The sequence below is a fragment of the Sporosarcina sp. FSL K6-5500 genome (assembly GCF_038005665.1).
Lineage (GTDB): Bacteria > Bacillota > Bacilli > Bacillales_A > Planococcaceae > Sporosarcina > Sporosarcina psychrophila.
Genome location: NZ_JBBOTP010000001.1, coordinates 1,095,755 through 1,525,000, shown reverse-complemented (window position 1 = coordinate 1,525,000; position 429,246 = coordinate 1,095,755). Strand labels below are relative to the sequence as shown.

Annotated in this window: 454 protein-coding genes, 1 tRNA gene, 2 rRNA genes, 4 pseudogenes, 3 riboswitches and 2 other annotated features (2 of these 466 only partly in view); of the genes and pseudogenes, 341 read left to right on the top strand and 120 right to left on the bottom strand. The window is 41.3% G+C overall.

Features of this window, described 5'->3' with window-relative positions; translation table 11 throughout:
- The 6 genes from MKX62_RS07035 to MKX62_RS07010 form a co-directional block, all read left to right on the top strand.
- A 23S ribosomal RNA gene (locus tag MKX62_RS07035) occupies positions 1 to 1,304 on the top strand (it extends 1,628 nt beyond the left edge of the window).
- Between the two features lie 80 nt (positions 1,305 to 1,384).
- Positions 1,385 to 1,500, top strand: a 5S ribosomal RNA gene (gene rrf, locus MKX62_RS07030).
- A gap of 632 nt (positions 1,501 to 2,132) precedes the next feature.
- On the top strand, positions 2,133 to 2,960 hold the full coding sequence (locus MKX62_RS07025; RefSeq protein ID WP_067213711.1) for a YihY/virulence factor BrkB family protein: 828 nt from the start codon (positions 2,133 to 2,135) through the stop codon (positions 2,958 to 2,960).
- Positions 2,960 to 3,634: a response regulator transcription factor gene (locus MKX62_RS07020; RefSeq protein ID WP_340742560.1), complete on the top strand. Its 675-nt coding sequence runs from the start codon at positions 2,960 to 2,962 to the stop codon at positions 3,632 to 3,634. The genes MKX62_RS07025 and MKX62_RS07020 overlap by 1 nt, the downstream gene beginning before the upstream one ends.
- A complete protein-coding gene (locus MKX62_RS07015) occupies positions 3,631 to 5,010 on the top strand; it encodes a HAMP domain-containing sensor histidine kinase (RefSeq protein ID WP_340741116.1) in 1,380 nt (459 codons plus the stop codon). Before MKX62_RS07020 ends, MKX62_RS07015 begins: the two co-directional genes overlap by 4 nt.
- 75 nt (positions 5,011 to 5,085) lie before the next feature.
- Complete coding sequence (locus MKX62_RS07010) at positions 5,086 to 5,484, top strand: hypothetical protein (RefSeq protein WP_340741115.1); 399 nt, start codon at positions 5,086 to 5,088, stop codon at positions 5,482 to 5,484.
- Between the two features lie 80 nt (positions 5,485 to 5,564).
- Here MKX62_RS07010 and topB read toward each other — a convergent pair whose 3' ends face one another.
- The 4 genes from topB to MKX62_RS06990 form a co-directional block, all read right to left on the bottom strand.
- A complete protein-coding gene (gene topB, locus MKX62_RS07005) occupies positions 5,565 to 7,718 on the bottom strand; it encodes a type IA DNA topoisomerase (RefSeq protein WP_340741114.1) in 2,154 nt (717 codons plus the stop codon).
- Between the two features lie 225 nt (positions 7,719 to 7,943).
- The gene (locus MKX62_RS07000; RefSeq protein WP_340741113.1) at positions 7,944 to 9,101 is read right to left on the bottom strand and encodes a hypothetical protein; all 1,158 of its coding nucleotides are present in this window, start codon (positions 9,099 to 9,101) and stop codon (positions 7,944 to 7,946) included.
- A gap of 91 nt (positions 9,102 to 9,192) precedes the next feature.
- Entirely contained in the window at positions 9,193 to 10,914 is a 1,722-nt protein-coding gene (locus MKX62_RS06995; RefSeq protein WP_340741112.1) for an ATP-dependent helicase, read from the bottom strand.
- Positions 10,911 to 13,187 (bottom strand): AAA family ATPase, encoded by a 2,277-nt coding sequence (locus MKX62_RS06990; protein ID WP_340741111.1) that lies wholly within the window; start codon positions 13,185 to 13,187, stop codon positions 10,911 to 10,913. The genes MKX62_RS06995 and MKX62_RS06990 overlap by 4 nt, the downstream gene beginning before the upstream one ends.
- 669 nt (positions 13,188 to 13,856) lie before the next feature.
- Here MKX62_RS06990 and MKX62_RS06985 point away from each other — a divergent pair.
- From MKX62_RS06985 to MKX62_RS06970, 4 genes and pseudogenes are all read left to right on the top strand, one after another.
- Positions 13,857 to 13,994 (top strand): annotated as a pseudogene (locus tag MKX62_RS06985) (hypothetical protein); the annotation flags it as partial.
- 355 nt (positions 13,995 to 14,349) lie between these two features.
- Entirely contained in the window at positions 14,350 to 14,685 is a 336-nt protein-coding gene (locus tag MKX62_RS06980) for an ArsR/SmtB family transcription factor (RefSeq protein WP_340741109.1), read from the top strand.
- Between the two features lie 41 nt (positions 14,686 to 14,726).
- Positions 14,727 to 15,725: an NADP-dependent oxidoreductase gene (locus MKX62_RS06975; RefSeq protein ID WP_340741108.1), complete on the top strand. Its 999-nt coding sequence runs from the start codon at positions 14,727 to 14,729 to the stop codon at positions 15,723 to 15,725.
- A 253-nt stretch (positions 15,726 to 15,978) separates the two neighbouring features.
- Positions 15,979 to 16,491 (top strand): hypothetical protein, encoded by a 513-nt coding sequence (locus MKX62_RS06970; protein WP_340741107.1) that lies wholly within the window; start codon positions 15,979 to 15,981, stop codon positions 16,489 to 16,491.
- A gap of 931 nt (positions 16,492 to 17,422) precedes the next feature.
- On the opposite strand, the gene yiaA is transcribed toward MKX62_RS06970, so the two are convergent.
- A complete protein-coding gene (gene yiaA / locus MKX62_RS06965) occupies positions 17,423 to 17,893 on the bottom strand; it encodes an inner membrane protein YiaA (protein ID WP_340741106.1) in 471 nt (156 codons plus the stop codon).
- A 1,035-nt stretch (positions 17,894 to 18,928) separates the two neighbouring features.
- Here yiaA and MKX62_RS06960 point away from each other — a divergent pair.
- Entirely contained in the window at positions 18,929 to 19,234 is a 306-nt protein-coding gene (locus tag MKX62_RS06960) for a monooxygenase (RefSeq protein ID WP_338656726.1), read from the top strand.
- A 495-nt stretch (positions 19,235 to 19,729) separates the two neighbouring features.
- Here the strand turns inward: MKX62_RS06960 and MKX62_RS06955 are convergent, their stop codons facing one another.
- Positions 19,730 to 20,155 carry a GatB/YqeY domain-containing protein gene (locus MKX62_RS06955; protein WP_067213697.1) on the bottom strand — a complete coding sequence of 142 codons (426 nt, stop codon included), beginning with the start codon at positions 20,153 to 20,155 and terminating at the stop codon, positions 19,730 to 19,732.
- Between the two features lie 269 nt (positions 20,156 to 20,424).
- On the opposite strand from MKX62_RS06955, the gene MKX62_RS06950 reads away from it, so the two are divergent.
- On the top strand, positions 20,425 to 21,807 hold the full coding sequence (locus MKX62_RS06950) for a catalase (RefSeq protein WP_445683428.1): 1,383 nt from the start codon (positions 20,425 to 20,427) through the stop codon (positions 21,805 to 21,807).
- A gap of 504 nt (positions 21,808 to 22,311) precedes the next feature.
- Here the strand turns inward: MKX62_RS06950 and MKX62_RS06945 are convergent.
- Positions 22,312 to 22,638 carry a winged helix-turn-helix transcriptional regulator gene (locus MKX62_RS06945; protein ID WP_187046210.1) on the bottom strand — a complete coding sequence of 109 codons (327 nt, stop codon included), beginning with the start codon at positions 22,636 to 22,638 and terminating at the stop codon, positions 22,312 to 22,314.
- Between the two features lie 137 nt (positions 22,639 to 22,775).
- Between MKX62_RS06945 and MKX62_RS06940 the strand changes: the two genes are divergently transcribed.
- The 3 genes from MKX62_RS06940 to MKX62_RS06930 all read left to right on the top strand — a co-directional run bounded on the left by MKX62_RS06940 (position 22,776) and on the right by MKX62_RS06930 (position 24,723).
- Positions 22,776 to 23,183 carry a DoxX family protein gene (locus tag MKX62_RS06940; RefSeq protein ID WP_340741105.1) on the top strand — a complete coding sequence of 136 codons (408 nt, stop codon included), beginning with the start codon at positions 22,776 to 22,778 and terminating at the stop codon, positions 23,181 to 23,183.
- Positions 23,184 to 23,201: 18 nt separating this feature from the next.
- Positions 23,202 to 24,050 carry a VOC family protein gene (locus MKX62_RS06935; RefSeq protein WP_340741104.1) on the top strand — a complete coding sequence of 283 codons (849 nt, stop codon included), beginning with the start codon at positions 23,202 to 23,204 and terminating at the stop codon, positions 24,048 to 24,050.
- A 115-nt stretch (positions 24,051 to 24,165) separates the two neighbouring features.
- Entirely contained in the window at positions 24,166 to 24,723 is a 558-nt protein-coding gene (locus MKX62_RS06930; protein ID WP_067213692.1) for an NADPH-dependent FMN reductase, read from the top strand.
- A 343-nt stretch (positions 24,724 to 25,066) separates the two neighbouring features.
- Here the strand turns inward: MKX62_RS06930 and MKX62_RS06925 are convergent, their stop codons facing one another.
- The 4 genes from MKX62_RS06925 to MKX62_RS06910 all read right to left on the bottom strand — a co-directional run bounded on the left by MKX62_RS06925 (position 25,067) and on the right by MKX62_RS06910 (position 27,867).
- Complete coding sequence (locus MKX62_RS06925; RefSeq protein ID WP_340742558.1) at positions 25,067 to 25,855, bottom strand: DUF817 domain-containing protein; 789 nt, start codon at positions 25,853 to 25,855, stop codon at positions 25,067 to 25,069.
- Positions 25,856 to 25,962: 107 nt separating this feature from the next.
- A complete protein-coding gene (locus tag MKX62_RS06920) occupies positions 25,963 to 26,184 on the bottom strand; it encodes a helix-turn-helix domain-containing protein (protein WP_067213691.1) in 222 nt (73 codons plus the stop codon).
- A gap of 10 nt (positions 26,185 to 26,194) precedes the next feature.
- The gene (locus MKX62_RS06915) at positions 26,195 to 26,677 is read right to left on the bottom strand and encodes a DUF2975 domain-containing protein (RefSeq protein ID WP_340741103.1); all 483 of its coding nucleotides are present in this window, start codon (positions 26,675 to 26,677) and stop codon (positions 26,195 to 26,197) included.
- Between the two features lie 431 nt (positions 26,678 to 27,108).
- Complete coding sequence (locus tag MKX62_RS06910) at positions 27,109 to 27,867, bottom strand: GTP pyrophosphokinase (protein WP_067213688.1); 759 nt, start codon at positions 27,865 to 27,867, stop codon at positions 27,109 to 27,111.
- A gap of 492 nt (positions 27,868 to 28,359) precedes the next feature.
- Between MKX62_RS06910 and MKX62_RS06905 the strand changes: the two are divergent.
- Positions 28,360 to 28,524 (top strand): annotated as a pseudogene (locus tag MKX62_RS06905) (bile acid:sodium symporter family protein); the annotation flags it as partial.
- A 517-nt stretch (positions 28,525 to 29,041) separates the two neighbouring features.
- Here MKX62_RS06905 and MKX62_RS06900 read toward each other — a convergent pair.
- Both MKX62_RS06900 and MKX62_RS06895 read right to left on the bottom strand, forming a co-directional pair.
- The gene (locus tag MKX62_RS06900) at positions 29,042 to 29,752 is read right to left on the bottom strand and encodes an NAD(P)H-dependent oxidoreductase (RefSeq protein WP_340741102.1); all 711 of its coding nucleotides are present in this window, start codon (positions 29,750 to 29,752) and stop codon (positions 29,042 to 29,044) included.
- A 55-nt stretch (positions 29,753 to 29,807) separates the two neighbouring features.
- Positions 29,808 to 30,680: a DMT family transporter gene (locus MKX62_RS06895; protein ID WP_340741101.1), complete on the bottom strand. Its 873-nt coding sequence runs from the start codon at positions 30,678 to 30,680 to the stop codon at positions 29,808 to 29,810.
- Positions 30,681 to 30,798: 118 nt separating this feature from the next.
- Here MKX62_RS06895 and MKX62_RS06890 point away from each other — a divergent pair, with 118 nt between their 5' ends.
- The 5 genes from MKX62_RS06890 to MKX62_RS06870 all read left to right on the top strand — a co-directional run bounded on the left by MKX62_RS06890 (position 30,799) and on the right by MKX62_RS06870 (position 35,657).
- Positions 30,799 to 31,668: a LysR family transcriptional regulator gene (locus MKX62_RS06890; RefSeq protein ID WP_340741100.1), complete on the top strand. Its 870-nt coding sequence runs from the start codon at positions 30,799 to 30,801 to the stop codon at positions 31,666 to 31,668.
- 374 nt (positions 31,669 to 32,042) lie between these two features.
- Positions 32,043 to 32,990: an ATP-binding protein gene (locus MKX62_RS06885; protein WP_340741099.1), complete on the top strand. Its 948-nt coding sequence runs from the start codon at positions 32,043 to 32,045 to the stop codon at positions 32,988 to 32,990.
- A gap of 13 nt (positions 32,991 to 33,003) precedes the next feature.
- On the top strand, positions 33,004 to 33,876 hold the full coding sequence (locus MKX62_RS06880; protein ID WP_340741098.1) for a tetratricopeptide repeat protein: 873 nt from the start codon (positions 33,004 to 33,006) through the stop codon (positions 33,874 to 33,876).
- Between the two features lie 861 nt (positions 33,877 to 34,737).
- A complete protein-coding gene (locus MKX62_RS06875; RefSeq protein WP_338654559.1) occupies positions 34,738 to 34,890 on the top strand; it encodes a hypothetical protein in 153 nt (50 codons plus the stop codon).
- A 278-nt stretch (positions 34,891 to 35,168) separates the two neighbouring features.
- Positions 35,169 to 35,657 (top strand): hypothetical protein, encoded by a 489-nt coding sequence (locus MKX62_RS06870; RefSeq protein ID WP_340741097.1) that lies wholly within the window; start codon positions 35,169 to 35,171, stop codon positions 35,655 to 35,657.
- Between the two features lie 267 nt (positions 35,658 to 35,924).
- Here MKX62_RS06870 and MKX62_RS06865 read toward each other — a convergent pair whose 3' ends face one another.
- Complete coding sequence (locus MKX62_RS06865; protein WP_338654563.1) at positions 35,925 to 36,089, bottom strand: hypothetical protein; 165 nt, start codon at positions 36,087 to 36,089, stop codon at positions 35,925 to 35,927.
- Between the two features lie 357 nt (positions 36,090 to 36,446).
- Here MKX62_RS06865 and MKX62_RS06860 point away from each other — a divergent pair, with 357 nt between their 5' ends.
- The 5 genes from MKX62_RS06860 to MKX62_RS06840 all read left to right on the top strand — a co-directional run bounded on the left by MKX62_RS06860 (position 36,447) and on the right by MKX62_RS06840 (position 41,617).
- Entirely contained in the window at positions 36,447 to 37,742 is a 1,296-nt protein-coding gene (locus MKX62_RS06860) for a tetratricopeptide repeat protein (RefSeq protein WP_340741096.1), read from the top strand.
- A 651-nt stretch (positions 37,743 to 38,393) separates the two neighbouring features.
- A complete protein-coding gene (locus MKX62_RS06855; protein WP_340741095.1) occupies positions 38,394 to 38,837 on the top strand; it encodes a MarR family winged helix-turn-helix transcriptional regulator in 444 nt (147 codons plus the stop codon).
- A 54-nt stretch (positions 38,838 to 38,891) separates the two neighbouring features.
- Positions 38,892 to 39,833 carry a ring-cleaving dioxygenase gene (locus MKX62_RS06850; RefSeq protein WP_340741094.1) on the top strand — a complete coding sequence of 314 codons (942 nt, stop codon included), beginning with the start codon at positions 38,892 to 38,894 and terminating at the stop codon, positions 39,831 to 39,833.
- A 146-nt stretch (positions 39,834 to 39,979) separates the two neighbouring features.
- Positions 39,980 to 41,038 carry an LLM class flavin-dependent oxidoreductase gene (locus MKX62_RS06845; protein ID WP_340741093.1) on the top strand — a complete coding sequence of 353 codons (1,059 nt, stop codon included), beginning with the start codon at positions 39,980 to 39,982 and terminating at the stop codon, positions 41,036 to 41,038.
- 12 nt (positions 41,039 to 41,050) lie between these two features.
- The gene (locus MKX62_RS06840) at positions 41,051 to 41,617 is read left to right on the top strand and encodes an NADPH-dependent FMN reductase (RefSeq protein ID WP_187046199.1); all 567 of its coding nucleotides are present in this window, start codon (positions 41,051 to 41,053) and stop codon (positions 41,615 to 41,617) included.
- A gap of 160 nt (positions 41,618 to 41,777) precedes the next feature.
- On the opposite strand, the gene MKX62_RS06835 is transcribed toward MKX62_RS06840, so the two are convergent.
- Both MKX62_RS06835 and MKX62_RS06830 read right to left on the bottom strand, forming a co-directional pair.
- On the bottom strand, positions 41,778 to 42,026 hold the full coding sequence (locus tag MKX62_RS06835; RefSeq protein ID WP_340741092.1) for a hypothetical protein: 249 nt from the start codon (positions 42,024 to 42,026) through the stop codon (positions 41,778 to 41,780).
- 485 nt (positions 42,027 to 42,511) lie between these two features.
- A complete protein-coding gene (locus MKX62_RS06830; RefSeq protein ID WP_340741091.1) occupies positions 42,512 to 43,087 on the bottom strand; it encodes a nitroreductase family protein in 576 nt (191 codons plus the stop codon).
- Between the two features lie 682 nt (positions 43,088 to 43,769).
- Between MKX62_RS06830 and proS the strand changes: the two genes are divergently transcribed.
- The 3 genes from proS to MKX62_RS06815 all read left to right on the top strand — a co-directional run bounded on the left by proS (position 43,770) and on the right by MKX62_RS06815 (position 46,895).
- A complete protein-coding gene (gene proS / locus MKX62_RS06825) occupies positions 43,770 to 45,209 on the top strand; it encodes a proline--tRNA ligase (RefSeq protein ID WP_340741090.1) in 1,440 nt (479 codons plus the stop codon).
- A gap of 234 nt (positions 45,210 to 45,443) precedes the next feature.
- The gene (locus tag MKX62_RS06820; protein ID WP_340741089.1) at positions 45,444 to 46,178 is read left to right on the top strand and encodes a sulfite exporter TauE/SafE family protein; all 735 of its coding nucleotides are present in this window, start codon (positions 45,444 to 45,446) and stop codon (positions 46,176 to 46,178) included.
- A 117-nt stretch (positions 46,179 to 46,295) separates the two neighbouring features.
- Positions 46,296 to 46,895, top strand: a complete 600-nt coding sequence (locus MKX62_RS06815) for a short chain dehydrogenase (protein ID WP_340742557.1) — start codon at positions 46,296 to 46,298, stop codon at positions 46,893 to 46,895.
- 62 nt (positions 46,896 to 46,957) lie between these two features.
- Here the strand turns inward: MKX62_RS06815 and MKX62_RS06810 are convergent, their stop codons facing one another.
- The 5 genes from MKX62_RS06810 to MKX62_RS06790 all read right to left on the bottom strand — a co-directional run bounded on the left by MKX62_RS06810 (position 46,958) and on the right by MKX62_RS06790 (position 52,051).
- Positions 46,958 to 47,776, bottom strand: a complete 819-nt coding sequence (locus MKX62_RS06810) for a purine-nucleoside phosphorylase (RefSeq protein ID WP_340741088.1) — start codon at positions 47,774 to 47,776, stop codon at positions 46,958 to 46,960.
- 112 nt (positions 47,777 to 47,888) lie between these two features.
- Positions 47,889 to 48,146, bottom strand: coding sequence for a hypothetical protein (locus MKX62_RS06805; RefSeq protein ID WP_340741087.1), 258 nt, complete (start codon positions 48,144 to 48,146; stop codon positions 47,889 to 47,891).
- 54 nt (positions 48,147 to 48,200) lie between these two features.
- Positions 48,201 to 49,394 carry an alanyl-tRNA editing protein gene (locus MKX62_RS06800; protein WP_340741086.1) on the bottom strand — a complete coding sequence of 398 codons (1,194 nt, stop codon included), beginning with the start codon at positions 49,392 to 49,394 and terminating at the stop codon, positions 48,201 to 48,203.
- A 267-nt stretch (positions 49,395 to 49,661) separates the two neighbouring features.
- Positions 49,662 to 50,654, bottom strand: a complete 993-nt coding sequence (locus MKX62_RS06795; RefSeq protein WP_340741085.1) for a bile acid:sodium symporter family protein — start codon at positions 50,652 to 50,654, stop codon at positions 49,662 to 49,664.
- A gap of 14 nt (positions 50,655 to 50,668) precedes the next feature.
- Positions 50,669 to 52,051 carry an FAD-binding oxidoreductase gene (locus MKX62_RS06790; protein WP_067213667.1) on the bottom strand — a complete coding sequence of 461 codons (1,383 nt, stop codon included), beginning with the start codon at positions 52,049 to 52,051 and terminating at the stop codon, positions 50,669 to 50,671.
- Between the two features lie 197 nt (positions 52,052 to 52,248).
- Here MKX62_RS06790 and MKX62_RS06785 point away from each other — a divergent pair, with 197 nt between their 5' ends.
- From MKX62_RS06785 to MKX62_RS06755, 7 genes and pseudogenes are all read left to right on the top strand, one after another.
- Positions 52,249 to 52,962, top strand: a complete 714-nt coding sequence (locus MKX62_RS06785) for a FadR/GntR family transcriptional regulator (protein WP_338654584.1) — start codon at positions 52,249 to 52,251, stop codon at positions 52,960 to 52,962.
- 35 nt (positions 52,963 to 52,997) lie between these two features.
- The gene (locus MKX62_RS06780; protein WP_340741084.1) at positions 52,998 to 53,480 is read left to right on the top strand and encodes a hypothetical protein; all 483 of its coding nucleotides are present in this window, start codon (positions 52,998 to 53,000) and stop codon (positions 53,478 to 53,480) included.
- A 96-nt stretch (positions 53,481 to 53,576) separates the two neighbouring features.
- Complete coding sequence (locus MKX62_RS06775; protein WP_067213664.1) at positions 53,577 to 54,296, top strand: alpha/beta hydrolase; 720 nt, start codon at positions 53,577 to 53,579, stop codon at positions 54,294 to 54,296.
- A 180-nt stretch (positions 54,297 to 54,476) separates the two neighbouring features.
- Complete coding sequence (locus MKX62_RS06770; RefSeq protein ID WP_338654591.1) at positions 54,477 to 54,923, top strand: NUDIX hydrolase; 447 nt, start codon at positions 54,477 to 54,479, stop codon at positions 54,921 to 54,923.
- A gap of 56 nt (positions 54,924 to 54,979) precedes the next feature.
- Positions 54,980 to 55,670, top strand: a pseudogene (locus tag MKX62_RS06765) (methyltransferase domain-containing protein).
- A gap of 40 nt (positions 55,671 to 55,710) precedes the next feature.
- Positions 55,711 to 56,085, top strand: coding sequence for a YxiJ family protein (locus MKX62_RS06760; protein ID WP_187046191.1), 375 nt, complete (start codon positions 55,711 to 55,713; stop codon positions 56,083 to 56,085).
- Positions 56,086 to 56,144: 59 nt separating this feature from the next.
- Positions 56,145 to 56,576: a GNAT family N-acetyltransferase gene (locus tag MKX62_RS06755; RefSeq protein ID WP_340741083.1), complete on the top strand. Its 432-nt coding sequence runs from the start codon at positions 56,145 to 56,147 to the stop codon at positions 56,574 to 56,576.
- Between the two features lie 701 nt (positions 56,577 to 57,277).
- Here the strand turns inward: MKX62_RS06755 and MKX62_RS06750 are convergent.
- The 7 genes from MKX62_RS06750 to MKX62_RS06720 all read right to left on the bottom strand — a co-directional run bounded on the left by MKX62_RS06750 (position 57,278) and on the right by MKX62_RS06720 (position 63,938).
- Positions 57,278 to 58,039: an ABC transporter ATP-binding protein gene (locus MKX62_RS06750; protein ID WP_340741082.1), complete on the bottom strand. Its 762-nt coding sequence runs from the start codon at positions 58,037 to 58,039 to the stop codon at positions 57,278 to 57,280.
- Complete coding sequence (locus tag MKX62_RS06745) at positions 58,030 to 58,851, bottom strand: ABC transporter ATP-binding protein (protein ID WP_340741081.1); 822 nt, start codon at positions 58,849 to 58,851, stop codon at positions 58,030 to 58,032. The genes MKX62_RS06750 and MKX62_RS06745 overlap by 10 nt, the downstream gene beginning before the upstream one ends.
- Positions 58,814 to 59,701 carry a nickel/cobalt ABC transporter permease gene (opp1C, locus tag MKX62_RS06740; RefSeq protein ID WP_067213657.1) on the bottom strand — a complete coding sequence of 296 codons (888 nt, stop codon included), beginning with the start codon at positions 59,699 to 59,701 and terminating at the stop codon, positions 58,814 to 58,816. The genes MKX62_RS06745 and opp1C overlap by 38 nt, the downstream gene beginning before the upstream one ends.
- A gap of 1 nt (position 59,702) precedes the next feature.
- Positions 59,703 to 60,632, bottom strand: coding sequence for a nickel/cobalt ABC transporter permease (gene opp1B / locus MKX62_RS06735; protein ID WP_067213656.1), 930 nt, complete (start codon positions 60,630 to 60,632; stop codon positions 59,703 to 59,705).
- Between the two features lie 204 nt (positions 60,633 to 60,836).
- On the bottom strand, positions 60,837 to 62,441 hold the full coding sequence (gene nikA, locus MKX62_RS06730; protein ID WP_338654609.1) for a nickel ABC transporter substrate-binding protein: 1,605 nt from the start codon (positions 62,439 to 62,441) through the stop codon (positions 60,837 to 60,839).
- Positions 62,442 to 62,652: 211 nt separating this feature from the next.
- Positions 62,653 to 63,405, bottom strand: a complete 753-nt coding sequence (locus MKX62_RS06725) for a hypothetical protein (protein WP_067213655.1) — start codon at positions 63,403 to 63,405, stop codon at positions 62,653 to 62,655.
- Positions 63,402 to 63,938 (bottom strand): RNA polymerase sigma factor, encoded by a 537-nt coding sequence (locus MKX62_RS06720; RefSeq protein WP_231885741.1) that lies wholly within the window; start codon positions 63,936 to 63,938, stop codon positions 63,402 to 63,404. The genes MKX62_RS06725 and MKX62_RS06720 overlap by 4 nt, the downstream gene beginning before the upstream one ends.
- A 188-nt stretch (positions 63,939 to 64,126) precedes the next feature.
- On the opposite strand from MKX62_RS06720, the gene MKX62_RS06715 reads away from it, so the two are divergent.
- The gene (locus MKX62_RS06715) at positions 64,127 to 64,672 is read left to right on the top strand and encodes an NADPH-dependent FMN reductase (protein ID WP_340742556.1); all 546 of its coding nucleotides are present in this window, start codon (positions 64,127 to 64,129) and stop codon (positions 64,670 to 64,672) included.
- A gap of 854 nt (positions 64,673 to 65,526) precedes the next feature.
- Here MKX62_RS06715 and MKX62_RS06710 read toward each other — a convergent pair.
- Together MKX62_RS06710 and MKX62_RS06705 are read right to left on the bottom strand one after the other, a co-directional pair.
- Positions 65,527 to 66,090: a GNAT family N-acetyltransferase gene (locus MKX62_RS06710; RefSeq protein ID WP_338654613.1), complete on the bottom strand. Its 564-nt coding sequence runs from the start codon at positions 66,088 to 66,090 to the stop codon at positions 65,527 to 65,529.
- Positions 66,091 to 66,185: 95 nt separating this feature from the next.
- Positions 66,186 to 67,070 (bottom strand): DMT family transporter, encoded by an 885-nt coding sequence (locus MKX62_RS06705; RefSeq protein ID WP_340741080.1) that lies wholly within the window; start codon positions 67,068 to 67,070, stop codon positions 66,186 to 66,188.
- Positions 67,071 to 67,596: 526 nt separating this feature from the next.
- On the opposite strand from MKX62_RS06705, the gene MKX62_RS06700 reads away from it, so the two are divergent.
- The 6 genes from MKX62_RS06700 to MKX62_RS06675 all read left to right on the top strand — a co-directional run bounded on the left by MKX62_RS06700 (position 67,597) and on the right by MKX62_RS06675 (position 73,204).
- A complete protein-coding gene (locus tag MKX62_RS06700; RefSeq protein WP_340741079.1) occupies positions 67,597 to 68,535 on the top strand; it encodes a carbohydrate kinase family protein in 939 nt (312 codons plus the stop codon).
- A 114-nt stretch (positions 68,536 to 68,649) separates the two neighbouring features.
- Positions 68,650 to 69,804, top strand: coding sequence for an ABC transporter substrate-binding protein (locus MKX62_RS06695; protein WP_067213650.1), 1,155 nt, complete (start codon positions 68,650 to 68,652; stop codon positions 69,802 to 69,804).
- A gap of 91 nt (positions 69,805 to 69,895) precedes the next feature.
- Positions 69,896 to 70,780 carry a branched-chain amino acid ABC transporter permease gene (locus tag MKX62_RS06690; protein ID WP_067213649.1) on the top strand — a complete coding sequence of 295 codons (885 nt, stop codon included), beginning with the start codon at positions 69,896 to 69,898 and terminating at the stop codon, positions 70,778 to 70,780.
- 4 nt (positions 70,781 to 70,784) lie between these two features.
- Complete coding sequence (locus MKX62_RS06685; RefSeq protein ID WP_067213648.1) at positions 70,785 to 71,765, top strand: branched-chain amino acid ABC transporter permease; 981 nt, start codon at positions 70,785 to 70,787, stop codon at positions 71,763 to 71,765.
- Positions 71,737 to 72,510, top strand: a complete 774-nt coding sequence (locus MKX62_RS06680) for an ABC transporter ATP-binding protein (protein ID WP_067213647.1) — start codon at positions 71,737 to 71,739, stop codon at positions 72,508 to 72,510. Before MKX62_RS06685 ends, MKX62_RS06680 begins: the two co-directional genes overlap by 29 nt.
- Positions 72,503 to 73,204, top strand: coding sequence for an ABC transporter ATP-binding protein (locus tag MKX62_RS06675; RefSeq protein WP_338654628.1), 702 nt, complete (start codon positions 72,503 to 72,505; stop codon positions 73,202 to 73,204). The genes MKX62_RS06680 and MKX62_RS06675 overlap by 8 nt, the downstream gene beginning before the upstream one ends.
- Before the next feature lie 444 nt (positions 73,205 to 73,648).
- Here the strand turns inward: MKX62_RS06675 and MKX62_RS06670 are convergent, their stop codons facing one another.
- A complete protein-coding gene (locus MKX62_RS06670) occupies positions 73,649 to 73,897 on the bottom strand; it encodes a hypothetical protein (RefSeq protein WP_067213645.1) in 249 nt (82 codons plus the stop codon).
- Positions 73,898 to 74,074: 177 nt separating this feature from the next.
- On the opposite strand from MKX62_RS06670, the gene MKX62_RS06665 reads away from it, so the two are divergent.
- On the top strand, positions 74,075 to 74,530 hold the full coding sequence (locus tag MKX62_RS06665; protein WP_067213644.1) for a general stress protein: 456 nt from the start codon (positions 74,075 to 74,077) through the stop codon (positions 74,528 to 74,530).
- 346 nt (positions 74,531 to 74,876) lie between these two features.
- Here MKX62_RS06665 and MKX62_RS06660 read toward each other — a convergent pair whose 3' ends face one another.
- Positions 74,877 to 75,071, bottom strand: a complete 195-nt coding sequence (locus tag MKX62_RS06660) for a CsbD family protein (RefSeq protein WP_067213643.1) — start codon at positions 75,069 to 75,071, stop codon at positions 74,877 to 74,879.
- A 212-nt stretch (positions 75,072 to 75,283) separates the two neighbouring features.
- On the opposite strand from MKX62_RS06660, the gene MKX62_RS06655 reads away from it, so the two are divergent.
- On the top strand, positions 75,284 to 75,688 hold the full coding sequence (locus MKX62_RS06655) for a hypothetical protein (protein ID WP_340741078.1): 405 nt from the start codon (positions 75,284 to 75,286) through the stop codon (positions 75,686 to 75,688).
- Between the two features lie 42 nt (positions 75,689 to 75,730).
- On the opposite strand, the gene MKX62_RS06650 is transcribed toward MKX62_RS06655, so the two are convergent.
- Complete coding sequence (locus MKX62_RS06650; protein WP_067213641.1) at positions 75,731 to 76,546, bottom strand: flagellin N-terminal helical domain-containing protein; 816 nt, start codon at positions 76,544 to 76,546, stop codon at positions 75,731 to 75,733.
- Between the two features lie 167 nt (positions 76,547 to 76,713).
- Here MKX62_RS06650 and MKX62_RS06645 point away from each other — a divergent pair, with 167 nt between their 5' ends.
- The 10 genes from MKX62_RS06645 (at position 76,714) to MKX62_RS06600 (ending at position 84,654) form a co-directional block, all read left to right on the top strand.
- Entirely contained in the window at positions 76,714 to 77,859 is a 1,146-nt protein-coding gene (locus MKX62_RS06645; RefSeq protein ID WP_067213640.1) for a betaine/proline/choline family ABC transporter ATP-binding protein, read from the top strand.
- A gap of 13 nt (positions 77,860 to 77,872) precedes the next feature.
- The gene (locus MKX62_RS06640) at positions 77,873 to 78,529 is read left to right on the top strand and encodes an ABC transporter permease (protein WP_067213639.1); all 657 of its coding nucleotides are present in this window, start codon (positions 77,873 to 77,875) and stop codon (positions 78,527 to 78,529) included.
- Positions 78,530 to 78,557: 28 nt separating this feature from the next.
- The gene (locus tag MKX62_RS06635; RefSeq protein ID WP_187048026.1) at positions 78,558 to 79,457 is read left to right on the top strand and encodes an osmoprotectant ABC transporter substrate-binding protein; all 900 of its coding nucleotides are present in this window, start codon (positions 78,558 to 78,560) and stop codon (positions 79,455 to 79,457) included.
- Positions 79,458 to 79,474: 17 nt separating this feature from the next.
- Positions 79,475 to 80,161, top strand: a complete 687-nt coding sequence (locus tag MKX62_RS06630; RefSeq protein ID WP_067213638.1) for an ABC transporter permease — start codon at positions 79,475 to 79,477, stop codon at positions 80,159 to 80,161.
- Between the two features lie 93 nt (positions 80,162 to 80,254).
- Complete coding sequence (locus tag MKX62_RS06625) at positions 80,255 to 80,476, top strand: hypothetical protein (RefSeq protein ID WP_067213637.1); 222 nt, start codon at positions 80,255 to 80,257, stop codon at positions 80,474 to 80,476.
- A 193-nt stretch (positions 80,477 to 80,669) separates the two neighbouring features.
- A complete protein-coding gene (locus MKX62_RS06620; RefSeq protein WP_067213636.1) occupies positions 80,670 to 80,870 on the top strand; it encodes a PLDc N-terminal domain-containing protein in 201 nt (66 codons plus the stop codon).
- Positions 80,867 to 81,766 (top strand): ABC transporter ATP-binding protein, encoded by a 900-nt coding sequence (locus MKX62_RS06615; RefSeq protein ID WP_187046177.1) that lies wholly within the window; start codon positions 80,867 to 80,869, stop codon positions 81,764 to 81,766. Before MKX62_RS06620 ends, MKX62_RS06615 begins: the two co-directional genes overlap by 4 nt.
- The gene (locus tag MKX62_RS06610) at positions 81,766 to 82,548 is read left to right on the top strand and encodes an ABC transporter permease (RefSeq protein WP_340741077.1); all 783 of its coding nucleotides are present in this window, start codon (positions 81,766 to 81,768) and stop codon (positions 82,546 to 82,548) included. The genes MKX62_RS06615 and MKX62_RS06610 overlap by 1 nt, the downstream gene beginning before the upstream one ends.
- A 60-nt stretch (positions 82,549 to 82,608) precedes the next feature.
- Positions 82,609 to 83,313 (top strand): CBS domain-containing protein, encoded by a 705-nt coding sequence (locus MKX62_RS06605; RefSeq protein WP_340741076.1) that lies wholly within the window; start codon positions 82,609 to 82,611, stop codon positions 83,311 to 83,313.
- 933 nt (positions 83,314 to 84,246) lie between these two features.
- Positions 84,247 to 84,654, top strand: coding sequence for a hypothetical protein (locus MKX62_RS06600; protein ID WP_067213632.1), 408 nt, complete (start codon positions 84,247 to 84,249; stop codon positions 84,652 to 84,654).
- Between the two features lie 265 nt (positions 84,655 to 84,919).
- Here MKX62_RS06600 and MKX62_RS06595 read toward each other — a convergent pair whose 3' ends face one another.
- Positions 84,920 to 85,249 (bottom strand): hypothetical protein, encoded by a 330-nt coding sequence (locus MKX62_RS06595; protein ID WP_067213631.1) that lies wholly within the window; start codon positions 85,247 to 85,249, stop codon positions 84,920 to 84,922.
- 274 nt (positions 85,250 to 85,523) lie between these two features.
- On the opposite strand from MKX62_RS06595, the gene MKX62_RS06590 reads away from it, so the two are divergent.
- Both MKX62_RS06590 and nadR read left to right on the top strand, forming a co-directional pair.
- Entirely contained in the window at positions 85,524 to 85,745 is a 222-nt protein-coding gene (locus MKX62_RS06590; protein WP_067213630.1) for a hypothetical protein, read from the top strand.
- 225 nt (positions 85,746 to 85,970) lie between these two features.
- Entirely contained in the window at positions 85,971 to 87,002 is a 1,032-nt protein-coding gene (gene nadR / locus MKX62_RS06585) for a multifunctional transcriptional regulator/nicotinamide-nucleotide adenylyltransferase/ribosylnicotinamide kinase NadR (protein WP_340741075.1), read from the top strand.
- Between the two features lie 156 nt (positions 87,003 to 87,158).
- Here nadR and MKX62_RS06580 read toward each other — a convergent pair whose 3' ends face one another.
- Positions 87,159 to 88,169 carry a PQQ-dependent sugar dehydrogenase gene (locus tag MKX62_RS06580; RefSeq protein WP_340741074.1) on the bottom strand — a complete coding sequence of 337 codons (1,011 nt, stop codon included), beginning with the start codon at positions 88,167 to 88,169 and terminating at the stop codon, positions 87,159 to 87,161.
- Positions 88,170 to 88,338: 169 nt separating this feature from the next.
- Here MKX62_RS06580 and MKX62_RS06575 point away from each other — a divergent pair, with 169 nt between their 5' ends.
- The 4 genes from MKX62_RS06575 to tatC are packed head-to-tail and all read left to right on the top strand — an operon-like array spanning position 88,339 to position 91,905.
- Positions 88,339 to 89,097: a gluconate 2-dehydrogenase subunit 3 family protein gene (locus MKX62_RS06575; RefSeq protein ID WP_340741073.1), complete on the top strand. Its 759-nt coding sequence runs from the start codon at positions 88,339 to 88,341 to the stop codon at positions 89,095 to 89,097.
- A 15-nt stretch (positions 89,098 to 89,112) separates the two neighbouring features.
- Complete coding sequence (locus tag MKX62_RS06570; protein ID WP_067213626.1) at positions 89,113 to 90,825, top strand: GMC family oxidoreductase; 1,713 nt, start codon at positions 89,113 to 89,115, stop codon at positions 90,823 to 90,825.
- A gap of 21 nt (positions 90,826 to 90,846) precedes the next feature.
- Positions 90,847 to 91,047: a twin-arginine translocase TatA/TatE family subunit gene (gene tatA, locus MKX62_RS06565; RefSeq protein WP_187046170.1), complete on the top strand. Its 201-nt coding sequence runs from the start codon at positions 90,847 to 90,849 to the stop codon at positions 91,045 to 91,047.
- Between the two features lie 12 nt (positions 91,048 to 91,059).
- The gene (tatC, locus tag MKX62_RS06560) at positions 91,060 to 91,905 is read left to right on the top strand and encodes a twin-arginine translocase subunit TatC (protein WP_067213624.1); all 846 of its coding nucleotides are present in this window, start codon (positions 91,060 to 91,062) and stop codon (positions 91,903 to 91,905) included.
- A gap of 97 nt (positions 91,906 to 92,002) precedes the next feature.
- Here the strand turns inward: tatC and MKX62_RS06555 are convergent, their stop codons facing one another.
- Positions 92,003 to 92,149: a hypothetical protein gene (locus MKX62_RS06555; RefSeq protein ID WP_187046168.1), complete on the bottom strand. Its 147-nt coding sequence runs from the start codon at positions 92,147 to 92,149 to the stop codon at positions 92,003 to 92,005.
- Positions 92,150 to 92,313: 164 nt separating this feature from the next.
- On the opposite strand from MKX62_RS06555, the gene MKX62_RS06550 reads away from it, so the two are divergent.
- From MKX62_RS06550 to MKX62_RS06530, 5 genes are read left to right on the top strand one after another with little or no spacing between them, the layout of a single operon-like run.
- Complete coding sequence (locus MKX62_RS06550; protein ID WP_340741072.1) at positions 92,314 to 93,888, top strand: ABC transporter substrate-binding protein; 1,575 nt, start codon at positions 92,314 to 92,316, stop codon at positions 93,886 to 93,888.
- A complete protein-coding gene (locus MKX62_RS06545) occupies positions 93,878 to 94,846 on the top strand; it encodes an ABC transporter permease (protein ID WP_187046167.1) in 969 nt (322 codons plus the stop codon). The genes MKX62_RS06550 and MKX62_RS06545 overlap by 11 nt, the downstream gene beginning before the upstream one ends.
- Positions 94,847 to 95,659, top strand: a complete 813-nt coding sequence (locus tag MKX62_RS06540) for an ABC transporter permease (RefSeq protein ID WP_067213621.1) — start codon at positions 94,847 to 94,849, stop codon at positions 95,657 to 95,659.
- On the top strand, positions 95,652 to 96,401 hold the full coding sequence (locus MKX62_RS06535) for an ABC transporter ATP-binding protein (protein ID WP_340741071.1): 750 nt from the start codon (positions 95,652 to 95,654) through the stop codon (positions 96,399 to 96,401). The genes MKX62_RS06540 and MKX62_RS06535 overlap by 8 nt, the downstream gene beginning before the upstream one ends.
- A 27-nt stretch (positions 96,402 to 96,428) precedes the next feature.
- Entirely contained in the window at positions 96,429 to 97,157 is a 729-nt protein-coding gene (locus MKX62_RS06530; protein WP_340742555.1) for an ABC transporter ATP-binding protein, read from the top strand.
- A gap of 122 nt (positions 97,158 to 97,279) precedes the next feature.
- On the opposite strand, the gene MKX62_RS06525 is transcribed toward MKX62_RS06530, so the two are convergent.
- A complete protein-coding gene (locus MKX62_RS06525; RefSeq protein ID WP_340742554.1) occupies positions 97,280 to 98,659 on the bottom strand; it encodes an alkaline phosphatase in 1,380 nt (459 codons plus the stop codon).
- A gap of 179 nt (positions 98,660 to 98,838) precedes the next feature.
- The gene (locus MKX62_RS06520) at positions 98,839 to 100,077 is read right to left on the bottom strand and encodes an MFS transporter (RefSeq protein WP_340741070.1); all 1,239 of its coding nucleotides are present in this window, start codon (positions 100,075 to 100,077) and stop codon (positions 98,839 to 98,841) included.
- Positions 100,078 to 100,142: 65 nt separating this feature from the next.
- Positions 100,143 to 100,396 (bottom strand) — a binding site (T-box leader).
- Positions 100,397 to 101,018: 622 nt separating this feature from the next.
- On the opposite strand from MKX62_RS06520, the pseudogene MKX62_RS06515 reads away from it, so the two are divergent.
- The 7 genes and pseudogenes from MKX62_RS06515 (at position 101,019) to MKX62_RS06480 (ending at position 106,975) form a co-directional block, all read left to right on the top strand.
- A pseudogene (locus tag MKX62_RS06515) lies at positions 101,019 to 102,238 on the top strand (IS110 family transposase).
- Between the two features lie 497 nt (positions 102,239 to 102,735).
- Complete coding sequence (locus MKX62_RS06505; protein ID WP_338656739.1) at positions 102,736 to 103,071, top strand: L,D-transpeptidase; 336 nt, start codon at positions 102,736 to 102,738, stop codon at positions 103,069 to 103,071.
- Between the two features lie 388 nt (positions 103,072 to 103,459).
- Positions 103,460 to 104,428, top strand: a complete 969-nt coding sequence (locus MKX62_RS06500; protein WP_338654661.1) for an ABC transporter substrate-binding protein — start codon at positions 103,460 to 103,462, stop codon at positions 104,426 to 104,428.
- Position 104,429: 1 nt separating this feature from the next.
- Positions 104,430 to 105,464 carry a FecCD family ABC transporter permease gene (locus MKX62_RS06495; protein WP_338654662.1) on the top strand — a complete coding sequence of 345 codons (1,035 nt, stop codon included), beginning with the start codon at positions 104,430 to 104,432 and terminating at the stop codon, positions 105,462 to 105,464.
- Positions 105,451 to 106,236, top strand: coding sequence for an ABC transporter ATP-binding protein (locus MKX62_RS06490; RefSeq protein WP_067213610.1), 786 nt, complete (start codon positions 105,451 to 105,453; stop codon positions 106,234 to 106,236). The genes MKX62_RS06495 and MKX62_RS06490 overlap by 14 nt, the downstream gene beginning before the upstream one ends.
- Positions 106,233 to 106,646, top strand: coding sequence for a hypothetical protein (locus MKX62_RS06485; protein ID WP_067213609.1), 414 nt, complete (start codon positions 106,233 to 106,235; stop codon positions 106,644 to 106,646). The genes MKX62_RS06490 and MKX62_RS06485 overlap by 4 nt, the downstream gene beginning before the upstream one ends.
- The gene (locus tag MKX62_RS06480) at positions 106,643 to 106,975 is read left to right on the top strand and encodes an antibiotic biosynthesis monooxygenase (RefSeq protein WP_067213608.1); all 333 of its coding nucleotides are present in this window, start codon (positions 106,643 to 106,645) and stop codon (positions 106,973 to 106,975) included. Before MKX62_RS06485 ends, MKX62_RS06480 begins: the two co-directional genes overlap by 4 nt.
- Positions 106,976 to 107,087: 112 nt before the next feature.
- Here the strand turns inward: MKX62_RS06480 and MKX62_RS06475 are convergent, their stop codons facing one another.
- Complete coding sequence (locus tag MKX62_RS06475) at positions 107,088 to 108,533, bottom strand: MFS transporter (protein ID WP_399629673.1); 1,446 nt, start codon at positions 108,531 to 108,533, stop codon at positions 107,088 to 107,090.
- A gap of 604 nt (positions 108,534 to 109,137) precedes the next feature.
- On the opposite strand from MKX62_RS06475, the gene MKX62_RS06470 reads away from it, so the two are divergent.
- The gene (locus MKX62_RS06470) at positions 109,138 to 109,656 is read left to right on the top strand and encodes a topology modulation protein (protein ID WP_340741067.1); all 519 of its coding nucleotides are present in this window, start codon (positions 109,138 to 109,140) and stop codon (positions 109,654 to 109,656) included.
- A 276-nt stretch (positions 109,657 to 109,932) separates the two neighbouring features.
- Here the strand turns inward: MKX62_RS06470 and pabB are convergent, their stop codons facing one another.
- The 3 genes from pabB to MKX62_RS06455 form a co-directional block, all read right to left on the bottom strand.
- Positions 109,933 to 111,486, bottom strand: a complete 1,554-nt coding sequence (gene pabB / locus MKX62_RS06465) for an aminodeoxychorismate synthase component I (protein WP_340741066.1) — start codon at positions 111,484 to 111,486, stop codon at positions 109,933 to 109,935.
- 27 nt (positions 111,487 to 111,513) lie between these two features.
- A complete protein-coding gene (locus MKX62_RS06460) occupies positions 111,514 to 112,107 on the bottom strand; it encodes an anthranilate synthase component II (RefSeq protein ID WP_067213606.1) in 594 nt (197 codons plus the stop codon).
- Positions 112,108 to 112,241: 134 nt separating this feature from the next.
- The gene (locus MKX62_RS06455; protein ID WP_067213605.1) at positions 112,242 to 112,580 is read right to left on the bottom strand and encodes a winged helix-turn-helix transcriptional regulator; all 339 of its coding nucleotides are present in this window, start codon (positions 112,578 to 112,580) and stop codon (positions 112,242 to 112,244) included.
- A gap of 111 nt (positions 112,581 to 112,691) precedes the next feature.
- Between MKX62_RS06455 and MKX62_RS06450 the strand changes: the two genes are divergently transcribed.
- The 3 genes from MKX62_RS06450 to MKX62_RS06440 all read left to right on the top strand — a co-directional run bounded on the left by MKX62_RS06450 (position 112,692) and on the right by MKX62_RS06440 (position 115,885).
- Positions 112,692 to 113,537, top strand: a complete 846-nt coding sequence (locus MKX62_RS06450; protein ID WP_338654676.1) for a VOC family protein — start codon at positions 112,692 to 112,694, stop codon at positions 113,535 to 113,537.
- Between the two features lie 265 nt (positions 113,538 to 113,802).
- Positions 113,803 to 114,882 (top strand): AI-2E family transporter, encoded by a 1,080-nt coding sequence (locus tag MKX62_RS06445; RefSeq protein WP_067213603.1) that lies wholly within the window; start codon positions 113,803 to 113,805, stop codon positions 114,880 to 114,882.
- Between the two features lie 124 nt (positions 114,883 to 115,006).
- A complete protein-coding gene (locus MKX62_RS06440; protein ID WP_338654680.1) occupies positions 115,007 to 115,885 on the top strand; it encodes a DUF4349 domain-containing protein in 879 nt (292 codons plus the stop codon).
- Between the two features lie 52 nt (positions 115,886 to 115,937).
- Here the strand turns inward: MKX62_RS06440 and MKX62_RS06435 are convergent, their stop codons facing one another.
- Positions 115,938 to 116,267, bottom strand: a complete 330-nt coding sequence (locus MKX62_RS06435; RefSeq protein ID WP_340742552.1) for a CHY zinc finger protein — start codon at positions 116,265 to 116,267, stop codon at positions 115,938 to 115,940.
- An 83-nt stretch (positions 116,268 to 116,350) separates the two neighbouring features.
- Between MKX62_RS06435 and MKX62_RS06430 the strand changes: the two genes are divergently transcribed.
- Positions 116,351 to 116,629, top strand: coding sequence for a hypothetical protein (locus tag MKX62_RS06430; RefSeq protein ID WP_340741065.1), 279 nt, complete (start codon positions 116,351 to 116,353; stop codon positions 116,627 to 116,629).
- 10 nt (positions 116,630 to 116,639) lie between these two features.
- On the opposite strand, the gene MKX62_RS06425 is transcribed toward MKX62_RS06430, so the two are convergent.
- On the bottom strand, positions 116,640 to 117,350 hold the full coding sequence (locus MKX62_RS06425) for a hypothetical protein (protein WP_340741064.1): 711 nt from the start codon (positions 117,348 to 117,350) through the stop codon (positions 116,640 to 116,642).
- A 105-nt stretch (positions 117,351 to 117,455) separates the two neighbouring features.
- On the opposite strand from MKX62_RS06425, the gene MKX62_RS06420 reads away from it, so the two are divergent.
- The 6 genes from MKX62_RS06420 to MKX62_RS06395 all read left to right on the top strand — a co-directional run bounded on the left by MKX62_RS06420 (position 117,456) and on the right by MKX62_RS06395 (position 123,065).
- Complete coding sequence (locus tag MKX62_RS06420) at positions 117,456 to 118,727, top strand: acetyl-CoA hydrolase/transferase family protein (RefSeq protein WP_340741063.1); 1,272 nt, start codon at positions 117,456 to 117,458, stop codon at positions 118,725 to 118,727.
- Positions 118,728 to 118,911: 184 nt separating this feature from the next.
- Positions 118,912 to 119,265, top strand: a complete 354-nt coding sequence (locus MKX62_RS06415) for a rhodanese-like domain-containing protein (protein WP_340741062.1) — start codon at positions 118,912 to 118,914, stop codon at positions 119,263 to 119,265.
- Positions 119,266 to 119,489: 224 nt separating this feature from the next.
- Complete coding sequence (locus tag MKX62_RS06410) at positions 119,490 to 120,311, top strand: ABC transporter permease (RefSeq protein WP_231885740.1); 822 nt, start codon at positions 119,490 to 119,492, stop codon at positions 120,309 to 120,311.
- 4 nt (positions 120,312 to 120,315) lie between these two features.
- The gene (locus MKX62_RS06405) at positions 120,316 to 121,110 is read left to right on the top strand and encodes an ABC transporter ATP-binding protein (protein WP_187046149.1); all 795 of its coding nucleotides are present in this window, start codon (positions 120,316 to 120,318) and stop codon (positions 121,108 to 121,110) included.
- Positions 121,111 to 121,137: 27 nt separating this feature from the next.
- Positions 121,138 to 122,232, top strand: a complete 1,095-nt coding sequence (locus MKX62_RS06400; RefSeq protein ID WP_067214099.1) for an ABC transporter substrate-binding protein — start codon at positions 121,138 to 121,140, stop codon at positions 122,230 to 122,232.
- 173 nt (positions 122,233 to 122,405) lie between these two features.
- Positions 122,406 to 123,065, top strand: coding sequence for a GntR family transcriptional regulator (locus MKX62_RS06395; RefSeq protein ID WP_338654691.1), 660 nt, complete (start codon positions 122,406 to 122,408; stop codon positions 123,063 to 123,065).
- A 64-nt stretch (positions 123,066 to 123,129) separates the two neighbouring features.
- Here the strand turns inward: MKX62_RS06395 and glyA are convergent, their stop codons facing one another.
- The 5 genes from glyA to MKX62_RS06370 form a co-directional block, all read right to left on the bottom strand.
- Positions 123,130 to 124,470 carry a serine hydroxymethyltransferase gene (gene glyA, locus MKX62_RS06390; protein ID WP_338654694.1) on the bottom strand — a complete coding sequence of 447 codons (1,341 nt, stop codon included), beginning with the start codon at positions 124,468 to 124,470 and terminating at the stop codon, positions 123,130 to 123,132.
- A 149-nt stretch (positions 124,471 to 124,619) separates the two neighbouring features.
- Positions 124,620 to 125,582 (bottom strand): DMT family transporter, encoded by a 963-nt coding sequence (locus tag MKX62_RS06385; RefSeq protein ID WP_338654696.1) that lies wholly within the window; start codon positions 125,580 to 125,582, stop codon positions 124,620 to 124,622.
- 18 nt (positions 125,583 to 125,600) lie between these two features.
- Positions 125,601 to 126,827, bottom strand: a complete 1,227-nt coding sequence (gene pepT / locus MKX62_RS06380; RefSeq protein WP_338654698.1) for a peptidase T — start codon at positions 126,825 to 126,827, stop codon at positions 125,601 to 125,603.
- 38 nt (positions 126,828 to 126,865) lie between these two features.
- Positions 126,866 to 127,528, bottom strand: coding sequence for a lysoplasmalogenase (locus tag MKX62_RS06375; protein ID WP_067213592.1), 663 nt, complete (start codon positions 127,526 to 127,528; stop codon positions 126,866 to 126,868).
- A gap of 99 nt (positions 127,529 to 127,627) precedes the next feature.
- Positions 127,628 to 128,506, bottom strand: a complete 879-nt coding sequence (locus MKX62_RS06370; protein WP_067213591.1) for a LysR family transcriptional regulator — start codon at positions 128,504 to 128,506, stop codon at positions 127,628 to 127,630.
- A gap of 91 nt (positions 128,507 to 128,597) precedes the next feature.
- Between MKX62_RS06370 and MKX62_RS06365 the strand changes: the two genes are divergently transcribed.
- Positions 128,598 to 129,605, top strand: a complete 1,008-nt coding sequence (locus tag MKX62_RS06365) for a YeiH family protein (RefSeq protein WP_067213590.1) — start codon at positions 128,598 to 128,600, stop codon at positions 129,603 to 129,605.
- 62 nt (positions 129,606 to 129,667) lie between these two features.
- Here the strand turns inward: MKX62_RS06365 and MKX62_RS06360 are convergent, their stop codons facing one another.
- Positions 129,668 to 129,889: a DUF2187 family protein gene (locus MKX62_RS06360; RefSeq protein WP_338654703.1), complete on the bottom strand. Its 222-nt coding sequence runs from the start codon at positions 129,887 to 129,889 to the stop codon at positions 129,668 to 129,670.
- A 287-nt stretch (positions 129,890 to 130,176) separates the two neighbouring features.
- Between MKX62_RS06360 and MKX62_RS06355 the strand changes: the two genes are divergently transcribed.
- The 8 genes from MKX62_RS06355 (at position 130,177) to MKX62_RS06320 (ending at position 135,474) form a co-directional block, all read left to right on the top strand.
- On the top strand, positions 130,177 to 130,440 hold the full coding sequence (locus tag MKX62_RS06355; protein WP_067213588.1) for a metal-sensitive transcriptional regulator: 264 nt from the start codon (positions 130,177 to 130,179) through the stop codon (positions 130,438 to 130,440).
- 69 nt (positions 130,441 to 130,509) lie between these two features.
- Positions 130,510 to 130,989: a DsrE/DsrF/DrsH-like family protein gene (locus MKX62_RS06350; RefSeq protein WP_338654706.1), complete on the top strand. Its 480-nt coding sequence runs from the start codon at positions 130,510 to 130,512 to the stop codon at positions 130,987 to 130,989.
- A 15-nt stretch (positions 130,990 to 131,004) separates the two neighbouring features.
- The gene (locus MKX62_RS06345; RefSeq protein ID WP_338654708.1) at positions 131,005 to 131,301 is read left to right on the top strand and encodes a rhodanese-like domain-containing protein; all 297 of its coding nucleotides are present in this window, start codon (positions 131,005 to 131,007) and stop codon (positions 131,299 to 131,301) included.
- Positions 131,302 to 131,359: 58 nt separating this feature from the next.
- On the top strand, positions 131,360 to 131,926 hold the full coding sequence (locus tag MKX62_RS06340) for a sulfurtransferase TusA family protein (protein ID WP_067213585.1): 567 nt from the start codon (positions 131,360 to 131,362) through the stop codon (positions 131,924 to 131,926).
- A 33-nt stretch (positions 131,927 to 131,959) separates the two neighbouring features.
- The gene (locus MKX62_RS06335; protein ID WP_340741061.1) at positions 131,960 to 133,087 is read left to right on the top strand and encodes an MBL fold metallo-hydrolase; all 1,128 of its coding nucleotides are present in this window, start codon (positions 131,960 to 131,962) and stop codon (positions 133,085 to 133,087) included.
- A 28-nt stretch (positions 133,088 to 133,115) separates the two neighbouring features.
- Complete coding sequence (locus tag MKX62_RS06330) at positions 133,116 to 133,343, top strand: sulfurtransferase TusA family protein (RefSeq protein ID WP_067213583.1); 228 nt, start codon at positions 133,116 to 133,118, stop codon at positions 133,341 to 133,343.
- A 63-nt stretch (positions 133,344 to 133,406) separates the two neighbouring features.
- On the top strand, positions 133,407 to 134,180 hold the full coding sequence (locus MKX62_RS06325) for a sulfite exporter TauE/SafE family protein (protein WP_338654714.1): 774 nt from the start codon (positions 133,407 to 133,409) through the stop codon (positions 134,178 to 134,180).
- A 205-nt stretch (positions 134,181 to 134,385) separates the two neighbouring features.
- The gene (locus MKX62_RS06320) at positions 134,386 to 135,474 is read left to right on the top strand and encodes a DmpA family aminopeptidase (RefSeq protein ID WP_187046145.1); all 1,089 of its coding nucleotides are present in this window, start codon (positions 134,386 to 134,388) and stop codon (positions 135,472 to 135,474) included.
- A gap of 167 nt (positions 135,475 to 135,641) precedes the next feature.
- On the opposite strand, the gene MKX62_RS06315 is transcribed toward MKX62_RS06320, so the two are convergent.
- Entirely contained in the window at positions 135,642 to 137,051 is a 1,410-nt protein-coding gene (locus MKX62_RS06315) for an amino acid permease (protein WP_338654718.1), read from the bottom strand.
- A gap of 243 nt (positions 137,052 to 137,294) precedes the next feature.
- Positions 137,295 to 138,917 carry a PucR family transcriptional regulator gene (locus MKX62_RS06310; RefSeq protein ID WP_340741060.1) on the bottom strand — a complete coding sequence of 541 codons (1,623 nt, stop codon included), beginning with the start codon at positions 138,915 to 138,917 and terminating at the stop codon, positions 137,295 to 137,297.
- 150 nt (positions 138,918 to 139,067) lie between these two features.
- Here MKX62_RS06310 and MKX62_RS06305 point away from each other — a divergent pair, with 150 nt between their 5' ends.
- On the top strand, positions 139,068 to 140,531 hold the full coding sequence (locus MKX62_RS06305; RefSeq protein WP_338656742.1) for a CoA-acylating methylmalonate-semialdehyde dehydrogenase: 1,464 nt from the start codon (positions 139,068 to 139,070) through the stop codon (positions 140,529 to 140,531).
- 40 nt (positions 140,532 to 140,571) lie between these two features.
- Positions 140,572 to 141,930 carry an aspartate aminotransferase family protein gene (locus MKX62_RS06300; RefSeq protein ID WP_187046141.1) on the top strand — a complete coding sequence of 453 codons (1,359 nt, stop codon included), beginning with the start codon at positions 140,572 to 140,574 and terminating at the stop codon, positions 141,928 to 141,930.
- Between the two features lie 62 nt (positions 141,931 to 141,992).
- On the opposite strand, the gene MKX62_RS06295 is transcribed toward MKX62_RS06300, so the two are convergent.
- On the bottom strand, positions 141,993 to 142,628 hold the full coding sequence (locus MKX62_RS06295; RefSeq protein ID WP_067213576.1) for a glycerol-3-phosphate acyltransferase: 636 nt from the start codon (positions 142,626 to 142,628) through the stop codon (positions 141,993 to 141,995).
- Between the two features lie 145 nt (positions 142,629 to 142,773).
- Positions 142,774 to 142,889, top strand: a riboswitch (SAM riboswitch).
- Positions 142,890 to 143,014: 125 nt separating this feature from the next.
- Here MKX62_RS06295 and MKX62_RS06290 point away from each other — a divergent pair.
- From MKX62_RS06290 to MKX62_RS06280, 3 genes are read left to right on the top strand one after another with little or no spacing between them, the layout of a single operon-like run.
- A complete protein-coding gene (locus MKX62_RS06290; protein ID WP_187046140.1) occupies positions 143,015 to 144,304 on the top strand; it encodes an O-acetylhomoserine aminocarboxypropyltransferase/cysteine synthase family protein in 1,290 nt (429 codons plus the stop codon).
- Between the two features lie 31 nt (positions 144,305 to 144,335).
- Positions 144,336 to 145,202, top strand: a complete 867-nt coding sequence (locus MKX62_RS06285) for a hypothetical protein (RefSeq protein WP_340741059.1) — start codon at positions 144,336 to 144,338, stop codon at positions 145,200 to 145,202.
- Positions 145,160 to 146,146, top strand: a complete 987-nt coding sequence (locus MKX62_RS06280) for a homoserine dehydrogenase (protein ID WP_338654728.1) — start codon at positions 145,160 to 145,162, stop codon at positions 146,144 to 146,146. The genes MKX62_RS06285 and MKX62_RS06280 overlap by 43 nt, the downstream gene beginning before the upstream one ends.
- A gap of 40 nt (positions 146,147 to 146,186) precedes the next feature.
- On the opposite strand, the gene MKX62_RS06275 is transcribed toward MKX62_RS06280, so the two are convergent.
- From MKX62_RS06275 to MKX62_RS06260, 4 genes are all read right to left on the bottom strand, one after another.
- Positions 146,187 to 147,677, bottom strand: coding sequence for a BCCT family transporter (locus tag MKX62_RS06275; protein WP_067213572.1), 1,491 nt, complete (start codon positions 147,675 to 147,677; stop codon positions 146,187 to 146,189).
- 186 nt (positions 147,678 to 147,863) lie between these two features.
- A complete protein-coding gene (locus MKX62_RS06270; protein ID WP_067213571.1) occupies positions 147,864 to 148,094 on the bottom strand; it encodes an excisionase family DNA-binding protein in 231 nt (76 codons plus the stop codon).
- A 67-nt stretch (positions 148,095 to 148,161) separates the two neighbouring features.
- A complete protein-coding gene (locus tag MKX62_RS06265) occupies positions 148,162 to 148,644 on the bottom strand; it encodes a QueT transporter family protein (protein ID WP_067213570.1) in 483 nt (160 codons plus the stop codon).
- Positions 148,645 to 148,651: 7 nt separating this feature from the next.
- Positions 148,652 to 148,698: riboswitch (PreQ1 riboswitch) on the bottom strand.
- 258 nt (positions 148,699 to 148,956) lie between these two features.
- Positions 148,957 to 149,292: a winged helix-turn-helix transcriptional regulator gene (locus tag MKX62_RS06260; protein ID WP_231885738.1), complete on the bottom strand. Its 336-nt coding sequence runs from the start codon at positions 149,290 to 149,292 to the stop codon at positions 148,957 to 148,959.
- Between the two features lie 134 nt (positions 149,293 to 149,426).
- Between MKX62_RS06260 and MKX62_RS06255 the strand changes: the two genes are divergently transcribed.
- From MKX62_RS06255 to MKX62_RS06240, 4 genes are all read left to right on the top strand, one after another.
- Positions 149,427 to 150,056, top strand: coding sequence for a nitroreductase family protein (locus tag MKX62_RS06255; protein WP_338654732.1), 630 nt, complete (start codon positions 149,427 to 149,429; stop codon positions 150,054 to 150,056).
- Positions 150,057 to 150,206: 150 nt separating this feature from the next.
- A complete protein-coding gene (locus MKX62_RS06250; RefSeq protein WP_340741058.1) occupies positions 150,207 to 150,329 on the top strand; it encodes a hypothetical protein in 123 nt (40 codons plus the stop codon).
- A 258-nt stretch (positions 150,330 to 150,587) separates the two neighbouring features.
- On the top strand, positions 150,588 to 151,625 hold the full coding sequence (locus MKX62_RS06245; RefSeq protein ID WP_340741057.1) for a beta-carotene 15,15'-monooxygenase: 1,038 nt from the start codon (positions 150,588 to 150,590) through the stop codon (positions 151,623 to 151,625).
- 134 nt (positions 151,626 to 151,759) lie between these two features.
- Positions 151,760 to 152,629, top strand: a complete 870-nt coding sequence (locus tag MKX62_RS06240) for a DMT family transporter (RefSeq protein ID WP_067213566.1) — start codon at positions 151,760 to 151,762, stop codon at positions 152,627 to 152,629.
- A gap of 40 nt (positions 152,630 to 152,669) precedes the next feature.
- Here the strand turns inward: MKX62_RS06240 and MKX62_RS06235 are convergent, their stop codons facing one another.
- Genes MKX62_RS06235 through MKX62_RS06225 form a run of 3 tightly spaced genes read right to left on the bottom strand, consistent with a single transcriptional unit; the run spans position 152,670 to position 155,033 of the window.
- A complete protein-coding gene (locus tag MKX62_RS06235; protein WP_340741056.1) occupies positions 152,670 to 153,578 on the bottom strand; it encodes a CPBP family intramembrane glutamic endopeptidase in 909 nt (302 codons plus the stop codon).
- 26 nt (positions 153,579 to 153,604) lie between these two features.
- Positions 153,605 to 154,162: a hypothetical protein gene (locus MKX62_RS06230; RefSeq protein ID WP_067213565.1), complete on the bottom strand. Its 558-nt coding sequence runs from the start codon at positions 154,160 to 154,162 to the stop codon at positions 153,605 to 153,607.
- Positions 154,155 to 155,033 carry a hypothetical protein gene (locus MKX62_RS06225; RefSeq protein WP_340741055.1) on the bottom strand — a complete coding sequence of 293 codons (879 nt, stop codon included), beginning with the start codon at positions 155,031 to 155,033 and terminating at the stop codon, positions 154,155 to 154,157. Before MKX62_RS06225 ends, MKX62_RS06230 begins: the two co-directional genes overlap by 8 nt.
- Positions 155,034 to 155,263: 230 nt before the next feature.
- On the opposite strand from MKX62_RS06225, the gene MKX62_RS06220 reads away from it, so the two are divergent.
- The 3 genes from MKX62_RS06220 to MKX62_RS06210 are packed head-to-tail and all read left to right on the top strand — an operon-like array spanning position 155,264 to position 158,383.
- Positions 155,264 to 155,953 carry a response regulator transcription factor gene (locus tag MKX62_RS06220; protein ID WP_067213561.1) on the top strand — a complete coding sequence of 230 codons (690 nt, stop codon included), beginning with the start codon at positions 155,264 to 155,266 and terminating at the stop codon, positions 155,951 to 155,953.
- Entirely contained in the window at positions 155,931 to 156,107 is a 177-nt protein-coding gene (locus MKX62_RS06215) for a hypothetical protein (RefSeq protein ID WP_340741054.1), read from the top strand. Before MKX62_RS06220 ends, MKX62_RS06215 begins: the two co-directional genes overlap by 23 nt.
- 2 nt (positions 156,108 to 156,109) lie before the next feature.
- Positions 156,110 to 158,383, top strand: a complete 2,274-nt coding sequence (locus MKX62_RS06210) for a sensor histidine kinase (protein WP_340741053.1) — start codon at positions 156,110 to 156,112, stop codon at positions 158,381 to 158,383.
- A gap of 84 nt (positions 158,384 to 158,467) precedes the next feature.
- Here MKX62_RS06210 and MKX62_RS06205 read toward each other — a convergent pair whose 3' ends face one another.
- Together MKX62_RS06205 and MKX62_RS06200 are read right to left on the bottom strand one after the other, a co-directional pair.
- Positions 158,468 to 159,112 carry a CPBP family intramembrane glutamic endopeptidase gene (locus tag MKX62_RS06205; RefSeq protein ID WP_067213559.1) on the bottom strand — a complete coding sequence of 215 codons (645 nt, stop codon included), beginning with the start codon at positions 159,110 to 159,112 and terminating at the stop codon, positions 158,468 to 158,470.
- A gap of 297 nt (positions 159,113 to 159,409) precedes the next feature.
- A complete protein-coding gene (locus MKX62_RS06200; RefSeq protein WP_156476121.1) occupies positions 159,410 to 159,508 on the bottom strand; it encodes a YjcZ family sporulation protein in 99 nt (32 codons plus the stop codon).
- A 278-nt stretch (positions 159,509 to 159,786) separates the two neighbouring features.
- Between MKX62_RS06200 and MKX62_RS06195 the strand changes: the two genes are divergently transcribed.
- Positions 159,787 to 160,110, top strand: coding sequence for a hypothetical protein (locus MKX62_RS06195; protein ID WP_067213558.1), 324 nt, complete (start codon positions 159,787 to 159,789; stop codon positions 160,108 to 160,110).
- 84 nt (positions 160,111 to 160,194) lie between these two features.
- Complete coding sequence (locus MKX62_RS06190) at positions 160,195 to 160,668, top strand: DinB family protein (protein WP_231885736.1); 474 nt, start codon at positions 160,195 to 160,197, stop codon at positions 160,666 to 160,668.
- Positions 160,669 to 160,823: 155 nt separating this feature from the next.
- Here MKX62_RS06190 and MKX62_RS06185 read toward each other — a convergent pair whose 3' ends face one another.
- The 5 genes from MKX62_RS06185 to MKX62_RS06165 form a co-directional block, all read right to left on the bottom strand.
- Entirely contained in the window at positions 160,824 to 161,456 is a 633-nt protein-coding gene (locus tag MKX62_RS06185) for a response regulator (protein WP_067213557.1), read from the bottom strand.
- The gene (locus MKX62_RS06180) at positions 161,431 to 162,477 is read right to left on the bottom strand and encodes a sensor histidine kinase (protein ID WP_067213556.1); all 1,047 of its coding nucleotides are present in this window, start codon (positions 162,475 to 162,477) and stop codon (positions 161,431 to 161,433) included. The genes MKX62_RS06185 and MKX62_RS06180 overlap by 26 nt, the downstream gene beginning before the upstream one ends.
- On the bottom strand, positions 162,474 to 163,175 hold the full coding sequence (liaF, locus tag MKX62_RS06175; RefSeq protein WP_340741052.1) for a cell wall-active antibiotics response protein LiaF: 702 nt from the start codon (positions 163,173 to 163,175) through the stop codon (positions 162,474 to 162,476). Before liaF ends, MKX62_RS06180 begins: the two co-directional genes overlap by 4 nt.
- Positions 163,176 to 163,289: 114 nt before the next feature.
- On the bottom strand, positions 163,290 to 163,928 hold the full coding sequence (locus MKX62_RS06170; protein ID WP_067213554.1) for a PspA/IM30 family protein: 639 nt from the start codon (positions 163,926 to 163,928) through the stop codon (positions 163,290 to 163,292).
- A 16-nt stretch (positions 163,929 to 163,944) separates the two neighbouring features.
- Positions 163,945 to 164,295 (bottom strand): lmo0954 family membrane protein, encoded by a 351-nt coding sequence (locus tag MKX62_RS06165; RefSeq protein WP_187046131.1) that lies wholly within the window; start codon positions 164,293 to 164,295, stop codon positions 163,945 to 163,947.
- A 188-nt stretch (positions 164,296 to 164,483) separates the two neighbouring features.
- Here MKX62_RS06165 and MKX62_RS06160 point away from each other — a divergent pair, with 188 nt between their 5' ends.
- The 6 genes from MKX62_RS06160 (at position 164,484) to MKX62_RS06135 (ending at position 172,562) form a co-directional block, all read left to right on the top strand.
- Positions 164,484 to 165,632: a thiolase family protein gene (locus MKX62_RS06160; RefSeq protein ID WP_340741051.1), complete on the top strand. Its 1,149-nt coding sequence runs from the start codon at positions 164,484 to 164,486 to the stop codon at positions 165,630 to 165,632.
- Positions 165,633 to 165,707: 75 nt separating this feature from the next.
- Positions 165,708 to 166,472 carry a 3-hydroxyacyl-CoA dehydrogenase gene (locus MKX62_RS06155; RefSeq protein ID WP_370570018.1) on the top strand — a complete coding sequence of 255 codons (765 nt, stop codon included), beginning with the start codon at positions 165,708 to 165,710 and terminating at the stop codon, positions 166,470 to 166,472.
- Between the two features lie 81 nt (positions 166,473 to 166,553).
- Positions 166,554 to 167,702, top strand: a complete 1,149-nt coding sequence (locus MKX62_RS06150) for an acyl-CoA dehydrogenase family protein (RefSeq protein WP_067213551.1) — start codon at positions 166,554 to 166,556, stop codon at positions 167,700 to 167,702.
- A 243-nt stretch (positions 167,703 to 167,945) separates the two neighbouring features.
- Positions 167,946 to 169,568: a long-chain fatty acid--CoA ligase gene (locus tag MKX62_RS06145; RefSeq protein WP_340741050.1), complete on the top strand. Its 1,623-nt coding sequence runs from the start codon at positions 167,946 to 167,948 to the stop codon at positions 169,566 to 169,568.
- 1,547 nt (positions 169,569 to 171,115) lie between these two features.
- Positions 171,116 to 171,727, top strand: a complete 612-nt coding sequence (locus tag MKX62_RS06140; RefSeq protein WP_340741049.1) for a DedA family protein — start codon at positions 171,116 to 171,118, stop codon at positions 171,725 to 171,727.
- Positions 171,728 to 171,734: 7 nt separating this feature from the next.
- Positions 171,735 to 172,562, top strand: a complete 828-nt coding sequence (locus MKX62_RS06135; protein WP_340741048.1) for an undecaprenyl-diphosphate phosphatase — start codon at positions 171,735 to 171,737, stop codon at positions 172,560 to 172,562.
- A 96-nt stretch (positions 172,563 to 172,658) separates the two neighbouring features.
- Here MKX62_RS06135 and MKX62_RS06130 read toward each other — a convergent pair whose 3' ends face one another.
- Entirely contained in the window at positions 172,659 to 173,399 is a 741-nt protein-coding gene (locus MKX62_RS06130) for an IclR family transcriptional regulator (RefSeq protein WP_067213547.1), read from the bottom strand.
- Between the two features lie 188 nt (positions 173,400 to 173,587).
- On the opposite strand from MKX62_RS06130, the gene MKX62_RS06125 reads away from it, so the two are divergent.
- From MKX62_RS06125 to MKX62_RS06090, 8 genes are all read left to right on the top strand, one after another.
- The gene (locus MKX62_RS06125) at positions 173,588 to 174,442 is read left to right on the top strand and encodes a dimethylarginine dimethylaminohydrolase family protein (RefSeq protein WP_067214094.1); all 855 of its coding nucleotides are present in this window, start codon (positions 173,588 to 173,590) and stop codon (positions 174,440 to 174,442) included.
- Between the two features lie 20 nt (positions 174,443 to 174,462).
- On the top strand, positions 174,463 to 175,224 hold the full coding sequence (locus MKX62_RS06120; protein ID WP_067213546.1) for a dimethylarginine dimethylaminohydrolase family protein: 762 nt from the start codon (positions 174,463 to 174,465) through the stop codon (positions 175,222 to 175,224).
- 43 nt (positions 175,225 to 175,267) lie between these two features.
- Positions 175,268 to 176,686 carry an amino acid permease gene (locus MKX62_RS06115; RefSeq protein ID WP_067213545.1) on the top strand — a complete coding sequence of 473 codons (1,419 nt, stop codon included), beginning with the start codon at positions 175,268 to 175,270 and terminating at the stop codon, positions 176,684 to 176,686.
- A 12-nt stretch (positions 176,687 to 176,698) separates the two neighbouring features.
- Positions 176,699 to 178,336 carry a M20/M25/M40 family metallo-hydrolase gene (locus tag MKX62_RS06110; protein ID WP_340741047.1) on the top strand — a complete coding sequence of 546 codons (1,638 nt, stop codon included), beginning with the start codon at positions 176,699 to 176,701 and terminating at the stop codon, positions 178,334 to 178,336.
- A 94-nt stretch (positions 178,337 to 178,430) separates the two neighbouring features.
- On the top strand, positions 178,431 to 179,141 hold the full coding sequence (locus MKX62_RS06105; protein ID WP_338654757.1) for a response regulator transcription factor: 711 nt from the start codon (positions 178,431 to 178,433) through the stop codon (positions 179,139 to 179,141).
- Positions 179,131 to 180,492, top strand: coding sequence for a sensor histidine kinase (locus MKX62_RS06100; RefSeq protein ID WP_340741046.1), 1,362 nt, complete (start codon positions 179,131 to 179,133; stop codon positions 180,490 to 180,492). The genes MKX62_RS06105 and MKX62_RS06100 overlap by 11 nt, the downstream gene beginning before the upstream one ends.
- A 38-nt stretch (positions 180,493 to 180,530) precedes the next feature.
- A complete protein-coding gene (locus MKX62_RS06095; protein WP_340741045.1) occupies positions 180,531 to 181,226 on the top strand; it encodes a PepSY domain-containing protein in 696 nt (231 codons plus the stop codon).
- Between the two features lie 87 nt (positions 181,227 to 181,313).
- Positions 181,314 to 181,871: a PepSY domain-containing protein gene (locus MKX62_RS06090; protein ID WP_340741044.1), complete on the top strand. Its 558-nt coding sequence runs from the start codon at positions 181,314 to 181,316 to the stop codon at positions 181,869 to 181,871.
- Positions 181,872 to 181,920: 49 nt separating this feature from the next.
- Here MKX62_RS06090 and MKX62_RS06085 read toward each other — a convergent pair whose 3' ends face one another.
- Positions 181,921 to 182,655 (bottom strand): MBL fold metallo-hydrolase, encoded by a 735-nt coding sequence (locus MKX62_RS06085; RefSeq protein ID WP_340741043.1) that lies wholly within the window; start codon positions 182,653 to 182,655, stop codon positions 181,921 to 181,923.
- 152 nt (positions 182,656 to 182,807) lie between these two features.
- Here MKX62_RS06085 and MKX62_RS06080 point away from each other — a divergent pair, with 152 nt between their 5' ends.
- The 16 genes from MKX62_RS06080 to MKX62_RS06005 all read left to right on the top strand — a co-directional run bounded on the left by MKX62_RS06080 (position 182,808) and on the right by MKX62_RS06005 (position 197,629).
- Positions 182,808 to 184,265: a sensor histidine kinase gene (locus MKX62_RS06080; protein WP_187046120.1), complete on the top strand. Its 1,458-nt coding sequence runs from the start codon at positions 182,808 to 182,810 to the stop codon at positions 184,263 to 184,265.
- Positions 184,240 to 184,809, top strand: coding sequence for an ANTAR domain-containing response regulator (locus tag MKX62_RS06075; RefSeq protein ID WP_340741042.1), 570 nt, complete (start codon positions 184,240 to 184,242; stop codon positions 184,807 to 184,809). The genes MKX62_RS06080 and MKX62_RS06075 overlap by 26 nt, the downstream gene beginning before the upstream one ends.
- A gap of 145 nt (positions 184,810 to 184,954) precedes the next feature.
- Positions 184,955 to 186,205 carry an ethanolamine utilization protein EutH gene (eutH, locus tag MKX62_RS06070; RefSeq protein ID WP_067213537.1) on the top strand — a complete coding sequence of 417 codons (1,251 nt, stop codon included), beginning with the start codon at positions 184,955 to 184,957 and terminating at the stop codon, positions 186,203 to 186,205.
- A gap of 129 nt (positions 186,206 to 186,334) precedes the next feature.
- Positions 186,335 to 186,676: an ethanolamine utilization microcompartment protein EutS gene (gene eutS / locus MKX62_RS06065; protein WP_067213536.1), complete on the top strand. Its 342-nt coding sequence runs from the start codon at positions 186,335 to 186,337 to the stop codon at positions 186,674 to 186,676.
- 16 nt (positions 186,677 to 186,692) lie between these two features.
- Positions 186,693 to 187,214, top strand: a complete 522-nt coding sequence (locus tag MKX62_RS06060; protein ID WP_067213535.1) for a EutP/PduV family microcompartment system protein — start codon at positions 186,693 to 186,695, stop codon at positions 187,212 to 187,214.
- A 146-nt stretch (positions 187,215 to 187,360) separates the two neighbouring features.
- Positions 187,361 to 188,809 (top strand): ethanolamine ammonia-lyase reactivating factor EutA, encoded by a 1,449-nt coding sequence (locus MKX62_RS06055; RefSeq protein ID WP_187046119.1) that lies wholly within the window; start codon positions 187,361 to 187,363, stop codon positions 188,807 to 188,809.
- A gap of 16 nt (positions 188,810 to 188,825) precedes the next feature.
- On the top strand, positions 188,826 to 190,190 hold the full coding sequence (locus MKX62_RS06050) for an ethanolamine ammonia-lyase subunit EutB (RefSeq protein ID WP_067213533.1): 1,365 nt from the start codon (positions 188,826 to 188,828) through the stop codon (positions 190,188 to 190,190).
- Between the two features lie 12 nt (positions 190,191 to 190,202).
- Positions 190,203 to 191,183 (top strand): ethanolamine ammonia-lyase subunit EutC, encoded by a 981-nt coding sequence (eutC, locus tag MKX62_RS06045; RefSeq protein WP_338654774.1) that lies wholly within the window; start codon positions 190,203 to 190,205, stop codon positions 191,181 to 191,183.
- A gap of 16 nt (positions 191,184 to 191,199) precedes the next feature.
- On the top strand, positions 191,200 to 191,847 hold the full coding sequence (eutL, locus tag MKX62_RS06040; RefSeq protein ID WP_067213531.1) for an ethanolamine utilization microcompartment protein EutL: 648 nt from the start codon (positions 191,200 to 191,202) through the stop codon (positions 191,845 to 191,847).
- A gap of 58 nt (positions 191,848 to 191,905) precedes the next feature.
- The gene (locus MKX62_RS06035; RefSeq protein WP_445683546.1) at positions 191,906 to 193,372 is read left to right on the top strand and encodes an aldehyde dehydrogenase family protein; all 1,467 of its coding nucleotides are present in this window, start codon (positions 191,906 to 191,908) and stop codon (positions 193,370 to 193,372) included.
- Positions 193,373 to 193,499: 127 nt separating this feature from the next.
- Positions 193,500 to 193,787, top strand: a complete 288-nt coding sequence (locus MKX62_RS06030) for a BMC domain-containing protein (protein ID WP_067213529.1) — start codon at positions 193,500 to 193,502, stop codon at positions 193,785 to 193,787.
- Positions 193,788 to 193,822: 35 nt separating this feature from the next.
- Positions 193,823 to 194,695, top strand: a complete 873-nt coding sequence (pduL, locus tag MKX62_RS06025) for a phosphate propanoyltransferase (protein ID WP_340741040.1) — start codon at positions 193,823 to 193,825, stop codon at positions 194,693 to 194,695.
- Between the two features lie 15 nt (positions 194,696 to 194,710).
- Complete coding sequence (locus MKX62_RS06020; RefSeq protein WP_067213527.1) at positions 194,711 to 195,013, top strand: EutN/CcmL family microcompartment protein; 303 nt, start codon at positions 194,711 to 194,713, stop codon at positions 195,011 to 195,013.
- Positions 194,988 to 195,350 carry a BMC domain-containing protein gene (locus tag MKX62_RS06015; RefSeq protein WP_067213526.1) on the top strand — a complete coding sequence of 121 codons (363 nt, stop codon included), beginning with the start codon at positions 194,988 to 194,990 and terminating at the stop codon, positions 195,348 to 195,350. Before MKX62_RS06020 ends, MKX62_RS06015 begins: the two co-directional genes overlap by 26 nt.
- A 23-nt stretch (positions 195,351 to 195,373) precedes the next feature.
- Entirely contained in the window at positions 195,374 to 196,315 is a 942-nt protein-coding gene (mdh, locus tag MKX62_RS06010; protein WP_338654782.1) for a malate dehydrogenase, read from the top strand.
- 330 nt (positions 196,316 to 196,645) lie between these two features.
- Positions 196,646 to 197,629, top strand: a complete 984-nt coding sequence (locus tag MKX62_RS06005; protein WP_340741039.1) for a nuclease-related domain-containing protein — start codon at positions 196,646 to 196,648, stop codon at positions 197,627 to 197,629.
- A 157-nt stretch (positions 197,630 to 197,786) separates the two neighbouring features.
- Here MKX62_RS06005 and MKX62_RS06000 read toward each other — a convergent pair whose 3' ends face one another.
- A complete protein-coding gene (locus tag MKX62_RS06000) occupies positions 197,787 to 198,590 on the bottom strand; it encodes an RDD family protein (RefSeq protein WP_340741038.1) in 804 nt (267 codons plus the stop codon).
- A gap of 246 nt (positions 198,591 to 198,836) precedes the next feature.
- On the opposite strand from MKX62_RS06000, the gene MKX62_RS05995 reads away from it, so the two are divergent.
- On the top strand, positions 198,837 to 199,802 hold the full coding sequence (locus MKX62_RS05995) for a stage II sporulation protein M (RefSeq protein ID WP_340741037.1): 966 nt from the start codon (positions 198,837 to 198,839) through the stop codon (positions 199,800 to 199,802).
- Here MKX62_RS05995 and MKX62_RS05990 read toward each other — a convergent pair.
- The 8 genes from MKX62_RS05990 to MKX62_RS05955 all read right to left on the bottom strand — a co-directional run bounded on the left by MKX62_RS05990 (position 199,795) and on the right by MKX62_RS05955 (position 207,608).
- Positions 199,795 to 201,156, bottom strand: a complete 1,362-nt coding sequence (locus tag MKX62_RS05990; RefSeq protein ID WP_187046116.1) for a DUF58 domain-containing protein — start codon at positions 201,154 to 201,156, stop codon at positions 199,795 to 199,797. The two genes, MKX62_RS05995 and MKX62_RS05990, sit on opposite strands and share 8 nt — an antisense overlap.
- Positions 201,107 to 202,036, bottom strand: coding sequence for an AAA family ATPase (locus MKX62_RS05985; RefSeq protein ID WP_187046115.1), 930 nt, complete (start codon positions 202,034 to 202,036; stop codon positions 201,107 to 201,109). Before MKX62_RS05985 ends, MKX62_RS05990 begins: the two co-directional genes overlap by 50 nt.
- Positions 202,033 to 203,166 (bottom strand): DUF4350 domain-containing protein, encoded by a 1,134-nt coding sequence (locus tag MKX62_RS05980; protein ID WP_338654787.1) that lies wholly within the window; start codon positions 203,164 to 203,166, stop codon positions 202,033 to 202,035. Before MKX62_RS05980 ends, MKX62_RS05985 begins: the two co-directional genes overlap by 4 nt.
- Positions 203,167 to 203,202: 36 nt before the next feature.
- Positions 203,203 to 203,832: a DUF4129 domain-containing protein gene (locus MKX62_RS05975; protein WP_338654789.1), complete on the bottom strand. Its 630-nt coding sequence runs from the start codon at positions 203,830 to 203,832 to the stop codon at positions 203,203 to 203,205.
- 24 nt (positions 203,833 to 203,856) lie between these two features.
- The gene (locus MKX62_RS05970) at positions 203,857 to 204,762 is read right to left on the bottom strand and encodes a hypothetical protein (protein WP_338654791.1); all 906 of its coding nucleotides are present in this window, start codon (positions 204,760 to 204,762) and stop codon (positions 203,857 to 203,859) included.
- Between the two features lie 172 nt (positions 204,763 to 204,934).
- Positions 204,935 to 205,825, bottom strand: coding sequence for a glycine betaine ABC transporter substrate-binding protein (locus MKX62_RS05965; RefSeq protein ID WP_187046112.1), 891 nt, complete (start codon positions 205,823 to 205,825; stop codon positions 204,935 to 204,937).
- Positions 205,826 to 205,827: 2 nt separating this feature from the next.
- Entirely contained in the window at positions 205,828 to 206,481 is a 654-nt protein-coding gene (locus MKX62_RS05960; RefSeq protein ID WP_067213507.1) for an ABC transporter permease, read from the bottom strand.
- A complete protein-coding gene (locus MKX62_RS05955; RefSeq protein ID WP_067213506.1) occupies positions 206,478 to 207,608 on the bottom strand; it encodes a betaine/proline/choline family ABC transporter ATP-binding protein in 1,131 nt (376 codons plus the stop codon). Before MKX62_RS05955 ends, MKX62_RS05960 begins: the two co-directional genes overlap by 4 nt.
- Before the next feature lie 246 nt (positions 207,609 to 207,854).
- Between MKX62_RS05955 and MKX62_RS05950 the strand changes: the two genes are divergently transcribed.
- The 7 genes from MKX62_RS05950 to MKX62_RS05920 all read left to right on the top strand — a co-directional run bounded on the left by MKX62_RS05950 (position 207,855) and on the right by MKX62_RS05920 (position 215,162).
- The gene (locus tag MKX62_RS05950; protein WP_187046111.1) at positions 207,855 to 208,538 is read left to right on the top strand and encodes a response regulator transcription factor; all 684 of its coding nucleotides are present in this window, start codon (positions 207,855 to 207,857) and stop codon (positions 208,536 to 208,538) included.
- A gap of 15 nt (positions 208,539 to 208,553) precedes the next feature.
- The gene (locus MKX62_RS05945; protein ID WP_231885734.1) at positions 208,554 to 209,576 is read left to right on the top strand and encodes a sensor histidine kinase; all 1,023 of its coding nucleotides are present in this window, start codon (positions 208,554 to 208,556) and stop codon (positions 209,574 to 209,576) included.
- Between the two features lie 102 nt (positions 209,577 to 209,678).
- A complete protein-coding gene (locus MKX62_RS05940) occupies positions 209,679 to 210,467 on the top strand; it encodes an ABC transporter ATP-binding protein (protein WP_187046110.1) in 789 nt (262 codons plus the stop codon).
- Positions 210,445 to 212,424: an ABC transporter permease gene (locus MKX62_RS05935; RefSeq protein WP_338654797.1), complete on the top strand. Its 1,980-nt coding sequence runs from the start codon at positions 210,445 to 210,447 to the stop codon at positions 212,422 to 212,424. The genes MKX62_RS05940 and MKX62_RS05935 overlap by 23 nt, the downstream gene beginning before the upstream one ends.
- Before the next feature lie 136 nt (positions 212,425 to 212,560).
- On the top strand, positions 212,561 to 213,700 hold the full coding sequence (locus tag MKX62_RS05930; RefSeq protein WP_067213501.1) for a VanZ family protein: 1,140 nt from the start codon (positions 212,561 to 212,563) through the stop codon (positions 213,698 to 213,700).
- 53 nt (positions 213,701 to 213,753) lie between these two features.
- A complete protein-coding gene (locus tag MKX62_RS05925; protein ID WP_340741036.1) occupies positions 213,754 to 214,809 on the top strand; it encodes a DUF418 domain-containing protein in 1,056 nt (351 codons plus the stop codon).
- Entirely contained in the window at positions 214,806 to 215,162 is a 357-nt protein-coding gene (locus MKX62_RS05920; RefSeq protein WP_340741035.1) for a YxeA family protein, read from the top strand. Before MKX62_RS05925 ends, MKX62_RS05920 begins: the two co-directional genes overlap by 4 nt.
- 347 nt (positions 215,163 to 215,509) lie before the next feature.
- Here MKX62_RS05920 and MKX62_RS05915 read toward each other — a convergent pair whose 3' ends face one another.
- Positions 215,510 to 216,376 (bottom strand): IS3 family transposase, encoded by an 867-nt coding sequence (locus tag MKX62_RS05915; protein ID WP_340742551.1) that lies wholly within the window; start codon positions 216,374 to 216,376, stop codon positions 215,510 to 215,512.
- Positions 216,340 to 216,903 carry a helix-turn-helix domain-containing protein gene (locus MKX62_RS05910; protein WP_340741034.1) on the bottom strand — a complete coding sequence of 188 codons (564 nt, stop codon included), beginning with the start codon at positions 216,901 to 216,903 and terminating at the stop codon, positions 216,340 to 216,342. The genes MKX62_RS05915 and MKX62_RS05910 overlap by 37 nt, the downstream gene beginning before the upstream one ends.
- A 502-nt stretch (positions 216,904 to 217,405) precedes the next feature.
- Here MKX62_RS05910 and MKX62_RS05905 point away from each other — a divergent pair.
- The 8 genes from MKX62_RS05905 (at position 217,406) to MKX62_RS05870 (ending at position 221,525) form a co-directional block, all read left to right on the top strand.
- On the top strand, positions 217,406 to 217,909 hold the full coding sequence (locus MKX62_RS05905) for a hypothetical protein (RefSeq protein ID WP_340741033.1): 504 nt from the start codon (positions 217,406 to 217,408) through the stop codon (positions 217,907 to 217,909).
- Positions 217,910 to 218,203: 294 nt separating this feature from the next.
- The gene (locus MKX62_RS05900; protein ID WP_340741032.1) at positions 218,204 to 218,434 is read left to right on the top strand and encodes a hypothetical protein; all 231 of its coding nucleotides are present in this window, start codon (positions 218,204 to 218,206) and stop codon (positions 218,432 to 218,434) included.
- Between the two features lie 115 nt (positions 218,435 to 218,549).
- The gene (locus MKX62_RS05895) at positions 218,550 to 218,816 is read left to right on the top strand and encodes a hypothetical protein (protein ID WP_340741031.1); all 267 of its coding nucleotides are present in this window, start codon (positions 218,550 to 218,552) and stop codon (positions 218,814 to 218,816) included.
- Between the two features lie 243 nt (positions 218,817 to 219,059).
- Positions 219,060 to 219,239 (top strand): hypothetical protein, encoded by a 180-nt coding sequence (locus tag MKX62_RS05890; RefSeq protein WP_338654812.1) that lies wholly within the window; start codon positions 219,060 to 219,062, stop codon positions 219,237 to 219,239.
- Positions 219,240 to 219,355: 116 nt separating this feature from the next.
- The gene (locus MKX62_RS05885; protein WP_338654814.1) at positions 219,356 to 220,021 is read left to right on the top strand and encodes a DUF3885 domain-containing protein; all 666 of its coding nucleotides are present in this window, start codon (positions 219,356 to 219,358) and stop codon (positions 220,019 to 220,021) included.
- Between the two features lie 291 nt (positions 220,022 to 220,312).
- Positions 220,313 to 220,810 carry a hypothetical protein gene (locus MKX62_RS05880; protein WP_338654816.1) on the top strand — a complete coding sequence of 166 codons (498 nt, stop codon included), beginning with the start codon at positions 220,313 to 220,315 and terminating at the stop codon, positions 220,808 to 220,810.
- Between the two features lie 33 nt (positions 220,811 to 220,843).
- Positions 220,844 to 220,972: a toxin C-terminal domain-containing protein gene (locus tag MKX62_RS05875; RefSeq protein ID WP_422397641.1), complete on the top strand. Its 129-nt coding sequence runs from the start codon at positions 220,844 to 220,846 to the stop codon at positions 220,970 to 220,972.
- A complete protein-coding gene (locus MKX62_RS05870) occupies positions 220,941 to 221,525 on the top strand; it encodes a hypothetical protein (protein ID WP_338654817.1) in 585 nt (194 codons plus the stop codon). The genes MKX62_RS05875 and MKX62_RS05870 overlap by 32 nt, the downstream gene beginning before the upstream one ends.
- A gap of 489 nt (positions 221,526 to 222,014) precedes the next feature.
- Here MKX62_RS05870 and MKX62_RS05865 read toward each other — a convergent pair whose 3' ends face one another.
- Positions 222,015 to 222,404, bottom strand: coding sequence for a hypothetical protein (locus MKX62_RS05865; RefSeq protein ID WP_338654818.1), 390 nt, complete (start codon positions 222,402 to 222,404; stop codon positions 222,015 to 222,017).
- A 270-nt stretch (positions 222,405 to 222,674) separates the two neighbouring features.
- Here MKX62_RS05865 and MKX62_RS05860 point away from each other — a divergent pair, with 270 nt between their 5' ends.
- The 5 genes from MKX62_RS05860 (at position 222,675) to tnpB (ending at position 226,966) form a co-directional block, all read left to right on the top strand.
- Positions 222,675 to 223,133 (top strand): YrvL family regulatory protein, encoded by a 459-nt coding sequence (locus MKX62_RS05860; protein ID WP_340741030.1) that lies wholly within the window; start codon positions 222,675 to 222,677, stop codon positions 223,131 to 223,133.
- 231 nt (positions 223,134 to 223,364) lie between these two features.
- Complete coding sequence (locus tag MKX62_RS05855) at positions 223,365 to 223,643, top strand: hypothetical protein (RefSeq protein WP_338654821.1); 279 nt, start codon at positions 223,365 to 223,367, stop codon at positions 223,641 to 223,643.
- Between the two features lie 572 nt (positions 223,644 to 224,215).
- Positions 224,216 to 224,404 carry a hypothetical protein gene (locus MKX62_RS05850; RefSeq protein WP_338654822.1) on the top strand — a complete coding sequence of 63 codons (189 nt, stop codon included), beginning with the start codon at positions 224,216 to 224,218 and terminating at the stop codon, positions 224,402 to 224,404.
- Entirely contained in the window at positions 224,329 to 225,249 is a 921-nt protein-coding gene (locus tag MKX62_RS05845; RefSeq protein WP_340742550.1) for an IS3 family transposase, read from the top strand. The genes MKX62_RS05850 and MKX62_RS05845 overlap by 76 nt, the downstream gene beginning before the upstream one ends.
- Before the next feature lie 559 nt (positions 225,250 to 225,808).
- On the top strand, positions 225,809 to 226,966 hold the full coding sequence (gene tnpB, locus MKX62_RS05840) for an IS200/IS605 family element RNA-guided endonuclease TnpB (RefSeq protein ID WP_338654823.1): 1,158 nt from the start codon (positions 225,809 to 225,811) through the stop codon (positions 226,964 to 226,966).
- Positions 226,967 to 227,230: 264 nt separating this feature from the next.
- Here the strand turns inward: tnpB and argS (MKX62_RS05835) are convergent, their stop codons facing one another.
- On the bottom strand, positions 227,231 to 228,895 hold the full coding sequence (argS, locus tag MKX62_RS05835; RefSeq protein WP_340741029.1) for an arginine--tRNA ligase: 1,665 nt from the start codon (positions 228,893 to 228,895) through the stop codon (positions 227,231 to 227,233).
- Between the two features lie 62 nt (positions 228,896 to 228,957).
- Positions 228,958 to 229,162, bottom strand: a binding site (T-box leader).
- Positions 229,163 to 229,250: 88 nt separating this feature from the next.
- On the opposite strand from argS (MKX62_RS05835), the gene MKX62_RS05830 reads away from it, so the two are divergent.
- From MKX62_RS05830 to MKX62_RS05750, 17 genes are all read left to right on the top strand, one after another.
- Positions 229,251 to 229,466: a hypothetical protein gene (locus tag MKX62_RS05830; protein WP_187046090.1), complete on the top strand. Its 216-nt coding sequence runs from the start codon at positions 229,251 to 229,253 to the stop codon at positions 229,464 to 229,466.
- Between the two features lie 257 nt (positions 229,467 to 229,723).
- Positions 229,724 to 231,940, top strand: coding sequence for a ribonucleoside-diphosphate reductase subunit alpha (locus MKX62_RS05825; RefSeq protein ID WP_421103204.1), 2,217 nt, complete (start codon positions 229,724 to 229,726; stop codon positions 231,938 to 231,940).
- Positions 231,925 to 232,365, top strand: a complete 441-nt coding sequence (locus tag MKX62_RS05820; protein WP_340741028.1) for a flavodoxin — start codon at positions 231,925 to 231,927, stop codon at positions 232,363 to 232,365. Before MKX62_RS05825 ends, MKX62_RS05820 begins: the two co-directional genes overlap by 16 nt.
- Complete coding sequence (locus tag MKX62_RS05815) at positions 232,320 to 233,381, top strand: ribonucleotide-diphosphate reductase subunit beta (RefSeq protein WP_340741027.1); 1,062 nt, start codon at positions 232,320 to 232,322, stop codon at positions 233,379 to 233,381. Before MKX62_RS05820 ends, MKX62_RS05815 begins: the two co-directional genes overlap by 46 nt.
- Before the next feature lie 173 nt (positions 233,382 to 233,554).
- Entirely contained in the window at positions 233,555 to 234,253 is a 699-nt protein-coding gene (gene ric, locus MKX62_RS05810; RefSeq protein WP_067213475.1) for an iron-sulfur cluster repair di-iron protein, read from the top strand.
- A gap of 47 nt (positions 234,254 to 234,300) precedes the next feature.
- On the top strand, positions 234,301 to 234,507 hold the full coding sequence (locus MKX62_RS05805; protein WP_187046087.1) for a hypothetical protein: 207 nt from the start codon (positions 234,301 to 234,303) through the stop codon (positions 234,505 to 234,507).
- A gap of 247 nt (positions 234,508 to 234,754) precedes the next feature.
- Entirely contained in the window at positions 234,755 to 238,429 is a 3,675-nt protein-coding gene (locus MKX62_RS05800) for a nitrate reductase subunit alpha (RefSeq protein ID WP_340741026.1), read from the top strand.
- Entirely contained in the window at positions 238,419 to 240,023 is a 1,605-nt protein-coding gene (gene narH / locus MKX62_RS05795) for a nitrate reductase subunit beta (RefSeq protein ID WP_340741025.1), read from the top strand. Before MKX62_RS05800 ends, narH begins: the two co-directional genes overlap by 11 nt.
- Positions 240,016 to 240,585 carry a nitrate reductase molybdenum cofactor assembly chaperone gene (gene narJ / locus MKX62_RS05790; protein ID WP_338654830.1) on the top strand — a complete coding sequence of 190 codons (570 nt, stop codon included), beginning with the start codon at positions 240,016 to 240,018 and terminating at the stop codon, positions 240,583 to 240,585. The genes narH and narJ overlap by 8 nt, the downstream gene beginning before the upstream one ends.
- The gene (narI, locus tag MKX62_RS05785; protein WP_067213468.1) at positions 240,578 to 241,258 is read left to right on the top strand and encodes a respiratory nitrate reductase subunit gamma; all 681 of its coding nucleotides are present in this window, start codon (positions 240,578 to 240,580) and stop codon (positions 241,256 to 241,258) included. The genes narJ and narI overlap by 8 nt, the downstream gene beginning before the upstream one ends.
- A 50-nt stretch (positions 241,259 to 241,308) precedes the next feature.
- Positions 241,309 to 241,773: a GAF domain-containing protein gene (locus tag MKX62_RS05780; protein WP_340741024.1), complete on the top strand. Its 465-nt coding sequence runs from the start codon at positions 241,309 to 241,311 to the stop codon at positions 241,771 to 241,773.
- On the top strand, positions 241,773 to 242,846 hold the full coding sequence (locus MKX62_RS05775; RefSeq protein ID WP_340742549.1) for an ATP-binding protein: 1,074 nt from the start codon (positions 241,773 to 241,775) through the stop codon (positions 242,844 to 242,846). Before MKX62_RS05780 ends, MKX62_RS05775 begins: the two co-directional genes overlap by 1 nt.
- Positions 242,843 to 243,490, top strand: coding sequence for a response regulator (locus MKX62_RS05770; protein ID WP_067213456.1), 648 nt, complete (start codon positions 242,843 to 242,845; stop codon positions 243,488 to 243,490). Before MKX62_RS05775 ends, MKX62_RS05770 begins: the two co-directional genes overlap by 4 nt.
- A gap of 18 nt (positions 243,491 to 243,508) precedes the next feature.
- Positions 243,509 to 244,036: a hemerythrin domain-containing protein gene (locus MKX62_RS05765; RefSeq protein ID WP_340741023.1), complete on the top strand. Its 528-nt coding sequence runs from the start codon at positions 243,509 to 243,511 to the stop codon at positions 244,034 to 244,036.
- A 445-nt stretch (positions 244,037 to 244,481) separates the two neighbouring features.
- Positions 244,482 to 245,975: a nitrate/nitrite transporter gene (locus MKX62_RS05760; RefSeq protein WP_067213451.1), complete on the top strand. Its 1,494-nt coding sequence runs from the start codon at positions 244,482 to 244,484 to the stop codon at positions 245,973 to 245,975.
- A gap of 59 nt (positions 245,976 to 246,034) precedes the next feature.
- A complete protein-coding gene (locus MKX62_RS05755; protein ID WP_340741022.1) occupies positions 246,035 to 247,054 on the top strand; it encodes a ThiF family adenylyltransferase in 1,020 nt (339 codons plus the stop codon).
- A gap of 15 nt (positions 247,055 to 247,069) precedes the next feature.
- Positions 247,070 to 247,585 carry a MogA/MoaB family molybdenum cofactor biosynthesis protein gene (locus MKX62_RS05750; protein ID WP_231885732.1) on the top strand — a complete coding sequence of 172 codons (516 nt, stop codon included), beginning with the start codon at positions 247,070 to 247,072 and terminating at the stop codon, positions 247,583 to 247,585.
- Between the two features lie 215 nt (positions 247,586 to 247,800).
- Here MKX62_RS05750 and moaC read toward each other — a convergent pair whose 3' ends face one another.
- Positions 247,801 to 248,292 carry a cyclic pyranopterin monophosphate synthase MoaC gene (moaC, locus tag MKX62_RS05745; protein ID WP_067213447.1) on the bottom strand — a complete coding sequence of 164 codons (492 nt, stop codon included), beginning with the start codon at positions 248,290 to 248,292 and terminating at the stop codon, positions 247,801 to 247,803.
- A gap of 61 nt (positions 248,293 to 248,353) precedes the next feature.
- Here moaC and MKX62_RS05740 point away from each other — a divergent pair, with 61 nt between their 5' ends.
- Genes MKX62_RS05740 through moaA form a run of 6 tightly spaced genes read left to right on the top strand, consistent with a single transcriptional unit; the run spans position 248,354 to position 252,366 of the window.
- A complete protein-coding gene (locus tag MKX62_RS05740) occupies positions 248,354 to 249,610 on the top strand; it encodes a molybdopterin molybdotransferase MoeA (protein WP_187046081.1) in 1,257 nt (418 codons plus the stop codon).
- Entirely contained in the window at positions 249,607 to 250,119 is a 513-nt protein-coding gene (gene mobB, locus MKX62_RS05735) for a molybdopterin-guanine dinucleotide biosynthesis protein B (protein WP_067213441.1), read from the top strand. Before MKX62_RS05740 ends, mobB begins: the two co-directional genes overlap by 4 nt.
- A complete protein-coding gene (locus tag MKX62_RS05730) occupies positions 250,106 to 250,552 on the top strand; it encodes a molybdenum cofactor biosynthesis protein MoaE (protein ID WP_187046079.1) in 447 nt (148 codons plus the stop codon). Before mobB ends, MKX62_RS05730 begins: the two co-directional genes overlap by 14 nt.
- Positions 250,549 to 250,782 carry a molybdopterin converting factor subunit 1 gene (gene moaD / locus MKX62_RS05725; RefSeq protein WP_067213436.1) on the top strand — a complete coding sequence of 78 codons (234 nt, stop codon included), beginning with the start codon at positions 250,549 to 250,551 and terminating at the stop codon, positions 250,780 to 250,782. Before MKX62_RS05730 ends, moaD begins: the two co-directional genes overlap by 4 nt.
- Positions 250,779 to 251,351 carry a molybdenum cofactor guanylyltransferase gene (gene mobA, locus MKX62_RS05720; protein WP_187046078.1) on the top strand — a complete coding sequence of 191 codons (573 nt, stop codon included), beginning with the start codon at positions 250,779 to 250,781 and terminating at the stop codon, positions 251,349 to 251,351. Before moaD ends, mobA begins: the two co-directional genes overlap by 4 nt.
- 4 nt (positions 251,352 to 251,355) lie before the next feature.
- Positions 251,356 to 252,366: a GTP 3',8-cyclase MoaA gene (gene moaA / locus MKX62_RS05715; RefSeq protein ID WP_067213432.1), complete on the top strand. Its 1,011-nt coding sequence runs from the start codon at positions 251,356 to 251,358 to the stop codon at positions 252,364 to 252,366.
- A 298-nt stretch (positions 252,367 to 252,664) separates the two neighbouring features.
- Here moaA and MKX62_RS05710 read toward each other — a convergent pair whose 3' ends face one another.
- From MKX62_RS05710 to MKX62_RS05690, 5 genes are all read right to left on the bottom strand, one after another.
- Positions 252,665 to 254,191, bottom strand: a complete 1,527-nt coding sequence (locus MKX62_RS05710; protein ID WP_067213428.1) for a tripartite tricarboxylate transporter permease — start codon at positions 254,189 to 254,191, stop codon at positions 252,665 to 252,667.
- An 18-nt stretch (positions 254,192 to 254,209) separates the two neighbouring features.
- Complete coding sequence (locus MKX62_RS05705) at positions 254,210 to 254,659, bottom strand: tripartite tricarboxylate transporter TctB family protein (RefSeq protein WP_338654845.1); 450 nt, start codon at positions 254,657 to 254,659, stop codon at positions 254,210 to 254,212.
- A gap of 54 nt (positions 254,660 to 254,713) precedes the next feature.
- Positions 254,714 to 255,739, bottom strand: coding sequence for a Bug family tripartite tricarboxylate transporter substrate binding protein (locus tag MKX62_RS05700; RefSeq protein WP_340741021.1), 1,026 nt, complete (start codon positions 255,737 to 255,739; stop codon positions 254,714 to 254,716).
- A gap of 134 nt (positions 255,740 to 255,873) precedes the next feature.
- Positions 255,874 to 256,566 carry a response regulator gene (locus tag MKX62_RS05695; protein ID WP_340741020.1) on the bottom strand — a complete coding sequence of 231 codons (693 nt, stop codon included), beginning with the start codon at positions 256,564 to 256,566 and terminating at the stop codon, positions 255,874 to 255,876.
- Positions 256,550 to 258,160 carry a sensor histidine kinase gene (locus MKX62_RS05690; RefSeq protein WP_340741019.1) on the bottom strand — a complete coding sequence of 537 codons (1,611 nt, stop codon included), beginning with the start codon at positions 258,158 to 258,160 and terminating at the stop codon, positions 256,550 to 256,552. The genes MKX62_RS05695 and MKX62_RS05690 overlap by 17 nt, the downstream gene beginning before the upstream one ends.
- Positions 258,161 to 258,298: 138 nt before the next feature.
- Between MKX62_RS05690 and MKX62_RS05685 the strand changes: the two genes are divergently transcribed.
- Together MKX62_RS05685 and MKX62_RS05680 are read left to right on the top strand one after the other, a co-directional pair.
- A complete protein-coding gene (locus MKX62_RS05685; RefSeq protein WP_067213418.1) occupies positions 258,299 to 259,261 on the top strand; it encodes a 2-hydroxyacid dehydrogenase in 963 nt (320 codons plus the stop codon).
- A gap of 70 nt (positions 259,262 to 259,331) precedes the next feature.
- Positions 259,332 to 259,745: a VOC family protein gene (locus MKX62_RS05680; protein ID WP_340741018.1), complete on the top strand. Its 414-nt coding sequence runs from the start codon at positions 259,332 to 259,334 to the stop codon at positions 259,743 to 259,745.
- A gap of 55 nt (positions 259,746 to 259,800) precedes the next feature.
- On the opposite strand, the gene MKX62_RS05675 is transcribed toward MKX62_RS05680, so the two are convergent.
- The 3 genes from MKX62_RS05675 to hutG all read right to left on the bottom strand — a co-directional run bounded on the left by MKX62_RS05675 (position 259,801) and on the right by hutG (position 263,536).
- Positions 259,801 to 261,162 carry a sodium-dependent transporter gene (locus tag MKX62_RS05675; protein WP_340741017.1) on the bottom strand — a complete coding sequence of 454 codons (1,362 nt, stop codon included), beginning with the start codon at positions 261,160 to 261,162 and terminating at the stop codon, positions 259,801 to 259,803.
- A 225-nt stretch (positions 261,163 to 261,387) separates the two neighbouring features.
- Positions 261,388 to 262,578: a sodium/glutamate symporter gene (gene gltS, locus MKX62_RS05670; RefSeq protein ID WP_067213410.1), complete on the bottom strand. Its 1,191-nt coding sequence runs from the start codon at positions 262,576 to 262,578 to the stop codon at positions 261,388 to 261,390.
- Entirely contained in the window at positions 262,562 to 263,536 is a 975-nt protein-coding gene (gene hutG, locus MKX62_RS05665; protein WP_445683523.1) for a formimidoylglutamase, read from the bottom strand. Before hutG ends, gltS begins: the two co-directional genes overlap by 17 nt.
- 132 nt (positions 263,537 to 263,668) lie before the next feature.
- Between hutG and MKX62_RS05660 the strand changes: the two genes are divergently transcribed.
- Both MKX62_RS05660 and MKX62_RS05655 read left to right on the top strand, forming a co-directional pair.
- On the top strand, positions 263,669 to 264,565 hold the full coding sequence (locus MKX62_RS05660; RefSeq protein WP_340741015.1) for a LysR family transcriptional regulator: 897 nt from the start codon (positions 263,669 to 263,671) through the stop codon (positions 264,563 to 264,565).
- Between the two features lie 77 nt (positions 264,566 to 264,642).
- The gene (locus MKX62_RS05655) at positions 264,643 to 266,466 is read left to right on the top strand and encodes an SEC-C metal-binding domain-containing protein (protein WP_340741014.1); all 1,824 of its coding nucleotides are present in this window, start codon (positions 264,643 to 264,645) and stop codon (positions 266,464 to 266,466) included.
- A 144-nt stretch (positions 266,467 to 266,610) separates the two neighbouring features.
- Here the strand turns inward: MKX62_RS05655 and MKX62_RS05650 are convergent, their stop codons facing one another.
- Complete coding sequence (locus tag MKX62_RS05650) at positions 266,611 to 267,408, bottom strand: TIGR00266 family protein (RefSeq protein WP_187046070.1); 798 nt, start codon at positions 267,406 to 267,408, stop codon at positions 266,611 to 266,613.
- A 92-nt stretch (positions 267,409 to 267,500) separates the two neighbouring features.
- Entirely contained in the window at positions 267,501 to 268,385 is an 885-nt protein-coding gene (locus tag MKX62_RS05645; protein ID WP_340741013.1) for a TetR/AcrR family transcriptional regulator, read from the bottom strand.
- Between the two features lie 286 nt (positions 268,386 to 268,671).
- Between MKX62_RS05645 and MKX62_RS05640 the strand changes: the two genes are divergently transcribed.
- Positions 268,672 to 270,180: a DHA2 family efflux MFS transporter permease subunit gene (locus tag MKX62_RS05640; RefSeq protein WP_340741012.1), complete on the top strand. Its 1,509-nt coding sequence runs from the start codon at positions 268,672 to 268,674 to the stop codon at positions 270,178 to 270,180.
- 122 nt (positions 270,181 to 270,302) lie between these two features.
- Positions 270,303 to 271,346, top strand: coding sequence for a YecA family protein (locus MKX62_RS05635; protein WP_067213392.1), 1,044 nt, complete (start codon positions 270,303 to 270,305; stop codon positions 271,344 to 271,346).
- A gap of 220 nt (positions 271,347 to 271,566) precedes the next feature.
- Here MKX62_RS05635 and MKX62_RS05630 read toward each other — a convergent pair whose 3' ends face one another.
- Positions 271,567 to 271,689: a hypothetical protein gene (locus MKX62_RS05630; RefSeq protein WP_255428521.1), complete on the bottom strand. Its 123-nt coding sequence runs from the start codon at positions 271,687 to 271,689 to the stop codon at positions 271,567 to 271,569.
- Positions 271,690 to 272,523: 834 nt separating this feature from the next.
- On the opposite strand from MKX62_RS05630, the gene MKX62_RS05625 reads away from it, so the two are divergent.
- The 6 genes from MKX62_RS05625 to MKX62_RS05600 all read left to right on the top strand — a co-directional run bounded on the left by MKX62_RS05625 (position 272,524) and on the right by MKX62_RS05600 (position 281,264).
- Positions 272,524 to 274,002, top strand: a complete 1,479-nt coding sequence (locus MKX62_RS05625; protein ID WP_067213389.1) for an aldehyde dehydrogenase family protein — start codon at positions 272,524 to 272,526, stop codon at positions 274,000 to 274,002.
- A 24-nt stretch (positions 274,003 to 274,026) separates the two neighbouring features.
- Complete coding sequence (locus MKX62_RS05620; RefSeq protein WP_340741011.1) at positions 274,027 to 275,193, top strand: saccharopine dehydrogenase family protein; 1,167 nt, start codon at positions 274,027 to 274,029, stop codon at positions 275,191 to 275,193.
- A gap of 57 nt (positions 275,194 to 275,250) precedes the next feature.
- Complete coding sequence (locus tag MKX62_RS05615; protein WP_338654867.1) at positions 275,251 to 276,441, top strand: acyl-CoA dehydrogenase family protein; 1,191 nt, start codon at positions 275,251 to 275,253, stop codon at positions 276,439 to 276,441.
- A gap of 112 nt (positions 276,442 to 276,553) precedes the next feature.
- Positions 276,554 to 277,252, top strand: coding sequence for an AIM24 family protein (locus MKX62_RS05610; RefSeq protein ID WP_340741010.1), 699 nt, complete (start codon positions 276,554 to 276,556; stop codon positions 277,250 to 277,252).
- Positions 277,253 to 277,856: 604 nt separating this feature from the next.
- Positions 277,857 to 279,020 carry an aminotransferase class I/II-fold pyridoxal phosphate-dependent enzyme gene (locus MKX62_RS05605; protein WP_340741009.1) on the top strand — a complete coding sequence of 388 codons (1,164 nt, stop codon included), beginning with the start codon at positions 277,857 to 277,859 and terminating at the stop codon, positions 279,018 to 279,020.
- 510 nt (positions 279,021 to 279,530) lie between these two features.
- Entirely contained in the window at positions 279,531 to 281,264 is a 1,734-nt protein-coding gene (locus MKX62_RS05600; protein WP_340741008.1) for an ABC transporter ATP-binding protein, read from the top strand.
- Between the two features lie 180 nt (positions 281,265 to 281,444).
- On the opposite strand, the gene MKX62_RS05595 is transcribed toward MKX62_RS05600, so the two are convergent.
- On the bottom strand, positions 281,445 to 282,032 hold the full coding sequence (locus MKX62_RS05595) for a TetR/AcrR family transcriptional regulator (RefSeq protein ID WP_067213374.1): 588 nt from the start codon (positions 282,030 to 282,032) through the stop codon (positions 281,445 to 281,447).
- Positions 282,033 to 282,188: 156 nt separating this feature from the next.
- Here MKX62_RS05595 and MKX62_RS05590 point away from each other — a divergent pair, with 156 nt between their 5' ends.
- From MKX62_RS05590 to MKX62_RS05565, 6 genes are all read left to right on the top strand, one after another.
- Complete coding sequence (locus tag MKX62_RS05590) at positions 282,189 to 283,109, top strand: ABC transporter ATP-binding protein (RefSeq protein WP_340741007.1); 921 nt, start codon at positions 282,189 to 282,191, stop codon at positions 283,107 to 283,109.
- Complete coding sequence (locus tag MKX62_RS05585) at positions 283,109 to 284,713, top strand: ABC transporter permease (RefSeq protein ID WP_067213369.1); 1,605 nt, start codon at positions 283,109 to 283,111, stop codon at positions 284,711 to 284,713. The genes MKX62_RS05590 and MKX62_RS05585 overlap by 1 nt, the downstream gene beginning before the upstream one ends.
- A 222-nt stretch (positions 284,714 to 284,935) precedes the next feature.
- Complete coding sequence (locus MKX62_RS05580; protein WP_257722493.1) at positions 284,936 to 285,058, top strand: RAxF-45 family protein; 123 nt, start codon at positions 284,936 to 284,938, stop codon at positions 285,056 to 285,058.
- Positions 285,059 to 285,226: 168 nt separating this feature from the next.
- Positions 285,227 to 287,101, top strand: a complete 1,875-nt coding sequence (gene abc-f, locus MKX62_RS05575; RefSeq protein ID WP_340741006.1) for a ribosomal protection-like ABC-F family protein — start codon at positions 285,227 to 285,229, stop codon at positions 287,099 to 287,101.
- A 161-nt stretch (positions 287,102 to 287,262) separates the two neighbouring features.
- Complete coding sequence (locus MKX62_RS05570; protein ID WP_067213367.1) at positions 287,263 to 287,832, top strand: TetR/AcrR family transcriptional regulator; 570 nt, start codon at positions 287,263 to 287,265, stop codon at positions 287,830 to 287,832.
- Between the two features lie 69 nt (positions 287,833 to 287,901).
- On the top strand, positions 287,902 to 290,103 hold the full coding sequence (locus MKX62_RS05565) for a YhgE/Pip family protein (protein ID WP_231885731.1): 2,202 nt from the start codon (positions 287,902 to 287,904) through the stop codon (positions 290,101 to 290,103).
- Positions 290,104 to 290,316: 213 nt separating this feature from the next.
- Here MKX62_RS05565 and MKX62_RS05560 read toward each other — a convergent pair whose 3' ends face one another.
- A complete protein-coding gene (locus MKX62_RS05560) occupies positions 290,317 to 291,198 on the bottom strand; it encodes an SDR family oxidoreductase (protein ID WP_067213364.1) in 882 nt (293 codons plus the stop codon).
- A gap of 148 nt (positions 291,199 to 291,346) precedes the next feature.
- Between MKX62_RS05560 and MKX62_RS05555 the strand changes: the two genes are divergently transcribed.
- Together MKX62_RS05555 and MKX62_RS05550 are read left to right on the top strand one after the other, a co-directional pair.
- The gene (locus MKX62_RS05555; RefSeq protein WP_340741005.1) at positions 291,347 to 292,129 is read left to right on the top strand and encodes a hypothetical protein; all 783 of its coding nucleotides are present in this window, start codon (positions 291,347 to 291,349) and stop codon (positions 292,127 to 292,129) included.
- Positions 292,126 to 293,427 carry a glycosyltransferase family 2 protein gene (locus MKX62_RS05550; RefSeq protein WP_340741004.1) on the top strand — a complete coding sequence of 434 codons (1,302 nt, stop codon included), beginning with the start codon at positions 292,126 to 292,128 and terminating at the stop codon, positions 293,425 to 293,427. The genes MKX62_RS05555 and MKX62_RS05550 overlap by 4 nt, the downstream gene beginning before the upstream one ends.
- Positions 293,428 to 293,471: 44 nt before the next feature.
- On the opposite strand, the gene MKX62_RS05545 is transcribed toward MKX62_RS05550, so the two are convergent.
- Entirely contained in the window at positions 293,472 to 294,956 is a 1,485-nt protein-coding gene (locus tag MKX62_RS05545; RefSeq protein ID WP_370569921.1) for a DASS family sodium-coupled anion symporter, read from the bottom strand.
- Positions 294,957 to 295,199: 243 nt separating this feature from the next.
- Between MKX62_RS05545 and MKX62_RS05540 the strand changes: the two genes are divergently transcribed.
- The 4 genes from MKX62_RS05540 to MKX62_RS05525 all read left to right on the top strand — a co-directional run bounded on the left by MKX62_RS05540 (position 295,200) and on the right by MKX62_RS05525 (position 300,617).
- A complete protein-coding gene (locus tag MKX62_RS05540; RefSeq protein WP_340741003.1) occupies positions 295,200 to 296,393 on the top strand; it encodes a GTP-binding protein in 1,194 nt (397 codons plus the stop codon).
- Positions 296,394 to 296,992: 599 nt separating this feature from the next.
- Complete coding sequence (locus tag MKX62_RS05535) at positions 296,993 to 299,143, top strand: beta-propeller domain-containing protein (protein ID WP_340741002.1); 2,151 nt, start codon at positions 296,993 to 296,995, stop codon at positions 299,141 to 299,143.
- A gap of 251 nt (positions 299,144 to 299,394) precedes the next feature.
- Positions 299,395 to 300,141 (top strand): threonine/serine exporter family protein, encoded by a 747-nt coding sequence (locus MKX62_RS05530; protein ID WP_340741001.1) that lies wholly within the window; start codon positions 299,395 to 299,397, stop codon positions 300,139 to 300,141.
- A gap of 20 nt (positions 300,142 to 300,161) precedes the next feature.
- Positions 300,162 to 300,617 carry a threonine/serine exporter family protein gene (locus MKX62_RS05525; RefSeq protein ID WP_067213354.1) on the top strand — a complete coding sequence of 152 codons (456 nt, stop codon included), beginning with the start codon at positions 300,162 to 300,164 and terminating at the stop codon, positions 300,615 to 300,617.
- A 39-nt stretch (positions 300,618 to 300,656) separates the two neighbouring features.
- On the opposite strand, the gene MKX62_RS05520 is transcribed toward MKX62_RS05525, so the two are convergent.
- A complete protein-coding gene (locus MKX62_RS05520) occupies positions 300,657 to 302,318 on the bottom strand; it encodes a sensor domain-containing protein (RefSeq protein WP_067213351.1) in 1,662 nt (553 codons plus the stop codon).
- Positions 302,319 to 302,454: 136 nt separating this feature from the next.
- On the opposite strand from MKX62_RS05520, the gene MKX62_RS05515 reads away from it, so the two are divergent.
- From MKX62_RS05515 to MKX62_RS05505, 3 genes are all read left to right on the top strand, one after another.
- Positions 302,455 to 303,354, top strand: coding sequence for a DMT family transporter (locus MKX62_RS05515; RefSeq protein WP_187046057.1), 900 nt, complete (start codon positions 302,455 to 302,457; stop codon positions 303,352 to 303,354).
- A gap of 399 nt (positions 303,355 to 303,753) precedes the next feature.
- Positions 303,754 to 305,496, top strand: coding sequence for an ABC transporter ATP-binding protein (locus MKX62_RS05510; RefSeq protein WP_340741000.1), 1,743 nt, complete (start codon positions 303,754 to 303,756; stop codon positions 305,494 to 305,496).
- Positions 305,477 to 307,306 carry an ABC transporter ATP-binding protein gene (locus MKX62_RS05505; RefSeq protein WP_338654892.1) on the top strand — a complete coding sequence of 610 codons (1,830 nt, stop codon included), beginning with the start codon at positions 305,477 to 305,479 and terminating at the stop codon, positions 307,304 to 307,306. Before MKX62_RS05510 ends, MKX62_RS05505 begins: the two co-directional genes overlap by 20 nt.
- A 290-nt stretch (positions 307,307 to 307,596) precedes the next feature.
- Here MKX62_RS05505 and MKX62_RS05500 read toward each other — a convergent pair whose 3' ends face one another.
- Together MKX62_RS05500 and MKX62_RS05495 are read right to left on the bottom strand one after the other, a co-directional pair.
- The gene (locus tag MKX62_RS05500; RefSeq protein WP_067213334.1) at positions 307,597 to 308,067 is read right to left on the bottom strand and encodes a YusW family protein; all 471 of its coding nucleotides are present in this window, start codon (positions 308,065 to 308,067) and stop codon (positions 307,597 to 307,599) included.
- Positions 308,068 to 308,355: 288 nt separating this feature from the next.
- Positions 308,356 to 309,375 (bottom strand): DUF2804 domain-containing protein, encoded by a 1,020-nt coding sequence (locus MKX62_RS05495; RefSeq protein ID WP_067213330.1) that lies wholly within the window; start codon positions 309,373 to 309,375, stop codon positions 308,356 to 308,358.
- Between the two features lie 68 nt (positions 309,376 to 309,443).
- On the opposite strand from MKX62_RS05495, the gene MKX62_RS05490 reads away from it, so the two are divergent.
- The 8 genes from MKX62_RS05490 (at position 309,444) to MKX62_RS05455 (ending at position 317,153) form a co-directional block, all read left to right on the top strand.
- A tRNA-Ala gene (locus MKX62_RS05490) sits at positions 309,444 to 309,516 on the top strand.
- A 383-nt stretch (positions 309,517 to 309,899) separates the two neighbouring features.
- Positions 309,900 to 311,915, top strand: a complete 2,016-nt coding sequence (locus tag MKX62_RS05485; RefSeq protein WP_187046038.1) for a Na+/H+ antiporter — start codon at positions 309,900 to 309,902, stop codon at positions 311,913 to 311,915.
- A gap of 415 nt (positions 311,916 to 312,330) precedes the next feature.
- Positions 312,331 to 313,149, top strand: a complete 819-nt coding sequence (locus MKX62_RS05480) for a transporter substrate-binding domain-containing protein (RefSeq protein WP_082786746.1) — start codon at positions 312,331 to 312,333, stop codon at positions 313,147 to 313,149.
- A 31-nt stretch (positions 313,150 to 313,180) separates the two neighbouring features.
- Positions 313,181 to 313,846 carry an amino acid ABC transporter permease gene (locus MKX62_RS05475; RefSeq protein WP_187046037.1) on the top strand — a complete coding sequence of 222 codons (666 nt, stop codon included), beginning with the start codon at positions 313,181 to 313,183 and terminating at the stop codon, positions 313,844 to 313,846.
- A gap of 30 nt (positions 313,847 to 313,876) precedes the next feature.
- Positions 313,877 to 314,605, top strand: a complete 729-nt coding sequence (locus tag MKX62_RS05470) for an amino acid ABC transporter ATP-binding protein (protein ID WP_067213323.1) — start codon at positions 313,877 to 313,879, stop codon at positions 314,603 to 314,605.
- Positions 314,606 to 314,754: 149 nt separating this feature from the next.
- Complete coding sequence (locus MKX62_RS05465; protein WP_067213322.1) at positions 314,755 to 315,273, top strand: sigma-70 family RNA polymerase sigma factor; 519 nt, start codon at positions 314,755 to 314,757, stop codon at positions 315,271 to 315,273.
- Complete coding sequence (locus MKX62_RS05460) at positions 315,266 to 316,576, top strand: DUF4179 domain-containing protein (protein ID WP_340740999.1); 1,311 nt, start codon at positions 315,266 to 315,268, stop codon at positions 316,574 to 316,576. The genes MKX62_RS05465 and MKX62_RS05460 overlap by 8 nt, the downstream gene beginning before the upstream one ends.
- A 91-nt stretch (positions 316,577 to 316,667) precedes the next feature.
- The gene (locus MKX62_RS05455) at positions 316,668 to 317,153 is read left to right on the top strand and encodes an amidase domain-containing protein (protein WP_187046034.1); all 486 of its coding nucleotides are present in this window, start codon (positions 316,668 to 316,670) and stop codon (positions 317,151 to 317,153) included.
- Between the two features lie 94 nt (positions 317,154 to 317,247).
- On the opposite strand, the gene MKX62_RS05450 is transcribed toward MKX62_RS05455, so the two are convergent.
- Complete coding sequence (locus tag MKX62_RS05450; protein ID WP_187046033.1) at positions 317,248 to 318,093, bottom strand: DegV family protein; 846 nt, start codon at positions 318,091 to 318,093, stop codon at positions 317,248 to 317,250.
- A 167-nt stretch (positions 318,094 to 318,260) separates the two neighbouring features.
- On the opposite strand from MKX62_RS05450, the gene MKX62_RS05445 reads away from it, so the two are divergent.
- On the top strand, positions 318,261 to 318,848 hold the full coding sequence (locus tag MKX62_RS05445; protein ID WP_067213314.1) for a nitroreductase family protein: 588 nt from the start codon (positions 318,261 to 318,263) through the stop codon (positions 318,846 to 318,848).
- 289 nt (positions 318,849 to 319,137) lie between these two features.
- Here MKX62_RS05445 and MKX62_RS05440 read toward each other — a convergent pair whose 3' ends face one another.
- Both MKX62_RS05440 and MKX62_RS05435 read right to left on the bottom strand, forming a co-directional pair.
- Positions 319,138 to 320,535, bottom strand: a complete 1,398-nt coding sequence (locus MKX62_RS05440; protein WP_340740998.1) for a dipeptidase — start codon at positions 320,533 to 320,535, stop codon at positions 319,138 to 319,140.
- 134 nt (positions 320,536 to 320,669) lie between these two features.
- Complete coding sequence (locus MKX62_RS05435; RefSeq protein ID WP_340740997.1) at positions 320,670 to 321,860, bottom strand: tyrosine-type recombinase/integrase; 1,191 nt, start codon at positions 321,858 to 321,860, stop codon at positions 320,670 to 320,672.
- A gap of 236 nt (positions 321,861 to 322,096) precedes the next feature.
- Here MKX62_RS05435 and MKX62_RS05430 point away from each other — a divergent pair, with 236 nt between their 5' ends.
- Positions 322,097 to 322,276: a hypothetical protein gene (locus tag MKX62_RS05430; protein ID WP_187046030.1), complete on the top strand. Its 180-nt coding sequence runs from the start codon at positions 322,097 to 322,099 to the stop codon at positions 322,274 to 322,276.
- On the opposite strand, the gene MKX62_RS05425 is transcribed toward MKX62_RS05430, so the two are convergent.
- The 4 genes from MKX62_RS05425 to MKX62_RS05410 all read right to left on the bottom strand — a co-directional run bounded on the left by MKX62_RS05425 (position 322,270) and on the right by MKX62_RS05410 (position 325,480).
- On the bottom strand, positions 322,270 to 323,169 hold the full coding sequence (locus MKX62_RS05425; protein WP_340740996.1) for a hypothetical protein: 900 nt from the start codon (positions 323,167 to 323,169) through the stop codon (positions 322,270 to 322,272). The genes MKX62_RS05430 and MKX62_RS05425 overlap by 7 nt on opposite strands.
- A 152-nt stretch (positions 323,170 to 323,321) precedes the next feature.
- On the bottom strand, positions 323,322 to 324,146 hold the full coding sequence (locus tag MKX62_RS05420) for a hypothetical protein (RefSeq protein WP_340740995.1): 825 nt from the start codon (positions 324,144 to 324,146) through the stop codon (positions 323,322 to 323,324).
- 93 nt (positions 324,147 to 324,239) lie between these two features.
- Positions 324,240 to 324,827: an ImmA/IrrE family metallo-endopeptidase gene (locus MKX62_RS05415; RefSeq protein ID WP_340740994.1), complete on the bottom strand. Its 588-nt coding sequence runs from the start codon at positions 324,825 to 324,827 to the stop codon at positions 324,240 to 324,242.
- Positions 324,828 to 324,844: 17 nt separating this feature from the next.
- On the bottom strand, positions 324,845 to 325,480 hold the full coding sequence (locus tag MKX62_RS05410; protein ID WP_340740993.1) for a helix-turn-helix domain-containing protein: 636 nt from the start codon (positions 325,478 to 325,480) through the stop codon (positions 324,845 to 324,847).
- Between the two features lie 134 nt (positions 325,481 to 325,614).
- Between MKX62_RS05410 and MKX62_RS05405 the strand changes: the two genes are divergently transcribed.
- The 81 genes from MKX62_RS05405 to MKX62_RS05005 all read left to right on the top strand — a co-directional run bounded on the left by MKX62_RS05405 (position 325,615) and on the right by MKX62_RS05005 (position 376,100).
- Positions 325,615 to 325,833, top strand: coding sequence for a helix-turn-helix transcriptional regulator (locus MKX62_RS05405; protein WP_340740992.1), 219 nt, complete (start codon positions 325,615 to 325,617; stop codon positions 325,831 to 325,833).
- Between the two features lie 173 nt (positions 325,834 to 326,006).
- Entirely contained in the window at positions 326,007 to 326,279 is a 273-nt protein-coding gene (locus MKX62_RS05400) for a hypothetical protein (protein ID WP_340740991.1), read from the top strand.
- A 71-nt stretch (positions 326,280 to 326,350) separates the two neighbouring features.
- Entirely contained in the window at positions 326,351 to 326,878 is a 528-nt protein-coding gene (locus MKX62_RS05395; RefSeq protein ID WP_340740990.1) for a hypothetical protein, read from the top strand.
- Positions 326,879 to 327,048: 170 nt separating this feature from the next.
- Entirely contained in the window at positions 327,049 to 327,789 is a 741-nt protein-coding gene (locus MKX62_RS05390) for a Rha family transcriptional regulator (RefSeq protein WP_340740989.1), read from the top strand.
- Between the two features lie 5 nt (positions 327,790 to 327,794).
- The gene (locus MKX62_RS05385; protein WP_340740988.1) at positions 327,795 to 327,986 is read left to right on the top strand and encodes a hypothetical protein; all 192 of its coding nucleotides are present in this window, start codon (positions 327,795 to 327,797) and stop codon (positions 327,984 to 327,986) included.
- A gap of 179 nt (positions 327,987 to 328,165) precedes the next feature.
- Positions 328,166 to 328,462 carry a helix-turn-helix domain-containing protein gene (locus MKX62_RS05380; RefSeq protein ID WP_340740987.1) on the top strand — a complete coding sequence of 99 codons (297 nt, stop codon included), beginning with the start codon at positions 328,166 to 328,168 and terminating at the stop codon, positions 328,460 to 328,462.
- 16 nt (positions 328,463 to 328,478) lie between these two features.
- Positions 328,479 to 328,667: a hypothetical protein gene (locus MKX62_RS05375; protein WP_340740986.1), complete on the top strand. Its 189-nt coding sequence runs from the start codon at positions 328,479 to 328,481 to the stop codon at positions 328,665 to 328,667.
- 72 nt (positions 328,668 to 328,739) lie between these two features.
- Positions 328,740 to 328,946 carry a hypothetical protein gene (locus MKX62_RS05370; RefSeq protein WP_340740985.1) on the top strand — a complete coding sequence of 69 codons (207 nt, stop codon included), beginning with the start codon at positions 328,740 to 328,742 and terminating at the stop codon, positions 328,944 to 328,946.
- 45 nt (positions 328,947 to 328,991) lie between these two features.
- A complete protein-coding gene (locus MKX62_RS05365; RefSeq protein WP_340740984.1) occupies positions 328,992 to 329,207 on the top strand; it encodes a hypothetical protein in 216 nt (71 codons plus the stop codon).
- A complete protein-coding gene (locus MKX62_RS05360; RefSeq protein WP_340740983.1) occupies positions 329,204 to 329,389 on the top strand; it encodes a hypothetical protein in 186 nt (61 codons plus the stop codon). Before MKX62_RS05365 ends, MKX62_RS05360 begins: the two co-directional genes overlap by 4 nt.
- Positions 329,390 to 329,486: 97 nt before the next feature.
- Positions 329,487 to 331,466 carry an AAA family ATPase gene (locus MKX62_RS05355; RefSeq protein ID WP_340740982.1) on the top strand — a complete coding sequence of 660 codons (1,980 nt, stop codon included), beginning with the start codon at positions 329,487 to 329,489 and terminating at the stop codon, positions 331,464 to 331,466.
- A 1-nt stretch (position 331,467) separates the two neighbouring features.
- Entirely contained in the window at positions 331,468 to 332,403 is a 936-nt protein-coding gene (locus MKX62_RS05350; protein WP_340740981.1) for a RecT family recombinase, read from the top strand.
- A complete protein-coding gene (locus MKX62_RS05345; RefSeq protein WP_340740980.1) occupies positions 332,404 to 333,105 on the top strand; it encodes an MBL fold metallo-hydrolase in 702 nt (233 codons plus the stop codon).
- Between the two features lie 20 nt (positions 333,106 to 333,125).
- A complete protein-coding gene (locus tag MKX62_RS05340; protein ID WP_340740979.1) occupies positions 333,126 to 333,920 on the top strand; it encodes a DnaD domain protein in 795 nt (264 codons plus the stop codon).
- On the top strand, positions 333,826 to 334,758 hold the full coding sequence (locus tag MKX62_RS05335; RefSeq protein WP_340740978.1) for an ATP-binding protein: 933 nt from the start codon (positions 333,826 to 333,828) through the stop codon (positions 334,756 to 334,758). Before MKX62_RS05340 ends, MKX62_RS05335 begins: the two co-directional genes overlap by 95 nt.
- Positions 334,759 to 334,779: 21 nt before the next feature.
- Positions 334,780 to 335,016 carry a hypothetical protein gene (locus MKX62_RS05330; RefSeq protein WP_340740977.1) on the top strand — a complete coding sequence of 79 codons (237 nt, stop codon included), beginning with the start codon at positions 334,780 to 334,782 and terminating at the stop codon, positions 335,014 to 335,016.
- A complete protein-coding gene (locus MKX62_RS05325; protein ID WP_340740976.1) occupies positions 335,009 to 335,203 on the top strand; it encodes a hypothetical protein in 195 nt (64 codons plus the stop codon). Before MKX62_RS05330 ends, MKX62_RS05325 begins: the two co-directional genes overlap by 8 nt.
- A 139-nt stretch (positions 335,204 to 335,342) precedes the next feature.
- Complete coding sequence (locus tag MKX62_RS05320; protein WP_340740975.1) at positions 335,343 to 335,720, top strand: hypothetical protein; 378 nt, start codon at positions 335,343 to 335,345, stop codon at positions 335,718 to 335,720.
- The gene (ssb, locus tag MKX62_RS05315) at positions 335,717 to 336,187 is read left to right on the top strand and encodes a single-stranded DNA-binding protein (protein ID WP_340740974.1); all 471 of its coding nucleotides are present in this window, start codon (positions 335,717 to 335,719) and stop codon (positions 336,185 to 336,187) included. Before MKX62_RS05320 ends, ssb begins: the two co-directional genes overlap by 4 nt.
- 31 nt (positions 336,188 to 336,218) lie before the next feature.
- Entirely contained in the window at positions 336,219 to 336,653 is a 435-nt protein-coding gene (locus MKX62_RS05310; RefSeq protein ID WP_340740973.1) for a hypothetical protein, read from the top strand.
- Between the two features lie 17 nt (positions 336,654 to 336,670).
- Positions 336,671 to 336,976: a MazG-like family protein gene (locus tag MKX62_RS05305; RefSeq protein ID WP_340740972.1), complete on the top strand. Its 306-nt coding sequence runs from the start codon at positions 336,671 to 336,673 to the stop codon at positions 336,974 to 336,976.
- 1 nt (position 336,977) lies between these two features.
- On the top strand, positions 336,978 to 337,139 hold the full coding sequence (locus MKX62_RS05300) for a DUF6011 domain-containing protein (protein ID WP_340740971.1): 162 nt from the start codon (positions 336,978 to 336,980) through the stop codon (positions 337,137 to 337,139).
- On the top strand, positions 337,136 to 337,555 hold the full coding sequence (locus tag MKX62_RS05295; protein WP_340740970.1) for a RusA family crossover junction endodeoxyribonuclease: 420 nt from the start codon (positions 337,136 to 337,138) through the stop codon (positions 337,553 to 337,555). Before MKX62_RS05300 ends, MKX62_RS05295 begins: the two co-directional genes overlap by 4 nt.
- Before the next feature lie 292 nt (positions 337,556 to 337,847).
- On the top strand, positions 337,848 to 337,994 hold the full coding sequence (locus MKX62_RS05290) for a hypothetical protein (protein ID WP_340740969.1): 147 nt from the start codon (positions 337,848 to 337,850) through the stop codon (positions 337,992 to 337,994).
- An 89-nt stretch (positions 337,995 to 338,083) separates the two neighbouring features.
- Positions 338,084 to 338,212, top strand: coding sequence for a hypothetical protein (locus tag MKX62_RS05285; RefSeq protein WP_340740968.1), 129 nt, complete (start codon positions 338,084 to 338,086; stop codon positions 338,210 to 338,212).
- 133 nt (positions 338,213 to 338,345) lie between these two features.
- On the top strand, positions 338,346 to 338,648 hold the full coding sequence (locus MKX62_RS05280) for a hypothetical protein (protein ID WP_340740967.1): 303 nt from the start codon (positions 338,346 to 338,348) through the stop codon (positions 338,646 to 338,648).
- Positions 338,649 to 338,754: 106 nt separating this feature from the next.
- On the top strand, positions 338,755 to 338,961 hold the full coding sequence (locus tag MKX62_RS05275) for a hypothetical protein (RefSeq protein WP_340740966.1): 207 nt from the start codon (positions 338,755 to 338,757) through the stop codon (positions 338,959 to 338,961).
- A gap of 360 nt (positions 338,962 to 339,321) precedes the next feature.
- A complete protein-coding gene (locus MKX62_RS05270; protein WP_340740965.1) occupies positions 339,322 to 339,486 on the top strand; it encodes a DUF6877 family protein in 165 nt (54 codons plus the stop codon).
- A gap of 8 nt (positions 339,487 to 339,494) precedes the next feature.
- Positions 339,495 to 339,725 carry a hypothetical protein gene (locus MKX62_RS05265; protein WP_340740964.1) on the top strand — a complete coding sequence of 77 codons (231 nt, stop codon included), beginning with the start codon at positions 339,495 to 339,497 and terminating at the stop codon, positions 339,723 to 339,725.
- A 24-nt stretch (positions 339,726 to 339,749) separates the two neighbouring features.
- Positions 339,750 to 339,992, top strand: coding sequence for a hypothetical protein (locus MKX62_RS05260; RefSeq protein WP_340740963.1), 243 nt, complete (start codon positions 339,750 to 339,752; stop codon positions 339,990 to 339,992).
- Positions 339,993 to 339,994: 2 nt separating this feature from the next.
- The gene (locus MKX62_RS05255; RefSeq protein WP_340740962.1) at positions 339,995 to 340,318 is read left to right on the top strand and encodes a hypothetical protein; all 324 of its coding nucleotides are present in this window, start codon (positions 339,995 to 339,997) and stop codon (positions 340,316 to 340,318) included.
- Positions 340,282 to 340,620 carry a helix-turn-helix domain-containing protein gene (locus MKX62_RS05250; protein WP_340740961.1) on the top strand — a complete coding sequence of 113 codons (339 nt, stop codon included), beginning with the start codon at positions 340,282 to 340,284 and terminating at the stop codon, positions 340,618 to 340,620. Before MKX62_RS05255 ends, MKX62_RS05250 begins: the two co-directional genes overlap by 37 nt.
- A 67-nt stretch (positions 340,621 to 340,687) precedes the next feature.
- A complete protein-coding gene (locus MKX62_RS05245; protein ID WP_445683522.1) occupies positions 340,688 to 340,855 on the top strand; it encodes a DUF3954 domain-containing protein in 168 nt (55 codons plus the stop codon).
- Positions 340,856 to 340,951: 96 nt separating this feature from the next.
- A complete protein-coding gene (locus MKX62_RS05240) occupies positions 340,952 to 341,452 on the top strand; it encodes a sigma-70 family RNA polymerase sigma factor (RefSeq protein WP_340740960.1) in 501 nt (166 codons plus the stop codon).
- 234 nt (positions 341,453 to 341,686) lie between these two features.
- Complete coding sequence (locus MKX62_RS05235) at positions 341,687 to 342,424, top strand: hypothetical protein (protein ID WP_340740959.1); 738 nt, start codon at positions 341,687 to 341,689, stop codon at positions 342,422 to 342,424.
- Between the two features lie 103 nt (positions 342,425 to 342,527).
- The gene (locus MKX62_RS05230; protein ID WP_340740958.1) at positions 342,528 to 343,403 is read left to right on the top strand and encodes a terminase small subunit; all 876 of its coding nucleotides are present in this window, start codon (positions 342,528 to 342,530) and stop codon (positions 343,401 to 343,403) included.
- Positions 343,372 to 344,691, top strand: coding sequence for a PBSX family phage terminase large subunit (locus MKX62_RS05225; RefSeq protein WP_340740957.1), 1,320 nt, complete (start codon positions 343,372 to 343,374; stop codon positions 344,689 to 344,691). The genes MKX62_RS05230 and MKX62_RS05225 overlap by 32 nt, the downstream gene beginning before the upstream one ends.
- A gap of 16 nt (positions 344,692 to 344,707) precedes the next feature.
- On the top strand, positions 344,708 to 346,162 hold the full coding sequence (locus MKX62_RS05220; protein WP_340740956.1) for a phage portal protein: 1,455 nt from the start codon (positions 344,708 to 344,710) through the stop codon (positions 346,160 to 346,162).
- A complete protein-coding gene (locus tag MKX62_RS05215) occupies positions 346,155 to 347,369 on the top strand; it encodes a minor capsid protein (protein ID WP_340740955.1) in 1,215 nt (404 codons plus the stop codon). Before MKX62_RS05220 ends, MKX62_RS05215 begins: the two co-directional genes overlap by 8 nt.
- A gap of 33 nt (positions 347,370 to 347,402) precedes the next feature.
- Positions 347,403 to 347,573: a hypothetical protein gene (locus MKX62_RS05210; RefSeq protein WP_340740954.1), complete on the top strand. Its 171-nt coding sequence runs from the start codon at positions 347,403 to 347,405 to the stop codon at positions 347,571 to 347,573.
- Positions 347,574 to 347,630: 57 nt separating this feature from the next.
- A complete protein-coding gene (locus MKX62_RS05205; protein WP_340740953.1) occupies positions 347,631 to 348,146 on the top strand; it encodes a hypothetical protein in 516 nt (171 codons plus the stop codon).
- Positions 348,147 to 348,251: 105 nt separating this feature from the next.
- Positions 348,252 to 348,857, top strand: coding sequence for a phage scaffolding protein (locus MKX62_RS05200; protein WP_340740952.1), 606 nt, complete (start codon positions 348,252 to 348,254; stop codon positions 348,855 to 348,857).
- A 16-nt stretch (positions 348,858 to 348,873) separates the two neighbouring features.
- Positions 348,874 to 349,233 (top strand): hypothetical protein, encoded by a 360-nt coding sequence (locus MKX62_RS05195; protein WP_340740951.1) that lies wholly within the window; start codon positions 348,874 to 348,876, stop codon positions 349,231 to 349,233.
- A 17-nt stretch (positions 349,234 to 349,250) separates the two neighbouring features.
- Complete coding sequence (locus MKX62_RS05190) at positions 349,251 to 350,294, top strand: major capsid protein (RefSeq protein WP_340740950.1); 1,044 nt, start codon at positions 349,251 to 349,253, stop codon at positions 350,292 to 350,294.
- A 45-nt stretch (positions 350,295 to 350,339) separates the two neighbouring features.
- Positions 350,340 to 350,522: a hypothetical protein gene (locus MKX62_RS05185; RefSeq protein WP_340740949.1), complete on the top strand. Its 183-nt coding sequence runs from the start codon at positions 350,340 to 350,342 to the stop codon at positions 350,520 to 350,522.
- A gap of 2 nt (positions 350,523 to 350,524) precedes the next feature.
- Complete coding sequence (locus tag MKX62_RS05180) at positions 350,525 to 350,872, top strand: hypothetical protein (RefSeq protein WP_340740948.1); 348 nt, start codon at positions 350,525 to 350,527, stop codon at positions 350,870 to 350,872.
- 1 nt (position 350,873) lies between these two features.
- Positions 350,874 to 351,230 carry a hypothetical protein gene (locus MKX62_RS05175; RefSeq protein ID WP_340740947.1) on the top strand — a complete coding sequence of 119 codons (357 nt, stop codon included), beginning with the start codon at positions 350,874 to 350,876 and terminating at the stop codon, positions 351,228 to 351,230.
- Complete coding sequence (locus MKX62_RS05170; RefSeq protein WP_340740946.1) at positions 351,230 to 351,628, top strand: HK97 gp10 family phage protein; 399 nt, start codon at positions 351,230 to 351,232, stop codon at positions 351,626 to 351,628. The genes MKX62_RS05175 and MKX62_RS05170 overlap by 1 nt, the downstream gene beginning before the upstream one ends.
- The gene (locus MKX62_RS05165; RefSeq protein ID WP_340740945.1) at positions 351,618 to 352,028 is read left to right on the top strand and encodes a phage tail terminator family protein; all 411 of its coding nucleotides are present in this window, start codon (positions 351,618 to 351,620) and stop codon (positions 352,026 to 352,028) included. The genes MKX62_RS05170 and MKX62_RS05165 overlap by 11 nt, the downstream gene beginning before the upstream one ends.
- A complete protein-coding gene (locus tag MKX62_RS05160; protein WP_340740944.1) occupies positions 352,021 to 352,239 on the top strand; it encodes a hypothetical protein in 219 nt (72 codons plus the stop codon). Before MKX62_RS05165 ends, MKX62_RS05160 begins: the two co-directional genes overlap by 8 nt.
- A complete protein-coding gene (locus tag MKX62_RS05155; RefSeq protein ID WP_340740943.1) occupies positions 352,239 to 353,549 on the top strand; it encodes a phage tail sheath C-terminal domain-containing protein in 1,311 nt (436 codons plus the stop codon). The genes MKX62_RS05160 and MKX62_RS05155 overlap by 1 nt, the downstream gene beginning before the upstream one ends.
- Positions 353,550 to 353,564: 15 nt before the next feature.
- Positions 353,565 to 354,029 carry a phage tail tube protein gene (locus tag MKX62_RS05150; RefSeq protein WP_340740942.1) on the top strand — a complete coding sequence of 155 codons (465 nt, stop codon included), beginning with the start codon at positions 353,565 to 353,567 and terminating at the stop codon, positions 354,027 to 354,029.
- 35 nt (positions 354,030 to 354,064) lie between these two features.
- Positions 354,065 to 354,466, top strand: a complete 402-nt coding sequence (locus MKX62_RS05145; protein WP_187047096.1) for a phage tail assembly chaperone — start codon at positions 354,065 to 354,067, stop codon at positions 354,464 to 354,466.
- 257 nt (positions 354,467 to 354,723) lie between these two features.
- Positions 354,724 to 355,371, top strand: a complete 648-nt coding sequence (locus tag MKX62_RS05140) for a hypothetical protein (RefSeq protein WP_340740941.1) — start codon at positions 354,724 to 354,726, stop codon at positions 355,369 to 355,371.
- 68 nt (positions 355,372 to 355,439) lie between these two features.
- Positions 355,440 to 358,466, top strand: a complete 3,027-nt coding sequence (locus MKX62_RS05135) for a tape measure protein (RefSeq protein ID WP_340740940.1) — start codon at positions 355,440 to 355,442, stop codon at positions 358,464 to 358,466.
- Positions 358,466 to 359,161 (top strand): LysM peptidoglycan-binding domain-containing protein, encoded by a 696-nt coding sequence (locus MKX62_RS05130; protein ID WP_340740939.1) that lies wholly within the window; start codon positions 358,466 to 358,468, stop codon positions 359,159 to 359,161. Before MKX62_RS05135 ends, MKX62_RS05130 begins: the two co-directional genes overlap by 1 nt.
- Positions 359,162 to 359,174: 13 nt before the next feature.
- Positions 359,175 to 360,134 (top strand): XkdQ/YqbQ family protein, encoded by a 960-nt coding sequence (locus tag MKX62_RS05125; RefSeq protein ID WP_340740938.1) that lies wholly within the window; start codon positions 359,175 to 359,177, stop codon positions 360,132 to 360,134.
- On the top strand, positions 360,131 to 360,586 hold the full coding sequence (locus tag MKX62_RS05120; protein ID WP_340740937.1) for a DUF2577 domain-containing protein: 456 nt from the start codon (positions 360,131 to 360,133) through the stop codon (positions 360,584 to 360,586). Before MKX62_RS05125 ends, MKX62_RS05120 begins: the two co-directional genes overlap by 4 nt.
- The gene (locus MKX62_RS05115) at positions 360,562 to 360,981 is read left to right on the top strand and encodes a DUF2634 domain-containing protein (protein ID WP_340740936.1); all 420 of its coding nucleotides are present in this window, start codon (positions 360,562 to 360,564) and stop codon (positions 360,979 to 360,981) included. The genes MKX62_RS05120 and MKX62_RS05115 overlap by 25 nt, the downstream gene beginning before the upstream one ends.
- Positions 360,968 to 362,041, top strand: coding sequence for a baseplate J/gp47 family protein (locus MKX62_RS05110; protein ID WP_340740935.1), 1,074 nt, complete (start codon positions 360,968 to 360,970; stop codon positions 362,039 to 362,041). The genes MKX62_RS05115 and MKX62_RS05110 overlap by 14 nt, the downstream gene beginning before the upstream one ends.
- Positions 362,034 to 362,681 carry a putative phage tail protein gene (locus MKX62_RS05105; RefSeq protein ID WP_340740934.1) on the top strand — a complete coding sequence of 216 codons (648 nt, stop codon included), beginning with the start codon at positions 362,034 to 362,036 and terminating at the stop codon, positions 362,679 to 362,681. The genes MKX62_RS05110 and MKX62_RS05105 overlap by 8 nt, the downstream gene beginning before the upstream one ends.
- A 582-nt stretch (positions 362,682 to 363,263) precedes the next feature.
- Positions 363,264 to 363,569 carry a hypothetical protein gene (locus MKX62_RS05100; protein ID WP_340740933.1) on the top strand — a complete coding sequence of 102 codons (306 nt, stop codon included), beginning with the start codon at positions 363,264 to 363,266 and terminating at the stop codon, positions 363,567 to 363,569.
- On the top strand, positions 363,553 to 364,233 hold the full coding sequence (locus MKX62_RS05095; protein WP_340740932.1) for a hypothetical protein: 681 nt from the start codon (positions 363,553 to 363,555) through the stop codon (positions 364,231 to 364,233). Before MKX62_RS05100 ends, MKX62_RS05095 begins: the two co-directional genes overlap by 17 nt.
- Before the next feature lies 1 nt (position 364,234).
- The gene (locus MKX62_RS05090; protein WP_340740931.1) at positions 364,235 to 366,265 is read left to right on the top strand and encodes a sialidase family protein; all 2,031 of its coding nucleotides are present in this window, start codon (positions 364,235 to 364,237) and stop codon (positions 366,263 to 366,265) included.
- Positions 366,262 to 366,438: a hypothetical protein gene (locus MKX62_RS05085; protein WP_340740930.1), complete on the top strand. Its 177-nt coding sequence runs from the start codon at positions 366,262 to 366,264 to the stop codon at positions 366,436 to 366,438. The genes MKX62_RS05090 and MKX62_RS05085 overlap by 4 nt, the downstream gene beginning before the upstream one ends.
- The gene (locus MKX62_RS05080) at positions 366,435 to 366,572 is read left to right on the top strand and encodes a CD1375 family protein (protein WP_445683521.1); all 138 of its coding nucleotides are present in this window, start codon (positions 366,435 to 366,437) and stop codon (positions 366,570 to 366,572) included. Before MKX62_RS05085 ends, MKX62_RS05080 begins: the two co-directional genes overlap by 4 nt.
- A gap of 94 nt (positions 366,573 to 366,666) precedes the next feature.
- Positions 366,667 to 367,035, top strand: a complete 369-nt coding sequence (locus tag MKX62_RS05075) for a hypothetical protein (protein ID WP_340740929.1) — start codon at positions 366,667 to 366,669, stop codon at positions 367,033 to 367,035.
- 67 nt (positions 367,036 to 367,102) lie between these two features.
- A complete protein-coding gene (locus MKX62_RS05070; protein WP_340740928.1) occupies positions 367,103 to 367,357 on the top strand; it encodes a hemolysin XhlA family protein in 255 nt (84 codons plus the stop codon).
- Positions 367,358 to 367,636: a hypothetical protein gene (locus MKX62_RS05065; protein ID WP_340740927.1), complete on the top strand. Its 279-nt coding sequence runs from the start codon at positions 367,358 to 367,360 to the stop codon at positions 367,634 to 367,636.
- Positions 367,633 to 367,989 (top strand): hypothetical protein, encoded by a 357-nt coding sequence (locus MKX62_RS05060; RefSeq protein WP_340740926.1) that lies wholly within the window; start codon positions 367,633 to 367,635, stop codon positions 367,987 to 367,989. The genes MKX62_RS05065 and MKX62_RS05060 overlap by 4 nt, the downstream gene beginning before the upstream one ends.
- On the top strand, positions 367,986 to 368,804 hold the full coding sequence (locus MKX62_RS05055; protein ID WP_340740925.1) for a peptidoglycan DD-metalloendopeptidase family protein: 819 nt from the start codon (positions 367,986 to 367,988) through the stop codon (positions 368,802 to 368,804). Before MKX62_RS05060 ends, MKX62_RS05055 begins: the two co-directional genes overlap by 4 nt.
- 281 nt (positions 368,805 to 369,085) lie before the next feature.
- Positions 369,086 to 369,265 carry a hypothetical protein gene (locus tag MKX62_RS05050; RefSeq protein ID WP_340740924.1) on the top strand — a complete coding sequence of 60 codons (180 nt, stop codon included), beginning with the start codon at positions 369,086 to 369,088 and terminating at the stop codon, positions 369,263 to 369,265.
- A 241-nt stretch (positions 369,266 to 369,506) separates the two neighbouring features.
- The gene (locus tag MKX62_RS05045) at positions 369,507 to 369,875 is read left to right on the top strand and encodes a helix-turn-helix domain-containing protein (protein WP_340740923.1); all 369 of its coding nucleotides are present in this window, start codon (positions 369,507 to 369,509) and stop codon (positions 369,873 to 369,875) included.
- On the top strand, positions 369,876 to 370,397 hold the full coding sequence (locus MKX62_RS05040) for an ImmA/IrrE family metallo-endopeptidase (RefSeq protein ID WP_340740922.1): 522 nt from the start codon (positions 369,876 to 369,878) through the stop codon (positions 370,395 to 370,397).
- A gap of 433 nt (positions 370,398 to 370,830) precedes the next feature.
- A complete protein-coding gene (locus MKX62_RS05035) occupies positions 370,831 to 371,052 on the top strand; it encodes a transcriptional regulator (RefSeq protein WP_340740921.1) in 222 nt (73 codons plus the stop codon).
- Between the two features lie 3 nt (positions 371,053 to 371,055).
- Positions 371,056 to 371,430: a hypothetical protein gene (locus MKX62_RS05030; protein WP_340740920.1), complete on the top strand. Its 375-nt coding sequence runs from the start codon at positions 371,056 to 371,058 to the stop codon at positions 371,428 to 371,430.
- 5 nt (positions 371,431 to 371,435) lie between these two features.
- On the top strand, positions 371,436 to 371,699 hold the full coding sequence (locus MKX62_RS05025) for a YolD-like family protein (protein ID WP_340740919.1): 264 nt from the start codon (positions 371,436 to 371,438) through the stop codon (positions 371,697 to 371,699).
- 28 nt (positions 371,700 to 371,727) lie between these two features.
- A complete protein-coding gene (locus tag MKX62_RS05020) occupies positions 371,728 to 372,039 on the top strand; it encodes a YolD-like family protein (RefSeq protein WP_340740918.1) in 312 nt (103 codons plus the stop codon).
- Positions 372,040 to 372,418: 379 nt separating this feature from the next.
- Positions 372,419 to 373,657: a hemolysin family protein gene (locus MKX62_RS05015; RefSeq protein ID WP_340740917.1), complete on the top strand. Its 1,239-nt coding sequence runs from the start codon at positions 372,419 to 372,421 to the stop codon at positions 373,655 to 373,657.
- A 341-nt stretch (positions 373,658 to 373,998) separates the two neighbouring features.
- Positions 373,999 to 374,544: an RNA polymerase sigma factor gene (locus MKX62_RS05010; protein WP_067213306.1), complete on the top strand. Its 546-nt coding sequence runs from the start codon at positions 373,999 to 374,001 to the stop codon at positions 374,542 to 374,544.
- 98 nt (positions 374,545 to 374,642) lie between these two features.
- On the top strand, positions 374,643 to 376,100 hold the full coding sequence (locus MKX62_RS05005; protein WP_340740916.1) for a phospholipase D family protein: 1,458 nt from the start codon (positions 374,643 to 374,645) through the stop codon (positions 376,098 to 376,100).
- A gap of 696 nt (positions 376,101 to 376,796) precedes the next feature.
- Here the strand turns inward: MKX62_RS05005 and MKX62_RS05000 are convergent.
- Together MKX62_RS05000 and MKX62_RS04995 are read right to left on the bottom strand one after the other, a co-directional pair.
- Positions 376,797 to 376,982 carry an SE1832 family protein gene (locus tag MKX62_RS05000; RefSeq protein WP_067213302.1) on the bottom strand — a complete coding sequence of 62 codons (186 nt, stop codon included), beginning with the start codon at positions 376,980 to 376,982 and terminating at the stop codon, positions 376,797 to 376,799.
- A 24-nt stretch (positions 376,983 to 377,006) separates the two neighbouring features.
- Complete coding sequence (locus tag MKX62_RS04995; protein ID WP_340740915.1) at positions 377,007 to 378,071, bottom strand: PseG/SpsG family protein; 1,065 nt, start codon at positions 378,069 to 378,071, stop codon at positions 377,007 to 377,009.
- 136 nt (positions 378,072 to 378,207) lie between these two features.
- Between MKX62_RS04995 and MKX62_RS04990 the strand changes: the two genes are divergently transcribed.
- The 9 genes from MKX62_RS04990 (at position 378,208) to MKX62_RS04950 (ending at position 389,136) form a co-directional block, all read left to right on the top strand.
- Entirely contained in the window at positions 378,208 to 380,133 is a 1,926-nt protein-coding gene (locus MKX62_RS04990; RefSeq protein ID WP_231885730.1) for a cation:proton antiporter, read from the top strand.
- Between the two features lie 218 nt (positions 380,134 to 380,351).
- Positions 380,352 to 382,526 (top strand): DNA topoisomerase III, encoded by a 2,175-nt coding sequence (locus MKX62_RS04985; protein ID WP_067213297.1) that lies wholly within the window; start codon positions 380,352 to 380,354, stop codon positions 382,524 to 382,526.
- Positions 382,527 to 382,626: 100 nt separating this feature from the next.
- The gene (locus MKX62_RS04980; RefSeq protein ID WP_067213296.1) at positions 382,627 to 383,229 is read left to right on the top strand and encodes a hypothetical protein; all 603 of its coding nucleotides are present in this window, start codon (positions 382,627 to 382,629) and stop codon (positions 383,227 to 383,229) included.
- Between the two features lie 63 nt (positions 383,230 to 383,292).
- A complete protein-coding gene (gene ybaK, locus MKX62_RS04975) occupies positions 383,293 to 383,784 on the top strand; it encodes a Cys-tRNA(Pro) deacylase (RefSeq protein WP_340740914.1) in 492 nt (163 codons plus the stop codon).
- 126 nt (positions 383,785 to 383,910) lie between these two features.
- Entirely contained in the window at positions 383,911 to 384,543 is a 633-nt protein-coding gene (locus MKX62_RS04970) for a YczE/YyaS/YitT family protein (protein WP_067213292.1), read from the top strand.
- 100 nt (positions 384,544 to 384,643) lie between these two features.
- Entirely contained in the window at positions 384,644 to 385,711 is a 1,068-nt protein-coding gene (locus MKX62_RS04965; RefSeq protein ID WP_067213289.1) for a hypothetical protein, read from the top strand.
- Positions 385,712 to 385,747: 36 nt separating this feature from the next.
- Positions 385,748 to 386,980, top strand: coding sequence for a glycine C-acetyltransferase (locus tag MKX62_RS04960; protein ID WP_445683520.1), 1,233 nt, complete (start codon positions 385,748 to 385,750; stop codon positions 386,978 to 386,980).
- A gap of 164 nt (positions 386,981 to 387,144) precedes the next feature.
- Entirely contained in the window at positions 387,145 to 387,849 is a 705-nt protein-coding gene (locus tag MKX62_RS04955; RefSeq protein ID WP_340740912.1) for a DNA alkylation repair protein, read from the top strand.
- Between the two features lie 342 nt (positions 387,850 to 388,191).
- Entirely contained in the window at positions 388,192 to 389,136 is a 945-nt protein-coding gene (locus tag MKX62_RS04950) for an L-threonine 3-dehydrogenase (RefSeq protein ID WP_340740911.1), read from the top strand.
- 689 nt (positions 389,137 to 389,825) lie between these two features.
- Here MKX62_RS04950 and MKX62_RS04945 read toward each other — a convergent pair.
- The 3 genes from MKX62_RS04945 to MKX62_RS04935 form a co-directional block, all read right to left on the bottom strand.
- Complete coding sequence (locus MKX62_RS04945) at positions 389,826 to 391,178, bottom strand: YjiH family protein (protein ID WP_067213282.1); 1,353 nt, start codon at positions 391,176 to 391,178, stop codon at positions 389,826 to 389,828.
- 281 nt (positions 391,179 to 391,459) lie between these two features.
- Positions 391,460 to 392,143, bottom strand: a complete 684-nt coding sequence (gene bshB2, locus MKX62_RS04940; RefSeq protein ID WP_340740910.1) for a bacillithiol biosynthesis deacetylase BshB2 — start codon at positions 392,141 to 392,143, stop codon at positions 391,460 to 391,462.
- Positions 392,144 to 392,162: 19 nt separating this feature from the next.
- The gene (locus MKX62_RS04935) at positions 392,163 to 392,513 is read right to left on the bottom strand and encodes a YojF family protein (RefSeq protein WP_067213278.1); all 351 of its coding nucleotides are present in this window, start codon (positions 392,511 to 392,513) and stop codon (positions 392,163 to 392,165) included.
- A gap of 61 nt (positions 392,514 to 392,574) precedes the next feature.
- Between MKX62_RS04935 and MKX62_RS04930 the strand changes: the two genes are divergently transcribed.
- Positions 392,575 to 392,784 carry a hypothetical protein gene (locus MKX62_RS04930; RefSeq protein ID WP_340740909.1) on the top strand — a complete coding sequence of 70 codons (210 nt, stop codon included), beginning with the start codon at positions 392,575 to 392,577 and terminating at the stop codon, positions 392,782 to 392,784.
- 340 nt (positions 392,785 to 393,124) lie between these two features.
- Here the strand turns inward: MKX62_RS04930 and thiD are convergent, their stop codons facing one another.
- Together thiD and MKX62_RS04920 are read right to left on the bottom strand one after the other, a co-directional pair.
- Complete coding sequence (gene thiD, locus MKX62_RS04925; RefSeq protein ID WP_338654912.1) at positions 393,125 to 393,958, bottom strand: bifunctional hydroxymethylpyrimidine kinase/phosphomethylpyrimidine kinase; 834 nt, start codon at positions 393,956 to 393,958, stop codon at positions 393,125 to 393,127.
- Positions 393,959 to 394,018: 60 nt separating this feature from the next.
- Positions 394,019 to 394,285, bottom strand: coding sequence for a hypothetical protein (locus tag MKX62_RS04920; RefSeq protein ID WP_067213274.1), 267 nt, complete (start codon positions 394,283 to 394,285; stop codon positions 394,019 to 394,021).
- A 64-nt stretch (positions 394,286 to 394,349) separates the two neighbouring features.
- On the opposite strand from MKX62_RS04920, the gene MKX62_RS04915 reads away from it, so the two are divergent.
- From MKX62_RS04915 to MKX62_RS04895, 5 genes are read left to right on the top strand one after another with little or no spacing between them, the layout of a single operon-like run.
- Complete coding sequence (locus MKX62_RS04915) at positions 394,350 to 395,144, top strand: DUF4230 domain-containing protein (protein ID WP_340740908.1); 795 nt, start codon at positions 394,350 to 394,352, stop codon at positions 395,142 to 395,144.
- A gap of 6 nt (positions 395,145 to 395,150) precedes the next feature.
- Positions 395,151 to 395,837: a uracil-DNA glycosylase gene (locus MKX62_RS04910; protein WP_067213271.1), complete on the top strand. Its 687-nt coding sequence runs from the start codon at positions 395,151 to 395,153 to the stop codon at positions 395,835 to 395,837.
- Between the two features lie 49 nt (positions 395,838 to 395,886).
- The gene (locus tag MKX62_RS04905; RefSeq protein WP_338654916.1) at positions 395,887 to 396,063 is read left to right on the top strand and encodes a uracil-DNA glycosylase; all 177 of its coding nucleotides are present in this window, start codon (positions 395,887 to 395,889) and stop codon (positions 396,061 to 396,063) included.
- Positions 396,060 to 396,323 carry a YwdI family protein gene (locus MKX62_RS04900; protein ID WP_187045953.1) on the top strand — a complete coding sequence of 88 codons (264 nt, stop codon included), beginning with the start codon at positions 396,060 to 396,062 and terminating at the stop codon, positions 396,321 to 396,323. The genes MKX62_RS04905 and MKX62_RS04900 overlap by 4 nt, the downstream gene beginning before the upstream one ends.
- A gap of 56 nt (positions 396,324 to 396,379) precedes the next feature.
- Positions 396,380 to 396,760, top strand: a complete 381-nt coding sequence (locus tag MKX62_RS04895) for a DUF423 domain-containing protein (protein ID WP_067213264.1) — start codon at positions 396,380 to 396,382, stop codon at positions 396,758 to 396,760.
- 50 nt (positions 396,761 to 396,810) lie between these two features.
- Here the strand turns inward: MKX62_RS04895 and gerQ are convergent, their stop codons facing one another.
- The 3 genes from gerQ to hemQ all read right to left on the bottom strand — a co-directional run bounded on the left by gerQ (position 396,811) and on the right by hemQ (position 398,461).
- Positions 396,811 to 397,161, bottom strand: a complete 351-nt coding sequence (gerQ, locus tag MKX62_RS04890; protein WP_067213261.1) for a spore coat protein GerQ — start codon at positions 397,159 to 397,161, stop codon at positions 396,811 to 396,813.
- Between the two features lie 24 nt (positions 397,162 to 397,185).
- Entirely contained in the window at positions 397,186 to 397,605 is a 420-nt protein-coding gene (locus MKX62_RS04885; protein WP_067213257.1) for a cell wall hydrolase, read from the bottom strand.
- 106 nt (positions 397,606 to 397,711) lie between these two features.
- Entirely contained in the window at positions 397,712 to 398,461 is a 750-nt protein-coding gene (gene hemQ / locus MKX62_RS04880; RefSeq protein ID WP_338654917.1) for a hydrogen peroxide-dependent heme synthase, read from the bottom strand.
- 176 nt (positions 398,462 to 398,637) lie between these two features.
- Between hemQ and pta the strand changes: the two genes are divergently transcribed.
- Positions 398,638 to 399,612: a phosphate acetyltransferase gene (gene pta, locus MKX62_RS04875; RefSeq protein ID WP_338654919.1), complete on the top strand. Its 975-nt coding sequence runs from the start codon at positions 398,638 to 398,640 to the stop codon at positions 399,610 to 399,612.
- A 15-nt stretch (positions 399,613 to 399,627) separates the two neighbouring features.
- A complete protein-coding gene (locus tag MKX62_RS04870) occupies positions 399,628 to 400,470 on the top strand; it encodes a lipoate--protein ligase family protein (protein WP_187045952.1) in 843 nt (280 codons plus the stop codon).
- A gap of 142 nt (positions 400,471 to 400,612) precedes the next feature.
- Here the strand turns inward: MKX62_RS04870 and MKX62_RS04865 are convergent, their stop codons facing one another.
- Positions 400,613 to 401,251 (bottom strand): RsfA family transcriptional regulator, encoded by a 639-nt coding sequence (locus MKX62_RS04865; protein WP_067213244.1) that lies wholly within the window; start codon positions 401,249 to 401,251, stop codon positions 400,613 to 400,615.
- Positions 401,252 to 401,433: 182 nt separating this feature from the next.
- Here MKX62_RS04865 and MKX62_RS04860 point away from each other — a divergent pair, with 182 nt between their 5' ends.
- Together MKX62_RS04860 and MKX62_RS04855 are read left to right on the top strand one after the other, a co-directional pair.
- Positions 401,434 to 402,732 (top strand): HD domain-containing protein, encoded by a 1,299-nt coding sequence (locus tag MKX62_RS04860; protein ID WP_067213241.1) that lies wholly within the window; start codon positions 401,434 to 401,436, stop codon positions 402,730 to 402,732.
- Between the two features lie 12 nt (positions 402,733 to 402,744).
- On the top strand, positions 402,745 to 403,251 hold the full coding sequence (locus MKX62_RS04855) for a YwgA family protein (RefSeq protein ID WP_340740907.1): 507 nt from the start codon (positions 402,745 to 402,747) through the stop codon (positions 403,249 to 403,251).
- Between the two features lie 184 nt (positions 403,252 to 403,435).
- On the opposite strand, the gene MKX62_RS04850 is transcribed toward MKX62_RS04855, so the two are convergent.
- The gene (locus tag MKX62_RS04850; RefSeq protein WP_187045950.1) at positions 403,436 to 403,621 is read right to left on the bottom strand and encodes a 2-hydroxymuconate tautomerase; all 186 of its coding nucleotides are present in this window, start codon (positions 403,619 to 403,621) and stop codon (positions 403,436 to 403,438) included.
- A gap of 68 nt (positions 403,622 to 403,689) precedes the next feature.
- Between MKX62_RS04850 and MKX62_RS04845 the strand changes: the two genes are divergently transcribed.
- Positions 403,690 to 404,220 carry a YwhD family protein gene (locus tag MKX62_RS04845; RefSeq protein WP_187045949.1) on the top strand — a complete coding sequence of 177 codons (531 nt, stop codon included), beginning with the start codon at positions 403,690 to 403,692 and terminating at the stop codon, positions 404,218 to 404,220.
- 784 nt (positions 404,221 to 405,004) lie between these two features.
- Here the strand turns inward: MKX62_RS04845 and MKX62_RS04840 are convergent.
- Complete coding sequence (locus MKX62_RS04840) at positions 405,005 to 407,062, bottom strand: transglycosylase domain-containing protein (protein ID WP_067213232.1); 2,058 nt, start codon at positions 407,060 to 407,062, stop codon at positions 405,005 to 405,007.
- Between the two features lie 159 nt (positions 407,063 to 407,221).
- Here MKX62_RS04840 and MKX62_RS04835 point away from each other — a divergent pair, with 159 nt between their 5' ends.
- The 22 genes from MKX62_RS04835 to icmF all read left to right on the top strand — a co-directional run.
- Entirely contained in the window at positions 407,222 to 407,665 is a 444-nt protein-coding gene (locus MKX62_RS04835) for a DUF1934 domain-containing protein (protein WP_067213229.1), read from the top strand.
- Positions 407,662 to 409,329, top strand: a complete 1,668-nt coding sequence (gene argS, locus MKX62_RS04830) for an arginine--tRNA ligase (RefSeq protein WP_067213227.1) — start codon at positions 407,662 to 407,664, stop codon at positions 409,327 to 409,329. Before MKX62_RS04835 ends, argS (MKX62_RS04830) begins: the two co-directional genes overlap by 4 nt.
- 672 nt (positions 409,330 to 410,001) lie before the next feature.
- A riboswitch (cobalamin riboswitch) is annotated at positions 410,002 to 410,186 on the top strand.
- Between the two features lie 119 nt (positions 410,187 to 410,305).
- Positions 410,306 to 411,271 (top strand): ABC transporter substrate-binding protein, encoded by a 966-nt coding sequence (locus MKX62_RS04825; protein WP_340740906.1) that lies wholly within the window; start codon positions 410,306 to 410,308, stop codon positions 411,269 to 411,271.
- Positions 411,264 to 412,259 carry a FecCD family ABC transporter permease gene (locus tag MKX62_RS04820; RefSeq protein WP_338654927.1) on the top strand — a complete coding sequence of 332 codons (996 nt, stop codon included), beginning with the start codon at positions 411,264 to 411,266 and terminating at the stop codon, positions 412,257 to 412,259. The genes MKX62_RS04825 and MKX62_RS04820 overlap by 8 nt, the downstream gene beginning before the upstream one ends.
- A 1-nt stretch (position 412,260) precedes the next feature.
- Positions 412,261 to 413,733 carry an adenosylcobinamide amidohydrolase gene (locus MKX62_RS04815; protein ID WP_340740905.1) on the top strand — a complete coding sequence of 491 codons (1,473 nt, stop codon included), beginning with the start codon at positions 412,261 to 412,263 and terminating at the stop codon, positions 413,731 to 413,733.
- The gene (cbiB, locus tag MKX62_RS04810; RefSeq protein ID WP_067214078.1) at positions 413,733 to 414,689 is read left to right on the top strand and encodes an adenosylcobinamide-phosphate synthase CbiB; all 957 of its coding nucleotides are present in this window, start codon (positions 413,733 to 413,735) and stop codon (positions 414,687 to 414,689) included. The genes MKX62_RS04815 and cbiB overlap by 1 nt, the downstream gene beginning before the upstream one ends.
- Entirely contained in the window at positions 414,676 to 415,755 is a 1,080-nt protein-coding gene (locus tag MKX62_RS04805) for a pyridoxal phosphate-dependent aminotransferase (protein ID WP_340740904.1), read from the top strand. The genes cbiB and MKX62_RS04805 overlap by 14 nt, the downstream gene beginning before the upstream one ends.
- Positions 415,737 to 416,330, top strand: a complete 594-nt coding sequence (locus MKX62_RS04800; protein WP_340740903.1) for a bifunctional adenosylcobinamide kinase/adenosylcobinamide-phosphate guanylyltransferase — start codon at positions 415,737 to 415,739, stop codon at positions 416,328 to 416,330. The genes MKX62_RS04805 and MKX62_RS04800 overlap by 19 nt, the downstream gene beginning before the upstream one ends.
- Entirely contained in the window at positions 416,327 to 417,163 is an 837-nt protein-coding gene (locus tag MKX62_RS04795; protein ID WP_187045941.1) for a cobyric acid synthase, read from the top strand. Before MKX62_RS04800 ends, MKX62_RS04795 begins: the two co-directional genes overlap by 4 nt.
- A complete protein-coding gene (gene cobS / locus MKX62_RS04790; RefSeq protein ID WP_338654933.1) occupies positions 417,160 to 417,924 on the top strand; it encodes an adenosylcobinamide-GDP ribazoletransferase in 765 nt (254 codons plus the stop codon). Before MKX62_RS04795 ends, cobS begins: the two co-directional genes overlap by 4 nt.
- On the top strand, positions 417,897 to 418,490 hold the full coding sequence (locus MKX62_RS04785) for a histidine phosphatase family protein (protein WP_187045939.1): 594 nt from the start codon (positions 417,897 to 417,899) through the stop codon (positions 418,488 to 418,490). The genes cobS and MKX62_RS04785 overlap by 28 nt, the downstream gene beginning before the upstream one ends.
- A complete protein-coding gene (locus MKX62_RS04780) occupies positions 418,442 to 418,864 on the top strand; it encodes a bifunctional adenosylcobinamide kinase/adenosylcobinamide-phosphate guanylyltransferase (protein WP_340740902.1) in 423 nt (140 codons plus the stop codon). The genes MKX62_RS04785 and MKX62_RS04780 overlap by 49 nt, the downstream gene beginning before the upstream one ends.
- Entirely contained in the window at positions 418,861 to 419,442 is a 582-nt protein-coding gene (locus MKX62_RS04775) for a cob(I)yrinic acid a,c-diamide adenosyltransferase (RefSeq protein WP_067213203.1), read from the top strand. The genes MKX62_RS04780 and MKX62_RS04775 overlap by 4 nt, the downstream gene beginning before the upstream one ends.
- Before the next feature lie 3 nt (positions 419,443 to 419,445).
- Complete coding sequence (locus MKX62_RS04770) at positions 419,446 to 419,931, top strand: ECF transporter S component (protein ID WP_067213200.1); 486 nt, start codon at positions 419,446 to 419,448, stop codon at positions 419,929 to 419,931.
- A complete protein-coding gene (locus MKX62_RS04765) occupies positions 419,928 to 420,611 on the top strand; it encodes an alpha-ribazole-5-phosphate synthase (protein WP_340740901.1) in 684 nt (227 codons plus the stop codon). The genes MKX62_RS04770 and MKX62_RS04765 overlap by 4 nt, the downstream gene beginning before the upstream one ends.
- A 528-nt stretch (positions 420,612 to 421,139) precedes the next feature.
- Complete coding sequence (locus tag MKX62_RS04760; RefSeq protein WP_340740900.1) at positions 421,140 to 423,290, top strand: (Fe-S)-binding protein; 2,151 nt, start codon at positions 421,140 to 421,142, stop codon at positions 423,288 to 423,290.
- A gap of 177 nt (positions 423,291 to 423,467) precedes the next feature.
- Complete coding sequence (locus MKX62_RS04755) at positions 423,468 to 424,664, top strand: acetyl-CoA C-acetyltransferase (protein WP_187045933.1); 1,197 nt, start codon at positions 423,468 to 423,470, stop codon at positions 424,662 to 424,664.
- 17 nt (positions 424,665 to 424,681) lie between these two features.
- On the top strand, positions 424,682 to 425,533 hold the full coding sequence (locus MKX62_RS04750) for a 3-hydroxybutyryl-CoA dehydrogenase (RefSeq protein ID WP_340740899.1): 852 nt from the start codon (positions 424,682 to 424,684) through the stop codon (positions 425,531 to 425,533).
- A gap of 30 nt (positions 425,534 to 425,563) precedes the next feature.
- Entirely contained in the window at positions 425,564 to 426,700 is a 1,137-nt protein-coding gene (locus MKX62_RS04745) for an acyl-CoA dehydrogenase (protein ID WP_340740898.1), read from the top strand.
- Positions 426,701 to 426,917: 217 nt separating this feature from the next.
- Positions 426,918 to 428,057, top strand: a complete 1,140-nt coding sequence (locus MKX62_RS04740) for an acyl-CoA dehydrogenase (protein ID WP_067213186.1) — start codon at positions 426,918 to 426,920, stop codon at positions 428,055 to 428,057.
- A gap of 84 nt (positions 428,058 to 428,141) precedes the next feature.
- A complete protein-coding gene (locus tag MKX62_RS04735; protein WP_082786850.1) occupies positions 428,142 to 428,693 on the top strand; it encodes a TetR/AcrR family transcriptional regulator in 552 nt (183 codons plus the stop codon).
- A 32-nt stretch (positions 428,694 to 428,725) separates the two neighbouring features.
- Positions 428,726 to 429,246, top strand: the 5' end (the start) of a protein-coding gene (gene icmF / locus MKX62_RS04730; protein WP_340740897.1) for a fused isobutyryl-CoA mutase/GTPase IcmF. The gene runs 2,737 nt beyond the window's last position; 521 of the gene's 3,258 nt are visible here — the first part of the coding sequence; the start codon lies at positions 428,726 to 428,728; its stop codon lies off the right edge, out of view.

Below are 429,246 nucleotides of genomic sequence, written 5' to 3'. Positions count from 1 at the left end.
AGCGAGGCGGGAGGTGCCTGTACCGCAAACCGACACAGGTAGGCGAGGAGAGAATCCTAAGGTGATCGAGAGAACTCTCGTTAAGGAACTCGGCAAAATGACCCCGTAACTTCGGGAGAAGGGGTGCTCTGGTAGGGTGTTAAAGCCCGAGAGAGCCGCAGTGAATAGGCCCAGGCGACTGTTTAGCAAAAACACAGGTCTCTGCAAAACCGCAAGGTGAAGTATAGGGGCTGACGCCTGCCCGGTGCTGGAAGGTTAAGAGGAGAGGTCAGCGCAAGCGAAGCTTCGAATTGAAGCCCCAGTAAACGGCGGCCGTAACTATAACGGTCCTAAGGTAGCGAAATTCCTTGTCGGGTAAGTTCCGACCCGCACGAAAGGCGTAACGATCTGGGCACTGTCTCAACGAGAGACTCGGTGAAATTATAATACCTGTGAAGATGCAGGTTACCCGCGACAGGACGGAAAGACCCCGTGGAGCTTTACTGTAACCTGATATTGAATTCCGGTGCAGCCTGTACAGGATAGGTAGGAGCCTTGGATTCCGGAGCGCTAGCTTCGGATGAGGCGTTGGTGGGATACTACCCTGGCTGTATTGGACTTCTAACCCATGCCCCTTATCGGGGCAGGAGACAGTGTCAGGCGGGCAGTTTGACTGGGGCGGTCGCCTCCTAAAGAGTAACGGAGGCGCCCAAAGGTTCCCTCAGAATGGTTGGACATCATTCGTAGAGTGCAAAGGCATAAGGGAGCTTGACTGCGAGACCTACAAGTCGAGCAGGGTCGAAAGACGGGCTTAGTGATCCGGTGGTTCCGCATGGAAGGGCCATCGCTCAACGGATAAAAGCTACCCCGGGGATAACAGGCTTATCTCCCCCAAGAGTCCACATCGACGGGGAGGTTTGGCACCTCGATGTCGGCTCATCGCATCCTGGGGCTGTAGTCGGTCCCAAGGGTTGGGCTGTTCGCCCATTAAAGCGGTACGCGAGCTGGGTTCAGAACGTCGTGAGACAGTTCGGTCCCTATCCGTCGCGGGCGCAGGAAATTTGAGAGGAGCTGTCCTTAGTACGAGAGGACCGGGATGGACATACCTCTGGTGTACCAGTTGTCTTGCCAAAGGCATCGCTGGGTAGCTATGTATGGACGGGATAAATGCTGAAAGCATCTAAGCATGAAGCCCCCCTCGAGATGAGATTTCCCATTACGCAAGTAAGTAAGATCCCTCAAAGAAGATGAGGTTGATAGGTCTGGGGTGGAAGCACGGCGACGTGTGGAGCTGACGGATACTAATCGATCGAGGACTTAACCAATTTTGAAAAGGGCTTGATTACCCTGATTCGTGTAGCACAATGTCTGTTTTATTCAGTTTTGAGCGAACAAGCTCAAAGAGTCTGGTGACGATTGCGAAGAGGTCACACCCGTTCCCATCCCGAACACGGAAGTTAAGCTCTTCAGCGCCGATGGTAGTTGGGGGTTTCCCCCTGCGAGAGTAGGACGCCGCCGGTCTCATTGAAAGGCCATTACCTTATAGGTAGTGGTTTTTTTGTATTTATTTTTAATGTTAACTTTTTGGAGAATTTATGGGTATGTGGTCGAAAAAAGGAATAGTTCTTTATTGTCGGAAATCTGCATTTGGAATTAATCTCATTGGTTATATAATTGGTTAAGGATGAGATATGTGATTAATTAGCAATGGGATTTGATCGTTGCCAGTGTTATGTGATCGGTTAGCCATGGGATATGATCGTTGCCAGTGTTATGTGATTGGTTAGCGATGGGATATGATCGTTGCCAGTGTTATGTAATCGGTTAGCGATGGGATATGATCGTTGCCAGTGTTATGTGATTGGTTAGCAATGAGTTATGATCGATTCCAGTGTTATGTGATTGGTTAGCAATGGGATATGATCGATTCCAGTGTTATGTGATTGGTTAGCAATGGGATATGATCGTTGCCAGTGTTATATGATCGGCTAGCAATGGATATGATCGTTACCAGGATTATCTGATCGGTCCGAGGCACCTACTCTCAACCAATAACTTAATACAATTACCTCTATATATATATTCTATATCCCTTTATAGTTATCCTATGGCATTCTTTAGAATAGGGTATATTGAAGTAGAGGGGGTTGCAAATGACAATTATTAAAAATGTAGTGGTTCGTTTTTTTAATGAACGCTTTTTTGATCAGGCAGCACAGACTGCATACTATCTTTTATTGTCCATGTTTCCATTTTTTCTTTTCATCCTTTCCTTACTTAGTTTGTTTCCCGTTGATGAAGAGATGCTTTTGACATTTCTCAGGCCTTTCACGCCTGATGAAGCGTTTACTGTAATAGAGGAAAATGTTCGTGCGGTTCTCAATAAAGGGCATGGGAAGGTGCTATATGCAAGCCTTGTAGCAGCGTTCTGGATTACTTCCATGGCTGTACAGTCGCTTGCGCGTTCACTTGACCTGGCGAATGGCTATGTACGTCGCTATGCATATTGGAAAGTACTGATACGTGATCTTGGAGTAACGCTTCTTTTTATGTTAGTCATTCCGTTATCATTGTTTCTTCCAATTATCGAAAAGGCTTTATATAGAGTTGTGACTTATTACGATACGATTGAGGAATGGCAAGGTTGGTTTTATATTTGGCCGAATGTTAAATGGGGTTTGGGAACGTTATTTCTGTTTCTATTCTTCTTATTGTTTTATAAAGTGGTGCCAACAGGTAAGATGAAGTTTAAAGAAGCACTTCCGGGAGCACTCTTTTCTGCTATTGGTTGGCAGTTATTTTCACTTGTGTTTGGGAGCTATGTTTCGAACGTTGACTATACTCGCTTATATGGACAATTGTCGGGTATTATCCTACTTGTTATTTGGTTTTATTTGACGGCGGTTATTATTTTGCTGTCAGGTTTGTTAAATGCGGAATGGCGGAGGTCATCCGGTAGAAAGAGGAGGCGCGTAACATGATGAAGATATTGGTGGTAGACGATGATCCTAATATTTTGGAGCTTGTGAGCATTCAGCTGACACAGGCCGGGTATACAGTTATGAAAGCAGCGGATGGTTTTGAGGCGCTGGAGTTATTGGAAAAGGACTTACCTGATTTGGCAGTCGTGGACGTGATGATGCCAAGAATGGACGGCTATAAGTTGACGAAGAAGCTTAGGGCAGAGGCGGATATACCGGTTTTATTGCTGACGGCCAAAGGGGAGCTAGAAGATAAGGAAAAAGGGTTCCTTGCGGGTTCCGATGATTATGTTGTAAAACCTTTCGAGCCAAGGGAATTGTTATTTAGGATAAATGCAATTTTGCGCAGATACGATAAAGCAGTTGATGTGTTCATTCAAGCTGGACCGATGAAAATAAATCGGCAGAGCTATGAAGTCTCTGTTGGCAAGAAAGTGCTTCTTCTTCCGTTAAAGGAGTTTGAATTACTTTCAGTTTTGGCATCACGGTCAAATCATGTATTTACTAGGGAAATACTAATTGAACGGGTATGGGGTTATGACTATGAGGGCGATGAACAGACGTTAAACGTTCATATCAAGCGAATTCGAGACAAATTGACAAAGCTGACAGGGGAAGTAACCATCTCAACAGTGCGTGGTGTTGGGTATAAGCTTGAAGTGTCATCCTCATGAGATCACTGTACGGAAAATTTATCGCGATGACAACCGTTATCATGATAGCAAGTGCGCTGATTGCTTTTCTAGCGGTCAATACATATTACCATCAACAGTTGAAAGGGCAAAACGACGAGAAGAATATGAGCATTGCAAAAAGCATTGCATCATTCATTGAATCGGATAAGGAATTAGATTTGGTAAATTACCTTGAAACGCAGTCTGCGGTCGGGTATAAGCTCTACGTTGTCAATGAAAACCAAGAAGCCACGATGTATGGGGAAGCATTTCGGGTAGAAAATCTTTCAAATAACGTTGTAGAACAGGTATTAAATGGTGACGTGTATCACGGGATGAGAGATCTCCCAGGCGAAACGTTCGTAACTGGATTTTTCTCGAATGAATTAGCAAACACCGTGGGGGTGCCCTTTGAATATAGTGGGGAAACGTATGCCCTTTTTCTACGCCCAGACATTAAGATGCTCTTTACGGAAGTGCACTATATCCTTGGTGGGATGGTGCTGATCATGGCAGTTATCAGTTTGCTGGCGATGCTGATTGTGGCTAAAATGTTGATTGATCCCATTACAGAGTTAACTGCTGCGACGAAAAAGGTTGGCGAAGAACAGTTCTCTGGAACGCTCGATATTAATCGAAAAGATGAAATTGGGCAATTGGCGAAAAGCTTTCAGCTGATGACGAGGAAACTTAGTGAAAATGATCGGATACGCAAAGAATTCATAAGCGATGTGTCGCATGATTTCCAGTCACCGTTGCTTAATATAAAAGGATATGCCGAGCTGTTGTTGGACGATAAACTCACGGAAGATTCACGGAAAAGTTATGCTAACGTTATCCAATCCGAAACGGAACGATTGTCTTCATTGACGAAACAGTTGCTGCTTCTCACTTCACTCGATCAGTTATCATCCCCACTCGAAAAGAAGACCTTTGACTTGGACATGCAGTTGAAGGAGACAGTCCGCAAGTTTAGATGGTTGCTTGAAGAGAAAGAAATGACGTTAGAAATGGATCTTGAAGAAGTTCGTTTCACCGGAGACCCTGCATTTCTTGAGAAAGTTTGGGAAAACCTGCTATCGAATGCACTAAAGTATACAGAGATTGGCGGTGCGATTGAAGTCGTGTTAACCGAACAGCCGGATCATGTTACAGTTCTTATCAAAGACAATGGAATTGGCATTGATGAAGAGGGACTTGAGCGCATTTTTGACCGTTTTTACCGGGCAGATGATTCGAGAACACAGGAAACAGGTGGAACAGGACTTGGCTTATCGATCGTCATGCAGGTAGTTAAACTGCATGGTGGAACAATTAACGCTGTTAGTCGTAAAGGGCAGGGTACGACTTTTACTGTGATGTTTCCGAAGTTGTAATGTCCTGTTCATCTTGCGTTCATATAAGATGTTTAAAGTAAGGGTATAACATTAACATTACAGGAGGAATTTAATATGGAAGCAAAATGGAGTCTACGATTGATTCGTATAGCAGCAATTTTTGGTTTGATCGGTACAGTATTAGGTTCACATATGGCCGGAGCAGGATCACCTGCATTCCGTCCAATTCACGCGCACATTCTATTAGTTGGTTGGTTGTCTCTATTTGCTTGGGGCGTCTTCTATCGAATTTACAAAGTCCGAGCAAAAAAACTGATTGCGATCCATGGATGGACGGGGATTATCGGAGCAATCGGTCTGACGTCTGGTATGTGGCTACAATTCATGCGACCGTTTGGGGTGAATGAAACACTGTCACTTATTCTGTACATTGTTGGTGGAACAATTTTACTCATTAGCTTTGCATTGTTTGTTGTTATTACATTTTTAACTGAAAAAGAAAGTAAACGATAAGCGATCACAATATGATAGATTAATTCAACACAAAAAGTCACTTCCTTGATTTGAAAAGGAGGTGACTTTTTTGTGTGAAATTAAAACTCAATATTTATTTTCCCGTTAACGAGCGTTAAGCTCGCATCAAACTTCTTATCAGAATTGGAGACGAAACCCTTAATAACATTCGTTTTCCCTTTCGTACAGAGAAGCTTAACTTGAGTGGGTGTGAGTTTCTTTTTTAAGAAGACCGCAGGAAAAGTCTGCTTGCAGCCACTTGCATAGGCACTGCAACCGTAGAATTCTTTGCGTGCAATAATCATACCTTCTTTACAAGCAGGGCATGGAGCGACTTCGACTTGTTGATAGGAGGTCCGTTGAGGCATCTTGCTCACTACATTGGCGGCTAGTTTTGCATCAATGGGCTTGGCGTTTAATTGGCCCGGTACTTCTTCCAATAAGCTGTTGATGAACTTCGCAATGCTGCCGAGAAAACGTTCCTGTGTTCCTTCACCATTGCCGATCTTTCGTAAATACGCTTCCCATTTAGCAGTCATGGACGGGCTTGCGAGAAGATTCCCTTCGATTGCTTGGCAGAGAATGCGCCCTTTATCCGTAATGGAAACGATGTTTTTTGTTACGTCGATATAAGCATGCCGTTTGATCGTTTCGATGATTCCACTTCGGGTAGCTTCTGTACCGAGTCCTTCAATTTCTTTTAAAATATCGGTCTCTTTTTTATCCTCGACAAGTTTTCCGCATGTTTTCATCATCGCGATAAGTTGGCCTTCTGTATACGGTTTCGGCGGCATCGTTTTGCCTTCTTTAATGCCGATATCACTTTCCACAGGTTCGTGCATCACAAGTGGCGGTAGCGTTGGCTCGTCCTTGTCTTTGTCATTTTCTTTCGCCGAACGGATGAACAATGCTTTCCAGCCCTTATCGCGTTCCGTCTTCCCGATTGTGAAGAATGGGAGCTTGTTGACTTCTGTCGTCACTTTCGTTTCAGTGTACAGGTAATCAGTATGGAACATAGCGAGTGTGGTGCGGACAACTTCTTCATATAAGTTACGCTCGATAGTCGAGAGCCCAGCAAGTACCCCTTGTGACGGAATTTTCTTCGTTGGAATGATTGCATAATGCTCCTGTACTTTTGAACTGTCGACATAGCGCTTTTTCGGAGCGAGTGATGCGACAGGGAAAGTATGACCGATAAGCTGCTGATACTCGGTTACTTGTCCAGCGAGATAGGTGAATTCACTTGGTGTGATATATCGGGAATCCGTCCTTGGATACGTCACGAGTTTCTTTTCATAGAGCCCTTGCATTGTCTTCAATACATTCGCAGGACTTATTTTCCATAGGCGGTTTGCCGTTGCCTGTAGTGTAGACAGTGCATGTAGCTGTGGAGGCGGCGTTCGTTTATCTACCGTTTCCACCGAAGTAACGACACCAGGTGATTTCGGGTGGATATTATGTTTTGCGAGAAGGTCCCGGATAATTTCTCTTTTCGAATCCTTTGCTTTGGCCTTCCCTTTATATGTCCCGTTTGCGGCAGTAAACGTCGCTTCGATTTCATAAAATGGTTCAGAAACGAATGCTTCAATTTCTATTTGCCGCTGATAAATAAGGTAAACAGTCGGCGATTGCACACGTCCGATTGAAAACACATCTCGAATGCCACGTGCTTGCAACAGAAGGGAATAGAGACGAGAACCATTCATCCCGACAAGCCAGTCACTAATTTGTCGGGCTTTCGCCTCCTCATACATCAGAAGATCTTTGCGATTGTCTTGTAAATTCGCGAATCCTTTGCGTACTTCATCGACTTCCAGCGAATTAATCCAAAGCCGCTTTATCGTTTGGTTTTTGGCGCCTGTTTGATAATAAATACTATAGAAGATATTCGATCCTTCACGGTCCACATCACACGCATTAATGACAGTATCAGTAGCTTTAATCAGCTTTTTTACAATGGCGAACTGCTTGGTCTTATCCTTTGCGACCTGAAACTCATAGCGTTCCGGCAAAATGGGTAAACTGGCAAGCGACCACTTGGCCCATTTTGGATCGTACTCTTTTGGTTCTTTCAATTCGACAAGGTGGCCGATTCCCCATGTAATATATGCACCTTCAGAAAAAATAGGGGAGGGCAATAACTCTAAATAGCCTTCATGTCGCCGTACAGAAAAAGCGTCTGCGTATGCCTTCGCTTGGCTTGGTTTTTCGGCTAGGATTACTGGAAGTACCATTTGCGGGTCAACCTCCTTTACTTTACGTTTTATATGGTATAAGTCTTGTTTGACTTCTCAGGCAAGTCAAACGAGTAAGCATTAAATAATTTCACGCTTTAAAATGCCTAGTGTCTAGTGATATATTTATTGGAATAAAATTAGATTTTAAGTATAGCTAAATTGTTTTTGCATGTTTCTATTTTGTGAGAGTCGGACAAAATGAGATAGCGAAATCGCTATTCTTTACTTTTTAAGTGGTTCTACATCTCTTACCATTTCACCTTTCAAAAAGAATTCTTTATAAAAGTTCCTGATGCAGTAACGCACATATTCTCCGACATTTTTCACAGAAATTCTATAGGATGTTAAACAACCACTTATCTCATCAGGATCAAGTAATGGAACAGAATTTTTAGTAGGTGTTTCTGTTATAAGTTTTTCTCCTGCATGTAAATACTTTGACCTCTTATCATAATAGCCAGTAAATTCCTTCACCAATTCTTTTGGTAAGTACCTTGATGTTAGCTGTTTAACTCTCCTACCAATCTGGAACTTAGATTGTCCACAATCTGAACATTTTTCTTCTTCAAAGCCTATTAAGGTTATTACCTCCAACGCTGAAAGATAAAGTGTAGTAGCTACTTCAGTTTTGTTTCCTCCACCCACTGAAACTAGCTGTCCCTCTCTTCCAACATAAAGAGAGTCTTCCATTGCCCTACCAGTATGAAAATGACTACATGCTTTCAAAAACAACTGCATGTCCGGTGATAACTCATCTATACTTGTAAGCATTTCAATTAACTTATAACCTTCTCTAGAAATTAAGATATTATTTTCATCCATTGAAATATTATCTATGAAATCTCTATCTTCTTGAAAGAGTTCTTTTTCATGAGAAACTGTATTGTCCGACGGTTTATAAGGAGTTCTTCTATAAATTGTATTGGTCTCTACTGATAAAAAATCCAATAGGTTTGTAACTTTTTTAAAAAACAAACCACTTGCTTGATTAGCATCATAGGCAGAGACATTACAAGTAAATATATTTTCATTATCAACAGTAGGTCTAATGGAGAAGTTTTCATTTGTATATCGCATGATTGGATAATATCCTTTAATCACTACTGAATGCTTATATGTTTTGAGCAAGCCAATATTTTCGTGGGTTATATTTATAACTTTTTTCAGCCTAGTATAAAGTTCAGTCCCTTTGTCTATTGGCTCTTCTTCAAAGTTTCTCCAAAAGAAAAGGTTGTTAATAGTACCTCGCTCTTTATAAGTAATTCCAGAAGTTATTGGATGTTCCATTCCAATGTCCATGGAACCAAAAATTATTCTGTTTTTTTCTCCTTGTTTAAGTGGAGCATAATACCATCTGCAAGTTCCAAACTCCTTATCCATTTCTGCCTAAAGACTTCTTAAAAAGTCATTTGATTCATCTGTACTTTTTGTTCCAATATGAATTTCCATTCTCTTTACCCTCTCTTCCATTTCACAAATATATTATTTGAAAGTCAAATTTGGGTTCTATTATTTCTTTATCTTCTTCTAATAGCTTCGGAATTACTATAAATAGGCTATCCATGGCTCTACTGATACCTACATACTGAATACGATGTTCTTCGTTTTCATCTAGCTTAGGGGCAGTCAGAAAATCAACTGTGTTTGCTATCAGCAAAACATTTTGAAACTCATCACCTTTTGATTTATGAACAGTCCTATGTTGACTAACATCGTCTTTGTAATTTATACTCAATGCTAATTCTCTATAGGCATGATTATTATAAAAGTCTTGAATATCTCCTTTTCTGAAGCCAGGCATTTTTATGTCTTTTTTGACTAACTCATAAAATGTCATTAATGGTTCTTCCAAAAAAGAGCTACGTGAACTTATTAGTTTTTGTATAATAGAAATTGATTTTTTTAACTGTTCTTTTTCGGAGTCGTCACTGAAATTAACGCTCATGATTTTTATAGCACTTTTATAGTCATTATGCTCAGTAAATTCTAAAGCCTCCATAGCACTTTTTATAATGTTTCGTCGTTTGGGGTTACTATCTGTTAATAAAAAGTCATTTAATACTTTCGTATTCATGCTGCTATCCAAGCCGAATTTCATAAGATTAGCAGTTGGATTATCCCTAGATAGTGTTTGTATAAATATATCATCACCATTTAGTTTTTTTATTTCATTATAAGCTTTCAGATGATCACCTATAAATAGAACTGGTTTATCTAGATCTACATTTCTATGTTTTTTCTGTGAAATATCTTTTCGCAGCCCATTTAATAAGTCAATTATCTGATTGGAACTTCTTCTGTTTTCGGTAATAGTATATTTTTTAAGGCTATCAATTTTAAATTTTTTAAATTCTTCAATGTTGGCCCCCTGAAATGAATAGATTGACTGTGCAGGATCTCCAATTACACCAACAATAGTTTCTTCATCAGCCAATAAAGATATTATCGTAGCTTGAATGGGATTCGTATCTTGAAATTCATCTATAAAAAAGTAAGGAAATTTGGCACGTAATATTTTTAAAGTAAAAGGATATCTTGTAATCAGTTCATAACTGAAATACAATACATCGTCATGATCTAGTTTGCCTTCTCGCCAATGTAATTTCTTATAACTCAGCAAATCAGATTCAAGCACTGTAACTATTTTGCGTAATTGTCTAGCATCGCTTTCACGACCTTCCAAAAACAATTCTGAATCATTGTTAAAACTATATTTAATTCTAGATATCCAATTAAATAATGCTTCCTTGTTTTCTTGTAGGTTTAGTAATTGCTTAATTGTATGAGGGTGTTTTAATTTTTCGGATTTAGAATGGTTCTCTAACCATGAAAGAACCTTGCTATATCCAGGCTCTATATTATCATGCCCATTTATTTTTTGAGTATCTATATCAAATAGCTCTGCTATATGAGCGATATATGGTTTAATAACATGGTTGTATAAAAAGCTATGAATAGTTGAAATTTCCACCTGACTAACGGATTGTGGTCCTAGTCTATCCAAAATAGTTTCTACAGCAACATTAGTGTATGTTATACATGCTATTTTGCGTGACTTCTGTAACCTTAGTGAGTTTTCCAATACGTTTTTAATATGATTTATTAGCCAATGAGTTTTACCGGCACCTGGTCCCGCAGTAATTATAAACGGTTGCTCAATATCTATTAGATCATCGGAAGAGATAACAATCATTCTAGACACATCCATTCGATAGCATTTTTAATATAATCGGGAACCACGAATATTTTAGAATCAGTACTTTCTGTTTTATCTTCATTTATCTCATCTTCCTCAGTACTGTTTTCTTCCAATAAAATTTTCTCTAGTACATAGGCTAACTCTAATGCATTGACCCCTTTTCCGACTGAATTTAAATAGCGAGCAGCAATAAGGGCTTTCTTTTTATCCTCGTCTGTCCATGTTAAATGATTATCTATCAATGCTTGTTCGATTCGACTATTTTCATCTGATGATCTTAATCTTTTTAACATAGAAGCTAATGAATCACCTTTTTTGTAGTGATTCATTAGCTCGAAAATTTCATCCTTATTAGATGTAGATTCTGTAACTAAACTTTTAAACATAGGATTAAAACGAATCAAATCATACTCTAAGGTTTTTCCATAAACTTCATCTTGTAAAAAGAATCGAATGTTATCAGAATAAAGACCTGTATATTCATTGGTTTTATACTCATACTCAGATTCAGATATATCCAGTTCAAACGGATAACATTTCTTGAATGAGTTTTTAGTACCGTCATCATTTTTCTTTTTTTCTCTTCTCTCAGGGTCTCTATCTGTTATACAAGCTACTTTTCTTTTAATAGCAGATGGATTAGATGTGTTAAATAAATGTAAAAAGTGATCGAAATACTTCCCACCAACATTAATCACAGCCACGTGATTGTCTTCCAAAGAAATGTTTAGATGTTCAGCAAATATAGACATTAGTAGCTGTTCTGCTAATCCTTCTACTAGAATAATCTTCTCTGCAAATAACATATTAGATTTAGTAGCATCCAAAAATCGTTGAACATATTTTTTGCCTTCTTCGTTTCCATTGAATGATTTTCCTGGATAGCCGACTTTTGTATCGCCTTCATGATTATATAGACAAATTAACTCATCTAGATTCATTGCACCTGTTATATGAGTAGAGTGGGTAGTGATGAACATTTGTCTAACTTTTTTATCGTTCAAATTTCTTTTAAGGAAGTTTAGTAGTTGCCTTTGCATTGTAGGGTGTAAATGAGCTTCAGGCTCTTCAATAATTAACATAGGAAATACTTTGGCATTGCTGCCTAAATATTCTTCATTTGCATCGACTTGCATTTTAGAAAGTAAAAGCGACATGAATATTAAATTATTATAGCCAAGTCCATTATTTGTGATAGGCATTTTAATACCTGATTGATTTTCAACGATTAACTTCAATGCAGAATAAAGTTCGATGTCTGATATATTGCCATCAAAGTCAGGTGTGGAGTTATCGAATGAAGCACCTATGTCGTTTGCATACGACAAAATATGTTTCTTTCCCACTGTCATTCTCTGGCTCAATAAATCAATCAAATCCTCAGCAAGATCTCCAAATATCTTCTTTTTTTCTTTAATAGCAATTACTTTGTCCTCATCTGTTAATAATTTATTAGATTTTATATCATAATCCATAAAGAAATCTAACACATCTTTTAGTAAGGTGTTTTTTCCACTAAACATATCTCGTTCGACATCTCTTATTGCATCTAGAAATTGAAAATCAAATTTCTTTAATGATTCGCGGTCAGCAATTGTTTGATTAGTAGGATCTCCACCTAAAACTTTATAGGTATACAGTCTAAGAAATTCACTTTGAATAACTTGCCATACCTCAAAGATATCATTTGCTTCACTTATCATGCCCTTGTATTTTTCATGAAACTTGGTCGGTAGATAAAATTCATATTGCAATTTAGCTTCATAAGGCTCTTCTAGCTTAGTTAGCCAGTTACTTACGGTCACTAAGTCATCTCCAAGTAGTTCTTCGGTGTCATCTTGTGTTAAAGTAGCAGTTATTTTAATGCTAGGTGGACATTCTTTTAATTCATCAATAGATATGTTTTTATTAAAATCATCAATTGATAAATGTTTTTTACTATTAGAATTAAAAATTAATGCTAATGCTCGTAATAAATTTGATTTACCAGCGTTATTATGTCCTATAATAACGTTCATGCCATCATTAAAACTTATACTGTTGGTGCGGAAATTTCTATAATTTGTTATATTAATATTTGAAATGTACATTGTTGAACCTCCCATATACTTTGGTCCGCGTTCAGAAAGAGAATATTCCACTTTGGGTGGTACTTGAGGGTATTCTTCACGTATGATAATTCCGTTTACTTCCATTTCTTTTAACATAACACTTAATGTCTTGAAAGAAATACATGTTATACTACGCTTTAATTCATTAAACCGCATTACTTTATTTTCAGATTACCAGTATAGAATAATCATTTTATATTTACCGCCTATGACAGATAACGTATATCCGAAACCAGTATCTTTTAATGCAACGCCATTCGGAACGCACGTTTTTTCTAGTTCGCTTTGCATAAGTGTTACCTCCTTTATAGTTAGTTTCGTTTTTGAAATACGTTATTTTTCTATATATCATTGATGTTAGTTTTTTCTACTATTAATATTGAATTCCTTTATTCTAAGTCAAAAAACATGAGTATTCGTTATAAAGCAGATAATAAACTCACGCAAAATCTGATTATCTAATACCCCTTTTATGTTCGACTATCTCTTTTAAAAAGTCTATCGTCAATATGGTCTACAGCCCCATCAAATAAGGGATCCAGCAACTTTTACCTCATTTTTAACGGTGCTTGCCCCTTGGCATCCACATAATAGGATGACTGGTTTCATGGAAGCACCCCTTTCATATATATAAAGAAACAGTAGTTCTTATCCTTGTATTATCGCATAGATGGAGGTGGTTATCTAATGGGTCAAATCACGAAAATTTAAACAAAAAACCATATATTGAGCTAATCAAAATATGTGTAGGTTTCAAATTGCCTCTTTTAAAGTCAAACATCTTTGTCGTGTTTGTTTGAGTGATTGGCACTTTTTTTGGGGGGATTGAATAATGTCCGTCATCCAACAGGAAAGAAAGCGAAGCTTCACTTCCAATTAGTGACGCTTGTTTACAATGCCTCCAGTTTAGCCATGGAGCGGATTAGGGTAGAAATGAAACATAAAACACTACAAGCCGCATAAATAACCCAGAATCTTATTTGAAAAAATTGGAAATTATCAAGGGATTACTCTACACAATTGTAAAAACAGCAATTATGAAATTGATTCAAGTAAAAGAAATTGACAATACGATTCAGGTTTTTTCTTTTTAGAAGACCTCTAGATTATTTATCTAGTGTTTATATTAATTAACGGATCAGGTGGAATACTAAAGTTGCTGAACATTAAAAGTTGATGATGCTTCCGCTCTAAGTTGTATTCGTCTCGATTTGCTTTCTCAATATTGAACCTAACATAACAATCGTATATTGTTGTATTTAACAATATGGTTGATCAACTTAAACCATTAAACTAATTTTCGGAGGTATTTTACTGAATGAATAAACAGGAACAACTAAAAATGATTAAAGAGGATTTTATTAATTCTCAAAAAGTACTATTGGCAATTGGTGATGAAACACGTCAATCGATCTTGTTAGTTCTAATGGGGACGGATTGTCAAACAGGATTACGTGTGGGTGAAATCACTGAACAAACACATCTTTCTCGACCTGCTGTGTCCCATCATCTTAAGGTTTTACGAGATGCCGGTGTTATCTTAATGCGTAAAGAAGGGACTAAAAACTTTTATTATATTAATGTACGTACAGAATTAGGTTTATTAAGAACGCTTGTGTTGGATATTGATAAGTTCATGCAGAACTTTTATTGAAATGATGGAATTTAAACAGACATTATTTGGAGGTATAGGCTATGAGAGCAATGGTTATTGATAGCTATGGAAAAGTTCCAATGCGTTTGGCAGAAATGCCCACACCTGAAATTGGTGAATATGAGGTACTCACAGAAATTCATGCAGCTAGTATTAATCCTGTGGATTTTAAAATGCGAGACGGAAAAGTGAAGTTATTAATCAAGCAGAAAATGCCATTGATTCTTGGAAATGACTTTTCGGGGGTTGTGACAAAGGTTGGTGCAAAGGTAACTCAATTTAAAGTGGGCGATGCAATCTATGGACGTCCACGTAAAAGTAAAATCGGTACTTTTGCTGAATATATCGCAGTTCATGAAGATGACATAGCGTTAAAACCTAGAAATCTAAGCTTTGAGGAAGCCGCCTCTATACCATTAGTTGGTTTAACGTCCTATCAGGCGTTACATGACATACTACACTTACAAAAAGGTGGAAAGGTTTTAATTCCGGCTGGTGCTGGTGGTGTTGGAACATTTGCGATTCAACTTGCAAAAATAATGGGTGCCTATGTTGCCACAACTGCGAGCGAAGCTGGTGCTGATTTAGTGAAATCCCTCGGCGCCGATGAAGTTATTAATTACAAAACAGAACAATTTCAGAATAGACTACAAAATTATGATGGAGTATTTGATACACTAGGTGGTAAGTCACTCGAAACATCATTCCAGATTGTAAAAAACGGCGGGAAAATTGTTTCCGTTTCAGGAGTACCAAATGCTCGTTTTGCTAAAGAATATGGTTCAGGTTTTTTTAAAACGATTTTGTTTTCAGCGGCAAGTTATAAACTTACTACACTTGAAAAAAAGCATAATGTTCAATATACGTTTTTATTTATGAAGCCAAGTGGAAATCAATTACATATTATCGCAGACTTTATTGAATCCGGGAAAATCAAACCTGTAATCGATCGCATTTTTCCTTTTGAAGATGCCCAAAAAGCGATGGAGTATTCAGAATCAGGAAGGGCTAAAGGGAAAATAATCTTGAAAATACGATAATCGTTAAACGAAGCAAAAAAATGTACTGAATAATGCTCCTTGAAAAATCATTTAGTAGAACAAGAAAATCCATATTAATCTATCTTTTTTAACATGGAGTTTTTATTAAAGGTGGTATAGAAGTTAGTTATTCAATTAACGGGCGCGATTGTCAAACATATCCTGGAGCTTCATGATAGCGAGTTTGGTGTGGAGAATACAAATCGAGGCGTCGCATTTTCTTTTACCTTATATGAAAGCAGAGGAGAACCCCATGAATAACAAAAAATACAGCTATATCATTTCAGTTCTGTGCATGCTTCTTTTAACTAGTGGTTGTGCCATGAAATCTGAGTCTGAAGCATCGGACGCGCAGCCATCTGAAACCAATCAAGACAATACCCCCAAAATAGAGGACGCTTCAGCGGATTCCGAGAATGAAATATTAATTATTATAGATCAGACTCCAAAACCGATAGAGGGAAATAGTTTTGATTTCGTAGTGAAACAGGTTCCGGAAGGATTCGCGCTAGTTGAAATACAGTGGATTTCCAAGGATAATCTGATTGTAAATTCGGTTCAAGATGCCATTGAACACGGAGCTAATGGGGAAGATGGATTTTACATTAGTGGTGACGGACAATTCTCGGGTTTCATATATCCGGATGAGATGAAGGGCGAGGAAGGTCAGGTTGTATTTCTATTCAAAGATTCCGAAGGCAATGAGTTAACTTGGAAAAAGAATTTAACGTTGAGTCCGTCAGCAAATTCACAGGAGGGGGAGTAAGAATGAAATTGTCGTTGAGACTCCACAAGATACGTTAGAGCAATATATGCAGGCTATTGCTAATCAGGATCTGCAAAGTGTGTCGAGTTATACGGCGGTAGTTACCAAGGACTCATTAACTAATTTCCCGAAACAGACACTAATGACAAGTTGAAATTAATTGATCAGTATCTGAAGCTACTGCCAAGGAGCTCACTGAATGAAATTCTTGAACAGACCGTAGTTACCAAGGACGAATATAAATTCGTGATTACGTTAAAGTTGGAAGACGGAACCTTGTTCCATACGAGGGAGTTTGACACGATCACCAAAAGTTTACTTACACAGTTAAACGAGTCGGTGGAACTTCCTCCGTACCAGGCTTAGTTTGCTGGTAGTCACGATGATTTGAAACTGAAGTTAACATCATTGAAAGCGATGATGTTAACAATAGTAAATACTAAGGTATATCGTGCATAACTTTTCATTCATATTGATTAAAGGCTATATAAAATCGACTGATGGACTTAATAAATTGAGATTCTGATTTGAAATTGGGATAGTGTAATAACCCTAGTTGGGAGAGCGTCACGCTGACGGCATGAAGGTCGACGTTTCGCACCCGGTATGCACCATAAAATGAAATGCGGTTTGAACTCTTGATGTATAAGGGTTCTTTTTTTGATTGATAATTGAATCTAAGGTGACAGTCAGAGCGACCCTTCCTTTAGACTCGCTACGGATGAGTACAATCTTCAGGCGAAGCAATTGAAAGATGGTACCAGTGGGATTAGGTTTAACAGGATAGATTATGTGGGTGACTGACATCCAAAATGTAGTGGCGTTTATTCGAAAAAAAGCGAGTCACACTCCGATAAGAAAAAGGGGTGACTCGCTTAGTTATATTCTACTTGTTGAATAAGTCCAGACTGTCAAATTAACGGAAAGTATCTCAATCTACTTCTCTTGCTCTCTGTGTATCCCTAACATTTTTCTGAACGGTTATCGCTGCAAATATACTTAGAACGAAAGCCATACCATAGAACCCTTTTTCACTTAAGACAATACTTCCTGCGTTGTATAAACCGATGGCCATTAATAAAATAGATATAATAAGTGCTAACCAGCTAATACCATAATAAATGTTCGTAACTGGTATTCCTTCTTCTTTATCTCTTACTGCTTTTTGTAAAGATACAGACGAATAGAGTCCGAATACTAAAATTGCAAAGTAATATCCTTGTTCATTCAGTTCCATAGCTGCATTATACAAGCCTAAGAGATAAGCTGATACTCCTATTACCAGTGCTGCCCATGAAGCTCCTTTGAAAACCGGAGTTGGTTCTCCATCTTTTCTTTTTATTTTCGTTTTTGGGGCGTTTTGTTTTTCCTTATCAAATAAATCTTCATTATTATTAGTCATCGAATGTTCTCCTCCCCTTTCGACAATCATATCCGAACGAGTATAAATCAGCAATGTTTTTTGGGAATAGTCTAACTCCTTTGAAAAGTCGAACCTAATTTTAAATCTACAAAAGTGTTAGCTTTAACAGGGATCATCAAGGATTATTCGCAAATGAGTTCGTTTCTATCATTCTTTGAACATTGCAGCTGATTTTTTGTGTGAGCTTTTATAGTATGTAAATAAGAGGAGATTAACTAGTCGTGTATATATAATTTTATGGGATATATACTGCGTATTGGGAGAAAGAAGAGGTATACAAAAAAGCATCTATGATGGTGAGAATTCTTTCCAAAGTTATATTGGACAGCAGGGGATTGGTTAAAATGATGCAGTCCATCTAAGTAAGTCTCTTCTTGTATTACAATTTTCTAATGGGTTACAGCCCATTCGAAATAATACATATTATTTTAACGTAACTACCAAACTGGACAAACTGACGAAAATCGTACACTGAATCCAAATGGAAATACTCGATCCCGATTGGACTTGTGGAAGAAAATGATAGCAGGCGATACTGTAGCTGTTAATTACATATTATGATTGACAGGTTTAAATATTACAGGGTGAAAATGAAAAGGGGGAGGAAACAACATGTTTAACCATTCATGAGAGTCTTCGAGGGAGATCAAATCATACAAAAAGGCCACGCTTTTAAAACTCATTCTTAACTTTTAGGTATAATACATATGAACTAATGCGGCTAGTTAGCTAATTAATATAAGAGTCTTTATAATTAAGGTATTGACATCCATGAATACTATTTGAAGGATGAAAATAAGTTCTAAATCTGGAAGGACTACAACCAAAACAACAACTTTTCCTTTCTAGCTTGCGTGAAACAGAAAAACTTCTATTTCATAAAGAAATTGAAGTCATGTACATTGTTGAACAATCAGTCATTAACTCATTTATTGAAAAATAGCTTACACGAGACATTATCAAGCGCAGGAAAAATTTATTTTACAACTACTAAATAATCGGAGGAGAATGACTATGGCGTACCTACTACAAGTGGATTTTAAAATGGATGGACCATTCGGAGATGAAATGGCGGAAGCGTTTACTGATTTAGCAAAAAGCATCAATGAAGAAGAGGGATTCAAGTCGAAAGTTTGGACAGAAAGCCCAGAAACAAATGAAGCCGGTGGAATTTACATTTTCGAAACAAAAGAAACAGCTGAAAAATATCTAGATATGCACACTAAAAGATTAGCCGGATTTGGAGTCACAGCTGTCAACGCAAAAATCTTTGCGATTAATTCTAAACTTACCGAAATTACTAAAGGGTCGATAAAGTAAATAAAAAACCTGTAAAATTCACGGATTTTATATCGTCTCTTATCAAACGAAAAGCAGTACATCAGTGCTTGAGTAGAAACTCTTTCTGTAAAGAAAGTTCAGGCTACTCTTAAGAATTGCATTAGTATCTAGCCGGCCCCCTTGAGGGAACAGCTATTTGACCGTCCGATCTATCAAATCGGAGGTCTTATTTTTTATTCAATTTACTTACTTGATATATAGGATGCAATGCGCAAACCTGCATATAAGATTGGATAGCTAACAGGTAGGATCTTCATTTCTACAAGTGGATTTTTGTGAAATGGGTCTTTTACAACCGCAATTTCTTTTGAGTGAATAGGAAAAAAAGCTGATATTATTCGAATAGTATCAGCTCTTACCTATTACTACTTAACGGGAAGTGTATCCAGCATCCACATAAAGGGATTGTCGATCTACAAATGAATATGGGGTTTCCGTGCAACAATTATCTTGCACGGAAACCCCACACTAATATCAGATTAAGTTTTTCACGACTTTTGACATTGTTCCGCCGTCTGTTTTCCCAGTAAGTAATGGTTTTGCGATTTTCATGGCATCACCCATGTTCATACCTTTGGTGATTCCTGCCTCTGTCAACATTGTTACAATTTCGTCTTCGCTAAGTTGTTTAGGCAAGAATTTTTTGAGCAGAACTAATTTTGCTTCTTCTTGTGCAATTAAGTCTTCACGCTGTGCTTTTTGTGCGCCTTCCAGCGCTTGATTGGTCTGTTTGATTTCGCGGTTGACGATGGCAACTTCCTCATCAGTTGAAAGAACTGCACCTTTTTCCTTTTCAGCGCTATCGAGTGCTGCTTTTACTAATGTTAGTACTCCTTTTGCGAGCACATCCTTTTCCCTCATGGCATTCTTTAAATGTTCGAATACGATTGTCTTTAACATTTTTGAATCTCCTCCTATTAGTGGTTAAAAGTATAGAAGAGATGCATGTGAAAAGCAACAAATGATGATTTATTTATAGTAACTTGAATCAGCACAAACTCCCTGCTCTGCTGATTAGTGGAACTCTGGCTAAGGTCGCCGCGTCCTGCGGATGTCCGTTCTTTTTGCATGGTTATTTAGCTAGCTCTATTCATAATTGTATGGGGCCTCACATAAATAATAGTGTATCTTAGGGAATTAACTTGTGGGTACAGGAGGCAGGAATAATTATGAGAGAAAACAATGGAGGGGAATCAGGCTCTTCCACGCATTTTAACAGAAACGCATCAAAAGTAAGGGCTGAGGAAATGCATTCACAGACTGTAGGTGAAAGAGGTCCTGTACTGGAGCAGGACAGTATTTTACATGAAACATTGGAGACCTTTGTCCATTCAACAATTTTAGAAAGACCAGTGCATGTTAAAGGCTTTGGTGCTTTTGGTTACTTTGAGACTGTGTATTCTATGGCAAAATACACAAAGCTGTGCTTTTTACAAAATCCTGGGCAGCAAGTTCCAGTTACTGTGAGATTTTCGCTTGCTGTAAGTAATAAAGGTACTCCGGATACCTCACGAAATGTGCGTGGATTTTCTACTAAGTTTTATACTGAAGAGGGTATTTTTGATTTGGTCTTCAACCATATTCCTGTATTTTTAGTACGAGATGCTATACGTTTTCCAGAGACCATTCAAGCTTTTTTACCCTCGCCCGTAAATAACTTGATGGATCCCGAACGGTTCTGGAGCTTCATAGCCAGAGCACCAGAATCAACCCATTTTGTTGTTCGGCTTTACTCTGATGCAGGCACAGTAAAAAGCTTTCGCCACATGCCGGGTTATGGTGTGAATACCTACGTTTGGAAGAACGGGGAGGGGGTACGCAGTTATGTAAAATATCACTGGGTTCCTTATGCTGGGGAGCAGTATATAGATGCTCAAGAAGCCGCCCGATGGAATGGCGAGAACCCAGATATTGCAGGTCAGGATTTGTATGATACCCTAGCAAAGGGAGAGCCTGTTGTATATGGGCTTTATGTGCAGCTTATGAATCCGAAAGATGAAGCCACTCTTCCTTATGATCCATTGGATGATACAAAAGTTTGGGATAAACAGCAGTACCCTCTGATGCCGGTTGGCCGTTTGACGTTGAACCGCAACCCGGATAACTATATGGAACAAGTGGAGAAACTGGCCTTTTCACCGTCCAATCTTTTGGAAGGGGCCGAATTATCAGATGATAAGATGCTGCAGGGACGCGCCAATATTTACTCGGATTCCCAGCGTCGGCGGCTTGGACCAGATTTTCGTAAAATACCTATCAATCATCAGGAAGACTGGACACCAGCAACACAAGTGACAAGCGGCAACGGCAGATTTGTGGAGGGGCATCTTGAACGATCCGATTTGCCAAAACCGGATGATTTTACGCAGGCCGGGCAATATTATCATGCTCTTCCCCCTGAGCAACAAAATCACCTAGTAAATAATCTTTCTGCTGATCTTGCCGGCATATCCGATGAGACACGACGCATTGTTTTGACGTATCTGTACAATGCATCGCCGGAAATGGGAGAACGGGTTGTCCGACAAATTAAGACACAGACAAAGGGTTAATTCGATAACTTTCACTAAAATGGTCAAACCTTATTATGAATTTATCAAGTTTAAGTACATGTACAATACACTACTCAAAAAAATACAATTGAACAATAATAAAATGAAGATTGGACATGTACGCGGATGTCTAATCTTTTTTCGTGTTTATTCAGAAGTTAGAAAAAATAAAAGCACCAAGGGAGTGCTTCTCTACATGCATGTCATTGAATGAAAATGAGTTTTGTGATTATTAATTTTGTGAAGACTTTTGAAGACAACTAGTACAATCTATATTTTCAATACGGTTAATTAATCTAAATAACAGCGTTAAGATAAAGAAAAAGGCATTATCACAGCCTGTACCAAAATAGGAACGGTCATGAGAATGCCATTATTGAATATATTCACCTTCCCGCAAATCGGAAAGATTCAAAAACCTGTAATTATTCCTAATTGACGTTTTCTTAGAAATCATTTCGTTAATTTCATATTTTCCTTTTGTGGATAGGTAAGGATATGATTTTATGTTTCTTCACTCTCAATTTCCACCCATGACTGTGACCAATTTTCTATTTCTTTCAAAACCGGCTCTAATGAAAGCCCTTTTTCCGTTAAGGAGTACTCAATAATAACAGGTGTTTCAGGTATAACATCACGCTTTACAATCCCTTGTTGTTCTAAATCTTTTAAGCGTTCTGATAAAACTTTGCCACTGATTCCGATAGAAGATTGAATTGTACTAAATCGGTTTGAGCCCGACAATATTTGATTGATAATCAAAGCCATCCAGCGCTGACTTAAAAGCGAGATGGCTTTTTCAAATCGGGGACAAATAATAGATTGCTTCATTTTTTCTTTCACTCCTTTATATGCAGTATATAACATGATGGGTTTATTTCGTAAGTAATTAACTTACTTGACAACTATAACACTCTATAATATAGTTAATTACATAAAGTAACTAACTATAAAGGGGAATAGAGAAAATGAATAAAAATGATGTGGGTACGGTTATTTTGCGTTTGGTTTTTGGTCTTACTTTTTTCATTCATGGAGTATCTAAGTTTCAAGGGGGCTTAGCTAACACTGCTGGTTTTTTCGATAGCCTTAGTATTCCAGGATTTTTAGCTTATGCCGTTGCAGTTATAGAGTTAATTGGCGGTATTCTGCTGATACTTGGTATTGGAACACGAATTATTTCTGTATTGTTTGCTGTTATTATGCTGGGGGCAATTTTTACAGTAAAACTCTCTGCAGGATTTCTTGGCAATGATGAAATGGCGGGGTACGAATTGGAATTGGCACTACTCGCTATGTCCATTTTTCTCGTTTTTGCAAACAGCTCTCGTTTCTCATTAGGTAATAAAATCTTTCATTCTGAAGGACAAAAATAAAAAATGGAGGTAATAAATATGGAGTTTCATAGCAAACCAAACACTTTTGTAGGTCATGTAAACATTAAGGTACAAGATTTAAATCGATCACTTACGTTTTATCAGGAGATTCTTGGTTTTCAAATTCTAGAACAAACTGAAAAAACGGCTAAACTAACAACGGATGGTAAAACGAGTGTACTATCAATCGAACAACCAGAAAATGTAGTACCGCAGTATGAAAAAACTACGGGTCTATATCACTTTGCCCTTCTTCTACCTAAACGTTCAGATTTAGCTGAAATCGTGCATCATTTCATGGAAATCGGTTTGCGGTATGGATCATCAGATCATCTTGTAAGTGAAGCTTTATATTTAGCAGACCCAGATGGAAATGGAATTGAAATTTATATAGACCGCGAACCTTCCGAATGGACTTGGAGTAACGGTGAAGTGGCAATGACAGTGGATCCATTGAATTTTGAAGACCTTCTATCCGAAGGGAGACCGCAGTCATGGAAAGGTTTACCGGCTGGGACAGTCATGGGTCATATTCATTTACATGTATCTGAATTGAAAAAGACCGAAGAGTTTTATACTAAGGGCCTCGGTTTTGAAGTGGTTAACCGGTATGGCAATCAGGCGCTTTTCATCTCTACTGGTAAATACCATCATCAAATTGCCTTAAACACTTGGGCTGGAGTTGGGGCTCCAACACCACCTTTAAATAGTGTTGGGCTGGAGTCGTTTACTATAGTTTTAGCAGATGAGGTAGCAAGGAATAATGTTATCGCCCAGTTGAAGAATATTGGTGTAGCTGTGACAGAAGAAAACGGTTCTTTTGTATCCTATGATCCTTCTGGGAATCGTATTTATCTAGGAATTTAAGGCGGCGATTTATAAAAGTAGAGTATTGAAGCGGAGATAAATAAATCGTATAGGTGGTTATTATATGGGGTTTTTAGATAGACTATTAGGTAGATCTAATGAGGAGGAAAAAACAATGACAAACGAAAAATTGAAAATAGGTATTGTTCAAGGTAGTGTACGTGAAGGGCGAAACGGTGATGCTGTAGCAAAATGGATGGTTGATTTTGCGGAAAAACGTAATGACGCGGAGTATGAAATCGTAGATCTTGCAAATTACAATCTTCCATTCTTGGGTTCAGCGAATGCACAACCTGGTGCTGAAGGACAAATAAAAGCTTGGTCAGAAAAAATGGCTTCTTTCGATGGTTATATTTTCATCACACCTGAATATAACCATGCAATCGGTGGAGCGCTAAAAAATGCACTTGATTTTTTAAACCCAGAATTGAACAATAAAGCAGCTGGTTTTGTTGGATATGGTAGCTTGGGCGGTACGCGTGCACATGAAAACCTACGCCTGATTTTGGGCGAACTACAAGTTGCTGACGTACGTACGGCTGTTACGTTCTCACTTATGTCTGACTTTGAAAACATGAGCGTGTTCAAGCCTGCTGACTACCACGCAGCCAATGCGAACACCATGCTCGACCAAGTCCTTTCTTGGAGCGGTGCATTGAAAACTGTACGATAAATTAACGATTTTGTGCCAAGTGCCACTCCACAACTTTTAATTGTGTTGGTACTTGGCACGTTTTTTTTTAGCGTCAAAAAGGGATAAGTTTTAAGATGACCTTTTGGTAATTTAAAGTTCATTTGCGTTATATCTATTGGCCATAGAAACGAGGAATTACACATGTGGTGATTAACCAAAGGAAACCAGTAAATGACTGCTTAACTTTGTGTTAAAACACTAGTCTTCTTACGTATTCTTTTCATTAATTGTATGGTGGCGGTTTGTCCGTCGCTCTCCGCAGATACAGGTGCTCCATGTCATGTAAGAAGTGGTTAATCAACGGACGTATTCTTAACTGTCATTATAATAGACTAGCATCTATCTTAGTGGAATTTTTCCCCTTAACCTGTTTTAACGTCGCTACTATAAGAAAGCTGACAATTACTAATAAGAGCCATGAACTTACCTTTCCTAGATGAACGAGACTCCATGCATCGGTTTGGTTTGGGTATTTCCATGCACCAAAGAACGTTGCAATATTTTCAGCTATCCATATAAAAAATCCGATGAGCACAAAAGAAAGTGCGAGTGGCATGCGGTAACGAGTTCCATCAACCTCGTATGTGACCCATGATTGCCAAAAGACGATAATTACAAGTCCAGATAGCCACCACCGAACATCGATCCAATAATGGTGAGTGAAAAAGTTTAAATAAATTGCAGCTGCAAGAGGCACAACTATCAAAAACGGTGGCCACTTAACCAGTTCAACCTTTAACCTCCTCCATGCCTGGCAAAGATAACTCGCTACACTCGCGTACATGAATCCACTATATAAAGGCACTCCAAAGATTTTGAAATAGCCATCCTCTGGATAAGCCCAGGAGCCCATATGTACCTTGAAAATTTCAAGAGCAAGTCCAATAAGGTGGAACAATGTGATAACCTTTAGTTCATCCCGTGTTTCAAGCCCAGAACGCACCATCCACCATTGCATCAGAAGGAAGATAATGAGCAGCCAGTCATAACGTGGTAGGAACGGAAGTGGGATGAATTGTGTAAAAGCCAAAGAGGCGAAAATGACGACAGGAAACAAACATGATAGGGCCTGCTCCCGGCCAAAACGAACGAGTTGTTTTGATGCTCTCATGATTTGTGTCTCCATTTTTGGATGGTTAAATTCATGAGTAACTCCCTTTTTATGAAATAACGTAAAAAGATGTCCTTTTTCTTTCAATGTTAAATACCTCCACTTTGTTAACCTTGGTTGTCTTCATCACTTCGGTATTCCAAAATATCTCCAGGCTGACAGTCCAAAGCTTTACAAATCGCTTCTAAAGTTGATAATCGAATCGCTTTTGCCTTTCCATTTTTCAATATAGAAATGTTAGCCATTGTTATTCCAACCCTCTCTGAGAGTTCTGTCACGCTCATTTTCCTTTTAGCCAACATCACATCAATATTGATTATTATTCCCATTGTTTTCACCTCAGACTGTTAAATCATTTTCTGATTTTATATTAATAGCTTCTTGCAAAAGTTTTTGGAGAACGGCAGCAAAGACTGCGATTACCATTGGAGCAAAAATAAAGAGCATTCCAACCAATATGACACCCGGGGCGTCGTCTAACTCCGCAAAGATAAAGAAGAAGGGCATACCAACCACATATAAGCCACTGATTGAGATTGCGCAATGTTTTATATTTTTCAAAGCTTTTACAGATATTTCCGAGAACGCTTTGCTCTTATCAATATAATTTAAAAGTTTAAAAGCCTGATACAATGCAACGAAAAATGGTATCGCCGAAATATACATAATTATTACAATGCCGTATAGTACATAAGCAAACTCCGAATTACTTTCTGCTGCATCTTTAGCTAGCAGGGGCAATCCAAATATACATAAAGCAACAATAGGAATTCCAAGAAGAATAACGGCTATTTTTAAAAAGTTTGTTGAACCTCGTTTCAAAAAAAGCACCTCACTTATTTATTAGTAATTTCATTTTAGCACGTTTTTTATCGATTCGCAATAAATGTTTATCGTTTTTAGTTGTACCTTATTTTATAAAAACATCTTTTTAATTTTAGGCAAAGATAAAAAGCATTTCTCATTACAGGGAAATGCTCCATAACTTTAAACTATTCAATTTATAACTTGTGCAACTACTTATTTATCCATGGCTCACTCTACCTGAATTCGATTCCTAGTATCTGGAGTCTCAGAAGATCCATCTTCAAATTCACTTGGGGAAAGCTTTTTAATCCATGCATAAATTGAAAAAGCTGTTTGCCCCATACTCGGGAACAAACAGCATCTTACAACAGTTCTCTTTCAAACCCATCTCCCTTTCCAGGTTGAAAATGAATGGTTTGCGAATTAATTGGGGACCAAAATACTAGCTATACTTCAGTCAGGCTAATTTTGCTACTTTCATTCATCATTTCTAAGAATTTAAGCGGGATATTGAAGTCATTCTTTTCATTAAAAAGAGGTGTAGTAAACTCTTCATCCATTCGTTTAATTTCATTAACTTCTTTTTGAAGATTCTCCATCTTTTGATCCAATTCGTTGGCAGATTCCGCGGCCTCTTTCAACTCTTTCGTAATTTTTTCAGGGACAGATTTGTTGAATTTATAAAAGATTTTATGTTCCAGACTTGCCCAAAAATCCATAGCAATTGTCCTGATTTGCATTTCTACAAAGACGTGCTCTACCCGATCTGTCATAAACACAGGAATTTTTAATATCAAATGAAGACTCCGATAACCATTGGGTTTGGGATTTTGTATGTAATCTTTGTACTCAATCACTTCAATATCTCTTTGCTTTTGAATCATTTCACTTAGTTTATAAATGTCGGAGTTAAAGGAGCAGTTAATACGAATGCCTGCGATATCCCGCATATTTTCCTTTATGGAAGACAGGGACAGTTCAACATTTTTACGATGAGCCTTTTTAATAATGCTTTCTGGTGTTTTCAAGCGGGTATTAATATGTTCGATGGGGTTGTATTCATGTATTAATTGAAATTCTTCTTCCAAGATATTGATTTTGGTGCTCACTTCGTCTAACGCAAATTTATAGGCCAGCATGAATCTCGTCATTTCTTTTTTTAGATGATTCAATCGGCTATAGTCTAGTTCATTTGTCAGTTTCAAAATAAATTCCTCTTTTCTTTACGCTCACTATGACTAAGATGTTCTATAGTTGGCTTATACTTTAGCTTCTCTCTTGCAATTGAATGGTGACGTCCGGTAGAAATACCATGCGATGTAATCTTCTTTGCCTTCGCATTTTCATATCCTTTTTCAATAAATAGAATGCATTTACTCTCAAATAAAGCTGTTCACTTACTTTGGGAACGTTCTTGTTTGTGCATCTACTTATCGCCAATTGAATGATAGCACAAATACAAAAAAACTTTACTTGAGTTCTAGCTATTTTAGCATTTCTACTGGATATTTGCTGTTTCGTTCACTCTTTATTCGAAAAGAGGAAGCGGGTCCCGGGAGATAAATCAGTTCTCCTTCTTTGCCACAATCCTCTGTTATTCAGGAAAGTCTAGGCGATGACCCCATCCAGACTGTTACAATAGTAGCAACGATATGTGTTATTTCAAGAAATAAGATAAACTTTATCGTAGAAAATGAAAAGTGGATTATGCTGACCGGAAAGCTATTTCCATTGAGGTGGGAATGCAGAGATCTGGGCTCGGTGCCGCATTGGCAGCAGCACACTTCTCACCACTTGCAGCTGTGCCGAGTGCCATCTTTAGTGTAGGGCATAATATTTCCGGCTCACTACTCGCAACATAGTGGAGCAAAAGATCTGAAAAAGTTAAAGAAACAGATGAGGCAAGTCTGAAACCATTGGAAAATTAAAATTTTTAACAACTTATTAATTTTTTAGGCACCCACTCGTGGAACTATACAGACATGGACAATCTTTTAATTGAATTACTAATCCATGATCAAATGTTTCCCTGCAAAATTTGCAATGCCTGTTGTATTCGGCATTCTATTACTACAAGTCTTAGCATCATTGTTCGGCAAAGTCTTATAAAAATATCAAGTGAATTTTTGTTCATAGTGTGAAGCCATACAGGTATAAAGAAATCCGCAGGCGGGTACAATTGCAGGGAGACCCTTTGGATTTAAATGACTTTATTGTTGTTGATCACATATGTTAGTATTTTACGGAAAAGTGTTCACGTCGTAATTGCTGCAATGATATTCAATTAAAGTACCCATTCGTAATAAAAGGTCAACCAGACATTCTTGGTTGACCTTTTTATATATGGTCTGATTGTAACGGTAATCGGGTTAGTAAGAGTTATCTATACTCCATCTTTAATTGGTGATTTTCATCATAATGAGAAGTAGGGTGATATGGGATAGATGGAATTTCCTCGAGATTGTGTAAACGCTTTTTATATTCATCTAGGTATTGTTTTCGGTCTTCTTCATCATGTGATGGAGTCCAAGAGATGAATGGTTCGACGGGTTCAAAGCCAGCAAAGTAAAGCATTCCGTGATTAATAGGATAAAGTATCTTCTCATTCATATCACCGTCCATTCCATACGGCGTATACGCACCTTTAGGAGAGCCTGTTGTAGCGGACAACATTGCTTTTCTACCTTTGAGACCGCCAGTATCATATCTATTACCTCTCGAATAAATAAAACCAGAAGCAAATACTCGATCAAACCAGCCTTTTAAAATGGCAGGAACAGAATACCACCATATAGGAAATTGGAAAATGACAAAATCCGCCCAAAGAAGTTTATCTTGTTCTTCTTGAATATCTGGAGAGAAACTACTCGTCTTCGTTGCATGTTTTTGTTCGACTGCATATTTTAAAAAGTTCTCGTTTTGAAGTGATTGAAAGTCATCACGGTCAGCGACAGCTTTGAAATTCATAGCATATAAATCTGACACTTTGACTTGATGACCTAGAGATGTTAATTCTGAAACGGCAAGGTCTTTTAAAGCACTATTGAATGATTTTGGTTCTGGATGTGCGTAAATAATTAATATATTCATGATCTCAGCTCCTATAGTTTAAATACATTATTCACGAAGGTGAAAAATCCCATATTCATTTAAAGTCGATTTCCAGTTGTTTTTTAGATGTAGAGTTTGCTATCAGTACACCAGCTAAAATGAGCATCGCAGCAAAATAGCCTTGTAGCCCCATATTTTCATTTATGAAGATGAATGCAAATATAGCTGAAAAAATGGGTTCAAGCGAAAAGAGAAAACCGGTGCTTTCAGGTGTTGTGTACTTTTGAGCAATTGGCTGCATAACAAAGCCATAAGCAGAGCAGATGAGTGCTAAACCGAGTATCGCAAACCAATGAATCGCACTAGCTGGTAAAACTGGTGTCTCAAATAGAAAGGTTCCAACGGTTGCAAACAAGGTAGCAAATCCCAGTTGGTAAATACCCAGCTGCAAGGCATCAACCTCGCGCACAAAGCGGTTTGTCACGATAATATGGACTGCATAAAGGAGGGCAGCTACTAAACAATAGTATGCGCCGAATGCAATAGTAAAATCATCTCCAATCAGTAGTAGTGCTAAACCGGTAGAGACAATTAGAACGCCGCATACAATTTTTCTACTGGGGAGTTTCCGTGTAATGAATATTTGTAAAACGGGAACGAGGATAACTGTTGTACTCGTCAGAAAACCGGCTGTAGAAGCAGTCGTGTTTTTTACGCCGTACATTAATGCAATGAAAATCCCACATAGCAGAGCGCCTACAATCGCACTATACTTTAACGTTTTAGCGTCTACACGGATTATTTTTTTAAAGAATATCAGTACCATAACGATAAATGCAATGCCGAATCGTAAAGCGACAATCGTTATTGGAGGAATTACATCCACAGTGATTTTCATGAAAATATATGATGCTCCCCAAGCCAATGAAACCGTAGCTAAAATTAAGTTTGCTTGACGCTGTGTCATGCTCGGAATTCACCCCCTTCCATCTGTTTATCTATATCGTATCACCGGTACTTGTATTAATATAATGAATATTTATAATGGAACTATTAGATTAGCTAATGTAAGGGAGTGAGAGAAGATGAATCCGTATGATGCTTTTGTCAAAATCATTGAAACCGGCAGTTTTACCAAAGCAGCTGAAGAGCTTCGCTATACGCAATCTGCCATTAGCCAAATGGTCCATTCATTAGAGAAGGAGCTTTCGACCACGCTGATTTTACGCTCCCGCAAAGGAATTACGTTGACGCCAGATGGCGAGGAGTTTTTACCTTATATTAAGAATATAAGAAATTCACATCAGGAATTAATAGAAAAGCATAACGAGATGCAAGGACTGCATAGTGGGCTTATCAGAATAGGAACGTTTTCGAGTGTTTCATGCAATTGGTTGCCAGGATTGATGAAGGATTTCAAGGAACAGTATCCAGCTGTTCATTTTGAATTACATCAAGGCGAATATACGAATATCTCCAATTGGATTAAAGAGGGAAGCGTTGACTTTGGCTTTGTCAATCCAACTGCTGTCACCAATCTGACAACCATTCCGCTGCAAGAAGATGAAATGCTTGCTGTATTGCCAATGGACCATCCTTTAGCTACGCACCGCAATGTTTCCTTGAAAGAATTAACGAATGAACCCTATATTCTTTTGGATGAGGGAGAACTAAGCGAACCGTTAACCATTTTTAAACAAAATAACTTAGAACCCAATATACAATACCGGGTGCATGATGATTATTCGATTATGGCCATGGTTGAACAAGGGCTTGGGCTTACTATTTTACCTAAGCTTGTCTTAAATAGATGCCCGTATAACATTGTGACGAAAACGATCTCTCCAGCTGTTTTTCGTACAATCAGTTTGGCATACAAGGATAAAAAGGTATTGCCGATAGCAAGTAGATATTTTATTGACTTTATCATAGAGAGAAATAGCAAACTCATTTGAAGTTTAACACCGGATTGCAAAAGAATTCCCAATAAAACCTCGCAACTTATAACTTTATAAGAATGATAAATTGGAGGAGGCTGCTGTTTTATCGGTTGTGCACATCAGTAGGGTGAAGAGGAAGCCACAAAATAAAGCATTACAAAGACATTCATCTCGGCTGTCTGTATTTACGTTTGGTACAAATCGAGTCGGGTTTTCTGGATTTTAGTTTGGAATTTGATTGCCAGGCAATTTTCACTGTAACAAAACTTTATACCCTTGTGCTTTGTACTCATAGACGTTTTTTAAGCTTTATTCTAAAATTAACATATGGAAATAATTGAGTATTTGCATTTCAGAAACTAGGATGAATTTGTGCAAAGGGGCCTATTATGACGAATGACTATGAAGGAAAACGAAAACAACTAAAAGTAATTCAATTTGACAAGGCGAAAAATACGCTTATTGAAAAGACAGAGCCGAAGGAGACGTTTGCTGATGTTGGCGGTTTGGAGGATGTTAAAAAGAAAATTCAGATGAACTTCATCCTTCCACTTAAAAATCCAGAGTTTTTTAAAGCATATGGCAAAGAAGCCGGGGGAAGTTTACTGCTATACGGACCACCGGGTTGTGGAAAAACGTTTTTGGCAAAAGCGATTGCGGGTGAAATAAACGCCAGTTTTCTACATTTGGAATTACAAGCAATTTTGTCGATGTACGTAGGGGAAAGTGAGCATAATCTTCATGATGTATTTGAAGCAGCGCGAGAAAATAAACCGTGCGTCTTATTTATTGATGAGTTAGATGCAATTGGTGGAAATCGGCAAAACATGAGACAACATCATGAGAGGATGCTTGTCAATCAGTTGCTCCTTGAGTTGGATGGTCTAAATTCTCATAATCATGGCATCTATGTCATTGGCGCAACAAATACGCCGTGGTATCTGGATTCTGCATTACGGAGACCTGGCCGTTTCAATCAGTTGCTATTCATCCCACCACCTAGTGAAACGGAAAGAGAAGTCATCCTAGAATTAAAACTGAAAGACAAACCTCAGTCTTCGCTAAATCATAAAAAAATTGCTAGTAAAACAGAACATTTCTCTGGGGCTGATCTTGGCCAACTTGTCGGGGATGCAATCGAGTCTGCATTACACCGTTCGTTGGAAGCGGGTGAACTACAACCGTTAACGAATGATGATTTAAATGGAGCATTGAAACAAAGGAAGCCGACGACTTTGGAGTGGTTTTCCACGGCTAAAAATTACGCCACCTTCAGTGATGTGAATAAGGATTATCAACATGTGCTTGATTATATAAAAGAGAATAGAATTAGATAGGTTGTGAGTTGCGATGGACGAAGAAAAACAATATGCACAGCTTATGCGGATTGAACAATTATGTGAGTGGAGTCGTTTTAAAGATGCCATTAAAGAGACGGAAAACTACATTCAACAATACCCCGAAGATGCGGATGGTTATGCGCTGCTCAGTAAAGTCTATTTAATGTTAGATGACTTTGAGAAATCTTGGCATTGGTCACAAGAAGCATTAAAGAAAGAACCAGAAAATGAGGTCGCGTGGGAGGTTAGGGTATCGACGCTTTACACAGAAGGTAAATATGATGAAGCGATGACCGCGATTAAAGAGGCTTTAACCATTTACCCCGAAGAAGGCCATTATTATTTTTTGAAAGGGAATATTTATAATCAGCGTGGTAATTATAAGAAAGCGAAAGAAAGCTTTCTCGTTGCTTTAAAATTTGAGACTTCTAATGCACTCTATCTTGCAAATTACAGTTATGTTGAAAGTATTTTGGGGAATCAAGATCTTGCTCTTCAGGCGGAAGAACAAGCATTGGAACTAAATCCAGAAAATTCAACTGTCTTTATGTATTTAGCTTGGGCAGCTGATCAAAGGGGAGATCATTTAAAGTCATTGCATTACTTAGAAAATGCAGTCCGACTAAAACCTGATAATCGCCAATTAAGAGAAGAGTACTTGGAAATTTTACAAAAGCAATATAAAGTGTACCGATTATTCTTGGTGCCGTCTAAACTATTAACAAGAGTAAAACCGATATATGCATTCCTACTTTGGATTGTGGCCTGTATTTTATTTAAGCCACTTGTCGTTGTATTTATTGTTTTATATGTCTTGGCCCATTGGACGACGAAAATTATTGTCAATGTAAAGGTGTTTGGTCGTATAATTGTAAAGGCATGAAATCTTGTATTAATGAATAGATATGAAAAAAGGTACCTAGTTCTGAATTTTTTCAGAAACAGGTACTTTTTTAGGGTTTTTATGGGGGTTAAACGATGTCGAAGGCGATAATAATAGCCTCCGTTTTTGGATGTCAGTTATAGTAGTGAACGAAAAGTTTGAAGAATAAAGTCTATTGATTGAAATCAGTTAAAGAACTTTTTCTGTTGCAAAGGGAAAACAATGCATCGAATAACTGTATAAGGTATCCATAAGCAGTTAGAATGCGAAGAAACTTTATTGTCTAAATGTATTGACAATTATAAAATGGAAATGGTATCCTAAAGTAGTTAGATTTACAAAAAAGAGGGAGGCACGGAAAAAATGATTAAACGTGTATATTCTACCTATAACTTTATAGTCATTCCGTGCGTAAACAATCTTTCTTTTAACTAATTAGTATCGGAATGGCATATATTCTGCCGTTCTTTATAATGAGCACACGCTTATTTTAATAGGCGTGTGCCTTTTTGAGTTCAATTTAAATACAAATTGGTGTTTCCACGCATTGCGTGTTGCATAAATAAGTAGAAAAGGAGTGTTGACTATGTTTTACGTAATTCAGCAAAGAAAAGTATTGAGGAAGGAATCTACAGAGAGCGGATAGTGAAAGATTTTAATACTTCAAGAATTAATTAAAAATAAGATTGAGGAGGAGAATAAAAGATGATCAACAAAATTGTAAATAACAGATTGAATAAGCGATACGGAGAAAATAAATTGGAGTCACCAACAGTATATTTAGGTGGTAAATATATAACAAGAATGGTGTTTGCCATACCTTTACAATAAACTTGGAAGTGCTCCTAAGGGAGTAATAGAATGTTTGAACATGATATAGAATACGTCCGTGAACGGATGCGTGAATTACAGAAAGAAGCAAGAGCTCATGAATTAGCACGTCGCTGCATGAGCATGAAAAAGAAAAACAGAAAATCTTTTTGGGTAATTTTAATGAGCTACTTTGAGAGATGAGTAACTAATCGGTTACTTCTGTTAGAGGGCACATCATATAAATAGTAAAAAACATCTTTGTCTACAATGAGATCTAGTAGATAAAGATGTTTTTTATACATGGTAACAGTTTTTTGATTAATAGTGCATCAACTTTCAATAGAAGCACTAAAGTCAGAGATCTATATCATTTCTGGCTTTACATTTGCCTACACAAATTTCCGTGTCTAGCGAACAATCGATATTAAGATAGCATAATCTATATAGATATAAGTTCGATTAGCAACGGAGGTAAAGGGATGATAAACTTTAAAGCTTTTAATGGTACGGTAACGACGATTGATGATTTTTCGATAGGGCAAAATAACGAAGCCGGTTGCTATAAATTAATAGCCGTGGAAAATGGGAACGGGACGGTAGTCAATTTCGTAGTGGCACCCACTACTTACTTTGTAGATCATGTAATGGTGGCAGTAGGAGATAAGATAACTGGGTTTTATGATGCGAACGCGCTAGTCCCACTCATATACCCACCACAATTTCGAGCGCTTGTAATTGCCAAAGACACTCCCTATCAAAATGTGAAAGTATCCTTTTTTAACAGCCAATTAGAGAGTAGCGACGGCGCATTAAGATTAAATATATCTTCGCATACTCAAATCTTATTGGAAAACGGGCAAGCCTTTACCGGAAGTATTGCAAATCGAAATCTAATTGTTACCTATGGTGCTACTACTAGAAGTATCCCAGCCCAAACTACACCCAATAAAGTTATTGTTTTATGTTAGTGGTTTGGAGCAAATGATATCTATGCCAGCAAACTACAATTGCAACAAAAAACTCAGTCATTAACAATTAGACTGAGTTTTTTGTTGTATATGATTTTATTGGTACTAGCGTAGGTTGTATTATGGTATTGTTTACTACCCACTAGTGGTTTAGTGATTTCTAACTATCAAGCAAACTCACTTGGAACTGGATTAGCACATGTTTAGGTTCACCTAAAATTATAATAAAAAATTTAAATGATAGAATCGACTGAATAACTCCTTGAGTTAAATCTGTTTAATCTCATTTGAAATATCGCGAAATTCTACTGATTCTAGAAATCCATTAGACTTCATCTTATCCAAAAACTCAATCAGTTCAATTTTCATTTGGTATAATTGCTGATCTTTATATTCACCATCAAATTGCTCGTTTGTCGTTTCCGTAGGCATAATCTCACTCCCTTCGAAAGAATGGTATGAATTTATCCACTAGATTTAACATATTGGAAATTGCTTTAGAATCTGGAACCGATCCATTATTATCTATACATTGACTAGTGCCTTTATCTATTTTAATTATCTTAACGGTTTTATGGGGATAAATGTCTTCAATTCGCATGCGTACTACCCCTTATTTCTTGCTAAGTTAAACATACCACCCACAAGACTAAAGTAACATCCAATTAGGTTGGGACATTTTATTTAGAATTATGCATTATTTGAGACTTTCAGTAATTAATTTCTCACATTAAAATGGTATGATTAATGTTAAGTATGTATTATGCTGTAAAAGAGAGGGATTCGCTAATGAAAGTTGGTCATTTAATAAAGACAGAACGAATTAGGCAAGAAATGAAACAATTAGTATTAGCAAAAGGAATCTGTACGCCATCTTACCTATCTAAAATCGAACGGAATTTAATTTTCCCAAGCGAAGACATAGTCACATTATTATTTAATCGTTTAGGAATAGATCCATCGAAGTTACAAAAAAACAATCAGCAAACTGAAAATGATTTCGAAAAGATGCTGGAAACTACTTACAAGGAAGTAATTATAAATCAAAATGTAAGTTTTACTAAACAAAAACTAGAGTATTTAGAACAACACAGTCCCTTATTTGAAAACCGAACGCTCTACTACACTTATCTGCTGTTTGTATTAAGGTTCCGCATTATTTCAGGCGGGAAAATGGATGAAATAAAAAAGGGAATAAAAGATCTTGAAGAATTAAGCAAAGATTTTAACCCACGGCAAACCTATTTATATAAAGTAAATAAGGCATTTTACTATTATTCAACAGAAAAACGCAGTAAATCGATTGAATATTTCGAAGATGTGTTATTATTAGTCGATGACATTGCATTAGAAGCTTGGGAAAAAGCGGAATTGAATTATATGATAGGTGTAGTTTACACAGCAGATAGTCGTATCTTTGCCTCAATTGAATATACAAGAAGAGCTCTTGAATATTTTAGAGAAAACTTTTTAATGAAGAGAGTATTAGAGTGTTACATACTAATTGGAATCACACATAAGAAAAGTGAGCAATTTCAAGATGCGTATGACTCTTATTTAAAAGCAATGCAAATCTGTGATGAATTCAATGTACACCGAGAAAAAGGAATTGTGTACCATAATTTAGGATCATTATCTAGTATAATGGGCAATAATGAGGAAGCAATTTCTTACTATAAACAAAGCATAGCATATAAAACTTATGACAGTGATCCAATTATTTCTATACTTTGTTTAGTGATTGAATACTCAAAGATGAACAATAAAGCGTTAGTTAACGTGTGGTGTGCTGAAGGAATCTCATTGTTTTTAAAATTAAAAGATAAAAGCTTAACATCGTATTATCATCATTTTAATATTTTCGAATCCCTCCATAGTGAACGAGGTTTATCCGAAAGTATTACTGAAGAGGCAATTGAATACTTTAAAAAAGTACAAGATTACCGATATGTTCACAAATACTATTTAGCACTTGCCGAATGGCATTTTAGTAATCGGAAATACAAGCTATCATCTATTTGTTATCAAGAAGCAAATAAGTATGAAAACATTTTTAGAAAAATAAAAAAATGGGAGGATTTATAATGAAGAAACTTTTATCTATTCTTTTACTTGTAGTAATTTTAAGTGGGGTTACTGGTAATCTGGCCTCCGCATCCGAAGATCGAGTACCTAGGTTGTTTAAAACATCTAGTTTTACAATTGAACTCCTAAAATAAGCACAACAAAGGGAACAACTCTTAATGGGGCTGTTCCCTTTGTCATTTTAACTGGTACAAAAGCGATTCTGATAACGTGCGCATTTATTAATAGTGGAATAAGTAAAAATGAACAAACTACTATATACTCGGCACTACTTATTTAGAGTTAACTAGGTGGTATATCTAACCGGTTTAACAAACAAAACTAGCGAATGAGCGACAAGTGTGAGCCGGAGCAATAAGACCAAGGAGTGATGCAGTTCAATCCCTCCCAAGTGATCTTCTGGCGGGCTTACTGCGTGAGGCCATCACCAAGCGACAAAGCGGTGTTATGGGAACATTCCATTCGTTAAGTGCCGGCTAAATAGTAATACTCAATGGGCGAGGCAGGAGTTTTTTTAAACTGGTTTCCTGCCGCCTATTAGCAAGTAAAAATTTCAAATAATTAAGTCTTGAATTCGAGGTTTATAATTTGTTTTAATATCACTTGCGTGGTAAAGTGATAATAAGGTTAGTGATGAGGAGGCGAAACAAGATGCGTAATAATACGATTGGCTCGTTGATTTGGTTGCGTTTAATGCGTTTTACAAACCAAAGTAACCAACTGTCGAATGAGTTTTTAAAGCGTTTTGAGTTAACAACTGCCCAATTTGATGTACTTGTACAAATTCAGATATACCAGCCACTCACACAAAGTGAATTAGCTGAAAAAGTGACCGTTACGCAAGGCGGTATTTCCCGCATGCTCGCACGACTTGAAAAAGAAGACTATATTGTACGTAAGCAAGACTGGAAAACGAAAATGATTAGCTTAACTGACAAGGCTGAAGCGATTTTAGAAGAGGCGATGCCAGCTCAACTGGCGTTTCAAACGTCATTTTTTGCTGATGTATTAAACGAGGAAGAAGAGAAAACACTTTACAAATTAATGACACGCATCCATAAACATAGTCAAAAAAAAGAATTGCCGCTGGAGTGATTTTTTTTGCACTATCACTTGACTAATCAATTTAAAAACTAAGGAGGAACTAACATGTATAAAATACTAGGACATCACCATATTTCAATGATTACAAAAAGTGCTCAAGCGACTAATCACTTTTACCGAGATGTATTAGGCTTGCGCCGTGTGAAAAAGACGGTTAACCAAGATAGCCCATCCATGTATCACTTGTTTTATGGGGATTTAACGGGAAGTGCAGGAACGGAGTTATCCTTTTTTGAAATGACGAACGCTGGAAAAACCGTCCGTGGAACAAATGCCATAACACAAATCGGCTTACTCGTGCCATCACTTGAAAGTTTAACGTATTGGAAAAAGCGCTTTGAGCAATTGGATGTAGAGCACGGAGACATTACAACGTATGCAGGTCGAGCAGCGCTGCCATTTGAAGATACAGAGGGGTTACGAATGATCTTGCTAAATAATAATGGCGAAGCGGTACCTGAATTTTGGTCGCCTTGGGAAGATTCAGTTGTGGAGCAAGAGCATCGTATTTTAGGAATGGGAACTACGGAAATAACAGTACGTTATTTGGAACGGACGGCTAAAATGTTGCAAGAGATGTTTGGCTATGTGGAAGTAGCTCATTCTGAGAAAGAAGCTATTTATCAGTCGGTTGCTGGGCAAGCATTTGGTGAAATTGTTTTGAAGCAGTTGGAGGGACCGAGTGAAAAACCGGGCCGAGGAAGTATTCATCATTTAGCGATTCGTGTGAAGAACGAGGAAGAACTGCGCTATTGGGACGGAGTCGTGAAAGAACGTGGCTTCGATTCATCTGGTGTTATCGATCGTTTTTATTTCCAAAGCTTATACTTCCGTGATTCAAATGGCATTTTATTTGAAATTGCCACAGATGGACCTGGATTTACAGTTGATTCAGCGGTTAAAGATTTAGGAAAAGAATTAGATTTACCACCATTTTTAGAATCAAAACGTGCAGAAATTGAAGCGAAACTACAACCGATTGACTAAGAAAAGCGAAGGGGGCCTGAAAGACGCGATAGGCATAAGTCGATCCAACGGCGGGGCGTTCTTTGCCACATAGTTGGATTGCTTATGACCCGAGCGCCTGTTAGACACAGCCCAAAGTATTGGCATAGAAAAAGGAGACGATGAAAATGGAGAAATACCGTATTGACACAACTAAAGGACTTGAGTTTGGTTTATATTCGATTGGAGATCATTTACTAAATCCGTTAACAGGAAGTCGTATTAGCGCAGAGCAGCGTATTCACGAATTGATTGAAGCAAGTAAGTTGGCTGATGAGGCGGGACTAGATGTTTTTGCAGTAGGGGAGAGCCATCAAACGCATTTTACAACACAAGCGCATACGGTCATTTTAGGCGCAATCGCACATGCAACAAAAAATATTAAAATTGCGAGTTCTGCAACAGTGTTAAGTGTATCTGATCCTGTTCGTATCTATGAGGATTTTGCCACGATTGATTTGATCTCAAAAGGGCGGGCTGAAATTGTTGCAGGACGTGGTTCACGGATTGGGGCCTATAGTTTACTTGGGTATGATGTTCATGACTACGAAGAGTTATTTGAAGAAAAATTAGAGCTTCTGCTGAAGATAAACGATGAGGAAACCGTAACATGGCAGGGACAATTTCGGGCACCATTGGAAAATGCAACGATTTTACCACAACCACAAAATGGTCATCTGCCAATATGGCGTGCAGTAGGAGGCCCACCCGCGAGTGCGATTAAGGCTGGGTATGCAGGAGTACCGATGATGCTGACAACTCTTGGTGGACCAGCGATTAACTTTAAGGCGTCGGTGGATGCCTACCGTGAGGCGGCGCAGCGTAGTGGTTTTGATCCAGCAGCGTTGCCAATTGCAACAACGAGCCTATTCTATACAGCAGAAACTTCACAGGATGCGCTTCGTGAATATTATCCACATGCTAATGCAGGTATGCAGGCGTTAAGAGGCGGCGGCTATCCGAAACAACAATTTGCACAATCAACGGATACGCGCGATGCATTAATGATTGGTAGTCCACAGCAAATTATTGAAAAAATGCTCTATCAGTATGAATTATTCGGTCAACAGCGGTTCATGGCACAAATTGACTTTGGTGGCGTTCCGTTTGATAAAATTATGAAAAATATCGAATTAATTGCGACAGAAATACTACCAGCAGTTAAGAAATATACTGCTGGAAAATAAGGAGATGCTAGCATGAAAATCGTCTTACTATCGGGCTCCAATGTAGGGTCTAAAACAAGAACAGCGATGGATTATACAGTCAAAATAGCGCATGAAAAATACCCGGATGCAGAGATTACATTACTGGATCTGGCTGAATTTGAAATGGTTTTTAGTGACGGGCGTAATTATTGGGACTACGAGGGTGACACCAAGTATGTTACAGAAACGCTTATGGCCGCGGATGCAATCATTATTGGATCGCCAACGTTCCAAGCTTCTATTCCGGCTACGCTCAAAAATATATTTGATTTATTACCAGTCAATGCGTTCCGGGATAAAGTAGTGAGTATGCTCGTAACAGCAGGTACAGCTAAGCATTATTTGATGGCGGAACAACAGTTAAAGCCAATTTTAGCGTATATGAAGGCACATATTGTACCTACTTATGTGTTTATAGAAGAAAAGGATTTCCATCGCAAAGAAATCGTTAATGATGATGTTCTCTTCCGTCTGGAGCGCTTAGTGGAAGATACCGTTCTTCTTGTCGATGCTTATGTAGGGATTCGAAAAGCGAAAGATGAGGAATATGGTTTTTAACTAGTTCATAGCAGTAGTCCACATTGTGAGCAGGAAACTTAGAAAGAAAAAAGGTGGTACTGCTTAAAGTGAAAATCTAGGGCGTTACAAAAATCCCCACAATCTCGTAGAAGTTTACGACGGGATTGTGGGGATTTTGGCTAGTAGTGACTGTCACTTATTAAGAATGAAGCTTTATCTTTTTTTCGTTTTTAAATAATAGATAATGGGCTTTTCCTAATTTTTCTTCTATATAGTCGAGTGAATAGTTACCGGAGGGATCTGCTAAGTCTCCAAGTGCCCGAGATAGATTATCAACCGCGAGATTTAGCGTCTCAAACTGTCTTTGCTCATTCCCTCTATTCATTTCATGCATGATTTCATGAGCTAGTTGCTGGATTCGACGTAAGCGTACTTCTTTCGTCTGCATGATATCCTCCTCCATATATCAACTTATATAGCCTAACTATATGGCTAATGATAGGAGTTCATGTGTAGATGTATAAATTAATTCGGATAACCGCTTACAAGCACTACTTATATATGTTGAACAAATGAATATGGCGTATGCGCTTTACAAGGGCTTTTGGAAGGCTACTGAAAAGGATGAAATAGAACTCCTACCAATACCGCTTTGGCGCTTTGTGGATGCCTCCCGCGATAAGCCAGAAAGAAGACCGCTTTCAGTCTTATCGCTCCGGCTACCACGAAGTCGCGCCTTCGCTGGATGGTCTATGTGAGAAAGAGCATATCATTAGCTGTGATGAAATCAGCAACCTAGATTGCTGATTTCTTGAATATAATTATACATGTTGAATCCGGTATATATACTGAGCGAAGGCGCCTTAACAGGGGTAGCTGAAGCCATTCAATGGAATTCTTTAATTCAACATATATAGTCTCTAATTCGAAAAATTACTTATTAATGATCGTAATAAGCTCGCGAATATCCGTGCGTGGTTGAGCTTCTGGTATATGTTTAGGATAGCCGATCATCAACGTCGCTACTACTTTTTCGCCAGGTAGGACATCGATGGCCTCCCTGAATGCCGGATCGTATACCCAATCGTTAGTACGCCAAATCATGCCAATTTCCCTTTCCCATGCCGCGAGTTGGAAGTTTTGAATTAGTGAGGAAACTGCCCCGTAATCCTCATCCCATCTTCTTTGGCGGGGATCTTCAGGCATAACGACTACAAGATGAGCGGGTATATCTCGGAAGTATTGTGCTTTTCTATTCACTTTTTCTGGAACTTCGCCATCTACTTTCGGCTGCGAATCAATGTAGGCCTGAACAAATTGTTCTTTTCCTTCATCCACGTACAATTGAAAGCGCCACGGTTCCGTCAACTTGTGGTTCGGTGCCCATTTCGCGACATTTAGCAGCTCGATGATTACTTCAGCACTAATCGGATCTTTTTTAAAAGATTTGATTGTTCTTCGATCTATAATGTTTTGTTCAACCACATTTTTCCCTTCTTGCTGACTCATCTGATAATCCCCTTTATGTTTAGATAGTATATGAAGTTTTCGAACTTCAAATGAAAATCATTCTCAATTAAATACCCATTTAGTATAGCATGACAAGTAATAATAGCTCAATAAATCTAATCTTAAATCAGAACAGAGTTCATCTACATTGTGAGAGGCAACTCGATGGGTATCATATGCAAAATTTACGACCGAATTTGCCCAAATAATTTTCCAGTGCCTGTGGACATTCATTGAAGTTGTATGAACCGCGAGTATTTGATATATTAAAAGTAATATGAAATCTTTGATGTGACCAAGTAGACAAGAATTGTGAAACAGAAAGTATAGCGACTTACTGAGAGCTATATCACCGCTTCTTGTCGAAACCTACCACTGAGATGTTATGACAACATAACCGAGTCGTTTTCGTTACCAAACGTTTTAGAGGGCTTGAATTTAACTTAATTCAGCTGAATTAAGTTAAAGCCCCCGGCGGATGTCACAGATTTTGAATTGCGCACATGCAATTCGAAATCTGGACGCAATTACACCGGGGTGCAATTGATTTAGGCTAAACTAAGGTGGTACCACGTCCATTCAGCACAAAGACGTCCTTATTATAAGGACAACTTTGTGCTTTTTTGATGTCTAGACTTCAGGCAACCGAAGGATTTCTTTATTATTTTAGGAGGGGAAATTAATGACCAATCAACAGAAAAATGATTTTACAAGCTGGTATATCGACACGATTCAAAAGGCGGATTTAATGGATTACACGCCAGTTCGCGGGTGCATTGCATTCAAACCGGATGGCTATGAAATTTGGGAGCATATCCAAGCCGAGATGGATAGACGTTTTAAAGAAACGGGGCATCGAAATGCCTATTTTCCAATGCTTATTCCAGAGTCGTTTTTTGAAAAAGAGAAGGATCATATCGAAGGGTTCTCACCAGAACTCCCTTGGGTTACCGAAGCTGCAGGTGAAAAGCTAGAAGAGCGTTTAGCGCTTCGACCAACGTCTGAAACGATGGTTGGGCATCTTTATTCGGATTGGATTAAAAGCTATCGAGATCTTCCTGTGTTAATTAACCAATGGGCGAACGTCTTCCGTTGGGAAAAGAAAACATTGCCGTTCATTCGGACGTCTGAGTTTTTATGGCAAGAAGGGCATACAGCTCACGTGGATGAAGAAGAAGCACGTGCTGAAACGATGCAAATGCTCAACATTTATAAAGAAGTTGTCGAAGAGTTGCTGGCGATTCCAGTATATGATGGTCAAAAGACACCTTCCGAGCGTTTTGCAGGAGCCGTGGATACGTATTCCATTGAAGCAATGATGAAGGATGGAAAAGCAGTTCAAGCAGGAACTTCACATTATTTAGGAACAAAATTCGCGCAAGCATTTGATATTAAGTATTTAAATAAAGAAAATAAGCATGAATTTGTCCATACAACATCTTGGGGGACTTCTACCCGATTGATAGGTTCTGTTATTATGGTGCATGGCGATGAACAAGGGCTTGTATTGCCGCCACGTGTCGCACCGACGCAGGTTGTATTAATTCCAGTAGGGCCATGGAAGAAAAATCCTGAAATTATGGAAAGGCTTGATACGATTTATGCGGCATTAAAAGCCAAAGGGATTCGCGTACGTTTGGATGATTCTGATCAATCACCGGGTTATAAATTCAATGAGTGGGAACTGAAAGGTGTGCCGGTTCGAGTTGAATTAGGGCCACGTGACTTGGAAAATAACCAAGCGATAATAAAAGCGCGCGATGAAGAAGAAAAAATAGCTGTTGATCTTCCAACTATAGCTGACTGCATTGAAGGTGCACTTAACACAATGCAAACTCGCTTATTGGACAAAGCACGTGCTTTCCGTGAAAAGAATTCCCATACGCATGTCGATTCACTCGAGCAATTAACGCAACATATTACGGATTCGACAGAAAATGGAGAAATCCCAGGTTGGATCCTTGCGGGTTGGTGTGGAGATGATGCCTGTGAAAAACAAGTGAAAGAAAAAACAAAATTTACGACGCGTAATATTCCATTCAATCCACCCGCTACGAAGTCAACATGCATCAATTGTGGAACAGCAGCAAAATATACTGTCTGGTTCAGTCGCGCTTATTGATTAAATAACTAGAATGAAAAATGCTCCCCCGAATAAATCGGAAGGAGCATTTTTCATTCCATGTACATTCATTGTTGTTACGGAGCAACAGCCCCAGCGTGTATTTTGAGTACTATTTAAAGATTAGCTCATTCGTTTTTTGAATGTGCTTTCATTCATACAATTGAATTTACTTATGGACTAAGGTTGAATATGCTAGTCATATAGAGGTTTTCACTGAAAGAAGGATGCTATATGGAATACATCTTGCTTTATTTCATCGGATTTGCTGCAACAACACTTGGTACATTAGCAGGAGGTGGAGGACTTATCAGTTTGCCGGCCATGCTGCTGATGGGATTGCCAGTTCACTCAGCAATTGGGGCCAATAAAGTATCAAACACAGTGAGCTCATTTTCAAGTTTTCTTGTGATTTATAAAAATAAAGAAGTAACGGTCAAAGAAGCATTTACGGTTGTTCCAATCAGTCTTGCTGGAGGAATTACAGGCGGAGTTATCGCTTCCTTTTTGAAAGAAGAATGGATGATTGTTATCGCGATTATACTATTAACGTTCGCATTCATCTCATCATTTCTTGGAAAAGCGGATTTTGACGGCAATGAATCCTTTCGAGCAACTAAAAAAAGCACCATTTCATTGTATGGAATTGGAATTTACGACGGCGTTTTTGGTCCGGGTAGCGGAACGTTAGCATTATATTTATATGCGCGATTGAAAGTTTCTTACTTGAGGGCAGTCGGCTTGTCTCGTATCATGATTTTTTCAAGCTGTTTCGGCGCCTCAATCAGTTATATTTCGACGGGGAAAATAATATGGCCACTCACAATTGCATTAATGCTTGGTTCGATAAGTGGTGCACAACTTGGTGTTCGTCTCGCACGTAAATTGAAAACAGAGCATGTTAAACCACTACTACGTATCGTAACCGTACTCCTAATAATACAGATTGGTGTGAAGTATTTTGGGTGAGGCACTTTTAAGAACAAAGAAAATTCATTTGGGGTATTTTTCATAAGTAGAGCATTTGATAAGTATGATGGAACAATAACTAATTGAAGCTAGATACTTTAAAAAGGGGGGCTACATATTAAAATACTTGTCGTAGGTGCAAGTGGAACGATTGGTAATGCGGTTACTAAAGAACTGGAGAAAAATCATGAGGTCATTCGTGCGGGACGAAATGGTGCCGATGTATCTGTTGATATTACGTCAGTAGAGAGCATTAAAAAGATGTATGAACAGGTTGGCAAAGTTGACGCGGTGATTAATGCAGCAGGTCGTGCTCATTTCGACGCAGTTACGGATATGACACCCGAGTTGAATGACGTCGGGATTGATAGCAAACTGAAAGGGCAAGTCAATCTAGTGCTTTTAGGTTTTGATAATATGAACGATGGTGGGAGTTACACGTTAACGACGGGGGTTATGATGGATGACCCAATCGCGAAAGGAGCATCAGCGGCTCTGGCAAACGGAGGCGTCAGGGCATTCGTTAAAGCTGCGGCTATTGAAATGCCAAGAGGAATTCGCATTAATAGCGTAAGTCCAAATGTGTTACAAGAGTCGATACACAAATTCGGCACCCTCTTCCAAGGGTTTGATGCAGTACCTGTAAGGCGTGTAGTTCTTGCTTTTGAAAAAAGTGTCTTTGGCCTACAAACTGGTCAGAACTTTGAAGTCTATTAATAAGCATGTGAAAAGCCCTCTGGGAGTGTTTCTCAGAAGGCTTTTCGTATTTATTAATTTCTTTAAATCTCTTGCAAGACGTTTTTAATTAAATGTACAAATGCACTTCGAGATTGAGCAGCAACTTTTATGACATCCTCATGACTTAATGGTTCATCTAGAATCCCACACGCCATATTCGTTAAGCAAGATATTCCTAATACCTTCAGCCCTGAATGAATCGCAACAACTGCTTCAGGCACTGTTGACATGCCAATTGCATCTCCACCTAAAATGCGAATCATACGGATTTCAGCAGGTGTTTCGTAAATAGGGCCACTCCACCAACCATAGACGCCTTCTCTTAATGTAATGTTATTCTCACGCGCTACTTTTAACGCTATTTCTCTCATTTCGCGATTATAAACCTCAGAAACGTCTGGGAAGCGCGTTCCTAAATCATCGTTGTTTTTACCAATCAATGGATTTATGCCAACTAAATTAAGATGATCTGTAATTAGCATTAACTCGCCCGGATTAAAGTCAGTATTTACCGCTCCACACGCATTCGTGATAATTAGTTTTTCTATACCTAATGCTTTCATCACTCTGACAGGGAAGGTAACTTCGTCTAAAGAATACCCTTCGTAGAAGTGATAACGTCCTTTCATAGCCACGACTGTTTTACCTTCTAAACGCCCGATAACTAATTCATTTGCGTGACCAACTGCAGCTGATTTCGAGAAAAAAGGAATATCCTCGTATGGAATGACAACTCCGTTTTCTATCTCATCGGCAAGGCCGCCCAATCCAGAACCTAGGATAATTCCGATTTCGGGAACTTCTTTTGTTTTACTAAGAATGTAATTTTTAGCTTCTAAAATTTCTTCTGTTTTATGCATTAATAGTACCTCCTGTTATTTCTATGGAATTGTTTATTAATAGCGATGCTTTCATAGTTTAGTGCTTGTACTAAAAAGAATCAAGAATGGTTCATTGTAGGTTGGTACCAACTCAAGGATTCGCAAGTTCATCAGATGCTTTTGAAGTTCTACCTAGTTTCTGCGAAAGGAAGTAGGCAATTGTTGATGATAGGAGGATGAATAATAAGGGAATAGTAGAACTCCCTCCATATATGGCTTCTTGATTCGATGTAGATTGCATTAAAAATATATCCGGCTTATAGAGAGCGGTAAGAATTGCTCCTGATGAAAGTTGGAATAGCGTATACAACGCTGCAAAACTAATGATAAAGATCAGATACTTTTTCAAAATAATCACCCCTTTCTCTATTTACGTTTCAATTTAACCAAAGTTTCATATACCTTAGTTTTCGTCACATGAGTCTTCCATCACAGTCAGTAACTCCTCTGCGGATACCAATCGTTCACCGCCACCTTGGACAAACGCATCATTCCCGCCGCCTTTTCCGTTAATCAGGGGAAGTGTAGCAGATGCGACTTGTTTCATGCTTGTTTCTACAGAAGCTCCTCGAGCCGCGACAAACTGTAATCGATTATCACTTTCAGCAACGAGAAGTACAATTACTTCATCTGATTCAGTCACAAGAAGCCGGGCAAGTTTCTGTAGTTGCTGGACAGTTCTATCTGTAAAGAGTGCTTTCACAACTCCATTTTCCTGTTGTTTCAATAATGCTTGCGCTTCAAATGCTAACAGTGCTTCTTGCGTATCCGATAACGATTTCTCAAGTGAATGATTCGTTTCTAATAACTTTTGTACTGCAACCGCAACACCATCGTCCGGTGCACTTAATAATCTGGACGTTTCCGCTAACACCTGATTTTTTCGTTGCAATTGCTGTAACACACGTCCACCGCATACGAAATGTACGCGCACTTTGCCTCGATGCTTCTCAGTCGATAAAATCTTCAGTACACTTACTTGTCCAGTTGTACTAGGATGTGTACCACCACAGCCGTTATAGTCAAAATCAGGGATAATGACAAGTCGAATTTCGTCTGTCACTGCCAGTTGCTTACGAAGGGGGTAGTGATGAAGCTCATCTTCAGTTATCCATTTTATTTCAATCAGTCTATTTTCTAAAATAATGTCATTCGCTAATTTTTCCACCGTGTCCAATTGCTCTGGAGATACATCCTCCATATTCAAATCAATCGACACAATTTCTTTACCTAAATGGAAACTTACCGTCGGATAACCGAACAATTCAACAAACGCTGCTGATAAAATATGCTGTCCTGCATGTTGTTGCATATGATCAAAGCGTCGCTTCCAGTCGATAGCGCCCTCTACTTCTGTTGCAGAACCAAGACTTTCAGCCAATGTATGGCGAATTTCATCTTCTACTTCTTCTACATTGAGTACTTGAATCCCATTCAATGTCCCTGTGTCATGCGGTTGGCCGCCGCCTGTCGGATAAAACGCTGTATTGTCCAACACGACATAGTGATTTCCTTCTGCATCTTGTGCCGCTTTAATAATCTGAGCCGTAAACAATTTACAATATGGATCTGCATAATACACACGTTCTTTTAACATAGACAATCGACTCCCACTCTTTGTTTTGTATATATTAACATTATACAGAAAAGAAGGGGGTTTCTCGTTGGTCGAAAACTCGACTTTTGAGAAACCCCCTCTTCTTGCGGTGTTTTTTAACCATGGCGGTGATAACCCCGTTCGTAGCGATGATAAACTGCTCCAAGGCGGTGATAACTTATCCTATAGCGGTGATAACAACCATGGAGACGGTGATAACAAATTTATAATAAAGATATTAAGTCAAAACAAGTCCTATGTTCATTCTTACAATTTCTCGGAAGGAGTTAAAACCGTAACTTTCGGTGCATCATCGGGTTCATCTTTCTCTTCAACAATCGGTTTCTTTGACCAGATCGTGGCGAGGATTGGGCCCGAAATATTATGCCAGATCGCGCCCCAAACGCTCGGCAGTGCTGCAAGCGGGCTAAAGTGAGCAGTCGCCAAAGCCACGCCTAATCCAGAGTTTTGCATGCCAACTTCAATTGAAATGGCTCGTCGATCATTTTCGTTCAGGCCGAGCATTACCGCTGTCAAATAGCCAAGTAGTAGACCGAATCCGTTATGAAGGAAAACGGCGATGAAAACAACGAGTCCTGAACTTGCAACATTATCCGTATTGGCGGCAGTGACGGCTGATACGATGATTAAAATCGCCGTTACTGAAATGAGTGGTACAATCGAAATGCTTTTTTCGACAGCTTTCGGGAAAAGCTTTTGGACGGCAAACCCTAATATAATTGGGATGATAATCACTTGGACGATTGACTTGAACATCGAAACTGGATCAACGGGTAGCCATTGTCCCGCAAGTAAAAGCAACAAAAGTGGTGTGACGACTGGAGCCAATAAAGTGGAAAGGGAAGTCATTGCAACTGACAACGCAAGATTTCCTTTCGCAAGATAGACCATAACATTGGAGGCCGTACCGCCTGGAACACACCCGAGAAGCACTAAGCCCGCCGCCAATTCAGGGGGCAACTTGAGCAAGTGAGCTAATGCGAATGCAACTAGGGGCATGATGATGAACTGGGCACCGACACCGACAATTACAGGTAGCGGTTTTGTTAGGACGATTTTGAAATCAACGGGCTTTAACGTCAGTCCCATTCCGAACATGACAACACCTAGTAAAATCGTAATATAGCCGCCCAACCCTAAAAAGGGCGTTGGGATCATAAATGCAATTACGGCAATTGCGATAACCCAAAAGGCAAAATATTTCCCTGCAATTGTGCTAAGCGTTTCAAGTATTTTCATAGTAGATATCCTCCCTAGTCCATCTTCACGTTTTTATTTGGATTCAATAAATTGTCTGGATCAAGTGCTTTTTTTATTTTTTCCATAACGAGGAGTGCAGCACCGTGCTCCCGTTCCTGATATTTCTGTTTACCAATCCCAACCCCGTGTTCTCCAGTACATGTGCCACCACGCTCAAGCGCATACATGACGATTCGTTCATTCAACTCATCGGCTTTCGCAAGTTCTTCGGCATTGTTCATGTCCATCATTAGTAGTACATGGAAATTACCATCGCCTACGTGGCCGACAATTCCGCCAGTCAAATCAAGTGACTCGACCGTTTCACGTGCATGTTCAACGGCACCTGCTAACTCTGAAATCGGGAGACAAACATCCGTAACCATCATCTTTTTCCCTGGATAACCGTGGATGAAGGCATAGGCTAAATTATGCCGCGCCTCCCATAGTCTGTTGCGTCCCGCGTTGTCCGTTTCGAACTCGATGTCTTCACAATGATGGTCTTTAACAATTTCTTTTGTGAAGTCAACGTCTTGTTTTAATCCTGCTTCATTCCCATGAAATTCTAAGAATAGTGTTGGTTTTTCTTTGTAGTTGGTTTCACTGTAAAGATTCGCCTGTTTTATAGATGGTTCATCGACTAATTCAACCCGTGCGATCGGAATACCAGCCTGTAGAATGGACACAACAGCTTCGACCGCGTCATTGACAGTAGCAAAGGAAGCCCGTGCAGCTGTGACGTGTTCTGGAATTCCGTATACGCGTAGTGTTAATTCCGTAAAGCAACCAAGCGTGCCCTCAGATCCTACGAACAGACCGTTCAGATGAAGGCCAGATGCAGACTTCGCGGCCATATTCCCAGTATGAATGATGGTTCCATCGGCCATCACAACTTCTAAATCACGGACTTGATCACGCATGACACCGTATTTGACGGTCGTTGTTCCACTTGCATTTGTAGCCGCCATTCCACCTAGTGTTGCATCCGCTCCCGGATCGACAGTGAAAAATAGCCCGTGCTTTTTCAGTTCTTTATTTAACTGTGTACGGGTTACACCAGGCTGTACTTTAACGAGAAAGTCATTCTCTCGAACTTCAATAATCTTGTTCATCAGCGAGAAGTCAATTGTGATTCCTCCTTTTGAAGGGATTACATGTCCTTCCAGGCTTGAACCGAGACCGAATGGAATGACCGGAACTTGGTATTCTTTTGATACTATCATTACTTTACTTACGTCTTCAGTTGATTCTGGAAAAACAACAATGTCCGGAAGTCTTGCCGCGTGATACGATTCATCCCTGCCATGAAGCTCTCTTACGGTTTCATTGATGGTTACCTGCTCGTTCTTAAGTATTTTTGTTAACGCTTCAACTATATTTACTGTAGAAATTTTCATTATATTTTCTCTCCTTAATCAACTAATTTGTCATACCAATATTTTATGTAATTCGAAATTTTAAATTTTGGTCCAACCACTTTTCATTATACCTAATAATCTGAACAGTGCAACGATTATTTCGGGATATTGATTATTCCAAATTTAATTGATATCGTTAAAGTCACGAAAGAGGTTCGATGTAAGGGGGGAAATCGTTGAATCTGCAGAAGAAAAAGACCTACGAAGTTATTGTTGAAAAGATAGAAAAGTTCTTTTTAAATGGAAAACTAAAATCGGGTGATAAATTGCCGCCCGAAAGAGAATTGGCAAGTCGGTTTGGTGTGAGTAGGACGTCTGTGAGAGAGGCACTTCAGGCATTAGAGATTAGCGGTGCTATTGAAATCAGACAAGGCGGGGGGAGTTTCATCAAAACGTCTGAAGTTCAGTTAGTAAGTGATGCACTTTCAACTACAATTATTCAAGCCGAAAACAATTTGGTCTATGAAATGTTGGAGCTGCGCCGTGCGTTGGAAGTTGAATCGGTATCTCTTGCCGCACAACGAGCAACTTCTGCAGACTTGGAAAAGATTCGTCAGTCACTAGAACAAATGGCTGTATCGTGGCAAGATGCAGAAGCGGGGGTACAGGCTGATCTGCATTTTCATTTGCAAATTGTCTATGCTACGCATAATAAACTACTTATTAATTTGGTCCAAACGCTGACTGAACGAATGGAGGATACAATTCGTGCGACACGGAAACACCGTTTTTTAGATGAAGATCGCTACGAGGATACATTCGAGGAACATAAGGAGATTTATATAGCAATCGCATCGGGCAATGCTCAGGAAGCGAAGAAACTAATGGAAGAGCATATTACGCGTGTTCGGAGAGAATTAAGCGAAACATTTTTGCCGACTTTTGAATGAAAAAGTACTTATTATTATCGAAGGAGGCGACGCAGTTGAAAAGTAAATTATTACTTATGATGCTGGTGTTTACAGGGCTCTTCCTAATCCTAAATTCGCAACATAAAGCTATTGCAAGTTCTCAAATCATCAGAGAGGATGAGGCGGGTAGCTATCAATATACGGTAATAATGGAACACGAAACATTCACGTGGGAGATTGGTTACAAAGGCAATGTATCTGTGATTAAAGAAAGTGAACAAAATCAGGCGGACTTACATAGGTTCATGATTGTAGTTGGAGACATCAGTGCGCAAAAGTTAAGGCTGATACTCTCCGTGTGTTACTTGCTACTTATAGTAATAACAGTAGTCATTGCACAGAAAAAGAAAAAAGAAATGCTTAAGGAAGCTCTACTCCTACTGATTATTGGTGCTCTTGGGGGAATTGCATTCTACGTCGATTTTCAAACAACTCTCGAATTGAATCATTCATTAAATGATGCAAAATACTATTATTTGGTGTTAATTCAAAAATGATAGGATACTAACTCTATCTTAAGAAGATAAGTCGATACCATTATATAGTTTACTTTCTAATAGTTAGTAGGGTGGGAATCGGGGGAGGATATTCCAGTGGAAAAGATAAAAATTAAACACTTTAAATACAATATATTTGAACCAATTGCCATTAATAAAAGTGCATTAACGGTAATCTTTTACCATGGCTGGGGGACTGATGTTGACAGTTTTCAAAGTCTTGCTGAAGAGATTACCAAAGAAGGACATACCGTAATAATGCCAGAAATCCTTTACCATGATACTAGAAATCCATTGAAAAAACATTTTGAGAAAGATACTCTTCAAAACTATTTTTGGAAAACAATTATCGAAAGTATTGCTGAGTTTAATGACTTTTTTAATGAATTAAAAATTTCTAAGCAAAAGACAGTACTTGCGGGCAGTTCTATGGGTGGTTTTATAGCTAATGGTATTTTTGCCTCACAAGAAAACGTAGGCGGTTTAGCAAATATTAACGGATCAGGGTCATTTTTATTGTCAGAAAAGATCTTCAGGGAGATGGATAATCGACCAGATATACCACTGGAACTGGAAATGATCCTTGAAAAGTTTGATCCCATTGGACAGAAGAATTGTGATTCACCTGTGCTTCTTATACATGGTGACTCAGATAAAACTGTTTCTTTAGATGGTCAAAAAGATTACTTTAACTACCTTACTGAAAATGAAGGAAGAAAAGATGTAGAGCTATTAATATACAAGGGCGTCGATCACCAGTTTACTTCAGATATGTTGCAGGGTTTGATTATATGGTTGAATGAAATAAGTATATGATGTGGGGTGATTTTTTTGAAGATTGATCATTCTAATTAAATATAAATAAACATGAAATTGACTTAGATATGTTGAACAAATGAAATTCTATTTAAACAGTGTGAAGGCGCCCTAGCGAATTGGATGGGGTTCTTTATTTCACATATATAGATCCGAAATTTATGGGAAAGGGAGAATGTCATGAATTACATAAAGTATTTAAGGGGATTCATAGGAACAAAACCTATTATTGCCCCGGGATCAGCAATAATCATAATGAATATGGAAAATGAATTATTACTACAATTACGTTCAGATACAAAAGATTGGGGTATTCCTGGTGGTGGGATGGAGATGGGGGATACATTTGAAGAGACCGCTAAAAGGGAGTTATTTGAAGAAACTGGTCTTGTAGCAAATCAACTAGAACTTTTGGGAGTGGTTTCTGGCAAAGAATTATATTTTAAATTTCCACATGGTGACGAGATATATAATGCAACTGCTGTTTACAAAGCAACAGAAGTTACTGGAACACTAACAAAAGACGAGGAGAGTATAGAGCTATCGTATTTTCCTTTAAATTCATTACCAAGTTTGAACTATACAACTTTAAAAATCTTGCAAAAAGTAGGATATATAATTGATTAAAATAATAAATGGGGAAGCTGATTAGCAATTTTCATTTCACAGATAAGGGAATTCATTTGGAATATAAAGACGCTGCAGTTTATGACGATGATGAATTCTTTGGAAATTATTTAACAAGAAGACATAGAGCAGAAAGTCCAAATAATATTATCGAAAAGCCGGTGTTAATGGAGCTAATTGGAGATGTTAGTTGAAAAAAGTGTCGGATTTAGGCTGTGGCGACGCAGAGTTTGGATTAGAGCTAATGAAACAGGGCTGTTCTTTTTATGAAGGTGTGGAAGGTTCACTCAACATGGTCCAAAAGGCAGTAAGCGTCTTAGATTATACTGCTAGTAAAATTCAACACTCGTCAATGGAAACCTGGGATTTTCCACAAGAACAATATGACCTGGTTGTTTCTCGACTAGCACTGCATTATCTAGAAAAAGTAGATGGGCAATTTGTTTTTAGTGTTCAACATCCAGTTTTAAACTTCTTCAGTACAAAGTGCAACAAAATCGGCACCTACAGATTGGAAGGTAGATGATTATTTCCATACTGGAAAAGGTGTAGGGCCTTGGATTGAAAAAGAAGTCGTTAAATATCATCGTACATATAGAAGAATATTTTAAGGAATTGAAACGTGCAGGATTTAAACTAGAGGAAATAAATGAATGTCGCCCGCGTCTTGAAAACTTCAAAAGTGAGGAAGAGTATAGAAGAAGAATGAGAATCCCATTATTTTTAGTATTTGCATGCAGTAAGTAAAGGTTAGCAGAAGTTTAAGAAAAAAATTAAAGTGGCGGTGTTGAAAATAGAAAAAGAACTTATTTATAAAGAACTGCAAGTTATAAAAGATAGCCTACATATCCCCTTTCCTTATAGTGATATTTATAAAATACAGGAGGATTTTATAAAAGAAATAAACCCAAATGATATCTTAACAGCTGATTTGAGCGCCTACTGGGCGAATATTGCCGGAAGTCTTGGGTACATTGAAAGAGGAAAATCGGAAGCAATTCCTCAAGGTCAAATAGATTGGCTTCAATTGACTTTTTATGATATTTTTCATCAATATTATTTTTTACAAGAAAGCATGATAAATTATCCAACGTTTTACGCTGAGTATATGAATCATGAAAAAGCACGGGAGTTATTAGTAGATTATTTATCTTATAAGTGAACGGTTGAGTTTCGGTGTTTGTTTTTCGAATAAAAGGAATGGAACTAGGAGGGAATAGTATGAAGATAATTGAACAATGGAATCAAGACGATAGCGACTATATAAGAAGTAAGGTCATAGAACATAATATGGAACAGCTCCCGAACGAACTTAAAACCTCAAGGGAAAGTATTAGCTTCGTTATAAAGGATGACAAAGGAGAAGTAATGGGTGGAATTACAGGAGATATATTTTGGCGTCATATGCATATTGACTTTTTATGGGTCGATGAAAGTGTTAGGGAAGAAGGTTATGGGAGTATTTTATTGGAAAAGATTGAAAGTCTCGCAAAAGCTAAAGGATGTAGGCTTATTCACTTAGATACATTCAGCTTTCAAGCTCCTGAATTTTATCAGAAAAATGGCTATGAAGTTTTCGGTGTAATTGAAGATCATCCAAAAGGGTTTAAGCAATACTTTTTGCAGAAAAGATTTTGTGAATCATACATTTGAGAATGAATATAGTAAGAGACAAAAATATAAAAAAAGATACGACTAATTAATAGTCGTATCTAAGATTGTAGACAAACGTATACTTATTTTATCTAATTACAATTCGAAAGCGATAATAGACTACTTGCTCCTTTGCCTTACTTGGCTTTCAGAAAACGTATCTCTTTTATACGAATAGAGACTAACCAAGTTATTAATCTTTCATAGTTCTCTTTCCATAGTTTTTTCATTATCAACGTCAAGAACAGCAGAGATAACAAAAATAAAAAAGAGATGATACTTGTTAACTGGAAAAAAAGAGTTTCTTTAAAACCACCATAACCAATGCAAATGACAACGCTACTCGCAAAAACTATTGATACAACAGGTAACAATTGAAAAAATATGTCGTAGTTTCGTTTCTTGATAAATCGCATCATAGTCGGGGAAATTAAAGCAATAAGTAAGATATAGGACATAACGACGAGTACGTCTATTACGACTAAGAATAAGTCCATCTCGTTTCAACCCCCTTATCAAAACCACTTATAGAATGACCCTCTTAGAAAAGGCTATATAGTTAAACTATACCCTTTGAACCCTGCGATTATGCATCGAAACACGCTATTTCTTTGCAATGAACATAAAAAAGAGGATGGTGTATCACCCATCCTCGTTACGCTGTCGTTATTCTATTACCCCAGGCTTTTTAAGTAATGCAATCACGGAACATTAAAGAGCATTACTGAATTTAGTAACCTCTTCGCATAATCATTTTTTGCAAGTAGTAGATTGGAGCTTTCTAATTCCTCAACAATTTCTCCTTGATATAGAAAAAGAATTCTATCGCAAATATTCGCGACGACCTGAAGATCATGAGTTATAAAGAGGTAAGTCATATTCATGTCATCCTTAATATCGCGTAGTAGCTGAAGAATTTCCGCCTGACTCGAAACATCCAGGGAACTGATGGCCTCATCAAGCACAATAAATTTAGGCTTAGTTGCAATGGCGCGTGCAATACAAACACGCTGAAGTTGTCCTCCGCTTAACTCATGCGGATATTTATGGATCATTGTATGTGGGAGCCCGACTCTAGATAGGAGCTCAGCGATCCGTTCATCGAGATTTTTATTATCTCCTAGAGCAATCAGTGGTTCTGCAATTATACTTCGGGTTGTAAATTGTGGATTTACAGAAGAGGTGTAATCTTGAAACACTACACTCATTTTCCCTTTATTCTTCTTAATCCATCTAGAAAAAGGTTCTCCCTCAATCATTACTCTGCCGCGACCTGGTTTCTCTAGACCAAGAATGATTTTGCTCAGCGTACTCTTACCGCTTCCACTTTCACCAATTAACCCTAGACATTCGCCTTTTTTAATCTGAAGGCTAATATCGCTCAAAACCTCGATTTTAGACTTTATAAAAAGACCGCCGTCTTTATTATAGCTTTTTGATACGTTCTCAACGTTTACAAACATGATAATACTCCCGACGTCATAGATTGTTGAAACGGCTCTGTTAGGCTCAATCGGGTATTGATTAAATACTTCGTGAAACCATGCTTCGGGGAGGAAAAGACTTCGTTAGTCTTTCCGTATTCTAGACATTTTCCATTTTGCATGACCAGCAATTCATCTGACAAATATTGAACAACCCCTAAATCGTGGGAAATGAAGATAATCGAAGTGCCTGTGAGTTCGCGTAGCAACTTGAATTGCTCTACAATATCACGTTGATTTATGGAGTCGATTGCTGTTGTGGGCTCATCGGCTATTATGATATCCGGCTCCATCATAATCACAATAGAAATCATTACTCTCTGTAGCATCCCTCCCGACAGTTGATGTGGATACATCTTCAAAACTTGCTCGGGATGATGGATATGTACACGATGCAACGCAACTTTTGCCATGTCTATAGCGAGCTTCTTTTTAACCCCTAAGTTTTCGCGAAATGTCTCACTCATTTGTCCGCCGATAGTATTGAGTGGATTAAAAGCTGTCATTGCATCTTGAAGAATCATACAGACTTGTTGTCCCCGGATTTTTCTCATCACCCCGTTTGATTGTCCGATTAAGTTCATTCCATTAAAAATGGCTTCACCCGTAACATCCAGCCATGGGGAAGTTAAACCGAGGATTGCTCTTGCGGTTATTGATTTTCCACTTCCGCTTTCACCTACAATACCGAGGCAGCTGTTCTCTTTAAGAGTGAAATTTAAATCTTGTACAATCTGCTGCCCACTTCTCGTGTCAATAACGGATAGCTTTTTTACTTCTAGTAAAGACATTCAAGCGACTCCTTTTCTTTTTCATCTGAAAGTGTTTAGGATTTATGGCTGAATGTAAGCTGTCGCCAAGGAAGTTGAACGCAGCAACGACAATTACAATTGCAAGTCCTGGAGCAAGCATATGTGCTGGATGGGTAATCATTACGTTTCTCGCTTCATTTAACATCATGCCCCATTCTGGTGTCGGAGCCTGTACTCCTAAACCTAGGAAGGAGAGTGCAGAGATATTTAAAACAACCCATCCCGTATCAAGGGTTGCAAATACCGCTACTTCGCCTGATACACCAGGAAGTAAATGTTTTCTCATAATATGTCCTGTACTACAACCGGATACCTTAGCGAAGCGTATATAATCTTTGTCTATATATTGAATAACCACGGATCGGATCATACGTGTATACCAAGCCCATTTGGCAAGGATGTTGGCAATTACCACATTTAACAAGCCTGGTCCAAGGACCCCTACAATCGCTAAAATCATGACTTCTGATGGAAAAGACAGCATAATATCACAAAATCTCATAATAATTTCGTCTACTTTCCCACGGAAGAACCCTGAAATAATTCCAAGCAATGTTCCAATCGTAATCGTAATGCACATTGTAACCAAAGCGAAAAAGACGGTTGTACGAATTCCAAATAAAAGTCTGGATAAAATGCATCGTCCTAATTGGTCTGTTCCTAATGGGTAGGTTTGGCTGACTCCTGCATATTTCTGAAGGATATTCATTTCTAACGGATTATGAGGTGCAAGAATGGGAGCGAAAATACCGGCAGTAATAACCAAAAGTAACAATGATAAGCAAAGAATGGCCAATTTATCAGTCTTTAAACGTCTCCAAACATTCATACTATAATTCCTTTCTCATGCGTGGATCAAGCATTGTATTAAGAATATCAACTAGAAGATTACATATAACGAACAGCACGCCCATAATTAATATGTAAGCTTGGATAATTGGGAAATCCGAATTAAAGATTGCAGTAACGCATAATCGTCCAATACCTGGCCAAGCAAAAACATTTTCGACAATAACCGTTCCAGCAATCAGCTTAGGAATCGACATTCCTATGGCGGTCATGGAAATTTGAAGAGAGTTTTTAAAGACTTTTCTGGTGATTGTGCTTTCCTTTAAGCCACGAACCCTAGCATAAAGTACAAAGTTTTCACTTTTGTTTTTAATCATATTGTTTCGAATAAGGCGGACATAAGTTGAAATAAATCCTAAAGACAGCGTGACAGCAGGGAGAATAACAGAACTTGGCCTTTCCATACCGCTAGTGTCGAACCAATTCAGCTTGACAGAAAAGAGCCAGATAAGAAGAATTCCTATCCAAAAACTTGGCATGGCTGTGGAGATGAAAATCAATGCGCGCATCACTTTATCACCGATGCTTCCTTCGTAAATGGCGCACAGCATGCCGATTATAATACTGAAGGAAAGAATAATAACTAACGCAATGAACGCGAGCTGGAGAGTTGCCGGCAGTGCAGTTGCCAGTTGATCAGCAACAGGCTCATGCGTTACATAACTGTTACCAAAGTCCCCTTGAAGGTTATTTCCGAGCCATGAAAAATACCGGACTAAATAGGGTTTATCAAGACCCAGTTCAATTCTCATTGCCTCTATCATGTCTTCTGTCGGTGTAACTTGGTTTACTCGCATTGCAATTTCTGCCGGATCGCTAGTTCGTAAGTTGATCAGTACAAATGCTAAAAACGAAATGCCAAGGATAATTGGAATGATAACTAGCACACGTTTTAATAGATATATTTTCAAGGATATTTCTCCTAACAAGATATTTTATCAAGTAAAATCCCCGGCCAATTCTCTGTCTATAAAAGCATAATCGGTGAGAATTCTATATCTATATAAACTGAGCGAAAGTGCTTGGCTTAGGGCGGGAGGCATCCCAGAGCGCTGTAGCGCCTTAAATGGGATACTTTATTTCAATACATTTATCTATCAAAGGATCGTTTGATTTTATTCTTCGAAGTACATTTTTTCAAAAGGAATTTCGTACTGTGAGACATTAAAATCAACTCCTTTTAGCGCCTTAGTATGAACGGCCTTTGTTACAGAATAGGTTAATGGTATATAAATATTCTCGGAGTGAATATACGTTAAGATATCCTTATACATTTGCTTACGATTATCTTCGCTTTGTTCACTCATAAGATCAGTGATGACTTGATCCAGCCATTCCTTTTTCTCAAGCCCTACTTGTGCTTGATAATCGGCATGAGAAGGCACTCGCCAAGACGATACATAAGTTTGTGGATCATAAGGCAGTCCCCATGATAGAGAATACATTAAATCGAAATCTCCTGTTTTTTGTCGGTCAAAATAGGCTTGTTTCTCTTCTCCAATGATTTTAAGACTGGCACCAACTTGTTTTAAATCATTCTGCATTGATTCACTGATTGTACGTTCCTGAGCGTTATCGGAGTTATAGTAAATTGTAATCTCAAGTTTATTTCCATCTTTATATCGATACCCATCTTTACCTATTTTCCAGCCGGCTTTTGTTAGCAATTCATTTGCTCTGTCTTCACTATATTCTTGTTTTATTAAGTTCACATCTGCATAGGGGACAGATGGTGCAAGAAGGGTATCGGCTACTTGCTCAGCCCCATTTAGAATTCCCTCTGCAATCATTTGTTTGTTAATCGCAGATTGGAATGCTTCGCGAACTATTGGATCTTTTGTAATCGGTTTTTGTGAATTTAAGACAATTGCTCGAGAACCGACTGGACGGCTAACAGCGGTGCTGTATTTGTCTTGCTCAGAAAGCGCCTTGAAAGAATCGTTATCTACCATATCTCCATCGGAACCAAATAGTAGGTCGATTTCACCTTTTTCCAAGGCTAGAAGTATGGTTTGGTGATCGGGCATCACTTTCCATTTAATGGATTTTATTTTCGGCTTATCGCCCCAGTAGTTGTCATTCTCCGTAAATACGGCATATTGATTTTTTTTATGCTCTGTCAACACATAAGGACCTGTACCTGCATAGCTACTAACTCCATTAGCTGTTGTTCCGGCGATAAAACTTTTGGGTGAAATAAACCGAAAGGGGCGAGTCAGGCCGAGTTCTTCTAGCGTAGGATAATAAGGATTCTTCAGTGTTAACTGGAATGTATACCTATCCACAGCTTTTGTTTCTTGGATTTCAGCCACAAGATTCAGCCATGCATTTTTTTCAATATTTTCTACTACAGCATCTACATTCATCTTTACAACTTCCGCATTAAATGGCTCACCATCTGTAAAGACAACTCCTTGCCTTAGATAGAAAGTATATGTTAAACCATCCTCCGAAATATCCCAGTTTTCAGCTAAGGCAGGTTTTATCCCTTCATCCGTATTAATTACCAGAGATTCAAATACAATGTTTTGGGCTGGCATTTCACCTGCATAGAGATGCGGGTTAATGTCTCGAATATCTTTTGTACTTGCAAAGACAAGGTCATTAGTAGACTTAGCTTTGGAGGTCGGGACATTGCCGTCCTTTTTATCGAAGCAAGCCGAGAGTAAAATTACAGTTAGTATGAGTAGGAATATAGAATAACTTTTTTTGTTTTTCAAAGCATAGTCTCCCTTTAGTTTTTGTATTGCAGATTCCTTTATCAAATCGTAATCATTACGATTTGATAATTAGCTTAGCATGAAAAATATATCGATGCAATATCTATTTAGGAATTCAGAGGGGGCCAACCACCAAAACGGTATGGTGAAATATATGCAAGCGTTCAAAAAAAAAAGACCGTCTCTTGACGGCCCGCTCAAAAAAAAGTTATTATTCTACGATCTCAAAGCTCTCCAACATATGGTGGAACCTTGCTCCGTGGCCTTCCGCAGCTTCGAGGAAATAGTTTTCTGTAATGATGTAGCTACCGTCTTTGCCGTTGCTGATGACATAGGCATGAACAACTTTAGCATCCCAATCGCTACCGTTCAATCCGTGTAATAAATAACCTTCAACTGGTTCTGTCACTGTTTCGACTGCTCTTAGCTCCGGGAAGTCTTTCTTTAACTCGGCTTCAAACTTTTTAACGAGATCTTCGGGTTTCTGATCAGCTACTTGTTTAATTTCCATTGTCACTTCCGGGTACTTTTCTGGAAGGGGTTCAATTGTTGTAATGACGTCTGCTTTATCGCCATTGATCATTTTATAGCGTGTTTCATCGACATAGATGATGTACTCGGAGTTTCCACCTTCATTTAAATTAACATCGGTTTTTTCGTCCTGTCCTTCAATGCTTTGAGTAATTTCCTTTTCTGGGACGAACATGTCTTTAATACCTTTCATGAATGCCATTCCTGTATCGGTTTGTAAACTGAATGCGATGACAAGGGCGGCGGCAGTTGTAATGATAATTGGAATTACACGATTTTTCTTTTTCATTTTCTTCACATCTCCTCTGTTAACGTTCTCTTCGCTGAATAGTTCTTTTTCTAGACCGTTCCATATTTCATCTTTTAGACCAAGCGTTTCTTGCTCAGTCCGTTTATCGAGAGCCTCTTTTGCTCGTTCGTCGAAGTTACTCATTGTGATCCCTCCTCCTTATTCGTCGGGTCTAACTGTTCTTTTAGTCGTTTTCTACCTTTAAACAACCGTGACTTTACTGTATTGTGATTTAACCCTAGAATGTCCGCAATTTCTTTTTCGGTAAAGCCCTTCACATACTTTAATATGATTGGAATTCGATGTATGTCATCAAGCGATTGAATCGTATCGTATAAATCGGATAGCTGATTGAAAGATTCTTCGGCAAGAGATGGGTCATTTTCCAAGTCGGGATGTTCAAATTTTGAAAGAGGGGACTCTTTCTTTAGGTAACGAAGACATTCATTCATTAAAATCCGGTAAAACCACGGGTCAAAGGGCAATTCAGGGTTGTAGCTACCGATTTGCCGATAGACGCGGATGAACGTTTCTTGTACCGCATCTTTGGCCATTTCACGGTTGCGCGTAATAGCAGAAGCCGTTCGAATTGCGTAGTCTGCATATGCTTCGTAAAATTCGCGAAACGAGTCTTTGTCACCGGTCTGTATGTTTCGTATCAATTTTTCTATCTCCACTCGGGTTTCACTCCTTCCAAAACAACGGTATTTTGTTGCTCTTACTATACTTACCCTTAGAAACACTAAAAAGTTTTCAGGGAAGAAATTTAATTTGCAAAGTTGAGTCGAATGATAGATGTGAATCGTAGGTATCGTGTAGAATACATGTTAAAGAATGGAATATGTAAAAAAGAGGAGAGAACTTGATGAAAATTGTAGCGATTGTCGGGAGTTTACGAAAAGATTCATTCAACATGCAGTTAGTAAAAACGATTGAAAAGAGATACAGTCACCTTTTCGAAATAGAAATTGCGGATATCGGAAATTTGCCGTTCTACAATGAGGATGAGGAAAAGTCACCTTCTGAGAAAGTACAAAACTACAAGAAAATGGTTGCTGATGCGGATGCTGTATTCATTAGCACACCTGAATTCAACTGGTCCATGTCGGGCGTTTTGAAAAATGCATTGGAATGGCTATCCAGAGTGGACAAGCCGATAGCAGGTAAACCGGTATTGCCGATGGGAGTTTCTCAAGGAGTGTTAGGGACGGTTAGAGCACAATTGCACTTGCGACAAGTATTAGGGAGTATCCAAGCAACTACACTGCCTCCTGCGGGAAATGAAATATTCATTGGCTCAGCCGGACAAAAGTTCCAAGATGGTTATCTGACAGACGAAGGCACACTCAAGTTTTTGGATTTAGTCGTTGATAAGTTTGTTACTTTCGTAAAAGAGCAAGAAAGTAAATAAAGAAAACCGCCTTTTTGATTTCTAATGGATAGAAAACGAAAGGGCGGTTTGTATAGTGAAAGAAAGTCACGTCTGTTGATTAACCACTTTCTTGCATTAAGAGCAGGTAAGAAAGGCTTGAAAAACACCATTTTCACTTGATCATTTCCGGTCCGCTTTCAGCGAAATAGTCATGACAACTTTACCGAGGGGAGAGTGTGGCTAGAAATGACTTCGTCATTCCTAGCCACACTCTTTTCAGTAATTCTGTTACGATTAGTTGCCTGTCGCGTTCCTACAACGTTTAAGTGAAAAATACAGCTACTTTTGAAAAAAAGATTAGATGACTCTTTAGAAAGGTTGTAAGTGCCCGAAGATACAATTTCGGGCACTTTAGTACTTTGTACAAGGTGTTCCTTGCTTACTATTAGTAAAGAGTATGCACCTTATCATGCGATGGACTATAAGAAAGTGACTCTTTCTTAACTAAAAAAGACAAGACTATGGAGAAGGCTTCAGCCGCCAAAATTGAATCTTTGGTGGCTATTATCCAGCTAAGAAGCCCCGCTATTCTTTCGTCCCAAAAAGTTTTAGCACTTCGTGTACGTATACATTTGGAGAGCGACGGATGAATAAGCACCATACGATTACCGAAAAAAATGTGTAGGGATGCGACGAAGTCGTATTCCTACACATCAAGATATCTCGTTAATCGTATAGAGGTCGTTCAATCCAAAGCGATCCAAAGTAATTGTACACGAAGCGCCTAGTGTTGGATTTAGTTATTTACTGGTTGTTTTTGGTTAATCAACACATGTAAAAGAAAATATAAGTTTTTATCTGGAGTGGTGTCTAGACTCCAGCGCTGTTCTTAGTTAAACAATTTTCACCATATGATGAAAAGGTTCACCAATGATTGTCCAGGGTGAGACGATTTCATAACCCAGCCGTTTGTATAGACGAATAGCTGGTTCTTTTTGTGTTTCGACGTTTAAAGAAAGCTTTGCACTGTATTTTTGTTTCGCGACTTCTTCTGCGTACTCAAACAACTCCGTACCGATTCCTTTACCGCGAAATGCAGGATCAATACAAACTGTATCGATGTAAAGTTCGTCAGCTAACGATTCCGCTTCGACTTCAGAGTTAGTAGCACCTTTTTTAGCAAGCCACTCACTTAAATTTCGATCGAGTTCAGGGGCATCTGCGCCTGCATACAACACCATAATACCTGCTACTTTTCCATCCAGCTCGGCAATATATGTATAGAGATGGGAGTGTCGGTTATCCTCACGCTTGAAAAGTACGCATAGTTCCTGCTCTACCTTGTCCCATTCTGTTTCGCCTGTCATTCTTTTAGCGATATCACCGATTGCGTCGATAATAAGCGGTGCAGCCTGTTCGGCATCAGTCGGTTGTGCTTGTCGAATTGTTATGTCCATTATTAAAAACCTCCTTCTACATCCTCTATTATATCAAATACTAACTGTTGTAAAGAAAACAACCCACCTGCAAGTGCAGTGGGCTGTTGAAACTATCAGTTGTATTTCAATCTTCTCTGCGCAATGGTCGGTAACGTCATACCAATTACGATAATAATAATACCAATTACTTGGAAAATTGTCAGCGCTTCGCTCAATAAAATAACGGACGCGGTGACAGCAACGGGAAGTTCTGCTGCGCTTAAAATCGATGTCATCGCAGTCCCAACTTTCGGTACTGCAATTGAGAAGAGGTAAATCGGAATGACAATCCCGAACAATCCTAGGATCAAACCGTATACCCATAAATTTTCGTTAAACAACGTACCGTTCCAGACGATTTCGGGCGATTGGAAAAAGAAGATTGCAATTGCTGCGAAAAACGATGTGAACAGTAGACGCGTTTCCGTATCCATTCCTTCAACTTGTCGTGAATTAATCATAACGAATGATGCAAAGCTGACAGCTGAAGCCATTCCCCATGCCCAACCTTGCCAAGGAATTCCGCTAAGATCTGCATCGATAATACCGGCTGCAAGAATTGTACCGCCGAAAAGGAAAAGAAGTGAAATGACTTCAATCCGTTTTGGAAGGCGTCGTTTCGCGATACAGTCGAACAGCATTCCTACCCAAGTGAATTGGAATAGCATAACAACCGCAAGAGAAGCAGGCATGTATTCAATGGCTTGGCCGTATACCGTACCAGTCGTTGCAGTAAATAACCCTGCAAGAAGGAGTGTCACACCACCGCCAAACTTTGGGACTTTACGTCGTACAAAGACGAAGATAAGTAGAGCTATGAAAAAACCGACAAAGTATTGGCTCGTTACTGCTTCAGCAGCAGTGTAACCATCTTGAATCGCGAGTTTAATAATTGTTGAAAGAATACCATAACAGCTTGCTGCAAAGATGATAAGTAGTGGATAAATCCATTGTTTCATAAGAAAATCCTCCCGTTCCATCCAAACAGTATACCACGATTAGGGAAAGAATTACAGGTCAGAGGTCAGACAACTAACATGAATTTAAATTGTGGGGTGTAATGATTCGATTATAAAGTCACGTCTGTTGAATAACTATTTGTTTGTATAAAATACTGGTGAGTAGGGCTTGGAAAAATCCGTTTTCACTGGATCATTTCCGGTTCGCTTTCGGCGAAATTATCACGACACTCTTTTCAGCAATCCTATTGCGAATAGTTGCCTGTCGCATCCCTACATATCCAGACATCTCGGTAATCGTATAGAAGTCATTCAATCCAAAGTAAATTATATACGTAGCGCCCAGTAGGTGATCATGTTATTCACTAGTTACTTTTGGTTAATCAACAGGCGTGTTCCGAAAGCGCCGAAGGGGATTGGAAGAAATTCTTTATTTCAACATCTAAAACTATATATTTCCGTACTCTTCCTGTAAATCGTGTTCCATGATACGATTGGGAAAAATAAAGTGATAGGGTGTACATTCATGATTGATGCGAATAAAAAACATGTTTTAATTTACGGCGATGCATTCGTCGATTATATAGCGGAAGACCAGTCCAATTCAACATTCACGACGTTTCTTGGCGGAGCAACGGTCAATGTGGCAGCGGGTATTTCTAGGCTTGGCGCTTCGTCCGCATTCATCACCGTGACAGGAGATGACGAAACTTCCCAGTTTGTTCGGAATGAATTGAGGAAAGAAGGCGTCGACTTGACGTTTGCTAAACTGGAGAATGACAAACGGGTGAGTGGCGTGTATGTCCATTTGACGGATGACAACGACCGTATTTTTCATACATATATCGATGAGACGCCTGATATCCAAGTAGAAACTACTGATTTGTCTATAGAGGCATTTCAAGATGCTTCCGTATTGCATATTTGTTCGGGCACAATGTTTCATTTAACAGCCCTACAAACGACGCGGGAAGCGGTACGTCTTGCTAATAAGTTTGGAGTGCCTTTGTCATTAGACGCAAATATCCGCCCGCTAAGGTGGGAGAATGAAGCGCTTTGCCGTGAAACAATCATGTCATTTGTTGAGAACACCAATCTGCTGAAACTGACCGAAGAGGAGCTTTTTTTCCTAACGGAGACAGATACGTTGAAAGATGGAATCCTCAAGTTAGCACCTTATCGGATTCCTGTAATACTCGTCACCGCGGGTGAGCTCGGTACGTTTGCTGTCATTGACGGCAGCATAACACATGTAGGCGTTGAACCCATCATAGCTGTCGATACGACGGGAGCAGGCGATGCATTCATTGCAGGAATTCTTCGCCAAATCCAATTGAAAGGGAAACCAAAAACCCGCGATGAGTGGATTGACTATATTTCCTTTGGCAATAAACTCGGTGCACTCTGTGCAACAAAATCGGGCGCATTGTCGGCAATGCCTCGGCTTGAAGAAATAGATGAATAATGGAATCCTCCCTTTTTTATAGGGAGGATTTTTTATTTGATATTCCAATTAACTAAATAGTGGTGTATATTTAGAATTATCACTATTTTTAACTATTAAAGGGGATGGGATTAAATGAATAAGAGAATAAAACTGCTATTTTCAGTCTTGATGATGTTCACGCTAGTTGTGCTGACAGCTTGTGGAACCGATACGAAGGATGCGGGCGACAAAGAAACAGGAGCAGATGGCCCGGTAAAGGCTAAAATAGGTGTCATTTCTTATTTAACTGGACCAGGAGCTGGTTATGGAGAAGCAATTACGAATGGCTTGAAACTGGCCAATAAAGAACTTAAAGAAGCAGGGGAAGTTGACCTGGAATTAAAGATTGAAGACTCAGCTGGTAAACAAGAAGAAGCATTATCAGCTGCACAGAAATTGATGAACTCAGATAATGTCGATGCAATTATTGGGCCTACGCTTAGTACAGAAATGTTTGTTGTTGGACCTGAAGCAGATTTAAATGGTGTTCCAATCATGGGGACTTCAAATACGGCTGAGGGGATTCCTCAACTTGGGGATTATGTATTTAGAAACTCAATCCCTGAGACACTAGCGATTCCAGCGTCAGTACAAAAAGCAATTGAAAAATATGATGTTAAAAAAGTAGCGATTTTATATGGAAATGACGATGTATTTACAAAAGCGGGTTACGATGTAATGAAAAAAGTAGCAGAAGACTTAAATCTGGAGGTCGTTACGACAGAAACATTCCAGTTAGGTCAATCCGATTATAAAGCACAATTGACGAAAATAAAGAACTTGAACCCGGATTTGATTCTTGCATCTGCTTTGTATAATGAAGGTGCGGTAATTTTAGACCAAGCTAGAAAAATGGGGCTTGATGTTCCATTTGTGGGTGGGAATGGATTCAACTCACCGGAAGTTATCAAAATTGCTGGAGATGCATCCAATGGTTTAATCGTTGCGACACCGTGGTTTGCTCAAAAGGATGACGAAAAAGTAAAGAACTTTGTTAAAAACTATACAGAAGCATATGGAGTTGAACCAGATCAGTTTGCTGCACAAGCTTATGATGGATTGTATCTAATGGCTGAAGCGGTTAAAAATGCAGGTGTAGCTGACCGCGATGAAATTCGCGATGCGTTAGCAACACTCAAGGATTTTAAAGGTGTATTGGGCACAATGTCATTTGATGAAGACGGAGATATTGTCATGGAACCAACTGTATTAATTATTGAAGGTAATGAGTATGTAGTGTTCGAATAAATGATTGGCAATCAGGTTGAGATGTTTGCAGCCTGATTGCATTTCTATTTGACTATTTAAAAAAGTTGAGAATGGATAAGGAGGGTGCACATTGCTAATTGAACAATTAATAAATGGTCTTACATTGGGTAGTATTTATGTTGTTGTTGCCCTCGGTTATACGTTGGTGTTTGGTGTCCTTAACATTGTCAATATGGGGCATGGGGAAATTTTTATGTTTGGTGCATTTATGGGCGTTATTGTAACGAATAGTTTAGGTTTACCATTATACGTGGCCTTTTTGGTCGCAATTATTGTTACAGGTATATTAGGTTATTTCCTTGAGCGTTTTGCATTAAGACCACTGAGAGGTAAAGAGGGCGTGTCCCATCTTGCTCCGCTTATCAGTACGATTGGGGTATCTATTTTTCTTGAAAATGCTGCTCATCACTTTTTTGGAGCTGGAAATCATCCATTTCGGACAAGTTTTTCAGAGTTGAACATTACGATTGGTTCAACAACCGTCTATTATGTCCAAATTCTTATCTTCATTATTGCGATTCTATTAATGTTTGGACTCACATTTTGGCTATCGAAAACAAAGGCAGGCAAGGCATTACGTGCAAGTGCGGAAAATTTAGCTGTTGCAAGCCTACTGGGTGTTAATACGAAAAGGATGATTACACAAACAGTTATTATTGCATCTGCAATGGGTGGAATTGCTGGAATTCTAGTTGGGATTGCATTCAACTCAGTTAATCCACAAATGGGTTTATCATTCGGATTAAAAGGTTTAGCTATTATCATTCTTGGTGGTTTAGGAAACGTTCGTGGTGCGATGGCGGGCGGGTTAATATTAGGGCTTTCTGAAACGTTTTTAGTAGCTTATGGAAATTCAGGCTATCGTGATGCGATAGCGTTTTTAGCTATTATCATTATTTTAATTGTGAGACCACAAGGACTTTTCGGTACGGCAACATCGAAATCAAGGGGGTGATTATATGTTAAGCGAATTAATAAACCCATATTATTTGCAAGTTGCAACTTTTATTTTATTGAATATTATCCTTGGTGTTAGTATTTACATAACACTTGGAACAGGGCAATTGTCACTGGGGCATGCAGGATTCATGAGTATAGGTGCATACACGTCGGCTATTTTAACGCTTAATTATAATGTACCTCTAATACTCGGTATTATTATTGCAGCTGTATTTACAGGTTTTATTGGCGTGTTAATTGGTTTTCCTGCCCTAAGGTTACAAGGCGTATATCTTGCGATTGCGACGCTTGGGTTTGGGGAGGTCATTCGAGTACTGTTTATCAATTGGGAAGGTTTAACAAACGGTGCTATTGGGATTCGGGGTATCCCTCATCTTGGGCGAGAGATTTTGAGTTTTAGTAACAGTTTAGGTTTTAGTCCGGAAATGATTGGATTGAAAAATAACCAATTTATAAGTTTAGCAGTTTTTCTTGTATTACTGATGATTAGCTTTGGCGTTATTTGGTTCTTTATTAGACAAAGTAATTCTAGAATTGGGCGTGCATTTGCTTCTATTAAAATGGATGAAGAGGCATCGGAAGCAATGGGTATTAACATTACATACTATAAGATTCTAGCATTCGGTCAAGGAGCGCTACTTGCTGGATTTGCAGGTGCATTATATGCACATTTAACGGCTTATATTAGTCCATCAGATTTCGATTATCATCGTGCTGTTGAAATTCTGATCTTTGCTATATTTGGAGGAAGTGAAGTTATTTGGGGACCGATATTCGGTGCTATTTTCCTTTCAACAATGCCAGAGTTTTTGCGTGTTATCAGCGAGTATCGTTTCATGATTTACGGTGCACTCCTTGTATTGATGATGGCGTTCCGGCCACAGGGGCTCATTGATATGAATGTCGTCAATTGGATTAAACGTCCAAGATTAAAGAAGAAGGAGGGAAAACATGGTACTGGAAATAAAAAAGATAAGTAAAAACTTTGGTGGGATTCAAGCATTGACAGATGTTTCTTTTTCAATAGAACAAGGAGAAGTGCTTGGCTTGATAGGGCCAAATGGTGCTGGGAAAACAACAATGTTTAATATGATTACCGCCATGTTTCCTCCTAGTTCTGGTGAGATAGAATTTACAGGACAGTCGCTTGCAGGTTTGAAACCGCATGAAATTACGAAACAGGGCATTTGTCGTACATTCCAAAACATCAGACTCTTTTCAGAGTTAACTGTTCGCGAAAATGTAATGGTAGGAAATCACTGTCGTCTCACTACTGGTGTTTTGCAAAGTGTGTTTCGGACGAAATATCAAAAGCAAGAAGAGGAAAATGTTCTGAAAAGCTCGGATGAGATTCTAGAAATTGTTGGATTGTCAGAATACAGTCAAACGATTGCGAAAAACCTTGCTTACGGTCAACAACGTAGATTAGAAATTGCAAGAGCTTTGGCAAGTCGACCTAAATTATTGCTTCTTGACGAGCCAGCTGCTGGAATGAATGAAAAAGAGACAAATGATTTGTTTGATTTGATCAAGAAAATTCAAGCGCTAAATATAACTATTTTATTAATTGAACATGATATGCCACTTGTTATGCGGATTTGTAGCCGTATTGTGGTATTGAACTTTGGAAAGAAAATTGCGGAAGGTACACCGAGCAGTATTCAAAACAATAAAGAAGTAATTGAAGCCTACCTCGGGGTTGAGGAGGAAGATGAGCTTGCTTAAACTACAGAATGTCAGTACTTTTTACGATAAGATTCAGGCATTGAAAAGCGTTGATGTAACGGTTGAGGAGGGGACGATAGTAACCATCCTCGGTGCAAACGGTGCGGGGAAAACAACGATGATGAATACGATTGCAGGTTTATTGAAACCGAAAGAAGGTAGTATTCATTATTTGGGTAAGGATGTAACTGGACAACGACCTGATCAGCTTTTAAGAAAAGGGTTAGCTTTAGTTCCAGAAGGACGAGGTATTTTAGCTTCCATGACCGTTTTAGAAAACTTAGAAATGGGAGCGTATCATCGAAATGACGCTGAAGTGAATGCTGATCTTGAAAAGGCGATGGATCGATTTCCAATACTGAGGGAAAGACAATCTCAGCTAGGAGGTACACTTTCAGGCGGCCAACAACAAATGCTGGCGATTGCGCGAGTAATTATGTCTAAGCCCAAGTTACTTTTACTTGATGAACCATCGATGGGACTGGCCCCATTAATCGTTGCAGATATCTTTAAAATAATTAAAGAGATTAATGAAGCAGGAACGACTGTTTTGCTGGTTGAACAAAATGCACGTCAGGCTTTAAAAGTTGCGGACTATGGCTATGTGCTTGAGACAGGTAAAGTGGTCGCGAGTGGTAACGCGAAAGAGCTGCTGCAAGATGATACGATAAAAAAGGCTTATCTAGGACATTAATAATTTTGAAGTACATTGACGGTAACGATTTTTGTTGCCGTTTTTTTGCGTTGAACTTTCAATCCAAAGTAATTCAAAAGCACCTGTACATAGAGTGCTTAGTGTTTCATCACAAAAATAAGCAGTACTTTACTGGTTAATCAACACACGTGTGAAATTGCTATACTATATTTACCATTAACAAATAGAAAAATTGTGAAATTAACGGTTGAACTCTCAAGTATTCCTCGGCTATCTGCATTTGAATTTACAGAAATGGTTGCGTGGCTAAGCAGGTGTCATAAGGCAAGCAAAAAATACATAGGAATTTGTCGGTCTAGGAGAAGCGATGAACGAAAAGACGGATACTTTTTCCGGGGGAATGAAACAGCTATTATTACGTAGGCGATTGTCCATAAACCAAAACTGTACCCCAATCACATTATATGAATGGGGTACAGTTTTTTACTGTTTTTTAAGTCCAGAGCCGCGGAATTTCTCTTCGCTGGATGAATTACTTTTGGAATCGTGATGATGTTTCTCTTCCCGTTCTTCCAATTTTAAATCTTCCAGAGGAATAGAGTCGACAGTCTTCATATCTTCATGCATATCGTAAATGCTTTCCTTATCAGTTCGGAGGTTTTCGGGATTATCCATGTATGGTCCTTCAGCATCCTTTCGGTCACGTTCAGTAAATACTTTTTTGTTAGTCATCAAAAACAGACTCCTTTCATCTTCGAGTTTGCCGTGGAATATTCTCTTGTCCTTATGTTATTCACTCTTTTACAGAAACTAAACATCCGATTTGATGGAGCAGTGCGTTTCTTAATGGTTTGGACGGGTACAATAAGAAACAAAGGCAATATCATCGAAAAGGAGGAATTTTGTAAAATGGAAAACAAGAAGTATATCGGTACATTTCATTCCATTGATACAGTTTTATATAAAATTACAGAATTGAAAGTGCAAGGCTATGATGAAAGTGATATGTATGTTGTTACCAATGAAGAAGATAATATTTCAATGCTTCGGGGACAGACCGATGCCGAACTCCTCGGTACAGCAGATGATAATTGGTTAGATCGTTTTAAACTGTTTTTGGGCGGTGAAGAACCCATTCTGAATGCTTTTTCACGCATGGGGTTTTCAGAACAGCAATCAAGGGGCTATTACAATGAAGTTAAAAATGGTGGCGTTGCTCTATTCGTTAAAAGTAAGGCACTGGATGAGATGGATAGTAGTACAGAACGTGGCCTGAGCGGAGAACCATTGGATGGTCAGGGTGGAAACCAACAAATGATCGATAATGACGGTACGGTCCCACGCCTCAATACAAGAAACTTATGAGTGGCAGAAGACGGCTGTTTACCCATTGCAAACAGCCGTACTATTTATATATATGTTGAACAAATGAATACCTAAATAAACTAAGCGGAGGCGCCTTACAAGGGGATCTTTATTTCAACTTAAATAGTTGTTATTACGGTTACCCTATTAGTTTCGCAAAATTTACATTCACGCCTTAATAATTTCACACTACCTCAACAAATTAAAAAGCCCCCTCCGTCTAAAAAAGGGGGACATACAGTCATATAATCAAAAGAATGATGCATATTGATACACTTATTCCAATTTCTTAACAGGTATGGACTTATAGCTATCACTGTTTGATAGATGACTTACTTTTTAAAGATTATCGATTGTTATTATCGGAAACTTTATCTTTTAGTTCTCCGATTTTCTTTTGCGCTTCGCCTTTTAACTTATCAAACTTACCTTCAGCTTGTAGTGAAGGATCATTTGTGGCATTGCCTATCTGATCCTTTGTTTCACCTTTCACTTTGTTTACTGTCCCTTTGACTTTGTCTGAGAAACTACCGTTTGTCATTGTAAAGCCTCCTTTTTATTCTTGTTAGGTAATAGATACCCTGCATGAAAAAACATTAAACATGGGAGAAAAAAATAATACTCAATGGTATTTGTTCAGAATAGGTTCAAAAGGTCTAATTTATTGTATAAAAAGGTGACTAAACTTATGTACCCAACCTTCGATATATTACATATAATATAGGTAGATACAAAATAGTGGGAGGAGATGGGATGATTAGAAAAGGTCGATTTGCTTTATGGGATAAAAGGGAGTTTGAACTGGCTTCTTATCAACGACAATACTATTTGCAATCGGCGGATCCTTTAGACTTGAGGAACGGGTTCGTGAAGAATGGATCTAACCATGTTTATATTAAGACTATTTCCGTCGAGGAATTAGAGGATGCGTATGAAGTCATTCCATATGGGATGATTGAAGGCTACCGTTTTGCAGTAGAAGGATATGATGAAAAGACTGGGAAAGTTGCTTTGGTAACAAACAATCCATTTGTCAAAGAACGGATCGAAGTACGTCCTTATGGGGAATTTCAATACATAATAGAAATACTTCTTGAAGATATTGTAATTGAGGAAGATCGGGTTCCTATACTTGGATTTGATGGTTTATACACATAAAAAGGCAATTGTGCATGTCGATAAGACAACACGATTGCCTTTTTATTGTTTTAATAGCTGTAGTACGGACTGGGCTTGTTGCATGTGCATAGCGAGTACGTATTGACCGGCCTGAAGTAGAATGTTTGCTTTCGTGAGTGCCATCATTTCCTTTGCGATGTCGACATCTCTTATGCGGGATTCGGCTGCGATTAAGTTTTCTTCCATGACGAGTGTATTGTTGTAAGCATGTTCAAGCCGGTTTGTATAGGCACCTATTCTAGAGCGTTCTGAGGATACGTTTTTAATTGCATTGTCGAGTAATCCAATTGCATCATTGGCCTTGGATTGGGTTGAAATCGATGCGTCAGACAAACCGATTGTCTCTGCACTCATATCACCAATGAAAAATTCAATTGATTGGCCGGCATTCGCCCCAGCTTGAATCTTCAAGGAAGAGCGTGAACCGTCTAACAGTGGCAATGTATTGAACTCTGTATCTTTTGAAATACGAGTGATTTCCTTTTTTAGTTCTACAAATTCTAGAGAGAGGGCTTCACGATCGGAATCTGTCACTGTTCCATTGGCAGCCTGTACGCTTAGTTCACGCATCCGTTGCAGTATAGCGTGTGTTTCATTTAAAGCACCTTCAGCTGTTTGAAATAGGGAAATACCGTCTTGGATGTTGCGTCCCGCCATCGATAGACCTCGGATTTGCGCACGCATTTTCTCTGAAATTGCAAGGCCTGCTGGATCATCTGCAGCTCTGTTTATGCGCATACCTGAAGACAATCGCTCCATCGACCGCATTACTTGATTGTTTTGCATAGTCATATTGCGGATGACATTCATTCCTGTCGCCTGCCATATTCCAAGCATGGCACAACCTCCTCTTTAAATGTTATATCGGTGATAATTGAGAGATATTAACAAACCGTCATAATCATGTTTGAAAAGTGATGAAAAAGGGTAGCCCATAGAAATAGGTATCTGCTCAGAATACGTATAAAGATGGTTGAACAGTTTAATCATAGGGGGCGAAATGTGTGCTTGAATTTAAAAATGTGTCAAAGATTTATGCTGGAGGTAAAAAAGCTGTAGATAACTTAGATTTACATATCAATGCAGGTGAATTTATCGTCTTTATCGGTCCGAGTGGTTGTGGAAAGACGACAACTATGAAGATGATCAATCGATTAGTTAAACCCACAGAGGGTAAAATATTGATCAATGGAGAAAATATTATGGAAAAGAACATCGTGCAATTGCGACGTTCAATTGGCTATGTCATTCAACAAATTGGTCTCTTCCCCCACATGACCATTCGAGAAAATATTGCACTTGTCCCGCGGCTTATGAAGAAGTCGGTTGATGAGCGAAACAATAAGGCTGATGAGTTAATCGAACTTGTCAATATGCCTAAAGAATTCCTTGATCGCTACCCCCATGAACTAAGTGGAGGTCAGCAACAGCGTATCGGTGTACTTCGTGCATTAGCAGCTGATCCTCCCCTTATCCTTATGGACGAGCCTTTTGGTGCGCTAGATCCGATTACCCGCGATTCGTTACAGGCGGAATTCAAACATCTTCAAAGGACACTTGGTAAAACAATTATTTTTGTCACGCACGATATGGATGAAGCAATTAAGCTCGCAGATCGCATTGTAATTATGAAAGACGGAAAAATTGTTCAAATGGGAACTCCAGACGAAATTTTAAGAGATCCGGCCAATGAATTCGTAGAGGATTTCATCGGTAAAGACCGTCTTTTGCAAGCTCAACAACGTATACAGACGGTGGGACAAATTATGAACCCGAACCCCGTCTCCTTCAAAACGGAAGGGACACTGTCTCAAGCAGTTCAGCTTATGCGTGAGCGCCGTGTGGATTCGCTACTTGTCGTTGATGAAAACAATGTACTGAAAGGTCTGCTCAATGTCGAGATGATAGACAGGGGCCGCAATATGGAAACGCAGGTCAAGGAAGTCATGTCTACGGAATTGACCGTCGTTCAGGAAGATACGCTTCTTCGTGAAGCAACGCGAAATATTCTTATACGTGGATTAAAATACGTAGCTGTTGTCGATGAAGATCGGCGTTTGGTCGGCTTGATTACAAGAACGAACCTTGTGGATATCGTTTATGATTCCATTTGGGGAGAAAGCGAAGAGCAGACACTTGGTCAGGTGTAAAGGAGGTTTTTGAATGAACGGATTTATTGATTTTTTCTCTGAGTATGGAAGCCAGTTGGCAACGAAGACTTGGGAACATCTGTATATATCATTTATTGCACTTTTTCTTGGAATCCTTGTTGCAGTACCAATTGGAATAATGCTTACAAAAGTGCCGAAGATTGCTGGTTTTGTATTGGGAGTAGTTGGAGTTATCCAGACATTCCCTAGTCTTGCGATTCTTGCGTTCTTCATACCACTTCTGGGAATCGGGAAAACACCCGCAATTGTTGCTTTATTCCTTTATTCGATGTTGCCAATCCTTAGAAATACGTTTATCGGTGTGAAAGAGGTCAATCAAGATCTCGTGGAGGCAGGTAGGGGAATGGGAATGACGGCGTTTGAACGTACGATGAACGTTGAACTTCCTCTGGCAATTCCTGTTATTATGGCTGGTGTAAGGCTGTCTGCAGTCTACCTTATTGGATGGGCAACACTTGCATCATTCATTGGTGGAGGTGGGCTTGGGGACTTTATCTTTGATGGTCTGAATCTATTTAGGACAGACTTGATTATTGGTGGGGCGATACCAGTTACGTTGCTTGCGCTACTAGTCGATTTCCTGCTCGGTCGTTTTGAATCCTTCGCTACGCCAAAAGGACTTAAAGAAAGCAGAAAAGTGGTTTCTTAAGGAGGGAAAAAGAGTGTTCAGAAAAAGTATGAAAAGAATAGTACTTCCATTATTGGCCACCAGCCTGCTGATAGGGGGTTGTTCACTTCCAGGCCTCGGAGGAGGTAATGACACAATTCGAATTGCAACACTTACAAGTACGGAAACATCGACACTGGGTCATATGATTCGACTTATGATTGAAAAAGAAACAGATTTGAATGTTGAAATGGTGGAAAATTTAGGAACTTCAATCATCCAGCACCAGGCGTTGACGAGCGGGCAAGTAGATATTACAGCTGCACGCTACACGGGTACTGATATGTCGAGTATTTTAGAAGTAGAGCCCCTAGCAGATCCAGAAGAGGCAATGACGCTGGTCCAGGAAGAGTTTGATAAACGATTTGACCAGGTTTGGTACGATTCATACGGGTTCCAAAATACGTATGCGCTCACAGTAACAGCCGACCTTGCTGAAAAAGAAGGACTTGAAACTGTCTCGGATATAGAAAAGATAGCTGATGATTTAACGCTGGGTGTAGACAACTCATGGTTGAACAGGGCAGGAGATGGCTATGAAGGATTCGTTGATACATATGGATTTACATTCGGAGAAGCATTGCCCATGTCTCTGGGGCTCGTCTACCAAGCGGTGAATAGTGGTAAGATGGATGTCGTTTTGGCCTATAGTACTGACGGACGTTTGAAAGCATTTAATTTGAAGACGCTTGAAGACGACAAGAAGTTTTTTCCGCCTTATGAATGTTCACCTGTGACGCGAAAAGATGTAATCGAACAGCACCCAGAAATTGATATAATCCTGAAGAAACTTGCAGGTAAAATAGACGGAGAAACAATGACACGTTTAAATTACGAGGCGGATGTTAATAAAAAAGAACCTGCAATCGTGGCGCAAGAATTTTTGGAAGAAAACAATTACTTCAACTGAATTACGGGGGTGAATGAATGGAAACGTTACAAGAACTTTGGTCATACTACACAGTGAATGGCACGTATGTGTGGGATCAGTTTGTCAGGCATTTCCTTATGTCTGCATACGGAGTCCTGTTCGCGGCGCTTGTTGGTATTCCAGTGGGTATTCTTATTGCCCGATACGGTAAATTGAGTGGATGGGTGTTATCGGTAACGAATATTATTCAAACTATTCCAGCCCTTGCAATGCTTGCTGTTCTAATGCTTGCGATGGGTCTTGGACCGAACACAGTTGTTATGAGTTTATTTTTGTACTCTTTGCTGCCTATTATAAAAAATACGTATACAGGTATAAAAAGTGTAGAAAAACCTATTTTAGAAGCTGGTCGTGCAATGGGGATGACACGGACGCAGATGCTCTTCATGGTAGAACTTCCGCTATCGTTATCAGTTATCATGGCAGGTTTGCGGACCGCTCTTGTTATTGCAATTGGTGTGGCAACAATTGGAGCTTTTATCGGTGGTGGAGGACTCGGCTCCATTATTATTCGAGGGACGAATGTGACAGATGGAGCATCCATTATTTTGGCCGGAGCAATTCCAACCGCATTAATGGCGGTCATCGCGGACCTCTTTATGGGATGGCTGGAACGTGTTTTATCTCCAGCAAACAGAAAAGCTGTAGCAAAACAATCAACATCTACAAATACAGTGGCATGAAATCCCCCCTTTTCTTTGAGGGAATATAAGCCTGAAAGTGCTTAGGGCGGGGAGGAAGAAGTTCTACATGAGCGAAATGGAGGAGATGAAGAGATGATTGGTAAATTTAATGTGAGGAAAGAAATATTTGAAGATACGCCAAATGAAACATTACACTTCGAATTGACGTTGGACAGTAAGGAATATCAAGGTCATTATAAAGAGAATGAAGTGAGCTGGTTTCAAATGCAGCCTGATCAAGAAAATCATGAGATGAAGCTTGAAGATTTGGAAGTTGAAGTGAAAAAACGTATTAAAGAGTGGAAAGAAGATTAAATTAAATCAAGATTTGATTGAAAACTACCTAGTGACTGGGTAGTTTTTTTATATACCGTCAAGTGAGTTGTTTCGAGTGGCACTGATAAGCTTCTTTAGCATCATAACTATTTCGGTATTTCTGTTATATACAACGTATAACAGTCGTGGTATACTGAATTTACCATTAATAGTTAGAAAGGGTGTGAAGTTTATGTCTGAGCTCGCGAGTATTCCTTGGAATCTTCTTATGCCATTGATTGTACTTCAATTCATTTTGATGATTGTTGCACTCGTTGATGTTATTCGCCATAGACGGACGAACGGTCCATTTATCATGTGGATTTTCATCATTGTTCTTGGCAATTTGATTGGATCAATACTGTACTTTATCTTTGGGAGGCGGCAAGTATGACAAATTTACTTCAAGTGGATAATTTGACGAAGAAATATATCAATAATCATGTAGTGGATGCTGTCTCGTTCGAACTTGAAGAACATACAGCAACGGCTTTGATAGGGCCAAATGGAGCTGGAAAAACTACGACACTGTCTATGCTTGCAGGGTTAGTCTCGCCAACAAGCGGATCAATACAGTTCCAGGGTGCTGCAAAGCAGGATATCCGTTCGATTATCGGATTTCTTCCACAATATCCAAAGTTCTTTCCTTGGCTATCTGCACTTGAATTTACTGAAATGGCTGCACGACTAAGTGGGGTGGAAACAAAACAAGCAAGAATAGAAGCGAAAAAGACCTTGGAATTTGTAGGCCTAGGCGAAGCGATGAACAAAAAGACGGGCACTTTTTCCGGAGGAATGAAACAGCGTCTGGGGCTTGCGCAGGCAATTGTCCATAAACCAAAACTACTTTTACTCGATGAGCCGGTATCTGCACTTGATCCAGTTGGGCGCCGTCAAGTGATGGATTTGTTGAAAGACTTGCAAAGAAAAACGACGATTTTATATTCAACTCATATTTTAAATGACGCTGAAGAAATGACAGACCAGTTGCTGTTCTTACGGCATGGGAAACTTGTCGAACACGGTTCACTTGATGAAGTACGTGCGCGCTATGCGGAACCGCGAATCGTCATTGAATTCGAAGGGATGCAAGAGTTGCAGCGCTTTATGGAAGCAACTGCATGGCAAGTGACATCAAAAGGGTTGGTTGTTTCGATTGACGTTCGGTTGGAAGAAGCTGAAATGTCATCGGTCCTATCCATGTTAACCGAAGGCAAGTTCTTAGTGAGAAAAGTGGAACTGCAGACGGCGAGCCTTGAAGATATCTTCATGAAAGTGGCGGTGGTCTAATGAATGGATTTAGTGTGTTATTGCAGAAAGAATGGCGTGAACATACACGGAATTTCAAAATGTTATGGATTCCTCTCGTCTTTATTATATTCGGTATTTTGGAGCCCGTAACGAATCATTTTTTGCCTGAAATTATGAGAAGTGTAGGTAATATGCCAGAAGAAGCTGAATTCTTATGGCCAGAGTTCAAAGGAGAGGATATCTTCCAGTCATTGCTGGGGCAATATCAAATGATCGGTATTCTCGTTATAATTCTTGCTTTCATGGGGACGATTTCAGGAGAGCGGAAAAATGGAACGGCCACATTACTATATGTTCGCCCAATGTCATTTCGAAATTACTTTTTAAGTAAGTGGCTGGTCGTTAATGGGATTGTACTTGGAAGCGTCTGGCTCGGCATTTTGGCTGCCTGGTATTATATTGAAATCCTTTTTAACCATGTAGATGCAGGGGCAATATTTGCTTTTGTTGCGACGTATAGTTTATGGCTCGTCTTCGTTGTCACTGTTGTTTTAGCGCTAAGCGCATGGCTTCCGACAGGTGGGGCGGCGGGCCTAGCGATTCTAATTACACTTGTCTACCAAATTATAGATTCGCTTATCGGTACCTATTGGACAGTATCACCATGGAAATTGTCGATGTATGCATCCTATTGGTTCGATTCGAACTCTGAACTGTCGGATTTATGGATGAGTTCGGGTCTGACAGTGATACTAATCGTCATCTTAATCGTATTCGGAGTATTTATGTCGAAACGGAATGCGGCAAAAACAACAGTGTAAATAACCCTTTGTGGTATAATTCGTATAAAGACGAATTATTCTGAAAGGGAGGGGTTCTAGATGACTACACGCAATTCAGATCGCTTCATATTCGCATTTAACCGTATTGAAAAATCTTTGGAAAAAATAAGTGGCTTAAGCAGCTATATGTCTTTCCAGCGATTGATTGATAAATCCAAGCATTTGAATGCGGTTATTCGGAAATTTGAGCGGGATTTGCGGGAATGTGGTGATTTACGCAATGCAATTGTCCATAATCGGACTGATATTGAATATGCAATTGCAGAACCACATGATGATATTGTGGAACTAATTGAATACATTGACCGAGAACTTTCGAAACCTGTTACAGTCGGTGATATGTTTTTACGAAAAGTCCATATATTACAAGCTACTGATACACTTGCCTACGGATTGAAACTAATCCGGGAAAAAAAGTTCAATCAGATACCAATTTATCAGAGCAATAAATTCATTGGGCTTGTTACTGCGACAGGCATTACGTATTGGCTTGCAGATAATATGACAGATGAAATAATTTCCCGGGAAATGCCGACGCTTCTCGACATTTATTCCCATGAAAAACAAAAAAACACGTATCGATTTATAAGAATGGATCTTTCTGTTTATGAAGCGGAGGAATATTTTAAAAAGTCTGTTGCTGAAGGAAAACGTCTTGAGGCACTTCTCATTACGGAAAGTGGAAGACCGGAAGAGAAACTACTTGGAATTATTACACCGCTGGATCTGATGAAAATAGATTAAAAAGCAGTGCCCATTCACAATAAGTGAATGGACACTGCTTTTTTTTAGGGATTGAGGGAATTTACTTTGTTCGATATAGCGTTTTCTGTAATAGGCAGTTGTTTCTTTGTTGATGTTTTTATTTTAAGTTATTTTTGAATGGTGAAGAACCGATTTTTAATGCTTGTACTTGTATGGCATTCTCAGAACAGTAATCACGGGTTTATTATGATGGGATAAAAGTTGGAGGGATTGCGCCATTCATAGATACTCAAAACCAATTCACAGCGTTAGAATGAAAGTGGAGTAATCAGTGCGATGAAAAACTATATATGTTGAACAAATGAATACGGCGTATGCGCTTTACAAGGGCTTTTGAGTGGCCACTGAAAAAGCCGTTGTACTTGGAATGAATTAGGATTCCCACTAATACCGCTTCGACGCTTTGTGGATGCCTCCCGCGATAAGCCAGAAAGAAGATCCCATGGGAGGGATTGAACTGCATCCCTCCTTAGTCTTATCGCTCCGGCTACCACGAAGTCGCGCCTTCGCTGGATAGTCTTATGTGAGAAAGAGCATTTCATTAGCTGTGATGGAATCTGCAACCTAGAGTGCGTCTTTCTTGACTATTAGTAGTATCAACTAGTAATCACAGTATAATCTCGGCATATAAATCTTAAAATCACATTTCTCTCGATAATGAACACCCTAGCGCAGGCGCGACCCCAAAGCGCCAAGCGTTCTACAATCCACACCGTGAATTAAAACTCTCTCCTTATTGAGCGCCACAGTAGATTCAATGGGATTCTTTAATTCAACATATATAGTGAAAAACCAGCTTTTTTATGTGTAATTCTACCAGGTTTTTTTGTTGAAATATGACGAAAAATGTATACACAATTTTCAATCTATTATGTATAATGGATATATAATATAACTAGTGGGGGAGATGAAGTGATAAGAAAAGGACGTTTTGCTGTATGGGGAAACAAAGAGTTTGAACTAATTTCCTATCAACGACAATACTACTTACAATCGGAAAATCCTTTAGACATGGAGAATGGGTTCGTAAGGAAAAATGGGGAAAAACAGATTTTCATTAAACCAGTTTCCATTAGGGAATTGGAGGATGCGTATGAAATCGTTCCGTATGCAATGATCGCAGGCTATCGATTTTCTTTAGAAGGATACAATGAAAAGACTGGTAAAGTTGCGCTTGTGACAAATAATTCTTTTGTCAAAGAGAAGGTCGACGTGCAAGCTTACGGGAAGTTTGAATATATAATTGAAGTTTCGTTAGACGAGATCCGATTAGAGGAAGATCGAATTCCGATACGTGGCTTTGAAGGTTTGCACACATAAAAAGGTAATCGTGTACGCTGAAATGACAGTGCACATGATTACCTATTATGGTTTTAACGGCTGAAGGATTACTGGTTTTGGGGAAAAGATAAGAAATTATACGTTTTTCAATTGAAGTAGTGTCTAGACTCTAGGGCTTTTCTTACCTGATAAAAATTGATCGAAAAAGAAGTACCTTACTTCATGTAACGGGAACAAAGGCACTGCTTTTTACGAATCAGTTTTTTGCGTTAGATAACGTACTTTTAGTGTGGATCTTCCAATGTTACTTTTTATTAGTAAACTTGTCTTTCAGTTCACCGAACTTATCTTGTGCTTGCCCTTTAAACTTGTCGACCTTATCGCTGTCCATTGCGGTACCGATTTTGTTTTTCACTTCGCCAAATTTGTCCTGCGCTTGCCCTTTAAATTTGTCAACCTTGTCATTGTCCATTGCGGTACCGATTTTGTTTTTCACTTCGCCAAATTTATCCTGTGCTTGCCCTTTAAACTTATCGACCTTGTCGTTATCCATTGCCGTATCGAATTTGTCTTTCACTTCGCCTTTTACTTTGTTTACAGCGCCTTTGAATTTGTCGGAAAAACTGTTGCTCATAATAAAACCCCCATTTGGTTAATTATACAACTATATACCTGACAACGAATATAGTAAACGTTATAGCAAGTTTAGTAAGAAGCATCATTTTATTAGCTATCGATTTTCGGACTACAGGTTTCGATAGGGGTCAAGTTATCTTCGAAGACAATCGCAAAGCTGACAAATGCTACGATGTGAAATGAATTTCATGATTCAAGTAAGAAATCGCTGATAAATGTGCATGATAGGAATGGCAAACTGTAAAAAGAATTAACTAAATGGAGGCGATGTTATGATCGAAAATTTTAATGTGCGGAAAGAAATATTTGAAGATACACAATACGAAACGTTACATTTCGAGTTGACGTTGGACGGAAAAGAATACCAAGGACATTATAAAGACGAGGAAGTGAACTGGTTTCAAATGCAGCCTGACCAGGAAAATCATTTAATGAAGCTTGAAGATCTGGAAGCTGAAGTGAAAAAACGTTTAAGAGAATGGGAAGAACAATGAACCGGAAGTTGTTCAGATACCGCCTATCACTAGGTGGTTTTCTTTAAAGATACAAAACTATAAGTTTTTCATCTGGAGCAGTGTCTAGACTCGAACGCATAGCCCCTGGTCCCACACGAAGTAGGCCAGCAAGTGTCGGGGCTACCAAGGGGCTTGCGCTTTTCTTATTAGTGCAAGACCTTGTAGTATTGGACTCATATGAAAGTATTCTGGGGGGCAGGAAAGATGACAGCGAAACGTAGAATTGGGATGTACGGTGGAAAATTTTTACCGGTACATTTAGGGCATGTGAATGCGATGGTGATGGCTTCAACAATCGTCGACGAATTACATGTCGTTGTTTCATATGATGAAGAATATGAGAAAGAAGTCTTTGAAGGGACAGGAATGAAACCAATTTCAGCGGTTCAACGACTTCGTTGGTGGAGCGAAATTACGGCTGATTTGGATCATGTATTTGTACATAGTGTTGAAGAAAAGCAAACAGGGAAATTTGAAGATTGGACGGCAGGCGCGAAAGCGATTAAAGCGTGTGTAGGGAAAGTAATCGATACGGTCTTCAGTTCTGAGAGTAGTTATAATGAATACTTTAATGAGTTGTATCCAGACGCTGAACATATCGTGCTTGATAATGATCGGGAGCTATTTGATATTTCGGCAACAAAGATCAGGGATGAAGGGCCTTACGTTCATTGGCATATGATTCCCCAAGAAGTTCGCCCCTATTTTGTGAAAAAGGTTGCTGTCATTGGGACGGAGAGTAGTGGGAAGTCAACGCTCGTTCGAAATCTAGCACGCGTGTATAATACGTCATATGTTGAGGAATACGGTCGTACATATTATGACAAATTCAAAGATTCCATGTCGATTACGCTAGAAAGTGATTACCATGAAATTGCGTTTGAGCATAAATATCATGAACGTATGCAAACACGGACAGCAAATAAAGTACTTTTTATCGACACTGAAGCGATTGTTACCCAGTATTATTCGGAGCTATATGTCGGGAAAAGGCTAGATATCCTAACTGAGGTGGCAAAGTTACAAGAGTACGATTTACATATTTATTTGGAGCCCGATGTGGCCTGGGTGAACGATGGTATACGTGTTCACGGAGATCAGTCCATTCGAGAAGAAAATAACCGTAAGTTAAAGAAAATGTTTGATGAAGCTGGCGTTGACTATGTCATTGTAAGTGGGGATTATGAAGAGCGATTTGAAAGATGTAAGGCATTGGTGAAAGCGATTATGAAGTAAATAGAAAGAGGCTGCCTGTGTCGGGGAGCCTTTTTCTCATTTCATAGGAAACTATAAGATCTCGTACTGTGGATAACCTCCAAAAGAAGCTAATTCAAGTCTAGACTCCAGCGCCTCTGACCAGGCGCTGGCACTTTTGGTCGGTTTTTCTAACACCTATTTCAAGCGATATAGCACATCATCATCTTCGGTAGGGTTCCCTCTACCATCGGTATTATTTGTTATGAAAAATAATGACTCGCCATCCGAGAACACATCACGGATGCGGCCATAGCCTTCTATTCTCTCAAGGAGTTTGCCAGCCAATGGGTCAATGACAAGAATCGCCTCGCCGCGGAGTGCAGCAACGTACAACAATCCCTTGTGAAAAGTAATGCCTGATGGCGCCCATGTATCACCAGTGCCAGAGGTGAGAAGTGGTGTTTCCATGCCTTCTCCTAATTCCGTTCCCTCGATGATTGGCCATCCATAATTGTTCCCGGCTTCAATTTTATTAATTTCATCATTCGCAGATTGACCGTGTTCTGATGCATATAATACTCCGCTTTCATCCCACGCGAGCCCTTGTGAATTTCGATGTCCAATGCTCACGATTTCGAATGTGTTGTCATCAGTTAACCGGATTATTTTCCCGTTGAATAAATCAGTGTCTTGTGCTGAATTAGGATTTGCCCCATCGCCAATTGTTGCATATAAAACACCATTCGGAGAGAGTGCAAGACGCCCGCCATGATGGACTGGACCTGATACGATTCCGTCCAAGAGTATGTCTTTTTCATGCCACGAAGTTCCGTCGTAGTGTAATGTTACGATTCGATTTACAGGAGTACCTTCTAAATCATATGTGTAGTAGGCATATGCTTCATGCGATTTCAGAAAATCCTTTTTCAACACGAAACCAAGCAGACCAGATTCAGCTACATTTGCTAAGGACTCCGAAAGAAAGACATCCTCGCGTAAAGTTTGACCGTTTCCCCATACCTTAACAACTGACCCTTCTTTCTCAGAGATGAAAAAATGTTCTCCATCGAAATCAATGGACCATGGTGCGATGAGATTTACCGTAACTTTTTCTGCGAGATCAGGATTCGCATGGGGTGAAGGACGTTCTTGATCTGTGCAACCAGCTAATATTAATAGAAAACAGAAGAGGAAAAGGCGTTTCATTGGAAAACTCCTTTCGTATTTCGTTTTTTTCAGTATATCCCGTTATGCGTGTGAGTAAAAATTAAGTTGATCAAAAAAATCCATGTATTGTATAAACATTGGATAGGATTGCCATGCTTTGTGCTAGGAATCATTATATAGACGGTAGTCATACTGAGGAGGATAAAGGATGTCAGTGGATAAAAAAGGCTTATCGAGACGGGACTTTCTGAAGACAACGGGAATTGCAACAGGGGCTCTCGTGGGAGGGGGTCTCATTGGAGGCCTTGTCGGGTACAACGTCAACAAGGAAGGTCAAGTTGCCGGCACGGGTGACCATAAAGGAGCTGGCGGCGAACCGACAGCTGTTAGCAATCGGGGCTTAATGTACTTTACAAATATGGCTGAATTCAATGTATTGTCTCAAGCAGTTGAACGGATATTCCCTGAAGATGACCTAGGACCTGGAGCAATTGCACTTGGTGCTCCGTATTTCATCGACAATCAGCTTGCAGGCAATTATGGAAGCAATGTGAAGGAATATATGCAAGGACCGTTTTTTGCGGGTGAAGCGACTCAAGGCTACCAAAGTAAGTTGACACGTGCAGAAATCTTTAGACAAGGTATCGCAATAATGGATGAGCAAGCAAACAAGCGGTTCAAACAAGGGTTTGTCGACCTCGAGGGTGCGCAAATGGATGAAATCATTACTGCATTCCAAAAAAATGAAATTGATATGAAGGGCGTATCGTCAGAATTTTTCTTCAAGCTTCTTCGACAAGCAACATTAGAAGGTGTCTACGCGGATCCAATTTATAACGGCAACGTGAACATGGATGCTTGGCGTATGAAGGAATTTCCGGGCAATCAAATGACCTATATCGCCGAAATTGAAAATGAAAAATTTGTGAAGTACGAACCAGTATCACTTACGAGTATGGAACATTAAGGGGGGAAATAGCGTATGGCAACAACGTTGGAGAAAGTAGATGTTATTACAGTTGGTGTTGGATGGGCCGGTGGTATCATTGGCGCAGAGTGTGCAAAAGCTGGTTTGAAAGTACTTGGACTAGAGCGTGGTAAGGAAAGAAGTACAAAAGACTACTCATTAGTACATGATGAGTTTCGCTACGCGATTCGTTACGATTTAATGCAGGATCTCTCAAAGGAAACGATTACGTTTAGGAATTCCCGGAAGATGCGGGCGCTTCCTATGAGGCAGATGGGATCGTTTCTTCTTGCGGAAGGTCTCGGCGGTTCGGGGACGCATTGGAACGGGCATACTTGGCGATTTCTTCCGTATGATTTTGAGATTAAATCGATGACGGATAAGAAATATGGAAAAGATAAACTCTCAAGCGACTATCTGATTCAAGATTGGGGCGTTACATATGACGAGCTAGAGCCTTACTTCGATAAATTTGAAAAGACAGCCGGCATCTCTGGAGAGAATAAAAATCCATTTGCGGGGAAACGCTCCTCAGAGTTTCCGACGCCTCCTATGAAGCGGACACCGATTCTAAAAAAGTTTGAAAAGGCAGCAAGCAAACTTGGGTATAGTCCTTTCATGTTACCATCTGCAAATTTGTCCGAGTCGTATGAAAATCCAGATGGAGAATCAATCATGGCGTGTCAATATTGCGGTTTTTGCGAGCGGTTTGGCTGTGAATACGGTGCGAAAACATCTCCGGAGATTACTGTCATTCCGACTGCAAGAAAAACGGGGAACTACGATGTCCGTTTCTATGCAAATGTCGTCGAAGTGTTGAAGAAAGGCAATAAAGTGACTGGAGTTAGATATATCGATACGCAAACCGGTGAAGAATTCATCCAACCAGCCGAAGTCGTAGTACTTACAAGCTATATGATGAATAATGCGAAGCTTCTTATGGTATCGGGAATTGGAGAAATGTACGATCCGGATACTGGAAAAGGGACGCTTGGTAAAAACTATGCGTACCAGGTTTTGCCGGGTGCAACAGGCTTTTTTGATGAACAAATGAATGTCTTCATGGGTGCGGGGTCGCTTGGGATGTCAATTGATGATTTCAATGGTGACAATTTTGATCATGGGGATCTAGATTTCATTCACGGGGCAAGCCTATCCATAACACAGACGGGTGTAAGGCCGATTGCGACCAATCCTCTTCCGCCAGATACACCTGTGTGGGGTGAAGATTTTAAAAAATCATCGATTTATAATTACACGCGCACGCTAAATATTGGCGGGCAGGGTGCCTCACTTCCTCATAAGGAGAATTTCTTGTCACTTGACCCAAATTATAAGGATGCATATGGGGTCCCATTGCTTCAATTGACATACAATTTTACTGAACAAGATAAGAACTTGCACAAGTACTTAACTGAAAAGACGGCAGTCATAATGAAAGAGATGGGTGCGAAGACAGTGATGGCTGGAAATCCAATTACCAACTATGATATTGTGCCATACCAGACGACGCATAATACCGGCGGAACAATTATGGGAGCAAGCCCGGATAATAGTGTCGTCAATACTCAATTACAACACTGGGATGCAGAAAATCTATTTGTTCTTGGAGCTGGAAACTTCCCGCATAACGGCGGCTACAATCCTACGGGGACAGTTGGCGCGCTCGCTTATCGCGCAGCAGAAGGAATTGTTAAATACAGTAAAGCTGGTGGGTCACTTGTGTGAAAATGAAGGGAGACTTAGGCAATGAGTTTAGCGAGTATTGGCGTACCGGGTTTAATCATCATTCTTGTTATTGTTCTCATCTTGTTCGGACCGAAAAAGTTACCCGAAGTGGGAGCCGCGGTAGGGAAAACACTTGCTGAATTTAAAAGGTCAGCGAAAGATATTATGGAGGATGAAGAACCAGTAACCCCAAAGGAAATAAAGAAAACGGATCAACTATAAGCAGGTGTAAGTATGGATCCATACGGAGATCACAGTCGTAAAATTTTAAGTCCGCTTGATAAAGTCCAAGTCGAAAAGACGAAGATTGGTATACCCGTTAAACCGGAAATAGAATCTGACATTACTCGGGATGACAAGGTCGTAGAAAGCAATTTTGAAGCTGCTCCGTCTCTTGTTGACCATCTCACAGACCTAAGAAAACAGCTCGTCAAAAGTGCAGCTGTTTTCCTTTTTTTTCTAATCGCAGTGTTTTCAAGTATTAATTTATGGTTCCCGTATATTACCCGCGGCCATGAGCTAATCATTCTTGGACCACTCGAAGTTGTGAAGTTTTACATGTCGATTTCCACAGCACTTGCATTGGGTTTATCAATCCCTTTTCTCTGTCATTTTCTCTGGCAATTTGTTAAACCGGGACTTAACGAACGGGAAAGCCGGTTTCTAAGCATGTATTCGCCTGTAATGTTACTGCTTTTCCTTATAGGTGTATCATTTGGTTATTTTATCGTCAATCCGCTTAGCTATAAGTTTCTTGTCTCATTGGGAGCCGTGAATTTTAATGTAATGGTGTCGGCGCAAGAATACATCAGTTTCTTGCTAATGACGACTATGCCAATCGGGATATTATTCGAGTTACCAATTGTTGCGATGTTTTTGGCGGCAATCGGGTTACTTACAGCGGAATCAATGAAAAAAGTGCGTAAATGGTCGTATCTTGCCATCGCTATAATTTCGGCTTTGATTACACCGCCGGATTTTGTGAGCCAACTCATTGTACTGATTCCAATGGCGTTGCTTTACGAAGCGAGTATCTTTATTGTCCTGTATACGGAGCGTCGAAATGCTGTTGTAAACTAATTCTATATTCGACATTTTCACAACAAAAACGGCAACCTATTTAAGGGTTGCCGTTTTTGTGCAAAAGTTTTTTCGCTTAATCGTTTATAAAACAATTTTACGAATTACTTTGCGATTCGCTTTTCTTGGAAAGTGTACCTGTGAACGATTCAACCTGTTTCATCAGCTTGTTCCTAGCATCTTTATTTCTCATTAAATATGCTGCGCCAAGTCCAAGTGCTGTCACGGCCATCTTGTTCATCATATAATCACCCTCCTTATTTTTTTGTTCATGATAATATGCCCGAGTTACAGGATTTTAGTCGGAAAGTCTGCAAGAAGATTGTTCCAAACTGCGTTAGGTTAGACATTGAACATCCTGCTCTTTATAATTAGTAAGTATAGAATTACATTTTTTTGGAGGTTACTATGTTTAGAAGGAAAACAAATGCATATATTATTTTTATTGCTATTTTACTCGTTATTGCGGGTTGTGGAAACAAGGAGAAAGAAACTTCGAAAACAAAAGAAAACCGACTTGTCTATGCGTCGGAAACTGAATTTGAAGGGCTTAATCCGCTACTGGAAGAAACGAACCTGGATGCGCTATTATTCCGCGGTCTGATACGGTTCGATGAGAACAATGAGCCAACAATGGATATCGCTGAATCATATGAACTATCACCGGATAAGCTAACGTATACGTTTAAATTGAAAGAAGACATTACGTTTCACGACGGCGAACCACTTACTGCTGACGATGTGATTTTCACAATTGAGAGCATACTAGACGATAATAATGCTTCGTTTTTGAAGTCGGATTTCACGGAAGTGGATTCGGTGACAAAAATTGACGACTACAAACTTGAATTGAAACTTAAACGCCCATTCACGCCGATGCTTGATAAGTTAACGGCTCCAATTTTGCCCAAGCATGCTTTTGAAGGCGTTGAGATGAGGACAGCTGAATTCAATAGTCATCCAATCGGCGCGGGTCCATATATGTTTGATAAGTGGGACCGTGGCAACAGTTTAACGTTAAAAGCCTATAATAATTTTCATGGAACAAAGCCTTCTATTGAAAAAGTGATTTTTAAATTCATTCCGGATAGTAATGTCCGTGCATTGCAACTCAAGTCTGGAGAAGTCGATATTGCACTACTCGACCCGGTCCAAGTTGAAGAGTTGGAAAAAGAAAAGAATATTAAAATTTACGATATTGAATCTGCGGATTACCGCGGTATCCTTTTCAATACGACCATTGACTTGTGGAAAGATGTTGACGTGAGGCGCGCATTTAGCTATGCGATTGATCGCGCTCAAATCGTCAAAGGTATTTTGAAAGGATACGGGACAGAAGCGTATTCACCACTTCAAAAACATGCATTTAACAATGAAAATGTAGAGAAGTATGCATACGACATTGAAAAAGCAAAAGAGCTTCTAGACGGAGCAGGCTGGAAAGAAGAAAAAGATGGTTTCCGTTATAAAAATGATGAAAAATTGGCGTTTACGATTACGGCACCTGTATCGGATACAGTACGCGTAAATTTGGCGAACTATGCTGCCGAAGGATTCAAGAAAATTGGCGCTGATGTGAAAGTAGATGCGCTTGACTGGAGTGCCATTACAATCGAAGATGCAGAAGCATTCATGGTCGGGTGGGGTAGTCCGTACGATGCGGATCATCATACACATATTTTGTTCCATACGGATCAGTCGGTTTTGACGAGCTCTGGTTATAACTACGGTAGCTATTCGAATGCAAAAGTAGATGAGCTACTTGAAAAAGGCCGTTTTTCGACAGATGCTGAAGAACGCAAAGCAATTTATATGGAGTTTCAAGCTGAGCTTGCGAAGGACCCTGCATTTGCTTATATCGCGTACGAAGACGCGGTTTACGGGATTAATAAAAATCTAAGCGGTGTGAAAGAACGAATACTTGGCCATCATGGATCTGGTTTCCTCTGGAATGTTGAGGAGTGGACGTGGAATGACCGTTAAATGGATTGGGAAGCGAATGATGATGGGGATAATTGTCCTCCTCATCGTGAGCTTCCTCTCTTTTTTCATCATGCATGCAGCTCCCGGTGATCCGGCAGCGGCTTTTTACGGAGGGAATGCACAAACATTGAACGCGGCTGAAAAAGAACGAATCAGCCGTGTTTTTTCGCTTGACCGACCTGTCATTGCGCAGTATGGTACGTGGTTAGCGGAAACAGTGAAAGGGAATTTAGGTGTTTCGTATAAAGAAGGGCGGCCCGTATCGACAATTCTTATGGAACGGCTGCCAAATACATTACTTCTTTTCGGCGTGACGCTATTTTTTATTAGTATAGGTTCAATCTGGCTTGGAACGACAGCGGGCATGAAGGCTGGATCTGTGTGGGATAAAGGATTATCGACAGTCAGTATTGTGACTTCTTCAATTCCAGCGTTTTGGCTTGGTATTTTATTTATTTCATTATTTGCAGTCAAACTCGGCATCCTTCCGTCATCTGGAACAGGAGATATCGGCGGTGAAGGTGGATTTTTGGATAAATTGCGTTATCTACTCATGCCTGCAACTGTTATCATTTTGACTCACGTTGGGATTTATGCACGCTTTCTCCAAGAAAGCATCAAAGTAGAAAGCCGTAACTATTATGTAACGGTAGCACGTGCCAATGGTGTAGCGGAGCAAGTCATTCGAAAAGGGATTTTGCGCAATGCATCTATTCCCTATTTGAATTATATCGGGATGACCATTCCTTCATTTGTTGGCGGGTCGATTATCGTAGAATCGCTCTTTTCATGGTCGGGACTTGGTCAACTAACCGTAAAAGCGGTGGTTACGAAAGATTTCCCATTGTTGATGGGTGGTATTTTACTAACGGGTTTAATCGTTGTCATAAGCCTTTTCGTTATTGACCTCATTACGTATTTATTGAATCCGAGGCTACGGAAAGGGGATGTGCGATAAATGAAATCAAAAAAAGCATTGATTTTTTGGTGCGTTGTCCTCGGCGTTATCATAATCCTAACTACTTTTGCAAGCTTCCTTTCATCGTATGAACCAAATGACATGAATCTCGATAAAGTATACGTCTCCCCTGGGGAAGGTCATCTGTTAGGAACTGATCATCTTGGACGCGATGTCTTTTCACGTCTTTTAGAGGGCGGTAAAGTAACGCTAACTGTTGCAAGTATTTCTGTACTAGTATCGCTTGTTATGGGTGTTCTATACGGCGGAATTAGCGGCTATATTGGTGGATTCGTCGATACTGTTATGATGCGGTTTTTAGAAGCGCTCATTACGATTCCTTCGCTTATTATTATTTTAGCGTTTCAAGCATTCATGCAAGGCGGAATGTGGAGTATGGCTCTCATTATTGGCGTTACAGGTTGGTTGGTTACCGCACGTATCGTTCGCTCTGAATTTATTCGATTGAAGGATGCGGAATTTGTGAAAATGGCGATAATGTTCGGAACACCGATGTGGAAAATTATCTTTAGTCATATGCTTCGCAATAGTATTCCGGCTATATTCGTTGTTACATTGTTTAACTTTGCAGGAGCTATATTCATTGAAGTGTCGCTTAGTTTTCTGGGGATTGGTGTACCACCAGCGATTCCATCATGGGGTAATATGTTGTACTATGCGCAAAATGATATCCTAATTGGGGCTTGGTGGATTGGATTGTTCCCAGGCATAATGATTTTCATTACAATACTTGCGATTAACTTTATCGGTGAAGCGTTGAAAGATCCGGAACGGAGGCGTTTAAATGCTTAGGGTACATCAATTGTCGATTGATATCGATGGTAAATCGATTGTGCGTAATAGTTCGTTTTCTGTTCCACTCGGAAAGATTACTTCCATTATTGGTGAAAGCGGCAGTGGGAAAAGTATGACGGTTTCCGCACTGCTCGGAATAGTGCCAACGGGAGCGAAGGTAACTGGACAGGCTATATTTAACGATAAAAACTTGATTACGGTTTCGGATAGAGAAATGATGGACATTAGAAAAAAACACCTATTTACAATTTTTCAAGATGCGGCGAACAGCTTTAATCCCTCTGTAAAGATGAGGCATCAACTTTTTGAGTTTTCGGGAAGGAAAACGGGCGATACAATTGAAGAATTTCGAGTGAAGATGGAGGGCATTTTGGATGATCTTGGCCTTGCATCGGAAATCATGGAACAGTATCCATTCGAATTATCGGGCGGTATGTTGCAACGATGTATGATTGCGTGCGCACTGTATATGGAACCGGCCCTTTTAATTGCAGATGAACCCACTTCTGCACTCGATATGGTGCTACAAAAGGAATTCATTGGGCTGCTAAAGCGATTGAACGAGCGGCATGGAACAACAATTCTTCTTATAACGCACGACTTGGATATCGTTGCAGAGGCGGCACATGACATGGTTGTTATGCGTCATGGTGAAGTTATTGAAACTGGCAGTGTGGTGGAGGTATTTGATTGTCCTAAGCATCCTTACACGAAGCTTTTGTTGGATAGTAGGTTTTAAAGGAATGGAGGTGTGACGGTGTTAGTGATGGAAAGTGTATCAAAAAGGTATGGTAGTGGAACTAAAGCGAAAGAAGTCCTTCGTGCAATCAGTCTCACAGTTGGAGAAGGTGAAATCGTTGGGCTTGTCGGGGAAAGTGGAAGCGGGAAAAGTACGCTGACACGTGTAATTATGCAACTTGAAGCGCCTGATGACGGAACAATTTTATTCAATGGTTCGCTCGTCACGAGGCAGTCCCGAAAAGCATTTTACAAAGGGTGCCAACTCATCTTTCAAAACGCATCGGCTGCCCTCAATCCATTATGGACTGTACGTGAAATCTTGATGGAACCGCTTCGTAATAAGAAAGGGGACCGGGATGCTCATATTCGACGCATGCTCTGCAAGGTAAAGTTAACGGAAGCTCATTTACATAGACGTCCTTCCGAACTGAGTGGTGGAGAAAGGCAACGTGTTAACTTGCTCAGATCAATTCTCGTTGAACCTAAACTACTCGTATGTGATGAAATCATTTCCAGTCTGGATCGATTGATTCAAAAAGAAATTATTGATTTACTAATAGAACTTAACCGTGAAACCGGCATGGCCTTACTTTTCATAGCGCATGATTTGCAAGCTGTTGCGTATATGTGTGACCGGCTATATGTGATGAATAACGGGGAGATTGTCGATGAAAGTGTGAAAGTGGAAGGTAGATTCGATTTTACACATCCGTATTCGGTAAGACTTTTTGGGGCGGAATTTAGGAGAGGATAAAAGGGGGGAAACGGTGTAATTTCATTTTACTAAAGAAAGGTTCGGGAATAGATCACTCGGGCTTTTTTTGTATGAAAAAATAAACCCGTTGCTTCAATGGAAGCAACGGGTTCTAACTAGTATTACTTACTTTTATCCGTATCTAAAATGTTGAATATGATTTGTGCATGGTCTGTATTATCGAGTAACCCGGCAAAACGATCTTTAGATGGACCGAAAGCATACACAGGTACGTCTTCACCAGTATGTCCACCTGTTGTCCAACCTGTATAAGAACGCTTGTCAAAAATTGATTTGATTGCGTTATTGATATCACTCGCTTTTTCACCAGCAGTTTTAACAGATTCGATTTCAACTTCTGTCAGTGGTAATAACTCTTGATCAATATAGCTTTTTAAGGTTTTCTCGACATCAGCACCATTAGCAATTTCATCTGCCATGAAGGACGGTGTCCGTTTTGCGGCTTTGATTGTATCAGTGAGCCAGTTATAATTACCGTCTGCACCTATAGAAAATCCACCTGTAGAATGGTCAGCAGTTGCTACGACTAGCGTATGCTTATCTTTTTTTGCAAATTCAATAGCTGCATTAAATGCTTTTTCAAAGTCTTCCATTTCGCTCATTGCACCAACAATGTCATTATCGTGGCCAGCCCAGTCAATTTGGCTACCTTCTATCATAAGGAAGAAACCATTGTCATTTTTACTTAAGCGATCGATTGCTGTAGTAGTCATTTCTTCAAGTGAAGGGATATCATCTGGACGATCAATCATTTTGGGAAGACCGCCAGTAGCAAATAACCCTAGAATTTGATTATTAGTATCCTTTAACAGTTCATCTTTAGTGGTTACATAGCTAAATCCATCTTTTTTAAAGGATTCTGTAAGATTCACATCTGAGCGCTCAAAATTTGATTTCCCACCGCCTAGGAGGACATCAATTTTATGCTCACCATTGATTAATTCATTGTTATAATCATCGGCAATTGCATCCATATTTTTACGGTTTTCATTGTGAGCACCGAATGCAGCAGGCGTTGCATGAGTAATTTCTGAGGTAGCAATAAGTCCAGTCGATTTGCCTGTTTCTTTTGCAGCCTCTAAAACAGTTTTTACGTTAGATTTGTCGTTATCCACAGCAATTGCGGCGTTATATGTTTTTACACCTGCAGACATTGCAGTTGCAGCGGAAGCGGAATCTGTTATTGTTTGTTCAGGATCTTCTGGGTAAGTCATTTGCTGACCAACGAGGTAGTTGTCAAACGCTGTCTTCTCAACAATAGGTGTAGTAGGATCATCTTTCAAGTAACGATAAGCGGAAGTATAGGATACGCCCATTCCATCACCAATGAGGAAAATCACATTTTTGATTTCTGCATTGTTGTTTAGTTCTGCTTCATTTGCCTGGGCGCTTGGATTAGTGATTGCACCACTCCAACTTGCGACCAAAACAGTAGAAAGAACTGCGATGGGGATAACTTTTTTAAAGAACTGCTTTTTCATCAATGTAAAACCTCCTATTTAATCTACTATCCAATTTAACTATAAAGTGAAGTTGTTAATCTAACATGAAGGACATGTAAATTTGTGTTAATAGTTTGTAAAGAAATGAAAGGTTGTGCAATCGATCTTAAATGATGAGATAGGAATGTCCAGTGGCGTTGTAACAAAGGATCTAATATTTAATCTACAGAGGCAGTCGAGTATAGTTTTGCCTTTGAAGGACGGATGTTAAAAAGAAACAGTGTAATGGAAATCACCAACATCACAAATGTCCCTACAATGACAACATACTGAATAGAAATGAGTTGAGCTGCCACGCCAGCTATGGTCGTTGCAAGTATGATTAAAACAGCTTCAATTAATCCGTAAATACTTCCGACTCTCCCCATCACATCGACTGGGATATTGTTTTGGTAAAAGGTATGGAAGCCTGTATTCGCAAAGGCCAGAGAAAAGGAAAGAATGAAAAACCCAATAGCTGCCATGAAAAAGATGGTGGAAAAAGCGTAAACAATATAGCCGATAGAAACGAATAGGGAGCCTAAACCAATTAACAAAGAAGTCGATGATTTAGTGGCAATCATCGTATTAATAATTGCGCCCATTACGATCCCCGCTCCCGCTATGCTGACTAAAAAACTATATTCACTATCCGATAAAGAAAGGACCTCTTTAGCAAATGCCACTTCAAGTGAGTCAATAGCTGTAGCCATGACCATTACACAGCCAAAAAGAAAGTAAATGAACATGATATAGGCGTAGCGACGACTAAAATTCAACACAACAGTCCAATCTTGCTTCACTACTTCAAAAGATATTTTTTCATTTGTACTATTAAACTGTATGTGTTTTTCGAGGTTGGGCATCATGATAGTGACTAATCCTGATAATAATAAAGCGATTGCGTTCATGTAAATGGCAAAAATGGGTGTGCCGATGATAAATAACAATCCCGCTATAGCTGGCCCAATTAGAAAGCCTCCAGAATCGATTAAACTGCGTAATGAATTAAACCGTTTTCTATCCTTAGGGGGAATTAGTTTTGTAATATAAGTCATAGATGTCGGGTCGAATATAGAGCGTGCTATATTGATTAAAAAAACGACTAGATAGATCGACCAAAGAGAAGAAAGAAAAGATAAGGTAGCGATAAATACCGCACTAACCAGGTTAAGAGTGACCATTAAATTACGTTTATTTAACCGGTCTATGACGCTGCCTGACCAAAAATTTGTACATAACGTAGCCAAAGGTTTAAGGATATAAAGGACAGCCACTGCAAGCGGAGAACCTGTTTTCTCAAGGATAATCAAATTAAGCGCAATTAAATAAATCCAGGCGCCCACATTAGAAATGCCAATTCCAGCTAACAACATTAAAGGATATTTCCAAGATTCAACTACGTTCCCAAGCCTCATTTTATTTTCCTCCTCTATCATTCATTTTTTGACAATAAAAAAATCCCACCCCCAAGACCTTAAGTCTTGAGGACGAGATTGTATCAATCGTGGTGCCACCCCAGTTTATTACGATGTTTCCATCGTAACCTTATCAGGTACGGCAAATAGATGCGTATACCCTGGCTCTATAACAGGAGCTCCTGTCACTCTATCCCCATTGCTGGTTCCGGAGTGATGCTCAGAGACTTGTTTCGATAACGCATTCTTACTCCTTTTCAGCAACCGGAGCTTTCTGCAAAGAATGAACGTTAGCTACTCTTCTCTTCGACGCATTTGATTTTTATAGATAATAGCACTCTTAGGATGAATTGTAAATAGAGAATTCAATCTCATTTGTTAATAAAATTAGGGGAAATATCGTAATTTAGGACTGATAATACGGGCTATATATGTTGAATTAAAGAATTTCATTGAATTTACTGTGGCGCTCAATAAGGAGAGAGTTTTAATTCGGGGTGTGGATTGTTGAACGCTTGGCGCTTTGGGGATGCCTTTGCCGCGCCTTCGTGGTAGCCGAAGCGATAAGCCACTGAAAAAGTTCTTTTTTATAGTAAGAACTAGTTGATTGTAGTGAAGAGCGGCGACTCCAGCGGGAACAGCGCGAGCTGAAGACCCCGCAGGAACGCAGTGACGAGGAGGCTGAAGCCGTGCCCGCGGAAACATACTAACATTAGTAGTACAAACCAAGGCCACGGTTTGTGCTACTATTTTTATATAGTAGAAGTGAAGGGAAGTCGTGCGGACGCTGGAGTCTTAGAACTCGTATAAGGAAACCGACTCACTTCACATCCTTATTTGAATCAGTTTAGTATGTTGGATCCTTGAGATCGTGTATAAGAAAGTGGAATCGATAAGGCACTGTGAAGGACTTCTATAAGAAACAAACAGGAGGAAGAAATATGGAACAAGTAATTGCTTTTGATGTAAGTATGGGAAAAAGCACAATGGTTGTATATGATCGCTATCAATGCTGTCAATATGAAGGTGAATTGGAACACACACCATCAGGATTCCAATCTTTAAAGGAACGTATCGATTCATTAAGAGAACAGGATGGTCAACCCCCTGCTATCGTTTTTGAAGCTACTGGAGTGTATTCACAAGGGCTTGAAAACTTTCTGCAGGAACAACACTATTCGTATAGCCGCCTCAATCCTTTGGAGGCCAAGATGCAGACCGCATCGATGCGCAGACAGAAGACGGATATCGGCGATGCCCATGAATTGGCTAAATCACATTTTAACTTCGTGCGGCGCGAGACATATGTACAAGATGACTATTTTGAACAGATGCGGGCGTTAGGGCGCTACTATGAGGATTTAGAAAATGAAAGCAGGAATCATCACAATCGCTTACACGCTTTCCTTCAGTTAAGTTTTCCGCTACTGGATAAAGTATTTTCTAGGAACTCGGTCCATTTTTTAAATATTGTGCAGCTTTATCCACACCCGGCATGTTTACGTAGTCTGACAAAAGAGGATTTACGCAGGCAAATTAAGCAGGCAACCCGTAAGAATATATCTGAACAACAAGCGGAGGAGAAGATGACCTTATTACTCGTCGCCGCAGAAAACTCCTATTCCGCAATCAAGCCTGAAGATGTACGCTTCCAACACTTGAAGCGCTATGCCAAACGTATTCTAGAACTGGTCAAACAGAAAAAAATATCATTAGACAAATGGTGGATTTATCGAAGGAACGTGCAGATTTTCAAGTGCTCGTGTCATTTCCAGGAATAGGAGAAAATACAGCAGTTAGAATTATTGGGGAGTTAGGCGACATTCGCCGCTTTAAGAACAACAAACAGATCAACGCATACGCAGGAATCGATATTCAACGCTATCAATCCGGCAAGCTTCACTATCAGGACCGAATCAATAAAAGAGGAAATAGGAGGTTGAGAAAAATCCTCTATTTCATGGTAATGTCAATGATCTCACTACGGAAAAAAACTAAGAATCGGATTGTAGATTATTATGACCAATTAAAAAAACAACCTCAGAGTAAGCCTCATAAGGTTGCGGCGATTGCCTGTGTGAATAAGTTCCTGAAAGTCGCATTTCACCTTATTCAACACGATATCCTCTATGATTACGAATCAGCCTCGGCTAATTCGTAAGAAGATAACTCAACTATAGCACAGATGACCTTGCGAAAAAACAGTTTATCGTTAGGTCTATTTGGCATGCGGTTACAGTAGGTTGACTTTGAATTGGACAAAGGAACTGATGAAAATGTCCCTTGCCGTTTTTTAACGCTCCCTATTCTGTGATGATTTTCAGGAGTTTAGGACAGTTCGCTATTATTTCTTTTAAAAAACTTGACTAATGGTAAGAAAGCGTCCGCTCGGAACGGAAATCAACGGGATTGAAGAAAATTATACTTTTTCAGTGCCCTGGCTTATCGCGGGAGGCATCCACAAAGCGTCGAAGCGGTATTAGCGGGAACTCCAATTCGTTCCAAGTATTAGGACTTTTCATCGGCCTCCCAAAAACCCTTGTAAAGCTCATACGCCGTATTCATTTGTTCAACATATATAGATAATTTTGGACCCAGTTAACTGGGAACCATCCTCATACAATAAATGAACGCTCACTTTTGTATGGAGGTGATCTTATCAACCTATGGATCGATATATCCACAAGGAAACACCGATTAAAACTTTACGATGGTCATCACTTAATGAAAATATATCCGATTGCGGTAGGGAAAATGGTCACAGCGACGCCAATGGGGACATACAGAATTATAAACAAACAAAGCAATCCTGGTGGACCTTTCGGGGCTTTTTGGATGGGGTTATCAAAACCTCATTATGGGATACATGGCACAAATAATCCTTCATCTATTGGGAAAAGCGTGTCACATGGATGTATCCGAATGCATAATAATGATGTGCTCGAGTTATCTTCAATGGTCCCTGTTGGAACAACTGTTCATATTCATAAATAAAACGCGGTTTAATCGCTCAAAAACCCGGCACCCAAAACGATTTAAAATCGGTTTGGGTACCGGGTTTTTGTGTTGTCTATTAAACTTTCTTTATCTCTGTTGTTTTATGATCGACTGATTTGAATTCAATTCAAATGTTCCAAAAACAAGGCGGATCACTCATATAATTTTCTCGTATAGGTCATCTTAAAAACATGAAAAATTTAATTATAAAGTAAAATTAAAAGAACCATGAAACTCAATATGATGAACGTCTGAATAAGCCAATTTAAGGGAAAACTCTTAGATTAATTTTTTATTTTCAAATAATTCATTGACAGTGAGAATTGTTATCAGTAGAATGGAAACCACTGAGAATGATTATCATTATTAATTGGGAGTGTGGAAAATGAAGAAGGTATCATTACTTTTATTATCTGTACTGTTGTTACTCGTTTTAGCAGCATGTGGTACGGAGAATGGTAAAGCAGCAGTGAAAGAAGAGGAACCAAAAGATAAGGAGAAAAAAGAAGAGGTAACGTCAGCTATTGAAGTGACAGATGCATCGGGTGAAAGTATTACGTTTGAAAGTGCTCCAGAATCTATTGCAGTTTTAAATTCAGGAGACTTAGATATTTTACTAGCATTAGGTGCTAATGTGACTGGCCGTCCAACGGCAAGTGGACCTGTTTCAAAAGAAGTAGAAAGTATTACGGAAATCGGTAATCCACATCAGCCAAACTTTGAGAAATTAGCGGAAGTTCATCCAACTGTTTTAGCCGCAGCAATGAGTTTCAAGCAACATGCTGAAAATATAGAACGACAAGGAACGAAGGTTATTTACACTAAAGCAAATTCAATCGCTGATATTCAAGAAACGATTCGTCTATATGGACAACTATTTCAAAAAGAAACAGAAGCTGAAAGTATGAATAAAACGATTACGGAAGAAGTAGAAAATAGCGAAAAAACCAATTCTGATCCAGTGAAAACACTATTGGTATATGGTGCGCCAGGTACGTATCTAGCGGCTCTTCCAAACTCTCTTACAGGTGATTTATTGGAAAAAGCGGGTGGAGAAAATATTGCATCCGATTTTCCACAAGAAGAGAATTATCCGCAGTATGCGAGTTTAAGTGTTGAAAAGATTATCGAAAGAAATCCAAAAGTTGTGATGCTGATTACACATGGCGATCCAGAAGGGGTAAAAGCGGCTTTTGAAAGTGAAATGGAAAAGAATGCAGCTTGGAAAAATCTTGATGCAGTAAAAAATGGCAATGTATTTATTTTACCTTCACATTTATTTGGTTCAAACCCAGGTACAAAAGTAGTAGAAGCACTTGAGGTGATGAAGGAAAATCTAGCGGCGGTTAAATAAAATGGAAGCGGTAGAAGTTCAAGTATCTAAAAATGTTCATCCACTCGCAAAAAAACGAACAATTGTAGTTATCTCTTTTAGTATCCTTCTTGTACTTGCGTGTACGGTAAGTTTAATGATTGGGCCTGTTTCATTTACATTCAGTGAAGTTTGGAGTGGTCTTTTTCACTCAGATGATTCATTGGCTAGACGAATTATATGGGAGTTACGTTTCCCACGGGTTTTAATCGGAATGATTGTCGGAATGTGTCTCGCGGTATCTGGTGCTATTTTACAAGGCGTAATGAAAAATCCACTAGCTGATCCGGGAATTATAGGGGTGTCGTCTGGAGCTGGTCTCGCCGCAACGACTATTATGATTATCTTTCCGGCGTATATCCTATTCTTGCCTTTAGCGGCTTTTATAGGGGCTCTCATCACTGCGCTCATTATTTATGCATTCTCTTGGAAAGGTGGCACTTCACCTGTACGTATTATATTAGTCGGTGTAGCCATTAATGCCGTAATTGGTGCGTTCATGAGTGCACTCATGCTGTTATATAGTGACCGCGTGCAATCAGTTCTTCCATGGCTAGCCGGTGGCATTGGGGGCGTGGGGTGGATTCAATTCGAAATGATTATTTATTACGCGGTTGGAGCGCTTGTATTATCTTTGTTTGCAATCAGGCATATTCGCATTTTAAGACTTGGTGATGAAGTTGCAAAACTGCTTGGCCACAATGTTGAAAAAAGTCGTTTTTTCCTAATTGTTCTTAGTACACTTCTTGCGGGAATAGCTGTAAGTGTAGCCGGTTTAATAGGCTTTGTTGGGCTTGTTGTGCCACATATATTAAGAATTATGATTGGTGGAGATTATCGCTATTTACTGCCTGCATCCGCACTTGGCGGAGGGTTGCTCGTTGTATTGGCTGATACAGTTGCACGGAGTGCTTTTAATCCAATCGAGTTGCCAGTTGGGATTTTGTTGGCATTCTTAGGCGGCCCATTTTTCTTATATATGATTCAGAGAAGGAGGGACTCATTTGCTTCTAACTAAAGATGTCGCATTCGAACATTCTCCTTCCTTTCAGTTACAAGCGATTGACTTACACATAAAGGAAGGTGAAATCGTCAGCTTAATAGGTCCAAATGGGTCTGGTAAATCGACATTGCTCCGACTTGTTTCACGTCTTATAACTCCGAAAAGTGGTGAAGTAATCCTAGATGGACAAATGATTGGTTCAATGAAAAGTCTGGATGTCGCAAAAAAACTTGCCATGCTACCACAAATGCAAGATCATCAACTCGATTTGACGGTAGGCGAACTCATCGAATTTGGAAGGTATCCACATCGGGGGGCTTACGGTAAGTTGACAAAAGAAGATGATGAAATCGTTCAATGGGCGATGGAGGTTACCAGGTTAACTCGATTTAAAAACCGGACGTTACAATCACTTTCTGGTGGAGAAAGGCAACGGGCGTGGATTGCACTGGCTGTTGCCCAGCGCCCAAAGATTTTACTGTTAGATGAACCAACAACATTTCTTGATATATCACACCAATTAGAAGTGATGGAGCTTGTCGAAGAGTTAAATACAAAGTTTGGCATGACTGTTGTAATGGTCTTGCATGACATCAACCAAGCAGCACGTTATAGTGATCGCCTTGTCGTTTTAAAGGATGGGAAGGTTCAGTACGATGGTATTCCGCAATGCGTGTTATGTAGGGAAATGTTTCAATCTATTTTTGAAATAGATGCAGATATCTATAAGGACAACGGAAAACCATTTTTCACACCAATAAGGTTACGAAAGGAAGAAGTTATATGAGAAAAGGGCCACTTAGCAATGAGTTGGTAAGGGCGTTTATTATTGCTGCACATGGAGATTTTGAAGAGGTAAAGAGATTAGTAAAGCAAGAGCCAGCGCTTCTTCATTCCATTACGAACTGGGGAGGTGACGATTGGGAAAGTGGGCTTGGGGCAGCAGCCCATACAGGTAATCGTGAAATTGCAGAATGGCTACTCGAACGTGGTGCACGAATGGATATCTTCGCGGCAGCGATGCTTGGCGAACTAAGTATCGTGAAAGCAATTGTTGCTATACAGCCTAATGTCATTGCGGCTCCAGGTCCGCATGGTATTGCACTGCTTCGACATGCGCAAATGGGTGGAGAACCTGCACGGACTGTATATCAGTATCTAGAGTCTTTAACACTGAGGGAGGAAGTTGAATTATGATGAAAGCAGTAAATACAATCCGTATCAAAAAAGGAAACGTAGAAGAGGTTCTTGCACGTTTTCAAACACCGAAATCTGTTCATACATTTGAGGGATTTGTTTTAATGGAAGTATTGAAAAAAGAAAATAGTCCGGAATATGATGAGTTGAAAATCTGCACTACATGGGAAGAAAGAAAGTTTTTTGATGAATGGTTGGGTAGCAGAGCATCTCAAAAAACGCATGATAAGAAAAATGAACAAAAATCAGCGGATAATCCAATCATAAGTTCACAACTGACTACCTTTCAAGTGGCAATTCAGCACAAACCTGCAAAGCAGGAGGTTTGAATTTTAGTGGATGACGGTCACCAAGACAATTATGAAATAAACACAGTAATTTATAAAACAGCCTTAAATCGATTATGATTTAAGGCTGTTTTTATGCGTATTAATATAAATACTATCCTATTCTACCGCTATTATTAACGGGATTTGTAAATTTTTCATTTTGTCTGCTGACTACTTGTTTTGGAGCATCTTGTCTCGCTTTAGGGACCAAAAACATGATTGCTATTAACGCAAGTACTGCGAATATAACGTTGGTAATAATTCCGGCAGAGGCTGCCTTTTCAATATTGCCCGTCATCGTCATTGTACCGTACACGGTGGCAGATATGGCAACGCCAAAGGAGCTGCCGAGAGAACTCGCCATTTTGTAAATACCTGACGCTGAACCGACTTTATCTTCAGGGGCACTTGATACAGCTGTGTCAGTGGACGGTGTTGCATACAGCCCAAGTCCTACACCGAACAGGATAAATCCGAAAAAGACAACGATGATATAAGCTGTGTCCGGTAAAAATGTCAAAGCCATTAACCCGATGCCAATTGCCGCCAAGATAGAGCCTGCCATCATTGGTAATCTAGCACCGGTTCGTTGCAGTACTTTTTCACCGACACGGATCATGACAAGGACTGCCACTAAATAGCCAATTGATAGCATACCTGATTGAAACGCCGTGAAGCCTCTTCCGACTTGCACATATGTATTTGCTACAACGAGCGTACCAGCAACCGCGTTTAATAAGAAGTTGGAGATGGTAGCACCCGTATACGGTTTGTTTTTAAATAATTTAAAATCAATCAAAGCATGTAATTTACCTATTTCTATTTTGATGAAGAATAGCATTCCAACTAGCGTAGCGACAATTAAACTTAATGTGAGCGGGCTTGTCCATCCGAAATCTGCACCGCGCGTAATAACCACGTTTAATGCAATCATCGTTAAAACAAATACAACTAAGCCGGTAAAGTCGAAACGGGAAGAGCCTTGCTGTTCAACTTTGCTTTCGGGGGTATCTTTGATCAAAATCATAGCCAAGATGGCGAAAATAATTGAGAAAACAAAGATCCATCTCCAACCCATAGAAGTTGCGATAGCTCCTCCTGCAAATGAACAAACACCCGAACCACCCCAAGACCCGATAGACCAATAACTAAGTGCACGTTGCCTTTCAGCCCCTTCATAGTACGTTCTCATCAATGCAATCGTTGCTGGCATAATACAAGCAGCCGATAATCCTTGGATGATCCGTCCGATAATTAACAGCGCGGCCCCATTCGTAAATACGAGGCAAAGTGAGCCAATGATACTTAATATGAGTCCGAAATAGGTCATTTTCTTCCGACCAAATTTATCAGCAAGCCCGCCTGCTGCCACGACGAAAATACCTGAGAATAAAGCGGTCAAACTGATTGCAATATTAAGTACACCCAGTGAAATTCCTAGATCCGATTGGATTGCGGGAACAACATTGACCATGGATTGCGCGAAAAGCCAAAACGTTATGACACCAAACACGATTCCTGTAATCATTTTATTCGTACCTTGATAGCTTGTGGTCATGATCTTCCTCCTCAAAATAGAAAGCAGCTTTCGTGAGAGTTTTATCTCGTCTATCAAAATTTAATGTTTTACTACTTTAGCATAGTAAAGCGGCGGGGTGAAGAAGAAAAACGTGGTTTTTTTATTTTAAAATGATTGCCAATTGTGCGACTTGTAGGTAGTATCAATATTTCAACCTCTTGAGTAGTCGTTTACCATAAGTAAAACAAAGATAATCCCTGATGATGTCGCAAATCTTGAAATATGGGAATGGATAAAATGATTCAAAATATGGACACAATTTAATAATAGTATAATTAAATCGTTATGATAACCAAAGTGAATCAAGTTCATTGTTCGGGTTTTGTGAATAAATATAAATATTTCATTATATTTTATATGATTTTATTGCGTTAGTTAGAATATATCCTATCATTAGGTAAAATTCAATACCAATTGTTCGTCTTTTTTGGGCTGATGTAAATTTGGAATAGTTCAGCTATATATACTGTATAATGATTTTGAGAGGTTTAAATACATATTTTGGGTTATTTGGTCATGGGGATGGAAGTTTATATGTAGGAGGGGATTCACCAAGTCCCAGACAATGAGGAGGAGTTACGGAATGAATAAAATTATGGTCATCGGGGTGTCAGCGGGTGCTGGAAAATCAACGTTTGCACGTCGATTGGGCGAATTGACTGGAATCGAAGTAACACATTTAGATTGTTTGTATTGGAAACCGAATTGGGTGGAAGCCCCGCCTGAAGTATTTTCAGCAGCTCAACAACAAGTTGTCCAAAATGAGCAATGGATAGTAGAGGGGAATTATTCAGGGACATTCGATACTCGAGAGCCGCATGCAGATACCGTTATTTATTTGGAGCTCCCTCTCCGTGTCTGTTTGTACCGTGTATTAAAGCGAAGAGTACAATTCCATGGGAAAACGAGGAATGATATTGGTGAAGGTTGTAAAGAGAAGATTGATAAGGCGTTTCTGAAATTCATCCTCACAACATATGGGGCACGAAAAAGGAAAATGCTAGAGCGAATACAACGCTATGCAGGTGAAGGGAAGAACGTACATTATTTGAAAACACCTGCGCAGATTGAAGGGTTTTTAAAAACGTATATAAAAAAGTAAAACAACAAATAAGAAAGTATAAGTTTTCGACCCGGAACAATGTCTAGCTCCGGGCGCCAGGCGCTCGGAGTCAAAAGTCGATCTAGCTAGGAAAGAATGAACTGTATCCTTCTGGGGCAAAGGAACGTCGCTCCACTGTCCCGTCTTATGTCTGTCGCATCTTAGAGGGCGCCTGCGCTTTTCTTAATGTTCAAAAACCCTCGTGTTATAAACAGCTCAGAGTTATGAAATTGATTAAGGTTAGAAACTTTGGGAATTTGTATACGAACTGTTTCACTATAATAGCTTATTAAACAAACTATCCATATGGGGATCATTAAATGTATATAATTTTTTATCGAATTTTCCAAACTGAGAAATCGTAAGTGCTTTGACTAAAGCGCGACCTTTCAAAAGAGTTTCTTCAAATTCTCGTTCAGGATCAGATAAAATTGTGATTGCTCCACCCACACCTACAGTAGCCTGTTCGGGAGTCATTATAATCGTTCGAATGACAATATTTAAATCTGTAGTACCATTTAAGCTCAAAAATCCAATTGCTCCCGAGTAAATGCCACGAGCATTCGTCTCTAATTCGTCAATATAATCCATGGTTCGTATTTTGGGAGCTCCAGTCATCGATCCTCCAGGAAATGCTGATCGTATACAATCAATTGCTGTTAATTCCGCTCTTAACGTCCCTTTAATTGTTGAAACGAGTTGATGCACTGTTTGATAAGATTCAATAGCCATCAATTTCGGTACGTGAACACTTCCAATATCACAAACTAAACCCAAGTCATTTCGAAGAAGATCAACAATCATCAAATTTTCTGCTCTATCCTTTTCACTAGTACGCAATATTTCAGCCAATCTGAGATCGTCCTCGATATTTTTCCCACGAGCAATCGTCCCTTTAATTGGTTTAGCTTCGACCACTCGATCTTGATCAATTTTCAGGAAACGTTCAGGAGAAGAACATAGAACACTCAATTCCCCGAACTTAAGAAAGGACGAGTATGGAGCTGGATTAATATTTCTAAGAATACGATATGTTACTAATGGATTGAAATGTTCATTAATATTAATTCTATTCGTTAAGCAAACTTCATAAGTTTCACCTTCAGTAATATACTTTTTACATTCTTCTATCTTTTTTACATACTGAGCGTACGATTGACTTAATTCAAAGTTAAGTGGTGTGCGGGTATCATTGTTTGTTACTTCCACGGGTGCTATAGATGGAACGTTTTGTAGTTGCTGTTCCGTAGCGTCAAACCATTCAGAAGCGGATGTAGGGGCATTATATGGAACAATACAAACTAAATATATGCAGCGCTCTTTGTGGTCAAAGGCAATTAATCGGTCGGCTAGAATAAACAAGGCATCAGGATTTGAGGATACATGGTGTTCATTGGCACAGCATTCAGCTTTCAATTCATATCCAAAATAACCTACAAATCCGCCATTAAAATCAAACGGTAATTCATTAGAATGTTGTTGCATTTTATGGATCTCAGAATCAATATAGTTGAAAATATCTTCTGTAAGCTCAGTTTGTCCCTGTGCGTCACTAATTTGAACAAGCTGTGTTTTTGAGTCGTACTTAATCACTTTACTTAATGGTCCATTAGTTGCTCCCATAAAAGAAAAACGAGATAGGTCAGATTCGACACGACTACTATCAAGCCAAAAAGCATATGCTTCTTCAGCAAAAAAATGCTGAAAAACTTCTTCTGGTTCTACAAAATTTAATAGTTTTCTACTCAAAACCTTTACAGTGGGTAATGCAGTAGACATTTCACGAGACATGCCCCGTGGGACTATCGAAATCTCTGGGATATTTGTCAACAAGAACATCTCCTTGGAAATACTGATTTATCCATAAATAGTAGTTTTTTTATTCATTAACGAAAAATTTTCTAGTATTTGATGTCCGAATTCAGTGCAAATGGATTCAGGGTGGAACTGTACACCGCATATTGGTTTTTCAGTATGCTGCAAGCCCATTATAATTCCATCAGCAGTCCATGCTGTTTTTTGTAAACAAGTAGGTAAATCATCCTCGACAATAAGTGAATGATAGCGAACTACTTCGAATTCTTGGGGTACTCCCTTAAATAACTCAGAATCGTTATGAAAGACTTTACTTATTCTTCCATGCATTGGCGTAGGTGCTTTCACAACTTTTGCGCCAAAAGTATGGGCGAATCCCTGATGACCTAAGCAGACCCCTAAAATTGGCACTTCTGATAGGCGTAAAACATCTCGACAAACACCAAAATCTTTTTCTTTCGTTGGTGTTCCTGGTCCTGGAGAAATAATCACATTATCAAACGAAATGGATTGTAATTCGTTCCATGAATATTGATCATTCCGAACTACTATGGGTAGTTCTTCGTTTATAGAGGCAATGAGTTGATAAAGATTGAATGTATATGAATCGTAGTTGTCGATTAGCAGCGTCCTCATAACTCCCACTCCTTCTAGTACAATAGAACATCTATTTATAGAGTATACATTTTCATTTAGTTGAAACTACTCTTTCTATAATCGAGGGGTTTAGGAATACGAAAGTCGGATGAGTGTGAAAAACATGTGAATTCTTATGCTTTTTCATTAGGAGAAACTGCTTCACGCTCAATCCACTTCTGTGACCAATTTTCAATTTCTTTCATAATAGGCGTAAGAGACATTCCTTTTTCAGTTAATGAATACTCAATTCGCACAGGTGTTTCAGGGTAAACGTGGCGGATGACAAAGCCTTGCTGATCAAGATCTTTTAAACGTTCTGAAAGTGTTTTTCCACTGACACCAAGTTTGTCAGTCATTGTGCAAAAGCGCTGTGGTCCTGCCATTAATTGATACAAAATAAGGGCGGTCCAGCGTTGGCTTAGAATAGATACGGCCTTCTCGAAACGCGGGCAAAGTTCAAATTCATTCATATCATTGAAGCTCCTTTCGCCGAACATAATGTGTTGACAACTGTCATTATAACATATAAAGTTAGTTACATAAAGTAATTAACTTACTGTTATTTGGGGGGAGGAATAAAAATGAATTTTCATACAGTACCGCATACGTATACAGGGGAAGTACATCTCAACGTTTTGGACATAAATAGAGCTGTCCAATTTTATAAAGAGGTAATTGGATTTAAAGTACTTGAAGAAGCCGCGGCTAAAGTTGTCCTGACAGCAGATGGCAAGACGCCTTTACTGATTATTGAACAACCGGAAAATGTTATGCCGAAAGAGGCGCATAAATCTGGATTGTATCATTTTGCATTATTGTTGCCGAAGAGAGCCGATTTAGGGGCAATTATTAAACATTTCATCCAACAGAATGTACGAATTGGGGCTGCGGATCACCTTGTGAGCGAGGCGCTCTATTTGTCAGATCCGGATGGCAACGGAATTGAAATTTATATAGATCGTGATCCTGCTGTTTGGAGTTGGGACAATGGAAAAGTTGCAATGAGTACAGATGCGCTTGACGGAGAAAGTATTATTGCAGAAAGTGGGGAGCAGACGTGGGATGGACTTCCTGTCGGAACGGTTATGGGCCATGTACATTTACATGTAGCCAATTTGCCTGAATCGGAAACATTCTACAATGCACTCGGCTTCGAAGTCGTTACGGACTATCCGCAAGCATTATTCATGTCTAACGGGAAGTATCATCATCATATTGGCTTGAATACATGGAATGGCGAAGGTGTATCACGTCCAACTGTGGGAAGTGTCGGACTTCAATCTTACACGCTTATTTATCCGAATGAGGCTACATTGAAAGAAGCGATTACGAAAGTGGAAGCATTAGATGGAAAAGTGGAATTGAATGGTAGTGGATTTGTAACGGTGGATCCTTCCGGTATTCAAATTAATCTTAGAGTCGGGTGATTTTTTCCATCACCAGTGTGTAAATGGGCTGTCCGAATTGGGCAGTCTTTTTTCACTTGTGGGTCTTTGGGTATAGGTGAAACAGATAGTATCCAAATTGTAGTATGGAAGTATAAGTGGCGGTACTGGTTTAAAAGCTTGGACTTTTTTTGAAGGACCATATGTTTATCATTTCGTAAGGAAAAGTTGAAACTTTCTTCGACGCCAAGCGTATAACAACGTATACTTAAAATAACAATACATAATTGAAAAGGAAGTGGGATATGTGACGAAAAAGTTATGGTTTCAAGTAGGTGTTGGAATACTGCTTGCTATGCTAATTATTAAATACTTTATAGAGATTCAAGGGATTTTTTCGCCTTTAGTAATCATAGCAAAGGCAATATTCATACCATTATTACTTGGCGGAGTTCTATATTATATTACGGAACCGGTTCAACGTTTTCTGGAAAAACGTAAAGTACCAAGGTGGGGAAGCATTCTTTCGGTTATAGCGATTCTCGTAGCAGTCGTTTGGATATTCGTAGCAATTATTGCTCCTCCAGTAACGAATCAAATTAATAAATTAGTCGAAAATACGCCTACTATCGCCCAAGAAATAAATGACTTGACATACACATTACTTCAACAAAAAAGTGATTTACCACCAAAACTTGAAGATTCAATTGATAGTGCGGTTGAATCACTTCAATCCATAGCGGTTAATTTTGGGAAATGGGTTGTTCAATTTTTACAATCCTTCTTTCAAGCAATGTTCCTGCTTATATTAGTCCCGTTTTTCTTCATTTTCATCCTGAAAGATCATGAAAAGTTTGCTCCGTTCATATACAATTTCTTTTCGGGAAAACGTCGGGAATGGATCAAAAAGACCTTACATGATATCGATACTGTACTCCGTTCTTATATCCAAGGGCAGTTGTTAATCAGTTTTCTATTAGCAATTCTGTTGTTTGCAGGTTATATGATTATTGGACTGGAGTATGCACTGTTATTAGCCATTTTTGGATTGTTCATGAACCTCATTCCTTTCATTGGCCCATGGATTTCAGCTGTTCCTGCAATCATCATCGGTTTTATACAGGATCCGAAGATTGGTATTTTAGCTGCAGTCGTAATGGTGATCGCCCAGCAAGTTGAAAGTAATCTTATTACACCAAATGTAATGGGTAAATCACTGGATATTCATCCACTTACAGTCATTACTGTTATATTGGCAGCAGGTAATATTGCAGGTTTTCTCGGTATCATCGTTGCTGTTCCGGCGTATGCAGTTGGTAAAGCGATCGTTAAGAATATTTATGCAAGGCGGAAGGAAATCAAAAGCGCTGCGACGAAGACTGTTTAAAAAAGAAATAGAAGACTAAAAAAACGCTAGATAAAATCTAGCGTTTTTTCATACCATTTAATTGGAAGATGTAACCTTTTTTGGATTACACCGTCTCATTGATTAAATAGATAGGGGGGATTCTATGAAGCGAAATGTGTTTTTGGCTCTACTATTATCAGGCTTACTTGTATTTATGGCGTCCTGCAGTTCAAGCGAATCAAAGAAAGACATTCAGATGGAGAGCTCATCAACATCGCAAGATACGGCAACTACAGAGCAAGAGAATAAAGCTGAAACAGAAGAGTTAGCCAACGAACAATCTAAAGTGATCCCAACGAATAGGAAAATCATCCACAGGGCGGAATTACAGCTCAATGTGAAAAAACTTGAAAATACTCAGCTTATAATAGAGAAAAAGGTGAGTGACTATGGAGGTTATATCGTTGAATCGAATGTGCATCGGGAAAGCGAGGAAAGTATAAGTGCTCGGCTCACTGTTCGAATCCCAGAGCAGCACTTTCAAAAGTTTTTAACGGATGCCGAAGGGGAAGCGGCTGAAGTTTTGAATCGTAATGTGACCGGGGAAGATGTAACCGAACAATATATTGATCTAGAGTCCAGGGTGAAATCAAAACGAACAGTAGAGGAAAGGCTGCTCGAGTTTATGGGGAAGGCAGAAAAAACAGAGGATTTATTGAAAATATCGTCTGATTTATCCAAAGTCCAAGAGGATATCGAATTAATTGTAGGAAAGATGAAGTATCTAGAAAATCAGACGTCATTTTCTACTATTGAAATAACAATGTATGAAAATAGTGTTATTGTTCCAGGACTAGACAGTAAAAATTTAGACACGTGGGATAAAACTAAAAAACAACTTGCTACAAGTACAAATTTTATCTTTGCGACGGGTTCAGGCCTGATTGTCTTTTTCATCGGAAACTTACCAGTACTTCTACTTCTACTACTCGTAGGTATAGGGATTTATTTTGGCGTTAATAGAATGAAAAAACCTAAATAGGTTATCAAATATAACAAAAGCAGCATGTTTCAAATGCTGCTTTTTTCCTGTTTTAAGTTTGGAAATAAAGATTTTTATGTAAACTACATCCGGGATTAAACAGTGCTGAACAAGTAAGGCACTTCGATCCACAGGTCAAATACTCCGAAACAGTTAGTTCATAACCACATGCTCCACAAAGAACTGCTTTTTCACCAAACATCTCAGTTGGCCAAACGTCAGGATTGCCACAACCGTCTTCTTCATGACATTCATAGCAGGGATAGTAGGTGCCACAACAATAAAACTTTATCGCAATCAAGTCGATTTCGGAATGATAATGTGCACACCGAGTTTCTTCATCAAGAACTTTTCCTCGAACTGTATGGCCTTTGATTTGCATGTTCAATTCCTGCCCTTCATCTTCAAAAAGTGTATTGAATTATAAGTGTTGTGGGAAGGCTAATGTGAAAAAGGATTGATTTCATGTGGAATGAGTTCCCGATTATCCATACAAACGTCTGGGATGCTTTATGGGCAATACCCGCTATTCTTCTAGGAATATTCCTGTTGAAACTTTTATTTAAACTCCCTGAAAGTTGGTTTTCAACCGCGGCAACAATTATTGGACTTATCTTGTCTATTTTCATCAGTCATCCAGGTAACTTACCCGCGGGTATCTTCATGGGTTTTTTCTATGGTGGAGCGGTCAGTGGAACTATTTATTCGATGAAGATCTGGTACAATAGCTATCGCAAAAAGTAACTGAATCATGTTATTTCAATGGACAAAATCCACACTGCATGAGACCGGGTACATCCTTTGAGAAACAACATGTGGTACGGACTTCTGTATTCAAAAGTGCGGACGGCTCGCATCCTTTTAAGTAGGTGGCAAATAAAGAACGAGGTGCGATTCCTTCCCAAAGCGTGTCGTCTTTCAATATGTTGAGGTCCGCGCGTGCTTCTACGGAGGTACCTGGGTTTGCCAAAAGAACATGGTACTGCCAAAGGAGAAAACCAAAGATATTTTCCCATAACGTCAATGGAGAAATAGATGTGACGGTGCGGATTTGTCGGATGACAGCTCCGCATTCATCCTGCAGAATCCGCTTAATGACATCTCGCCGTTCCGCGTCTTCTACATATCGCCAATCCTTCGCGGATGCAAACGTACTAACAGCCAGTTTTCCGTATTCTTCTTTTGCACCAAAATGAAGTTGTTCATTGTTTCCATCCCATACTTCATCGTATGCCGCCAGGTTATAAAATTGCATCGCGGTAAACATACCGAAACGGCGCATGAAATACGATGCTGCTACAGTTCGGTTGGGGCTTCCGCTCACTGCTTGGACGACATTTAGTATATCTTCCGTTTTTTGACTATCGAGTAGCATTTTCAATGTGAATAAATTCCGTTCGGGCGAATCTACATAAATGCTGTACATATTCAGTTGTCTGAGCTGGTCCGTGGTTAAGTTTGTCATAGATCGATTATAGCGTTCTTACTAGTCAATCATCAAGTTGAGCAAGCGCTCAGTCTGCTGTATACTAATTGAATAGGCGGACTTTTATAGGAGTGAAAAAACGACGTGGAAAAACGATTGAGTGCAGAACAGTTTATTGATTTGATTGACGTAGAGGCTGATATTATTATCCCGATTGCCAATGGGGAACCTCATCGTCTACTTGATATATTGGAAGAGAACCATTCGGAATTACAGAACGTTAAGATTCATCAAATGCTGGCTCTTCGGGAGCGGGATTATATAATAGGTAAAATGAAAGGTCATCTTTCACATGTCTCCTACTTTTTAAGTGGTGCAACACGGAAGGCTTATCAAGAGGGCAAAATAGAATTAGTTCCCAACGTTTTCCATGAAGTCCCGCGCATGTTGAAAAAAGTTACGAACATGTCGATGATAATCACAGTTGCTTCTCCAATGGATGAACACGGTTATTTTTCATTGGGCACACAGGCAGACTATATTTCCGAATTCATTGGTCATTTTCCGTTTGTCTTGGAAGTGAATAAGCATATGCCACGTACATACGGTGAAAACCAAATTCATATTAGCCAAGTTGCGGGATACATTGAAAATGATGCGCCTTTATCAGAAGAAAGCTCTCCATTAATTGGTGAGAAAGATCTTAAAATTGCTGAATTTGTAACGAATGTTATTGAAAATGGGGATTCACTCCAAATTGGTATTGGAGCCATTCCGAATGCGGTTATGAGCATGTTGAAAGACCACCGTCATCTTGGTATCCACACTGAAATGCTGACAGACGGAATCGTTGACCTTGTGCAAGCGGGAGCTATCGATGGGACACAGAAATTCACACATAAAGGGAAGATTGTCGCGACATTTGCATTCGGATCACAGCGTTTGTACGATTTCCTCCATGAAAACCCTGCGGTTGAATTTTTACCTGTGAGTATGGTGAATGATCCACGTGAGATTGCGAAAGAAGAAAGAATTGTATCCATCAATGCGACGACGGAAGTTGACCTTTATGGACAATGTGCTTCTGAAACAATTGGAGGACGCTATTATTCATCAACCGGTGGACAAGCAGATTTTGCACGCGGAGCACGTTTTGCAAAGCATGGTAAAGGGTTCATCTGCATGCATTCAACAGTGAAAAACGACACCATTTCGCGCATTAAACTGCAATTGTCGCCAGGTTCTGTCGTAACGACGTCGAAAAATGACGTCGATAACATCGTCACGGAATACGGCATCGCTAGTCTGTATGGCAAATCGTTATCTGAACGTGCAAAAGCGCTTATCGACATTGCCCACCCGGCGTTCCGAGAAGAGTTAGTGTTTGAGGCGAAGAAAAACGGCATACTTTATTAAGTGAAGCAGCGTCCTTTACAGGGAGCGCTGTTTTTTTATTGTATATAAGTTGAACAAATGAATACCTATATTAATTGGGCGAAGGGACCTTACAAGGGGTAGACGAAGCGGATTTATTGCCTTATTAATACCCCTGGTAGTATATTTGGAATTGAAGTTATAGGAAGACTAGGAGGAAAATCGTATGGAATGGCTTTTTATTTTACTAATCGTTGGATTTTTTGTCTGGCGAATGATGCCCGCTAAAGGTGTACGTTCCGTTTCGACGAAGGACTTAATGGGGATGCTGAAAAATAAATCGGTGCAGTTCATTGATGTACGGACACCGGGGGAATATAAAGGACGGCATATTAAAGAATTTAAAAATATCCCGTTGAATACATTGAAATCGCAGTTGGCTAGCCTAGACAAATCGAAAGAAATCGTCGTTATTTGTCAAAGTGGCATGCGGAGTGGACAAGCAGCGAAAATCTTGAAGAAAGCCAGTTTCAAGGATGTTTCTAACGTTACAGGCGGTATGAGTGCTTGGCGTGGATAAATAGGGTTGGATATCATCCATGGGGGATTATTGCTCCATGGATTTTTTGTTGTCTAGGAAATTATAAAATCTCGTATTGAGGATAAGTTGTAAAGTTGAGAATTTACGTCTAGACTCCAGCGCTTTTCTTATGAAAAAAGGACGAAAGATGCCTCTTTATCAGCATATGCCCAACACACATTTTTAGGCAGATACATACTATTTGAATGAAGAGGTGGTGGACGTTGAAGAGAGATGATAAGGCTGTCCGATACGATCCGTTTGAAATCGAACAGCGTGAATGGAAACAAAGACAAACGAAAGAACGGTTAAAACAGCTGTTGACGATTGCCTCGCCCCTATTCCTGCTCTTTATGTGGGAATTCTTGTCGAGAACGGGAATGATTGATATCCGCTTCTTTCCGCCTCCATCTGCAATTGTGGGGACATTTTTCGGAATGATTTCAAGTGGTGAAATGGCGGGTCATATCGGCGTTTCATTGTACAGGATTCTTGTCGGATTTTTGCTAGGCGTCATACCCGGAATCATCATCGGTTTGTTAATGGGGCTTTATACGCCAATTCGACATTTTGTTTCGCCAATTGTCATGGCGCTCATGCCGATTCCTACACTTGCTTTGCTTCCAATCATTATTATTATTTTTGGAATTGGTGATTTATCGAAAGTTGTAACAATTGCTGGGAGTGTTTTTTTTCCTGTTGTCATTAATACGGCAGCTGGAGTCATTAATATCGATTCAATCTATTTGGATGTGGCAAAAAATTATGGAGCTAGTAAACTAGACTTTTTTACGAAAATTGCTTTGCCCGGTGCGATGCCGGTTATGTTGGAAGGGATTCAGATGGGGCAGGCGATTGCGCTTCTGACAATTGTCGCTGCGGAAATGATGGGTGCTACATCAGGGATTGGCTATCTAATCTGGGTTTCGTACAAAGCGTTCTTACTGCAAGAAATGTACGTTGGGCTCATCCTCATTTCGTTTTTCGGTTATCTGTTCTCGCTATTGCTACGAGGAATTCAGAAAAAGATGTTACCGTGGAGGTGAGTAGATGAGTAGGAAAGCAAAAATCATCATTCGTAATTTAACAAAGGCATTTTATAAAAAACAAGGCAGTGTTACGGCGCTAGACGATATTAATGTAACAATCAATGATGGGGAATTCGTTTGTATTGTTGGACCGAGTGGTTGCGGTAAATCAACGTTACTTCGAATCTTGGCAGGGCTTGAAACCCCGAGTATTGGTGAGTTTACGATTGCAACCGCGACGGATGGAGAGGATCGACCATTGCAATCGATGGTGTTTCAGGAAAAGGGTATCATTCCATGGCTCACTGTCGAGAAGAATGTAGCGTTCGGACTCAAAATGCGTCATTTGCCGAAAAAACTTATAAAAGAGCGTACTACGTATTATTTGAAAAAGACCGGTCTAGAAAAATTTTCAACCCTTTATCCGAAAGAGCTATCAGGGGGCATGAAACAACGGGTGAGTATTGCGCGTGCATTTGCCAATGATCCGGAGATCCTGTTGATGGATGAACCGTTTGGTGCACTTGATGAGCAAAATAAATTTATCTTGCAGGAAGAGTTGCTGTCGATTTGGTCGGAAACGGGGAAGACGATTCTATTCATTACCCATAGTATTGATGAAGCGTTATTGCTAAGTGATCGTATTTTACTGATGAGTTCGCAGCCGGGTAAAATTATTCAAGAAATTATTGTCGATATGCCACGTCCGCGCAAAATTGAAGACATACGAGAAAACCCAGTTATGGCAGGGCAATTCGTGGAAATATGGAAGCACTTGCAGGAAGAAGTACAGCGTTCAAGACGAGAAGATGGATAGAAAGGGAGAGGTTCGATGGCAAAGTGGATGAAAAACGGATGGTTGTTGTCGTTATTCGCGATAGCGCTAATCGTTGGTGCCTGTTCTCCTAAAGAGACGGCGAAACCGGTAGTAGAAGATGAAAAACCTGAAGAAGTAGCTACAGTTAATCCTTCTGGTGATTTGGCACCGCTTGAAAAACGTGAAAAAGTTGTCATAGCGGAAGATGGGGCGGCCTCTGGTGCAGGTTTTTATATTGCAAAAGAGAGAGGATACTTTGAAGACTATAATATCGAAGTAGAATTTGCTCAGTTTGCAAACAGTGATGACATGCTTCCGGCATTAGCGGCTGGCGAGGTGGATATTGCGGGAGGCGTTTCGACTGCATCTTTCTTCAACGCGATTGCACAGGGAATTGACGTGAAAATTATTGCAGATAAAGGACATAACGTGCCAGGGAAGTCGTATTTTACTCTCGTCATAGGTAATCATATGGTTGACGTAATAAAAGACTATAAAGATTTAAAAGGCAAGAAAATTGCAGTGTCATCACTTAACTCAATTGATTGGTATATCTACGATGAAATGCTTAAATACGCTGGATTAACCGAAGATGACGTTGAATTTGTCCTTATGGGTGATTTTGGTAGTATGCTTGGCGCAATTAGCAGTGGAACAATCGATGCTGCCGTAAATATCGAACCGCTTATCACACAAGGTGTTGAAAAAGGGTTCCACGTCCGATTTGGGGATGCAACTGATTATGCGCCGGAATCTCAAATTGCATTGGTTCTTGGATCACCAGACTTCATGAATAAAGAACAAGATGTTTCGTTACGCTTCATGGCGGCTTATTTGAAAGGCGTCCGCGATTACAACGATGCGTTTATCAAAAATGAGGGAAAAGATGAAATTATCGACATCATGACGAAGCATACAGCATTAAAAGACCCGGCTCTTTGGGAGAAAGTGAACGTCACTGGCCTTGATCCTGATGGCAAGATGTTCATCGATGATATTAAAAAGCAATATGATGCGTACAAAGCAAATGGTGCTATCCGCGGTGATATTGATTTTGATAAAGCGATAGATACCTCGGTAACGGAAAAAGCGGTCGAGACGATTGGAGAATATGTACGGTAATTAGGTTTGCTGAATCGTTAGCAAATATGGAATAGCTCACAACTTCATTGGTTGCGGGCTATTTCTTTTTCACGAATGTAAGTCTTGAAACGATGTGGTTTTTATAGATGCTTGGGAGGGCGTAAACGCAACCTTAGTTTGTCAGTTAATTTAAAATGCGATATACTGGTTTTATGGAAAAAAATAATATAAAACAAATTATTCGACCGACATTAAAAGACCAAATATACGAGTCGCTCAAAAATGCAATTGTCAATTTAGAATTGCAACCAGGACAGCGATTGAATGACAATAAACTTGCGGAACAATTTGCAGTAAGTAGGACTCCGGTGAGAGAGGCATTGAAACGACTGGAAGATGAAGGACTCGTCGAAGCATTCCCGGGCTCTTCGACGCGTGTGACGGAATTGGTTGAAGAGGAAGCAAAACACGCATTTACCGTTGTAGCTGCGCTTCATGCTTTAGCTACAAAATTGGCAGTGCCGAAGATGACGGATATAGACTTTGCAAAGTTGGAGGAAATTAACCACTCATTAGCCGAAGCGCTTGACAGTAAAGATAGTAACCGAGCAATTAATGCTGATGAGCATTTCCACCAAGTTTTTCTTGCGGTTGCGGGCAATATTGAAATTGACAAAGCTCTTGAAAGAATTGTGCCGAAAATTCATCGGCTAACGTTAAAAAAGTTTGATTCGGTGGATAGTTGGACTTCAATCAATCAGCATGAAGAAATTATTACTGCTTGTAAAAAGGCCGACAAAGAAAAAGCCGCACATCTTGTTGAAGATAATTGGCTTACCCTTGGTCGACTACTTTCCGAAGTTGAAAGTTAATTATATAATATAAAAAAGGCGTTACAACAATTCAAGCATTGTTGTAACGCTTTTTTATATTGATTCATTCGAAGCAGTAATGAAGTTTTTTGAATGATTTACGCATTTCAAGTGCTTCTTTCTTGGCAACGTCCAAGTCTTTATTCGATATGAGAATATCGGCGATCAGATTTGCAATCGTCGCCATGTCCTTTTCTTTCATGCCTAATCGTGTCACTTCGATTGTTCCGATTCTGAGTCCGCTCGGCCGATCCCAATCTTCAGTACGATCACTTGGAATTAAGTTCTTATTCGTAATGATGTTTGCCTTCGCAAGTTCATGCCCAACATGAAGACCCCCACCAAATTCTTTCACATCCAGAATCACTTGATGCGTTTCAGTGAATCCTTTATGTGCACCAAGTACAGTGATTCCACGGTCGTGGAATGCTTGACCTAGCGCTTTTGCGTTTTTAACGATTTGTTCCATGTATGCTTCTCCAAACTCCAAGAACTCGGCTGCAGATGCAGCAAGAGCAGCTACACGATTCACTTGATGAGTCGCGGCAAGGGTAGGGAATATAGCATCTGTTAGTGGTTTTGTCAGTTCAGGATCATTCCAAACGATAATTCCGCTTTGAGGTCCGCTGAATGTTTTCCCCGCTGACCCAGTCATCACGCTTGCTCCTTCTTTTAAAGGATCTTGGAATTGTCCTCCGCCGATTAATCCGAGTTGGTGGGCGCCGTCAAAGAATATCTTCCCACCCCACTCTTTCACGATTTCGGACATTTCTTTAATCGGAAATGGGAATAGTGTCATTGACGCTCCAAGTGTTACAAGCTTTGGTTTTAATTCCTTTGCAACTCGTTCGAATTCTTTTAAATTAACGGTGAGTTCTTCTGTATTCATAGGAATATCAGCGATCTTCAATCCACGAATTCCGGCAGGTCCATCATGTCTGTTACTAGAATGTCCGCCTAATGGCTGTGCAATCGTCATGATTTGATCCCCAGGTTCGGTCAGAGCTGCATAAACGGCCATATTACCAATCATACTTGCAACTAGACGATGATCCGCATAATTCGATTTGAATACTTTTTTCAATAACTCTACGCAAAGAGCTTCAATTTCGTCAATATGCTTCGTACCGGCAAACCATCTTTGTTCGGGTCCGATATGACCTTCTGCTGCACGGGTACCGACTTCAGACGCTAGTAAATCACGTACGGTTTGACTTGTAGGAGCTTCGGGGGCTAATAAATTCAAGCACTCCTCTCCCCGCCAAACAGCATTTCTTTCCACTGCGTCTATAACTTCTTTTTGTATTTGAGCGGAAGTATTATTTTCAATGATACTTTTTGCCTTATTCAATGCGGTGACGTCATGGACTTGGAAATCTTGTTTAATAGGTGTAGTTGTGTTCATACTCAAAATCCTCCCTTTTCATAGTAAAGTGAACTTGTAAACCAATATATCACTTTGGGAAACGAGAGTCAACTGGATATTAGAATAGTTTGATTATTTATGAAAGAAAAATGACCTCCAATCCAAATGGAGGTCATCTTAACTTATTATCAGTGTACTTTTAATTGTTTCTTTCTACCAAGTGCAGTTTGGAAACTATGTAATCCCATACCAACAATAATTACTGCGATCCCAAAGAGTGAAAGGGCACCAGGGAGTGCAATGCCGAGAATCAGCATTTCGCCCAGCATAACAAAAATAAGCTGTGTGGACTGTGTTGCTTCTACAGCGGCGAGTTTTCCCTGATCTCCCCTTACGCGGTCAGTGGCCATGAAAAACAAAGTTGTAGCAATGACGCCAGAACTGACACCAACGATGAAAGACTGGCCTAACTGGCTCATAGAAGGGGGACCGACCGTCCATAACGCATAGATGGAAAACCCAATCCAGACTGGAATTGTCATAAGCGTCATACCGAGCACACGTTGAAACGTATCAAGCCTGCCGCCAAGAAGCTCCATCATTTTGCGGTTACCAAGCGGGTAGGCAAATGCTGCTAAAACAACTGGAATGATACCGAGCAGCAACGTACGTGGTTCAACACTTTGTGCGTGCGGAATTTGGATAAGTACGACACCGGCAAAAATAATAAGTGTAATTCCAAGTGAAACAAGCGGGATCTTTTGTCGAATCTTTTTTTCGCCATCCGAGGTTTTCACAATCAACGTAAAGAAAGGGGCGAGCAGGACGCCCGCCACGATTGTCAATTGCCAAGTGCCGGCAAGAAGCCATCCCGGACTGTAAGCTGCCGCGTATGTAAGTGGTGCGTAGAATAAGACAAAGGCCGTTACGCTCCAAATGAAAAACGGGGCGGGTTTATGGATGAATTCCTTCTTCACGTCACCAAATCCTTTGCGGTAAGCGACGATAGCGAATAAAAAAGGTACCATAAATAAATAGCGTAAGGAAGCACTCCATAGCCAACTTCCCCCCGACAGTTCCATAGATCTGTTCAAAATGAAGGTCACTGCGAAAAAAACGGAGGAAAGGACACCAATCCAAATTTCTTTCATAAGCTACCTCCCTCTTACTTATGCACGTTCTTCAAAAAGTTTCACTGCTTCGATGATGACTTTAGTCGCTTTTACCATGTTATCGACTGAAACATACTCGTATTTCCCGTGATAATTTTCTCCACCTGTGAAAATGTTAGGCGTTGGTAAGCCCATGTACGACAATTGGGACCCATCTGTACCGCCGCGTACAGGTACGATATTTGGTTCGATATTGAGATTTTTAAATGCATCGGACATGATCTCAACTATTTCCATGACGGGTTCAATTTTTTCACCCATATTGAAGTATTGGTCTTGGATTTCGAGTGTGACCGCATTTTCGCCATAGTCGTTTCTTAGATTGTCAGCTGTTTCAATCATTAGCTGTTTTCTTGCTTCGAATGTTTCACGGTCGAAATAACGGATAATATAGCCGAGAGTTGATTCTTCAATGGACCCGTTGGACTGCATGAGATGAACAAATCCCCCGTAACCATCCGTTTTCTCAGGTATCTCATCTACCGGCATTTTAGCCTGAAATTGGTTGGCTATTAAAATTGAGTTGACCATTTTACCTTTCGCGGTACCTGGGTGAACACTAGTCCCGTGGAATGTTACTTTTGCACTTGCGGCATTGAAGCTTTCATATTGTAGTTCCCCAAGAGGGCCACCGTCCATTGTATAGGCAAATTTTGCTCCGAATTTTTCGACATCAAACTTTTGTGGTCCACGCCCAATTTCTTCGTCAGGTGTGAAGGCAATTCGCAGTTTACCATGTTTTAAGTCTGGATTCGCAATCAAATACTCCATCGCTGTTACGATTTCAGCAATCCCCGCTTTATCGTCCGCTCCAAGAAGTGTTGTCCCGTCAGTCGTAATAAGGGTATGGCCGGCATAATTTTTCAGCTCGGGAAAAGCGTTCACTGTCATGACGATGCTGTCGTTCAGTTGTATGTCTTTGCCATCATAGTTGTCGATACGCTGTGGCTTAACGTTTTTTCCGGTAAAATCCGTGGTCGTGTCGACGTGTGCAAGAAAGCCGATGATTGGCACATCCCGGTCCGTATTGGCGGGAAGCGTTGCAAATAAATACCCGTTATCGTCGAGAGTAATGTCTTCTAGACCGATAATCGCTAGTTCTTTTTGTAATTCGTGCAGAAGGTCCCATTGGCCTGGTGTAGTCGGCGTAAAATTGCTTCCTGCATCTGATTGTGTATCGATTTTTGCATAACGTACAAGACGTTCGATTAATTTTTCTTTCATTTTTAAAAATTCCTCCTAATAATGAAGTACTGATTCATCTATCTTATCAGATTGTTCCGGTTTACGGAATACTTTACAACCCGACTTCCAATGCTAGCTGCTATGAAAACTTGCGCCGCATAATATGTCACCATAACGAATGCATCCCGGTATGGGATTTCCAGAACGAATCGATCGATTGCAAGAACTGAATCAGAGAAAATGAACAGCAGTGCGCCGATAATTGCGAGCGTCATTCGTGTGCGAATAGCCATCCAGCCCATCGTTAAAATAACGCCGATGTAGGCGATGATGGCGATACCAAGCACGGTTTGGCCAGCAGAAAATTGTGAACCGGCAACCCAAATAGCCATACCTGCACCGTAAAGGAGGAGAGGGGCGGCAACCCAGATTGGCATGGGTTTCTTCGCGCCATGACGAAAAGCAAAAATATAAAAAATATGACCAATGAAGAAGGTGATAAGTCCGGGTAAGAACCAATAGATGACGCCATCCGCAATCATGCAAACGAACAGTCCACCGATTATAATCCGTTTGTATGTACGGGAAAATAGAGGTCTTGTCATTAATGCAAATAGGATTATAAGTGCCATCGGAATCAGTTTCATTAAAATTTTGAAGCCGACCGGATCCGCTGGGATAAAGAAAATATAAACGATACCCATTACAATAATTGCAGTGAGCACTAGATTTCGAACCACAAGGAAAACCCCCTTTTCTACTACTTTTCTAGGAATGACAGGAGAAACCCTTTTTCGGTCATGCAGTTTTTGGGTTAGGTCGAGCGTCTTTACCCTTTTTTACTTGGACCGAAGCTCTTCTAAAAAAACGGTGACATGCTTTTTGGCAGCCATCAGGGGGGAGTACAAGGTTGAGAAAATACGCTTTTGTAAAGGGACATCGACCTTCAATTGTACAAGCTTTCCACTATCAAGTTCAGCTTTCACTGTATGAATGGAAACGGCCGCGATACCGAGCCCACATAGAATCGCTTTTTTCACACCTTCATTCGAACCGATAACTGTTTTCGAGGGCTTGACATTACCGATTGACTGAAGTAAATAATCTGTATACTCCCGTGTACCAGAACCAACTTCTCGCATGACCCAGTGAGAAGTTTGGAGGTCAGCTCCTTTAGGGTGGCGAATATTTGTCAAAGGATGTCCGCTTGCTGCGACAAGGATGAGTTCGTCTTCCATGAATGGCTGGATGATAAGCCCTTTTGTTTGCACACTACCTTCGATACAACCGATATCCGACCGGAATTCGCGGACCGCAATTTCGACGTCCTCGGTATTTGCAATTGCAACTTCTACATGCAAATCAGGATATTTATAATGTAGCCTCGTTAGTATCTCCGGCAATACGGACTCCCCAATTGTGTAACTTGCAGCGATGCGAAGAATTCCGCTAACCTCATTATGTTGCCATAAAATTTCTTCTTTTGTTTGCTCTGCGAGATGAAGTAATTGTATCGCACGTTCATACAAAACCACTCCGGCGGGTGTAATGTGAAATGTTTTATTTGCACGTACGAGCAATGAGGCTTTTAGTTCGTCTTCCAAATGTTTGATATGGAGACTGACAGTTGGTTGAGATATGTTTAGTGATTCACCGGCCCTGGTGAAATTCTTTTTTTCAATTACCGCAACAAACGTTTTCAATTCTTCAAGTAGCATGATGATAAGCTCCCTTCTATTAGTAATCTTAATCGATTTTATCATATATCCTCATTTTACTGATCGATAAGATGAGATTATACTTAAAGAAATGGAAGAAGGTATGGCTATGAAAAAAGGATTCTGGCTTGGAATTGGACTGACGTTTTTCATCGCAGTCATCGCAAAATTGGCAACACTACTCCCTTATATTTCGTTAATTGGTCCACTTGTTTTTGCAATACTAATCGGAATGTTATGGAATACGTTTTTTCCTGTTCGCGCAGAGTGGGAAGGTGGTATTGAGTTCGCGTCAAAAAAATTATTGCGTGCTGGTATTATCCTTCTCGGCATGCGATTGAATCTGGGCGATATTGCATCTGCAGGATGGCCAGCATTTTTATGGGCAGTGGGCAGTGTTCTAATCGGTATTGGAGCTGTATACGGTATAGCTCGTGCAATTGGGGCTGATAAAACAATCAGTTTTCTAACTGCTTGCGGAACGGGGATCTGCGGTGCAGCTGCCATTGTTGCAGTGGCTTCACAAGTAAAGGCAAAACCCGAGCAGACCGCAATTAGTGTTGCCATCATCGCTATTCTTGGAACGTTATTCACATTTGTCTATACTTTAGTATATCCAGTGTTAGAACTTTCAAGTGAGGCATTTGGCATGTTTGCAGGTGGGACACTTCATGAGATTGCACATGTTGTTGCAGCAGGGGATGTTGGGGGGACTGAAGCACTTGATTTTGCGCTTGTCGTGAAATTGACTCGTGTCATGTTACTCGTCTTTGTTGCAGGAGGAGTAGGAATCTGGATGTCACGGAAGAATAAACAGTCGGCAGAAAAATTCAAATTGAAGACACTTCCAATTCCATGGTTCATTTTCGGTTTCCTTGCAGTGAGTGCGCTGTATACCACGGGGATTGTACCGGAAGCGGTCGCATCAGTATTTGTCACACTCGCTTATCTATTAATGGCGATGTCAATGGCTGGGTTAGGTCTGAATGTGAAGTTCGAGGCATTCCGTAGTGCGGGGATGAAGCCATTTGTTGCAGGACTAGGAGGAACGGTTATTCTTGTACTTGTCGGTTATATGTATGCACGTTTTGTATTTTAAACAATATAGAGGCATAGAAAAAAGGCATCGCTATTGAAGCAGATGCCTTTTTCTTATATTTATTAAACAATTGAGTAATTCTTATGTGAAACAACAGTCAGATTTGACGCGGCGCCAATAAGTTCGGCGTCCTTCAATGAGATTTCAACGATGACGGAATTCTCAAGTATTTTAAAAATAGTACCATTTACTTCATGTTCATTACGGACAAATGAAATTTCTTCATCGATTTTGCGCGCTGCGACAAAATCCGACACTTCTTTTTCCCTACGTGGAAAAGCCATTCGAATTCCCCCTATTATCCATTCTCATCTTGCCATCTAATTAAAGAGTGCTTCGGGGAAACCCGCAGCAACAAGTAGATGAAGATGGAAAACAACTAATCGTAAACGATAACACACATGCTGTCTACTATTAGTATACCATATTTCAACGAAATTTGCAGGAATGCAGACTTTAATAGCTATGCTTAAGTTCAGAAACTTTTATCTTAATAAAAGCAAAGGGGTTGACATTATACCTGTAGGGGTATAATGTGTGGGTATAGCTTAAATAAAAGGAAGTGATAGGTATGGAATACGATGACAAAGTAAAAAACAGGTTAAAACGAATTGAGGGTCAAATCAAAGGGATTTTAAAAATGATGGATGACAATAAAGACTGTAAAGAAGTAATTACACAATTGTCAGCCTCACGTTCAGCTATAGATAGAACGATTGGCGTTATTGTCAGCTCCAATCTAATTGAATGTATACAACAAATGGATGACAGCGATCCAAGAACACAAGAGGATATTGTAAAAGAAGCAGTAGAACTACTAGTAAAGAGTCGATGAAACAGTGGACTCTTTTCTTTTTAACAAATAATATACCCCGCTGGGTACAAAAAAGAAAGGGAGATTTGATTGTCTGAGACGAAAAGAACTACCATTGTATTATTCAGTGGAGATTATGATAAAGCAATGGCGGCATACATCATTGCGAATGGTGCTGCAGCTTATGATCACCAAGTAACGATTTTTCATACATTTTGGGGATTGAATGCACTACGAAAAGAAGAACTAGTCCCAGTAAAAAAAGGCTTGCTAGAAAAAGTATTTGGCAAAGTGATGCCGCGAGGTGCAGATAAGATGGGTATTTCCAAAATGAACTTTGCTGGAATGGGTCCTAAAATGATTAAACATGTTATTAAAAAGCACAATGCGATGACACTTCCGCAACTGATTGAACTAGCTGAAGAACAAGATATAAAGCTTGTTGCTTGTACGATGACGATGGATCTTCTTGGACTTCAACAGGATGAACTGTTGGATGGTATTGAGTATGCCGGAGTAGCGGCGTATCTTGGTGATGCACAGGAAGGCAATGTAAACTTATTTATTTAAATTGGAGGTTTTTAGATGATTGAAATAACACCAATAGAAGTTCAAGAAAAGTTAAAAATGAACAAAACGATTAGCCTAATTGACGTGCGTGAAGTAGATGAAGTGAAAGAAAGGAAAATAGCACAAGCAATTCATATTCCGCTCGGATTATTGGAATTCCGTATGCATGAATTGGATAAAGACATTGAGTACACAATGGTATGCCGCTCAGGTGGACGTAGTGGAAGAGCGGTGCAATTGCTTGAGGCGCACGGTTTTAAAGTGGTAAACATGGTTGGCGGTATGAATGACTGGGAAGGTCCAGTGGAATAACATTATTTTTTTACATTTAAATATACCCATACGGGCATTGGTAGAAGGAGAAGATGACATGATAGAAACGGATTTCGTACTCGATGCAAAGGGGCTGGCTTGTCCAATGCCAATCGTCAAAACGAGAAAGATCATGAAAGAAATGGAACCAGGAAATGTGTTGGAAGTACAGGCAACTGATAAAGGATCTACGGCGGATTTAAAAGCATGGGCTGAGGGTTCCGGGCATGACTACTTAGGCACGACTGAAGATGCAGGAATTCTGACGCATTATGTACGTAAGTCGAGTGGAGAAGAACAAGTTGAGAAAAAACATCCGCATATTGTGTTGAATGAACAACTACAAGCTGTTTTAGAGGAGAACCGTGAAGTACTTGTGCTCGATGTTCGTGAATCGGCAGAATATGCATTCAATCATATTCCAGGGGCTAAGTCTTTGCCGCTTGGGGACCTTGAAAGTGAACTCGGGAATCTTGATAAAGAAGCGGAAATTTACGTCGTATGCCGTACAGGTAGCCGTAGTGATGTAGCTTCTCAGAAACTTGCTGAAGCCGGATTTTTAAAAGTGAAAAACGTTGTGCCTGGCATGAGTGAATGGAATGGACCAACAGAAAAGATTGTGTAATTAATAAATGAAATTACTAGGGGGGGTATACAAATGACAGTTCAACTAATGACTGCAAGTACAATAGCGAAAAAAGTAGTGAATCAAGAACCCTTTTTCATTCTAGACGTTCGTAATGAAGATGCATTTGTGGATTGGAAAATTGAAGGAGAGAACATTCAGTATCTTAATATCCCTTATTTCGATTTACTCGATGGGGTTGAAGAAATCCTGCATCAGCTTCCTGCGGGTCAAGATATCGTCGTTGTCTGCGCGAAAGAAGGATCTTCCATTATGATTGCGGAAATGATTGCGGAAGAAGGGCGTGCAGTTCATTACTTACAAGGTGGCATGAAGGCCTGGAGTGAACATTTGGAGCCAGTGAGAATTGGTGACTTGAAAGACGGCGGAGAGCTGTATCAGTTCGTACGAATTGGCAAAGGTTGTTTGTCATACATGATCGTTTCAAATGGAGAAGCGGCAATTGTCGATGCGACACGAATAACTGATGTATTTCTTGATTTCGCGAAAACGTTGGATGTTAAAATTACGCATATTTTAGATACACATCTCCATGCAGATCATATTTCCGGGGGACGCAAAATTGCAGAAGCCGTCAATGGAACGTACTGGTTGCCTCCAAAAGACGCTAGTGAAGTAACGTTTGCCTATGAGTCATTAGAAGAGGGGCGAACGATTATAATCGGTGATACGACGATTGCCATTCAACCTTTGTACTCACCTGGGCATACGATTGGTTCTACATCATTCATAGTAGATGACACGTATTTACTTTCAGGCGACATCTTATTCATCGATTCAATTGGACGCCCTGACCTTGCTGGTTTGGCTGAAGATTGGGTTGGCGATTTACGGGAGTCGTTGTACAAACGATATAAAGAGTTGTCAGAGGAATTGATTGTTCTTCCTGCGCACTTCATGATTATTGAAGAATTGAATAGGGACGGTAGTGTATCTGAGAAACTTGGTACATTGTTTGCTGAAAATCACGGTTTGAATATTCAAGACGAAGCGGAATTCAGGGACATGGTGACTGGGAATTTACCTCCACAACCGAATGCCTACCAGCAAATACGTGAAACAAATATGGGGAAAATATCACCTGAAGATGAAACCCAACGTGAAATGGAAATCGGACCAAATCGTTGTGCGGTTAGATAATTTATTGAAAACTAAGGAGAGATTAGTGATGGAATCAAACAAAGTATTAGACGCTAAAGGGTTGGCTTGTCCAATGCCGGTTGTACGTGCAAGGAAAGTCATGAAGGAAATGGAAACGGGTGAAGTGTTGGAGATTCTTGCGACAGATAAGGGTTCCGTCGCTGATTTAGCTGCATGGTCGAAATCCGGTGGGCATGACTTAGTGAAGCATACAGAAGAGGCTGGCGTATTTACGTTTTGGATCCGAAAAGGTTAATTTGAAACGGAAGGGTGTCTGCATAGTAGATGCCCTTTCTCCTTTTGAAAGGAGGAAAATGTGGTGGGTTTCGCGTTTATTGTGACAATATTTTTAATTGGATTTGTTGGTTCCTTTATTTCAGGAATGGTTGGTATAGGCGGATCGATTATAAAATATCCGATGTTGTTGTATATCCCGCCCCTACTTGGTGTTGCAGTCTTCACCGCTCACGAAGTATCCGGAATAAGTGCAATTCAAGTCTTTTTCGCAACAATTTCAGGTGTATGGGCGTACCGTAAAAGCGGTTATATTAATAAAACGTTGGTTCTTTACATGGGCTCGAGTATTTTAGTGGGTAGTTTTATTGGAGGATACGGATCGAATTTGTTATCTGAAGGTGCTATCAACCTGGTCTACGGTATATTGGCAACAATCGCTGCGATTATGATGTTCATTCCGAAAAAAGGACTGGATGACATTCCTGTTGATAAAGTTACATTCAATAAGTGGCTAGCAACGTTGTTAGCGTTCATTGTTGGTATTGCGGCAGGAATTGTAGGGGCTGCAGGAGCCTTTATTCTTGTACCAATCATGTTAGTTGTTTTGAAGATACCTACGCGAATGACGATTGCAACTTCTCTTGCGATTACATTTATATCCTCAATCGGCTCGACAATAGGTAAGATCACAACGGATCAAGTGCTGTACGGTCCTGCGATGGTTATGATTGTTGCAAGTATTATAGCGGCACCCATTGGGGCGAAAATTGGTCAAAAAATGAACACGAAAGTACTTCAATGGTTATTGGCACTTCTTATTTTAGGAACTGCTATTAAAATATGGTTGGACTTTTAGCAAGTAATAAAATCCGTTATCACTCATTACGTAGGCGATAACGGATTTTATTTGTAATTGGATACAAGGTGGACAATATGTAAGGGATTCAAGTATTTACATGCACCATTTGTTTAATGAGTATTGAAAAAAATGAAGTATAGTGAATGTGATAGCGATATTTTTTAAAAAGGGCTTAAATAATATAATTTAAGGGGTGACTTAGATGCGAGCACGAGATTTAGGGTTGAAATTTGAAGGAGAAACGGGATTACATAACGCAATTACTGACGTTCCAGGGGTTACCGTTGGGTATTCAACAATCATTGAAGGGGAAGGTCCATTAGAGGTGGGTAAGGGTCCAATTCGCACCGGAGTAACTGCCATATTGCCACGTGGTAAACAAAATGAAATGAAGCCGATCTGGGCTGGAACATTTTCGTTTAATGGCAATGGTGAAATGACAGGTACACATTGGATAAACGACGGCGGATACTTTTTAAGCCCGATATGTATTACAAATACGCATTCAGTTGGTACTGTCCACCAGGCGGTAGTCAAATGGATGATAGATAATTATCAAGATCAATTCTTAAATGAACATTTATGGGCTATGCCTGTCGTTGCTGAAACATATGACGGTGTTTTAAATGATATTAATGGGCTTCATGTTAAAGAAGAGCATGTTTTGGCTGCAATACAATCTGCCCAATCAGGCGAATTGAAGGAGGGCAATGTTGGCGGAGGAACTGGGATGATTTGTTACGGGTTTAAAGGGGGAACGGGTACTTCTTCTCGTAAACTAGATATCGATGGAGAGGAATACCACATCGGAGTACTTGTGCAAGCAAACTACGGTAAAAGGGAATGGCTAAAAGTTTCAGGTGTCCCAGTTGGAGAACACTTGACTGAGAATATAGTACACACAAAGGAAATGGGCTCAATCATTGTAATTATCGGGACTGATATTCCAATGTTACCTCATCAACTAAAAAGACTTGCGAAACGTGCATCCATTGGGATTGGACGGAGTGGTAGTCCGGGGGGAAATGATTCCGGTGATATATTTCTTGCATTTTCAACCGCAAATGAAATGTCTATTCATCAAAAGGAAGACCCAATCCTAACTATGAAAGTCACAAATGATCAACAGTTTGACCCGATTTATGAGCAAGCTTGTCATGCGATTGATGAGGCGATTATTAACGCTATGATTGCAGCGGAAAGTATGTCCGCTCTTAAACCAAGCGGGAAAGTAGTTGAAGCTATTGATCATGAACGACTGATGGAAGTAATGAAGAAGTATAATCGTTAATAAATAATAAATAATAAATAATAAATAATAAATAATAAATAATAAATAATAAATAATAAATGAAGATGAATGCGTTGGCTCAGCAATTAAGAAATGGATAGGTATGTAGCGGAATAAAAACATCCGGTATCGCTCATGGAATGGGCGATACCGGACTTTTAGATTTATTAGCGAAGCGTTCTTGAAGAAGCTTGTATAATTCCCTTCTTCAATTCCTTGATACCTTCTTTCTTTCGAACAAAGATGAAATAACAAGCGATGGTTAACCCAGCAATGAGCAAGGTAAGTACTGCCTGCACACGTAACGATTCAATGACGAGCATTGCGATAAAGATTCCTGTAATAACGAAAATAGTCGCATACGTTAGATAAGGGAACAACCACATTCTAATTTGAAGTGCTTCAGGGTTTTCACGTTCTAATCTTCTGCGCATTCTTAGATGTGTGAAGGCGATGACAAGATACACTAAAAGTGCGACAGCCCCTGATGAATTGATGAGAAATAAAAATAGTTTATCGGGTGATACGTAACTGAATATGACCGCTATATAGGAAAAAACCGTGCTGAATAAGATTGCTCGAACAGGAACGCCCTTCTTACTCAATTTTAAAAAGGCTTTTGGCGCTTCGCCTTTCTGTGCCATTCCAAATAACATGCGTGAGTTGGCATATAATGCTGAATTTAAACAAGAGAGAACCGCCGTTAATACAACAAAGTTCATGATCTGGGCTGCGGCAGGTATTCCGATATAATCGAGAACGGCAACAAATGGACTGACCAGCAGATTTGCAGAGTTCCATGGCAACAAAGTGACCACGATCGCAATAGAACCGATATAGAAGATAAGAATCCGCCAAATGACACTGTTTGTCGCAATTCGGACCGCTTTCGCCGGATGATCTGATTCGCCAGCAGCAATCGTAACAATCTCGGTACCCATGAATGAGAAAATGACTACTGTAATTCCTAACAAGACGGAACCGAATCCTGTTGGCATGAATCCACCTGTCCCTAAGAGGTTTACTGTTCCAGGTGCAACAACACCTGGATACCATCCGAAAATCACGCAAAGACCGAGGACAAGGAATAAACCAATACTTACAACTTTTATGAGTGAAAACCAATATTCAAATTCCCCGAAAGATTTTACTGAAAAAAGATTTGTCAGTGTTAACAAAATGGTTAAGATTAATGCCATTAACCAAAGTGGGAATTCTGGAATCCAGTATTGCATAATAGCAGCACCGGCAATTGCTTCAATTGCTATAACGACAACCCAGAAGAACCAATATAACCATCCGATTGTAAAACCTGCCCATGGTCCAATCGACTCGGTTGCATATGTAGAGAAGGATCCGCTTGTCGGATGGGCGGCCGCCATTTCACCAAGCATGCGCATAACCAAGACGACAATTGTTCCTGCAAAAGCGTAGGATAGAATCGCACCTGGTCCAGACGCATTAATAACTGCTCCACTTCCGATAAACAAACCTGCTCCGATAACACCGGCAATTGAAATCATACTAATGTGTCGGATCTTTAAATCTGGATTTAACTGTCCCTGTTGATTAGACATATACATTCCCCCTTGTGTAAATAGTGAATTTTTTAAGATGTAAGCGTTTCCAATCATTTGTTATAATATTCTTTTAAGTTGTTAAGTCAATCATACAGAAATAAATCTGAAAATTTGTAGACAAGTTGTAAGATGAAATGAATTTAAATTTTACGGAGTGTAAAATAAGGACTTGCTGCACTATTTTGGTCCGGTCATTGAACATGAAAACCGGTTTGCGTTTAGTAGCGCAACCGGTTTAACTTACTTATTACCTAACAATCGAGAGGTCATGATAGCACCCTCAAGCGCTAGACGCTTAGATGGCTCCATAAAGTCTTCGCCTAGAAGTAATTCCAACTTTTCAAGACGGTGGTACAGTGTTTGTCTAACTATGAAAAGACGGTCTGCAGTCTCTTTTTTCGATCCACCGCATTCGAGATAAACACAAAGTGTTTCAAAGAGGTTGCTTTCCATCTTCAGATCGTAGTCGAAAACTGTAGATAAGTAATCTTGGACATATGTTTCAAGGTAACCGTTGTTCTCTACTAATAGAAGAAGCCTATAAATGCCTAAGTCTTCATAGAAATATGATTTTGTAATGCCAGACTCGCGCATTATTAAAACATCTCCAGCTTCTTTGTATCCTTTTTTTGCATCCGTAATTTCTTTGTAGACTGTACTTACTCCAAATGTACATCTGGTTCCGTCAATGAAAGTGTTGTCTTTTATGTTTACAATATGTTCAATGATTTGAGAAAAACGATTAGTCTCATCTATCAAGTGATCTGCAGCGATGAAGGATGCAATGATGACAATCTCACTTTTACTGGATGCAACTGCGGGGAAGAACCCATTACGTTTAAAGAGTGACCGTATCATCATCGAGCGTTGCAGTTTAATCTCTTCCCATTCTTCTTCACCAAGATTCGTTTCGAATGTCTTCATCTGTATGATGAAAACTCTGAAATACGTATTGCGGCTTTTGGAGGGCAAATAGGCATGAAGGTCTTCCTGTTCAAAGGATCTGCCGCTCAATAAATTCCGAACGAATTCATCTTCGTTATTCTGTTTACGCTCTTCTATTGTTCGGTTGCGTAACAAAATTTGAGCGATTGCAAGTGCAGCGCGGTCTAATATGAGGAATGGAAATTCATCCGACAGTTGTTCTGTCACCTCGAGGAATAGATATCCCCAAATTTGTCCTAGCCCACTAACAGGCATTTGTGCAAATTTCTGATCCTTCAGCATGAGGAATTTCTGTCCTGTATTGATCGATGGGGATCTTTCAAGATGGACTCGGATGGTTATTTCCAACTCTTTGATCTCAGACGGATAGTAATAAGGCTTCGTATCATCACTAATGAACAGGATATTATGTCGGAAAAATTGATTTAGTTCTTGTAGGATTTTTAAAATACCGTTGGGTGCAAGAGAAAGTGTAATGAATTTCCTTGATAAGATATCGAGTTGTGAAAGCATCTGATGATGTTGATTAATGATAAATGTATGAAGGTCTTGAGTTATATCGACAAATTTCACAGTTTTTTCGAAGACGATGAATGGAAATGCGTGTTTGTCTGCGAGTTCAATAATTTCAGGTGGAATTAGCTTAAAGTAAGGTCCTACTTCTATACATATACATGCCACATCTTTTTCTATCAGCCTCGATACATACATTAGCTGGCTTGGAAGATCGAGTTGTAAGCCAACGCCTGTCGTAAGAATCATCTCTCCTCCATTTATTAAGGCATCGAATTCTTTTACCTCTAATACATGAGACCATTTTACTTGACGGTCCAATCCTTCTTTTCCTGCAACGACTTTGGCGTGTTTGAATGAGCTTCGTGAAAGAACATCGCGGACAGTAAGTTTTAAGGTATTCATTATAGGTGTAGACCTCCATAACGTTAAAATAATCGCCTAATGATTAGACAAAGTGTAAATTGAAAGTAATCTAAATTATTTGTAAAGTATAATATGAAGTCTAGCGAAGATAGCGTAAAGTAGCAAGAACAATAGAACGGGGGAATGAAAATGATTTTAACGCAGGTAGAAAAGAAGACGCTTACAAACTTCATCAATGGACAATGGGTAAAATCAACGACAGATAAATATGAAGAGGTACCAAATCCAGCGACAGGAGAAATATTGGCCGAAGTTCCTATCTCCACACTTGAAGATTTGAATAAAGCGGTAGAGGCGGCGAAAACAGCATTTGCGAAGTGGAAGAAGGTTGCTGTTCCTCAACGGTCAAGGATCTTATTTAAATACCAGCAATTGTTAATAGAGAACTGGGAAGCACTAGCGAAAATCATTACGATTGAAAACGGTAAAAACTATGCTGAAGCGTATGGCGAAGTACAGCGCGGGATTGAGTGTGTTGAATTTGCTGCAGGAGCCCCGACGTTAATGATGGGGTATCAGCTTCCTGATATCGCAACGAACATTGAATCGGGTATGTATCGTTATCCAATAGGCGTAATTGGTGGAATTACACCGTTCAACTTTCCGATGATGGTCCCTTGCTGGATGTTCCCACTTGCAATCGCTAGTGGAAATACATTCATCCTAAAACCATCAGAGCGTACGCCACTTTTGGCGAACCGTCTTGCAGAATTATTGCATGAAGCGGGTCTGCCTGACGGTGTTTTCAATATCGTCCATGGTGCGCATGAAGTCGTAAATGGCATTCTCAATCATCCAGATATTCCGGCCGTGTCGTTCGTAGGTTCACAGCCGGTTGCTGAGTATGTGTATAAAACAGGAACTTCAAATGGTAAGCGTGTCCAAGCATTAGCGGGCGCGAAAAACCATACAATCGTTATGCCGGACGCGGATATGGATTTGACGATCACAAATATTATTAACGCAGCTTTCGGATCCGCTGGAGAAAGATGTATGGCTTGTGCGGTTGTCGTTGCAGTTGGTGATATTGCAGATGAACTTGTCGAGAGATTAGTAGACGAGTCGAATAAACTGACGATTGGTAATGGACTAGAAGAAGGGATTTTCCTTGGACCTGTTATTAGGAATTCACATAAAGACAAGACACTGGGTTACATCGAATCAGGTATTGAGGAAGGCGCCAAACTATTACGGGATGGCCGTGAAGACAAGTCTACTTCCGAAGGCGGTTATTTCGTCGGTCCGACAATTTTTGATAATGTCACTCAGGAAATGAAAATTTGGAAAGAAGAGATTTTTGCTCCTGTGCTATCTATTGTAAGAGTGGATACATTGGATGCAGCAATCGAACTTGCGAATAAATCAGAGTTTGCAAACGGGGCTTGTTTATTTACAGATAGTGCAAGTGCAATCCGGAAGTTTAGAGAAGAAATTGATGCGGGGATGCTTGGTGTGAATCTTGGTGTTCCAGCTCCGATGGCGTTCTTCCCGTTTTCTGGTTATAAAAAATCATTCTATGGTGACTTGCATGCGAATGGTCGCGACGGAATTGAGTTTTACACACGTAAGAAAATGTTGACTGCGCGTCACTAATACTAGAAATTAATCGTGAAATTAGGAGGGGGTAAAGAAGATGACTACAGCAAAAGAGACTACAGGGTCATTAGTTGAAAAGGACCGGGAGAACGTTTGGCACCATATTTCTTCCTATAATGAAAAGAACCCACCAATGGTAGTGGAGAGTGGGGAAGGAGCTTGGATTACAGATCATAATGGCAATCGTTATCTAGATGGAATGTCTGGACTATGGTGTGTGAATGTCGGTTATGGTCGTGAGGAGCTAGCGCAAGCTGCCTATGATCAGATGAAAAAGATGGCCTATGCACCGATGACCCAAAGTCATGAGCCTGCTATTCTGCTTGCAGAAAAGTTGAATGAAATGCTTGGTGGTGACTATAAAATATTTTACTCAAACAGCGGATCCGATGCGAACGAAGTAGCGTTTAAACTTGCGCGTCAATACCATCAGCAAAATGGGGAACCGTCACGCTACAAATTCATTTCCCGCTATCGTGCGTATCATGGGAGCTCCATGGGGGCACTGGCAGCAACAGGGCAAGCACTGCGGAAATACAAGTATGAGGCACTTGCACCGGGGTTCTTGCACATCGCCCCTCCGGACAATTACCGCAGACCTGCGGGACAGTCAATTGAGGAGTACAACATACAACGTGCCCAAGAGTTTGAAGAGAAAATCATTTGGGAACAGAAGGAAACAATCGCTGGGATTATTATGGAACCGCTTATTACAGGAGGCGGTATACTCATCCCACATCCAATCTACTTGGAAAAGGTTCAGGAAATCTGTACACGCCACGGTGTACTGCTAATTGTTGATGAAGTCATTTGTGGATTCGGCAGAACTGGGAAAGACTTTGGTCATCAGCATTTTAAGTTGAAACCGGACATTATTACGATGGCAAAGGGACTAACGAGCGCTTACTTGCCACTTTCGGTTACGGCTATTCGAAAAGATATTTATGAAAAGTTCGATACAGGAGAAGATAACAGTCATTTCCGGCATGTTAATACATTTGGCGGGAATCCTGCGGCTTGTGCAGTCGCGTTGAAGAATCTTGAAATCATTGAGAGAGAAAATCTTGTTGAACGGTCGGCTGAGCTTGGCGAGCGCCTTCGAAAAGAGTTGGCTTGCTTATTGGATCATCCTTTTGTTGGCGATATTCGCGGGCTCGGATTCTTGTTAGGCATTGAACTTGTAGAGAACAAAGAAACGAAAGAACCTGCTGCAAACGCCCGTGTTGCGAAAATCATTGGCGAATGTAAGGCGAATGGACTTATTATTGGAAGGAACGGCGATACAGTTGCTGGCTATAACAATATTCTAGCGCTAAGCCCACCGCTGTCTTGTACCGATGAAGACGTGGACTTTATTATTGCGGTTATGAAGAAAGTGTTCAATGAAAATGCATGAGTTAGGATGAGATTTTTAATCTTGCTAAACCAAAAACGGAGAACCTCCAATTATAGGGGTCCTCAGTTTTTGGTTTTATTTTTTCTAAAGACCATTGAAACGCGCTTCTCGCTACGCTCTTTCATACGCTGAAAATTCTCGAGATGTTTCCAAATGGCGATTGCAAATAACAAAGTTGCTATTACGACTGGCCAGTATCCGTCTGCCAATACTGCCATCGCGATGAGCGTGACGTAGAGCATCAGCACACCAAACACGAGAAAGTCTGTTACTAGCGCTACGACGACAAATAATGCAAAACCAATGAGCCCGATCTGCCAGTCGATTGCAAGCAGTACACCAATTATTGTCGCTGTTCCTTTTCCGCCGTTAAAGTTCATATAAAATGGAAAGTTATGGCCAATAACGGCTGCGGCGGCTGTAAGAAATAAAAGTAAAGCCACAAAGGCTTCTGAAAATCCTGCGTTTTCTGCGAAATAGTGCACAAGTAAGACAGCTCCTGCACCTTTACTGATATCGATTACTGCAACTAATGCGCCGAACTTCTTCCCGAGAACAATGGTCGCATTCGAGGCACCGGCATTTTTCACACCGGTTTCTTTCAAGTTAACGCCGGATATTTTCTGCGCAACAACTGATCCATGCAGGCAACCAACTGCATATCCCCATAAGAGCACGCCTACAATCCATAACCACATATCAAGTTCCTCCTAAAATAACGGTAGTCTAAGTGTAACATTCCACATAGACACAAGTTTCAGAAATATTATTCGGTAAACTATTGACAAAGTATTGAGATATCTACTATACTATGTCACAAGATGGAAAACTGAATATCACAAACTCTTATCAAGAGCGGCGGAGGGAATAGGCCCTGCGATGCCCGGCAACCAGCAAGTGACTAACTTGCAAAGGTGCTACTTCCTACAGATTCGTGCGAACGGTCTGAAAGATAAGGGGAGGAATAAGCGAAAGCGTAACCCTCTTCTTAAGCGAAGGGGGTTATTTTTCATTCCAAAAATACCCCTAACGTCTCCGCCCATTACAATCACATCCATCTAAAAAAACTCTGGAGGTAATGACGATGACAAAACTTCAACCCGAAACACTTCTTCTGCACGGTGGACAAAAACCGGATCCTGTAACAGGTTCACGCGCAGTTCCAATTCATAGAACCTCATCTTTTGTATTCCGTGATACAGAACATGCTCAAAAACTATTTGCACTACAAGAAGCAGGCAACATCTATACACGAATTACAAATCCAACTGTTGCAGTTTTTGAAGAGCGTATTGCGCTTCTTGAAGGTGGTACGGCGGCAGTTGCATTCTCCTCAGGTATGGCAGCTATCGCTTTCTCTATCTTGAACGTAGCTGGTGCTGGAGATGAAATTGTCGCAGCAAGCAACTTATATGGCGGTACTTATAATTTATTCGCCGCTACACTTCCGCGCTACGGTATCAATGTAAAGTTTGTCGATGCAACAGATCCTGAAAACTTCCGTGCAGCAATTACAGATAAAACAAAAGCAATATTCGCAGAAACAATCGGTAACCCGAGTCTTCATGTACTCGATATTGAAGCGGTTGCGGACATTGCGCATGAAAACGGTCTACCGCTTCTTATTGATAGTACATTTGCTTCGCCATATGGTTCGAATCCTATCGAATTTGGTGCGGATGTTGTCATCCATTCCGCTACAAAATGGATTGGCGGACACGGTACCACGATCGGTGGAGTTGCTGTTGATGCGGGTACATTTGACTGGACGCAAGGGAGGTTTCCTGGCTTCACAGAGCCTGATGCGTCATATCATGGTCTCCGTTACGGAATTGATACAGCAGCGGCGGCATTTGCGACTAAACTACGCGTTCAACTATTGCGTGACTTCGGACCTTGCTTAGATCCAGATAGTGCATTTAATTTCCTCCAAGGACTTGAAACACTGCATTTGCGTGTGACAAGACATAATGAAAATGCCGTTAAAGTAGCGGAGTTCTTGAAAAAACATCCATCTGTCGAATGGGTAACATATACAGGCAACGAAGATCACCCATCTTATGACCTTGCGAAAAAGTACTTGAAAAACGGCTTCGGTTCCATTATTGTATTTGGTATTAAAGGTGGACGGGATGCAGGCCGGAACGTGATTGATAACGTCAAAATCTGGTCGCATGTTGCGAATGTTGGGGATGCAAAATCACTAATTATCCATCCAGCTTCAACGACGCATCAGCAGCTTGGGCCTGAGGACTTGAAAAAATCAGGTGTGACTGAAGAATTGATTAGACTATCGGTGGGCCTTGAATCCGCGGAAGATATTATTGCAGACCTTGCACAAGCAATCGAACTAGCGGTACCAGTAACAGTATAATTTTTTGGTGACAAGAAAGGGCGTGACAATCGTGGAGACGGGGATAGTGGAAATCGGGCATCTGGTATTGGAATCAGGAGTCGTCTTGGTAAATGTACAGCTTGCCTATGAAAGAACGGGCAGGTTGGATGCACCCCATGTACTTGTTTGTCATGCCTTGACAGGAAGTCACGTGACAGTTGGAACGGATGACTATCCGGGTTGGTGGAGCGGTCTTGTCGGCAAAGGAAAAAGTATCGATACAAATGAATTATCCGTTATCTCTTTTAACGCACTTGGCGGAAGTGACGGATCAACAGGACCGTTAACTGTAAATCCGGACACAGGCGAGCTGTATAGAAATTTATTTCCAGAAGTAACGATTCGAGATATGGTGCATGCAGAACGGAGAGCGCTGACGGTATTAGGTGTCAATCGATTAAGGGCGGTCATCGGGGGTTCGCTCGGTGGCATGCGTGTACTGGAATGGGGCATTATGTATCCCGAGGGTATGGATATTCTTTTCCCGATGGCGGTGACACCACAATCAACTAAAATTGGGAACATGGAATCTCCTTTTGGGAATAGCAGAAATGACATGGAGAGCTTCTACCCCTTAATCCGTGCCATGAATACGCATGACATCGGCCGTGGTCGAGGAGGCGTTGAACTAGCTTCCCGCCTGATATCTGCAAAAGTGGTGGCGTTTGCGTTTACACACGATCCGATGTTTCCGACGGATGAAATTCGAACGTTCGCCTATATGATTCCCAACTCTATATATTGTTTGGTCAATACAAAACATGGCTATGAAAGTTTTTTAACGGAATTTGAAAAATGGGGACTCATCATCAAACAGTCCATGGAGGTGGCGTTATGGCGTCAATCAAAGTCGCTCTACTTGGCTTCGGCACTGTAGGTGAAGGGATTTATAGGATTTTGAATGAAAGGAAAGAAGAGATTAAGCGGGAAATGGGCTGTACAATCGACATTGTTTCCATTTTGGTCCGGGATAAGGAGAAAGAACGTCTAGCGACACCTGGAACGAAGATAACGGATGACATTCAAGAAATCCTGTTAAATCCGGACATTGACCTCATATTTGAGGCGATTGTTGGAGAAGAACCCGCTTATACGTTTCTTTCGGATGCAATAGAAAAAGGTTTTCATATAATAACTGCGAATAAGACCATGTTTGCGAAACATGGTCCGGCGTTACTAAAACATGCGGAGTTCCGTGGAGTTTACGTTGGGTATGAAGCAACGACGGCGGGTGGCATACCGATTATCCGTACGGTGACAAACTTGTTACCGACAGACCGGGTGTTACGAATTAGAGGTATTTTGAATGGCACTTCCAACTTCATCTTAACGAAGATGCGGGAAGAGGGAATTCCATTTAAAGCCGCGCTTCACGAAGCACAGACGCTTGGCTATGCGGAAGCGGATCCGACGGACGATATAAGTGGCAAAGATGCCTTTCGGAAACTGATGATTTTGAGTGCACTTGCATTCGGTACGCAACCAAATTGGCAAGACGTTTCGGTTGTTGGAATCGACAAGATTACTATTGAAGATGTGGCGGATGCATCTAAGGCTAAGCTTCGTTATCGGCATGTCGCTGATATTTTGATTGACGAAAAGGGGACATTGCACGGAAGTGTTGGCCCGGTACTTATCGGAACTTATCATTCGCTATATGGTGTCGAAGGTGTGGACAACGCAATCATCGTTGAAACTGACTATCTCGGTGCCTTAACACTTGTCGGTCCGGGTGCAGGTATGTACCCAACGGCAAGCGCAATGGTCGGAGACTTCCTTCAAATGATTGGAAAACGTGAAAAGGTTCTTGTTAATAGTTAAGAAAAAGCGATTCCATTTATGGAATCGCTTTTTCTAGTTATTATTTTAATTTCATCAACTTTAATTCGGCTTTCAACGCTTTGAGCAACGCGACAACCATGAGCAGCATGACGAAAGAGAAGGGCAATGCAGCGATGATGATCGTGTTTTGCAAAGCGGTGAGGCCGTTGACAGATAGCAAAATGAGCGCAATTGTCGATTGGATAACGCCCCAAATGAGCTTCACATTATTCGGCGGTGTCAACGAACCATTCGTTGACTGCATGCCAAGGACAAATGTTGCTGAATCGGCTGAAGTAACGAAGAACGATACAATCAATAAAATTGCGAAGACTGATATCATGAACGACATTGGCATAACATTGAACATTTCGAAAATCGTCAGTTCTGTACTGGATTGCGTCAAGTCGACAAGCCCTTTTTTCTGGATATCAATCGCTGTCGTTCCAAACGCTGAGAACCAGAATGTAACCAGCAAAGTAGGTGCAGCAAGTACGCCAATCATGAACTCCCTGATTGTACGGCCTTTTGAAACACGGGCAATGAACATACTGACAAACGGTGCCCATGAAATCCACCATGCCCAGTAGAATATTGTCCAGTCGTCAAGCCATTTCCGGTCGGTAGAGTCCAATGGTGCTGTACCGAAACTCATTTGGACAAGGTTTGAAAAGTAGCCGCCAAATGAATCAGTGAACATATTGAAAATGAGTAATGTCGGTCCAAGAACGACGATAAATCCAAGCAGTGCAAGAGCAAGGACTAAATTTGTATTCGATAAATATTTTATGCCCTTACTTAATCCTGACCATGCAGATGCAACGAACAGGACCGTGACGATTGCGATGATGACAAATTGTGAAAAGATATTGATCTCAACACCAAATAAGTAGTTTAGGCCTGCATTAATTTGAACAGCGCCGAAGCCGAGTGATGTAGCAACGCCGAATGCTGTTGCGAAAACGGCGAGTACATCGACGAGAGTACCCCATGGTCCAACCATTTTTTCACCGAATATCGGCTTCAATGTTGCTGAAATTAATCCCGGTTCCCCTTTGCGGAACTGGAAGAAGGCTAAAGATAGCGCAATGACTCCGTACATGGCCCATATGTGAATCCCCCAGTGAAAGAAAGATTGACGTAAGGCTTCTTTGAAAGCAGCATCCGTATTTGGATCTTCCGAAGCAGGACTGATTGCAAAGTGTGATAATGGTTCAGCGGCACCATAAAAGACTAGGCCGATACCCATCCCGGCGGAAAACAGCATGGCAACCCATGTAACTGTTGAAAACTGCGGACGGTCCGTATCTTTTCCAAGCCGGATTTTTCCGTATGGACTGACGATGAAAAAGAAACTGAGCGCTAACATAAATGACATGAGCAGCATATAGTACCAACCGAAAGACGACGCAACAAAGTTTCGGACATTCGTTGTAACAGCCTCAAAACTTTCAGGTGCAAACGCGCCATATCCGACGGTCAAAATAATCAGACCAATTGTGATGTAAAAGACATTTGAAATTTTCTTCATAATTCCCCCTCGTGGAGCTGGTAATTTGGAAACAGCTTCTTACTATACTAGCAAAGCATATTGAAAGCAACCAATCGATGTATTTAGTATTTTCTCTTATAGCGATTTCCATACCTTTAACGGAACGATACCCTATCTTAAATAAAACAAAACCGGCTGAAAATCCGTAGATTTTCAACCGGTTTTTCAATCTTCATCTTTAATGTCACGATCGGGTGGAATAGGTTCGTTCCGCCATTCATCGATTTGGTGTTTTAACATTTCGAGCTGTTCTAAATAGAGTCCAAACTGATCTTTGTTAATAAGGAATTTTTCACCATCATGGACGGAACGGATGCGACCTTCCCGCACGTACTTTTCTACTTGTTCGACAGGCATACCTAGATGTTCAGCGGTTTCTTGGATTGTTATGTACATCGATCCATCTCCTTAAAAAATCCCTCTATTTCAATCGCTAACAGTGAAATGGAGGGGATGGGTTATGTTAAATAAGTTTTTCGAATTTCAAACGTTTATTTAAAATCATCATAATCGGAATCCCGATAGCCATAACGACGAATTCACCTATTGCGACTGTTAACCAGGTAAGTAGGAAAGGCAGTTCTAATGCTAGATTCAACTCGAAAGCAATGATGAACATTGTAAAGGTGAAAACAAGCGTGTTGAAGACCATTCGCTTGAATATTCCAGATATGAATTTAGCAGAGAAAATCGTAATTGAAAGGGCTAGGATTGATTGGCTTACCCCAAAAAATAAGTCATACATACCAAGTGGGGAAAATAAGTTTGTCACAAATACACCAAGCACAATTCCAAATATGAGCTTTTTATTGAACACGACAAGATGGTTGAACATCTCAGGGATTCTAAATTGGATGGCTGAGTATGCTAATGGTGCTATTAATAGGGAAACAGCTACATATAAAGCGGCGATAATCCCGCTAATGGCCATTGTTTTTATTTTCATTATTCATTTCCTCCTAGTTTTTTTAGCGTGGGATGGTTGACGAACCACGTGTTAAAAAGCCTGCAATCCAGTGTATCATAGTGTTTTTGATTCGTACATGTCAATACATGTGAAAAATGAAGAAGTAAGAATTTGGATAGGATAAATATCGATGTCAGAGTCTCGTTGGGCCATGGAACAGCTCGGTATAAATGATCGAGAAAAGTGTAGGAATGATGAATGTGGTTAATCAAGGCGAGGGAAAAGAGCTATCAACCTCTAGGGGAAATAGCTCTTCTTTGGGAGTTTAATGAATTTTCTAACCTTTCGGATCTAAAGGTTTGTTCGCTTTGCCATCCAGTTCCGTATGGCAGTAATAACTTCTTTTAATTCCATCCCGCTGTCCGTTAGCTCATATCCAACTATAGTAGAAGAAGGCTCAAGTTGTTTTTTTGTAACGAGGCCTTCTTTGATTAATTCATTCAACCGTTCTGTTAAAAGTCGATCTGATATCCCTGGAATACCTTCAGTGATTTCATGAAAACGCTTGGGTCCGGACATTAGTGTATAAATAATTACCCCCATCCATCTCTTACCAATAAATTCAATTGTATCGTGAAAGTTGTTGCAGACATGTGATGAATTCCCACAATTTTTCGGTTGATTCACTAGTCGAACCTCCATTCTGCTTTATCTTTCATCTATCTTAACATGTATCGTTAGGGTTGACATAACAAACTTACTAATGGTAAGTTGAATGCAGGTACTTACTATTAGTAAGTTTTAGAAAGGGAGGCAATACAATGACTACAACATTGAACTCACATTTATATAGTGTAATGAAGGACAGAAAATCGGTAAGGGTGTTCGATCCGAACGCTACAATCGCAAAAGAGGAAATTGCAGAAATGCTGAAGCTGGCAACAATAGCTCCTTCATCTAGTAACCTGCAATCTTGGAGTTTTATAGTTATCCAAGACCCCGAGGTGAAGAAAGAACTGCAAGTAATCGCTAACAATCAAGTCCAGGTGGGGGATTCATCTGCCGTTATCGCTGTCTTAGGTAATATCGATGCGTATAAAAAAGTGGAGCAAATCTATACGCAAAATGTTGCAGAAGGTCATATGGATGAGTCGATTAAAGATCGTACGATTGCCAGTACGAATGCGGTCTATCCAACTATTCCAAGAGAGGCAAGAATGAATATCGCTTCTTTTGATGCGGGGCTTGTTTCTATGCAATTGATGTTGATTGCCAAAGAAAAAGGCTATGATACTTCAACAATAGGTGGCTTTGATAAAGTGAAATTTGCTGAGAGATTCGACCTTCCTAGTGATCAATTCCCAATTGTACTGATTGCCTTAGGAAAGGCCGCTGCCCCGGCATACGGGTCTTCCCGCTTGCCTTTAGATGAAGTTGTGCGTTTTATATAAGAAATTTCATGCCCGGGATGCTACATGCATTTCGGGCTTTTTTGTATACAGATTTTTAGCTTATATTAATAACAATTATTGACATTTTGTTAAGTTGTATTTATGGTTAATACTAATTAACTGTTAATCGGAACGAAAGAAGGTGTTGTAATGGATTCTAGGTTATCTAACAATATGAAAGAGATTATTAAACGTAGAAGAGATGAATTGCAATCAGATTCCGAATACCAAGATGTGATTGATAATAAGGCATCTGCAAAACAAGCGAGCTAACGACAAGGTTGCAATTTAAGTCAAATACTGTAAGTTAATTATTAACAGACCTGAGAAAAATGAATAAAGAAAACCGTAGGGAATTGCAAATAAAACTCGATCAATTAAGGATAGCCTATTTCGAAAAACGTACATAAATTGAGCAAACGATTAACGAAAAGTAGTAGGAAAAGTTAGGAATGAAGGATATTCAGGAGTTACATCGTATATTTCAAAAGTTGGAAAATATTATAACTCAAAAAAAGGGAGGTGGATAACATGGTATATAAAAGGGAATCAATCCATATTGTATGGCTAATCTTATTATTACTTGTTTTGGCTTCTAATTTTGCTTTATATCGCTCTTCCTTTGGGCTTAACCTGTTGCCTACAAAAACGAATGGTGTCGTGCTAGGTTCCATCCTTGATTTGACCATTGTGGCACCCGTTTTATTTTTAGCTTGGCAACGTAAAATGAGTTGGAAGTATCTGATTGTGTTGATGGCTGGGGGCCTTATGGTTGCACGCTTTATGATTCCGATGGAGTATTTAGCTCCTTTTAAGACGATTACGTTAGCAGGTTTTGCAATAGAAGGTGCACTCGTTTTACTTGAAGTTCTGTTGTTAGTAACTCTTTTTAAATATTTACCCGAAATCATTCGAACGGTGAAGAAAAGCCCTTTACCACTTTTATTTTCTTTCTCTCATGCAGTGGACGAAAAGGTAAGAAAGCATCCGATTATTCAAGTGATTTGTTCGGAAATGCTCATGTTTTATTATGCTTTTTGTATTTGGAAAAAGAAACCGCAAGAAAAAGACAATACGTTCACACTCTACAAAAAATCAAGTTTAATCGCCTTTCAAGTGATGATGATCCATGCAATTGTGATTGAAACAATCGGTATTCACTGGTGGTTGCACGATAAATCATTGATTTTATCGCTAATTCTGCTAGTGATAAACATCTACTCAGTCCTGTTATTTTTAGGTGATATTCAAGCACTACGTTTCAATCCTTTACAGATAGAGCATGAAAGTATGTATGTTTCTCTAGGTTTGATGAAGCGTATGGAAATCCGATGGGAAGATATTGAGGAAATAATAGAAGACCCTGATGTATTGGAACAAAAATTTTCGAAGAATACGATCGATTTTATTGCACGTGATTTTGAGAAAGTGTACCCGAGTGTCCTATTAAAGTTGAAATATCCAGTAGAAGCGACACTGTTGATGGGGGTAAAGAAATTCTATGATCAAGTAGCTATTCGAGTAGATGATTCGGAGAGGTTTAAAGAACAGGTGAAGCAAAAGTTATGAAGATAGATGTTGTATCTCACCAGTTTAGCTAGGTTCGTATAATCAACTGTGGATTCAATTAAGTAGAATTAAGGTATTGGAAAATTTGATTTATGTGGTATCTTCTACTGTAGAGAGAGTAAGGGGGAATCACTTTGTCACAACGTATTTCATATCTGGTCGTGCTGGTAGGTGCGATACTTTGGGGGACGACTGGCACAGCCCAAACATTCATGCCGCAAACGATTCATCCTTTGGCAGTTGGGGCATCGAGGCTTGCTATAGGGGGTTTTTCGTTACTAGTTATTTTGCTCATTATGCGTAAAATCGATTTTCGAAATTGGCCGTGGAAATCTACCTTGTACGCAGCTATTTCAATGGCTATTTTTCAATATTTATTTTTTTCTTCTGTAAGACTAACGGGGGTTGCTATAGGCACGGTCGTCACAATCGGAAGTGCTCCAGTTTTTTCTGGAATCATTGAATGGTTACTATTGAAACGCCGTCCGACCCGGGTGTGGATCATGGCGACAGCACTTGCAATTATAGGCTGTGCACTGCTCTTTTTAAATAGAGATGGGATTGTTGTCAATCCAGTGGGAATCGCGATGTCGCTTGGAGCTGGATTGTTGTTTGCCTTTTATACACTCGTCAATAAAGACGTACTAGACAAGGTAGATCCTGTGCCTGCTGTTGCGGTTATCTTTTCGATGAGTGCGATAATGCTCATGCCATTCTTGTTTTTATTTGAAACGGAAGGGCTTATGACGGGGCGTGGAATTTCTGTTGTGTTGTATCTTGGGATCGTCACAACCAGTGTGGCATATATCCTGTTTTCAGCCGGGTTGAAACGGATACCTTCATCGTCAGCAGTCACGCTGTCACTTGCTGAACCACTTACTGCTGCTATATTGAGTGTGATTGTTGTAGGTGAGCGACTGACTGGAACGTCGTGGATGGGTATTGCGATGTTGCTTGGTGGAATTCTTGTGTTGACGTTGAGTGGTAGGAAAGTGAAAGTTTGAATAGTCTTGTTTGTTTTTGAAATTCAAAATACAGGAAGCTTTAAAGGCTTCCTGTATTTTTTTTGTTTTTCGATTTGGAATAAAGCTTTGTAGCGATAAAACCGACCAAGATTAGCATCGTTGCTAGGATTCCACCTTCTAGACCGAATGCACCACCAGTCAGCCAATCATGCCCCTCGACTAGTTCAACACTATAGATGCCATTTGGTGCAGTACCGCTTACCGCAAATCCAAAAACATTCCCTTGGAAGTAGTTCCATGTAATATGATAACCAATCGGTAGCCACAAACTTTTTGTGGCGTCAAACATATAAGCAAATAAAAGCCCGACCAGTGCAATATTCATTAATCCTAAAAGACTTACATTTGGATTTGCACCATGGGCGATGCTGAAAATTAAAGCGGATGCTACGTAGATAACCCACTTTTTATTTCCCCTACTTGCCATGGTGGACATGACATATCCTCTAAAGAACATCTCTTCAAAGATTCCGACAAGAATAAATAGAACTAGAAAAGTAATCATAAATATTGAGAAGTGAGGGTTTGACAATGAATTAAGGAGTGTCACATTGCCGGTCGCCATCAATACAATAAAAATAAAGATAATCGATAATGCACCAAGAAACAGTCCAAACCATAAGTCTTTCAACGAACCTCTAAAGCCGAGCTCTTTCATGGAACCTTTATTTATAAAACGCCATAGTAAAAAAGTAATCACTATTCCACCGACTGTACCACCGCCTTGCATTAAAAGGAAAATCCAAGGGTGTGAATCGAAAGCAGTTTGCATATCGAGATAACTAAATCCCTCACTAAAAGGTGCTTCAGTGAACATCAATAAAAGAATCCCTGGAAGTGAGAATAACTGTTGAACAATTAGCATGGCTATAAAAGTTAGTAAAATAAGCCAGCCAGCCCTTACTTGACCTGATTGGTTTTTAAACATCTTATCCCTCCCAATTTCCACTGTTTTCATACCGAATAGTCGTGAGCTGTCTGTCGCGGTTGTGCTTGCCGAATGGCTGCAAGTAGTAGAAGAAACATGATATCCATAACTAAGGCGCCCATTGTCAGCATGAATGTAAGTGTGATCCATTGGTCCTCAGCTATATTCATGGAAAATGACATGAGCATAAGCACGGATAAGTGGATAGCTATATAAAATGTATAGACACTTTTCGTCTGGTTTATCAATGCTTGATTAGCATAGTCATTGACAATACTTTTTAGAACAGCGAAAAGAAAATAGGCGACAATCAGTTTTAGGACGAGTAAAGCAAGTGAATAGACTTCCCAAATACCGAGATAATGCGCAGAAAGATTAACGAAAATTGCCGGGAAAGAAATGACTATGCCTAGTCCAGCTACGATTCCTGCTTTTTTTGCATGAGGATATTTATCGATAAGCATGAAGCATCCGGAGTAAATCAAATAATATCCGACAGGGTCAGCTAGCCAATCAAAACCAATATGGACCCGGAAAAAAATGAAAAGATACCCCCAGAACATATACCTTAATGCTTTATCCATTGGTATCCCCCTTTGTTTTCTCCTTGATAATTGCATTGACATCTTTTTGTTCCAAATAAGGACGCACAATAAGACCGCCTACTGTAGAAAAAGGCTTACCTGACTCGGTTGTTCCCGAAATATAGATGTTCACATCTAACACAGCTTTAAAGTCTGCGGCGAACCGGCTGTAGACACTTATTCTTTTACTTTTCTTTAAGTTCAGTGGGAATTGTATATTTTGCAAATCTAGTCCGGGTAACCTGCTCCATTCTTGGTCAAGAAACTTTTCATAGGTTCGTTCAGGTAGTGAAGGAGTGGAGGACGAATTTATTTTAATAAAGAAATTATCCTGCAAAACGTCTTGAAATGAGCTTTTAATCATTTCGATTGTCAGTGGTTCTAGAGCCCGATAATGATAGCCATCCCCACTTGAACTTACTTGTTCGAGAGGGGATTCTTCAATTACACGCGGTCGAATCGTCACGATACCAATAGGAACAGTTATCCTATTTCCATCAGAAAATGAGACATCTATTTCTGTAAAAGAATAATTTTCTGTATGAGTGGTTGGGTCAAAGTTAAACCTCACGTTGGTACTACGTAAAACATGGTGATTGAATACCTGGTTGTTTTGAACTTGTTCATCGAAAAAATAAGAGTCTTCTGGATAACCGATTAGTTCGCCGGTAGAAACAGATGAGACAACTGATGAGTTATTTTTGTTCGTTAAATAATAAAATGTCATATAAAAATCATCCTGATACTCCGCATCGATATAGTGGTCCAAGAATATGGGCTCATCGAGTTGCTTTGAGTAAGCATAAATGGAATTCAACATCCAGCTTATGCCGATTAAACTTAGCGCCACCCAGAAAAATCGTTCTTTCATGAACTCGCCCCCTTCCATCTAGTATATCAAATGGATAATATATCCTCTACGTTACTTAGGCGATATTGGCATTCATTCAAATATGAAAGTTTAACAATCATATTTTTTCTGGTAAAGAAAGTTAAGCTAAAAACACATCTTAAGACTTTCTTCATAATTACAATTGGTAAATGTTAAGATTTGGCGGGTACAATTGGTATCATAGAGTTAAGAAAAGCGAGGTGCGGAAGATGGCGAAGTTCACGGTGTTGGTAGCGGATGACGATCAGGATATCCGTGACGGGATTGAAATTTATTTAAAAAATGAAGGATACGACGTACTAAAGGCGGCGGATGGCAAAGAGGCGATCGAGTTATTGGAGTCGAACGACGTCCATCTTCTCATTCTCGACATTATGATGCCGAATATGGATGGTATTACGGCGACATTCAAAATTCGGGAAGTGCGCAATATCCCGATTATCATGTTAAGTGCAAAAGCGGAGGATTCAGATAAAATTCACGGTTTGTCTGTGGGAGCCGATGACTATGTGACCAAACCGTTCCATCCAATGGAATTGATGGCACGTGTGAAGTCTCAATTACGTCGATATATTCAATTTGGTACATATGACGGTCAGAAAAAAGTAGAAATCGACGGACTTGTTCTTGATGAAGAGGCGAAGGAAATAACCGTCGATGGTGATGTAGTAAAGCTGACTCCTATCGAATACAAAATCACAGAATTACTGATGAAGAATGCAGGACGTGTGTTTTCTATCAGTGAAATCTATGAACGGGTTTGGAACGAGGCGGCGTACAATGCTGAAAATATTGTCGCAGTTCATATTCGTAAAATTCGTGAGAAAATCGAAGCAGATCCGAAAAATCCAAGGTATGTAAAGGTGGTATGGGGCATTGGTTACAAAATCGAAAAATGATTATACTACTTTCTGGTCGATTCTTGCAATTGTTATAGCGGCACTGAGTATTGGTTACTGTTTCTCCTATATCATTGACTTGGTAGGCAATGGTGTGGAACGTTCTAGTCGGGCCATCGCTTATCTCACACGGCTGATGAAAGGGAGTGTATGATGGTGAAAAAGAAATATGGTATACAAATTGTTGTGTGGACTTCATTAGCGGTATTATTTTTAACGGCATTGCTTTCAGTGACAGGTGGCAACTTACGTTATATTGGTAAGAGCTATGTAGAGTCGAATGATTTTCAATGGGAAATGAATAACTTTTATGGAAATCTTACTCAAGCTGTTTTGAATCCGATTGATATAGAAGCGGAGAAAAAACGGATTACAGTTACTAAATCCGAAATCGAAGAGCATCGTAATTACTATGGTACTCTTTCTGAGCAGATTGGTAATATTGAAGTGCAATATACGCAACGAATCACCGATGCGGAAGCGGTGAAAAGTGAAAAGCTGAAAGCGACATTGATAGAAGAGCGCGATGCGAAAATTGACGACATTCGGAAGAACTTTGAATCGGACGCGCATGTAGAAGTAAAGATCCGTGCAAGTAAAGAGAAACAGCTAGAAGAAGAGTTGCAGCGACGCATTCAGAACACCGAGGAAAATCTTTATTTTCCTGTTGTTTATGAGTTAACGGATAGTCAAACGGGAGAAAAGTTCACTTCAGGAGATATCCATGTTACGACGGGCTATAAAGAGACTTTCAGTGCGGAGGAAGGTTATCTCTTTGCGGCGCCTAATCAGTTGGATGACTTTTATTATGATAGTTATTCGTCAGAGGCCTATGAAAGTGGAGTTTCGGCGTTCAGAGATACTGTTTCAACCGTAACAGAAGAGACTGCGTCAGAGCATGCACAAGACGCCGCTTTGGAGTCTACTCAGCCACAAACTGTGAAGAAGTTTGAGGGGACTGTAGTTGTACCGCAAAGTGCATTGCAGAAAGGTTCTCTGGGTAAAAATGTAAAACAATATAATCAAAAACAGTTAATTTTATATGTCCTTTGGACGCTTGGTATACTTGCTTTAGCGACTTTGCTGACAGTTATACGTTTCAACAAGGAATGGGTCACGACAAGCTATTATGTAGAGAGATACCAACGGCAGAAAATTGACCTGAAAGCAGCATTGCTATTGCTTTCAGCTAGTGCTTTTTGGGTTTTATTAGGAAATGCTGTAGGCCGCTATGTTACATTTTTTACTCATTATAGATTAGAATCCGGAGTCATTCTCGGAATGACGCTTGTCATTTTAATGGTCTTCCTATGGGCGATAGTATTCCAATTGGTCCTACTTGTAGAGCGTGTAAAAGTTAGGGGAGCGCTAAAACAGGATATTAAAGAGAGTTACAGTATGAGGTTCATACTTGCGTGGCAAGGGATGTTCTTGAATCGATCCATTGGTATTCAAATGTTCCTACTGTTAATTGGCTTTTTCCTAGCAGGTATCGGATTTTGCATTGTCCTCATCCAACCTATTTTAATTATGGTTTATATTCCGCTTGTCTTGTTTGCTGGATTGCCATTCCTCTATATCTTCGTGAGAAGAACAGCGTATTTGAATCGCATTATGGTTGCTACGGAAGCGATGGCGAATGGGCGATTGCACAAAGAAATTGATATTGAGGGGAAATCACCACTAGCGGAACACGCTAAGAATTTGAATAATCTTCGTGAAGGTGTCCATATTTCTGTGACTGAACAAGCGAAAAGCGAACGCTTGAAAACAGAACTAATTACGAATGTCAGTCATGATCTTAGGACTCCATTGACATCAATTATTACCTACACGGATCTCTTGAAAAAGGAAGACATTACAGCTGAAGAACGTACAAAATATGTAGACATTTTAGACAAAAAGTCACAGCGTTTGAAGACGTTAATCGAGGATTTATTCGAAGTATCGAAAATGGCAAGTGGTAACTTGGAGCTTAACAAGCAGCGTGTTGATATGACGCAATTACTCCAACAAGCCCTTGCAGAGCACGAAGAAGAAATCTCGAAATCAGGACTGGATTTTAGGGTGAATTTCCCTGAAGCTGCACTCGTTGCCTATGTGGACGGGAAAAGATGGTGGCGCGTATTGGATAACTTGATTGTTAATGCCATCAAGTACACATTGCCGGGTACCCGTGTCTATATTACGCTTCGAAAAGTAGGGGATACGGCCGAATTCGTCGTGAAAAATGTGACGAAGTATGAGCTCGGTGAAAATATCGACGAATTATATGAACGCTTTAAACGGGCGGATACATCACGCCATACAGATGGTTCAGGACTTGGTCTTGCGATTGCGCAATCCATCGTTGATTTGCATAATGGGAATATGAAAATCGAAGTAGATGGGGATTTATTCAAAGTAACGGTCGTCGTGGCGGCGGTTTAACAAATAGATATACAAATAATAAGCTGTATGCAAAGCCCTTATAGAAGGGGAATGTGTACAGCTTTTTTTGTCATGCGGCCTTATTCAATAGAAGTACATAATATAGACACCGATAAGTAGTACACCAATATCTGCACACATGTGAATCGTCCAAGAGGGCAAAATTGTTCCGCTTTTTTCATTGGCAAGTTGAAAGATAACTCCACCAACCCAGAGCCCTGTCACAGCGAGTATAAGAAGAGCTGAGCTGAACCATGGAAGAAAAATTGAAATATGATAAATGGCAAAGAGGAATGACGGTAAAATAAACCGAATCCGAGATTTGCCAACAAGATTTGGCAACAGACCGCGGAAGTAAAATTCCTCTAACATCGAATTGCCGAACAGTATATAGAGAGCGATGAACGGGAATGTTGTAGTCGTTATACCTGCACTAGCAAGGTCAACTAGAAGTGCAGCAATATCTATGAAAGGCTGTAAGATGATGAACGCCGCAAAGATAATCCCCATAATCGCAACTCCAGAACCAATCGCAATCAACATGCTTTTTCGATCAGTTTGGACCAAGCGTAAGAATGGGAATCCCGTCTTGCGGAATAATAGGAGTGGGACGAGCAGGAATAGAGTCACTTTCGCCGCCGTTTTCCAGATGTATGTAACTTCTACTGATTGTTCAATCCACAGTAGAAAAGTGATGCTGAATAACGATAAAATAATTCCCCGTATCATAGTAGATCCTCCAATCATTGATTCAGTAATGGACGACCAAATAATGTCTAAAGTTTCATTAAAATTAATAAAATGGAAATATGGAAAGGGAGCGCTTATCAAGCGCTCCCTAAGAAAAAAATAATACTATATATGTTGACCAAATAAATACCAATATAAATTGAGCGAAGGCGCCTTTTAAGGGGGAGCCAAAGTCATAAGACTGGCAGCATCCCCTAGCGCAGTAGCAAATTCAGTGGTTTCTTTATTTCAACATATATAGCAAGTATGCTGGTACTAGATGCACAACATCCTTAATTAACCAATGAAGCAAGCACCGATAATAATTAACAGGATGAAAAGCACAATAATTAACGCAAATGAGCTTCCGCTCTCATATCCTCCGTATTGACCCATTGTCAACACTCCTTTCATGAATGGTCTAATTTAGCTTATGCAAATAGATTACTAGGCACTAAGTACAAACGCCTTTACGACTGCCAAAGAAATAATTGCTTTTGGTTATTTAGAAGAATAGTTTAGCTGACAAGTAGATGGATAGACGTGGTAATTGGAGTGGCCATCCTGCTGTCTAGTATGGGATTCTACTTGCTTGTTTAATGAAATGTGTTGTATCATTAGTTTAAAATATGGGAATAGAATCACTATTCGAAGAAGGAGGATCAATAGATACTATGACAAAATCAGATGGTAAGTACCCAAACAAAGAAGATCTTGAACCGAAAGTGAAAGGGGTAGCTAATTCCGATGAGCTTCCACTCGCGGATCCATCCGATTCGAATACATCGGATGTCTTTAGAAAAAACACCTTGGACAAGACTGGTGAGAATGAACAGTCAGCATACGGAACATACAAAACGGACACGGGTTATAATAAGCCAAGGTCGGGCGAACAATACCCTTTTGGTGAAAAACATCAAGAAGATAACAAGTTTGATCAAGAAACACACGAAAAATGGAATAAAGAGAAACCGAACGAAGATCCATTTAAACCATAACTTAGTAGCGGTCGTCCCTTTGTGGAGCGACCGTTTTGATTTGTAGATAAGATGCGGTAGAGTAGAAGAGAAGCAAAGAAAGGGATGATTGTCATCGAAACAATGAATCAGTTAAAATTCACACGTATTTATACACTTGGCCGTCTTGTAAAGTCAAAAGCAGAAGCTTGGGATGCACAACCAACAGGATTCAATAACACGATTCGTTGGAATGCGGGTCATATTTTTGTAACGATGGAAACACTCATTCAAAAAGCGGTGGAAGGTTATGAACCTGTCCATCCCGAATGGATCTCTCTTTTTGTGTCGGGATCAGGCCCTAACGACTGGGAAGGAAATGCTCCATCAACAGACGAGCTCCTCGCGGCATTAGAGGAACAACCAGAACGTGTCGTTAAAGCGCTCGAAGGTAAACTAAGCAATACGTTACAGGAACCGATGTCAATTGGACCCTTGCATACAATGGTGACAGTTGAGGCAGTCGTTCAATTTGCAGTGTGGCATGAAGGCGTTCATGCAGGCATGATTAATGCTTTGAACCGTTTGGCTTCAGAATAATTCTGGAGCAAAAACGTAAGCCTCTAGGCGCTAGAGTCTGGGCGTGAAATATCGCCTTTCTCAGGTTATCCTCGGGCCGATAATTATATAATTTCCTGCATTAAAAAAAGCAGTCATCACACGTCCGTTTTAATCTGACGTAAGATGACTGCTTTTCAATTTACTAATTCATGCTTAAATGCATAAATGACTGCTTGTGTCCGGTCTTGCACTTCTAGTTTAGATAATAGATTGCTAACATGTGTTTTCACTGTTTTCAGTGCAATAAATAAATCATCTGCGATTTCCTGGTTCGTTTTACCTTTCGCAAGGTGCAATAATACTTCAAGTTCACGTTCCGTCAACTCATCATGGGGCTGCCGTTCATTGCCTGCTCGCATTTTGCGCATCATTTTTGTTGTGACTTCAGGTTCCAATACTGTTTGTCCTTTTAATGTTTCACGGATGGCCTCTGCAATTCGCTTCGCATTCGATGTTTTTAATATATAGCTGATTGCGCCTGCTTCAAGTGCTGGATATACTTTGTCATCATCTAAAAAACTTGTCACGATAACGATTTTTGCTTCCGGCCACTCCTTAATGATGGCAGCAGTTGCTTCGGCACCGTTCATTTCCGGCATCACCATATCCATCAATATAATATCGGGGCGTAACTCAAGTGCTTTTCCTACGGCTTCGCGCCCATTTACCGCTTCGCCGATGACTTCCATATCCGGCTGAATCTGTAGATAGGCAGAAACACCGATTCTCACCATTTCATGGTCATCCACTAACAGGATCTTGATCATTCGGTCCATCTCCTTTTCGAGCAGGTAATTTCACTTCCACAATCGTCCCTTGTGAGGGAACGGAAACGATTTTGCATGTTCCACCGATTTCAATTGCACGTTCTTTAACGTTTTGCAGACCATATGAGCCGCCTTTTCCATCACTATCTTTGAATCCGATACCATTATCTTGCACCCGGAAAATTGCGAGCCCGTCTCGTTCCACAAATAGCACATCGACTTCCGTGGCTTGTGCATGGCGCAGTGTATTGGACAGCGTCTCCTGCGCGATTCGGAATAACTGATCTTCCGCACCTTTTGATAATGTCACTTCTTCCAAACGGAATCGGATATCGAATAGCACTTTTTCCCTTAATTCAATTAATAGCTCTTCAAGTCCTTCGGCAAGTGATTTGTTATTCAAGGGTGCCGGTCGTAAATGGAGTAGCAAGGCGCGCATTTCCAGTTGCGCCTGTTGGACGATTCGCTCGACTTGGAGTACCGGTTTTTGTGCGATAGCAACTTCGTTATTTTCCGTAATAGCGGATAATAGCATCGATGCGGCGAACAGTTGCTGGGATACAGAATCATGTAACTCGCGCGCGAGTCGCTGTCGTTCTTGTATAATTCGTTCTTGTATAAGTTTGTCTTGCTCCTCCGCACGCTCATCTATGATCCGTTGCAGACTTTTTCGCTGCGTATGAATGACCGTTGATACGGTCCCGATTGCCCGGTCCATACGGGGAGAGAACTTCTCGATTGAATCAGTTTCTAGCTCAGTGTCGATCAACCCTGTTATTCTTTGCTCGATTGCTTTCTCTTTTGAACTTCCTAAAAAACCTGTCCATATAGCGATTCCCCAGGCAAGCAAGAAAATAGTAGTCAAAATCCACAAGCCAAGCGAAACATTCGCAAATTGCAATTCATAAAACGCAAACCAACTTTCTTCTATTGGCAAACCAAGAAGGAAATAGATGTACACCGCTGCAATCGCAATAAATAAAATTGATAAAACAAGTCCGCGTCCGATGACTGCCTTCATTTTCGTGTCACCTCGACATCTCCGCCCCAAGTGGAAAGCGTAATGATAAGTTCAGGGGAATCAGCAGATTTCCCTTCATAGCTATCTTTCATATGGAGCGATTCATTAATGAGCCGTTTCCGATAAATATTGAAAAGCTTAGCATCACCGATTAATGTCGTGTAATGAATGCGTACGGGGATTTCGTAAGGTAAGTCAATTTTTATTTTTCCAATACCTTGCCTAACAGAAATTAAAGAAGTTCCTTTTGGCAGTACTGTATCCGTTACATCGATGTGAATATCACCAAAGAGTCCGTGGATATGGATGTCCTCCCATTCATAAGACGCAAAGGGGGATGACTGGACGGAAAATAGTTTGTTTTTCCAAATTCCGTTGGGCGTTTCTCGTTGAAGATCTTTGAGAGGACGCATTATTTCTTCCGACGGTACGCCCTTCCATAGTTTTACGAGGACGTAGATGATGACGGTGAAAATGAGCATCCGTAAACTCCACAAAGTGAAAAGTGCCATTGCGATAAAAAACAGGCCTGGTAAAAATAGCAGCTTCGATCGTTTCCGCAAACCGTAATAAATTAGTCCGGCACCAAGAAGGACGAACACGATATTGCCGTTATGAAAGAAAGCTGCCTCGACAAAAATGAGTAGCAGGAAAGTTAGCCCCCAAAATGTGATTTTGCTTGTATCGATTCGTTTCATTTTGTTATTCTCCCTTCTTGAGGTCAGATTATCTGTAAATAAGAAAAAAGGTACACAACCTAAGTACACCGATTCCTGCGGCGATGGTTGCATACCTGCATCCTACAGTCTATTTTACACAATTTCTACTTCTTTTGCGGATTCTTTCTCTAATGTCTCAAGGCGACGGTCCATTGATGACGTTTCGTACTCACGTTCAATCTTTCCGCCAAGGTTTTCGATATACTTTTTCATATCGCCAACTGATGCCATTTTACTGTCTGCATTTTCAGGAGAGATGATTTGATCCATCCGGTGATGGGCGCGGGTCACATTCTCTTTCCCCATCAATTGCAGCTGACGAACTTTCATATCTTTCACTTTATGTTTCATTTCCTCGAATTTACGCTCCAGTGAAATTAATTCATAAGCCGTTTCCATAACGCTTTCCGAAAGTTCTGCTGCACGCGTATCGTACGCAGCGATTTCCTCCTCGGCAAATGCGATTAAGTCTTCTTCACCAGCAGTTTGTGCAAGTTCAAGCTGACTACGACGTTTTTCTGACATTTTTTCAGCTTCTGCCAACTCTTTCTGCAGTTCTGTTTTTAGTTTGCTTTGACGTTCAAGCAATTTCCCAATTGATTCGGTCTGTTTTTCTGCCTCGCGGATGTATTGATTTAACATGGCAATTGGATTTTTGCTTTCCTTTTTGTCGAGCACCGTGTGAAGATCTGCTTGTACCGAGTATTTAAATCTATTCCAAAGTGAGTTCATAGTTAGTTCCTCCTCATTATTTTGTAATTTCATTCCACTGACGTTCGAAGTTTACGAATGGATCGTCAGTAGGGTTATTGATGATGTTACTGTTTTCTGAGCCATGCCATTTACGCCAAACATACAGAACACCGACTAAAGCAATGATTCCGATGAATGCCGGTACATTTGCTATTGCTGTTAACAAGCCAATGACAAGTACGCCTCCCCAGAACAATTTCGAGATTGTGGAAGTGCTCTTTCTGAAGTAATGGAACCCCGCGTATGCAATCAATGCTGAAAATGCAAGTGCGAGAAGTGATCCGAGATTCGCAAGGGCAACGATTGCTGCTGTAATACCAAGTGCTGCAAGACCTAGTTTTTTCATTTGTTGTTCCTCCTTTCGTTTGTAGCTTAATCTTATAACGATTTCCGGCTCGTCCAAACGGGCGCTAAGCGGATTTCCACCTAGGACTTGAGGCTGATTCGATCTAAGTCATACTAGATTTTGTAAGTGTTTTCATGTATTCTATTATTATAAGAAAAGTTAATTAATTCGGATAACGGGGTGTAGGTATGAAAGAGGTTGTTATTGTTCAGGGGGTTAGAACTGCGGTAGGTAGGAGAAAAGGGAGCTTTTCGGTCTACAGACCTGATGAACTTGCGGCTGTGGTACTTGAGGAACTTATGAAACGCGCAGGGATAAATAAAGAAGACGTGGAAGACGTCATTCTTGGTTGTGTTACCCAATCAGGTGAACAAGGTGGGAATATTGCTAGGACAGCAGCGCTCATCGCCGGATTCCCAATACATGTACCTGGTGTGACAATTGACCGGCAATGCGGATCGAGTCAGCAAGCTGTTCATTTTGCGTCACAAGCTATTCTGTCTGGGGATATGGATATCGTCATTGCAGGTGGAGTTGAAAGTATGACGCGTGCACCAATGATGTCCAATATGGGAGATGCAAAACCAAGTACAAAGCTCCTAGAAAAATATGAAATCATTAATCAAGGACTATCAGCTGAACGAATTGCTGAGAAGTGGGAACTGTCACGGGAAGAACTAGATCGCTTTTCATTCGAAAGTCACCAAAAGGCGATTCACGCAATTAATGAAGGGAAATTTGAAGAAGAAATTGTTTCTGTTGAAATCACGAAAGAAGATGGCACAACAGAACTATTTTCTAAAGATGAAGGCCCTCGTCCCGAATCGACAACAGCAGTGTTGGCAGGATTACGGACGGTCTTTGATGAAAATGGCGTAATTACAGCGGGTAATGCAAGTCAAATGAGTGACGGGGCATCTGCTGTACTCCTTATGTCACGCGACAAAGCGGACGAACTTGGCGTGAGGCCGATCGCACGCATTGTTGCACGAGCTGTTGTTGGCTCTGATCCGACGTTAATGCTAACTGGTCCAATTGAAGCAACACGGAAAGTACTTGAAAAGGCCGGTCTTACAATAGAAGACATGGATACGTATGAAGTGAACGAAGCATTTGCACCAGTGCCGCTTGCTTGGCTGAAAGAAACGGGTGCTGATTCTACGAAATTGAACCCGAACGGCGGCGCCATCGCACTCGGTCATCCACTTGGCGCGACAGGCACGCGATTACTGGTGTCGATGATTCACGAATTAAAACGGACTGGCGGACGTTATGGGCTACTCGCAATTTGCGAAGGAATGGGTATGGCGAACGCGACAATTATTGAACGTATTTAATTTCATCCAGTGAGGGGCCAAACCCCTGCTAAATGAAATTTAGTTGTATTCGATTAGGGGGATTTAGGTGTGGAAATGGAAAAAGTAACGGCAATCGTGACAGGTGGAGCATCCGGTCTTGGGGAGGCCACTGTAAGGAGGATAGTAAACGCCGGAGGGAAGGCAGCTATCTTCGACAGGAATGAAGAGCGTGGACAAGCGCTTGCAAGAGAGCTTGGAGAGGAAAGTGTTTTATTCTTCAAAACGGATGTTGCGGATGCGGAAGAAGTGGAAGTAAACGTTGCTTCCGTAAAGGAGAAGTTTGGAGAAGTAACAGCCGTTGTTAATTGCGCAGGTATTGCGACGCCTGGGAAAGTGTTGTCGCGTAGCGGTCCGATGGTGCTTGACCAGTTTGAACAAGTCATTCGAGTAAACCTGATAGGCACATTTAATGTAATTCGTGTTGCGGCGGCCGCAATGCAAGGAAATGAGCCAAACGAAGAAGGGGAACGTGGGGTTATTGTGAATACTGCTTCCGTTGCTGCTTTCGAGGGACAAATTGGACAGGTTGCATACAGTGCTTCAAAGGGCGGCGTTGTTGGAATGACATTACCGATTGCACGTGAACTCGCGGCATTCGGTATCCGAGTGATGACAATTGCACCGGGTCTTGTAGAAACGCCGTTATTCGACGGGCTACCGGAAGCCGCACGTAATTCACTTGCTTCAATGGTACCGTTCCCGAAACGACTTGGGCGACCAGATGAATATGCAAAGCTTGTTGAAAGTATATTTACTAATACACTGCTCAACGGTGAAGTAATTCGGTTGGATGGTGCGATTCGGATGCAACCAAAGTGAGTTGGAAACAATGGTTCGCCGATAAACATGGCAACTCAAACACGTTCCAAAGCACATGTTACAAAAGGAGGGGCTAGACCGTTGGCGAGATACAGATTTGAAATGGATGAGCACGTCATGTTTCGAGATTCACTTCGGAAGTTTCTTCAGAAAGAAGCAGTTCCGCACTACGATAAATGGGAAAAAGATCGGCTTATACCAATCGCATTTTGGAAAAAACTTGGGGAGATGGGGTTCCTCTGCCCGCAAGTGGATGAAAAATACGGAGGGCTTGGTCTGGATTTCAGCTTTAGTGTAATCATCGGGGAAGAACTTGAGCGTGTAGGCGCGGGTCTCACAGGGGTAGGCTTGCACAATGACATCGTTGTTCCATATATTGAATCGTTCGGCACAATGGAGCAGAAAGCGCGCTGGCTACCTGGTTGTGTAAGCGCTAACAATATTGCCGCTATTGCAATGACAGAGCCAGGAACAGGATCGGACTTGGCTAATATCTGGACGACGGCAATTAAAGATGGGGACCATTACGTCGTGAATGGTCAAAAGACGTTTATCACAAACGGTATTAATGGGAATCTTATACTCGTTGCTGTAAAAACTGACCCATATGCCGAACCGAAACATCGTGGCGTCAGTTTGCTTATTATAGAAGAAGGTACGCCAGGTTTCACAAAAGGTCGAAAACTCGATAAAGTAGGGCTGCATTCGCAAGACACGGCGGAATTGTTCTTTGAAGATTGCCGTGTACCTGTAACGAACTTAATTGGCGAAGAAGGAAAAGGATTTAGCTATCTAATGGAGAAACTACAGCAGGAACGGCTTGTTGTTGCGATTGCCGCACAAACGGCATCAGAGGATATGCTAGAAATGACACTTGAGTATGTAAAATCGCGGAAAGCATTTGATAAGCCGATTGGTTCGTTTCAAAACACGCAGTTTAAACTTGCTGAAATTGCAACGAAAGTGGAAATTGGAAAAGTGTTTCTAGAATCACTTATCGAAGATCATCTAGCGGGAAAAGATGTCGTCACAAAAGTATCGATGGCGAAATATTGGCTGACTGATACGGCGCGAGAAATTTCGGCAGAATGTATGCAGTTGCACGGTGGGTACGGTTATATGGAAGAATATAAAATTGCGAGACGTTACAGGGATATCCCTGTGGCATCGATTTACGCAGGGACGAATGAAATCATGAAAGTCATCATCGCGAAGAATATGGGCTTGTAGAAATTAGGGTTGCTTAATAAGTTGATATAAAGAATACCATTGAATCTGTCTTGGCGCTCGGCTACCCTTTTAAGGCGCATACACTCAGTTTGTACACCGTATTCAATACTGCAAACTGTATAAGTAGGAATAACTTGGTTTCGTAGGGCATATTATTCTTCGGGACCATATGTGACGTATACCTACTATTATTATGCACTGATTACGTAAAAAATATTCTACATGAAAAGGGGCGAGATTAGTATGATGCAAACACCACTATTATTATCTTCCTTTATTAAACGAGCAGAGCAATATTTCCCTAACAAATTAATTATTTCACGAACAGGAGAAAACTCGATTCACCGGATTCCATATCGTGAGTTCGCAAAAAGAACACGCAAACTGGCGGATGCCCTGACGAAACTTGGGATGGTGCACGGAACGAAAGTTGGATCGTTTGCTTGGAATCACCATCGACATTTAGAAGCGTATTTCGGTGTGCCGGGAACTGGTGCCATCCTTCATATGATCAATATACGATTATCTCCGGAACATATTGCATACGTTATCAACCATGCCGGGGATGAAATCCTGCTTGTCGATGATAATCTCTTTCCGCATCTTGAAAAACTTGCGCCTTATCTGAAAACGGTGAAACATTATATCATCATGGGAGACAGCACTGAAATACCTGAAACATCACTCGAAAATGTCCATTCGTATGAAGCACTCCTAGCTGAAGCATCTGAAGACTTTGTATTCCCGGAGGATCTCGATGAGAATACGCCAGCTGGCATGTGCTATACATCCGCTACGACGGGCAATCCGAAAGGAGTCGTCTATACCCATCGCGGACTTGTTCTGCATAGTTATGCGCTAGGACTAGCTGATGCTATGGGCTTATCGGAGAGAGATGTAATTCTGCCAGTCGTGCCAATGTTCCACGTCAATGCATGGGGAATGCCATTCGCCGCGGTCTTTTTTGGTACAACACAAGTCCTGCCGGGGCCAGGCTTAAATCCGAAGCTGCTGCTGGACTTGATCGAGCAGGAGAAGGTGACTGTAACAGCGGGAGTTCCAACAATTTGGCTAGCAGTACTGAAGGAGCAGGAGGAGAGCCCGAGAGATTTGTCGTCACTTAGAGCCGTTGTAAGCGGTGGTTCAGCTTCACCAAAAGGATTGATCCGTGCATTCGAAGAAAAACTAGGTGTACCGTTCATAGTTGGTTATGGCATGACTGAAACATCGCCACTAGTCAGTCTATCTGTCTATTCATCAGGGATGACCGATTTGACAATGGATGAGAAAATCGATGTCCGTGCACTTCAAGGGATGCCGATGCCAGGTCTTGAAGTCCGTATTGTTAATGAAGCCGGAGATGCGCCTTGGGATGGTAAAACAATGGGCGAATTAGCTATTCGGGGACCTTGGATTGCAAGCGAATATTACAATGATGAGCGTACAGCAGAAGCCTTCCGTGATGGCTGGCTATTCACAGGCGATATCGCAGTTATGACCGAGTTCGGCTATCTTAAATTGATGGACCGCACAAAAGATTTGATCAAGAGTGGAGGCGAATGGATTTCGTCTGTTGACTTGGAGAATGCGCTAATGACGCATGAAGATGTTTTTGAAGCGGCAGTGATAGCAATACCGCATGAGCAATGGATTGAACGTCCACTGGCGTGTGTTGTCTTGAAAGAAGGGAAGGTTGCTGACGAAGAGATGAAACAGCGGTTGCTAACCTATTTGGCAGGCCAGTTCGCTAAATTATGGGTACCGGACGATGTTGTCTTCTTGGATGAAATCCCGAAAACATCCGTCGGTAAATTCCTGAAAGCCTCATTACGTAATCAATTGACGGAACATTATCAGCAAGTGTAAAACACACAAAAAGGGGCCGTAACCACACTGGTTTGGTCTTTTTTTCATTTCAACGTATATAGATCCGTTTCAGGCCTTAATAAGCTCCGCAATGAGAACAGTATAGTAAATTAACACACGTGTTGATTTACTAGAAATAACCAGAAAATAACTTAATCAAATACTAAGCATCCCCCGTACAGTTGCTTAGATTGCTTTGGATCGAACGACTCCTATATCTTTACCGGGGTATCTTAATCTATAGGGATGCTACTCGTCGCATCCCTATAGATTTTTTCGGTAATCGTATGGTGGTCGTTCATCTGTCGCTCTCTAAAGGTGCAAGTACATGAAGTGCGAAAGCTTTTTTGGGACGAAAGAATAGTGGGCTTGTTACCTGGATAAAGGCAGTCAACCGAACAGCAAAGGGTTCGGTTTGTATAAGTCGTAACTAGCCACACCTGTCTCACAGAAAAACTATCGTGATTATTTTAGCCGAAAGCGAGCCGGAAAAGTACTAGTCCAAATGAAAAAAATCGCGCCTACCTTAGAAGAATATTATGTGAGGAAATGGTTAATCAACAGACGTGATTAATTAACCTATATGTGTTGAATTAAAGAATCCCATTGAATTTACTGTGGCGCTAAATAAGGAGAGAGTTTTAATTCGAGGTGTGGATTGTAGAACGCTTGGTGCTTTGCGGATGCCTTTGCCGGGCTTGTTCATTATCGTGAGAAATGTGATTTTAAGATGTATATGCGAGGTTATAAGGTGATTACTAGTTGATACTACTTATATTCAAGAAAGACGTGCCTTAGCTTGCAAACTTCATCACAGATAATGAAATGCTCTTTCTCACATAGACCATCTAGCGAAGGCGCGTCTTCGTGGTAGCCGGAGTGATAAGACTGAAAGGGATCTTCTTTCTGGCTTATCGCGGGAGGCATCCACAAAGCGTCGGAGCGGTATTTGTAGGAGTTCTATTTCATTCCAAGTATCAGTACTTTTCAGCGGCCTCAAAAAAGCCTTTGTAAAGCGCATATGCCGTATTCATTTGTGCAGCATATATAGTATGGTTTTAGTACTTGAATAATCAACCAGATAGTTAGTACTTTAGTGAATCGTATTCCTGATATTCAGTATAAATATAACTTACCAGACTATGGATTATATATAGCTTGGTGGGTAGTGTATAACTTCATTGATCATTGTGGAGGAATTGTTAACTGGGGAGGAAATTGTGGATATCTATCTTTAGAATTTGATTAATAACCCAAAAAGATGATTTCCGATAGAAAATTCTGAAACTATAAACATTTTTTCGAGTTATCAACTGATGACTGTTGATAACTCGGCACTTTATGACGTTATCAACAAAAAGCGAACAAGTCTCTAGAATGATTCAAGCGGGTAATACCGACGTAGAATCATAGGGATGGACTCTTTTGCATAAAATAATTGATAAGAAAGGCAACTTCTTCTTATAAAGGAACGTCTATTCATTTCACGAAGTCAGTTTGCACTTGCATTCGGTATTTAGTAAAGTAATAGTTGGTGGGGGCGAAGCGTGGAAAATTGGATTACTGAATTTATGGACCAGTTTGGCTATTTTGGTGTGTTTTTATTAATCATGATTGAGAATGTGTTTCCACCAATACCATCTGAAGTTATTTTGACATTCGGTGGATTCATGACGACTTATTCGGATATGACTCGAATGGGTGTAATCATTGCAGCAACGGTCGGATCAATTATTGGGGCGATGATTTTGTATAGTATCGGGTTATTTCTCGATGTGGCACGCCTTGAGAAAATTGTTGATCGGTGGGGTGGCGTTTTACGTCTTACTCGAAAAGATATCCGTAAGGCCGATGCATGGTTCGACAAATATGGTCCGTGGACAGTGCTACTCTGTCGCCTAGTTCCACTAATACGGAGCCTAATCTCGATTCCAGCAGGTATGTCGAATATGAACTTCCCGCTATTCATTTTACTTACAACAATCGGTAGTCTGATCTGGAATACGGCACTTGTTATGATCGGCGCAGCAGTCGGCGACAATTGGCAATCGATTGTTCATTATATGGACATCTATTCGAACGTTGCGTACGCACTGCTAGCAATTGGCGGAATTGTGAGTTGCTTTTGGTATATTCGCTTCCGTAGAAAGAGAGTGTAACTAACTTATGGAATTATTTGATTTGATTAAAGCGTTAATACTTGGATTTGTTGAAGGTATGACGGAGTTCGCACCTGTATCATCGACGGGTCACTTGATCATTGTCGATGATATGTGGCTGAAGACAGAAGAGTTTTTAGGTAAATATCCCGCGATTACATTTAAGATTGTTATCCAGCTAGGATCGATTTTAGCGGTTGTCGTCGTATTTTGGAAACGTCTTTTTAGCCTAGTCGGACTTTATAAGATTGATGGTAAAAAGATGAATTCACGTTTCAATTTAGGGCATGTCATTATCGGTATGCTTCCGGCAGTCATTCTTGGATTTGCGTTTAAAGATCTGATTGATGATTATTTATTCGGAGTGGAAACGGTTATTTTTGCCTTGGTGGCAGGGGCTATTCTTATGATTGTGGCTGATAAATTTGGTCCAAAAAAACCGAAAGTACTAACGTTGGATCAAATCACATACAAACAGGCATTCTCGGTTGGTCTTGTCCAATGTCTGTCATTATGGCCAGGATTTTCGCGCTCAGGCGCCACGATTTCGGGTGGTGTACTGTTCGGCATGAACCATAGAACGGCGGCAGATTTCACGTTCATAATGGCTGTTCCAATTATGATGGGTGCAAGTCTTGTATCGGTTTTGAAAAACTGGGAGTACTTATCAATGGATAATCTGTCGTTTTATATCGTCGGATTCATCAGTGCATTCATCTTTGCGCTTATCTCGATTCGCTTCTTCTTGAAGCTCATCTCACGCGTCAAGCTTGTACCGTTCGCAATTTACCGACTTATATTAGCAGCTGTGCTAGCGGTTATTGTGTTTTTATAAGAATCTGAAACGACTCCTGCACATTGGTGCGCGGGAGTCGTTTTTTTGTCTTTGCAATGCAGTCTGAAAATATCTGATCTACTTATAAATTGGTGATTAATTACTGTTCGAACCTAGTTTTTCCGAAATCCTTCTACCTGTTTCCATAACTTTTTCAATAAGGAAATCCATCCGATTTTCAGTCAGATTGAAACTGACGAAGCCTATACTGATTGCCCCGACAACTTCTCCTAATCCATCAACAATGGCCACCGCGACAGAAGAAGTACCTTCCGTCCTTTCACCGTGACTCGTAGCATATCCTAGTTTTTTTATCTGTTTTAGCGTTACTTCTACTGGAGCCAATTGTTCGATAGGCAACAGTTTCTTCAAAATGTCCGTGGACTTAAAAGAAGGCATATTGGCAAGCATCGCTTTATTAGCCGCACCGATATTCATTGGAATGCGCAAACCGAGTTGGTCATAAATCCGGATTGTATTATTTTCACTATCTATTCTCTCTAAAATAATTGCTTCTAATCCTGCGGGGCGGCTTAGATAGACACTTTCATCTACTTCATGGCTCAAACGTTCTAGCTCTGGCCTTATTTTAGTGACATAATCCATCGAATCATACACTTGCAAACCGTATTCTAACCAAATCGTTCCGAGCCGATAGCATTTCGTACGCTCATCCTGCTCCACCATACCTTGTTTAATCATCGCTTTCAGCAATCTATGCATTGTACTGAGTGGTAATTCGCATTGCTTGGAAAGGTCTGAAATAGACACTCCGTTTTCTGAAGTGTGTGTAGCAAGAGTTTTGGCTACGATCATAGCGCGGTCAATTGATTGCATTTAAAGCACCACCTATCATATAAATAACTAAGTAAAATTCATTACTCTGAAAAAAAGAATTAAAAGTATTTGAAATACATTGACATTGTACCATGAAGAGAATATATTTTATATATAAACTTTCCGTTATTCGGAAACGTTTTCCACTATGCGGAAAAGGGTGACGTAAATTGACTTATTGTTCATCAATGTACAGTCCATTAGAACGGGTGATTGTAAAGCATCCAAATGAAGCTTTTCAAAATCAAAATCATCTCGCGGATCAATGGAAAACATTCAATTACCTTGAGGAACCGAATTTTAAAGAGGCGGTTCGCGAGTATTCGAATTTTATAGGGATTCTTGAAAAATATGTCCCACAGATTGATTATTTACCTGCATCGCCTGAAGTTGGTATGGATTCGTTGTATGCACATGATCCGGTGAAGTTTACGCCAGCAGGAGCAATCATTTTGAAATCAGGTAAAAAACTGAGACAACCGGAAGCGGTAGTATATAAAAAGTTTCTTGCAGAAAGAGAAATTGCTATTGTTGGTGAGTTGACTGGAGACGCAGTGTCAGATGGCGGTGATATTGTTTGGTTGGACGACAAGACACTTGTTGTAGGCCGTGGATACCGTACGAATGATGAAGCAATCCGGCAATTGAAAGAAATGACAGCGTCTTTCGTCGACGAATTCATCGTCGTTCAACTACCACATGATCAAGGAGAAGCGGAATGTCTGCATCTTATGTCGTTCATCAGTATGGTCGATCGTGATTTGGCAGTCGTGCATTCACCACTAATGCCTGTTTTTTTCCGGCAGTTGTTGATTGAACGAAAAATCCAGCTAATTGAAGTTCCGAAAGATGAATATGACACACTTGGTTGCAACGTGTTGGCACTGGCACCACGGGTTTGTGTAATTGTTTCTGGAAACGCTTCCACGAAAAAACAATTGCTCGATGCTGGAGCTACAGTTTATGAATATAAAGGTGAAGAAATAAGTGTAAAAGGGACGGGTGGTCCAACGTGTTTGACTTCTCCCGTAGTAAGAAACTAAAAATGAGGAGTGGAATGGGTATGTATTCAAACGTAATTGTTAAAACACCTGGGGAAAGCTATTTGAATGGATTGACGACTTCTGATTTAGGAAAGCCCGTATTTGAAAAGTTACTAGAACAGCATAAAAAGTATGTTGAAGCGTTGGAAAAGTGCGGCGTGACTGTTACACATCTTCCAGCAAGCGAAGAATTCCCAGACTCGACATTTGTAGAAGATGCTGCCGTGTTGACATCTGATTTCGCGGTTATTACAAATCCAGGAGCGGAATCACGTAATGGAGAAATCAAGGAAATCGAAGCTACTCTAAAAGGATTTTACGAAAAACTTCACTATATAAAATCGCCAGGAACACTAGATGGCGGCGATATTCTTCAAGCGGAGAACAATTTCTATATTGGGATTTCTGAACGGACGAATGAAGAAGGAGCACTTCAATTGAAAGGGATATTAGAACAACAAGGTTATGAAGCTACGATTATTCCGTTAAAAGAGTTTTTCCATTTGAAAACAGGAATTGCTTACCTAGGAGATAACCGGATGGTCGTTGCGGGAGAATTTGTGGATCATCCAGCATTTGATTCATATGAAAAAATTGTTATAGGTAAGGAAGACGAGTATTCAGCCAACTGTATCCGTGTGAATGATTATGTCATTATTCCGTCAGGATATGAAGAAACAAAACGTAAATTTAATGAAGCGGGCTATGAAACAATCGAACTGGAAATGTCTGAAGTTCAGAAGCATGACGGTGGATTAAGCTGTTTGTCATTACGCTTCTAACCGTAATCGAAAAGTAAATGGGGAAAACAGGGGAGTGAATATCATGTCAAACAAAGGGGAACAACCGCAAGATAATCTATTAAAACGTTCTATGAAAAGCCGTCACTTGTTTATGCTCTCTCTCGGAGGAGTAATTGGAACCGGTCTGTTTCTGAATGCAGGCTATACAATTAATCAAGCCGGCGCGGGGGGAGCGCTGCTTGGATACTTATTCGGTGGTTTGATTTTATATATGGTTATGGTTTGTCTTGGCGAGCTGGCTGTCCATATGCCTGTGACAGGGTCTTTCCAAACATATGCAACGCGTTATATTAGTCCTTCGGCTGGTTTTTCACTTGGCTGGATGTATTTTGTAGGTTCGGCTGCCACTGCGGGAGTGGAATTCACTGCTGCTGGAATACTTATGCAACATTGGTTCCCAAATGTTCCGATTTGGATTTGGTGTTTGATATTTATGGTCCTCTTATTCTCTTTGAATGCGTTGTCGACGAGAGGATTTGCAGAAGCTGAATTCTGGTTTGCAGGTATTAAAGTCCTTGCAGTTATTTTGTTCCTTATCATTGGGTTTGCGGCGATTTTTGGCTTCATTCCTATGGAAGGTCGTTCAACACCCTTCTTAACAAATTTAGCTCCTACAGGGTTATTCCCAGCGGGCATCGCGATCGTGTTTGTGACGATGATGAACGTTATCTTCTCCTATCAAGGTTCGGAGTTGGTTGGAATTGCGGCAGGGGAAACAGAAAATCCTGAAAAGAACATACCAAAAGCAATCCGAACCATAATTTTTAGAATTGTCATTTTCTATATCGCTTCGATTATTGTTTTATCGGCTATTTTTCCTGCATCCGAACTTGGTTTACTTGCCAGTCCGTTTGTGACATTGATGGAAATTGCCGGCGTTCCGTACGCGGCGGGTATTATGAACTTTGTTATCTTGACGGCGATTTTGTCAGTGGGAAATTCGTGTTTATATGCGTCAACGCGACTTCTATGGGCAATGTCAAACGAAGGGATGGCACCTAAGATGTTCGGGCGATTATCGAAAAATAGAGTACCGCTCAATGCACTTATCTTCACAATGTCGTTCTCCCTCTTATCATTATTGACAAGTGTGATGGAAGCAGAGGCAGTGTTCGTATTACTCATGTCGATTGCAGGAATAGCTGTCACAATTTCGTGGATGGGGATTGCGACATCTCAATTGATGTTCCGTCGTCACTATTTGAAAGAGGGCGGAAAATTGGAAGACCTAAAATATAAAGTCCCTTTCTATCCTTATGTCCCATTGTTTTGTATCGCCTTTTGTCTTCTTATTCTCGTCTTTTTGGCATTCGATCCAACACAGCGGATTGGGTTATACTACGGGGTCGGATTTTTAGTTGCATGTATGCTGTTTTATAAATTCAGGTTGGAAAAAAAGAACAAGGTTAGTGTTGAAACCGAAGTGAAACCTGTAAATTAAAGGAGAATTATTATGAACCAATTACTATGGGGCACACCCTCTACACTTCGGTCACTGTTATGTGAACTCGTTAACTGGGACAGCCGTACGTTAACTGAAGGGGAGAATACATTTGCTCCCAAATTAGAGGCGAAATTAAATGAACTAGCGTATTTCATAAATAACCCGAATCAGTTGGCACTTCACGATGCAGGGCTTGGTCGTCAAGCTGTCACTGCTTTGTACAAGCATCCCGAAGCAACAGAAACGATTGTTCTTATAAGTCACTTCGATACCGTATGGACTGAAGAATATGGTGTGTTGGAGCCGTTTGCATTTTATCCGGAAATGCTGACGAAAATGTTGTCTGAACCCCAGCATAATGCTGATCTTCCGGAGGATGCACGCATCGACTTGGAGACCGGAAATTACTTGTTTGGTCGAGGCACAATGGATATGAAAATGGGGCTTGCGCTTCATATGCAACTCATTGAAAAAGCCAGTGTTGAAAAATGGCCAATCAATCTATTATTAGCTACCGTTCCTGATGAGGAAGTTAACTCAGCAGGGATGCGTGCTGTAGTGAAGGAGCTTGTCCGTATTCGTGAGGAGCAAGGGTTAACGTATAAACTATTTTTAAATAGCGAGCCATCGTTTTCCCAAAACCCAACGGATATTGCTGAATATGTTTACTCGGGTACCATCGGGAAAATCATGCCCGCTGCATTGTTCTATGGCAAAGAAACGCATGTCGGCGAGCCAATGAAAGGTATGACTGCGAACTATATTGCTTCATATCTGACACAACGGATGGAATGGAACGAATTATTCCGCGAGACGGATCTTGGAGAAAGTACGCCGTTGCCGGTTTCATTGCAACAAAAAGATTTAAAGCTTCAATACTCGACGCAAACGCCTTACCGCGCAGTAGCATTATATAATGTTTTCCTGATGAAGCGTACGGCATCGGAAGTGATGGATTTGTTCGAACAAGTGGCACTTGAGGCAATGGCAGCGTGCAACGATAGCTACAAGGTTATTTGTGAACGAGAGCAAGTGAAAGGCGTAGGGGAAGTGAACGTTTTGCGTTATGAACAGCTCCTTGAACATGCTTTGCTAAAATTAGGGGAAAAAGAAGTGGATCGCTTGAAGCAAGAAGTACTCCATAACGAAGAGTGGGATGATCGTGAAAAATCGCTTCGTATCGTCGATAACTTGATGATCCAATGCCAGGAACTTGCGCCGGCAACTGTCCTTCTTTATGCACCACCTTACTATCCAGCCATTAACTCGTCGGATAACCCGCTTGTCATCCAGTCGATTGAATTGATGAAGAAAACAGCGGAAACATTTAATAATACAGTCGAACAGATTCATTACTTCAACGGTATCTGTGACCTAAGTTATGTTAACTACGATGACGACACAAATGGCTGGGCTGCATTCGAAAGCAATACGCCGGTATGGGGCGAAACGTATAGCATTCCATTCACTGAGATGGCCCAGTTGAAAGCGCCCGTGTTCAATGTAGGTCCGTTTGGGAAAGATGCACATCAACGGACGGAGCGTTTACATGTCGACAGTGCTTTTGTGGAAATGCCTGTTATGCTGGAAACGCTCGTGAAGAGCATGTATGTCACGAATGAAAGTTTGGAAACATGTACAGGCTAATATAACTGAAATGTGGAGACCTTCGGAAATAGTGAAGGTCTCTATTTATTGTCTGCATCTGTTAAGATGAAAGAAAAAGTGGCAGGTGAATCGAATGAAAGAGCAAATCTTAATCATCGAAGACGAAGAAAATATCGCACGTGTCCTTCAGCTTGAGCTTGAGTTTGAGGGCTATGAAACGGGCATTGCACATACAGGACCAGACGGGCTTATCAAATACCGTGAACAACAATGGGATCTTGTTCTATTAGATCTTATGTTACCTGGATTGAATGGATTAGACGTATTGCGACGGATTCGAGCAACAGAAGCAGACACGCCAGTCATATTATTGACGGCGAAAAGTGATGTGGAAGATAAGGTGGCGGGGCTTGACCTCGGGGCGAATGATTATGTGACGAAACCTTTTGAAATCGATGAATTACTCGCAAGGATTCGTTCGGCGCTTAGATTCTCTAAACCTGTGGCGTCTGTAGAGACTAAAGACGAACATCTCCTTGAATTTGCGGGTTTGTCTCTTCATGAGCAAACACGTGACGTAACAAGAAATGGCCGCTCCATTGAGCTAACACCACGGGAGTACGATCTTTTACTTCATCTGTTGAAACACCCAAACCAAGTGTTGTCACGTGAACAGTTACTAGATGCTGTTTGGGGATTCGACTATTACGGTGATACAAACGTCGTGGATGTGTACATTCGATATGTCCGGAAGAAAATCGAACAAGGGGAAAAAAGCACGCTTATCCAAACGATACGGGGTGTTGGTTATGTTTTAAAGGAGCAACAGGTTAATGAAGCTTAAAACAAAGATCCACCTTTTTTCTACGTTGCTGATGCTCGTTATCTTAACGTTGACGAACACGGGCATCTATTTTGTGTACGGGAAATTGGCATATGACACGGAGTATAATCAGCTAAAGACGCAATCGCAGGACTTGATTGCTTCGCTCAGCCAGATGACCGAAAAAACGAATCCAGCGACGGTTCTCCATGCCTATAGACCACCGAATGGTGCGGTCCGTATTTTGGATCCAACGGGCAAGGTGAAAGTGGAGTCCGAATCGGCGGAAGGAATTAGGAGTTACCATCCTGAAATAAAACCAGGCGAACGCTATTCAATCGGTGAATTTGACAATACACCGATACTTACGATACGCGAGCCAGTTATTTGGACAGACGGAAAAGTGGTTGAACTGCAAACGATTCAACTGCTAAGTGATGTAAAACATAATTTGAGCTTGCTCAAGCTTATCCTCTTCGGAGTGACCCTTATCGCGATGATTCCCATAACGATTTCAAGCGTTGCGCTTGGTCGCATCGTGATCCAACCAATTGATAATCTCATTAAAACGATGTCACAAAGCCGGCAAACGGGAACATACGAGAAGATTGAGGTCCCAGCCGAAGGGAAGGACGAAATGGCGCAGATGGGCCATGAGTTCAACGATATGATGGGGCAACTCGAGAGCAATTTTAAAAAACAAGAACAGTTCGTTTCCAATGCCTCGCATGAATTAAAAACGCCGCTCACTGTTATAGAAAGCTACGCGCGGCTTCTCTCACGCCGCGGATTTGATGACCTTTCGGTGGCAAAAGAGGCAGTCGGAGCAATTCTTGGGGAATCCATTCGGATGAAGGATATGATTGAGCAAATGCTCCATCTTGCAAGAAATCAAGAACATGTTGCGTTTAAGTTTGAGGAAACGGATATTAATTCTTTGGTTGAAAAGACCTTACAACCAATGCGTCATGCACACGCAAGAGATTTCATTCTAGAAGGGAACGGTTCTGTGGTTGTGGTAACAGATGCTGAAAAACTTAGGCAATTATTATTCATCCTCCTTGATAATGCACGAAAATATAGCGAACGAGAAATTAAAACGACTATTTCGAAAAATGAAACTTCTATTTCCATTGCTGTTACTGACTATGGAAACGGAATCCCTAAAGAAGCCTTGCCGCACATTTTTGACCGATTCTATCGAGTCCATGAAGACCGAAACCGTAAAACAGGTGGAACGGGCCTTGGGCTGGCAATTGCTAAGGAACTTGCAGATGGTCTTGGAGCAGAATTGAATATAGAAAGTAGCGTTGGCGTAGGAACCACCTTCCGGATCATCATGCCCAAAAAACAGATTCTCACCGATTTTTAATGTTGGAATCGTATGATGAATGAAAGGAGGCGAGGAGTATGCATTTTTTGAAAAAATCATGGTTTATTCCGTCCCTGTTAACCTTAGTACTTCTAACGGTGGGCGGATTTTATATAGGAAGTTTGATCAATAAGCAGGAACCGATGGCGGCTGATACGATCCGAACTCAGTTGGAGAGCATGTACGGTGGAACTGTTGACCGCATCTCAATAACGAACGGCGTTTATCAAGCAGAAATGAGTCGAGGTGAAGCGGTTTATTCGGCTGAAGTTGACGCAATGACAGGAAGTGTTTTATCGCTTACCCAGACTGGTGAAATGAAGGAAGAGATTCCGGACGTGCTTTCTGAGTCTAAGGTGAAAGAAATTATAGCGGGGAAATATAGCGGTGAAACGGAACGGATTTCATTGATTACAGGCGGGGAAACCCTGATTTACGAGGTGAAGCTGTCGAAAGACCCGAAGTTTACAAAGGTGACAGTCGACGCCATGACGGGGAAAATAATCACTGAAACCGTGAAGGAAACGACAGGGGAAAATGCGCTTATTACCAAGGAACAGGCAATTGCAATTGCGCAAACTCAACTAAAAGGTGATGTAGATGACTTTTCGTATGAAAAAACAAGCGATGGAGGCTACTACCTAATCGAAATCGAAGCAGCTGATGACCGGGAAGGTACCTTCCAGATTCATGCAATTTCAGGAAAAATAATGTCTGTCACATGGGATGACTAATCTCTCATCAAATTCTAATACTCCTCACAATGTCCTCTCATGTTCGCCGAGTAATATGAAGGTAACAACAAAAGGAGGAGATACAAGATGAAGAAATGGATGATGATTCCAGCATTGGCTGGCGTGCTTGTAATAGGTGGAGTTGCGGTGGCTGGGAACGCGGGACATAGTTTCGCGGCGACGCCAAAAGGTTTATTGACGATGGAAGAAGCGGAAGCAATTGCTGTAAAATCAGTAGGTGGAACAGTGACTGGAATTGAATTGGACCGTGAACTAGTGGGTGATATTTATGAGGTTGAAGTTAAATCAAACGGCTTTGAATATGATCTCGATATCGATGCGAAAACAGGAAAAGTATTGCGCACAGATAAAGAAAATGATAATGATGACGACTTTGATAACGACGATTCAGACGATAAAGTGATTGCTCCAAATGGTAAATTTATAACAGAAAAAGCTGCTGTCAATATTGCGATGAAACAAGCAAAAGGTACTGTGGCAGAAGTGAAATTAGACGAAGATGATGGCCGAGTAGTCTATGAAATCGAAATTCGAGATGGAAAATATGACTACGACTTTGATATTGATGCAATTTCAGGTGAAGTTCTGAAATTTGAAAAAGATAGTGATAAAGATAATGATTGAAGTAAAGGGGCTGTTCCTGAACAGCCCTATTTTTATGGGGAAAAACAATTTACACTTCGTATACTTTCCCAACTTCAGCAAGTTCAGTAGGCCCATCATATACGACGACAGCTGCATCAAGAATTTCTTCAATATTTCCGTGCAACGGCAAGTGGGTTAACACAAGTTGTTTTACTCCCGCCAATTTCGCCATTCTTCCAGCTTCGCTTCCGCCCATATGACCTGGTGCTTTCCCGACGTGTTCTTCATATAAATTGGCCTCGCTAATTAAAAGATCAGCGCCGCGTGCGAAATCAATCAGTTCATCTCGCCATTCTGTATCTGCGGTGAGTACAATGGACTGGCCACCGACCTTGAATTTCATTGCCAAGCAATAGACGGGATGTACCGTACGGCAAAAGCTCACTTTAAATGGACCTATTTGAATGACATCATCTTCTGAAATGCCAATGCCTATTGTTTGATCTTGGTACGAGAGTTTTGCGAAATTCTCTTGATCTTTAGTGTGCCCATAAATCGGTAATGGAGGAGCTTGATGACCTAGATAAAAATTAATGATCCTGCTGAATTGGAGACTCCCGACGTCAGCAATATGGTCTGCGTGATAATGACTGATGACAACAGCGTCAATTTTTTCTAAAGGTAAATAATTTTGCAATGAGGAAAGTACGCCACTGCCGCAATCAATGAGACAATGAAAGTTATCGTGTTCGATCAAAAAAGACGAAGTGGCACTATTTGCTTTCGGGTATCCACCCCAGATACCGATTGGTGTTATTTTCATTATGAATTCCTCCAATTCCATTGCAAGTGAAAAAAGTGTACCTTGAAACGGAGTCAATTGAAAGTAGGAAGTGTAGAATAATATTGACCCTGTAGGATATAAATACTATAATGTATTCAAAGAATTCAAATAAAGGTGGGTATTAACTAACAGTGGCAGAATCTACACTCGAGCAATTGTGTACTATATATACGGACCTGTCAGCTGATGATATTCAACAATTAAAAAGTGTTGCTTCTACATTACAAATGTATGCGGATTTATCGGATGCTTATATGTTCATTGATTGTAAGATGAAAGACAATGAACAGGCAATTGTTGTTGCCGAGGCTTTTCCAAAGTCTATTAATGCTGTTTATGAAAATTCGGTTATTGGAAAGATAGTGTTTGATTCCTTTGAGCCGGGTGTGTTTTATAGTTATCGAAAAGGGAAGAAGTCACTAATTCGTCAGGCGGTAACACAAGAAGGAAGATCTGTGGAGCAAAGTGTAGTTCCTATTAAAAATAATATGCATCAAGTAATAGCTGTACTTATACAAGAGAAAGAAGTCTATCATGCCATGCCTTACACTAATAATCTTGAAGATCTTCCATTTGGACAGGAGTCAATCGGCTATGTCTTGGGGGATAAGAATAGTGAAATGCCGATAGTTTCGGACTTATTAATGGAAATTTTCCTGTTGACTGACCATGAAAATAAGTTGACTTATGCAAATCCAGTAGGTGTTAAATTCATAACAGAGATGAGTCATACGGAAGAAATACAAAATGTAAACTTAGTAGAGTTATTGCCTTTTCTTAAACCTGTATATGATCAGCAAGATGACGTTTTTGTATCTGAATTAACATTAGACCGTAAGAATCTCGTTGTCAAAAAAATTCGATTGCGAAAAAAGGATGAAATGAGAGGGACCTTACTCGTTATCCAAGACTTAACTGAGCTCCGTACGAAAGAAAAAGAACTTATGATGAAATCCGTTGTTATTCAAGAAATTCACCATAGAGTGAAGAATAATCTTCAAACCGTGGCAAGCTTACTTAGGCTACAAATGAGGAAGGGGATTTCCGAAGAAAGTAAATCCTACTTTGAAGATACGCTAAACAGAGTATTTAGTATTTCCTCCGTTTACGAATTGATTTTGGCTAATGAAGATGCAGAAGATGATGATGTGGATATCATTGAGCTTACAAAAAAGGTTTGTTCAACAATGACAATAAATGGCCCCAATAAAAAAGTGGGCTTGATTATTAGGTCAAATGGCAATAGAATATTAACATCATCAAGGAAAGCGGTTTCAATTGCACTAATTGTTAATGAACTCGTTCAAAACTCCTTGAAACACGCATTTCCTGGAGACACTCGCGGTGAGATTATTGTTAACTTTTATTCGAAGGCAGACTCTTTGGAGCTTCATATTTCCGACAACGGTGTTGGGATTAAACAAACGAAGTCATCACTTGGTTTAGAAATTGTACGTAATTTAGTTGTGAATGACTTGAATGGCGAATTTAGTTATATGCCGGAAGACATAGGAACACACGCAGCAATTATGTTTCCAGTAAGTCCGGAGGTTATTATTTATTATGAGAAAGAAAATATTGATAGCTGAAGATGAATCCTTAATTCGTATGGATATCAAGATGATGTTAGAAGACCATGGCTACGATGTTGTCGGTGAGGCAGGGGACGGTGATCGAGCGATTGAACTCGCATTTTTACATAAACCGGACCTAATTTTGATGGATATTAAAATGCCCAAGATTAACGGACTACAAGCCAGTCAAATTATTGCCAATCAGTTAGACTTACCGATTTTAATCATCACGGCTTATAGTCAAAAAGAATTTATCAAGAAAGCACAACAGGATAATATTGTAGGTTATTTGGTCAAACCTATTGCGGAATCAAATTTAATACCAGCAGTTGAAATCGCTCTCCATCAGTCGGGTAAAGCAAAAAGACTGAAAGAGGATATTAAAAACGCGAAACAAGAAGTAGAAAAAAGAAAACTGATTGAACGAGCCAAAGGAATTCTAATGCAAATGGAACAAATAACGGAAGAAGAAGCATTTAAACGAATGAGAGATTTCAGTATGACCAGACAAATGACAATGGAGTCATTGGCTAAGGAAATTATTGCACAACAAAAGTGAATAACAACAAGCAAAGGCGCTTAAAGAGATTGTTCTTTAAGGGCCTTTTTGTATTTATTTGGGGAGGTGATTGCTAATTGACTACTAAACAAAGAACAAAATGATAACGTTTTTATTAAATTACTACATAATAGGGGGAATACTAATGGCGATGATAGGCACAGTAATTGTATATATTATTATGTTTTGTGCAGTTTTGGGGGCGTTTGCGGCAATTAAAAACCCGGAAGATGGGCTTGGTAAGGAATTTATGTCTGGTCTTCATGCGGTTGGTCATATCTTTGTACCGGCAGCTGGTATCATGGCATCCATACCTTATTTAACATGGTTTATCAGTAAGTTTATCGGACCTATTTTTGATGCTATTGGGGCGGATCCGGCAATTGCCGCGACGACAATCTTAGCATCGGATATGGGCGGGTATCAGTTAGCAAACGCATTGAAAACATCCTATGAAGGCTGGGTAATGGCATTAATTGTAGGATACATGGCGGGGGCAACAATTGTATTCTCGATACCTATGGGACTTGCAATGCTTGATAAAAGAGATCATAAATACATGGCACTTGGCGTAATGTCTGGTGTTCTAACAATTCCGATCGGTGCATTTATTGCTTCTGTATTGGTCGTATTGTTTAATACTGAAATTCGTGATGTCATAAGCACAACATCCGATTCTACGTATGAATTTGTCATCAGTTATGGACAAATACTAATTAACCTATTACCGTTACTCATATTCGTACTTTTAATCGCGGCAGGGTTGAAGTTCTTCCCACGTGGCATGATTGCAGGGTTTATGATTTTTGGACGTGTAATGGATGCGGCTATCAAACTAGTGTTAGTCTTCTCGATCGTTGAAATATTCACGGGTTTATTCACAACTATTTTTGGTGCATGGGGCTTCGATCCAATTATGGCGGATGAAGCAGATCAATTCCGCGCACTTGAAACGGCTGGTTATATTGGTATCATGTTAGCAGGGGCATTCCCAATGGTTTACTTACTACGTAAATATGCAGCGAAACCATTGGAAGCAGGTGGACGTAGGATTGGACTATCTTCCACAGGGAGTGCTGGTATCTTAGCGACAATGGCTAATATTTTGGCGATGTTCTCGCTAGTTAGATACATGAGGCCGAAAGATAAGGTCATTAACATCGCATTTGCAGTCTGTGCAGCATTCTTGCTAGGAGATCACTTGTCCTTTACGGCAAACTTCCAACCAAATATTATTTTGCCAGTAATTATTGGTAAATTAACAGCCGGTATCTGTGCAATTGGGATAGCGTACTGGTTATCTGTTCCAACAGCTCTGAAACTTGAAGAGAAAGACCGTGCAGATGGAACCATTCTTCCAGGCGAGTACTTAGAAGATGAAAAAGCCGAGAAGTAAGATTAAGCCTGATTGTACTAACCTTTTAACTATATAAGTTGAAATAAAGATTCCCTTGTAAGGCGCCTAAGCTAAGTTTTACATGTATAAATATTTTCGATATATATCCAGCAGAAAGGGGCAAATAAAGTGAGTGAAGAGAAAAAAAGGTTTATCCAAGAATTTGTACCCGGTAAGCAAATCACATTAAGTCATTTAATCGCTAATCCGAATCCTGATATGTTTCAAAAACTTGGTATTCAACAAGCAGGTGCGTTAGGAATTATGACATGCACACCAAGTGAAACAGTAATAATCGCGGGTGATTTGGCAACAAAAGCAGCGAATGTATCGATTGGTTTCTTAGATCGATTTACGGGAAGTCTTGTTATTGTTGGTAGTGTTTCAGAAGTCGACATGGCTATGAGTGAAATTAATCGATTTTTATCTGAGAGATTAGGATATACGCCAGCACTCATTACAAAGTCGTAAGGACGTGTTTGAGAAGATGAAAAACAGGGCGATGCTTATTGGTTCAATTGGCGCTGGAAAATCTACGTTAACGAATGCGTTATTAGGAAAAACAGTCGAGGCATTTAAAACACAGACATTGACCTATTACGATTGGATTGTAGATACACCTGGTGAATATACAGAGAATCCAATGTTTTATAAAAGCATTATGGCTACTGCTTTAGAAGTAACCCATGTGTTTTACTTGCAGGATGCAACAAACGGGAAAATGATTTTTCCGCCTGGATTTAGTATGGGGATTACGAAATTGCCGATTGGAGTGATTACCAAAAGTGATCATCCCAATGCAGACATAGCGCGGTCAATTGACATGATAAAGTCTGTTGTTTCGAGTGGGCCCATTGTCATTACTTCATCAGTTGAAGGAATTGGCATTGAGTACCTGAAAGAATTAGTGAAGTTAAATGATATGAATTCAATGAAAAACTTCGTAATCGCCGCTATGGACGATAAGCTTTTATTCAACGACTACCTTTACACTTCACGTAATGTTTGATATATTAATACTATTAAAAGTTAATGAACACGGCAAAGGCGCCTTTACTACTCGGAGAGTTTTCTTCGGGTCTGTAGAGGCGCTTTTATTTTTTGTCTAGAGTCCAGGCGCCTTGCGCTTTTATATCACTTAAATGAGGTGTGAGTATGGGTGGTTCCAATCGCGAACCGGAGACGATGATTAGTGCGGGGATTGACATTGGCACGAGCACAACAAAGCTAATTATTAGCCGATTTTCATTGATGAATGTAGCAGGTACCACTCATGTTCCCAAAATTGAAATTGTAGATAAAGAAGTTCTATACAAGAGTCCTATTTTCAGAACACCTTTAACCAATCCTTCGACGATAAATGTTGTGGAGATTGAAAAAATTGTTCGTTCAGAATATGCAAAGGCCGGTATCGTTGCTTCGCAAATTGCAACCGGTGCAGTCATTATTACCGGTGAAACGGCGACAAAGCAAAATGCGAGCGAGATGCTTCACTATTTGTCAGGTGAAGTTGGTGATTTCTTAGTAGCTACAGCAGGACCGGATTTAGAAGGAATTATAGCTGCTAAAGGTTCCGGAGCATATGACTATTCTAGTCGTAGCGGAAAAGTAATTGCCAATATCGATATAGGCGGAGGAACGGCGAACATTGCTGTTTACAAAGATAAGGTACTTCTTGGCACATGTACATTGCATATTGGAGGGCGACTCATAGAATTTCATGAGGGGAAAGTAAATTCTATTTCTCCGCCTGTACAAAAGCTTTTAACGGAGCAAAATGTGTTATTACATGTGGGCGATAATCCAGAATCAAGGAATATTAAATTTGTAACCGATTTCATGGCGGAGTCGTTGGGAAGAATACTGAAAAATGATGTCCAAGAAAAGGATGAAGTGCTTTTGCTAGGACATCATCCCAACTGGCACGAAAAGATTGACACACTTGTTTTTTCGGGTGGTATTTCTGAGTGCATGTATAATCATGAACCGGATAAGGGGCAGAAATCGAATTACGATGATATAGGTGTACAGTTGGCAAAAGCTCTTCAAAGGAATGAAGCATTGCAAAGCTATTCATGGTTGGAGCCTGTTGAAACAGTACGGGCAACAGTTCTTGGGGCGGGCACGCAAACAACAGAAATTAGCGGAGCAACAATCCAGGTGGCATCGGATGAATTACCGCTTAAGAATATACCAGTTTACAATTATGCGTTTGGTGAGAATCTCCAAACTGGATTAGAAAACTTTGAAATAGCCGTTAAAAATGCAATCGATATATATGATGCGGCCAGAGAAGGACAGAACTTTGCATTATACATTTCCGAACTGCCTTATATGGGCTTTAGAGATATTCAAAAGTTAGCGGCCGCCATTATTCAGGTGATGGAACAACGACCTGATCCCGATCAACCGATTGTTCTAATTTTACAAACTGATCATGCAAAAGTGTTAGGTCAAACTTTGATTGCTATGCAAGTCAGGCAAAGCGTTATATGTATCGATCAAATTACTGTCGAACATGGTGATTATATGGACATCGGAAGAGCACTTGAATCCGGAGTTGTCCCTGTCGTCGTCAAAACATTAACATTTCACTCATCGTGAAGGAGGGTGTCTACTTTTGATATTAAAAACAACTTTAGGCGGCATAAGTTATAATTTCGCCGATCTGAAAGAAGTAATGGCAAAAGCAAATGAAGAAAAGTCGGGAGATCGGCTGGCGGGTGTTGCAGCGGAAACTGTACAAGAACGAATTGCTGCAAAAACGGTCCTCAGTGAAATCTTATTAAGTGATATTCGTAACAATCCTTTAATACCAATCGAAACGGACGAAGTTTCCAGAATTATTGAAGGCGATATAAATGAACGGATTTATGCAGAATTAAAAAATTGGAGTGTCGCTGAATTACGGGAATACATTTTAAGTAATAAAGTGGGCGACCGTGAACTGAAACGTATTAGCCGGGGCTTAACTTCCGAAATGATTGCTGCAGTTGCGAAGTTAATGTCTAATCTTGATTTAGTACATGCGGCCAATAAAGTTGAAATATTAACAACATGTAATATTACGATTGGTCAAAAAGGAACGATTTCATCTCGGTTACAGCCAAATCATCCGACAGACAACGTGGATGGAATGATTGCGTCTCTGAAAGATGGATTGTCATATGGAATTGGCGATGCAGTAATTGGGATTAACCCTGTTGACGACTCCGTTGAAAGTGTTAAACGGCTATTGCATGCGACAAAAGATTTCATGCAAGAATGGGAAATTCCTACTCAAAACTGTGTGTTAGCTCATGTAAATACGCAGATGAAAGCAATTGAACAAGGTGCTCCCGCAGATATGATTTTCCAAAGTATTGCAGGAACCGAAGTAGCAAATCGCTCATTTGGTATTACTGCAGAACTGATTGCAGAAGCAAAAGATCTCGCTATGAAACAGGGAACGGGTTCAGGCCCACAAGTTATGTATTTTGAAACGGGTCAAGGGTCAGAGCTGTCGGCAGAAGCGCATCATGGAATTGATCAATTAACGCTAGAATCTAGAAATTACGGATTCGCAAGACACTTCGATCCGTTCATCGTAAATACGGTGGTCGGTTTTATCGGACCTGAGTACTTGTATAACAACAAACAAGTCATACGTGCTGGTCTCGAAGATCACTTCATGGGTAAAATGCACGGCATTCCGATGGGTGTGGACATCTGTTACACAAATCATATAAAAGCAGACCAAAATGACATTGAAGATTTAGGTGTCTTATTATCTGCTGCGGGTGTCAACTTCATCATCGCTACTCCTATGGGAGACGATGTAATGCTGAATTACCAGTCGATGAGCTTCCATGATGTAGCAACGCTTTTACAAACGTTTGGTAAAACACCGGCGCCGGAATACTTAAAATGGCTTGAAAAAATGGGGATTTATGAAAATGGTCGCTTAAGTGCTCGAGCAGGCGACCCTACTATATTTACACGTTAGGAGATGACATCTGTGAATGAACAACTCATTGAAAAGATTACGAAGATGGTCGTTGAAAAACTCCAAACAAGTAACTTGAAAACAGATGATCGTGATAATGACAACAAACAGATGCCTGTTATGTTGTTTCAAGAGACTTTAGTAGGAAATCATTTTACAGAGGAAACAGTGCGTGCAACTCCTGATGGAAATGTGAAATTCTTCGATACGGCGCTAGAGGATAAAAAGCCGAAAAGCGTAAATCTGCAAGCAAGCAAAAGTAAGCCTGTAATAGAGGAATCAAATAAGGAAGCGTACTTAGCTGATCTTCGTAAGAAAACACCTGCACGGATTGTAGTAGGAAGAGCTGGTACTAGACCGAAAACAGCTACCTGGCTCCAATTCAGATTTGACCATGCAGCAGCTGTAGACGCTGTTTACGGTGAGGTTCCGCAAGAAATATTGGAACGATTGGGCTTCCTCCAATTGCATTCAAAAGTGTTGGACAAAGAAGAGTATATCCGACGACCTGATTTAGGAAGAAGATTATCGGATGACTCTAAAAAAATGGTTGCGGAAAAATGCCAGCGCGCTCCAAGGGTACAAATTGTTGCTTCTAACGGACTAAGTGCCAAAGCACTTGAAGTGAATTTAGAAGATGTCTACTTATCATTGGAGCAGTCGTTAAACAATTTAAATATTGAGATGGGTACCACTATTTATGTTGATAAAGGCAGAGTTGCTTTAATGGATGAAATAGGTGAAATCCTGCAGCCTGATGTCGTCATCATTTTAATTGGGGAGCGTCCAGGACTTGTCTCGGCAGAATCATTAAGCGCCTATATTTGTTACAAACCCCGCATTGGAACGATTGAAGCGGAACGCATGGTCGTTTCAAATATTCACAAAGGTGGAATTCCACCGGTGGAAGCAGGAGCGTATCTTGGAACTGTTATCCAAAAGATATTGAAGTATGAAGCAAGTGGCGTTTCACTTGTTAAGAAGGAAGGATAGGAGGTGTGTAGATGTCATGAAGAAAGTTCATGCAGAAGTGTTGTCTATGCAAGTTATTCCTAATGTAGATGCTGGGCTAGCTACGAAGTTTAATTTAAAGCCTTACCAACGGAGTTTGGGGTTATTTACAACAACGATTGATGACGTGGGTTATACGGCTGCCGATCAGGCAACGAAAGATTCGGACGTCGAAGTGGTCTATGCAAAAAGTTTTTACGCAGGATCGGCACATGCATCGGGTCCTCTTTCAGGAGAATTTATCGGCATCATAGCAGGTTCATCTCCGGATGAAGTGAAAAGCGGCCTTGATTCGATTCGTACCACAATCGAAAATACGGCTTACTTTGAAGCCATCAATGATGATGAAAATCATGCGTTATATGCGCATACAATTTCAAGCTGTGGAAGTTATTTGGCAGAGGTTGCTGGGATTTCACCCGGCCAATCGCTTGCTTACTTAATCGCTCCGCCAATCGAAGCAATTGTAGGACTGGATGCGGCGTTAAAGGCGGCAGACGTTAGTGTGTGTGAATTTTTCGCTCCGCCTTCTGAAACGAACTTTGGTGGAGGGTTACTAACAGGCAGTCAATCTTCTTGCCAAGCAGCGGCGGATGCGTTTAGAGAAGCCATTTTGAATATGGCGAAGAGGCCTTTAGAATATTAGGAAAGGAGAGAGTGCAGTGGTAATAGCAATAGATGCTGATTTATTAGCTCTCCAGGAAATGCGTACAGCAGTGCAAATCGCTAAGGAAGCACAATTAGCTTATATGAGTTTTACACAAGAGCAAGTGGATCGTATCGTTAAGGCGGTTGCTGATGCGGCGTACGAACAGTCTGCAAGACTAGGTAAGATGGCAGTAGAAGAAACAGGAATGGGTGTAGCCGCTCATAAAACCATTAAAAATGAAGTTGGTTCAAGAGATGTTTACGAAAGTATTAAAGATTTAAAAACAGTCGGTGTAGTCGGTGAGGATAAAGTTAAAAAGGTTGTTGAGATAGCTGCTCCTTTTGGAGTGGTGGCAGCAATCATTCCAACAACAAATCCAACGTCAACCGCGTTTTTTAAAACATTAATTGCTTTGAAAACGAGAAACTCAATTGTCGTAAGCCCCCATCCCTATGCAATTCAATGTACAAACGAAGCGTTAAAGGTTTGTGACGAAGCGGCTGTGGCGGCGGGAGCACCAAAAGGGTTGATCCAGTGCTTAACGATGGCTTCGATGGATGCAACACAACAATTGATGAAGCATCCCGATGTGAACTTAATTCTTGCAACGGGTGGCAGTGCATTGGTAAAAGCGGCATACAGTTCAGGGAAACCTGCATATGGAGTCGGTCCCGGAAATGTTCCCGTTTATATTGAACGTTCTGCCAAAATCGAGAAAGCTGTTAAAGATATCATCGACAGTAAATCTTTCGACTATGGAACAATCTGTGCAACAGAGCAAGCGATAGTGGTAGACCGCAACATTTTAGAGCTAGTTAACCGCGAATTAAAGAAAAACGGTGCGTATATTTTATCAGATGAAGAAAAGCTCATCATGGAAAAAGTAGTTTCACCTATTCCAGGAAAAGTGAATCCTAAAATTGTTGGGAAAAGCCCACAAGTCATTGCGAAATTGGCAGGCATTACACTACCCGAAGGGACACGTGTCATCGTTGGGATGGAAACAAAAGTAGGAAAAGAAATTCCTTTCTCACTTGAAAAGTTATCCCCTGTTTTCGCAATGTATGTAGCATCTGATCTGAATCATGCAAAAGAACTTTGTTTATCATTATTAAACCTAGGCGGCCGTGGGCATTCGCTGTCCATTCATACAGAAACAGACGCTATCGCACGTGAATTTGCGATGGATATGCCTGTCTCACGTATTTTAGTAAACACGATGTCATCCGTTGGAGCGGTTGGGGGCACAACAGGTTTAATGCCTTCGATGACATTAGGTTGTGGGACATTCGGGGGGAATATTACATCCGACAATGTAACAGCTAAGCATTTGTTAAACATTAAACGAATGGCTTATGGCATTAAAGAAGTACAGCTTCCGAAAAATACAGCTGATTCAAGTGAAGACGTAACAGAACAAGTGGTCTCACAAGTATTGAAATCTATGAGTTCAAGTGACAATGTCAATCCTGAAATGGTGAAAGACTTAGTCAACGAAATCGTGAAACAATTATCTAAATAAGAATACTTCAATACCTCTGCAAACTAGCGAAGGCGCCTTAAAAGAGGCATCCCCAAGCGCCGCAGCGGATTCAATGAAATGCTTCATTTCAACACACCAAACTAAAAATTACTAGGAGGAAACAGACATGAATAGAGAAGGTACAGCATTAGGAATGGTAGAAACAAAAGGATTAATCGGTGCAATCGAAGCAGCAGACGCAATGGTGAAAGCAGCAAGCGTACATCTAGTTGGTAAAGTACACGTAGGTGGCGGAATTGTAACTGTTTTAGTACGTGGAGATGTAGGTGCAGTTAAAGCGGCGACAGATGCAGGAGCTGCAGCGGCACAACGTGTAGGCGAATTGCTATCTGTTCATGTAATTCCAAGACCGCATGATGAGCTTGAAATGCTATTACCTAAATCAGATAACTAATACTCGCATGTTTTTAACAGGAAGGCGGTAACGACATGGATCAGCAATTGATTGAAAAAATTGTGGGGGAAGTACTTGGTCAATTAACAAAAGCAGAAATTGAACCAAAACAAGCACCTGTACTTCCTCCAAATACAATACCAATCGCTGTTTCTGCTCGTCACGTCCATTTGTCGCAAGAACATGTTGAGATACTATTTGGTAAAGGGTATGAATTAACGAAGAAAGCTGATTTATCCCAACCAAATCAATTTGCAGCGAATGAGACAGTAGTCATTGCAGGTCCAAGAGGGAGCATTGAACGAGTTCGTGTACTTGGCCCTGCGCGCTCGTTGACGCAAGCAGAAGTCAGCTGGACAGATGCTATGAAGCTTGGCGTTAAGCCGCCACTTCGTGAATCAGGTAATATTGCAGGTTCAGGAGCATTTACGTTAATCGGGACAAAAGCAAGTCTATATCTCGATGAAGGGTTAATCATTGCCCAAGCTCATATTCATATGCAGCCCGAGGACGCAACGCAATTGGGTGTACAAAATGGCGAGTATGTAACGGTAGAAGTAGCTGGAATACGACCGATTGCTTATCGTAACGTGAAGATTAGAGTTTCTGAGCGGTATCGTTTAGAAATGCATATCGATACTGATGAGGCAAATGCGGGTTTAATCACGCAGGGAACGGTTGGGCATGTTATTCGCTCTGGCGAAGTTCGTTCAAGCGTACTTGTCGACAATAAAACGTCAGAGATTATTGTTAAAAACCAGCATGATTTTAAAAAGAAATTGCTGTCAAATGATGATGTCAGAGAAATTACGGCAACTGAGATTATCGTTGAAAAAGGAACAATCGTCACAGCACTTGCGCGTGATACAGCAAGAGATTTAGGTAAATCTATTTCCGTTAGAAAATAGAAAAAGGTGATAGTCATGCGTTTAGGAAAAGTGATTGGAAACGTTTGGGCAACACGCAAAGAAGAAGGATTACAAGGTGTGAAATTACTGATCATCCAACCTGAAGATGCGTATGGTAACCCGGTGAGAACACATTTTGTTGCCGCAGATCGACTTGGCGCCGGAATTGGTGATCAAGTCATTGTAACAAGTGGCGGTTCATCGCGTTTTATAGATAAAGATAACCCCATTCCAATTGATGCGGTTGTGATTGGAATAATCGATTCAACAGAAGTGAAGAGAGGTGAAATCGATGAGTCAAGCAATCGGAATGATTGAAACAAAAGGATTAGTCGGTTCCATGGAAGCGGCAGATGCAATGATTAAAGCGGCTAACGTTAGATTGATAAAACAAGAATTTATTGACGGCGGAATCGTGACGGTTATTGTTCAAGGTGATGTTGGCGCTGTGCAAGCAGCTGTCGACGCCGGCCGTGAAGCTGCGAAGCGTGTAGGTGAACTTTTAGGAGCTCACGTTATTCCGCGTCCAGACGAATCTGTTTATAAAATGGTTAAACCCCTTGACTATAATGAGTTTGAACAACAGAAAAAACAAGTGAAACTTACACCTGCACCTACTACTAAAGAGCAGGTAACAAAAAAGACTGATAGTTAATGGTTATGGAAGGGTGAGCATATTTGGCTTTTCGGAGAAATAAAATCGCCGTAATTGGTGCGGGTTATACCGGTGCCACAGTAGCTTTAATGCTAGCGCAAAAAGAGTTGGGTGATATTGTATTGCTCGATATCCCTGAACAAGAAAACCCTGTAAAAGGGAAAGCGCTTGATATACTACAAACAGGTCCTGTTCAAGGTTTCAATGCAAAAGTAATGGGGACTTCCAATTACGAGCATATTCAAGACGCGGATATGGTCATCATTACTGCAGGTATTGCAAGAAAACCTGGTATGAGTAGAGATGATCTTGTCAATACGAATGCAAAAATTATGCGTGCTGTATCGGAGCAAGTGAAAAAATATGCACCCGAAAGCACTATTTTAATTTTAAGTAATCCTGTAGATGCAATGACATATGTCTGTTATAAAACGACGGGGTTCCCTAAAAATAGAGTCATTGGTCAATCGGGTGTACTTGATACAGCCCGCTTTAATACGTTTGTCGCTGAAGAGCTGAATATTTCAGTGGAGGATATTTCCGGGTTTGTTTTAGGGGGGCACGGGGATGATATGGTGCCTCTTGTTAGGTATTCCTACGCAGGTGGTATACCCCTTGAGAAAATCATTCCTCAAGATCGCATGGATCAAATCGTAGAGCGAACGAGAAAAGGCGGCGGTGAAATTGTTTCCTTACTTGGAAACGGAAGTGCATACTATGCGCCAGCTGCTTCACTTGTCGAAATGGCCGAATCAATTATTCGTGATAAGAAAAGGATTTTACCGTCAATTGCTTATCTAGAGGGAGAGTACGGCTATACTGATTTATATTTAGGTGTTCCAGCTGTGATTGGCGGGAACGGTATAGAGAGCATTATTGAGCTTCCGTTAACGATTGAAGAGAAGGCCGCGCTAGACAAGTCGGTTGAATCAGTTCGTTCCGTACTGGAGATATGTGATAAATAAGCAAGGGCATTCCGGTTATTCGGGATGCTTTTTTTGTGTCTTGTAAATTACGATATCGAGATAGGCGGTGATAAATCCGTTCGAGTCGGTGATAAAGTGCTTCAAGGCGGTGATAACCAAGTTCATGCCGGTGATAAAATGCTTTAAGGCGGTGATAAAACCAGCAATTCAACTAGGCGATGGGAAGGTGCAAGTAATGGGAAGGCGAGCATAGCATGCCACTTGCTGGTCAAAAAAAGATAATAAATTGAATACTCTTTTTAATGATGGTTTCTGTGATCAGAATATGGTACGATTTCCTTAAGCAGACGTCAAAAACTAGCGAGGAGGTTGAGGAAATTCATCAGTAAACGAAGAAAGGAACCATTGCTACTTGAGGGGTTAAACGCGGCTATCGAGCGTATAGCGCCGGAACAAGGAACAATTCTTCCTCTATTGAAGGCTAGATACGCATCAGTAAAAGCTGGGTTCGGCGGAGAACAGCAACTAGACAGGATATTTGAAAGCTATTCTTTTCCAATGAAACACCAAGTCCTGTACGATTTATCTCTTACATCGAGTACTCATTTTCAAATGGATACATTATTCATCACACCGTCGTATGCAATAATTTTTGAAGTAAAGAACATTGCTGGAAAACTTAAAGTAATTAATAATCCACCACAATTAATCCGTACACTGGACAACGGGGAAGTGAAGGGTTTCAACAGCCCTATTACCCAAGTGCAGAGTAATTGTGAGCTACTGCGGGACTGGTTTCAAGCACGCGATGTCTATTTACCGATTTACGGTGCAATCGTTTTGGCTTATTCAACACAACGTATTGAACTATTTGACACGGAAATTCCATTCCTATTCCCAAAGGCAGTTCCCACTTACATTCGCAGTCTTTCCGCAGAACCCCCACTGTTGGACGATGCAAGCTTCAAAAGGCTAGGGCATGAACTTGTTGCCAGCCATCGCGAATTTATTCCACCCCCAATCAGCTTCACCTACCCTGATATTCAGAACAAAATTATAACAGGCGTTGCATGCCCATCATGCGGTCTTTTTGGAATGAAAAAATATATGAAAGGTTGGCGTTGTACAGCATGTGATGGGACAAGTCCAGATGCCCATAAAAAAGCAATCCGTGATTGGTTTCTTTTATTCGGAGGGGCAATGAAAAACAAAGACTGCCGGGAATTTTTACACATTGATCGCCAACAAACAGCTAATCGGATTTTAAACAGCATGAATTTACAAACGGAAGGGGCGAATCGAAATCGAAGTTACTCGATGAATCTCAGATTGAAATGTGAAAAGCGCACCTAATTCAAGTGCGCTTTTTCATTTTGAGTTATTTTGGCCATGACGGTGATAAACTTGTTTGAGTCGGTGGTAAAGTGTCCCATGGCGGTGATAACCTCGTTGGAGTCGGTGATAACTCGTCTCACGTCGGTGATAACCCTAACATCAACCGCGAAGCTAGTCACAATTCGTACGCCCATTCCTCTTTCAAGATCAAATATAAGACAAGCAAAGTGTTTTCTAAATCAAGGTGGCTTTTTCCTGCTATTTCTAATCCTAATTTAGGGAATAATAATCCGGCCATTTGTAGAGTAAGTTCAGATCTTTCGTTTGTTGGCAACTGCATAAGACGATTACTATAGGTGTTAATGAGGTTCCAATCTTTCTGGCTGAGTGATTGTAAAGCCCACTCATCAATGTTGAAATCGTCTTTCGTTAGGCCTTTTTCTATGATTTCTTTTTCAATCGGTGAAAGCTTCTTCTTTCGTTTCGCTTTTCTCTCATGGACGACGATTGTCCCTGCCACAAGGTCCCCAATTCTTTTATGTGTTGGATGGAAGTAAATCATTATGATGCCCAGAAAGTAACCTGCCGGTAAATTATCAACAATCCGAAGAAAGTTACGAATAAAACTAGATAAGAGAGTCAGACTATGGCCATTTTCCTGAATGGCTCGAATCCCGACGATTCGCTTTCCAATTGTTCTCCCACCTGAAAAGTATTCGAGAGCGATAAAATACCCTGAGTTAATAATAAAGAGGCCAACGATTGTAAGTCCTAATAGAAGGGAGTCTGTACCTGCATAAGCCAATAGGTCCATCTCGCCAGTAAAAAGGATAATAAGAGAAATAATGATTAACGCATTCACGACGAGTAGAATAAGTTGGTCGATTATAAACCCTGTGGCTCTACTACCAAGACCCGCAAGCTGAAATTGAAGAGATACGAATTCCGGCGTTTTAATTCCTACTTGCTCTTGTTTCACAATGATTTCCTCATTTCTGGTGGAGTTTTCATTTTATTACAAGTTGTTCAAGTTCATCTGCTATACTTGTATTTATATACATTTGTTACTAACTATATATGTTGATATAAAGAATTCCCTCAACAACGCTCGGCTACCCCTATGAGGCGCATACGCTGGAGATTATATAGAATCATTAGTTCAACATAACTAGACAGAGGTATTTTGGAAACTCTTTCAATCAATAAAAAACAAGAAGGTGACTAGATGAATATAAAGCAATTTGTAAAGTTGCATCGTGATGATTGGAATCAGCTTGAAGATCTAGTATCAATCATGCATAAAAGGAAATCCGGTATGACGGGTGCCACGATTGATAAATTTTATCGGTTCTATCAAAAGGCAACCCAGAATCTATCCTATTCACAAACGTATTTTCCCGAGGACGAAGTAACACTTTACTTAAATGGACTTGTTTCAAAATCGCATAATCTTTTATATAAAGACCAAATATCGAGTATGAAACAAATCGGACATTTTTTGAGCACAACATTTATTCACCTATTTTTAGAACAATGGAAGTTTATCGTTGCTGCAATGCTGTTGTTTACATTAGGTGGGGTAGGAAGCTTTTTCGCGGTTGTCAATGATCCGCAAACGATACATGGGATCTTACCAGCAGAAATAGCTCAAGGTGTGAATCCTGAACAACTAGGTAGTGCAGATGGTCAGGTTAATTCTTCGGTGATGTCCGCCAGTATCATGACAAATAATATTAATGTGGCGATCTTGGCATTTGCCGGCGGGGTCACATTTGGTTTATTAACAGTCTATGTACTCATTTATAATGGTATTATAGTGGGGGCCCTCGCTGGCTTGTTCTTTCATTATGGGAAATCATATGAGTTTTGGGCATACATCGTTCCCCATGGAATGATTGAGCTTACAGCTATTTTTATCGCAGGTGGTGCCGGTCTGTTAATGGGCTATAAGCTCTTTGTTCCAGGACAATTTTCCAGAGGCTATCAGTTAAAGAAACAGGCACAACGTTCTGTCCAACTTTTGATAGGGACAATTCCTTTATTTGTAATTGCTGGATTGATCGAAGGTTTCATCACCCCAGCAGCGATTCCCTTGGCAGCGAAGTATAGTGTTGCATGCATAACCGTGTTTGGCTTAGTTCTGTATATAGTGATTGGCAGGGTATTACTAGCAAAAAGACAGCTTATATAAGATTACGATTCATAATATCGATATAATGGGAAACTGCAGCTACTGCAAGTTTGTCCTCGCGGGCCTCAATCATTTGTAGGCCTTGCTTTTCCCATTTTAATTTTTCTTTTTTCTTGATCAAAACTTGCTGCTGGGCAATGCTTTTTTCCATCGCGCTTCGAACGTCTACGGGTACCTCATTGGCTTTCTTCAATATCGCCACATCTTCAATTCCGATCATCAAAAACACATGTCTTTGTCTAAGACGCTGTAAATATACTAGCGCGCTTTCCTCATGAAGAAATGTGCGTACATCACTAAATAAGAGTAGCAAGCTTCGTTTCTTTTGCATCGTTTCCAAATAAGTGAGCACAGCCGCATAATTTGACTCTGCTGTATCGACTTTAAGGTTGTAGACTGCCTGAAGGATTGTCTGTAAATGTGTCATGCCTTTTGCGGGTGGTATAAATACTTTCACTTCTTTTGAAAATGCTACTATAGAGACATAATCTCCTTTTTGTAAAGCCGCCGCGGTCACTGTTAATGCGGCTTCCAGCGCTTTCTCAAGGCGATTGCCTATCGCTAGTTCCGAGCCCATCATTCGCCCGCAATCAATTAAAATGGTTACATACTTTCCATGCTCAGGTTCATATTCATTAGTCATCACTTCTTGAAGCTTTGCAGTTTGCCGCCAGTTGATCATCCGTGGATCATCACCTACAGCATAGTTTCTAATCTGTGCGAAATCTCCTACACCGCGTTGTTGCTTACGAATTTTCGAGCCATCATATAATAAAAAACGCTGAGCGTTCCCTAAATAGTGTTTCGTCTCTGTTAAATCGGGAATCACTTTTACAGAATCGACTAATTCAATCGTCTGTTGCTTTGCCCATAACCCAAAACGACTTGTATAACGAAAGTACAGCCGCTCAATGTCGTACTTACCTCTAACGGGTGCATTTGTTTCGTATGTAACAATACTTGCGGATACCCTCGGAGCCTCCCCACGGAGCGGAAAAGGTCGCTCAAATGACTGGGGAATATCATCCACTAGGAAAAAGCGAAGATCAAATTCGGAAGTATTACTTACTTCAATCTCTACTGTATAGCTGAGATTACGCTCTAGTTCTTTAGTGATTGTACGCCGAAAGCTCAGTTGACTTTTCTTAGGTGAATAAATTAAATCCAGTAAACTTACTAAAATAACACCGACGTTCAAGGTAATGATCAAGGACCAAGTAATATCGAGTAGGCTTCCAAGTAAAATGACAAGCAACGAAAAGATTAGGTAAGCACTGAGTAATCGTTTCGTCGGTAAAATTCCTCTACCTTGGAACAGGAACCGAGCCCACAAGTTCTTCAATGATTTGGTCAACGGCCGCTCCCTCCATTTCTACATGTGGCGCTAATTGAATCCGATGCCTTAATGAAGGTTTCGCTACTATTTTAATATCATCTGGCGTCACATAGTCTCGACCCGCTAAGTAGGCCCATGCTTGGCATGCCTTACCAATCGAAATCGCTGCTCTTGTACTCGCACCAAAGCGGATTGAATCTGTTTCCCGGGTCTTTCTGACAATTTGCATAATGTAATCTAGCACGCCATCCTCAATCGTCACACGCTGAATTTCTTCTCTAATTGTCAAGAAAGCCTCCATATCTAGTACGGGAGTAACCAGGCTTGTATCAAAAGTTTTTTCAATCACTTGTTTAAGTACATTTTTTTCTTCTGCAAATGAAGGGAAATCAATTTTTAACTTAAATAGGAAACGATCTTGCTGAGCTTCGGGCAAGGGATACGTTCCTTCGAATTCAATCGGGTTTTGTGTCGCCACAACAAAAAACACATCTGGTAATGGATACGTGTTTCCTTGAATGGTAACTTGTTGTTCTTCCATCGCTTCTAAAAGTGCTGCTTGCGTTTTTGCTGGCGTTCGGTTAATTTCATCTGCCAAAAGGATGTTGGTAAATACAGGTCCTTTTAGCGTTTCAAACGTGCCTTCTTTCATATTGTAGATCATACTTCCGGTAATATCACTTGGAAGTAAGTCTGGTGTAAACTGGATTCGGCGAAAACTTCCGCCAAGAAGTTCTGCGAGCGATCTAACCATTTGTGTTTTTCCAGTACCCGGAACTCCTTCGAGTAGAACATGTCCTCCTGATAAAATTGCAGATAATAGAAGCTTGAGGTTAGTGCTTTGACCTAAAATACGTTCTTCATATTTTTCTAATAAGGTTAAAACTTGTGCTCTCATCCTTCTTCAACCTCTTTCCTGATCTTCTCTAGTCTTTTAGACCATAACAAGTATTCCTGCTTGCTCACTGTGCTCTTTTCTAACATATCTGCCAAACCACTTAATAGGGAGTGAATCTCTCCTTTTTCCAAATGTGGCCACTTTCGTTCGAATTGTGCGGTGAGATCCTTCCATTCCTGATGATAAGGAATTCTCCAATGTTCTTGTAGCAAAGTCATGACATAATTAGCTTGAATAACTAACGAATCATGATAACGATGCCCTCTAATATACCAGGCAGCTAAAGCTTTTATCCCTTCATCACTGAAGCGAACTGTTTCTTGTCTTGAAATGAAAATAGGTCCGAATCGCTTTCCATGGTGCCACAGCCAAAGAATTGTCAAAAGGGCACCTTGAATCATTAATAACAAAAACCAGCGTGGATAGATGTTCAAAATGGTTGTGGCATTTTTCACATCATGGATGTATTCATCAAATAAAATGACTTTGCTATCCACGTCTTTTAGAAGTGCTAAAATGAGTGCAAGATGATCATCCGTTACTATTTCTCCGTTCATAATCCATTTCGGTGAATTCGTTACAATCAATTGACCCTCACCAACTACTCGCTTTAATGCAATTGTGCCTGCATCATCAGATAGTAAGATTTCATCTTGAGCATTTTCTAGAAGCCTCACTTGGCTAGTCACGTCAGTTTTAGTACGATAACTAGCGCCTGCTGGGTCAAACACATTTACTGCGTCAGTTTCCACGACTTCTGTTTCTAGTCCAAACATCCCTTTCGGATTTTCTTTGAATAACAGGATTGTATTTCCTGCTTCCATAAAGAGGTTGTAGCTGTCCAATTCTGCACTGTTCGGTGTAAAGTATGGTTCGATCATAATGAGTAGTTGATTTGCTGGATTGTTTGGTAATTGGCTTGGAGAACCGGACCATCTTTTGACGACATCTTGATGATTCAGTGCGTATGTATAAAATGCCTTCACACCTGTAGGAGAAGGAGAATCAGAAGCATACATTGAATACTCTTTTAGTTGTCCTTGGATTAAGATATACCGTGAAAACAGTAGCACAGTCAAAAGAATTACTAGCCATACCCATATTTTTTTATTCGCTATTGGGTTCTGCAATCTATCTTCCTTCCTCCTTTCTCCTGAACGCTTTGCTTATTCATCCGCTTCACTTAGGTATTTCATTACTTCCTTCTGAAATTGAACGTAGTCCTCTTTTTGTACTTCTCGCTCTCCATATGTGGCTTCATCGAAAAAATAGGCGAGATGTTGAAATTGATCGGCTGATTGTTGATTCACTTTCTTTAATTCTTCATAATACTCCCAGTTAGTTTTCCAAATCCTTGCTTCTAACCATTCTTTTTCATGGAAATACAGGAGCAATGCTATAAATAGATGACGAGTAGCGGAAGAGAACTTTTCCAAGTCCTCCTGTTTCATTGCTTCAGTTACATGCATTTGATATGACCAATCAATTTCCTGCGTTGATTGCAGGGGAGGTGTCTCACGGAACTTCCTTTTTCGACTACGATTACGTATAACAAAAAATAGTACGGTTACCATTAATAGAATCGTAATGACAATAATAATCGTCAAAATCGGTCCAGCTAACATACTCGTTGTTTTTAATGCAGGAAACAACTGGTCTAATTGATCTGCAATCCAGTTTTTAGCTTTTTCCAACCAAATCGAAAATATAGTACTGGGCTGATCACTATAATTCGTATACTCAGTTTCGTTTAAAATCTTTTCGAGTTCATCTCTTGCGTCATCTACATTATCCATAGATTATCACCTTTAATTGTTTCATTATTGAACCACGTTATAATCATCAATCATTTCTTTTAAATCGTCTGCATCATGCCTGACTTTTAAATCTAGGTACATGACTGCATAGCCAACAGAGAAAATCATTGTCGTAAATATACTCGCCAGGGATATTATCATCGAAAGTAGCACACTACTTCCTAGAAATATGCCGAAAGTTAATTCAATTGTGAAACTAATGACGCCAATAATTAAAGAAAAAATAATATAGAGACCTATTAATGGCCACCCGCGTTTACGAGTTAGTCTCCAACTTCTTGTGAAACCTGGAGAACCTTCACCGAGTACAGCAGATCCAAGATAAAAGCTCCAACGAGTTAACAGGTAGCCAACACCGATAGCAAGTGCTATGAATAGGATAATCCCTAAAACTATTCCAACAGTTGAAGAAGTGGCAAGGGAGCTTATTAGTGAAAACACTAAAATAATCACTGGAATAATGATCAAGCCAATTGTTATTAAAGAAAATAAGATGGTACTACCAATAATAGGACCGTAACGTGAAAAAGCTTGTTTAATGACTGAACCAATGGTGTATGTTTCATTTTTTCTTATCCGATTAACGACTATTAAAATGGCTGCCGTAGCGACTGGAAATAAGAAGAAACTAGTAATTCCTACAAGAGAAGTTCCGAGATCGGCTCCTAGACCCGTGGATTCCGCTCCCTCGAAGCTTGAAATTATTTTTTCATGCCAAGCTTCACCAGCACCAAGTTCTCTGAAAAAGCTTACCCCTGAAGCCAGACTAATCAATGCTTGAATCAAGTAAATTGGACCCATAAAAATAAGGGAAATAATGAAAAAATCCCGAAACCTGCTTTTGCTCAAACTAAATGTTAGATCAAGGATTTCTCCAAATCCTTTTGGTCTGTTAAGTCTTTCATTCATTTTATTCATCTCCTTAAAATTCTCATATTTACTATTCTAACACTATTTTGATAGTGAGTGTTTTGCGAACCAGAAGAAGTATTCGGAAAAGTCCATGTCATCTAAGCTTTTAGGCAAAAAAAATAAGCACCATGAAGGTACTTATTTTCAACCGTGTGTTCGAACCCACGGCTTATTTTTCTTTTATTAATCCTGACTCAATAAGGAAATTTTCCGCAACTTGTTCGACCATCATACCGTCATTGTCGACTTTCGCATTCATTTTCTGCATTGCTTCTTCATCAATCATTCCTTCAAGCATAATGAGCACCTCTTCAATTTCGGGGTACTCCACTAACGTCTCTTTCCGTACGATTGGAAGTGCATGGTATGGTGGGAAATAGGATTTATCATCCTCTAGTACACGTAAGTCATAATCTTGTAGCTGACCGTCTGTCGTATATGAGTTGATAACATCCACTTCTTTCGCGCCAATGGAACGGTACATGATACCATGGTCCATGCCTTTGACGTCTTTGAATTTCAGTCCGTATTCTTCTTGAAAGCCTGGTAAACCATCCGGGCGGTCGATGAATTCGAAGACTGCACCTAGTATGAAGTCCTCTGAAACTTTAGCGAAGTCACTGAATGTCACAACACCGAGTTCTTCGGCTCTTGATTCATCAAGGGCGAGTGTATACGTATTGTTGAAACCAAACGTATTGAACGCAATCATACCGTCGCCATCAACGAGTCGTTTCGTTGCTTCCAATGTTTCTTCGGCTGTGCCGGGATCTTCATGGTAATAGTTGACGACGATTGTCCCTGTATAGTCAGGAATAACGTCGATAAGGCCGTTTAACATAGCGTTCCAAACAACGTTGGAGCCGCCAAGGTTTTCTTTATAAATGACTTCAATATCTGTTTTATCTTCAATTAATTGCCCCATGACATGTGACAAAATGATACTTTCTGTATTGTTCCGTGAACCGAGTGTTAGTGACTCTTTTTCGATGAAAATACAGCCCGACAGCATACTCACAATGAGCACTGTCGAGAATAGAACTAGGAATTTCTTTTTCATAGTTACTTCAATCCTTTCGGCGTTGTCCAGCGTTCAATCCCACTAAAGAGTGTTTCTAGGATAATCGCAAGGATTGCTGCCGGGATTGCCCCAAGTAAAATCAAACCATCAATTCCACGAGTAATACCTAGGAAGATGAAATCACCGAGTCCACCTGCTCCGATGAAAGCGGCAAGTGTTGCTGTTCCGACGTTAATGACTGCTGCTGTACGGATACCAGCCATGATAACGGGGATCGCAAGTGGTAGTTCCACTTTTAACAAGACTTGCATGCTTGTCATACCCATCCCTTTTGCAGCCTCGGTTGTTGCTTTGTCGACATCTTTAATACCAGTGTACGTGTTTCGGATAATCGGCAATAAGGAATAGAGGAATAGGGCAGCGATTGCTGTTTTTACGCCGATTCCGAAAATCGGGATCATGAAACCGAGCAATGCAAGACTTGGAATTGTCTGCATAACGCCCGCACCGCCAAGTACGATTGTCGTGAGCTTCGGAACGCGTGTAATAAGAATACCAAGTGTAATACCGAGGACAATGGCAATAAGCATCGAGAAGAAAACAAGTTGAATATGGACTGATGTCGCCTCAAGTACTTCTTTCCATCGCATTTGAGATTGTTCAACAAGTTGTTGCCAAATAGTTAATTTATTCATTGGATATCCCCCGTTTCTGTCCACTGGCTGGACATGGCGGACAACAGCGAACCTCGTGTAACAACGCCTACTAATTTTTGCGTTTTATCGATGACTGGAAGAATGCCGTAAGGTGCTTCATTCATCATGATAATAGCGTCTTTAGCCGTCGAAGTGTCATATAAAAATGGCTCTCGCGAAACCATGATCTCTTCAATTATTTTAATGTCGTCTAATTTTTTAATAAGATCATGTGCGGATACAATTCCAACTAATATATTGTCATCATCGACAACGATAAGATTCGTAATTTTTCGCTGACGGATGAATGAAAGTGCTTTCTCAGGTGACCATTGAGGGAGAGCGGTGTAAACCGATTCTGACATGATGTCGATAACGGGCATGAGTTCAGGGTTTTGGATAATCCGATGTTTCCCTATGAACTCCTCTACAAAGCCGTGGGCTGGTTCGTGAAGTAATTTCTCTGGGGTGTCCAACTGTAGCAGCTTACCATCTTTCATAATGGCGATGCGATCGCCCATTTTTAGCGCTTCATCCATATCATGTGTAACAAAAACAATCGTTTTTTTCAACTTCTTGTGCAAGGAGAGAAATTCATTTTGAAGTTGTTCACGTGTCAGTGGATCGAGTGCACTAAAGGGTTCATCCATCAGAATAACATCAGGATCTGCTGCAAGCGCTCTTGCGATACCGATACGCTGCTGTTGTCCGCCTGAAAGTTCCTTTGGATAGCGAGTTGCATAAATTTCAGGATCAAGACCAACTAATTCAAGAAGTTCGTTAACGCGCGCCTTAATTTCTTTGTCGTTCCAACCTTTTAGCTGGGGTACTATTGCAATGTTTTTTTCAATTGTATAGTGGGGGAAAAGCCCGATTTGCTGAATGACATACCCGATGTTCCGGCGTAGTTCAGAGGCGTTGTAGGAGTTGGTATCCTTACCGTTAATTGTGATTTTACCGCTTGTGTGGGGCTCCATTCTGTTAATCATTTTCATTGTTGTCGACTTTCCGGAACCACTTGGTCCAATGAGGACAAGAAACTCTCCTGTTGGAATATCGAAACTGACAGATTTTACTGCTTGAAATCCACCATCGAACACTTTGCTTACATTTTCAAATTTGAGCATGTGTACCTCCCTGTAGTTTTTCACAACGAATTTATTTCCGAATAGTAGATGAAAAAATCATTCGGAGTTAAAAAAAAGCAGACACTTTGCACTCCAGATAACGTTCGGAGTGATGTCTCACTCCTTTAGTATATCATATTCGGAGCGGGTTTTGAGTTTTTTTTGCATGATATCCCGGAAGTGTCCAAATTGCCTGTCTGTTGTATGTTCCTTTAGAATGGATAATAGAAGGGAAGTGCATCGGCAATGGATATGACAATTTTCGTCGTAGAGGACGATAAAGCAATATTTGATTCACTGAAAGAGCGACTGGGGCAATGGTCTTTTAATGTAACTGGACCGAATGACTTTCATGATGTCATGGTCGATTTTATTAATGAAAAACCGCATCTTGTTATTATGGATATTCAGTTGCCTTCCTATGACGGCTTTCATTGGTGCCGCGAAATTCGTGCAATTTCGAAGGTACCTATTATCTTTCTATCATCGCGGGATCACCCGATGGATATGGTTATGGCGATGAATATGGGAGCGGATGATTATGTTCAGAAACCATTCCATTCAGATGTATTGCTTGCAAAAATTCAGGCACTCTTAAGAAGGACATACGCATACGGTGAAGAAGCGCCGGATGTACTCGAATGGAATGGAGCGATGATTGACATGAAGCGCGGTGTCATCCGTTTAGGTGGCAATGAGGTCGAATTGACGAAAAACGAATTTTTCATATTAGCGGTGCTTGTTCAATCAAATGACGAGATTGTTTCACGGGATGAGTTAATCCGTAAGTTATGGGATGATGAACGTTTTGTTAACGATAATACATTGACGGTGAATGTTACGCGCCTCCGTCAAAAGCTCACGGAACTGGGCCTCGGTGAAGCAATCGTCACGAAAAAAGGACTGGGCTATATGGCGACTACGCTGTAGGAAGGGGCTATTTTTTTGTTTATAAGTTATCTGATGGATATGAAAAGTTGGATTCTCTTTTTTATAGCGGCACTCGGGTTTGCGGATATAGTTATTTGGCTGGACGCTGGAATCGATGCGGCATTTTCATCTGTTTTGTATTTTAACGTTTTACTGCTGAGTGTGTTCTTCACTTTTTTCATATGGCGCTATTTCAAGGAAATGAAGTTTATGAAAGCATTAATCCCGCCCAATGGAATAATTGAAGAAGATTGGCAAGAAGCGCTGCCGGAGCCGTTATCAATACGTGACACAATAACGAATAAGATGTTGCGGCAAGTTGCGGATGATTATACGAAAAGATTGTACGATTTAAAAGCAACTAACGTGATTGAAAGTGATTATACGGCAGCTTGGGTACATGAAGTGAAAGCACCGCTGACTGCCATGAAATTGGTGATTGAAGCCAATCGAAGTGAACCGGCATTGCAGAAAATCGAAACGGAGTGGCTACGTGTTCATTTGCTCATCGACCAGCAGTTGTACATTTCCCGTTTGCCTTCTTTGGAATCGGATTATGTTGTCGGGAAAAGCGGCATCCACCAGCTTGTAGCTGCGGAAGTGCGCGAGCTTGCATCGTGGTGCAGGCAAAAAAATATGGCTATCGAATTTGAAGATGAAGCGATTGAAGTTGTAACGGATAGTAAATGGTGTCGGTTCATAATCCGTCAAGTGTTGACGAATGCAGTGAAGTATAGTCCGTCAGGCGGAACAATTTGGATCACAACAAACGTTGTAGAAAGTGGCAATGTGGTTCTAACTATAAGAGACGAAGGACCTGGTATTCCATCGCATGACTTGCCTCGGTTATTCGATAAAGGATTCACTGGCGGTACAGGAAGACTACATAATGCAGCAACAGGTCTAGGACTTTACCTCGCACAAACCGTTGCTATCAAGATTGGCATCACACTTACTGCACAATCCGAAGCGGGGCAAGGAACGACGATGCGACTGACATTCATGACTGAGAATGAATTCGACTCTGTACTAACGTGACGTTTATGTAACGTTGGACGACCTGTTTGTCATGCAAATCAAACGACCCAAGGAACTAAGCAGGATAAGATAGGGACATAGCAAACAGGGAGGCCATTTTATATGAATAAAACACATACAACAAAAAAAACAGTTCTGCATGCGCAGAATATTCGAAAGTCCTATGGATCACGCAGCAATGTCCAACAAGTACTAAAAGGCATCGAACTTCGTGTCCATGAAGGTGAATTTGTCGGCATTATGGGTTCTTCGGGAGCAGGAAAGACAACATTGCTCAACGTCCTTGCAACGATTGACCGTACGACAGAGGGGTCTATCCTCATCGGTAATTCCGATATTTCGAAGATGAAAGATCGGGAACTTTCCGCGTTTCGTCGTGAAAAATTAGGATTCATTTTCCAAGACTATAATTTACTAGATACATTAACTGTAAAAGAAAACATCTTGCTACCTGTATCACTTGGTAAGATGAATAAAAAAGAAGCGGAAGCAGAGTTCACGGCAATCGCAGACATCCTTGGCATTAAAGACCTCGCACACAAATACCCGCACGAAATTTCAGGTGGTCAAAAACAGCGGACATCTGCTGCACGTGCTCTTATTAATAGACCCTCCATGGTATTTGCAGACGAACCAACAGGGGCCCTCGATTCCAAGTCAGCATCTTCCCTATTAGGCACATTAGAGGATGTCAATAAAAAGCGGGACGTCACAATCATGATGGTGACGCATGACCCACTTGCTTCGAGCTATTGCAGCCGCGTTGTCTTTTTGAAAGACGGCACCATTTACTCGGAATTGTACCGTGGCGATAAAACGAGACAAGTCTTCTTCCAGGAAATCCTGAAAGTTCAAGGCGTTCTCGGGGGTGACAGCGTTGACACTATTTGATCTTGTCATCCGCAGTATGCGGAAAAATATCAAGCATTATTATTTGTATTTCTTTGCACTGATTTTCAGTGTTGTCCTTTACTTTGTATTCGCGACGTTGCAATATGATTCTGCAGTTATTGAGCAGGCAAATAGCTCCATGAAGATGGATTCCGCATTCAAGGTGGCGGGCATTTTGGTTCTATTCATTGCTGGCATATTCGTTATCTACGCCAATTCGATTTTCCTTCGGAGAAGAAGTAGTGAAATAGGACTGTATCAATTGATTGGATTAACGAAAGGGGCAGTTGCACGGCTCCTTATTATTGAAAACACACTTCTTGGAGCCGGAGCGCTCGTTATCGGAATCGGTGTCGGGATGCTTTTATCCAGAGTATTTTTATTGATACTTATGAAATTGGTCGGCTTTAATGACATTGTAGAGCTATCGTTTTCGATGGGGGCCGTTTTACAGACAGCACTTGTATTCGTGGTTATCATTGCGCTTACATCGATTCAAATGGTGTTTAAAGTGTATCGTAATACATTGCTTAGCCTATTCAATGCAGACAAACAAGGGGAACAGCCGAAGAAGCCGAAAAGTGGGCTATCGGCAATACTTGCTTTTCTTGGTATCGGATTGATTGTCTTTGGTTATTGGTTATCGGCACATATGTTGAATGAATTGTTATTCTTTAATATGCTTGGCGTTTTATTCTCAACGATATTAGGAACCTATCTTCTATTCCGCGTGACAATCAGTTGGTTGTTCTATCAAGTACGAAAGAGAAAGCAAGGACATTTAGGACTTTCCAATAGTTTGTCACTTGCCTCACTCATGCACCGTCTAAAAGGGAATGCGAACTCGCTCACCATTATTACAGTTTTATCTGCAATGACATTAGCGATGCTTGCAGGTTCTTATTCGCTTTATTATTCAACGGAAAAAGAAACGCGCTACATGATGCCATTCGATTTTGCGTTTGAAGAAGGAGCGGCAACACCGCTTTCAGACAACGAAATATCTGCAGTGGACTTTGAGGTTGAGTTAAAAGAAAATGGAATTGATTATACAACTGGGACAATCGAATTACTCGGAGTGGAAGGAACTCATGAAAAAGATGTCTTTCCTTCTTTTCTTGATATGAGGGAAGAAACTTTTAATGCCTATTTTGTAAATGCTAAGCAATTACAACAAGCAGGTCTCGAAGTTGAATCACCAAAAGATGGATCTGTCATTTTTCATAATGCTTCCATGGTGGCTATGGCAAAAGATATAAAGATACCATTCGAGATGTATATTACAAGCGGTGAAACAGAAAGCATATTTACCGCTGTGAAATATGGTGAAGGGGACGTTGTGAACGCAGTTTGGGGATCTCAACTTGTAGTGAGTGATGCCGATTTTGAAAAGTATAAAAGAACGATGAAACCAGAAAAAATAGTAGAGATGACCCCAGAGAGTATAGTAAGGAATGTCCGCGTTTTTAATGTAGTAGACAAAGACCAACTTGCCATTGCATCTTCTATCCGCAACCCAAATCAAGACACCGTGTCGTCATACGGCACCGATTATTATTTGACGTATGTAAAATCCATGCAAAGTAATGGACTTCTCATCTTTATCGCCGGGTTTTTAGGGTTGGTGTTCTTAATTTCTACAGGGAGTATTTTGTATTTCAAACAAATGACGGAAGCTGAACAAGAGAAAAAAAGTTATGCAACACTTCGTCAACTTGGCTTTACGGTTAAAGATATTATGCGCGGAATTATCCGCAAACAAGTATTTGTCTTTGGCTTGCCGCTACTGATTGGTCTATTGCATTCTATCTTTGCGATAAAAGCGGCGTCGTTCCTATTCATGTCCGATATTACAGTACCTACAACGATTGCTATGGGCCTTTATGCATTGATTTACCTCGTATTCGCATTCTTGACTGTCGGCTATTATCGGAAAACGGTGAAAGCCGCACTATAATTGATTTTAACTTTACGAATAGTTCTAATTTCGAAGTGGCACTCTTTCATGTAAAAGTGGATTGGGTGCCATTTCCGATAAAAGGGATTCATTTCAAGAATACGTTAGAGGTAATGGTTAGGAAGGGGGGGATTAATTGCAAACTCATATAATGCCAATTTTCATCGCATTTATTGTCTGTTTTATGCTCGCATCATTTTTGACTTTGCCTTGGGCAATCTACCAATACCGAAAATATGGGTACATTAGTTTTTGGCGTACGTTTTTGATAATTAGTTTCCTGTTTTACAGTTTAAGTGCCTTTTTTCTTGTGATTTTACCCTTACCTATAGTACGGAATAATTGTCAATTTGCAGATCCGATAATGTCGTATATGCAATTACGACCGTTTCAATTCATCCAGGATATAGCACATGATACAGGTGTAGTTTGGTCAAGGCCCTCTTCATATAAATCATTGGTTGGGGCTCTCTCGGTGTATCAAGTCGTATTTAATGTACTCCTATTATTTCCAGCTGGCGTGTTTTTACGTTATTTATTCAAAACGAAGGACAAATGGTTTTATGTGATTTTCATTGGATTCGGCGTGTCTTTGTTTTTTGAAATTACGCAGTTAACGGGTGTTTTTGGGATTTTTACATGTCCATACCGGCTGTTTGATGTCGATGATCTAATGGCGAATACACTTGGCACCTTTCTTGGCTTTCTTTTTGCACCCCTGTTTTTAGCGTTTATTCCTTCAAGAGATAAGTTAAATGAAGAGGATGAAACGCATATGAATGAAGAACAATCGACCATAGGTGCACAACTTTTTGGACTTGTTTTGGATATTATTCTAGTTAGGTTCATCACGGGTGTTGTTATGAATGTGATGAAATGGACAGGTACGTTTACCGAATTTGCGCTCTTTACGGTTGTCCTATTTGTGGGAATTGTAATTGTACCGATGATTTGGAAGGGCTATACACTAGGTTCAAGAATTGTTCGGATGAAATTACAGCCCGACACGACCAAATGGTTTACAAGTTTAAGCAGACGATACCTTGCGATTTACTTGCCTTATTTCTTCAGTGGACTTGCAGGTGTAGCAAATCAGTTTGCAAGTCAAGCAGAATTACTGTTACTCCTTTTCTCAATCGGACTTGTTTTTTTATCAGTGCTTTTATGGATGACTGTAATCGGACATATACTAATTCGTTGGATAAAAAAAGACAAGCCACTTTATTTTAATGAGTATAGCAATATAATTTCTTTAAGAAGACATACAAAAAATTAAATGAATAAAGAAGGCGGAATTCTTATTCTACCTGTGAGAAAGAGGAATGTTGGATGAACCCATCAATCGCAAAAAAAGAACGAATTATTTCATTGGATATTATCCGTGGAATCGCATTGTTTGGTATTATGCTTATTAACATACCTGCTTATCAAGTTGTTATGGAAGGTGATATTCTCCCCGTAAATAGTGGTATGAATCATTATGTAGATATGCTCATTCATATCCTGGTGGAAAAGAAATTCTTCTCCATATTCTCCTTCCTGTTCGGTATCGGTTTCTACATTTTTACATCACGTGCCCAGCAGCGTGGAGATAAGCCAAGATGGCGTTTTGTTCGCCGTTTGCTTAGCTTATTGGTACTCGGTATCATTCACGCAATCATATTTTGGGGATCTATTTTAGCAGCCTATGCTGTTATCGGATTTCTTCTCCTCCCATTTTACAGGGTACAAATCTCGACCATCAAAAAATGGCTGGCAGGCTTCACTTGCGTTTACCTGATTGCGCTGATTATGGCGTTAGTCATTCCGACAATGGCCAGTTCCATGGCTTCAATCGGAAATGATACAGTGCTGGTCTACATTATGTTTTTGGCAGGTTTCTTAGTTGCAAAAGCGGACTGGCCACGACAAATTGGCCGATTGCAAAAGCAAGTCAGATGGATTCAGATTGTGACACTGCCAATCGTCATTGGTTTTTCTGTATGGATTTGGATAGCAAAGCAACAAGGTGTAGATAGTGTGGAGTTAATCATTTCTCTTGGCACAATTCCTACCGTGCTGTTTTATCTGGCAACGATGTTCTTATTGCTAGAAAATAAAACCATTGTACATTTACTTCAACCTGTTGCCCGCGTTGGTCAAATGGCTTTGACTAACTATGTTGCTCAAAGTTTCATTGCATTGACAATCATGTCACTAATGGGCATCAAATTTGCATCTTCAAGTCAGATCGTCTTGATTGCCAGTGTTATTTTCATTATCCAAATACTTTTTAGTGTCCTATGGTTTAAATTTTTCAAGATGGGGCCATTGGAGAAAGTATGGCGTCTTATGACCTATGGACGAAAAAATCCAACTACAAATAGAATAGGAGCAAAATCATGAAGAAAGTATTCGCAGCAATTGCAATCATAGTTGTTATCATTGGTTTCCTAATAGCCTTGAGATCAGTGGGATTCAATCGATTAGGCGCAGAAAGTTATTATGTTCAAATCACGGAAAGTAGTACTAAACTCGAGGACCAATCACCTAGCGGAGAGCTATATGTTCGATACGAATACACACTGCCTGCATTTGATAAAAAAGGAAATGAAAAAGAGTTTACGTTTACAGGTGATCATGAATTGCGTAAAGATGCATATTTGGAGTTGTTTATAAAGAAAGGAAAGGGAGTAACTTCCTATCAAGAAGTGAAAAAGGAAGAGATTCCCGCAAAGGCAAAGGACATGTTGAATTGAATGAAAGATGAATTCTAAGGTGATTAATATTTATTAAATCATGAATATTATACAGATAATTGCTATAGCAACTTTGATAATCGCGTTAAAGGTTAAAGTATGAGTATTGGGTTTCTATTTCGAAAACGACATCGATATCGTTATCTTCGGTATCACTGTATCAACTATATACGGAAAAAGTAGTAAACATTTCACTGGAAGGTTAGTCGAACAAAATGGCGACAATCAAGTGTAAACGGATTAGTTATTTGAAATTCCTTGAATTAGCAGAATAGGAAAGCATCAGACTATAAAAACACCGGATTCCAATTAGGAATGGTGGTGACCCCCGAAAGTTAGAGTTTTAATTATGCAGCTGATTGGTTGGTTCGAGTCCGGTATTCTACTGGGCTTAAACCGACCAATTTTAATTTAATTCGTTCATTGTTATAATAATAAATATACTTTTCGATTTTCTGTTTAAGCTCACCATAAGATAATAATGCCTCGCCATGATACATTTCTTGCTTCATAATCCCAAAGTAATTCTCCATTGACGCATTATCTTCGCATGTTGCTTTTCTCGACATACTTTGAAAAAACTTGTTTCTCTTTAATATTGTCACCCATTTATTGTGCTGGTAATGCCAACCTTGATCTGAATGAATAGTCGTACGATATTTTGCTTCTCTTTTAATGATCTCTACCGCTTCATGTAATGGCTGAAGAACCAATTCTAGGGTTGGCTTGTTTGAAATACCATAAGAGATAATTTCACCATTGTATAGATCTAGAATTGGATTCAAGTAAAGTTTTTCGTTGCCTAAGCACTTAAATTCGGTTATATCCGTGACCAATTTTTGTAGGGGTATCGTCGTACTAAATCGACGATTTAAAAGGTTTTTAGCCACCTTACCCACTTTTCCTTTATATGAATTGTAACGACGTGACTTGCGGGTAAACTTAATACATTTCAAACCAATAACTTTCATCAGCCGTTGTACTTTTTTATGATTTATTTTGATCCCTTTAGCTCTTAAAGCAAGATAAATTCGTCGATACCCATATCTTCCTTCATGTTGGTGAAATAACGTTGTTATTAATTCTTTGATCTCTTTATCGGGATCATCTTTCATCAATTGCTTAATATGATAGTGATAAGTCGCTTCAGGAATATCAACTATTTCCAAAGTATCTTTTAATTTGAATCCTTCTTGCTTGAGTTCAAACGCCAGCGCTGCTTGTGCTTTTCGAGATAGGCATCCGGATTCTCCTGAAAAGCTTTCAACTTTTTTAAATAGGAAACCTCAAGTCGAAGAAGTTCAATTTCCCGTTCTAATTGTTCTTCTCGTTCTATTCCTTTTTCTTTTTTTGGTGGGTTAGACTTAGTTTTTTTAGACATAGAAGGACGTCCTTTCGGTTTAGGTTCAAGCCCTTCTACTCCTTTCTTAAGAAAGATTCTATTCCAGTTTGCAATTATAGACCTTTCAGGTATGGAAAATCTATCTGCGGTTTCCTGGTAAGAAGCGCCTGTTTCTTTCTTAAAGTTTAATACATCTAGCTTAAATTGAACAGAGTATTCCTTTTTAGAATAATTTCTACGCAAACTGTCCTTACCTAGAGCTTGATAAGAATTAACCCATTTTTGAATTGGGGACTTGTCAGGCATGCCGTATTTTTGAGCTAACCGCTGATATCCTAGGAACCCTTCAAGATATTCTTTTACAATTATTAACTTAAATTCATCGCTATATTTCGCCATATAAAAACACCCCAAGAGTTAGATTTTTAGCTCTAACTTTTAGGGTGCGGTACCAATCCGGTGTTTTTACTAGCGATTGGAAATTGTGTTACTATTTACAAAAAGTTGAAATTTGTGAGGTGAAAGTCCAAAGATTCCTAACAAGGCTTAAATAATACAAGCATTCTTTTTAATTTGATATTCCCTCCATCTTTAAGATGCAATTTTACTTTTTTCGGATATTAAAAATAGAAGGAATGTGAGAAATATAAAATCCGCCTGTCGATAAAAGAAGTATCAGACAGAGGTTTCCAAATTTTAATTTTCCACTTTTTCAAAGCGAAATGTTTATTTTATTACTCACGTTTGTTTAGGTGCTTGTCGCGAAAGGCTAATGGTTAGCGAACAAAATAAGGTGGATTATTTCTGTTTTGGGGTAGAGAATAATAAAAATCTTAATGAGAAAGTGAGGTATCACTATGTTTATGGATGCGCTAATGGTTGGTCTAGCGAATGATTTTATATGGACGTACATACGGATGTAGCTAAGCAAATCGATGGCATTAGAAAGGATCCTCTTGCGAGCGCATTGAATACAGCAGACTATAAATACAGTAGTGCAACTCCGAGGGGGTGGACCTTCGTTGGCGACAGCGATGAACCACTTGATCAAAGCATTTTCGACTTTGTGAAACCCAAATCATCGGCCAAGAAACCTCATTCACAACCGGTTCCCAAGATAGTCATGACAGATTCACATGCTATTCTTGAGCAATTCACTGAAGACGAAATATGGGCCATCAAAGAGATGTTAAAATCATGGCAAGAATCAGCTCCAACAATCGAAATGGAGCCAACGCTTCACGATCGCATTAAACAGCTTCCACAAGAAAAGAAAACGCGAAAGACCATTGTAATTGATCAAAGTATCGGGGAGCGTTCCGATGTGTTTTGCGAAGCAGAACGTCTCAATAAATCGGATATTTTACATTTAGCATTGGCTGATTTCATGGATAAATTCGAATGACCCCCCCATGACTTTCCAGGGAGGTTTTTTTATCTGCTTATCGTTGAGGTGAATCTGCATAATTATTCATGTAGACAGGCCTGACGTTCACCAGAAACCCCGTTAACTCAACAATGTATATTTGATGCATACAGAAAACAAAGGACCGTTGGAGATGAAATGAGGGTTTATAAGGGGTTATGGCGTATGATCAACTTCCGAGAACTGGCGTTATGTTAACCTGGTTTGCATGGTTTATACAAGGTCGTTCAGCAATCGGGCCATTTTACAGAGCAAAGTAGAGGACGTGGTGTAATGAGATTTTATGACAGACCACTTAAAGCATATTTATTTAACGATTTAAGTGCTGTTGAAGAACATGATGGGGAACTCATTTATTTTTTTGAAGAGGGATATGTGACAGTCCTTGGCGAGTTTGAACACGAGAAATATGGTGGAGGTACAGCCTGTATGATTTTTAATCAGGAAGATGTTATTTCTGTATCAAAAAGAATGTTGCGCTTTGTTGTAGATAATCAATCGTGAAAATGATCGGATAATCTTCAACAATCGGGCCAGATTGTTGCAAAGCCTTTCTGACTCAAATGGAGTTTATATCTATGACAGTTAGAAGATTGGTTATGGAAAGGAGATATAATAAATGCGGTTACCAATGAATATTACAGGTCTGGCAAATAGCAAGATGGATTTAAATAAGATGGATGGAAACCTATTCGAAAAGTTAGGATACGAAATTGCTAGGAAACTTCAAGGCAAAGTAATTGGCTATATTCCTCCCAGTTATCCATTAAATTATTTTCGCTTGGATATAAAGAAAGATGAAAATACAATAACCATTTTACTTCATGAGCATTTCCCACCGTTGCCATTGCTTCATATGAAAATGAACTTCAAATTCATTTTTTAGATCATGAAGATTTAATGACCGAATTGAGAACATACTATACAGTTTTAGAAACCACATTTCTAAATGAACCCTTTAACCCGAATTCTCATGACTTAGCAGAGATTGAATTGAAAAATGCGAAACATTGGGGACCGAATATAAACGGAGAAGTAATTTTTAATTGTTGGGATTAGCGTATTCCGTTATCGGGCGCGATTGTTGATGAAATGCTAAATAGAGTTCTTACTGTGGAGGTTTTAGATATTGAAGAGACCCATTGGAATTAGACTAGATGGCTGTATTTATTCTAGCAATGATGAAGATTTAAGCGAGGAGGAGTTTCCCAATGCTTTTATTGAATTTATTGAAGAAAAAGGATGGTATTTCGGTGGTGGCCTTTTCCAGATAGACGAGGAAGGAAATCACATACAGGATATTGAATAGATTGTATTGCAATGGGGCGCGATTGCTTTATAAGCGATTGTATCTATATCGCAATCGGGCCAAATCCATCAATAGGAACTAAAATATTTTTTAATTAAAGAGGGAAGAATGAATAAATGAAAATCGTAGACTATTTAAATGAAAAGTTCCCGACTGTAGTATTAGTCCCAAGTGTCTATTATCAATGGGATATTGGCATTCACTTTTCACTAGGGGAAGGAATCTATCAATTCAAGGAAAACGGTGAACTCAATTTAGAAATGTTCAGTACAGCATATAAACAAACATTCAAAATATTTGATGAGCTATTCGATCAAAATGATGATCTGATCCTTGTCACGAATAACTACAAGTGGAAAAAACAACAGCAAACAACAAAATTAAAGGTATATCAGCCGAACTTGAGGGATAAAAACATTTTAAAGAAACTTCAATCCAAAACATATCCTTATCCATTCGAAGAAGATGAGAAAGAAGATTATGAGATGCAACAGTTTTCCTTACAGTGCAAAGTAAGCGATATAAACTTGGAGGGATTACTAAAAGCCTCGCTAAATGAAGATTTCCCACCTATGAAACCAAGATTTGGATGTGATTCTGTTTACTACCCTGATGTTTTCTTTGTGAATACTACGAAAGATATTATATTTTTTGTATATGATGACCGTGGATGTGAGGTAATCGCACTGACAGCTGAAAAATTACGTCCACTTTATGAAAAACACTATGACTGGGTAGATGAAGTCGACCGAGAAAGGATAGAAAAAGGATTAGGAATGTAAGTATTCAATAAATCCAAGAAATCAATAAGCATCAAATTGATTTCACCCAAATAAAATTCGAGTATAGCCAATTTGGTTTCTTTTCGAACGATTTCTTTCTCTACGTGGAAGTCTGCCAGTAGAGTTGGGACATTTCCCGTTGTAACTACCTCCAAATATTTACTTTAAAGCCAAAATCGATTATTACACACGGGATCAACTAAATACGGGGTATTATGTATCATTTCACCAAATTTAATGTATATTTTTCTTCTATTTTGTTGCAGAAAGAGGATAAGACGTGGCAAAAAGATGAAAAAAGTTATTACGTTATTAAGTCTTTTAGTTTTATTCAGCACCACTATTTTGGTTCCTTTAGCAAGTGCAAAAGAAAGAGAGGTTCTAACTTCCACCGATCTTAACCGACTGGAAGAGAGCCCACAAAGTGAGCTTACTGAGTATGATTTGAAAGTACTCGAAATAATAAAAGAGTTAGAGTCATCCGATGAAGGAGTTTTATTAGAAGATTATCAAGGAGATGATATATATACTGTTTATGGAGGAACCATAGCGGCTGGTAAATATGTCATCCCGGGTATTGGAACAGTTATGGTACTTGTAACAGGTGCTGTTATTATTGGAGATGTGATGTGGGAAGCCACTACTTCAGTTGCAAAGAATATCATAAATTTACTTTTTTCTAAACCTGAACCTGTATACAAGACAGATGGAGAAGCAAAAAAGGCCGCAGACAAACTAGGATATACTAAAGCAAATGAGACATGTAAAGATGGTGTAGCTATTTTTTAAAAGGGTAAAAAAACCAAAAATGGACCAGGTTATATATCTCGTGATTTAGATAATCATACTGGTGTTGGAGCTTGGAAAGGTGGTTGTTCACCAAAAAATGTCTGTTCTAAATCAACAAGGAGTGGTACATATGATAAAGACCTTAACCGTGTCGGCGACTAAGTTCATTAATACTAAGTCTGGAGTTCTACTAACTGAACCGTGGGGTTCTTCAATGTATTTTAATTCACCGATGGAAAATCGAGTTAGATTCGCAACAGATTATTTTAGAGAAGTTCGAGTAAAAGGCATTCAAAAGTTTATCAATTACCTTACATTTGATGAACCAACAGTCGATCTTTTTATAACTCTAGGACGTAATAGAAGAAATAAATACATCTCTAATAACTTATCAAAGCGCATCCGGTTGACCAATTGGAAGGAATACAAGATCACTAGTGAAGAAATTGATTTTGAAAAGGGCTTTGGCAAAATTGCTTTAATAAAAGATGTTTCAGTAAATGATTTGATGTTATATACAACAGATGTACTGCTCTATAAAAATGATCGCGCCTCAAGAGCTTTATTTATTATTGTTACGAGTAAGTATCTAATCCATTTCGGGGGGAGTGGAGACGTAATCAATATACTTTCTACAGACCCTAAAAATATTAAAAACTTAAAAATGAATTATAATGGTATTTTTGATACTTATTACGATGAACCTTTAAGTTGAAATCAGAAATCAAATATAAGATGATTTGCTAAAAAGCGACCTATTCATATATCTGAACTGAAGTGCTTTTTGTTTCACAAGTTATCTGTATTTATATTCGTACAAACTCCATTACTCAATAGTAATGGAGTTAACTACTTCCGTGAACGGGTGTTATGTCAACCGATCGTGCATTCTTCATACATCCATGCCAAGTACAAGAACAAGGATCAGGATGTATGAGCCTAAAAATTTCTGAACTTGACAGTAAACCTCGATAACCACTGGTAAACTGCGATTTTTAATAGTTAACTCAAATAAATCGAGTTAACTAACACGTGGAGAAAATCAAGAGAAAGAGAACTCATTCTAAAATCCGGAAATCAAACCTTCAAAAGTGTCTACAAGCCTTTTGAAGTCCTTTTAAGAAAAACCACATAATAAATTCTAAGCAAAAAGCCCTTAAAGCGCTCAGAACGAATTCTGAAGCACTCCAAGGACTTTTTTTCTTTAAAATTCATTATAATCTATTAGAACAAAATCCTCTTTACAGAGACCCATTTTCTTCTCAGCCTTATAATCCATTATATTCCCCAAAAATTTACGTACTGTTTCATCCAGAGCTTGTTCTACAGTCATCCCAAATCCTATTCCACCTTCATAGCCACCTAATCCCATTGGATCCTTTAATCTAAGATTCGTAACCCCTGTAAATCCATTACTCTCATAAGGTCTAAGTTGAATATTTTGGTTCTCATAAACCTTCACTTTAAAAGCACCGTAATGGATAGTATCTCCTTCGTATACCTTTTTAAAAAAACGTAGAGCAGTAATTTCGAACTCACCTACACACTTCTCTACATAATCAATGTGATCAATTTTAATATCTCTCCAACTCAATGAATAGCCTCCCTTTTACTTAATTTTTCCATAAGATTTGATTATATCACCTGAACCAAGGGTGAATTAACCTAATGGACTAATTTATAAAGGGATTTCTAATTAATAGTAGAAGTGTTCTTTATCATGAAAAAGCATTAGGAAAAAACAACGGCTGCAGGCGGAGATTTTTTTGTTTTTGAACTTGGGGGGGGAGCGGTTTTTGTCACGTTCGACAAATGTTCGGCATGTTTGTTAGGTAAATAATTAACCAAGAAGGAGTATGTTATTTTGGGGAGACATGTGAACAAGGTCAAAACAATTGTGATTTGTGGGCTTATAGTAGCCTTTATTTTATTGGGAATTGTCTTGTTTGAATTTGTATTATTAAAATTACTAGGATTGCAATATGATTCATTTGGTGCTTTAGTAATTTTCTTTTTAATTTACTTATTCCTAGAAGTACCACTTTCGCTTATTGCAGATAATATACCAAGAGCTGTAAAAACTGTTGGAGTTATTGAATCGAGTAAAGGATGGTTGTCATTTATATTAGATATAGGATTAGCTTTTATATTAATTGCAACTATTGATCATTTCATGGAAACTATCATGATTTCTTGGCAGGGCGCATTATTATTTGCTCTGATAAGTGGGATTATTAGTCGGAAATTAAAGGAAAATGATTCCGAACCTCCAATGATTGATAGCAAAGAATACGAGGAATTACATAATAAACTAGAAGATTAAGAATAATGAAATCGGTATTTTTAATTAAATTAAATGGTAGACTTTTTGAATTAGAACAATAGGTTTATTAAATTCTGCTCAAGAAAACAAAATGAATCTAACACAATGGAAATATGTTCGATTTGTAATAAAACTCTCTTATATTTCAAAAGGGGTACTTTTTAATCTATTGTGGCGTCAGAAATTACAGAGCTTTAAGAAATGCCTTTGTTAAATTAGGGGGGGAAAGTAATGAATGAGGATGATTTCAGTATAAATAAATTTGGTGATTTTATTGACAGTGAAATAATGGACATTGAAACATTTAACGTGATTTATAATTTTGTTGCATTGGATAATTTCCGACAGGGTGAGTACGAAGGTAATATGTATGTTATTAGAAAATTAAATGTAAATCACGTACAGTTAGAAAACGAAGTTGCGACAGAAAATACTCCTAAGCCAACAGTATATGTCTATACAAAAGGAGAATTTTTAGGGCTTTTAAAATTACATAAGCCGGATTATTAAACTACTTTACTGTCGGGGGCTTTAGTAGAACAATCGGTTGCCTTTTACATGGCAGTTTTATCTTATTGAGTGATGAGTTAGATACTTTCAAATCTAACACAATGTAAATATGTTAGATTCATAAAAACATCCTAAACCCTTGATACAAAAGGGTTTAGGATGTTTTTTATCCTTGTATTTTTTTCGTCGTCAATTTGAATCTAACTTAATGCATGTTAATATTATCTTAAGTTAGATTGAGGTTTGTACGTTAAAATACGTGAGGAAGTGTACTGAAAGTATGAAATTCGTTGAACCGATACGGGATCTTCAAAAGATTAGCAGCATGAAAAAAATCCTTTTTGCGCAAAGCGAAAGTGGACTAACCTAAATTATTGAGACAATATAAAACACCTTCGGAGTGGTACACTTGTAAAATGTACTTACATCGGAGGTGTTTTTGCATGGGCAAAAACGTATATTCAAGCGAAGTTAAATGGGCTGTTGTTAAAGATAAACTAAGTGGTGAATTGACAACTAATGAAATTATGGAAAAACACTGAATCAAAAATAAATTACAGGTTGAAACTTGGATGAAATGGTACCGTGCGAATGAAATTTATCGATTTGATCAGCCAATCGGTAAACAATATACATTTGGTCACGGTCCCGAGTTAGCCAGTGAAGACGACAAGCGGGAACTTCAATTATCTCATTTGAAGATGGAGAACGAAATCTTGAAAAAGTACATGGAGATCGAAAGGGAGTTAAAAAAGAAATAGTTCTACAGAGTGTAGAGAAACTTAAAAAGAAGTACACGATTGCAGCCATTTTGTCCGCGTTAGGAGTACCACGGGCGAACTATTATAGATGGTGTCTTCAAGCTAACAATAAGCCGCTTTCAGTAGAAGAGGAATCCATTATGGAACTGTATAAAAGCACTAGGTATCGGAATGATCATCGAAAAATAAAGGCTATGTTGAAGCAGAACTATAATATAGAATTGAATCGCAATACAGTTCAGAACCTCATGCAAAAGCATAACTTACAGTGTCGTATCAAGCCAAAACGGAAGTGGAAATCCCAAGGTGAAAGTATCATAATTGCCCCTAACCTTCTTCGCGATTTGAAGGCTAGTATACCAAACAAAAAGTGGGTGACAGACATCACATATATCCAATATGGCAGTACTACAAAATATCTTTCGACTATTATGGATCTATTCAATAACGAAATTGTCGCTTACAAATTATACGATTATCAACAAACCCCGCTCGTGATTGACACGTTAAAGGAGGCGCTGGTTGTCCGTAATCACCTCGAAGGCGTGATTGTGCTTTCAGATCAAGGAAGTGTCTACACGTCATATGCGTACCAGGCCTGCATTAAGGATAATGACCTCGCCAGCAGTATGTCGCGTAGAGGAAACTATTGGGATAATGCGGTGATTGAATCTTTTCATTCGAACTTGAAGTCTGAGGAATTTCAATATGTTAAATTTAATTCATTACGTAATCAAGACGTAACTGAGCGGGTAATTACCTATTTAAATTATTATAATGAAGAACGTATCCAAGAAAAATTAGGCTACCTAACACCCATAAAGTATGGTGTCATGGCAGCCTAATAAAGATGTTTTATATGTGTCTCATATCGCTATGTCAGTCTACTCAGGTGGTTTTTAAATTTTGTACAGGTTCGTGTTGGAAGAAAGTGGTATAATTTGTGGTTAGTGATACGTTCCAATGACTATAAATATTGACATAGAGAATCCTCTCAACAACGCTTGGCGCTTGAGGATGCCTCCCGCAATAAGCCAGACAGAAAACCGCTGTTAGTCTTATTGCTTCGGCTACCCCTATGAGGCACCTTCGCTGGAGATTATATAGAATCATTAGTTCAACATATATAAGATTGGATTAAGAAGTAGGAGAGGTTTGATAGGGTAGAAATACTTAGAGTTCAAAAAAACAGATACTGTGCTACAAAAAATATACCAAATAAGTTTTTGACCAAGAGTTTATATGTTTACCGAAAGAAGACTCTCACTTCAATCACGACAAGGGCGTAGCCCAGTGATAAGCGGGAGATGAATTTCGGTTGGGCGAAAGCCCAAAACATTCGCTTTATGGGAACGTATATTCTATAATGGGTATATAAGCCTTTTTGAAGCGAGGTGAAAGTACATGATAATCAACAAAGCCTATAAATTCCGTATCTATCCAGACATAGAACAACAAATCCTCATTGCTAAAACAATCGGGTGCAGTCGCTTTGTCTTTAATCACTTTTTGGCTAAGTGGGATAGTACCTACAAAGAGACAGGCAAAGGGTTGACTTATATCGCTTGTTCCGCCGAGTTAACACAATTAAAAAAACAGGAAGATACAATTTGGTTAAAAGAAGTGGATAGCACTTCTCTTCAGTCATCCTTAAAGAATTTGGCTGATTCATATGCACGGTTTTTCAAAAAACAAAACAAAGCTCCGCGTTTTAAATCAAAGAGAAATAACGTGCAATCCTATACGACAAAGCATACCAACGGGAATATAGCAGTAGTGGATAACAGGATTAAGCTGCCTAAGTTGGGCTTAGTGAAGTTTTCTAAAAGCCGTGAAATTGATGGCAGAATTCTTAGCGCAACGATTCGACGTAACCCTTCGGATAAATACTTTGTATCTATTCTTGTTGAAACAGAAGTTCAAAAGTTACCTAAAACTGGTTTGTCTGCAGGTATTGATGTTGGCTTGAAGGATTTTGCGATCTTATCTGACGGAACGGTCTATAGAAATCATAAGTTCTTTCATGCACTAGAGAAGAGGTTAATACAAGGACAGCGTATTCTTTCAAGACGACAAGAGGTTGCCTTAAAGCGAAAATGTAAATTAAGCGAAGCGAGAAACTATCAAAAACAAAAGAGAAAGGTTGCTCGTATTCACGAACAAATAAGCAATGCAAGAACGGATTACTTGCATAAAGTCTCCACCGAAATCATCAAAAACCACGATGTCATGGGAATTGAGGATTTGCAGGTATCAAACATGCTGAAAAACCATAACTTAGCCAAAGCAATCAGTGAAGTGAGTTGGTCACAGTTCCGCACAATGCTTGAATACAAGGCGAACTGGTACGGGAAGACAGTCATCGCTGTCGCAAAAAATTTCCCCTCTAGCCAACTCTGTTCAAGTTGTGGCTATCGCCATAAAGATGTTAAGAATCTCAGATTACGTGAATGGGTGTGTCCGGCATGTAACTCGTGCCACGACCGAGACTATAACGCAAGTATCAATCTTGAAAAAGAAGCCATAAGACTTCTAACCGCAGGGATTGCGGGGTTAGCCTAATAAATAACTGGCGGTTACGTCAGTGATCTTAGGAATCTCCCACTTCTAAACGAAGTGAAAGTGGGGGTAATTCAATAAAGGAGAAAATCCATTCTAGCCCAACTAAGGATAGTTAGTTGAACAAAGAACAAGAAATCAACAAGAGAATTTAATGGATCGCGCTAGTGAAATGCCAAACGTAAATGTTTGGCGTTTTCACTAGAGCTTTTTTTCTGTTTTTTACCGCTGAACGGACCTGTTGACTTCCGTATGATTCATTTCCGATCACATCTCCTCAGGTGCCTTCATTCCTAACAATCGTAACGCCTCTTTCAAGACAATCGCCGTACTCGTGATCAGTGCAATTCTGTATGGCAGATGATCAGTATCGGAAAGCACTTTGACATTGCCGTAAAATGAGCTAAACGTTTGAGCGAGATCGATTGCATATTTTGCAATGATGGATGGGTCTAAATCATCCGCAGCGCGCTTGACTGTTTGTGGGAATTGCTCCAATGCTCGAATGATTGCCCATTCGAAATCATTGACGTCATCCACGCTATACGGCTGTATGTCGCCAGCTTTTCTTAACACTGATTTGGCCCGTGCGAAAGCATATTGGACGTAGGGACCGGTTTCACCTTCTGTCTGGAGCATTGTTTCTAAGTTAAATTCGATATCGTGTTTGCGATGTTGTTTCAGGTCACCGAAAATGATGGCACCGACGCCAACTTCTTCAGCGACTTGCGCTTTATTCGCTAAGTTTGGATTCTTCGTTTCAATTGTCGACTGTGCAAGTGAAATCGCCTCATTCAAAACTTGTTCTAGCAAAACAATTTTCCCTTTGCGGGTGGACATCTTTTTTCCGGCTTTTAATATGAGACCGAAAGGAATGTGCTGGATATCGTCTGCCCACTCGTAGCCCATTTTACCGAGTACTTTCTTGAATTGTGTGAAGTGGAGACTTTGTTCATTTCCAACGACATAGAGAGATTTCACGAAATCATACGTTTCTTTTCTATCGATTGCAGCGGTTAAATCGCGTGTGGCGTATAACGTCGCGCCATCTGATTTCATAATCAAACAAGGTGGCATATCCTCACCCAGTTCAACCACGAGTGCACCATTTGATTCTATTAAGAGTCCTTTATCTGCTATTTCCTTAACGATGGGTTCCATCTTGTCATTATAGTAGGCCTCGCCGTTATAGGAATCAAAGGTAATACCCAGCAAATCATAAATGCGTTGAAATTCCTTGAGGGATTCCGTTTTGAACCACTTCCATAAAGCCAGTGCTTCCTTATCACCGTCTTCCAGGGATTTGAATGCTGCTCTGCCTTCAGCGTTAAGCGAATCATTGTGCTCTGCTTCTTCATGGAATCGGATGTACAGTTTTAACAACGTCTGGATTGGAGCTTGCTGGACCTCTTGTTCGTAGCCCCATTTCCGGTAGGCTGTCAGTAGCTTGCCAAACTGTGTGCCCCAATCTCCGATGTAATTGATTTTTACGGTCTTAAAACCATTCTTTTCGAGTAGTAGTGCAATCGAATTTCCGATGACGGTGGAGCGCAAATGCCCCATGGAAAATGGTTTGGCAATGTTGGGGGAAGATAAATCGATTGTGACAATCCCGCCATTTCCTTCATTAGATGACCCATAGGAAACGGATGGATCCAGAATTTTCTGCAGTAGGGCACTGGTAATTGTAGTACGGTTCAGAAAGATATTCACATATCCGTTGACGGCTTCTGCTTTACGAATTAACGGATGTTCGATTGCCAGGGCGATTTCATTGGCAATGACAACAGGCGATTTTCTAAGTTCCTTTGCGAATGGGAAGCATGGTAAAGCCAAATCGCCTAAATGTGCATGGACAGGCTTTTCTAGCATGTTTTCATCCAATGGAATCGGACTAAATTGTTGCAGCACTTGCAAGACATCCATTTTCATTGTCAACACTCCTTTTGGTTGATTGAACTAAAAAAGCGTAAAAAAAAGCCCTCATCTCAAATTAATGAGACGAAAGCTTACTTCCGCGGTACCACTCAAATTACCCGTATAGGGCCACTTCCTCATAACGGCGAGACACCGGCTTTTCCTAAAAAGCTTGGAAAAGCATCTCCGAAGTGCGGTTCACAAGTATTCTTCACCGGGCTTCCACCATCCCCAGTTCGCTGAAAAAGAAATAATTGCTACTCTCTTCATCACAGATGTTGTAGTTGAATGTATCAAAATGGTGATTGGCTGTCAATTGAAAGTAACAATAATTCACAAGTGAAAACTGTTTGGAGTTAACTTCTAAACTATGTGTAGAACACTGCATTTAGTGCTGAATGACAAAATAGAACCGACATCGGGAAAAAAGGATATTTTTTTAGATTTTAAATTAATGTTTATAACTTGTGTATCGTTTGCAAGAATGACGATGATGACGGTCAAAGCGACACTAGAAAATGACTGTGGATATGTGGATAAGTTATTGATGGTAGGACAAGTAAACTTTTTCCCTATTTACGATTAGACCACAACATGTTAGGGTATGTATAATGATTAAGACACTACATATAGTGTTAGTGGCGAAATTGAACGAAAGCTGTATTGTTGACAAATAGGAATTTAGAGTGTCAAATAAGTTCTTGACTACTTAACTACAGCTAACAAATTATCCCTCAGTAAATAAAACTCATAAACGATGGATCTGCCTGAAAAAGGTGGGATTATCGTTTTTTATTGGAAATAGAAAAATTAGGTTTGATAAAGGAGCCGATGAAAATGACAATGAATATTACTAAGACGAGTACGGAGATGCTATTGGAAGACTTACAGAACGAGTTTGGTGGGGAGAAGATTCGTCCATTATTTACTGCAAGTGAAAAATGGAATGAGCGTCATCCTGGAGCAAGCGCATCAGAATGGACAAAAGCGATGATTCTAGAAACGCTCAGCAATATCGATGAGGTATCGACGTACTGGACTTTCGTTGCGGCCCGAATTCACTTACGTGATGTTTACAATCGTCAAGCTCAGCTTCGCGGTGCAAAGGTCTATACGGATTTTGCTGAAAACGTTGCCCGTCTAGTCGAGCAGGGATTATACACACCCGTCTTAACGGAAAAGTATTCACGCGAAGATCTTGTTATTCTCGGTAATCTAATCGAACCAGAACGGGACAAGCTATTTACATATATCGGTTTGAAAACACTTATGGACCGTTATGTCGCTGTTGACTTTAGCAAACAATCGGTTGAACTTCCGCAAGAGCGCTGGCTTGTTATTGCAATGACATTGATGCAGGATGAGACAACTAACCGGCTTGAAAAAGTAGCGGAATCATACTGGGCGATGAGCAGTCTCTATATGACGGTTGCAACGCCGACATTGTCGAATGCTGGAAAACCGCACGGCCAGTTATCAAGTTGCTTTATCGATACGGTCGACGATTCTTTGCAAGGCATCTATGACAGCAATACGGATATAGCTAACTTGTCGAAATACGGTGGCGGCATTGGTGTTTACATGGGGAAAGTCCGCAGTCGTGGCTCATCCATTCGTGGATTTAAAGGCGCTTCAAGTGGCGTACTTCCATGGATTAAGCAGTTGAACAACACGGCAGTAAGTGTTGACCAACTTGGTCAGCGACAAGGTGCAATCGCCGTTTATCTCGATGTTTGGCACAAAGACATTTTTACGTTCCTTGACCTCAAGTTAAACAACGGAGACGACCGCTTGCGCGCACACGATATTTTCACGGGCGTCTGCCTTCCTGATATTTATATGGAACAAGTTGATGCACGTGGGGACTGGCACTTGTTTGATCCGCATGAAGTTCGGGTGGTTATGGGTTATTCACTAGAGGACTTTTACGATGAAACAAAAGGTGCAGGTTCGTTCCGTGAGAAATACGAAGAGTGTGTTAATAATCCTGAACTTAGCCGGGAAATCGTTCCTGCTATCGATCTTATGAAACGGATTATGCGTAGCCAATTGGAAACAGGAACGCCGTACATGTTTTACCGTGATGAAGTGAATCGTGCGAATGCCAACAAACATGAAGGCATGATTTATTCGTCGAATCTTTGCACAGAAATCACGCAAAATATGAGCCCGACTGAATTCGAGTCTGTTACGCTCGAAGACGATATCGTGGTCACGCGCTCAAAACCGGGTGATTTCGTCGTCTGTAATTTATCATCCATTAACCTTGGACGAGCTGTTCCAGCAAGCGTTTTGGAAAGACTCATTACAATTCAAGTGCGCATGCTTGATAACGTCATCGATCTTAATAAAATACCGGTTGTCCAAGCGCAGCGAACTAACGCGCGTTACCGTGGAATCGGTCTAGGGACATTTGGCTGGCACCATTTGCTTGCCTTGCAAAACATTCAATGGGAATCAAACGAAGCAGTGGATTACGCTGATAAATTATATGAGAAAATAGCTTATTTGACGATTAAAGCTTCGATGCAACTGGCTACTGAAAAAGGTTCGTACCCATTATATGAAGGGTCTGAATGGCAGTCTGGCGTTTATTTCGACAACAAGAACTATGACTCGAAGGAATGGCATGAACTCCGCATCGATGTTGCAACAAATGGTATGAGAAATGGTTATTTGATGGCAATTGCACCGAATAGCTCGACATCTATTATCGCAGGATCAACTGCATCAATTGATCCGGTTTTCAAACCGTTTTATCATGAAGAAAAGAAAGATTATAAGCTTCCAGTTGTTGCGCCTGACCTTAATCACAACACATATGACGTCTATCGACGCTCCGCTTATATTGTCGATCAGCGTTGGTCAATCAAACAAAACGCAGCAAGACAGCGCCATATTGACCAAGCAATTTCTTTCAACATCTATGTTCCGAATTCAATTCGTGCATCGGTTCTGCTTGAACTTCATTTGCAAGCGTGGAAGTCTGGTATGAAAACGACATACTACACACGTTCAACTGCGACGGATATCGAAGAGTGTGAATGGTGTCATTCTTAATCGTCTACGCATCGTGGAGCGGAAACACGCAGGAAGTTGCTGAAATGATTGAAGAAACGCTAGTAGCGGAAAATATAGCTGTTACAACGTTTCGAATCGGTGGGGGCGTCATTCCGAACCCTCGTGATTTCGATGCGATGCTCTTGGGGTCATTCACATGGGAGCAAGGCTCAACGCCTGATGAAGTAAAAGACTTTGTAGCGGATGTAGGGTATAAACCGGATAATGTATACGTCTTTGGAACGGGTGATACCCAATTTGGCGGCGATGCATTATTCTGCCACGCAGCGGTGAAGTTAGCGCGGTTTTACGCATCCCCTTATGAGCCGCTTAAAATCGAACAAAGTCCACGTGGCATACAGCAAGAAAAAGTAATTGAATGGTCGAAGGGAGTCATCAGAAATTGGGAAAACTTAAACGAGTGAAGGTCTTGGAACCTGCACATCCAAACAAATCAACGGCTATTTTCGGGGGCAAGGCGAGTGGTATCCTCAACTGGAATGACATCGCACATCCCCATTTCTATACATTGCGTCAACAAATCCGTTCACTATTCTGGACGGCCAATGAAGTCGATATGACACAAGACGTTAAGCAATTCTCGACGCTGACAAAGCCGGAACAAGACGCATTTCTTAAAATTATTGGCTTACTCGCGACACTTGACGGACCACAGACGACAATCGCTTTGAAAATGGCGGATTATACAACCGATCCTTCTGTTAAATCAATTATGGCCACAATTGCCGATCAAGAAAGTGAACATAATCACAGCTATGCGTACGTACTATCTTCCGTTACGACACTTAATAAGCAGATGGCTTCATTTGAAATGGGCCGCTCAGACGAAGTGCTATTGAAACGGAATGAGCGCATTGTAGAAGTATACAATGACTTCGCCGAGCGTCCGACAATCGAATCAGCATTGAAAGCGATGGTCTATACGACGCTACTAGAAGGGCTATTTTTCTATAGTGGATTCGCATTCTTCTACAATCTCGCACGCAATCAGAAAATGGTCGGTACTTCGACAATGATTTCGTATATTAATCGTGATGAATTGCAACATGGTAAAGCAATTAGTGACATTTTCCGCGCAGCACTTGCAGAAAACCCTGAACAAAATACAGATGAATTCACGGCTTGGATTTACGATCAGTTCAAACATTCGGTCGAACAGGAAGTCATCTGGAGCCGTTACGTACTAGCAGATATTGAAGGTATCGAACTTGCCGAAATGGAAGGCTATGTGAAATATCGCGCGAACAAAATGCTTCGCATGCTCGGACTTAGTGAAATTTATCCGGAGTTCACTGACAACCCAATGAAATGGATTCGTGCATATGTCGACAGCTTCGACGATACTAAAACCGACTTCTTTGAACAATCATCACGTCAATACGTCAAAACAAGCGATCTTAATGGATTTGATGATTTGTAAGTATATGAACGCACACGGGAAAAATCGTGTGCGTTTTTTTTTCAAGTAAGAAGGGATTTGAATGGGGATGTAGTATCTTAAATAGGGCAAACCCTACTATCGGTACGAATGGCTGCCTTGTAAACTAAGGGTGAGAATAATTCTCATTAAAACAAGCAGAGGAGGAAAAAATTATGAGTCGACTAACACTTGATACACAAGTTTGTGATATCGTCACGGAGCTCCCTCAAAGTGCTGATTTGTTTAGAAGTTTGCGCATCGATTTCTGTTGCGGTGGAAAAATTGCGCTTAAAGATGCAGCTAAAGAACGAAAACTCAATCCTGAAGAGGTTCTAAATAGTGTCAAAAAAATAGAGGAGAAACGCGAGCAGCAAAGTGGCATCGATCCAACGTCATTCGGTTCAAAAACGCTCGTCTCCTATATTCAAGAAAAGTATCATACTGGGCTACGGGAAGAATTACCGCTTCTCGCACCGTACATTACAAAGGTTGCCCGTGTCCATGGAGAAAATCATCCGCATCTACTTCGCGTTCAAGAGATTTTTAAAGAATTACGAAGTGAACTTCTTGATCACACGGCAGACGAAGATGCCAACGTATTTCCGCTAATTCTGGAGTTTTTAGAAAATCCTACACCTGAATTGAAAGAAAAGGTTAAGCCGCTTGTAACGGAACTTGAGCAAGAGCACGAACACGCAGGTAAATTATTATTTGAAATACGTGATCTAACGAATAATTTCACGCTACCAGACGAAGCCTGTGGAACGTATAGACTCGTGTACGCACGTCTTGCACAACTTGAAAAAGACACATTTGAACATGTCCATCTCGAAAATAACAACTTATTCGACCGTGTCCGTGTCGCACTGTGATTGATTAAAGGACAAAAAACCACCTATCTACAAAGGTGGTTTTTTATGTGGAGTGGTTTAGCGAAGTCCGTTATGACTATAGAAATAGATATGAAAGAGTCTGGGATAGTATGAAACTAATTGCATGGCTAGGTTTGCTAGCGGGGGTCGTTTTAACGTTCGCCAGGGTGCTCGGTAAGTTTGGAGCAATACTGATAGAGACAGAGAAAGTAATAACACGTATATATCGATTCGAAAAAGGTCGCTTAATCTAGTCCGTAATGGGCAGAGTAGGCGGCTTTTTAATTTAAAGATAGAAACTATAGATTTTCAACATGGAACGTTGGTTAGCTCCGGGCGCTTTCCGCTTTTCTTTTTATAAGGGTATTCCCCACATCAAATAGGCACATCCCTACTAGGAAAGAATCAGGATGATACTTAAAATTAATAGTATGTGAATGAATAAGTCTTTGATTCCCGTCATAGATCGTTAGTTATTCTAAAAAGGAGTGAGCTATTCCAATGAAGAAAAAATTTGGACTTAATTATTTCAAGCCAGTTGAACGTTTTTCAGGAAATTGGTCAATTTTAGAAGAAAAAAGTCGAGATTGGGAAAATATGTACCGCCAACGTTGGTCTCATGACAAAGTGGTTCGGACAACGCATGGCGTGAACTGTACAGGGTCATGCAGTTGGAAAGTATTTGTGAAAAACGGCATTATTACTTGGGAAAACCAGCAAATTGATTATCCTTCATGTGGCCCTGATATGCCTGAATTTGAACCGCGTGGATGTCCTCGTGGAGCTTCATTTTCCTGGTATGAATATAGCCCGCTTCGCGTGAAGTATCCATACATACGAGGGAAGTTATGGCGTATGTGGACTAAAGCAGTTTCTGAACTGAAAGACCCTGTAAAAGCATGGGCTAGCATCGTAGAAGATCCTGATAAGGCAGATGAATATAAAAAAGCGCGTGGCAAAGGCGGCCATGTCCGGGTTAACTGGAGAGATGCAACCTTAATGATTTCGGCACAGCTTATTTATACAATCCAAAAGTACGGTCCCGATCGGATAGCTGGATTTACACCGATTCCGGCAATGTCAATGGTCAGCTATGCGTCAGGTGCACGATTCCTCTCTCTTCTTGGCGGCGAAATGCTTAGCTTCTATGACTGGTATGCGGATTTACCGCCATCTTCTCCACAAATTTGGGGTGAGCAGACAGACGTCCCTGAATCGAGTGATTGGTTTAACGCTGGTTACATCATTATGTGGGGATCGAATGTACCGCTAACAAGAACGCCAGATGCTCACTTCATGACAGAAGTGCGCTACAAAGGGACGAAAGTAGTTTCTGTGGCCCCGGATTACGCAGAAAGTGTTACGCATGCGGATGACTGGATTGCGGCAAATCCCGGAACGGACGCTGCAGTTGCTCAAGCAATGACGCACGTCATTCTCGATGAATTTTATGAACAGCGTAAAGAGCCGATGTTCTTGAATTACGCGAAACAATATACAGATATGCCTTTCCTAATAACACTCGATACACATGAAGATTCTTATAAAGCGGGTCGATTTTTACGGGCAAGTGATATAGGGCAAGCATCCCAGCACGCTGAGTGGAAACCGGTTATTTTTGATGAAACGACAAATGAAATTATTGTTCCGAACGGTACGATGGGACAACGTTGGGAAGAGGACAAGAAGTGGAATCTAATTCTTGATAATGTAGACGGAACACGCGTTGAACCGGCCTTGTCAGTGGCCGATCATGGCGCGGAATGGAAAGAAATTGTTTTCCCATTCTTCGACAACGTGTCAAACGGAACATTCAAACGTCCGATTCCGGTGAAAAAAGTAACACTTGCAGACGGAACCGAAAGTCTTGTAACAACTGTTCACGATTTGATGCTTAGCCAGTATGGTGTTAACCGGATTGGTAGTGAACTCGAAGCATCTGGTTATGACGACGCAGAATCATTCTACACGCCAGCATGGCAGGAGAAAATCACAAGTGTTAAACCTGAACTGGTTACCCAAATCGCGCGGGAATTTGCACATAATGCGCTTGAAACAGGCGGCCGTTCGATGATTATTATGGGAGCGGGTATTAACCACTGGTTTAACAGTGACACCATTTATAGATCGATCCTTAACCTCGTTATGTTAACTGGTTGTCAAGGCGTTAATGGTGGTGGCTGGGCCCATTACGTTGGTCAAGAAAAATGCCGTCCGATTGAAGGGTGGAGCACAATCGCATTTGCACGTGACTGGCAAGCGCCGGCGCGACTTCAAAACGCGACATCTTATTTCTATTTTGCAACTGATCAATGGAAGTACGAGGAAATGGGCGCGGATCTTCTTATGTCACCGACAGGCGGAAAAGCCCGCTATCAGCATCCAGCAGACTATAACGTCTTGGCTGCACGACTTGGTTGGTTGCCATCTTACCCTCAGTTCAATAAGAATAGCCTGACGTTTGCAGAAGAGGCAGCCAAAGAAGGAAAAACAACAACACAAGAAATCGTTAATTATACACTGGAACAAATCAAGTCAGGCGAAACAAAATTTGCAATTGAAGATCCGGATGCACCGGAAAACTTCCCGCGCTCTCTATTTGTTTGGCGCTCCAACTTAGTGTCGAGTTCTGCAAAAGGTCAGGAATACTTTATGAAACATTTATTCGGCGCTTCCCACGCTCTGCTTGCAACACCAAATGAAGATGTTAAGCCTGAAGAAATTGTTTGGCGCGACGATGTGGAAGGAAAACTCGATCTTCTTGTGGCACTGGATTTCAGAATGACAACAACTCCGCTGTACGCAGATGTCGTTCTTCCAGCAGCAACTTGGTATGAGAAACACGATCTTTCTTCAACAGATATGCATCCATTTGTTCACCCGTTCAACCCAGCAGTTGACCCGCTTTGGGAATCTCGTTCAGATTGGGATATTTACCGCGCACTTGCGGAAACATTCTCGGAAATGGCAAAAGTTCATCTTCCAGGCGTTTATAAAGACCTTGTAACTTCGCCACTTGCGCATGATTCTATCCAGGAAATTGCCCAGCCTTATGGCGAAGTGAAGGACTGGAAAAAAGGCGAAGTTGAAGCGATACCGGGTAAAACAATGCCAGCTATGACAATTGTCGAACGTGATTACACACAAATTTATGATAAATACGTCACGCTTGGACCATTATTATCGACTGGTAAAGTGGGAGCGCACGGCGTCAGTTTTTCTGTAGCCGATGAATATGAAATGATGAAGGGCATCAACGGCACCTATTTCGATGAATCTATCAAAAACGGATTGCCTAAACTGCACACAGCAAAACATGCGGCAGAAGCAATGCTGACACTATCTTCTGCAACGAATGGTCGCGTTTCTCAAAAGGCTTTCGTAGCAGCAGAAGCAGATACCGGCGTTGAACTGAAAGATATTTCAGCCGATCGCGCGGCAGAGCGCTTCACGTTTGCAAGCATTACTGCCCAGCCGCGTGAAGTCATACCGACACCAGTATTCTCCGGTTCAAATAAACTCGGGCGCCGTTACTCGCCTTTTACGACGAATATCGAACGACTGGTTCCGTTCAGGACATTAACCGGAAGACAGCACTTCTACATTGACCATGAATTATTCCTGGATTTCGGAGAAGGTCTACCCGTTTACAAACCGACGCTTCCACCAATGGTATTCGGACCGCGAGACAAAAAAATCATAGGCGGTCAAGATTCACTTGTACTTAGGTATTTGACGCCGCATGGTAAATGGAATATCCACACGACGTACCAGGACAACCAGCATATGCTGACGTTATTCCGTGGGGGACCGACTGTCTGGATTTCCAGTGAAAATGCCGAAGAGCATGGTATTGACGACAACCAATGGCTTGAAGTTTACAACCGAAACGGTGTTGTTACTGCACGTGCCGTAGTCAGTCACAGAATACCTAAAGGAACCATGTTCATGTATCACGCGCAAGACAAGCATATTCAAGTACCAGGCTCTGAAATTTCAGAGGAACGAGGCGGAAGCCATAACGCGCCGACACGAATTCACATGAAACCGACGCAAATGGTTGGCGGCTATGCGCAACTCAGTTACGGATTCAACTACTACGGACCAATCGGAAATCAGCGAGATGAGTACGTTGCAGTCCGTAAGATGAAGGAGGTAAACTGGCTTGAAAATTAAAGCACAAGTTGCAATGGTAATGAATCTGGATAAATGTATTGGCTGCCATACATGTAGTGTTACGTGTAAAACGACGTGGACAAACCGTGAAGGTGCAGAGTATATGTGGTTTAATAACGTCGAAACAAAACCGGGGATAGGCTATCCAAAACGCTGGGAAGACCAGGAGCTTTATAAAGGCGGATGGCAAATTAATAAAAAAGGTAAACTCGAATTGAAATCCGGTTCGAAGCTATCAAAAATTGCTCTAGGGAAGATTTTCTATAACCCGGATATGCCTGAAATGAAGGACTATTACGAACCATGGACATATGACTATGAAAAACTGACTTCGGCACCAGACAGTAAACATACGCCCGTTGCTCGTGCAAAGTCTGTTGTGACAGGAGAATACATTGATCTAGAATGGGGTCCAAACTGGGAAGACCAACTTGCTGGGGCTCACATTACGGGACCAATGGATCCTAATATTGAAAAGATAGAAGAAGAAATTAAATTTAACTTTGAACAAGCATTTATGATGTATTTGCCAAGACTCTGTGAGCACTGTCTCAATCCGAGTTGTGTGGCATCCTGTCCATCAGGCGCCATCTACAAACGTGATGAAGATGGAATCGTCCTCGTAGACCAAGAAGCGTGTCGAGGCTGGCGTTATTGCATGACTGGTTGTCCATACAAGAAAGTCTACTTTAACTGGAAAACAAATAAAGCCGAGAAATGCACATTCTGTTTCCCGAGGATTGAGTCGGGACTACCAACGGTTTGTTCTGAAACGTGTACAGGCAGAATCCGTTATCTTGGTGTTCTTTTATATGACGCCGATCGCGTTTTAGAAGCGGCCTCTACGCCGAACGAAAAAGACTTGTACAAAGCACAGATTGATCTATTCCTTGATCCAAATGACCCGGAAGTTATTGCCCAGGCTAGAAAAGATGGTATTTCCGAAGAATGGATTGAAGGCGCACAAAATTCACCGGTTTATAAACTGGCAATTGAATACAAACTTGCCTTCCCGCTTCACCCTGAATATCGCACGCTGCCGATGGTGTGGTATGTTCCGCCATTGAGCCCAATCATGAACTATTTTGAAGGTAAAGACTCGATTAAGAATCCTGATATGATTTTCCCGGCAATTGAGGAAATGCGTATTCCGATTCAGTATCTCGCAAATATGCTTACAGCAGGAGATACCGAAACAGTGAAAGGCGCACTGCAAAGAATGGCAATGATGCGTTCATACATGCGTGCCGTGTCATCCGGTAAAGAATTCGATGAATCACGTCTAGAACGCGTCGGTCTGACTGCTCATCAAACGAAGTCAATGTACAGACTTCTGGCGATTGCAAAATACGAAGATCGCTTTGTTATCCCGACAGCACATAAAGAAGGTCATATGAATGCATACCGTTCACAAGGATCTGAAGGCTATGTGGAAATGGGCGACTACAGTATGGGTACTTCAGAAAGTCCATACAACTACGCAGGTATAAAACAAGAAGATAGTAGCTGTGATGGTTGTGGTACACAACCACAAGCGAAGTCAGGTAAAGAAATTTACGAAGAGAACTTTTACGGGGGGATTTGGCGTGATTGATCTGCAGAAGCTGTATAACGAAAAACACACATTTGGCTTCTTCGCACAGCAACTTACGTACCCGGAAAAGATAAACTTTCATCCGTCAGTCATGGAAGAGTCAGTTGACTCTTCCCATCCGGCGTATGTGCATATTAAAACTTACTGGGAGTTAATGCATGACTACAGCTTTGATGATATCCAGGAAATGTATACATATACGTTTGATTTCCAAACGGATTCAACGCTGTTCATGACTTACGTAAAGTATCAGGATGCGAAAGATCGCGGTCAAATGCTTGCTAAATTAAAAGTGCTTTATGAAATGTTTGGTTTGAATATGCCAGACGGTGAACTGTCCGACTTCTTGCCGCTTATGTGTGAATTTATCTACGCATGCGAATGGATAGGTGACCCGAGGGCAGAACAAAGTTTTGGTATGTTACTCGCTGTTTTGGAAGACGGAACATATCATCTGTTAAAAGCGCTGGAGAAATATAATAGTCCTTATTTTCATCTAATTAAGGGGATGAGGGAAACCTTTAAGTCATGTGCTCGTCAGGAGGCGCCTACAAATGGCTAATCAATTTCTATGGGTCATTTTCCCTTATCTGTGTATGGCAACATTTGTTGTAGGGCATATTTTCAGATACCGGAACGACCAGTTTGGGTGGACTGCAAAATCAAGTGAATTTATAGAAAAGAAACAACTGATGATAGGTAGTTTACTGTTCCATATTGGCATCATGCCCGTAATAGCGGGCCATGTCGTGGGGCTTGCTGTCCCGAAGGAATGGACGCAAGCACTTGGTGTTAGTGATCATATGTATCATATGGGCGCTGTTTGGGGTGGAGGATTTTTTGGTGTCGTCACATTTGCGGGGATGTTTATTTTGACATATCGCCGTTTTGCATTAAAAAGCGTACGTAAGTTGTCATCTGCATCAGACTTAATCGTCAACTCCCTATTGCTGTTCATCGTATTCATCGGTATGTACAGTGTAATTGCAACTAGTATTACACAGCCAGAATTTGATTACCGAAGTTCAATTTCAATATGGTTCCGTTCCTTGCTAATTTTTCGACCGGAAGGTGCCTATATGATAGGTGTACCACTGGCATTTCAGCTTCATGTTTTATCTGGGTTCCTCATTTTTGCAATGTGGCCGTTTACCAGATTGGTTCACGTCTGGAGTGTACCGTTGAATTATGTAGGAAGAAGCTATATCCTGTATAGAAGGCACCGTGAAAACTAATGAACGAAAAAAGGCAGCTTTGCCTTTTTTCTATATAGGGAGAAATAGCAATGGATGAACAATTAAGATTTGATTATCAGCAAGAAATAGAACGGTTACAATCGATTTTTGGTTTCGACTTTGTCGCTCTGGCACTTGTTGAGTCTGCGGAAATGCGTTTCGTCCAGAAATGGAAATACGTAACAGGCAATCGTAGCAACCGATATAAACGTATCACTTTGCAAACTGGAAAAGGCGTTGCAGGGCATGTTTTTAAATCAGGAAAACCATTTTTTGTTCACGATAGAGACCTGGAACTTGATTCAATGGATCTGTTTAACTATCCAATTATTATTGCAGAAGACTTAAAAAGTTTTGGAGCGATACCTCTTTATAAATATAATCGCGTCCATGGTGTGTTACTAGTAGCTTATCGAGAGGGAAAAAGGATGACTGCAGAAGAATTTTCAGGCTTTATAAATCATGTCGGCCTAAGATTCGGTCCGTATTATAATAAGGAGATGGTAAAACAGTGATGCAAATCGGGAGTTTTCAGTTGACAGACTTGTTAATGAAAATGTACGACAATTCAGCTGAGGCCATCTTCTTTTTTGACTCAGCTGGAAAAGTAATTGCTATGAATAGTGCAGCGGAACTTATTATAGGTGCGGAAGTACTGAATGGAATGATTGCGGGAGATGTAAAAGCAATTTGCATGTCTTGTAAAGGGTATACAAGTGAATCGGAACTTCAGACATGCCTATCCTGCTATTTGGTAAGTCCACAAAAAGATTTCAGCTCATTTCAAGTTTACCTGGACACGCAAGGCAAAGGAATAACTCCGTACACGGCAAGTTATCAGACCATCGATGAAGAAAATGGAATTCGTGTCTTCATGTTGAGAGATTTGACGAAGCAGTACAAGACACAAGAAACACTTAACCAGAAAACCATGATGAAAAATGTCATTAAAGCACAAGAAGATGAACGCAAGAGGTTGTCGAGGGAATTACATGATAGCGTAGCACAGGAAATGTTAAGTTCCCTTGTTGACTTGCGTGTGTTGAAGTACATGAATGTCGATTCTGAAGTACTCAAAAAGATTCAACAAGCGGAAGGCTCATTGATGCGTTTACTGGATGATATTCGTCACTTGTCTGTTGAGTTACGACCAGCTACTTTAGATGACCTTGGCCTCGAAGCTGCTTTTAGGACACATTTTAAATGGATTGAGAAAAATTATGGATTAATCGTTCATTTTACTGCTGAACTTGAAGCTAAAAGATATGAAGGTGAAATTGAGACAGTTGTCTATCGGATTTGCCAGGAGTCCATTCTCAATGCGCTTAAGTATGCAGAAACGGATGAAGTTTACGTTCGGTTGTTTGAACGTTCAGGAAACCTTGAATTGAGTGTGTATGACAAGGGTGCAGGATTTGATAAAAATAAAATCAATCCAATTGGTACGGGTCTTGGCCTTTATGGAATGAGAGAACGAGCAGAACTGGTGAATGGCCAGTTCGTTATTCAATCGAGTATTGGTAAAGGTACTTCTGTACGATTGGAAATCCCACTTAGAGCGTCTGAGGAAGGGGAGGATAACAAATGAAAATAATTATTGCGGATGACCACGCCGTCGTTCGTAGTGGATTTATGCATATCCTGAATTTCCAAAGTGATATGGAAGTCGTTGCCACTGCCGCAGATGGTCTAGAAGCATATGCTTTAGTCGCAAAGTACCGACCAGATGTATTGCTGTTGGATTTAAGCATGCCTCCCGGAGAGAGCGGTCTAATTGCTACCGGTAAAATTAATGAAGATTTTCCAGAAACAAAAATTCTTATTTTGACAATGCATGATGATGAAGAATATTTATTTCATGTGTTAAAAAATGGAGCATCGGGCTATGTTCTAAAAAATGCGCCCGATGGTGAATTACTTGCCGCAATACGTACAGTTCACGCCGGTGATACGTATATTCATCCTGCTATGACCACTTCACTTGTCCGTGAGTTTGTTAAAAAGGGAACGGAAGTGGTAGAAGATGATCCTTTCAAGATCTTAACAAAACGCGAAATTGAAGTTCTTCCGCTTGCGGCAAAAGGGTTTGGAAACAAAGAAATTGCAGAGAAACTATATATTTCTGTTAAGACTGTCGAAGCGCACAAAGCTAGGATTATGGAAAAACTGCAGTTGAAAAGCAGGCCTGAACTCGTTGAATATGCGTTACGTAAAAAACTATTAAACTTTTAGCAGAAAGGTGTGTTTCAAATGGCTGAGGCACAAAAGTTCAAGTTCGACTTACCAGCTTTACGTGTGCTTGAAAATGAACATCGCTATTTAGAGTATTTAATGAGTGGCTGGCATACAATTGTTCTGGCTTTTGAACGGGATATCTATACTGTCAAAGAAGGCCATGAAGCACTGAAGTCACTTCGGAAACTCATCGTTGATTTCATTGAACCGTTAAAGAATCATACAGACAAAGAAGAAGAATTTTTGTTCCCAATGCTTGCCCAATACGTCGGTTCAGAACAGGGACCAGTCAATGCAACGGAGGAAGAACATGGTGAAATTGATGCCTACATCGGTCATTTTCTTCATCACACACGCGGTGATGTAAACCACTTTACGATGGAGGAAATGAAGAAGGTAGTTCAAGACGCCGCAGAAGCATTTGAGGTTATCACTGTTCATTTTGTGAAAGAAGAATCTGTACTATTTTTAATGGTTAATAATATCCTCACTATCAAAGAGCAGGATAAACTCTATGAACAATTATATACTTCGATTCTTTAAGTATATATAACGTAGATAGCGCGTCTATTGATTAACCATTTTCTTGCATAATGAACAGGTAAGAAAGGCTTGAAAAACACCATTTTCACTGGATCATTTCCGGTCCGATTTAGGAGAACTATTCATGACATCTTTACCGAGGGACAAATGTGGCTAGAAATGACTTCGTCATCCCTACACATCAAGATATCTCGATAATCGTTTGGAGGTCGTTCAATCCAAAGCAATCCAAAAGTGACTGTACACGAAGTGCCTAGTGTTGGCTTAAGTTATTTACTGGTTGTTTTTGGATGATCAACATATGTATGTAGATTGCTAGATGTAGGGAAAACCCTTATAGGTTATCGGGGACTACCTACTATTTTACACTGAACTAATTCAATTATAATTAAAGCAGGGAATCAATGTCGGTTTCATTCAAAATACAATGATGGGATTGATTTGAATGAATAAAAAATTACAACTTCCATTACAGACGGCGAACTTAGTAGTCGGTTTTATGGTATGGGTACTCATATCCTCACTATTGCCATTCATCCGGGAAGATATTGCTATTCCTGCCGAAAAACTTGCGATTGTAACTGCTGTTCCGGTCGTTTTGGGATCTATCCTTAGAATTCCACTTGGCTATTATGCAAATATATTTGGCGCAAGAATTATCTTTTTTGTGAGTTTCATATTACTCCTGTTTCCGGTATTTTACATAAGTGCTGCTTCAACGTTCGCGGATTTGATCGTTGGCGGTACGTTCCTCGGAATCGGGGGGGCTGTATTCTCAGTGGGTGTAACATCGCTACCTAAGTATTACCCGAAAGAGAAGCATGGTCTCGTCAATGGTATTTACGGTATGGGGAATATGGGTACTGCAATTTCAACGTTTGCTGCACCGGTAATTGCCACACAAGTCGGTTGGTCAATGACCGTCAAATTCTATCTCGTACTGTTGCTTATCTTCGCGGCCTTGAATTTCATATTTGGTGACAAGCAAGAAGTGAAAGTGAAAACACCGATACTTGAGCAAATTAAAGGCGTTTATAAAAATGAAAAACTGTGGTTCTTCTCATTATTTTATTTCATTACATTCGGTTCGTTTGTTGCATTTACAATATTTTTACCGAACTTTTTGGTCACGTACTTCGAACTGGAAAAAGTGGATGCAGGCATGCGGACTGCAGGTTTCATTGCAGTGGCAACATTCCTGCGCCCGGTCGGAGGATGGCTTGCTGACAAATTCCAACCGTTGTTCTTATTGATGGGTGTCTTTGCGGGACTTACATTTGCGGCTATTATTCTCGCGTTTTCACCTACTATTGCATTATATACAGCGGGAAGTATGTTAATTGCTGTTGCAGCAGGAATAGGTAATGGTGTAATCTTCAAACTCGTTCCGTTTTACTTCAACAAACAAGCTGGAATTGCTAATGGGATTGTATCGATGATGGGGGGGCTTGGTGGATTCTTCCCACCTTTACTACTATCGATTATTCATTCGATGACAGGTTCCTATTCAATCGGTTTCATGGCATTCTCTCAAGTTGCACTTGCGAGCTTGGTCCTTGTCATTTGGCTTTATTATATGGATCGACTTAGCATGTCTGCAGAAGTCTTCAATTCAACGGGTCAAGGGATTCTTGTAACAGATGCTTCGGGAACAATTCAGTCTGTGAATCCTGCTTTTACAAGGCTGACAGGATATACCGAAGAAGAAGTGATTGGAAGTAATCCGAATATGTACAGTTCAGGTAGACACTCGAAAGAATTCTACACGTCTATGTGGAGTCAAATTGGTCAAGATGGATTATGGCAAGGTGAAATATGGAATAAACGCAAAAATGGCGAAGAATACCTTGAACTGCTGTCAATCAGTGCGGTGAAGGATGGTTCCGGAGATGTAACTCGTTACGTCGGAACATTCAGTGATATAACGCCGCGAGGCTAAGAGGGCATCCGGTCGTAAAGACCGGTAGCCCTTGCTTCAATTTATAGGAGGAGTGGACATTGGAAAATCGCTATACAAGGCAAACGCTGTTCAAACCAATTGGGGAATTAGGGCAGGACAAGTTAAGTTCTTCCCACGTTGTTGTCATTGGGTGCGGGGCTTTAGGTTCAGCTGTTTCAGAGACACTTGTCCGTGGTGGAGTGCGAAAATTGACGATTGCAGATCGAGATTATGTAGAACCTTCTAACTTGCAAAGACAACAGCTGTTTACCGAGAAAGATGCACGGGACGGCATACCGAAAGTGGTTGCTGCTGAAGCTCGTTTGAAAATGATTCGGGAAGACATTGAAATCGTAACCGTGCTTGATCATGTAGATGGATCCATTATGGAACAAATTATTGATGACGCTGATTTAATCATGGATGCGACGGATAACTTTGAAACGCGTCTGTTGATAAATGATATTGCATGGAAAAAAGGTATTCCCTGGATTTATGGTGCGTGTGTAGGCAGTTCAGGTACAGTTTTTCCATTCATTCCAGGCGAGTCAGCTTGTTTCCGCTGTTTGCTACCGGTTTTACCGTCGGTTAATGAAACGTGTGATACGTCAGGAATTATTGCGCCTGCTGTTCAAATTACGGCGGCACATCAAAGTGCAGAAGCGCTGAAATGGTTAACGGGGAATAAAGATGCAATGCGCAAGAAGCTATTCCATTTTGATGTATGGAACAATACGCATATAGAAGCAGGGATTTCCCGTATGCGAAACGAAGTATGTGAGACATGCGGAAATAAACCGACCTTCCCGGCGTTGCATCGAGCAGAAGATGCAGGATACGCAGTGTTATGCGGTAGGGATACAGTGCAAATCATTCCGAATGCAAACCGCACATTGACGATTGAGGATGGGGAAACAGTCGCTAAAAGGCTGGGGTCACCCTATAAAGTGACACCATTTTTTGTGGAATTTAATGCAGATAGTTATCGCTGTATTCTATTTGGCAATGGTCGTTTGTTAATTCATGGATTAAAGGATATAAAGATAGGACGTAAATTGTACCATCAATTTTTTGGATGAAAGGGAGGAATCAGATTGTCACATTTGAATGAATCGGACAAAGAGAAGAAACTCACTTTTTGCGTACTGACGACGAGTGACACGCGTAATGTCTCGAATGATCGCAGTGGCTGGACAATTCGGCAAAAGCTTGAATCGGCGGGTCATCATGTATTTGAAACATGGCTTTGTCAGGATGACGCGATGGAAATTGAATCGATTGTCGAAGAATGGCTGCGGAATCCTAACGTTCATGGCATTATTTCTACAGGCGGGACTGGCATTGGTTTTCGTGATGTTACTATTGAAACTGTGTCGACCTATTTCACAAAAACGATTGATGGGTTCGGCGAGTTATTCCGTTACCTTAGCTATACAGAAGATGTAGGTTCAAAGGCGCTATTAAGCAGGGCTGCGGCAGGCGTGGTAAAAGAGAAGGTGTTTTTCGCGCTTCCCGGATCCGTTAAAGCAGTGGAACTTGCAATGGACAAGCTAATTTTGCCTGAAATTCACCATATTGTGCATGAACTTACCAAACATCTAGAGGACTAACTTAATTCCGTAATTACTTATTTTAAATAAAAACCTAACGCTAACGAAATTTCTATATCGATTATTAGTTTGCATGGATGAGTTCCGTTGATTGTAACGGAAGGCGTCCGCCTGGAGTGTAAATCAACCTTGTAAGGATTTCAATACAAAATCCACTATTATAAAATTGGTTCTACTGACCAAAAGACTCACCTGAAGTGAGTCGTGGAAGAGAGTTAGAATTGTCTTTCGTAATCGCCGTTTTTTCCACCTGTTTTACGTAATAGCATTGTTGGTCCAATAACCATTTCTTTGCCGGCCGCTTTGCACATGTCGTAAATAGTGAGTGCAGCAGCGGAGGCAGCAGTAAGTGCTTCCATCTCAACACCGGTCACACCTTTTGTCTTCACTTCCGCTTCAATCAATACTTCATAATGAGCAGATGATTTATCTATGTTCCATTCGAAATGGATGTTAACACCTGTCAGTGGGATCGGATGACACATAGGAATTATGGATGATGTACTTTTTGCTGCCATGATTGCCGCGACCTGAGCGACCGCGAATACATCGCCTTTCTTATTGGTACCTTCTGTGATTTGTGAATGAATTGTTTCATTAACAATGATGGACGATTTTGCGATAGCTGTTCGAGTGGTTTCTGCTTTGTCGGAAACATCGACCATTTTTGCACGGCCTTGTTCGTTGAAATGTGTGAGCTCTGACAATGGAGTCATTCCTTTCATACATATCTAATACATTCAGTATAGCAGAAGGAGGAGAATCTACATGGTAGAAATGAGAAAGCCTGTCTTAGTATCTGAGGCTGTTCGACTCGTCATGGAACATAGCTATCTAGGTGGAACTGATACGATTCCACTTGAACATACATACGGAAGAATACTTGCGGAACCGATTATCGCAAAGCATGATGTCCCATCATTCGACAGATCGCCATACGATGGATTCGCTGTCCGTGCAAAGGACACAGAGGGTGCTTCTGGAGATAATCGTATACCTTTCACTGTAATTGGTGAAATTGGTGCGGGTCATGTAGCAGCTCGTGGAGTAGGTCCTGGAGAAGCATACAGAATCATGACGGGTGCCACGATACCGGATAATGCCAATGCGGTTGTCATGCTCGAACAGACGACAGAAGGAAAAGATCGTTTTACATTGCGTAAACCGTTTAGCGAAGGGGAAAATATATCCTTTAAGGGTGAAGACGCAAAGGAGGGGGAACTCCTTGTTGAATCGGGAGCATTTATCCATCCCGGTACAATCGCGTTATTAGCGACATTTGGTTATGCAACAGTCAAAGTTGCGAAACGACCAGTTGTTGGCATTCTTTCAACGGGAACGGAGTTGCTAAATGTGTCAGATGAACTTGTTCCTGGGAAAATACGGAACTCGAACGGGCCGATGATAGCTGCCCAGTTAACTCGTATGGGATTAGGTTACAAATCATATGGCATGCAAGAAGACGATCTAGATGCATGCATAGAAGTCGTCGAAAAAGCTCTCATTGAAACAGATGTACTTATTACGACAGGCGGTGTTTCTGTTGGTGATTATGATCATTTACCCGCAATCTATGAACGGTTGGGAGCTAAGGTCCTATTTAACAAAGTTGCGATGCGTCCGGGAAGCGTAACGACGGTCGCCGGGCTTGGTAAAAAACTATTATTCGGTCTGTCGGGAAATCCATCTGCTTGTTTCACGGGTTTTGAATTATTCGCTAGACCCGCTATTCTTGCTATGCAAGGTGCAAACACACCGTATATGCCGCGCATGCAAGCGATATTAGGTGAAGATTTCGGAAAGCCAAACCCTTTTACCCGCTTCATTCGCGCATTCTGGGAAATGACATCGGAAGGTATTGTTGCAGTACCCGCAGGCTTTAATAAATCAAATGCAGTATCATCGATTGCCCGGGGAAATTGCCTTATCGCTCTTCCAAGCGGAACGCGCGGTTACACAGCAGGAACCCATGTTGATATTTTGCTGCTCGGTTCTGAGCAAGGCGTTAGTGAGTGGGTATTATGAAGACACTTCAAGTTGTCGGTTATAAAAATAGTGGCAAAACGACACTTACATCGAGATGGATTTGTTTATTGAAAAACAAAGGACTTTCAGTCGCTGTATTAAAGCATCATGGCCACGGTGGGCAGCCTGCCATGCCAAATCCATCGACGGATACGATGCAGTTTTTTGGTAGTGGGGCAGACGTTTCAGTTGTTGCAGGTGGGGGTGCGGTTCAAATCCTGTTGAATGAAGAGCCCGAATTTGCCGAGCTTAAGGTGCTGGCAGCAATCGGAAAACCGGATATTCTGCTCATTGAAGGGTATAAGAAAGAACAAGGGGAGAAAGTAGTCCTTCTTAGAGATGCCGGGGATTGGGAATCGTTAAGCGGATTGGATGGCATACAGCTAGTTATCGGATGTCCAGAAATTACAGCTGTTAGTTCGCATATTGAATCTGCGCAGAATGTTGAACAACTCGATTCGTGGCTACTTGACTGGATTGAAAAGGAGGATGGCAATGAAACCGTTTGAAATTGTTGAAACAGTGATTGAACCGCAAAAATATACTGATTATGTCCTTCATGCTGGAGCAGGAGCTGTCACTGTTTTCACAGGACATGTCCGGGAATGGACACACGGGGTCCGAACATTATATTTGGCATATGAAGCCTATGTACCAATGGCCGAAAAAAAACTGGCGGAAATCGGTGGAGAAATGGAAGCGAAATGGCCAGGCGTGAAAGTGGCGATTGCTCACCGGATTGGGGAAATGCATATCTCAGATATTGCGGTAGTCATTGCAGTTTCCTCCCCTCATCGGAAAGCAGCATATGAAGCGAATGAGTATGCAATTGAACGCATTAAGGAAATAGTCCCTATCTGGAAAAAGGAAATCTGGGAAGACGGCGAAGAATGGATTGGCGGTCAAAAAAAGTATCCTGAAAAGGGAGGCGAACAAAAGTGATTAAAGTGAACTATTTTGCAAGGCTGCGCGAATTGACCGGCAAGGCGGAAGAAACCATCGAACGGGAATCGATGACTGTCCGCGAGCTGCTGGACTGGGCGGAAATGATGTATCCGGGTTTTGGGAAAGATACGGTGCATGTTGCAGTGAATGAAGAATATGCCTTAAAGGAAGATGTCATTCATTCGGGAGATATTTGTGCATTCATCCCACCTGTGAGCGGGGGATGAAGGAGACAGTAGGCATCGTTCTGGCGGGCGGATTGTCGCGGCGGTTCGGTTCACCGAAAGCATTTGCTAAACTCAGAGATAAGTACTTTTATAAAATTGCAGTCGAAGCAATGTCGGCATCCTGTGACGAGGTTGTTATTGTGACGCTACCAGAACTAATGGACCGATTTGGTGATGGTGAAAACCTGATGACTGATAAAGTGGAATATGCTGGACTCGGTCCGCTTGCAGGGATTCTGTCCGCGATGGAATCCGTGGAAGCGAACCGCTATGTAGTATTGCCGTGTGATATGCCGTTTGTAGATGATAAGGCTATATCGAAGTTGATAACGCTTCATAACGAATGTGTCACGGCTGTCATTTCGGATGGTAGATATCATCCTCTCGTGTCTATCTGGGATACGCAAATGAAAAATGCAGTGAAAGAAGCCTTGAAAAACAACCAACTGAGTGTAATGAAATTACTTTCTATTAGTAATACAGCGTGGGTTCAAGGAAGCGTTCTGACTGACGATGAAAAACGGATGTTCACGAACGTGAATACGCCGGAAACCCTGGAAAGGGGATGACGAAATGGAAACAGTTAAAGATAAGCTCGGACGTCCGATCCGGGATCTCCGAATCTCCGTAACGGATCGCTGTAACTTTAGATGTGCCTATTGCATGCCAAAAGAAGTTTTTGGTGATGATTATGTTTTTCTACCCAAGAACGAACTGCTTTCATTTGAAGAAATTGAACGGTTCGCGAAGCTATTTGCGTTACTTGGTGTGAAAAAACTCCGCTTGACGGGCGGCGAACCGCTTATGCGGCGCGATTTGCCAAAACTGGTGGAAAAACTGATGAAGATTGAAGGAATTGAAGATATAGGGTTGACGACGAATGGTGTACTGTTGAAACAATACGCACAACCCCTTTATGATGCAGGTCTGCGTCGTTTGAATATGAGCCTCGATGCACTTAATCCGGAAACATTCGGTAAATTAAATGGACGCGGAATTAAACCAGAACTGATACTAGCCAATATCGATCATGCACAAAAGATCGGCTTTGAAATCAAGGTGAACATGGTTGTTCAAAAAGGCGTAAATGAGGAAGAAATTCTACCAATGGCCGCTTATTTTAAAGAGCGTGATATTACGTTGCGGTTCATAGAATTTATGGATGTTGGTAATGATAATGGATGGAGCTTTGAAAAGGTTGTCACGAAAAAAGAAATTTACGAAATGATCAGTGCTGTTTATGATATCGAACCGGCGGAAGAAGACTATTACGGTGAAGTTGCAAAACGTTATCGTTACTTGGATAATGGAGCACAAGTCGGTTTTATCACGTCTGTATCAGAATCATTCTGTTCAACATGTACGCGGTCCAGACTGTCGTCGGACGGTAAACTGTATACGTGCCTGTTCGCATCAGAAGGGTTCGATCTGCGTGAATTAATTCGCAGTGGACTGACAGACGCAGAATTGTTGGAAGTCATTACAGGCGTGTGGCAAAACCGTGGAGACCGTTATTCAGATGAGCGAACTGAACAGACAGCGAAGAATCGGAAAAAGATTGGTATGAGTTATATAGGTGGGTGAAGCGTTGCTGCGGCGACGCTTTTTATTATGGAGAGAGACGGAGGGGATGCTGACTTTGTTTAGTTTTATGAGACTGTTGCTTAGTTTCACGGGAGTATTGCGAAGTCCATTTAAAACGTTTGGAACTTCAGTTGCAACGTCGCCTAGTTTGGGCAAAACGTTGTTAAGTTCATTGGAAATGCTATGAACATGGACGGAAACGTTGTTAAGTTCATTTAAAACGTTGCTTACACTCTTTAATAAAAAAACGAATCGCCTTACATCTAAGGCGATCCGCTTTCGAAATATACGTTCGCTATTAACCTTCATCTTCCACGACGACTGAGCGTCCTTTGAGTTTCAGCAACATTGGAACAAGAAGCCATAATGCAGCTACAATGATGAAAACAAGCGATAGCGGCTTTGTGAAGAAGATGCTGAATTCACCGTTCGAAATGGTGAGTGCTCGCCTCATGTTGTTTTCAATCATTGGACCTAATACGAGTGCCAAAACTAATGGAGCTACTGGATAATCATTTTTTGATAGTAAATAACCCGCTACACCACAACCAAGCAACAAGTATAAATCGAAAGTCGTGTACTGTACGGCATAAACTCCGAAAAATGAAATAGCGATAATAATAGGCAATAAGTACTTCTTAGGCGTTTGAATGATTTTTGCAAACACACGAACGAGCGGCATGTTCAGTACTAACAGCATCAAGTTGCCGATAAACATACTTGCAATGAGCCCCCATGCGATATCCGGGTGTTCGTCAAAGAGAAGGGGCCCTGGCTGAATGTTATACATGATAAGTGCACCCATTAATATGGCTGTTGTACCGGAACCAGGGATTCCTAATGTAAGTAAAGGAATCATTGCGCCCCCTGAAGCAGCATTATTGGCAGATTCAGGACCCGCTACTCCGGCGATGTTCCCTTTTCCGAAGCTTTCGGGATTTTTACTGAACTTTTTCTCTGTTATATAGGAGAAGAAAGATGCGAGTGTTGCCCCGGCGCCTGGAAGTACCCCGATGAAAAATCCTAGTAGGGAACCGCGTACAATGGGAACTGCGCTGTCTTTCATATCTTGTTTTGTCGGGAGGATGCGATTGATTTTTGCAATAGCTCCGTCTTCTTCATCGCGTTCCAATACCGTCTTGAATACTTCACCAAGCGCAAACAATCCAACAGCAATTGTTAAAAATTCCAATCCGGAAAAAAGAATAGGTTGGTTGTATGTAAAGCGGGCAATTCCTGAAACTGCGTCAATGCCGATTGTTCCAAGCATAAGTCCGAAAACAGTCATCATCAATGCTTTCGTCATCGACTTTCCAGCAAGTCCACTTACAGCAGCCAAACCCAATAGCATTAAGGAAAAGTATTCTGCAGGGCCGAACTTGATTGCGACATTGGAAAGAGGTTGCGCTAATAAGACCAGACCGATTAGCGAAATGATTCCGGCGCAAAATGAGCCGATTGCCGAGATAGCCAAAGCTGCTCCGGCACGCCCTTGCCTAGCCATTTGATAACCGTCGAGCGTCGTGACGACAGACGAAGATTCACCAGGGGTGTTCAGTAAAATCGATGTTGTAGAACCTCCATACATTGCTCCATAATAGACTCCGGCAAGTAAAATGATTGAACTGGCAGCGGCTGCTTCTGTCGGCATTCCAGAAGTGATGGTTGCAGTAACGGGGATGAGAAGGGCAACACCGCTCATTGGACCGATGCCGGGTAACACGCCGACAGCCGTGCCGATTATGACCCCGACGAATGCAAATAATAGATTATGCCATTGAAAAGCAACACTGAAACCATCGGCTAAAAACTGTAAAGTGCTCATAGCTTAACTCCCTTCACGCTAAAATACAGGAAATCCTGGCAATGACCCGCCAAGAAGTTTCGCGAACAAATAATAAATTCCAAATGAAAATGCCGCTGCAATGATGAAGGAGGGCAATAATCGGCCACGTTCCATTGTTTGGAAAGAGATGAGTAAAAATAAGAACGTTGAGATGACGTATCCGACCATTTCCAATAGAAATGCATACAAAACCGCGCTGCCAATAATAATAAGGAATTTCTTGTATTGAAGCTTCATTCCAGCTGTCGTTTCAGATTTGTATTTAAATGTTTCGAATAGCAATCTCAAACTTAAAAGAATTAAAATAATACCAAGCCACATTGGAAAGATTTTCGGTCCAACTGATGATCCGTAAGCACTGTCCGAAATTTTTTGGCTTTCGATTACAAATAAGAGACCGATTAGTAAAAAGACGATGCTGGCATATCGATCGAACGTTTTACTCATAGTCTTTGACACCTCCCTAAAAGAAAAGGCGGCGCTGAAGCCGCCCGAATAATGTTATTTCTGCATTCCAAGTGCCGTTAACAATTCCACGATCACTTTATCTTGTTCTTCCAAATAGGTAGTGAAGTCGTCAGCATTACGGTACTCGCTTTCCCACCCATTTTTCTCTAATTCTGCGTTCCACTCGTCTGATTCCACCATTTTCTCTAGCTTCTCGGACCAATAGTCATAAGCCGTTTCCGACATTTCCTTTGGACCGAAGATGCCGCGCCAAATGGTGAATTCGGCGTCAATTCCTTCTTCTTTAAATGTAGGGACTTCTGTCAATTCACCGCCAAGCCGTTCGGAAGAACTGACAGCGAGGACACGGACATCACCGGATTTCAGATACGCCCCAATAGTGGAGGCATCTGTGGCGATGACGTCTGCATTTCCACCGAGCAATGCTGCGACTGCCTCTCCGCCGCCATCATACGATACATACTTTACTGTTTTTGGATCAATTCCATATTCAAATGCGGGCAAGACGCCGACAAGATGGTCCATCGATCCCGGAGCCGATCCGCCGGCAAGTGTTACCGATTTCGGGTCTTTCTTAATTGCTTTTAGTACATCTTTCAATGAATTGAACTTTGAATCCGCCTTGACGACAATAGCTCCGTAGTCACGCGTTAGTTGAGCCAATGGTGTTGTGTCTTTATAGCCGTAAGCACTGTTTCCTTCCGCTTTGTTATTGTTGATTAAGATTGGCGGAGATTTTACAAGAAGGACATGATCATTTTTTAGTTCTTTTGTTGCAAATTCTGCCATGTAAACAGCACCACCGCCGCCGGGTTTGTTTTCAACTACGATTGACTTATCGATTAGCTTTGTTTCACTCATCGTTTTTGCAATCGCTCTGGCAGTTAAATCCCATCCACCGCCTGCGCCGGATGGAGCGACAATTGTTATGTTACTCTCCAGATATTTCGAGGTAGCGCCTTCCACTTTTCCTTCAGATTCATCCGCAGAACATGCTGTGAGGCCGAGTGCCAGCATACTTGCTAGGGCAACCGTCGTAAGTTTCTTCCACATCTTCATGTAATCCCCCTTATAATTAAAAATGATGACAGCGTTTTCATTCGCTGTCATCAATCTATCAGAATATTTATTCAATTAAAAGTTATCGTTTATAAGTTCGATAATGAGAGTAAACATCATTTTGTTCATACTGTTCAGCGTTTTTTTATGAAGTATCTTCTTTCGGGACGCCCGACTGAGCCGTATAGAAGTTCTGTAAATGCACGTTTTTCTGAGACGAGGTATTCTAGATAACGTCTTGCGGTCGAACGGCTCACGCCGATTTCCAATCCAAGAGTTTCTGCAGTAATTCCGCCTTCTATGTTTTTTATATGGCTGACCACTTTCTCTTTCGTCATGGGGTCAATCCCTTTTGGTGGAATGAAATCAGGGTTTGGTGAAGCGGGTAGCGTTTTATTCCAAAGAGATTTGATGGAATCTTCCTGTATGAGTCCTTCACCTGAAAGTGTTTCCCTTTTAACTTTATAAGAAAGGAGGCTTTCCTTAAATCGGTCGAATGTGAGCGGTTTTAGGATGTAGTCGATGACTCCGTGGCGAAATGCCTTTTTTACAACTTCAATCTCTGCCGCAGCAGTGATGAAAATAATGTCTGTTTCAGGGCTGTTTTTGTGGATGAAATCCATCAGCTCTGTACCAAGTACATCGGGTAAATAGACATCGAGTAAAACGAGGTCTGGCAACAATGCTGAAATCCAATCTTTTGCTTCATCACCGGTATGAGCGGAACCTACGACTGTAAAGCCCTCTATTTTCTCGATGAACCGCTGATGGATGTCGGCAATTCGTAAATCATCTTCAATAATTAAGACTTCAATTAGAGTTGTCATCTGAAAAACCTCCTTTCGGTATGGAAATAATAAACAATGCACCGCCTAAATCTCCTTTTTCGAGTGTGATAGAACCGCTGAGATTTTTCACATTCTCTGCTACTTTCATAAGTCCGTATCCACGGTGACCCTGATTTTTTGTCGATACCTTTTCTTGAAAGAGTACATCCAGCACTTCATCAGCTATCCCATGTCCTGAATCTTCAACTTCAATTAAAATCTCTTCGCCGTTATCCAGAATGAAGATGCGGACCATTCGTTTTTCTTCCGGAAAAGAGTCGGTCGCTTCGAAAGCATTTGTAACTAAGTTTCCAATGATTGAAACGAAATGGTTTTTTTCTAAGTGTTTCGGGAGTTTTTTTAAGAGACTATCTTCATCAAGAAGGAAGCGGACCTTCAATTCCTTTGCCCGGTTGAAGAAACCGATAACAATTCCTCCTAGAAAGGGATCCTGCAACCGCTTTGTCACGAATTGGATGAGCGATTGATGTTCAGCTGTTTCCTCGTGAATCAAGCTTAGTGCCTCATCGTATGAATTGAGTTGAATGAGACCCGATATTGTATATAAAAAGTTATTGTATTCATGGGTTTGTGCACGAAGCGCCTCCGTATACCGTTTCACTTGTGATAATTCCATTGCGAGTTGGTCAATGTCTGATTGTAGCCGAAAAGTTGAAACCGCACCGACAATCTGTTCACCAACACGGATGGGGACGCGATTTACAATTACCTTTTTGCCGCGAATTTCCATGGGACGATCGAGATGCCGTTCTCCGGTTTCAAGTACCTTTGGAAGAAGCGTGTTTGGAAGCACTTCCTGAATCGTCCGACCGATTAGTTCCGATTGATTAGGGAGAGAAAGAGTTTCATATGCAGCCACATTCACAGTTGTAATGATACCGTTTGCGTCAACCATAATGATTCCTTCTCGCACAGACTCAATAAGAGCGTTTCGTCCGGTGAATAAGTTCGCTATTTCCGCAGGCTCTAAATTAAAAAGTTCTTTTTTAATATTGCGTGCCAGGATGCTAGAACCAATAATACCTAGAATGATTGCGATAAGTACGATGTAGGAAATGTTGTCGGCATACTGAAAAAAGATAGAGGACATATTCTTCTTTAAAAAACCAACGGAAATAATCCCGATAATCTTGCCATCCTCGTTAAATACTGGTGTTTTCCCGCGTAAGGCGGCCCCGAGTGTCCCAGTCGCCTCGGAAATATAGGATTCGCCTAGGAGAAGCGCACGTTCATTATCATCACCCACCATTTTTTGCCCAATCCGTTCTGGAACAGGATGAGCATACCGGATACCTTTGCTGTTTCCTATAACGACATATTCAGCACCAGTTTTGAGTCGTACCGCTTCAGCGATAGGCTGCAATATTTCCGTTGGATCAGCGTGTCCAAACCCTGCACGGACATCGGGGCGGTCTGCTGTTGTCCTGGCTATACTTAGCGCCTGGTCCCCAATCTGTTGCTCGATACCTTGCGACATTGTAAAGTAGAAGGAAACACCGATAATGATTGCTATTATGGAAACAAAGAGTGCGCCATATGAAAAAATGCGGGATTGTAAAGTAGCGGGTTTCATGGAAATCATCTCTCAATCTTGAAGTAACCGTATCTACTTGCATTAGTCTTGGGCAGGCTTTCTACACAGTTGACCGTCGACCAATTGGTTCACATTATATGCTACACTATTGTTAATTGTTAGAATAGGGGGATTTAAGTGAAGCCAAGAATTTTCATTACAAGAAAGCTGACAGAAGAGGCGGTTGCGCCGCTTCATGAAAAATTTGATGTACGGATGTGGGACGAAGAAAGTGTAGCAGTTCCGCGCGCTGTTTTATTGAAAGAAGTGGCAGAAGCGGATGCACTATGGTCGGTTTTGGCGGATAGCATCAATCGCGAGGTTTTTGAAGCGGGTACGAAGCTTAAAATCGTTGCAAATATGGCCGTTGGTTATAATAATATTGACTTGGAATCGGCAAAGGAATATGACGTCATCGTAACAAATACACCGGGTGTGTTGACTGAAACAACTGCAGATCTTGCTTTTGCGCTTCTACTAGCGACGGCACGTAAATTGATCTCTGCAGAAAATGAAATTAGAAAAGGTAATTGGACTTCATGGGCTCCGATGAGATTTACAGGCATGGATGTTGGAGGAGCGACACTTGGCATCATTGGCATGGGACGAATCGGTGAAGCGGTTGCGCGCCGGGCAAAAGGCTTTGATATGCAAGTTCTTTATCATAATCGCAACCGCAAGCCAGACGCAGAAGCTGAGTACGGACTTGAATTCAGGGAGTTGGATACACTGCTGAAAGAGGCGGATTTCGTTATCATTCTAGCTCCCTTTACACCGGAAACCGCCGGGATGATTGGTGCACGGGAACTTGACCTTATGAAAAATACGGGCGTTCTTATTAATGTCGCTCGTGGTGGAATTGTTGATGAGGCTGCTCTTTATGATGCATTGAAAAACGGTGCGATTTGGGCGGCGGGGCTCGACGTGTTTGAAAAAGAACCAATCCCACTCGATCATCCGCTTCTTACATTGCCGAACGTAACAGTCCTTCCGCATATCGGAAGTGCCAGCATTAAGACACGCCTTGCGATGATGAACTTGAACGCACAGGCAATTACGGATGTACTTGAAGGCCGCAAGCCAAAAGGTATCGTTCAGTAAAGAACAGCAGACGAATGAATTATGTCTAAATTGACTTGATGACTGTCGTCGAATCGGAGGAGGTAACAATATGAAAGGTACAATCATTCCATATTTAACGTTTTACGGAGAAGGAAAAGAAGCGGCTGAATTCTATGCGAATTTGCTAGGACTTGAGGAAGTCGGAATGCAGAAATATGCGGATGCTAATTTCCCGCATCCACCGGAAGCAGCAGATTATCTCCTCCATTGCCATCTGAAAAAAGGTGAATTTCAAATCATGCTTGCCGATTCTGCGGACAAGCCATCTGAATACAACAAAAACGACGTTGCCCTTCTTATCGACTGTGAAAGCGTGGAAGAAGCGAACCAGCTCTACGACGGCCTGCGGGAAGAAGGCGAAGTACTGATGGCCCTGCAAGATACGTTCTGGGGAGCTAAGTATGGGAAAGTGAAAGATAAATTTGGCTTTACGTGGGATTTGAACTGCGAGAAAGAAGGATAGAAAAAGGAAGACTCTTCGTCGAAGGAGTCTTCCTTTTTTATTGTCAGTTCAATTTTTACCGATCTGCGAACAAGTTAAACACACCCAGTGCATCAAGGAAAACAATAATGATTGCGATAGGAGTCAGATATTTTAATAGGTAGAACCAAATGTTGAAGAAGGTCTTTCCGACTTTCGAACCTTGCTTCATCTCATTGAACAGATCAGTTTTAGCTATTTTCAAAGGGATGAATATCGAAATCAATAATGCGCCAAGAGGCATCAATACATTGCTTACTGCGAAATCGACTAAATCGAATACCGTTTTATCGAAAAACTTCACATCAGCCATTACTCCGTATGATAAACAAGATGGAATTCCAACAATGAAAATTGCCATTCCAATTATCCAAGTGAATCGTTTTCGTTTTGAAGGATCATTTTTCGTCATTGTTGCAACAATAATTTCAATCATAGAGAAAGCGGAAGTTAAAGCCGCGAATAGGAATAAAACCAAAAATGCAATGAAGAAAAACACCCCAAAGGGCATTTGGTTGAATACAGCTGGCAGTACTGAAAAAATCAATGTCGGTCCCGCATCCGGTGCCATTCCAAATGAAAACACACCTGGGAAAATCGCTAGGCCGGCTAACAGAACGATGACGATATTCATAGCGATAATGGACATCGCCGAGCTCGGCAGGTTTTGCGTTTTAGGAAGATAGGAAGCATACGTAACCATGACAGAAGCACCTAATGTGAGAGTGAAAAAGGCTTGTCCCAAAGCGAATAAAATCGTTTCAGACGTTAATTTAGTGAAATCCGGTACCAGTAGAAATTTTACGCCTTCCATTGCCCCATCCAAGCTAAGAGAACGGGCAACGATAATGATAAATAATATGAAGAGAGCAGGCATCATAATTTTGCTTGCTTTCTCAATCCCTTTTTGAACTCCTTGGGCTACAACAACAATTGTTAGCACCATAAAAATCAGTTGACCGGCTAACGTAGCGAATGGATTTGCAATGATTTGGTCGAATAACGGTCCGAACTGGTCTTGCGAAAGTCCGGAAATACCACCGGTTAATGCTTTGAATAAGTAGAGGATAACCCATCCTCCAACAACACTATAAAATGATAGCACTAAGAAACTGGTTACGACGCCAATGATCCCTGTTATATGCCAACCTGAATTGGGCGCAAGCTTTTTGTAGGCAGTAATTGCGTCACTTTGACTTTTACGACCGAGAATGAATTCACCGATTAAGAGAGGGAATCCTAATAACAGCGTAAATAATAAAAAGACCAGTAGAAAAGCGCCGCCACCACCAGTCCCGGCTACATAAGGGAACTTCCAAATAGCGCCTAACCCGATTGCTGAACCGGCAGCAGCTAGTATAAAACCTATTTTTGATTTCCAGTGTTCTTGTTGAGGCATAAGGTCAGTCCTTTCGATGAAACGAATATGTATGTACTTAAAACAAGCCGTTTAGTTTAAGGGTAGCGTATTTTAAGGAGGCTGTCATTAAAATAACAGGTTTCAGAACATTATAAGTATACGGCTTAGAGGAGCGATTATGAATAAAACCTGTGTATGAGTATCTGAACGAACGAAAAAGCTTCCCTCATTACATGGAAATGTAATGAGGGAAGCTTACTATTATCAATTGAACAGGTTTATCGTCGTTATAATAATTGGCATCGCAAATACATCGATGAGGAAAGCACCAACAATCGGAACAACGAGGTACGCTTTAGTCGAAGGGCCATATCTTTCAGTGACGGCCGCCATATTTGCCATAGCATTCGGGGTAGCGCCGAGACCATGTCCTGTAAAACCAGCTACCATAATGGCTGCATCGTAGTCTTTACCGAGTAGACGGAACAAGACGAAAACCCCAAACAGGACGATGAAGACAACTTGGACGAAGACGATAACAAGTAGTGGAAGGGCCAAATCGGCAACTTCCCACAATTTAATGCTCATTAATGCCATTGACAGGAAAATCCCTAATGTAACGTCGCTGATTAAGCCGATACTCTTCATATCGATCGCTTTAGGATTAATTTTGTCAACGATATTCCGAACAAGAACAGCAACAAACATGGCTCCTACGTAACCCGGCAGAACGAACCCTGTTGCGGTTGAAAATAGTTCACCCAAATACGTACCAAGGGCCATACAGAGTGTGATGAGTAGAATTTGTGTGAAGAACGAATCTGTTTGAATCGGCTTTTCTTTCTTTTCAATAGGAATACCGAGATCAGTATCCGCTTCAGATGACTTGAGATTGTGTTTTGAAATAAGGTATTTTACGGTGGGACCACCAACGAGACCTCCTGCAACAAGTCCAAATGTAGCTGCTGCAACTCCAATCGAAAGGGCTGAATTGATACCCATGTCTTCGAGCGTCTGTCCAAATGCAGTAGCGGCTCCGTGTCCGCCTTCCATTGAAACTGCTCCAGCCATCATTCCAATAAGTGGATGCAGGTCGAACAAATAAGCCATGGATACACCGATTGTATTTTGCGCGAGCGCTAAAAATCCACATGCCAGCCAGTAGATGACAAGAACCTTTCCGCCAAGTTTAATGAGTTTAAAGCTTGCTCCTAAACCGATTGTTGTAAAAAATGTAAGCATGAATAAACTTTGCAATGATGTATCAAGTGTAATTTCTAGCCATCCGAGAGACTTGAAAATGGTTGCAAAAACAGCGAATAATAATCCGCCGACAACGGGAGCAGGTATGCAGAATTTCCGTAAGAAACCAACTTTCTTAACTAAAACCATCCCTAAAGTTAGCAATGCAATGGAAAGGAAGATTGTGGTGACTTGATTAAGAACTAGCGTCATGAATTTCCCCTCCTAAAAAAGTTGTAATTGCTTCATTTGTTAAGTAAGCACCGAGTTTTACTGTACGGTTGTTTTCATCTAAAACGGGGTTCACTTCCGAAATATCGAACGACAGTGTTTTTTTATGTGTTGTAACTGTTCGAATGATTGAACGAACAACGGAAGGATCTAATCCGAATGGTGAAGGAGCACTGACACCGGGTGCGAAAGCGGAGTTCAGTACGTCCGTGCATAATGTTAGAAAAACATAATCATGTTGGTTGATGAATTGTTCGAGATCGGATGTTAGTTTGTCCATATTTCCGATATGCATATTCTCTTCGTATTCATATTTGACACCGAGCCTGTCAGCTGTATCGAACAATTCCTGCGTATTTCCATAGCGCTGGATTCCGACGACGAAATAGCTGCTCATGTTATCATGCTCCAGGATTTGTTTGAACATCGTGCCGGAAGACGGTTGTTCATCATATGAGCGTAAGTCGAAATGGGCATCTATGTTAATAATTCCAAGAGAAGCTTCCTTACCAATTGATTTTCTGACTCCGAGATAGTGACCGTAAGCGGTTTCATGGCCGCCACCAAGAATAATCGGTGTCATTTTTTTCTCTAATGCGTTTGCAATCGTATCGCCTAGCTGTTGTTGGGCTTTTTCCAGGTTGGTATCCATGTATTGAATATTTCCGACATCGACAAGCCTTTTATTTTCCGGGAATTTCCATGGCAATTTGGCAAGTTCACTGCGTAGTGCATCGGGAGCTTTTGCTGCACCCAATTGCCCTTTGTTGCGGCGGACGCCTTCCTCGCTTTCGAAACCGATAATTGCACATGTGTTGGGTGACTGGGAGATGACCCCGAGATTTATTAATTCAACCACTTGGTGATATCGGAAACTTGTTCTATTTTCAGTATGATCCGTACGTCCGGCCCATACATGTTCATTTACCTTATTAAGCAATTGTCTCACCCTTTCTGAACTTTCAGATACAACGTTACTCATTTATTATAAAGTACATGATTTATTAATTCTAATATATAATTACTATATACTTATAGCCCGCATCTATAATTGAGTGGAGGAGTGGTTAGTATGGATCTAAAGCAGTTAAGTTATTTTGTTTCAGTCGTGGATCATATGAGTTTTTCTAAAGCGGCAGAGAAGTTGCATATTTCTCAACCATCATTAAGCAACGCCATAAAAAACTTGGAACGAGACTTGGGGTTTCAAATCATTGAACGCAATACAAGGAATAGTAGATTGACAGAAGCGGGAGAGGTTTTATACGGCAGAGCGATTCATCTTTTATCAGAAATTGCGATTGTAAAAAAGGAAATGGAAGAAGTAAAGCTTATTGGTAAAGGTGAACTCCAAATCGGTATGATTGAATCGGTGAAGTATTGGATTCCAAAAGTGATTTCTCTATACAATAAAAAATTTCCCGAAATGCACATTCGATTGATGGAGGTGTTAGGCGGTGACGATGTGAAGAATTCGTTGAGGAAATATGAAACGCATGCCATTATCACAAACCAGCAAATTAAAGAAGTGGATATAGAAACGGTCCCTTTGTATAAGGAAAAACTTGTGTTAGTTCTTCACGAAAACCACCCGATGGCTACAAGGGAATCAATTATGCTGAAAGATTTGGAACAGGAGCCATTCATCATTAGCACCGAAGGGTTTCAGACGAGGGAAGACATATTGCGTGCTTTTGAATTGGAAGATACTGTCCCTACGATTAAATATGAAATTGAGCGTTTCGAAACAGCATTAAGTTTAGTCGGTGAAAATTTAGGTATTGCGCTTATTCCAGAAAATTACTTACAGGGGCCTTATAATCTTTCGATTGTAAGTAAGATCATCGATTCCCGGGCACTTGAAAGAACCGTGTATTTGACGTACATGAAAAACAGGTATGTCTCTCCAGCTATACAGGCGTTCATAATGGAAGTAGAGGGTTTTTTCGAATACAAAGTTTCTGATTAATTCGTTGCAAATCAGTCTGTCTGTTATGATTAAGTAAGGAGTAAAACGTTTTTTTGTAACCGAAAGGGGAGAATTAAATGATTGGACGAAACGACCCATGTTCTTGTGGAAGCGGGAAGAAATATAAGAAATGTTGTGGAACGGAAGGAACAGATCTTGTCGATATGATTGTCAACGAAGAGCTTGATCGTGTGCTCGTCGGTTATTTTAATGACTATCCGAAAGATACAGACCGCCAGGAAATGATGCAGACGATGCGGGAATGGGTAAACCGCCTCACAGGTAGCTGGGAAAAGGAACATATTGAAGAGGCAGCAAGTGAGTTTTATTTATTCATCCACAATAAAAAGATTTGGCATACATATTTAGCACAGCAGCTTGAACAGGTGAAACGTGATTCGGTTATTTCAGTATTACAGAAGTGGGACGAACCGTTTATGCTCCTCGCAGAAATTACCGAAGTTGAGTTAGGCAGACTAAAAGTACGGGAGCTGTTTGGTGAGCGAGATTATTTTGTGACGCGCAATGAGGGAATGCCTGCAGATTTGGGGACGTTACTATTTGGTGTAGTCCTCCACGATCCTCGAAAAGGGGACTTCGGGGTTGCACCTGTTTCTTCAATGATGTTCTTGGCGAAGTGGAGCAAGCAGACGAAAAAGTCGCTCGTTGAATTAAGAGATGCGGTATCGGACAAGTCGACTGAGCAATTTCTAGATGACCACACGCTCGATATTTACGAGTTGTTCATTAAACGGAGCGTGGCTTCTATGAACGAGCTTGTTGAAGAAGTATTGGTGCCCACACAATTGAGTGCGCTGACAGCACTTGACATCACACTTCGTGAACTGAATCAAAGTGCGGATGGACGTGAAATCATGCACAAACTGGCCGTCGCTTACTTTCTGAATGAGAATAAAGATGTTCCGATAGAAGGTGATTTTCTTGCCGCTGCAGTAAAAACGGGCATTCAACTTGGAGTGCTACAGGATACAGGGCTAATAGAAGATGACATTTTACGGAAGTACAGTGCATCAAAAGAAGGAATGCACTTGTATGAAATGGAACTTGCCGCTCTTTATGCAGACATGATGGATAGTGGCGATGAACCGGTGGCGGCACGACTTTACGATATTGGAACAGATCCTCGGCCAACAGAAAAAGCACTTTGGGAAACATCGATGACGACGGGCGGGGTTATTCAGCCTGAACGCAAGCCTGGAATTGCAGAAGGCCGTGCACAACTTCTTGCATATGAGGCGTATCGCGCGGAATCTGAACAAGCACGTCGGAAACTTGCGAAGAGTGCTATGGAAATCGGACCAAATAATCCGGATGTCATCTTACTTCAAGCGGAAGTTGAACAGGATGCCGAGAAAGCGGCTAAATTGTATGAAAAAGCAATCCAGTCTGCAAGTAGGACATTTGAACCGGGGGAGAACCCTTGGCAAAACATACCGAATCGGCCGTTCATGCGCTCGGCATTTGCGTATGGCGTTCACTTGTTCAGTCGCGAAGAGTATGGAGAGGCGGCGGAAATATTCACGGATCTATTGAAGATGAACCGTACGGACAACCTTGGGGCCAGATATGAAGCGGTGGCTTCGCTCATTCACGCCGAACGGTTCACAGAAGCGGCGGAAATCATGGTGCGCTATGAAAAAGGTTCCGAGCATGATGCGGCTTATCTTTATCTTGACTGGAAGCTTGAACACATAGCATCCGAAGGGAAATCGTTAGATGCAGAAGAGATGTTGAATGCTGCAACGAAATTGAATGGCCATGTTAGGCATTTGATGACATTCAAAGCGAAAACGATTCCGTACCCGAGATTTAAAGCGATTGAACCGGGTAGTGAAGATGAAGCCAGGTATATATGGCTGTTGTTGAATGGTGTGAAGTAAACATATGTATTGTTACATTAAGTGAGATTCAATAATAAAAGGGTTAGATCATCGGTCGAAAATAGACCGATGATCTAACCCTTTTTTAGTTTGGAGAGTTTTGGATGAAGATAATGTTAATCCAACGTTATGTCTGATAATTAGTTATTTCCCGCCAAGCATATTGAACAAGCCGCCTGCAATACTTCCTTCATCCCGTGATCCTCCACCAGGTGTTTGCGGTGCAGCTGCAAAGACACGGCTTGCGAGTCTAGAGAATGGGAGTGATTGAATCCAAACAGTTCCAGGTCCCTTCAGTGTCGCGAAAAAGAGTCCTTCGCCGCCAAATAATGCTGTTTTTACGCCTTTTACCATTTCGATGTTGTAATTAACGTTGTGTGTCATTGCCACGAGGCATCCCGTGTCTACACGTAATATTTCGCCCGGTCGCAGCCTTTTCTCGATAATCGTACCTCCAGCGTGGATGAACGTCATACCATCACCTTCGAGTTTTTGCATGATGAACCCTTCACCACCGAAAAAGCCGGTGCCGAGTTTCCGTTGAAATTCAATTCCGACGGACACGCCTTTTGCGGCAGCTAGAAAGGCATCTTTCTGGCAGATAATTTTGCCGTTATGCTCACTTAAATCCATCGGAATTATTTTTCCAGGGTAAGGGGACGCGAAAGATACATGCTTTTTGCCTGCCCCCGTATTCGTGAATGTTGTCATGAATAAACTTTCTCCAGTTAACATTCGTTTTCCAGCGCCCATCAGTTTGCCCATAATTCCGCCGCCTGAAGAGCTGGAACCATCACCGAAGATTGTTTCCATGGCGATCCCGTCTTCCATCATCATCAGCGCGCCTGCTTCTGCCACTACCGTTTCTTTTGGATCAAGCTCGACTTCTACAAACTGCATATCATCGCCATGTATTTTGTAATCAATTTCGTGATTGTTCATCTTGTCTCGTTCCTCCCTAAAATAAGTTTTCTACTACTCAACTATACGAAATAAAGTCGGAAAAGTTTCAAGAAATTGAGACGGAATTTCGGTTACTCTAGCGTGTCCATATAGCGCCAAACTTTGTATGCAAGCTCGTGAGCTTCAGGTTCATGGGAAAAACCTTTGAAAGCTTCTCGGAACGAGCGGACGACAGATTCCAGCACGAATACCCGCGGAGACTCGGCGCGTAGTTCATCCAAAAGAAATTGAACATATTGTTTGCCGGCAGGAAGCGTATCATCTCCAAGAAATTCCAAAAATCCTGTGAGACGTTCGAGTAATTGCTCCTTTGTTTCTGTTTGTTCTACTTCATCCCCGCTTAATTTGAAAAATACATCTTCAGTGAAGAAAGCGTCTTTTGTGCTGATCATACCTAGGATGATGGAATCGATTCTTCGGAGTAAGAATCTCACAAGTTTTGAAGTGTCCATTTCCTCTTTCGAAACAGCTGACCATACATGAAGTATTTGTTGCATCATTCCGAACAGCATCACTGCACAATCGGCTGCATAAGGCACAGCAGCTTTGCCGTACACATCCACCAGTCTTCTTGTTAACCAAGAAAATTCAGCTAAAAGCATGTTCTTGATGTAAGTTCTTAGGTCGCTATCACCAGAATGGAAAACTGCCTCAAAAATTGGCATCAAGTTTTGTTCGCGATTCACGTGCATACGAATTAAAATCTGCTCTACCAGAACGTTCTTATCTGATAAATCTTGTCCAATAAGCAATTCACGTCTTCTTACAGTTGCTTCATCACGTGCGTGTACAAGTATCGCGATGAGGCACTCATTTTTGGATGAAAAATAATTGTAGAATGTCCCTTTTGATATACAAGATTCATCTAAAATATCTTGGACAGACGTGGTGGAAAATCCTTTATCTATAAAAAGTCGCTGCGCTGTTAATAAAACCTGGCGTTTTCGATCATTCATACTAATCACCTTTATCCTAAAGTTAGTTGTCGAACCTATTCGGCTTATCTGACGGGTGTTAATAAACTTATATATGTCGAGTTTCCCTGGAAGTGAATTCAGGTTTATACTATCAGTACATTTATTATGGTATATCCAAAAGGTTGATATATCAACGGAAAAAGTTTTTATTGTGTGAAAGCGTTTTCTAAGGTTGCAAGTTTTGGACTATCGGTATAATATGTTTAACATGATGTACACGGGGTACAAATTTTATACGTTAGGTATTAAATAGGAGGAAGTAATAATGGATATAAAAAAAATGCACGAAAAACCGCCTTACGGCATGATAGCAATTTTATTTATAGGTGCTTTTGTCGCTCTACTAAATAATACATTGTTGAACGTTGCATTGCCGACAATTATGGTTGAGTTCGATGTGAAACCGTCTGTTGTCCAATGGCTAACGACAGGATATATGCTTATCAATGGTATTTTAATACCAGCAAGTGCGTTCTTCATTCAGAAGTTCACAAATAGAAGGTTGTTCTTAACAGCAATGGTGCTGTTTACTCTAGGGACGATTTTAGCGATGATTGCACCATCATTTGGTGTACTCGTTGCTGCTCGAATGATTCAAGCGTGTGGATCTGCAATGATGATGCCGCTTCTTATGAACGTTATGCTTACGGCATTTCCGATTGAGCGCCGGGGAACGGCAATGGGGATTTTTGGGCTAGTAATGATTACAGCGCCAGCAATTGGTCCAACTCTGTCGGGATGGGTAATTGAACATTATACATGGCGTACACTTTTTGGTATCGTTTTGCCGTTTTCAATTCTGACACTTGTTTATGCGTTCTTGAAATTGCGCAACATTACACCGAACCGTGACATGAAATTAGATGTATTTTCACTTATTTTGTCAAGTATCGGTTTCGGCGGTCTTCTTTACGGCTTTAGTTCAGCGGGTGATAAGGGATGGGATTCACCGCTTGTCTATGGAACAATCGTTATTGGTGCAATCGCACTTATCACGTTCATTGTGCGTCAACTACGTATGGATGACCCGATGTTGGATTTCAAGATTTACAAACATCCGATGTTTGCTTTATCATCGGCCATCTCGATTGTACTATCGGTTGCAATGTTTTCGGGCATGATTCTTACGCCGCTCTATGTCCAAACCATACGGGGCATTTCACCGTTCCATTCAGGTTTGCTGATGTTACCAGGGGCAATTGTGATGGGGCTTATGTCGCCGGTTACAGGTCGTTTATTCGATAAGTACGGCGCAAGAATTTTGGCGGTTATTGGTCTTACCATCACTGTCATTTCAACATTCTATTTAAGTAGACTAGGTATGGAGTCTGGTTATTATTACATTATGTGGATTTATACGATTCGGATGTTAGGGATTTCAATGGTAATGATGCCGGTTATGACAAACGGGTTGAATCAATTGCCAATGATCTCGAATCCACATGGTACGGCTATGAACAACACGTTACAGCAAGTGTCCGGTGCTATCGGATCCGCAATTCTGTTAACGATTATGACAAAACGGATGGAATCGACAGGTGCAGGACTATTTGCGGAAGTCCAAGCATCTGGCAATGCTCCATCGACCGCTGAGGGGCTAGCGAAGTTAAAGGAACAACTTGAAGCACAAGCAATGTTGGACGGAATTAGTTTCTCATTTTTCATATCGACAATCGTTGCAATTGTAGCCTTGGCTCTATCGTTCTTCATGAAACGTGTAGCACTACCAACTAATGAAAAATCATTTACTAATTTAGAGGAAAGTAAAAAATAAGCGATGGATTAAAGAGTGCTCCGCATGGGTATATATATATACCACTGCGGAGTTTTTTTGTTTCTGTTACTATTGAATGTGAGGTAAATATTATTAACGTATAATTGTTAGGACGTGGGAAAATGGTTGGACGAAACGATCCGTGTCCATGTGGGAGCGGAAAGAAATATAAAAAGTGTTGTGCGGAGAAAAATGAATCACCTTTAGAGACGCTTATTGATGAGGAACTTGAGCGTATCATCTTTGGTGCTTATGAACAGGCTACAAGCCCAGCTGATATATCAGAGTTCGAAAGCCATAGAAGACACTGGAAAAGTAAACTTGAAAAACTGATGGGACCGGATGATGTTGAGGAGGCTGTTAGTGAATATTTCTTATTCGTTGCACGCCGTGATTTGTGGAAGCGTCACCTCCTAAGAGTGTTGAATAGCCCGATAAGAGAGACAGTTCGATCCGTTCTGGAATTATGGAAAGAGCCTGTTGTACTGTTTGCTAAGGTGAAAGAAGTGAAGGAAGGATATGTTATTGTCCAAGAAATACTTGGCGAGGGCATATTCAATCTTGAAAAGAAAGAAGGAATGCTACTGGAAGAGCATTCATTCATATTCGGCATTGTTTTACCTGATAATCGGGACCAGAACAATGATATCTATGTAATTTCTTCGCTTATGTTCATTAATGATTGGAATGGTGCACTCGAAAAACAGATAGTTGAACTTGCGGAGTCAAGCGGATTCGATAAGAGTCTTGCGTTCTATAAAGAGCATATGACGGATGTCTACGAAATTTTGCTTGCCAGGGATTCACGAACAGTAGATGAACTCATAGAGCATGATTTTACACCGGTTCAGCAGGAAGTAATCGAGAGTCTGGATGAAGTACTTGAGTTAAGAAATACGCCTAAAGAAGCACGTGAATTACTGAGAAATATTGTGGTAACGTACTTTTTGAAAGAGCGCCCCAATTTCCGTAAACCTGGCGTTATTGCCGCTGCCGTATTTTTTGTAGCAGTTGATTTAGGAATTATGGAGGATGAAGAATTGACGAACGCTGAAATTGCGAAATTGTTCGTTGTATCGACAAGTTCGATGATGAAACATGCAGATAACATCCGTGAATTTGTCATTGAAATGTACGAACGGAGCCGTCAGCAAGAAAAAGAATAATCCGTGGTATTAGCAATAGTGCAGAAATGGATATACACCAAATGGGTATTACATAACCTGAAACCAAAATAACGTACAAATTAAATATTTTTTCATTATGAAAACTCCGCATGGGATCGATATATCCAGTGCGGAGTTTTTCTGCATTTTGTCACATGTGTTGATCACCCAAAAACAACCAGTAAATAACTAAATCCAACACTAGGCGCTTCGTGTACAATTACTTTTGGATTGCTTTGGATTGAACGACCTCTATACGATTACCGAGATGTCTTGATGTGTAGGAATGCGACTTCATCGCATTCCTACACATTTTTTCGGTAATCGTATGGTGCTTATTCATCCGTCGCTCTCCAAATGGATACGTAAACAAAGTGCTAAAACTTTTCGGGACGAAAGAATAGCGACGCTTCTTATCTGGATAATAGCCGCCAAAGATACAATTTTGGCGGCTGATGTTTTCTCCATAGTCTTGTCTTTTTTAGTTAAGGAAGAGTCACTTTCTTATAGTCCATCGCATGATAATATGCAGACTCTATACTAAAAGTAAGCAAGGAACACATTATACAAAGTGCTAGAGTGTCCGAAATTGTATCTTCGGGCACTTACAACCTTTATAAAAAGTCATCTATTCTTTTTTGGAAAATAGCTGTATTTTTCACTTGAACGTTGTAGGAATGCGACAGGCAACTATTCGCAACAGGATGATCGAAACAAGTATGGCTAGGAATGACGTAGTCATTTCTAGCCATACTTGCCACTCGGTAAAGAGGTCATGAATAGTTCGCCGAAAGCAGACCGGAAATGATTGAGTGAAAATAGAGTTTTTCAAGCCTTTCTTACCTGCTCTTTATGCAAGAAAATGGTTAATCAACGGACGTGGTATTTTGTATATGAACTTTAAACAGGGATGAAGGTGAAGAGAAATTATCTCACGTTCGGTGTGGTGCTGACAAAGAGAAAAATTCGAGGAAATGGGGTTCATAGTATGAATAATAATCTCATCCCTCGAATAGCTTGGTTATTGGGGGTTTTTCATAGCTTATTGTGTTTAAGTAGGAGGGAAGTAAAATTATAGTTGTCGGAAGATTAAAGGAATTGCGTAGGAAATGTCGAAATTAGTTAAATAGATGTGAGCGCTTTCAAAATGCTGTGTTATAGAAAGGGGAATGTTGCAATGCAACTGAACAATTATATCGGAGGTACATGGCAGGAGGCAGGGGGAGCAGATTATACTGCAGTCTTGAATCCAGCAAATGGTAAGGAGTTGGCACAAGTAAGATTATCGACTAAAGAAGATGTGAGTCTTGCAGTAAAGTCGGCGAAAGAGGCTCAGAAAAAATGGGCACTCGTTCCCGCACCGAAACGTGCAGACTTTTTATATGAAATTGGACGACTTATGAAAGAAAAGAAAGAACACTTATCGCAAGTGTTGACGAAAGAAATGGGGAAGGTCATCGAAGAGGCGCGCGGTGAAGTGCAGGAAGGCATTGATATGGCGTTCTACATGGCTGGTGAGGGACGCCGCATGTTCGGGGAAACAGTACCTTCAGAGCTTCAAGACAAGTTCGCAATGAGTGTCCGTGCACCAATCGGTGTTGTCGGACTTATTACACCTTGGAACTTTCCGGTGGCAATTGCGACATGGAAATCGTTCCCAGCAATTGTCGCGGGCAATACTTTCATTTGGAAACCGGCGACGGAAACACCTATGATGGCGTATGAAATGGCGCTTATATTTGAAGAAGCAGGACTCCCGGCAGGCGTTGCGAATATCGTTTTCGGGTCGGGAGCAGAAGTTGGGACGGCAATGATTGAACACCCTGATGTTCGCGTTATATCATTCACAGGGTCGACTGAAACAGGTCGTCATGTTGCGGAAACAGGTGGACGTCATTTGAAAAAAGTATCACTTGAAATGGGTGGTAAAAATGCGGTCATCGTTATGGATGATGCGGATATCGAACTGGCAGTGGAAGGGATTCTTTGGAGTGCATTCGGAACAGCGGGTCAGCGTTGTACGGCATGTAGCCGTGTCATCGTGCATACAGATGTAAAGGAAGAACTCGAGCAAAAACTCGTGGAAGCGATGAAAGTGTTATCGATTGGCGATGGAATGGACGAATCAGTAAAAATTGGCCCAGTAATCAATCAAAAAGCGCTTGATAAAATTCATGGCTACGTCGGAATTGGTAAGGATGAAGGTGCGAAACTTCTTGCAGGTGGACATATATTAACAGATGGAAAGCTTGCAGATGGTCATTATTACGAACCAACTTTATTCACAGATGTGAAATGGGATAGCCGCCTTGCGCAAGAAGAGATTTTCGGACCTGTTGTTTCGCTGATTGAAGTTTCAAGTCTAGATGAAGCCATTGAGGTTAATAACAGTGTGAAATTTGGACTTTCAAGTTCGATTTTCTCACGCGATGTCAATAAAGTATTCCGAGCACAACGTGATCTAGATACAGGTATTGTCTACGTGAATGCGGGAACGACGGGTGCCGAAATCCATCTGCCATTCGGCGGAACAAAGGGGACGGGCAACGGACACCGCGATTCTGGCGTTGCTGCACTTGATGTCTTCACTGAATGGAAGAGTATTTATATAGACTTCAGCGGGAAATTGCAACGGGCGCAGATTGACACGGATTAATACCTAACGTAAGGGGATGGGGAAATGAAGGTTGTCATACTTGGAGCAGGTTTAATGGGGAAAGAGGCGGCACGCGATCTAGTGAAGGGTGATGATGTCGAAAAAGTTTATTTAGCGGATCTGAACGTCAAGCAAGCGGAAGACTTTGCGGAGGAACTCATGTCCGACAAGCTTGATATCCTATTACTGGATGCGAAAAACGATAAGCAATTAAGCGAAGTGATGGCACTAGGAGATGTGGTTATCAATGCGCTATTCTATACGTTTAATGAAAAAGTTGCCCGAATCGCAGTAGATATCGGTGTTCATTCCATTGATCTTGGCGGTCATATCGGTGGCGCTACGGATGCGGTGCTCGGTCTGGCGGATCAGGCGATTGCGAAAGGCGTGACAATCATTCCGGATCTAGGGGTAGCTCCTGGAATGATTAATATTCTTACTGGTTACGGGGCGGGAAAACTCGAAAAGGTTAATTCCATCAAACTATATGTTGGAGGAATTCCGATAAAGCCGGAGCCGCCACTTAATTATAATGTCGTCTTTTCACTGGAAGGCGTGTTTGATCATTACACTGACCCTTCCCACGTTATTCGAAACGGGCAACTGTTGGAAGTTCCATCATTGTCCGAAATCGAAACAATCCATTTTGATAAATACGGCGAGCTTGAAGCATTTCATACATCAGGCGGCACGTCGACTCTAACGAAGTCGTTCCCTGACGTGGAGTCACTAGAATACAAAACGATTCGTTACAAAGGGCACGCGGAGAAGTTCCAGCTGCTTGTCGATCTAGGTTTGTTATCTCGGGACAACGAAGTGACTGTTGACGGTCAAAAAGTGAAGGTACGCGACGTCATGAGAGAACATCTGTCGCCGCAACTTCGCCTCGGTAATAAATCAGATGCAGTGTTGCTACGCGTTATTGTGAGCGGTGAAAAAAGTGCTATGCCAGTAACATACGAATATGACCTTATTACGGAGAAAGACACTGCAGTAAACGAGACTGCGATGGCTCGTGCGACGGCAAATACGATTTCCATCGTGGCACAAATGATTGGCAATGGCACTATTTCGAAACGTGGAGTCCATCCGCCAGAGAATATCGTACCCGGTGAATTGTATATTGAAGAGATGAAAAAGCGCGGTGTCGTTATCGAAGAAAGTATTGAGTCGAACAATGTTCCATGTTGAAAACGTATAGTTTCTAATCTCACTACGACATAGTGGTTTATGAAAGGAGATGAAGAGGTGGACTTCGGATTTACGGAAGAACAGAAGATGCTGAGGAAAACGGCGCGTCAGTTTGTCGACGCAGAAATTATGCCCCATATCCAGAAATGGGATGCACAAGGTGGATTCGATCAGTCGATTTGGAAGAAGCTTGCGGATCTTGGCTTCATGGGCGTGTGTATACCCGAACAATATGGTGGCAGTGGAATGGATTATAATTCGCTCGCAATACTGTGTGAAGAATTGGAGCGTGGAGATACGGCGTTCCGGACAGCGGTATCGGTCCATATTGGCTTGAACTCGATGAGTATACTGCAGTGGGGCGATGAAGAACAGAAGCAGAAATACCTTGTGCCACAAGCGAAGGGTGAAAAAATAGGTGCATTCGGGTTGACAGAACCAGGTGCAGGTTCCGACGTTGCGGCAATGGCAACAACTGCCGTGCGTGACGGAGATGACTATGTATTAAACGGTCAAAAAACATGGATTTCCCTTTGTGATGTTGCGGATCATTTCCTCGTTTTCGCCTATACGGATAAAGCGAAAAAACACCATGGTATTAGCGCGTTCATCGTCGAACGAACGACACCAGGTTTTTCATCGAAAGCGATCAAAGGGAAATACGGTATTCGTGCAGGCAATACAGGCGAACTATTTTTCGAAGATATGCGTATCCCGGCTGCGAATTTATTAGGTGAAGAAGGCGATGGATTTAAAATTGCCATGGCGTCACTTGATAATGGTCGTTTCACTGTCGCTGCGGGAGCGGTTGGCTTAATAATGGGTTGCCTCGAAGAAAGCGTGAAATATTGTCATGCACGGGAAACGTTCGGTAAGGAAATTGGCAGACACCAACTCGTCCAACAAATGATTGCTAACATGGAAGCGGGCTATCAGATGAGCCGACTTCTTGTCTATCGAGCAGGTGACATGAAAAATAACGGCTTGCGCAATACGCGCGAGACGTCGCTGGCGAAATGGCAGGCATGCGATTTTGCCAATAAAGCAGCAGATGATGCATTCCAAATTCATGGGGCTTATGGTTATTCGGATGAATACCCTGTCGCCAGGTTCCTGCGAAACTCAAAGGCGCCTGTTATCTATGAAGGAACGCGTGAGATCCATACGGTTATGCAGGCAGAATATGTGCTTGGGTATCGTGAAGATAAGAAATTGAGTAATCGGCTACCTGAATGGCCGTTTGAGTGAAATTACAGTCCTGAAGGGGAAGACCTCTCAGGATTTTTTCTTGGTACAATGACAGTCGAAGATTAAGTTTCGATAATAAGTAATAGGCATTGTTACGAAAGGGGAGATATAGATGGGGAAATATACGATTAATGAATTCATTAAACAAACAAAGCAGGATGAGCGGGAAAGTGAATACTTTGAATTGGAAACACCGCGAATTCTGGAAGTGAATTTAACCGACTTTGTCTGGGCAAAGATGGGCTCCATGATCTCATATGCGGGTCAGATTAAATTCGAGCGGGAAAAGGTGCTTGAGCATGGCGTAGGCATGATGTTTAAAAAAGCGCTCACGGGTGAAGGTACTTCACTGATGAAAGCAACAGGGAATGGTCGGCTTTACTTAGCGGATCAAGGGAAGAAGATAACCATTTTCGATTTGAATAAGGAATCGATTACGGTGAACGGCAATGATCTTCTTGCGTTTGAGCCAACTATTGAATGGGATATTAAGCTTATGAAGAAAGTGGCAGGCATGATGTCTGGTGGACTGTTCAACGTAACGTTGAAAGGGAAGGGGAAGGTTGCGATTACTACCCATTTCGAGCCGCTAACGCTACTTGTCCATCCTGGAGAACCCGTCGTTACAGATCCTAATGCAACAGTCGCCTGGTCTGGCCATTTAACACCGGAGTTCCGAACAGATATTAGTATTAAGACCTTCTTTGGTCGCGGTAGTGGAGAATCGATTCAAATGGAGTTTAGCGGTGAAGGTTTCGTTATCATTCAACCGTTTGAAGAAGTTTATATGGCTGGGAATGGATCCTCGTGACTAACAAGCTTGTGCTGTTGAATTCAAAGATATGGAATGCCACGTCTGTTGATTAACCAACCAGTAAATGAAATGATCACACACTGGGTGCTACGTGCATAGTTGCAATTGGATTTCTTGGATTGAACGACTACTTTACCATTATCTATCGAGATGTCTGGATGTGTAGGGATGCGACAAATTCGCATCCCTACACATCCTTTCGGTAATCGTATGGTGGTCCTTCAGCCGTCGCGCTCCAAATTCATAAGTACACGTATGAGGGCACTGAAAAAGTACGATTACCTTCAATCCCGTTGATTTCCGTTCCGAGCGGACGCTTACACACTATATAGAATGTCATAAATTCTTTTCTTCCAAAATAACTGCATTCTCCCCTTGAGCACACTAGTACTCCTCGGTAAATCTGTCATGAATAGTTAGTCGAAAGTGGGCCGAAAATAGTCTAGTGAAAATGGAGGTTATCAAGCCCTTCTCACTAGTATTTCATGCGAATAAATGGTAAATCAAATTACCTTTTTTACAACCTTATTTACACTAGCTACATAGTTTGTGATAAAATACTCCTTAAAAACAATTTCCCACAAACAAGGAGTGTTTCCCATTGAAGATTGAACCTTCGTTAAAAATGTCCATTTTTGCACCTGCCATTTTCGGCGATTTAAAAGTAGCAGCCGAAGCGAAAAAAGCAACGGGCGCTGAAGTCTTTGATTTAAGTCTTGGGAGTCCGGATCTTCCTCCTGACGAAAAAGTGAGACGTGTGTTATCAGAACAAAGCGCTCTGGCGAATACATATGGCTATACACTAGGCGGCACAAAACGGTTTAACGAAGCCGTCGCGAATTATTATGAACGACGTTCCGGTGTTACGCTCAATCCTGAAACGGAAATCATTCAAACAATGGGTTCTCAAGAAGGACTTGTCCATCTGCCACTCGCTTTTTGCAATGAAGGGGACTTTGTGTTGACAACGAATCCTGCTTACGTAGCGTATGAGGCTGGCATTAAGCTTGCTGGCGCTGTTCCATATGAGATGCCGTTACGTGCAGAAAACGGGTTTCTACCTAATTTGGATGAAATTCCTGAAGACATTGCACAAAAAGCTAAATTGCTGATTTTGAATCTACCAGGAAACCCTGTTCCTGCTATGCCGAATTGTGCATTTTTCGAGAAAGTAGTAGCTTTCGCCAAGAAATACAATATTATTGTGCTTCATGACGCTGCTTATTCTGAATACTATTTTACAGGCGGTTCTCCAATTAGTTTTCTATCGACTCCCGGTGCAATGGAGGTCGGAATGGAGATTAATTCATTATCTAAAAGCTTTAGCCTTGCCGGTGCACGTATCGCTTACATCGTTGGTAATGCTGAGATAGTACATATTTTAAGACAACTCAAATCGAATTTGGATTATGGAACGTTCGGTCCGATTCAGGAAGCGGCTGTCATGGCACTCGATAATGCGGAAGAGATTACGGATCGCCTGCGGGCAGAATTTTCTGCGCGCCATAGGGTATTAATGAAAGGCATGGAGGAGATTGGTTGGTCTGCTACTCCTTCAAACGGTGGGATGTTTGTCTGGGCAAAGTATCCGTTCGAGATGGACGACAAGGAATTTGTATTTAAAGTAATCGACAAATGTGGTGTTGTCATGGTTCCTGGTAGCATCTTCGGCTCTGAAGGCGCTGGATTCGTTCGGTTGGCGCTTGTGCAGAAAGTGGCTGTGCTGCAGAAAGCGGTTGATCGATTACGGAATTTAAGTATTTAAGCGGTGTAAGGTTAGCGTGGGACGGAGATTTCTGTCCCTGCTAACCTTTTTATGCGGAGTTTATTTAAGTACGGGTCAATCTTGTAAAGTGTATTTATAGATTGAATTGGGTTAAGATTTTACTATATACGATAATCAAGCAATCCTAATAGTCTGCACACATTATATGAATAGTGAACGCCCGGATTTGATTCCTGTTAATATAGTTTAAGTAGTCAAGTGAATCCTGTGCAACTTTTCTCGCGTATTCAACGTTATGATGATCCGATTTTATGGGTACATTTGTAATAATATCACGGGAATAATCCGTCCCGAGAACTTGAATGGACTTCTCGGTGATCCAATTTGTAAACCAGGGTATCTTACCAAGTTCCTTTGGATAGATGCATTCAAAATAAGTTGTTGGATTTATTTATTTCGAGTGACAAAATGTAGTTTGTTGATATTGAGTTTACATACATCTACTAAAATGAACTTATTAAAAGATTCAACGGAATGGAGTTAAAAACTATGGACAAGAAAAAAGTCGGCTTGAAGCCGTTTTTCTCTCTGATTTTATCAACAGGAATCCCGAAGCTAGCTTTGGCTGTAGGCTTGACGGCAGGTGTTTTGACAACACTTGCAGGTTTGGTTGTTCCTTTACTAACGAAAAACTTAGTGGATGGTTTTTCAGTTGCCTCGTTAAGCGTCCCGATAATGATTGCTATCGGGGTAGCATTTATTGTTCAAGCAGTAATTGATGGGGTATCCATTTATTTGCTGAGTTATGTAGGACAAAAAGTAGTTGCGAGATTACGTGAAAGAATGTGGACAAAACTGCTTCGTTTGCCTGTCAGTCATTTTGACAAGGAATCTAGCGGTGAAACGGTGAGCCGTGTCGTTAATGATACGGGAATCGTGAAAGAATTGATTACGCAACATTTCCCACAATTCATTACGGGTATCATTTCGATTATAGGTGCGGTGACGATCCTGCTTATTATGGATTGGAAAATGACACTTATCATGTTGATTTCGGTTCCAATTACAGTGGGAATTATGATTCCATTAGGCACCAAAATGGCGAAGATTTCTCGTGGATTACAAGATGAAACAGCTATATTCACAGGCAATATTCAACAGACACTCGGCGAAATCCGTTTGATGAAAGCTTCTAATGCTGAAGAGAATGAAGAGGCGAATGGGAAAGTTGGAATTGGGAAATTACTCGGATTTGGCTTGAAAGAAGCTCGTATTACTGCTTTGATTGCTCCCTTTATGTATCTAGTTGTTATGGTTGTCATCGTCATGATTATCGGATATGGCGGTATGCGTGTTGCGAACGGTACAATGTCGACAGGTGCCCTTGTTGCATTCCTGTTATATCTGTTCCAAATTATTTTTCCAATTACATCATTTGCAATGTTCTTTACACAATTGCAGAAAGCGAAAGGTGCAACAGAACGTATTATCGACATTTTAGAATTACCGTTGGAAGAAGGGCAAGATGGCTTGGTGATGGATATTGCGAACAAACCAATTCAAGTTGTGGACGTATCGTTTGCCTATGAAGACGACGAGCCGGTGATTGGAAATGTGTCCTTTGAGGCCCAGCCTGGTGAAATGATTGCATTCGCCGGACCGAGTGGTGGAGGGAAAACGACGATGTTCGGATTACTTGAGCGTTTTTACGAACCGACATCCGGTGAAATTCAAATTGGCGGTGTGCCGATAAAAGAGTTGTCGATGGCGTCGTGGCGTAGTCAAATCGGTTACGTTTCACAAGAGAGTGCCATGATGGCGGGGACAATTCGTGAAAACTTATGTTACGGTTTGGAAAATGGGGCCAGCATTTCGGATCAAAGGCTTTGGGAAGTCGCTGAAATGGCGTATGCCGACGAATTTGTTAAAACATTTTCGAAAGGATTGGATACAGAAGTCGGCGAACGAGGTGTGAAACTTTCTGGAGGGCAAAGGCAACGTATCGCCATCGCTCGTGCTTTTTTACGGGATCCAAAGATCTTGATGATGGACGAAGCAACTGCGAGCCTGGATAGCCAATCGGAAGGCGTCGTTCAAGATGCACTGACGCGATTGATGGAAGGGCGTACAACATTCGTCATTGCCCACAGATTATCAACTATTGTCGATGCAGATAAAATCATTTTCATCGAAAATGGGCAAGTGACAGGCAGCGGAACTCATAAAGAATTGATACAATCACATGCATTGTATCGTGAATTTGCTGAACAACAATTGGCGTAAGAGAGAAAATAGGGAAGAGCTGTTCGATTTGCTTTATATTGTACATGAAAAACAGAGGTCGTCTGGAACTAGACACTGTACCTAGTTGAAAACGTATACTTATCTTTTAAAAAAGGTGTTGCCCACAAGTCGGAAATTTAGCGACTCATAGGGCAACACCTTTTTGTATGTTAACGAGGTTTACTCCTCTTTTTTTCCGACTATCCCATAAAAGAAAAGCGTTATAAGATCTTCAGTCATCGGGAGTACAGTTAAGGAGACATCTTTTTGCTGTAAATAGTCTTTAAACATTTGCATATAAACTAAAATTGCTTCATTCGACATGTTTTGATCAATAAACCCTTGCTCTTTTCCCTCGTCAAACAAAGCAATCATGCGAGGAATTGCTTCTCTTGTATATATTTCTTCAACATAACTTTTTCCGGTTGAATAATCATTCATAAAGTATTGGAAAAATTGGCTGTTAAATTGATTTGCATAGTCACTTTTGCTGAAAGTAATTTGCTTTATTTTATCCAAAAAAGGAAGATCACTATTTAATTGCTTTTTTTGTTCTTCCCATATTTGGTCTACATAGAATTTGAGAACGAGCTGGGTTAAATTTTCTTTACTTTCAAAGTATTTATAAATCGTAACCTGAGATACATTCGCTTTCGCAGCGATTTCAGCAATCGAAACTTTTTGGACACCAGCATCCATAAATAATGTCAATGCAGCTTGTAGAATCGCATTTTCTTTTTGTTCTCTACGTCGTTGAAATCCATCCACCTCTTTCACCTCATTGCTAGTTTAGCGGAAGATATGTAATAAAACAATATAAATAGTGCATAAACTATTGTTAAGGAGTTTGTTTTCTTATATTATGAACTATAAAGACTATAATATTTCAAAACTAATACGTTTTTTATGAATGGGGGATTAACAATGACTGTATTAAAAACGACCAATTTAACGAAAAAGTTCGGTGGTTTTACAGCTTTAGATGGAATAGACCTTGAATTGAACAAAGGAGAAGTTTTTGGTTTCATCGGTCCGAATGGTGCTGGAAAGTCTACCACTATCCGCGTATTACTCGGAATTTTAAAGGCAACAGAGGGAACTGTTGAGATTTTTGGTAAGGATGCGTGGGAAGACGCAGTTGAAATACATAAGCGTATTGCTTATGTGCCAGGAGATGTGAATCTGTGGCCAAATTTAACCGGTGGTGAGGTAATTGATTTATTCGTGAAATTGCGAGGGGCAAATCATGAAAGTCGGCGTGAGGAACTCATTCGCAAATTCGATTTAGATCCAACTAAAAAATGTAGAACGTATTCAAAAGGAAACCGGCAAAAGGTGGCATTGATTGCTGCCTTCTCGTCAGAAGCAGAACTTTATATATTGGATGAACCGACGTCAGGCCTTGATCCGTTAATGGAACAAGTTTTCCAACAGTGTGTGATGGATGTGAAAAGAGCAGGGAAGAGTGTCCTACTTTCCAGTCATATTTTATCTGAAGTAGAAAAGTTGTGTGACAGGGTCGGTATTATTAGGCAAGGGAAGATTATCGAAACAGGAACTTTACGTGAATTACGACATTTAACCCGTACAAATCTTTTGGTAGAGACAAAACAACCGATTACGTTGTTACAAGAAATAACAGGTGTCTATGATATTAAAGAGAAAAATCAAGCACTGTCATTCCAAGTAGAAACTGAAGCATTGGCCACTGTTATGAAACATATTAGTCAATTCGGTATTGTGAAATTGGAAAGTGCACCACCAACTTTAGAGGATTTATTTATGGGGTACTATGAAGGAAACTCTGAGGGAACTGAAGAAACGGGAGTGGGAGGTGCGTCTTAATGGCGAAGCATTTGTACAAAAACACTGGAACTTTATCTCGTTTAATCATAAGAAGAGATCGTATCCGACTTCCGATTTGGTTGCTATCTTTAGCGATTCTTACATTTTCTATCGCCCTCTCATTTACAGATCTTTACGCGACGGAGCAAGACAGACAGGCAATTGCTGAAACGATGAAGAACCCTGCCATGACTGCGATGGTCGGTAAAGGATATGGCTTAGAAAATTACACGTCAGGTGCTATGATGGCTCACCAAATGTTGCTCTTCACAGCTGTGGCAGTTGCAATTATGAGTATCTTACTTGTTGTACGTCATACAAGAGCGGATGAAGAGGACGGACGTATTGAAATGATCCGTTCGCTTCCTACTGGACGATTATCAAATTTACATGCAACCATTCTTGTTATATGCGGAGTGAATGTCATCATGGCGCTCATTATCGGTATTGGTTTGTCCGTTCTGAATATAGAAGGTATGGGTATGGAAGGTTCGCTCTTATATGGAGCGGCTTTAGCGGCAACAGGTATTTTTTTCACAGCGCTAACTGCAGTGTTTGCACAGATTTCGGAAAGTTCTCGAGGCACGACCGGATTATCCTTTACAGCGTTGGGTATTGCTTATTTCATCCGTGCAATAGGGGATGTAGGCAATGAGGGACTTTCTTGGTTTTCGCCGTTTGGTTGGGTATTGGGTGCGCAAGTATATGTGAATAATTACTGGTGGCCAATTTTACTGACGATTGGTGCCGCACTTATCTTGGTCATTGTCGCACTCTATCTGAATGCTATCCGTGATCTAGGATCGGGATTTTTATCCTCCAAACCTGGGAAAAAACATGCATCAGCCTTTTTACAAAGCCCGCTTGGGTTGACGTTAAGGCTTCAGCGTACATCGTTAATAGCCTGGGCAATTGGAATGTACGTGCTAGGCGCCTCTTATGGCTCGGTTTTAGGGGACTTGGATTCCTTCTTTGAAGATATCGACATAATGAAGGATCTTATAGCACCTGTTGAAGGGCTTTCATTAACAGAACAATTCATCCCAATGCTTATGTCCATTATGGCGATGATCTGCACAATTCCGGCTCTAATGGCCATGCTCAAGTTGATAGGGGAAGAGAGGAAGGAGCGTACGGAGCATTTACTAAGTCGGGCGGTATCCCGTTCGCGGCTGATGGGCAGCACGTTTAGCGTTGCCATTGCCGTCAGCTTTGTAATGTTGTCTCTTACAGCAATCGGTCTTTGGTCAGCAGGTGTAGTCGTTATAGACGGGGGTATCTCTTTTGGAATGATTTACGGGGCGGCAATGGTTTATCTCCCTGCGATATGGATTATGATTGGGTTTGCGGTACTTCTCATTGGGATTGCACCGAGAGTGACGAGTTTAACTTGGGTATACTTGCTCTATTCATTCATTGTTGTTTACTTAGGTGGGTTGCTTAAATTTCCGGAATGGATGGGTAATCTATCTCCATATGGTCATATTCCTCAACTTCCTGTTGAAGGTATGAATTTTATGATGTTCTTCATACTGACAGTTTTTGCGGGTGTGTTAGTGATTGTCGGCTTTATCGGGTATTCGAAACGGGATATTGAAGGCTGAGCTATATTCGTACTCTGATAAAACCAAAAGTACACCTCAAGAATATCTAAGTGATGTACTCTTGTTAATAATATGTGAAATATTATTAACAAAACATGATTTTAAGTAACCTCGTGTACATTCACTTGTCCTAAATGTTGTATAGAAGTCATCTATACAATTCTTGCCATAAAAACCTATCCGTGTTAAACTATTCTTACTATTAGTGAGCGGGGGTGAGGAATGATGTTAGACACTGTGTATGCACGTGGAAGTCTATTGGAATATTTAGCCACTTCATGTGCGATTACTCATGAAATTGCAGTCGACGGGACGAGTCTGTCCTTTTCTAGACAATTTCAGTAATCACACAGCTGTTTAGCATGCATTCCTTGCGAAAATTTTTAAGGGGAAGATCGCTTACACGCGGTCTTTTTTGTTGTCTAGACTCCAGTGCTTTTTGGGTCTACCAAGGCGCTAGCTCTTTTCGTGAGATGCTTCCAGTTGTGAAAACAGGACGAGGGGAAGCGGAAAATGATGATATGTACAGTTCAACAAATAAGCAAAATGCTCGGTGGGAATATGATTTTTGAGAATCTTTCTTTGGACATTAAAACAGGTGATAAATTAGGTGTTGTCGGACGGAACGGTAGTGGGAAAACAACGTTATTTAAGTTGATTTCGGGAGCGGAGCAACCTGACAGTGGGGCAATTCATTTTAAAAAGGGTACAAAGATAGGCTATTTAGCGCAAATCCCTTTATATGAAAAAGAAACGACCGGTTATGATGTGCTCAACAGTGCATTTGTAGAACTAAAAGAAATGCAGGCAAAAATGTCGGAGTTAGAAGCAGAGCTAGCCAATGCCGGAAACGCGGACATGGATAAGTTGCTTCGGGTATACGGAGATTTACAGGAGGAATTCGCCAATCGTGAGGGCTATGCCGTAGATTCGGAAATTGAGAAAGTCATCAATGGATTGCAATTGAAACCGTTTGTTGGACGTTCTTTTGGGCAATTGAGCGGTGGCGAACAGACGAAGATTATGCTTGGGAAGCTATTATTAACGAAACCTGATTTGTTGTTATTGGATGAACCGACGAATCATTTGGACTTATTTGCAGTTGAATGGTTGGAAGCATATTTAACGGATTACTCAGGAACAGTAGTTATTATTTCACATGACCGTTACTTCTTGGATTGTGTCGTGACGAAGGTTGCTGATCTTGAAGAAGGGGAGATTCATCTTTATTACGGGAATTATTCTGCCTTTATTCTAGAAAAAGAAGCGCGTCTCATGAGGGAATTCCAAAATTACGAAGAGCAACAAAAGAAAATTAAAAAAATGAAGGAGGCCATTAAACGGCTCCACCAATGGGCAAATGAAGCCAATCCTCCAAACCCTGGATTGCACCGACAAGCGCGCAATATGGAACGGGCGCTAGAACGGATGGAAAAAGTAAGAAAGCCACTTATCGACCCGAAGAAAATGACTTTGTCGTTTGAAGCTGCGCCACGGAGTGGTAAGGAAGTCGTTGTAATGGAAGGAATCACGAAATCATTTGGTCAACAGGAGCTATTGAAGGGTGCGGACTTCCATGTGTATTGGAAGGATCGAACAGCGATTGTAGGGCGGAATGGATGCGGGAAATCGACCGTACTGAGAATTCTTTTAGGTGAGCTTCCGATTGACACTGGAATGAGTAAAGTGGGAAGTAATGTGAAAATCGGATTCTTGTCGCAGCACTTTGAAATTTCGGATCCGAAGGCGCGTTTGATAGATGTCTTTCGGGGTGAAGTAACTATTGCCGAAGGGGAAGCCCGACATATATTAGCGAAGTTTATGTTTTACGGTCCAGATGTATTCATGCGAGTTGGCGACCTAAGCGGTGGAGAGCGCATGCGGCTTCGATTGGCACAGCTGATGTACCAGGACGTCAATTTCCTTGTGCTTGACGAGCCAACAAACCATTTGGATATTGAGTCACGTGAAGTGCTTGAAGAGGCACTGGAAGACTTTACGGGTACAATCGTTGCCGTTTCACATGATCGTTATTTCTTGAATAAATTATTCTCTCGCACAGCATGGTTGGAAGATGGACTCATGACGACATTTGAAGGACCCTATAATTGGGCACGTGAAAAGTGGCAAGAGATTCAAAGTCGCATGGTAGTCGGAGTGCCTGAACCCATTGCGGTGAAAAAGCCGAAGATAGATAAAAAGGAAAAAGAAGTAACTATAAACGTGGAACAAGAAATAGCGAGACTTGAACAAAAAATCGATTCATTGGAAAAGAAAGCGGAAGACGAATCTGATTGGATGAAATATGAATCAATCATGGCGGAAGTTACCGTGATTAAACAAGAGCTAGAGTCTTATTATGAAATATGGATGAGAGAAGTAGAATAGGTACTGAGTGTATACAGTCTGGGAGGGAGTAATCCTTTCCCAGACTTTTTCGTTCTTAAGAAAAAACTTGCATAATTCTTTCAGGCGGAGTAATATAATGACTAGATGACCGAAACGGTTTTATGGTCAATGAGATAATCCATTCAAAGTGAGGTGGAAAAATGGACCGCAGGCAAGAAATTCTCGAGGGAGCCGCGAAATCATTTTCGCTGTTCGGCTATAAAGCAACAACGATGGACCAAGTTGCGAAAATTGCGAATGTCGGCAAAGGAACAATCTATACGTTCTTCTCCAATAAAGAAGAACTGTTCAATGCCATTGTATTGAAGATGATTAACGAAATGCGTGCGGAAGCAGATGCTGTTTCTGTTGAAGGTGCACCTTTTGAACAAAATGCCCATGCTAGACTGATGCAAATGCTCAAATTCCGTGGAACGCATCAATTGTATGTGAAGTTAATAGATGAAGAAAAAGAACTGCGTACACCTGCCGTAGGTGAAGTGCTACAGGCAATTGAAAAAGAAATCGTTTTTTATGTAAAAGAGAAGATCGAAAAGGGAATTGCCAAAGGTGAAGTAAAGCCTTGCGATACAGAACTTGTCGCATATATGTTATTTAAAGCATACCTCGCACTTGTCTCAGACTGGGATAAAACCCACGATGAAGAGCTATCGGAAGAGCGTATCGCTGCGTTATTAAATGGGACCATTTTTAAAAGTCTCTTAGTTTGAGACTTTATTTTTTATTCTGAAATGACTACTTGAGGAAAGTGGTCAGCCAGTACAGGAGGAAGTAAATAGATGAAAAATTCAATGACATGGGCAGAGTGGAAACTGCTCTTACGTTCAAAAAAAATAATCGTTCCACTGATAGCTATATTGTTTATCCCTGTCCTTTATGCAGGCATGTTTTTATGGGCGTTTTGGAATCCATATGCCAATATGAGTGATTTGCCTGTTGCAATCGTCGACCTTGATAATGGAGCGGAAATGGACGGTAAACAGTTGGCCCTTGGGAAGGAACTGACCGATAAATTAATTGACAGTAAGCAGTTTGATTTTAAGAAAGTATCAAAATCAGATGCAGAAAATGGGCTCGAAAATGAAGATTATTACGTCGTAATTGAAATACCGGAAAACTTCTCCGAACATGCAACAACACTTTTGGATGATGAACCGGAAAAACTGACAATTGTCTATAAGCCAAATGAAGGGTTCAACTTCCTATCTGCTCAGATCGGAGAAACGGCAATGGATCGGATCCGTGCAGAAGTGAATGAACAAGTCGCTTCAACGTACGCGGAAAAGCTCTTTGATTCCATTACTGAAATGGGCGATGGATTCGGTGAAGCGGCGGACGGCGCCGGTGAATTACATGATGGTGCCGCAAAACTATCATCAGGTGCAGATGAATTGAAAGGGTATCTTGAAACGTTGGCAAGTAGCACGATTACACTTGCGGATGGTTCACAGAAACTTGCACAAGGAGCGAACGATGCAGCTAAAGGTGCCAATGAGTTGAATAAAGGACTCGGTACTTTATCGCAAGGGTCAAAAGATCTTCTTGCAGGTGCACAAAAGGCGTCAGCAGGAGCTGGAGGACTTAAGGATGGCATCGCTGGCTATACAGAAGGTGTCGGCCAATTGACCGCAAGTTACGGTCAAATGGGTCAGAAGGAACAAGAATTTAACGCAGCTGTTGGGACATTGAAAGAGAAATCAGGGCAATTGAATGGTGCGGCAGGTCAGCTTTCTGGTGCGGCCGGAAATTTAACTGCTGGAATTGAGGGGTTGTCTACACAGCTCGCTCCTGTTCTTGCTGAACTTTCAGAGGAACAACAAACTGCAATCAAAGAAACACTCGGCCAATTGAAACAAGGAAGCGCTGAACTTTCTGGCGGAATGAAAGAATTATCTGCTGGTACAGCTTCAATGGCGGCAGGTACCACAGATTTAAATGGCGCTGCAGGTCAACTTTCCGGCGCACATAGTCAAGGACTTGCTGGGTTAGAGAAGTTGAACGGATCTTCCCCACAACTAATTGAAGGGGCGAACGCTCTTGCGTCAGGCAACGATACACTTGCAGCTGGATTGAAACAATTTTCTGAAGGCGTCACGGCTGCACAGAAAGGGTCATCCGATCTTGCAACAGGCCTCACTTCATTAACAGAAGGAACGGGTACACTACAAACAGGAACAGAAACACTTGCATCTAAATCGCAAGAACTTGCTAAAGGATCGGCGACAATTGCTGATGGTATAGTTGAACTTGATGAAGGAACATTGACGCTGCAAGAAAAACTTGCGGAAGCAAATGGAACTGCTAGTGAAGTGAATCCGACAGACAAAACATATGGAATGGTCGGGGCACCTGTAGATGTTGAGAAAGATGGCATTAACCAAGTACCGAACTATGGTACCGGTTTTGCACCATACTTCTTGTCACTTGGATTATTTGTTGGTGCGCTTCTTCTTTCCATCGTCTTCCCGCTAGTCGAACCGGCTATTAAACCGACAGGGGCATTCGGATGGTTCACAAGTAAAGTTTCTGTGCTGGCGATCGTCGGTCTATTGCAGGCACTTATCGCAGCAGGAGTTGTGAAATTTGCACTCGGCATGGAAACAGTGAATACACCGTTATTCGTCTTGACTGCGATCATCACGAGCTACACATTCATTGCGCTTGTACAGATGTGCGTGTCCATTCTTTCAGACGCGGGACGTTTTGTAGCAATCCTTGTCCTGATCTTGCAATTGACGACAAGCGCAGGGACATTCCCGCTCGAATTAATACCGGCACCACTGCAAATTTTCAACACATTATTGCCGATGACGTATTCCGTACAAGCATTCAAAGCCGCCATCTCAACAGGCAATATGTCATTCCTTTGGATGAATAACGGTATTCTCATCGGATTCATGGTCGCGTTCCTTGCGATTACATTCGGATACTTTGCACTTCTTTACAAAAAGAGGTATTCAAAAGAAACAGTAGAAGCGTAAATTAAGTTAAAGTAGCCCCTCTAGGCGGAAGGAATTCCGTGATAGAGGGGCTTTTTGTTAGTTGCTAAAAGTTCGTAACGTTTTGGCTGAACAAGACACCATTCTGCCAAAAGTAAACAACGCATTGCGTCGACTAGACAACGCTTTGCAGAAACTAAACAACGTGCAGTAATATACCTTATAGGAATTTCTACGAATGGTTATACAATCCGTTCAAGATCCTACAAAATCGCCACCATCAACATGTATTGTCTGGCCAGTCATATAACTGGAATCACTTGAAGCGAGAAACACATAAGCCGGCGCATTTTCAGCAGGTTGGCCCCGACGTTTAACCGGTGTGTTTGCTCCATGTTCTTTGACTTTCTTTGCGTCAAACGTGGCCGGAATGAGCGGTGTCCAAATTGGACCAGGCGCAACGGCGTTGACACGTATTCCTTTTTCGGCCAAGTTTAGTGCAATAGAACGTGTAAAGGAAGTAATCGCACCTTTTGTTGCGGAATAATCGAGCAATTCTTTTGACCCATTATACGCCGTAATAGATGAGGTATTGATGATGGTATCGCCGTCAGTCATATGATTCAAAGCCGCCTTCGTCATATAAAATAAACCGAAGAAATTCGTGTCGAACGTTTCCCGAAGCTGATCGGCTGAAATCAACGAGATATCTTTTTGTGGAAACTGTTTACCGGCATTGTTGACAAGAATATTCAAACCACCGAATTCATTAACAACCTCATCCACCAATTGCTCGCAATGCTCTTCCTCACTAATATCAATTCGGATTTTCAGTGCTTTTCCACCATAGCCTTCAATGAGCTTCACCGTTTTATCTGCGTCAATATCCTCCTGTTCACTCAAATATGCAATCGCTACATTCGCACCTTCTTTTGCAAAGGCGACGGCTACTGCCCGACCGATACCGCTATCGCCGCCTGTGATTAAAGCGCTTTTTCCTGTCAATTTGCCTGAACCTTTATAATTCTCATCGTCATAAATCGGCGCCGGATTCATTTCCTCCTCTACACCAGGTTGCTGGTCCTGAGTCTGCCCTGAAACCTGATTATCAATTTTTTCGTATTTATCTTTTGGCATAATAATTCCTCCTCTGCTGATTGTCGTATAGAGGGATTATTCCCTGAATCGATTTCTATAAACACATTGTTTAACTATAAAAGAAGTGTTTCACCGGTTTTTTACCATTGAAAGAGGGAATAGGAAAATAAGAAAGAAGGTGATTTCATTGAGGAATCAAACAGTTTGGGACCGAGTTAAACTGCCGGTTGCCTCAATCAGTTGGCTCTTGTCGATACTAGCCATATTGATCATTACATACAATGCGGTACCGCTTTATTACTATTTGGCATTCGGTGTTCTAGCATTATTATTCTTCAGTGTGTCGGACAGAGCTGCATTTTTCTTTTATATCACATTAATGCTTGTGACAGTATTCTATATTCTCTTCCTAGCATTTAAAGAAGGCTGGCAACCGGGTGAACAGGCGTTGGCAATCGGTCTGCATTTCATTTTCTTGATTCATTTATTTTCGTTATATAGCTTATCGAAATATGTCTATCAGATTGGTACGGAAAATAGGTTACTAAAAAGCCGTATTGCTCAGTTAGAAGAATATATTTTGGAAGAGGGCGTTTTGACGAAGCATGAATTTGAGAAACAGGCGGTACTTATATTATCTAATATGAGCCGCCGTCAGGAAACAGGATTCTATTTAAAAGCAGATTTAATTGATATGAATCGGACGGTTCAGAAGAAAGTCATGCATACTCTAGCAAGTATGATGTATGCGGCATTTAGGAAAAACTATGATATCGTCGGTCAATATGATAATACAACACTGATAGTTCTAGTTCAGAATACTGAAGAAGAAGGCCTTGGTATTGTAAGGGGACGGCTCGAAAAACTCATGATAGAACGTCTAGAAGAGGGTACCATCGAGAAGATTAGGTGGACCGTAATAAAAATAGACGGAGATAAGACCTTGCGTGAATCGGCGGTGGTCACATGAAAGGTCGACTTTGGGTTTTAATTCTGAGTTTTTCTCTGTTTCTTACTCTGCTTGTAGTCGCGGTGATATTCAATGTTAGATTGTTACTGTTTTTTACTACAGCACTTTTTTTAGTATTGCTCCTTTATTATTCTGTTTTAACGATTGCTGGATTATATAGCCGGCTTACAAACAAAAAAATCCCAGTATTGGACTATTATCCGGGTGTAGATATTTTAATCCCAGCTCACAATGAAGGAGTTGTTATTAAGGACACAATAGAAGCGATGGTGGCAATCGATTATCCAGGTATTCTGCAAATTTATATATTGAATGACAACTCATCTGATAATACAGACGAAATCGCGGATGCGTTTGCAAATGCCTTTAAAAATGTCCACCATATAAAAGTACCTCCAGGTGAGCCACGTGGAAAATCGAGGGTACTTAATTATGGACTAAGTATTTCGGATAACAAATATTATTGTGTCTATGATGCGGACAATCAACCAGAGCGGCATGCGCTTGTAAAGTTGGTCGCAATTGCAGAGACACAGGAACGGGCAGGCGGGGCTGTCGGATATGTAAGAACGATGAATGAATCAGCCACTTGGCTTACAAGAATGATTTCTATTGAGTTTCAAGTATTTCAACTGCTCATGCAATCGGGAAGGTGGCAATTGTTCAAAACCGGATCACTTACTGGCACGAACATGCTTGTAAAGCGATCGGTCATAGAAGAGCTCGGAGGATACGATCCATACGCTATTGCGGAAGATGCAGAATTGACACTGCGTATTACACAAAAAGGGTATTATTTGCCGATTGTCCCAGAGTCAATCACATGGGAACAAGAGCCTGAAACGCTTGGTGTCTACTTGAAACAACGGACAAGATGGCTGCAAGGGAACTTGTATATTGTAGAAAAAACACTAATAGAACCAGGTTATTTCAAAGGCAAGCTGCTCGTCCATTCCATTCATCAGCTGCTTGTTTACGTCGTTTTTTGGTTTTTTCTAGTGTTTTCCTATATATGGTTTGTGCTGGGAATCCTTGATGTCTTTTTTATCGAATACACCTATCCGCTCTTATTCATCTGGTATCTTGCCTATATTGTGTATACAGCGCAGTTATTTGCAGCACAGGCGAGTCAAAGAACCTTTTCACCAGTTAATATTTTTGTCAGTGTCATTATGTACTTTACGTACGCACAGCTATTTTCCTATTTGTTCGTGCGCAGTTTAATTTTTTATATAAAGGCTAAGAAAAACCGCCAAACAATTGGCTGGGATAAAACAGAGAGATTTAAGTCAAAATAAAACGAGTTACTTGGGCAGTCGATGTCCAAGTAACTCGTTTTATATTATAAAAGTCCAATCCATTTCCAATACGTAGCACTAAACAGCAGGATGAGTAAATACCCGATAACCGTTAGAGCTATACCTGATTTCAAGAAATCCTTTACCGTGAATGAACCGGTACCGTAAGCGAGCATGTTTTGCGGTGCGCTGACTGGAAGAAGGAACCCAAAACTGATAACGAATTGTTGGATCAAGACAAATCCGACACTGTTCGCATCCAAGGAAATCGTCGTGGTAAGCGCGATGAAAATCGGGATAAGTGCCGATGATAAGCTCGTCGCACTGGCGAATCCGAGGTGAATGAGAATGTTGAATAACGACAGCAAGGCAATCGTTGCAAGAAGCGGCATATTGTCAAGACCCATTGCACCGAACACTCTATTGGACAGCCACTGAGCGCCTCCTGTATCTAAGAGGACGGTACCAAGTGCAATCCCCACAGCGAAGACGATGATCGTGCCCCATGGAATAAGTTTTTCAACCGTTTTCCAGTCAAATACGCCGATTCTTGGGGCGAGCAGAATCGCAATCGCGACAAGAGTCACTGTCGTCGTATCAAACGGGTGGAGTACTTCTTCTGTTGACCAGAAGAACAGCAGTGCTAGTGCGACAACAATTAATCTTTTTTCTGACGATTTCATCGGACCAAGTTCTTTTAGCTGACCTTGGATCAATTCTTTCCCGCCTTCGACAACCTGTGTTTCCGGCTTAATCAGCTTAATCATTATGAAATACAAAGCAATAGACATAAGGATTGCCCACGGAGCTGCATACAAGAACCAAGCTCCCCAAGAGACGGATACACCCATTTCCTTTTCAATGAAACCGAGCGCAACCATATTTTGTGCGGCTCCGGTTTTGATTCCTATATTCCAGATTGAGACGGATTGAACAGCAGTGATGACCAGAAGTGCACCAAGCCGACTATTATGAGGTAGTCCGAACGCTGCAACCATTCCGAGTAGAATCGGAACAACTGCGCCCGCACGTGCTGTTGCACTTGGTACGAAGAACGCAAGTACAATGGATACAATTATGGCGCCGAAAACGATAGCCCCTGTTTTAACCCCGACTTTTGATAGGATATAGAGCGCCAACCGTTTGTGAAGATTTGTCGCTTGCATTGCTGCGGCTAAAAATAGAGCGGCAGCAACAAGAGCAACTGCCGAATTGGAGAATCCGCCAAGGGCCATTTGAAGAGCGGATTTTGTGCCTAGCATGACATCGGGATTTGCCATATCCGGCGCAAGGCCGAGCGTAACCGCAAGTAGACTGATAATCATTGCTGAACTTACCGGATATGCCACTGCTTCCGTCATCCAAAGAATGACGGCAAATGCCAAAATAGCGAGTGCACGTTGCCCCATTACAGGCAAGTCGCCAGAATTAGGAAGAAGCATGATGACAATCATGACGGTGAATGCAAGGGCAATCCAATACGGTTTTAAATTTCGTTTTGGCTTAGTAATATTTTCTGTGCTTTCCAAATGTATTCGACCCTTTCTTATTTAAATATAGCTACACTTTTAGGTTACCCAACAAACGCAGGCATTGAAACTAATAGACTTAATAATCTAAAGCAATTCGATGGAACTTGTGAACTTAAGCTGTAAAACGTAAATATATGAGTTTTTGTAAGGGTTTTTTCATTTTCGACTTGCATTATTGAATCTCTCTGTGTAATATTTAAAACGTAATCATTACGATTTAGGAAAAGAGGACAGTCCATTATGAATGAAATAAAAAAAGTTCCAGTCACGGTGTTGAGTGGTTATTTAGGAGCGGGTAAAACAACCGTTTTAAATCATCTTCTTGCAAATCGCGAAGGACTACGAATTGCAGTTATCGTCAATGACATGAGTGAAATCAATATTGATTCGGCTTTAATACAAAACAACGGTTTTTCACGTACGGAAGAAAAACTTATTGAACTGTCGAATGGCTGTATATGCTGCACATTACGTGAAGATTTAATGATAGAAGTGGAAAAACTTGTGGCTGAAGGTAATATTGACTATATCATCATTGAATCGACGGGTATTTCCGAACCAATTCCCGTGGCACAAACGTTTACGTACATTGATGAAGAAGTGGGAATCGATTTATCCAAAGTATGTCGACTCGACAGTATGGTGACAGTTGTGGACGCGTTCCGTTTCTGGAAGGACTATGAAAGCGGGGAAACGTTGCTCGATCGCAAGCAAACCGATGATGAAAACGATCATCGAGATATAGCAGATCTATTGGTAGATCAACTTGAATTCGCTAATATATTATTGGTAAATAAATTGGATCTTATTAATGAAGATTATAAAGAGCCATTTTTTGCTTTTCTTAAGAAGGTGAACCCAGACGCAGAGATCATACCGATTGAATTCGGTCGTGTGGATCCTGTGAAGATTTTGAACCGTCAGTTATTTGATTTCGACAAATCGAGTCAAGGGGCGGGGTGGATAAAGGAATTAAACGAGGAACATGTACCGGAAACCGATGAATACGGCATTACATCTTTTGTGTACAGGAGAAGTCGTCCATTCCATCCGGAGAGATGGCATGAATGGCTGACAGGGTTCCCACAAGAAATAGTTCGTTCGAAAGGTTTTTTCTGGTTAGCAACGCGCCCGGATATGGCAGGATTGCTATCGCAGGCTGGTTCTTCAATTATATTCCAAGGGGCAGGTCAGTGGATTGCAGCACTTCCGAAGGCACAACAAAAGTTAGTTTTCGCCGACGACCCGGAATTGTTGGAACGTTGGGATGACAAGCATGGTGATCGTCAAACGGAACTGGTTTTCATCGGACTTGATATGGACAGAGAAGAGATTGAAGAGGATCTAGATGATTGCTTGTTGACAGAAGAGGAAATGGCGATGGATTGGTCTGGATTTGCAGATCCGCTACCGATATTCGTGGCGGCTGAATAAGGGGAATAATCCGTTCATGGGGTTATATGATCGGTCGAGCGTGGGCTATGATTGGTCCGTGAGGTTATATGATCGGTCGAGCGAAGGTTATGATCGGTTCGTGAGATTATTTGATTGGTCGAGCGAAGGTTATGATCGGTTCGTGAGGTTATATGATTGGTAGAGCGAAGGTTATGATCGGCTCGTGGGGTTATATGATTGGTAGTGCGAAAGTTATGATCGGTTCGTAAGGTTATATGATCGGTCGACCGTGAGCTATGTTCTACCATCCCCCTTATCTCTAATCCTTCCTAAGTTCATACTTTGCTACTCATTCAATCGATTGTTTGTAGCGTATTGTTATAAAAAACTGGAACTATACATGTTGAACTTATGATTCTGTCTACTCACCAGCGAAGGCGACTACTGGGGTAGCCGAAGCAATAAGACAGACAGTGGGTTTTCGTCTGGCTTATTGCGGGAGGCATCCCCTAGCGCCAAGCGTTCTTAGCAGGATTCTTTAATTCAACATATATAATAAAAATTTTCAGTTTAGTGAAACGAAATCGCCCTATCAGAGTCTAATGGTGTAACAAACCAAAAGGAAAGGGTTGGTCAAATTGAGAAAAAAGGTTAGTTGGCTTTTTATTACGGCATTCATTACAGTAGTTGCAATATCTTTCGCGTTTTTCATCGACAAAGTGACTGTTACGGCATCCAATATTGCGCTTTCCAATCAAGGATGGCACGCAAGCTTCTCCACGCCGTTGAAAAAGGAGGCAATAGGATCAGATGATTTGTATATAACTGATCGAAATGGAAAGCATGTAACTGCCGAAGTTACGCTTGAAAACGCTGGTAAGACCCTATATGTAAAGGGCCTTGCACCAGGGGCATATACACTTCACGTCCAGAAAAATGCGTTTAACGGCAAGGTCTTAAAATCGTTGCCAATCGATGAAATCAAATTTACTATCCACGAAACGATAGAATCCATCGCATCAGTAAAAGAGTTGGAAGCCTATTTTGAACGGGCGAAGTCCATACAACAATCAAATCCTACCGTAACAGAAGAAAGAGAAGATTCAGCAACGTCAAATACTGCAACATTAGAATCTGCTAAAAGTAGTAGTTCAGATCATTCGACAACGAACAATCAAGTAGAAGGAGTCGATGAAGCTGATAGCGTAAAGACAGACGGTAACTATATATATACTGTAATGGGCAATAACAAAGTCACCATTACCGATATCCGCGACCCGAAGAAAATCCGAAAAGCTTCGGAGATTAAAATGGAAGAAGAATTTTATCCGTCCCAGTTATTTCTCCACGGCGATACGCTCATTGTCCTTGGTGAGAAATATGAACCTTACAACAACGATGAGGACACGAACGAGGCAAGGATCAGCAGGCCAATGAATGGAATGACTACGGTTCGAATGTATAATGTGTTGAATCCAAATACGCCTAAACTTATTCGAGAAATCGGAGCGGAAGGCTATCTAAACGGCGCACGGAAAACAGGAGATATGCTGTATTTTGTAACGAATGTACAGCCGAACTTCTGGATCATGAATGAAATCGACGGAGACACGCTTCGTCCCCGCGTATATGATTCCATAGTAGGCGATGATCCCGAACTGATTGACTACAAGGACATCGCGATTCTACCGGGTGCGATGGAACCGACGTATTCCGTCATTACAGCCATCGACCTTTCATCGCTAGTAGAAGGTAAAGTTGTGACAAAAGGCTATCTCGGTGGAAGTGAGCAGCTTTACATGTCCGAAGACAATTTATATCTCACAGCGACAATTTACGAAACGAACGCCTCCACATCGAATAAAATGATCTGGAACCCTGGCACTGCAAACAGTGAGTTATTCAAGTTTACATTGAACAAGACAACTGTCACATTCCAAAATTCAGCCACACTGAAAGGGCATTTACTTAACCAGTTTTCAATGGATGAACATAATGGTTATTTCCGTGCCGTCACGACGGAAGGGAATATGTGGGATGATAAAAAACCATCTAAAAACCATCTCTTCATTTTGGATGAAAACCTTAATACCACAGGATCCGTCGAGGGTCTTGCGAAAGGCGAACGCATCTACTCTGCACGATTCATGGGGGATAAGGCTTATATGGTAACGTTCCGGGAAACGGATCCACTGTTTGTCATTGATGTGGCCGATCCGACTGCCCCAAAAGTGCTTGGCGAGCTGAAGATTCCTGGCTTTAGCAATTACTTGCATCCGCTTGACGAAAACCATCTCATTGGCTTTGGTTATGAAACGGTTGCTGAGAAAAATCCACAAGGGGGTGAGCCACTTATTTTGACGATGGGTATGAAAGTTTCCCTATTTGATGTGACTGATTTCAATAACCCAAAAGAGAAGGACACTGAAATCATTGGTGGTCGTGGAACATACTCGCAAATTCAATATGATCACAAGGCATTGTTCCAACATGAAGGACGAAATTTATACGGTTTCCCGGTATCGATTTACGATGAAATCGGGAAAGACCATAACATTGACTTTCAAAGTTCCGGCGCACTTGTTTACGAAATTACTCCGGAACATGGTATCGTCCTAAAAGGGGATTTACTGAAAGTGAAAAGCCGCGGAGAGCAATACGGGGATTGGGAGAAAGAAATCCAACGTATGCTGTACAGCAAAGACATCTTGTATACAGTTTCAATGAAGGAAATCAATAATTACTCGCTTGATACGTACGCACCAATCGGTAGCTTGCAAATTGACTGAATAGGATTCAAAGTTGAAAGATCCGGACTTCACGCCGGATCTTTTTCTTATGAAGAAAGTTAGGAAATCGCTTTGTTCATTGTCATTTGTCTTCAGCTTCGATAAGATTATTTAATGGAGAGGAATTGGGCTATATTTCTCATATATGTTGAAGTATTGAATACGGTATATTTACTAGCTCAGGCGCCTTACAGGGGTAGCCGAAGCGTTATTCAATGGAATTTATGCCACTTGAGTTAGGAGGATTGAATATGTCAATAGTGGACAAAGAGACAGCAATCGATTGTTGTCTGCTCGCGGGACGTCTTATGATGGAAGCTGGAGCTGAGACGTACCGTGTAGAAGATACAATGGCACGAATGGCTGAAACACAGCAGTTGTCAGCCACTCATAGTTTCGTTACGCCGACAGGTATTATTTTTTCACCAGGTAGTCCGCATCATACGAAGCTGATTCGGATAAAGGACCGAACGACGGACCTTGAAAAAGTTGCACTCGTTAATGACGTTTCACGTAAGCTATCTGCAAATGAATATACACTTGAAGAAGCGTATACTAAGCTCCAAGAAATCGAAAAAACAAATGTAATGTTTCCGCTTTGGCTACAAATTATCGCAGCAGCTGTCGCTAGTGGATCCTTTCTAATCTTGTACGGCGGTCTTTGGACAGATGTCCCCGCCGCTATCTTTGCGGGAGGTGTTGGATACGTCATAGTGACAAAAATACATGAGTTGACAAGGGTGAAGTTTTTTGCGGAATTCGTTGGCTCATTATTTATAGGGCTTATCGGATTTGCAGCGGTGCAAACTGGACTAGGATTGGAACTCGATAAAATTATCATTGGGTCGGTCATGCCGCTCGTTCCAGGCCTACTCATTACGAATGCAGTGCGCGATCTGATGGCGGGTCATTTTATGTCGGGATTGTCAAAAGGGGCGGAAGCATTTCTGACGGCATTTGCAATCGGAGCTGGCGTAGCACTTGTTTTATCTTTCTGAATGGAAAAGGGGTTTGAGTTTTGACGTGGATTGTACAAGCAATTCTTAGTTTCCTTGCTGCAACAGGGTTTGGAATTATATTTAATGCCCCACGTAGAATGTTGTTTTATTGCGGTTTTGTAGGGATGACGGGTTGGCTTATTTATAGCCTGTTTAATGGAATATCGGGAGATCCTATGCAGGCTTCATTCCTGGGCGCGTTCATGGTTGCACTCGTTGCCCATATTTTTGCTAAGCGTTTTCGTACGCCAATGATCATATTCAGTGTCGCTGGAATCATTCCGCTCGTGCCGGGGGGAATGGCTTATAATGCGATGCGGCATATCGTTGAAAAAGATTATTTAACGGCAATCTCATTTGCATCGGGTGCATTTATGGTATCGGGTGCGATTGCCATGGGACTAGTTTTTGCGGAAGTAATTATTCAGCTTATTTTCCGGTCCGGTATCGGAAGGAAAAGAGTGAAAAAAATATGAAAAACGGAGTATTCTCCTTATGAGAGATACTCCGTTATATTATTTTATATCCTTAAATTGGATGTCGTTAGAGGGTATCGGCATGCCGATATAATGACCTTGTACGGCATCTGCGCCCATTTTTTCGAGAAGCTTGTACTGCTCCTTTGTTTCAACGCCTTCTGCAATGATGTATAATCCCATCGATTTGCAGAAACGTATCATCCCTTCGACGAGTTTCTGCGTTTTTGGCTGTGTCGTCAAGGAGTCAATAAATACCTTATCAATTTTTACTTTCGTAATCGGTAGATGCTGCATATACCTGAATGATGCATAACCAGTACCGAAATCATCTAGTGCGAACTCGACCCCGGCGTCTTGAAGTTCTTTCATCTGAAGGACGATTGAGTTTTCCTCTTCAGCTTGAAAAGCGAATTTCTCAGTTATTTCAAATTGAATGCAACTTGGGGGGCACTTCGTCTTATTAAGGATGTCTATCACTTTGTTTTTCATTTGTGCATTACTGAACTCGCGAACGGAAGTGTTTACTGAAATATCTACATGACGGCCTTGTTCATTCCACCGTGCGGCGAGGGTCGCAGCTTCCTCAAGTACGAAAGCTCCAATATCGTGAATGAGACCGTTCTCTTCCGCGATTGGGATAAGCTCGTCAGGCGTAATAGTGCCAAGATCTTCATCCTCCCACCGAACGAGGGCTTCGTAAAGTGTCACTTCTCCAGACGCAAGATCGAATTGTGGTTGGTAGACTACTTTAAAACTTTGGTGATTTAGGGCAGATAACATTTTTTGGTCGATAATTGCCCGCCGATTTAGCACTTTATGTGAAGCTGCTGAAAGTGAAGAAATCTTACCGCCACCATTATTGATAACATCTTTTGTAGCGGCCAATGCGGCTTTCATAAGATGGTTATAGGTTTTTTGGTCTTCAGGATAGCGGACGACGCCACCGCTAATGGATAACGGAATGGCAATATTATTGATATAAATCGGTTGCTGTTCAAGGAATAGTAGAAAGCCTCGCACATACCAATCACCGAAGGCGGTAAGAACGATAAATTCATTTGCACCGACTCTGGCTATTGGATTATCTTGGAAGTATCGCTTAAGTCTATTTGAAAATGATTTAATAAGTTCTATCTTTGACTCGGATGATTGAAGGTCTTTCAATGTATAATAGTGATCAATGGTTATGAAGACAAATGAGAAACTTTTTGCCTCTTCAATAATTTCTGTCACGGTCGTTTCAAGTTTATAACGACTCATTAGCCCGGTCTCGTAGTCAATGAATGCAATTTGTTGTAGCTGGTCCCGTAACTGTACGTCTTCAGTGATATCCAATTCAAGAAAAGTAACGGAAAACGGTTTATCATGTGACGGCATGCTGGGAATAGCAATCATATTCACGAAATATGGCTTACCCAAACGTGTTATTTTTTCAATCATACCGAACCATGTTTTCCCGGCCGTTATACTTTTCCAGATGGCATGTGCCTGACTTTGACCTTCAACAGTTTCCGGGAACATTTGCCACAAAGTTATTCCGAGCACCCGCCTTGGTGTCCATTTACTTGTTTCCAAAAAGTTTTTGTTTGCGTAAATAATTGAACCTTCACTATTTGCTCGGGTTACCATATAAAATTGTTCAAGACTATTCATTATGTCCGGCAGTTCCGGCACGAATTGTCCATAATCTGGCTTCATATAAATGTCCCCTTCCGGATATGGATGATACTACTATTATAGGGAAGTTCTCGTGTCTGTACATCATGAAAGTGATAAATCATTAATTAATTAGCCATATTAGCAGTTTAATAGTCAAATTAGGAGGTGGAAAGACATGGATAGATTAAAAGGCATTGCCCTAATTGTTTCAGGTGCGGTACTTTGGGGGGCAACGGGTCCTATGATGGAATGGATGTTGCTACACAGTGAGATGTCAGTTTCCTTCATGCTGACAGTTCGCCTCCTACTCGCAGGCTCATTTTTACTAGCTATGCTGAAGATGCAGGGGAAGCGCATCACTCTTCCATGGCGACAAAAAGTATGGGCACGCCAACTTCTTCTTTTCGGAGTATTTGGCATGCTCGGGGTCCAATACACATTTGCCGCGTCCATTAATACGAGTAATGCAGTAATTGCGACATTATTTCAGTTCTTGGCACCGATTTTTATTATCATATTTGTAACAGCGTCACAAAAGACCTGGCCACCGATCGTGCAGGTGCTTGGAATGTTCGTGACATTAGTAGGATTACTCCTCCTATTGACTGACGGATCGTTTGCTGGTTTTGCAATGAGTAAAGTTGCTGTTTTTTGGGGACTTGCGCTTGGTTTTGCCTTCTCGTTTTACACGTTATATCCCGTCCGGCTGATGCAGGAATGGGGGGTTTTGCTATCCATTGGCTGGGGGATGATTATAGGGGGAATAACGCTTTTCGTTTTGAATCCATTGACAGTTGTGACTCACTTGGACTATTTAGCAGATTGGACTATAGCGGGCATGCTCCTCCTCGTCATTATCGTAGGAACCGTTGCCTTTATTTTATTCATGAGTAGCATGAAATACATATCACCAGTGGAAGTGAGCATATTGTCGAGCTTTGAACCACTGACAGCAATGGTTATTTCCGTTATCTGGTTCGGTCAGGTACTTGGCATGTGGCAATTGACAGGGGCGATCATTATGCTTATCGGGGTGACTTGGCTGTCGGTTGCGGGTAGTAGGGCAAAAACATAGAATAGTAGAAGGACCGGTTCCCGTTGGGGGGCCGGTCTATTGTTATTGGTTTCTTAGATATATGCAAAGACCGCGGACTCTTCGTTGTCCGAGTTTGCAATTAGAAAGCCGAAGTTGCAATTAGATTTCGAAGGTTGCAATTAGAGCATCCAAGTTGCAATTAGAAAATTGGAGTTGCAGTTAGGGTGTCCAGGTTGCAATTACAGTTATTAAGGAGAATTCCCTGCTTAGATTGAAGCAAGGACCTTTGAAAAACTGTTAATCATACTTATGAGGAGATCAATTTTAAGATAACCTACAATTCAGTCGAATTGGCTATACACAATTGGGTCGCTGTGTCATAATAAGTTCTATCGAGAAGTAATTCGTGAAACGAAAGAGTTTTTGGGGGTCAAAAAGATGAAAACAGTTTTTTCATATGCCTGGCCATATAAATGGCCAATCGTTATTGCGTTATTTCTTATGTTACTGGAATTATCTGTAGAGCTAATTCAGCCGTTGCTCATCGCTAAAATTATCGACGATGGCATTATGGCTGGAAATGAGGCTGTTATTTGGACGTGGGGAAGCGTGATGATGGCGCTGGCGTTTGTGGCTTTTTTTTCGGGGGTCATTAATTCATTCTTTGCTGCACATGCGGCGCAAAGTTTTGGATTTGATCTACGACAGGCATTGTTTCGTCAAGTACAAGCGTTTACCATGGCGACATTTCTTCGGTTCCCGACATCGGGACTCATCACACGGTTGACGAGTGACGTCACGATGGCTCAAAACGTCCTATTTATGGGACTTCGGATTATGATGCGTGCACCATTACTCGTAATTGGAAGTTTAATTATGGCTTTTTTCGTCAATGTGAAACTAGCATTATTTCTTGTAGTTGGGGCTCCGTTTCTGCTGATCTTTCTTTATTTCATGGCGAAAAAAGGGGTCAGTTATTTTTCGCATGTCCAGCACAGGCTTGACCGAGTAAACCGTGTTATCCAAGAAAATTTACAGGCTGTACGACTTATTAAAGCGTTTTTACGTGGGGCTTATGAAGCGAGTCGCTTCTCAAAAGTATCTGATCTGTTAAGAAAAGATACGGTAAAAGCGATGCGGATGATGGAACTAATCTTGCCAATCCTGTTGTTTGTTATGAACGCCAGTTTGATGGCTGTACTATGGTTCGGAGCTATTGAAGTGCGTGATGGCGGCGCGCAGGTGGGGGAACTAGTAGCGATTGTTAACTATGCAATGCGCATGACAGGTGCGTTCTCGATGTTCTCATTCATCATTGTGGCATTCTCGCGTGCAAAAGCATCTTCTGAACGGATGGAAGAAGTTCTGCTTGCGAATGAAGACTTGGAAATCCATAGTTCGGAAAGTACAGGACTGTTACGCAATGAAGGTGATTTGAAATTCGACAACGTGTCGTTCATATATCCAGGTAAGCTGGAACCGATTTTAGATAACGTGTCATTCCATGTTTCACCGGGAGAAAAGCTCGCCATTATGGGGGCAACAGGGTCTGGAAAATCTACATTACTCAATCTTATTCCACGTATTTTTGAAAAAACACAAGGGAAGATCTATGTTAGTGGAACAGAAGTAGAGGATTGGCCGTTGAAAGATTTGAGGGATACGATTGGACTCGTACCGCAGCAATCGATTTTATTTACAGGGTCGATTTTGGATAACTTATCGTGGGGCGATATGGAGGCGGATGTCGACGAACTGGAAGAGGCGGCTAAAAAAGCACAAATCCATGAATCGATTGATCTGTTCCCGTTAAAGTATGGCACAAGGGTCGGACAGAAAGGCGTCAACTTATCGGGTGGTCAGAAACAACGATTATCCATTGCAAGGGCGCTCGTTCGGAAACCATCTATCTTGATTCTCGATGACAGCACAAGTGCACTTGACGTGAAAACGGAAACGGCGCTATGGGATGCGCTTGAAGGGGAAGAAGCGACGATGCTCGTTGTCACACAGAAAATCCGAACCGCACAAGGGGCTGATAAAATCCTCCTTTTAGATGAAGGACAAGTCGTCGGCTATGGAACACATGACGACTTGATGGAGCAGTCCGCACTGTATCAGAAAATTGCGGAATCCCAATCCGATGAGGAGGTGGCAGCCGATGTTACGCGCAATTCGTAAACCGTTCGGCTACGAGCCGATTCTATCGAAGGAAGATATTAATGGTACTGGGAAGAAGAAAAAAGAACGTGCGAGTAACTGGAAATCAGTTCTTTTCCGGATTTGGCAACTTGTCGATGAACAGCGGGGGCTACTCATTGCTGTGCTCACGCTTGTTTTTGTCAGTTCAGTCCTGGCGCTGCTTGGGCCATTGATGATTGGTAAAATTATTGACCATTATATTATTCCGATGAAGTTCGCGGGTTTAGGCGGCAGTATCGGGTGGCTTATCACTATCTATGTAGGCTTATCACTAGCGATGTATTTTCAAAACTATTGGATGGTTGGCGTCGCACAACAAACCGTTTTTCGTTTACGGACGAGTTTGTTTGCTCATCTTCAAAAGCTGCCAGTCACATTTTTTGATAAACGGCAGCACGGTGAACTGATGAGCCGAATTACCAATGATATTGAAAACGTTAGCCAAACACTGAACTCGTCTTTCATCCAAGTATTTTCGAGCATCTTGACACTAACCGGGACGCTTGGGGTCATGCTTTACTTAAGCCCGTTATTGACACTACTCACGATGATCATTGTTCCAGTGATGTTCGTAGCGATTCGGTGGATTACGCGCCGTACGGGACCTTTATTTAAAGAACAGCAGCAAGCAGTGGGCGAGTTAAACGGCATGATTGAAGAAACGATTTCTGGCCAGCGCATTGTCAAAGCATTCTCGCAGGAAGAACGTGTAATGGAAGAGTTTGCGCAGAAGAGTGAGCGACTTCGACGAACGGGTTTTTGGGCGTTGACCTACTCAGGTTTTATCCCCAAAGTAATGAATCTGTTGAACAACGCGAGTTTTGCGGTTATTGCAGGGGTGGGTGGATTGCTTGCGTTAAGAGGGGACGGTGTTATAACGGTGGGGACAATCGTCATTTTCTCTGAATTTGCACGGCAGTTCACACGTCCACTTAATGATCTTGCAAACCAATTTAACACAGTGCTATCGGCAATAGCTGGAGCAGAGCGAGTCTTTAAGATTATGGATGAACCAGTCGAGAAGGATGAAGCGACGGAATATACGGATATGATCCTCAAGGGGAACGTTGAGTTCCGAGATGTTTCCTTTGGTTATGCAGTCGAAACCGATGGCTATACAATTGACAATTTATCATTTCGTGTGAAGGTGGGGGAAACAGCGGCATTTGTCGGGGCCACGGGCGCAGGGAAGACCACAATTATGCAGTTGCTTGCTAGGTTCTATGAAGTTGATAAAGGAGTAATCTATATCGACGGTATCCCGATTAGCAAGTTGCCGCGGCAAACGCTTCGTAGCCAAACGGCATTTGTCTTGCAAGATCCATTTCTGTTCGAAGCAACAGTCCTTGAAAATATTCGTTATGGAAAACTTGATGCGACAGATGAAGAAGTCATTCAGGCGGCAAAACAGGCCAATGCGCATAGTTTCATTAGTCGGCTGGAAGATGGCTATGAGACTATATTGACGGCAGATGGCGGCGAGATCTCACAAGGGCAGAAGCAGTTGCTGTCAATTGCAAGAGCACTCGTTGCAGATCCAGTACTACTCCTTCTTGATGAAGCCACAAGTAGTATCGATACAGTTACAGAGCTAGAAATCCAAGAAGCACTCGATCGCCTTATGGAAGGCAGAACTAGTTTTGTTATTGCGCATAGACTGAATACCGTACGGAAAGCCGATACCGTTTATGTCATGGAGCAAGGGAAACTGATAGAATCCGGAAGCCAAGAAGAATTGATTGAACAACAAGGTGTATTTTACAACATGTTGCTAGAATCGAAAGTATAGAAAAGCGCAAGCGGCCTGCATAAGGCGTGCCGGCGGAGCGGCGTACTTTGCCGCATATCTGGAACGACTTATGACCCGAGCGTTTGGCCGCTGTAGTCTGGACAGTATAGAAAAGCGCAAGCGCCTGTGTAGCTCGTGAAGGAAAAAGGGAAAGACCCGGAAGCCGCCCTTTGGCTTATGGGTCTTTCATCTTTTCCACAGCGAGCTAGGCGCTGTAGTCTGGACAGTCTAGAAAAGCGGAAGCGGCACAAAATAAGGCTACAAGGACATTATATCCTTGTAGCCTTTTATTATTTTACGTCTTCAATATCGAGCAACGTACCATCGTCAAAATCAACATCAAGGTCAAACTTTGAGTAAGTATCCAAACCATACCATTGGAGAATCTTATCAATCACTTCTTGTTGGGGTGTATCTTTTGTGATACGAATTTCTATAAACATTTTACTAAGCTCATCCATCGCTTTATTATCTTTTAGTTTGATATTCTTCAGTTTATTTTCATAATCTGCATCTGCTTTTTCGGTCACATCGTAATCAGCATCAATTGCATCTTTACCATCGACATCGATTTCAAGATCGAATGACGAAAAACCGAATCCATTACCGGTTTCGATGGATCCGCCAGCTTTCTCATCTTCATTAATAATAATTGCTTCTTCACGGTTTGGCTTATCTGCATTTTTCCCGAAGTTGCCGCATCCGCCCATCAGCAATGCACCTGTAATTACGATTGTACCTACAGCATTCAATTTTCTCAAAATACTCACTGCCTTTCGGATTCATTGTCTTATCTATTATTTTGCCTTAAAATCCACTTTCTAAACAAAATACTTGTACAAATAAGAAAAGCGTAAGCGCAGGAGGGCGTTAAACTAAAGGAAGGTAGTTTAAATTAGTGTTTCCCTGTTGCAGAGAGTGGGGATGTAGTTCAATCCCTACCCACTGCTCCAGGTGAAATACAATTTTACTTTTTTATCGTATAAAAAAACCGGCATTTAAGCCGGCTAGTAAAAGTAATGTATAATGTGCGAATATAATTGTGTTAGTTACCATTTCGCGATATGTTCTTCCGAAGTGCCAAGCATGTTGCGGATTTGTAGGGTGGAGCCGTCATGTAAGCGTACTGTTCCGTTGAAGTAACCGACAACTTGATGGACCTCCGTGCGTACTAACCGGACATTCGTCATGGAAACACGTTCAAAAAAAGGTGTAAATGTTATGTTGACTGTATCTGAAAACTTCGTTCGAATTTTCCAAGGCATCATGAAGTTTTTATTATCATATGTAAATAGAACATCCTCATGAATTTTAGTCATCAAACCATCAACAAACACCGCGTTTTCAGTCATGCCTGTCCCATCCGTCCATTTACCACCGAAATTAAGTCCAATGCGACGACCACCAAGACGCTGAGATGCCATCGCCCAGTTCCATTCTGCTTTTCGCGGCCAGATTCCTCTGCCGTAATCGAGAACAGCAAAACTATAATCTGGATTGAAATCGTACCGTTTGTCCCCGATTTTAACGAACCCGGATGTTGGTAATGAATGATGCTTAGCTGTGAACTGGAAAACGTCCCTGCTCCTAGGTATAACAACATTCAATGATTCATCGTTAATTGGATGACCAATATGGAAATCTGCATGTAGTACTTCATTATCAAAGTCTGGGATTGTCACGGACAGATGGGTTTCGCCTTGAATATGTATGATCTGGACAGTTAGATTATCATTCACGAATTTAACGCCATCCAACACGTTTTCAGGCATCTTCACATTGCGCCCAATTGGAATCGTTATTTGCTTTTCATAAAATCGCTGCGTTTCATAATTTAAAATATAGACAAAGCAGACAGCTGCATAATCAAGATGGCTAATCGTTGCGGAAAATAACAAATCTTCCCCGTACACACACCAATAATTCCACTTCTTCTTCCGCATGAAGTGGTTCTTGAGATTGCTCTGGATGAAAGGCTGACGTGCGAAGCCGATTGCTTCTGGATTCAATAACCCTTTGTTGTCACATAACGCAACGGGTTCGGTAATTTCTCTTTCTGCATGCTGCATATAGACTTCCCCCTGCCTATTGTCTTTTTCAAATCATCTTGCTATACTTCTTATTGTATCAAAGATACGGGGCATTAGCTCAGCTGGGAGAGTGTCACGCTGGCAGTGTGAAGGTCAGGGGTTCGAGCCCCCTATGCTCCATATAGGTTTAGAAGGGTGTCCAGTATAACTGGGCCCTTTTTTTGTTCGAAAATAGTCTTTCGTGCTGCGAGTAGTAAAATGGGAATCCATACATAATTAATCCAACGATAAATACTGTTAGCTCCAAATCTTGTTCTGTGAGAACGAGGTTAGGAGCTAACAGTATTTTTAAAATTCATGATAAAATAAAAATAAACGCACGATTATATCATATTTGCTAACTTTATATATTGAACCACGTCTGTTGATTATCCACTTTCTTACATGAGCTACCTGTAAGAAAAGCATACAGCCTACACTTGTACATTTTCGGCGCGTTTTGGACGAAATAATCACTTTGTTCTTGATTATTGGAACAGAAAAAGTGAAGAGGAGAAAAACGGATGGAATTATTAACGATTATCTTAATGTTGCTAGTCTTATTGCTTGTTACAAACGTTATTGGGAATTACGTGACACTATTACCAACTGCATTAATCCAAATTATTGTGGGGCTTATTTTTGCTTTAGCTGTTAAAGATTTTACAATTGAAGTGGAGACAGAATGGTTTCTTCTACTGTTTATAGCACCACTTTTATACAATGAAGGCGCTCATTTTCCGCGAGAGGAATTATGGAAAATGCGTGCGTCAATTTTTGGGAATGCTATTATTTTAGTACTTCTAACTACGATACTTGGTGGAATATTTGTCCATTGGATGATTCCAGCAATTCCTTTAGCAGCTGCATTTGCGCTCGCAGCAATTCTATCACCGACGGATCCAGTTGCTGTAAATGGCATTGCGAAACGTATTCAAATTCCAACTCATATTATGAATTTAGTGCGTGGGGAATCTTTAATCAATGATGCTTCAGGACTTGTTGCATTTAATTATGCTGTTTTAGCGGTGGTAACCGGTTATTTTTCAGTTCAAAAGGCTACAGGAGACTTCTTATATATGTTTATCGTTGGGGCATTGCTTGGTATCGGGCTTGGACTTTCGATTAATTTGCTTCGCTACGTTCTACGTAGAGGGGGATTTGTCGACGTAGTATTCCATTCGCTATTACAAGTTTTAACGCCATTTATTATTTTCTTTATAGCAGAGGAAATGTTCCATGCATCAGGTGTTATAGCGGTTGTAGCAGCGGGGATTATCCATGCGCTTGTAAGAGAGCGTACAGAAAACTTTAGAGCGCAGGAGCAAGTGTTGACGGATAACCTGTGGTCAATTATCGCATTTGTATTAAACGGTTTAATTTTCTTACTGTTAGGTTTAACACTCCCATCTGCAATGCGTTCATTACTGGAAAATGAACAGATGAGTAATTGGCTGTTGTTAGGGTATGTTCTTGCATTAGGTTTCGTCGTACTCGGTATACGATTTTTGTGGTCGCACACCATTAATCATTTCGATTATTACATTTTGAAAAATGTGACAGAAAAACCATCTCTGAAAACAAGTCTAATTACGAGTTTGGTAGGTGTCCGTGGAACGATTACAATGGTCGGTGTGCTATCGATTCCATTTTTTACATCAACGAACGATTTGTTCCCAGAGCGTTCACTTATTATCTTTTTGGCGGCAGGCGTTATTCTATTGACACTTATTATGGCAACAATATTTCTACCTATCCTAAGTAAGGGGGAAGCGAGCACGCATACGACCAGTTCAGATTTAACGAATGAAAAGCAGCGTATGATCATGGGAGCTATTCAGAAAATCAATTCGGAAAAAACAGAAGAGAATGCTTCGATTGTCTATGAATTATTAAACGACTATACACTCATGTTGCATATGTTGCGGTCGAAAAATAAAAACGAAGAAGAGCTACGAGAATATAACGAGCAGCTGAAGATGGAAAGATTGCATTCTTTAATGTTGGAGCGTCAATATACGGAGGAATATATGAGTGTGCACCAAGTGAAGATGGTTACGTTAAAAAGTATCGAAAAGTCGGTTTCGATTCGTGAAAAGGCGGCAACAAGCGGTGCGAATCACTTTATCCGTCAGCGGTTCTATCAAGTACTGAGAGATTGGAAACGCGGGCGCTTAAGTGACCGAGAATTAGAGCAGGTTCAGGAAATGGAAGATGCGGTGCAAATATTTACGTTTGAGAAAGTACTAGCGGGTTTGGAAGAACGAGCTTCTATTAGTGAACAACCAGAAGTTCTACACAATATGATTTATTATTATAAACGCCTTCTGAATAAAAAGGAATTGCCCCATAAAGTAGAGATGGATCAATCCATTTTAGACGAACAAAAGGAGATTCTATGTTTGAATGCTATTGAAGTGCAGAGAAAAGAGATTTCAGAAATGTTCAAGGACGGTGCAATCAGCACGGTAGAAGCAAAAGAGCTTCGACGTTTTGTAAACTATATGGAAAGTGTAGTTTTATACGAATATGTCGAATAATGTTAGCCGAAGAGTGGTCGTTCAGAATATCCGGATATTACTTCAGGGGATTATTGAAGAGCGTTCATAAGCTGAACTTCACGCTATTAGTATGAAGGTCAGGGGTTCATATATCACTACACTTCATAGGATTACGAAAGCGTTCGGTTTATCCGAACGCTTTTTGTTGAATTAAAGGAGTAAATATACATTAATATAAGTATTAATTAATAGAGTAGTGCTATATAACTTAGTCCCTTACAGATAAAGCTTGTAGTCTTGCATATTTTAACAAATACATTAATTTATTGTGTATAAATGGTTAGAATAATTTAATTATTCTTGTAGACAGATTAATAGCGTTACTTTATACTTTACATAATTCATCAGAATGGGTGAATGTTATTTACATAATACTAAAGGGGGATGAAAAACAATGAAAAAGTGGTTAACAGCGACATTAATGATTGCAGTTCTACTTGTTGCAGGGTGTAGTAAAGATGCTGGGGGCGTCACTACAGAAAACTCGACTCTGCAAAACGTGGCGAAAAACAAGAAGCTAGTAATTGGGATGTCGCCAGGGTATTTCCCGTTTGACATGAAAGATCCAAATGGTGATTTTGTAGGCTATGACGTTGATACTGCAAATGCTATTGGTGAATGGTTAAAAGTAGATGTGGAGTATAAACAATTCACATTTGACGGGCTTGTTCCGGCACTTCAAACGGGAGAAATCGACATGATTCTTGCAGGTATGACAATCCGAGGAGACCGAGCACTTGTTGTCAGTTTTTCCAACCCATATTATAAAACTGGCCAAGCACTTATGGTTCCTGCCAAAGATACTTCGACGAAGTCTTGGGAAGAACTTGATGTGAAAGGGAAAAAAATTGCAGTTGGTATTGGAACAACTGGGGCACTCTTAGCGAAAGATCTTTTCAAAAATGCTGAAATAATGGATTTTGAAGAATTCCCATCTGCTGCAACAGCAATGGCGCAAGGGCAAGCAGATGCTGTTCTTTATGACGAACCTGCCATTGCTGTATGGAAACTTCGCAATGGCGATCAAGTCAGAGCTGTCGAAGGCCTAATTTCTTCAGAAAATTTAGGAATTGCAGTAAAGAAAAATGACATTGAAACAATTTTGTGGCTTAACTCATTTTTAGCGAACTATATTGATAGCCCAGCTGAATTGGCTTCAAGAAATAAGTGGTTTGAAACAAGCGATTGGTTGAATGAAGTCGTAGAAGAATAACCACTTCTTCAATTTCAGAGGGGGAAATTAAATGGGCGGCTATAATTATGACTGGAGTATTATAACAAACAATATGGATATATTTATTGATGGAGCGTTGAAAACGTTGGAAATTTCAGCGATAGCGCTTCTGATTGCTATACCCATAGGAATCATTTTTGGACTAGGACGTATTTCAAGAAACAAATTCTTTCGACTTATTTCCTCTATCTATGTGGAAGTGATGCGCGGTGTACCATTACTTGTTCTTCTATTTTGGATATTTTTTGTACTTGGTCAATTCGTTAGACTTGGATCTTATTGGTCTGCCATTTTAGGCCTTGCTATTTTTTCGGGGGCGTTTATCGCAGAAATTGTTCGTTCGGGAATTCAAGCAGTACCAAAAGGACAAATGGAGGCTGCGCGTTCATCAGGCATGTCCCACACGAATGCAATGCGATATATCGTTTTACCACAAGCGTTTCGACGAGTGTTACCTCCTTTGGCATCACAGTTTATCATTTTAGTTAAAGACTCTTCTCTTGTGTCTGTTATTGCAGCGACGGATTTAACGTTGAATGCAAAAAATCTTGTCGCAACATCGTTCCGCTCGCTAGAAGTATGGACATTTGTCGCGATAGTTTATTTAATTATGACGTTCAGTATGTCGATGATTATACGATATTTTGAGAAACGACTTTTATCGCGCGAGAACTGAGTGTAAGCTTGTTATGAAGGAGTGTTTTTTATGATTACCATTAAAAATGTTAATAAATCCTTTGGTGCTCATCAAGTACTAACGGATATATCACTTGAAGTACCGAAATCCAATGTAATCGCACTTATTGGACCGAGTGGTGCCGGGAAATCAACGCTCATTCGGACATTGAATGCGCTAGAACCTATTGATAATGGCGAAATCATTGTGGATGGCGTTTCTATTCACGATAAAAAAACGAATATTAACAAAGCGCGCATTAATATCGGATTTGTATTTCAGAATTTCAACTTGTATCCATTTTTGACAGCGCTTCAAAACGTGACAATAGCACTCTTGAAGGTAAAAGGGATGAATAAAGAGGCAGCGGACAAGAAAGGGAAAGAATTGCTTATCTCTTTAGGCCTTGGCGACAAATTCGATGCATATCCTGGTCGGCTTTCTGGTGGACAACAGCAACGTGTAGCTATTGCACGGTCGCTCGCCATGGATCCACAAGTAATGCTATTCGACGAACCGACATCCGCACTCGATCCGGAAATGGTGACAGAAGTGCTTGATGCGATTCGTAAATTGGCACACGATGGCATGACGATGGTCGTCGTTACACATGAAATGGGCTTCGCCAAAGAAATTTGCGACGAAATTGTCTTTATGGCGGAGGGGAAAATTGTAGAAAAGGCTCCACCATCAAAATTCTTTACGAACCCAGACTCCGAACGCGCGAAGAATTTCTTATCCAAAGTACTGAACCACTAATTTTTTTGTGCTTCAACTTTATTGGATAGTTAAAAGGCGTCAAACTCATGCAATTAACTTGCATAAGTTTGGCGCTTTTTTTAATATAAATGAACTTTTTCCATTTTTGTGTGTCTAATGAGTAGGAACGGTGGAAATGGGGTGGCATTGTGAATGAAGTTGACCTTGCTAAACGAGCGATTAAACGCGATGAGCAAGCATTTTTGGAAATCATCCATCTATATAAAGAACCGCTTTATCGAACGGCTATTGCTTTCTTGAAAAATGAGCATGACTCCGTTGAAGCGCTACAGGAAGTGACGGTTCGCGCATATAAAAAAATTCACACTATGAAAGAACCGAGGTATGTAAAAACGTGGCTAATACGGATTATGATGAACTATTGTCAGGATCAGTTGAGGAAGAAAAAACAAAATGTTCAAAGCGATAAATTAGATGAATTTGGAAGTGAAATGGATTATACATATCTTGAAATTGAGGAGGCAATTGCAACATTATCAGAGGTCGAGCAACGATTAATTCACCTCATGTATTTTCAAGATATCAAGATTAAGGATATTGCCGTAATTGAAAGTATTCCTGAAGGGACCGTCAAGTCTAGGCTTCATAAAACATTGCGGACATTACGAAGTTTTCTTTCTGAAAAAGGGGATGTGGACCATGTTTGAAAACGAAGAAAAGCAATTGTGGGAAGTTAGGTCGAAATTAGAAGAATTTCCAATTCCAAATGAGCAGTTGAATGACGCGATTCAGAGTGGATTCTTAATTGCCAATTCAGAGTGGCGGGCGAAACGCCAAAAACGTCGAAAATCACTTTGGACGGTTGCTATCGCTGCAGTATTTTTACTCGCATTCATAACGTCCATCCGGGTGTCACCGGCCTTTGCGAATGCGATCGCTTCGATTCCTGGAATGGGAAAACTTGTAGAATACATTCAATACGACAAAGGGTTACAGGCGATTATGGATAACGATTATTATCAGACTGTCCATGCCAGTCAGATGAAGGATGGTTTAACGCTTACCATCAACGGCGTCATACTGGATGAAAGTGGAATCGTCATTTCTTATACACTTGAAGCGCCTTATTCCATCGAAGTACTCGATTATAAAAAAATCGAACTTTATCATAATGGCAAGGTAGTTCCACCTGGCACAGTATCATACAATAATCCAAATCAACGGCATGAAAATAGAAAAGAAGACATAATAGAAGTATTATTCTTAGCAAAACAATCCTTTGATACGCAGGACTTTGTACTGGAACTTCAATTGGATAATGAAAAGGAAACGGCTTTTTCCCTTCCTTTTACGCTGCCGAAAGAAGTGAAGAAAGGAAAAGTTTTTGCGCTCGACAAAATGGTCGAAGTTGAAGGTCAAAAAATGACGATTCAAGAGATTACAATCTATCCATTACGTGTGGAAGTGAAAGTGTTTTTTGATGAACCGAACTCCATGAAGATATTGAACTTTATGGATATGAGGATTGAAGATGAAAAAGGGGAAGTGTGGAGTAGCATTCAAAATGGTACGACTGGACTTGGTTTTAGTGACAATGAGCAAACTTTCTATTTGCAGAGCAATTACTTTGAACAACCTAATAAGCTATATTTTAAATTTAATAAGATGCAGGCATTGCCGAAAGACGAGTCCTATCTTCTTGTTGATCTTCAAAAACAGGAGGTCATCATGCAACCTTCTGATGGGAAAATTGAAGTGACAAAAATGACTCAGAACACGATAGAAGCAAGATTCCCGCTAGCAGAAGAATTTGGCTACTTCTTGTTTTTTACAGCTGAAAATGGAGATGGGCAAAAGGTTGAGTCTAATAGTTCAAGTAGTTGGAGAGATGAAGAATATCAATATTCATCGATCAATTTCACAAAGAATTATAATGAAAGTCTATTAAAAGTATACTTTCAAGCGTATCCGAACTACATCAATGGAGATATTTCCGTGGAGCTTAAATGAACTTTTTAGATGAAATAAAGGCGCTACAATTTGTCAGAAAGGCATTCCTACTTTGTTCTATTCATACGATGGAATAAGGAGGGGTTTGATCATGTACAACAGGGAAGCGGCTGTTCGCTATGCAAACCAGTGGTGGAATGGCCGCAATCCGGCATTTCCATCATTCGATGTAGATTGTACTAATTTCATTTCACAATGTTTGCTTGCGGGGGGAGCACCAATGCATGGTTACCCGAATCGCGAAAGAGGCTGGTGGCTGCGTGGAGGAACGTGGAGTTTCAGTTGGTCGACGTCGCATTCGTTGCGTTGGTATTTAGCGGGTTCGAAAAAAGGATTAACTGCAACACAAGTTTCATCAGCTGAAGAATTAGGGCTAGGGGATGTCATTGTCTACGATTTTGAAGGTGATGGCAGATTCGATCATTCGACCATCGTCACCGCAAAAGATGGCTCAGCACCACTCGTTAATGCACATACGTTCGACGCACAGCATCGTTTCTGGGCATACAAAGATTCATATATGTTTTCGCCAAATGCAAAGTACATCTTTTTTAAAATTAATGACCAGTTTTCATGATGACTATAGTTGCGAATGTAATCGTAAAAAAGCAGTCCGTCAACTTAAGACGGACTGCTTTTTTTACTGTCTAGACTCTAGCGCTTTTGTTTGTTCAGTCAAACCATAGAACAGCGAGCGTTCCCTCGCCGGCATGAACCGCAAGGACGGAGCTAATATCTCCAATATTCACTTCGAGATCAGGTATTTGTTCCGTGATGAGAGTTTTCAAATGCTCTGCCTGTTCTAAGACATTGCCTTGCATTAAATGAATTTTCGTTCGGCCTGGATGGTGGCCAGCGACTACTTTGTCGACCAAGTATTGAAGTGCTTTTTTCTCGGAACGCACTTTGTCTACTGGTTGTAATTCACCTTCGGGCGTAATGTGGACAATTGGTTTTACTTTCAACAAGCTCCCAATGAAAAATTGTGCAGCGCTCATTCTGCCGCCTTTGTACAATTGTTCAAGCTGTCCCATTAGGATATAGTTATGCATTGTGCCAGCCATTTTCTTAAGCTGCGCTTCAATTTCTGGAACAGTTGCACCTTCGTCTTGCATTTCTATGCCCCGTTCGATTAATCCTGTGACCCCATAGGATAAGGAAAGTGAATCGATGAATGTAACAGGGAATCCCGAAATTTCTGAGCCTGCTATAGAGGAAGCAAGTGTCCCACTCATTTTACCGGACACATGAACAGCAATTGCTTGCTCGTACTGTTCCGCAATAACCTTGTAACGTTCAGCAAATGCGCCCGCAGAAGGTTGTGAGGATTTTGGAAATTCTTTAGCGTTTTTGATTTTCTCGTAAAGTTGCTGAGGATTCAAGTCTACACCATCAACAAATTGTTTTTCACCGAAATGTATATTTAAAGGTACTGAAAAGAAGTCTGGGTGTTGACGAAGTTCCTCTGAAATGTATGCTGTGCTGTCTACAATCCACGCAATTGGCTTTTTTATCATGATTAAAATCATCCTTTATCACTATAATATACGCTACTATTACTATACCATGAAAAGTAATAAGAACATATTTAGAAAACACTAAATATGTCGAAATTTAGGCAGCTTCGCTAAAAATCAATGGTTAAGGTATAATAGAAGAAGTATGTGTAAAGGGGAAATGAGTTATGAATGAGCAAGCTTTATCTGTCAGAGATGCGATTATTACGCGTCGTTCAATAAAGAACTTTAACGGTCAGCCGGTTGATCCGGAAAATATTGCCGAAATACTTGAAGATGCGGCATGGGCACCAAATCATGGCAATCGAAATCCGTGGCGCTTTGTTGTAGCTGCTGATAAGGGATATGTGAAATTCCTCGATATTTTACGTGAATATGGTGTACCGAAATGGAAAGAACTTTCGGAAGAAGAGCTTGAGAAACAAATGAAGAAATTCACAGGACCGGGTGCAGTTGCATTTGTTATTGTCCCTGAGGACCCGCGTCAGAAAGAACGTCTAGAAGATTATGCAGCGGCGAGCATGTTCGTTCAGAACACCATGCTTCTCGCATGGGATAAAGGAATCGGGACATGCTGGAAAACACCAGGCTTCCTGGATAACCCGAAATTCAGAGAAGAACTTGGCGTTAAACCAGGTGAACGTATTATCAGTATGCTTCAATTTGGTTATTATGACGAAAGACCAAAGGCTCGACCACGTAAACCGCTTGAAGAATTTGTCACGTATTATGGTGAGGAAATCGAAGAAGCATAATGATATTGAAGTGATTTTTGCTCGGATTGCATTTGATAATGCGATTCGGGCTTTTTTGCAGTTCTATATCGGTGGTGTTGAGCGACCCGTGCGTTGTGAAGTTGCGTTTAGACGTTGTTAACTTTATTTAAAGTGTTGTCTAGTTCTTCAAAAGCGTTGTTTAGCGACCCGTGCGTTGTTAAGTTAGACAGAAGCGTTGTTAAGTTGCATTTAGGCGTTGTTAACTTAATTGAAAGTGTTGTTAAGTTCTAAAAAACCGGACCCTCACAAGAAGGATCCGGCACACGTATCACTTTTTCAATTCATCTTTCTCAAAGCCTGCAATTTCATAATAATAATCGCCGATGACACGTAGTCCTTGGTCGAAGTTTTCCAAATGAAAGTGTTCGTTCGGTGCGTGGAAGTTTTCTGACGCCAGTCCGAAGCCCATCAAGACGACGGGTAATTCTAGTATTTCATCAAATGCTGCAACGATTGGAATTGATCCGCCACCACGTGTATAGGCAGTTGGAACATTGTAAACCTTTTCGTACGAACGTCCTGCAGCTTGGATTGCAGGATGATCGAACGGTGTGATGAACGGTTTCCCTTTATCGAATTCGGTGACTGTTACAGTTACGCCTACTGGTTTATGTTTTTCGATATGCGCATTCAATTTCTCAATGATTTCGTCTGGATCTTGGTCAGGAACTAAACGGCATGTAATTTTCGCGCCTGCTTCAGCTGGCAGTACGGTTTTAATGCCTTCGCCTGAAAATCCGCCAAATACGCCGTTCACTTCAAGCGTAGGACGAGTCCATGTACGCTCAAGGTGTGAATATCCTTTTTCTCCGAACAGTTCTGTCACGCCAATTTCTTCTTTCAGTTCATCTTCATTGAAGCCAAGTGCTTGGTAGGCTTCGCGCTCTTCATCCAATAGAGGACGGACATTGTCGTAAAACCCTTCAATTGCAATCGTTCCTTCTTTGTCACGGAACGAGGCGAGAACTTCTGCAAGCGCATGAATCGGGTTTTGGACGCCTCCACCATATAAGCCGGAGTGAAGATCGCTATTCGCACCTTGCACGTCGATTTGTACGCCGCACAGACCTCGAAGTCCGTAGCAAACTGCAGGTTGTCCAGGTCCTTGCATGCCTGTATCAGAAATGACGATGACGTCAGCCGCGAGCTTATCTTTGTTGGCCTCAATGTATTTTTCGAGACTTGGACTGCCAATCTCTTCTTCACCTTCAATGATGAACTTCACATTGACTGGTAAACCGCCTGTCTTTTGCATAAGTGCTTCAACGGCTTTCACATGCATGAATACTTGTCCTTTATCATCACTGGCGCCGCGCGCATATAATTTGTTATCACGAACTTCGGGTTCGAATGGTCCAGTTTCCCATAAATTCAGCGGGTCAACCGGCTGGACGTCGTAATGACCATAGACTAGAATTGTCGGTTTTCCTTCTGCGTGGAGCCAATCGCCGTAAACAACAGGCTGTCCGTCTGTTTCGTCGATTGAAAGGTTTTCAAGTCCTGCTTCTTTGAATGAATTCAGCAACCACTCAGCAGCCTGTTGCATATCGTTTTTATGTTCGGATAATGCACTAATACTTGGAATACGGAGGAAGTCTTTTAATTGTCCAAGATGTTCGTCCCGTTGTTCTTTAAAATACTCGTCAAGCGTCTCTAAATGATTCAACACAATCCCTCATTTCAAATAATTTCGTGAATAGAAATAGTAGTATTTCGTAAACTCAGTAAGTCATGCGGTTAAAGGGTTTGTAGGGCGAAACTCGAAAACTGCCCCCAAATATACCCCCAAAACGACTGTTTTTAGAGGTTTACAGCATCATCAAATGACGATACAGACTCTACTTCTATTTCCTCGATGACATGACCATAAACGTTATTAATCATCTGTATACTATTCCCTAAACGCTTGGCAATTACTGCGACAGGTAATCGCGGTTCGCTTTGCGTTAATAATATTGTAGCATGCGTGTGACGCATTCCGTGCGGAGTAATACGTTTGATATTTGATTTCTTGGCCAAGAAATTAAATGACTTGTTAAGACAGTCATCGCTAATAGGTTTAGCGTCATGATTAGAGATGAAGATGAAATCATCATCTAATAACTTTTTCCCGTTTGAGAATTTAGCCTCTATACACCATTTTCGATAGACTTTAAGTTGTTCAACCACTAAATTGCTGATATTAATGGTTCTATAGCTGTTTTTAGTTTTCGGTTTCCTAGTACCATCTCGATCCCTCGTCCGTTCCACAGTCAACTTCATACTATCGAAATCAATATCTTTCCACCGTAAACCATTCGCTTCACCTTTCCGCAAGCCGGTATAAGCAAGCAACATCATGGCGGTGTGATTCGTTATGGTTGTGTTGCTTTTCGAGAAAACAAGGAATTCTTTTAATTCTGCTGCAGTAAGGTAATTCTCATTAACCTTATCTTCCTCTTTACCAGCTATCTTAATTCTACTAAAACGATTACGCGGGATGATTTCATTGTCAACAGCAGCATTGATAGCAATTCTAAAAATGTTGTGAAAGTTTTTGACACTCGAAGTCTCGTAACTTTTCACTAGTTCATTAATAAATTTGGTAATGTAAGTGGACCTGTCCAACTTAGCTAGTTTGTATTTCCCAACAAGCGGCTTTATTTGATCTTTGATAATACCTTTGCGTCTAATTTGCGTAGATATGGCCCAATGCCGTTCATTTTCATTGAACCAAATATCAACCCACTCAGAAATTGTTAAATTAGAGTTATCAACACGTTTGGTATTCCCGTTGATAAGTTCTGTTTTAACCTTCAGCAACTCTCTGATGGCGATATTTTCGGATGCTAGGCCTTGCTTTGGTTTTTCTCGACGTTTGCCGAATGTGTCGTAATAGCGATGCCTGAAACCCCACAACTTTTCTCCTTTGGCATTCAGATGCCAAAACACTTCTGGCTCTTTGCTGGTGAAATTCTTCTTCGGCTTCTTCGATTTATTTTTAACATTCATCTTATTTATCTCCCTTTAGCGTCGGCAGGCGCACGGCGGGGGATAGGTAATGTGCATCACCTCCTATACTGTTACGAATATATGTTCTTCCATGTGTTAAAAGAAAAGCCCTGAAAAAGGGCAGGGGAGTACTACGCTTCATTGCATAAATTTGCTTACTTTTCACGTGTAAAACTATTCGAATAAGACTATACTATATATTAAAACCTAGTATAAAAAACAGGGGAGGTAATTATATGGAATTTACAGAAAAACAAATAACCGTTCACTTCACAGTGTCAGAAATTGAATTGTTAATTTCCCATTTAGACGGTTTAATATATTCATTAGGTTTTGATCAAGATGAAAATTTAATTAAATTATATGACGAATTCGTAGACTTGATTAATTTCAAAAATAAGGATTACCTTCAGTAAAATTCCTGAATCAAATATTTAATTATAGTAAAACCTTCTTCGGCATGCCCAGCCATAGCTATCCCAGAATTAGAATGCGCAGCTCCGTTTCGAGTATTGTTAAAATTCATTATTTCTCGTCGTTTGCGATCTTCTAATAATGAGTTATCGACTAATACTTTTAAACAGTCCTTGATATAAGGTCCTTTGGTTTGAGAAGAGAGTCCTTCTTTCTTTAAAATCAGCACAAGGATGTTTTCAAGTGCCACTCCAGCAACCGCTGTTGCAGCCAAGTACAAACCTTGTCTATACGCCTCGATGGCTTCGCCAATTTCGTATTCGAAGTGATCATCACCAACCTTTAAAACAAATTGTTCAAGATCAAATAATGCGAATCGTTCCTCTTTCTCCTTCTTCAATACATCGCCGTGTTGCTTAGCCAACATTCGACCTTTTAATTTTCCCATTTCAGCTAAATCAGAAGGATCTTCCGAAGCTTCCATTGTAGATTGCTCTATAAAGCCATAACTAATTTCTTGTTTAACTAATGGTTGATCATCTCTATCTAACATTGATTGCATCTTTGCATTTCTGACTTCCTGTGAAGCATGATGAAATGCTTTATAATCGCCGTAATTATCAAATTGTAGAGTTCGCCACTTGATTCCATCTGACTTATCCTCATATATGTAGAATATGATTTCACTGTTCCTAAATATAGTTATCCATTGGAGCTTTTTCATATAAGGAAAATGTGATGGAAATTCTTCATACCTTTGTTCCAAGTGTGTATTCACATATTCCCGGTAAGAATAGATGAAATTTAACCAAAACTCTTTTGTCGCTTCTATAAAGGGTTCTGCATCTACCTTTTGCAATACAAAATCATCACCAATTTGGTTAGGTCTTAGCATCTACATCAAAGCCTCCTATATCTTCTATCTCGCCAACATAACTCATAGAACATTCCGTAAATTTTCAAGGTGCGCAACCTCTTCGGGCGCGTTGTATATATTAGTTTGGTTAACGTTAAATGGAAAGCCCTGGGTAGGGCGGCTCTTATAGTTCACTGTACAAATTGCGGATAGATTCTTTTACCATCTACAACATCTAATAATTTTTGATAATCGAAGCTCTGCCAGTTAATTTTATCCATTGTTTTTCGCGACATATAAGTTCCCATAACATCTTCGTTCGCGACGTTACCATAGGTGTCTCTCATCGGGAAGGTGATTGTGAGCCACACCTCGTCAATACGGTCATCTTTAGCTAACTCGCGATATACAGCAGTGGAATCTTCGTAAAATCCAAGTCCGATTGATTTCTCAGACAAACCATCTTTACCTTTTACGGTAACCATAAGAACTTTCTCACTTTCGTCGAATTCGATGTCACTAATAGTCTCATTAATTTCGTCATCGCCACTTTGGAACACGTTATAAATGACATCATTGGATTTACCGAGAACAGAATCATCCTCTTTTACTAGCGCAACCTTCACAAGTTGTTCTTTTGGTAGACTTTCAGCTTCCGCTTTTTCCTCAGCAGCCAAGCGATCCTTTTCTTCTTTTATTACAGCAGTTTCCTCGGCTTTTTCAGCTAAATCCTCTATCTCTTTATTATTCTTGAGGAATTTTTGTTCACTGGTTTTTAATCCAGTAACTTGAGACCCTCTTTCAGTAATGCTTTTCGTGACCTTCTCAGGACTGGGAGCATTAATAATGATAACGAAGGACAGAACCATAACTCCTACAGAAGAAAGTGTTAATAGGCCAAAAACCTTCCGTAAATGTTCTTTCTCGTATACTTTCCGAATAAGCCACAAGGTGAAGAAGGTTATTAATGAAACAAATCCAACAAAAAAAAGAAGGAATGCTAGAACTATTTGCATGCTATCTCCCCCCCATTTCTAATATTAATCAACGAACATTCCGTAAGTTTTTAAGGTGCGCATCCTCTCGAGATACGCAGTACATGCTGGCTATTACTCAAACCACTCAAACGTACCTAACATGCCCCAATGCGACACAAACGCATCAACCCGGCGATTAAATATCAATTCCAACCGATAATGTGCGAATTCTTCTGTGACGAGGAAGTAATCAGCGATATCAGATATGACAACAGCTTCATCATAGGCTGCTTCATAAACAGAATTGATAAATCTAGCTGGCATCAATAAGTAGGCCGCCATCTTCATTGCTTGATTCTCCAGTTTTTCAACCGCATACTTGTTCATCCCTAGTTGAGACGAGTGGTGGGCATGTAAGTGACAAAATTCTTCGGCAAGCAGTAATTTCTTTTCGATCGAACCTAATCCCTCTTTCAAAAAGATCACGCTATGCTTGTCCGAGGTTTTAGGTATAGAGAATGATCTAAGATGACTAACTGTTTCGAAGTCGATGTACTGACCCGTGAACGGATCATCTAGCGGCATGATTTTGATACCGTAACGCCAACAGATATCGTGCATATCAATTTCATCAGGGAAATTATAATTAAAACGAGATAGAACTTTTTCAGCTCGTTCTTCCCATTGGTCTGTGTAGATTCGCATTTGCTGCATTCGCATGATGTCACAGCCTTCTATTAATCCTCAAAATCCCCAAACCCATCGCCGTATTCCTCTTTGTCATTTTCCAAGAACATTTTCTTCATCTTATAGAGCTTAATTAACTCTTTCACTTTCGCTTCTGGATCAGACTTTAAATCATTAAACATGATGGGGTGTTTTTTCAATTCCAGAAAAGCTACATAATCTTCCTTCGTTAGATCAAATTCTTTACCTGCTACAGTTACTGTGTTTTTTAACTTTTCGGGTTCGTAGTCTTTATTGACCTTTTCTAAATCTACACATTTCTTGATAATATCAAGGATAGAACCTCTATGGTTTTCGTTGAAGAATTCTTGAATCGTTTTATATTCTTCTTTTTCTTTTTCGGTCAAATAATTATGTTTTTCTTCGTTTTCTAATTGTCCCTGTCTAATACCCATATTCCTAACAATAGAAGTGAAATCTTTTATTTCCGTGCCGAGTAAATATCCAGTTGTAACCCCGAAGTATTCCGCGAATGATTCAAGCGTTTCGTAATCAGGCTTTCTTTCGTCCCTTTCATACATGCCTATCGTGCTTTCGGCTAGCGCAAACAACTTCCCGAATTCCTTTTGGGATAGTTTTTTCTGATTGCGTAATTCCTTAATTCTAGCTCCTAATGTGCTATTCATATTCATCACCTATCTTTAAGATAACACAATACGTGTTATCTTTTAATTCAAAGCACGAAATGTGTTGACAACACGAAATGTGTGGGTTAATATTAGGACATAGAAACACGAAACGTGTGGAAGGCGGTGAGGGAATGGATAAAGCGTTAATCGGAAAAAGACTTACAGACCTTCGAGGAGAGCAAGCGAGAGAAGGGGTTGCGGAAAGATTAGGAATCAGTTTAAGTGCGTTGCAAATGTATGAAAACGGTCAACGTATTCCAAGGGATGAGATTAAAATGAAAATTGCACGATACTACAATTCGAGCGTGGAGGATATTTTTTTTACACCTCTACCGCACAAATCGTGTTGATTGCGGATTCCCAAGTAGTCGTTTAAAAATATGTACATCACACCCAGCAACGAAAGTTCGAAAGAGCGGAGTCGGCCATGATCTTCTTCTATAGAAGGGAGCCACGCCAATTGGTTACGCGAAGACTTCGAACTTTGTTTGGTGGGTGTGGAGAAGAGAAGGGAGGGAGTCGGATGGTAATGGCTCAAGTCAGCGTCGAATTCGACCGAGAATACGCGAAGAAGCAATTCCAAGAAAAGTTGGATGCTACTCACCGTGATTTCTTGATCACTTGGGACGTGGAAGAAATGTGTAAACGGTTGTGTATAGGTAAAACGTTTCTAGAAGAAAACATTTTAAGGGACTCGCGAATGCGGGTGCATCTTCGTCAAAAGCCAAATAGCAAACGACTTTGGCTTTATGAACCGAGCGTGAAAGTCATTAAAGAAATCATGAGTGAATGGTAAATAAAAAATAAACGCGTTGGCAGGCGCACGGTACAGGGTTCCACAAATCATCTATATAGGAGGTGAGAAGGTTGGATAAAAACAAAAATCCCGAGGAAGACGAAAAGTACATTATAGATTTCGGACCAGTGAATTTGAAAAGTCTCATCCTAACGAACGACGTTGAACGCTATGAGGAAATAAAGGCCCAAAGCAATATTGGAGTATTGTTTGAGCCGACAGTACTGGGATATGCGAGTTTAGAAAGAAATGCGAATGTGTATCTAGTTGGAATTACTCAGGATAAACAGAAGGAAATGCCGTTGAAGAAAAACATAGAAACGAAAATGAAACTTCATTTTAGTTGCATCGCGTTTGTATCTCCGGGGACAGCGATTATAACCACCAATGATGAAGATTTTTATAATCGCTTGTCGGAAAGTGGAGGAGAGCCACTTTGCCACCCGGATCTATTTGGAATTAGTCAATTACAGCACGAGGAAAATGGTTCAAATCAATTCGTTCCGTTCGTGATTCAAATCCCGAAGGATAAACTGGATCGAATTCAATCTGTTCCCATTGATAAATACGCAGGGTATGAGACCCGACTGTATTATTGAGTCCGCGAATAATCCATCCCGAATCAGTAAAATTTTGATCAATTTCAGCAATTTCTTGTTTTGTTAAACGTTCAATACTCAAATTATATTGTGCTCTCATGGCAATCACCCCCTCTATCGTCACTATTCGACAGCGAGGAACAGAATACCTACTAAAAGGAGGAAATTCAATGAAGCAACTAATAAACAGCGGAGTAAAAATGACGAGTTTGGATATTGCGGAAATCGTAGGCAAGAAACATTACAACGTTATGCGCGATATTCGCATTGAGATTGAAAATTTGGGAGAAGAAGTAGGACAACTCATTTTTGAAGAGTCCACATATATGAATTCTCAAAACAAGCAGCAACCGTGCTACACATTCGGTAAAGATGGGGCTATGCAACTTGCTTTAAAATATGACGCTATGACTAGATTCAAAGTTATCAAACGGATAGAAGAGTTAGAAAGTTACAACAAACCGATGTCGCAACTAGAAATCATGCAGATGCAGGTTAATCAACTTGTTGAACAGGATAAGCGAATAACGGTAGTAGAAGAAAAACAAGACAACATTGTAAGCATTCTTTCAATGGACGTTAAAGACTGGAGAAACCAGGCGAACCGAATCATCAATGCAATCGTGATGAAGTTGGGCGGCGGTGAGTATTACCGAGAAGTCCGAAACGAAAGCTATCAACTGCTAGAAAGCCGCGGGGCATGTAATTTAGATATTCGTCTTGAAAACAGGCACTCGAAAATGGCGTTAAGAGGATCTTCGAAAACGGCAATCAATAAGGTGACTAAATTGGATGTCATTGCTGAGGATAAAAAGCTTATCAGCGTTTATATAACAGTCATCAAGGAATTGGCGGTTAAGTATCAATTGAATCTAGCGAAATACCAACTAACTGAAACGGCAGGTGTGTAAGGATGTTGAAAAAACTAAGCGTAATCTCAGAAGGATACAGCTTCAATGCCGACGTTGAGGGGAACGAGATCGCAATAATTAATCTGCAAAGTTTTATAAGTGAAGACAGAGTGGATGTAGCAGAGATCGTTGCTTCTCGTGAAGCAATTGCCGAAATCATACGGATGTTAGAGCAAGTATCCGATTTGTTGGTGTAATGCGAAGAGGGGCGGGCAAGCCCCTTAGTTCCGAAGGTTGTAAATCGAGGTTGCAAGGAGGGGTCATCCTGCAATGGTGGTGAGTTCCTTCATTAACTATATTACTAGAGTCGTTTGGGAAATGTTGGTCCATTTTGGAACATGTTCGAAAACGGAACATTCGAGGGGGAAAGGGTTTTATGAATTACGATTACGGCGCAGTACTTAAGGAAACTAGAAAAAGGGTTAAATTAACACAAGATGAAATAGCCCCACTAATACAGACTTCGAGGCCAACAGTTTCAAAACTCGAAAACGGAGATAGAGCGGTTAAATTAGATGATTTTATCAAGTGGTTGCAAGTGGTCCAGTCGAAATTGCAAGTCACTAACACAATGCCAGCTGATCTTGGAGTGGCACTAGTAAACGGTGTGGACGTAATACAGCTAACTCAGATGTTAACTCAATTCGTTGGCGGATTTATCAAATTCATATAAGTAGGAGGTTAGATTGATGGAAGTTTTCGAGTATACGTTGCACAAGCTCACACACAATTTGAAACAAGAATCAAAATTCCACATGAACTCAGCAGCTCGTGAAGTAGAAGAGGGCGACAATGCAGCGGCTTTACGGCATGCAAGAATAGCTGTAGATAAAATCGAGCAATTGAGTATTTTAAAACAAATAAAAAAAGCCAACTGACACAGCAATGTCAGCCGGCGAACTTTTGAAAATCAACTTATCGTAATTATACCACAAAAGGGAGCGAATAACATGGCGAACAAACGGAATAGGCAAAAGCAACTGAATTCATCTAAAACGTTAGAAGGGTATGAAAATCGTCTGCTCAAAGAAATAAGGAAATGGGAAGATGTTATCAGTAATCCGAGAACGGCAGATATACAACGAGATGCAATGAATAGAGCAGATTTGTTGAGGGTCATACACATGGATATAAGGAAGTATTATTTTGACCTATAAACGACTGGAGCCTTGGCTCCTATCAAGAAGCCTGGGAGTCATTGAATGATTTCCTCCCAATCGAGCTGGTTACTCGAACCCGTTCCCGGGCTTCTTGATGGGATTCAACCATCTACTAAAGAAAGGAGAATCAGAATGCTGACATTAGCGGAAAAAGGTCAAATTGTACTCTACTTTGCACCAGTTCTTGCGTTTGTGCTTGGAACGATGTGGCAATATGCGACATGGCAATTGGAGCAAAAAGGCGGTGAAGAGAAATGAAGAAAAAATCGTGGGAGTGGGAAATCAGACTTGTGACAGAGTCGGATCCATACATCATCCACACGAACAAAGACAGCGCCTTGGTTGCGATGAAACAGTTCGAAGAAACATGGGGAAGCGGTCTGAGTGTTTATACACTTCGCAAGACTGCTGAAATTATCCGGTACGACGAAGCAAAATAAAAAACCCGCTGCGATAACAGCGAGTTCGGGGTTCTGAGAAATTCTATTACCGCTATTTTAGCGCAGAACCCCCAAAAACACAAGGGAGGCAACAATCATGAAAGAAGTAAAACTGATGAATCTAACGCTTAAGAACTTCAAAGGAATTAAGAAATTCGACCTTGGTGCAGATGGGATGGACATTAGCGTATTAGGTGACAACGCTACTGGCAAGACATCGCTCTTTGACAGCTTCGTGTGGCTCCTATTCAACAAAGACAGTAACAATCGCGCAGACTTCGCTATTAAAACACTAAAAGAGGGCGTGGAAATCAACAATTTAGAGCATGAAGTTGATGCTATTTTCCAAATTGACGGCAGTCCTCTCACTTTACGAAAAGTATATGCGGAGGAATGGAAGAAAAGACGTGGTTCACCGGTCACTGAATTTACTGGACACAAAACGAGCTACTTCATCGACGGCGTTCCATCAAAAAAAGGTGAATACCAAGCGAAAGTTGATTCCATCGTAAAGGAAGATGTGTTCAAGCTTCTCACATCACCAACATTCTTCAATGAAAATCTTAAATGGCAGGACCGTAGAGCCACGCTGCTTGAAGTATGCGGCGATGTTGAAGAGGAAGATGTCCTTGCATTCAACAGTGCATTGAAAGACCTTCCAACCATCTTGAAAGGTCGCACTATTGAGGATCATCGAAAAGTTATTGCATCACGCCGGGCCGAAATCAATAAGGAACTCGACCGCATTCCTGTCCGAATTGACGAAATCAACAACTCATTACCGGAAGTAAATATCGACGTTCCTTCTATAGAGAAAGAAGTTGCGGTAATCGAATCGAAACTCGATGAAAATGCCACTCAAATCAACAACATCAAGAATGGTTCAGCTATCACTGGAAAGCAAAACGAATTACGCCAGATTGAGTTGGACTTGAAAGAAATCCAGAATGATCTCGAATCAGAAGCGGTCGAGAAAGGTCATCAAGTCAACGCAAAGATCCAAGAAGAACAGTCGAATGTAGCTATTTTGAACCGCAAGCAAGACGACACAGCGCACCAGTTAGCGCTATTGGAAAAAGACGTTGTTCGATTTGATGAAAAGTTAATCGCATTAAAAGAACGTTGGTACGAAAGGAATGGACAAGTGTACACGCACCAACACGATTCAGACGGCGTGTGCCCAACTTGTAATCAATCCTTACCAATTGAAGAGATTGAAGCCGCTAAAGAAAAAGCGGTTGCCACATTTAATCTGGCTAAATCGACTGAACTTGAACAAATCAGCGCCAACGGAAAGGCGATTACGGAGGATAAGACTCAAACACTTGAGCGAATCGAGAAATTAAAAGCAGAAGTTGTTTCACTAGAGTCGCAAATCGTCGCTAAGAAAAAAGCGGGAGCGAAACTTATGGAAGAACTAGAATCGCTTAGACAAACCGTGAAGGATGCAAGACAGGACAAGCGTTACACGGACAAGGTGCAGGAGAAAGAGACGGTTGCGGCGAGCATTACGGCGTTGCAAGAAAACGCACAGCAAGCCGTTACAGACATTGAAACTGAGGTTGCTAGTCTTCGTGCTAAACGCACTGAACTCAGTGCCCAAATCGCACAGCAAGCCCAAGTAGTGGCATCTGAAAAGCGTATTGCCAAACTTGAAGAACAGCAAAAAGAGCTGGCAACAGAATTTGAAAAGTTGGAAGGAGAATTGTTTCTTACAGAAGAATTTATCCGCTCTAAAGTTGAGCTCCTTACTGAAAAGATTAACTCGAAATTCAAGTATGCGCGGTTCAATCTCTTCAAAACGAACATCAATGGCGGTATTGAAGAGGTCTGCGAGACGACGTTTGACGGAGTTCCATATTCAAGTGGCCTGAACAATGCAGCACGTATCAACGTTGGTATCGACATCATCAATACACTGACGGAACACTTCGGAATTAGAGCGCCTATCTTCGTCGATAACGCTGAGGCAGTTACCCAATTGATTGATACAGATTCACAGTTGATCAGTTTGGTTGTTTCTGAAAAGGACAAGCAGTTACGTATCGAAAAAGACGAATTACAGGAGGCTATTTAATATGACGACTAATCAACTACAACAAAACCAAAGCCAACCACCAGCTGAATCAAATAAACAAAATTCAATCGTAACTAAGGTCGCTGAAAAAGTTCAGAGCATGGTTGCCAACAATCAAATCAACATTCCAGAAAATTATTCAATCGTCAACGCGGTTCAGGCAGCTTACTTCAAATTAACAGAAGTGGATTTCAAGAAGAAAACAGCATTAATCGACAGCGCAACAACGGAGAGTGTCGCATTCTCCTTGCAAGACATGGCAATCCAAGCGTTGAGTGTCGCGAAGAACCAAGGTTACTTCATTGTTTACGGTGACAAAATGCAATTCACACGATCTTATCACGGTACGCAAGCGGTAGTTAAGCGAATGAGCGGCGTTAAGGATATATGGGCCAATGTTATCTGGAAAGGTGAAACGTTCGATGTGGAGTACAACGAACGTGGTCAGTTGGCTTTTAAAGCGCACAAAGTGGATTGGAAGGCTGCAACAGGAAATAAAGACGACATAGAAGGTGCTTATTGCATCATCGAGCGTGACGACGGCGTTCAGTTTTTGACAGTTATGACAATGGATGAAATCAAAACATCATGGTCGCAATCGAGCATGGCGACAGTGCAAAACAAGTACCCGCAAGAAATGTCGAAACGGACAGTTATCAATCGTGCAGCTAAAGCGTTTATCAATACTTCGGACGATAGTGATCTGTTCATCGGTGCAGTTAATCGCACCACTGAAAATGAGTTCGAAAATGAACGTAAAGAGATTAATCCAGAGTATGAAATTAAAAAAAATGCTAATACCGAAACACTGGATATTCAACCGGAAGTCATTGAAACGCCGAAAGTGGACATTGACGTGAGCACAGGAGAAATCATTTCGGAGCCACTAGTTCAACCCGAACCAGAGCCAGTCGCTTCAAATGGCCCGGGCTTCTAAATGATTGAAATCAAAACACTCGCAACAGGAAGTACGGGGAATTGCTACTGGATCACGGATGGCATAACCCCCCTCCTCTTGGAGTGCGGGATAACGTTCAAAAACATACAGAAGGCCTTGAATTTCAAGACTTCGGACATTGCAGGCGTATTGGTTACACACGAGCATAATGACCATTGTAAGGCCGTCAGTGAAGTTGCAGACCGTGGATTGAATATCTACATGTCGCCCGGAACAAAAGAAGCGATCGGAATCAATCATCATCGAATCAAAGCAGTCGAAAACAAGAAGCAGTTCAAGCTCGGTACATGGACGGTGTTGCCGTTTGATGTTCAGCACGATGTAAGTGAGCCGTTCGGCTTTCTACTCGCTAACGAGGCAGGAGATAAGCTCCTGTTCGCTACTGACACCTACTACATCAAGTACAAGTTTCAAGGTCTCACTCATTTAATGGTTGAGTGCAACTACTCTCAGAAGATATTGAATGAAAACGTAGATAGCGGACGGATCCATGAGTTTTTAAGAAAACGAGTAGTGAAGAGTCATTTTTCACTGGAAAACATGCTTTTGTTTTTGAAAGCTAACGATCTATCGAAAGTTCAGGAGATTCATTTGCTGCATCTTTCGGATACGAATTCGGATGAAGCAGTGTTCAAAAAAGCAGTACAGGAACAAACTGGAAAGCTTGTGTACGTTCCATAAAAAAATGAGGGGGTGGAAGAATGGGCGGCTTTATAAAGGATTTTCGGTCAGAGTTGAAAAGCGACATTTGGATGATGCCCCCTCTTTATCACAGAGTTTGGCAATACCTTAAATACAAAGTAAATCATTCGCCAAATAAGATCCCGATGGAAGATGGGTCGTTCTTCGATATCGAGCCAGGACAACATTTAACGTCCGTAAGAAACATTGCTAAAGGCATTGGATACTACGAAGGATTGCAGTGGAAAGAGCCCAACCCGCGAACGATTTCCAAAATATTGGAATGGTTAGAGAAACAAGAAATGATAACCATAAATCGCGGTAGGGGTAACAGGCAGTATACACTCGTAACCTTGTCAAACTGGGATTCGTACCAGTCAAAAGACGGAGGGGGTAACAGCAAAACAACAGCTAGTACATCAGGTAGTAAACAGCCTGTGCATATAAAGAAGAATGATAAAGAATGTCTTAAGAATGAAAAAGAAAAAGAAGATGATAAGGCGCCCGTGGAAATCAATCCATTTCAATTTTATGAACAAGAAGGATTCGGAACGCTCAGCTCATTCATCGGTCAACAGCTCGGGGACTTGATTGATGACTTTGGAGAAGAAGATGTAATGGCAGCCATGAAAGAAACAAGAATGAATGGTTCCAACAGTTTAAATTACACAAAGAAAATCTTAACAAGTCCAAAACTTATAAGTGTTGGAGGTGCAAACAATGGAACCGCTAAGCGAAGTGATCCAAAGAATGATGAAAGACAATCCGCTATTAGCGAAGCGAATGAACGACGTAAGAGAATCGCTGGCATCTAATCCAATCGAGATACTAACAACGCCATCTGACGATTGCCCTTATCGAAAGTGTGACGGAAAAGGGTGGTTATGGATTAAAGATTGGTCTCGTCAGAATAAAAAGGATGAAATCGACGAGGACGGTAAATTGAAACGCGCTGAATGGATGGAGCAATGTAAGTGCTACGAACAACTCATTAAACAGCGCGAGATTGATAAAAAACTAGACTTGTCAGGTATTCCACCAATCTTTAGTAATGCAACGGTCCATTCTTACGACGTAAACAAGTACAAGTCCCAAGATAATCGAGATACAGCAACGATAGCGAAAAAGGCAGCCATTAAGTTCGTAGAGAACTATCCAGCCATGAAAGAGCACGGCAAGGGTTTGTATCTGTATAGCGATATCAAGGGGTCCGGTAAAACGAGACTGGCATCTAGTATCGCAAATGCACTGGTTAAAATGTACGGCGTTGATATAGCTTTCTTGAAAGCGAATGACCTGCTTTCTCAAATCAAAAAGACATTCAACAATGACTCAGATACGACAGAAAGTGAAATCGTTCGCATGTTCCGCGAAGTAGAAGTGTTGGTTGTTGATGATTTAGCTGTTGAAAAGCCCACTGACTTCGCAGAAAGAATTTTTTACGATATCACGGATTATCGATTGGAACATAAAAAGACAACACTGTTCACTTCTAACAAAACAATTGAAAATCTCGGGGACATATACCAGGATGGTCGGTTGAAGAGTCGGGTTAAGAAGATGTCTATTGAAATCTACATGCCGGAAGAATCGATAAGGGATCAAGAAGCTGAAAGTGAAAATGCGGAGCTGGAAGGCTTGCTGTTCGGATAAAACATTTTAGGGGGAAGCGGAATGACTGGAATTTACCAACAAGACCTTGATTTTCTTGAAGAGGCGAAACGAGCTTTTAGTGAAAATCATCGATTGGAAACATACAGAAACATGGAAGATACGCACATCGCACTTAGATACGGGATGGATCGGGATTGTATCTCGATTTACAAATTAGGCGAACAAGTCATGTTTGCAAACAACATCATGGATGCGGCACCGGAGTTAGTTGTTCAAGGCGGTGAATCCAATGCCTAAGCACATCATCAACAAACTAATCCTAACAGCTGGCGCGTGGAACAACACAGGATGCAAGGACAAGCATTTGGAACGACAATTCAACTCATTGCTCAACGAATTGCGGATCACGACAGGAACGACGCCGGAGGGCGCTGTGAACATGCTCATGGCTGAACTTGGCGAAGTGGAGGCGATGACGGCGTGACTGAAGCGGAGAAGAACTACATCATCATGCAATTGGAAGTCGTCCACTTCGTTCACAGAGGACGGAGCGGTGAACTGTTGTCCAGTATGGACTATCGGTCTCTTGTTAGTTTACTAGCGGTACGAGAGGCAGTGAACTCGTGAGCTTCTACGTTTATGAAACGCAAGCAGAACCAACGTGTTGGTCATGTGGTCACTGGTTAATCGGTGGCGGATGCTATGAGAATGGCGAAACTCTAAGTCCTACAGAACATGATTTCCACTGTGATAAATGGGTGAAAGAAGGTACGGCAGGAACGATTTCGAGTGAACCACAAGCGGAGTCGGACGAGTCTGCAAGAACTTGTACTAAGTGCGGATGGGGAATGGATGAGGGCTTTCTCCACGAAGCAAGTGGCAGCACATATTGTTCGGTCGCTTGCTTGGATAACGATATCTCGCTTGCTCAACAGGAAGGTATGACGCTCGATGATCTGTTCTGGACTGATTGGCATGACGAAGTGGAGGCAACAAAATGATAAACAGAACGGTTTTGGTTGGCAGACTCACAAAGGATCCCGAATTAAAGATTTTGCAAAATGGGATTGCAGTCACACGCTTCACTCTCGCGGTCAACAGAGCATTCAAAAATGCAGCTGGCGAGCAAGAAGCAGATTTTATCAGTTGCGTCGCTTGGAGAAAGCAGGCTGAAAACGTAGCGAACTTCTTGAAAAAGGGAAGTCTGGTTGGATTGGACGGGAGAATTCAAACGGGCAGTTTTGAAGGGCAAGACGGGAAACGTGTTTATACAACAGAAGTCGTGGCGGATTCCACTCAATTCTTAGAACCTCGTAGCAGTTCGCCAGAGGGTGGACAAGCACCGAGAGATACGAATACTCCAAGTTACACGCAAGGCGCTCAGAATCGAGCGGAAACGACATCAGAAGATCCGTTTTCGACAGGTGGCGGACCGATAGAGGTAAGTGACGACGATTTACCGTTCTAAAACTATGAAACTTTGAAAGTGAGGGGGCGTTATGGCGGAAGTTGCAAGTATTCATCGGCTTTTAAATAAAAGAGAACGCGAATGGTTGACGGAAAAACAAGATGAATTAATTAAGCAGTTAATTGAGCTGGGGGTTCGAGTCAACAAGCCCCGCGATATGAAAATTGAACAACTTGAATTACTTGTGAATCACCATCGGAAAACGGTTGAATCGAAAAAAACTGTAGTGTCCGAAGAACAAATGAAAACGGCAGAAAGCAATGGACTGACGGGACAGGATGTTATTGATCGCGTCGATGACTTGAATTGGGATGTCGAACATGCGGTGAGTGTGAAAAACAGAAAAGAAGAACGCAGAATCAAAAATCAGAAGCGCGTTCGACTGTTGCAGGAAATCAATCGTTTAGAAGATTTGGGCGAATCGGAAAAAGGGGAGGCACTTGAAAAAATGTTGGTGAATTTATAAAAAGGGAGATAAAAAGAATGAATAAATTAGTTGAATTGGTAGAGAAATGGTCAATCGAAAAAGGGTTAGATAAAGCGGATTCTAGTAAGCAATTTTTGAAAGTTGTCGAGGAAACGGGTGAAGTTGCAGCGGCATTAGCACGCGGCGACAAGTTGGCGTTGATTGATGGTATCGGTGATGTAGTTGTCACGTTAATCATTTTGGGTCAACAGAACGGGTTAGAGCTACAAGATTGCTTACAGTACGCGTACGACGAAATAAAAGGGCGCAAAGGGCAAATGGTGGACGGAGTCTTTGTAAAACAGAGTGACCTGGAGGGATAACATGCAAACATGCGGGCGTTGCGGGAGAGAACTAAAAACGCAGAAGTCGATTGACGATGGTTATGGTCCGGTCTGTAAGAAAAAACAAGTTGCTGAAGATGCGGAATTCGAAAGGATCCAAATCACGCTTGAAGAGGTTGTTGTAGTGGAGATGATGTCGTGAGGAAAATCTTGTTTGAAATACCGGGCGAGCCCGTTGCTCAAGGTCGCCCCAGGGCAGGAAAATCATTCGGAGGAAAGACGGTCCTCTATGATCCGGAGAAATCGAGAGACTTCAAACATTACGTGAAGCTTGTTGCAGGTCAATACGCGCCAAAAGAACTCATAACGGGTCCAATTGATCTTTATGTAGATGTTTATCGTTCGACACCTAAGGCGTTGCAAACGAAGCCGAAACAGGCGCTTATCAAGTCGGGTGAACTTCGACCGACAACTAAACCGGATGTCGACAATTATGTGAAGGCAATCAAGGACGGGCTTACTAAAGTCATCTGGCAGGACGACAGTCAAGTGGTGGATCTGACGGTTCGAAAGTTTTATAGTCTGTCACCGAAAGTTGTTGTTTGTATCAAATACTAATCTGAAATGAGGGACAGAAGTTGTTCGAGTGGAAAACCGGGATGGAATTAATTGTTATACGGTTGAAAAATAAGGAATGGGTGAGGGAATGAAAAAGATATATCGACACTACAGCGACACTGAAGTTTCTGTATTAGCGACAAAAATAGAATGCCCATATTGCGGCGATGAGTGGCAGGAAGATGATACGAACGATCCAGGAACGACTTACAACTTAGAATGCGAAGAATGTGAAAGGGAATTTGAAATGTATTTCGACGCCAATTAACCAAAATGGATGGGGGCAATGTTCATGGTGGGAAATCCAGAGTATTTCACAACGAAAGTCACAGGAATCAACGAAGGTGAAGTTAAACGTCGTGTAGCTGAATTAATTGTAAAGGGATTCGAAGTAGTTACGGAAGGTTCAGAATCCCATACAGCGGCAATTTACAAATAGACAAATAGTATCGGCAAGTCGAAAAGGGCTTTTGTTGAGCGTGAAGAACGCGGGAAATACATTGTGGTCATGCGTCGGAGGAATGCGGTATGAATCAATGTCCGTGGTGGTTGTTGACTCGTTTAGAAGGTGTGCAGCGTGCTTGGGTGTATGACCAGTTTTGGGGGAAAGAACTGAATCGGATGTTGAAACAAGGATGGAAGGTAGTGCCGGAATGAGTTTAATTACATTTCCAGAAGGTATCGTGGTCATCGTAACGGGTGTGCTGTTGATGCTGTCGGGTTATTCGTATGGGCGATTGAGTAAGTGAACAGTTGACACATAAGGCGTAGTAAGAAAGGGGATAGAAAAATGGCGGTTAAAGATGCATGGATTTTACGATTGAGAGATGAAGTGAAAGGTGAAAACAACATGTCGGGTGAATGGTACTTTGACAACAAAAATGAGGACAACGATTTTCTGACAATGGATACAAATGTCGCAACACTTTATTTTGATAAAGAAAAAGGCATAAGGGATTTCAAAAACTATGAACAATCAATGATTGACAAGTTCGGCAATCATGCTATTTGCAACTTCGGCTACACGAGCATGATGAAAAACTTTGAATTTGTAGAAGTGACTGTTAGCGAAGTGGAAGATTACCCGATATGACATTGCTATTTGGTATTTTAATCGGAATTTGGTTCAGTTATTGGATGGATAAAAAATGATTTGAGTCGCAGTTCGAGAAAACTATGAAGTAGAAAGGAAGATGAGTGTGGAAGGAAAAGTTCATAATATTGAGGAAACAATTGGATTTATATCGCAGGAAGTTCAAATAGGCGATTTAGTTAGCGTGGCAATGATTCAACGTAAGTTCAGAACAGGATATACAACAGCTAGAAGGACACTAGAAAAGCTAATTGAAATTGGTCATGTGGAATCAAAAGAAGATGGAATCGTACTTTATTACCGCAAAAAGTAATTCGCAGTTCGAACATAATGCGGCTCATTGGACCGATTGATGGACCGAACTGTGAGCCGCAACATAAGAATCAATCCTTGAAAGCACTAGGGAAAATTCCGAAATGCAAACGAATGGATCGAATCCTGCCTGCTTCTTCTCGGGATCTCAAATTGTTTCTTAACCTACCCGCCACAAGACTTGGTTTACATCCTAAAAATTCTGCAACCTGTATAACGGAATATTTTTCTTCGTGGTACAGTCGCATCATTTCTTTTGTGGAATACATGGTATTACCTCCTTTTCGAATACCCTATCAAACTAATCTCGGGGAGTGAAGGAGCAAGTAAAAAAGCGACGTGCAACTAGAGGAGTGATCAAATGACTGCATATCAAGAAATAATCAAGATAGCAAAACAATTACCGTTTGAGGTGCTGAAAGATATTGAACGACGTACCGGGGACTGGATGTGGAACGGTGGCAATGAGGATGATCCGTATATTCATCAGCAGTTGCGGTATGCGAAGAGATTTGTGAAGGAGTGAAAACGCTAATGAATATAGACGATTTCATTAAAAACGGAATTAAAAGACCTGTGCAGAAGGAAGACAAAGTTTATGTGTATAACGGTAACGATAAACTGACTAATATTTATTCGACGATAGAGCTAGGTAGAGAATTCTTTTCCATGAGCAACGACGCTTTCCATAGAATATACGGCTTTAACTTCGTTCCAAAGGGTAGGTGGTTCGAGTTATCCAAAAGGGCAGCAGGAAAGTTGTAGTTCAGAAAATGAAGGAGTGACAACATGGTGCAGCAACTCACTATTTTTGATGCGGCGCCAACAATAGCGTTTGAGCTTGGGGACATGGTTGAGGTCGTTGTGAATGTGGAGGAAAAAGAAGTAGAGGATTATTACTATCTCAAATTATATGAGGGGTCGAAGGGGCGAATTGTGAAGTTTCTACCTAAACGGCAGTATGAGGTTTTGTTTGCGAAGTCTAATCAGATTAGGATATTTCGGCATGGTGAATTGAGGAGGGGTGATTGAGAATGACTGAAACGAATGAGGAACGGTTGGAGCGAATTAAGGCGATTCACAATGTAGCCATAGCGACTAGTAGCGAAGGTGACCCACGCATGGAAGTAACCGACATAATAACTGGGCTATTCGCCAATAAAGAGACCGACTGGCTTATCGAACAAGCTGAACAGTTACAAGTCATGAAAAAGGAATTTGCGGACGATATTGACTTCAAACGTAGGGAAGTTCACGGGTTACAAGAAGAAAACAAGCGATTGCGTGAAGAAATAGAACAACTAGAAGGGGAGTTGAAAGAATGGGCGGATTTGGTAGAGCCGACGTTGGATGTGTAAGGGTGAATGAAACTGCTGAGGAAAACCGAAAGATCCAACACATCGCTGAAAAGGTTAAATTCCTCAGAACGCATGAAGGAATGAATCTGAAAGACTTGGCAGCGGGATTGAAAATGTATCGTGAACGCATTATGAATTTAGAGATTGGCGTCGAAAGGGCAGATTTGCAGGACGTCATTCGGTATTGCGACTACTTTGGATTGGATTATGAAGGGTTTTTATTTGATGCTTTTCCGGAGTTTAAAGCGGCTTATGTAGCGGATAGTGAAAAGATGATGAGGGCTATTGGGTATAAGATTTGAGCAAATAAAAAAGACAGGATTCCTCCTGCCTCGGCTAAGGCAAGTATAACACACGAGGAGGGGTCCTGTGAGTAAAACAGCGGAAGTTGATTTGATGAAGAACGCAACATACATCGTTAAGGACGGGAAGCTAACGGAGGTTCCTAGTCCGCCAATCGGTTACGGAAAACAAATCATCAATTGGCAAGGGGGCAAACCTTGCAACGGATCCTTAGAAGAATCATTTAAATTTTAATATAGCTTATCGGAACAACCGAGGGCATTGAATGACGCATTAAGCGTTGTTTGGTGTCCTTTTTATATTTCAATTTATGGAGTGGGGGGCGCTTTTATGTTGAGTTGGGTGGATAAATTGGTTCCGGAGTATATCGAGGGCAGGCAGGATATGAAGAAGCGGGCAGACCAAGTAGACAGAGCTAATCCGATTGAAATGAATGATTTGAAGCAGTTCAACAGCATGATTGATAGCATGTCTTATTCGCTAGAATGGATGACTACAGGACGGCAGCCGAACACTTATCGAGGGGTCGATGAAAAGGCTGTTTATCAACGTAGGTCGTATGAAAATATTGATTTGATTCCGGATATTGCGGAGCAGTTGGAAAGCGAAGTAGAAAAGAAATTATACATGACTAAGGAAGAGAAAATTATACTTGCAGATATCCTTTCATCATTCTCTCTACGGGAACGACAGTGTTATATACTGCACATGGCCCAAGGTATGAGTTGGTCTGAAATTGCGGATGAACTAGGAGTTAGTAAAAGTACGGTCCAAACTCATATTACACGGGCGAGAAGTAAGGTTGAGAAAAGAATTCAAAAGGTTGTATGAAATAATCTTTGTAATACGCTTGTCATGCGGTGGTCGTTCGAAGTCTACGAATATGAGGGGGAGAATAAAAGAGGGGGTGCGTGCGAGCGACATTACCCCTCTTACCAGCCCCGATACATAAAAGTGGAAATTAGAAGGATTTCCGTTTTTCTTGACGAATCATATTAAGTTGGAGTGAAATTGTTACACTCTTGCTATATATTTTGAAAAACAAGGAAAGCGAGGATTGTTATTATGACAACGATTATTATAACTAGAACGGATCAATACTCTATTATTATATCGGATACGCGAGAAAACAACGAGGAAGAATCAACATATCTGGATGGGGTGTTTAAACTTCGTTATATTCCAAATATGGGTTTCATTACAGGAGCAGGATGGGCGGTCTTTTTGGAAGAAGTAAAGGAAAGAATAATAAAGAAAAGAAGAATAGAGCATATTGATGAAGTACTTGAAATTTTCAAATCCACTGCGGATGAAGGTAAACGCGATGTTCTTGGAACGGAAGAGCGGATTGATAATAGTTATATAGCAATTACTTGGTTAGGTGAAGATAATAATAAAATTGAATATCAATCCGGCTTATTATCCGAGAGTTACTATGAAAAAAACGGTGATAATTCAATGTTGGTGGATAAAGGCGGCATCAGAATTATTTACCCAGTAGACTTAGTGGAAAAAGACGGTTTGATTCATGAAATTGTTGAACAAACGAATGGTAAAATTACAACTGATTTAAGTATAAACAAAGCTTTGTTCGAAACACTTAAACTATTTGTTCAAATAGCTAAGAACTCGGATTTGGTTAGTCTTGATTGTCAGATAGGCATCCAATATCACTCTAAGTTAACGAACGAAATTCATACAGAAGGATTGTACGGGAAAGGCGAACAACTTTTAAAACTCGCGCAACAAAACAAGATCTTAAGGAAATTTAAAGCGGCGGGTACTCTATCGGAGTTTGTGTAGTCTGCATATCGAACAGTGCGTTAAAACCTCAGCCAAGTTTATAGACTGAGGTTTTCTTTTGATGAAGATAAACAGAAATAAAGGAGGCGGACGGTGATGTGATGTGCCTAATTGGGAAGAGATACAAAGGGAATGGGAAACAACAAAAATAACACTTGCTGCATTAGCTGAGAAACATGACGTGAAACTCGGTACGTTGAAGAGTAGGAAGAGTCGTGAAGCTTGGGTAAGAGGTCCATCTGTTAAGGATGCAACTAAAAAGAAAAAGGATGCAACCATTTTCAAAAGGATGCAACCGAAAGAAGCCGTTGTAGAGTCGGATGATTTAACCGATAAGCAGAGGCTTTTTTGTATTTACTACATTAAGAGTTTTAACGCGACAATGGCAGCTATCAAAGCTGGGTATGCAAGGAATAGTGCACACGTCGAAGGAAGTAGGTTGCTTAGAAATGTTAAGGTGGCAGCCGAAGTTAGAAGGCTGAAAGGTGAAATGCAACAAGGCATCTTCATCGATGCAATGGACGTACTCAACAAATACATTCAAATTGCCTTTGCAGATATTACCGACTTCGTTGATTTTGGTAGCGTTACAAGAGAGCAACTACACCCGGAAACAGGAAGAGTGATGATGGATGCTGAATTTAAACCAATCACATACAAAGAGGGTTACGTAGATTTCAAACCGTCGGATGAAGTAGATGGCACGATCATCACGGAATTAAAACTAGGTCGTGATGGGGTTGTGGTTAAGTTGGCTGACAAGATGAAGGCGCTCGACATGCTGACGAAGTATTTCGATATGTTACCTGATCACTTCAAACGTCAAATCGAGACTGAGAAGCTTAAGATCGCTCACGCAAAAGCATTCGGTAACGAGGATCCTGAACAGTACGAAGATGATGGATTTAACGAAGCACTAGATGCGACAACGTTGGAGGTGTGGGGCAATGCCGGAAACCCAACCGAAAGCGAAGATTAAGTATTTCTCGTTCCTTACAAAGAAAAAGACGTTTAAGAAGAAGCCTGCCCCATTCACTTTTAAACCGTTTTCAATAAAACAGAAGCAAGTCCTAACATGGTGGAGAAAAGATTCACCAATGAAAGACATGGACGGCATCATATGCGACGGTTCGGTACGTGCGGGTAAAACGGTCGTCATGTCCCTTTCTTACGTTATGTGGGCAATGGACTCGTTCAAGGATGAAAACATGGGGATGGCAGGGAAAACAATCGGTTCATTCCGACGTAACGTAATTACCCCGCTTAAACGTATGCTGAAAGCTCGTGGTTACAAAGTTAAAGACCATCGTTCAGAAAATATGCTGTCAATCTCGCGTAACGGAATAACAAATTACTTTTACGTATTTGGTGGTAAGGACGAAGGTTCACAAGATTTGATTCAAGGGATCACGCTTGCCGGTATGTTCTTCGACGAAGTGGCTCTGATGCCACAATCATTCGTTAACCAGGCAACAGCTCGTTGTTCGGTGGATGGCTCGAAACTATGGTTTAACTGCAACCCGGAAGGACCTTATCATTGGTTTAATACTGAATTTATCGGAAAGATGAAAGAGAAGAATTTGTTCCAACTCCATTTCACGATGGACGACAACCTATCTTTATCTGAGCGCGTGAAAGAACGGTACCGTCGGTTATACACCGGTATCTTCTATCAACGCTTTATTTTGGGTTTGTGGGTGCTTGCTGAAGGTGTTATTTATGACATGTTCAATGAGAAGGAGCATGTCGTTCCTACGGTTGATAGAACGTATTCAAGATTCTATGTATCAATTGACTATGGGACACAGAACCCGACTGCATTCGGCTTGTGGGGCTTGCATAAGAAGACTTGGTACAAGGTCAAGGAGTATCACCATAGCGGACGGGATGGGAAGCAAAAGACGGATAGTGATTACAGTAAAGACTTGAAAGAATTTGTCGGAACTGAAACCCTAACTGTACTCGTTGACCCATCTGCTGCTTCTTTTATAGCTCAGTTAAAGAGAGATGGCTTCCACGTGCGACAAGCTGATAACGATGTAATTGATGGCATCCGGAATGTCGCGACTGCATTGAGTACTGGAAAGATAAAATACAACGATTGCTGCACCGAAACCAAAAGAGAATTTTCTTCTTATATTTGGGATGAGAAAGCAAGAGATCACGGTGAAGATAAGCCGATTAAAAAGAATGACCACCACATGGACAGTGACAGATATTTTGTCAATACGGTCGTTATGAAGAAATCCGGCTTGTCATTTGATTAGAGGGGAGGTCGCTAATGTGGACCCGTTTTCGAAAACAGAAACAGAAAAAATAAATAAGATTGTCGAGACTGGCGCCAAGAATGTAGTTGGCGATGAAGCTATTATATTGCATGAAGTCCAGGAATGGGAGAAGTCGAAGTTGCGTAATTTGATGCTTGTTGGTCAACGCTATTATGTTAACGACAACGATATCCTAGAGAGAAAGAGAATGGTAGTCGGTGAAGGCGGCCAACTCGAAGAAGCAAAGAATATCGCCAATAAGAAAATCGTACACGGCTTTATCCGGAAGATGGTAGATCAAAAGGTTGGATATTTACTCAGTTTGCCATTTACAGCGAGAACAGATAATGAATTGTATCAAAAAGCATTATCCAGTTACTTCAATAAGAGTTTTTACCGCATGTTTCAAAACGTCGGCAAAGAAGCGATTAACAAAGGTAAGGCATGGATACACACTTACTATGATGAACAGGGCGATTTCAAGATGAAACGAATTCCGTCAGAAGAAATCATTCCTCTTTGGAAAGACTCGGACCACACTGAGTTAGCAGCTGTCATTCGTTCCTACGAAATCGAGATGTGGGTTGGCAAAGAGAAGGCGACCGTTAAAAAGATTGAAGTGTGGGATTTAACTGGCGTATACAGGTACGTCATGGAGAAGGGCAAACTCATTCTAGATGTCGATGAAGGGGGTTACAGCCCTCACGTTTTAGTCGAAGATGGCGAGAACGCAGAGCGTGTCAATTGGCAACGTATTCCGTTCGTTTGTTTTAAATATAACGATGAAGAATTGCCCATCATAAACTTCGTGAAATCTATCATTGATGATTACGACTTACAAAAATCCGACAATGCGAATAATATTGAGGATTTGCCGTCTGGCGGTATTTATGTTGTAAAAAACTACGACGGTGTTGATCTCGGAGAGTTCAGACGCAATTTGTCGGTATTCCGCGCAGCTAAAGTTGCTGGTGATGGTGGACTTGATTACATTTCTACGAAAATCGATACAGAAGCATTTAAAGTTCACATGGACATGCAGCGGAAAGACTTGTATGAACTTGGTCGTGGTGTTGATACGCAATCGGAAACGCTAGGTAATGACAAATCTGGTATTGCCTTACGATTCTTGTATGCGGACCTAGACATGGATGCAAATATCATTGCTACAGAATTCCAAGCATCACTGGAGCAGTTGAAGTGGTTCATTGACCAAGACATTGCTAATCGGGGTGGTCAGGACTATTCGGATGAAAATGTCGATTTCATTTTAAATCGGGATATCATCATTAATGAATCCGAAGTGATTGAAAACGCCAGTAAGAGTGCGAGTCAGATTTCGGATGAAACAATTATCGCTAATCATCCATGGGTTACTGATGTCCAGGAAGAGTTGAAGCGAATTGAGAAGCAATACGGAAAAGATGATGATTACAAAGACTCGTTTAAAGAAGTGAAGGTAAATGAGTAAACCGACAAAGGAATACTGGGAAGGGCGTTCCGCTCAACGTGAGATGGAGTCGCAGTTGATTGCGAGTAAGTATCTTGCGCAGATGGATGAAAGCTTGCGAGAAACACAACTTGAAATCTTGAAGGAAATTGAATCCTTTTATGGCCGTTACGCTGTCGACAACAAAGTATCGATTCAAGATGCGAAAAAGTATCTGACAGTAAAGGAAATGAAGGATTTCAAGGACGTTGATTTAAAGAGATTCCGTGAAATGTCTCTATCAGGTAATCCAGAATACGACAAACTATTAAATTCAGTGAGTTATCGTACGCGAATATCTCGATTAGAGGCGCTTAATGCGCAAGTGGAAATGAGTATGATTGAATTATATGGTGGAACAAATGGGTTGCAGGAATACACATACACCGGCTTAACCGAGATTTACCAAAACACTTATTATCAATCGTTGTTCGATCTAGCGAAGCAGGGACCAATTAGCATTAAGGTTCCGGCTATTAAAGATACGGTGATGAAAGAGGTCCTAACCTACAATTGGAGCGGTGAAGAGTTTTCCGAGCGTATATGGGGGCATCAATCAAGTGCGCTTAAGACCGTACGTAAAGAGTTGGAAAGAAGCTTTTCTTCTGGTCGTTCTATTCAGCAGACAACAAAAGCGGTTATGACTGCTACGGATGTTACGAAATCTAGAGTTGAAGCTCTGGTGCGTACCGAGTCTAATTTCTTTCACAGTCTTGCTGCACATAACAGCTACGTCGATGCAGGGATTGAGAAGTATGAGGTCCTTGCTACACTTGATAGTCGCACATCTGATATCTGTCAGAATCAAGATGGCAAGATTTACAATGTGAAAGATTATAAGCCTAGGGTTAACGCGAATCCATTTCATGTGCGCTGTCGTTCTACAACGATTCCGTGGTTTGATGAATCCGAATACATGGATGGTGAACAACGCCAGTCTATGGATGGTCTGGTTGATTCTATGACCTATGAAGAATGGTATGGCAAGAATGTAACTGGCAGTGAGTCGAATGAAAATAAAGAGACGATGATTCAAAATCGTTTCGGTGATATTGAGCAGATGAAGAAATATCAATCCGCGAAAGTTGAAGGTGCACCGAAGAGTCTTTTGGCTTTCCGAAACATGAAATACAGCGATAAAGAAAAGTATGAAGCACTGATGAAGGCTTATCGAAATCGGAAGAAGTAACGACTTGGCTATCAAGTAAAGGAGTGAAACATTATGTCTTTCGAAGAGTTTAAGGAGCGCTATCTGGCGAAGATTAGAGGAATCAACTGGTACGGCGAACAAATGGAGGTAACAGATCTTGAATTGATGAAGTTGTTCGCCTCAATCGTAGTCATTTCTGAATTCCATAAAGAAGAAGCGAAGAAAGAGAAAGGAAGGAAGTGATCCATATCTCGGTTCGCTACTCCGTTATGTAGCTATTAAAAAGAGGGAGTGATGGTATTGGAAACCGTTAAAAATTATAGAGTTAAAACTAAATCTGTCACGGCTATGCGCACTTTTATAGGGCAACCCATTCACGAAATCCGAGACTACATGATAGGATGCAAAAATATAGCTCTAGGCTTAGGTGGATTACACCAAGGTTTTAATGAGTCGATCGAAGGTACAGGAGGCGCGCGTGATCTTACACCTGGCGATTACATTGTGATGAGCGAAGATAGGCATGCCGTTTTCATGAGCCCAGCCGAATTCGAGAAGAAGTATGAGGAACAAGTTGACAGTACTGAGCTGTATTATGTGATCACAAAGTACGGGTTCCTAGCTAAGGATGCGGAAATGATGTTGAAGGACGAGCGAATCAGATCCGTACTTCTAGCTCCTCTCAACGAAGAGAAAAAGGTCAGTCCGGTTGTAACGGTTAACCAATCGTTTAGCGGCAAAGATGACATTAAAAAAATAGCCGAGGTATTGAGCGAGTTACTCTCTGAAGAATGTATTCGGAAACACGCCTATTAAGTAATTAAGAACAACTCGTCATTTTGGTATTTTGGACGCTAACTATAAAGACAAATCCGAGGTCGATACCCTCGTTAAAAAACGTAATTTGAAAGGATGACTGAATTGAATAAAGAACAGCTAATCGCATTAGGGTTAACCGAGGAACAAGCGGATGAAGTTGTGGCGGGCATCGGGACTATGATTCCTAAATCACGCTTCGATGAAGTAAATGCGGCTAAAAAGCAACTTGATACCGACTTAGCAGCTCGTGATACTCAACTTGAAGAGTTGAAGAAAACAGCAGGCGCCAGTGAAGAATTGAAGGGGCAGATTGCGACGCTTCAAGCGGCTAATGATACAACCAAGACTGAATATGAAGAGAAGATTCAGAAGCAGTCATACAACTACGCTCTTGAACGTGCATTAACGGAGGCAAAGGTGAAGAATCCAAAAGCAGTAAAAGCGTTGTTAGATATAGAAGCCATCAAACTTGATGGGGAAAAGCTGCTCGGTCTTGATGAGCAGTTGAAAACCCTATCTGAGTCGGATGGCTATTTGTTTGCCCAAGATTCAGATGGTAAGCCGGTATTCAAAGGCTTCACTCCGGCAGACGGCAAAGCACCAGATGGCAAAGGAGCTAAAGATGACGGTGGATTTGGAAAACAAATTGCGGAATACGCGAAAGGCAACGCAGGACTCGAAACAGCACGACAAAATTACTTCGAATAAATAGGAGGAATAGACGATGAAATTTAAAAAAACAAGTTACGGCAACAGAACAAATATTTTAAAGTTCCCCGATCATTACGTGAACGTGGCAGTGACGGTTAGTGACGCAGGTATTGTCGCTAATGCAGACGGCAAAAAGATTGTCCTTGCGGGTACATTATTAGGCGGTGGTGTAGTTACAGACGAGTCTAAGGACGCGGTACTTGCGACAGTGGATGTTGTTGCGGAAGGTGTTCTTTTTAACGACACGGACGTTACAAGTGGACCTGCAAAGGGCGCATTACTCATTCATGGATTTATTGCACTTGATAAAATCCCAAAAGCTCCAACAGCGGAAGAAGTTGCTGCATTAAAACAAATTACGTTTATTCAATAAGAGAGGAATGATGATTAATGCCGAACATTTTTGATTATGTAAACGCTAAAGATATCGCAACATATTACACAGAGTCATCTAGTAACAACATCCCGCACTTGGGGGCAACATTGTTCCCCGCTAAAAAACAAATGGGTTTAGACCTGAGCTGGATTAAAGGCTCAAAAGGTCTACCCGTTGCTTTGATGCCATCCGAATTTGATGTTAAAGCTACATTGCGTGATCGTATTGGATTTGACAAAATCGTTACCGAGATGCCATTCTTTCGAGAAGCGATGTCTATTGGTGAAAAAGATCGTCAAGAGTTATTGAAACTCGGCGATTCTACTAATGCGGCCTACATCGTGCCTATGATCAATGCGATCTACGATGATGTTAAAACGCTTGTAGATGGGGCGGAAGTACAACCTGAACGAATGATTATGCAGCTATTATCGACAGGTAAGATTGCGATCAGTGCCAATCGTGTAGATTACGATTATAACTACGGCATGAAAGACGACCACAAGGAAACGCTACTTACGGATGGAACTTGGGACAAGCCGGGTTCAACACCGATTGAAGATATTCTGAGGTGGCAGGATACAGTGGAGGAAAATACAGGTAGTCGTCCAACGAAATCAATCATGTCTCGTAAAACGTGGAACTATCTCCTGAGACACGAAAGTTTCCGTTTAGACATGAATCCTCTCGGTGGGCAGAATGTCATTATGACGGACGCGATGTTAAAACAGTATCTATCAGCTAAATTCGGTCTATCGATTGCGGTTCACAACAAAAAGTATCGCGATGAAAAAGGAGTGCTTCACAACTTCTATCCAGACGACCATTTCACGCTTATTCCAGATGGCGTACTTGGTAACACGTACTACGGCACAACGCCGGAGGAAGCGGATCTTATGTCTGGTGCATCTTCTGCAAAAGTACAAGTCGTTAATACGGGCGTAGCAATCACAACTATTGTAGAACCGCATCCAGTCAACGTTCAGACGATTGTTTCTGAAATCGTACTACCAAGCTTTGAAACAATCGATAATATCTTCATTGCAAAAGTGAAGTAAGAGGGGACTTGTTCCTCTCTATTTTTATTGAAGGAGGTAATTTTTATGCTGGAATTCAAGGTGACGTTCAACCGTAACGTCAAACTCGGAACTGACCGATACCGTAAAGGTGAATCTGCAACGGTCCCGGAAGATGTTTGTGATGTATTAATGGAATCAGGTGTGATTGATAGTGATTTTGAACGCACCGTCGAGAAGCGCCCGAAGGCAAAGAGTAAGGAGGAATAACGATGGAGGTAATTGAAATTGTTAGGACGAAACTTCCCGATACAGCACCAGAAGCCTTGCAATTAAATTTCTATATAGAAGAAGTCGCGCAAGCCATTAAAACATATTGCAACCGGACCGACATTCCACGAGAACTCGCTTTCACACACGCAAACATGGTAGTCGATATGATTACAGGCGAAAACCGCAAGAATGATCCAGAGGCGCAGTCGTCTGTTTCGGCAATCAAAGAGGGGGACGTCCAAGTGACGTTTGGTTCGGCAAAAGTGGAGTCGCGCGAAAGAGCTACTGAAAAGCTACTCTTTGACTACGCGAAGCAGCTGAACAGTTTTCGGAAATTGAGGTGGTAGCATGAACATCCGTAATATCATGGCGAAGGCGACTGCAGCTGTTGAACTTATGTATGACAAGACTGCTACAATTGAACGCTTTGAAGAATACGTGAAGCCTAGCGGTGCGGACGGAACGAGATGGGCTAAGGTTCACACTGACATCCCTTGTCGTTTATCTTCCTCGACGCTCAACAACGCCGTACAGGGCGATGCAAACGTCATTCAATATGACGTGAAGTTATTCCTTTCGAGCGATTTCAAAGTGTTGGCAGGGGATGTAGTTACTGTTGATGGCGTGAAATATGAATCAGCAAAAGAGCCGTTCGTTTATGTATCTCATCAGGAAGTATTGCTAATCCGTAAGGGGTATGCGTGATGGGTTTTGAATTTAGCGAAATGAAGTTAATGAAGCAAAACCTAATCGAGTTAAACAAGATGTCTCACGTCATCCATTTAAAAGTCGCCAAACGCGTCGCTCAATTGGCTATCCGAAAAGTAAAGAAAATGACGCCTGTAGACACTGGCGATTTACGCAACAACTGGAAATACCACATTGTGAAAAAGGGTGATACCTACACAATCCTTATTTACAACCAACTCAATTACGCTTCGTGGATTGAAAACGGACACCGGATAGTAATTGCCGGTAAAACGGTAGGCTGGGTTGAAGGTAAATTCATGCTGAAGCTAACAAAAGATGAAATGGACCGTATCGCCCCGAATATGTGGAAAATGGAAGTTGAAAAAGAAATGAGGCGAATCTTTGGTAGCTAATTTGAAATCCCTCATTATCCAACAAATCAAAGCGGTCTTCGGGCCACTAAAAGTATATGACGAACCGATTAAGCAGGGGCTGATAACTCCTGCTTTTTTGGTACTCATTTTTAACAACGAACATGAACGGCAACTCGGTAAGAGTTCCAAGAGGACGTATTCCATCAACGTCACTTACTTTCCCGATACGGCTGATAAACGCGGTGAGTGCGACCAGGTACTCGAGACGTTCCAAGATGAGTTTAGATATATCGACAATCGCTACCACGTCCATAAAGTCGCGGGTGATGTTGTAGACGAGGTGCTTGTCATTACGTTCAATGTGAAGGTGTTATTGAAAGAATTGGAGCAAGGAACATTGATGCAAAGATTGCAATTTGGAGGTGTCAGAAATGTCTAAAGCAAAAGAAGATAAGTCAAAGCAACAGAAATATAGCAAATCTGCATTCGTGGAAGCTGTAGAAGAGAGTAAAGAAAGGTTGATTCTGCAGGTCATTCTTGCTGATAACAAAACGTACACGAAAGATGAAGTCGCAAAATTGGTCGAGGCGTGGAAATCAAAGAAGGTCAACGCAAAGGTCGAGAAAGAAAAAAAGGAGGTTAAAGCATAATGGCGGGTGGAAATTGGGAAACACAAAATAAAGATTTATCAGGCGCGTATATCAATTTCGAGACTGATAGTTTAGCTGTTGCCGGACTGGATTCAAGAGGTGCGGAAGTAGTTCCTTTAACGCTCGACTGGGGAAAAGTCGGCGAGTTTATCAAAGTTTCTCCAGATACAAAATTTGAAGAAACGTTCGGTAAAGACCTCAAAGATTTGAAAAAAATTAGAGAAGCTTTCAAAGGGACTGGCAATGTCATCGTTTACAACTTGAATGGTGAAGGTGATAAGGCGACGGCTACTAGCGGAACATTCGTGGCAACAGCAGTCCATGGTGGCAAAGACGGGAACGAGTTGTCTGTAACGGTTGCGATTGGTTTGAGTGGTAACGCAACAGTCAGAACGTTCTTCAGAGGTGCCCGCGTTGATTCGCAAGTTGTTGAAACAACGCAAGAGTTAGTGGCAAACCCTTACGTCTCATTCAGTGGTGAATTACCGGATGCGGATGCAACCCTAACACTTAAGGGTGGGACCACGATCACGGCGATGAATGATTCGTATGCAACATTCGCGGCCGGACTTGATTCACAGATATTCAAAACGATCGCAATTGGAACCGATGACGAATCTGTCAAGTTGCTTCTGTCATTGAAAGTAAAACAGTGGCGCGAAAATGAGGGTAAAAACGTAGCGCTTATCACGAACGATTATAACGATGCTGATCATGAAGGTGTCATATCTATCAAGAACGGCGTTTACGTGGGAGAAGAATTTATTTCTGCGAAAGATGCCGTGTATTGGTATGGAGCGGCTTATGCAAACGCAATTACAAATTCCCTCACTTATGCGGAGTACCCTGGTGCGACTGACGTTGAACGCCTCCCGCATGAGGAAATCGTGAAAGCCAAAAGAGAAGGACACGTCGTATTCATTTATAACGAAGGTGCAGATGGTCTTGATCGGATGGTTGTCGAATCAGACATCAACACGTTCCGTTCATTCACACCAAAGAAGAATCAGGACTTCCGAAAAGGGCTGATTGTACGGCAAATGGACATTATGGGCAACAACATTAAACACATCTACTCTCGGAACTTTATTGGGAAAGTGAAGAACCACGGTAACGGCAGGAACCTTTTTAAAGGATCCATCATGAAAGAAGTACTTGACAGGTTGGTGCGACAAGAAGCGATTGAACCTTACGATACTGAAGATATCGTGATTCGCGAGGGTGACACGAAAGATGCCGTACTTGTGACGTTAGGCGTTAAGTTCGTCGATGCCATGGAAAAACTCTATATGACTGTGGAATGTAAATAATAGGGGGTGTAATGAATGACTAGAACTGTAGAGAACAACGATCCGATTAGTGCTAAAGAGGGCATGGTTTACATTACTATCGAAGGTAAAATTTATGAATATGCCGAGCTATTGAAGTTTGAAGCAAATGTTAAATATACAAAAGCGGACGTGAAAGCGATTGGGAAACGGATGAAAGGCGGTAAAATTGTCGGGGCGGAAGGTACAGGCTCTATGACTGTCTATTACCACCGTCCAGAGATGCGTGAAATGGCGCTCGAATATGTCCGCACTGGTAAATCTCCGATTTTCGACGCTCAAGTGGTCAACTCGGATGCAGCAAGTAGTGCAGGAACTCAAACGGCTTTACTTAAAAACATCGTGCCTGATGGGGCTGTTATTGCAATGCTAGACGGTGAATCAGACGATCTATTGAAAGAGGACATCGACTTTACATTCGATGACTTCGACTTCCTTGAACGCTTTAAAGCAATTGCATAAAAAACTAAAACAACTAATTGGGGGAATATAATACTATGAGTAAAATGAATTCGTTTTTAAAAGGTAATGTAAAGCAAGCGGAAAATGTCTCTTTACCGCTCGATCGCTTCGAAGAGGCTATTATTTTGCGTCCGTTGCCGTCTGGGGAGTCGGATATAATCAATGATCGTTGTTTCGTGAACAAACCCGGACGAAAAGGTAAACAGGAACGAGTTTTTGATGTCGTTAAATTCAACCGAGGAATCAGCGTTGCATCCTTTGTATACCCGGACTTGAACGATGCGGAATTACAAGAATCATACGGTGCCCGTGGAGCGGAGGATCTATATTCGAAAATGTTCCTGCTCGGAGAAGCGAATCACATCCTTGGTAAAGTAACGGAAATCAGTGAGATTGAACAAGACATTAACGAGGATATTGATTTAGCAAAAAACTAATAGAGGGTGGGGATGATGAAGCGGCTGATTCAGATGCCGTTTTTTATCATTTCGCCCTCCACAATTTCTATTGGGAGCCTGCAAAATGGCAAGGCCTTGAACGAAGGGAAAAAGCGCTTGTGATTGCTAGTATCAAAGTTGAATTGAAACGCCGTAAGAAAGAGCAGGCGGCGATTAATAGCAAGTAATGACTTTAATTCTGTAGTCCTATATGATTGGGGTGTGTTTATTGACGAATCATATAGGAGGTTATTATTTTGAAAAAAGTCGCGTATTTATTTCTATTAGTACTAGTAATCACTATAGCGGGGTGTAGTGATTCAGGAAATGATTCCAGCGTAGCTGATGAAAAGGGAGTAGTTGAGGGCATTGAAGTAAACTTTGATTTATTATCTAACAATCAAATTATCGATGAATCCATGCTCGAAATTACCATAACGAATACAACTGATAAGACTTACATCGGTAAAATATCATTCAGTAACACCTCGTCTCAGTATTGGGATATTGATATCGAAAATTTACCGCCAGGAAAAAAGCTAATTAGGGAAATTAAGAATGGTTATAATAAGCATCCCGAAGATGGGATCAATTACAAAGTTAAAGGGGAGTTATCGGATAAGGGGCATGTGAGTGGCGTCGAATATAAACTTTTCAAGACGGACTCAGAGAGAGCTTTTAATGTTCAGACTAAAAACATAACAAAAGAAACTGTAATCGAGATAACCAGGGAGATATATGCGGAGCACGGAGATAATTTGGTCAATCTTAGTTTTTATGGAGAAGCCCAAACACTGAAAGACGGCGAGAATCCAGACGCATTTCCTGAAGCTTCGTACATCGGGAGTAAGGTTAGCAAGACAATTACGCTTGGTGACGACAGTTTTGACTTTATACCACAATAAAATAAGAAATAAATCAAAGCATCCTTTTATCGGGTGCTTTTTCTTATGGAGAAAAGGCGGTGAAGTAAATGGCAGGAGCACAAACCAGTATGTCTTTAGCGGATCGCATGTCGGGTCCACTCATAAAAATGATGAAGGCGATGGACAGTACGATACGTGTGATGGAAAAGATGGATCAAGCCGCGAATAATATCGACACGAAAGGACTTGCGAAAGCGAGGAGTTCGATAGATTCCGCGTCAGCTGATATGCAACGTTTGATATCAACCTCAAGTAATGCTACTGCCGCGGCTGCGTCCGTTACGCGAGGCTTGAGCGGAATGGGGGGTGATACATCCGGCTTAGCCGTTATGAACGCGGCTTTGTGGGGTACTACGGGTGCTATCGAAAAACTTAATTCCATGGTTATCACGCCACCGAAAATCCGGTCGATTAGCGGTTCCGATATAACTAATCAAATTTCGAAGGTTACGGATTCAGCTCTTGTCGCGTCAGAAGCATTCAACACGTTAAATGCTTCTATAACGGCATCTGGTTCAAGCGCTAATTTTGGCCCTGATATTTCTGCATTGTCAACGATGTCTTCTACAGCTGAAAGCGCTTCTAAATCTCTAGTTGCTTTTGGGTCGGCATCGACCACCGCGGCGAGTAGTGTAGTGGATGTGTTAGCACAGACAAGTCAGTTAAGTAGCACGATGGATCAAGCGGCAGCGGCGACGGATAATTTATCGAGCGCAGGGGAGGATTTAAGTGGTTCTACTAACAGTATCGCGGTAGAACAAGAGGACCTAAATGGCAGAATAATTGATGGGACAAGCAACTTGAAAGAGTATGTAGTGGCGGTCCTTGCGGCTGTTGGCGCATATAAAGCATTCAGTACCGCTAAAACATTTATCCAAGATATATTCTCTCAGGGAATTGAATTTCACGCGTTTAAACAAGCGTCAGAAGTGGCATTCACGACATTTCTAGGTGATGCGAAGCTAGCGAAACAGTATATGGCGGATATGCTTGCATTCGCGCAAACAACACCTTTCGCTTATCCCGACTTGCTTGAATCCAGTCGTAACTTGATTGCATTTGGGGTCGAGGCGAAGAATACTTTCCCCATCATGCAAGCTATTGGAGATGCTACTGCAGCTATCGGCGGCGGGGCCCAAGAGATGATGGAAATGGCTGACGTGTTTGGTCAGATACAAGCTCAAGGTAAACTCACAGCCATGGAAGTAAATCGATTGGGGTCGAAGGGGATCAATGCCATTCAGATGTTGGCTGACGCGTCCGGCGTGACGGCTGAGGCCATGAAGAAGCAAATTTCCTCCGGTGCGATAGGTGCAGGAGAAGCCATATCCGTCCTCATTGAAGGGATGAATAAGAAGTTCGGCGGTTTGATGGCAGGCGTGAAGGGTACATGGGCAGGCTCTATCGACTCGATGAAATCCGCGTCGCGAAACGCAGGAGTGGCGATGATGGGAGATTTTATGGTAATGGACGGCCCTTTAGTGAATCTTGTGCAAAATTTCACCGGGTTTCTAAAGAAATTACCTCAATATGTAGGTCCTGCTGTCGCAGCATTTTTACCACTTATCGCAATACTCAACGAGGCTCTTTCTTTAGGGAAATTCGATGCACTATTCGCAGGATTGGGCGCAGGATTAATGATAGTTGCTACTGCTATCGCCGAACTTGCTTCGGTTGTAATCTGGGTTTTAACGAAAATTAGCGCAGTCGCTAGCTTGATCGCCGAATACTGGCCGATAATCGCAACTGGACTAGCAATACTATTAGTGGTTTATTTTCCTCTAATTATGTTTTATTTAGACGCGATGTTAATTAGAATTGGGCTTATGATTGAACCGATTCTAGCAACAGCAGGTGCTTGGCTGGTTGCATATTGGCCGATTGCGTTGGTTGCTATCGCTGTAGTCGGGTTAATTGCGATATTAATGCATTTTGGTGTGACGACAGAACAAATAACTCAATTTGTTATAGATTCATTCGGGGCAATCGTTGGAAGTATTTACTGGCTTGGAGCGGCTTTCCATAACGTAATCATGGGAATTGCTAACTTCTTCATTATGGCGGTTGAATGGATCATGAACACTTGGAGTCAAGGTATGTACAATATTCAAATGGCTTGGATGGCTTTCAACTTGATGGTCCGTATTGTGTTAGATGCCATTGGGAACGCGGTGCTCAAAACAGTTGAATGGATCATGAATACGTGGAATGACGGGCTGTTTGGTGTGCAGACCGCATTCCATAAAATGGCTTCATTTGTTCTGACCATCATGAGCGGAGTTGCGAACGGCGTGGTAGGGACCGTAAATACTGCTTTAGGGGCTATTTCAGACCTCATTAACGGGGCAGTTTCGGGCATCAACTCATTCATCGGTCTATTGAATGGCGTGCTCGGTACGGACCTCAGTACAGTCGGAACAGTTGATTTGAAGATGGGTAATGGGGTATCAAAATTCATCGATAATATGAAATCTGATCTATCGGCACCGGTGAGAGCCGAGAAAGCGAATTTAGGTAGGATGGACACAGCGGGTAACTATGCTAAAGGCATAGAAATGCCATCATCTCCTACTAAGAAAACTTTAGAACGTATGGAGTATACAAGTCTAGGTGATGCGTACGACAAAGGTAATGCAGCAGGAACGAATTTGGCGACAAAAATGAGCGATAAACTTTCCGGTATGATCGAAAAAGTGACAGGCCTCGCTAAAGGTAAGGATGGGAAAGACGGTCCACCAAGTGCTAGCGATTTTCCTCTCGGGGATTTAGCGGGCATGAATGATCCGTTGGGTGGCGGTGCTGACAAACTCGCGAAAAAGAAAAACCCAACAGGCGGTAAGCTTGATAAAGTCGGCAAGATTGAAAAAGATATAAATATTGCAGACGAGGATATCAAGATGTTGCGTGATTTGGCTGAAATCAAGTCGATTCAACAAACTATCACGCTTACTCCACAAGTATCCTTTGGCGATATGACAATCCGCGAAGATGCAGATATTCCTAAAATCATTCGCGCCATCGAGAAATATGTGCGGGATGAAATGTCTCGAAGTGCGGAAGGGGTGTATACGTAATGCGCGGAATTTATTTCAGCGTGAAAAACGATACAGAAGGCTTCCGTCTTCCGGTAAACCCTGAAACGGTGGAGGTAGTCAATAAAGGCAGTGGCGAGGTGTATGATATCGCTAAACTCGGCAACGTCAATGTCCCGAAAAACATTGAGTTGACAGAGTTCCCGATTGAAACATTCTTCCCTGCACAGGACTACCACTTCCTGGTAGCGCCATTTATGCCACCCGAATTCTACATTCAGAAGCTTGAAAAGTGGATGGAAGAAAAGATACCTGTTCGTTACATATACGTGAACGGGTCTTTTGCGATCAATGAACTTGTGACAATTGAGTCCTTTCCATACAACGAATCATACGGTAGCGACGATGTGAACTTTTCGTTGTCGCTTAAAAAGTACGTTCCGTTTGGACCGAAGAAAATGACGGTTGTGAAAAAGCCTGTCATGGTAGCTTCAACAACAGTCCCTAAAGCAGCACCGAAACCAGCGGTTATAAAGAAGGCGACACCACCGAGGCAGAACGAGAAAGTTACACCGAAAACATATTCACTCATTAAAGGTGATAGCTTATGGAAAGTAGCGCAAAAGTTCTTAGGTGACGGTAATCGTTACCCGGAAATCGCAAAATTGAACGGAATTAAAGCCAGTGATTATAGAAAACTACCGATTGGTTTGAAAGTTAAACTACCACCGAAATGAGAGGTGGCTGCATATGGAAGTTTTAATTGATAATAAAGATGGCGTGGTTTGGGATATGCCTGTTTCGTCTATCGAATGGAAGACAGAACGAATCGGTAAAGCGGGTACTCTTGATGCGAAACTTGTCATTGAAAATCCGCTAAAATATCCAATTAATAACGGCTCTATTATCCGCGTAATGGATGGAAAACAGAAGGTTTTTTACGGTTACGTATTCGAAGGCGGGTACACACGAAGTGGTGAAGTGTCCGTCAAAGCTTTTGACCAACTTCGCTATATGATGTCCAATGACACATTTGTATTCAAGGCCACAACTGCAACAGCTGCTATCAAAAAGATTGCGACTGATTTAGGGTTGAAGGTCGGTATATTTGAGGAGACAGGCTATACTGTTCCTGGCATCGTCGAGGATGATAAGAAGGCGCTTGACGTGGCATTGAAGTTTTTAGATTCTACACTGATTGCCACGAACCGAAACTTCGTTTTATTTGATGACTTCGGAGCCTTATCTCTTAAAAACATAAAAAATATGATGATTAAAGCAGATGTCTTCTACATTGGAGAAGATAGTCTGCTTTTTGATTTTGATTACAATAAATCGATTGATAAAGAAACGTATAACCGTATTAAATTGGTACACGATGACGAGAAAAAGAGCAAACGAGAAGTATATATCGCGCAAGATAGTGCGAGCATGGCTAAGTTTGGCCGTTTGCAAGAGTTCCGTAAAGTTGACGAAAACATGAAACCCGCGCAGATAAAAGAACTTGCTGAACGGATGCTCAAACTTCGGAACCGCGAAACAAAAACACTAGATTTGGATTGTATAGGCGACTGGCATGTACGTGCAGGGAGCTTCGTTTACATTTACATCGAGAAGATTGGCGTAAGTGAATATTTCCTTGTTGATGAATGTACTCACAGTTGGAAAGGGGGCACCCATACAATGTCGTTGGGGCTGAAGGTAATATGAGTCTAGTTGATATGATGAAGGAAACGGCGCTAGGTGTTGTCAGCGCAACAAACCCAGTCAACTGGATGTATGGAACAGTCGTACAGTCAAAGCCACTTGAAATATATGTCCACACTAAACTAACGCTTACGGAAGAGTTTCTTGACGTTGCTGAATCGCTTACACGTCATGACCGTATCGTTTCAATAGATTACGAATACCCGAAGAAGTGGGAGAAGAAAGATATCGGTGACGAATCAAAAGATGCTACTTCATCCCGTGCGAATATCGGTTCCACTCCTTCGATTGACTATGAAAATTATAATATGAAATACGCAAAACTGACATTCGAAGACGGTTTGAAAATTGACGATAAAGTGATTCTCGTAAGAATGCAAGGTGGCCGTAAGTTTTTAGTTGCGGACAGGTATAAGGAGGGGAAAGATATATGGTCTTACCCATCGGAGAAATAACTGTTTTAGAAGATATGGAAGTCATTGATACCGCTCAGCTTCCTACAAGGACGTATCAACTAGACTTCAAGCGTGGACGATGTACAGGGATGATTGACGGACTGAAAGCAATGGAGCAAGCCGTTTTTAAGGTGCTGCAGACGAAACGTTTTGGTCACCTGATTCACTCAGATGATTATGGATTCGAAGGCATGATTGGGCGCGATCAACTTTTTGTTCGTGGCGAATTACCGCGGCGGATTAAAGAGGCTTTATTGCAAGATGAGCGGATTGTTACACTCGAGAACTTTCGGTTGGAATTCGAAAAGGACGTTGCCTATGTATCGTTTTCATGCCCTACACTTTACGGTGACGTCGTTGTCTTGAGAGAGGTGATTGACTATGTACGAACATAAAACAGTTGCGTTGCTCCGTGATCAGGCACTTGATGAAGTTGCTGACGACGTTGATAAACGAGAGGGCGCCATCATTTTTGATTCGACAGCAGCAGTCGCCGTTCCGATGGCTGAAATGTATTCGGATGTTGACTCAATGTACCGGCGAACATTTGCGGATAGTGCGGATGGCGATGATCTGGAACGCAGGGTTGGAGAGCATGGTGTAGACCGGAAGCCGGCGTCAAGAGCTATCCGAAAAGGTGTTTTTATTGGAACGGATGAACGACCGTTTAACGCACCTATCGGATCACGTTTCGGCCTGAACAATCTCACCTATGAAGTTATCGAGAAAATAGCAGATGGTGAGTACCAACTGCGTGCAGAGTCATTTGGCATTATCGGAAATCAAGATTACGGGGAGCTATTACCAACTGAACCACTTGATAACTTAGGGAGCGCGACGCTAACCGAAGTACTCGTCCCTGGCGAAGACGAAGAGACGGATGAATCGCTGTACGCAAAATACTTGGACCATATAAACGAACCCGCATTCGGCGGAAATAGAGCTGATTACAAAAGAAAAATCATGGATATCCAAGGCGTCGGTGGTGTTCAGCTATTCCGTGCACCTTTTGGTGGTGGAACTGTTCGTGCTGTGATTATTGATTCTACATTTAACGTACCGACTCCTGAAACGGTTGCATTTGCGCAAAGTAAAATAGATCCTTTCGAGGGTCAAGGTGACGGACTCGGCACAGCTCCAATAGGTCATATCGTGACGATTGAGGCGGTTGAATCAGTTGTGGTAGATATTGAAGCCACTCTTGCATTGGTCGGCGTCACACTAGGTCAAATCGAACCGCTAGTCGTTGAAATCATAGACGAATACCTGGCGGAAGTTCGGCGCGAATGGATTAAAGGGCTTCCTCTTATTTTGCGAATCAGTCATTTAGAATCTCGCATCTTAGCGCTAGAAGGCGTGCAGGACATTGTAGGAACTACATTTAACGGGTCGCCTATGAATCTTGCGCTACCCCACGAAATCCCGAATAAAGGGAGTGTGGTGCTGAATGAATAGGGTGATGGATGAATTACCCGCTTATTATCGAGACATCAAAGAATTCCAAGAGCTAACAAGGGTACAGTCGAAGCAGCTTGATAGTTTGGATGGAGCGATACAACAATTCGAGGACGATCAATTTATTCTAACGTCAAGTGAACCCGCTATTTATCGACGTGAGAAGGAATTTAATATTCTCCCTGATAGGACGACTGAAACACTCGACTTCCGAAAACGACGATTGCTTGGTAGGATGATGCAAAAAGCGCCATTCACGTTTCGATACATGGTGCAACAGCTAGACGAATTGGTTGGGAAAAACCAATATATTATCAGTATTGATGTCACAAATTACTGGCTTGAAGTTCTTGTCACTGTGGAAAGCCAGAGTTATTACAAGGAAGCGGCTGAATTGCTTGAACGGACAGTACCGCTCAATTTAATTCTAGAAACCGGGATACTGGTAGATCAAACCAAAGTAGTGCTTAGGGCAAAAGAATATACCTTCCCAGTCCCTTATCCAATCACCGGCACATTCCACACAGCGGCTGTCAACGGAGTAGCCTCAAAGGCTACACTCGCTACCAAAGCAAGTGAATACACTTTCCAAGTCCCGTATCCAACTACAGGGGCTTTTTACTGCACGAATGAAAGATAAATACCAGACTATTAACATTCGTCAGTATTCAAGTTGCAAAAGTTAATATATAATCAGAATAGGGGAAATAAGTTTTAAAGATCTACCGCTGACGGATCGCCGTGTGCGATGAAAGTCGCCTGCATGGTGAAGGCCCTATCGAAAGCCGAGAGATAGAGAAGGTATAAGACGGGAATAGCGTTACAGTTACAGAAGGAATAAAAGAAACAACAACTAGCTCTGCTGACCCTGCATTATGTTTTGTTAATGTTAGAGTTGGTGGTGAGGTTAAAAGTATTTATTTCGCCAATAAAACAGGTAGCTATGAGTATTATGTGGAAAACGTAAAATATACTAACTACGTTGATTTTATGGGTGCTATGGCACCTTTTTCCTTTGAGATGATACGAATTGAAGAAAGCGTAGTAAATGGCGTAAACATTTTTAAGGTGTTTTCGTTATCATAAGACCTCATAACCTCACCTTTTAGGTGGGGTTTCTTTTACACAACAGGACCATAATGTGCAGTAAAAATAATAACTTTAAGGACGTCCCTCGGGGCGTTCTTTTCTTTATCCCAAAATAAAAAACAGGAGGTGCGGAATGGTTTCACTATTAGAAGACGAAACACTGAAATTTTGGGACCGACTCATTGTTGGTGCGAAAGTGACGATTGACGGCATCGAACGCGATTACCCAATACATGAATCATCATATATCGAAGGAAATACATTAAAGAAATTCGTGTATCTCGAATCGGAATCTGGCCATGTCACCCATGCATACGTCTACGATCAGCACGGACGTCAGATTCGTGAAAAAAAAATGAACATCCAAAAAGGTGAAGACGGATTAATGGTCACGTTCTTCTTATCACTCGAAATAAAGGAAGGTGTTACAAGTGGCTGAACCATATGAATATATCCCGTTTAATTGGCTAGACCAAATCATAGAGTCGGACGAGTTTGGCAAGACGGTTTATGAGAAAGACGAAAATGGCAATTTCGTCTACTGGAAAGACAGTTTAGGTGACTTAATCATTGACCCTATTACGCAACTGCCTATTCCGAAGCCTCGTCTGTTGCAGATTGGTACGCGGCATTCGGCTGAACGAGAGAACTACCAAGAACAAGGAATTGCAATGGCGCATCAACGTTTAGATAAACACGATAAACGGATAAGTCGCATTGAAACACAACTAGAAATCGACGGACGCGTAGACCCTGACAACAAAGGCACATTCTTCGACAACTTCGTCGATGCGCCCAATAAAGTCGTACGCCAAACAGCCACCGCTATCCTAACCGAATCACGCGCAGCGGGCACAACAGTCATGAACGTGGGCAATACAGACGGATTCAAAGCATTTACACAAGTAACAATTTACGACGGCACAAACAGCGAAGACACATTAATTACAGCCGTCACAGCATCAACAATCACCGTGCAAGCGTTGGCGCATGACTACGTCAAAGGCGCAGTGATCGCGAGGAGTAACGCGGCTATTGCAGATGGACAAATGATAAACGGTAGCTGGGGTACTTATATGGTTGCTGTAGCGGAGGTGGTTTGAGGTGAGTATTTTAACAACGGGTGACGATCAACGAGTAATCGGCTTAACAAGTCGTAGGATTGTCGCATTAAATGACGGAACGCTAATTACTGCTACTACAAAAGGGAATAGTACGACAAGTATTATCTTACAATTTTACGCTTCTTCTAACGGCGGTATTTCGTGGACACCTACTGGTAAACTCAGTATCAACGTCCGGGAGTTTGGTTTTGATTCTGGGCAATTGTTCGCGATGGCAACTGATGGGATATACGTATATATACTTCATGGGGGAGCTAATCCTACAATACGTAGCTTTGACCGTAATGGGGGATTAATAGCAACTCATGCTATTAAGGGAGGTTCCTACTCTGCTTTCAAAGACTTTTCACTTGCAGTAAATCCTACAACCGGCGCTATACATGCTCATTGGGGCGCTAGTGACAATGGCAGTACACGCAAAGAATACTACACCTACTCGACAGACGGCGGGATAACTTGGTCCGCTACGGAGCGGGTGAGGGTCAACAATGAGATGGTGAATATAGTATCCATGTCTATGGTTTTAGTGGACGGATCTCCTGTTTTCATACGGCTAGACCCCGGCGATATTAACCAGCTATCGACGTATACAAGAAGTAGCGACGGCGTTTACTCAAGGACTGTTGTTTCTGCGGGCGGTGATAATGCTTTATACAGTCCCGACGTTGCCGTTGATAAAAATGGAGTGATCCACCTTGTTTGGGTAAATACACAGACGAATTCCGCAGGAGGTATCCGTTATGCAAAGTCTACCAATGGTGGTCTGACTTGGGCTGTTAATAGTACAAGACTATACCCAGCAAATAGCGTACTAATAAAACCCTCTATAGGAGTAGATTCGTCGGATGCAGTTATGGTGGTATTTACCGAAAGTCAGACTCTGAAAAGAATAACCGTGGGCAAATCCAGTATACAAGATATTGGGGTAGTCCCCGTAGAACATGGGAAGGCTCATGTATTACAAGACTCTTATTTTAAGGGGAAATACGTAAAGTTCCCTCCTAGTATCTATTATGCACAAGGAGAGGACTCCATACTTTATTTTGGGGAGTATAGCGAAAATCAGTCGCCAACGCTAACCCTAAACACAATCAATAACCAAACACTCTACGAAAACGACACGTTCAAAATCGACGGTTCAGCGGTTGATTCCAACGTTGGTGATATCGTCAACGTCTACTACCGCATCAACGGCGGTACAGCCCAAGCGATTGCAACGGGTATATCGACTGGTGCGGCAATCTCATTTAACGAGCAACTAACGTTTAAAGGCGGCAAGCTATACAAAGGTGTAACCGCAATCACCAGTGCATTAGCCGAGGGGCCGGCACATCGCCTCGAAGTATGGTCTGAAGACAATAAAGGCGGTAAATCAGCGGTTGCTGAACGCACCTTTTACGTCGTTCCAAATCGTCCGCCGACATTAACTGTCAATCCATTTACGCAGCAGTCCGATTTAATTAATAACGACAAAATCACGCTATCCGGCATGTCGAGCGATCCCGACGGCAATGATGTCAAAGTAGCGTACAAGCTAAATAGCAATGCGGCGGTGCAGATTCATAGCGGTCCTGCAGGAGCTTGGTCATTTGATTTACCTCTATCGGCATTAAAAGACGGCGAGAACACAATCGTCATCGAGGTCACCGACACGTATAATTTCAAGTCATCCAAAACCATCAAACTGAATAAACACGCAAACCTAACGCCATTGAGCAAATCCGTACAACGGTATAAAATCACGCCACCGTCCGGATCAGCACAGGGCGTTTTATTGTGGGTTCAAAGGAATAAGGACCAGGTTGTTTCCGCTGAAATTAGCATGACGACAGGTAGTGAACAGGAGCAATATGTGCCGATGACTTTAAGTAATACAGCACCGTCGCGCGATGGTGCACAAATAGAGGATCAGTTCACTTTCCTAGCTGCGGCTGACAAAGAAAATATCAACGTCAAATTTAACATCAGTGGTACTGGTCCAGTGACATTGATTTCGGGGGTGCTTTCATGAAGATACGTAAACGATTACCGGACGGCACGTTTGGCCCGTGGGAAGACGCTTTCCCTGGCGATGTCAAAGTTGACCCAACAATTTTAATGTTGTTGGAAGCAATCGCAGGGCTGCAGGAACAAGTAATGATGCAGCAAGAAGAAATCAATCAACTGAAAGGGGGTGGCGAATGATGGTATTTCCATACATGGTGCCAGTTTACGGATTACTTGTGAAAGCAGGAGCGCGTGAGATTGGTAGTTTACCTGAGCAGTATCAGATTCCGGTTGCTGAGTATTTGGCGGGGCAGGTTGAAGCGGGGAAGTAATCAAGGAATAAGTTAATGTTATTTTTATTGTCTTTTTTTGCAGGAAACCCTTTCCTTTTGTCGAATACTTTATTTAGGGAAAGGGGATTTTAAAATGAATAGTGATATCGATTTCAAAGGTATTTGGAACAATTTATCTCACAAAGAGAAGGTTGCATTTTCAGTGATTAAAAATACTTGTCATTTTGGCACAAGTTATGTTTGCTATGCGGATTATACACCTGATGTACTAAAAAATTTAGGACATGCTGAAGATGCGGATCAAAGAGCTAACAATGGGACGATGAGTAAATTAAGAGCAAAAAAATTAATAGAGTCCGAAGATTTTTACCTAGGGACTTTTAGAAGTTTCCACGTGACTCAGTTGGGTATTAATGTTATTTTTCATAGCTTAATGTCAATTGATAAATTTATTGAAGACAAAAAATTAACATTTGATGCAAAACCAAGAATCGGATATTGAACACAAACAAGCACTCTGAAATGGGAGTGCTTTTTCTTTACCCAAAAATAAAAACGGGAGGTGCAGAATGGACCCAACGAACAATATTTTATCGGACATTCGCGAAAGAATGGTCCGTGTTGAAACAAAAATAGACACAATGACAGAGGTGCAGACTACAGCAGACGGTGCCAAAGAGGTAGCCAACAAAGCCTTGGAAAGTACGAAATCAGCACACAGACGGTTAGATAAGATGGATAAAATTATCTTTTGGGCATCCACGCTGATTATCGGCGCTGTCGTCCTAGCGTTGATTGCTACAGCGTTTAAAGGCGGTGTGTGAGTGGTGAGTTACAAGGAGTATAGGCAGAGTCTACCGCCGAAACCCAAAATGGAGTTCTCGAAAAAAATACTTATAGCGATGTTCGCAATAACGCTTATCATCGTGGCCTGCGCAATCACGATGTCATATATGACACAGACGACAGACGTGTACGCTTATTTAATTCCGTCAATTTTTGTTGAGTTGTCGGTCGGTACGGCGTTTTATTATAAAAAAGCGGAAAAAGAAAACCTATTAAAAATCGAAAGAAGTTTCGAACAGGAGGAAGAAATCATATGAATCAACTAATTGAATACTGGTACATCATCATCGCATTAATCGTGCTGCTCATCTTCGTGAGTGGTATTATTTTTGCATTTTTTAAATCGCCATCGGAAACACAATTAAGGAAGGTGAAAGCTTGGTTGCTGTGGGCGGTCACGAAAGCAGAGGCTGAACTCGGTTACGGAACTGGCCAATTAAAACTGCGATTCGTTTACGATCTATTTATCTCGAAATTCACATGGATTGCGTGGCTAATCAGCTTCGAGATGTTTAGTGATTTGGTTGACGACGCTCTTGACGAGATGCGCGACATGCTGAAAACTAATCAAGCGGCATTTCATTTAGTTAGCCGGGACGGTGATGCATGATGTTTATCAAGCCGTGTCATGGACTTATCACATCCTTATATAGTGACGCCAGATTAAACCCTGTCCTCAATGTAATCCGTCCACACTGGGGCACTGACTACGGAAACACGCCAGGGCAAAACGACATCATTGCGGCTGCGGCTGGTAAGGTCCGGATTGCTGTCAATAGCGGCACCGGATTCGGGAAATATGTAGTCATCACGCACCCTAACGGTTGGGAAACACTGTACGCTCACTTGACTATGATTAGTGTTAGCGCAGGTCAAACGGTCAAACAAGGGAAGAAAATCGGGGTAAAAGGCACGACGGGCAATTCGACCGGAATCCATTTACACTTTGAAATGAGTAAAGGTAAGTGGACAAACAAATACACTCAACACGTCAATCCGGCGCTATATATCAATGATCCTGACGTTAGACACTTACAGTTGTCGCTCAATGAAATCGGCTACAAAGTCGCTGTAGATGGGCTGTATGGAGACGGTCTAGCCAAAGAGGTGCTAGATTATCAAAAGAGAAATAAACTTGGTGCGGATGGAGTTGCTGGTCGCGTGACGATAGCTGCGCTCGAAAAAACAGTCACATCCAAGGCGCCATCAGAAAAGGAGGATGAAGAATTGAAATTTTCAAGTCCGGCACTAAAAACCGAAACCGAAACATCGTTAGTAAGTAAAGCGCATCGTCAAATCATCGTAGCTGCAGCTATTAAAGCGGGGGCGCAATCATTCTGGGCTGACAGACTAGCAGATAATACACTCACAGATGCAGACGTATTGGGGTTAGCGGTTAAATATACTGTTGCGGTAAATAAGTAAAAGATGGATATAAGTTGAAGGAATAATAAGAATAGTATATAGTGAAATCGTAGAAGGTTGGTATACTCCAATCCGTATCCTGGGGTCCGTCTGCCAGGACTATGGTGACCCGAGGATTCCTTTCCTTAAAATTTAAAGCGGTCCTCCACAGATTAGATTGTGGAAGGTCGCTTTTTTTATTTTAGTAAATTTGCAAATTCCTAATATTGTCCATACAATGAAGTGCGGAATTGGCGACAGGAAAACTACTTTATCAAAAAAGATGGGAGAAGTGAAACTTAATGAAAAAGTGGCTGAAATATATTGTTGTCATTATATATTTGCTTCTTTTAGACTATTCTATTGAAAAACCTAAAGACTTTTACTTTTATCTTATTTATGTTCCTATTGTTTTTGGGGGCGTGTTTTTAATTCTTTATCTTTTTGAAAAAAATAATAAAACTAAAAATGATTCTTATTAAACAAACGGGTGGTTTAGTTGAACAACAGGAGATCGTCCATTGACGTTCTTTATTATCTATTAGAAATGTGCATATAAAAAAGGCGACTACTCATTAATTTGAGCGGTCGCCTTTTTTAAAACAGGAATTGGAATACTTTTGTTGATTTGTTAACTAAATCAACAAAAGTTGTTGATTTATGTTTCGGTCCGTGTTAATCTAAGAATGTAGTAAACTTCTAATTAGAAAGGAGGAACCATCTATGTTGAATTCATTCGGTAAGTTTTGCAGAAAACTGCGAATTGACAAAGGTGAGCTATTGAAAGACATGGCATTGATCTTGGGAGTCACTTCCTCATATTTGTCCGCTGTTGAAAATGGCAAAAGAAATGTTCCTCGTAACTGGATCGAAAAAATATCTGAAATGTATTCGTTGAATTCATCGGATATCAAAGAATTAGAACGCTCATTTGATGAATCAAAAAAGGTAGTGCAACTTGATTTTAATGGCTATAGCAGCGAGGAGAAAAACGACTTATTAGCTTTTGCGCGAGAGTTTAAAGGTTTAAATGAAGACGATCGTGAAAAGATTAAGGACATCCTCCTAAAAAGCAAAAAAAGGAGAGATTGAATGACCCTGTATATTGCAAATCCTACTTCCAGAAAGAAAATAAGAGATCTTACTAATGTGTTAAGAAGGATAGCCGGCTTGTATGATGAACCTTATTTTCCTGTTGTAGACTTTTTAGAGTTAGCAATGCCTAAACTCTTCACTGCATTTGAATATGAAATAGTATCCATCTCTGAAATGCCTAACGAGTACGGAGTTACGTATCCTGAAAAAAACAAGATTTGTATTCGTGAAGATGTTTATGAGGGGGCGATAGAAGGTGTGGAGAGGGATAGGTTCACTATAGCTCATGAAATTGGCCACTTTATTCTACATAAACCTGGAAATATTGTACTTGCAAGATCAGAATCGATTCAAGAGATACCTGCGTACAGACAACCAGAATGGCAAGCGAACACTTTTGCCGGCGAGTTGCTTGCTCCACCCCAAATTATTAGGGGGTTAGTCTTAAAAGAAATATCGTCAAAATGTGGCGTTTCGTTACAAGTAAGTGGAATTCAATTGAAAAACATGAATAAATAAGGAGGACAAGCTTATGAGGAACAATAAAAAAAGCCCTTGTAGAGGGCCGACGTAAATATGCGTAGTAACAGTGTCTGTCGCTACAGTAATAAAAACTTTGGCGAGTTTATACATACTGTAACACTGCGAATGGCCCTTTGCAAGATATAAAATTGCGAAGGGATATGATAAAATGTTAATTTGTAGGCCATTTATAACTTTAAGAAACGGTAGAAGATTATTTGCGCACGAGAAAGGTTTGGAGGCTTTTTGTTTCGAGGTAACTCCAGAGCAACACCAGGAGTACTTAGAGAAAAAAGAAAAAAAGAAAAACGAAGCGAAAGATAAAAAAGAAGAATAGTGTGTTTTAAAGGACTCTTGCGACTGAGTCCTTTTTTATTCGCTTGAAATACGAACAATAGTTCTGTATACTAATGAAAAAGGGGGAACGAGTGTGCGTAAACAATTAACTAAGTCGGTGGTTCATGATGAACCATTGGATATGATGTACATGGCTGCAGACGGTTCAATCAGCAAGCGAAGAATTAAGGCGCTGCAGGTCGGCGAAGTCTCATTTAGAGCCTATTGTTTCCTACGTAAATCCAAGCGGACTTTTTCCATTGATAACGTATTAGCGCTTGTTCCCGTCATTACGAAAGAAAGCATGGTGATCTAAGTCGTGCCGTTAATCCCAGGAGACGCCTTACCGTATTTCGAGAACATGATTTACTTACCGATTATTATAAGCATCTTGGAGAGAGACCGAGAAGTGATTGAAACAAGTTCGTTCAAATTAAAAGGGCCATATATCAATATCGTCGAAAACACATTAAAGACTGTACGATCTGAATTGAAAGATACAAATACTTATGCAAGAAACAGAAATTTGAAGTTGGTTAAAAAGGGGAAAGACGGTTCGTTCACTGAGTATGCATTTATCCATAACGGCTATGAAGACATAAGGCGCTACATGAACATACGGCTGCGCAACAGGACGGAAGAATTGATAAATGAGTACTTCGCTAAGTCAGAAAACCCAAATCTGAAAGGATGATGAAATTGACAGCAATTCCGAAACCACCAAAATCAAAGGTTGTTGCAGGTCCTAAACTAACAGAGACTGATTTTCTTGAGATAGGCGAGAGAATCGGTGAATCAAAAGAATTCAATGTAGAGGTCGAAATCATGATCTATGCGCAAAAGCGGTATGAGTCCGTTGTAGGAGTCGTTAAAGAAGTTGATGGCCAACAAGGTAAGTTGACTATGCAAGTTGGTTACGACAACGTAAAAATCAACATGAACAATATTGTGAGCGTGAAATGAGTTGTTAGATAACAATCGCGATAGAGGTATGCAGAAGTGGCAAGGTTTGATGTTGCCAGAACATGTTAAGTTGATCCGTGAGTTGAGTGAAAATGAAAACTACATACAGCAGTCGTTACTCGACGATTGGGAGCTGCAGCAAATTCAAGAAGAATTAGAAATCGCGTACAAACGACAATGCGCAGCACAGGTTACCGTTTGGCGAAAAGGGGAGCATGTAACGTATATCGGTAAAATTTCGGAACTCGACCACCGTCTTAATTTAATTTCGGTAGAGGGGCCATTCGGTGAAGATAGGATACCAGTTATGGATGTTGTTAAAGTTCAATGTATGGATTGATTACAATAGAAGAAACAGCCACCGACTCGATTGAGAAGGTGGCTGTTTTTATTATAAGTCGTGCGCCTGCCCGCGTTTTTGAAGGCTCCCCCAAACGTCCCCCAGTATAGTCCCCCAGTCACACGGTCTGATACGAAATCTTGCGATTTAACCTACACGTTATGATGTTGCGGTTTAATTAAGTGGATACTGCTGCTATCGCGTTTTCGCTCCCTTAAAGTTAATGCGCGATACGCCAAATTAGTAGAAATAGTATAGCAGATGATGTAGATAGTGAGTAAGAAAGACGAACGCAAATATGAATAATATGGTATGCTGTTTGAAAGTTATTAATTGGCTGAATATATAAATATGAAATTATTTCCGGGAGGAATCGCTTTTGTTTATAGCACTTGGATTATTTTTATTCCTGTCTTTTTACTTGTCAGGAAGTGAAACAGCACTTACAGCAGTAAATAGGAGAAAGGTCCAGTTTCGCGCAGATCAGGGAGACGTGCATGCAATTAAGCTGCAGAAACTGATTTCGAAACCGGACCGTATGATTACAGCAATTCTTATTGGAAACAATGTCGCGAATATTATGATGCCGACTTTAGTTACAATGATAGCAATCGACAAGGGGCTAAGCGTTGGCGTTTGGACAGGAATTCTGACAGTTATTATCATTGTTTTCGGCGAAGTATTGCCAAAAACGATTGCAGCGACATTTTCTGAGCGAGTGGCTTATATGGTCACACCGTCGATTACACTGCTGGTGAAATTATTAACACCATTGACGGCTTTACTAGGCCTATTCACAAATCTTTTCATCAGGATCATCTCGAAAGGAGCGGTAACGAAAGCTACGCTCACAAAAGATGATCTCCGTTCGATGGTTGACATTGCTTCTATAGAAGGAACGTTTGAGATGGACGAATCGAATCGGTTGAAGGAAGTACTCGATTTTGCGGAAAAAGATGTGTCCGACGTCCTTGAAACTCATCGTATGGATATCATCGGATTACCGATTGAAGCGACGTATGAAGAAGTTCGCGACACAATTTTGGAGCATTCTTACACGCGTTATCCTGTCTACGAAGAAAGTATGGATACGATTTTAGGTGTATTTTATTCGAAAATGTTAATCAAATGGTCGATTGATCCTGAACAGACTCTTGGTGATTTAATTGACCGCAATACGTTTTACGTAGTGCAGTCTGCTAGCGTTGAAAAAGTATTCAAAATGATGCTGTCGAAAAAGAAACATATGGCAATCGTTCTGGATGAATACGGTGGAACGCTAGGTATGATAACGCATGAAGATATTATCGAAGAAATGATTGGCCAGGACATTGAGGATGAGACAGATGATGACGAAGAAGAACTTGTCTATGAAAAGACGGATACTAGGTTAATCTGTCATGGCAGGCTTGAAATCGTGGATGCGATGGAGTTACTCGATATTGAATTGCCAATGGATCATGAGACGCTTGGAGGATTTGTTCTGCAAGAGCTTGGTCACGTTCCAGAAGAAGGCGAACGCTTTACATACGATCATCTGCGTTTTGAAATCGAGGAGATGGAACGCAACCGGATTATCCGTATGACAATTACAATCAGTGAAGGTAAAACTGATTAACATGCATATCCCTGTAATCGAGTAAAACGGTTACGGGGATATTTTTTGTCTAGCGTCCAGGCGTTCGATACACAGAGGCTCACAGGATGTATTCCCTCGAAAAGTGGCCTTTCGCTTTTCAATGTCTAGCTCCAGGCGCCAGCCGCTTGAGTCATAAGCAACCCAGCTGTGTGGCAAAGAGCGCCACGTCGCTGGGTCGACTTATGCCTGTCGCGTCTAGAAGGCGCCTTTCGCTTTTCAAGCTTACACGTTTGTAAGTATACTGAAAGAGAATACGATGGTTTGAAAGGTCCCGATTGCCGATAATAAGAACAACAGGTAGAAGACGGGGGCGTTATGTTATGAACAAAAATCTAAATGGGTTGTATGAAGAATATGGCCGTTACATATATCATTTATGTCTTAAATTAACACGTAATAAAGAGGAAGCAGAAGATCTTATGCAAGATGTATGGGTGAAAGTCGTTCGCTACAACGATCGGATGGATAGTGTCGACCATATGAAAGCATGGCTTACAACAATCTGTATGAACACATTCCGAGATCGTTACCGCAAAGATGTCAGAAGAAGCAAGCATGTGATGAACCAGCCGGAAACGCTCGATGTGCCGATTCTTGATCTTGTTCCGAGTGATAGTTTGACACCTGCGGAATTGCTAGAGCAAAATGACATTCAATCAATTGTTCAGCAAAAAATTGGTGAACTTGATGTTATTTACAGAAAAACAATTGAGTATTTCTATGTACATCAATATTCTTTGATTGAGATTGCCGAAGTAATGAAGGTATCAATTGGTACGGTGAAATCACGGCTATTCCGCGCGAAAAAGTATTTGAAAGAACTGATGATTGCAGATACAGCAGTGCACGAATACGTCACTGCATAAGAGCGCAGCCAAAGGAGGCTGTGTTTTTTGTTTGTAAAAAAGTGATAGAGGGAAATTAGAAAAATAGATTGATATGTTTGAATGGGGATGGTTGTGTGTTGAAAAAGAACAAAAAGAAAGGCTGGAGCAAACGCAAGCGAATTATAGTGATAGTGCTGTCAGTGTATGCTCTTTTTTATATAGGTGTTGTTTTACTGAATACATTTAAAAAACTCCCCGAAGGCATTTCATACGAAGGTGATTTGCACTGGACGGACGAAGTTGATATGTTTACGGACTTGACCTATGCACAAAACAAAGACGGGGACAGTATGGTGCATGAGTTGGCGATTTTCGATGAAGTCTACGCGATGATCGACCGGGCTGAGCAATTTATCGTGCTCGATTATTTCCTATTCGATCATTATTACGATGAAGACATAGAATTCCCGAAAATTGCACAAACAATGACAAAGAAACTGGTGGAGAAAAAACAGCAACATCCTGATATGCCGATTATTTTTATTACAGATCCGTTGAATACAGGATACGGTTCTTATGAAACAAAATGGTTCACAAAGATGGAAGATGCGGGAATCGAAGTCATCTACACTGATTTGGATCCGCTCCGCGATTCAATTCCAGTTTATTCTGGTTTATACAGGACGATATTCCGCTGGTTGGATATTGAGAAAACGAGCTGGATTGCAAACGCTATGTCAAGCGAAGCACCTAAAATGACGTTGGCTTCTTACATTACGTTACTGAATGTCAAGGCGAACCACCGCAAGACCGTTGTAACAGATAAAGAAGCACTGGTATCATCAGGAAATCCGCATAACGCTAGCGGTTTTCACGGTAATGTGGCATTGAAGGTGAAAGGCAGTGTACTGAACGATATTTTAGAGGCGGAAGAAGCGGTCGTCAACTATACGAATGGTGGAAAATTACCACGCGTAGAAGTGCCGGAACAAAACGGGGGAAACTATGCCGTCCAATATTTGACGGAGAAGAAAATCTTGGATGGGCTTCTTGGAGATATTGCGAAAGCGCAAGAAGGGGATACAATTCGAATTGGGATGTTCTTCATTGCAAAACGTGATCTTGTCAATGCACTTATCGATGCTGCGAACCGCGGCGTCGATGTGAAAATGATTTTAGACCCGAATGAAAACTCCTTCGGTAAAGAAAAGTCTGGATTGCCGAACAGGCCGGTTGTACAGGAGATGCTGGAAGAAACGGATGGGAAAATTGATGTTCGCTGGTACAATACGGTTATTGGTCAATACCATACAAAACTCGTGGTTGTTCAGACAGCTAAAGAAACCTACATTGCGAACGGCTCTGCTAATTTAACTGAGCGCACGCTCGATAATTATAATCTAGAAGCCAATCTGCGGATCATTGCTCCGAATGACAGCGAGTTAACTAAAGAGATAGACACATACTTTAGTAGACTATGGAACAATGAGGACGCGATGTACACGCTTGACGTGGAAGAATTTCAAGATGGTTTCACTTTCTTCCAACGAGGTATTTATGGTTTACAGAAATTGTTGAAAATGACGACTTATTGAGGTGGGCAATAATTTTGGGGCTATATATGTTGAACAAATGAATACGGCGTATGCGCTTTACAAGGGCTTTTGGAAGGCTACTGAAAAAAACTAATAATTGGAATGAAATAGAAATCCTACGAACACCGCTTCGACGCTTTGTGGATGCCTCCCGCGATAAGCCAGAAAGGAGGCCGCTTTCAGTCTTATCGCTCCGGCTACCACGAAGTCGCGTCTTCGCTGGATGGTCTATTTGAGATAGCGCACTTCATAATCTGTGATGAAATCTGCAAGTTGGAGCACGTCTTACTTGAATATAAGTAGTATCAAAAAGTAATCACCTTATAATCTCAGCATATACATCTCGAAATTACATTTCTCTCGATAATGAACACCCTAGCGCAGGCGCGGCAAAGGGGTCGCCGAAGCCGTAAGACTGGATGCGAAGCGCTAATCCAGGCTTACGGTGAGAGGCATCCCCAAAGCGCCAAGCGTTCTACACTCCACACCCCGAATTACAACTCTCTCATTATCGAGAACCACAGCAGATTCAATGGGATTCTTTAATTCAACATATATAGTTTTTGAGTTGAAAAGCTGGTTGCCGAATATTTATGGTTGGTCAGCGAGGAGATACAATCGGTCTGCCAGCAGTTATAGTCGAATGGAAAAATGCATAACAAAAAGGCTATCCTTTGTCCCGGATAGCCTTTTTGTTCATTCAAATTCAGCAAGTTGCTTGTTCAGTTCCGCGAGACTTTCTTCCAACGTTGCAAGACGCAGTTCCGCTTTCTTGACGAAGCTGTCATTACCGGTCGATTCGAGCTTCTCGATATCACCTTGCAAACTGATATAGTCCATTTTGAGTTCCATGATTGCTGTTTCTACTTGACGTTTGTTCATCCGAAAAACACCTCAGCTTTTACCTTAGTGTAGCATATCGGACGTTTTTTTTCCTGCGCCGCCACTAGTATTGCGCTTCGGATACTCGAGGTAATAGCGTATCGCTTCGCATACAGCATCTTTTCCGTCCCCGAGCCCGAGTGCGGTTTGTCGTGCAATCGCTTTTTTGCGTAGCGGTTCGTGCAAGAGGGGTTCCATGATGGCGTTCAACAAACTCGATTGTTTTACTTTTCGACCGAGACCAAGATGAATGAAACCGTGCTGTTCTTTCGGAAAAGCAAGCCCCACTTCGAAATCATTCTGTGCGAGCACGACGCAAGGGATACCCATTACAGCGACTTCATAAGGCATGTAGCCAGAAGCGCATAAAATAATATCTGCTGCGGCGTAAATTTCGGCGTAGTTATACGGAGGCACCAATACGGTTGTATTCCGCCTTTCGAGTGCCATCATACGGATTGTACTTGTATCATGGGTATACTGTTCACCGATGAGAACGGTCACTTTGAGTGGGATTTGAAGTTGCATAATATGACGCAACGCCCGGTAGGTCAAGTTTCCTTCATCCTCTTCGCCAAATGAAATCACTAAATGGGGAAGAGGTCCCAGTTGGGCTTTGCGAAGTCCAATGTGCTTAACTGAAGCCATTTGTTCGTCAGCAATGAAACTCTCTCGTCCAAGTACGTAATGATCTGGCGCACTATCATTCGATTCGACATACAATGTCTGGAATACGAGGTCAGCACATTTACCACCGTCGCCGAAATCATCGAAATGGATGATGGAGGGGACGAGTTCAGTTATTTTTTCAATCTCCTCTTGAATAGTAGAGCCGCTATCGCGGAGAAGTAGATCAGGTTTAATCGACGCGAGTGCCTGTAAAAATAGCGCATTGCTTGGGGTTGAAATTGCTTTAAATCCCTCGGGCACTGGCGGAGAATCCACTCCGCATAAGTATACGATATCTATTTCGTCAGCCAAGGCGTTTGTAATCATGGCTGCTCTGCGTGCGGGGTATGTCCCTTTTCCGTCCGACCTGGAAATATGGATGGCGACTGTTTTCTTTTGTTGTCCGTCTATTGGAATCACCCTTTCTTGCTAGATTGTTCAATTCATCCCTATAACCTTATGTATTGACCGATTGGGATATGTCTATTTCTAGTGGACTGAAACTGCCAGTATGGTAAACTAACATTATTTCCATTTGGGGAACGGAGTGATTCCATTGTTCGATTCACTATTATTCGAGTTAATGCTTGTTGTCTTAATCGGGATTTTATCGCAATGGACAGCTTGGAAATTTCGGATGCCGGCAATTGTTGTCATGTCTGTTGCAGGACTTCTCGTCGGCCCCATTTTCGGTCTTATTAACCCTAAGGAGAGTATGGGAGATCTATTTGGTCCAATTATTACGTTTGCCGTGGCAATTATTTTGTTTGAAGGCAGTTTGAATCTTGATTTTAAAGAAATTAAAGGCTTTAGTAAGCCGATAGCTCGTATTGTAACCGTTGGGGCATTCATTGCATGGATTGCTGGGGCGCTTGCAGCACACTATTTAGCGGGACTTTCTTGGGCAGTTGCCTTTGTAATCGGTGGTCTGTTCATTGTTACGGGACCTACCGTTATCTTGCCGCTATTGAGGCAGGCGAAGCTGAAACCGCGCCCAGCCGCAATCTTGAAATGGGAATCGATTGTTGTTGATCCGTTTGGTGCATTGCTTGCGGTATTCGCTTTTGAGTTCATCAAATTTTTGAATAGCCAAGTGACATTGAATGCGTTGCTGTTGTTCTTTGCAGCATCTATATTTGCGGTACTCCTTGGCTGGGGGGCTGCCCGGGTCATTGGAAGTGCGTTCGAGCGCGGCGGTATTCCAGAATTTCTGAAAGCGCCGGTACTCTTTGCGGTCGTCTTATTCACATTTGTTTTCGCGGATGAAATCATGCATGAGACGGGGTTGCTTGCGGTAACTGCAATGGGGATGACAATGGCGAATATGCGCATGACGTCGATGCATGACATACGACAATTCAAAGAGAATATTTCCGTTCTTCTTATTTCAGGTATATTTGTCATGTTGACGGCGTCACTTAATCCGCAAATTCTCATCGAAATATTTAATCTGAATATTATCTTGTATGTCTTGGCGATGCTAGTTATCGTCAGGCCGTTATCGATTTGGCTTGCAACAATCAATACGGAGTTAAACATCCGTGAAAAGATTCTAATAGGATGGATTGCACCAAGGGGAATTGTGGCTCTAACTGTTTCAGGCTATTTCGCGACGATTCTACTCGACAATGGCTACAAGGACGCAGAACTATTGACGGCGCTGACATTCGCACTGGTATTCTCCACAGTGGTCTTACATGGATTTTCGATTGGCTTCTTGGCTAAGAAGCTGAATCTAACAACAACGGACGAATCAGGTGTACTTCTCGTTGGGGGCACCCGATTCGCCGCAGAGCTTGCCCAATCGGTGAAAGAAACCGGCAATGATGTGCTGCTCATCGATCAGTCTTGGGCGGGACTATCACATGCTCGAAAGCTTGGACTCAATAGTTACGTTGGGGATATCCTATCGGAGCAAATCGACTATCATCTCGACTTGACGCCATATCGGTATATCCTCGCAATGACGAAGACCGATACGTACAATGCACATATTTGTTCAGACTTTGCACCACATCTCGGAAGTAATAACTTGTATCAGACGGTATTCCACGTCGGGAACGAAGCTAATGAATTCACGATAACGGGAGGACAGTCGTTGTTCTCACCTGCCATTTCAATCTATGATTTGGAAGAGCGGATGAACGCTGGGCATGGTATTCGTAAAACGGTAATTACAAAACAATATAGTTACACACAATATTTACGTGAGCGGGATGACAAATTGATTTTGCTTTACATTTTACGTGCTGACGGCACAATTGAATTCTTCACACCAAGAATTGAACCACAGGCCTTCGCAGGTGATGCAATTATCGCGCTCACATCACCTGTGAAAACAATTGAACGGGTGAAAGAGCGTCTGGATGGAGTGAACGGTGAAACGTCGATATCCTATGAAAAAGTAGAAGATTTATTTACGAGGGAAGAAAAGCAGGTAAAGCCGGTTATTCCGGGAGATGCACCACTTTCTGCGAAATGAATGGAGTACCAAGTGGCTGACTAAGATCTGTAACAGGCAGATGGCCATTGCTTTTGATACATTGAACACCAATCGTAAAATATGAAATTGATGCAATTCCCTTAATCGGATTTTCCGGTTAGGGGAATTTTTTACGCCAAGGGCTGTATTCATTCGCCCGACATGCATCCAATCGCGTTCTCCCGTATAATCGATGTATGAAGAAGGGGGATTTACCTATGTCTAAATCACTTGTATTAGCTGAAAAGCCATCCGTAGCTCGCGATATCGCGCGGGTACTCGGCTGCAATAAAAAAGGAAATGGATTTCTTGAAGGAACCAATTATATCGTGACGTGGGCGCTGGGCCATCTAGTGACACATGCGGATCCAGAAGGCTATGGCAATGAATTCAAGGAATGGAAACTTGAACATTTACCGATTATTCCTGCACCGTTCAAACTGGTACCCATCCGCCAGACGATGAAACAGTTTAATGCAGTTAAAGCACAGCTTCTGCGCAACGATGTGAAAGATATTATCATCGCGACGGATGCGGGGCGTGAAGGGGAACTTGTTGCACGCTGGATTCTAGAACAAGCGAAAGTTCGCAAGCCTGTTAAACGGTTGTGGATTTCATCGGTCACCGATAAAGCGATTAAAGATGGTTTCAACAACTTGAAAGACGGCCGCGCTTATGAAAACTTATATCAGGCAGCAGTAGCCCGTGCGGAAGCAGACTGGGTTGTCGGCATTAATGCAACGCGTGCGCTGACCGTTAAATACAATGCCCAACTTTCAACGGGACGTGTTCAAACTCCGACACTTGCTATGATTGCAGAACGTGAGCATCAAATCCGTGATTTTAAGCCGAGATCATTCTACGGTATGCAAGCATTGACGGAAACCGCGAAGTTTACATGGCACGATAAAGCGGGTCAAACGCAGTCGTTCGATAAAGAACAGGTTGAAAAGTTACTCGAGAAAATTGACGGGGTTCATGCTGGAAAAGTGATAGAAGTGAAAACGACACCGAAGTCACAGCCAGCACCGCATTTATTTGATTTAACAGAGCTCCAGAAAGAAGCGCACCGTCGTTGGTCGTGGTCAGCGAAAGAGACACTGTCGACATTGCAAAATTTATATGAGCGCCATAAAGCGGTGACGTACCCGCGTACCGATTCGAAACATCTGACATCAGATATGGAAAGCACGTTGAAAGAGCGCATTAAAGCTGTGGATATTGGTCCATACCGTAAAGCGACCAACTCACTTCTGCGTGCTGGCACTGTTAAACCGCAGAAAGGCGTCATTGATGACAAACGTGTATCAGATCATCATGCCATCATTCCTACCGAGGAAACGCCAATTCTTCAAAACTTATCTGATAAGGAACAACGTTTATATGATTTAATCGTCAAACGTTTTTTAGCTGTCTTCTTCGGTCCGTTCCGTTATGACCAAGTAACCGCTGAACTCGCAGTTGGCGGGGAGACATTCAAAGCAAAAGGGCGTACTGTTACGGATGAAGGCTGGAAAAAAGTTTATTCGACAGAGGAAGAAGAGCTAGACACGGATACACTTCCACCATTTACAAAAGGTGAAGAAGTGAAAATTCAAGCCATCGTTATGACGAACGGTCAAACAAAACCGCCTGCTCGATTCAATGAAGGAACTTTGCTTGCAGCGATGGAAAATCCTTCGCAGTTCATGCAGGGGGAATCAAAAGAACTTATCAAAACGATTGGTGAAACAGGCGGACTCGGAACAGTTGCAACACGTGCAGATGTCATTGAGCGGCTATTCAACTCGTTTGTTATGGAGAAAAAAGGCAATGATATTTACACGACATCTAAAGGACGCCAGTTGCTTGAGCTCGTTCCGGAAGATTTGAAATCACCGGCACTAACAGCTGAATGGGAACAAGGGCTAACAAAAATTGCGAATGGCCAGATGAAAAAGGAAGAATTCATGAAAAATATGATTGGCTTTTCGAGGCAAACCGTTACTGAAATTAAAACAGATGATAAAAAATATAAACATGATAATGTCACGGGGAAAGCGTGTCCAGATTGCGGTAAACTACTGTTAGAAGTGAACGGCAAACGTGGCAAAATGCTAGTTTGTCAGGACCGTGAGTGCGGTCATCGTAAAAACGTCTCAATGCTGACGAATGCCAGATGCCCAGTTTGTAAAAAGAAATTGGAGATGCGCGGGGAAGGCGACGGACGAATTTTTGTTTGTAAATGTGGTCACCGTGAGAAGTTATCGGCATTTGAGAAGCGTAAAGAAAACTCAGGCGGTAAGAAAGCCGATAAACGTGATGTTCAGAAGTACATGAAAAAACAAGGAGCACCGGAAGAGTTGGAGAATACGGCGATGGCAGATGCGCTAAAGAAACTATTCGATAAGTGATTCCTTTATAGCGCTTTCGTAGGGTTTATTCTTCAAAATGAATTGGGTATACTTGAGTTAATAGATTTATGCAAATACGACAGTGTGGAGGTGAAGTAAGATGAATGCCGTTATGACCCAAGCTATAGCAAGCGATCCTATACAACGATATGATGCAAGCAGGCGCAGGAATGCTGAAAGTGCTTATAATCGTAATGTGCAATACAATGGGCAGAATCAGAAAACGGTTGAAAATCTAGAGGCTTTGTTGATAGGTAAGAAAGAACCTGAAATCGATCAATCGAAGAGGCCTGAACCTCGGCAGCTTGGCGCAGGACAAATGAAGCAGATTGCGCTGCCGATTGGAACGACGCTTGAAGAGACGATTGCTAGTTGGAAAGATGTGCGGGCTGAAGCAATATCAGAACCGGAACCGACAACGGCGGATTATAATCTTGCAGCAACTGCATCAGCAAAAATTATGCGGACAGAAGCGCAGATCATATTGCACAACAGGGCTCAATCCGAAATTGACATTACCTCAGCACGTGAAGAAGCCGATACTGCAAAAATGGCATCCAAAGAACTTCCCTCCGATCTCGAGCGCGAAATACTCATTACGCAAAGACGGTACGAAAAGGCGATTTCATCTTATTCTTTTCAAGTTTTAATGAAACAGAAGGGATTTGAAATCGATCGGCCGAGCTTTTATAAAATTGCATGAATGGATACGGAAGGTCGCCTAGTAAATGGCGACCTTTTGTTGTTGGAAAGGTGAGATGAACGAATGGCAAAGCAAGGTAAGCAAGTAAAAACGAATGCAGTGCGGATTTTGGATGGGGAAAATGTAATCTACGAACTAATGGAATACGACGTAAATGACGGTCTGGTGGATGGGATTTCCGTCGCAGAAAAAACAGGGCAAGCAGTGGACGTCGTTTATAAGACGCTCGTCACGATTGCGGGACCACGTGAACTATTCATTTTTTTAGTACCAGTAGCTGCCGAACTTGATTTGAAAAAAGCGGCAAAGGCTGCCGAAGTGAAAAAACTTGATATGCTACCGTTGAAAGAGCTGACGAAAGAAACGGGCTATGTGCGCGGAGGCTGTTCAGCTGTCGGGATGAAAAAGAAATACCCGACATTCATTGACAAATCAGCCGAAAGTCTCGACTCGATGATTGTTAGTGCGGGTAAACCAGGATTACAAATGAAACTGATTCCCGGAGAGTTGGCTAGGGTGACTGAAGCACTTTTTATCGACATAGTGAAAAGTTGACGGTCTGTATATAGGATAGAAGCCATGTTACAATGAATAGATTACAAGTAAGACATTCACGTTAGCTACGTGGGTGTCTTTTATTATTGCTAGCTACTTACACTATCATTAGGGAGAAGGACTTATATGAGAAAGATATTAATATGGAGATGGACATTCTTTTTGGTGGGTATGATGGTTCTGTCGCTAGGCATTTCAATGACGATTAAAGGTCAAAAACTTGGAATCGCTCCGTGGGATGTATTGCATGTCGGATTGTACAAAAACTTCGGCTTGACGATTGGAACATGGGGGATTATTTCAGGATTCATTATTATCATTTCAACTGCTGCTGTTTTGAAAGAATGGCCGCAGATTGGCACATGGCTGAATATGATTTTAATTGGACTCTTTATCGATTTATTCAACTGGCTGCTACCAGATATCACTTCGATGGGTGCGCAAATACTGATGTTCTCAGTGGGTGTAATTGTTATGGGGTATGGCGTTGGAATCTATATTTCACCAAATATCGGAGCGGGTCCGCGGGATAGTCTTATGCTCGTCTTTGTTAAAAAAACCGGAGCCAGCGTAAAAAAAGTTCGTACTACACTTGAAGTCATTGTCGCACTTATAGGCTGGTTATTCGGCGGTCCAATTGGAATTGGGACTGTGTTAATTGCTTTATTCTTGGGGCAAATTGCTCATTATACATTGCCACAATGCCGCAAGTTCTTGTTGAAAGTTATCGGCGAAGAGGAAGAAGACGCTTTATTTTAAATCGAAACTCATTAATTATTTTTAAGCATGTGCCTCGAAGCCGTGCTTTTTTTTATTGTCTGAGCATACGTTAATCGTATGTACAGAAAGGATGATCGGTATGTATGGAACGATAACCCAATATATGGGGACAGCCTATACAGGTGCTGGTATCTCCCATAAATATGACAAACTAATTGCATCGGCTTCACAAACGTTTTTTCTGAAATGTCCACCGACAAACGCCATCTCAAACGTGTTGAATGAAGCTACTACGCATTACTTAAAGCGTGGCTATGACGTCGATCGATTCATGGATCCTGTGCAACCCGACAAAACGGATGCAATTTATGTTAAAGGACCGAACTTGCTTATTCTACAAGCGTCACATCCAGTTGCACTCGAACCAGCGGATATCGGCGGTAAGCATAAAGTGATCAGCTTTTACGATGTCTATGATGAAGTCAAGTTGGTAGGGCAAAATGGAATAATTGTTGAAAAATTAGCTGAGTCTGGAATTGCACTCGGCAAAGCATTGCAATCGCTAGCGGAAGCAAAAGATATTCATGACGATTGGGAAAAAGTGAATATCAGAAGGATGATGTGGGAGGTTCATGAAAACAAAATAGCATCATTAAAAGAAGAATTATTTGGAACAATCAAGCTGAATAAGGAAGCGGCTGTCTCGCACAGGCTAATCGGTTCATTGACATCTGGAGGGGCGCAAGATTTCATCCCATCCATTACGAAGCGTTTGGAACGGAGAATTCTTATTAAAGGCCTTCCGGGAACCGGGAAATCGACACTTATGAAAGCGCTAGGCTCCGAAGCGGAAAAGCGTGGATTTGACGTTCAATATGGCTGGTGTGGGCTGGATCCAGCGGGAGTCGATTTAGTTATTTTCCCTGAACTGTCGGTATGTCTTCTTGACGCAACGAATCCACATGTTTACGATGTGGAATATCCGGGGGATGAATTGCTGGACCTCGTGCATATGTGTGAGGAAGATGCAGAGGCGGAAAAGGAAATCAGTGTAATTCACGAAGCCTACACGGAGAAAATGCTTGACGCGGCTGGCTATATGCAGGCCTATGCACAAGCGGAAAATAGCATGAAAGCTACGATGGATACTGCGATTATGCCATCCGTTTTTGAAAAAAAATCGAAAATTCTTTCGGAACTAACTTAACAAGTATGCGCTTTATACTACGATTGGGCCGGTCGTATGCTAAAATGGGGGTATCATTTGTTTGAAAGGAAGATTACATTGTCAAAAAAACTCACTGCATTTTTACAGGAGAATCTAAAAGAACTTCGCGATCAAGGACTTTACAACGAAATTGACCCTGTTGAAGGACCAAACGGCCCAATCATTAAAATTAAAGGAAAAGATCTTATTAACTTGTCTTCAAATAACTATCTGGGACTTGCAACAGACGAAGATTTGAAAAAATTGGCGATTGCCGCAACTGAAAAATACGGTGTCGGTGCAGGTGCAGTCCGTACAATCAATGGTACGCTCGATATCCACGTTCAGTTGGAAAAGAAGCTTGCTGAGTTCAAAGGAACGGAAGCTGCAATTTCTTATCAATCGGGCTTCAACTGTAATATGGCGGCAATTTCCGCTGTCATGACTAAAAAAGACGCGATTCTTTCGGATGAATTAAATCACGCATCTATTATCGACGGTTGCCGCCTTTCCGGTGCGAAAGTCATTCGTGTTAATCACCAAGATATGGACGACCTCCGTGCAAAAGCAAAAGAAGCAACGGAATCCGGCCTGTATGAAAAAGTGATGTACATTACGGATGGCGTGTTCTCGATGGACGGCAATATCGCCAACCTTCCTGAAGTAGTGAAAATCGCGAAGGAATTCGACTTGATCACTTATGTCGATGACGCGCACGGTTCAGGCGTTACTGGTAAAGGAAAAGGGACCGTCAAACATTTCGGTCTTGAAAAAGAGATTGACCTCCAAATGGGTACCCTATCGAAAGCAATCGGTGTTGTCGGCGGCTATGTTGCAGGAACGCAGGAATTGATTGACTGGCTGAAAGTTCGTTCACGTCCATTCTTATTCTCGACGGCACTTCCTGCAGGGGATGTCGCTGCGATTATGGGCGCATTGGACAAGATATCGGAATCCACAGAGCTGCATGATAAACTTTGGGAAAACGGTAATTACTTAAAAGCGGGACTTAAGAAATTAGGTTTCAATATCGGTGCTTCTGAAACACCAATCACACCATGCATCATCGGCGAAGAGAAGCTGACACAACAATTTTCTAAACGTCTTGCGGAAGAAGGCGTATATGCTAAATCAATCGTCTTCCCAACAGTCGCTAAAGGAAAAGGTCGCGTCCGCAACATGCCAACTGCAGCGCATACCAAAGAAATGATTGACGAAGCACTCGTCATTTACGAAAAAGTTGGTAAAGAACTGAATGTAATTTCATAATAAATGAGGAATCCCGGATGGCTTGTATGCTGTCCGGGATTTTTTAGGGGTTAGATGGATCGCTGTGGAGTCATGGCAAGCAATCACTTAATCAATCGACTGGACCTAAACTTGCATCCTTCAAGACAAATAGGAGAAAATGAAAAGAAAAAGGGGGAACCCTGATGACGTTTGAAGAAGTGATGAAGCAGCTTGAAGAATTCGGCAATGAACAAACGAAGACAACATTCTTGAATCATGGAGCATCCGAACCGTTTTTCGGTGTTCGTGTAGGCGATTTGAAGAAAATCTTAAAGTATATTAAGAAAGATCATGAGCTAGCGCTTCGACTTTATGACACTGGAAATTCGGATGCGATGTATCTCGCAGCGCTTGCAGTGGATCCAAAACTGATGACAGAGGATGATCTTCAGCGGTGGGTAGACGCGGCGAATTGGTATATGAATGCAGAATATGCAGTGGGATGGGTTGCAGCGGAGAGTCCAAATGCGCTTAAACTAGCAAGGGAATGGATTAGGTCTGACCGTGAAATGACGGCGGTTGCCGGTTGGAGCACTTATTCGAATTATATTACGTACGCAGGAGCGGATGAGCTGGACTTGGAAGAAATAAGTTCATTTTTACAAGAAATCCGTAACACCATTCATGAAGCGCCTAACCGAGTGCGCTATAATATGAATCAGTTCATCATTTGTGTAGGAGCCTATGTGCCTGAAATCCGTGATGAAGCAAAAAAAGTTGCAGAAGCAGTTGGGAAAGTACATGTCGATGTCGGAAATACTGCGTGTAAAGTTCCGCTTGCAACAGATTATATTGAGAAAGTACTAACACGCGGTGAACCGAAGAAAAAGAAAACGGTTCGCTGTTAATGAAAATTTGAGTAATATCAACGAACAAGCACATACTTATACAAACAAAAAGCCCTTAACTAGGGGCTTTTTTCATTCGTTAAATTTAAAAATCACCTAATTATGAAGTAACACATATCGTTGCATGTTGAATTTATTTATCTCACCACCGTGAATCTTACATTTTTCTTTAATTATACTGGAGAAGTTTGGTAGTAATTTGTAGAGGTTTAAAACAATGTTGTCTTTTCTAGGAGAACGTTTTATAATGAATTAAAGCTATAGAATCAGTGAAGTTATAAAAATATAATTTTCGTGTACTCTCCATAAATACAAACGTTTGAAAGCGGGGAATAATTTATAATGAAAAAAATCATGGTTACGGGTGCTTTAGGTCAAATCGGTTCAGAATTAATTACAAAGTTACGTTCAGAATATGGTACAGAGAATGTCTTGGCGACAGATATACGTCGCATGGATTCGGCAACAGATGGCCCATTTGAAATACTTGACGTTACAGATGCGAACAATATGCATGCGCTTGCAAAGGATTTCGGTGCAGATACGATGATGCACATGGCTGCATTATTATCTGCTAAAGCGGAAGATGAGCCATTATTTGCATGGAATCTCAATATGGGCGGTCTTATGAACGCACTTGAAGTATCACGCGAACTGGAAATGCAGTTTTTCACACCAAGTTCAATCGGTGCATTCGGTCCTTCAACACCGAAAAAAGATACACCGCAAGACACATTGCAACGACCGACGACAATGTACGGTGTCAATAAAGTTGCAGGTGAATTACTATGCGATTACTATTTCCACAAATTCGGAATGGATACGCGCGGCGTTCGTTTCCCAGGGCTCATCTCATATGTAGCTCAACCGGGCGGCGGAACGACGGATTACGCGGTCGATATTTACTACAAAGCACTTGAAGAAGGGAAATACACTTCTTATATTGCAGAAGGAACACGCATGGATATGATGTATATGCCTGATGCGTTACAGGCGATTGTCGATTTAATGGAAGCCGATCCGACGAAACTGATTCACCGCAATGCATTTAATGTAACGGCTATGAGTTTTGAACCGTCTGAAATCGCAGCTTCTATAAAAAAACAGATTCCTACTTTTGAAATGGCATACGATGTAGATCCAGTACGCCAGGCGATTGCTGATAGCTGGCCAGATTCGATTGATCCAACAGCTGCTATAAATGAATGGGGCTTCAAAGCGAACTATGATTTGGATAAAATGACAGTGGACATGTTGTCGAAACTGAAAATTAAATTGAATGTGTAAAGTAAAAGCCGCGGGAAATTTTCCGCGGCTTTTACTTTGGAATGAAAGATGGTACTTCCTTATCGAACCGATCATTTCCTATGCCAATCGATCAAATCCCATGCTAACCGATCATATCCTACTTCGACCGATCATAAGCTACGTCGAACCAATCATAAGCTACGCGAACCGATCATAACCTACTTCGAACTGATCATATCCCACGTGAACCGATCATAAGCTACGCGAACCGATCATATCCCACGTCGACCGATCATAAGCTACGCTAACCGATCATATCCCACGTCGCCCGATCATAAGCTACGCGAACTGATCATATCTCATGTCGACCGATCATAAGCTACGCGACCCGATCATATCCCACGTCGCCCGATCATAAGCTACGCGAACCGATCATATCCCACGTCGCCCGATCATAAGCTACGCGAACCGATCATATCCCACGTCGACCGATCATAAGCTACACCAACCGATCACATCCCACGTCGACCGATCATAAGCTACGCGACCCGATCATATCCCACGTCGACCGGTCATAAGCTACGCGACCCGATCATATCTCACGTCGACCGATCATAAGCTACGCGACCCGATCATAAGCTACGCCACCCGATCATATCCCACGTAGAACCAATCATAACCACCCACAAAAAAGACCTTGCACTAATCTGCAAGGTCTTCATGTTTCCTTAAAATAAAAGATGTGCTACTCCTGCGATAATCGGTAATGAAATGATTGTGCGCAAAAGGAAAATGGCAACAAGTTCGAAAAAGTTTACCGGAATTTTTGAGCCTAGCAGAAGTCCCCCAACTTCCGCCATGAAAATGAGTTGTGTTACTGAAACAGTGGCAACAACAAACAATGTCAACTCAGATGTAATCAGACCATCCGCAAGGATTACAGGTAGGAACATGTCCGTGAACCCGACGACCATAAGTTGCGCTGCATCTGCCGCCTCGGGGATACCAAGGATGGACAGAATCGGTTCGAACGGTTTCCCTAAAATCGTGAAGACACTTGTATACTCTGCAAGAATCAATGCAATTGTTCCGAAAGCCATAACGACTGGAATAACACCAATCCACATATCAAGAATATTTTTCACGCCTTCTGAAAAAGTTTTAACCAATGAACGACTGTTATTCGCTTTTGTTAATGCATTTTCAAGTCCGTGTGAAAATGCACTGTATCCTTCTGGTGATTTTTCTTCTTCACCCGTAAATGGTCTACCGTCTATGTATTCATCTTTCTTTCTGGAAAGAGGATAAATCCGCGGCATAATAAATGCAAGGATTAAACCAGTTAAAACGACCGTACCATAGAATGGTAAAAAATAAGCCCCAAGTCCAACCTTTTCAATAATTACGATAGAAAATGTAATCGATACAACAGAGAAAGTTGTTCCAATAATGGCTGCTTCTTTCTTTGTATAAAAACCTTCTTCGTACTGCTTACTTGTTAACAAAACACCAATTGTTCCATCCCCAACCCATGATGTCAGTGCATCGATGGAAGAACGGCCTGGTATTTTAAATAGAGGGCGCATGACTTTTACCATCATCGTTCCAAAAAACTCAAGTAAACCGAAATTGAGAAGAAGTGGTAAGAGAATTCCTGCGAATAAAAAGATTGTAAACAGGAATGTAACGAGACCGGTTTCACTTAGCAGTAGTGCGCCCGTATTTTCACTCCAAATAGCTTCTGGACCTAATTGAAGCAAGGTAAGTACCGCTAAAATAGCACCTATAATTCGGACGATTGTCCAAAAGAGCGATACATTGAATAAATTTGTTATAAACGAAGGCTGAACTTTGTCCTTTGGAATAACTAAAAATATCACAGAACCAAGTGCAGCAATAATTAAAGTAATTGTAGCAACCCATGGCATAACCGGAGCAATCGCCCCTGATAGTAAATCGGCAAATATGGCAATTGGTATTTTCCAGTCCCCGGCATACTTCATCGGGATCATGAACAAAAGAATACCGAGAATTGATGGAACTAGAAAATAGAACCATGTGGATAAAGCAAATTTTTTCATTTTATATTCCCCTTTTTGTAACAGTATAACATGTATATGGTGAATAATTATACACATTATATTGTTTTATATCTTAATGAATAAAGTATATACTATTATAACTTTTCAGTCTATTGATTTCGGAAAACCTTGTAGCTATCATATAGTAACGAATTTTGTTCTACGGTATAAATAGTTTGATTAGTTAATAAAAATACATGAAAAAAGAGACTATAAAATCAAGGTGATTTCGTAGTCTCTTTCTATATGAATATTCCTGAAGAGAAGCATTTATAATCCTCTTATTCGAAGTCTTTATCCCACTGATAGGTATAAAAACGCTCAAAGTTAAGCCATTTAAGTGCATCTGGGTCCTGCGCTTTCCATTTTATCTCCATGTCTTTCATCATCCAAACGGTTTGGGATGCATGAGCTTTGAGTGTTGCGATTTTTTTATCTGCATTTGCTGAAATATCGTGAATGACATCGGGCTCGCCGAGGACTTCAATGGTATTATTCGCAAAGGCGAGTGTATGAAGTGTAGGACGTTCTGTTTCTGGCATTCTTCGTACTGCACGCACAACTGCACGCGCAGTAGCGTCGTGATCGGGATGAACGGCAAGTCCGGGATAGAATGTGATGACGAGTGAAGGATTCGTTTCTTCGATTAAATCTGCAATTAGTTTAACCATTTTTTCATCATCTTCGAATTCGATTGTTTTATCACGGAATCCCATCATACGTAAATCATCGAGTCCCATTGCTTCACACGCTTTTTTCAATTCTTCTTTGCGAATTTGAGGCAATGTTTCGCGATTTGCAAATGGTGGATTGCCAAGGTTACGTCCCATTTCACCTAATGTTAAGCAAGCGTACGTAACAGGCACGCCGATATCTCTGTAAGAAGAAATGGTACCGGATACACCGAATGCTTCATCGTCTGGGTGGGGGAATACGACAAGTACATGACGTTCTTTTTTAATCATTAAAAAATTGCCTCCTTAATTAATAAGTGAATGGTGTTTCGCTGATTTCAAGTGCGACTGCAAGTTTTCCTTCTGCATCGAGTCCCGCCATAAGCAAACGCCCGTGTTCGTCGAGTTTATAATGAGTGATGCCTTGCGCATAAATCCAGCCAGATGGCAGTTTTAATCCGATGCGGTGAGGCGAATCGCCAGCCACTTTACCGAGTTCGAATTTGATAACGATATTGCGAATGAATGCTCCAGCGTTGAAAACACTTTCATTGAAGTGGGTAGCATATGAGCCGTTCGTTGTTTCAAGATGGATGTACACATCTTTATTAACAAAAGAAGTTATGAGTTCCTGTAAATGATCTGGTTTTACTAATTCCATGAATAGCCCTCCTTAAAACTGTAAACGTTCTTCTCTTTAGTATATAGAAAGGGGCTGTTGAATGCGATTCATGGGTCTTGACGTAGAGAGTGTTCGACGAATCGAGGAGTTTCCGACGAAATTGAAGAAGTGTCCAACCATTCTCGTAAAGAGTCCAACAAACCGTAAAGCTTCCAACGAAGTTCGTGAAGTGTCTAACAAACTCCTCAAGATGTCCAACAGATTTGTAGAAGTGTCCAACCATTCACGGGAAGTGTCCAACAAATCGTAAAGCTTCCAACGAAATTCGTGAAGTGTCTAACAAACTCCTCGAGGTGTCCAACAGATTTGTAGAAGTGTCCAACCATTCTCGTAAAGAGTCCAACAAATCGTAAAGCTTCCAACGAAGTTCGTGAAGTGTCTAACAAACTCCTCGAGGTGTCCAACAGATTTGTAGAAGTGTCCAACCATTCGCGTAAAGTGTCCAACGAATCGTGAAGCTTCCAACGAAATTGGTGAAGTGTCCAACAAACTCCTCGAGGTGTCCAACCATCTACAGAAAGCGTCCAACGAACAGAACAAAAAAAGGCCAAGAGAAAACAGCTCTTGGCCTTTTAATTGAAATAACGTTATTAAATTTCAGTTGTTGTGATTTCAGGTGCGCCGAAACGGTTTTTCGCTCCGTGCATAACAGGTCCGACGTATTCGTTCAGTTTCCAGCCGTTTGCAATGGCTGCTGTGACGAATTTTTTGGCCTCAAATACAGATTCCTTTACATCTAGACCATTTGCTAGGTTGGCTGTGATTGCTGCGGCAAACGTACAGCCTGCGCCGTGATTGTAAGTTGTCGCTGTTTTTTCCGCTTCAAGAAGAGTGAACGTTTGGCCGTCAAAGAACAGATCCACGGCTTTATCGTGCTCAAGCTGTTTGCCGCCTTTGATGACAACATTGCGAGCGCCTAGTGAATGGATTTTTTCTGCAACTGCTTTCATATCTTCAATCGTTTTCGGGGTTTTTGTGCCAGCAAGTTGTCCTGCTTCGAACAAGTTCGGTGTTACAATTTCTGCTTTTGGAAGAAGGAACTCAACCATTGCGTCTACTGTTCCAGGATTCAACACTTCGTCTTCACCCTTACAAACCATAACTGGGTCGATGACTACATGACTGAGGCCTGATTCTGAAATCGCGTTTCCTGCAATTTTGATAATTTCTTCTGTGCTAAGCATACCAGTTTTAATGGCATCGATTCCTGTTGAAAGTGCAGTTTTGATTTGCGATTTCAAAACATCGACTGGCAATGAGTAAACGCCGTGTGACCAATTATTGTCTGGATCCATTGTCACGATGACCGTAATTGCCGTCATTCCATATGTACCGTGCTCTTGGAATGTTTTTAAGTCCGCCGCAATCCCGGCGCCGCCTGATGTATCGGATCCTGCGATTGTTAAAGTCTTTTTAAGCGTCATAATTGGTCTGTCTCCTTTTTTGGATAAATTCTAACTTAATCTTATCAAAAAAATCGGAAATTACAATTGTCCGATGTTATCAGCTTTCATCATTTTGAAAACGGAGTATGTGAGCAGTGCCGCAATACTACAAATCACAGCAGCACCGATAAAGTGTTTGCTTATCATAAGCCCGATTGCAAGAGCAAACATGACGATAATTCCACACCCTATAAAAATAAGGAAAACGACGAGTCCAGCGTTTTTAGAACGTTCTGGCACGCGATTACCATGTTTCGCGGCTTCAGAAACTTTTTTCATTTTGTCGCGTAATTGCATATCAGCCATGTCGCATCCCTCCCATACAATCGTACCATGTCTTTCTAGTTGTTTGAAAGGGAACTTTCCTATAATGTTAACGTATAAGATAGTGTCGGAAAAAGAGGAAAAGAGGGATGAAGTGGCGGATGACAAGAAAATCGAACAGCTAATGAAAGAATTAAAAGCTTCCAAAGAACAAACAGCAGTGACGATAGAAGAAGTAGAAGACCGTCCGCACGGATTTTGGCGTGTCGGGAAAGTGTTTTTTTCGGTATGGAAAAAGTCGTTCATCGCAATTGCCCTTCTAATTTTACTGTTGATTGTCGCTTTGCCGTTTGCAACATTCTTCATTTTAAAACAAGGGAGCACATTCACAGAACAAAAAGGCGCATTCCTTGAACAAATCCAAGACTTGAACGAACTCGCAACTGCTGAAGCTTATACCAAGGTTATCATTGAACGACAAGATAATACATTGTTTGGACAAAGCATCGGACTCAATTTACCAGGAACGAAACGGCAGTTGTTGGTTGTTATTCCAGGATCAGTGAAAGCTGGTGTCGACATGTCCGGCCTTACGGAAAAAGATGTCGTTGTCGATGAAAAGAAAAAAACAGCAAAACTTACTTTGCCGCCTGCTACCTTTTTAGGAGGAGCAGAAATTTATTTTGATAAGGTTGAAGTGTATTCCTACGAAGGAGTCTTCCGAGAAAAAGCGAATATTGAAGAGGCCTATGAACTTGCCGCTGAAGCAAAAGTGCTTATATTGGAAGAAGCCACAGGACAAGGTGTCTTGCTAACGGCGCAGCAGAATGCCGAGAAAACACTAAAAGAAATGTTTTCATTTGCAGGCTACGATGTGACGATTGAATTCAAGGAGCAGTGATGGGTTGTGCATAAGGAACTTTTCGGTAACGATTGGGATGAAGTCTTGGATGATGAATTCGAGAAACCCTACTATAGTAAGCTACGTGAATTCCTGAAGAAGGAATATGAGGAAGAAATGATTCATCCACAGATGGATGATTTGTGGACTGCATTTAAATTGACTCCTTTTAATGAGGTAAAGGTCGTTATATTGGGACAAGATCCGTATCATGGACCTGGGCAAGCACATGGATTAAGCTTTTCCGTAAAGCCCGGCGTCAAAATACCGCCTAGTCTTCGCAATATGTTCAAGGAACTCGCAACTGATATCGATTGTCCGTTGCCAGAGGGCGGGACATTGACGGGGTGGGCGCAACAAGGCGTACTCATGTTAAATACGGTACTTACTGTAAGAGATGGACAAGCGCATTCGCATCGCAAACAAGGGTGGGAGACGTTTACGGATGAAGTAATCCGGCGTTTGTCGGAGCGAGAAAATCCAATCGTCTTCGTCTTATGGGGCCGTCCTGCGCAAGAAAAGAAGAAACTCATTGATGTATCGCGACACGCAATCATCGAATCGGTTCATCCAAGCCCGTTAAGCGCGAGTCGAGGTTTCATCGGTAGCCGTCCGTATTCGAAGACCAATCAGTTGCTTGAATCGTGGAATGAGACGCCGATTGACTGGTGCCGAATAGGCGGCGTGCTGTAAGTAGAACGGTGATAGTGCTAAAGTTGAGATAGAAAAGAGGTGGAGCATTGTGGCAGTGAATTGTTTTCAATGCCAACATTTCTTCATAACATGGGATCAGCGAAATCCACGTGGCTGCAAAGCATATGGTTTTAAAACGCGAGAAATGCCATCGGTCGTCGTGAGGAGATCGTCTGGCATGGACTGTTTGCAATTTGAACAGAAGAAAGGGGCCACTAAACAGTGATACCATACGACCGGATTATCTCTGAAATGGAGCGGCAACTAAGTGTTGCGAGGCGCGCCAATGATGAAAGTACGATGCGGGAAGCGTTTTCCGCCGTCAGATCACTTTGCGAAGTTGCACTCGGTGGGCAAAGTAAGCGTGAAGAGAAAATTGTTCCTAAAATGCTTACAACCACTAGCGCTGTGCAGTCAATCACATCGTTGGAAGGTAAACTGCTTGAAGAAGAGGATGCAAACGGCGGCTCGCTATTTGATTTTTGATAGACGATTCGCAAATGCTGATATATAGAAATCATAATAAGAAAGTAGGAGCTTATATGCCATTTTTCATTATTGCAGGGGCTGTTAACGCAGCCATCGCCGTCGCCTTTGGTGCATTCGGCGCTCACGCTTTAAAAGAGAAACTATCCGAACATTATTTAGCAATTTGGGAAACCGCTGTACAGTATCAAATGTTTCACGCACTCGCTTTGCTTGCAATCGGAATTCTTATGAGTCCATCGCTTTTTGGACCAGTCACACAGCTAAGCTGGGCAGGTTATTTGATCCTCGCGGGTATCATCATTTTCTCTGGTAGTCTGTATGTACTGAGCCTCACGGGAATCGGCATACTCGGTGCTATCACACCAATCGGTGGCGTTGCATTCATCGCAGGCTGGATCATGCTGATTGTTGCAGCTATTAAATTTTCAAACTAAAAAAATCTTCCGCGAGGCCCTATACGAGGCTCGCGGAAGATTTTTAAAGTTCAGGGCTGTTGTGGAAAATACTTCACTTCATTATCAAATTCAGCATAATCAAAATAAATCATTGGAAATAGAAAACGATGTCCTGTTGTCGAATCACTTAAGATAACATGGTCACGTCCAGCAGCCTCTACGGTACCACGTACGGTTTTCGTATTTTTACCAGAGTCCAGTGCATGTTCGAATGAAAAATGGAAAGTTCCAGGTTCGCCTCTGTTTAATCGTAAAATATTTTCGATGTATGACTGTTCACGTCCAGGTGGTCCGGGTGGCCTACCTCCAGCTGGAAGCGTTACTTGCGGCGGTGTGACATGCTGATTTTGATAGGGCGGATTCCAATAGTATTGGACCATTTCTTCATCCTTTCTTCTTTTGAGTTACAGGTTAGGGCAGTCTTGAACCGTTGGGGAAAAGAAACAGTGTGACTTGAATCTACCTGTGTTCCATTGGTTATACCACTGTGCCGGGCAATCTCCTGTTGGCATGAAAAACCATAATGATCGTTCTCCCGGAGTGAAACGTTCGCCGTTGACAACGCGCCTTGCTAGATTTCGATCCAGTTCGCGAGCACGCTGATAAAAATACGGTTTCGTCGTAGCCTCGAAGCCTCCTGGACTTTGGAAAACCATATCTTGCAAACTTCGTATATCATTGAAATCGAGACATCCGGAACGTACGCGATTCACTCCGACATTACCGACTAAAAGCATGCCTAATTGGCCATCGCCTTCTGCTTCAGCGCGCATTAACCGTGCAAGTAGATCCAGTTCAGCATCCGTGTACTTTATTACTGCCACGGCACAACCCCCTTGGGGAATCATATGCGCAGCTGGAATGAAACATGCCTACCAAATACAAAAAAGCCTAACTGCAAAGTCACAGTCAGGCGATATAACTTACGATTTAGATGTTGAAAAATGCTGCTTTTTTGTCGCCTTCTAAAATCGTACCCACAAAGAATGAGCCGAATTCAGCGTAGCGTGCGCTTACTTCGTCAAAACGCATTTCATAAATCAACTTTTTGAACTGAAGAACGTCGTCCGCGAACAGTGTAACGCCCCATTCGTAGTCGTCGAAACCGACAGAACCGGAAATGATTTGTTTTACTTTTCCAGCGTAGCCGCGGCCAATCAAACCGTGTGCGCGCATCAATTCTTTGCGTTTATCCATATCGAGCATGTACCAGTTGACATCGCCATCGCGCTTCTTGTCCATCGGGTAGAAGCAGATGTATTGGCTGCGTTGAAGTTCAGGATACAGACGTCCGCGTACATATGGGTTTTGATAAGGATCATCAGTGGACTCGCCTGCAAGGTAGTTCGATAGTTCAACGACTGACAGGTATGAATACGCTGGAATCGTGAAATCAGCGATTGCGAGTTTATTGAATTCCGTTTCAAGCTCCTGCAGTTCGTCCATTGTCGGACGCAAAGTCATAAGCATGAAATCAGCTTTTTGGCCAATTACTGTATAGAAAGCATGTGCACCTGTTTTATCGTCATCTGTTTTTTGAAGTTTTTCAAGGTAAACAAGAAATTCCTCTACTGCTGCTTGGCGTTCTTCTTTTGAAACTAATTTCCAAGATGCCCAGTCCATCGAGCGTAAATCATGTAAAACGTACCAACCATCAAGTGTTTTTGCTGCTTCGATCATATGAAATCAAACTCCTTCATTATGAATTAACTTCTTAAATGAGTGTAGCATAGAAGGCTGTAAAACGTCCTTTGCTAGCGCTGTTGTCACGAATTTGACATGAAGTGAAACGCTTTTACCACCCGCATCATTGGTGTATGCTTAGAGCATGAGAGTATGCGAAAGGTGGATTTCTAATGGCTGATTTATTTAAAGGAATTAAAGAAAGTTTGAGTGGCAAAAGAAAGACGATTATCCTACCGGAAGGAACGGATATCCGCGTACTAGAAGCGGCTTCACGCTTGCAAGGGGAAGGGCTTGTGAAGCCAGTTCTTCTTGGCAATGAAACCGAAGTGCAAGAAGTCGCAACTGAAGCAGGAATTGATATTTCGGAAGTAGATATCATTGATCCCGAGAGTGTTTCTTACTTTGAAGAACTAGCCGGAAAGTTCGTGGAACGTCGGGGTGGCAAAGCGACATTGGAGCAAGCACGTAAACAATTGACAGATGTAAATTATTTTGGAACGATGCTCGTTTATACAGGGCGTGCGGACGGATTGGTGAGTGGGGCAGCGCATTCAACTGCAGACACCGTACGACCGGCGCTTCAAATTATTAAAACAAAACCAGGTATCTCAAGGACTAGCGGGGCCTTTATTATGATGAAAGGCGATGAAGAACGGCTCGTCTTTGCAGATTGTGCGATTACGGTTGCACCAACAGCGCAAGAACTGGCTGAAATCGCGATTGAAAGCGCCAAAACAGCGCAGGCATTCGGTGTGGATCCACGTGTTGCGATGCTGAGTTTCTCTACAAAAGGATCTGCCGTAACGGAAGAAACAGAAAAAGTTGCGAACGCGGTGAAAATCGCTCAATCGCTTGCACCTGATTTGCTACTCGACGGTGAGTTCCAATTTGATGCGGCCTATGTTCCGGAAATTGCTGCGAAAAAGGCACCTGAATCAGTCATTAAAGGTAACGCGAACGTCTTCGTTTTCCCATCACTTGAAGCAGGTAATATTGGTTATAAAATAGCGGAGCGTCTTGGTGGCTACGAAGCAATTGGCCCGATTCTTCAAGGATTGAACGCACCCGTAAATGATTTGTCACGCGGTTGTTCCGCTGCTGATGTCTACAAGCTTGCCTTGTTAACCGCGGCACAAAGTCTATGAGCAGGAGAAATTGGAATGATATCATATGAGTCTTTTTTAACTATTCCCACATGGCGTTTTGTGGATGAATCCATGACAACACGTACCCGTTCCGCACTAGAATCATTCGCCGCCGACGATACACTTTGTCATCTCGTCGGCCAGCAGATAAGCGTCCCGACAGTCCGTACATGGGTGCACAATCAAACCGTCGTACTCGGTATCCAGGATCATCGGCTACCGCATGTTACAGAAGCAGTTTCGACGCTTGAAAATGCAGGTTATAACGCGATTGTCCGCAATTCAGGTGGACTTGCAGTCGTGCTTGACGAAGGTGTATTAAACATATCAATTGTTCTATCTGAACTCGACTCTTCAATCGATATTCCGGCAGGCTATGAAGTAATGCTCGCATTTGTTCGTATGCTTTTTCCGGAAGCAGGAGACCGCATTGAAGCCTATGAAATTGTAGGGTCATACTGTCCGGGCTCGTATGATTTGAGCATTGATGGACGCAAATTCGCCGGTATTTCACAGCGTAGATTGCGTCAAGGTATCGCAGTCCAAGTCTACCTTTGCGTTGAAGGAAGCGGGGCGGAACGTGCTGAGCTAATCCGTGATTTTTACGAAACTGGCTTGCAAGGGGAAGAAACGAAGTTTACTTACCCGGTCATTAAACCGGAAGTGATGGCATCCCTGTCAGAACTTCTGGACATGCCGCTCACGGTGAACGATGTTGTTATTCGTATCCAGCTTATGTTGCGCGAGCTTGCGGATCATGTGGAGATAGGCGGCTTGAAACCGGAAGAAATGGAGTTATACACCTTTTATTTGAACCGAGTCTTCGAACGCAATCAAAAAATGCTGGCGCGCGGATAAACAATCGGTTTAGTAGTGGGAGAAAGCGTTATTTTGGCGAGTAGACAACGTTTTCGCCAAACTAAACAACGTTCCGTCGAAAGTAAACAACATCCCCCTAAAACTAAACAACACCCCAGCAAAAACAAAGAAAAACCGCCTATCAATGATGATTGATAGGCGGTTCTTTTGAAACTAGGTTTCCATTTTGCTCCATTTTGAAAACCGGTGCTGTGCGATCAGCATCATCATCTAGCGTGACGAGACGGCGTGCGCGGTTCATAATTTGAACAAATTGTTCGTAATCGGCGCGCAGGGTTTTATTTTCCTGCTGCAGTTTTTCGATTTCTTTTTGGAGTTGCTCCGACTTTTCATTCGCGATTTTAGCAGTTTGCCTCCAGCGAAGTGACTCGTTATCTCCCACGCCTGTGTGATGCATGCGGACAAGAAATGCGATAACCGTATCGAGTGAGAGTGCTGATAACGGAACGGAAATCTTTTGTTCTTCCTCTAGTCCTTGCGAAGGGCTATATAATTGTTGTCCCCGTCGTTTAAAGTCTTTTCCAAGTACACGTATTGCTTGTTTGCGTTCTTTCTTCGCGTCTGAAAGCTCTTTTTCATAATCACGTCTTACAACTGCGTTCCATCTGAACCCGCAAGCTGCTGCCGTTCTGTTGAGCGCGTCCCCAACTTCTTCGAAAGCGCTAAGTTGTGTACTACCTTCGCGAACATGTCGTAGTACTGTGTCGGCTAATAAAGTATCGTTTTCTTCAATCCAAGCATCCTGTCTAACTTTCACCATCTCCGTGCCTCCAGTCATATGTTCATAGTCTCTTTCTACGGTCAGTGTGGACAGGATTTCGTTACTTTATTCATAATGAAAAAAGCATTCTATCTTTTTTTCACTCAAATGAACCTTTTTCCATCTTCCTACGAACCATTTTTACGATTATACTAAAGGGAATGAGTTGACGGAGGTGCACTATGGAATACAAAGATGAAAAACTGGTCGAAGAAAAAGTTTTCAAAGATCCTGTGCATCGCTATATTCACGTGCGCGATAAAGTGATTTGGGACGTTATTGGCACAAGTGAATTTCAGCGCCTTCGCCGGATCAAACAACTAGGCACAACGTATCTCGTATTTCATGGGGCGGAGCATAGTAGGTTTCACCATTCGCTCGGTGTCTATGAAATCGTCAGACGCATCATTGACGACGGTTTCAGCGGCAGGCCTGAATGGAACAATGAGGAACGTCTAGTAACGATGTGTGCGGCGTTGTTGCATGATCTAGGACATGGCCCGTTTTCGCACGCCTTTGAAAAAGTGTTCGATCTCGATCATGAACAATTTACGCAAGCGATTTTGTTAGGGGACACAGAAGTAAATGCAGTGCTTCGTCGTGTGGCACCTGATTTCCCACAAAAAGTGGCTGATATAATTGGGAAAACCTATCCGGATAAGCTTGTTGTCAGTCTGATTTCAAGTCAAATTGATGCCGATCGGATGGATTATCTACAGCGTGACGCTTATTTTACAGGGGTGTCGTACGGTCATTTCGATATGGAACGTATTCTGCGTGTCATGCGGCCTACAGAAGAACAGGCGGTTATCAAATATAGCGGTATGCACGCAGTGGAAGATTATATAATGAGCCGTTACCAGATGTACTGGCAAGTCTATTTCCATCCAGTGTCACGTAGCGCTGAAGTTATTTTGATCAAAATTTTACATCGTGCAAAGCAATTACATGAAAGCGGGTATATCTTTAAACAAGAACCTGTCCACTTCCGCTCTTTTTTTGATAAGACATTTCTGCTTGAAGACTATATTGCGCTTGATGAAAGTATTTTATTAACCTATTTCCAAATGTGGATGAAGGAAGACGACGCAATCTTGTCGGACCTTTGCTATCGGTTTATCAATAGAAGATTGTTCCAGTACGCAGAATTTGATCCGGCAACAGAATACCGGAAAATCGGTGAACTCGAGCAGTTATTCAAGGAAGCAGGAATTGATCCGGCTTATTACCTGGTTACAGATTCGTCGTCAGATTTACCTTACGACTTTTACGGTCCAGGTGAAGAAAACGAACGCTTACCGATATACTTACAAATGCGAAATGGGGACTTAAGCGAATTATCGCGTTCATCGGATGTCGTAGATGCGATTTCAGGTAAAAGACGAACAGACCATAAAATCTATTTCCCGGAAGATGTTTTGGAAGCAGGAAAAGAACAAAATCCGCTGTATGGCCGAATTTTAGATATGCTGAAAGGGTAGGTGTGAGGGAAGGTGTTATCAGAACACGCTAAAATTGTGCAATTCATCTCAATGGCGAATGAAGTCACTGGACGAAAAAAGTTACAAAAAATGATTTATATTGCGAAAAAGATGAATTTCCCATTCGCTGAAAAATATGAGCTTCACATGTACGGACCCTACTCGGAAGAATTAACGTTGCGTATTGAGGAACTATGCGAAATGGGATTTCTGGCGGAGCAGTGTATGGACAAAGGATCGTACGTCCAATATAGCTATCAAGTGACAGGCGAGGGGGTGGGTTTCCTCGAAATGGCAGACGCTGCCCACGCAATGCTAGGGACCTGCATCGACAGCATGAACGTCAAGAGCTCCCGTTTCCTCGAACTCGTTTCGACGTTGCTGTACTTTGATCATCTTGACAAGGACGAGCAAATCGCTAAAGTCCTTATCGTGAAAAATAAACTGAACTTCTCTGCGGAGGAGATGACGGCTGCATTTGACTTCATAAGTGAAATTCAAACGTATGCGGTTCAGTAAAGAAAAGCGGAAAGCGTCGTTAAGCCCCGACAAGCGCTGAATGGCCTAAAATAAAGACGCTCTTTGTCTTTATCTTTAGGACAGAAGCGACTCGAGGGGCTGACGCTTGGAGTCTGGACAGTAATAAAAAAGGCTGCCCCATGTCGGAAACTTTCCGTTATGAGGCAGCCTTTTTGGAAATTAATTATTGATCGCTAGGACGTTTTCCAGCGATGGAATAATGGCTTTTCGACATTTCTTCAATGATGACAGAAACATTTTGAGCAGGTGCACCTGTTGTTTCAGCGACAGCTTCTGTCACTCTTTCGCATAGCGCACGTTTTTGTTCATCTGTACGACCTTCCAACATTTTCACAGTTACGATTGGCATTACATTTCCCCCTCTCTGTATATATTGGGTATAGTATACATAGTATCAGATTTGGAGGGGACGAATAAATGACAAATGAAAATAAACCGAAACAGAAATTGGGTTTCACAATTATAAAGGACGATCCGACTGACGGTCATGGCGGGTACGGGATTGGTTCGTTGTCACTTGAAAACGTGTCACCTGTCATTATCGATGTCAATGAAGGCGTTGCGCGTATTGAGATAGGTGCGATGCATGCTAGAAGCGATACAGAACGCGGTGTCAAATTTACGCTGAACCGCGAAGATTCAGAAGGTGGCAAACCATATTGGCTTGTCTGGGTAACAATCGATTTCCGCGAACAAGGGCCATATTATGCGGGCGTTACAGCGTGTGAAATGGTCGTTAATCGTGAAAAACGCCGAGGGTATAAAGTGCTTGCCGATCACGTTAATCGGATGGATAAATCGATGAAACGGAATATCATTGTTGAGCATATGGATGATAAATCAAAGCAGATTTTAGCTGAATTCCTTGCTACTCATAACAAGGAAATGTGGGACAGAAGCGAACCAAAACTGCATGTTGATTTGAGTGTGGATTCGCCGGAGTTGTGAACAAAAAGTGACAAATTCCGCATACTTCTCAATCCGAGGTTGAATGTCAGCTTGAAAGGCAGTACACTGAAATCACAGCTTGCAATTGTAAGCTAGGACAACCGGAATCGTGCACTCCCTGATGAATAACGTATCAAACAAACCCAAGCGCGATACACCATTTAGCAGGACGCCTTGAACGGTAAAAAAGCTTTCCTTCCCCGATTTAATTCGGGAGAGGAAAGCTTTTTTGATTTTGATGAATTCGGGAGCGCCGCCCGATCATATTCCGCGCGAACCGATCATAACCAGTGCCGCCCGATCATATCCCGCGCAAACCGATCATAACCCAGCGCCATCCGATCATATCCCGCTCGACCCGATCATAACCAGTGCCCCCGATCAAATCCCGCGCAAACCGATCATAACCCAGCGCCACCCGATCATATCCCACGCGAACCGATCATAACCAGTGCCGCCCGATCATATCCCGCGCAAACCGGTCATAACCAGTGCCGTCCGATCATATCCCGCGCAAACCGATCATATCCCAGCGCTGACCGATCATATCCCGCGCAAACCGATCATAACCAGTGCCGCCCGATCATAACCCGCGCAAACCGATCATATCCAGTGCCGTCCGATCATATCCCGCGCAAACCGATCATAACCAGTGCCGTCCGATCATATCCCGCGCAAACCGATCATAACCAGTGCCGTCCGATCATATCCCGCGCAAACCGATCATAACCCAGCGCCACCCGATCATATCCCACACCAACCAATCATATCCTCAACACCAAAATCACTCAAAAAACGAAAACGGAAATAGTTCAAACTTCTTCCCGTCAGTTTCGCCTACTGTGCGCTGTTCTCGTAGCACTTTATCCGTACATAGCTTTTGTGGCATATCCTTTTCTTTTACATAAACAAGCCGTTGTTTCTCGCATTCATTTACAGCGATACCACCTGTGTCAACGTCAATGATGACGCCATTGACTCCATTCGGAGGGATGAACGGTTCGGGTGGAAGACCGCGATTTACGGTCTCCATGAAGTCGATCCATATTTTTTTCGATGCCGCTTTATCCGTCGTGTCGGTCAGTTGCTTTCCGACATCATATCCGGTCCAAATCCCCGCCGTTAGTGAAGGGGTGTAGCCAATTAAGTATTGATCCGAAATCGTCGTTCCAGATTTTGCTGCATAGGGCCGCGTCTGTTTTGAGCGCATAGATAAACCAGTGGCAGTAGAATAATCGTTGAACACTGGATCGAACATACCAGTCATCAGATGAGTAAGAACAAATGCATCCTGTTCGCTGATGACATGTTTCTTGCTTTGCTTCGGATGTTCATAGACCGTTTTTCCGTCTGCATCTGATATGGATAGAATCGTCGTTGGGACTGTTTCGATACCGCCTGACGCAACTCGGTTATAGGCATTTGTCATGTCAGAAAGTGTGACAAGTGAAGTGCCAAGTGCGGTTGCAGGAGATTCTTCGAATTCACCGTCAACGCCAAGACGTTCAGCCATTTTGCTGAATTTCTTATAACCGATATCTTCAAGCGTTTTCACTGCGTAAATATTATCGGAAATAGCCAGTGCCTGCGCAAGCGAGATAGGGTGGCCAGCAAATTTACCGTTCACATTGTTTGGTTCATACGTCGAACGGCCTTCATCATAAGTGAAAATGGTTTTTTCCGTCGATAAAAATGTCAGTGGACTGAACCCATCTTCGAGTGCAGCTGCATACAAAATAGGTTTCATCGCCGAGCCGGGCTGACGCTTTGCTTGGGTCGCCCGGTTGAACGGACTTTCGGTATAATTTATCCCACCTATGAGCGATGTGATTGCACCCGTTCCTGTTTCTATCGACATGAACCCAACTTGTAAACCGCTATCCGGCATCCATTTAGCGATCGTTTCTTCGGCGGCTTGTTGGTGAAGTGGATCCAGCGTTGTCCGGATTGTCCAACCACCTTCTGCCGGATATCGTCCTTTCGCTACAAGTACTTTTTCAGCCTCACGCCACACTTCATCCAGAAAATAAGGGGCAACGCGCTTAGAGTCAGCCCATTCGCGGTTTTTTAACGTAATTTGTTCGTTCGTCGCCCGTTCTTCTTGGCGCGCAGTAATGTACCCTTGCGCCTCCATAAGTGACAATACCAGCAATGTTCGTTCCCTCGATTTCTCGGGATTTTCAATAGGCGAATAAACCGAAGGACCTTTCGCGATGGCAGTAATAACGGCGGATTCCTCTAACGTCAGATCTTTTGCTGACTTTCCGAAATAAAACTTACTTGCCGCCTCGACACCATACATGCCATGTCCGAAGTAAACAGTATTCAAATAACCTTCTAAGATGACATCTTTTTCGTAAAATATTTCCATTCGATAGGCATAAAGTGCTTCAGTGATTTTCCGTTTCCATGTCTTTTCAAACGTCAAATACAAGTTTTTCGCATATTGCATGGTAATTGTGCTGGCTCCTTCGACTTTGCGCCCGGATTTCGCATCTTTCAAAAGGGCGCCTGCAATCCGTCTATAATCAAAACCGTTGTGGCTATAAAAATTCTTGTCTTCTGTCGCAACGACTGCATCGATTAGAAACGGTGACATGTCATCGAGGTCTACCCAGTACCGTCGTTCCGCGGAAAACCGGTCGCCAATTTGCTTGCCATCTTTATCAAGAAAGACAGAAGCTTTTGGCACGCTTAAAGAAGGTGCGCCTGTAATTTGAGCATAGAGCCTGAGCGAAAGGAAGATGGTCAGCACCGCCATTATCATCGTGACGGATAGCAGCAACAGCCTTCGTAATGCCGAGCGTCTTTTTTTCTGTTTCACATATACTGTCCGTTGCATACGATCCCGTCCCGTCCATATCTTTGCATCTAGTATGGGACGCATGGAAACAGATTAAACGGAACATGCGTAAAAACATGCATTGCTCGGATAGATTGAAATGTAGACCGTAAAAAGGATATAATAAGAAGATGTTTTCATGAAAAGGACAGTGAGTATATGGAATCGCGGGAAAAAGGGCGATATGTAACGATTAAGCTCCATTCGTCAATTCGCCATCCAGGCCAAGACGAGGAGAAGCATGAATTGAATGCAAAAGGTTTGCTGATTGAAAAAGCAGGCAAATCTTATTTGAAATATGAAGAACAACAAAGTGGAAAGTCGATTCAAACAATTGTTAAATTGGATTCTACAGACGCACTTATTATGCGTCGCGGTGCAGTTACGATGCGATTGCCATTTGTTGCAGCTGGTGAACGTCCAGGAACGTACGGCAGTGGACCGGCGACGTTTGACTTAGTTGTCAAAACGGACAAGCTCGATTTCAAGGAGCAAGAAGACAATTCCGGAGGACGCTTCAATGTGCATTACGATTTGCATGCAGAAGGATCGCTTCTTGGAACATACGAACTGACTATTACATACACGGAGGGAACAATATGAACGCGGTAGAACAGATTCAACAAGAGGTAAAAGTGGCACTCCGTCAAGCTGTAATTGATGCGGGTTTGGCAGAAGAAACGGCAATACCGGACATTATGCTTGAAACGCCTAATAACAAAGACAACGGCGATTATGCAACGAACATTGCTATGCAACTGACAAAGTTAGCGAAAAAGCCGCCGCGTGCAATTGCGGAAGCGATACTTGAAAAACTAAATACGGATGGCACTTCGATCGAATCGATTGAAATTGCAGGTCCTGGTTTCATCAATATAAAATTAAAAACGGATTACTTAGGCGGCATCGTCAAGACCGTTCTTGAACAAGGCGAGAACTACGGCCGTTCAAACTTCGGCAATAAACAAAAAGTCCAAGTTGAATTTGTTTCTGCAAATCCGACAGGTGACCTTCACCTTGGACATGCACGTGGAGCTTCTCTTGGTGATTCTCTATCCAACGTTCTCGATTTCGCTGGCTACGATGTGGCACGTGAGTACTACATTAACGATGCGGGAAATCAAGTGCACAACCTTGCCAATTCTGTTGAAGCACGTTATTTCCAAGCACTCGGTTTGGATAAAGAAATGCCTGAAGACGGCTACCAAGGACCGGACATTATTAATATCGGTAAAATGCTGGCAGCTGAATATGGCGACAAATACGTCAACACGCCAGATGAAGAGCGTTATGCCTTCTTCCGCCAATATGGCCTGGAGCATGAATTAGAGAAGCTAAAAACAGACCTTGCGAATTTTCGTGTGTCATTTGATGTCTGGTTCTCTGAAACTTCATTGTATGAAAACGGCAAAATCGATGTTGCTCTTGATAAATTACGTGCCAACGGCCATGTCTTTGAAGAAGATGGCGCAACATGGTTCCGTTCAACAACTTTCGGTGATGACAAAGATCGTGTGTTAATTAAAAACGACGGTACTTACACGTATTTGACACCGGATATCGCGTACCATGAGGATAAATTGTTTCGCGGATTCGATAAACTTATCAATATTTGGGGCGCAGATCACCATGGTTATATTCCACGGATGAAAGCGGCAATCGAAGCGCTTGGTTACGGCAACGACACGCTCGAAGTCAGCGTCGTGCAAATGGTTCAGTTATATAAAGACGGTGAAAAGTTCAAGATGAGTAAACGTACGGGGAAAGCCGTAACCTTGCGTGAGCTAGTTGAGGAAGTTGGTTTGGATGCAGTCCGTTACTTCTTCGCAATGCGTTCAGGTGACTCGCAGATGGACTTCGACCTAGACCTAGCGATTTCTCAGTCGAATGAAAACCCTGTGTACTACGCACAATATGCGCATGCACGGATTTCATCAATCTTGCGCCAAGCTGATGAAAATGGCATGGCTGTATCTGTGGATAATGTTTCTTTATTGCAAGCTGAAAAAGAGTTGGAATTACTGAAGAAAATCGGTGACTTCCCGCAAGTAATCAGTGATGCAGCGAGAATCCGTTCACCACACCGCGTTGCAACATATATCCAAGAACTAGCGGCTACATTCCACAGCTTCTATAACGCAGAAAAAGTGCTGGACCCAGACAACCGCGAACTATCGGAAGCACGTCTAGCATTAATTACAATCACACGCACAACAATTGCAAATGCATTGAAACTTATTGGTGTTTCTGCTCCAGAAAAGATGTAATAAAATTGAACGCCATACTTGAGAGATTGTTATCTCTCAAGTAAGGCGTTTTTCACATGCAGATATTCTCCCTATATATGTTGAACAAATGAATACGATGCATGCTCTTTACAAGGGCTTTTGGAAGGCCGCTGAATAAGTCCAACTACCTGGAATGAATTAGAAATCCTGCTAATATCGCTTCGACGCTTTGTGGATGCCTCCCGCGATAAGCCAGAAAGAAGACCGCTTTCAGTCTTATCGCTCCGGCTACCACGAAGGCGCGCCTTCGCTGGATTGTCTATATAATAGAATGCACATTGCATTGTCGGGGAAAAGACCTGTAGCTCGTAGTATGTCTTTCTTCAATGAAATTAGTATAAAATAGTACTCACATTATAATCTCAGTCCAAACATCTCAAAATCACTTTCAATAATGTACACTCCAGCGCCGGCGCGGCAAAGGGGTAGCCGAAGCCATGAGACTGGATGCGAAGCGTCAATCCAGGCTCATGGCTAGAGGCATCCCCAAAGAGCCAAGCGATCTACAATCCACATTCCGAATTAATACTCTCTCATCATCGAGCGACACAACAGGTTCAACGGGATTCTTTAATTCAACATATCTAAATCTACAAATCTCCCTCACTATCGACACAATAAAAATTTGTAGTATACTGAAAGTTGTACAAAATACATACCAAACATAAAGGTGCCCCGCATTAAAAACGGGGTTAAAAGGGAAGTCGGTTCAATGCCGGCGCGGTCCCGCCACTGTAAGTGTGAGTTAGTCGCAATGTGTCACTGGAAAAAGTTCCGGGAAGACGCGGCAAGCCTTGAACACGAGCCAGGAGACCTGCCTTTATGGATCACACGTACCCTACGAGGATAGGATTAGTGAAAATCGACGTCACTGTGCGTCCAGATTTTTACTCAGCTTATTCCTCCGTAGCAATTACGGGGGATTTTTATTTGGAACAAACAGGAGGAAAACAACATGAAAAAGATTTGGCAATTAGGATTAACGGCATTTTTGGCAGTATTCTTGCTCGCAGCATGTGGAACAGCTACTACACCAGATAAGCCGAAAGTAGATGGGACACCGGAAGCCGAAGTGGTTAAAGCTGAATTCCCGCTTACGTTAACGGACTCGGTTGGTAATGAAATTACCCTGGAAACTGCACCGGCAACAATCGTTTCTATGGTGCCAAGCAACACGGAAATATTGTTTGAACTAGGTCTTGGGGATGCGATTGTCGGCGTCAATGACTACGATGATTATCCAGCAGAAGCACTTGAAAAAGAGAAAATCGGCGGCCAGGATTTCAACGTCGAAAAAATCGTTTCCATGAACCCTGAAATTGTTTTTGCGCATGAATCAGGACTTGGAAAAGGCAAAGAAGGACTGCAACAAATCCGCGATGCAGGAATCCCAGTCTTTGTTGTAAAAAATGCAGCAAATTTTGAAGAAACGTACACAACGATTGAAACAATCGGTCAAGCGACTGGTAAAACAGTAGAAGCAGAAAAAATCATTACGGATATGAAAGCAAAAGTAGAAGAAGTATTGGCGAAATTAGTAACAGTCGACAATAAAAAAACAGTTTTCGTTGAAACATCGCCAGCACCAGACATTTACACACCAGGAAAAAATACATTTATGGATCAAATGCTAGAAATGATCGGTGCTGAAAATATTGCTGCTGATCAGGAAGACTGGTTTATGATAGCTCCGGAAGAAATTATTAACCGTAATCCGGATGTAATTATCGTGTTGTATGATTATATCGAAACGGCAGTTGCAGACGTTTATGCACGCCCAGGTTTCGATACGATTACGGCAATTAAAGAAAAAGCTGTTGTTCAAGTTAAAGAGAATATCACGAGCCGTACAGGCCCACGTCTTGCTGAAGGGCTTGAAGAAATAGCAAAAGCCATCTACCCTGAGGCTTTCGGTGAGTAAATCCAGCGTTGCCTACATCGTTTCCGCCGCCGCACTCGTTGTGGCGGTGTGGCTCGGTGTGTCAATCGGGTCTGTGAAAATACCGATTAGTACGTTATGGAATGCGGAGGCGGATGCAACAGCTACCAATATTTTGTGGAAGATTCGTATGCCGCGTGTCGTGCTTGCCGGACTTGTCGGCGCATCGCTCGCGATTTCGGGAGCTGCTTTCCAAGGGTTGCTGAAAAATCCTCTCGCTGATCCATACACCCTCGGAGTGTCATCCGGCGCCTCGGTCGGTGCTGTTATGACGCTCTTTTTTGGTATTTCTATCCCGTTTTTAGGTACTTATACGCTTCCTATATTCAGTATGGTTGGTGCTGCATTAACAATGTTCCTCGTTCTTGGATTTGCACGCCTCGTTGACCGAGCGATGAAAATGGAAACAATTATTTTGACTGGAATCATTTTCGGTTCGTTCCTCGGTTCTGTACTATCACTTATGATAGCGCTCACAGGGGAAGAGTTGCGTCAAATTATTGGTTGGCTACTCGGCAGTGTATCAATGCGGGGATGGAATTATATTACGATGATTTTGCCATTCGTCGTCGTAGGTTCATTCATGCTGTGGCTGAATCGCCGCGAATTAAATGCGATGTTATTTGGAGAAGAACGAGCGCATCATTTAGGTGTCAACGTCAAACGCCGTAAGTTTGCCATTCTGATTGGTGGATCCATCCTGACAGGTTCGGCAGTCGCGGTGTCCGGCACAATTGGCTTTGTTGGTCTAGTCGTTCCGCATATGACGCGGCTTCTTTGGGGATCTGATCATCGCCATCTCCTGACATTATCGTTCATGAACGGTGCAACGTTGCTCATCATTTGCGACTTAATTGCCCGGACAATCATTTCGCCGACAGAACTTCCGGTCGGTGTCATCACAGCGTTTATCGGTGCACCCGTATTTGCATTTATCTTCTATAAACAACGGAGGAAAGGAGGCATGTGAAATGTTAAAAGTCGAAAATATTTCCGGTGGTTATGGCAAAGAATCCATCGTGAAAGCAGTGACATTCAATGTCAATAAAGGCGAAGTACTCGGCATACTTGGACCCAATGGCAGTGGTAAATCCACACTTTTGAAAATTATTTCAGGCATTCTCCCGAAGGAAACGGGTTCCGTCACAATTGACGGGCAAGACGCTTCTACTTATTCACAAAAAGAATTTGCCAAAAAAGTAGCCGTCTTGCCACAACTCCATGCACATGCATTTTCCCACACTGTTCGAGAAACGGTTGAACTCGGTCGCTATCCGCACCAATCAGGACTATTTTCCTCATGGTCAGATGAAGACGAGCGCGCCGTGACCGATGCCATAACCAGTATGTCCATCACACGCTATGCTGAAAACTCGATCGAACTGCTATCAGGTGGCGAACAGCAACGCGTTTTCGTCGCACAGGCACTCGCACAGGAGGCGCCGATTTTATTACTCGATGAGCCAACGAATCACTTGGACATCGCTCACCAACAACAATTACTCGATACGATTCGTCAACAAGCAATTGACAAAGGACTCACAGTTATTTCGGTGTTTCACGATATCAATTTGGCTTCTTTATACTGCGATCGACTTCTCTTGATGGATAAAGGGCAGATTGCCAGAATAGGTGTGCCACAAGACGTAGTGATGGAAGAGGCAATCCAATCTGTTTACGGTGCGCGAATAAAATCACAGCCCCATCCTGAATTGCCAAAACCTCAAATTACACTGCTGCCGGATACCAAAGAGGAAATTAAGCTTTTCGCCGTTGTAAAAGAGGACTTTTCGTTAGCATCGGACTTTGTTGCATTACGAACAAAATACCCGTTGAAAACCATTTCCTCCGCCGTTCATAATGCTGGAATAGGCTGGTATCGGTCGTTTGTCAATCGTCATGTTGATGCTGATTATAATGTAGACGATGTCAAAGCTGAAAATACTGCCTACCTTGAACAGCAAGGTTTTCATCTGACGGATACGGTCGGTATGATGACCGCGGTCATGACGGAGCATGCTGAAGTCGAGGAATACACAGGGGATTTCGGAACGATTTTGATTGCGGTAACAGCTGGCGTCGGTAATGCTGTCGATGTCTCGCAAGCACTCACGCGTGATCAGAAACCTCGTGTCGGTACAATCAATACATGGGTTATCGTCAATGGCCAGCTACCTGATGAAGCATTTATCCAAGCAATGATAACGGCAACAGAAGCGAAAACGAAAGCGCTTCAAATGGAATCCATAACAGATCCGTTCACAGGCACAATTGCGACAGGTACATCGACGGACAGCCTGCTAGTCGCGGCAACACAACAAGGAGAATTCCTGCCGTATGCAGGTCCGATTACGCCGCTTGGAAAACTGATTGGCCACGGAGTTTATGACTGCACTGTACGGGCAATCCGTGCCTACAAAAAGGCGAAAGGGTGGACAACTTGATTCCTGCACATTTTATCGCCATCGCAATTGGTTTTCTGCTCGACAGAATTATTGGGGATCCACCGAAATGGCCGCATCCAGTCCGCTTAATTGGGACGTTCATTGCCAAATTGACTAGTGTTATGAATAAAGGTCGGTTCCGCACATTAAAAGGGGCGTCTACACTCTTCATCACAGTCGGGATTGTGTTAGGTATCGTTTTTGCTTTAGTAGGTTTTGCCTATCAATTCAATATCTATGTAGGTATTGGTGTGGAATCAATTCTGATCGCCGTCGGGCTGGCACAAAAAAGTTTGCGTGACGCTGCACTTGACGTTTACCGTCCGCTTGCTGCACAGGATTTACCTGCAGCACGAACGAAGTTGTCATGGATTGTCGGTCGCGATACCGATAAACTAAAAGAAAGTGGCATCGTACGTGGAACAGTTGAAACTGTGTCAGAAAATATTGCGGACGGCATTACATCGCCATTATTTTGGGCATTCCTTCTGGGAGCACCCGGTCTTTGGATGTACAAAGCAGTGAATACACTAGATTCGATGATTGGTTATAAAGACGAACGATATGAGAAGTTCGGTAAATTTTCTGCACGCGCGGACGACATTTTGAATTTCATACCAGCACGTGTGACGGGTTTTCTAATCATTTTATATGCGCCGAATAAAAGTCAGTTGTCCTTTTGGAAACGCTTTGCTGGCTGGAGTAAAGACGCAAGGAAACATCCAAGTCCAAACAGCGGATTTTTGGAGGCAGCGACGGCTTGGCAACTTGGCGTTACGCTTGGCGGAACAAGTACATACCGCGGAATCGTATCGAAGCGACCTGAGCTTGGTCCAGGCAACACCCCGCTAACCGCAATACATATTAAACAAACCATTACACAGATGCATATCATAGTGTTTATTTTCTGGCTAGTAATGACGGTGATTGGAGTGGCTTTATATGCAGTTGCCTGAACATGGCGCAAATCCACACAACCTTTACGCAACACTGGGCATTGAACAGCCTATACGTTTATTGGATTTCAGTGAAAATGTCAATCCGGCGGGGCCTCCTGATTCAATTACCAAGATGTGGCCAAGTTTACGAGATTTGCTTACGGCTTATCCAAATCCAAAAGGGGAGCCGTTTCTGTCAGCGGCGGCTGATTACCATGGCATTTCGACCGATTATTTATTCGCGGGGAACGGGGCGGCAGAACTGCTGGCACTTTTGGCAGAGCGTTATCGCGCAAAGCGAGCGATTGTCGTGCACCCGACATTTTCCGAATACGAAGCGACTCTCTTGGCGAAGGATGTGGAGATCGTTCGCGTTATTGCATCGGAAAGTGACGGCTTTAAATTGCCGCTGGAAGCTATCCTTGAGGCCATGACTTCAGCATCAGTTCTGTACCTTTGCACACCAAATAATCCAACTGGAATCATGCCTGAACGCACGGGTTTGAACGTCATTATCAGGCATGGTGCTGAAGTAGGTTGTGAAGTCGTATTAGACGAGGCTTTTATCGATTTTGTTGATGAATCACTGTCTTTCATTGCAGAATTAAAGAAGAATCCGCACGTCATCGTCGTTCGCTCTATGACGAAAATGTACGCCATACCGGGAATACGACTCGGGTATATCGCGGCAAATCCGTCGGTAATTAGGGGGATAAAAGCACTCGCGCCGCATTGGAATGTGAATGGTCTAGCCGCACAAATCGGAGCGGTGTGCTTACAGGAAGAGCAATATCGCGAACAGGCAATTCAGTATAGTAATCGTGAACGGGAAAAAATGACACGGTTTTTAACAGATAATGCGTGCAACGTTACGAATTCAGTGACGAATTTTATTTCATTCACACTTAGTTCTGGCCGTGATTCGAATAAGTTGTATAAAGATATGCTCACACGTGGAATCGTCCTTCGCCATTCACAAAATTTCCGCGGCATGGATGGCAGTTGGTTGCGGATTGGCATGAAAAACGATGCGTCCATGAACATCTTGAAGGAGGAGCTGTTGCAATGGTTCGCGGAAAACTGACGTTCATAAGTGGCGGCGTTAGAAGCGGGAAAAGCTCCTATGCAGAAAAGCTGCTTGTTCATGAAGCGCAGAAAAATGCGGCCCGGCTAGTTTACATTGCCTCCGGCGTCGTAACGGACTCAGAAATGCAGGCGCGTATTGAACATCACAAATCGGATCGTTCCACTCATAGTTGGACAACCCTTGAACAACCAGTCGAGCTGGAAAAGGTATCGCCCTCCATTCAACCGGGGGATTACGTGTTATGGGATTGCCTGACGACATGGTTAGCAAATGAGTTATACACAGGTTGGGAGTCAGGAAAACCTTGTATTGGACAAGCGGGTTGTATGGAGCGCAAGGAAACACAGTTGTACACAACGATTGACACACTAGTGTCGCAAGCCGCCCATCTCGTTATTGTTTCGAATGAAGTCCTAGACGAACTGCCATCAGAATATGCTGAAACGGAATTCTACAGTAAATGGATTGGCCGCATTCACCAAGTGCTTGTCAAAAAAGCAGATACAGCAATTGAAATGGATTACGGAATCCCAATCATATGGAAACATGATCGGCAGGAGGTGACGCAATGAATGGGCTAATTGTTTTAGGAACAGCATCAGACTCTGGAAAAACGATGATTTGTACAGCGTTGTGCCGCATTTTATCGGACGAAGGCGTGCGGGTAACACCCTTCAAATCGCAAAACATGTCTCGTTTTTCAGCGATAACGGAAAATGGCGAAGAAATGAGCCGTGCACAATTCATTCAAGCGCAAGCTGCTAGAACGAAGCCGTCGATTTATATGAATCCAATTTTGCTGAAACCAGTTGCGGACATGAAATCGGAAGTGCTTTTTTTCGGAGAGAAATTTGGTCCAATTGTTGGAATGGCGTATCGCGAACAGTTCTTCACGCGTGGAATTGAGGCCATTAACACGTCGCTTACCAAGCTGGCAGAAACGTACGAAACGGTCATTATTGAAGGTGCGGGCAGTCCTGCAGAAGTGAATCTCAACGACAGGGAAATTGTGAATATGCGCGTGGCGGAAATTGCGGATGTACCTGCTGTTTTGGTGGCAGATATTGATCGCGGAGGTGCTATCGCATCAATCGTCGGGACGCTACAACTATTACCAACTGAGCATCGAAAACGTGTCAAAGCTATTATTATCAATAAATTCCATGGTGACGTTTCTTTATTCCAAGAAGGGATTGAATTTATAGAATCCTACACTGGAGTTCCAGTGGCAGGTGTTATTCCTTATAAAATCGATCATGGCATCGAAGAGGAAGATATGGATCGACCGGTAATGAAAGCACCTGCGGGAATCGACGTCTATGATGCATGGGCAAAACATGTTAAAGCGCATCTCAACTGGCCGCTAATCAAAGAAATTTTGTCACAACCTGGTGAGATGGAATGAACGGATTGCTGCTAGCCATGCAATTTTTCACGGCAATCCCCGTTCGAAAAGAATTGCCACTCGGCCGAAGAGAAGTGACAGCAATGTATGTGGCTCTACCTTTCGTTGGAGCGGCAATTGGGCTCGCGATGTACGGAGTGTCGGAACTTCTAGTGAATTATTTACATGTTGGAACATTTCTTGCATCGGTTTTTATCGTATTGACGGCTATCATACTGACCGGCGGTTTGCACCTGGATGGCTGGGCGGATACGGGCGATGCATTCTTTTCATACAAAGATCGCGAAAAACGACTCGAAATTCTAGAGGATCCGCGACTTGGTGCATTTGGAACGATGGCGCTTGTTTTATTGATCATCGTGAAAATCGCTGTGTTCAATGAAATACTGATGCGTGGTTCAGGGAATATTGCGGTGTTTATAGCGATTCCTTTCCTAGCAAGAGCCACTATGAACCTATATTTCTCCACGGTACGTCTTGCAAAAGATAAAGGAATCGCACACTTTTTCAAAGAAATGATTTCAATAAATATACTAATTAGCTGGACGCTAGTAAGTAGTGCAATGACTTTATTCGCGCTAGGGTTTATGTTGACAAGTGTACTAATTCCAATTGTGATAGCGGTTGTAATTGGAATCGCATTCTTCACGTTTCGTAACTGGTCATTGAAGCATTTTGGAGGCGTCACCGGCGACCTATGTGGTGCATTCATTGAAGGAATGGAGGTATTGTTATGGCTAGCCGTTTTGTGCTTTATCTAATCCGACATCTTCCTACTTTGGGCAATAAAGAACGGAAATATATTGGCTGGACAGATGAACCGATTTTAGATTCGGCTAATTTGAATTGGCGTCTACCCGAAGCCCCGATACACGTTTACAGCAGTGATCTTCGTCGTGCAAAACAAAGTGCCGTTCGCTATTTCCCAGATGCGTCTATTGAAACAGCTGCCAGTTGGCGCGAATGTAATTTTGGTGAGTTTGAAGGGAAAACATATGCGGAACTTGAAAAGAATAAGGACTATCGCAAATGGATTGATGATCCATATGAATTCGCACCATTAAATGGTGAAAGTTTAACAGATCTAGAAAGGCGTGTAGTGGCTGCAGTGAAACAATTGCCGAACAAGGCGGTTGTCGTGACACATGGGGGACCTATTCGCGTAGTCTTGACGAAGTTTTCATCTGAAGATAAAGGTTTTTGGTCGTGGGACATCCCGCACGGAACGGGTTACCGATTTGAATGGGAAAGCGACAAAGCATTCGAGGAGGGGGAGTCATGCACGTCTATATCGGCGGTGCCCATAACGGCAAACGAGAATACGTAAGAAAATGGCTGACCGAGCAAGGGCAAGAAAACGTACACTGGGTAGAAGGAAATTGTCTGGGAGATAGTTTCATAGTGGATAGGGAAACCATTCAGACGACTGTCATAGCTGGAGTCGAGAAGTGGCTTGCGGAAACGAATTTATCGGAACAAGCGGCCATTGAATATGTAATGAGTTGCATCGCCAAGGACCGTCAGACAGTTTTTATATTAACCGATATTGGACGGGGAATCGTTCCTATCGATGCAGACCAGCGAAAATTACGCGATGCTTGCGGCCGGCTTTATCAGCAATTATTGGCGGAAGCGGATGAAGTGACAAGAATTTGGTATGGCTTGGCAAAAACAGTGAAGAAAAGGGGAGAACAACAATGAAAATTTACACACGCACAGGGGATAAAGGGAAAACAAGTTTAATAGGGGGGCGCGTCGACAAAGACAGCCTTCGCGTTGAGGCATATGGCACGATGGATGAATTGAATTCATTTGTCGGTAAAGCAATGACGGAACTCGATCCTGCAATTTTTGCGGATATGCTGACAGATTTGGAAGCCATTCAAAACGAATTATTTGATGGTGGGGGCGACCTTGCAAACGTTATGAAAGAACGTCATTACAAATTGTCTGAGGAACCTGTTGATGTGCTTGAGCAACGCATTGATGTGCTAATGGAAGAAGCGCCGCCATTAGAGAAATTCATCTTACCAGGTGGATCGCCTGCTGCTGCAACACTTCATATTGCACGAACTGTTGCGAGACGCGCAGAACGCCAGACGGTTACACTTTTAAAAGCAGAAGAAGATGTACCGGCAGTAGTACAACGTTATTTGAACAGGCTTTCCGATTATCTTTTCGTTGCAGCGCGCATTGCGAATTCCCGGGTTAACGTACCGGATAATGAATACGTAAGAAGTGCTAAAGTGTTCAGAACGGATAAGAAGAAGGAGGATTAATCAATGCAATTGAAACGGCTCACATTGGCGGCTTTTTTTGTAGCCCTTTGTGTTATCGGTGGATTAATCAAAATCCCATCCGGCATTGGTTCATTGGCACTTGATACTGTCCCGGCACTCATTTCCGTGGCCTTTCTCCCGCCGGTATTTTCGGGGGTAGTCGGGATGCTTGGGCACATGGCCTCCGCTATGAATTCGGGGTTTCTGTTAGGTCCATTTCATGTGCTCGTTGCACTTGAAATGTTCGTCATCGTTATCGTCTTTGCACGCCTACACAAAGCGGGACGCAATCTAACGAAGTGGATTTTTTTCATAGTGGCAAATGGTTTAATCGCACCGCTGCCGTTTTATTTCCTGATTTCACCGGCATTTTTCCTCGGAGCAGTTCCATTTCTCTTGCTCGCGACAATCGTTAACGCAGTTGTTGCAGCGGTCGTTCTGCCGTCACTTCAGCATGTGGTTGATAGTCGCATGGGGGCACTTCGATGAGAAATGCCATTGATATCGGCAACGGTTTCATCGTGACAACGGATAATTCAGGCGGCATCGGCGAAAAGTTGCAGGATATAGTTAATGTTCCGGATCGCGTCACAGCGTATTTTGCAGCTCGCGTCGCATTGCTTGAACAGTGGGTGACGCATGCAGAACCTGTTTCAATCCTCGTCCATAATTTTAGCGGCAGCACGAGTTGGAAAAATTATGTGATAGGCGTGACGGATTTATTCCACGAGGCGGGGCTTGAAGTTCCTCCCATTAATGGCAGTTCAGAAACCAATATGGAGCTTGTTCAGTCAGCGATGGCAGTAACCATCATCGGCAAAAAGATGGAAGCACCAGCTCCGAAAAATAGTGTATGGTTTACTTACGGCACACCGCTCGTTGGAGATGAAGTGCGAACTCGCGTAGATGAAATTGCGTCCGTCCGGCTAATTCACGAGGCAATGAAAAGTGAAATCGTCCATCAAATCTGGCCAGTTGGCTCAAGCGGGATTTTACAAGAGGTCCGTTTGCTGACTGGAATTAAGGAAGCGCGCGTCGAAACCGCGCTGGATTCGATGAAATCAGCGGGACCGTCGACAGTGGTTCTCCTAGCCATTCCTGAAATGAATATCGAGGAAGCTAAAGCACTTTTCGGTGTCCATTTGAATAAACTAATGATGATTACTTAAAACCTGCATTGTCTTTGCAGGTTTTTTCTAACTTTTAATAGTGAGACCGATCATATAAACCTCCTGCCGATCAAATCTGCAGGCTGACCGATCATATAAACCTCCTGCCGATCAAATCTGCAGGCTGACCGATCATATAAACCTCCTGCCGATCAAATCTGCAGGCTGACCGATCATATAAACCTCCTACCGATCAAATCTGCAGGTTGACCGATCATATAACCGTCTTGCCGATCAAATCCGCTGGCTACCGATCATATAATTGTCTTGTCGATCATATCCGCCAGCCACCGATCATATAATCGTCTTGCCGATCATATCCACCAGCCACCCAATCATATAACCGTCCTATTAATCATATCTTCCACCAACCCTCCCACTAATTTCACCAATATCTCAAAACTATCAAAACTTTTAGTTGACTGAACGCTCATTCATAATTAAACTAGAAAATAGACATCGACACGATACTTATTTTCGACTACACTATCTGTACTATTCAAACAACAAGGGAAGGGGAGATAATAAATGCATCCATTGATCATTGCCAACTGGATTTTGTTTCTCGCGGTCGTGGCCTACGCGCTTGCGTTGTTCACATATCTAATCAAAACACGCATTCAATTTATCAAACTGGGGAGAAAAGAAGAGTTTGATAATAACATTTCGGAACGTCTCCGCAAAATATGGATTTACGTCTTCGGACAAAAGAAATTATTAAAAGATAAAAAGAGTGGAGCTATCCACGTTATGTTTTTCTACGGGTTTTTACTCGTACAGTTTGGAGCTATCGATCTTGTCTGGAAAGGGTTAAAACCGGGATCACACTTACCATTTGGTTCAGTATATCCTGTCTTTACAATCTTCCAGGAAATCGTTGCTGTGACAATACTTGTCGCGGTAGTGTGGGCATTCCACCGCCGTTATGTTGAGAAGCTTGTGCGTTTAAAACGTGGGTGGAAATCCGGACTTGTCCTTATTTTCATCGGGGGACTCATGCTTTCAACATTACTTGCAAACGGTATGAACATGATTTGGCAAGGACATGAAACGACATGGATGGAACCAATCGCATCGACGATTGCTACAGTATTCAGTTTCATGCCGGAAACTGGGGCGGCCGTCATATTCTTCATTGCTTGGTGGATCCATCTGCTAATCTTACTGACGTTCCTCGTCTATGTGCCACAATCGAAACATGCGCACTTGATCGCAGGACCTGCTAACGTTTATTTCCACCGTCTTGATCATGCAGGCCGTTTAAAGCCAATCGACTTCGAAGCATTGGAAGATGTAGAAGAAGGAGAAGAGATGCCGCCGCTTGGAGTAGGTAAAATAACTGACTTCACGCAGCTCCAAATGATCGATTTATACGCTTGTGTTGAATGTGGACGTTGTACGAATATGTGTCCAGCATCTGGAACAGGTAAAATGCTGTCTCCGATGGATCTCATAACGAAACTACGTGATAACCTGACAAATACAGGCGCACTTGTGACAAAGCAGAAACCGTGGGTACCAACACTCGCGTTCAATAAAACAAAAGGCAACCAGATTGCATTTGCAGCTGGACTTGAAGGCGCTACAATGGATGACATTTACAACCCGTCCCTCATCGGCGATATCATCACGGAAGAGGAAATCTGGGCTTGTACAACATGTCGTAACTGTGAAGACCAATGTCCGGTTATGAATGAACATGTTGACAAAATCATTGACCTTCGCCGTTATCTTGTTATGACAGAAGGAAAAATGGATCCGGATGCACAGCGCGCGATGACAAACATCGAACGTCAAGGGAATCCATGGGGGCTTAACCGTAAAGAGAAAGAAAACTGGAGAGATGCACGTCCAGATCTTCATATTCCAACGGTCAAAGAATTGAAAAAAGCGGGCGAAGAATTTGACTACCTGTTCTGGGTGGGTTCAATGGGGTCATTCGACAACCGTTCGCAAAAAATCGCCTTATCATTTGTCCATCTGATGAATGAAGCGGGCATCAAGTTCGCCATTCTTGGCAATAAAGAGAAGAACTCTGGAGATACGCCGCGTCGTTTAGGGAATGAGTTTTTATTCCAAGAGTTGGCTACCGCCAATATTGAAGAATTCGAAAAAGCGGGCGTCACAAAACTTGTTACCATTGACCCGCATGCCTACAATATTTTCAAAAATGAATACCCTGACTTCGGATTTAAAGCAGAAGTAGTCCATCATACGGAAATGCTTTACGAACTCGTTGTCCAAGGGAAGTTAAAACCGGAGCATGCAATCGACGAAACAATTACGTTCCATGATTCATGTTATCTAGGCAGATATAACGACGTCTATGATCCGCCACGTGAAATTCTTAAAGCAATTCCTGGCGTTAATCTAGTCGAAATGAAACGTAATCGTGAAGACGGCATGTGCTGTGGAGCGGGCGGAGGACTTATGTGGATGGAAGAAGACACTGGCCACCGTATCAACGTCGCTCGTACAGAACAAGCACTTGAAGTCAGCCCGGGAATCATATCATCCGGCTGTCCATACTGCTTGACGATGTTGTCAGACGGCACGAAAGCGAAAGAAGTAGAAGAGTCTGTTGGCACATATGATATCGCCGAACTACTAGAACGTTCGATTTTCGGTGAGGATTGGCAGCCAGCTGAAGAGGTTGTAGTAGAATCGATTTTGCAATAAGCCATTGCGGAACAATCAGTATTGTCGTACAATTAATAGAATAGTGAACTATGATTTGTGAAATCAAAAGGAGTGGAAACACTCCTTTTTTCTTAAACTCTTATCGAGCGAGCGTTCAGTCGCTCGATTCAAATGAGAATGAAAGCGTTACCAACAATCATCAAAGGGGCGATAGATATGGGAAGAACGGTCATAGTAAATGGGGCAAGAACACCATTCGCAAAATTAGGCGGAGCGTTAAAGTCACTGACGGCAAGCGATCTTGGGGGGATTGCTATCAAAGATGCATTAAATCGTGCGGGCGTGAAAGCAGATGAAGTCGGTGAAGTCATCATCGGAACGGTATTGCAAGCAGGCCAAGGTCAAATTCCTTCTAGGCAAGCAGCGACGAAAGGTGGACTTCCTTGGTCGGTGAAAACGGAGACCATCAACAAAGTATGTGCATCAGGCATGCGCAGCGTAACTCTTGGCGACCAGTTGATCCGTCTTGGCGATGAAGAAGTCATTGTTGCCGGCGGTATGGAGTCTATGTCCAATGCCCCTTACTACGTACCAAAAGCACGATTTGGGTTGAAAATGGGTGATGCAGAACTGATCGACGGTATGATCTACGATGGACTTTCTTGTTCATTCTCACCCGACCGCGTTCATATGGGCACATACGGTAACTCGACAGCTGAAGAATTTGCACTGACGCGCGTTGCACAGGACGCATGGTCACTCCGTAGTCATGAACGGGCATTGCAAGCGATTGACGCAGGATTGTTCGCACAAGAAATCGTTCCAGTCGAAATCCCGCAGCGTAAAGGTGATCCGATTTTAGTCGATACGGATGAAGCACCACGCCGCAACACATCGCTCGAATCACTGGCGAAATTGCGACCGGCATTCGGCAAGGACGGCACAATTACGGCAGGAAACGCACCAGGCGTTAATGACGGAGCATGTGCACTTGTGTTGATGAATGAAGAGCGTGCGCTAAAAGAAGGAAAAACACCATTAGCAGTCATTATTGGTCATGCAGAAGTGGCTATAGAACCTGCAAACTTCCCGCAAACACCTGGGCTTGTCATTAATGCATTACTTAAAAAGACGGGTAAGAAACTAGAAGATATAAAACTTTTTGAAATAAACGAAGCATTTGCAGCTGTTGCTCTCGCAAGTTCACAAATTGCAGAACTGGATCCTGAAAAAGTGAACGTCAATGGCGGTGCAGTTGCACTCGGTCACCCGATTGGCGCAAGCGGAGCGCGTATTATCTTGACACTTGCGCATGAACTGAAACGCCAAGGTGGCGGTATCGGTATTGCAGCAATTTGCTCAGGTGGAGGCCAAGGCGACGCAATTATGATTGAAGTAGCAAAATCGGAATAATGTGGAGGCGTTAATCAATGGATATTAAAAAAATAATGGTGATCGGTGCAGGACAAATGGGCGGAGGAATTGCTCAAGTCTGTGCACAAGCCGGCTTCGACGTAAAACTGAATGATATAAAAGAAGAATCATATGCTAAAGGGCTTGCAGTTATTACAAAGAATCTGTCTCGCAATGTCGAAAAAGGTCGCATGACAGAAGACGAAAAATCCGCAGTACTTGGTCGCATAACGAAATCACTCGATCTGCAAGATGCATCGGACGTTGACATTGTCATCGAAGCAGCAGTTGAAAATATGGATATCAAAAAGTCCATATTCGCGAAGCTGGACGAAATCGCTCCGCAACATGCGGTTCTTGCATCCAATACATCTTCACTTCCAATCACGGAAATCGCGGCGGCAACAAAACGTCCTGAACAAGTGATTGGCATGCATTTTATGAACCCGGTTCCAGTGATGAAACTAGTTGAAATTATCCGCGGTCTTGCAACTGCTGACGAAGTGTACAAAGCGGTGGAAGACATGACAGTGAAATTGTCTAAAACACCGGTAGAAGTAAATGACTTTCCAGGATTCGTCGCAAACCGAATTCTTATGCCGATGATTAACGAAGCAATTTACACGCTCTATGAAGGCGTTGCAACAGAACAAGCGATTGACGAAGTCATGAAACTCGGCATGAATCACCCAATGGGGCCGCTTCAGCTCGCAGACTTTATTGGACTCGATACATGTCTATATATTATGGAAACGCTACACGAAGGATTTGGCGATTCGAAATATCGCCCATGTCCCCTCCTGAGAAAATATGTAAAAGCAGGATGGTTAGGGAAGAAGTCAGGCCGAGGATTTTACGTTTACGAATAACTAATGCTTACATTTAAAGGGGAAATCATAATGGATTTAACATTCACCGAAGAACAGCAGATGATGCGCGACATGGTACAAAGTTTTGCGAAGACTGAAATCGAACCGTTCATTCCACGTATGGAAGCTGGGGAATTCCCACGTGAAATTTTAAAGAAAATGGGCGGACTCGGCTTGATGGGCATTACTGTCCCAGAAGAATATGGTGGGGCAGGTATGGATTTCATCTCATATATTAGCGCCATCCATGAACTGTCGAAAGTAAGCGCCGTTGTCGGTGTCATTCTTTCCGTTCATACATCGGTTGGAACAAACCCGATTATGTATTTCGGTAACGACGAACAGAAAAACCGTTACCTCCCAAAATTGGCAAGCGGCGAATACCTTGGTGCTTTCTGCCTGACAGAAGCATCATCTGGTTCTGACGCAGGATCTCTTAAAACACGTGCAGTCAAAAAAGACAATCATTATGTGCTTAACGGTTCTAAAATGTTTATTACCAACGGCGGAGAAGCAGATGTCTACATCGTCTTTGCATCGACAGATCCATCTAAAGGGACTTACGGTATCTCAGCATTCATCGTCGATAAAGATACACCTGGCCTAGTCATTGGAAAAGATGAACGGAAAATGGGACTTCACGGTTCGAGAACAGTAGAGCTGTCGTTTGATCAAATGAAAGTTCCACTAGAAAACTTACTTGGTGAAGAAGGCGGTGGCTTCAAAATTGCGATGGCAAATCTCGACGTCGGTCGTATCGGCATAGCGGCACAAGCACTCGGTATCGCAGAAGCAGCACTTGAAGCGGCAACAGGTTACGCGAAAGATCGTGTTCAGTTCGGCAAGCCGATTGCTGCTCAGCAAGGCGTAGGATTTAAACTTGCGGACATGGCAACTGCAGTCGAAGCAGCAAAACTACTCGTCTACCGCGCTGCACAACTGCGTGCAGAAGGACTCCCGTGTGGAAAAGAAGCCTCGATGGCTAAGCTATTTGCTTCAAAAGCGGCAGTCGAAGGATCAATTGAAGCAGTTCAAGTATTCGGCGGTTATGGCTATACAGAAGATTACCCAGTCGAGCGCTATTTCCGTGACGCAAAAGTAACTGAAATCTACGAAGGCACAAGTGAAATTCAACGTATTGTTATTTCGAAACATCTGATGAAGTGATGTACGCGTTCTTAGTGTAATTGCAACTATGAAGTTTTAATTGTAACTACCTACGTGTAATTGCAACTATGGGATTCTAACTGCAACTTTCCAATCGTAATTGCAAACCGAACAACGAAGAGTTCGGTTTGTATAATTCCTGTGCCCTTTACAGGAATTATACAATGAATTCCAATCCTTTAATTAAAACCAAATACCAAATAAGGTGGGAAACCCAATGAACTTTAAATTATCCGAAGAACACGAAATGATCCGTAAAATGGTCCGCGACTTTGCGGAAAATGAAGTCGCACCAACAGCAGCAGAACGTGATGAAGAAGAACGTTTCGACATGGATATCTTCAAGAAAATGGCGGACCTTGGCCTAACAGGTATTCCTTGGCCTGAAGAGTATGGCGGCATCGGCAGTGACTTTCTCGCATATTGTATCGCTGTAGAAGAACTGTCACGCGTTTGTGCGTCAACAGGCGTCACGCTTTCTGCGCACACATCTCTAGCGGGATGGCCGGTATTTAATTACGGAACGGAAGAACAAAAACAACAATACCTTCGTCCAATGGCAGAAGGTACGAAAATGGGGGCATACGGTCTAACGGAGCCAAGTTCTGGTTCTGATGCAGGCGGCATGCGCACAACGGCGAAACGTGACGGCGACGACTACGTAATAAATGGTTCTAAGATTTTCATTACAAACGGCGGCATTGCGGACATCTACATCGTCTTCGCAGTTACTGATCCAGATTCAAAACATAAAGGAACAAGCGCATTTATCGTAGAAAAAGATTTCCCTGGTTTCTCAGTTGGGAAAAAAGAGCGTAAACTCGGCATTCGTTCATCGCCTACAACTGAAATCATGTTCGACAACTGTCGTGTACCAAAAGAAAATCTTCTTGGTGAAGAAGGGCAAGGCTTCATCATCGCTATGAAAACACTTGACGGCGGCCGTAACGGAATTGCTGCACAAGCAGTCGGGATTGCACAAGGGGCACTTGACGCAGCTGTTGACTATGCGAAAGAGCGCGTTCAATTCGGTAAACCTATCGCTGCAAACCAAGGCATCGGCTTTAAATTGGCAGATATGGCGACAGCAACGGAAGCTTCAAGATTGTTAACATACCAAGCTGCATGGCTCGAGTCGAATAATTTACCATATGGTCAAGCATCTGCAATGGCAAAACTAATGGCTGGAGATACAGCTATGAAAGTTACAACAGACGCTGTTCAGGTTTTCGGCGGTTACGGGTATACAAAAGATTATCCTGTTGAGCGTTATATGCGTGATGCGAAAATTACGCAGATCTACGAAGGAACGCAAGAAATTCAGCGTCTCGTTATCTCCCGAATGCTGACGAAATAAGCGGGGAGGTGTAGGAAAGTGAATAAACGAGAAGTGAAATCGTCTGTCAAAGATGAAAGTCTGATTGAAAAACGGCGTGAACAGATGATTCGTGGTGCGGTGAAACTTTTTAAAGAAAAGGGATTCCATCGCGCAACAACCCGCGAAATCGCGAAAGAAGCGGGATTTAGCATCGGAACGCTTTATGAATATATACGCACCAAGGAAGATGTACTCTATCTCGTTTGTGACAGTATTTATAACGAAGTGCATGACCGCCTTTCTGCCCTGCCTACCCAAGAAGGGACAGTGGATGGACTGCGAGTGGCCATTAATCAGTATTATCATTTGATTGACGATATGTCGGACGAATTTCTGGTCATGTACCAAGAATCAAAATCACTACCGAAAGATGCACTGCAATATGTTCTGAAAAAAGAAATGGAAATGGTCGCTTTGTTCGAGAATCTTTTAGAAATGTGTGCAAAGTCGGGGGAACTGCGCATTTCAGAAGAAGAAGTCGGCATCGCGGCACATCATATCGTCGTACAAGGACAGATGTGGGCATTTCGCAGATGGGCATTGCATAGAAGTTATACGATAGAAACCTATATACGTGTTCAAACAGACCAACTTTTTAAAGGGTTAATTGGGTAAAACGTTCATTAATGCAAAGGGGTGTTCCACATATGGCAACAGTTGAGATTTATAAACCGAAACACCATATCCGGTTCGTTACAGCGTCGAGTCTTTTCGACGGGCATGACGCATCCATCAATATCATGCGTCGTATTATGCAAGCGAGCGGCGCAGAAGTAATTCACTTGGGGCATAATCGTTCAGTCGAGGAAGTTGTCAACGCGGCCATTCAAGAAGACGTTCAAGCAATTGCGATGTCTTCGTACCAAGGCGGGCATGTTGAGTACTTTAAATATATGTATGACCTTCTTCAGGAAAAAGGGGCACCGCATATTCGCATTTACGCAGGTGGCGGCGGAGTTATCATCCCGAAGGAAATCAAAGAACTGCATGACTACGGTATTACATGGATTTTCTCTCCTGAAGATGGGCGCAAAATGGGTCTTCAAGGGATGATTAATCGGATGTTGGAGCAATGTGATTACCTCACAGCGACTGACAATGAAATGGAAAACCTTGAAAAAATAACTGTCGACCAACCCGAAATCCTCGCGAATGTCATTACGTACGT

Coding starts and splice junctions, on each gene's coding strand:
- MKX62_RS05675 (WP_340741017.1), bottom strand. CDS start 261,162: ATGCCTCAACAAGAACACTGGAAATCAAAAATAGGTTTTATACTAGCT.
- MKX62_RS06880 (WP_340741098.1), top strand. CDS start 33,004: ATGGACGAAGAAAAACAATATGCACAGCTTATGCGGATTGAACAATTA.
- MKX62_RS06980 (WP_340741109.1), top strand. CDS start 14,350: ATGAATAAACAGGAACAACTAAAAATGATTAAAGAGGATTTTATTAAT.
- MKX62_RS06480 (WP_067213608.1), top strand. CDS start 106,643: ATGATGAAAGCAGTAAATACAATCCGTATCAAAAAAGGAAACGTAGAA.
- MKX62_RS06330 (WP_067213583.1), top strand. CDS start 133,116: ATGGAATCAAACAAAGTATTAGACGCTAAAGGGTTGGCTTGTCCAATG.
- MKX62_RS06270 (WP_067213571.1), bottom strand. CDS start 148,094: ATGTACATAACAATCCAAGAAACCGCTGAACATCTAGGTATGCCTGTC.
- MKX62_RS06595 (WP_067213631.1), bottom strand. CDS start 85,249: ATGAGCAACAGTTTTTCCGACAAATTCAAAGGCGCTGTAAACAAAGTA.
- MKX62_RS06995 (WP_340741112.1), bottom strand. CDS start 10,914: ATGATTGTTATCTCTTCCGATGATCTAATAGATATTGAGCAACCGTTT.
- mobA (WP_187046078.1), top strand. CDS start 250,779: ATGAAGGAGACAGTAGGCATCGTTCTGGCGGGCGGATTGTCGCGGCGG.
- MKX62_RS05975 (WP_338654789.1), bottom strand. CDS start 203,832: ATGGATAATGTAGATGACGCAAGAGATGAACTCGAAAAGATTTTAAAC.
- MKX62_RS05470 (WP_067213323.1), top strand. CDS start 313,877: ATGATTACCATTAAAAATGTTAATAAATCCTTTGGTGCTCATCAAGTA.
- MKX62_RS05435 (WP_340740997.1), bottom strand. CDS start 321,860: ATGAATGTTAAAAATAAATCGAAGAAGCCGAAGAAGAATTTCACCAGC.
- MKX62_RS05125 (WP_340740938.1), top strand. CDS start 359,175: ATGGAAGTTTTAATTGATAATAAAGATGGCGTGGTTTGGGATATGCCT.
- MKX62_RS05970 (WP_338654791.1), bottom strand. CDS start 204,762: ATGAATGAAAGACTTAACAGACCAAAAGGATTTGGAGAAATCCTTGAT.
- MKX62_RS05780 (WP_340741024.1), top strand. CDS start 241,309: ATGGATGAACAATTAAGATTTGATTATCAGCAAGAAATAGAACGGTTA.
- MKX62_RS05760 (WP_067213451.1), top strand. CDS start 244,482: ATGAATAAAAAATTACAACTTCCATTACAGACGGCGAACTTAGTAGTC.
- MKX62_RS06695 (WP_067213650.1), top strand. CDS start 68,650: ATGAATAAGAGAATAAAACTGCTATTTTCAGTCTTGATGATGTTCACG.
- MKX62_RS06130 (WP_067213547.1), bottom strand. CDS start 173,399: ATGCAATCAATTGACCGCGCTATGATCGTAGCCAAAACTCTTGCTACA.
- MKX62_RS06845 (WP_340741093.1), top strand. CDS start 39,980: ATGGAGAAATACCGTATTGACACAACTAAAGGACTTGAGTTTGGTTTA.
- MKX62_RS06125 (WP_067214094.1), top strand. CDS start 173,588: ATGTACAGTCCATTAGAACGGGTGATTGTAAAGCATCCAAATGAAGCT.
- MKX62_RS06750 (WP_340741082.1), bottom strand. CDS start 58,039: ATGTTTGTAAACGTTGAGAACGTATCAAAAAGCTATAATAAAGACGGC.
- MKX62_RS06120 (WP_067213546.1), top strand. CDS start 174,463: ATGTATTCAAACGTAATTGTTAAAACACCTGGGGAAAGCTATTTGAAT.
- MKX62_RS07015 (WP_340741116.1), top strand. CDS start 3,631: ATGAGATCACTGTACGGAAAATTTATCGCGATGACAACCGTTATCATG.
- tatC (WP_067213624.1), top strand. CDS start 91,060: ATGGATCCATACGGAGATCACAGTCGTAAAATTTTAAGTCCGCTTGAT.
- MKX62_RS06550 (WP_340741072.1), top strand. CDS start 92,314: ATGTTTAGAAGGAAAACAAATGCATATATTATTTTTATTGCTATTTTA.
- MKX62_RS06955 (WP_067213697.1), bottom strand. CDS start 20,155: ATGTTAAAGACAATCGTATTCGAACATTTAAAGAATGCCATGAGGGAA.
- MKX62_RS05775 (WP_340742549.1), top strand. CDS start 241,773: ATGCAAATCGGGAGTTTTCAGTTGACAGACTTGTTAATGAAAATGTAC.
- MKX62_RS06155 (WP_370570018.1), top strand. CDS start 165,708: ATGGAAAAAGTAACGGCAATCGTGACAGGTGGAGCATCCGGTCTTGGG.
- MKX62_RS05965 (WP_187046112.1), bottom strand. CDS start 205,825: ATGAAAAAGAAATTCCTAGTTCTATTCTCGACAGTGCTCATTGTGAGT.
- MKX62_RS06310 (WP_340741060.1), bottom strand. CDS start 138,917: ATGAATACCTTAAAACTTACTGTCCGCGATGTTCTTTCACGAAGCTCA.
- MKX62_RS04805 (WP_340740904.1), top strand. CDS start 414,676: ATGCAGTTGCCTGAACATGGCGCAAATCCACACAACCTTTACGCAACA.
- tnpB (WP_338654823.1), top strand. CDS start 225,809: ATGATAATCAACAAAGCCTATAAATTCCGTATCTATCCAGACATAGAA.
- MKX62_RS04755 (WP_187045933.1), top strand. CDS start 423,468: ATGGGAAGAACGGTCATAGTAAATGGGGCAAGAACACCATTCGCAAAA.
- MKX62_RS04935 (WP_067213278.1), bottom strand. CDS start 392,513: ATGGAATTAGTAAAACCAGATCATTTACAGGAACTCATAACTTCTTTT.
- MKX62_RS04965 (WP_067213289.1), top strand. CDS start 384,644: ATGTATGGAACGATAACCCAATATATGGGGACAGCCTATACAGGTGCT.
- MKX62_RS06895 (WP_340741101.1), bottom strand. CDS start 30,680: ATGACACAGCGTCAAGCAAACTTAATTTTAGCTACGGTTTCATTGGCT.
- MKX62_RS06230 (WP_067213565.1), bottom strand. CDS start 154,162: ATGGATAAAGCATTAAGGTATATGTTCTGGGGGTATCTTTTCATTTTT.
- MKX62_RS06460 (WP_067213606.1), bottom strand. CDS start 112,107: ATGAGGACGCTGCTAATCGACAACTACGATTCATATACATTCAATCTT.
- MKX62_RS05100 (WP_340740933.1), top strand. CDS start 363,264: ATGGTTTCACTATTAGAAGACGAAACACTGAAATTTTGGGACCGACTC.
- MKX62_RS06875 (WP_338654559.1), top strand. CDS start 34,738: ATGTTTGAACATGATATAGAATACGTCCGTGAACGGATGCGTGAATTA.
- MKX62_RS06190 (WP_231885736.1), top strand. CDS start 160,195: ATGATTGTCATCGAAACAATGAATCAGTTAAAATTCACACGTATTTAT.
- MKX62_RS06015 (WP_067213526.1), top strand. CDS start 194,988: ATGAGTCAAGCAATCGGAATGATTGAAACAAAAGGATTAGTCGGTTCC.
- MKX62_RS06830 (WP_340741091.1), bottom strand. CDS start 43,087: ATGAGTCAGCAAGAAGGGAAAAATGTGGTTGAACAAAACATTATAGAT.
- MKX62_RS05040 (WP_340740922.1), top strand. CDS start 369,876: ATGACCCTGTATATTGCAAATCCTACTTCCAGAAAGAAAATAAGAGAT.
- MKX62_RS05260 (WP_340740963.1), top strand. CDS start 339,750: ATGGTGCAGCAACTCACTATTTTTGATGCGGCGCCAACAATAGCGTTT.
- MKX62_RS05530 (WP_340741001.1), top strand. CDS start 299,395: ATGTCAATAGTGGACAAAGAGACAGCAATCGATTGTTGTCTGCTCGCG.
- MKX62_RS05075 (WP_340740929.1), top strand. CDS start 366,667: ATGAATAGTGATATCGATTTCAAAGGTATTTGGAACAATTTATCTCAC.
- yiaA (WP_340741106.1), bottom strand. CDS start 17,893: ATGACTAATAATAATGAAGATTTATTTGATAAGGAAAAACAAAACGCC.
- MKX62_RS06305 (WP_338656742.1), top strand. CDS start 139,068: ATGATTTTAACGCAGGTAGAAAAGAAGACGCTTACAAACTTCATCAAT.
- MKX62_RS06340 (WP_067213585.1), top strand. CDS start 131,360: ATGATAGAAACGGATTTCGTACTCGATGCAAAGGGGCTGGCTTGTCCA.
- MKX62_RS05905 (WP_340741033.1), top strand. CDS start 217,406: ATGGACGTACATACGGATGTAGCTAAGCAAATCGATGGCATTAGAAAG.
- MKX62_RS06820 (WP_340741089.1), top strand. CDS start 45,444: ATGGAATACATCTTGCTTTATTTCATCGGATTTGCTGCAACAACACTT.
- MKX62_RS05235 (WP_340740959.1), top strand. CDS start 341,687: ATGACAACGATTATTATAACTAGAACGGATCAATACTCTATTATTATA.
- MKX62_RS07000 (WP_340741113.1), bottom strand. CDS start 9,101: ATGGATAAGGAGTTTGGAACTTGCAGATGGTATTATGCTCCACTTAAA.
- MKX62_RS06680 (WP_067213647.1), top strand. CDS start 71,737: ATGGTACTGGAAATAAAAAAGATAAGTAAAAACTTTGGTGGGATTCAA.
- MKX62_RS05425 (WP_340740996.1), bottom strand. CDS start 323,169: ATGCTAAGACCTAACCAAATTGGTGATGATTTTGTATTGCAAAAGGTA.
- MKX62_RS06990 (WP_340741111.1), bottom strand. CDS start 13,187: ATGCGGTTTAATGAATTAAAGCGTAGTATAACATGTATTTCTTTCAAG.
- MKX62_RS06625 (WP_067213637.1), top strand. CDS start 80,255: ATGATTGGTAAATTTAATGTGAGGAAAGAAATATTTGAAGATACGCCA.
- MKX62_RS06570 (WP_067213626.1), top strand. CDS start 89,113: ATGGCAACAACGTTGGAGAAAGTAGATGTTATTACAGTTGGTGTTGGA.
- MKX62_RS06640 (WP_067213639.1), top strand. CDS start 77,873: ATGAACGGATTTATTGATTTTTTCTCTGAGTATGGAAGCCAGTTGGCA.
- MKX62_RS05105 (WP_340740934.1), top strand. CDS start 362,034: ATGAATAGGGTGATGGATGAATTACCCGCTTATTATCGAGACATCAAA.
- MKX62_RS04840 (WP_067213232.1), bottom strand. CDS start 407,062: ATGCAACGGACAGTATATGTGAAACAGAAAAAAAGACGCTCGGCATTA.
- gltS (WP_067213410.1), bottom strand. CDS start 262,578: ATGACGCTAGTTCTTAATCAAGTCACCACAATCTTCCTTTCCATTGCA.
- MKX62_RS05150 (WP_340740942.1), top strand. CDS start 353,565: ATGACTAGAACTGTAGAGAACAACGATCCGATTAGTGCTAAAGAGGGC.
- MKX62_RS05480 (WP_082786746.1), top strand. CDS start 312,331: ATGAAAAAGTGGTTAACAGCGACATTAATGATTGCAGTTCTACTTGTT.
- MKX62_RS06160 (WP_340741051.1), top strand. CDS start 164,484: ATGAAAGAGGTTGTTATTGTTCAGGGGGTTAGAACTGCGGTAGGTAGG.
- MKX62_RS05390 (WP_340740989.1), top strand. CDS start 327,049: ATGAAGCAACTAATAAACAGCGGAGTAAAAATGACGAGTTTGGATATT.
- MKX62_RS06970 (WP_340741107.1), top strand. CDS start 15,979: ATGAATAACAAAAAATACAGCTATATCATTTCAGTTCTGTGCATGCTT.
- ybaK (WP_340740914.1), top strand. CDS start 383,293: ATGGCAAAGCAAGGTAAGCAAGTAAAAACGAATGCAGTGCGGATTTTG.
- MKX62_RS05635 (WP_067213392.1), top strand. CDS start 270,303: ATGGTTGGACGAAACGATCCGTGTCCATGTGGGAGCGGAAAGAAATAT.
- MKX62_RS06095 (WP_340741045.1), top strand. CDS start 180,531: ATGCATTTTTTGAAAAAATCATGGTTTATTCCGTCCCTGTTAACCTTA.
- MKX62_RS05410 (WP_340740993.1), bottom strand. CDS start 325,480: ATGAATAGCACATTAGGAGCTAGAATTAAGGAATTACGCAATCAGAAA.
- MKX62_RS06700 (WP_340741079.1), top strand. CDS start 67,597: ATGATTGATGCGAATAAAAAACATGTTTTAATTTACGGCGATGCATTC.
- MKX62_RS06435 (WP_340742552.1), bottom strand. CDS start 116,267: ATGCAAATCAAAGGCCATACAGTTCGAGGAAAAGTTCTTGATGAAGAA.
- MKX62_RS05510 (WP_340741000.1), top strand. CDS start 303,754: ATGAAAACAGTTTTTTCATATGCCTGGCCATATAAATGGCCAATCGTT.
- MKX62_RS06975 (WP_340741108.1), top strand. CDS start 14,727: ATGAGAGCAATGGTTATTGATAGCTATGGAAAAGTTCCAATGCGTTTG.
- MKX62_RS06900 (WP_340741102.1), bottom strand. CDS start 29,752: ATGAATATATTAATTATTTACGCACATCCAGAACCAAAATCATTCAAT.
- MKX62_RS05540 (WP_340741003.1), top strand. CDS start 295,200: ATGAATGAAATAAAAAAAGTTCCAGTCACGGTGTTGAGTGGTTATTTA.
- MKX62_RS06090 (WP_340741044.1), top strand. CDS start 181,314: ATGAAGAAATGGATGATGATTCCAGCATTGGCTGGCGTGCTTGTAATA.
- MKX62_RS06405 (WP_187046149.1), top strand. CDS start 120,316: ATGAGTAGGAAAGCAAAAATCATCATTCGTAATTTAACAAAGGCATTT.
- MKX62_RS05110 (WP_340740935.1), top strand. CDS start 360,968: ATGTACGAACATAAAACAGTTGCGTTGCTCCGTGATCAGGCACTTGAT.
- MKX62_RS05630 (WP_255428521.1), bottom strand. CDS start 271,689: ATGAATAAGCACCATACGATTACCGAAAAAATGTGTAGGAATGCGATG.
- MKX62_RS05300 (WP_340740971.1), top strand. CDS start 336,978: ATGCAAACATGCGGGCGTTGCGGGAGAGAACTAAAAACGCAGAAGTCG.
- MKX62_RS05130 (WP_340740939.1), top strand. CDS start 358,466: ATGCGCGGAATTTATTTCAGCGTGAAAAACGATACAGAAGGCTTCCGT.
- MKX62_RS05640 (WP_340741012.1), top strand. CDS start 268,672: ATGGATATAAAAAAAATGCACGAAAAACCGCCTTACGGCATGATAGCA.
- MKX62_RS05180 (WP_340740948.1), top strand. CDS start 350,525: ATGGAGGTAATTGAAATTGTTAGGACGAAACTTCCCGATACAGCACCA.
- MKX62_RS05420 (WP_340740995.1), bottom strand. CDS start 324,146: ATGCAAATAGTTCTAGCATTCCTTCTTTTTTTTGTTGGATTTGTTTCA.
- MKX62_RS06605 (WP_340741076.1), top strand. CDS start 82,609: ATGACTACACGCAATTCAGATCGCTTCATATTCGCATTTAACCGTATT.
- gerQ (WP_067213261.1), bottom strand. CDS start 397,161: ATGGTCCAATACTATTGGAATCCGCCCTATCAAAATCAGCATGTCACA.
- topB (WP_340741114.1), bottom strand. CDS start 7,718: ATGGTACTTCCAGTAATCCTAGCCGAAAAACCAAGCCAAGCGAAGGCA.
- MKX62_RS06170 (WP_067213554.1), bottom strand. CDS start 163,928: ATGAACTCACTTTGGAATAGATTTAAATACTCGGTACAAGCAGATCTT.
- MKX62_RS06855 (WP_340741095.1), top strand. CDS start 38,394: ATGCGTAATAATACGATTGGCTCGTTGATTTGGTTGCGTTTAATGCGT.
- MKX62_RS05610 (WP_340741010.1), top strand. CDS start 276,554: ATGGGGAAATATACGATTAATGAATTCATTAAACAAACAAAGCAGGAT.
- MKX62_RS04825 (WP_340740906.1), top strand. CDS start 410,306: ATGAAAAAGATTTGGCAATTAGGATTAACGGCATTTTTGGCAGTATTC.
- MKX62_RS06370 (WP_067213591.1), bottom strand. CDS start 128,506: ATGCTACTTGAAGAATTGAAAACGTTTGTTGCGGTAATTGAAAAAAAG.
- MKX62_RS05515 (WP_187046057.1), top strand. CDS start 302,455: ATGGATAGATTAAAAGGCATTGCCCTAATTGTTTCAGGTGCGGTACTT.
- MKX62_RS06365 (WP_067213590.1), top strand. CDS start 128,598: ATGGAAGAAGGTATGGCTATGAAAAAAGGATTCTGGCTTGGAATTGGA.
- MKX62_RS06320 (WP_187046145.1), top strand. CDS start 134,386: ATGCGAGCACGAGATTTAGGGTTGAAATTTGAAGGAGAAACGGGATTA.
- MKX62_RS06940 (WP_340741105.1), top strand. CDS start 22,776: ATGAATAAAAATGATGTGGGTACGGTTATTTTGCGTTTGGTTTTTGGT.
- MKX62_RS05345 (WP_340740980.1), top strand. CDS start 332,404: ATGATTGAAATCAAAACACTCGCAACAGGAAGTACGGGGAATTGCTAC.
- MKX62_RS05225 (WP_340740957.1), top strand. CDS start 343,372: ATGCCGGAAACCCAACCGAAAGCGAAGATTAAGTATTTCTCGTTCCTT.
- MKX62_RS05310 (WP_340740973.1), top strand. CDS start 336,219: ATGGCGGAAGTTGCAAGTATTCATCGGCTTTTAAATAAAAGAGAACGC.
- MKX62_RS05135 (WP_340740940.1), top strand. CDS start 355,440: ATGGCAGGAGCACAAACCAGTATGTCTTTAGCGGATCGCATGTCGGGT.
- MKX62_RS04815 (WP_340740905.1), top strand. CDS start 412,261: ATGTTAAAAGTCGAAAATATTTCCGGTGGTTATGGCAAAGAATCCATC.
- MKX62_RS04745 (WP_340740898.1), top strand. CDS start 425,564: ATGGATTTAACATTCACCGAAGAACAGCAGATGATGCGCGACATGGTA.
- MKX62_RS06960 (WP_338656726.1), top strand. CDS start 18,929: ATGGCGTACCTACTACAAGTGGATTTTAAAATGGATGGACCATTCGGA.
- MKX62_RS05850 (WP_338654822.1), top strand. CDS start 224,216: ATGAAATGGTACCGTGCGAATGAAATTTATCGATTTGATCAGCCAATC.
- MKX62_RS06245 (WP_340741057.1), top strand. CDS start 150,588: ATGGTATATAAAAGGGAATCAATCCATATTGTATGGCTAATCTTATTA.
- MKX62_RS06635 (WP_187048026.1), top strand. CDS start 78,558: ATGAAAAGAATAGTACTTCCATTATTGGCCACCAGCCTGCTGATAGGG.
- MKX62_RS05355 (WP_340740982.1), top strand. CDS start 329,487: ATGAAAGAAGTAAAACTGATGAATCTAACGCTTAAGAACTTCAAAGGA.
- MKX62_RS04765 (WP_340740901.1), top strand. CDS start 419,928: ATGAGAAATGCCATTGATATCGGCAACGGTTTCATCGTGACAACGGAT.
- MKX62_RS05340 (WP_340740979.1), top strand. CDS start 333,126: ATGGGCGGCTTTATAAAGGATTTTCGGTCAGAGTTGAAAAGCGACATT.
- MKX62_RS05445 (WP_067213314.1), top strand. CDS start 318,261: ATGAATGAGCAAGCTTTATCTGTCAGAGATGCGATTATTACGCGTCGT.
- MKX62_RS05580 (WP_257722493.1), top strand. CDS start 284,936: ATGATGTTAGACACTGTGTATGCACGTGGAAGTCTATTGGAATATTTA.
- MKX62_RS05570 (WP_067213367.1), top strand. CDS start 287,263: ATGGACCGCAGGCAAGAAATTCTCGAGGGAGCCGCGAAATCATTTTCG.
- MKX62_RS06145 (WP_340741050.1), top strand. CDS start 167,946: ATGATGCAAACACCACTATTATTATCTTCCTTTATTAAACGAGCAGAG.
- MKX62_RS05710 (WP_067213428.1), bottom strand. CDS start 254,191: ATGAGCACTTTACAGTTTTTAGCCGATGGTTTCAGTGTTGCTTTTCAA.
- MKX62_RS06265 (WP_067213570.1), bottom strand. CDS start 148,644: ATGAAAATAAAAACAATGGCCATTAGCGGGATTATCGCCGCTTTATAT.
- MKX62_RS04795 (WP_187045941.1), top strand. CDS start 416,327: ATGAATGGGCTAATTGTTTTAGGAACAGCATCAGACTCTGGAAAAACG.
- MKX62_RS07025 (WP_067213711.1), top strand. CDS start 2,133: ATGACAATTATTAAAAATGTAGTGGTTCGTTTTTTTAATGAACGCTTT.
- MKX62_RS06165 (WP_187046131.1), bottom strand. CDS start 164,295: ATGAAAAAACTAGGTCTTGCAGCACTTGGTATTACAGCAGCAATCGTT.
- MKX62_RS06535 (WP_340741071.1), top strand. CDS start 95,652: ATGCTTAGGGTACATCAATTGTCGATTGATATCGATGGTAAATCGATT.
- MKX62_RS05160 (WP_340740944.1), top strand. CDS start 352,021: ATGTCTAAAGCAAAAGAAGATAAGTCAAAGCAACAGAAATATAGCAAA.
- mobB (WP_067213441.1), top strand. CDS start 249,607: ATGAAGACACTTCAAGTTGTCGGTTATAAAAATAGTGGCAAAACGACA.
- MKX62_RS05280 (WP_340740967.1), top strand. CDS start 338,346: ATGGCGGTTAAAGATGCATGGATTTTACGATTGAGAGATGAAGTGAAA.
- MKX62_RS06450 (WP_338654676.1), top strand. CDS start 112,692: ATGAATTTTCATACAGTACCGCATACGTATACAGGGGAAGTACATCTC.
- MKX62_RS05380 (WP_340740987.1), top strand. CDS start 328,166: ATGAATTACGATTACGGCGCAGTACTTAAGGAAACTAGAAAAAGGGTT.
- MKX62_RS06185 (WP_067213557.1), bottom strand. CDS start 161,456: ATGATCAAGATCCTGTTAGTGGATGACCATGAAATGGTGAGAATCGGT.
- MKX62_RS06020 (WP_067213527.1), top strand. CDS start 194,711: ATGCGTTTAGGAAAAGTGATTGGAAACGTTTGGGCAACACGCAAAGAA.
- MKX62_RS05145 (WP_187047096.1), top strand. CDS start 354,065: ATGAGTAAAATGAATTCGTTTTTAAAAGGTAATGTAAAGCAAGCGGAA.
- MKX62_RS05550 (WP_340741004.1), top strand. CDS start 292,126: ATGAAAGGTCGACTTTGGGTTTTAATTCTGAGTTTTTCTCTGTTTCTT.
- MKX62_RS06810 (WP_340741088.1), bottom strand. CDS start 47,776: ATGCATAAAACAGAAGAAATTTTAGAAGCTAAAAATTACATTCTTAGT.
- MKX62_RS05825 (WP_421103204.1), top strand. CDS start 229,724: ATGAATATTACTAAGACGAGTACGGAGATGCTATTGGAAGACTTACAG.
- MKX62_RS05430 (WP_187046030.1), top strand. CDS start 322,097: ATGGAATTTACAGAAAAACAAATAACCGTTCACTTCACAGTGTCAGAA.
- MKX62_RS05820 (WP_340741028.1), top strand. CDS start 231,925: ATGGTGTCATTCTTAATCGTCTACGCATCGTGGAGCGGAAACACGCAG.
- MKX62_RS04920 (WP_067213274.1), bottom strand. CDS start 394,285: ATGGCTGATATGCAATTACGCGACAAAATGAAAAAAGTTTCTGAAGCC.
- MKX62_RS04800 (WP_340740903.1), top strand. CDS start 415,737: ATGGTTCGCGGAAAACTGACGTTCATAAGTGGCGGCGTTAGAAGCGGG.
- MKX62_RS06660 (WP_067213643.1), bottom strand. CDS start 75,071: ATGACAAACGGTAGTTTCTCAGACAAAGTCAAAGGGACAGTAAACAAA.
- MKX62_RS05920 (WP_340741035.1), top strand. CDS start 214,806: ATGAAGAAAGTATTCGCAGCAATTGCAATCATAGTTGTTATCATTGGT.
- MKX62_RS06530 (WP_340742555.1), top strand. CDS start 96,429: ATGGAAAGTGTATCAAAAAGGTATGGTAGTGGAACTAAAGCGAAAGAA.
- MKX62_RS06865 (WP_338654563.1), bottom strand. CDS start 36,089: ATGCCTACGGAAACGACAAACGAGCAATTTGATGGTGAATATAAAGAT.
- MKX62_RS06885 (WP_340741099.1), top strand. CDS start 32,043: ATGACGAATGACTATGAAGGAAAACGAAAACAACTAAAAGTAATTCAA.
- MKX62_RS05195 (WP_340740951.1), top strand. CDS start 348,874: ATGAAATTTAAAAAAACAAGTTACGGCAACAGAACAAATATTTTAAAG.
- MKX62_RS06800 (WP_340741086.1), bottom strand. CDS start 49,394: ATGTTAAAAGAACGTGTGTATTATGCAGATCCATATTGTAAATTGTTT.
- MKX62_RS05070 (WP_340740928.1), top strand. CDS start 367,103: ATGGACCCAACGAACAATATTTTATCGGACATTCGCGAAAGAATGGTC.
- MKX62_RS06205 (WP_067213559.1), bottom strand. CDS start 159,112: ATGATACGGGGAATTATTTTATCGTTATTCAGCATCACTTTTCTACTG.
- MKX62_RS06950 (WP_445683428.1), top strand. CDS start 20,425: ATGAGAGAAAACAATGGAGGGGAATCAGGCTCTTCCACGCATTTTAAC.
- MKX62_RS04955 (WP_340740912.1), top strand. CDS start 387,145: ATGACGTTTGAAGAAGTGATGAAGCAGCTTGAAGAATTCGGCAATGAA.
- MKX62_RS06650 (WP_067213641.1), bottom strand. CDS start 76,546: ATGCTTGGAATATGGCAGGCGACAGGAATGAATGTCATCCGCAATATG.
- ssb (WP_340740974.1), top strand. CDS start 335,717: ATGATAAACAGAACGGTTTTGGTTGGCAGACTCACAAAGGATCCCGAA.
- MKX62_RS04950 (WP_340740911.1), top strand. CDS start 388,192: ATGAAAAAAATCATGGTTACGGGTGCTTTAGGTCAAATCGGTTCAGAA.
- MKX62_RS06705 (WP_340741080.1), bottom strand. CDS start 67,070: ATGAAACAATGGATTTATCCACTACTTATCATCTTTGCAGCAAGCTGT.
- MKX62_RS04970 (WP_067213292.1), top strand. CDS start 383,911: ATGAGAAAGATATTAATATGGAGATGGACATTCTTTTTGGTGGGTATG.
- MKX62_RS04760 (WP_340740900.1), top strand. CDS start 421,140: ATGCATCCATTGATCATTGCCAACTGGATTTTGTTTCTCGCGGTCGTG.
- MKX62_RS05455 (WP_187046034.1), top strand. CDS start 316,668: ATGTACAACAGGGAAGCGGCTGTTCGCTATGCAAACCAGTGGTGGAAT.
- MKX62_RS05450 (WP_187046033.1), bottom strand. CDS start 318,093: ATGATAAAAAAGCCAATTGCGTGGATTGTAGACAGCACAGCATACATT.
- MKX62_RS06250 (WP_340741058.1), top strand. CDS start 150,207: ATGGATTCTAGGTTATCTAACAATATGAAAGAGATTATTAAACGTAGA.
- MKX62_RS06290 (WP_187046140.1), top strand. CDS start 143,015: ATGACAAAACTTCAACCCGAAACACTTCTTCTGCACGGTGGACAAAAA.
- MKX62_RS05870 (WP_338654817.1), top strand. CDS start 220,941: ATGATAAAGACCTTAACCGTGTCGGCGACTAAGTTCATTAATACTAAG.
- MKX62_RS05925 (WP_340741036.1), top strand. CDS start 213,754: ATGAACCCATCAATCGCAAAAAAAGAACGAATTATTTCATTGGATATT.
- MKX62_RS06485 (WP_067213609.1), top strand. CDS start 106,233: ATGAGAAAAGGGCCACTTAGCAATGAGTTGGTAAGGGCGTTTATTATT.
- MKX62_RS06790 (WP_067213667.1), bottom strand. CDS start 52,051: ATGAAAATTTCTACAGTAAATATAGTTGAAGCGTTAACAAAAATACTT.
- pepT (WP_338654698.1), bottom strand. CDS start 126,827: ATGAAAGAAAAATTAATCGAACGTCTTGTACGTTATGCAAAAATCGAT.
- MKX62_RS06235 (WP_340741056.1), bottom strand. CDS start 153,578: ATGTTTAAAAACCAATCAGGTCAAGTAAGGGCTGGCTGGCTTATTTTA.
- MKX62_RS06105 (WP_338654757.1), top strand. CDS start 178,431: ATGAAAGAGCAAATCTTAATCATCGAAGACGAAGAAAATATCGCACGT.
- MKX62_RS05250 (WP_340740961.1), top strand. CDS start 340,282: ATGGGCGGATTTGGTAGAGCCGACGTTGGATGTGTAAGGGTGAATGAA.
- MKX62_RS05170 (WP_340740946.1), top strand. CDS start 351,230: ATGGGTTTTGAATTTAGCGAAATGAAGTTAATGAAGCAAAACCTAATC.
- MKX62_RS05290 (WP_340740969.1), top strand. CDS start 337,848: ATGGTGGGAAATCCAGAGTATTTCACAACGAAAGTCACAGGAATCAAC.
- MKX62_RS05995 (WP_340741037.1), top strand. CDS start 198,837: ATGAATATAAAGCAATTTGTAAAGTTGCATCGTGATGATTGGAATCAG.
- MKX62_RS04985 (WP_067213297.1), top strand. CDS start 380,352: ATGTCTAAATCACTTGTATTAGCTGAAAAGCCATCCGTAGCTCGCGAT.
- MKX62_RS05830 (WP_187046090.1), top strand. CDS start 229,251: ATGTGTAGAACACTGCATTTAGTGCTGAATGACAAAATAGAACCGACA.
- MKX62_RS05285 (WP_340740968.1), top strand. CDS start 338,084: ATGAATCAATGTCCGTGGTGGTTGTTGACTCGTTTAGAAGGTGTGCAG.
- MKX62_RS05910 (WP_340741034.1), bottom strand. CDS start 216,903: ATGGCGAAATATAGCGATGAATTTAAGTTAATAATTGTAAAAGAATAT.
- MKX62_RS06455 (WP_067213605.1), bottom strand. CDS start 112,580: ATGAATGAATTTGAACTTTGCCCGCGTTTCGAGAAGGCCGTATCTATT.
- MKX62_RS05240 (WP_340740960.1), top strand. CDS start 340,952: ATGTTGAGTTGGGTGGATAAATTGGTTCCGGAGTATATCGAGGGCAGG.
- MKX62_RS05120 (WP_340740937.1), top strand. CDS start 360,131: ATGAGTCTAGTTGATATGATGAAGGAAACGGCGCTAGGTGTTGTCAGC.
- MKX62_RS06850 (WP_340741094.1), top strand. CDS start 38,892: ATGTATAAAATACTAGGACATCACCATATTTCAATGATTACAAAAAGT.
- MKX62_RS05215 (WP_340740955.1), top strand. CDS start 346,155: ATGAGTAAACCGACAAAGGAATACTGGGAAGGGCGTTCCGCTCAACGT.
- MKX62_RS06225 (WP_340741055.1), bottom strand. CDS start 155,033: ATGAAAGAACGATTTTTCTGGGTGGCGCTAAGTTTAATCGGCATAAGC.
- MKX62_RS06295 (WP_067213576.1), bottom strand. CDS start 142,628: ATGTGGTTATGGATTGTAGGCGTGCTCTTATGGGGATATGCAGTTGGT.
- MKX62_RS05360 (WP_340740983.1), top strand. CDS start 329,204: ATGAAGAAAAAATCGTGGGAGTGGGAAATCAGACTTGTGACAGAGTCG.
- MKX62_RS04980 (WP_067213296.1), top strand. CDS start 382,627: ATGAATGCCGTTATGACCCAAGCTATAGCAAGCGATCCTATACAACGA.
- eutH (WP_067213537.1), top strand. CDS start 184,955: ATGGCGATGATAGGCACAGTAATTGTATATATTATTATGTTTTGTGCA.
- MKX62_RS04780 (WP_340740902.1), top strand. CDS start 418,442: ATGCACGTCTATATCGGCGGTGCCCATAACGGCAAACGAGAATACGTA.
- MKX62_RS06545 (WP_187046167.1), top strand. CDS start 93,878: ATGACCGTTAAATGGATTGGGAAGCGAATGATGATGGGGATAATTGTC.
- MKX62_RS07010 (WP_340741115.1), top strand. CDS start 5,086: ATGGAAGCAAAATGGAGTCTACGATTGATTCGTATAGCAGCAATTTTT.
- argS (WP_067213227.1), top strand. CDS start 407,662: ATGAACGCGGTAGAACAGATTCAACAAGAGGTAAAAGTGGCACTCCGT.
- MKX62_RS05190 (WP_340740950.1), top strand. CDS start 349,251: ATGCCGAACATTTTTGATTATGTAAACGCTAAAGATATCGCAACATAT.
- MKX62_RS04750 (WP_340740899.1), top strand. CDS start 424,682: ATGGATATTAAAAAAATAATGGTGATCGGTGCAGGACAAATGGGCGGA.
- MKX62_RS06030 (WP_067213529.1), top strand. CDS start 193,500: ATGAATAGAGAAGGTACAGCATTAGGAATGGTAGAAACAAAAGGATTA.
- MKX62_RS05000 (WP_067213302.1), bottom strand. CDS start 376,982: ATGAACAAACGTCAAGTAGAAACAGCAATCATGGAACTCAAAATGGAC.
- MKX62_RS04915 (WP_340740908.1), top strand. CDS start 394,350: ATGTTAACGTATAAGATAGTGTCGGAAAAAGAGGAAAAGAGGGATGAA.
- MKX62_RS06425 (WP_340741064.1), bottom strand. CDS start 117,350: ATGACAAACTTAACCACGGACCAGCTCAGACAACTGAATATGTACAGC.
- MKX62_RS06415 (WP_340741062.1), top strand. CDS start 118,912: ATGGAATGGCTTTTTATTTTACTAATCGTTGGATTTTTTGTCTGGCGA.
- MKX62_RS05330 (WP_340740977.1), top strand. CDS start 334,780: ATGACTGGAATTTACCAACAAGACCTTGATTTTCTTGAAGAGGCGAAA.
- MKX62_RS06630 (WP_067213638.1), top strand. CDS start 79,475: ATGGAAACGTTACAAGAACTTTGGTCATACTACACAGTGAATGGCACG.
- MKX62_RS06670 (WP_067213645.1), bottom strand. CDS start 73,897: ATGACTAACAAAAAAGTATTTACTGAACGTGACCGAAAGGATGCTGAA.
- MKX62_RS05415 (WP_340740994.1), bottom strand. CDS start 324,827: ATGCGAATGCAGCAAATGCGAATCTACACAGACCAATGGGAAGAACGA.
- MKX62_RS06795 (WP_340741085.1), bottom strand. CDS start 50,654: ATGAAAATACTTGAAACGCTTAGCACAATTGCAGGGAAATATTTTGCC.
- MKX62_RS05305 (WP_340740972.1), top strand. CDS start 336,671: ATGAATAAATTAGTTGAATTGGTAGAGAAATGGTCAATCGAAAAAGGG.
- MKX62_RS06580 (WP_340741074.1), bottom strand. CDS start 88,169: ATGAAACGCCTTTTCCTCTTCTGTTTTCTATTAATATTAGCTGGTTGC.
- MKX62_RS06835 (WP_340741092.1), bottom strand. CDS start 42,026: ATGCAGACGAAAGAAGTACGCTTACGTCGAATCCAGCAACTAGCTCAT.
- MKX62_RS06060 (WP_067213535.1), top strand. CDS start 186,693: ATGAAAAACAGGGCGATGCTTATTGGTTCAATTGGCGCTGGAAAATCT.
- MKX62_RS05950 (WP_187046111.1), top strand. CDS start 207,855: ATGGATATGACAATTTTCGTCGTAGAGGACGATAAAGCAATATTTGAT.
- MKX62_RS06620 (WP_067213636.1), top strand. CDS start 80,670: ATGTCTGAGCTCGCGAGTATTCCTTGGAATCTTCTTATGCCATTGATT.
- MKX62_RS06770 (WP_338654591.1), top strand. CDS start 54,477: ATGAATTACATAAAGTATTTAAGGGGATTCATAGGAACAAAACCTATT.
- thiD (WP_338654912.1), bottom strand. CDS start 393,958: ATGACGCTTAAAAAGACTTTAACAATCGCAGGATCCGATACATCAGGC.
- MKX62_RS06255 (WP_338654732.1), top strand. CDS start 149,427: ATGACTACAACATTGAACTCACATTTATATAGTGTAATGAAGGACAGA.
- opp1C (WP_067213657.1), bottom strand. CDS start 59,701: ATGAATGTTTGGAGACGTTTAAAGACTGATAAATTGGCCATTCTTTGC.
- MKX62_RS06115 (WP_067213545.1), top strand. CDS start 175,268: ATGTCAAACAAAGGGGAACAACCGCAAGATAATCTATTAAAACGTTCT.
- MKX62_RS04895 (WP_067213264.1), top strand. CDS start 396,380: ATGCCATTTTTCATTATTGCAGGGGCTGTTAACGCAGCCATCGCCGTC.
- MKX62_RS07020 (WP_340742560.1), top strand. CDS start 2,960: ATGAAGATATTGGTGGTAGACGATGATCCTAATATTTTGGAGCTTGTG.
- MKX62_RS06315 (WP_338654718.1), bottom strand. CDS start 137,051: ATGTCTAATCAACAGGGACAGTTAAATCCAGATTTAAAGATCCGACAC.
- MKX62_RS06400 (WP_067214099.1), top strand. CDS start 121,138: ATGAAAAACGGATGGTTGTTGTCGTTATTCGCGATAGCGCTAATCGTT.
- MKX62_RS05335 (WP_340740978.1), top strand. CDS start 333,826: ATGGAACCGCTAAGCGAAGTGATCCAAAGAATGATGAAAGACAATCCG.
- MKX62_RS04735 (WP_082786850.1), top strand. CDS start 428,142: ATGATTCGTGGTGCGGTGAAACTTTTTAAAGAAAAGGGATTCCATCGC.
- MKX62_RS05210 (WP_340740954.1), top strand. CDS start 347,403: ATGTCTTTCGAAGAGTTTAAGGAGCGCTATCTGGCGAAGATTAGAGGA.
- MKX62_RS05350 (WP_340740981.1), top strand. CDS start 331,468: ATGACGACTAATCAACTACAACAAAACCAAAGCCAACCACCAGCTGAA.
- MKX62_RS06300 (WP_187046141.1), top strand. CDS start 140,572: ATGACTACAGCAAAAGAGACTACAGGGTCATTAGTTGAAAAGGACCGG.
- MKX62_RS05155 (WP_340740943.1), top strand. CDS start 352,239: ATGGCGGGTGGAAATTGGGAAACACAAAATAAAGATTTATCAGGCGCG.
- MKX62_RS05370 (WP_340740985.1), top strand. CDS start 328,740: ATGGCGAACAAACGGAATAGGCAAAAGCAACTGAATTCATCTAAAACG.
- MKX62_RS06930 (WP_067213692.1), top strand. CDS start 24,166: ATGACAAACGAAAAATTGAAAATAGGTATTGTTCAAGGTAGTGTACGT.
- MKX62_RS06610 (WP_340741077.1), top strand. CDS start 81,766: ATGAATGGATTTAGTGTGTTATTGCAGAAAGAATGGCGTGAACATACA.
- MKX62_RS04845 (WP_187045949.1), top strand. CDS start 403,690: ATGACAAATGAAAATAAACCGAAACAGAAATTGGGTTTCACAATTATA.
- MKX62_RS06385 (WP_338654696.1), bottom strand. CDS start 125,582: ATGAAAGAAATTTGGATTGGTGTCCTTTCCTCCGTTTTTTTCGCAGTG.
- MKX62_RS05705 (WP_338654845.1), bottom strand. CDS start 254,659: ATGAGTAAAACGTTCGATCGATATGCCAGCATCGTCTTTTTACTAATC.
- glyA (WP_338654694.1), bottom strand. CDS start 124,470: ATGAACACAACTACACCTATTAAACAAGATTTCCAAGTCCATGACGTC.
- MKX62_RS05765 (WP_340741023.1), top strand. CDS start 243,509: ATGGCTGAGGCACAAAAGTTCAAGTTCGACTTACCAGCTTTACGTGTG.
- MKX62_RS06575 (WP_340741073.1), top strand. CDS start 88,339: ATGTCAGTGGATAAAAAAGGCTTATCGAGACGGGACTTTCTGAAGACA.
- MKX62_RS05695 (WP_340741020.1), bottom strand. CDS start 256,566: ATGACAACTCTAATTGAAGTCTTAATTATTGAAGATGATTTACGAATT.
- MKX62_RS06870 (WP_340741097.1), top strand. CDS start 35,169: ATGATAAACTTTAAAGCTTTTAATGGTACGGTAACGACGATTGATGAT.
- MKX62_RS05185 (WP_340740949.1), top strand. CDS start 350,340: ATGCTGGAATTCAAGGTGACGTTCAACCGTAACGTCAAACTCGGAACT.
- MKX62_RS05325 (WP_340740976.1), top strand. CDS start 335,009: ATGCCTAAGCACATCATCAACAAACTAATCCTAACAGCTGGCGCGTGG.
- MKX62_RS05700 (WP_340741021.1), bottom strand. CDS start 255,739: ATGAAGATGTGGAAGAAACTTACGACGGTTGCCCTAGCAAGTATGCTG.
- MKX62_RS06935 (WP_340741104.1), top strand. CDS start 23,202: ATGGAGTTTCATAGCAAACCAAACACTTTTGTAGGTCATGTAAACATT.
- proS (WP_340741090.1), top strand. CDS start 43,770: ATGACCAATCAACAGAAAAATGATTTTACAAGCTGGTATATCGACACG.
- MKX62_RS05565 (WP_231885731.1), top strand. CDS start 287,902: ATGAAAAATTCAATGACATGGGCAGAGTGGAAACTGCTCTTACGTTCA.
- MKX62_RS05085 (WP_340740930.1), top strand. CDS start 366,262: ATGAAGATACGTAAACGATTACCGGACGGCACGTTTGGCCCGTGGGAA.
- eutL (WP_067213531.1), top strand. CDS start 191,200: ATGAAGAAAGTTCATGCAGAAGTGTTGTCTATGCAAGTTATTCCTAAT.
- MKX62_RS04870 (WP_187045952.1), top strand. CDS start 399,628: ATGATATCATATGAGTCTTTTTTAACTATTCCCACATGGCGTTTTGTG.
- MKX62_RS05900 (WP_340741032.1), top strand. CDS start 218,204: ATGAGATTTTATGACAGACCACTTAAAGCATATTTATTTAACGATTTA.
- MKX62_RS06500 (WP_338654661.1), top strand. CDS start 103,460: ATGAAGAAGGTATCATTACTTTTATTATCTGTACTGTTGTTACTCGTT.
- MKX62_RS05880 (WP_338654816.1), top strand. CDS start 220,313: ATGAAAAAAGTTATTACGTTATTAAGTCTTTTAGTTTTATTCAGCACC.
- MKX62_RS06430 (WP_340741065.1), top strand. CDS start 116,351: ATGTGGAATGAGTTCCCGATTATCCATACAAACGTCTGGGATGCTTTA.
- narI (WP_067213468.1), top strand. CDS start 240,578: ATGGCTAATCAATTTCTATGGGTCATTTTCCCTTATCTGTGTATGGCA.
- MKX62_RS06075 (WP_340741042.1), top strand. CDS start 184,240: ATGAGAAAGAAAATATTGATAGCTGAAGATGAATCCTTAATTCGTATG.
- MKX62_RS04930 (WP_340740909.1), top strand. CDS start 392,575: ATGCGATTCATGGGTCTTGACGTAGAGAGTGTTCGACGAATCGAGGAG.
- MKX62_RS05055 (WP_340740925.1), top strand. CDS start 367,986: ATGATGTTTATCAAGCCGTGTCATGGACTTATCACATCCTTATATAGT.
- MKX62_RS06360 (WP_338654703.1), bottom strand. CDS start 129,889: ATGGCTTTTCCACGTAGGGAAAAAGAAGTGTCGGATTTTGTCGCAGCG.
- MKX62_RS05855 (WP_338654821.1), top strand. CDS start 223,365: ATGAATGAGGATGATTTCAGTATAAATAAATTTGGTGATTTTATTGAC.
- MKX62_RS06615 (WP_187046177.1), top strand. CDS start 80,867: ATGACAAATTTACTTCAAGTGGATAATTTGACGAAGAAATATATCAAT.
- MKX62_RS04960 (WP_445683520.1), top strand. CDS start 385,748: ATGCTAAAATGGGGGTATCATTTGTTTGAAAGGAAGATTACATTGTCA.
- MKX62_RS06555 (WP_187046168.1), bottom strand. CDS start 92,149: ATGATGAACAAGATGGCCGTGACAGCACTTGGACTTGGCGCAGCATAT.
- MKX62_RS05010 (WP_067213306.1), top strand. CDS start 373,999: ATGAACAAAAATCTAAATGGGTTGTATGAAGAATATGGCCGTTACATA.
- MKX62_RS04860 (WP_067213241.1), top strand. CDS start 401,434: ATGGAATACAAAGATGAAAAACTGGTCGAAGAAAAAGTTTTCAAAGAT.
- MKX62_RS05590 (WP_340741007.1), top strand. CDS start 282,189: ATGACTGTATTAAAAACGACCAATTTAACGAAAAAGTTCGGTGGTTTT.
- MKX62_RS04785 (WP_187045939.1), top strand. CDS start 417,897: ATGGCTAGCCGTTTTGTGCTTTATCTAATCCGACATCTTCCTACTTTG.
- MKX62_RS06355 (WP_067213588.1), top strand. CDS start 130,177: ATGGAATACGATGACAAAGTAAAAAACAGGTTAAAACGAATTGAGGGT.
- MKX62_RS06135 (WP_340741048.1), top strand. CDS start 171,735: ATGGAATTATTTGATTTGATTAAAGCGTTAATACTTGGATTTGTTGAA.
- MKX62_RS06890 (WP_340741100.1), top strand. CDS start 30,799: ATGAATCCGTATGATGCTTTTGTCAAAATCATTGAAACCGGCAGTTTT.
- MKX62_RS05375 (WP_340740986.1), top strand. CDS start 328,479: ATGGAAGTTTTCGAGTATACGTTGCACAAGCTCACACACAATTTGAAA.
- MKX62_RS05045 (WP_340740923.1), top strand. CDS start 369,507: ATGTTGAATTCATTCGGTAAGTTTTGCAGAAAACTGCGAATTGACAAA.
- MKX62_RS05060 (WP_340740926.1), top strand. CDS start 367,633: ATGAATCAACTAATTGAATACTGGTACATCATCATCGCATTAATCGTG.
- MKX62_RS05645 (WP_340741013.1), bottom strand. CDS start 268,385: ATGAATGATCGAAAACGCCAGGTTTTATTAACAGCGCAGCGACTTTTT.
- MKX62_RS05495 (WP_067213330.1), bottom strand. CDS start 309,375: ATGCAGCATGCAGAAAGAGAAATTACCGAACCCGTTGCGTTATGTGAC.
- bshB2 (WP_340740910.1), bottom strand. CDS start 392,143: ATGATTAAAAAAGAACGTCATGTACTTGTCGTATTCCCCCACCCAGAC.
- moaA (WP_067213432.1), top strand. CDS start 251,356: ATGGAAACAGTTAAAGATAAGCTCGGACGTCCGATCCGGGATCTCCGA.
- MKX62_RS05660 (WP_340741015.1), top strand. CDS start 263,669: ATGGATCTAAAGCAGTTAAGTTATTTTGTTTCAGTCGTGGATCATATG.
- MKX62_RS05730 (WP_187046079.1), top strand. CDS start 250,106: ATGAAACCGTTTGAAATTGTTGAAACAGTGATTGAACCGCAAAAATAT.
- MKX62_RS05400 (WP_340740991.1), top strand. CDS start 326,007: ATGGTAATGGCTCAAGTCAGCGTCGAATTCGACCGAGAATACGCGAAG.
- MKX62_RS06395 (WP_338654691.1), top strand. CDS start 122,406: ATGGAAAAAAATAATATAAAACAAATTATTCGACCGACATTAAAAGAC.
- MKX62_RS06525 (WP_340742554.1), bottom strand. CDS start 98,659: ATGAAAAAGCAGTTCTTTAAAAAAGTTATCCCCATCGCAGTTCTTTCT.
- MKX62_RS05815 (WP_340741027.1), top strand. CDS start 232,320: ATGGTCGAAGGGAGTCATCAGAAATTGGGAAAACTTAAACGAGTGAAG.
- argS (WP_340741029.1), bottom strand. CDS start 228,895: ATGAAAATGGATGTCTTGCAAGTGCTGCAACAATTTAGTCCGATTCCA.
- MKX62_RS06055 (WP_187046119.1), top strand. CDS start 187,361: ATGGGTGGTTCCAATCGCGAACCGGAGACGATGATTAGTGCGGGGATT.
- MKX62_RS04740 (WP_067213186.1), top strand. CDS start 426,918: ATGAACTTTAAATTATCCGAAGAACACGAAATGATCCGTAAAATGGTC.
- MKX62_RS06280 (WP_338654728.1), top strand. CDS start 145,160: ATGGCGTCAATCAAAGTCGCTCTACTTGGCTTCGGCACTGTAGGTGAA.
- MKX62_RS06035 (WP_445683546.1), top strand. CDS start 191,906: ATGCGTACAGCAGTGCAAATCGCTAAGGAAGCACAATTAGCTTATATG.
- MKX62_RS04835 (WP_067213229.1), top strand. CDS start 407,222: ATGGAATCGCGGGAAAAAGGGCGATATGTAACGATTAAGCTCCATTCG.
- MKX62_RS05985 (WP_187046115.1), bottom strand. CDS start 202,036: ATGAGAGCACAAGTTTTAACCTTATTAGAAAAATATGAAGAACGTATT.
- MKX62_RS05365 (WP_340740984.1), top strand. CDS start 328,992: ATGATTTCCTCCCAATCGAGCTGGTTACTCGAACCCGTTCCCGGGCTT.
- MKX62_RS06725 (WP_067213655.1), bottom strand. CDS start 63,405: ATGAGTAACTTCGACGAACGAGCAAAAGAGGCTCTCGATAAACGGACT.
- MKX62_RS06920 (WP_067213691.1), bottom strand. CDS start 26,184: ATGGGAATAATAATCAATATTGATGTGATGTTGGCTAAAAGGAAAATG.
- MKX62_RS05770 (WP_067213456.1), top strand. CDS start 242,843: ATGAAAATAATTATTGCGGATGACCACGCCGTCGTTCGTAGTGGATTT.
- MKX62_RS06665 (WP_067213644.1), top strand. CDS start 74,075: ATGGAAAACAAGAAGTATATCGGTACATTTCATTCCATTGATACAGTT.
- MKX62_RS05520 (WP_067213351.1), bottom strand. CDS start 302,318: ATGAAGCCAGATTATGGACAATTCGTGCCGGAACTGCCGGACATAATG.
- MKX62_RS05485 (WP_187046038.1), top strand. CDS start 309,900: ATGGAATTATTAACGATTATCTTAATGTTGCTAGTCTTATTGCTTGTT.
- MKX62_RS05800 (WP_340741026.1), top strand. CDS start 234,755: ATGAAGAAAAAATTTGGACTTAATTATTTCAAGCCAGTTGAACGTTTT.
- MKX62_RS06520 (WP_340741070.1), bottom strand. CDS start 100,077: ATGAGGCTTGGGAACGTAGTTGAATCTTGGAAATATCCTTTAATGTTG.
- MKX62_RS06470 (WP_340741067.1), top strand. CDS start 109,138: ATGAATAAAATTATGGTCATCGGGGTGTCAGCGGGTGCTGGAAAATCA.
- tatA (WP_187046170.1), top strand. CDS start 90,847: ATGAGTTTAGCGAGTATTGGCGTACCGGGTTTAATCATCATTCTTGTT.
- hemQ (WP_338654917.1), bottom strand. CDS start 398,461: ATGATCGAAGCAGCAAAAACACTTGATGGTTGGTACGTTTTACATGAT.
- MKX62_RS05620 (WP_340741011.1), top strand. CDS start 274,027: ATGAAGGTTGTCATACTTGGAGCAGGTTTAATGGGGAAAGAGGCGGCA.
- MKX62_RS06710 (WP_338654613.1), bottom strand. CDS start 66,090: ATGGACATAACAATTCGACAAGCACAACCGACTGATGCCGAACAGGCT.
- MKX62_RS05955 (WP_067213506.1), bottom strand. CDS start 207,608: ATGCTCAAATTTGAAAATGTAAGCAAAGTGTTCGATGGTGGATTTCAA.
- MKX62_RS06440 (WP_338654680.1), top strand. CDS start 115,007: ATGAAGCGAAATGTGTTTTTGGCTCTACTATTATCAGGCTTACTTGTA.
- MKX62_RS06685 (WP_067213648.1), top strand. CDS start 70,785: ATGTTAAGCGAATTAATAAACCCATATTATTTGCAAGTTGCAACTTTT.
- MKX62_RS06110 (WP_340741047.1), top strand. CDS start 176,699: ATGAACCAATTACTATGGGGCACACCCTCTACACTTCGGTCACTGTTA.
- MKX62_RS06860 (WP_340741096.1), top strand. CDS start 36,447: ATGAAAGTTGGTCATTTAATAAAGACAGAACGAATTAGGCAAGAAATG.
- MKX62_RS05405 (WP_340740992.1), top strand. CDS start 325,615: ATGGATAAAGCGTTAATCGGAAAAAGACTTACAGACCTTCGAGGAGAG.
- MKX62_RS06745 (WP_340741081.1), bottom strand. CDS start 58,851: ATGTCTTTACTAGAAGTAAAAAAGCTATCCGTTATTGACACGAGAAGT.
- MKX62_RS05255 (WP_340740962.1), top strand. CDS start 339,995: ATGACTGAAACGAATGAGGAACGGTTGGAGCGAATTAAGGCGATTCAC.
- MKX62_RS05655 (WP_340741014.1), top strand. CDS start 264,643: ATGATTGGACGAAACGACCCATGTTCTTGTGGAAGCGGGAAGAAATAT.
- MKX62_RS05600 (WP_340741008.1), top strand. CDS start 279,531: ATGGACAAGAAAAAAGTCGGCTTGAAGCCGTTTTTCTCTCTGATTTTA.
- MKX62_RS05080 (WP_445683521.1), top strand. CDS start 366,435: ATGATGGTATTTCCATACATGGTGCCAGTTTACGGATTACTTGTGAAA.
- MKX62_RS06275 (WP_067213572.1), bottom strand. CDS start 147,677: ATGAAGAAAATTTCAAATGTCTTTTACATCACAATTGGTCTGATTATT.
- MKX62_RS05585 (WP_067213369.1), top strand. CDS start 283,109: ATGGCGAAGCATTTGTACAAAAACACTGGAACTTTATCTCGTTTAATC.
- MKX62_RS05740 (WP_187046081.1), top strand. CDS start 248,354: ATGGTAGAAATGAGAAAGCCTGTCTTAGTATCTGAGGCTGTTCGACTC.
- MKX62_RS06755 (WP_340741083.1), top strand. CDS start 56,145: ATGAAGATAATTGAACAATGGAATCAAGACGATAGCGACTATATAAGA.
- MKX62_RS05895 (WP_340741031.1), top strand. CDS start 218,550: ATGCGGTTACCAATGAATATTACAGGTCTGGCAAATAGCAAGATGGAT.
- MKX62_RS06180 (WP_067213556.1), bottom strand. CDS start 162,477: ATGAAGGCAGTCATCGGACGCGGACTTGTTTTATCAATTTTATTTATT.
- MKX62_RS06345 (WP_338654708.1), top strand. CDS start 131,005: ATGATTGAAATAACACCAATAGAAGTTCAAGAAAAGTTAAAAATGAAC.
- MKX62_RS04850 (WP_187045950.1), bottom strand. CDS start 403,621: ATGCCAATCGTAACTGTGAAAATGTTGGAAGGTCGTACAGATGAACAA.
- nadR (WP_340741075.1), top strand. CDS start 85,971: ATGACAGCGAAACGTAGAATTGGGATGTACGGTGGAAAATTTTTACCG.
- MKX62_RS04945 (WP_067213282.1), bottom strand. CDS start 391,178: ATGAAAAAATTTGCTTTATCCACATGGTTCTATTTTCTAGTTCCATCA.
- MKX62_RS05475 (WP_187046037.1), top strand. CDS start 313,181: ATGGGCGGCTATAATTATGACTGGAGTATTATAACAAACAATATGGAT.
- MKX62_RS06195 (WP_067213558.1), top strand. CDS start 159,787: ATGACAAAATCAGATGGTAAGTACCCAAACAAAGAAGATCTTGAACCG.
- MKX62_RS05265 (WP_340740964.1), top strand. CDS start 339,495: ATGAATATAGACGATTTCATTAAAAACGGAATTAAAAGACCTGTGCAG.
- MKX62_RS06200 (WP_156476121.1), bottom strand. CDS start 159,508: ATGGGTCAATACGGAGGATATGAGAGCGGAAGCTCATTTGCGTTAATT.
- MKX62_RS05270 (WP_340740965.1), top strand. CDS start 339,322: ATGACTGCATATCAAGAAATAATCAAGATAGCAAAACAATTACCGTTT.
- cobS (WP_338654933.1), top strand. CDS start 417,160: ATGAACGGATTGCTGCTAGCCATGCAATTTTTCACGGCAATCCCCGTT.
- MKX62_RS05885 (WP_338654814.1), top strand. CDS start 219,356: ATGAAAATCGTAGACTATTTAAATGAAAAGTTCCCGACTGTAGTATTA.
- ric (WP_067213475.1), top strand. CDS start 233,555: ATGAGTCGACTAACACTTGATACACAAGTTTGTGATATCGTCACGGAG.
- MKX62_RS05115 (WP_340740936.1), top strand. CDS start 360,562: ATGGTCTTACCCATCGGAGAAATAACTGTTTTAGAAGATATGGAAGTC.
- MKX62_RS06925 (WP_340742558.1), bottom strand. CDS start 25,855: ATGAGAGCATCAAAACAACTCGTTCGTTTTGGCCGGGAGCAGGCCCTA.
- MKX62_RS06495 (WP_338654662.1), top strand. CDS start 104,430: ATGGAAGCGGTAGAAGTTCAAGTATCTAAAAATGTTCATCCACTCGCA.
- MKX62_RS05175 (WP_340740947.1), top strand. CDS start 350,874: ATGAACATCCGTAATATCATGGCGAAGGCGACTGCAGCTGTTGAACTT.
- MKX62_RS05680 (WP_340741018.1), top strand. CDS start 259,332: ATGAAAGGTACAATCATTCCATATTTAACGTTTTACGGAGAAGGAAAA.
- MKX62_RS04775 (WP_067213203.1), top strand. CDS start 418,861: ATGAAAATTTACACACGCACAGGGGATAAAGGGAAAACAAGTTTAATA.
- MKX62_RS05050 (WP_340740924.1), top strand. CDS start 369,086: ATGAAAAAGTGGCTGAAATATATTGTTGTCATTATATATTTGCTTCTT.
- MKX62_RS06540 (WP_067213621.1), top strand. CDS start 94,847: ATGAAATCAAAAAAAGCATTGATTTTTTGGTGCGTTGTCCTCGGCGTT.
- MKX62_RS06220 (WP_067213561.1), top strand. CDS start 155,264: ATGGCGAAGTTCACGGTGTTGGTAGCGGATGACGATCAGGATATCCGT.
- MKX62_RS05960 (WP_067213507.1), bottom strand. CDS start 206,481: ATGAATAAATTAACTATTTGGCAACAACTTGTTGAACAATCTCAAATG.
- liaF (WP_340741052.1), bottom strand. CDS start 163,175: ATGAAACGAATCGATACAAGCAAAATCACATTTTGGGGGCTAACTTTC.
- MKX62_RS06655 (WP_340741078.1), top strand. CDS start 75,284: ATGATTAGAAAAGGTCGATTTGCTTTATGGGATAAAAGGGAGTTTGAA.
- MKX62_RS05460 (WP_340740999.1), top strand. CDS start 315,266: ATGTTTGAAAACGAAGAAAAGCAATTGTGGGAAGTTAGGTCGAAATTA.
- MKX62_RS04865 (WP_067213244.1), bottom strand. CDS start 401,251: ATGGTGAAAGTTAGACAGGATGCTTGGATTGAAGAAAACGATACTTTA.
- MKX62_RS06100 (WP_340741046.1), top strand. CDS start 179,131: ATGAAGCTTAAAACAAAGATCCACCTTTTTTCTACGTTGCTGATGCTC.
- MKX62_RS06335 (WP_340741061.1), top strand. CDS start 131,960: ATGACAGTTCAACTAATGACTGCAAGTACAATAGCGAAAAAAGTAGTG.
- MKX62_RS05650 (WP_187046070.1), bottom strand. CDS start 267,408: ATGAACAATCACGAAATTGATTACAAAATACATGGCGATGATATGCAG.
- MKX62_RS06590 (WP_067213630.1), top strand. CDS start 85,524: ATGATCGAAAATTTTAATGTGCGGAAAGAAATATTTGAAGATACACAA.
- pta (WP_338654919.1), top strand. CDS start 398,638: ATGGCTGATTTATTTAAAGGAATTAAAGAAAGTTTGAGTGGCAAAAGA.
- MKX62_RS04770 (WP_067213200.1), top strand. CDS start 419,446: ATGCAATTGAAACGGCTCACATTGGCGGCTTTTTTTGTAGCCCTTTGT.
- MKX62_RS05690 (WP_340741019.1), bottom strand. CDS start 258,160: ATGAAACCCGCTACTTTACAATCCCGCATTTTTTCATATGGCGCACTC.
- MKX62_RS05625 (WP_067213389.1), top strand. CDS start 272,524: ATGCAACTGAACAATTATATCGGAGGTACATGGCAGGAGGCAGGGGGA.
- abc-f (WP_340741006.1), top strand. CDS start 285,227: ATGATGATATGTACAGTTCAACAAATAAGCAAAATGCTCGGTGGGAAT.
- pduL (WP_340741040.1), top strand. CDS start 193,823: ATGGATCAGCAATTGATTGAAAAAATTGTGGGGGAAGTACTTGGTCAA.
- MKX62_RS05505 (WP_338654892.1), top strand. CDS start 305,477: ATGTTACGCGCAATTCGTAAACCGTTCGGCTACGAGCCGATTCTATCG.
- MKX62_RS06475 (WP_399629673.1), bottom strand. CDS start 108,533: ATGACCACAAGCTATCAAGGTACGAATAAAATGATTACAGGAATCGTG.
- MKX62_RS06715 (WP_340742556.1), top strand. CDS start 64,127: ATGAAAATTGTAGCGATTGTCGGGAGTTTACGAAAAGATTCATTCAAC.
- MKX62_RS05940 (WP_187046110.1), top strand. CDS start 209,679: ATGAATAAAACACATACAACAAAAAAAACAGTTCTGCATGCGCAGAAT.
- MKX62_RS05020 (WP_340740918.1), top strand. CDS start 371,728: ATGCAGAAGTGGCAAGGTTTGATGTTGCCAGAACATGTTAAGTTGATC.
- MKX62_RS06085 (WP_340741043.1), bottom strand. CDS start 182,655: ATGAAAATAACACCAATCGGTATCTGGGGTGGATACCCGAAAGCAAAT.
- MKX62_RS06840 (WP_187046199.1), top strand. CDS start 41,051: ATGAAAATCGTCTTACTATCGGGCTCCAATGTAGGGTCTAAAACAAGA.
- MKX62_RS06945 (WP_187046210.1), bottom strand. CDS start 22,638: ATGAAGCAATCTATTATTTGTCCCCGATTTGAAAAAGCCATCTCGCTT.
- MKX62_RS05560 (WP_067213364.1), bottom strand. CDS start 291,198: ATGCCAAAAGATAAATACGAAAAAATTGATAATCAGGTTTCAGGGCAG.